This is a genomic window from Rhizobium tumorigenes (assembly GCF_003240565.2).
In the GTDB taxonomy this organism is placed as follows: domain Bacteria; phylum Pseudomonadota; class Alphaproteobacteria; order Rhizobiales; family Rhizobiaceae; genus Rhizobium; species Rhizobium tumorigenes.
Window position 1 is genome coordinate 674,930 of record NZ_CP117255.1, and the last position, 451,622, is coordinate 1,126,551.

General features: G+C 60.6%; 446 protein-coding genes, 8 tRNA genes and 4 pseudogenes (1 of these 458 cut by a window edge). 245 read left to right on the forward strand and 213 right to left on the reverse strand.

The features are described 5' to 3' along the window. Nucleotides 1–42, reverse strand: the 5' portion of a protein-coding gene (locus PR017_RS03315; protein ID WP_111220290.1) for an NmrA/HSCARG family protein. The gene continues 837 nt to the left of window position 1, outside the view; only the first 42 of its 879 coding nucleotides appear in the window; the start codon lies at nt 40–42; its stop codon lies off the left edge, out of view. A gap of 135 nt (nt 43–177) precedes the next feature. Between PR017_RS03315 and PR017_RS03320 the strand changes: the two genes are divergently transcribed. After that, nucleotides 178–1,086 carry a LysR family transcriptional regulator gene (locus PR017_RS03320; RefSeq protein ID WP_111220291.1) on the forward strand — a complete coding sequence of 303 codons (909 nt, stop codon included), beginning with the start codon at nt 178–180 and terminating at the stop codon, nt 1,084–1,086. Nucleotides 1,087–1,182: 96 nt separating this feature from the next. Here PR017_RS03320 and PR017_RS03325 read toward each other — a convergent pair whose 3' ends face one another. The 3 genes and pseudogenes from PR017_RS03325 to PR017_RS03335 all read right to left on the reverse strand — a co-directional run bounded on the left by PR017_RS03325 (nt 1,183) and on the right by PR017_RS03335 (nt 4,458). After that, nucleotides 1,183–1,701: a DUF1697 domain-containing protein gene (locus PR017_RS03325; RefSeq protein WP_111220292.1), complete on the reverse strand. Its 519-nt coding sequence runs from the start codon at nt 1,699–1,701 to the stop codon at nt 1,183–1,185. A 45-nt stretch (nt 1,702–1,746) separates the two neighbouring features. After that, nucleotides 1,747–2,355, reverse strand: a pseudogene (locus tag PR017_RS03330) (class I SAM-dependent methyltransferase). 9 nt (nt 2,356–2,364) lie between these two features. Beyond that, nucleotides 2,365–4,458, reverse strand: a complete 2,094-nt coding sequence (locus PR017_RS03335; protein ID WP_111220293.1) for a S9 family peptidase — start codon at nt 4,456–4,458, stop codon at nt 2,365–2,367. 274 nt (nt 4,459–4,732) lie between these two features. Here PR017_RS03335 and PR017_RS03340 point away from each other — a divergent pair, with 274 nt between their 5' ends. Continuing rightward, complete coding sequence (locus PR017_RS03340) at nt 4,733–5,119, forward strand: DUF930 domain-containing protein (protein WP_111220294.1); 387 nt, start codon at nt 4,733–4,735, stop codon at nt 5,117–5,119. 168 nt (nt 5,120–5,287) lie between these two features. After that, entirely contained in the window at nt 5,288–6,127 is an 840-nt protein-coding gene (locus PR017_RS03345) for a polysaccharide deacetylase family protein (protein ID WP_111220295.1), read from the forward strand. Here PR017_RS03345 and PR017_RS03350 read toward each other — a convergent pair. The 3 genes from PR017_RS03350 to PR017_RS03360 form a co-directional block, all read right to left on the reverse strand. After that, the gene (locus PR017_RS03350) at nt 6,124–7,419 is read right to left on the reverse strand and encodes an NAD(P)/FAD-dependent oxidoreductase (RefSeq protein ID WP_111220296.1); all 1,296 of its coding nucleotides are present in this window, start codon (nt 7,417–7,419) and stop codon (nt 6,124–6,126) included. The genes PR017_RS03345 and PR017_RS03350 overlap by 4 nt on opposite strands. A gap of 40 nt (nt 7,420–7,459) precedes the next feature. Continuing rightward, nucleotides 7,460–8,629: an AI-2E family transporter gene (locus PR017_RS03355; protein WP_111220297.1), complete on the reverse strand. Its 1,170-nt coding sequence runs from the start codon at nt 8,627–8,629 to the stop codon at nt 7,460–7,462. A gap of 158 nt (nt 8,630–8,787) precedes the next feature. Further along, nucleotides 8,788–9,651 (reverse strand): VOC family protein, encoded by an 864-nt coding sequence (locus tag PR017_RS03360; RefSeq protein WP_111220298.1) that lies wholly within the window; start codon nt 9,649–9,651, stop codon nt 8,788–8,790. A gap of 260 nt (nt 9,652–9,911) precedes the next feature. On the opposite strand from PR017_RS03360, the gene PR017_RS03365 reads away from it, so the two are divergent. The 3 genes from PR017_RS03365 to trhA all read left to right on the forward strand — a co-directional run bounded on the left by PR017_RS03365 (nt 9,912) and on the right by trhA (nt 11,723). Next, complete coding sequence (locus tag PR017_RS03365; RefSeq protein ID WP_111220299.1) at nt 9,912–10,325, forward strand: universal stress protein; 414 nt, start codon at nt 9,912–9,914, stop codon at nt 10,323–10,325. Nucleotides 10,326–10,414: 89 nt separating this feature from the next. Further along, nucleotides 10,415–10,930: a GNAT family N-acetyltransferase gene (locus PR017_RS03370; RefSeq protein WP_161959327.1), complete on the forward strand. Its 516-nt coding sequence runs from the start codon at nt 10,415–10,417 to the stop codon at nt 10,928–10,930. A gap of 121 nt (nt 10,931–11,051) precedes the next feature. Continuing rightward, on the forward strand, nt 11,052–11,723 hold the full coding sequence (gene trhA / locus PR017_RS03375) for a PAQR family membrane homeostasis protein TrhA (RefSeq protein WP_111220765.1): 672 nt from the start codon (nt 11,052–11,054) through the stop codon (nt 11,721–11,723). Here the strand turns inward: trhA and PR017_RS03380 are convergent. Next, entirely contained in the window at nt 11,695–12,237 is a 543-nt protein-coding gene (locus PR017_RS03380) for a hypothetical protein (protein WP_111220301.1), read from the reverse strand. The two genes, trhA and PR017_RS03380, sit on opposite strands and share 29 nt — an antisense overlap. A gap of 195 nt (nt 12,238–12,432) precedes the next feature. Here PR017_RS03380 and PR017_RS03385 point away from each other — a divergent pair, with 195 nt between their 5' ends. From PR017_RS03385 to PR017_RS03405, 5 genes are all read left to right on the forward strand, one after another. After that, on the forward strand, nt 12,433–12,939 hold the full coding sequence (locus PR017_RS03385; protein WP_111220766.1) for a GNAT family N-acetyltransferase: 507 nt from the start codon (nt 12,433–12,435) through the stop codon (nt 12,937–12,939). 769 nt (nt 12,940–13,708) lie between these two features. Continuing rightward, nucleotides 13,709–14,137, forward strand: coding sequence for a Ros/MucR family transcriptional regulator (locus PR017_RS03390; protein WP_111220302.1), 429 nt, complete (start codon nt 13,709–13,711; stop codon nt 14,135–14,137). Nucleotides 14,138–14,345: 208 nt separating this feature from the next. Next, nucleotides 14,346–14,774: a helix-turn-helix domain-containing protein gene (locus PR017_RS03395; RefSeq protein WP_240538991.1), complete on the forward strand. Its 429-nt coding sequence runs from the start codon at nt 14,346–14,348 to the stop codon at nt 14,772–14,774. Then, complete coding sequence (locus PR017_RS03400; protein WP_111220303.1) at nt 14,764–15,618, forward strand: DUF6456 domain-containing protein; 855 nt, start codon at nt 14,764–14,766, stop codon at nt 15,616–15,618. The genes PR017_RS03395 and PR017_RS03400 overlap by 11 nt, the downstream gene beginning before the upstream one ends. 476 nt (nt 15,619–16,094) lie before the next feature. After that, on the forward strand, nt 16,095–16,781 hold the full coding sequence (locus PR017_RS03405) for a YkgJ family cysteine cluster protein (RefSeq protein ID WP_111220304.1): 687 nt from the start codon (nt 16,095–16,097) through the stop codon (nt 16,779–16,781). A gap of 42 nt (nt 16,782–16,823) precedes the next feature. Here PR017_RS03405 and PR017_RS03410 read toward each other — a convergent pair whose 3' ends face one another. Both PR017_RS03410 and PR017_RS03415 read right to left on the reverse strand, forming a co-directional pair. Further along, complete coding sequence (locus PR017_RS03410; RefSeq protein WP_111220305.1) at nt 16,824–17,246, reverse strand: SufE family protein; 423 nt, start codon at nt 17,244–17,246, stop codon at nt 16,824–16,826. Nucleotides 17,247–17,447: 201 nt separating this feature from the next. After that, entirely contained in the window at nt 17,448–17,918 is a 471-nt protein-coding gene (locus PR017_RS03415) for a DUF5330 domain-containing protein (RefSeq protein WP_111220768.1), read from the reverse strand. Nucleotides 17,919–18,387: 469 nt separating this feature from the next. Between PR017_RS03415 and PR017_RS03420 the strand changes: the two genes are divergently transcribed. From PR017_RS03420 to PR017_RS03430, 3 genes are all read left to right on the forward strand, one after another. Continuing rightward, nucleotides 18,388–19,905: a sensor histidine kinase gene (locus PR017_RS03420; protein ID WP_206423182.1), complete on the forward strand. Its 1,518-nt coding sequence runs from the start codon at nt 18,388–18,390 to the stop codon at nt 19,903–19,905. Then, nucleotides 19,877–20,878 (forward strand): peptidoglycan-binding domain-containing protein, encoded by a 1,002-nt coding sequence (locus tag PR017_RS03425; RefSeq protein ID WP_111220307.1) that lies wholly within the window; start codon nt 19,877–19,879, stop codon nt 20,876–20,878. Before PR017_RS03420 ends, PR017_RS03425 begins: the two co-directional genes overlap by 29 nt. A 156-nt stretch (nt 20,879–21,034) precedes the next feature. Beyond that, a complete protein-coding gene (locus tag PR017_RS03430; RefSeq protein WP_111220769.1) occupies nt 21,035–21,457 on the forward strand; it encodes a GNAT family N-acetyltransferase in 423 nt (140 codons plus the stop codon). A gap of 45 nt (nt 21,458–21,502) precedes the next feature. Here the strand turns inward: PR017_RS03430 and PR017_RS03435 are convergent, their stop codons facing one another. From PR017_RS03435 to PR017_RS03445, 3 genes are all read right to left on the reverse strand, one after another. Then, complete coding sequence (locus PR017_RS03435; RefSeq protein WP_161959328.1) at nt 21,503–22,729, reverse strand: cytochrome P450; 1,227 nt, start codon at nt 22,727–22,729, stop codon at nt 21,503–21,505. A 120-nt stretch (nt 22,730–22,849) separates the two neighbouring features. Next, nucleotides 22,850–23,287 (reverse strand): VirK family protein, encoded by a 438-nt coding sequence (locus PR017_RS03440; RefSeq protein WP_111220309.1) that lies wholly within the window; start codon nt 23,285–23,287, stop codon nt 22,850–22,852. A gap of 307 nt (nt 23,288–23,594) precedes the next feature. After that, a complete protein-coding gene (locus PR017_RS03445) occupies nt 23,595–25,502 on the reverse strand; it encodes a hypothetical protein (RefSeq protein WP_111220310.1) in 1,908 nt (635 codons plus the stop codon). Between the two features lie 235 nt (nt 25,503–25,737). On the opposite strand from PR017_RS03445, the gene PR017_RS03450 reads away from it, so the two are divergent. After that, a complete protein-coding gene (locus PR017_RS03450; protein WP_111220770.1) occupies nt 25,738–26,094 on the forward strand; it encodes a DUF1491 family protein in 357 nt (118 codons plus the stop codon). An 11-nt stretch (nt 26,095–26,105) separates the two neighbouring features. Here PR017_RS03450 and PR017_RS03455 read toward each other — a convergent pair whose 3' ends face one another. Then, the gene (locus PR017_RS03455; RefSeq protein WP_111220771.1) at nt 26,106–27,131 is read right to left on the reverse strand and encodes a DUF2336 domain-containing protein; all 1,026 of its coding nucleotides are present in this window, start codon (nt 27,129–27,131) and stop codon (nt 26,106–26,108) included. Between the two features lie 286 nt (nt 27,132–27,417). After that, complete coding sequence (locus PR017_RS03460; protein WP_111220311.1) at nt 27,418–27,642, reverse strand: hypothetical protein; 225 nt, start codon at nt 27,640–27,642, stop codon at nt 27,418–27,420. A 583-nt stretch (nt 27,643–28,225) separates the two neighbouring features. Between PR017_RS03460 and PR017_RS03465 the strand changes: the two genes are divergently transcribed. After that, nucleotides 28,226–28,408 (forward strand): hypothetical protein, encoded by a 183-nt coding sequence (locus tag PR017_RS03465; RefSeq protein ID WP_111220312.1) that lies wholly within the window; start codon nt 28,226–28,228, stop codon nt 28,406–28,408. Between the two features lie 41 nt (nt 28,409–28,449). Here the strand turns inward: PR017_RS03465 and PR017_RS03470 are convergent, their stop codons facing one another. Together PR017_RS03470 and PR017_RS03475 are read right to left on the reverse strand one after the other, a co-directional pair. After that, nucleotides 28,450–28,998: a DUF1254 domain-containing protein gene (locus PR017_RS03470; protein WP_111220313.1), complete on the reverse strand. Its 549-nt coding sequence runs from the start codon at nt 28,996–28,998 to the stop codon at nt 28,450–28,452. Then, nucleotides 28,991–29,578: a DUF1214 domain-containing protein gene (locus PR017_RS03475; RefSeq protein WP_111220772.1), complete on the reverse strand. Its 588-nt coding sequence runs from the start codon at nt 29,576–29,578 to the stop codon at nt 28,991–28,993. The genes PR017_RS03470 and PR017_RS03475 overlap by 8 nt, the downstream gene beginning before the upstream one ends. A gap of 186 nt (nt 29,579–29,764) precedes the next feature. Between PR017_RS03475 and PR017_RS03480 the strand changes: the two genes are divergently transcribed. Then, entirely contained in the window at nt 29,765–30,232 is a 468-nt protein-coding gene (locus PR017_RS03480) for a GNAT family N-acetyltransferase (RefSeq protein WP_240538992.1), read from the forward strand. A 333-nt stretch (nt 30,233–30,565) separates the two neighbouring features. Further along, complete coding sequence (locus PR017_RS03485; RefSeq protein ID WP_111220315.1) at nt 30,566–32,047, forward strand: hypothetical protein; 1,482 nt, start codon at nt 30,566–30,568, stop codon at nt 32,045–32,047. A gap of 76 nt (nt 32,048–32,123) precedes the next feature. On the opposite strand, the gene PR017_RS03490 is transcribed toward PR017_RS03485, so the two are convergent. Next, complete coding sequence (locus PR017_RS03490; protein WP_240538993.1) at nt 32,124–34,283, reverse strand: transglycosylase domain-containing protein; 2,160 nt, start codon at nt 34,281–34,283, stop codon at nt 32,124–32,126. Between the two features lie 179 nt (nt 34,284–34,462). Between PR017_RS03490 and PR017_RS03495 the strand changes: the two genes are divergently transcribed. The 4 genes from PR017_RS03495 to PR017_RS03510 all read left to right on the forward strand — a co-directional run bounded on the left by PR017_RS03495 (nt 34,463) and on the right by PR017_RS03510 (nt 38,821). Beyond that, nucleotides 34,463–34,984 carry a YcgN family cysteine cluster protein gene (locus PR017_RS03495; RefSeq protein ID WP_111220317.1) on the forward strand — a complete coding sequence of 174 codons (522 nt, stop codon included), beginning with the start codon at nt 34,463–34,465 and terminating at the stop codon, nt 34,982–34,984. A 582-nt stretch (nt 34,985–35,566) separates the two neighbouring features. Next, nucleotides 35,567–36,172 (forward strand): hypothetical protein, encoded by a 606-nt coding sequence (locus PR017_RS03500; protein WP_111220318.1) that lies wholly within the window; start codon nt 35,567–35,569, stop codon nt 36,170–36,172. Nucleotides 36,173–36,452: 280 nt separating this feature from the next. Beyond that, a complete protein-coding gene (locus PR017_RS03505) occupies nt 36,453–37,658 on the forward strand; it encodes a DNA-packaging protein (RefSeq protein WP_111220773.1) in 1,206 nt (401 codons plus the stop codon). Nucleotides 37,659–38,203: 545 nt separating this feature from the next. Then, nucleotides 38,204–38,821 carry a glycoside hydrolase family 19 protein gene (locus PR017_RS03510; protein WP_111220319.1) on the forward strand — a complete coding sequence of 206 codons (618 nt, stop codon included), beginning with the start codon at nt 38,204–38,206 and terminating at the stop codon, nt 38,819–38,821. Nucleotides 38,822–38,832: 11 nt separating this feature from the next. Here PR017_RS03510 and PR017_RS03515 read toward each other — a convergent pair whose 3' ends face one another. Together PR017_RS03515 and PR017_RS03520 are read right to left on the reverse strand one after the other, a co-directional pair. Next, nucleotides 38,833–39,237 carry an acyl-CoA thioesterase gene (locus tag PR017_RS03515; protein WP_111220320.1) on the reverse strand — a complete coding sequence of 135 codons (405 nt, stop codon included), beginning with the start codon at nt 39,235–39,237 and terminating at the stop codon, nt 38,833–38,835. A 54-nt stretch (nt 39,238–39,291) separates the two neighbouring features. Then, the gene (locus tag PR017_RS03520; RefSeq protein ID WP_111220321.1) at nt 39,292–40,257 is read right to left on the reverse strand and encodes a magnesium and cobalt transport protein CorA; all 966 of its coding nucleotides are present in this window, start codon (nt 40,255–40,257) and stop codon (nt 39,292–39,294) included. Nucleotides 40,258–40,485: 228 nt separating this feature from the next. Here PR017_RS03520 and PR017_RS03525 point away from each other — a divergent pair, with 228 nt between their 5' ends. The 14 genes from PR017_RS03525 to PR017_RS03590 all read left to right on the forward strand — a co-directional run bounded on the left by PR017_RS03525 (nt 40,486) and on the right by PR017_RS03590 (nt 50,046). After that, nucleotides 40,486–42,324: an alkaline phosphatase family protein gene (locus tag PR017_RS03525; RefSeq protein WP_111220322.1), complete on the forward strand. Its 1,839-nt coding sequence runs from the start codon at nt 40,486–40,488 to the stop codon at nt 42,322–42,324. Nucleotides 42,325–42,451: 127 nt separating this feature from the next. Then, nucleotides 42,452–42,748, forward strand: coding sequence for a toxin-antitoxin system TumE family protein (locus PR017_RS03530; protein ID WP_111220323.1), 297 nt, complete (start codon nt 42,452–42,454; stop codon nt 42,746–42,748). Continuing rightward, a complete protein-coding gene (locus PR017_RS03535; protein WP_111220324.1) occupies nt 42,735–43,097 on the forward strand; it encodes an HVO_A0114 family putative DNA-binding protein in 363 nt (120 codons plus the stop codon). Before PR017_RS03530 ends, PR017_RS03535 begins: the two co-directional genes overlap by 14 nt. A 92-nt stretch (nt 43,098–43,189) precedes the next feature. Next, the gene (locus tag PR017_RS03540) at nt 43,190–43,498 is read left to right on the forward strand and encodes a Dabb family protein (RefSeq protein WP_111220325.1); all 309 of its coding nucleotides are present in this window, start codon (nt 43,190–43,192) and stop codon (nt 43,496–43,498) included. A gap of 134 nt (nt 43,499–43,632) precedes the next feature. Continuing rightward, nucleotides 43,633–44,025, forward strand: coding sequence for a hypothetical protein (locus tag PR017_RS03545; protein ID WP_133255589.1), 393 nt, complete (start codon nt 43,633–43,635; stop codon nt 44,023–44,025). 224 nt (nt 44,026–44,249) lie between these two features. Continuing rightward, nucleotides 44,250–45,407: a phage portal protein gene (locus tag PR017_RS03550; protein ID WP_111220327.1), complete on the forward strand. Its 1,158-nt coding sequence runs from the start codon at nt 44,250–44,252 to the stop codon at nt 45,405–45,407. A 52-nt stretch (nt 45,408–45,459) separates the two neighbouring features. Beyond that, complete coding sequence (locus PR017_RS03555; RefSeq protein ID WP_111220328.1) at nt 45,460–45,738, forward strand: CopG family ribbon-helix-helix protein; 279 nt, start codon at nt 45,460–45,462, stop codon at nt 45,736–45,738. Beyond that, nucleotides 45,735–46,052: a type II toxin-antitoxin system RelE/ParE family toxin gene (locus PR017_RS03560; RefSeq protein ID WP_111220329.1), complete on the forward strand. Its 318-nt coding sequence runs from the start codon at nt 45,735–45,737 to the stop codon at nt 46,050–46,052. The genes PR017_RS03555 and PR017_RS03560 overlap by 4 nt, the downstream gene beginning before the upstream one ends. Before the next feature lie 191 nt (nt 46,053–46,243). Beyond that, nucleotides 46,244–46,564: a DUF6107 family protein gene (locus tag PR017_RS03565; protein WP_111220330.1), complete on the forward strand. Its 321-nt coding sequence runs from the start codon at nt 46,244–46,246 to the stop codon at nt 46,562–46,564. A 58-nt stretch (nt 46,565–46,622) separates the two neighbouring features. After that, the gene (locus PR017_RS03570; RefSeq protein ID WP_206423172.1) at nt 46,623–47,213 is read left to right on the forward strand and encodes an HK97 family phage prohead protease; all 591 of its coding nucleotides are present in this window, start codon (nt 46,623–46,625) and stop codon (nt 47,211–47,213) included. Between the two features lie 4 nt (nt 47,214–47,217). Continuing rightward, entirely contained in the window at nt 47,218–48,483 is a 1,266-nt protein-coding gene (locus PR017_RS03575) for a phage major capsid protein (protein WP_111220331.1), read from the forward strand. Nucleotides 48,484–48,630: 147 nt separating this feature from the next. Then, on the forward strand, nt 48,631–49,200 hold the full coding sequence (locus PR017_RS03580) for a head-tail connector protein (protein ID WP_111220332.1): 570 nt from the start codon (nt 48,631–48,633) through the stop codon (nt 49,198–49,200). 2 nt (nt 49,201–49,202) lie between these two features. Then, complete coding sequence (locus PR017_RS03585) at nt 49,203–49,538, forward strand: phage head closure protein (RefSeq protein WP_111220333.1); 336 nt, start codon at nt 49,203–49,205, stop codon at nt 49,536–49,538. A gap of 106 nt (nt 49,539–49,644) precedes the next feature. Further along, nucleotides 49,645–50,046 (forward strand): DUF3168 domain-containing protein, encoded by a 402-nt coding sequence (locus PR017_RS03590; protein WP_111220334.1) that lies wholly within the window; start codon nt 49,645–49,647, stop codon nt 50,044–50,046. Between the two features lie 9 nt (nt 50,047–50,055). On the opposite strand, the gene PR017_RS03595 is transcribed toward PR017_RS03590, so the two are convergent. Next, on the reverse strand, nt 50,056–51,279 hold the full coding sequence (locus PR017_RS03595; RefSeq protein ID WP_111220335.1) for an MFS transporter: 1,224 nt from the start codon (nt 51,277–51,279) through the stop codon (nt 50,056–50,058). Between the two features lie 172 nt (nt 51,280–51,451). On the opposite strand from PR017_RS03595, the gene PR017_RS03600 reads away from it, so the two are divergent. The 13 genes from PR017_RS03600 to PR017_RS03660 all read left to right on the forward strand — a co-directional run bounded on the left by PR017_RS03600 (nt 51,452) and on the right by PR017_RS03660 (nt 62,478). Continuing rightward, complete coding sequence (locus PR017_RS03600; RefSeq protein WP_111220336.1) at nt 51,452–51,859, forward strand: phage major tail protein, TP901-1 family; 408 nt, start codon at nt 51,452–51,454, stop codon at nt 51,857–51,859. Next, nucleotides 51,859–52,221 (forward strand): gene transfer agent family protein, encoded by a 363-nt coding sequence (locus tag PR017_RS03605; protein ID WP_111220337.1) that lies wholly within the window; start codon nt 51,859–51,861, stop codon nt 52,219–52,221. The genes PR017_RS03600 and PR017_RS03605 overlap by 1 nt, the downstream gene beginning before the upstream one ends. Continuing rightward, entirely contained in the window at nt 52,203–52,445 is a 243-nt protein-coding gene (locus PR017_RS03610; protein WP_111220338.1) for a rcc01693 family protein, read from the forward strand. The genes PR017_RS03605 and PR017_RS03610 overlap by 19 nt, the downstream gene beginning before the upstream one ends. A 35-nt stretch (nt 52,446–52,480) precedes the next feature. Next, nucleotides 52,481–53,056 carry a phage tail tape measure protein gene (locus PR017_RS03615; protein ID WP_111220339.1) on the forward strand — a complete coding sequence of 192 codons (576 nt, stop codon included), beginning with the start codon at nt 52,481–52,483 and terminating at the stop codon, nt 53,054–53,056. An 8-nt stretch (nt 53,057–53,064) separates the two neighbouring features. Beyond that, nucleotides 53,065–53,706, forward strand: coding sequence for a TIGR02217 family protein (locus PR017_RS03620; RefSeq protein ID WP_111220340.1), 642 nt, complete (start codon nt 53,065–53,067; stop codon nt 53,704–53,706). Continuing rightward, nucleotides 53,703–54,593 (forward strand): DUF2163 domain-containing protein, encoded by an 891-nt coding sequence (locus tag PR017_RS03625; protein WP_111220341.1) that lies wholly within the window; start codon nt 53,703–53,705, stop codon nt 54,591–54,593. The genes PR017_RS03620 and PR017_RS03625 overlap by 4 nt, the downstream gene beginning before the upstream one ends. After that, on the forward strand, nt 54,590–55,027 hold the full coding sequence (locus PR017_RS03630; RefSeq protein ID WP_111220342.1) for an NlpC/P60 family protein: 438 nt from the start codon (nt 54,590–54,592) through the stop codon (nt 55,025–55,027). The genes PR017_RS03625 and PR017_RS03630 overlap by 4 nt, the downstream gene beginning before the upstream one ends. A gap of 362 nt (nt 55,028–55,389) precedes the next feature. Then, complete coding sequence (locus PR017_RS03635; protein WP_111220343.1) at nt 55,390–59,220, forward strand: baseplate multidomain protein megatron; 3,831 nt, start codon at nt 55,390–55,392, stop codon at nt 59,218–59,220. A gap of 22 nt (nt 59,221–59,242) precedes the next feature. After that, nucleotides 59,243–59,455 carry a hypothetical protein gene (locus tag PR017_RS03640; RefSeq protein WP_111220344.1) on the forward strand — a complete coding sequence of 71 codons (213 nt, stop codon included), beginning with the start codon at nt 59,243–59,245 and terminating at the stop codon, nt 59,453–59,455. 133 nt (nt 59,456–59,588) lie between these two features. Further along, nucleotides 59,589–59,837, forward strand: a complete 249-nt coding sequence (locus PR017_RS03645) for a hypothetical protein (protein ID WP_111220775.1) — start codon at nt 59,589–59,591, stop codon at nt 59,835–59,837. A gap of 47 nt (nt 59,838–59,884) precedes the next feature. Further along, nucleotides 59,885–60,556 carry a response regulator transcription factor gene (locus tag PR017_RS03650; RefSeq protein ID WP_111220345.1) on the forward strand — a complete coding sequence of 224 codons (672 nt, stop codon included), beginning with the start codon at nt 59,885–59,887 and terminating at the stop codon, nt 60,554–60,556. Beyond that, on the forward strand, nt 60,546–61,946 hold the full coding sequence (locus PR017_RS03655) for a sensor histidine kinase (RefSeq protein ID WP_111220346.1): 1,401 nt from the start codon (nt 60,546–60,548) through the stop codon (nt 61,944–61,946). The genes PR017_RS03650 and PR017_RS03655 overlap by 11 nt, the downstream gene beginning before the upstream one ends. Nucleotides 61,947–62,049: 103 nt before the next feature. Continuing rightward, entirely contained in the window at nt 62,050–62,478 is a 429-nt protein-coding gene (locus tag PR017_RS03660) for a hypothetical protein (RefSeq protein WP_111220347.1), read from the forward strand. A gap of 9 nt (nt 62,479–62,487) precedes the next feature. Here the strand turns inward: PR017_RS03660 and PR017_RS03665 are convergent, their stop codons facing one another. After that, a complete protein-coding gene (locus PR017_RS03665) occupies nt 62,488–63,393 on the reverse strand; it encodes a S66 peptidase family protein (RefSeq protein WP_111220348.1) in 906 nt (301 codons plus the stop codon). Between the two features lie 190 nt (nt 63,394–63,583). Here PR017_RS03665 and ccmI point away from each other — a divergent pair, with 190 nt between their 5' ends. The 9 genes from ccmI (at nt 63,584) to PR017_RS03710 (ending at nt 75,456) form a co-directional block, all read left to right on the forward strand. Beyond that, a complete protein-coding gene (gene ccmI, locus PR017_RS03670) occupies nt 63,584–64,750 on the forward strand; it encodes a c-type cytochrome biogenesis protein CcmI (protein ID WP_111220776.1) in 1,167 nt (388 codons plus the stop codon). Beyond that, the gene (ccmE, locus tag PR017_RS03675) at nt 64,747–65,196 is read left to right on the forward strand and encodes a cytochrome c maturation protein CcmE (protein ID WP_111220349.1); all 450 of its coding nucleotides are present in this window, start codon (nt 64,747–64,749) and stop codon (nt 65,194–65,196) included. Before ccmI ends, ccmE begins: the two co-directional genes overlap by 4 nt. Next, nucleotides 65,193–67,181, forward strand: a complete 1,989-nt coding sequence (locus PR017_RS03680) for a heme lyase CcmF/NrfE family subunit (RefSeq protein ID WP_111220350.1) — start codon at nt 65,193–65,195, stop codon at nt 67,179–67,181. The genes ccmE and PR017_RS03680 overlap by 4 nt, the downstream gene beginning before the upstream one ends. 176 nt (nt 67,182–67,357) lie before the next feature. Next, nucleotides 67,358–67,780, forward strand: coding sequence for a cytochrome c-type biogenesis protein (locus PR017_RS03685; protein ID WP_111220351.1), 423 nt, complete (start codon nt 67,358–67,360; stop codon nt 67,778–67,780). A gap of 159 nt (nt 67,781–67,939) precedes the next feature. Next, nucleotides 67,940–69,493, forward strand: a complete 1,554-nt coding sequence (locus PR017_RS03690; protein WP_111220352.1) for a Do family serine endopeptidase — start codon at nt 67,940–67,942, stop codon at nt 69,491–69,493. 165 nt (nt 69,494–69,658) lie between these two features. Next, entirely contained in the window at nt 69,659–70,336 is a 678-nt protein-coding gene (locus tag PR017_RS03695; RefSeq protein ID WP_111220777.1) for a response regulator transcription factor, read from the forward strand. Beyond that, nucleotides 70,333–71,745, forward strand: coding sequence for a sensor histidine kinase (locus PR017_RS03700; protein WP_111220353.1), 1,413 nt, complete (start codon nt 70,333–70,335; stop codon nt 71,743–71,745). Before PR017_RS03695 ends, PR017_RS03700 begins: the two co-directional genes overlap by 4 nt. Nucleotides 71,746–71,814: 69 nt before the next feature. Beyond that, nucleotides 71,815–72,354: an MOSC domain-containing protein gene (locus tag PR017_RS03705; protein ID WP_111220354.1), complete on the forward strand. Its 540-nt coding sequence runs from the start codon at nt 71,815–71,817 to the stop codon at nt 72,352–72,354. A 195-nt stretch (nt 72,355–72,549) separates the two neighbouring features. Further along, nucleotides 72,550–75,456, forward strand: a complete 2,907-nt coding sequence (locus tag PR017_RS03710) for a bifunctional [glutamine synthetase] adenylyltransferase/[glutamine synthetase]-adenylyl-L-tyrosine phosphorylase (RefSeq protein WP_111220355.1) — start codon at nt 72,550–72,552, stop codon at nt 75,454–75,456. A 21-nt stretch (nt 75,457–75,477) separates the two neighbouring features. Here PR017_RS03710 and PR017_RS03715 read toward each other — a convergent pair. The 3 genes and pseudogenes from PR017_RS03715 to PR017_RS03725 form a co-directional block, all read right to left on the reverse strand. Continuing rightward, a pseudogene (locus PR017_RS03715) lies at nt 75,478–77,784 on the reverse strand (PAS domain-containing sensor histidine kinase); the annotation flags it as partial. Nucleotides 77,785–77,996: 212 nt separating this feature from the next. Beyond that, nucleotides 77,997–80,645: an aminopeptidase N gene (pepN, locus tag PR017_RS03720; RefSeq protein WP_111220357.1), complete on the reverse strand. Its 2,649-nt coding sequence runs from the start codon at nt 80,643–80,645 to the stop codon at nt 77,997–77,999. Nucleotides 80,646–80,825: 180 nt separating this feature from the next. Next, nucleotides 80,826–82,070 carry an MFS transporter gene (locus tag PR017_RS03725; protein ID WP_111220358.1) on the reverse strand — a complete coding sequence of 415 codons (1,245 nt, stop codon included), beginning with the start codon at nt 82,068–82,070 and terminating at the stop codon, nt 80,826–80,828. Between PR017_RS03725 and PR017_RS03730 the strand changes: the two genes are divergently transcribed. Then, nucleotides 82,069–82,278 carry a hypothetical protein gene (locus tag PR017_RS03730; protein WP_133255590.1) on the forward strand — a complete coding sequence of 70 codons (210 nt, stop codon included), beginning with the start codon at nt 82,069–82,071 and terminating at the stop codon, nt 82,276–82,278. The two genes, PR017_RS03725 and PR017_RS03730, sit on opposite strands and share 2 nt — an antisense overlap. A 28-nt stretch (nt 82,279–82,306) precedes the next feature. On the opposite strand, the gene PR017_RS03735 is transcribed toward PR017_RS03730, so the two are convergent. The 6 genes from PR017_RS03735 to PR017_RS03760 all read right to left on the reverse strand — a co-directional run bounded on the left by PR017_RS03735 (nt 82,307) and on the right by PR017_RS03760 (nt 90,562). After that, the gene (locus PR017_RS03735) at nt 82,307–82,495 is read right to left on the reverse strand and encodes a hypothetical protein (RefSeq protein WP_111220359.1); all 189 of its coding nucleotides are present in this window, start codon (nt 82,493–82,495) and stop codon (nt 82,307–82,309) included. A 152-nt stretch (nt 82,496–82,647) separates the two neighbouring features. Further along, complete coding sequence (locus PR017_RS03740; protein ID WP_111220360.1) at nt 82,648–83,526, reverse strand: uracil-DNA glycosylase; 879 nt, start codon at nt 83,524–83,526, stop codon at nt 82,648–82,650. A 61-nt stretch (nt 83,527–83,587) separates the two neighbouring features. Next, nucleotides 83,588–84,877 (reverse strand): Hsp70 family protein, encoded by a 1,290-nt coding sequence (locus tag PR017_RS03745; protein WP_111220361.1) that lies wholly within the window; start codon nt 84,875–84,877, stop codon nt 83,588–83,590. A gap of 152 nt (nt 84,878–85,029) precedes the next feature. Next, nucleotides 85,030–88,146: an efflux RND transporter permease subunit gene (locus PR017_RS03750; protein WP_111220362.1), complete on the reverse strand. Its 3,117-nt coding sequence runs from the start codon at nt 88,144–88,146 to the stop codon at nt 85,030–85,032. Next, nucleotides 88,143–89,378 carry an efflux RND transporter periplasmic adaptor subunit gene (locus tag PR017_RS03755; RefSeq protein WP_111220363.1) on the reverse strand — a complete coding sequence of 412 codons (1,236 nt, stop codon included), beginning with the start codon at nt 89,376–89,378 and terminating at the stop codon, nt 88,143–88,145. Before PR017_RS03755 ends, PR017_RS03750 begins: the two co-directional genes overlap by 4 nt. A gap of 395 nt (nt 89,379–89,773) precedes the next feature. Continuing rightward, nucleotides 89,774–90,562 carry an SDR family oxidoreductase gene (locus PR017_RS03760; RefSeq protein WP_111220364.1) on the reverse strand — a complete coding sequence of 263 codons (789 nt, stop codon included), beginning with the start codon at nt 90,560–90,562 and terminating at the stop codon, nt 89,774–89,776. 252 nt (nt 90,563–90,814) lie between these two features. Here PR017_RS03760 and PR017_RS03765 point away from each other — a divergent pair, with 252 nt between their 5' ends. Both PR017_RS03765 and PR017_RS03770 read left to right on the forward strand, forming a co-directional pair. After that, nucleotides 90,815–92,479 (forward strand): electron transfer flavoprotein-ubiquinone oxidoreductase, encoded by a 1,665-nt coding sequence (locus PR017_RS03765; RefSeq protein ID WP_111220365.1) that lies wholly within the window; start codon nt 90,815–90,817, stop codon nt 92,477–92,479. 11 nt (nt 92,480–92,490) lie between these two features. Then, nucleotides 92,491–93,021, forward strand: a complete 531-nt coding sequence (locus PR017_RS03770) for a GNAT family N-acetyltransferase (protein WP_111220366.1) — start codon at nt 92,491–92,493, stop codon at nt 93,019–93,021. Between the two features lie 64 nt (nt 93,022–93,085). Here PR017_RS03770 and mgtE read toward each other — a convergent pair whose 3' ends face one another. From mgtE to PR017_RS03785, 3 genes are all read right to left on the reverse strand, one after another. Continuing rightward, the gene (gene mgtE, locus PR017_RS03775; RefSeq protein ID WP_111220367.1) at nt 93,086–94,459 is read right to left on the reverse strand and encodes a magnesium transporter; all 1,374 of its coding nucleotides are present in this window, start codon (nt 94,457–94,459) and stop codon (nt 93,086–93,088) included. A 363-nt stretch (nt 94,460–94,822) separates the two neighbouring features. Further along, nucleotides 94,823–95,836 (reverse strand): zinc-binding alcohol dehydrogenase family protein, encoded by a 1,014-nt coding sequence (locus PR017_RS03780; RefSeq protein ID WP_111220368.1) that lies wholly within the window; start codon nt 95,834–95,836, stop codon nt 94,823–94,825. 129 nt (nt 95,837–95,965) lie between these two features. Beyond that, nucleotides 95,966–97,168 (reverse strand): MFS transporter, encoded by a 1,203-nt coding sequence (locus PR017_RS03785; protein ID WP_240539011.1) that lies wholly within the window; start codon nt 97,166–97,168, stop codon nt 95,966–95,968. A gap of 338 nt (nt 97,169–97,506) precedes the next feature. Here PR017_RS03785 and PR017_RS03790 point away from each other — a divergent pair, with 338 nt between their 5' ends. Continuing rightward, entirely contained in the window at nt 97,507–98,454 is a 948-nt protein-coding gene (locus PR017_RS03790) for a diacylglycerol/lipid kinase family protein (protein WP_111220370.1), read from the forward strand. A 9-nt stretch (nt 98,455–98,463) separates the two neighbouring features. Here the strand turns inward: PR017_RS03790 and PR017_RS03795 are convergent, their stop codons facing one another. Then, on the reverse strand, nt 98,464–99,816 hold the full coding sequence (locus PR017_RS03795; RefSeq protein ID WP_240539012.1) for a glutamine synthetase family protein: 1,353 nt from the start codon (nt 99,814–99,816) through the stop codon (nt 98,464–98,466). Between the two features lie 80 nt (nt 99,817–99,896). Here PR017_RS03795 and PR017_RS03800 point away from each other — a divergent pair, with 80 nt between their 5' ends. Then, nucleotides 99,897–101,264 carry an aspartate aminotransferase family protein gene (locus PR017_RS03800; protein ID WP_111220778.1) on the forward strand — a complete coding sequence of 456 codons (1,368 nt, stop codon included), beginning with the start codon at nt 99,897–99,899 and terminating at the stop codon, nt 101,262–101,264. A 14-nt stretch (nt 101,265–101,278) separates the two neighbouring features. Here the strand turns inward: PR017_RS03800 and PR017_RS03805 are convergent, their stop codons facing one another. The 3 genes from PR017_RS03805 to PR017_RS03815 are packed head-to-tail and all read right to left on the reverse strand — an operon-like array spanning nt 101,279 to nt 104,418. Then, the gene (locus tag PR017_RS03805) at nt 101,279–101,869 is read right to left on the reverse strand and encodes an NUDIX hydrolase (protein ID WP_111220372.1); all 591 of its coding nucleotides are present in this window, start codon (nt 101,867–101,869) and stop codon (nt 101,279–101,281) included. Nucleotides 101,870–101,909: 40 nt separating this feature from the next. Continuing rightward, nucleotides 101,910–103,406 carry a glycosyltransferase family 39 protein gene (locus PR017_RS03810; protein WP_111220373.1) on the reverse strand — a complete coding sequence of 499 codons (1,497 nt, stop codon included), beginning with the start codon at nt 103,404–103,406 and terminating at the stop codon, nt 101,910–101,912. Beyond that, complete coding sequence (locus PR017_RS03815) at nt 103,399–104,418, reverse strand: glycosyltransferase family 2 protein (RefSeq protein ID WP_111220374.1); 1,020 nt, start codon at nt 104,416–104,418, stop codon at nt 103,399–103,401. The genes PR017_RS03810 and PR017_RS03815 overlap by 8 nt, the downstream gene beginning before the upstream one ends. A gap of 89 nt (nt 104,419–104,507) precedes the next feature. On the opposite strand from PR017_RS03815, the gene PR017_RS03820 reads away from it, so the two are divergent. Then, nucleotides 104,508–105,479: a lysylphosphatidylglycerol synthase domain-containing protein gene (locus PR017_RS03820; RefSeq protein ID WP_111220779.1), complete on the forward strand. Its 972-nt coding sequence runs from the start codon at nt 104,508–104,510 to the stop codon at nt 105,477–105,479. Nucleotides 105,480–105,526: 47 nt separating this feature from the next. On the opposite strand, the gene PR017_RS03825 is transcribed toward PR017_RS03820, so the two are convergent. Then, nucleotides 105,527–107,020, reverse strand: a complete 1,494-nt coding sequence (locus PR017_RS03825; protein ID WP_111220375.1) for an AMP nucleosidase — start codon at nt 107,018–107,020, stop codon at nt 105,527–105,529. A 117-nt stretch (nt 107,021–107,137) separates the two neighbouring features. Continuing rightward, the gene (locus PR017_RS03830; protein WP_162604196.1) at nt 107,138–107,308 is read right to left on the reverse strand and encodes a hypothetical protein; all 171 of its coding nucleotides are present in this window, start codon (nt 107,306–107,308) and stop codon (nt 107,138–107,140) included. Between the two features lie 493 nt (nt 107,309–107,801). Here PR017_RS03830 and PR017_RS03835 point away from each other — a divergent pair, with 493 nt between their 5' ends. Then, a complete protein-coding gene (locus PR017_RS03835; RefSeq protein WP_111220376.1) occupies nt 107,802–108,068 on the forward strand; it encodes a sel1 repeat family protein in 267 nt (88 codons plus the stop codon). A 133-nt stretch (nt 108,069–108,201) separates the two neighbouring features. On the opposite strand, the gene PR017_RS03840 is transcribed toward PR017_RS03835, so the two are convergent. The 9 genes from PR017_RS03840 to PR017_RS03880 all read right to left on the reverse strand — a co-directional run bounded on the left by PR017_RS03840 (nt 108,202) and on the right by PR017_RS03880 (nt 117,743). Next, nucleotides 108,202–109,314, reverse strand: coding sequence for a pyridoxal phosphate-dependent aminotransferase (locus PR017_RS03840; RefSeq protein WP_111220377.1), 1,113 nt, complete (start codon nt 109,312–109,314; stop codon nt 108,202–108,204). A gap of 83 nt (nt 109,315–109,397) precedes the next feature. After that, nucleotides 109,398–109,784, reverse strand: coding sequence for a PilZ domain-containing protein (locus PR017_RS03845; RefSeq protein ID WP_111220378.1), 387 nt, complete (start codon nt 109,782–109,784; stop codon nt 109,398–109,400). 133 nt (nt 109,785–109,917) lie between these two features. Beyond that, complete coding sequence (locus tag PR017_RS03850) at nt 109,918–110,319, reverse strand: DUF2177 family protein (RefSeq protein WP_111220780.1); 402 nt, start codon at nt 110,317–110,319, stop codon at nt 109,918–109,920. 335 nt (nt 110,320–110,654) lie between these two features. Further along, nucleotides 110,655–110,990 (reverse strand): hypothetical protein, encoded by a 336-nt coding sequence (locus tag PR017_RS03855; RefSeq protein WP_111220781.1) that lies wholly within the window; start codon nt 110,988–110,990, stop codon nt 110,655–110,657. 156 nt (nt 110,991–111,146) lie between these two features. Next, nucleotides 111,147–111,950: a 5-deoxy-glucuronate isomerase gene (gene iolB / locus PR017_RS03860; RefSeq protein ID WP_111220379.1), complete on the reverse strand. Its 804-nt coding sequence runs from the start codon at nt 111,948–111,950 to the stop codon at nt 111,147–111,149. 43 nt (nt 111,951–111,993) lie between these two features. Continuing rightward, complete coding sequence (gene iolE, locus PR017_RS03865) at nt 111,994–112,911, reverse strand: myo-inosose-2 dehydratase (RefSeq protein ID WP_111220380.1); 918 nt, start codon at nt 112,909–112,911, stop codon at nt 111,994–111,996. 36 nt (nt 112,912–112,947) lie between these two features. After that, a complete protein-coding gene (iolD, locus tag PR017_RS03870; RefSeq protein ID WP_111220381.1) occupies nt 112,948–114,798 on the reverse strand; it encodes a 3D-(3,5/4)-trihydroxycyclohexane-1,2-dione acylhydrolase (decyclizing) in 1,851 nt (616 codons plus the stop codon). A 39-nt stretch (nt 114,799–114,837) separates the two neighbouring features. Further along, nucleotides 114,838–116,769, reverse strand: coding sequence for a bifunctional 5-dehydro-2-deoxygluconokinase/5-dehydro-2-deoxyphosphogluconate aldolase (locus tag PR017_RS03875; RefSeq protein WP_111220382.1), 1,932 nt, complete (start codon nt 116,767–116,769; stop codon nt 114,838–114,840). Between the two features lie 98 nt (nt 116,770–116,867). Continuing rightward, entirely contained in the window at nt 116,868–117,743 is an 876-nt protein-coding gene (locus tag PR017_RS03880) for a MurR/RpiR family transcriptional regulator (protein ID WP_111220383.1), read from the reverse strand. A 302-nt stretch (nt 117,744–118,045) separates the two neighbouring features. Between PR017_RS03880 and PR017_RS03885 the strand changes: the two genes are divergently transcribed. The 4 genes from PR017_RS03885 to PR017_RS03900 all read left to right on the forward strand — a co-directional run bounded on the left by PR017_RS03885 (nt 118,046) and on the right by PR017_RS03900 (nt 121,422). Then, nucleotides 118,046–119,263 (forward strand): NAD(P)/FAD-dependent oxidoreductase, encoded by a 1,218-nt coding sequence (locus PR017_RS03885; protein ID WP_111220384.1) that lies wholly within the window; start codon nt 118,046–118,048, stop codon nt 119,261–119,263. 6 nt (nt 119,264–119,269) lie between these two features. After that, nucleotides 119,270–120,073 carry an aldolase/citrate lyase family protein gene (locus tag PR017_RS03890; protein WP_111220385.1) on the forward strand — a complete coding sequence of 268 codons (804 nt, stop codon included), beginning with the start codon at nt 119,270–119,272 and terminating at the stop codon, nt 120,071–120,073. Nucleotides 120,074–120,173: 100 nt separating this feature from the next. Next, nucleotides 120,174–120,264: transfer RNA gene (locus PR017_RS03895), tRNA-Ser, on the forward strand. 318 nt (nt 120,265–120,582) lie between these two features. After that, nucleotides 120,583–121,422 carry a hypothetical protein gene (locus PR017_RS03900; protein ID WP_161959329.1) on the forward strand — a complete coding sequence of 280 codons (840 nt, stop codon included), beginning with the start codon at nt 120,583–120,585 and terminating at the stop codon, nt 121,420–121,422. Nucleotides 121,423–121,897: 475 nt separating this feature from the next. On the opposite strand, the gene PR017_RS03905 is transcribed toward PR017_RS03900, so the two are convergent. The 4 genes from PR017_RS03905 to PR017_RS03920 all read right to left on the reverse strand — a co-directional run bounded on the left by PR017_RS03905 (nt 121,898) and on the right by PR017_RS03920 (nt 127,248). Next, nucleotides 121,898–122,212: a hypothetical protein gene (locus PR017_RS03905; protein ID WP_279619510.1), complete on the reverse strand. Its 315-nt coding sequence runs from the start codon at nt 122,210–122,212 to the stop codon at nt 121,898–121,900. 441 nt (nt 122,213–122,653) lie between these two features. After that, nucleotides 122,654–122,782: a hypothetical protein gene (locus PR017_RS03910; protein WP_275113025.1), complete on the reverse strand. Its 129-nt coding sequence runs from the start codon at nt 122,780–122,782 to the stop codon at nt 122,654–122,656. A 1,859-nt stretch (nt 122,783–124,641) separates the two neighbouring features. After that, nucleotides 124,642–126,480 (reverse strand): pentapeptide repeat-containing protein, encoded by a 1,839-nt coding sequence (locus PR017_RS03915; RefSeq protein WP_111220389.1) that lies wholly within the window; start codon nt 126,478–126,480, stop codon nt 124,642–124,644. A gap of 108 nt (nt 126,481–126,588) precedes the next feature. Then, nucleotides 126,589–127,248 (reverse strand): recombinase family protein, encoded by a 660-nt coding sequence (locus PR017_RS03920; protein ID WP_111220390.1) that lies wholly within the window; start codon nt 127,246–127,248, stop codon nt 126,589–126,591. 1,075 nt (nt 127,249–128,323) lie between these two features. Here PR017_RS03920 and PR017_RS03925 point away from each other — a divergent pair. Together PR017_RS03925 and PR017_RS03930 are read left to right on the forward strand one after the other, a co-directional pair. Continuing rightward, the gene (locus PR017_RS03925) at nt 128,324–129,859 is read left to right on the forward strand and encodes an AAA family ATPase (RefSeq protein ID WP_240538994.1); all 1,536 of its coding nucleotides are present in this window, start codon (nt 128,324–128,326) and stop codon (nt 129,857–129,859) included. Continuing rightward, nucleotides 129,856–130,710, forward strand: a complete 855-nt coding sequence (locus PR017_RS03930; RefSeq protein WP_111220391.1) for an HNH endonuclease — start codon at nt 129,856–129,858, stop codon at nt 130,708–130,710. The genes PR017_RS03925 and PR017_RS03930 overlap by 4 nt, the downstream gene beginning before the upstream one ends. An 85-nt stretch (nt 130,711–130,795) precedes the next feature. Here the strand turns inward: PR017_RS03930 and PR017_RS03935 are convergent, their stop codons facing one another. Next, on the reverse strand, nt 130,796–132,145 hold the full coding sequence (locus tag PR017_RS03935) for a tyrosine-type recombinase/integrase (protein ID WP_111220392.1): 1,350 nt from the start codon (nt 132,143–132,145) through the stop codon (nt 130,796–130,798). A 1,073-nt stretch (nt 132,146–133,218) separates the two neighbouring features. Between PR017_RS03935 and PR017_RS03940 the strand changes: the two genes are divergently transcribed. Both PR017_RS03940 and PR017_RS03945 read left to right on the forward strand, forming a co-directional pair. Further along, nucleotides 133,219–134,280: a porin gene (locus tag PR017_RS03940; RefSeq protein WP_111220394.1), complete on the forward strand. Its 1,062-nt coding sequence runs from the start codon at nt 133,219–133,221 to the stop codon at nt 134,278–134,280. Nucleotides 134,281–134,669: 389 nt separating this feature from the next. Beyond that, nucleotides 134,670–135,731 (forward strand): porin, encoded by a 1,062-nt coding sequence (locus tag PR017_RS03945; protein ID WP_111220395.1) that lies wholly within the window; start codon nt 134,670–134,672, stop codon nt 135,729–135,731. Between the two features lie 177 nt (nt 135,732–135,908). On the opposite strand, the gene PR017_RS03950 is transcribed toward PR017_RS03945, so the two are convergent. After that, a complete protein-coding gene (locus tag PR017_RS03950) occupies nt 135,909–137,975 on the reverse strand; it encodes a lytic transglycosylase domain-containing protein (protein WP_111220396.1) in 2,067 nt (688 codons plus the stop codon). A 217-nt stretch (nt 137,976–138,192) separates the two neighbouring features. On the opposite strand from PR017_RS03950, the gene dapA reads away from it, so the two are divergent. From dapA to PR017_RS03965, 3 genes are all read left to right on the forward strand, one after another. Continuing rightward, nucleotides 138,193–139,077, forward strand: a complete 885-nt coding sequence (gene dapA / locus PR017_RS03955) for a 4-hydroxy-tetrahydrodipicolinate synthase (RefSeq protein WP_111220397.1) — start codon at nt 138,193–138,195, stop codon at nt 139,075–139,077. 147 nt (nt 139,078–139,224) lie between these two features. Beyond that, entirely contained in the window at nt 139,225–139,704 is a 480-nt protein-coding gene (gene smpB / locus PR017_RS03960) for an SsrA-binding protein SmpB (protein ID WP_111220398.1), read from the forward strand. Then, complete coding sequence (locus PR017_RS03965; RefSeq protein ID WP_111220399.1) at nt 139,704–140,120, forward strand: DUF3830 family protein; 417 nt, start codon at nt 139,704–139,706, stop codon at nt 140,118–140,120. Before smpB ends, PR017_RS03965 begins: the two co-directional genes overlap by 1 nt. Before the next feature lie 44 nt (nt 140,121–140,164). Here PR017_RS03965 and PR017_RS03970 read toward each other — a convergent pair whose 3' ends face one another. Then, on the reverse strand, nt 140,165–140,746 hold the full coding sequence (locus PR017_RS03970; protein WP_111220400.1) for a LabA-like NYN domain-containing protein: 582 nt from the start codon (nt 140,744–140,746) through the stop codon (nt 140,165–140,167). Nucleotides 140,747–141,050: 304 nt separating this feature from the next. On the opposite strand from PR017_RS03970, the gene rpoZ reads away from it, so the two are divergent. The 11 genes from rpoZ (at nt 141,051) to recO (ending at nt 150,082) form a co-directional block, all read left to right on the forward strand. Further along, nucleotides 141,051–141,443 (forward strand): DNA-directed RNA polymerase subunit omega, encoded by a 393-nt coding sequence (gene rpoZ, locus PR017_RS03975; protein ID WP_111220401.1) that lies wholly within the window; start codon nt 141,051–141,053, stop codon nt 141,441–141,443. Nucleotides 141,444–141,543: 100 nt separating this feature from the next. Next, on the forward strand, nt 141,544–143,769 hold the full coding sequence (locus PR017_RS03980; RefSeq protein WP_111220402.1) for a RelA/SpoT family protein: 2,226 nt from the start codon (nt 141,544–141,546) through the stop codon (nt 143,767–143,769). A 190-nt stretch (nt 143,770–143,959) separates the two neighbouring features. Beyond that, a complete protein-coding gene (locus PR017_RS03985) occupies nt 143,960–144,109 on the forward strand; it encodes a DUF3563 family protein (protein WP_111220403.1) in 150 nt (49 codons plus the stop codon). Nucleotides 144,110–144,249: 140 nt separating this feature from the next. Further along, on the forward strand, nt 144,250–144,840 hold the full coding sequence (locus PR017_RS03990; RefSeq protein WP_111220404.1) for a DUF2062 domain-containing protein: 591 nt from the start codon (nt 144,250–144,252) through the stop codon (nt 144,838–144,840). Between the two features lie 33 nt (nt 144,841–144,873). Then, nucleotides 144,874–145,278, forward strand: a complete 405-nt coding sequence (gene acpS, locus PR017_RS03995) for a holo-ACP synthase (protein ID WP_111220405.1) — start codon at nt 144,874–144,876, stop codon at nt 145,276–145,278. Nucleotides 145,279–145,392: 114 nt separating this feature from the next. After that, nucleotides 145,393–146,136: a signal peptidase I gene (lepB, locus tag PR017_RS04000; RefSeq protein WP_111220406.1), complete on the forward strand. Its 744-nt coding sequence runs from the start codon at nt 145,393–145,395 to the stop codon at nt 146,134–146,136. After that, entirely contained in the window at nt 146,133–146,852 is a 720-nt protein-coding gene (gene rnc, locus PR017_RS04005) for a ribonuclease III (RefSeq protein ID WP_111220407.1), read from the forward strand. Before lepB ends, rnc begins: the two co-directional genes overlap by 4 nt. An 8-nt stretch (nt 146,853–146,860) precedes the next feature. Further along, nucleotides 146,861–147,808 carry a GTPase Era gene (gene era / locus PR017_RS04010; RefSeq protein ID WP_111220408.1) on the forward strand — a complete coding sequence of 316 codons (948 nt, stop codon included), beginning with the start codon at nt 146,861–146,863 and terminating at the stop codon, nt 147,806–147,808. 77 nt (nt 147,809–147,885) lie between these two features. Continuing rightward, nucleotides 147,886–148,638, forward strand: coding sequence for a Crp/Fnr family transcriptional regulator (locus PR017_RS04015; protein WP_111220409.1), 753 nt, complete (start codon nt 147,886–147,888; stop codon nt 148,636–148,638). A 135-nt stretch (nt 148,639–148,773) separates the two neighbouring features. Beyond that, entirely contained in the window at nt 148,774–149,238 is a 465-nt protein-coding gene (locus tag PR017_RS04020; RefSeq protein WP_341356139.1) for a response regulator, read from the forward strand. A 67-nt stretch (nt 149,239–149,305) separates the two neighbouring features. Beyond that, on the forward strand, nt 149,306–150,082 hold the full coding sequence (gene recO / locus PR017_RS04025; protein WP_111220410.1) for a DNA repair protein RecO: 777 nt from the start codon (nt 149,306–149,308) through the stop codon (nt 150,080–150,082). Between the two features lie 13 nt (nt 150,083–150,095). On the opposite strand, the gene PR017_RS04030 is transcribed toward recO, so the two are convergent. After that, nucleotides 150,096–150,944, reverse strand: coding sequence for an MOSC domain-containing protein (locus PR017_RS04030; protein ID WP_111220411.1), 849 nt, complete (start codon nt 150,942–150,944; stop codon nt 150,096–150,098). Nucleotides 150,945–150,952: 8 nt separating this feature from the next. After that, the gene (locus PR017_RS04035) at nt 150,953–151,606 is read right to left on the reverse strand and encodes an HD domain-containing protein (protein WP_161959330.1); all 654 of its coding nucleotides are present in this window, start codon (nt 151,604–151,606) and stop codon (nt 150,953–150,955) included. A 300-nt stretch (nt 151,607–151,906) separates the two neighbouring features. On the opposite strand from PR017_RS04035, the gene PR017_RS04040 reads away from it, so the two are divergent. Both PR017_RS04040 and PR017_RS04045 read left to right on the forward strand, forming a co-directional pair. After that, a complete protein-coding gene (locus PR017_RS04040) occupies nt 151,907–152,242 on the forward strand; it encodes a hypothetical protein (protein ID WP_111220412.1) in 336 nt (111 codons plus the stop codon). 258 nt (nt 152,243–152,500) lie between these two features. Continuing rightward, nucleotides 152,501–152,707, forward strand: coding sequence for a hypothetical protein (locus PR017_RS04045; protein ID WP_111220413.1), 207 nt, complete (start codon nt 152,501–152,503; stop codon nt 152,705–152,707). Nucleotides 152,708–152,746: 39 nt separating this feature from the next. On the opposite strand, the gene PR017_RS04050 is transcribed toward PR017_RS04045, so the two are convergent. The 10 genes from PR017_RS04050 to PR017_RS04095 form a co-directional block, all read right to left on the reverse strand. Beyond that, complete coding sequence (locus tag PR017_RS04050) at nt 152,747–153,553, reverse strand: mechanosensitive ion channel family protein (RefSeq protein WP_111220414.1); 807 nt, start codon at nt 153,551–153,553, stop codon at nt 152,747–152,749. A gap of 59 nt (nt 153,554–153,612) precedes the next feature. Next, the gene (locus PR017_RS04055; protein WP_111220415.1) at nt 153,613–154,137 is read right to left on the reverse strand and encodes a tyrosine phosphatase family protein; all 525 of its coding nucleotides are present in this window, start codon (nt 154,135–154,137) and stop codon (nt 153,613–153,615) included. Beyond that, the gene (locus PR017_RS04060; protein ID WP_111220416.1) at nt 154,134–154,754 is read right to left on the reverse strand and encodes an HD domain-containing protein; all 621 of its coding nucleotides are present in this window, start codon (nt 154,752–154,754) and stop codon (nt 154,134–154,136) included. The genes PR017_RS04055 and PR017_RS04060 overlap by 4 nt, the downstream gene beginning before the upstream one ends. After that, a complete protein-coding gene (gene ygfZ / locus PR017_RS04065; RefSeq protein WP_111220417.1) occupies nt 154,751–155,590 on the reverse strand; it encodes a CAF17-like 4Fe-4S cluster assembly/insertion protein YgfZ in 840 nt (279 codons plus the stop codon). The genes PR017_RS04060 and ygfZ overlap by 4 nt, the downstream gene beginning before the upstream one ends. A 78-nt stretch (nt 155,591–155,668) precedes the next feature. Next, nucleotides 155,669–156,418: a hypothetical protein gene (locus tag PR017_RS04070; RefSeq protein ID WP_111220418.1), complete on the reverse strand. Its 750-nt coding sequence runs from the start codon at nt 156,416–156,418 to the stop codon at nt 155,669–155,671. Between the two features lie 16 nt (nt 156,419–156,434). Further along, entirely contained in the window at nt 156,435–156,692 is a 258-nt protein-coding gene (locus PR017_RS04075) for a hypothetical protein (RefSeq protein ID WP_142829924.1), read from the reverse strand. A 109-nt stretch (nt 156,693–156,801) separates the two neighbouring features. Then, the gene (locus PR017_RS04080; protein WP_111220420.1) at nt 156,802–157,227 is read right to left on the reverse strand and encodes a TIGR02301 family protein; all 426 of its coding nucleotides are present in this window, start codon (nt 157,225–157,227) and stop codon (nt 156,802–156,804) included. Between the two features lie 59 nt (nt 157,228–157,286). Continuing rightward, nucleotides 157,287–157,703 (reverse strand): NUDIX hydrolase, encoded by a 417-nt coding sequence (locus tag PR017_RS04085; RefSeq protein ID WP_111220421.1) that lies wholly within the window; start codon nt 157,701–157,703, stop codon nt 157,287–157,289. After that, complete coding sequence (locus PR017_RS04090) at nt 157,700–158,017, reverse strand: addiction module antidote protein (protein WP_111220422.1); 318 nt, start codon at nt 158,015–158,017, stop codon at nt 157,700–157,702. Before PR017_RS04090 ends, PR017_RS04085 begins: the two co-directional genes overlap by 4 nt. Then, nucleotides 158,014–158,316 (reverse strand): type II toxin-antitoxin system RelE/ParE family toxin, encoded by a 303-nt coding sequence (locus PR017_RS04095; RefSeq protein ID WP_111220785.1) that lies wholly within the window; start codon nt 158,314–158,316, stop codon nt 158,014–158,016. Before PR017_RS04095 ends, PR017_RS04090 begins: the two co-directional genes overlap by 4 nt. Before the next feature lie 68 nt (nt 158,317–158,384). Between PR017_RS04095 and PR017_RS04100 the strand changes: the two genes are divergently transcribed. From PR017_RS04100 to PR017_RS04110, 3 genes are read left to right on the forward strand one after another with little or no spacing between them, the layout of a single operon-like run. Continuing rightward, nucleotides 158,385–158,705 carry a YnfA family protein gene (locus PR017_RS04100; protein ID WP_111220786.1) on the forward strand — a complete coding sequence of 107 codons (321 nt, stop codon included), beginning with the start codon at nt 158,385–158,387 and terminating at the stop codon, nt 158,703–158,705. A 42-nt stretch (nt 158,706–158,747) separates the two neighbouring features. Then, nucleotides 158,748–159,512 (forward strand): SOS response-associated peptidase, encoded by a 765-nt coding sequence (locus tag PR017_RS04105; protein ID WP_111220423.1) that lies wholly within the window; start codon nt 158,748–158,750, stop codon nt 159,510–159,512. A 32-nt stretch (nt 159,513–159,544) separates the two neighbouring features. After that, nucleotides 159,545–160,156, forward strand: a complete 612-nt coding sequence (locus tag PR017_RS04110; RefSeq protein WP_111220424.1) for a LysE/ArgO family amino acid transporter — start codon at nt 159,545–159,547, stop codon at nt 160,154–160,156. Here PR017_RS04110 and PR017_RS04115 read toward each other — a convergent pair. The 5 genes from PR017_RS04115 to PR017_RS04135 form a co-directional block, all read right to left on the reverse strand. Beyond that, on the reverse strand, nt 160,153–160,293 hold the full coding sequence (locus PR017_RS04115; RefSeq protein ID WP_164498240.1) for a hypothetical protein: 141 nt from the start codon (nt 160,291–160,293) through the stop codon (nt 160,153–160,155). The two genes, PR017_RS04110 and PR017_RS04115, sit on opposite strands and share 4 nt — an antisense overlap. Nucleotides 160,294–160,555: 262 nt before the next feature. Next, nucleotides 160,556–161,416, reverse strand: a complete 861-nt coding sequence (gene pssA, locus PR017_RS04120; RefSeq protein WP_111220425.1) for a CDP-diacylglycerol--serine O-phosphatidyltransferase — start codon at nt 161,414–161,416, stop codon at nt 160,556–160,558. Between the two features lie 21 nt (nt 161,417–161,437). Continuing rightward, complete coding sequence (locus tag PR017_RS04125) at nt 161,438–162,136, reverse strand: phosphatidylserine decarboxylase (RefSeq protein WP_111220426.1); 699 nt, start codon at nt 162,134–162,136, stop codon at nt 161,438–161,440. 101 nt (nt 162,137–162,237) lie between these two features. After that, nucleotides 162,238–164,124, reverse strand: coding sequence for an ABCB family ABC transporter ATP-binding protein/permease (locus PR017_RS04130; RefSeq protein WP_111220427.1), 1,887 nt, complete (start codon nt 164,122–164,124; stop codon nt 162,238–162,240). Between the two features lie 230 nt (nt 164,125–164,354). Further along, nucleotides 164,355–166,415, reverse strand: a complete 2,061-nt coding sequence (locus PR017_RS04135) for a LysM peptidoglycan-binding domain-containing protein (RefSeq protein ID WP_240538995.1) — start codon at nt 166,413–166,415, stop codon at nt 164,355–164,357. A 156-nt stretch (nt 166,416–166,571) separates the two neighbouring features. Here PR017_RS04135 and PR017_RS04140 point away from each other — a divergent pair, with 156 nt between their 5' ends. Continuing rightward, entirely contained in the window at nt 166,572–167,195 is a 624-nt protein-coding gene (locus tag PR017_RS04140; protein ID WP_111220788.1) for an LOG family protein, read from the forward strand. A gap of 13 nt (nt 167,196–167,208) precedes the next feature. On the opposite strand, the gene rarD is transcribed toward PR017_RS04140, so the two are convergent. The 7 genes from rarD to cysS form a co-directional block, all read right to left on the reverse strand. After that, complete coding sequence (rarD, locus tag PR017_RS04145; RefSeq protein WP_111220428.1) at nt 167,209–168,120, reverse strand: EamA family transporter RarD; 912 nt, start codon at nt 168,118–168,120, stop codon at nt 167,209–167,211. A 91-nt stretch (nt 168,121–168,211) separates the two neighbouring features. Then, nucleotides 168,212–169,828: a citramalate synthase gene (gene cimA, locus PR017_RS04150; protein ID WP_111220429.1), complete on the reverse strand. Its 1,617-nt coding sequence runs from the start codon at nt 169,826–169,828 to the stop codon at nt 168,212–168,214. 149 nt (nt 169,829–169,977) lie between these two features. Further along, nucleotides 169,978–170,937: a prolyl aminopeptidase gene (gene pip / locus PR017_RS04155; protein WP_111220430.1), complete on the reverse strand. Its 960-nt coding sequence runs from the start codon at nt 170,935–170,937 to the stop codon at nt 169,978–169,980. Continuing rightward, nucleotides 170,934–171,410 (reverse strand): GFA family protein, encoded by a 477-nt coding sequence (locus PR017_RS04160; protein WP_111220431.1) that lies wholly within the window; start codon nt 171,408–171,410, stop codon nt 170,934–170,936. The genes pip and PR017_RS04160 overlap by 4 nt, the downstream gene beginning before the upstream one ends. Further along, on the reverse strand, nt 171,403–171,888 hold the full coding sequence (locus PR017_RS04165; protein ID WP_111220432.1) for a GFA family protein: 486 nt from the start codon (nt 171,886–171,888) through the stop codon (nt 171,403–171,405). Before PR017_RS04165 ends, PR017_RS04160 begins: the two co-directional genes overlap by 8 nt. After that, the gene (locus tag PR017_RS04170; protein WP_111220433.1) at nt 171,885–172,250 is read right to left on the reverse strand and encodes an endonuclease domain-containing protein; all 366 of its coding nucleotides are present in this window, start codon (nt 172,248–172,250) and stop codon (nt 171,885–171,887) included. Before PR017_RS04170 ends, PR017_RS04165 begins: the two co-directional genes overlap by 4 nt. 227 nt (nt 172,251–172,477) lie before the next feature. Continuing rightward, nucleotides 172,478–173,869 carry a cysteine--tRNA ligase gene (cysS, locus tag PR017_RS04175; RefSeq protein ID WP_111220434.1) on the reverse strand — a complete coding sequence of 464 codons (1,392 nt, stop codon included), beginning with the start codon at nt 173,867–173,869 and terminating at the stop codon, nt 172,478–172,480. Here cysS and PR017_RS04180 point away from each other — a divergent pair. Beyond that, nucleotides 173,868–174,098: a hypothetical protein gene (locus PR017_RS04180; protein WP_133255592.1), complete on the forward strand. Its 231-nt coding sequence runs from the start codon at nt 173,868–173,870 to the stop codon at nt 174,096–174,098. The genes cysS and PR017_RS04180 overlap by 2 nt on opposite strands. 25 nt (nt 174,099–174,123) lie before the next feature. Here PR017_RS04180 and PR017_RS04185 read toward each other — a convergent pair whose 3' ends face one another. From PR017_RS04185 to PR017_RS04230, 10 genes are all read right to left on the reverse strand, one after another. After that, nucleotides 174,124–174,633, reverse strand: a complete 510-nt coding sequence (locus PR017_RS04185) for a hypothetical protein (RefSeq protein ID WP_111220435.1) — start codon at nt 174,631–174,633, stop codon at nt 174,124–174,126. 85 nt (nt 174,634–174,718) lie between these two features. Then, nucleotides 174,719–174,973, reverse strand: coding sequence for a hypothetical protein (locus PR017_RS04190; RefSeq protein WP_111220436.1), 255 nt, complete (start codon nt 174,971–174,973; stop codon nt 174,719–174,721). A gap of 110 nt (nt 174,974–175,083) precedes the next feature. Beyond that, nucleotides 175,084–175,824, reverse strand: a complete 741-nt coding sequence (locus tag PR017_RS04195; protein ID WP_111220437.1) for an SDR family NAD(P)-dependent oxidoreductase — start codon at nt 175,822–175,824, stop codon at nt 175,084–175,086. 88 nt (nt 175,825–175,912) lie between these two features. Then, nucleotides 175,913–177,403 carry an amidophosphoribosyltransferase gene (purF, locus tag PR017_RS04200; protein ID WP_111220438.1) on the reverse strand — a complete coding sequence of 497 codons (1,491 nt, stop codon included), beginning with the start codon at nt 177,401–177,403 and terminating at the stop codon, nt 175,913–175,915. A gap of 157 nt (nt 177,404–177,560) precedes the next feature. Next, nucleotides 177,561–178,202 carry a CvpA family protein gene (locus PR017_RS04205; protein WP_111220439.1) on the reverse strand — a complete coding sequence of 214 codons (642 nt, stop codon included), beginning with the start codon at nt 178,200–178,202 and terminating at the stop codon, nt 177,561–177,563. A gap of 85 nt (nt 178,203–178,287) precedes the next feature. Beyond that, entirely contained in the window at nt 178,288–179,691 is a 1,404-nt protein-coding gene (gene radA, locus PR017_RS04210) for a DNA repair protein RadA (protein ID WP_111220440.1), read from the reverse strand. After that, nucleotides 179,691–180,050, reverse strand: a complete 360-nt coding sequence (locus PR017_RS04215) for a type II toxin-antitoxin system RelE/ParE family toxin (protein WP_341798951.1) — start codon at nt 180,048–180,050, stop codon at nt 179,691–179,693. Before PR017_RS04215 ends, radA begins: the two co-directional genes overlap by 1 nt. After that, nucleotides 179,998–180,273 carry a type II toxin-antitoxin system ParD family antitoxin gene (locus PR017_RS04220; protein WP_111220442.1) on the reverse strand — a complete coding sequence of 92 codons (276 nt, stop codon included), beginning with the start codon at nt 180,271–180,273 and terminating at the stop codon, nt 179,998–180,000. Before PR017_RS04220 ends, PR017_RS04215 begins: the two co-directional genes overlap by 53 nt. Before the next feature lie 48 nt (nt 180,274–180,321). After that, on the reverse strand, nt 180,322–181,488 hold the full coding sequence (gene alr / locus PR017_RS04225) for an alanine racemase (RefSeq protein WP_111220443.1): 1,167 nt from the start codon (nt 181,486–181,488) through the stop codon (nt 180,322–180,324). A 105-nt stretch (nt 181,489–181,593) separates the two neighbouring features. Then, a complete protein-coding gene (locus PR017_RS04230; protein ID WP_111220789.1) occupies nt 181,594–183,090 on the reverse strand; it encodes a replicative DNA helicase in 1,497 nt (498 codons plus the stop codon). A gap of 318 nt (nt 183,091–183,408) precedes the next feature. Here PR017_RS04230 and PR017_RS04235 point away from each other — a divergent pair, with 318 nt between their 5' ends. From PR017_RS04235 to PR017_RS04245, 3 genes are all read left to right on the forward strand, one after another. Next, the gene (locus PR017_RS04235) at nt 183,409–183,861 is read left to right on the forward strand and encodes a MarR family winged helix-turn-helix transcriptional regulator (protein ID WP_111220444.1); all 453 of its coding nucleotides are present in this window, start codon (nt 183,409–183,411) and stop codon (nt 183,859–183,861) included. 86 nt (nt 183,862–183,947) lie between these two features. After that, entirely contained in the window at nt 183,948–185,519 is a 1,572-nt protein-coding gene (locus tag PR017_RS04240) for an MFS transporter (RefSeq protein WP_111220790.1), read from the forward strand. A 13-nt stretch (nt 185,520–185,532) separates the two neighbouring features. Further along, on the forward strand, nt 185,533–186,585 hold the full coding sequence (locus tag PR017_RS04245) for an HlyD family secretion protein (RefSeq protein WP_111220445.1): 1,053 nt from the start codon (nt 185,533–185,535) through the stop codon (nt 186,583–186,585). 76 nt (nt 186,586–186,661) lie between these two features. Here the strand turns inward: PR017_RS04245 and rplI are convergent, their stop codons facing one another. From rplI to PR017_RS04270, 5 genes are all read right to left on the reverse strand, one after another. Then, a complete protein-coding gene (gene rplI / locus PR017_RS04250) occupies nt 186,662–187,237 on the reverse strand; it encodes a 50S ribosomal protein L9 (protein ID WP_111220446.1) in 576 nt (191 codons plus the stop codon). 18 nt (nt 187,238–187,255) lie between these two features. Continuing rightward, complete coding sequence (locus PR017_RS04255; RefSeq protein WP_111220791.1) at nt 187,256–188,236, reverse strand: DUF2232 domain-containing protein; 981 nt, start codon at nt 188,234–188,236, stop codon at nt 187,256–187,258. 162 nt (nt 188,237–188,398) lie between these two features. After that, entirely contained in the window at nt 188,399–188,650 is a 252-nt protein-coding gene (gene rpsR / locus PR017_RS04260; protein ID WP_111220447.1) for a 30S ribosomal protein S18, read from the reverse strand. A 12-nt stretch (nt 188,651–188,662) separates the two neighbouring features. Then, nucleotides 188,663–189,112 (reverse strand): 30S ribosomal protein S6, encoded by a 450-nt coding sequence (gene rpsF / locus PR017_RS04265; protein ID WP_111158624.1) that lies wholly within the window; start codon nt 189,110–189,112, stop codon nt 188,663–188,665. Between the two features lie 448 nt (nt 189,113–189,560). Continuing rightward, a complete protein-coding gene (locus PR017_RS04270) occupies nt 189,561–190,604 on the reverse strand; it encodes an aldo/keto reductase (protein WP_111220792.1) in 1,044 nt (347 codons plus the stop codon). A 185-nt stretch (nt 190,605–190,789) separates the two neighbouring features. On the opposite strand from PR017_RS04270, the gene fabD reads away from it, so the two are divergent. The 7 genes from fabD (at nt 190,790) to gmk (ending at nt 197,326) form a co-directional block, all read left to right on the forward strand. Further along, nucleotides 190,790–191,734: an ACP S-malonyltransferase gene (fabD, locus tag PR017_RS04275; RefSeq protein WP_111220448.1), complete on the forward strand. Its 945-nt coding sequence runs from the start codon at nt 190,790–190,792 to the stop codon at nt 191,732–191,734. A gap of 47 nt (nt 191,735–191,781) precedes the next feature. Then, nucleotides 191,782–192,519 carry a 3-oxoacyl-[acyl-carrier-protein] reductase gene (fabG, locus tag PR017_RS04280; RefSeq protein ID WP_111220449.1) on the forward strand — a complete coding sequence of 246 codons (738 nt, stop codon included), beginning with the start codon at nt 191,782–191,784 and terminating at the stop codon, nt 192,517–192,519. Between the two features lie 290 nt (nt 192,520–192,809). Then, nucleotides 192,810–193,046 (forward strand): acyl carrier protein, encoded by a 237-nt coding sequence (locus PR017_RS04285; RefSeq protein WP_006727438.1) that lies wholly within the window; start codon nt 192,810–192,812, stop codon nt 193,044–193,046. A gap of 111 nt (nt 193,047–193,157) precedes the next feature. Further along, entirely contained in the window at nt 193,158–194,420 is a 1,263-nt protein-coding gene (fabF, locus tag PR017_RS04290; RefSeq protein WP_111220450.1) for a beta-ketoacyl-ACP synthase II, read from the forward strand. A gap of 106 nt (nt 194,421–194,526) precedes the next feature. Beyond that, on the forward strand, nt 194,527–195,747 hold the full coding sequence (gene mltG / locus PR017_RS04295) for an endolytic transglycosylase MltG (RefSeq protein WP_425070036.1): 1,221 nt from the start codon (nt 194,527–194,529) through the stop codon (nt 195,745–195,747). Between the two features lie 25 nt (nt 195,748–195,772). After that, complete coding sequence (locus PR017_RS04300) at nt 195,773–196,660, forward strand: YicC/YloC family endoribonuclease (RefSeq protein WP_111220452.1); 888 nt, start codon at nt 195,773–195,775, stop codon at nt 196,658–196,660. Between the two features lie 3 nt (nt 196,661–196,663). Then, on the forward strand, nt 196,664–197,326 hold the full coding sequence (gene gmk, locus PR017_RS04305) for a guanylate kinase (RefSeq protein WP_111220453.1): 663 nt from the start codon (nt 196,664–196,666) through the stop codon (nt 197,324–197,326). On the opposite strand, the gene rsmA is transcribed toward gmk, so the two are convergent. From rsmA to PR017_RS04335, 6 genes are all read right to left on the reverse strand, one after another. Further along, nucleotides 197,323–198,150 carry a 16S rRNA (adenine(1518)-N(6)/adenine(1519)-N(6))-dimethyltransferase RsmA gene (rsmA, locus tag PR017_RS04310; protein WP_111220454.1) on the reverse strand — a complete coding sequence of 276 codons (828 nt, stop codon included), beginning with the start codon at nt 198,148–198,150 and terminating at the stop codon, nt 197,323–197,325. The genes gmk and rsmA overlap by 4 nt on opposite strands. Then, on the reverse strand, nt 198,150–199,175 hold the full coding sequence (pdxA, locus tag PR017_RS04315) for a 4-hydroxythreonine-4-phosphate dehydrogenase PdxA (protein WP_111220455.1): 1,026 nt from the start codon (nt 199,173–199,175) through the stop codon (nt 198,150–198,152). Before pdxA ends, rsmA begins: the two co-directional genes overlap by 1 nt. A 9-nt stretch (nt 199,176–199,184) precedes the next feature. Next, a complete protein-coding gene (locus PR017_RS04320; protein WP_111220456.1) occupies nt 199,185–200,162 on the reverse strand; it encodes a SurA N-terminal domain-containing protein in 978 nt (325 codons plus the stop codon). A 211-nt stretch (nt 200,163–200,373) separates the two neighbouring features. After that, nucleotides 200,374–202,725 (reverse strand): LPS-assembly protein LptD, encoded by a 2,352-nt coding sequence (locus tag PR017_RS04325; protein WP_111220457.1) that lies wholly within the window; start codon nt 202,723–202,725, stop codon nt 200,374–200,376. Beyond that, nucleotides 202,725–203,810: an LPS export ABC transporter permease LptG gene (gene lptG, locus PR017_RS04330; protein WP_111220458.1), complete on the reverse strand. Its 1,086-nt coding sequence runs from the start codon at nt 203,808–203,810 to the stop codon at nt 202,725–202,727. Before lptG ends, PR017_RS04325 begins: the two co-directional genes overlap by 1 nt. Continuing rightward, nucleotides 203,807–204,985, reverse strand: coding sequence for an LptF/LptG family permease (locus PR017_RS04335; RefSeq protein ID WP_111220459.1), 1,179 nt, complete (start codon nt 204,983–204,985; stop codon nt 203,807–203,809). The genes lptG and PR017_RS04335 overlap by 4 nt, the downstream gene beginning before the upstream one ends. A gap of 365 nt (nt 204,986–205,350) precedes the next feature. Here PR017_RS04335 and PR017_RS04340 point away from each other — a divergent pair, with 365 nt between their 5' ends. Continuing rightward, nucleotides 205,351–206,841 (forward strand): leucyl aminopeptidase, encoded by a 1,491-nt coding sequence (locus tag PR017_RS04340; protein ID WP_111220460.1) that lies wholly within the window; start codon nt 205,351–205,353, stop codon nt 206,839–206,841. Between the two features lie 22 nt (nt 206,842–206,863). Continuing rightward, the gene (locus tag PR017_RS04345) at nt 206,864–207,313 is read left to right on the forward strand and encodes a DNA polymerase III subunit chi (protein WP_111220461.1); all 450 of its coding nucleotides are present in this window, start codon (nt 206,864–206,866) and stop codon (nt 207,311–207,313) included. A 41-nt stretch (nt 207,314–207,354) separates the two neighbouring features. Here the strand turns inward: PR017_RS04345 and PR017_RS04350 are convergent, their stop codons facing one another. The 4 genes from PR017_RS04350 to PR017_RS04365 all read right to left on the reverse strand — a co-directional run bounded on the left by PR017_RS04350 (nt 207,355) and on the right by PR017_RS04365 (nt 212,533). After that, on the reverse strand, nt 207,355–208,296 hold the full coding sequence (locus PR017_RS04350) for a Gfo/Idh/MocA family protein (RefSeq protein WP_111220462.1): 942 nt from the start codon (nt 208,294–208,296) through the stop codon (nt 207,355–207,357). A gap of 107 nt (nt 208,297–208,403) precedes the next feature. Beyond that, complete coding sequence (locus tag PR017_RS04355; RefSeq protein ID WP_111220463.1) at nt 208,404–209,255, reverse strand: polysaccharide deacetylase family protein; 852 nt, start codon at nt 209,253–209,255, stop codon at nt 208,404–208,406. A 252-nt stretch (nt 209,256–209,507) separates the two neighbouring features. Next, complete coding sequence (locus PR017_RS04360; RefSeq protein WP_111220464.1) at nt 209,508–211,391, reverse strand: ABC-F family ATP-binding cassette domain-containing protein; 1,884 nt, start codon at nt 211,389–211,391, stop codon at nt 209,508–209,510. A gap of 86 nt (nt 211,392–211,477) precedes the next feature. Further along, entirely contained in the window at nt 211,478–212,533 is a 1,056-nt protein-coding gene (locus PR017_RS04365; protein WP_240538996.1) for a GGDEF domain-containing protein, read from the reverse strand. Between the two features lie 255 nt (nt 212,534–212,788). On the opposite strand from PR017_RS04365, the gene ndk reads away from it, so the two are divergent. Beyond that, the gene (gene ndk / locus PR017_RS04370) at nt 212,789–213,211 is read left to right on the forward strand and encodes a nucleoside-diphosphate kinase (protein WP_111220465.1); all 423 of its coding nucleotides are present in this window, start codon (nt 212,789–212,791) and stop codon (nt 213,209–213,211) included. An 86-nt stretch (nt 213,212–213,297) separates the two neighbouring features. Here the strand turns inward: ndk and PR017_RS04375 are convergent, their stop codons facing one another. Both PR017_RS04375 and PR017_RS04380 read right to left on the reverse strand, forming a co-directional pair. Further along, nucleotides 213,298–213,804, reverse strand: a complete 507-nt coding sequence (locus tag PR017_RS04375) for a hypothetical protein (protein WP_425070014.1) — start codon at nt 213,802–213,804, stop codon at nt 213,298–213,300. Then, on the reverse strand, nt 213,801–214,352 hold the full coding sequence (locus PR017_RS04380) for a CGNR zinc finger domain-containing protein (protein ID WP_111220467.1): 552 nt from the start codon (nt 214,350–214,352) through the stop codon (nt 213,801–213,803). The genes PR017_RS04375 and PR017_RS04380 overlap by 4 nt, the downstream gene beginning before the upstream one ends. A gap of 65 nt (nt 214,353–214,417) precedes the next feature. Here PR017_RS04380 and PR017_RS04385 point away from each other — a divergent pair, with 65 nt between their 5' ends. Further along, nucleotides 214,418–215,314, forward strand: a complete 897-nt coding sequence (locus PR017_RS04385; protein ID WP_111220468.1) for a branched-chain amino acid ABC transporter permease — start codon at nt 214,418–214,420, stop codon at nt 215,312–215,314. 3 nt (nt 215,315–215,317) lie between these two features. Here the strand turns inward: PR017_RS04385 and PR017_RS04390 are convergent, their stop codons facing one another. The 5 genes from PR017_RS04390 to PR017_RS04410 all read right to left on the reverse strand — a co-directional run bounded on the left by PR017_RS04390 (nt 215,318) and on the right by PR017_RS04410 (nt 219,567). Beyond that, on the reverse strand, nt 215,318–215,800 hold the full coding sequence (locus PR017_RS04390; protein WP_111220469.1) for a molybdenum cofactor biosynthesis protein MoaE: 483 nt from the start codon (nt 215,798–215,800) through the stop codon (nt 215,318–215,320). Nucleotides 215,801–215,805: 5 nt separating this feature from the next. Further along, on the reverse strand, nt 215,806–216,060 hold the full coding sequence (gene moaD, locus PR017_RS04395) for a molybdopterin converting factor subunit 1 (RefSeq protein WP_111220470.1): 255 nt from the start codon (nt 216,058–216,060) through the stop codon (nt 215,806–215,808). Continuing rightward, nucleotides 216,057–216,653, reverse strand: a complete 597-nt coding sequence (pgsA, locus tag PR017_RS04400; protein ID WP_111220794.1) for a CDP-diacylglycerol--glycerol-3-phosphate 3-phosphatidyltransferase — start codon at nt 216,651–216,653, stop codon at nt 216,057–216,059. The genes moaD and pgsA overlap by 4 nt, the downstream gene beginning before the upstream one ends. A gap of 110 nt (nt 216,654–216,763) precedes the next feature. Beyond that, a complete protein-coding gene (gene uvrC / locus PR017_RS04405; protein ID WP_111220471.1) occupies nt 216,764–218,803 on the reverse strand; it encodes an excinuclease ABC subunit UvrC in 2,040 nt (679 codons plus the stop codon). Continuing rightward, entirely contained in the window at nt 218,800–219,567 is a 768-nt protein-coding gene (locus PR017_RS04410) for an SDR family oxidoreductase (RefSeq protein ID WP_111220472.1), read from the reverse strand. Before PR017_RS04410 ends, uvrC begins: the two co-directional genes overlap by 4 nt. Nucleotides 219,568–219,931: 364 nt before the next feature. Here PR017_RS04410 and PR017_RS04415 point away from each other — a divergent pair, with 364 nt between their 5' ends. Then, a complete protein-coding gene (locus tag PR017_RS04415; RefSeq protein ID WP_111220473.1) occupies nt 219,932–220,564 on the forward strand; it encodes an outer membrane protein in 633 nt (210 codons plus the stop codon). A gap of 146 nt (nt 220,565–220,710) precedes the next feature. On the opposite strand, the gene PR017_RS04420 is transcribed toward PR017_RS04415, so the two are convergent. Continuing rightward, nucleotides 220,711–221,304, reverse strand: a complete 594-nt coding sequence (locus PR017_RS04420; protein WP_111220474.1) for a glutathione S-transferase family protein — start codon at nt 221,302–221,304, stop codon at nt 220,711–220,713. A 30-nt stretch (nt 221,305–221,334) separates the two neighbouring features. Continuing rightward, entirely contained in the window at nt 221,335–222,219 is an 885-nt protein-coding gene (locus tag PR017_RS04425) for a 23S rRNA (adenine(2030)-N(6))-methyltransferase RlmJ (protein ID WP_111220795.1), read from the reverse strand. 21 nt (nt 222,220–222,240) lie between these two features. Between PR017_RS04425 and PR017_RS04430 the strand changes: the two genes are divergently transcribed. From PR017_RS04430 to PR017_RS04440, 3 genes are all read left to right on the forward strand, one after another. Next, nucleotides 222,241–224,424: a molybdopterin oxidoreductase family protein gene (locus tag PR017_RS04430; RefSeq protein ID WP_111220475.1), complete on the forward strand. Its 2,184-nt coding sequence runs from the start codon at nt 222,241–222,243 to the stop codon at nt 224,422–224,424. Beyond that, nucleotides 224,421–225,014: an NUDIX domain-containing protein gene (locus tag PR017_RS04435; RefSeq protein ID WP_111220476.1), complete on the forward strand. Its 594-nt coding sequence runs from the start codon at nt 224,421–224,423 to the stop codon at nt 225,012–225,014. Before PR017_RS04430 ends, PR017_RS04435 begins: the two co-directional genes overlap by 4 nt. A 98-nt stretch (nt 225,015–225,112) precedes the next feature. After that, nucleotides 225,113–226,291: an alpha-D-ribose 1-methylphosphonate 5-triphosphate diphosphatase gene (locus PR017_RS04440; RefSeq protein ID WP_111220477.1), complete on the forward strand. Its 1,179-nt coding sequence runs from the start codon at nt 225,113–225,115 to the stop codon at nt 226,289–226,291. Nucleotides 226,292–226,310: 19 nt separating this feature from the next. On the opposite strand, the gene purN is transcribed toward PR017_RS04440, so the two are convergent. Then, complete coding sequence (gene purN / locus PR017_RS04445) at nt 226,311–227,000, reverse strand: phosphoribosylglycinamide formyltransferase (RefSeq protein WP_111220478.1); 690 nt, start codon at nt 226,998–227,000, stop codon at nt 226,311–226,313. Next, nucleotides 226,997–228,070: a phosphoribosylformylglycinamidine cyclo-ligase gene (gene purM, locus PR017_RS04450; RefSeq protein WP_111220479.1), complete on the reverse strand. Its 1,074-nt coding sequence runs from the start codon at nt 228,068–228,070 to the stop codon at nt 226,997–226,999. Before purM ends, purN begins: the two co-directional genes overlap by 4 nt. A 218-nt stretch (nt 228,071–228,288) precedes the next feature. Between purM and PR017_RS04455 the strand changes: the two genes are divergently transcribed. The 4 genes from PR017_RS04455 to ppx all read left to right on the forward strand — a co-directional run bounded on the left by PR017_RS04455 (nt 228,289) and on the right by ppx (nt 233,932). Beyond that, nucleotides 228,289–229,419 carry an AI-2E family transporter gene (locus PR017_RS04455; protein WP_111220480.1) on the forward strand — a complete coding sequence of 377 codons (1,131 nt, stop codon included), beginning with the start codon at nt 228,289–228,291 and terminating at the stop codon, nt 229,417–229,419. 7 nt (nt 229,420–229,426) lie between these two features. Continuing rightward, nucleotides 229,427–230,137 carry a DnaA regulatory inactivator HdaA gene (hdaA, locus tag PR017_RS04460; protein ID WP_111220481.1) on the forward strand — a complete coding sequence of 237 codons (711 nt, stop codon included), beginning with the start codon at nt 229,427–229,429 and terminating at the stop codon, nt 230,135–230,137. 62 nt (nt 230,138–230,199) lie between these two features. Beyond that, the gene (locus PR017_RS04465; RefSeq protein ID WP_111220482.1) at nt 230,200–232,401 is read left to right on the forward strand and encodes an RNA degradosome polyphosphate kinase; all 2,202 of its coding nucleotides are present in this window, start codon (nt 230,200–230,202) and stop codon (nt 232,399–232,401) included. A 10-nt stretch (nt 232,402–232,411) separates the two neighbouring features. After that, on the forward strand, nt 232,412–233,932 hold the full coding sequence (ppx, locus tag PR017_RS04470) for an exopolyphosphatase (RefSeq protein WP_111220483.1): 1,521 nt from the start codon (nt 232,412–232,414) through the stop codon (nt 233,930–233,932). A 127-nt stretch (nt 233,933–234,059) separates the two neighbouring features. Here ppx and PR017_RS04475 read toward each other — a convergent pair whose 3' ends face one another. The 5 genes from PR017_RS04475 to PR017_RS04495 all read right to left on the reverse strand — a co-directional run bounded on the left by PR017_RS04475 (nt 234,060) and on the right by PR017_RS04495 (nt 240,639). Next, on the reverse strand, nt 234,060–235,418 hold the full coding sequence (locus PR017_RS04475; RefSeq protein ID WP_111220484.1) for an esterase-like activity of phytase family protein: 1,359 nt from the start codon (nt 235,416–235,418) through the stop codon (nt 234,060–234,062). 104 nt (nt 235,419–235,522) lie between these two features. Beyond that, nucleotides 235,523–236,596, reverse strand: a complete 1,074-nt coding sequence (locus tag PR017_RS04480) for an adenylate/guanylate cyclase domain-containing protein (protein ID WP_111220485.1) — start codon at nt 236,594–236,596, stop codon at nt 235,523–235,525. Nucleotides 236,597–236,689: 93 nt separating this feature from the next. Then, entirely contained in the window at nt 236,690–237,835 is a 1,146-nt protein-coding gene (gene rnd / locus PR017_RS04485; protein WP_111220486.1) for a ribonuclease D, read from the reverse strand. 83 nt (nt 237,836–237,918) lie between these two features. Continuing rightward, the gene (locus PR017_RS04490; RefSeq protein WP_111220487.1) at nt 237,919–239,310 is read right to left on the reverse strand and encodes a multicopper oxidase family protein; all 1,392 of its coding nucleotides are present in this window, start codon (nt 239,308–239,310) and stop codon (nt 237,919–237,921) included. Nucleotides 239,311–239,400: 90 nt separating this feature from the next. Continuing rightward, on the reverse strand, nt 239,401–240,639 hold the full coding sequence (locus PR017_RS04495) for an MFS transporter (protein ID WP_111220488.1): 1,239 nt from the start codon (nt 240,637–240,639) through the stop codon (nt 239,401–239,403). A gap of 224 nt (nt 240,640–240,863) precedes the next feature. On the opposite strand from PR017_RS04495, the gene aspS reads away from it, so the two are divergent. Continuing rightward, nucleotides 240,864–242,654, forward strand: a complete 1,791-nt coding sequence (gene aspS / locus PR017_RS04500; protein WP_111220489.1) for an aspartate--tRNA ligase — start codon at nt 240,864–240,866, stop codon at nt 242,652–242,654. Between the two features lie 116 nt (nt 242,655–242,770). On the opposite strand, the gene PR017_RS04505 is transcribed toward aspS, so the two are convergent. Then, a complete protein-coding gene (locus PR017_RS04505; RefSeq protein WP_111220490.1) occupies nt 242,771–243,961 on the reverse strand; it encodes a YdgA family protein in 1,191 nt (396 codons plus the stop codon). A 229-nt stretch (nt 243,962–244,190) separates the two neighbouring features. Between PR017_RS04505 and parC the strand changes: the two genes are divergently transcribed. Then, nucleotides 244,191–246,470 (forward strand): DNA topoisomerase IV subunit A, encoded by a 2,280-nt coding sequence (parC, locus tag PR017_RS04510; protein WP_111220491.1) that lies wholly within the window; start codon nt 244,191–244,193, stop codon nt 246,468–246,470. Between the two features lie 22 nt (nt 246,471–246,492). On the opposite strand, the gene PR017_RS04515 is transcribed toward parC, so the two are convergent. The 6 genes from PR017_RS04515 to hemB all read right to left on the reverse strand — a co-directional run bounded on the left by PR017_RS04515 (nt 246,493) and on the right by hemB (nt 250,672). Next, nucleotides 246,493–246,882, reverse strand: a complete 390-nt coding sequence (locus PR017_RS04515) for a type II toxin-antitoxin system death-on-curing family toxin (RefSeq protein ID WP_111220492.1) — start codon at nt 246,880–246,882, stop codon at nt 246,493–246,495. Then, nucleotides 246,882–247,103, reverse strand: coding sequence for an AbrB/MazE/SpoVT family DNA-binding domain-containing protein (locus tag PR017_RS04520; protein ID WP_111220493.1), 222 nt, complete (start codon nt 247,101–247,103; stop codon nt 246,882–246,884). The genes PR017_RS04515 and PR017_RS04520 overlap by 1 nt, the downstream gene beginning before the upstream one ends. A gap of 65 nt (nt 247,104–247,168) precedes the next feature. Beyond that, the gene (locus PR017_RS04525; protein WP_111220494.1) at nt 247,169–248,056 is read right to left on the reverse strand and encodes a DMT family transporter; all 888 of its coding nucleotides are present in this window, start codon (nt 248,054–248,056) and stop codon (nt 247,169–247,171) included. After that, entirely contained in the window at nt 248,057–248,830 is a 774-nt protein-coding gene (locus tag PR017_RS04530; RefSeq protein ID WP_111220495.1) for an arginyltransferase, read from the reverse strand. A 158-nt stretch (nt 248,831–248,988) separates the two neighbouring features. Beyond that, entirely contained in the window at nt 248,989–249,447 is a 459-nt protein-coding gene (locus tag PR017_RS04535) for an RDD family protein (protein WP_111220496.1), read from the reverse strand. A gap of 211 nt (nt 249,448–249,658) precedes the next feature. Further along, the gene (hemB, locus tag PR017_RS04540; protein WP_111220497.1) at nt 249,659–250,672 is read right to left on the reverse strand and encodes a porphobilinogen synthase; all 1,014 of its coding nucleotides are present in this window, start codon (nt 250,670–250,672) and stop codon (nt 249,659–249,661) included. Nucleotides 250,673–250,804: 132 nt separating this feature from the next. On the opposite strand from hemB, the gene PR017_RS04545 reads away from it, so the two are divergent. After that, entirely contained in the window at nt 250,805–251,242 is a 438-nt protein-coding gene (locus PR017_RS04545; RefSeq protein ID WP_111220498.1) for a DUF6163 family protein, read from the forward strand. 130 nt (nt 251,243–251,372) lie between these two features. Next, complete coding sequence (ldtR, locus tag PR017_RS04550) at nt 251,373–251,888, forward strand: transcriptional regulator LdtR (protein WP_111220499.1); 516 nt, start codon at nt 251,373–251,375, stop codon at nt 251,886–251,888. Nucleotides 251,889–252,036: 148 nt separating this feature from the next. Here the strand turns inward: ldtR and PR017_RS04555 are convergent, their stop codons facing one another. The 3 genes from PR017_RS04555 to PR017_RS04565 all read right to left on the reverse strand — a co-directional run bounded on the left by PR017_RS04555 (nt 252,037) and on the right by PR017_RS04565 (nt 253,704). Beyond that, the gene (locus PR017_RS04555; RefSeq protein WP_111220500.1) at nt 252,037–252,567 is read right to left on the reverse strand and encodes a P-loop nucleotide/nucleoside kinase family protein; all 531 of its coding nucleotides are present in this window, start codon (nt 252,565–252,567) and stop codon (nt 252,037–252,039) included. A 360-nt stretch (nt 252,568–252,927) separates the two neighbouring features. After that, complete coding sequence (locus tag PR017_RS04560; protein ID WP_111220501.1) at nt 252,928–253,170, reverse strand: hypothetical protein; 243 nt, start codon at nt 253,168–253,170, stop codon at nt 252,928–252,930. A 156-nt stretch (nt 253,171–253,326) separates the two neighbouring features. Beyond that, entirely contained in the window at nt 253,327–253,704 is a 378-nt protein-coding gene (locus PR017_RS04565) for a winged helix-turn-helix transcriptional regulator (RefSeq protein ID WP_111220502.1), read from the reverse strand. A gap of 94 nt (nt 253,705–253,798) precedes the next feature. Between PR017_RS04565 and PR017_RS04570 the strand changes: the two genes are divergently transcribed. Next, entirely contained in the window at nt 253,799–254,863 is a 1,065-nt protein-coding gene (locus PR017_RS04570) for an SDR family oxidoreductase (protein WP_111220503.1), read from the forward strand. Nucleotides 254,864–255,081: 218 nt separating this feature from the next. Here the strand turns inward: PR017_RS04570 and pqqE are convergent, their stop codons facing one another. From pqqE to PR017_RS04600, 6 genes are all read right to left on the reverse strand, one after another. Then, nucleotides 255,082–256,209, reverse strand: coding sequence for a pyrroloquinoline quinone biosynthesis protein PqqE (gene pqqE, locus PR017_RS04575; RefSeq protein ID WP_111220504.1), 1,128 nt, complete (start codon nt 256,207–256,209; stop codon nt 255,082–255,084). After that, nucleotides 256,206–256,505 carry a pyrroloquinoline quinone biosynthesis peptide chaperone PqqD gene (gene pqqD / locus PR017_RS04580; RefSeq protein ID WP_111220505.1) on the reverse strand — a complete coding sequence of 100 codons (300 nt, stop codon included), beginning with the start codon at nt 256,503–256,505 and terminating at the stop codon, nt 256,206–256,208. Before pqqD ends, pqqE begins: the two co-directional genes overlap by 4 nt. Continuing rightward, the gene (gene pqqC, locus PR017_RS04585) at nt 256,502–257,305 is read right to left on the reverse strand and encodes a pyrroloquinoline-quinone synthase PqqC (protein WP_111220506.1); all 804 of its coding nucleotides are present in this window, start codon (nt 257,303–257,305) and stop codon (nt 256,502–256,504) included. Before pqqC ends, pqqD begins: the two co-directional genes overlap by 4 nt. Further along, the gene (gene pqqB, locus PR017_RS04590) at nt 257,268–258,173 is read right to left on the reverse strand and encodes a pyrroloquinoline quinone biosynthesis protein PqqB (protein ID WP_111220507.1); all 906 of its coding nucleotides are present in this window, start codon (nt 258,171–258,173) and stop codon (nt 257,268–257,270) included. The genes pqqC and pqqB overlap by 38 nt, the downstream gene beginning before the upstream one ends. 33 nt (nt 258,174–258,206) lie before the next feature. Next, on the reverse strand, nt 258,207–258,302 hold the full coding sequence (gene pqqA, locus PR017_RS04595) for a pyrroloquinoline quinone precursor peptide PqqA (RefSeq protein ID WP_111220508.1): 96 nt from the start codon (nt 258,300–258,302) through the stop codon (nt 258,207–258,209). 331 nt (nt 258,303–258,633) lie between these two features. Then, a complete protein-coding gene (locus PR017_RS04600) occupies nt 258,634–259,551 on the reverse strand; it encodes a DUF1003 domain-containing protein (protein WP_111220509.1) in 918 nt (305 codons plus the stop codon). Between the two features lie 555 nt (nt 259,552–260,106). Between PR017_RS04600 and PR017_RS04605 the strand changes: the two genes are divergently transcribed. The 6 genes from PR017_RS04605 (at nt 260,107) to PR017_RS04630 (ending at nt 265,838) form a co-directional block, all read left to right on the forward strand. Then, on the forward strand, nt 260,107–261,411 hold the full coding sequence (locus tag PR017_RS04605) for a L,D-transpeptidase family protein (protein WP_111220510.1): 1,305 nt from the start codon (nt 260,107–260,109) through the stop codon (nt 261,409–261,411). A gap of 161 nt (nt 261,412–261,572) precedes the next feature. Continuing rightward, nucleotides 261,573–262,871, forward strand: coding sequence for a serine hydroxymethyltransferase (gene glyA, locus PR017_RS04610; RefSeq protein WP_111220511.1), 1,299 nt, complete (start codon nt 261,573–261,575; stop codon nt 262,869–262,871). A gap of 9 nt (nt 262,872–262,880) precedes the next feature. Further along, nucleotides 262,881–263,357, forward strand: a complete 477-nt coding sequence (nrdR, locus tag PR017_RS04615) for a transcriptional regulator NrdR (RefSeq protein WP_111220512.1) — start codon at nt 262,881–262,883, stop codon at nt 263,355–263,357. A gap of 3 nt (nt 263,358–263,360) precedes the next feature. After that, nucleotides 263,361–264,446 (forward strand): bifunctional diaminohydroxyphosphoribosylaminopyrimidine deaminase/5-amino-6-(5-phosphoribosylamino)uracil reductase RibD, encoded by a 1,086-nt coding sequence (gene ribD, locus PR017_RS04620; protein ID WP_111220513.1) that lies wholly within the window; start codon nt 263,361–263,363, stop codon nt 264,444–264,446. Further along, nucleotides 264,446–265,066 carry a riboflavin synthase gene (locus PR017_RS04625; RefSeq protein ID WP_111220514.1) on the forward strand — a complete coding sequence of 207 codons (621 nt, stop codon included), beginning with the start codon at nt 264,446–264,448 and terminating at the stop codon, nt 265,064–265,066. The genes ribD and PR017_RS04625 overlap by 1 nt, the downstream gene beginning before the upstream one ends. Before the next feature lie 202 nt (nt 265,067–265,268). Next, complete coding sequence (locus PR017_RS04630; protein ID WP_111220515.1) at nt 265,269–265,838, forward strand: cytochrome b; 570 nt, start codon at nt 265,269–265,271, stop codon at nt 265,836–265,838. Nucleotides 265,839–265,841: 3 nt separating this feature from the next. Here the strand turns inward: PR017_RS04630 and PR017_RS04635 are convergent, their stop codons facing one another. Together PR017_RS04635 and PR017_RS04640 are read right to left on the reverse strand one after the other, a co-directional pair. Then, nucleotides 265,842–266,390 (reverse strand): GNAT family N-acetyltransferase, encoded by a 549-nt coding sequence (locus PR017_RS04635; protein ID WP_111220516.1) that lies wholly within the window; start codon nt 266,388–266,390, stop codon nt 265,842–265,844. Continuing rightward, nucleotides 266,387–266,890 (reverse strand): cupin domain-containing protein, encoded by a 504-nt coding sequence (locus PR017_RS04640; protein ID WP_111220517.1) that lies wholly within the window; start codon nt 266,888–266,890, stop codon nt 266,387–266,389. The genes PR017_RS04635 and PR017_RS04640 overlap by 4 nt, the downstream gene beginning before the upstream one ends. A 182-nt stretch (nt 266,891–267,072) precedes the next feature. On the opposite strand from PR017_RS04640, the gene ribH reads away from it, so the two are divergent. The 3 genes from ribH to PR017_RS04655 all read left to right on the forward strand — a co-directional run bounded on the left by ribH (nt 267,073) and on the right by PR017_RS04655 (nt 270,457). Beyond that, on the forward strand, nt 267,073–267,528 hold the full coding sequence (ribH, locus tag PR017_RS04645; RefSeq protein WP_111220518.1) for a 6,7-dimethyl-8-ribityllumazine synthase: 456 nt from the start codon (nt 267,073–267,075) through the stop codon (nt 267,526–267,528). Between the two features lie 3 nt (nt 267,529–267,531). Beyond that, entirely contained in the window at nt 267,532–268,014 is a 483-nt protein-coding gene (gene nusB / locus PR017_RS04650; RefSeq protein ID WP_111220519.1) for a transcription antitermination factor NusB, read from the forward strand. Between the two features lie 298 nt (nt 268,015–268,312). Next, nucleotides 268,313–270,457: a sodium-translocating pyrophosphatase gene (locus PR017_RS04655; protein WP_111220520.1), complete on the forward strand. Its 2,145-nt coding sequence runs from the start codon at nt 268,313–268,315 to the stop codon at nt 270,455–270,457. A 59-nt stretch (nt 270,458–270,516) separates the two neighbouring features. On the opposite strand, the gene PR017_RS04660 is transcribed toward PR017_RS04655, so the two are convergent. Further along, nucleotides 270,517–271,026 carry an outer membrane protein assembly factor BamE gene (locus PR017_RS04660; protein WP_111220521.1) on the reverse strand — a complete coding sequence of 170 codons (510 nt, stop codon included), beginning with the start codon at nt 271,024–271,026 and terminating at the stop codon, nt 270,517–270,519. Nucleotides 271,027–271,237: 211 nt separating this feature from the next. Between PR017_RS04660 and PR017_RS04665 the strand changes: the two genes are divergently transcribed. From PR017_RS04665 to PR017_RS04690, 6 genes are all read left to right on the forward strand, one after another. Further along, the gene (locus PR017_RS04665) at nt 271,238–271,831 is read left to right on the forward strand and encodes a ubiquinol-cytochrome C chaperone family protein (protein ID WP_206423174.1); all 594 of its coding nucleotides are present in this window, start codon (nt 271,238–271,240) and stop codon (nt 271,829–271,831) included. 9 nt (nt 271,832–271,840) lie between these two features. Next, nucleotides 271,841–272,401: a YceD family protein gene (locus PR017_RS04670; protein ID WP_111220523.1), complete on the forward strand. Its 561-nt coding sequence runs from the start codon at nt 271,841–271,843 to the stop codon at nt 272,399–272,401. Between the two features lie 103 nt (nt 272,402–272,504). Further along, on the forward strand, nt 272,505–273,566 hold the full coding sequence (plsX, locus tag PR017_RS04675; RefSeq protein WP_111220796.1) for a phosphate acyltransferase PlsX: 1,062 nt from the start codon (nt 272,505–272,507) through the stop codon (nt 273,564–273,566). 5 nt (nt 273,567–273,571) lie between these two features. After that, the gene (locus tag PR017_RS04680) at nt 273,572–274,543 is read left to right on the forward strand and encodes a beta-ketoacyl-ACP synthase III (protein ID WP_111220524.1); all 972 of its coding nucleotides are present in this window, start codon (nt 273,572–273,574) and stop codon (nt 274,541–274,543) included. A 106-nt stretch (nt 274,544–274,649) separates the two neighbouring features. Continuing rightward, nucleotides 274,650–274,988, forward strand: a complete 339-nt coding sequence (locus PR017_RS04685; RefSeq protein ID WP_111220525.1) for an integration host factor subunit alpha — start codon at nt 274,650–274,652, stop codon at nt 274,986–274,988. 170 nt (nt 274,989–275,158) lie between these two features. After that, a complete protein-coding gene (locus PR017_RS04690) occupies nt 275,159–275,701 on the forward strand; it encodes a MerR family transcriptional regulator (protein WP_111220526.1) in 543 nt (180 codons plus the stop codon). A 9-nt stretch (nt 275,702–275,710) separates the two neighbouring features. Here PR017_RS04690 and PR017_RS04695 read toward each other — a convergent pair whose 3' ends face one another. Further along, a complete protein-coding gene (locus tag PR017_RS04695) occupies nt 275,711–276,070 on the reverse strand; it encodes a response regulator (RefSeq protein WP_111220527.1) in 360 nt (119 codons plus the stop codon). A gap of 208 nt (nt 276,071–276,278) precedes the next feature. Next, on the reverse strand, nt 276,279–276,467 hold the full coding sequence (locus tag PR017_RS04700) for a hypothetical protein (RefSeq protein ID WP_111220528.1): 189 nt from the start codon (nt 276,465–276,467) through the stop codon (nt 276,279–276,281). A gap of 125 nt (nt 276,468–276,592) precedes the next feature. Here PR017_RS04700 and PR017_RS04705 point away from each other — a divergent pair, with 125 nt between their 5' ends. Beyond that, a complete protein-coding gene (locus tag PR017_RS04705) occupies nt 276,593–277,051 on the forward strand; it encodes a YbaK/EbsC family protein (RefSeq protein WP_111220529.1) in 459 nt (152 codons plus the stop codon). 16 nt (nt 277,052–277,067) lie between these two features. Here PR017_RS04705 and PR017_RS04710 read toward each other — a convergent pair whose 3' ends face one another. The 3 genes from PR017_RS04710 to PR017_RS04720 all read right to left on the reverse strand — a co-directional run bounded on the left by PR017_RS04710 (nt 277,068) and on the right by PR017_RS04720 (nt 278,030). Continuing rightward, entirely contained in the window at nt 277,068–277,322 is a 255-nt protein-coding gene (locus PR017_RS04710) for a hypothetical protein (protein ID WP_111220530.1), read from the reverse strand. A gap of 118 nt (nt 277,323–277,440) precedes the next feature. Then, a complete protein-coding gene (locus tag PR017_RS04715) occupies nt 277,441–277,656 on the reverse strand; it encodes a hypothetical protein (protein WP_111220531.1) in 216 nt (71 codons plus the stop codon). Between the two features lie 86 nt (nt 277,657–277,742). Beyond that, nucleotides 277,743–278,030 (reverse strand): GCG_CRPN prefix-to-repeats domain-containing protein, encoded by a 288-nt coding sequence (locus PR017_RS04720; protein ID WP_111220532.1) that lies wholly within the window; start codon nt 278,028–278,030, stop codon nt 277,743–277,745. A 223-nt stretch (nt 278,031–278,253) separates the two neighbouring features. On the opposite strand from PR017_RS04720, the gene PR017_RS04725 reads away from it, so the two are divergent. Further along, nucleotides 278,254–278,330, forward strand: a tRNA-Pro gene (locus tag PR017_RS04725). A 322-nt stretch (nt 278,331–278,652) separates the two neighbouring features. Here the strand turns inward: PR017_RS04725 and PR017_RS04730 are convergent. The 8 genes from PR017_RS04730 to PR017_RS04765 all read right to left on the reverse strand — a co-directional run bounded on the left by PR017_RS04730 (nt 278,653) and on the right by PR017_RS04765 (nt 286,284). Beyond that, a complete protein-coding gene (locus tag PR017_RS04730) occupies nt 278,653–279,609 on the reverse strand; it encodes a quinone oxidoreductase family protein (protein ID WP_111220533.1) in 957 nt (318 codons plus the stop codon). 299 nt (nt 279,610–279,908) lie between these two features. Next, a complete protein-coding gene (locus PR017_RS04735) occupies nt 279,909–280,058 on the reverse strand; it encodes a hypothetical protein (RefSeq protein WP_162854771.1) in 150 nt (49 codons plus the stop codon). A gap of 106 nt (nt 280,059–280,164) precedes the next feature. Then, entirely contained in the window at nt 280,165–280,455 is a 291-nt protein-coding gene (locus tag PR017_RS04740; protein WP_111220535.1) for a helix-turn-helix domain-containing protein, read from the reverse strand. Then, nucleotides 280,452–281,654: a glycosyltransferase family 4 protein gene (locus PR017_RS04745; protein ID WP_240538997.1), complete on the reverse strand. Its 1,203-nt coding sequence runs from the start codon at nt 281,652–281,654 to the stop codon at nt 280,452–280,454. Before PR017_RS04745 ends, PR017_RS04740 begins: the two co-directional genes overlap by 4 nt. Beyond that, nucleotides 281,651–282,910: an O-antigen ligase family protein gene (locus tag PR017_RS04750; protein ID WP_111220536.1), complete on the reverse strand. Its 1,260-nt coding sequence runs from the start codon at nt 282,908–282,910 to the stop codon at nt 281,651–281,653. Before PR017_RS04750 ends, PR017_RS04745 begins: the two co-directional genes overlap by 4 nt. A 5-nt stretch (nt 282,911–282,915) precedes the next feature. Then, the gene (locus PR017_RS04755; protein WP_111220537.1) at nt 282,916–284,478 is read right to left on the reverse strand and encodes an undecaprenyl-phosphate glucose phosphotransferase; all 1,563 of its coding nucleotides are present in this window, start codon (nt 284,476–284,478) and stop codon (nt 282,916–282,918) included. A 78-nt stretch (nt 284,479–284,556) separates the two neighbouring features. Further along, the gene (locus tag PR017_RS04760; protein ID WP_111220538.1) at nt 284,557–285,702 is read right to left on the reverse strand and encodes a glycosyltransferase family 4 protein; all 1,146 of its coding nucleotides are present in this window, start codon (nt 285,700–285,702) and stop codon (nt 284,557–284,559) included. A 6-nt stretch (nt 285,703–285,708) separates the two neighbouring features. Beyond that, nucleotides 285,709–286,284, reverse strand: coding sequence for a polysaccharide biosynthesis/export family protein (locus tag PR017_RS04765; protein ID WP_111220539.1), 576 nt, complete (start codon nt 286,282–286,284; stop codon nt 285,709–285,711). Between the two features lie 176 nt (nt 286,285–286,460). Here PR017_RS04765 and PR017_RS04770 point away from each other — a divergent pair, with 176 nt between their 5' ends. Beyond that, complete coding sequence (locus PR017_RS04770; protein WP_111220540.1) at nt 286,461–288,692, forward strand: GumC family protein; 2,232 nt, start codon at nt 286,461–286,463, stop codon at nt 288,690–288,692. Nucleotides 288,693–288,700: 8 nt separating this feature from the next. On the opposite strand, the gene PR017_RS04775 is transcribed toward PR017_RS04770, so the two are convergent. Together PR017_RS04775 and PR017_RS04780 are read right to left on the reverse strand one after the other, a co-directional pair. Then, nucleotides 288,701–289,954 carry a GNAT family N-acetyltransferase gene (locus PR017_RS04775; RefSeq protein WP_240538998.1) on the reverse strand — a complete coding sequence of 418 codons (1,254 nt, stop codon included), beginning with the start codon at nt 289,952–289,954 and terminating at the stop codon, nt 288,701–288,703. A gap of 125 nt (nt 289,955–290,079) precedes the next feature. Beyond that, nucleotides 290,080–290,289, reverse strand: coding sequence for a DUF2842 domain-containing protein (locus tag PR017_RS04780; RefSeq protein WP_111220799.1), 210 nt, complete (start codon nt 290,287–290,289; stop codon nt 290,080–290,082). A gap of 124 nt (nt 290,290–290,413) precedes the next feature. Here PR017_RS04780 and PR017_RS04785 point away from each other — a divergent pair, with 124 nt between their 5' ends. From PR017_RS04785 to PR017_RS04800, 4 genes are all read left to right on the forward strand, one after another. Next, the gene (locus tag PR017_RS04785; protein ID WP_111220541.1) at nt 290,414–291,517 is read left to right on the forward strand and encodes a COX15/CtaA family protein; all 1,104 of its coding nucleotides are present in this window, start codon (nt 290,414–290,416) and stop codon (nt 291,515–291,517) included. Nucleotides 291,518–291,598: 81 nt separating this feature from the next. Further along, complete coding sequence (locus tag PR017_RS04790) at nt 291,599–292,612, forward strand: glycosyltransferase family 2 protein (RefSeq protein ID WP_240538999.1); 1,014 nt, start codon at nt 291,599–291,601, stop codon at nt 292,610–292,612. Further along, entirely contained in the window at nt 292,605–294,194 is a 1,590-nt protein-coding gene (locus tag PR017_RS04795) for a glycosyltransferase family 39 protein (RefSeq protein ID WP_111220542.1), read from the forward strand. Before PR017_RS04790 ends, PR017_RS04795 begins: the two co-directional genes overlap by 8 nt. A 238-nt stretch (nt 294,195–294,432) precedes the next feature. Next, nucleotides 294,433–295,386, forward strand: a complete 954-nt coding sequence (locus PR017_RS04800) for a murein L,D-transpeptidase catalytic domain family protein (protein ID WP_240539013.1) — start codon at nt 294,433–294,435, stop codon at nt 295,384–295,386. Nucleotides 295,387–295,431: 45 nt separating this feature from the next. Here the strand turns inward: PR017_RS04800 and PR017_RS04805 are convergent, their stop codons facing one another. From PR017_RS04805 to PR017_RS04840, 8 genes are all read right to left on the reverse strand, one after another. Next, nucleotides 295,432–296,223, reverse strand: a complete 792-nt coding sequence (locus PR017_RS04805; protein ID WP_111220544.1) for a sulfite exporter TauE/SafE family protein — start codon at nt 296,221–296,223, stop codon at nt 295,432–295,434. Between the two features lie 22 nt (nt 296,224–296,245). Next, nucleotides 296,246–297,178 (reverse strand): N-acetyl-gamma-glutamyl-phosphate reductase, encoded by a 933-nt coding sequence (gene argC / locus PR017_RS04810; RefSeq protein WP_111220545.1) that lies wholly within the window; start codon nt 297,176–297,178, stop codon nt 296,246–296,248. Between the two features lie 82 nt (nt 297,179–297,260). Then, on the reverse strand, nt 297,261–298,214 hold the full coding sequence (speB, locus tag PR017_RS04815) for an agmatinase (RefSeq protein ID WP_111220801.1): 954 nt from the start codon (nt 298,212–298,214) through the stop codon (nt 297,261–297,263). A 292-nt stretch (nt 298,215–298,506) separates the two neighbouring features. Continuing rightward, complete coding sequence (locus tag PR017_RS04820) at nt 298,507–298,803, reverse strand: addiction module antidote protein (RefSeq protein ID WP_111220546.1); 297 nt, start codon at nt 298,801–298,803, stop codon at nt 298,507–298,509. After that, nucleotides 298,804–299,094, reverse strand: coding sequence for a type II toxin-antitoxin system RelE/ParE family toxin (locus PR017_RS04825; RefSeq protein ID WP_111220547.1), 291 nt, complete (start codon nt 299,092–299,094; stop codon nt 298,804–298,806). A gap of 124 nt (nt 299,095–299,218) precedes the next feature. Beyond that, nucleotides 299,219–299,689, reverse strand: coding sequence for a 30S ribosomal protein S9 (rpsI, locus tag PR017_RS04830; protein ID WP_111220548.1), 471 nt, complete (start codon nt 299,687–299,689; stop codon nt 299,219–299,221). Between the two features lie 2 nt (nt 299,690–299,691). Continuing rightward, a complete protein-coding gene (gene rplM / locus PR017_RS04835) occupies nt 299,692–300,156 on the reverse strand; it encodes a 50S ribosomal protein L13 (RefSeq protein ID WP_111220549.1) in 465 nt (154 codons plus the stop codon). A 588-nt stretch (nt 300,157–300,744) separates the two neighbouring features. Next, a complete protein-coding gene (locus PR017_RS04840) occupies nt 300,745–301,071 on the reverse strand; it encodes a hypothetical protein (RefSeq protein WP_111220550.1) in 327 nt (108 codons plus the stop codon). A 109-nt stretch (nt 301,072–301,180) separates the two neighbouring features. On the opposite strand from PR017_RS04840, the gene PR017_RS04845 reads away from it, so the two are divergent. The 8 genes from PR017_RS04845 to PR017_RS04880 all read left to right on the forward strand — a co-directional run bounded on the left by PR017_RS04845 (nt 301,181) and on the right by PR017_RS04880 (nt 308,077). Next, the gene (locus PR017_RS04845) at nt 301,181–301,612 is read left to right on the forward strand and encodes a CoA-binding protein (RefSeq protein ID WP_111220551.1); all 432 of its coding nucleotides are present in this window, start codon (nt 301,181–301,183) and stop codon (nt 301,610–301,612) included. A 118-nt stretch (nt 301,613–301,730) separates the two neighbouring features. Next, complete coding sequence (locus PR017_RS04850) at nt 301,731–303,014, forward strand: O-acetylhomoserine aminocarboxypropyltransferase (protein ID WP_111220552.1); 1,284 nt, start codon at nt 301,731–301,733, stop codon at nt 303,012–303,014. A gap of 126 nt (nt 303,015–303,140) precedes the next feature. Continuing rightward, entirely contained in the window at nt 303,141–303,485 is a 345-nt protein-coding gene (locus tag PR017_RS04855; RefSeq protein ID WP_111220553.1) for a cupin domain-containing protein, read from the forward strand. Between the two features lie 302 nt (nt 303,486–303,787). Further along, entirely contained in the window at nt 303,788–304,813 is a 1,026-nt protein-coding gene (gene pstS / locus PR017_RS04860; RefSeq protein ID WP_111220554.1) for a phosphate ABC transporter substrate-binding protein PstS, read from the forward strand. Between the two features lie 75 nt (nt 304,814–304,888). Then, nucleotides 304,889–305,860, forward strand: a complete 972-nt coding sequence (gene pstC, locus PR017_RS04865; RefSeq protein ID WP_111220555.1) for a phosphate ABC transporter permease subunit PstC — start codon at nt 304,889–304,891, stop codon at nt 305,858–305,860. 11 nt (nt 305,861–305,871) lie between these two features. Beyond that, the gene (pstA, locus tag PR017_RS04870) at nt 305,872–306,723 is read left to right on the forward strand and encodes a phosphate ABC transporter permease PstA (RefSeq protein WP_111220556.1); all 852 of its coding nucleotides are present in this window, start codon (nt 305,872–305,874) and stop codon (nt 306,721–306,723) included. 29 nt (nt 306,724–306,752) lie between these two features. Next, the gene (gene pstB / locus PR017_RS04875) at nt 306,753–307,589 is read left to right on the forward strand and encodes a phosphate ABC transporter ATP-binding protein PstB (RefSeq protein ID WP_111220557.1); all 837 of its coding nucleotides are present in this window, start codon (nt 306,753–306,755) and stop codon (nt 307,587–307,589) included. Between the two features lie 161 nt (nt 307,590–307,750). Then, nucleotides 307,751–308,077, forward strand: a complete 327-nt coding sequence (locus PR017_RS04880; RefSeq protein WP_133255593.1) for a hypothetical protein — start codon at nt 307,751–307,753, stop codon at nt 308,075–308,077. 19 nt (nt 308,078–308,096) lie between these two features. Here PR017_RS04880 and PR017_RS04885 read toward each other — a convergent pair whose 3' ends face one another. Continuing rightward, nucleotides 308,097–309,341 carry a cytochrome P450 gene (locus PR017_RS04885; protein WP_111220559.1) on the reverse strand — a complete coding sequence of 415 codons (1,245 nt, stop codon included), beginning with the start codon at nt 309,339–309,341 and terminating at the stop codon, nt 308,097–308,099. Nucleotides 309,342–309,398: 57 nt separating this feature from the next. Continuing rightward, the gene (locus PR017_RS04890; RefSeq protein WP_111220560.1) at nt 309,399–310,652 is read right to left on the reverse strand and encodes a GGDEF domain-containing protein; all 1,254 of its coding nucleotides are present in this window, start codon (nt 310,650–310,652) and stop codon (nt 309,399–309,401) included. 374 nt (nt 310,653–311,026) lie between these two features. Here PR017_RS04890 and clpP point away from each other — a divergent pair, with 374 nt between their 5' ends. The 4 genes from clpP to PR017_RS04910 all read left to right on the forward strand — a co-directional run bounded on the left by clpP (nt 311,027) and on the right by PR017_RS04910 (nt 316,552). Continuing rightward, nucleotides 311,027–311,659 carry an ATP-dependent Clp endopeptidase proteolytic subunit ClpP gene (gene clpP / locus PR017_RS04895; RefSeq protein ID WP_111220561.1) on the forward strand — a complete coding sequence of 211 codons (633 nt, stop codon included), beginning with the start codon at nt 311,027–311,029 and terminating at the stop codon, nt 311,657–311,659. Between the two features lie 303 nt (nt 311,660–311,962). Next, nucleotides 311,963–313,240 (forward strand): ATP-dependent Clp protease ATP-binding subunit ClpX, encoded by a 1,278-nt coding sequence (clpX, locus tag PR017_RS04900; protein WP_111220562.1) that lies wholly within the window; start codon nt 311,963–311,965, stop codon nt 313,238–313,240. Nucleotides 313,241–313,650: 410 nt separating this feature from the next. Then, the gene (lon, locus tag PR017_RS04905; protein ID WP_111220563.1) at nt 313,651–316,071 is read left to right on the forward strand and encodes an endopeptidase La; all 2,421 of its coding nucleotides are present in this window, start codon (nt 313,651–313,653) and stop codon (nt 316,069–316,071) included. Between the two features lie 205 nt (nt 316,072–316,276). Continuing rightward, nucleotides 316,277–316,552: an HU family DNA-binding protein gene (locus PR017_RS04910; protein ID WP_111220564.1), complete on the forward strand. Its 276-nt coding sequence runs from the start codon at nt 316,277–316,279 to the stop codon at nt 316,550–316,552. A gap of 84 nt (nt 316,553–316,636) precedes the next feature. On the opposite strand, the gene PR017_RS04915 is transcribed toward PR017_RS04910, so the two are convergent. Then, entirely contained in the window at nt 316,637–317,623 is a 987-nt protein-coding gene (locus PR017_RS04915) for an aldo/keto reductase (RefSeq protein ID WP_111220565.1), read from the reverse strand. Here PR017_RS04915 and PR017_RS04920 point away from each other — a divergent pair. From PR017_RS04920 to PR017_RS04940, 5 genes are all read left to right on the forward strand, one after another. Beyond that, nucleotides 317,622–317,789, forward strand: coding sequence for a hypothetical protein (locus PR017_RS04920; protein WP_154677470.1), 168 nt, complete (start codon nt 317,622–317,624; stop codon nt 317,787–317,789). The genes PR017_RS04915 and PR017_RS04920 overlap by 2 nt on opposite strands. Nucleotides 317,790–317,832: 43 nt before the next feature. Beyond that, complete coding sequence (locus PR017_RS04925; RefSeq protein WP_111220566.1) at nt 317,833–318,702, forward strand: aldose 1-epimerase family protein; 870 nt, start codon at nt 317,833–317,835, stop codon at nt 318,700–318,702. 229 nt (nt 318,703–318,931) lie between these two features. After that, nucleotides 318,932–319,177, forward strand: coding sequence for a hypothetical protein (locus PR017_RS04930; protein WP_111220567.1), 246 nt, complete (start codon nt 318,932–318,934; stop codon nt 319,175–319,177). Between the two features lie 137 nt (nt 319,178–319,314). Beyond that, nucleotides 319,315–320,559 (forward strand): metallophosphoesterase family protein, encoded by a 1,245-nt coding sequence (locus tag PR017_RS04935; RefSeq protein WP_111220568.1) that lies wholly within the window; start codon nt 319,315–319,317, stop codon nt 320,557–320,559. Between the two features lie 3 nt (nt 320,560–320,562). Then, nucleotides 320,563–324,012 carry an ATP-binding protein gene (locus PR017_RS04940; protein ID WP_111220569.1) on the forward strand — a complete coding sequence of 1,150 codons (3,450 nt, stop codon included), beginning with the start codon at nt 320,563–320,565 and terminating at the stop codon, nt 324,010–324,012. A 2-nt stretch (nt 324,013–324,014) separates the two neighbouring features. Here PR017_RS04940 and PR017_RS04945 read toward each other — a convergent pair whose 3' ends face one another. Continuing rightward, nucleotides 324,015–324,518, reverse strand: a complete 504-nt coding sequence (locus PR017_RS04945; RefSeq protein ID WP_111220570.1) for a DUF3833 family protein — start codon at nt 324,516–324,518, stop codon at nt 324,015–324,017. A 404-nt stretch (nt 324,519–324,922) separates the two neighbouring features. Here PR017_RS04945 and PR017_RS04950 point away from each other — a divergent pair. From PR017_RS04950 to PR017_RS05075, 26 genes and pseudogenes are all read left to right on the forward strand, one after another. Further along, nucleotides 324,923–324,999 (forward strand) — tRNA-Asp (locus PR017_RS04950). 76 nt (nt 325,000–325,075) lie between these two features. Next, nucleotides 325,076–325,152: transfer RNA gene (locus PR017_RS04955), tRNA-Asp, on the forward strand. A gap of 376 nt (nt 325,153–325,528) precedes the next feature. Then, nucleotides 325,529–325,894, forward strand: a complete 366-nt coding sequence (locus PR017_RS04960; protein WP_111220802.1) for an NADH-quinone oxidoreductase subunit A — start codon at nt 325,529–325,531, stop codon at nt 325,892–325,894. Further along, nucleotides 325,885–326,469, forward strand: coding sequence for a NuoB/complex I 20 kDa subunit family protein (locus PR017_RS04965; RefSeq protein ID WP_111220571.1), 585 nt, complete (start codon nt 325,885–325,887; stop codon nt 326,467–326,469). The genes PR017_RS04960 and PR017_RS04965 overlap by 10 nt, the downstream gene beginning before the upstream one ends. 18 nt (nt 326,470–326,487) lie before the next feature. Next, complete coding sequence (locus PR017_RS04970) at nt 326,488–327,105, forward strand: NADH-quinone oxidoreductase subunit C (RefSeq protein WP_111220572.1); 618 nt, start codon at nt 326,488–326,490, stop codon at nt 327,103–327,105. A 58-nt stretch (nt 327,106–327,163) separates the two neighbouring features. Next, nucleotides 327,164–327,529 carry a four helix bundle protein gene (locus PR017_RS04975; protein WP_275113029.1) on the forward strand — a complete coding sequence of 122 codons (366 nt, stop codon included), beginning with the start codon at nt 327,164–327,166 and terminating at the stop codon, nt 327,527–327,529. Nucleotides 327,530–327,595: 66 nt separating this feature from the next. Then, a complete protein-coding gene (locus PR017_RS04980; protein ID WP_111220574.1) occupies nt 327,596–328,786 on the forward strand; it encodes an NADH-quinone oxidoreductase subunit D in 1,191 nt (396 codons plus the stop codon). Continuing rightward, nucleotides 328,786–329,082, forward strand: coding sequence for a hypothetical protein (locus PR017_RS04985; RefSeq protein ID WP_111220575.1), 297 nt, complete (start codon nt 328,786–328,788; stop codon nt 329,080–329,082). The genes PR017_RS04980 and PR017_RS04985 overlap by 1 nt, the downstream gene beginning before the upstream one ends. A gap of 16 nt (nt 329,083–329,098) precedes the next feature. Continuing rightward, nucleotides 329,099–329,846 (forward strand): annotated as a pseudogene (gene nuoE / locus PR017_RS04990) (NADH-quinone oxidoreductase subunit NuoE); the annotation flags it as partial. Between the two features lie 139 nt (nt 329,847–329,985). Beyond that, complete coding sequence (locus tag PR017_RS04995) at nt 329,986–330,246, forward strand: hypothetical protein (protein ID WP_133255594.1); 261 nt, start codon at nt 329,986–329,988, stop codon at nt 330,244–330,246. Nucleotides 330,247–330,250: 4 nt separating this feature from the next. Next, a complete protein-coding gene (nuoF, locus tag PR017_RS05000) occupies nt 330,251–331,555 on the forward strand; it encodes an NADH-quinone oxidoreductase subunit NuoF (protein WP_111220578.1) in 1,305 nt (434 codons plus the stop codon). A gap of 324 nt (nt 331,556–331,879) precedes the next feature. Then, entirely contained in the window at nt 331,880–333,961 is a 2,082-nt protein-coding gene (gene nuoG / locus PR017_RS05005; RefSeq protein WP_111220579.1) for an NADH-quinone oxidoreductase subunit NuoG, read from the forward strand. A 12-nt stretch (nt 333,962–333,973) separates the two neighbouring features. After that, on the forward strand, nt 333,974–335,017 hold the full coding sequence (gene nuoH / locus PR017_RS05010; protein WP_111220580.1) for an NADH-quinone oxidoreductase subunit NuoH: 1,044 nt from the start codon (nt 333,974–333,976) through the stop codon (nt 335,015–335,017). Nucleotides 335,018–335,056: 39 nt separating this feature from the next. Beyond that, a complete protein-coding gene (gene nuoI / locus PR017_RS05015; RefSeq protein ID WP_111220581.1) occupies nt 335,057–335,548 on the forward strand; it encodes an NADH-quinone oxidoreductase subunit NuoI in 492 nt (163 codons plus the stop codon). 153 nt (nt 335,549–335,701) lie between these two features. Then, nucleotides 335,702–336,316, forward strand: coding sequence for an NADH-quinone oxidoreductase subunit J (locus PR017_RS05020; RefSeq protein ID WP_111220582.1), 615 nt, complete (start codon nt 335,702–335,704; stop codon nt 336,314–336,316). A 30-nt stretch (nt 336,317–336,346) separates the two neighbouring features. Beyond that, a complete protein-coding gene (gene nuoK, locus PR017_RS05025) occupies nt 336,347–336,655 on the forward strand; it encodes an NADH-quinone oxidoreductase subunit NuoK (RefSeq protein ID WP_004122490.1) in 309 nt (102 codons plus the stop codon). A gap of 7 nt (nt 336,656–336,662) precedes the next feature. After that, nucleotides 336,663–338,648, forward strand: coding sequence for an NADH-quinone oxidoreductase subunit L (nuoL, locus tag PR017_RS05030; protein WP_111220583.1), 1,986 nt, complete (start codon nt 336,663–336,665; stop codon nt 338,646–338,648). Then, a complete protein-coding gene (locus PR017_RS05035; protein ID WP_111220584.1) occupies nt 338,648–340,156 on the forward strand; it encodes an NADH-quinone oxidoreductase subunit M in 1,509 nt (502 codons plus the stop codon). The genes nuoL and PR017_RS05035 overlap by 1 nt, the downstream gene beginning before the upstream one ends. Nucleotides 340,157–340,173: 17 nt before the next feature. After that, entirely contained in the window at nt 340,174–341,613 is a 1,440-nt protein-coding gene (gene nuoN, locus PR017_RS05040) for an NADH-quinone oxidoreductase subunit NuoN (RefSeq protein WP_111220585.1), read from the forward strand. Next, nucleotides 341,610–342,374: a biotin--[acetyl-CoA-carboxylase] ligase gene (locus tag PR017_RS05045; RefSeq protein WP_240539000.1), complete on the forward strand. Its 765-nt coding sequence runs from the start codon at nt 341,610–341,612 to the stop codon at nt 342,372–342,374. Before nuoN ends, PR017_RS05045 begins: the two co-directional genes overlap by 4 nt. A 16-nt stretch (nt 342,375–342,390) precedes the next feature. Further along, on the forward strand, nt 342,391–344,061 hold the full coding sequence (locus PR017_RS05050) for a ribonuclease J (RefSeq protein WP_111220587.1): 1,671 nt from the start codon (nt 342,391–342,393) through the stop codon (nt 344,059–344,061). 22 nt (nt 344,062–344,083) lie between these two features. Beyond that, the gene (mce, locus tag PR017_RS05055) at nt 344,084–344,488 is read left to right on the forward strand and encodes a methylmalonyl-CoA epimerase (protein WP_111220588.1); all 405 of its coding nucleotides are present in this window, start codon (nt 344,084–344,086) and stop codon (nt 344,486–344,488) included. Nucleotides 344,489–344,604: 116 nt separating this feature from the next. Continuing rightward, entirely contained in the window at nt 344,605–344,880 is a 276-nt protein-coding gene (locus tag PR017_RS05060) for a DUF1467 family protein (RefSeq protein ID WP_111220589.1), read from the forward strand. 603 nt (nt 344,881–345,483) lie between these two features. Further along, nucleotides 345,484–346,806 carry a proline--tRNA ligase gene (gene proS, locus PR017_RS05065; protein ID WP_111220590.1) on the forward strand — a complete coding sequence of 441 codons (1,323 nt, stop codon included), beginning with the start codon at nt 345,484–345,486 and terminating at the stop codon, nt 346,804–346,806. Between the two features lie 17 nt (nt 346,807–346,823). Beyond that, a complete protein-coding gene (locus PR017_RS05070) occupies nt 346,824–348,137 on the forward strand; it encodes a lipoprotein-releasing ABC transporter permease subunit (RefSeq protein ID WP_111220591.1) in 1,314 nt (437 codons plus the stop codon). A gap of 16 nt (nt 348,138–348,153) precedes the next feature. After that, the gene (locus PR017_RS05075; RefSeq protein WP_111220803.1) at nt 348,154–348,837 is read left to right on the forward strand and encodes an ABC transporter ATP-binding protein; all 684 of its coding nucleotides are present in this window, start codon (nt 348,154–348,156) and stop codon (nt 348,835–348,837) included. A 12-nt stretch (nt 348,838–348,849) separates the two neighbouring features. On the opposite strand, the gene PR017_RS05080 is transcribed toward PR017_RS05075, so the two are convergent. Together PR017_RS05080 and PR017_RS05085 are read right to left on the reverse strand one after the other, a co-directional pair. After that, a complete protein-coding gene (locus tag PR017_RS05080; protein WP_111220592.1) occupies nt 348,850–349,314 on the reverse strand; it encodes a DUF5680 domain-containing protein in 465 nt (154 codons plus the stop codon). A gap of 108 nt (nt 349,315–349,422) precedes the next feature. Next, entirely contained in the window at nt 349,423–350,007 is a 585-nt protein-coding gene (locus PR017_RS05085; protein ID WP_240539001.1) for a hypothetical protein, read from the reverse strand. 357 nt (nt 350,008–350,364) lie between these two features. Between PR017_RS05085 and dnaE the strand changes: the two genes are divergently transcribed. Then, entirely contained in the window at nt 350,365–353,859 is a 3,495-nt protein-coding gene (gene dnaE / locus PR017_RS05090) for a DNA polymerase III subunit alpha (protein ID WP_111220593.1), read from the forward strand. Nucleotides 353,860–353,864: 5 nt separating this feature from the next. Here the strand turns inward: dnaE and PR017_RS05095 are convergent, their stop codons facing one another. Next, the gene (locus tag PR017_RS05095) at nt 353,865–355,127 is read right to left on the reverse strand and encodes a L,D-transpeptidase family protein (protein ID WP_111220805.1); all 1,263 of its coding nucleotides are present in this window, start codon (nt 355,125–355,127) and stop codon (nt 353,865–353,867) included. A 227-nt stretch (nt 355,128–355,354) separates the two neighbouring features. Then, on the reverse strand, nt 355,355–356,278 hold the full coding sequence (locus PR017_RS05100; RefSeq protein ID WP_111220594.1) for a LysR family transcriptional regulator: 924 nt from the start codon (nt 356,276–356,278) through the stop codon (nt 355,355–355,357). A gap of 180 nt (nt 356,279–356,458) precedes the next feature. On the opposite strand from PR017_RS05100, the gene PR017_RS05105 reads away from it, so the two are divergent. Both PR017_RS05105 and PR017_RS05110 read left to right on the forward strand, forming a co-directional pair. Further along, on the forward strand, nt 356,459–357,151 hold the full coding sequence (locus PR017_RS05105; RefSeq protein WP_111220595.1) for a type 1 glutamine amidotransferase domain-containing protein: 693 nt from the start codon (nt 356,459–356,461) through the stop codon (nt 357,149–357,151). A 249-nt stretch (nt 357,152–357,400) separates the two neighbouring features. Further along, nucleotides 357,401–359,254, forward strand: a complete 1,854-nt coding sequence (locus PR017_RS05110; protein WP_111220596.1) for an ABC transporter ATP-binding protein — start codon at nt 357,401–357,403, stop codon at nt 359,252–359,254. A 90-nt stretch (nt 359,255–359,344) separates the two neighbouring features. Here PR017_RS05110 and PR017_RS05115 read toward each other — a convergent pair whose 3' ends face one another. The 3 genes from PR017_RS05115 to PR017_RS05125 form a co-directional block, all read right to left on the reverse strand. Beyond that, on the reverse strand, nt 359,345–360,640 hold the full coding sequence (locus PR017_RS05115) for a DNA polymerase IV (protein ID WP_111220597.1): 1,296 nt from the start codon (nt 360,638–360,640) through the stop codon (nt 359,345–359,347). A gap of 110 nt (nt 360,641–360,750) precedes the next feature. Then, the gene (locus PR017_RS05120; RefSeq protein WP_111220598.1) at nt 360,751–361,392 is read right to left on the reverse strand and encodes a hypothetical protein; all 642 of its coding nucleotides are present in this window, start codon (nt 361,390–361,392) and stop codon (nt 360,751–360,753) included. A 2-nt stretch (nt 361,393–361,394) separates the two neighbouring features. After that, the gene (locus tag PR017_RS05125; RefSeq protein WP_111220599.1) at nt 361,395–361,703 is read right to left on the reverse strand and encodes a DUF3572 domain-containing protein; all 309 of its coding nucleotides are present in this window, start codon (nt 361,701–361,703) and stop codon (nt 361,395–361,397) included. Nucleotides 361,704–361,835: 132 nt separating this feature from the next. On the opposite strand from PR017_RS05125, the gene PR017_RS05130 reads away from it, so the two are divergent. Together PR017_RS05130 and PR017_RS05135 are read left to right on the forward strand one after the other, a co-directional pair. After that, a complete protein-coding gene (locus tag PR017_RS05130) occupies nt 361,836–362,207 on the forward strand; it encodes a response regulator (protein WP_111220600.1) in 372 nt (123 codons plus the stop codon). A gap of 17 nt (nt 362,208–362,224) precedes the next feature. Continuing rightward, complete coding sequence (locus PR017_RS05135) at nt 362,225–363,595, forward strand: PleD family two-component system response regulator (RefSeq protein WP_111220601.1); 1,371 nt, start codon at nt 362,225–362,227, stop codon at nt 363,593–363,595. A gap of 829 nt (nt 363,596–364,424) precedes the next feature. Here PR017_RS05135 and rpmG read toward each other — a convergent pair. The 5 genes from rpmG to topA form a co-directional block, all read right to left on the reverse strand. Further along, entirely contained in the window at nt 364,425–364,592 is a 168-nt protein-coding gene (gene rpmG, locus PR017_RS05140; RefSeq protein ID WP_111220602.1) for a 50S ribosomal protein L33, read from the reverse strand. 93 nt (nt 364,593–364,685) lie between these two features. Continuing rightward, the gene (locus PR017_RS05145; protein WP_111220603.1) at nt 364,686–365,870 is read right to left on the reverse strand and encodes an MFS transporter; all 1,185 of its coding nucleotides are present in this window, start codon (nt 365,868–365,870) and stop codon (nt 364,686–364,688) included. 243 nt (nt 365,871–366,113) lie between these two features. Continuing rightward, entirely contained in the window at nt 366,114–366,569 is a 456-nt protein-coding gene (locus PR017_RS05150) for a DUF983 domain-containing protein (protein WP_111220604.1), read from the reverse strand. Between the two features lie 28 nt (nt 366,570–366,597). After that, on the reverse strand, nt 366,598–368,988 hold the full coding sequence (gene rnr / locus PR017_RS05155; protein ID WP_111220605.1) for a ribonuclease R: 2,391 nt from the start codon (nt 368,986–368,988) through the stop codon (nt 366,598–366,600). Then, nucleotides 368,985–371,672 carry a type I DNA topoisomerase gene (topA, locus tag PR017_RS05160; protein ID WP_111220606.1) on the reverse strand — a complete coding sequence of 896 codons (2,688 nt, stop codon included), beginning with the start codon at nt 371,670–371,672 and terminating at the stop codon, nt 368,985–368,987. Before topA ends, rnr begins: the two co-directional genes overlap by 4 nt. Nucleotides 371,673–371,928: 256 nt before the next feature. On the opposite strand from topA, the gene PR017_RS05165 reads away from it, so the two are divergent. Beyond that, complete coding sequence (locus tag PR017_RS05165; protein WP_111220607.1) at nt 371,929–372,141, forward strand: hypothetical protein; 213 nt, start codon at nt 371,929–371,931, stop codon at nt 372,139–372,141. Here the strand turns inward: PR017_RS05165 and dprA are convergent. From dprA to PR017_RS05185, 4 genes are read right to left on the reverse strand one after another with little or no spacing between them, the layout of a single operon-like run. Further along, nucleotides 372,115–373,266 carry a DNA-processing protein DprA gene (dprA, locus tag PR017_RS05170; RefSeq protein ID WP_111220608.1) on the reverse strand — a complete coding sequence of 384 codons (1,152 nt, stop codon included), beginning with the start codon at nt 373,264–373,266 and terminating at the stop codon, nt 372,115–372,117. The genes PR017_RS05165 and dprA overlap by 27 nt on opposite strands. A 4-nt stretch (nt 373,267–373,270) precedes the next feature. Beyond that, on the reverse strand, nt 373,271–373,876 hold the full coding sequence (gene plsY, locus PR017_RS05175; protein ID WP_111220806.1) for a glycerol-3-phosphate 1-O-acyltransferase PlsY: 606 nt from the start codon (nt 373,874–373,876) through the stop codon (nt 373,271–373,273). A 47-nt stretch (nt 373,877–373,923) separates the two neighbouring features. Next, nucleotides 373,924–375,213, reverse strand: coding sequence for a dihydroorotase (locus PR017_RS05180; RefSeq protein ID WP_111220609.1), 1,290 nt, complete (start codon nt 375,211–375,213; stop codon nt 373,924–373,926). Continuing rightward, entirely contained in the window at nt 375,210–376,151 is a 942-nt protein-coding gene (locus PR017_RS05185) for an aspartate carbamoyltransferase catalytic subunit (protein WP_111220610.1), read from the reverse strand. The genes PR017_RS05180 and PR017_RS05185 overlap by 4 nt, the downstream gene beginning before the upstream one ends. 34 nt (nt 376,152–376,185) lie before the next feature. Here PR017_RS05185 and PR017_RS05190 point away from each other — a divergent pair, with 34 nt between their 5' ends. The 5 genes from PR017_RS05190 to PR017_RS05210 all read left to right on the forward strand — a co-directional run bounded on the left by PR017_RS05190 (nt 376,186) and on the right by PR017_RS05210 (nt 381,427). Next, nucleotides 376,186–376,308 carry a hypothetical protein gene (locus PR017_RS05190; protein ID WP_279619511.1) on the forward strand — a complete coding sequence of 41 codons (123 nt, stop codon included), beginning with the start codon at nt 376,186–376,188 and terminating at the stop codon, nt 376,306–376,308. A 735-nt stretch (nt 376,309–377,043) separates the two neighbouring features. Beyond that, the gene (locus PR017_RS05195; protein WP_111220612.1) at nt 377,044–378,039 is read left to right on the forward strand and encodes a hypothetical protein; all 996 of its coding nucleotides are present in this window, start codon (nt 377,044–377,046) and stop codon (nt 378,037–378,039) included. 77 nt (nt 378,040–378,116) lie between these two features. Further along, complete coding sequence (locus PR017_RS05200) at nt 378,117–378,614, forward strand: hypothetical protein (protein WP_111220613.1); 498 nt, start codon at nt 378,117–378,119, stop codon at nt 378,612–378,614. Between the two features lie 498 nt (nt 378,615–379,112). Continuing rightward, on the forward strand, nt 379,113–380,771 hold the full coding sequence (locus PR017_RS05205; RefSeq protein ID WP_111220614.1) for an acyl-CoA dehydrogenase family protein: 1,659 nt from the start codon (nt 379,113–379,115) through the stop codon (nt 380,769–380,771). Between the two features lie 38 nt (nt 380,772–380,809). After that, on the forward strand, nt 380,810–381,427 hold the full coding sequence (locus tag PR017_RS05210; RefSeq protein ID WP_111220615.1) for a GNAT family N-acetyltransferase: 618 nt from the start codon (nt 380,810–380,812) through the stop codon (nt 381,425–381,427). Between the two features lie 11 nt (nt 381,428–381,438). Here PR017_RS05210 and PR017_RS05215 read toward each other — a convergent pair whose 3' ends face one another. Further along, entirely contained in the window at nt 381,439–381,585 is a 147-nt protein-coding gene (locus PR017_RS05215; RefSeq protein WP_425070015.1) for a PIN domain-containing protein, read from the reverse strand. A gap of 86 nt (nt 381,586–381,671) precedes the next feature. Between PR017_RS05215 and PR017_RS05220 the strand changes: the two genes are divergently transcribed. The 3 genes from PR017_RS05220 to PR017_RS05230 all read left to right on the forward strand — a co-directional run bounded on the left by PR017_RS05220 (nt 381,672) and on the right by PR017_RS05230 (nt 382,938). Beyond that, on the forward strand, nt 381,672–382,334 hold the full coding sequence (locus PR017_RS05220; RefSeq protein ID WP_111220807.1) for a TetR/AcrR family transcriptional regulator: 663 nt from the start codon (nt 381,672–381,674) through the stop codon (nt 382,332–382,334). Between the two features lie 104 nt (nt 382,335–382,438). Continuing rightward, nucleotides 382,439–382,609 carry a hypothetical protein gene (locus PR017_RS05225; RefSeq protein ID WP_164498241.1) on the forward strand — a complete coding sequence of 57 codons (171 nt, stop codon included), beginning with the start codon at nt 382,439–382,441 and terminating at the stop codon, nt 382,607–382,609. Beyond that, a complete protein-coding gene (locus PR017_RS05230; RefSeq protein WP_111220616.1) occupies nt 382,606–382,938 on the forward strand; it encodes a DUF6105 family protein in 333 nt (110 codons plus the stop codon). Before PR017_RS05225 ends, PR017_RS05230 begins: the two co-directional genes overlap by 4 nt. On the opposite strand, the gene ruvX is transcribed toward PR017_RS05230, so the two are convergent. After that, entirely contained in the window at nt 382,875–383,369 is a 495-nt protein-coding gene (gene ruvX / locus PR017_RS05235) for a Holliday junction resolvase RuvX (RefSeq protein WP_111220617.1), read from the reverse strand. The two genes, PR017_RS05230 and ruvX, sit on opposite strands and share 64 nt — an antisense overlap. 126 nt (nt 383,370–383,495) lie before the next feature. On the opposite strand from ruvX, the gene PR017_RS05240 reads away from it, so the two are divergent. After that, the gene (locus tag PR017_RS05240) at nt 383,496–384,206 is read left to right on the forward strand and encodes a metal-dependent hydrolase (RefSeq protein WP_111220618.1); all 711 of its coding nucleotides are present in this window, start codon (nt 383,496–383,498) and stop codon (nt 384,204–384,206) included. Nucleotides 384,207–384,262: 56 nt separating this feature from the next. On the opposite strand, the gene PR017_RS05245 is transcribed toward PR017_RS05240, so the two are convergent. Both PR017_RS05245 and PR017_RS05250 read right to left on the reverse strand, forming a co-directional pair. Continuing rightward, nucleotides 384,263–384,688, reverse strand: a complete 426-nt coding sequence (locus tag PR017_RS05245) for a M48 family metallopeptidase (RefSeq protein WP_161959331.1) — start codon at nt 384,686–384,688, stop codon at nt 384,263–384,265. Next, nucleotides 384,685–385,113 (reverse strand): hypothetical protein, encoded by a 429-nt coding sequence (locus PR017_RS05250; protein ID WP_133255595.1) that lies wholly within the window; start codon nt 385,111–385,113, stop codon nt 384,685–384,687. Before PR017_RS05250 ends, PR017_RS05245 begins: the two co-directional genes overlap by 4 nt. Nucleotides 385,114–385,361: 248 nt before the next feature. Here PR017_RS05250 and gatC point away from each other — a divergent pair, with 248 nt between their 5' ends. The 4 genes from gatC (at nt 385,362) to PR017_RS05270 (ending at nt 388,374) form a co-directional block, all read left to right on the forward strand. Then, on the forward strand, nt 385,362–385,649 hold the full coding sequence (gatC, locus tag PR017_RS05255; RefSeq protein WP_111220620.1) for an Asp-tRNA(Asn)/Glu-tRNA(Gln) amidotransferase subunit GatC: 288 nt from the start codon (nt 385,362–385,364) through the stop codon (nt 385,647–385,649). A gap of 60 nt (nt 385,650–385,709) precedes the next feature. Then, a complete protein-coding gene (gene gatA / locus PR017_RS05260) occupies nt 385,710–387,191 on the forward strand; it encodes an Asp-tRNA(Asn)/Glu-tRNA(Gln) amidotransferase subunit GatA (protein ID WP_111220621.1) in 1,482 nt (493 codons plus the stop codon). A gap of 230 nt (nt 387,192–387,421) precedes the next feature. Further along, complete coding sequence (locus PR017_RS05265; RefSeq protein WP_111220622.1) at nt 387,422–387,655, forward strand: hypothetical protein; 234 nt, start codon at nt 387,422–387,424, stop codon at nt 387,653–387,655. Between the two features lie 209 nt (nt 387,656–387,864). Beyond that, nucleotides 387,865–388,374: a GNAT family N-acetyltransferase gene (locus PR017_RS05270; RefSeq protein WP_111220623.1), complete on the forward strand. Its 510-nt coding sequence runs from the start codon at nt 387,865–387,867 to the stop codon at nt 388,372–388,374. 13 nt (nt 388,375–388,387) lie between these two features. On the opposite strand, the gene PR017_RS05275 is transcribed toward PR017_RS05270, so the two are convergent. Beyond that, the gene (locus PR017_RS05275) at nt 388,388–388,837 is read right to left on the reverse strand and encodes a DUF1810 domain-containing protein (protein ID WP_111220624.1); all 450 of its coding nucleotides are present in this window, start codon (nt 388,835–388,837) and stop codon (nt 388,388–388,390) included. Nucleotides 388,838–389,017: 180 nt separating this feature from the next. On the opposite strand from PR017_RS05275, the gene gatB reads away from it, so the two are divergent. The 5 genes from gatB (at nt 389,018) to PR017_RS05300 (ending at nt 392,875) form a co-directional block, all read left to right on the forward strand. Next, complete coding sequence (gene gatB, locus PR017_RS05280) at nt 389,018–390,523, forward strand: Asp-tRNA(Asn)/Glu-tRNA(Gln) amidotransferase subunit GatB (protein WP_111220808.1); 1,506 nt, start codon at nt 389,018–389,020, stop codon at nt 390,521–390,523. 2 nt (nt 390,524–390,525) lie between these two features. Further along, entirely contained in the window at nt 390,526–391,029 is a 504-nt protein-coding gene (locus PR017_RS05285; protein WP_111220625.1) for a GNAT family N-acetyltransferase, read from the forward strand. A 330-nt stretch (nt 391,030–391,359) separates the two neighbouring features. After that, nucleotides 391,360–391,821, forward strand: a complete 462-nt coding sequence (locus PR017_RS05290; protein WP_111220626.1) for a GNAT family N-acetyltransferase — start codon at nt 391,360–391,362, stop codon at nt 391,819–391,821. Nucleotides 391,822–391,930: 109 nt separating this feature from the next. Next, entirely contained in the window at nt 391,931–392,329 is a 399-nt protein-coding gene (locus PR017_RS05295) for an NADH:ubiquinone oxidoreductase subunit NDUFA12 (protein ID WP_111220627.1), read from the forward strand. Nucleotides 392,330–392,437: 108 nt separating this feature from the next. Then, a complete protein-coding gene (locus tag PR017_RS05300; RefSeq protein ID WP_111220628.1) occupies nt 392,438–392,875 on the forward strand; it encodes a DUF2155 domain-containing protein in 438 nt (145 codons plus the stop codon). 907 nt (nt 392,876–393,782) lie between these two features. On the opposite strand, the gene aat is transcribed toward PR017_RS05300, so the two are convergent. The 4 genes from aat to PR017_RS05320 form a co-directional block, all read right to left on the reverse strand. After that, on the reverse strand, nt 393,783–394,397 hold the full coding sequence (gene aat, locus PR017_RS05305; protein ID WP_111220630.1) for a leucyl/phenylalanyl-tRNA--protein transferase: 615 nt from the start codon (nt 394,395–394,397) through the stop codon (nt 393,783–393,785). A gap of 3 nt (nt 394,398–394,400) precedes the next feature. Then, a complete protein-coding gene (accC, locus tag PR017_RS05310; protein ID WP_202617106.1) occupies nt 394,401–395,753 on the reverse strand; it encodes an acetyl-CoA carboxylase biotin carboxylase subunit in 1,353 nt (450 codons plus the stop codon). A gap of 7 nt (nt 395,754–395,760) precedes the next feature. After that, nucleotides 395,761–396,225 carry an acetyl-CoA carboxylase biotin carboxyl carrier protein gene (accB, locus tag PR017_RS05315; RefSeq protein ID WP_111220631.1) on the reverse strand — a complete coding sequence of 155 codons (465 nt, stop codon included), beginning with the start codon at nt 396,223–396,225 and terminating at the stop codon, nt 395,761–395,763. A gap of 373 nt (nt 396,226–396,598) precedes the next feature. Next, nucleotides 396,599–397,366 (reverse strand): DsbA family protein, encoded by a 768-nt coding sequence (locus tag PR017_RS05320; protein ID WP_111220632.1) that lies wholly within the window; start codon nt 397,364–397,366, stop codon nt 396,599–396,601. Nucleotides 397,367–397,574: 208 nt separating this feature from the next. On the opposite strand from PR017_RS05320, the gene PR017_RS05325 reads away from it, so the two are divergent. Beyond that, on the forward strand, nt 397,575–398,732 hold the full coding sequence (locus tag PR017_RS05325) for a pyridoxal phosphate-dependent aminotransferase (RefSeq protein ID WP_111220810.1): 1,158 nt from the start codon (nt 397,575–397,577) through the stop codon (nt 398,730–398,732). Between the two features lie 369 nt (nt 398,733–399,101). On the opposite strand, the gene PR017_RS05330 is transcribed toward PR017_RS05325, so the two are convergent. Beyond that, a complete protein-coding gene (locus PR017_RS05330; protein WP_111220633.1) occupies nt 399,102–402,065 on the reverse strand; it encodes an Rne/Rng family ribonuclease in 2,964 nt (987 codons plus the stop codon). A 708-nt stretch (nt 402,066–402,773) separates the two neighbouring features. Here PR017_RS05330 and PR017_RS05335 point away from each other — a divergent pair. Together PR017_RS05335 and PR017_RS05340 are read left to right on the forward strand one after the other, a co-directional pair. Continuing rightward, nucleotides 402,774–403,985, forward strand: a complete 1,212-nt coding sequence (locus PR017_RS05335) for an N-acetylmuramoyl-L-alanine amidase (protein WP_206423175.1) — start codon at nt 402,774–402,776, stop codon at nt 403,983–403,985. Nucleotides 403,986–404,231: 246 nt separating this feature from the next. After that, nucleotides 404,232–406,700, forward strand: coding sequence for a penicillin-binding protein 1A (locus tag PR017_RS05340; RefSeq protein ID WP_111220635.1), 2,469 nt, complete (start codon nt 404,232–404,234; stop codon nt 406,698–406,700). 58 nt (nt 406,701–406,758) lie between these two features. Here the strand turns inward: PR017_RS05340 and PR017_RS05345 are convergent, their stop codons facing one another. The 3 genes from PR017_RS05345 to PR017_RS05355 all read right to left on the reverse strand — a co-directional run bounded on the left by PR017_RS05345 (nt 406,759) and on the right by PR017_RS05355 (nt 408,975). Further along, nucleotides 406,759–407,331 (reverse strand): pyridoxamine 5'-phosphate oxidase family protein, encoded by a 573-nt coding sequence (locus PR017_RS05345; RefSeq protein ID WP_111220636.1) that lies wholly within the window; start codon nt 407,329–407,331, stop codon nt 406,759–406,761. Nucleotides 407,332–407,427: 96 nt separating this feature from the next. Further along, complete coding sequence (gene greA / locus PR017_RS05350; RefSeq protein ID WP_111220637.1) at nt 407,428–407,910, reverse strand: transcription elongation factor GreA; 483 nt, start codon at nt 407,908–407,910, stop codon at nt 407,428–407,430. A 108-nt stretch (nt 407,911–408,018) separates the two neighbouring features. After that, nucleotides 408,019–408,975 (reverse strand): MYG1 family protein, encoded by a 957-nt coding sequence (locus PR017_RS05355; protein WP_111220812.1) that lies wholly within the window; start codon nt 408,973–408,975, stop codon nt 408,019–408,021. Between the two features lie 188 nt (nt 408,976–409,163). Here PR017_RS05355 and PR017_RS05360 point away from each other — a divergent pair, with 188 nt between their 5' ends. The 7 genes from PR017_RS05360 to PR017_RS05390 all read left to right on the forward strand — a co-directional run bounded on the left by PR017_RS05360 (nt 409,164) and on the right by PR017_RS05390 (nt 414,248). Next, entirely contained in the window at nt 409,164–409,514 is a 351-nt protein-coding gene (locus PR017_RS05360) for an ArsR/SmtB family transcription factor (RefSeq protein ID WP_111220638.1), read from the forward strand. Between the two features lie 88 nt (nt 409,515–409,602). Next, complete coding sequence (gene arsB / locus PR017_RS05365) at nt 409,603–410,661, forward strand: ACR3 family arsenite efflux transporter (protein WP_111220813.1); 1,059 nt, start codon at nt 409,603–409,605, stop codon at nt 410,659–410,661. Next, nucleotides 410,658–411,086, forward strand: a complete 429-nt coding sequence (gene arsC, locus PR017_RS05370) for an arsenate reductase (glutaredoxin) (RefSeq protein WP_206423176.1) — start codon at nt 410,658–410,660, stop codon at nt 411,084–411,086. The genes arsB and arsC overlap by 4 nt, the downstream gene beginning before the upstream one ends. Then, the gene (gene arsH, locus PR017_RS05375) at nt 411,043–411,786 is read left to right on the forward strand and encodes an arsenical resistance protein ArsH (RefSeq protein WP_161959332.1); all 744 of its coding nucleotides are present in this window, start codon (nt 411,043–411,045) and stop codon (nt 411,784–411,786) included. The genes arsC and arsH overlap by 44 nt, the downstream gene beginning before the upstream one ends. After that, nucleotides 411,783–412,997 (forward strand): arsenite efflux MFS transporter ArsK, encoded by a 1,215-nt coding sequence (arsK, locus tag PR017_RS05380; RefSeq protein WP_111220641.1) that lies wholly within the window; start codon nt 411,783–411,785, stop codon nt 412,995–412,997. Before arsH ends, arsK begins: the two co-directional genes overlap by 4 nt. Before the next feature lie 144 nt (nt 412,998–413,141). Continuing rightward, entirely contained in the window at nt 413,142–413,648 is a 507-nt protein-coding gene (locus PR017_RS05385) for a hypothetical protein (protein WP_133255596.1), read from the forward strand. An 81-nt stretch (nt 413,649–413,729) separates the two neighbouring features. Next, nucleotides 413,730–414,248: a hypothetical protein gene (locus PR017_RS05390; protein WP_111220643.1), complete on the forward strand. Its 519-nt coding sequence runs from the start codon at nt 413,730–413,732 to the stop codon at nt 414,246–414,248. A 37-nt stretch (nt 414,249–414,285) separates the two neighbouring features. On the opposite strand, the gene PR017_RS05395 is transcribed toward PR017_RS05390, so the two are convergent. After that, nucleotides 414,286–415,011 (reverse strand): SDR family NAD(P)-dependent oxidoreductase, encoded by a 726-nt coding sequence (locus tag PR017_RS05395; protein WP_111220644.1) that lies wholly within the window; start codon nt 415,009–415,011, stop codon nt 414,286–414,288. Nucleotides 415,012–415,197: 186 nt separating this feature from the next. Here PR017_RS05395 and PR017_RS05400 point away from each other — a divergent pair, with 186 nt between their 5' ends. From PR017_RS05400 to prfB, 3 genes are all read left to right on the forward strand, one after another. Further along, nucleotides 415,198–416,154, forward strand: a complete 957-nt coding sequence (locus PR017_RS05400; protein ID WP_111220645.1) for a LysR family transcriptional regulator — start codon at nt 415,198–415,200, stop codon at nt 416,152–416,154. Nucleotides 416,155–416,269: 115 nt separating this feature from the next. After that, nucleotides 416,270–417,052, forward strand: coding sequence for a TIM barrel protein (locus PR017_RS05405; RefSeq protein WP_111220646.1), 783 nt, complete (start codon nt 416,270–416,272; stop codon nt 417,050–417,052). A 133-nt stretch (nt 417,053–417,185) separates the two neighbouring features. Beyond that, a protein-coding gene (gene prfB / locus PR017_RS05410; RefSeq protein ID WP_111220647.1) for a peptide chain release factor 2 occupies nt 417,186–418,317 on the forward strand; the annotation gives its coding sequence in 2 pieces (ribosomal slippage) (nt 417,186–417,254 and nt 417,256–418,317; 1,131 coding nt in all). Between the two features lie 78 nt (nt 418,318–418,395). Here the strand turns inward: prfB and PR017_RS05415 are convergent. Both PR017_RS05415 and PR017_RS05420 read right to left on the reverse strand, forming a co-directional pair. Continuing rightward, nucleotides 418,396–418,908 carry a hypothetical protein gene (locus PR017_RS05415; protein ID WP_240539002.1) on the reverse strand — a complete coding sequence of 171 codons (513 nt, stop codon included), beginning with the start codon at nt 418,906–418,908 and terminating at the stop codon, nt 418,396–418,398. A 40-nt stretch (nt 418,909–418,948) separates the two neighbouring features. Then, a complete protein-coding gene (locus PR017_RS05420; RefSeq protein WP_111220648.1) occupies nt 418,949–419,722 on the reverse strand; it encodes an NAD kinase in 774 nt (257 codons plus the stop codon). A gap of 211 nt (nt 419,723–419,933) precedes the next feature. Between PR017_RS05420 and PR017_RS05425 the strand changes: the two genes are divergently transcribed. Together PR017_RS05425 and PR017_RS05430 are read left to right on the forward strand one after the other, a co-directional pair. Further along, the gene (locus PR017_RS05425) at nt 419,934–420,557 is read left to right on the forward strand and encodes an IMPACT family protein (RefSeq protein ID WP_111220649.1); all 624 of its coding nucleotides are present in this window, start codon (nt 419,934–419,936) and stop codon (nt 420,555–420,557) included. A gap of 132 nt (nt 420,558–420,689) precedes the next feature. Continuing rightward, entirely contained in the window at nt 420,690–421,739 is a 1,050-nt protein-coding gene (locus tag PR017_RS05430; protein WP_240539003.1) for a 3-deoxy-7-phosphoheptulonate synthase, read from the forward strand. A 54-nt stretch (nt 421,740–421,793) separates the two neighbouring features. On the opposite strand, the gene PR017_RS05435 is transcribed toward PR017_RS05430, so the two are convergent. From PR017_RS05435 to PR017_RS05450, 4 genes are all read right to left on the reverse strand, one after another. Continuing rightward, nucleotides 421,794–421,961, reverse strand: coding sequence for a hypothetical protein (locus PR017_RS05435; RefSeq protein WP_154677471.1), 168 nt, complete (start codon nt 421,959–421,961; stop codon nt 421,794–421,796). A 95-nt stretch (nt 421,962–422,056) separates the two neighbouring features. Beyond that, nucleotides 422,057–422,269 (reverse strand): hypothetical protein, encoded by a 213-nt coding sequence (locus tag PR017_RS05440; protein WP_162604197.1) that lies wholly within the window; start codon nt 422,267–422,269, stop codon nt 422,057–422,059. Between the two features lie 242 nt (nt 422,270–422,511). Continuing rightward, nucleotides 422,512–422,766 carry a hypothetical protein gene (locus PR017_RS05445; RefSeq protein ID WP_111220652.1) on the reverse strand — a complete coding sequence of 85 codons (255 nt, stop codon included), beginning with the start codon at nt 422,764–422,766 and terminating at the stop codon, nt 422,512–422,514. Nucleotides 422,767–422,877: 111 nt separating this feature from the next. After that, nucleotides 422,878–423,129 (reverse strand): hypothetical protein, encoded by a 252-nt coding sequence (locus PR017_RS05450; RefSeq protein WP_133255597.1) that lies wholly within the window; start codon nt 423,127–423,129, stop codon nt 422,878–422,880. Between the two features lie 163 nt (nt 423,130–423,292). Here PR017_RS05450 and PR017_RS05455 point away from each other — a divergent pair, with 163 nt between their 5' ends. Next, nucleotides 423,293–423,445: a hypothetical protein gene (locus tag PR017_RS05455; protein ID WP_154677472.1), complete on the forward strand. Its 153-nt coding sequence runs from the start codon at nt 423,293–423,295 to the stop codon at nt 423,443–423,445. 382 nt (nt 423,446–423,827) lie between these two features. Then, nucleotides 423,828–424,367, forward strand: a complete 540-nt coding sequence (locus tag PR017_RS05460; RefSeq protein WP_111220654.1) for a hypothetical protein — start codon at nt 423,828–423,830, stop codon at nt 424,365–424,367. Between the two features lie 392 nt (nt 424,368–424,759). Here the strand turns inward: PR017_RS05460 and PR017_RS05465 are convergent. Further along, a tRNA-Thr gene (locus tag PR017_RS05465) sits at nt 424,760–424,835 on the reverse strand. A gap of 92 nt (nt 424,836–424,927) precedes the next feature. On the opposite strand from PR017_RS05465, the pseudogene PR017_RS05470 reads away from it, so the two are divergent. Beyond that, nucleotides 424,928–425,065: pseudogene (locus PR017_RS05470) on the forward strand (PhnA domain-containing protein); the annotation flags it as partial. A 111-nt stretch (nt 425,066–425,176) separates the two neighbouring features. Here the strand turns inward: PR017_RS05470 and PR017_RS05475 are convergent. Together PR017_RS05475 and PR017_RS05480 are read right to left on the reverse strand one after the other, a co-directional pair. After that, the gene (locus tag PR017_RS05475) at nt 425,177–425,869 is read right to left on the reverse strand and encodes an AprI/Inh family metalloprotease inhibitor (RefSeq protein ID WP_111220815.1); all 693 of its coding nucleotides are present in this window, start codon (nt 425,867–425,869) and stop codon (nt 425,177–425,179) included. A 38-nt stretch (nt 425,870–425,907) separates the two neighbouring features. Next, nucleotides 425,908–426,816, reverse strand: coding sequence for a TrmH family RNA methyltransferase (locus tag PR017_RS05480; RefSeq protein ID WP_111220655.1), 909 nt, complete (start codon nt 426,814–426,816; stop codon nt 425,908–425,910). 211 nt (nt 426,817–427,027) lie between these two features. Here PR017_RS05480 and PR017_RS05485 point away from each other — a divergent pair. From PR017_RS05485 to tuf, 3 genes are all read left to right on the forward strand, one after another. Beyond that, nucleotides 427,028–427,112: transfer RNA gene (locus PR017_RS05485), tRNA-Tyr, on the forward strand. Between the two features lie 23 nt (nt 427,113–427,135). Beyond that, nucleotides 427,136–427,209, forward strand: a tRNA-Gly gene (locus tag PR017_RS05490). Nucleotides 427,210–427,462: 253 nt separating this feature from the next. Beyond that, nucleotides 427,463–428,638 (forward strand): elongation factor Tu, encoded by a 1,176-nt coding sequence (gene tuf, locus PR017_RS05495; protein ID WP_111220656.1) that lies wholly within the window; start codon nt 427,463–427,465, stop codon nt 428,636–428,638. Nucleotides 428,639–428,737: 99 nt separating this feature from the next. On the opposite strand, the gene PR017_RS05500 is transcribed toward tuf, so the two are convergent. Then, on the reverse strand, nt 428,738–429,325 hold the full coding sequence (locus PR017_RS05500; protein ID WP_111220657.1) for a histidine phosphatase family protein: 588 nt from the start codon (nt 429,323–429,325) through the stop codon (nt 428,738–428,740). 381 nt (nt 429,326–429,706) lie between these two features. On the opposite strand from PR017_RS05500, the gene PR017_RS05505 reads away from it, so the two are divergent. The 5 genes from PR017_RS05505 to PR017_RS05525 all read left to right on the forward strand — a co-directional run bounded on the left by PR017_RS05505 (nt 429,707) and on the right by PR017_RS05525 (nt 432,291). Next, a tRNA-Trp gene (locus PR017_RS05505) sits at nt 429,707–429,782 on the forward strand. Between the two features lie 309 nt (nt 429,783–430,091). Further along, nucleotides 430,092–430,874 carry a DNA polymerase III subunit epsilon gene (locus PR017_RS05510; RefSeq protein ID WP_206423177.1) on the forward strand — a complete coding sequence of 261 codons (783 nt, stop codon included), beginning with the start codon at nt 430,092–430,094 and terminating at the stop codon, nt 430,872–430,874. Nucleotides 430,875–431,003: 129 nt separating this feature from the next. Continuing rightward, on the forward strand, nt 431,004–431,426 hold the full coding sequence (locus tag PR017_RS05515; protein WP_111220659.1) for a hypothetical protein: 423 nt from the start codon (nt 431,004–431,006) through the stop codon (nt 431,424–431,426). A gap of 309 nt (nt 431,427–431,735) precedes the next feature. Then, nucleotides 431,736–431,945 (forward strand): cold-shock protein, encoded by a 210-nt coding sequence (locus PR017_RS05520; RefSeq protein ID WP_111220660.1) that lies wholly within the window; start codon nt 431,736–431,738, stop codon nt 431,943–431,945. 121 nt (nt 431,946–432,066) lie between these two features. After that, nucleotides 432,067–432,291, forward strand: coding sequence for a hypothetical protein (locus PR017_RS05525; RefSeq protein WP_111220661.1), 225 nt, complete (start codon nt 432,067–432,069; stop codon nt 432,289–432,291). A gap of 299 nt (nt 432,292–432,590) precedes the next feature. Here the strand turns inward: PR017_RS05525 and PR017_RS05530 are convergent, their stop codons facing one another. The 4 genes from PR017_RS05530 to PR017_RS05545 form a co-directional block, all read right to left on the reverse strand. After that, on the reverse strand, nt 432,591–432,926 hold the full coding sequence (locus PR017_RS05530) for a hypothetical protein (RefSeq protein WP_111220662.1): 336 nt from the start codon (nt 432,924–432,926) through the stop codon (nt 432,591–432,593). Nucleotides 432,927–432,959: 33 nt separating this feature from the next. Beyond that, nucleotides 432,960–433,487 (reverse strand): YidB family protein, encoded by a 528-nt coding sequence (locus tag PR017_RS05535; RefSeq protein ID WP_111220663.1) that lies wholly within the window; start codon nt 433,485–433,487, stop codon nt 432,960–432,962. A 186-nt stretch (nt 433,488–433,673) separates the two neighbouring features. Continuing rightward, nucleotides 433,674–435,158: an alpha-amylase gene (gene amyA, locus PR017_RS05540; RefSeq protein WP_111220664.1), complete on the reverse strand. Its 1,485-nt coding sequence runs from the start codon at nt 435,156–435,158 to the stop codon at nt 433,674–433,676. A gap of 102 nt (nt 435,159–435,260) precedes the next feature. After that, a complete protein-coding gene (locus tag PR017_RS05545; RefSeq protein WP_111220665.1) occupies nt 435,261–436,601 on the reverse strand; it encodes an MFS transporter in 1,341 nt (446 codons plus the stop codon). 494 nt (nt 436,602–437,095) lie between these two features. Between PR017_RS05545 and secE the strand changes: the two genes are divergently transcribed. From secE to rpoC, 8 genes are all read left to right on the forward strand, one after another. Then, on the forward strand, nt 437,096–437,296 hold the full coding sequence (gene secE, locus PR017_RS05550; protein ID WP_111220666.1) for a preprotein translocase subunit SecE: 201 nt from the start codon (nt 437,096–437,098) through the stop codon (nt 437,294–437,296). An 18-nt stretch (nt 437,297–437,314) separates the two neighbouring features. Then, entirely contained in the window at nt 437,315–437,845 is a 531-nt protein-coding gene (gene nusG, locus PR017_RS05555; protein WP_111220667.1) for a transcription termination/antitermination protein NusG, read from the forward strand. A 175-nt stretch (nt 437,846–438,020) separates the two neighbouring features. Next, entirely contained in the window at nt 438,021–438,449 is a 429-nt protein-coding gene (gene rplK / locus PR017_RS05560) for a 50S ribosomal protein L11 (RefSeq protein WP_111220668.1), read from the forward strand. Between the two features lie 4 nt (nt 438,450–438,453). Further along, nucleotides 438,454–439,149, forward strand: a complete 696-nt coding sequence (gene rplA, locus PR017_RS05565) for a 50S ribosomal protein L1 (protein WP_111220669.1) — start codon at nt 438,454–438,456, stop codon at nt 439,147–439,149. A gap of 335 nt (nt 439,150–439,484) precedes the next feature. Further along, nucleotides 439,485–440,006, forward strand: coding sequence for a 50S ribosomal protein L10 (rplJ, locus tag PR017_RS05570; protein ID WP_111220670.1), 522 nt, complete (start codon nt 439,485–439,487; stop codon nt 440,004–440,006). Between the two features lie 58 nt (nt 440,007–440,064). Continuing rightward, nucleotides 440,065–440,442, forward strand: a complete 378-nt coding sequence (gene rplL, locus PR017_RS05575) for a 50S ribosomal protein L7/L12 (protein ID WP_111220671.1) — start codon at nt 440,065–440,067, stop codon at nt 440,440–440,442. 260 nt (nt 440,443–440,702) lie between these two features. Further along, nucleotides 440,703–444,842, forward strand: coding sequence for a DNA-directed RNA polymerase subunit beta (gene rpoB, locus PR017_RS05580; RefSeq protein WP_111220672.1), 4,140 nt, complete (start codon nt 440,703–440,705; stop codon nt 444,840–444,842). A 189-nt stretch (nt 444,843–445,031) separates the two neighbouring features. Further along, a complete protein-coding gene (rpoC, locus tag PR017_RS05585; protein WP_111220673.1) occupies nt 445,032–449,240 on the forward strand; it encodes a DNA-directed RNA polymerase subunit beta' in 4,209 nt (1,402 codons plus the stop codon). Between the two features lie 280 nt (nt 449,241–449,520). Here the strand turns inward: rpoC and PR017_RS05590 are convergent, their stop codons facing one another. Together PR017_RS05590 and PR017_RS05595 are read right to left on the reverse strand one after the other, a co-directional pair. Further along, nucleotides 449,521–450,231: an acid phosphatase gene (locus PR017_RS05590; protein ID WP_111220674.1), complete on the reverse strand. Its 711-nt coding sequence runs from the start codon at nt 450,229–450,231 to the stop codon at nt 449,521–449,523. A gap of 160 nt (nt 450,232–450,391) precedes the next feature. After that, nucleotides 450,392–450,685, reverse strand: coding sequence for a transcriptional regulator (locus PR017_RS05595; RefSeq protein WP_111220675.1), 294 nt, complete (start codon nt 450,683–450,685; stop codon nt 450,392–450,394). A gap of 506 nt (nt 450,686–451,191) precedes the next feature. Here PR017_RS05595 and rpsL point away from each other — a divergent pair. Continuing rightward, nucleotides 451,192–451,563 carry a 30S ribosomal protein S12 gene (gene rpsL / locus PR017_RS05600; RefSeq protein WP_003507760.1) on the forward strand — a complete coding sequence of 124 codons (372 nt, stop codon included), beginning with the start codon at nt 451,192–451,194 and terminating at the stop codon, nt 451,561–451,563. Nucleotides 451,564–451,622 lie beyond the last annotated feature (59 nt).

Genomic DNA, 451,622 nt, shown 5'->3' on the forward strand with positions numbered 1-451,622 from the left:
CCTGCCGATGTTTCCGGTGCTTCCAACAACAAAGATTGTCATGATCTTACTCCTTCTAGAGATCACCGCCGGTCGCGTGAGTGCGCCGCCGTGATGTCGACTTGAAGTTAATCGATCCATTGCCATGCAGGTAGTCCAAGAATATGGATGGGGTGTCTCACTGATGGAACGATGCCAATGGACCTGCTTGCGATCTCCGATTTTAACCTCGTGGCCACCCATGGCGGCTTTGGGCTTGCCAGCCGGGCCAGCGGCCGGCCGAAGGCGACGCTGTCGCGGCGCGTTGGCGAGCTGGAACTGGGCCTTGGCGTGCGGCTGTTCGAACGCGGAGCAAAGACCCTGCGGCTGACCGATGAGGGTCGTCGTCTGCACGAAAAGACCGGTGGGCTGCTTGCGGAAATATCCGAGGTTGCCTACGAGGTCAGCAGCGGCTCGGCGCAGCCGCGCGGCCGCCTGCGCGTCAGCGCGCCGGTGTTGTTTTCGCATATGGCGATGGGCCGGATCGCTGCCGGCTTTGCCAAGGCCTATCCGGAGGTGCGGCTGGAGGTAACGGCGGAAGACCGCGATGTCGACATGGTCGAAGAGGGGTATGACGTGGCGATCCGGGTCAATCCCGCGCCGGATGAACTGTTGGTAGGCCGCCGCTTCCTGCACGACGACCTGCTACTTGCAGCCGTGCCGACACTTCTGCCACCGGCGGCAAGCAAGGGCGATGAGCCGCCACTGCTTGCCGCCGTCGTACTGGAATCGTTCCGCCTGCGTGCGGCCTGGACGACAGTCGATCTGCTCGGCGGCCGGACCTTTACGCCCGATCCCGTCCTTCGGCTCGGCACTATGATCATGGTGCGCGATGCGGTGCTGGCCGGCGCCGGCGCCGGTCTGCTGCCAAAGTCGCTGATTTCAGGCGACCTCGCCAGCGGACGCCTGGTCTCCTGGGGCAGCGTCAGCCCGTCCGAAACTGCCATCTGGGTACTCTACAGCTCGCGCCGCCTGCTGAGCAGCAAGGTCTCCGCCTTCATAGCCCATCTCCATGCCACCTTCCCGAACGGCACGGCTGAAGAGCTGGGAGCGATGTTTGCGGGCTGATGGCGCCGGCAGGACCATATCCGGACATCCTGAAGAGCAGCAACAGCGTGTCGTCGATCATGGTGTCGACAAACGGCACGGCGGCTCTGGTCAGCCTCACCCCTCGGCCGCTGCCGCCATCGCGGCAAGCCTGCGCACCGTATTCAGGTTTCTCGCCGTCCCGGTCGCAAGGACCGGCAGCTTGAGCTTGGAGCGGCCGGAGCCATCGGGATAGTGGATGAAGACCTCGCGACCGGTGGCAACCACCGTTTCGCCGCCCGGCGCCACCAGCCGGTCGAGCGCGTCGGCGGGTGGCGGCGCAGGCAGAAAGGTAATGAGGACCTTGCTCGGCTCGGCGTCCGCAAAAGGCGAGCGACCCGCCACCGCCTGCATCTCGGCGCCGTCGCGCAGCAGCACGCCCGCTGGCCTGCCCAACCGCCCGCAAATCGCCGACTCCAGCCTCGCCGATGCCTCCGTCTCGGTTAGAGCCGACCGGAACACCACGTTGCCGCTCTGGATGTAGGTCGCGACATCGGCAAACCCCAGCCCGACACAGATCGCCTTCAGCTCCCCCATCGGCAATAAACCGGTGCCGCCGACATTAATGGCACGCAGAAGGGCGACGTAGACGGTCATATTTCTGTACCTCGACAAGCGCTGGCGGCTGCTCTCCCAGAACTGTCAGCCGCCTCCTTTAGCAGACTTTGTCGCCATCACGTGAAGCCATTGTGTCGGTGCCCCGTCGTAACCGCCACCCTCGGTCGTCGACATGGAGAGGACGTCCCAATTCGAGGCATCATAGACAGCCGTGAGCCAGCGTTGCGAGGGGTAATTGTAGTACCGGCCGAGCGGGTCGCGTCCTTCGCTGCCCCCTGCCTTGAAGCTGGAATAGAAAAAACCCCCGGCCTTCAAAGCCGCATGGACGTTCGAAAGAGCCCGCGGTAAGGCGGATCTCGGCACATGCAATAGGCAAGCGTTGGCCCATACTCCATCGAAGGCCTCGATGACATCGAGGTCCTCGAAAAGAAGTGTCGATACGGGTCTACCCAGACGCGTTGCCGCCGAAAAAGCGATCTCCGGCGTCCCGTCCGTCATTGTGACATCGAAGCCACGGCCGATCATCACCTCTCCATCCTGACCGACCCCGCACCCAAGCTCGAGAATGGCGCCGCCAGGCGGAAGAACGGCCATGAACCTATCCAAAAAATGCTCGTTCGGCGTCTGACCTCGTGACGTGTAGGCTAAAGCCTAGGCACTGTAGAAGGCGAGCGTTTCATCGTCCCGATCCATATATGCCCCTCACATCTTCCCCACCACCTTCAGTGCAAACGCATACTCGAACGCGATCTCTTCCAGCCGCTGGAAGCGGCCGGAGGCGCCGCCGTGGCCGGCGTCCATGTTGGTCTTGAGCAGGATCGGGGCTTTGCCGGTGGTCTTTTCCCGGAGACGGGCGACCCATTTGGCGGGCTCCCAGTAGGTGACGCGGGGGTCGGTGAGGCCGCCCAGCGCCAGGATCGGCGGGTAGGGTTTGGCGCCGACGTTATCGTATGGGCTGTAGCTGGCGATGTGGTCGTATTCTTCTCTGGAATCGATCGGGTTGCCCCATTCCGGCCATTCCGGCGGGGTCAGCGGCAGCGTGTCGTCGAGCATGGTGTTGAGCACGTCGACGAAGGGCACGGCGGCGATGATGCCGGCGAATTTTTCAGGTGCCATGTTGGCGACGGCGCCCATCAGCATGCCGCCGGCCGAACCGCCTTCGGCGATGATCTTCGCGTAAGACGTGAACTTGTTCTCGCTCAGATAATCCGCAGCCGAGATGAAGTCCTTGAAGGTGTTGGTCTTCTTGTCCATCTTGCCGTCTTCGTACCAGGCAAAACCCTTGTCCTTGCCGCCCCTGACATGGGCGATGGCATAGATGAAGCCCCGGTCGGCGAGCGACAGCGCATTGGTGCTGAAGCTGGCGGGAATGGCCATGCCGTAGGCGCCGTAGCCATAGAGCAGGCATGGGGCGGTGCCGTCGAGCAGCGTGTCTGCGCGATAAAGCAGCGAGACCGGCACCTCGACGCCATCCCAGCCGGTGGCAAAGACGCGACGGGTGATATAGTCGTTGGCATCGTGGCCGGATGGCACTTCCTGCGTCTTCAGAAGCGTGCGCTCGCGCGTCACCATATTGTAGTCGTAGAGCTGGCTTGGGGTCGTCATCGACGAATAGGAAAAGCGGATGGTGTCGGTATCGTATTCGGCAGCCCCCTGCAGGCCGAGCGAATAGGCCTCCTCGTCGAAGCCGATGGCATGCTCTTCGCCGCTCTCGCGATCGCGCACGATGATCTGCGGCAGTCCGTCCTTGCGCTCCAGCCAGATCAGGTGACGCGCATAGGCCATGTGCGAGAGGATAAGCGTGCCCGGCTTGTGGGCGACGACCTCCGTCCAGTGTTCCTTTTCCGGCGTTGCTGCCGGCGCCTGCATGATTTTGAAGTCGAGGGCATCGCCGTCGTTGGTGAGGATGTAGAACACGTCGCCGCCCTCGGCGATCTCGTATTCGATGCCTTCCTCGCGCGCCGCCACCAGCTTCGGCTCGGCCATCAGGTCCTTGGTTGAGAGGATGCGGTATTCCGATGTCTCGTGGTCGTGGATGTCGATGAAGATGTAGTCGTCGAGCAGAGATCCGCCGACGCCCATGAAGAAGCCCGGATCGGTCTCCTCGTAGACCAGCCGGTCGCTCGCCTGCGGTGTGCCGACGATGTGGTGGAAGACCTTCGACGGGCGGTGGTTCTCGTCGAGTGCCGAATAGAAGAAGCTCTTGCCGTCGGGCGCCCAGACGCCGCCGCCACCGGTATTCTCGACAACATCGGCAAGGTCCTCGCCGGTTGAAAGGTCGCGCACCTTGAGCGTGAAATATTCCGACCCCTTGTCGTCATAGCCCCAGATGCCGAAGGCATGGTCCGTCGAGTGGTCGAGGCCGGCCAGCCGGAAATAGCCTTTGCCGGCCGCTTCCTTGTCGCCGTCGAGCATCAGCTTGCGCTCGCCGCCATCGCGTGCCTCGCGGAAGTAGCGTGGCTGCTCGCCGCCGGTCACGAACAGCGTGCCATAGGAAAACGGGCCGTCCTTCACCGGCACCGAGGAATCGTCCTCCTTGATGCGGCCCTTCATTTCGGCAAACAGCACCTTCTGGATGTCCTTGGTGTCTTCCATCGCGGCGTTCATGTAGGCGTTCTCGGCCTCCAGATGCTTGCGGATGTCGGTATCGAGGATGGACGGATCCTTGAACATCGCCTGCCAGTTGTCGGCCCGGAGCCAGGCGTAGTCGTCGGTCCTCGTGATGCCGTGGCGGGTGTCGGTTACCGGGCGTTTCGGGGCGACGGGGGCGGTCGGCAGGGACTTGAATATCGACACGGAGGCTCGCTTTCTGGTGCTCGAGGATGACAGAGAGATAGACACCGGCCGGTGCGGGATCAAGCGTCTTGTCGCCGCGCAGGCTCTGCTGCCGGTGTCACGATTGCGAGATTTGCAGGCCGTAACGCCAGGGCTCGGACACACCCGCCATGATGTCACCACAATATTTCCCAAACTCACGAAGTGTTACAAACATGTGAATCGGCAATCTGTCGCGCTGCAGCGTGGGCTCACTGCCGGTACAGTTCTGAACTGAACCAAGGAAGTGCATTTCATGCTGAAATTCGTCGGCGTCCTGATCCCCGCCGTTTGCCTCGCCACGACCTCCTACGCCGTCGATGCCGCCATCAAGAAACAGCTGGAAAAGCTCGATCCTGCCGAGCGCCTGGAACAGAGTTGCGATACCGAGGCGATGAAGCGCATAGCCGCCGAAAAGGACTACCATCCAGACAAGGTCATCGCCTATACCTTCGGCGATCCGGCAATGACATCAGATACCATCAAGGCGCCCGGCGCGGTGTTCCGCAGCAAGGGCGAATGGTATCACCTGACCTACAACTGCGTCACGGGACCGGAACAGATCGACGTGAAATCGTTGAGTTTCCAGATCGGCGAGAAAGTCCCAAGGGACGACTGGCAGAAACACTATCTCTACGACTGAGCGCGTGACGCCGGACGTTCGTTCGGCGTCGAAAGCTGTTGCTTCTGCCAGGTTTGGCGGTAAAGCGATGCCATCGCGCCACAGATCGGTCGCCTTGCCATGGGATTGCAGGGACCGGTGCCCCGGCGCCCTTTGAAATCAGATGTCCCTGACACGGTGGCTGCCCCCATGATCCGACTGCTCCTGACCTCCGCAGCCCTGCTTGTCGCCATCCCTGCGGCCATGTCCGCTAATTCGGCATTTCCGGCGGCCCCGGTGGCGCCCGTCCAAACAGCGCTCGCAGCCCCGTCGCTCGCTCCGAAGCCAAACGCATCCGCCCCGGCGGTGAAGCTGGTCGAACCGCACCTGCACGTGGCACGCGCCGGCAAGCCCGCGACGCGCGTGGCGCTGACTTTCGACGCCTGCATGGGCAAGACCGACATGCGTATCCTCAACACGCTGATCGACCAGAACGTGCCGGCGACGATCTTCGTCACTGCCCGCTGGCTGCGCACCAATCCGGATGCACTGGCGCTGATGCTGTCCCGTTCGGATCTGTTCGAGCTTGAAAACCACGGCCTCAACCACATCCCGACGGTCGACCGGCCGACGCTGGTCTATGGCATCGCCGCTGCCGGATCGCCGGCGGCCGTGGCCCAGGAAGTGCAGGGCGGCTCCGATGCGATGCTGGCCCATGGCATCCCGCAGGCCCATTGGTTTCGCGGCGCAACGGCCAAATACGACCTATCGGCCATCGCCCAGATCCGCGCGCTCGGCTTCGAGGTGGCAGGCTATTCGATCAACGGCGATGCCGGAGCGTCCCTGCCGGCCGCCATCGTGGAGAAGCAGTATCTCAGCGCCAAAGACGGCGACGTGCTGATCTCGCATATCAACCAGCCGACCCATTCCTCCGGCGAGGGCGTCGTCAAGGGCATTCTCGACCTCAAGGCACGCGGTGTCCAGTTCGTCCGGCTGCAGGACTTCGTCGTGCAGGGCGACGACAACACCACCCAGCACGCATCGCGCTAGAGCGGTAGCTCACGCTCCGGTACGGGTTTCCCGCCGGGGAAGCCGCGGTAGACAGGACCTTCGCGGTCAAGCGCGAAATCGTCGAACCAGTCGCGTCGTTCGTCTGCGACCAGTGCGCCGATCATCAGCGAGGCCATGAACGAGAAGGTTATGCCGTTGCCGCCGTAACCGTACGCAGCGAGTACGTTCGGCATGTCGGGAACCGGGCCGATCAGCGGCAGGCCGTCCACCGTTTCGCCGAACGTGCCGCACCAGCGGTATTCGGCAGTGGTGTCTGCCTGTGGCCAGAGCCGCGCCAGCTTCTCGCGGAGGGTGTCGATCTTGTCGGCCATCTTGGCATCGCGCAGGGCCGGCAGCACCGTCGCATCGTCCTCGCCGCCGATGATGATGCGGTTGTCCGCCGATGTCCGCATGTAGAGGTAGGGGTGGCTATCTTCCCAGATCAGCGCGCGGTCGCGCCACAGCCTGTTCGGGTCCTGCGGCACGGTGGCCATCGCCCAGCTCGAGGTGGCGCGATGGAGCTTCGGCATCGGAATGCCGGGCATCGCATAGCCGGTTGCGAGCACCACGTTCCGGGCTTCGATCACGTGGTTGCCATCGGTCTCGATGACGGCGGAACGGCCTTCCGTGCGGATGCGCGTAGCGGATGCATTGACGAGCTGCGCGCCGCGCTTGACGGCAACTGCGAGCAGTCCCCAGGCCAGCATCAGCGGATCGACTTCCGCAGCACCGGGGGAGAGGATCGCGCCGTCGCGTTCGATCTCGAATTCGGTCATCAGGTAGGGATGCGACAGATACTCGCCCGGCAACCCGGCACGCTTGCGGAGCGCCAGTTCCTGCTGCAGTTCACGCGCGCCGCCGATGCTGTTTGTGAGATACAGGCTCGAGCGCTGTCGGTAGCCGCAGGGGATCTGCAGCCGCTCGATCAGCTTGCCGAGGCCAGAGACAGCAACGACGCTGCGCCGGTATATCGCGGCCGCCCTGTCATAGCCGTAGGAGAGCGACAGATCGGAGAGCGATGTATCGAGCTCCCACATCAGCATCGCCGTGCTTGCCGATGTGCTGCCAAGCCCCGGTGCTTCCCGGTCGATGACACAGACGGAGTAGCCGCGCGCGGTCAGGTGTTCTGCGATCAGCGATCCCGTGATCCCTCCGCCGACGATGGCAACGTCCACCGAAAGGCTTTCGCGCAACGGGCTGTACCATGGATGCAAAGCCAGCCGGCCCCAGGGGGCGCGGCCGGTGACGAGGGCGGACTGCTCGGTAGTATTCATCTGCAGATCTGTCGGCATTTAGTCTCTTGCTCCAGGAAAAAGCATGCGCGCAGAACAGTCAGGGAAGCTGCGGCTGCGGCTTTTCCTCGATGAACACTTCGTTGATGACGGTCATGACGATCAGCGACAGGGGAAGGGCAAGCATCGCGCCGACCGCGCCCCACATCCATGTCCAGAAGATGATTGCGACGAACACGATGAAGGGATTGAGTTCGAGCTGGCGGCCCATCACGGCGGGGAACACGAGGTTTTCCATTGTCAGGTGGACAGAGAAGAAAATCGCTGCGGGTATGAGGCCGACGAGGATGCTGTCATGGGTCAGGACGCCGGCAATGGCGACTGCGACGGTCATGAGCGTAATGCCGAGGAACGGCACGAAGCTCGACAGAAACGCAAACACGCCCCACAAGGCTGGCATGCTCAGCCCGCCGAAATACGCAATCGCCGTCATGATAACGCCGAGCCCCACGTAGATCAGCGACGCGGTCGCGAAATAATAGCCGAGGACTTGTTCGACGGCATTGATGACGCGGATAGCAGCCAGCCGCTCAGGCCGACCCTTGAACGCCATGATGATCGCCTTGCGAAGATTGACGCGGCCGACCAGGAAGAGCAGCAGTGCGGCGAAGAAAACTAGCCCCTGGACGATGGCGGGTGTCAGGTTCGTGGTCACCATATGGAGGATGCTGCCGGTATTCTCGATCAGGGCGCCGGCCGACATCGGCCCGCTCTCGAATGTCTTCGGCGTAATGTGCAGCCAGTGAATTTTCTGCAGGAACGGCATGATGCGGTCGATGGAGTTCTGGAACATGTCCGGACCCTGGCTCGCCAGAGCGGCAAGAGGCCCGGCGACGCCATTGATGATCAGGAAGATGATCAGCGCCACGGAGCTCGACAGAAGCACGGCATTGAGGATGCGCGGAACCCCGAGCTTGCTGAGCTTTTCGGCCACAAGCCCGAGTATCATGCCGACGACGATTGCAAGCGTCACCGGAATGAGGATGACCGACATGAAGTAGATGCCGGCTCCGGCCATGATCAGGAAAATGCCGATGATTGCCCAGGCGGACGCCACATCGAGCCCGTCCTTTTCGACCCGGCGCACGGGTGCCCCGCCTTCCATCTGTTCAGTCGCCTGTTTCAGCGAATTGGCCCAGCTGCTCAACCGCATCTCGCGCTCTATGGCAATCTTGCGTGTCTGCTTACGTATACCGTTGGCAATGCCCATTTTTATGAAAGTTCCGGAAGCCCCAGCGCCTCGCACCCTTAACGCGCAAAGGCACTGCGGGTTCCCGATATCGGTAAGCTAAAGGTTGTAGCCGACTGGCCGCCATTGCGTGGCATTTCGACCGCCCAATCAATGGGCCACTGAGGGAGCGGAATGCCCTATGCGGTCAGCGTCAAACCGATACCCCAGGGGTCTCTCAGTGACACGCCGCCGTCGCGCTTTTCGTGGCGGATTTCCAGCCCGTCAAGCTCGCCGACGGCCGCATCTAGGGCAGCGCGGTCGTTGAAGCGCAGCGTGTAGTCGGACAGCCCCGTCATGTTCTCCGTGCGGGCGCCGGCGCCACGGCTGTTCCAGATGTTGGCCGCGACATGATGGTGGTAACCGCCGCTGGCAAAGAAGCTGGCGCCGGGATAGCGAGCCATGATCTTCAGGCCGAGGACATCGCGATAGAAGGCATCCGCTTCCGGAATATTGCCGACCTGCAGATGGATATGGCCGATGGCCGAGCCGTCCGCCATGCCGGCCCAGCTGTCCTGTGGCGCGCTTTCGTAGAGCTTCTGCAGGTCCAGCGCCAGCGTCGCCATTTCGATCATTCCGTCGGTCTGCAGCTTCCAGAGGTCGTGGGCGCGGTCGGCGTAGATCTCTATGCCGTTGCCTTCCGGATCGGCAAGATAGATGGCCTCGCTGACCAGATGGTCGGAAGCGCCCTGCAGCTGGACATTGTTGTGGGCTGCATGGCGCAGCCAGCGCGCCAACTCGGTCCTTTCCGGCAGCAGGAAGGCCGTGTGAAACAGGCCGGGCGCATTCTGTGGTGCACGTCTGGCCGCCTTGTCGGTGGTGAGCGACAGCAGCGGCTTTCCACCAACGCCGAGCAATTCGCCGCTTTCGCTTTTTTCCATCGACTTCAGTCCGAGCATCGACTTGTAGAAACTGGAAACCAGTGGCAGGTCGCTGACGACCAGATGCGACTGGCCGACATAGGCTGGGCGCGTCAGCGCATAGGACGGTACGGTCTCGGTCATGAAATCTCCTGCCCGGTGTCCGGGTATTATATCTGTCGCGCGAGGCGGCATTGATGGGACGACTGGCAGGACCCGAGGTCCCGCCACCGCCTTCACCATCGTATATGGCCGATATCCCTCGTTCGCATAAGATCTGTTTTTGACGATGAAGCGTGCATCCCTTGTTGACGCTAGCAGCCTTTGACCTCGATCAAGGGATTGTCGGGCGCCCCCGTTACAGTGGTCATGGACAGCAACGGGGCGTCCAAAGGGGCAAGAGCATGTACAAAAAGATCATCGTGGCCATCGATATCGGAACGCTGGCGAAGGGTGAGCCTGCGCTGCGACGTGCGATGGAACTGCTCGATGCCGCCGGCGAGATCGTCGCGCTGAATGTCGTGGAGGATATCCCGAGCTCGCTCATCCTCGACCTGCCCCAGGATTTCGTCACCGACGCCATCGGCGACGCCGACCTGAAGCTCCAGGATCTCTGCAAGCGCCTCGCTGTTTCGGCCCTCGTCGAAGTCCGCACCGGCTCGCCGGCAGCAGCGATCCTGAAAGCTGCCGAGGAACATGAGGCAGACCTCCTCATCGTCTCATCTCACATACCCGACCTGTCGAACTACTTTCTGGGCGCAACCGCCGACCGCGTCGTCCGCCACGCCAAATGCTCCATCCTCGTCGAACGTGGATAGGGGAGCGGAGGACGAAATCCGGGTCTCTCTCTCCGCCGGAGTATGCTATCGGCTACCACTTAAATACACCAAGGGTAGGGGAAGGCGGAATGGAGTTTCGTGAGGCTGTAGCAGACGATGCCGCCAATGTGGCAGCGCTGACGACACAGGTTTTTCTCCATACCTATGCCAAGCGCGGCGTCAGGACCGCACTTTCGACCTATGTCCTATCGGAGTTCACGGCGGACAAGTTCCGTCAGGCCGTCGAAGACGAGCAGCAGATGTTCATAGTCTGCGAAGAGGACAATCATCTGGTCGGCTATGTCCGTCTCGCCTTCAAGGCGCCGTGCCCGTCGGACGACCGGCTGCAGTCGGAAATTGCCACCCTCTACGTCCAGGAGCACTTCCTGCGCCGGGGCATCGGGACGCAACTGCTGAACCGGGCGCTCCAGACGTTCCAGCATCGCGGCGCCGCTGCCGCCTGGCTGTCCGTCAACCACGAAAACGCCGATGCCGTCGCCTTCTACGAAAGACATGGCTTCCAGCGCGCTGGTTCCACAGACTTCGAACTGGACGGCGAGCGCCACGAAAACTTCATCCTCCGCCGCGCGCTTGACGAGGGGTGACGGTGGGGAAGGCTTGGTCTCATAGTGACCGCAACCCTGCCTTCTCCGCATCCGCAACACTTGCCCCGAAATCCATCAGATGGCACCATTCGGCATGGCAAATCGCGACGCACATTCACCGGTGGCGGAGTTCAAGGGTATCCGCTGGGCTTACGACAAATCCGAAATCATTGCAGACAGCATCGTCAACGGCGTCGGCGTTGTGCTGGCGCTGATCGGCGCCACGGTGCTCATCGTCTATGCGACGCTGTGGCGATCTGAGGGCGAAATCGCCGCTGCCTGGATCTACGGCCTCGGCCTCGTGCTGACGATGACCATGTCGTTTTCCTACAACATCTGGCCGGTCTCGCCGACCAAGTGGATCCTGCGGCGGTTCGATCATTCGGCGATCTTCGTACTGATTGCCGCCACCTACACGCCGTTTCTCGAGCGCGGAGCCGACGATCCGCTGCTGCTGTCGACCTTGATCGCACTATGGGTTTTCGCTGCGATCGGTATCGTGCTGAAATGCGGATTTCCCGGCCGTTATGACAGGCTGGCGATCCTGCTCTATCTAGCCATGGGCTGGAGCGGCGTGCTGGTGGCGGGACCTGTGGCAGCGCGGATTCCGTCCGTCTCGATGCTGCTGATCGTCGTCGGCGGTGTCGTCTATTCGCTGGGCGTGATCTTCCACGTCTGGGAAAAACTGCGGTTCCAGAACGCCATATGGCACGCGTTTGTGCTGACGGCCGCCGGCATCCACTATGCGGCGGTCATGACCTGCTTCAGCCTGTCGCCGCCAGCGAGCCTTTGAACGGCGGCTTCTGGCCCCCGGGATTGCATTTTTCGGTTGCCTTGAGGCTGCGCACCAGCCGCATCAGCACGGCATCGTAACGCTGCATTTCCGCCTTGGCATAGTCCATCTGGAAGAAGGCCGATGCCCCGTTGCAAAGCGCCACGCCGCGCCCGTAGACCAGCCTGTCGCGCTTGACGCCGGTGAAGCTGAAGCCCTGCGAGGTCGTCTTCGAAAACGACACCTGCCAGCCATCCTGCCTCGCCAGCACCAGACGTGTTTTCGCCTCGCTCTGAAAATCGCTGCTGAAGGCGGGGGTGGCAAATACCAGCAACCGGGCTGATTTGTCGGCCGGCGCGAGGGAAAGTCCGTCGCCGTGATTGGCAAGGAGGGTAAGCCCGAAACCGGGCGGCAGTTCGATGCTGTAGCCGAAGCGGCTGTTGTCGTAGGGCCACCATTCGTTCGCATGAGCCTGCGCGGTTGAGAGCGCAGACACTGCAGACAGGAGCAGACAGGCAGCAAGGCGCGACAACATGCATTTTCCGGATGGCAAGAACGAAGGATGTCTCTTGTTTAGCGTATTTCGAGCCAAGAATCTCGTAGTCTTGAAAAATTAATATGGGGAATTGCCCAAGGATAAGTCATCGCGGCCTTAGCCATGCAAGAGCGGCAGATTTACTTTGGCCACGGCGCGGCGTATGCCGTCGATCGTCAAAAAACGGAGTGTGCCGTGACCGCCCCCATCATTTTGCGCGATGCCATCGACGCCGATCTGGCCGCAATCCGCGACATCTACAACCATGCCGTCGAGCATACCACGGCGATCTGGAACGAAGTGCTGGTCGACATCGACAACCGCCGCCAGTGGTGGAGCGCACGCATCGCCAAGGGCTATCCGGTCCTGGTCGCGGAGCGCGACGGCAAGGTCTACGGTTACGCGTCATATGGTGACTGGCGCGCCTTCGACGGATATCGCCACACCGTCGAGCATTCGGTCTATGTCGACCGGGAGGCGCGCGGCGCGGGGATCGGCGAGCAACTGATGCGAGCCCTGATCGAGCGCGCTGCTGCCGGCAAGGTCCACGTGATGATCGCCGGCATCGAGGCCGAGAACCAGGCGTCCATCCGCCTGCACGAGAAACTCGGATTTCGCGTCGTCGGGACTTTTTCGGAAGTCGGCATAAAGTTTGGGCGCTGGCTCGATCTGACCTGCATGGAGTTGCGGCTACTGTCCTGACCGTCGGGCCGTTCTCCGCCTCGGTTCGCATGAGGTTGATGCCGGACATCGACCAATAGCGGGTGCGCGACGGTAAGGTCCCGCCGTGACAGATGCTGTACCGAGAGTGCCGGAGCAAATGCACCCGGCAGTACTTGGCAGCTTAACTGCCGGTTGAATGCGCAGCGAAGAAACTCTGGGCCATGCACTGGCTATTTCTCCTATACGCGCGTTTCCAACTTGACGCGGCGCTCTTTCGGAGGTCTTTTGTTCGTACACAAATAGATAGGCGTACTTTGCTATCGCAGGTGTCTATTGCTGTGCAGAATAACGGATTTGACCGTCTGAAACATTGCAACCGCGATCCTATTTCATGATCTGTTAATTTTCCTTCAAGTTGAAAATTCGAAGTATAATTACATTTACATTTCCCAATGTGTCTGAATTTGGGACGCGAATTGTTCCATTTGATGGCTGGACTTTCACGCCGACAGTGATAATTCATAGCAAGTCGAATTTGACGTGCGTTTGAACTCTCAATTGCGCCATTGATGCTTGAAGCTTATTGCAACGGGTTTTGCGAACGGTTTGTTGGTTCATCTGCGGGCGCTCAAACTCGGCATGCCGATTCGTTGGCACACAATTTGCTGTTCATGCGGTGACAAGACTTGGGGGTGTCTTGAAGTCACATGCAGTTGCGTTGCGAAAGACTATGTCGACGCGACGCTGACCGGAACTGAGACGAGCCGGAGCGGCTTGCCTCTGAAGAAATGTGAATAGGAGAATATGAATGACAGACGCGGTTCCTGGTGCCGGCGCTGACTTGCTTGTTGAACTCACGGCCGACATCGTCGCCGCCTACGTGAGCAATCACGTTGTTCCCGTAAGTGACCTCGCACACCTGATTTCCGACGTGCATTCCGCGCTTAGCGGTACCTCGGTACCGGTCGCCGCAGTGGCTGTTGTTGAAAAGCAGAAGCCTGCCGTTTCCGTACGCAAGTCCGTACAGGATGACCAGATCACCTGCCTGGAATGTGGCGGCAGCTTCAAGTCCCTGAAGCGCCACCTGATGACGCATCATTCCCTGTCGCCGGAAGATTATCGCGAAAAATGGGACCTGCAGGCGGACTATCCCATGGTTGCTCCCGCCTATGCAGAAGCGCGCTCGCGTCTCGCCAAGGAAATGGGTCTCGGCCAGCGCCGCAAGCGCGCCCGCTGAGACAACAAGCACATGACGACACAGAACCGGGCCTTGAGCCCGGTTTTTTGTGGGGAAAGTTTCACTATTAAGGAAAATAATCCCATAAATATTGAGGGTAATTTCCAATTTAATCATGTAATTCAGTAAACGTCTGTTGGCGTCTATCAATTGATGGTTCTTGCTATCTGTGTCGATGTGTGAATAAATTCCTAAAAAGGAGTTTAACATGTCCATCGATCCTCTCGTTCCCCTCTCTCTCCCTGCCATCATTCCTCTGCCAGTCGTGCTAACGGGCACCGCGCTCGTGCCCGTCCGCCGCGGCTTTCTCTCGGTCGAAGCCACCTGCGGTATCGTCAACCGGATGGCCGGCGAGATGTCGGCGCTGGTCAGCGAGCGCACCCTGCACCGGCGGGACCGGAGGCGGACGATGTGGCATATCCGCCAGATCTCCATGTATGTCTGCCACGTCGCGCTGCAGATCCCCATCGCCGATATCGCCGACGCCTTCGGCCGCGACCGCAGCACGGTGGCCTATTCCCTGCGGATCGTCGAGGGCAGGCGCGACGACCTGGCCTATGACGGCTTCGTCGATTCCGTCGAGCGGCTGGCCGGCTCGGTGTTTGCAGCATCTCAGGGAGCGGCAGATGAGCACTAGGACACCCCCATCCCGCAAGTCGCTGGTCAGATTGCTGCGTTTCATCGGCGCCGGTGCCGTCATGACCCCCGAGCCCGGCGGCGTGGTGCTCCAAAGTGTGGACGGACGCCGGCAGTTCAGCGCTGCCGGACTGATCGACTGGGCCATGGCAGCGGGCCTTGTCACGGACAGCCCATCGACTGCGGACCTGTCGGCCCCTGACGCGCTATCCGTGCCTTCGGAGACGGCCAAGTGCCTGATGTTGTTGCTGCCGGCTCGCAGCTTCCTGCGTCGTGCCGCCGCCGACACGGAAGAGGAGTTCCTGGCCCAGCATGCCGATATTGTTTCCTCCAGCGCCGAGGTCGATGGCGCCAGGCAGAAAGTGCGGTTCGATCAGGCGGAATCGCCGCTAGCCGCACTTTCCCGGCTGAAAGATCGCAATGGCGCGCCTTTCCTGCCGGAGGCGGCTCTCGCTGCCGGGGAAAAGCTGGCGGCCGATTTCAATCGTGGACAGTTGCAGCCGCGCGTCACCGCCTCGTGGGAGCCGCGCCTTGCGAGTTCGGCCAGAGGCGGGCGCGGCGGCATGGCCGACATCGCAGACAGCGCCATGGTGGCCCGTCTCGCCGTCAACCGCGCCATCGCCGCGATGGGGCCCGAGCTCAGCGGTGTCGCGCTGGATATCTGCTGCTTCACCAAAGGTCTGACGACCGTCGAGCGCGAAAGGCAATGGCCTGCGCGATCTGCCAAGCTGATGCTGCGCACCGCGCTGCTGACGCTTTCGCGACACTATACGCCACCTCGATCTCAGAAGAATTCCGCCACCCAGCACTGGGGAGCGGAAGGATATCGACCCGATCTACTGTAGCCGGTTCGCCCGCTGCGCCGGAAATCGTCCTTTTATCTTCAGCTTTTCCGCATGGGATTCGCGATGGCATGCGCGGTTCCAGGCGCTTGATGCAACGGCGGCCGTCTCCCGTTGACCTTTCGTTCAGCGAAAAGACGTTTTTTTGGGGATGTTTGGAGTGCGGATGAGCGCGATGATGCGTGTGTAACGTTCGCGTCAGGGTTACATGTTTATGCATTGGGCCATCATGACCACTTGCAGTCGTTCCAATGCCACATTGCAATCTACGGTTAAATGCCTGGTTAATCGTTTGAGCGGAGAGAAGCTCGTTGTTTTGCTGAAACGCAAAGAAGTGCCGTCACCATCTTGATAGCGGGATAACGCAACCGGGAAGCAATCCTTGCGCGACTCGACGAATCGTCGGGCGAGGGATAGGCCAGATCCCAAAGCCCGTATTCGGGCTGTGCTGCTCTCTCCAGGAATGGGTCAAGACATCGATGGATCACGACGAGGCCCGACTGCGCGTCATAGAGGATATCGCCACCGTCGGCGAGCTGACGCGGATGGTGACGCAGCGCTACGATGCGATGTTCGCGGAGTTCTACGCGGTGCTCCTGGAGACGCTGGACGGCGCCTCCGACATGGCCGATGCGGCGTTGACCACCATGTCTGTGGCGGACGCCGCTGTCGATAGCGTAAGGAGCAATTTCGCCGGCCAGCCGCACTTTGCCTGTTCGAAAGGATGCAGCCCCTGCTGCCATCTGTTCGTCGCCGTGCCGCCCGGCGTGGCCGAGGTCATCGCTGCCCATGTCGACAATCACTTTACGGTCATCGAGCGCGAAAAGCTAGTTTCGCGGTTGGAGGCTAAAGTTGCAGCCGATGCTGCCTCGGCGACACCGCAGCTGTTGCGGACACCCTGCGCACTTCTCGACGACGGCGGCAGCTGCACGGTCTATGCGGTCCGCCCGCTCTCCTGTCGAAGCTTCACCTCGACCTCCCTGCCGCGCTGTCAGCAGGTGGTTTTCGGAGACAACCCGGATGGCGGCGGTGTCGATCAAAACCCGGCGCGCTATCGTCTCTATGAATTCGCGACGCGGGCGCTGGAAGAAACAGCGCGGCGCCGTGGATTGCCCGGCCAGCAACAGGGGCTCTCGTCAGCCCTGCTGCAGCAGTTGGCCGGCTGACAGCAATCAGGCAAAGCGCTCGCAATATCCCCGACGGAAAACCTAGGCGGCGACCTTGTCGCGCGCTTCTTCGCGGATACGCTTGACCATCGAGCGCAGGCCGTTGGCGCGTTGCGACGAAAGGTGTTCGACCAGTCCGATCTTGCCGAACACCTCTATGGCATCGAGATCGGCGATATCGGACGCGCGCTTGCCGGAATAGGTGGCGAGCACGATGGCCACCAGCCCCCGGACGATATGGGCGTCGGACTCACCCTCGAACGTCATCACCGGGTCCTTGGCGCCATCTTCGGTGTGGCTGACGAGCCAGACCTGGCTGGCGCAGCCCTGCACCTTGTTGGCAGCGGTCCGCTGTTCTTCCGGCAGGTCCGGCAGCGCCTTGCCAAGCTCGATCACATAGCGGTAGCGATCCTCCCAGTCCTCGAGGAAGGTGAAATCGTCCATGATTTTGTCAAGGCTGGTCATCGCATATGTCCACTGTCTCTGAGACTGGCATATAGGCGAAAGCATCCGGGATTTGAACCCGCGCTGAAAAAAGAACGCCGTGCGGAGCAAGTCCACACGGCGCAGCAATATGCTGGGAGTTTAACAGGGCAGGCACGGCACGTCAGGGTAAAGGAGAGGCGGCACCGGATACTTGCCCGGCGTCGCGGAATTCATGTCGGCTCAGAGGACCGGGCGGCGCATAGGCACCGGAACGTGGATGATGGTGCCGGTGAAGACGCTGTCACTGGCGTCGCTGCCGGGTTTCGGCGGCATCGGCTGCATGTCGGGCTCTGCCTGCGGCGCGGCGACGGCGACCTGCTGGCGGGATGCATCGGGTGCGCCGGCATTGCTGGCAGTCTTGTCGGCCGGCTTGCCGGAAAGCTGATGGTCGATCATCTCATAGGCGACCAGTGCGCCTTCACGGGCTCTGTAGCCGAGCGCCGTGAAGGTCTCGCCGCCCTTGACGCAAATCTCGGGCTTCTCGCTGCATAGCGACGTTACGTATTGAAAGGCGCCCGTTGCTGCCGTAACGGCGTCGGACATCTGGACCTGCGGGTTGTTCTGGGTGCGATTGGTGCTTTGCGAGGAGAAAACCGGCAGAAGTACCAGTACCAGCGAGAACCAGAAGGCTGTCTTGATCAGAAACCACATCGTGTTGCCCATCCTGTTTTTCGTTCGGTCTTGGAGCCGAATCGATCCGGTCTTCCCGGTTGAAACAAACCTAGTCCGCAGATGCTGACATCGCTTTTCAAAACTAGAAGGCATTTGAGGCCAATTTAGTTCAAATGCGAGCTATCGGCATTTTATGCACATTTAAGTCAAATTGTCGTGGCCGCCGTTAAGCATGTTGCAGGCCATCTCCAGAGAATGCCGGGGGTTGCGCTCCCGTCGCCTGCCACAAACCTTAACGAAAACACGAAAAAGCAGTGAAATCCATCGCTTACCCCCTGTTAACTACAAAAACCGATGCATCCTTTCAATGCGTCAAAACGGGATTTTCCGGCTTTTCAGCGGTGGATTGGGCCTTTTGGCTTATCCTTTCCTTAAGCGCGCAACGCCTATTATCGGGACAGAAATAGACGCCTTTTGTGCGGATTTTGGTGTGCGCGTATTGAGTAAAATGGCTGAAAAGGCGATCGCCCTTGTGGACAGGGCCGGCGGAAGCTGGCTCTCCCGGACGTCGGGCGACGGGCAGGTGCGCGGCGAGGAACTTGCGATCCTGCGGCGCGTTGCGCTGCTGTCGTCGATGGCGCTGGTTGTCGTGCCGTGCGGCCTGTCTTTCCTCACCACGCCAGCCGTCGCCTTGCCGGTCGGTGTCGCCACCGTTTGCGCAGCCTTCCTGTTCTCCGCCGTCGGCAGTATCGCCCTGTCGCGCCAGAGGCCGTTGCCAATCGAAGCACCCGTCATCATCCAGCGCCAGGAGCTGATGCTCGAGGCCGCCGCCGGTCTTGTGTTGCTGCTCGACGCACAGGGTGTCGTCACCACTGTCGGCGGGCGCGACCGTGCCGGGTTCCTCGGCTGGATGCGTCCGGCCCTTGGCCGCGGCTTCTTCGAGCAGGTCCACGTTTCCGATCGCATCGTTTTCCTGCAGGCTCTCGATGCCATCCGCCAGGGATCCGATGCCGTTGCCATCCGTCTCCGGCTCGACCGCCCGGCCGGCGCCATCGACGGCGACCAGTTCGCCCATATCAGCATGGACATGACAGCCCGTCGCGATGCCGATGGCCTGTTGACGGACATCGTCGCCCAGGCCCGCGACATCGGCCGCGAACAGCAGCAGCGCGACGCCGAGATCCGCAAGGCGGCAGAGGCGGAATCGGCCAATGACGCCAAGTCCCGCTTTCTTGCCGCCGTCAGCCACGAGCTGCGTACGCCGCTGAACGCCATCCTCGGCTTTTCCGACATGCTGGCCGGCGAATATGTCGGTCGGCTTGAAAACGACCGTCAGCGCGAATATGTCGGCTTGATCCGCGATTCCGGCGCCCACCTGCTCTCCGTCGTCAATGCCATGCTCGACATGAGCAAGATCGAGTCCGGCCGCTACGAGCTCATCGTCGAGCCGTTCGCGATTGCCTCGGCCATCAAGTCCTGCGAGGCGATGCTGTCGCTGCAGGCAAAGACCAAGGGCCTGAAACTGGCAAGCCGTATCCAGCGCGATCTCGGCGAGGTCGTCGCCGACCAGCGGGCCATCCAGCAGGTGCTGATCAACCTCGTCGGCAATGCCATCAAGTTCACCGATGCCGGCGGTGCTGTCACTGTCGATGCGACGCGGGCCGGCGACATGCTGAAGATCTGCGTCAGCGATACCGGCATCGGCATCGCGCCTGAGCGGCTCGCCTCGCTCGGCCAGCCTTTCGTGCAGATCGACAGCGAACATTCCCGTCGTTACGAGGGCACGGGCCTCGGCCTGTCGCTGGTCAAGGGACTGGTGGCGCTGCATGGCGGCAGCTTCGGCATCGCCAGCACGCCCGGTCATGGAACTGTGATTACCGTGCTGGTACCGCTTGACGGCACGCTGGTACAGACGGCAGAAGATCAGCAGCCGGTGGAATTCCCGCCGCGTCTCCGTTCCGTGGAGCATTTGGAAACACAGAGCAAGGAAGCAGTCTATGGCCACGCGAAAGCGAAAATCGCCTAAGGGAAAGGGCAAACGGCAGCAGTCCGGGCTCGCGTCCCGCAGTGCGATGGCCGTTGGCAGCCTTGGTCTGCGCGGTGCCGGCCTCGTCGGTGGCGCAACCCTGCGCGGAGCCGGCCATCTCGGCGGCGTCATCGGCCGCTATCCCGCGACCGCTGGCGGTACCATGGCCTTCGCCGTGATCTTCAGCTTTATCGCCACCAATGCGCTCTGGTACCAGCCTGGCAACCACCCGTCTCCGTTCTTCCGCACGCGTGACGCGTCATCGCCCTATCAGCTTGCCGGACGCAAGCCCTCCAGCGCCCGTCACGACCCCGCCGACACCACAACCTTCCGCATCGAACGCCCGGACGACACGGCGACATCCGCGCCGCCGGCACCAGCCGCGGCGGCACCTGTCGCAACGGCGCAGGCTCCCGTCGCCGAGCCGGGCAACGTGGTCTCGCAGGTGCAGGCCGAACTGGTTCGCCGTGGCCTCTACAACGGCGCGGCCGACGGCATCATCGGCCCGCGCACGACGGCTGCCATCCTTTCGTTCGAGCAATCCGCCGGGCTGAAACAGACGGGCGAGGCGAGCGAGCAATTGCTGGCCGCGCTGAAGGCGGATACCAAGCCCGGCGTCGCCGTCCCAGCCGAGAAGCCGCCGGCCGACATCTCCTCGAATGCCGCTGCCGCCGATCCGGTTGCCGCCGCCATCATGAGCTCGGAAAAGGACGTCAAGACCGCATCGGTCAGGACCGCCTCCGTGACGCCGGCCAAAAAGCCGGTGCCAGATGCGGTGGCCAACGCGACGATGGTGATGCAGATCCAGAAGGGCCTGAGCAACATCGCCTACAGCAATGTCAGCATCGACGGCGTTGCCGGCGAGAGCACCCGCACCGCCATCCTCCACTTCCAGAAACATTACCGCCTGCCGGAAACCGGCGAACCCGACGGCGTCGTCTTGAAAAAACTCCGCGAGATCGGCGCCCTGTGATCGGGTTGCGGTGGCAATGTCGCTGCCGCTGTGTGGATCAGGCTTGCCGAACACCATGGCCTAACCCAATGCATGTCTTTTGGAGGATATGAAGTGGCTGTCGAATTCCGCCTGCTCCAAGCAAACGATCCCGCCGAAGCAGGTCTGGTCGCGCTCATGGAGGAAATGCAGGCGCACTACAAACTCTTCTGCCCCCCGACGCCGGACATTCTACAGCAATTGCGCACCCGGCCGGCAGGCTCCGAAATTCTGGTTGCCGAAGACGACGGCAAGGTCGTCGGCCTCTGCGCTTTCAGTTCGACCTATCCCGGAGCCGGCCTCAAGCCCGGCATATTCCTGAAGGAACTCTACGTCACTGCCGCCTGTCGGGAGCAGGGGGTAGGACGCTCGCTGGTGCGGACGCTGGCGGTGCTCGCAGGCGAGAGGGGCCTCGTCCGCATAGACTGGACGGCAGACGCCGCCAACGAACGGCTACTCGCCTTTTACGACGAAACAGGCGGCACGCGCAAAATGGACAGGATTTACTACCGCCTGGATGGTGAAGCACTCGCGGCGCTCGGCAACGAGCCCGCTTCGTGACCGTGCTATGCCATCCGCCTGTTCCGCATGGAAGAAATACCGGCCCTAAGCATTCAGGGTGACGGCGAAGTTCTGAACCTGGCGAATGCCCGAGAAGCCCCTGACTTTCGGAAACTCACCGGCGGCTTTGACGCCGGGAAAGCGCTCGGCGAGCACGGTGAGGGCTTCCTCCAGCTCCGCCCTTGCCAGTGCTTCTCCGAGACAACGATGCGCCCCTCCGCCGAAAACCGGATGCCACTTCAGCTGCTCGCGCGTAATGTCGAAGCGCTCCGGCTCTGGATATAGCTTTTCATCCCTGAGGGCGGACATGGTGACCAGAGAACACGCTTTGTGGGCCGGAAGAACGTGCCCGTCGAGTTCGATATCCATCGTGGTGACGCGGGGCACCGATCCGATTGCCGGTTCATAGCGAAGGCATTCCAGGACCGCGTTCGGCACCAGATCGCGATTCTCGACGACGGAGTTCCACTGATCCGGATGCTGGAGGAGCAGGGAGAGCTGAATGACCATCGCGGAGCGGGTCGTGTCGCTGCCGCCGACAATCAGGGTCATGATCTGGGTGATGGCTTCCTCGGCCGTCAGCGATCCCTCTTCTTCGACGTTGGACATAAACTCGCTGACGAAATCATCCGCCTTTTCAAGGCTGCGCCTGGTCACGATCTCCCCGACATAGCGCCGAAGATCGGCCGCCGCCTGCTGCAATTCGGGCACGTCCTTCGCAAGCCAGGAGCCGCCCAGCAGCGGGCTGAACCGGTAGACGATCTCCGAAAATTTGCCCACATCGGCTCGCGGCAAGCCGAGAATCGACGCAATCACCCTAGCCGGAACAACGGTCGCGAAGTCGTCGAGCATGTCCATGCCGCCATCAGGCGTCACCGCATCCGCAATCTCGGAAATTGTCTGCCTGATGTGCGGACGCAGCGCGGCGATCATCCTGAATGCGAATGTCTTTGCCATCGGCGACCGCCGCCGCGTGTGAGCGTCGCCATTCGAGGTCAGCATGCCGTTTGTCATGAAATCCCAGATCGGCCCATCCTTGACGCCTCGCAGAGTGATCAACTCTGTTTCGACCTGGCGCGTCTTGGCATCGCTGTAGAGGTTGAGGACATCATCGGCGCGCAGGACCAGATACACGCCGGCTTCAGACCGGATGAACGGCAGTTCGCCTCGAAAGTGGCGATAAACCTCGTGGGGATTGCTGGCGAGGGTCTCCATCGAAAGCGTCGGGACGTCGCTGGCATCGGATCCACTGGATAATTTGAAACTGGTCATCGAATTCCTGTCATGGTCACTTCTGGCAGTGCGCATTCGGGCAACGCCTGCGTAAGGCGCGCCAAACGGTTGCAAGCCGGAACGGATGTGCAATGGCCGGATCAGGTCTGGTCCCGCAATTCAGCGGGCGGTGAAAAAGCTGATCCCGTCGTCGATCTTGCAGGTGAAACTGCGGGGCGTCCCGACCTGCGTGTATGCGGGAAGGCTGAACACCGTCATCGTGAATTCGGCATTTTTATCCGGATGGACCCTGTATCGCAAAAGCTGGACGATGGGCTTTCCCTCGAGATCGAGCGTCATGTGCTCGTCTGCAAAAGCCAGCGTTCCGTCGTCCATGATCCGGAAGGCTTCGATTTTCAGTCCGCCGCGTGTCTTGCTTGGCTTTTCATCTCCGTTGCCGGAGGTGCAACGACCGAGGTCGAGAGATACAGCGACCGATCTGCCTTTCACCAATGCATTTTCGACGGACTGGAGAGACATGGAGTGGCCGCTCGATGGAGCAGCACTTGCTGCCAGTGGCTGGCAGGCCAGAAGCAGTACGGCAAGGAAACGTTTCATAATCAGACCTTTAACTAGCAATAGCGAAGGTAGGCGGTGCGTTGTCGATAAGAATGCACGCGTCCTTCATAACAGGTGCTGCGAAACCGAATATCGTCGCACCAGGGTCAAATTTAGCACTGCGATATAACAAATCGATGATCGTGCACCGGTTGTATGTTAGGGCTTTCTGAAGAAGCATCTCGCACCGGCATGGCAGTTATTCCCGTTGGCAGCCCCGCAAGACAAAGCCGGCCGCCCGTGATGGGCGGCCGGAAACGGGGAGGGCATGGGGCTTGTGCACGATGCCAGACGAATGCCTTGTTGCTTACCTCAGCCGTCCCACGGCCTTCGGCGCTTCGGTTTCCGCGTGGATATTGGCGGCGGCTGGATTTCCGATCATTGCCACGTCGATAAGGCAGGCTTCCAGCAGCGGGCCTTCCTTGACGCCAGCCCGTGCACAGGTGTTCTGCGCGTTCTTCGCCGTTTTCGGGTCCAGATCCCGGGCAGAGAAGGGCGCCTTCGGAATATCGGCCATAGTCCGTTCGCCGCAGACATTCAGCATCGATTCGCCCGATTTCAGACGCCAGCTATTGGCGTAGGAACTGTAGAGTTCCTTGAACGAGAACGGATTTTTCAGAACTTCTCCCTCCCGCGTGGCGAGCAGGTTGGGGTCTTCCTTGACGTTGGCAAGCAGGCCGTGGGCCTCCACCGGCCACTGGCCGAGACCGACCTTGACGTTGATGTAGTCGGTGCCATTGCCCGGATTGATGCCGGCCTGCAGCCAGTCGCCGGTGGCACCGCGAATAAGGTAGGTGTCGCCGCTCCGGGTAACCTGCGTTCCATCGGCCAGCGAAACCGGCGTCTTTTCGCTGACATTGACGGTCTTTCCGTCGATGAACACGGCCTGCGGCTTGGTGCAGACGGCAATCTGCGTCTTTCCGAACCGCGCGGCGACGGCCGAGCTGACAGCGGCATTTGGCCAGTTCGGAGCACCCGATACCTGCCTGTTCTGCACGTCGAAACCGGACCCCGTCTGCAGCAGCAGGAAATCGCCGGAAGCCTGGAAATCGTAGAGGAGGCCGCTGAGCGTCGTCAGGTGGGTATCGCCGACTGCAGTCGAGGCGGCACAATTCGACGGACTGCCGCCGGCTGTGCTTTCGTTGAAGGCGATTGCCGGTCCCGGTCCGGAGCTTGCCGGCGCATTCGGCCCGAAACTCAGGTTGTTGGTCTCGGCGGTGAACCCTTGCGCGACGCAGTTCGGGGGCGCAGTGCCGCCATAGGTGATCCGCGTCCTCGTCTGCAGCGATGCTCCTGCATTGAAGGTCGCCTGGCTGCCGACGCCGACAGCGCTGCCGCCATCACCGAGCACATTGAATTCGGCAATCGTCCAGCCGCCGGATGCATTGACGGCGTTGTCGCCGACGCGCAAAAATGCCGTTCCACTGATGGTCATGATCACGCTGTCGCCGCCTGGCCCCGCCGTACCCGTGAGAGTCACTTGTCCAAGATTGGTCACCGGCACCGCAGGGGTGGCAACAGCGCCGCTGGAGTTGTTGAGGATGACGCAATAGATTTCCGCGCCGGCGGCAAACTGGGTCCAGCCGGCCGGGCATGTCGTGTTGTAGCTGATCAGCCAGTATTGAATGAAGGCACGGTGCGAAACATTGTTGTTTTCAAAAACGAACTGCTCCCATCCGCGGCAGTTCGGGTTCGGAGACGGCGCACAGATGCTGGTCTTGAAAAAATCTGTGTTGATCTGCAGCGTGTAGGTGTTGGGGATCATCGGGCCGACGGCGCCGATCTGGCCGCTTTCGCTGGTGACATTGGTCAACGTATCGAACGATCCCGAGGCGCTGGTGATAAATCCGACGGGTGCCTGTGCCGCGATGTCGTTGCCGTTGCCCACCGTCTGCGGCACGATGCCGGAGCGTGGTGGCATCGGCTGTTTGGGCGCCGCCACGCACTGAACTTCCTGCCAACTGGTTGAAGGATACTTGGTTGTAAAGCAGCCCTTCTTCGGCTGGGGGACAGTGGCGATGGTGGCACGCCATTCTTCCTGGCGGCGAAATTGCCTTGCTGAAAGCATCGGTATCGGCCTGGCGGCGGCTGCGGCGCTGATGGGCCGCCTGATTTCGGCTGCATCGCCCAACGGCGCCAGCGCCGTTAGCCCCACCACCATCGTCAAGGCAAGTCCAAGCCCCTGCAGGCTTCTGTAGACAACAGACATCGTCATATGCACGTCTCCTTTTCAAAGAAGGTTGCAATTTTGAAGGTAAATCTGAAATGAATGCTACTATAAGTACACACTGCGCCCATTGCTCGCGTCTTGCAAGGCATATGTTTCGCGCAGTTTTCTAAGGGAGAATCGCAAGGAATGGATCGCGGCCGGCCACGCTGCCTTCACGCCGGTGGAAGCGTACCCGTCCGTCGCTCTTGTTCGTCGATGCACCACCAGATACACCGGTCCCATGAGGCTGCGCAGCGACATCTTTGTATCCGCCCTGATCCGCCGGCTGTTTGGCCGGGGGGATTTTGCCGCGGTCGAGCGCAAGGGGGCGGAAGCTTCGGGGGCGATCTTCATACGCCAGCGGTTTCGCGACGGGCTGGAAACACTGTTCGGCCCGGCGCCGCAAAGCCTGTTCGACGAGGATGGTTCAAACGGCAGGATGTTCGAAGTCCGCCTCGAGCGTCAGGATGCCGAGATGGTGCGCCAGATGCTCGAGCGCGAACAGAAATTCGATGCCGATCTCTGGATACTCGAACTCGAGACCGACGACATCGCCGACATCGTGCCTCTCGCAGACCAGCGGCAAAATCCGCTCTGACACTTGGGGCCTTAGCGCGCTCCGCCGCGCGCCCGGGCCGGTAAGACGTCGTTTTCCGCCTCGGGCCGGCGCGCCTTGAATTGGCTGGCGGGCCTTGCCTGGTCAGGGGTGACGTAGGTGTAGCGGTCGGCGCGGCGCCAGGTTTCGACGCGCGCCTGGCTGTCCGCCGGGTCGACCGAGTCCATGATCCGCCAGGCGCGACTGATGCTGCCCGTACCGTCGCTCAGATGCGGATAGAAGCGCTCCAGCACGAAGACCCCGTCGGCGAAATTCATGCCGAGGCTGGTCAGCGTGACGGCGAGCTGCTGGCCGGAGAGATCGAGCAGGATGCGCTCGGCAAGCCAGCGGCTGGACGACAGCGCGTCGGCCAGCGCCGTTGCAAAATTCTGCGCCTCGCGCTCGCGGGCAAAGCGCACCAGCAGCGCTTCCTGGATATCCGTCAGGCTGCGCAAGCCGAGGCGATCGGTATCGTCGTGAGAGAGGTGGCGGGCAATCTGCCGCAATTGCTGGCGCAGCGCTTCCTCGCGGGCCAGTCTTTCGGCAATCACGCTGTCGGGTGCCTCGAGCAGGGGGATACGCTCGGTCTGTGGCGTTTCCAGCACCTTCGTCTTGCCGCGACCGGTGTCGGCATGGCGAAGGCCGACCAGCGCATCGACGACCGCAGGCGAGAGATTGTCGCGCTTGACGATGGCTTTCGCGTGTTCCGTTCCTTGCGTGCGGGCAATGGTGATCAGCGTATCGTCGTCGATTGTGCCTGCGGCGGCGATGAACGGAGCGGCAATCGCGATCGGCTGGCAGCCGATGAACAGCGCCACGGCTGGCGGCACATGCGGGCATTGCGACAAGGCTGCAACCGCCTGTCGCTTGGCTTCGTCGCTGGAGGCGAGAAACAACGGCATGAACAATTCGGCAAACTGCCGCAGTTCGGATTTTCCGGGATGGGGCCGTTCCTCGAAGCTGGTAACCGTCGCCATCAGGACCACATCCTTCTTGCGCTCGCCAAGCGGTCCTTCCAGGTCTCGAAACCGATCACGCACGCTACCACCCACACACAGAACAAAGAGGGGAGCCGGAGATCAGCACGCGGGGCAGCCGGGCAAACGCGCTCCGGCGAAAACGTCGCGCGGAAAACGATAGGACCCGGCGGACGCTCGCGTCCGGATCTGGCTATGCCGTGACGGTACCGCGATCAGGGTTAATAGGCAGTGAAAACTTTCATGAAAATGCGACGGAGGTGTCACGAAAAGACACGCTCGTTAAAAGCTGGAGAGTGATTGTAACAACTAGTTTGCGACAAGCATGCCGTTATTGGCATGCAACACATCACGCATACGAAACGCCTTGGCGCGCGCTGTGGCTGCGCAGGGCGACCAGCAGCCTGTCGCGTGTATCGTAGCCCGATTGAAAAAGGTCGAGCGCCGCCGCCGCCGCAAACTGCGCCTCGGTGCTCTTCAGGTCGATGCGTCTTTCCGCATACCAGCAGTCGAGCGCGCCGCGAAGGACGTCAACATCGTCGGTTGTAAAGGCTGAGTTGAGCAAAAGCGTCATTGCACATCTCTCAAGCTGTGGGACGAAAACCCCGGATGTCATGAATTGCCGGTGTTTGCGTGGCCGGCCAGTGCGGAGACCATACGCCAAACGCCCGAAGTCGCAAATAATATTTGCATGACGTTTTCGTGTCACACCCGCGGGAAGGATGCGTCCACGGCAATCGGGCAAAAGCGCTAACAATATGAATTTATTCTATTTTAGGATTCCACGTCTCAACCATTGGTGGTTCCGTGTGCCGATCTGATGCTTCCATGCCGACCTGTTGGCACGGCGGCGGACCAAAACACGTTGTGGCGCATCCCGTGCCGTTAAGGTCCTGTTAACGATCCCCTGTCTCAATCCGCATAAGCACACCGCGACCCGGCGTCTGTTCGAATCGCTACCGCCGAAAACCGCCCCCTCGGGCGCCCCGGCAAACCGTCAGACACGTACCGCACTGCTATTGGAAAGGCGCGAATGCCCTCCGGACATGCTCTTGCCAGCAAGACTTTTCCCGAGGGAGCGCCGGTCCGCCAAAAAGGCGGACAGGGTGAAATCGATCGCAAGTTCATCCGTCTCAAGACTGCAATGGAGACGAGACATGGCTGATATCATAAGACTGGAAGACCGACGCAACCACAAGCCGCCACCGCCGCCCCATGATGGCACGGCGGCCCGCATCCTGCTGTTTACCGGCGTGCGCTACGAGCGGCTCGATCCGCCCAAGCGCCGTACGGGGCCTGGCGCCAAGAGGCCGAAAACGAAGACGAGAAAACAGGGCTGACAGGCCTTGTCCGGCTTCAGCCGATGTAGCTTGCGTCCGATCTAGCTTGCGTCGAAGGCGTCGCATCGCGCCTTGGCGAGAAAATCACTGGCACCCTCTTTGAAACTCGGCTGCGGCGCCATGGTCCGCAACACCACGTAGCCCTGACCCTCTGTCATCTCCACGAGAATGGATTGCGAAAGCTCTGCGGGCAACGCCTTGCGGATCGCGGCAAGCTGCACCGGTGCTGCCACGAGCACGTCGAGCGCACCGCCGACCGAGGTCCGGTCGCTCATGCTGAAGACTTCGTTCGAAGCGCTGTCGTAGATCCCCAGAGACCAGAACGGCACATGGCCGCCCGCCGTCAGGTGCACCGGCATGTCGGCAAGGTCGAAGGCGCAGACGGCCGTCTGCATGTAGGGATCGCCGTTCGAGAGACCGCCGGCGCTCGCAGTCGGGTCCAGCACATGAAAGGCATCTTCCTCGCCGAGCGCCTCGACCCGCTGGAAGGCATCGCGATTACTGTAGGCGGGTAGCGCCAGGATGATCACCAGATGCAGCAGGGCCGCACCGAGCACGCCGACGACGATTGCAAACAGCACCTTAAGCATGGTCGCAGCCGATCTTCTCGACCTTCGGCATCGAGAGGTCGATCAGCCCCGCGCTGCCGGCCGCCGGCGTGTCCAGCAGCGTCAGCACCAGCTTGAAATTGCCAGCCGGCGGCAGCGCCAGCCAGTTGCCGGCGGCTGCATCCCTCGAGACGACGATCGAAAAGCTGGAATCGCTGTCGCGCAGCACGTTCCACGAGTTGATTGCGGCCGGGCGTCCGGGTTGGGCTGCCAGCGGCTTGCCGTCCGGGGCGACGGAGAACATCGTCCAGAGCCGCGCCGGCGGCGTCTGGCCGCTGATCCGGTAGCGGCATCCGGCCGACAGCCGGTCATGCCCATCGTCGTCGCCAGCGGTGAATTCGAGCCCCTCAGCGGTGCCGTAGAGCAGCCGTCCGTCACGAGCACGGTGGGATTTGGCATAGGGGTCGGCGTCAGCGGTATGCAGCGCCGGAAAGGCCTGCCAGGCGCCAAGCCGGATCGCGCCGAAACCGGCGCTGGCATCGAGCGCATACAGCGTGAAAAGGATGCCGCCGCCAAACGCAATGGCCAGCGACAGCGCGACCAGAAGAGGAACCCGAAACACAGCGGCGTCCTTGTGAGAACTCAAGCGTCAAGCTTATTCCTGATTCTGCCGGGAGGGGGAAGGGCGGGATGGTCCGTGCGCCGACCGCGCCCCTGCCAAAGCTTCGGCGAATGTGGCACATTGCCGGAAATTCGTTTTTGCAAAGGACACGCAATGATCCGGCTGCTGTCACCCGACGATGTAGATATGTTTCGGTCAATTCGCCTCGAAGCCCTACGAGCCTCGCCGGAAAGTTACGCCAGCAGTGTCGAGGACTGGCAAGACCTTCCAGACGAGGAATGGCGCCGTCGTCTTGTGGACAATCATGTCTTCATCGCAGTCGAAAACCAGCTGCCGGTGGGGATCATGGCGCTTGCGCGGCAGCGCACCGCCAAGAAGGCGCACCGCGCCATGATCCAGATGGTCTATCTGCGCGAGAACGCCCGCGGCAGGGGGCTTGCGGAAGCGCTTCTGGAAGCATTGGTGGAATTTGCCCGTGGCCAAGGCATTCGCCAGCTGGAGCTCGCGGTCAGTGCCGAAAATGATGTTGCGATGCGTTTCTACCGTCGCCGGAGCTTTATGGAAATCGGGCGAATACCCTACGCACGGTTTCACGATGGCAGGGAAATCGACGAAATTCTCATGGCCAGACGGGTCGTCGCCTTGGAAAGCTGAAGACGGAAATTGATTCGCCGGTATCGGGCGCCACCCGGCGGCAACCCTTCGAGCTGCCTCGAAACCCTGTGCGCCGGGCCTTCCCGGATGCCGACGCGAAATGTCGACCCTGGTGATCTACACACGTGGGAGATTTACGAAACGGTTCGCAAAATCCAGGGCTGCAATGCCGAAAACTGCTTTTCTGCATGGGTTGAACCACTCATTTTGAGGTCAATGGCAAGTAACGACCCGTCAGATAGCAGACTATTCCAGACCCCCGGGCGCTCCACATATTGCAGTGCACTATGAGCCCATCTCCGGGCTCGGTCGATCAGGCAAAAAGGAAAAGCAATGCAAAAGCTCCTCTCCGCCGTAGCCCTATCAACCGTAATCATCCTCGGGCAGTCACCCGCCCGAGCCGCCCCCGCCGACGATGCGATCGCCGGCTGGACATCGCTTGGAACCTATGTGTTCGGCACCAACGCCGTTGCCGGCACCGGCGAGACTGCCATCACCAACAAGGCGCAACTGGATGGCAAGTTCAACTATTTCCAGAACAATGCGGCAAAAGTATCGATCGGTTCCGAGGTCCAGCGCTATACCGAGGGAAATGCCCAGACGCATATCTTTGCTACCGACCGGCTTAACCTGACGGGCGTTCTGGGAGGTGGCGACGCCACCTATTCCGGCGGCTTCACCAACGTCTTCGGCCAGATCAGCGGCTCCATCAACGTCAATAGTCCGATCGACCCCGCACAGTTCGGCTTTGCCAGCGGCACCAAGATCGAGGTCGGCAACATGATCGTGCTGCAGTCTCGCGGCATCTACCGGGTGGACTCGATAGCCTCCGACGGGAAGATCACGCTGCTCGCCATGTTCAACTCCAACACCGTCAATCCCGTCACCAACGCCCTTGCCGTGCTGACGCCCTTCTATGCCCTGAAGCTCGCCCAGCCGACAGCGGACAATGCCGCCGGCACGGCCACGACTATGGTGTTCGACACCATCCCGGCCTCCATGCCCGTGGGCATGGCCGTCGGCTACGTCAAGGACAACGCCTTCCAGCGAAACGACGACTACCGGGCCGTCACGGTCGACAAGACCACCAAGCAGGTGACCACGCAGAAGAAGTTCACCTTCATCAGCCAGGCTGCTACCTACCAGAATCCGGCCGGCCAGCTGATGATCTTCGTACCGCCGATCCGCTCGGCCCAGATCGTCGCCAAGGACACCTTCGACCTCAAAAACGGCGACTATGCCTTCGATGCCGAGGTCAACTACCCGCCGGCCGTCGTCAGCCGCCAGGTCAATACGATTGCCGAACTCAACGCCCTGCCGGCAAACCAGCCGAACGGCTTCTGGGGTGCCGCGTGGCTCTATGGCAAGAACATCACGTCGACGACATCGAGTGCCGACGAGATCGACAGCGAAAGTTGGTTCGATTTCTACAAGGGCCCTGACATCTTCTCGGCCTTCACCCACGGCGAGACCGTGACCCAGGACTTCCAGCTCAACAACAGCGTATGGGCCCCGGCAACGACAGATGTCGGAGCCGGCTATCTCAAATATCTGAGCGGCCCGCTGGTCGGCGATATCAGGCTGACGAAAGTCGTTCGCACCAGCGCCGGCAAGGTCGATACCTACGTCAACGGCACCCTCGTGGACACCAAGGGCTACAAATGGGCCAATCCCAACCCGGCCGAGTTCATCGTCAACCTCGCCGTCGGCTCAATCAGCGCCAGCTACGCCGCCAACGTCCTCTTCCCCCTGAAACCCACCAACCTCAACAACATGAAACTCGGCATCAAACGCCTGGCGTTCTATAAGAAGTAGTCAGCTTTTGCCGAATGAACGGACTGCGGCCGTTCGGCCGCAGTCCGGTAGAACCGTCTCCGCCCAAGCCTCGCCACTACTCGATGCTCGCCACCCGCTGCTTCAGCGGTGGTGCGTTCTTCAGTAGCTCCTCGAGATCGCGCAATGTCCTGGTCGATTCGGCAGACAGCGAGCGGGGGCGCACAGGAGGTGGCTCGGCGGTGATGGCGGCCTCCGTGGCGGCTTTCCGGGCGGCTGCCGTCATCGGTTTCTGGGCCGGGAAGGGGTCGGCGATGCCGGGGATGGGTTTGAGCGCGATGCCCTGGTGGGCGTAGTCCATGATCTTCTTGAAGGTCATTGCCGGCAGGGTGCCGCCGGTCATGTTGTTGGTCGAGGTGTAGTCGTCGTTGCCGAACCAGACGGCGCAGGTGTAGTTGCCGGAAAAACCGATGAACCATGCATCGCGGTAGGCCTGCGTCGTGCCGGTCTTGCCGCCGACGACGATGCCGTGGTCGAGGGCTGCCTTGCGGCCGGTGCCGATGACCGGGATCTGCGTCAGCATCTGCGTCATCGAGGCCGTTGCCGGCTCGGACAGAACGCGCTTGGCGGCCGGCTCGTCGCGATTGAAATCATAGACGATCTTGCCATCATAACCGACGATCTCGCTGATCCCGTGGCGCCGCGATTGCAGCCCGTCCGAGGGAAAGACTGCATAGGCCGTCGCCTGGTCGAGGACGGTGACCTCGGAGGTGCCGATCGGGATGGTCTTGTCGTTGCGGATCGGCGTCTCGACGCCCATCCGCTTGGCCATCTCGCGGATCGGCTGGATGCCGAAATGCTCCTTGGCAAGGCGCACCGGAATGGTGTTGATCGACTTGGCGATGGCCTCCGTCAGGGTCACGCGGCCCTCATAGCGGTTCTCGTAGTTGTGCGGGCTCCAGTTGCCCCAGGAGATAGGCGCATCGACGATGGTGGTCGCCGGCGTCATGCCGTTCTCCATGGCGACCGAGTAGGTGTAGATCTTGAACGAACTGCCGGGCTGGCGTAGTGCCTTGGTGGCCCGGTTGAACTGGCTTTCGCCATAGTCGCGGCCGCCGACCATGGCCCGGACGGCACCGCCGGTCTCGATCATCACGGATGCGCCCTGCTTGGCGTTGTAGTGCTCGCCATATTCAAGCAGGCTGGAGCCGATCGAGTCTTCCGTCGCCTTCTGCAGGCTCATGTCTATGGTGGTCCGGACGATCAGCGAGCGCTCTGCAAAGCGCGACGACAGCCGCTGAACTTCCTCGAATGCCCAGTCTAGGAAGAAATCCGGCGATACGACTTCGGCCCTGTCGACCACTGAGGCCGGGTTGCGGCGCGCGGCCACCACCTGGCCCTCGGTCATGAAGCCCGATTGCACGAGGTTTGACAGCACGTCGTTGGCGCGGGCGCGTGCCGCCGGCAGGTTGACGCTGGGCGCATATTTGGTCGGCGCCTTGAACAGGCCGGCAAGCATCGCCGCCTCCGCCAGGTTGACGTCCGAGATATTCTTGCCGAAATAATACTGCGCCGCTGCCGCCGCCCCGAAGGTGCCGCCGCCCATATAGGTGCGGTCGAGATAGAGCGAGAGGATCTCCTTCTTCGAGAGGTTGGCCTCCAGCCAGATCGCCAGAAACGCCTCCTTGATCTTGCGTTCGATGGATCTCTCGTTGGAAAGAAACAGGTTTTTGGCCAGCTGCTGGGTCAGCGTCGAGCCGCCCTGGACGACGCCGCCGGCCTGTGCATTGACGGTCAGCGCCCGGAACAGGCCGAAGACGTCGATGCCGAAATGGTCGAAGAAGCGCCGGTCCTCGGTCGCCAGTACCGCCTTGACGAAGTAATCCGGCAACTCGTCGACCGGCACGGAGTTCTCGTGGATGATGCCGCGATGGCCGATGATATTGCCGTAGCGGTCCTCGAAGGTGACGGCGAAATTACCGCGGTTGCGCCAGTCGCCGACCGTCGATTCGAAGGCTGGCATGGCAAGCGCCAGCATCACTACGGAGGCCGCGACACCGAGCGTCATGCCTTCTCCGAGCAGTTCGAACAGGATCCGCTTCCAGCCATGCATGCGGAAACGACGGAAGAAGATGGTGATGTCTTCCCAGGTTTCGGCGGCGCGAAAGCCGGCATTCCAGACGGTGGAATCGATCAACGAATCCAGCCGCAGCAGCAGGAAGCGTTTTCGGCGCGGCCTCTTCGGCGGAGGCCCTTCCGGCTCGATTTGATCCTGCATGCGCGATTTCCCGTCTGATCTTCGAGCCATCTGCTGATTGCGTCAGGCTCAGCCTTCCCCGACAACCCGTTCTCCCCTATATCCGCCACAGGTTGAACAATTGGTTGCTTTCCGGCAAATCACAAAACAAAGCAGCGCGGCTTCCCTGCAACGGGCGGGTGCGCAGGGATAGCAAGAGCATGGACGAAACCCCCTTCTGGCAGCGCAAGACCCTTGCCGACATGACCCCGGGCGAGTGGGAGAGCATCTGCGACGGCTGCGGCCTCTGTTGTCTCAACAAGATCGAGGAGTGGGACAGTGGCGACATCTATTTCACCGATGTCCGCTGCAAGCTGATGGACAGCGACAGCTGCCGCTGCACCAGCTATCCCAACCGCTGGGATTTCGTGCCCGACTGCGTCCAGCTGACACTCGAGAATGTCTCGGAAATCCAGTGGCTTCCACCCACCTGCGGCTACCGGCTGATCAATGAGAAGCGCGATCTCTACTGGTGGCACCACCTCGTCTCCGGCGACCCCGAGACCGTCCACGCCGCCGGCATCTCGGCGAGGGGCCGCACCTTCAGCGAGGAAGACGTGCCTGTCGACGACTACGAGGACCACGTGGTGGACTGGCCGCTGACGGTTGGCGACATGCCGAGGGATGGAGACGGCGATGCGGAAGAAGACGAGCGCCAGCGGGCTGAAGAAATAGGGAAATAATCCTCTTCAATCGAATTTAAGCGGTATATTCACAAAGATAGGAAAATAGTCCTTGACGGCGTGACGGTTGTTTGTTAGTTTTAGGTATAGTCGGAGAGGTGCGGGTAAGAGACGCCCAGTGATCTCCCACCCTTGTGAGGGAGATGTCAGCGTCGCTGACAGGGAGCCTACCGAAACTGCCGCATTCACCCCCCTCTGCCCTGTCGGGCATCTCCCCCACAAGGGGGGAGATTAGCTGGGGTGGCATTGCCGGCCCCATAGGCCACACAACCGCGAGCGTATTCCAAGACGACAAGGGCTCGCTCTAACGGCAGGACTTTTTGTGTGAGACTGGCGGCGCGCCCAGCCTGATCTCCCTCCTTGTGGGGGAGATGTCAGCGTAGCTGACAGAGGGGGGTATGCCGCCGCAACTTCCGAGACCGCCGCATTCACCCCCCTCTGCCCTGTCGGGCATCTCCTCCACAAGGGGGGAGATCGGCTGGGGCGGCATTGCCGGCCTCTAAGGCAACAGCGCATTCAGACACAATTCCGTCCCGCCCGCCGACGCCCTTGCGTCTGGCGCGCCGACCCGTGAGACATGCCATGCAAGATTTGGACGGTTTCGACCCTAATCTCTACGGCTACTGGCCGAATGCGCCGGCCTATCGCGGCAGCGAGTGCGGCTGGAGCGCGGAGCAATGCGGCAGGCAGGCGGAAGCCTGCCTGCTGGAAATCAAATCCGGCAGTGCCGAGGATGTTCTTCGGACTTTGCTCAACGAGATGACGGTCGAGATGCGGGCCGAGTTCGACTATTTCAAGGGATTGCGCTCTGCAGCGGAAAAGTCCGGCCAGGCCTTTGCCGAAGGGGCCTGCGACGAGGCTGCGGCAAAGCTTGCCCGTGCCGATGTCAAGCTGTCGGTGGATGCGATGTCGCTGATCGTTCGGACGCTGGAAAAGATCGATGGCCTGCAGCGCCAGATGGCGCGCGACCGGGAAACGGAGATCGAGCGCCATGCCGATGGGCCCGGATATGTGGAAAACAAGCGCCGGCTGCTGGCGATCATCGAGCAGCGTGCCGAGGATCGGGCGCGGGCAATCGTTGCGGAACGCGATCTTCAGCGGGCTAACCCCGGTCTGGATCCCGCCGCCACCGCCACCGGGCCGCCGCAAGGGGATCCGCCGGCTGTTGAAGCTGATGCGGTATTTTGACGACGTGTTGAAGACCCACAGTATGGAAATGGCGCAACTCAGGTGCACGAGCCGCGCCGCTGCGATTTCGGCGGACAACCGGGCCTTCAGGCAGACCGAACCTTCGCCGGCAAGCGTGACGGCGGCGCCCGAGCAACTGTCCGGCGTCACGGCGTCGGGGCTTGCTTCAGGCCGATCCGCTGCTGGCGGTCCAGCGCTGGCGGCGAGGGGAGGCCGGATGGTGGGCGACACCGATTGCGATGCTGTCCTGGATGCGCTTTCTGCGGAATATCTCGCCGTCATGGACTGGGAGATCGCCGGTCGCGATCATCAGAGGCCGCCGCCCGGGTGTTGGCGCAGCTGGTTGCTGCTCGGCGGTCGCGGCTCCGGCAAGACAAGGGCCGGCGCCGAATGGGTTCATGGGCTCGCCAGCGCCGGAGACCGGTCCGATCTTCGTATCGCGCTGGTCGCCGAAACGCTTGGCGATGCCCGCGAGGTGATGATCGACGGCGTGTCCGGCATCTGCCGCATCGCCCGGCTGAAGCGGCCGGATTTCGAGATCTCCCGCCGCCGGCTGGTCTGGCCGAATGGTGCGGTGGCCCAGATATTCTCTTCCGAAGATCCGGAAAGCCTGCGCGGGCCGCAGTTTCATTTCGCCTGGTGCGACGAGCTGGCCAAATGGAAGCATGGCCAGGAAACCTTTGACATGCTGCAGTTCGGGCTTCGTCTCGGCGAGCATCCACAGCAGCTGGTCACCACGACGCCGCGCCCGGTGCCCTTGCTCAAAAACCTGTTGGCCGATGCCGGCACGGTCGTTACGCGTCTGTCGACGCTTTCCAATGCGGGCAACCTGTCGCCGGGGTTCATCTCGGCGCTTGCCGCCCGCTACGGCGGCACGCGGCTGGGGCGCCAGGAGCTGGATGGAGAACTGATAGAGGACCGCGAGGATGGTCTCTGGAAGCGCGACACGATTGCGGCGCTGGTGCAAAAACTGACTGGCCCGCTCCGGCGCATCGTCGTTGCCGTCGACCCACCGGCCTCTGCCGGGCCCAATGCCTGCTGCGGCATCGTCGTCGCAGGCCTCGAGGCCTCGGGAAGGGCGGTGGTGCTCGCCGATTGCTCGGTGGAAGGCGCAAGTCCTGCCACATGGGCGGGGGCCGTCGTCAGGGCCTTCCGGCGTTTCGATGCCGACCGTATCGTTGCCGAAATCAACCAGGGTGGCGACATGGTGACGGCCATGCTGCGCAGCATCGACATCAACCTGCCGGTAACGACGGTACGCGCCACGCGCGGCAAATTTCTGCGGGCCGAGCCGGTGGCAGCCCTCTACGAACAAGGCCGCGTCGGTCACGCCGGGCGTTTCACGGCGCTGGAAGACCAGATGTGCGATTTCGGACCGGATGGATTGTCGCTCGGCCGGTCTCCAGACCGGCTCGATGCGCTGGTCTGGGCGTTGACGGCGCTGATGCTGGAAGGTGGCGGCGAGCCTCGCGTTCGCGGCATCTGAAAGCGTGAATGATGGCGGGCAGCACCGGGCTGCCCGCAAGTCTCAGGCCTGGGCGGTATGGGTCGCCGGCTTCGGAGCCGTGTCGCGGGTCTGCATCTGCCGCCATTCGCTTTCGTGGCGCTCGAAAACATCCTGGGGAACTGTTTTGTTACTGTGGTCGGGCTTTGACATCGTGAACCTCATCAACTGTTTACTGCGCAGATAACGACTTTGTGACATCAACTGTTCCACAGCTTAAAGCACTTGTAAATCAGGTGTTTAAAAACTTTAAACGATTGAAATTTTTTTAAACGATTGAAGTTGTGGAGATCTCGCAATCGCCTCCAGCCTCGCTGCATCTGAAGCCTCAGAAGCATCGATGTTCCGGCGCCCGAATTCAATCCACGATGCTTGCAGCCGTAGCCAAGATACGCGCGCAGGGTTGTGTCGCTGCTCCATGAATCGCCTCACAAAGAAAGGACACGTAGCGCTCTACGGAGCGCATTCGCGACGTGACGACCTCCGGTGCACAAGTCCATTCCGCTGCAGAGACAATGGAGAGACAAATGACCCTGAACCGCGATTTCTTCTTCGACCAGCTGCGCGAAAAACTCTATTCAAACGGCCTGAACATGGCGCAGGTCGAGGGCCACGAGGCCGTCCTCGATGCCTGGGAAAAGGACCACGCCAAAAGCGACGACCGGTGGCTCGCCTATATCCTGGCGACCGCCTACCACGAGACCGCCTTCACCATGCAGCCTGTTCGAGAGACGCTGGCCAACACCGACGAGCAGGCCGCGGCCCGGCTGGAGGCGGCCTGGGATGCGGGCAAGCTCTCCTGGGTGAAGACGCCGTACTGGCGCAAGGATGCCGATGGGAAATACTGGTTCGGCCGCGGACTGGTGCAGATCACCTTCAAGGCGAATTACCGGAAGCTCGGGGATGCCATCGGCGTCGATCTGGTCGCCGATCCCGATCTTGCGCTGGGCCTGGACGTGGCCGTCCAGATCATCTTATACGGCATGCTGAACGGCAGCTTCACCGGCCGCAAGCTGGCGGACTATTTCAACAAGACCAGGAGCGACTGGGTCAACGCCCGCCGGATCGTCAACGGCCTCGACCGTGCCGACGCGATTGGCGGCTACGGCAAGATCTATTATGCGGCACTGAGCTACACGGTTTAGGTCAGCCAGCCTCAGTCGGGTAGGAACTTGCGGACGAGGTCGCGTGCAACACGCTTGGGCTTGCGGGTGGCCGCATCGATGCAGCACCAGGAGCTGATGACTTCCGCAGACACATCCTTGCCGCGCTTGAAGATGGTTTTGAACGACGCCCGTGAACCCCGGGTCTCGGTAGCCGTCACCAGCGCCTCGACATTGTCGTCGAGGAACAGGGGCGCGCGGTAGGTTATGTCGTGCTTGAGCGCGACCCAGAGCAGGCCTGCCCGGGCCTCGATAGGCGCGATGTGTTTCCAGTAGCTGACGATCGTTTCCTGCACCCATTGAAGATAGACAGCGTTGTTGACATGGCCCATCTGGTCGATGTCCCCAGGCGATATCGTGATGTGGTGCTCGAACGTCGGTGTCGGGTGATGCGGCATGTACTACACTTGGGAGCAGCGCAAGAGCTATTCAATACCGGGTTGCCGGGGAGCTCAGATCCAGCCGGTCTTTTTGAAGCGCATGTAGAGCCCGCCGCAGAGGATGACGATGACGCCGAGTACGACGTAATAGCCATACTCGGTCTTCAGTTCGGGCATGTTTTCGAAATTCATGCCGTAGATGCCCGCAATCGCAGTGGGCACGGCAAGGATCGCCGCCCAGGCCGCCAGTTGCCGGGTAATCACCCCCTGGCGCTGCTGCTCGAGCAGGTTACTGGCCTCGAACACGGAGGTGATGACATCCCTGAGGCCGGCAACCATCGATTCCACCCGGTGGACATGGTCGAGCACGTCGCGGAAATAGGGCTTCGCCTCGTAGTCGAGACAGGGCAGGTCGAGATGGACGAGCTTGCCGCACAGTTCCGACATCGGCCCGAGGACGCGCTGGAAAAGGATGACCTGGCGGCGCAGCTGGAACAGGCGGGTGATCTGGGTCCGCTCGAGGAAGGATTCGAGCATGCGGCTTTCCATGGCAAGCACATGGTCCTCGATCGTCTGGACGACCGGCAGGTAGCCATCGACGATGAAATCGATGATCGCATGCAGCACGTAGTCGGTGCCGTGGGCTAGCAGCTGCGGCGATTCCTCGAGCTGGCCGCGCAACTGGCTGTGGCCCCGGTCCGATCCGTGCCGGACCGTAATGATATGGCGCTTGCCGACGAAGATCGCCGTCTCGCCATAGTCGATGTCGTCGCCGGTGAGGTGGGCGGTCTTTGCCAGCACGAACAACTGCTCGCCATAGATATCCAGTTTGGGAACCTGCTTGGCATTCAGCGCATCCTCGACCGCCAGGCGGTGCAGCCCGAACGAGCGCTGCAGGACCTGCAGTTCGTCGAGGGTCGGATCATGCAGGCCGATCCAGACGAATTCGTTCTCCGCCATCGGCGCAACCGCTGCCGCAATCGGCACCTGCTCGGCCCGCACGCCATCGCGATACAGAAAAGAAGCAACAACGCTCATGCAAAGGACCCCGTCTCAGCCCATGCAACACCCGCATGAACGCCATCTACCGCGGCTATCTAGGCACCCTGCGGCCCGATGTAAGGGCAGGCGCGAATTTTTGCGTGGTGTCGGCCGCATGCGTCCGCAGCGCCTGCAATCGTCGGCGGAGTTCGACGCATAAAACTGTCACGAAACTGTCAAGCAGGGCGGCTAGCGTCGGGTTCAGTCAAGAGATCGGAGACAGCCATGACATTGAAACTTCTTTCCGCCGCGCTCGCAGCCGGTGTTGCCAGCCTTTGCGCCATCGGCCCTGCCGGTGCCGCCGACCAGCCGCACAATGTCATCCTGTTCGTTGCCGACGGTCTCCGCAGCCCCGTTGTCGACGACACCACGGCGCCCAACATGGCGGCGCTCGCCCGCAACGGCGTCTATCTGCGCAACAGCCACTCTCTGTTTCCGACCTTTACCACGGCCAATGCCTCCGCACTGGCGACCGGCCATTATCTCGGCGATACCGGCGATTTTTCGAACACCATCTACACCGGCTTCCAGGTTCCCGGCGCCGGCAAGAGCCTGACGCCGTTTCTCGAAAGCGATCCGGTGCTCGGCGATGTTGACGAGCATTTCTCCGGTAACTACCTGAACGAGGCGACGATCCTGCAGATGGCCCGCGACAAGGGGTTTGCCACCGCCTCGATCGGCAAGCTCGGCCCGGCGCTGATTTTCGACCACACTGAGCGAACCGGCGAAAAGACCATCCTGATCGACGATGCTACCGGCACCGAGAAGGGTATCCCGCTGTCTGCCGAAACACAGGATCGCCTGAAGGCCGCCGGGCTGCCACTGGCAGCGCCAGGCCGTGGGCCCAACAGCAAGTCGGGCGATTTCCAGACGGCAGGGACGAAATCGGCCAACACCATCCAGCAGGATTATTTCGCCGCCGCCGCCACCCGCGCCGTGCTGCCCGAGCTTGCCGACAAGCATAAGCCCTTCGTCATGGTCTTTTGGTCCCGCGATCCCGATGGCACCCAGCATAACCAGGGCGACAGTCTCGGCAAGCTGGTGCCCGGCATAAATGGCCCGACATCGATGGCGGCCATCCGCAATGCCGACGACGATCTCGGCCGCCTGCGCGCTGCCCTGCAGGAACAGGGGCTGGCCGACAGCACCGACATCATTGTCACCGCCGACCATGGTTTCTCGACGATTTCGAAGCAAAGCCAGACCAGCGCCGCCGCCAAGGCGAGCTACGCCGACGTCACCCCCGGCCTGCTGCCCGTCGGCTTCCTTTCGCTCGATCTTGCCAAGGCACTGAGCCTGCCGCTGATCGATCCTGACCAGGATTACAAGGCCATCGACGCCGGCCAGCACCCGAAGAGCGGCAACGGCCTGATCGGCGGAGACAAGGACCACCCGAAGGTGGTGGTGGCTGCCAACGGCGGATCTGACCTGATCTACCTGCCGGACGGCGACAAGGCGACGGCAAAGAACGTCGTCGACGCGCTCCTGAAGCAGGATTACGTCAGTGGCATCTTCGTCGCCAAGTCGCTCGGCGCATTCCCCGGCACGCTGTCGCTCGACGACATCGCACTGGAGGGATCTGCCGTCACGCCGATGCCGGCCATCGCCGTCAACTTCCGCTCGTTCTCGACGATCTGCGGCCAGCCGGAACGCTGCACCGCCGAGGTCGCCGACAGCGGGCTGCAGCAGGGCCAGGGCATGCACGGCTCATTCAGCCGCGCCGACACCTGGAACTTCCAGGCGATGATCGGCCCTGACTTCAAGTCCGGCTTCGTCGACGCCGCGCCGACCAGCAACGCCGACGTGGGCAAGACCATCGCCCGCATTCTCGACCTCAAGACCGAAGACAAGGGCAAGCTCGTCGGCCGCGTCATCACCGAAGCGATGAAGGACGGCACCATGCCCGAGGTCGCCACGAAAATGCTGGTGTCCGAACCATCGGCCAGTGGCCTCAAGACCATCATCGACATGCAGACTGTCGGCGACGTCCGTTACTTCGACGCCGCCGGCTTCCCCGGCCGCACCGTCGGCCTCACCGTCTCGGACGGTACGGCGACCAACTGAGGCAGGCCGGGGCGAACGTCGAAACGGCAGCCGGTGTGCTGCCGTTTTTTGTTTGGGCGGGGCGACATTTGGTGTGGCAAAGAGGTTTGTTGATGATAATCGCAGCATATGCTATCTATGACGTGGTATGCCTCGTGCCACGCTGATATTGGACAACAAGTTTTGGTTGGCGTCCGGGGCCATCGTGCAGATCCGTGTGTGGCGCTTGCCGACCGCGGATGATGAGTGGCCTCATGGACTGAAGTATTCTCTCTTCTATGGCCATCCGGGCGAGCGTATTGTTGCCTATGACAACGAGACGGGTAAGAGCGATCATCGCCATTATCGGACATCGGAAGAACCGTATGTATTTACGACCCTGGAGCAACTGGTCCGTGACTTCGAGCGGGATGTAAGGCGGGAGGTTGAGCGTGAAGGAAGTTAGGCTGCATGTCTCGAATCTCGATGCCTTCTTCGCCAAGGCGGCGCTTTCCGCGCGAGCTATAGACGCGAGGGAAGCCGTTGAAACGACAGGCAGCCTGGCCTTCGAAAGCATGGAAAGTCTTCTAACCGTGCTGACGGCTGGGCGCTGGCAATTGCTGCGGACATTGAGGAGCAATGGCGCGACATCGATCCGTCACCTCTCCCATCTGTTGAAGCGTGATTATCGCGGCGTCCATCGCGACGTACATGCGCTGATGGCAGCAGGCCTTGTCGACCGCGATCCAGACGGCGCGATCTCGGTGCCATGGGAAAAGATCACCGCCGAAATGGCGTTGGACCTTGCTGCTTGATGGGCTGAACCCGGGGCAGCATGCCACGGTTGAACGCTGGCGGCGCGCATGCTAACCGCTGCGACAGACAATGTCCTCGAGGAGTGCCACGCGTGATCCGTCATATCGTCTTCTTCAACGTCGCCGATCGGGCCAACCTGGAGGCGGTCCGGGCGGGCCTGTCGATCCTCACCGAAATCCCCCACGTCAGGCTGCTGGAGATCGGCACCAACGTCAAGACCGACCAGCTCGGCACCGACGTCGACCTCGTCGTCTACGGCGAATTCGACGACGAGGCAGCACTGGCGGCCTACAAGGCCCATCCGAACTACCAGATCTCGATAGAACGCGTCCGGCCATTGCGCGAGATGCGGATTGCCGCGGATTACGACAGCGAGACGGCGGTGCGGGAGGCGATTTAGGGGGCGGTGGGGAGCTTGGCTGGAGGATTTCGAGCGGCTGGGCTTGCGGAAAGCGGCGGTCGCTTGAGGGCGCGCAACAGGGATGTCCATTGCTACTGTAATGGCTTTAAAGGTGCGGTATCTGGGAGCAGCACGTGAGTTTTCAAATGAATACCAAATCTAAACTGTGCCTCGCTCTTGTCCTTTCACTGGTGCTGCTGGTTGCCCGCGCAGAAGCCAGGCCGGCTATGCTGAAACAATCAACGATTGACGGCGTCATGCGTGCGATCATAGCACGCTGGAATTTGCCGTCTGATTTGGCGATTCGCGGGCTACGCGCCGAAGTTCGGGTCAACCTGAACACGCGTGGTGAAATCAGCGGCAAACCCGCGCCACATATAACCGGTGGTACCGCCGCTCAGCAGCAAAGATTTGCAGAATTGGTCACTCGAACGATTTTGCAAGCCGCACCGTTTACCGGGTTGCCATTGGACAAGTACAAGTCGTGGAAGACACTGATCGTCAGGTTCGAAGCACAAGCATTTTGAGGACACGTCGCGTTTTCGGGACAGCGTGAACAGACGTTCAAAGCGTGGCGCAGATATTCTCCCACGCGGGGGAGACATCAGCGTATCTGCCAGCGAATTCTAACTTTCCGCAGAGCCCCCTCTGCCCTTTCGGGCATCTCCCCCACAAGAGGAGATCCGTCGAGCCTGCTCTGCCAGCCCCACAGGCTTAAGGCGACTTAATCGCAACTCAAAAGGACATCCCAATGAAACTCCCGTTCACCCTGCCGTGGCGTTCCACGGCGGGCCGCAGGGCTGTGGCCGAGCACAAGGCAAGCGGCTCGATGATGACGTTGACGTCCGAGGGTCGGGCGCACTGGACGGGGCGGTCCTATGCGGCGCTGGCGCGTGAGGGGTTCATGAAGAACCCTGTGGCGCATCGTTCGGTGCGGCTGGTGGCGGAGGCGGCGGCATCTGTCTCCTGGCTGCTCTACGAGGGCGACCGGGAGGTTGGCGAGCATCCGTTGCTGTCGCTGATGCGACAGCCGAATGGGCGCATGGCGGGCCCGGATTTCTTCGAGGCGCTGCACGGCCATTTGCTTCTGTCGGGCAATGCCTATGTCGAGCCGCTGATGGTCGGCGGCACCTTGCGCGAGCTGCACCTGCTGCGGCCGGATCGTGTCGCCATCGTCGAGGGCCGCGATGGCTGGCCGGAAGCCTATGAATACCGCGTTGGCGGCCTCGTGCGCCGCTTTGCTGCCGAGAGCGATGGCCTGACGCTGCTGCACCTGAAACTTTTTCATCCGCTCGACGACCATCTCGGCTTTCCGCCGCTGGCGGCTGCCCAGGTGGCGCTCGATCTTCACAATGCCTCCTCGACCTGGAACAAGGCGTTGCTCGACAACTCGGCGCGGCCATCGGGGGCGCTCGTCTACCAGCCGAAGGAGGGTGGAAACCTTTCGCCGGACCAGTACGAGCGGCTGAAACAGGAACTCGACGAAGGCTATTCCGGGCCTATGCGGGCCGGCCGGCCGCTGCTTCTCGAAGGCGGGCTGGACTGGAAGTCGATGGGCCTGTCGCCGAAGGACATGGATTTCGTCGAGGCCCGCAATGGCGCTGCCCGTGATATCGCGTTGGCCTTCGGGGTGCCGCCGATGTTGCTCGGCATCCCCGGCGACAACACCTATGCCAACTACCAGGAGGCCAATCGCGCCTTCTACCGGTTGACCGTCCTGCCGCTGCTCACCCGCACCGCCTCGGCTCTCTCCCTGTGGTTTGCCACGGCCTATGGCGAAGGACTGCGGCTGGAGCCGGATCTCGACAAGATCGCCGGCCTTGCCGCCGAACGCAGCGAACTCTGGGCCCGTGTCGGCCAGGCGGATTTCCTGACAGACGCCGAAAAGCGCCAGGCGGTGGGTTATTGATGAGGTGCCTGAAATTTGTTATACGTCGTATAGCAAGACAAGGAGCCTCCCGATGACAAAGCCCGTCCTCTCCGACCCCATCGCCCTGCGCATTCCGGAAGACATCCTGAAGAACATCGAAACCATCGCCAAGGTCTCCGAGCGCAGCCGCAGCTGGGTGATCGTCAGGGCGCTGAAATATTACCTGATGCAGGAAGGAAACGACATCCTGCAGATCATGGCGGCCCAGGAAGAAGTCGAGGCTGGCAATGTGATGGACCTGGACGACCTGCTTGCGGAGTTTGAGGTCGAAGGCGAAACGCAGCCGATGCGCAAGGAAAATGCGGCATGACCAAGGTGCGCATTTCGACGCGTGCCGCCGGGTTCATACGCGCCGAAAGAACGTATCTCGGGCGTGTTAACAAGCGCGCCGCTGCCGATGTGTCGCGGCAGTTGCGACATCTGCAGAGAACGCTGTCCGACTATCCGAATGTCGGGACACCGGTGATCGCGCGCGGCAACGTGCGGCGCTTCGTGACGCCGCCCTACATCGTCGACTATGAAGTCCATCCAGCTGAAGTCGCCATTCTCATGATCTGGCATGGGCGCCAGCAGGGACCCGATCTCGATAAAAACGAAGGTCCGGAAATTCCTGAAACGGAATAGGGCCGGCGGCGGCAATTTAGCCGCCCGTTATCCGCTCATTCAAAATATCAAGTTCCTCGCCAGGCCTGCGAAGTTCGGGCGCGAACGGATTCAAAAGATTCACTGAAATCAATCCCTGCCGTCCCGTGCCGGGCATGGTCGACGCTGGCAGCGGCATGCGACATCCCGTTCCTAAACCGGAGATATTAACAATGGCGCACCTTCCGGGCGATACTTCGATGTGGGCGACGAGGCTCGTCGGCGCTTCGGCGGGGGCGGCTGTGTCGCTGATCTATCTGCTGCCGAAGACCCGTCGCGAGGCAGCAATGCGTTTTTTCACGGGCCTTGCCTGTGGCCTGATCTTCGGCGGTCCGACAGGCGTTTGGGCGTCCGAGCGGCTCAATGTCTCGCATGTGCTGGCAGCATCGGACATCATGCTTGCCGGCTCCGCCGCCGCCAGCCTCTGCGCCTGGTGGGCCCTCGGCATCCTGTCGCGGCTTGCCGACCGCTACGGCCAGAAACACGACGCCTGACAGGAGCGCCTAAACCGCCCCTCACACCACCTCAACATCGCAATCCGGAGACTTCGCCATGACCGCACCCAGCGTGTCTGCTCGATCCCCCATGGGTATCGACAGCTGCAAATTTGCCAGTCTCGAACTCAGGGGGCTCACCCGTGACGGCAGCTTTTCCGGCTATGCCAGCGTCTTCGGCGAGGTCGATCTCGGCAGCGATCGCGTCGAGCGCGGCGCCTTTGCCCGGTCGCTCGCCACGCGCGGTGCATCGGGCATCCGCATGCTGTTCCAGCACGACCCGTCCGAGCCGATCGGCGCCTGGAAGACCATCCGCGAGGATGAGCGCGGCCTCTATGTCGAGGGCCAGCTGGCCGATGGTGTGGCGCGCGCCCGCGAGGTGCATCAGCTCTTGAAAAATTCCGCCCTCGACGGGCTGTCCATCGGCTTCCGCACCGTCAGGGCTCGCACCGACGCAAAATCCGGCGTGCGGCGCATCCTGGAAGCCGACCTCTGGGAAATCTCGGTGGTCACCTTTCCGATGCTGCCGTCGGCCCGCGTCCAGAATGTCAAGAATGCGCGGTGGTTCCGCGACAGGGAGACCGAGCTTGTCCGCCACATCAGGCGGGCGGCCCGGCATTTGATGACCGAAACCTTCAAACAAGGATGATCGCATGAGCGAGCAGACAGCGACGGCACCGCGCGGTGGTGCAATGGAAATCAAGACAGTGCCGGAAACCGTGGGGGCAGCCTTCGAGGAATTCATGGAGGCGTTCGAAGCCTTCAAGGATGTCAACGACCGGCGCCTCGGCGAGATCGAGGGCAAGCTGACATCGGACGTGGTGACGCGCGAAAAGGTTGACCGCATCAACAAGGCGATGGACGATCACAATAAGGTCCTCGACCAGCTGGTGCTGAAAAAGGGCCGCCCGCCGCTCGGTCGCAGCCTTTCAGGCTCCGTCGATGCCGCCGAACACAAGGCGGCCTTCGAAACCTATATTCGCCGTGGCGACGCGTCGGGATTGCGCGAGATCGAAGCCAAGGCGCTGTCGGTCGGTTCCAACGGGGACGGCGGCTATCTGGTGCCCGACCAGACCGACACCGAGATCGGTCGCCGCCTGTCGGTGGTCTCGCCGATCCGCGCGCTGGCGACGGTTCGCCAGGTGTCCGGCTCCGTCCTGAAGAAGCCGTTCACCACGCAGGGGCTCGCCTCCGGCTGGGTGTCGGAAACTGCCGCCCGGCCTCAGACCACCGCGCCGCAGCTGGCCGAGCTGACCTTCCCGACCATGGAACTCTATGCCATGCCGGCCGCCACCCAGGCGCTGCTCGACGATGCCGCCGTCGACATCGAGAACTGGATTTCCAGCGAGGTCGACATCGTCTTTGCCGAGCAGGAAGGCACCGCCTTCGTCACCGGCGATGGCGTCGCCAAGCCGAAAGGGTTTCTGGCGTACCCATCGGTAGCGGATGCCGGCTGGAGCTGGGGTAATCTCGGCTATATCGCCACCGGTGCTGCCGGTGCCTTTCGCACCGCCGGGCCGACGGACGTGCTGATCGATGCCGTCTACGCTGTGAAGGCCGGCCATCGCCAGAACGGCAATTTCGTCATGAACCGCCGCAGCCAGGCAACCATCCGCAAGTTCAAGGATGCCGATGGCAACTATCTGTGGCGGGCGCCGTCTGCCGCCGGACAGCCGGCCTCGCTGATGGGCTTCCCGATTACCGAAGCGGAGGACATGCCGGATATCGCCGCCGATGCGCCGGCCATTGCCTTCGGCGATTTCCGCGCCGGCTACCTCGTCGTTGACCGCACCGGCATCCGCGTCCTGCGCGATCCCTATTCAGCCAAACCCTACGTGCTGTTCTACACCACCAAGCGCGTCGGCGGCGGAGTGCAGGATTTCGAGGCGATCAAGCTGATCAAGTTCTCTGTCAGCTGAAGCACCCCTCATCCGCCTGACGGCACCTTCTCCCCGAGGGGAGAAGGGAATGCCGGCACCGCCTCTCGCTCCATCTCCCTCTGCCTTCGGGGAGAGGGCAGGGCGAGGGCGCGGGCCGTCTACTCGATCTCATATGAAAGATGTCCCATGACCTATGCCCAGATCACTCCGCCCTCAGCGGAGGCATTGACGCTTGCCAAGGTGAAGGCACATCTGCGGCTGGATACGTCCGACGAGGACGAGCTCATTGCCTGCCTGATCGCGGTTGCCCGCGAGCATCTGGAGCGCAGCACCGGCCTTTGCCTGATGACCCAGCGCTGGCGTCTCTATCTTGATTCAATCTGTGAAGACGGCGTGATTCCGATTGCCAGAGTTCCGGTGCAAGCCATTGTTGCCATTACCGTTTATGACGAGCTCGGCCAGTCCTCGATAGTCCCGCTCGAAGGTTATGTGCTGGATGGCATCAGGCAACCGGCGCGGCTTATGCTCCGCCAGCGCCTGTGGTCAGGCCGCGCCGTCAACGGTATCGAAATCGATTTTGTCGCCGGTTTCGGCCCGACCGCCAACGATGTGCCGGACACGCTGAAGCGGGCGATGCTGACCCATGTGGCGCAGATGTTTTCGTGCCGCGGCGTCGTCGGCATCGAGGACCAGCCGGCGCTGATCCCGCCCGGCTACGACCGGCTGGTTGCGCCCTTCCTGCTCCGGAGCCTTTGACCATGCGCTCGACCTTCTTCGACCCCGGCCGCATGACCGCCCGCCTCAATCTGGAGGCGCCGCTCGAAACGCCTGATGGCCAGGGTGGCGTTACCCGGACCTTTGTCGAGACGGCATCGTGCTGGGCGCTGATCGAGCCGGTCAGCGGGTCGGTGGAAGAGGAAGCGTCGAGCGAGATATTCAGGCGCACGCACCTGATCTGGCTGCGCTGGCGCGCCGATGTCGTGCCCGGCATGCGGCTGAGCAAGGGCAGCCGGCTGTTCTTTATCGGCGGCACGCAGGACCCTGACGATAGCCGCCGGTATCTGATCTGTCATTGCCAGGAGAAGTCGGTATGACCGCACTTTCGACATATACCCTGCCAGACCTTGCGGCAGTGCTGGCAAAGCTTTTGGCTTCCGGCAACGCGCATTTCCGGAACCCGGCAGGCAAGGAGACCGGACGATGAGATCCGCTGCCAACGAGTTGCTGCAGGCCATCCATACCGCGCTTGCCGGCAGCGTATCCCTGACAGAGATGATCGGTATCGACGGTATTCGCGATCGGCTTGTCACGGGCCGGCAATTGCCGTGCATCGTCGTCTCCGAACTCGCCAGCAACGATTATTCGACATCCACCGAGCCCGGAGAGGAGCATTTTCTGACGCTGCAGGTCTGGTCCGATGCTGCCGGCCAGCGACAGGCGCAGCAGATCGCCGCCATCGTCGGCAGCCTCCTGCAGGACGCGTCCCTGCCACTTGCCACCTACGCGCTGGTCAATTTCCGCCATCTCGCAACGAAGGCAAGGCGCGAGCCGAAGACGCGGCTGTTTTGCGCCGAGATGCGGTTTCGGGCGGTGACGGAATAGGGACGGCTCTTACGCCTGCGCCAGAACGGCACCCACTGCCGTTGCCCGCCGCACCAGCAGGCCGAGCGCCAGGATCAGCATGAGTGCGCCTGACGAGAGAACGACACACACGCCAAGCGCCGTAGGCGCTCCGGCATAGTCGAGGACTGCGGTGAAGACCACAGGGGCGGTGGCATTGGCGAGGTTTTGCGGCAGCGACAATCGCGCGGCATGCAGGCCGTACTCGCTTGGCGAAAACAGTGCCAGAGGCAGCAGCGCGCGTGCGACCGCCATGACACCTGAGCCGAACCCGAACAACAGCGTGAAGATGACAAGCTGCGCCGTCGACGCTCCGAAAAGCAGCAGGAGCAGGAAGCTCGTGACCATCAGGCCTATCCCGATGATGGCGCTCAGCACCGGGCTGCCGCGCCGGCCAAGCAGCATGTCCATCAGCCGCGCGGAGATACCGATGACGCCGCGTGCCGAGCCGAGTTGCAGCGCCAGCGCCGGCGACGCACCGTATTGCCGGAAGATCTCGAGCAGCGACGGGGCCAGCCCGAAGGTCACGAAGGTGGATATCGTCGTGGCCGCCGCGATCAGCAGGAAAGCCTTGCGCCGGCCTGCCGGTGACAGCGGTACAGGCGGCGTCAGGTGTCCGGGTTCGCCTCTTGCCGCGACGACAGGCTTCGGCAGGGCAAACAGATAAAGCGGCAGGCAAAGACAAAGGTGCAGGGCGGCGCAGGCGACATAGGTCCCCCGCCATCCGAGATGGGCGTTGAGCAAGGTCAGGATTGGCCAGAAAAGGGTGGCCGACAGGCCGGTAAACAGCATCATGATGGTGATGATGCGCTTGCCGTTCATCCCCTCGCGCTCGATGACGGCGGCATAGGCTGGCGCGTTCAGCCCGAGCGCACCGCCGAACCCGATGACAAGCCAGGCGATCCCGTAGACGACGATGCCATTTGCCGCCGAAAGCAGCAGCAGGCCGAGGGCAAAGACGATCGACGAGGCTGCGAGCACGCGGGCCGCGCCGTAGCGGCCAATCCAGCGACCCGTTACCGGGCTGCAGAGGCCGCTGACCACCATCATCAAGGTCAGGCCGGAAAAGATCACCTCGTTGGGAAGGCCGAGATCGGGCGCGACGATGCGCCCCATGACGCCGAGCATGTCGAAGCTGGTGCCCCAGCTGACAAGCTGCGTGATGCTGAGGACGGCAACGATCTGTGCCGAACGCGGTGAAAAAGCTTTGGGCATGAAAAGCGGCGCTTCGTGACCTGTTTGTGACCTTGCGTAGCAGCTTGCCCGAGACGTTGAAAGTGACATCTCGATGACGTCCGGACCCTCCCTTTTGCCGATGTCCGGCGCGCAGAAAATTCCGATTTTGCAAGCGTCTTTCCCGGCGCATTTTCCTTGAAAGGATATCCGAATGGTCGCGCAGAAGGGCAAGGACCTGCTGTTGAAGATCGACAATGGCGGCGCTTACGAGACGGTGGCGGGCCTGCGCAGCAAAAAGCTGTCGTTCAATGCCGAGACGGTGGATATCACCGATGCCGAGAGCGCCGGGCGGTGGCGCGAGCTTCTTGGCGGCGCCGGCGTCCAGCGCGCCGGGCTCTCCGGTTCAGGCCTGTTCAAGGATCATGCCTCGGACGCGCTGATCCGCACCGCCTTCTTCAACGGATCGATCCTTTCCTGGCAGATCGTCATTCCCGATTTCGGCACAGTCAGCGGTGCGTTCCAGGTATCGGCGCTCGATTATGGCGGCGAGCACAATGGCGAGGTCACCTTCGATATCGCACTGGAATCCGCAGGCGTCATCACCTTCGGGGTGCTGTGATGCTGCGCCCGCGCACAGGTGCCCGCGCCAATCGCCGCCGCGGCGAGATCGAGGCCGAGATAGACGGCGAGCGCCGCATCCTCTGCCTGACGCTCGGCGCACTGGCCGAACTCGAAACCGCTTTCGCTGCCGACGATCTCGCCGGCCTGGCGGCAAGATTTTCGCATGGCGGCCTTAAGGCGTCCGATCTCATCCGCATCCTCGGCGCCGGCCTGCGGGGAGGCGGCAACGTCTATTCCGACGACGACGTCGCCGCAGCCGGCATCGGCGGCGGCATCGCTGCCACGGCGGCTATCGTCGGTAATCTGCTGGCGGCAACGTTTCTCGGCGATCACGAGCATATATCGCCGGGCCCTCGCTAGCCGCAGCAGGCGAGGCAGCCGACGGGGCCGACAGGGCAAGGCCAACAGCCTTTCCCTGGCATCGTGCCCTGCATGTCGGCCTCTGCCTGCTGCGGCTTCCCCCCGTCATATTCTGGGCGATGACGCCCATTGAATTCCATGCCATGGCCGGAGGCCTGTCGCCGCGCAGTTCGTCGCTCGACCGCGCCGGACTGGCCGCAATGATGGTGCTCTTTCCGGACTGATCCCATCAAACGTTGCAACGAGCTGCAGGAACCCGATGACCGAAACAACCGATCTCTCAGACACCAACACGCAGGCGCAGGCCTTGAAGCAGACCCTCGACGACCTCGACAGCCGCTCACGGTCGTTCGGTTCGGCGCTCGGCAGCGCACTGGCGTCTGCCACCACCGGCGGCAAGGGGCTCGACGGCGTGTTGCAGGGTCTTGCCAGCCGACTGACCAACATCGCCCTGTCAGCCGGGTTGAAGCCGCTCGAAACGGCACTCGGCGGCGCTGCCGACAGCCTGAGCAGCGGCATCGGCAAGCTGTTCGGCTTTGCGAGGGGTGGCGTACCCGGGAACGTAACGGCCTTTGCCGACGGCGGTGTCGTCGCCTCGCCAACCTATTTTCCGATGGGCAGCGATCTCGGCCTGATGGGCGAGGCGGGCTCCGAAGCGATCCTGCCGCTGAAGCGCGGCTCCGACGGCTCGCTCGGGGTGGCGAGTTCAGGCGGCGGCGGTTCGTCCGTTGTCGTCAACATCACCACGCCGGATGTCCAGGGCTTCCAGAAAAGCCAGGCGCAGATTTCAGCCATGCTGGCGCGCACGGCACTGCGCGGCCAGCGCAATCTTTGAGGCTACCGATGACCCTCGCATTCCACGATATCCGCTTTCCGCTGCGCCTGTCGCTGGCCACCAGCGGCGGGCCGGTGCGGCGAACCGATATCGTCAACCTGTCGAACGGCCGCGAAAGCCGTAACAGCCGCTGGCGCGATGCCCGCCGCAGCTACGATGCCGGCTCGGGCGTCCGCTCTGTCGCCGATCTGTATGAGGTACTGGCATTCTTCGAGGCCCGCAGCGGCCAGCTCTCCGGCTTCCGGTTTCGCGATCCCATCGACTTCGCATCGGCACCGCCCGGCGCACCGCTGACGGCCTTCGACCAGCTAATCGGCACGGGTGACGGCACGACGACCAGTTTCGCGCTTACGAAGACCTATGCCGATATGGCCGGGCAGTCCGTGCGCGCAATCGCAAAGCCGGTGGCCGGCTCCGTGCTGGTGGCCGTCGGAGGCATCGCCGTTCCGCCCGCCGGCGTCTCCTGCGATCCGACGACAGGCATTGTCGTCTTTGCAAGCCACGCCATTCCGGCGGCGGGTGTTTTAGTGACCGCCGGTTTTGCCTTCGATGTCCCCGTACGATTTGCCATCGACCGCATCGATATCAGCCTGTCCGCCTTTCAGGCGGGCCGCATCCCTTCCATTCCCCTGGTGGAGATCTTGCCATGAGAACGATCGATCCGGCGCTGGCGGCCCATCTCGCCGGCGATGCCACAACGCTCTGCCATTGCTGGCGCGTCATCCGCCGCGACGGTATCGTTCTCGGCTTCACCGACCACGACCATGACCTTGATTTTCTGTATACACGTTATCTCGCAGCAAGCGGTTTTGCAGCCAGCGACGGCGAGGAACAGGCCGGATTGCCAGCAACCACAAGCGATGTCACCGGAGGTTTCTCCAGCGATGCCATTTCCGAGGCCGACCTCGCCGCCGGCCGCTACGACGCGGCTCGTGTCGAGGTCTATCTCGTCAACTGGTCCGCCCCCGACCAGCATCTCCTCCTGAAGGTGCAGGAGATCGGCGCTGTCACCCGCCAGATCGGCCAGTTCCAGGCGGAGTTGCGCAGCTTTGCCGCCCACCTTTCCGAGCCGCAGGGCCGCATCTACAACCGCCGCTGCGATGCCACCGTCGGCGACCCCAGGTGCGGCATCGATCTCGCCTTGCCGCAATACCGTGCCGAGGGACTTGTCTCCTCCGTGGAAGAAGCAACCAGGATGACGCTAACCGGCATTGCCGGGTTCGCCGACGGCTATTTCGCCCGAGGCAGCCTGGTCTTTCTCGATGGGCGAAACAGTGGCAAGGCCGCCGATGTCGATAGCCATTCGACCATCGGCGCGGTAACGCAACTGACCCTTTGGCTGCCCCTTTCAAACGCGCCCGAGATCGGCACCCGCGTTGCGCTGACGGCCGGCTGCGACAAGGCGTTCACCACCTGCCGCGCCAAGTTTGCCAATACTGCTAATTTTCGCGGCTGCCCGCACGTGCCGGGCGCCGACTTTGCCTACACCTATGCGGACGGTACGAGCCTGCACGACGGGAGCCCGTTGTTTCCATGAGCCAAGATGTTGCACGACAGGTGCTGGAGATTGCCGAAAGCTGGATTGGCACGCCCTACAGGCACCAGGGCGCCAACAAAGGCGTCGGGTGCGATTGCCTCGGTCTCGTCAGGGGTATCTGGCGCGAACTCTACGGCAAAGATCCGGAGTTGCCTCCTGCCTACGCGCAAGACTGGGCGGAGCGCAGCGGCGAAGAACGTCTATTGAACGCAGCGCTTCGGCATTTCGGACAATCCGGGTGCCTCGGAGATGCAAAGCCGGGCGATCTCCTTCTGTTTCGCTGGCGACCGGAGCATGCTGCCAAGCATGCCGGTATTCTCGATCATGCCGGACATTTCATCCACGCCTACGAACAGGCAGCCGTGATCCGCTCGCCATTCGTACCTTCCTGGCGCAGACGGGTGGCCGCCACCTTCCGCTTCCCGCCGCGTTAGACACACGCCCCGACTTGCAAAAGTCCTCAACCTTTAGTATTTTGAAGTGGTGAGCGAGGGGCTAACCTCGCTCACCGTTTGCCTACGCTATGATGTGGACCCGGACGGTTACAAACCAGCCCGTCCGGGTTTTTCTCACAGTAAGCGTGATGCTAAGTGGAAACCACCACATAACCTCACCTCCATGTTCGAGAGCAAGGCCTTTGCCAATGCCGGCGTAGCCAATGCTCGCCGACGCGCCGGCTGGTACGACGCTTTCTGCTTCTGCTCCCGATCTTTGACGACAATACAATTTAAAAGAGTATTTTCAAGTGCGGGGTTTCCCGGCGCTGACCTCCCTTGTCCAACTCAGCGAGATGTTCATGGCAACCATCCTCTTTCAGGCGGCGGGTGCTGCTCTCGGCAGTGTTTTCGGGCCGGTCGGCGCGATGATCGGCAGGGCCGCAGGTGCGTTGGCGGGCAGCGTCGTCGACAAGGCGCTGATCAACGGCAGCCGCACCGTTTCGGGTGCGAGAATGGCGACGGCGCGCATTCCGGGTGCCGACGAAGGGGCGGCAATCATCCGGCTCTACGGCACTGCGCGGCTGGGAGGCACCTTGATATGGGCGACCCGTTTCGAGGAGGAGGTCTCCACCGAGCGCTCCGGCGGCAAGTCGACCGGGTCGCGTGTCGAGACATTCCGCTATTTCGCCAACTTCGCCGTCGGCCTTTGCGAGGGACCCATCGCCTGCATCCGCCGCGTCTGGGCGGATGGCAAGGAGGTGGATCTGACCCAGATCGAGATGCGCGTCTACAGAGGCTCCGAAGACCAACTGGCGGATCCGCTGATCGAGGCCAAGCAGGGCGCAGGCCATGCACCGGCGTACCGGGGAATTGCCTACGTCGTCTTCGAACGACTGCCGCTCGATACATTCGGTAATCGCATTCCGCTGTTCCAGTTTGAGGTGGTGCGGCCGATCGGGCGCCTGGAGCGGCAGATCCGCGCGGTAACGATCATCCCGGGCTCGACAGAGCACGGTTACAGCACGACCCGGGTATCCGAAAAAACCGGTGCCGGCAGCATGCGCGCCATCAACCGCAACGTGTTGACGGCGGCGACCGATTGGCAGGCCTCGATCGACGAACTGACGGCGCTATGCCCCAATCTGAAAAGCGTCGCACTCGTCGTTGCCTGGTTTGGCACCGATCTGCGCGCCGGGCACTGCCGCATCGTTCCCGGCGTGGAGACGCTGGCCCGTGACAGCGAGAGCAGTCGGTGGTCCGTGTCGGGTATCGACCGCGCGGACGCCCATCTGATCAGCCTCATCGACGGTGCGCCTGCTTATGGCGGCACCCCGGATGACGCCAGCGTGTTGCAGGCAATCGCCGATCTCAGGCAGCGCGGGCTGGGCGTCTTCATCTACCCGTTCCTGATGATGGACATACCCGTCGGCAACGGGTTCCCGGATCCGGAAGGGGCAGGGGAGCAGGCGGCCTATCCGTGGCGTGGCCGGATCACCGCCTTCCCGGCGATCGGTCGGCCCGGCACAGCGGACCGGACAACTGTGGCAGGCGCACAGGTTGCGGCTTTTTGCGGTGCGGCCTCCTCGGCCGATTTTTCAAGGGACGGCGCGGCGGTCGCCTATCACGGCACGGACGAAGGTTACCGCCGCATGCTGCTGCACTACGCCCATCTGGCTATAGCGGCGGGTGGCGTTGACGGGTTCATCCTCGGTTCGGAACTTCGTGGGTTGACGCAACTGCGCGATGCCGGCGGCAGCTTTCCTTTCGTCCAGGCTCTTGCGACGATGGCGACGGACATCCGTGCCATCGTCGGCCCCACGACAAGGCTCACCTATGGCGCCGACTGGAGCGAATATTTCGGCTACCACCCGGACGACGGCTCAGGCGACGTCTATTTCCATCTCGACCCGCTGTGGGCCTCGCCGGATATCGACGCCGTCGGCATCGACAATTACATGCCGTTGTCCGACTGGCGCGACGATGACCTTGCAAAGGCCAATCCCGACGGCTTCCGCATCCAGGACGATCTTGCGGGCCTGGCGGCGGCAATCGACAGCGGCGAGGGCTTCGACTGGTACTACGCAAGCGCTGCCGACAGGATCGCCCGGCATCGGTCGTCGATTTCGGATGGCCTTGCGGCAAAGCCCTGGGTGTTTCGCTACAAGGACATCGGTAGCTGGTGGAGCAGCCTTCATTATGAGCGCGCCGGGGGTGTCGAGCGCACCACGCCGACAGCCTGGGTACCACAGGCAAAACCGATCTGGCTGACGGAGCTTGGATGCCCGGCAATCGACAAGGGCGCTAACCAACCGAACGTCTTTCTCGACCCGAAATCGGTGGAATCGGCGGCGCCCTATTTCTCCAACCGCATGCGTGCCGACAGCGTTCAGCGCCGCTTTCTCGAGGCCCATCACGATCATTGGGCCGGCTCCGGCATCGTCGATCCCGATCGCATTTTCGTTTGGACCTGGGATGCACGGCCTTATCCTGCTTTCCCTGTCGATACGGCGCTCTGGAGCGATGGGAGTAACTGGCGGACGGGGCACTGGCTGAACGGACGGCTTGGCGCCGGCACCCTTGCCGACGTTATCGCTGCCATACTGACAGACCAGAATTTCAGCGACTTCGATGTTTCCGAGGTGAGCGGAGACCTTTCCGGCTATGCCCAGGGAGACGTCACCTCCGCCCGCGACATGCTGACGCCGCTGCTTGAGGTCTTCCAAATCGACGTGATCGAGGATGGCCCGGTACTGCGGTTTCGCTCGAGGGCTGCCGCGAGCCTGGCTCCCATCCTCATCTGCGCTGTCGTCGACGTCGAAGGCCAACCGCTCTGGCAGGAAACGCGCGGCCATGACAGCGATTTCGCCGCCGAGGCTATCGTCACTTTCTACGACCCCCTGGCCGACTACGAGCAGGCCAGCGTCCGCTCGAGGCGGGCGCCCTCTGCATCGAATCGCGTGCTCCGCAACGATCTCGGCGCCGTCGTGCCGGAGGAGGCGGTGCTACAGGCAGCCGAAAACCTATTGCGCGACAACCGGGCCTCGCGCCGCTCGCTTACTCTTTCGCTATCCCCGACAGCCAGTCACCTCCAGCCGGGCGATGTGATTTCCCTGGCCGATGGCCCCGAAGGCCGCTTCCTGGTGACCCGCATCGAGGACGGTGCCGCGCGAAACATCGAAGCCCGCGAGTTCGCATCGCTTGCCGGCGGCGCGATCGCAGCCTCGACGCCGGTAAGGTCTGGCGGCGGCTCGGCTTCCGATGTCTTTGCGCCGGTCGTCGAACTGATGGACCTGCCGCAGTTCGAAAGCGGCTCGCCAAGCAATTTTGCATGCGGTGCCGTCTACGCCCGACCGTGGCGCACGACCGTCCTGTCCTCGTCACCATCCACCGAGGCGTTTGCCCGGCGCCTGATGCTCGACCGTCCGGCAAAGATAGGCTCGGTCGTGGCGCCACTATTTTCCGGCGTCAGCGGCCGGTTCGACTGGTCGCAGTCGCTCACCGTCGATCTTGCCTATGGCGGGCTGGAGTCGGCACTGAAGATCTCGGTGCTCAACGGCGCCAATCGCTTTGCCGTGCAAAGCGCAGCGGGGACATGGGAAATCGGGTCGTTCATAGAGGCGGAGGAAATTGTGCCTGGACGCTGGCGGCTGTCGGGCCTGCTGCGCGGGCTGGGGGGAACGGAGGATGCTACGGCGGCGGGCATTGCCACAGATGCTCCGTTCGTCATGCTCGACGCGGCCGTCAAGCCACTTGGTCTTGCCAGCGACGAGATGGGCCTGCAACTCAACTGGATCGCCGAGGCGCCGGGATCGAGCGACAGGGTGGGACCCATCGTCTTTGCCGGCGGTATCCGCGCCGAGACGCCACTCTCGCCGGTCCACATAGCTGGCAGCCGCAATGCGGACGGGGCGGCTGTCTTCACCTGGATACGCCGGGGCCGGATCGATGCGGACAGCTGGATACCGTCCGACATTGCCCTCGACGAGCCGACCGAGCGCTATCGTGTCGATCTCATGCAGGGCGCGGTGCTGAAACGGCGGGTCGAGGTCGTCACGGCCGGATGGACCTATTTGGCCAGCGACGAGCTCGCCGATTTCGGCGTGGCGCAGCCTCACCTTGAGATTGTCGTTTCGCAAATGGGCCAGCGGGTGCCGATCGGCATTCCGGCCGCTGCCGTCGTGGCAGTCTAGTTTTTAACCAGAGGAGAAGAGCATGGAAGACGGGAAACACTGGTACTTTTCAAAAACGATCTGGGGCGCGTTGCTGGCCATCGGATCGTCCGTCCTGCAGATGAAAGGGCTTCAGCTTGGCGCGGCGGACCAGGCGACGATCGTCAACTCCGCCGTTTCGATCGCCGGCGCGGTGGGCGGATTGCTCGCAGTCTACGGCCGCATCTCTGCCAGCACCGCGATCAAAGCCAGCTAGCCAACGCTGCTTTCGGGGAATGCCGTTCCCCATACAGGATGGGCATAGGATATCTATGCCCATTCATTTGCCATTCAGACGGCTTTGAGTAACTATTCGCTCACGTTATTGTCCCCCATGGAAGTTAATGAGCATGGCATCATCCTTGAGCGTAGCAGCGGTACTCGCCATGATGGCGGGATCGGCTGTGTTGCCGGTGACGACGCCGACGCTTGTCGCGCGAGCGAAGTCGGATTGCAGCGATGCGGCGTCTCAGGTGGTCGAGAAGACCGGCGGCCAGCTTCTGTCCGTTCAGCCTTCCGGCGACAGCTGCGTCATAACAGTTCTCGTTCAGGGCAATGGGGAGCGCCCGCGTAAGGTGACTGTAAAGGTTCCGATGTAGGAGGAGCCTTGTCAGGTATCGCGAATCGTTAGGAATTGGGCGGAAACATGCGCATTCTCGTAGTTGAAGACGACGTCACACTGAACCGGCAGCTTGCCGACGCGCTGAAAGAGGCAGGCTACGTCGTCGACGTCGCCTTTGATGGCGAAGAGGGACATTATCTCGGCGACACCGAGCCATACGACGCCATCATCCTCGACATCGGCCTGCCGGAAATGGACGGCATCACCATGCTCGAAAAGTGGCGTGCGTCCGGCAAGGGAATGCCGGTGCTGCTGCTGACGGCCCGCGACCGCTGGAGCGACAAGGTCGCTGGTATCGACGCCGGTGCGGATGACTATGTCGCCAAACCATTCCATGTCGAGGAAGTACTCGCCCGCATCCGTGCGCTCATCCGCCGGGCAGCCGGCCATTCCTCGTCTGAAATCACCTGCGGCCCGGTGCGGCTCGACACCAAGAGCTCCAAGGCGAGCGTCGACGGCAAGCCGCTGAAGCTCACCTCTCACGAGTATCGCCTGCTCGCCTATCTCATGCATCACAAGGGCGAAGTGGTCTCGCGCACCGAGCTGGTCGAGCACATGTACGATCAGGATTTCGATCGCGATTCCAACACCATCGAAGTGTTCGTGGGCCGCTTGCGCAAGAAAATGGGCGTTGATCTTATCGAAACGGTGCGGGGGTTGGGCTATCGCATTCAAGCGCCGACCAATGATAATTAAGTCTCTCACCGCCCGCGTCCTGCTGCTGACCACGATCTGGTCGGCCATGGCGCTGGTGGCCATCGGCTTCGTCATCTCGACCCTATACCGAAATAGCGCGGAGCGCGGTTTCCAGGACCTCTTGCGGGCGCAGCTTAATAACGTCATCAATTCCGTCACTATTGGCGAACAGGGCACGCTGGCAGGCAACCCACAACTCGGCGACCTGCGCTATGCCCAGCCGAAGACAGGCTGGTATTGGATCGTTGAGCCGCTAGGCACCTTCACGTCAGCGCCGTTGGTGTCCCCCTCGCTGGGTTCGGTTAACCTGCCGGTCCTGTCAGTGATGGAAGCGCCTTTCAACAAATCCTACGAACGCTACTACATCGTCACCGACAGCGTCGGCAACCGGGTCCAGGTGGCAGAGACGGAGATCGTGTTCGTCGAAGGGGATGGCCGTGCGGCACGGTTCCGGGTGACCGGCAATATCGGCGTCATCGAAGCCGATGTCGAAACCTTTTCCCACAGCCTCTATCTTGCGTTGGGCGTCTTCGGGATCGGCAGCCTGATCGTCAACGCGCTTGCCATTCTTTACGGCCTCAGGCCGCTCGACGAGGCGCGTGGTGCTCTCGAGCGCATCAGGGCTGGTGAAAGCGAGCGGCTGCAGGGCGATTTTCCACGCGAGATCCTACCGCTTGCCAACGAAGTCAATGCGCTGATCGACAGCAACCGCCGCATCGTCGAGCGCGCCCGCATGCAGGTCGGCAATCTCGCCCATTCGCTGAAGACACCGATCGCCGTCCTGCTCAACGAGTCGCGCGTACTAGACCAGTCGCACGGCGATCTCGTCAAAGGTCAGGCAGAGGCCATGCAGGGCCAGGTGCAGTCCTATCTCAACCGCGCTCGCATCGCTGCCCAGCGGGACTCCGTGCTCGCCCGGACGGAGGCCGAGCCGGCGCTAGAGCGTCTGGTGCGGGTGATGCGGCGGCTGAATACCGAGATCGAGTTCCAGCTCACTGTCTCCCCCGGTCTGGCACTGGCGATGGAGCAGCAGGATCTGGAGGAGACAGTGGGCAATCTGCTCGAGAACGCTGCCCGCTTTGCAAAGACGAAGGTGATCGTAACAGTTAGCGAAGCCGCCCCGGACGTGAAGGGTCTCGATCCCGCCCGGCGCCACTGGGTCGCGCTTACCGTCGATGACGATGGGCCGGGACTGGAGCCTGATCAGATCCGCGAGGCGATGAAACGGGGCCGCCGTCTCGACGAGACGAAGCCCGGCACAGGCCTTGGCCTGTCGATCGTCAGCGAGATCACTGCGGAGTATCAGGGGCTGCTGACCCTCTCGCGCGGCAGCGCGGGTGGATTGCAGGCAGCCTTAATTCTGCCGGGCATCGTAAAGGATGTTGCGTGAGCGACGGCATGATGACAGAAAGATCATACGCGCCATGGGGATGCCCTGTGGAGACCGCGGAAAGATATTTTATTTTTTTGGCAGTTAATTCTGGTTCGGTTGCATGAAGCTTGGCATTTCCTCTTTGACCGCTGCCGTCCTCCTGGCTGCCCTGTCCCTGTCTGGCTGCGGCACCACGGCCGGAAAAGGCGCCTTGGCGCGCCTGTCGCCGATCAAGAGCAACTCTTCGGCGACCTTCATTACCGCGCTTGACGGCGGGATTATCGGCAATACCGGGCTGACGATCAGCGACAGCGACAAGCAGCGCGCACTGGAAGCGGAGTATCGCGCCCTGGAGGCAGCTCCGGGCGGCCAGCCAGTGGTCTGGAGCGGCCGTACGATGAGCGGCCAGGTGGTTGCCGCTGCACCCTACCAGGTGGGATCGCAGAATTGCCGCCAGTACACGCATACTGTCTCTGTCGACGGCAAGCAGACTGTCGCACGCGGCTCCGCCTGCCGCAACGACAACGGCACCTGGACACCGCTGGAATAAGTTTTCGGTCTATTCAGGAAATGAGAGCGTCAGGCTCTCCGTATCCAGCACAGCGTCGCGGCCGATCGGAACGACGAGCGGCGACATGCCGTGCCCTAGCGGCAGTCCCCCGAGAACCGGAACGCCCAGCGTTTCGAGATGCTCCCTCAGAATATCGATGGCAGACATTGCCTGCGTCGTCTCGAACCCGGTGAACTGGCCAAGCGCTACTCCAGCCACGCCCTTAAGGTGTCCCGCCTTGCGGAGCATTGTGAATTGGCGATCCAGTTGCCCACGCATCATGTTGACTGCCTCTAGCAACAGGATGGCGCCAGCAAGCGGTGGCAGTGCCCAGCCCGCAGTCGTTGCCACCATATCGAGATTGCCGCCGATGAGCGGACCCCTTACATGGCCGGGCGTGGTGAGTACCGCAGTCAGTTCCTCCGGTCGCGAACGGATGGAGGCATAACCCGGCAGCATCAGCGCATGGTGCATTGCGCGGCAATTTTCCGAATCGAGCGCTCCGTCGGCATTCCGCATGACGGCACCGTGGAGACCGGCCAGACCGCAGTGGCGATAAAGGCTGAGATGCAGCGCGGTGATGTCGCTGAAGCCGACCATGAATTTCGGATCCCTACGGACGGCATCGAAGTCGAGCCGGTCGGCGATACGGTAGGCGCCCTTGCCACCACGCGTCGCGAAAATCGCGCGAATCCCCGGATCTCTGAATGCGGCGTTGACGTCGGCAAGCCGGTCGTCGTCTTCGCCGGCAAGATATCCTTTTTTATCGAAGATATGGTCGCCGAACTCGACCTGCAGCCCCCAGCCTTCCAGGATCGCGGTCTGGGCAAGCACGCTCGCTCGCTCCGGAGGGCTGGCCGGCGAAACGAGCCGGACTCTGTCGCCAACCCTCAACTTCGGTGGGATGACAGCCATCGGTACCTCCCGTCGCGTGGCATGATGCGCAAGACTTAGCGGCGATGGTACGGCCTCGCAAGCGGCTGCAAAATCCCGGCATGATTGCGCCTCACTGCGCCTTTAGGATGCTTGCGACCAATCGCCTCAAATCTCTGCGATTATCGCTTTGGCGATTGGAATGTGCTGGCCGTTCAAGTATTGGGATTCCATGTTGTTCTGGATCATCGTCGCCGTCCTGACGGCCAGTGTCGGCGCTGTTTTGCTCAGGCCGTTGTTGCGCGGCGCGCAGGCGGTAGCGCTTGGCCGCGAGGGCGAAGCCGCCGTCTACCGGGACCAACTTGCCGAACTCGACCGCGATCTTGCCGCGGGGTCCATTACCGCCGATCAGGCAGGTTATGCCCGGGCTGAAATCGGCCGTCGTCTGCTCGCAGTTTCGGCTGCTCCAGAGAGGACGCGGCCGGCGCAGACCGGACGCAAGACCTACCGGTTGGCGCAGGCTTTCATCATCGTTCTTCTGCCTGCCCTCGGGCTCTGTCTTTACTTGCGGACCGGCGATCCCGGTCTGCCGTCGCAGCCGCTCCAGGCAAGGCTCGACAATCCCGGCAACGACATGGCCATTCTGGTCGCCAAGGCCGAGCGCCATCTGGCAGAACACCCGGATGACGGAAAAGGCTGGGATGTTCTTGCGCCGATCTATTTCAGGACAATGCGGCTGCTCGATGCCGAGGTCGCCTATCGCAACGCGATAAGGCTGCTGGGGCCGACACCCGATCGGCTTGGTAACCTTGCCGACACGCTGATGGCTGCCTCCGACGGCATGGTCACTGCGCAAGCCCGCGATGTGCTGCAGCAATCGATACAACTGGAGCCCGACAACCCGCGCGCCCGGTTTTACCTGGCGCTGGCTTTCGAGCAGGAAGGCAAGGTGGAAGAGGCGAGAAATGCCTTCGCCGCCCTTGCCAGCCAATCTCCGGCGGATGCGCCCTGGCTGCCTGTTGTCAACGAGCATATCGCCAAGAACGGCGGCACGCCTTCAGCCCCGAAGACTGCGGACGCGAAGAGCCCCGATCCGAAGGCGCCCGGCGGCCCCGATGCCGCACAAGTTGCTGCTGCCCAGACAATGGACGCCGGCGACCGCCAGCAGATGATCAGGGGCATGGTCGACACGCTGGATGCCAAGCTCCGGCAGGACCCGGACAATTTCGAAGGCTGGATACGGCTGATACGCTCCTATGCCGTGCTGAACGACAAGGAGCGTGCGGCCGATGCGCTGAAACGCGGACTAGTGGCTTTCCCGGCCAGCGGCGAGAAGGGCCAGCAACTCGCCGCCCTCGCAACCCAGCTGGGTCTTCCTCTTGAAGGTGCCACGCCATGACCCGCAAGCAGAAACGCCTGGCCGTCATCGGTGGCGGCATGAGCTTCATCATCGCGGCTGTGCTGCTGGTGATGTTCGCCTTCAGCCAGTCAGTCGCCTATTTCTACATGCCCGGCGACCTCGCCAAGAAGCCGGTCGGGCCCGGCACGTTGATCAGGCTCGGCGGCCTGGTCGGCGAGGGGTCGGTGGTGCGCGGCGAGGGGACGACGGTGCAGTTTGCCGTCACCGACGGCAGCGACGCCATCAAGGTCCGCTACACCGGCATCCTGCCCGATCTGTTCCGAGAGGGGCAGGGCGTCGTCACGGAGGGTCGTTTCGAGCCGGGTGACGATGTTTTCGTTGCCGACACGGTGCTGGCCAAGCATGATGAGCGCTACATGCCCAAGCAGGTTGCCGACCGCCTGAAGAAGGACGGCGTCTGGAAGGGCGAGGAGGCCAGCAAATGATCATCGAGCTCGGGCACTATGCGCTGGTTCTGGCCTTGGCCACTGCCATCATTGTCGCGACCCTGCCGATGGTCGGTGCGCGCAGGCTCGATCAGGCCATGATGGACGTGGCGAGGCCAGGCTCGATCCTGCTGTTTGCGCTGGTGGCATTTTCGTTCAGTGTACTGACCTACGCCCATGTCGTCTCCGACTTCTCGGTCGCCAATGTCTGGGAAAATTCCCACTCGCTGGTGCCGATGGTCTTCAAGGTGTCTGGTGTCTGGGGCAATCACGAGGGATCGATGATGCTCTGGCTGCTGATCCTCGCCCTGTTCAGCGCGCTTGTCGCCTTGTTCGGCCGCAATCTGCCGGACACGCTGCGCGCCAACGTATTGTCCGTCCAGGCGTGGATTTCGGTGGCATTCCTGTTCTTCATCCTTTTGACCTCCAATCCCTTTACCCGCCTCGACCCGGCGCCCGCCGAGGGCAAGGATCTGAACCCGGTGCTGCAGGACATTGGCCTCGCCATCCATCCGCCGCTGCTCTATCTCGGCTATGTCGGCTTCTCCGTCTGTTTCTCCTTTGCCGTGGCCGCGCTGATCGAGGGCCGCATCGACGCTGCCTGGGCGCGATGGGTGCGGCCGTGGACGCTGGCGGCCTGGACGTGTCTCACCGCAGGCATCGCCATGGGCTCCTATTGGGCCTATTACGAGCTCGGCTGGGGCGGCTGGTGGTTCTGGGATCCGGTCGAAAACGCCTCGTTCATGCCGTGGCTTGCCGGAACCGCGCTGCTGCATTCGGCGCTGGTCATGGAAAAGCGCGATGCGCTGAAGATCTGGACGGTGCTGCTGGCGATCCTGACATTCTCCCTTTCGCTGCTCGGCACGTTCCTCGTGCGCTCAGGCGTTCTTACCTCCGTGCACGCCTTTGCCAGCGACCCGACGCGCGGCGTGTTCATTCTCTGCATCCTGCTGATCTTCATCGGCGGTGCGCTGTCGCTTTTCGCCTTCCGCGCGCCGCGCCTGACGTCCGGTGGGCTTTTCGCGCCGATCTCGCGTGAAGGGGCGCTGGTGCTGAACAACCTCATCCTCACAGTATCCTGCGGAACGGTGCTCACCGGCACACTGTATCCGCTGGCGCTGGAAACGCTGACCGACGACAAGATCTCCGTCGGCCCTCCCTTCTTCAACCTGACCTTCGGCCTTTTGATGATCCCGCTGCTGCTGGCCGTCCCCTTCGGACCGCTGCTCGCGTGGAAGCGCGGCGACTTGCTGGGCGCCTTCCAGCGTCTCTATACGGCGGCGGGCCTTGCTTTCGTCGCGGCGCTGGTGCTCTTTTATGTGCAGCACGGAGGGCCCGTGATGGCCGTTCTCGGCCTTGCCGCCGGCCTGTTCCTGATTTTCGGCGCCGCAACGGATCTCTGGTTTCGGGCCGGCATAGGCAAGGTTGCCGCTGATGTGGCGTGGCGTCGCTTTGCCGGCCTGCCGCGATCCGCCTTTGGCTCGGCGCTCGCCCATGCCGGACTTGGCGTCACTGTGCTCGGCATCGTCGCCGTCAGCACCTTCCAGACTGAAAACATCCTCGACATGAAGCCCGGATCCACCACGGAACTCGGCGGTTACAGCCTGCATTTCGACGGCATGAAGCCCGGCATCGGTCCCAATTTCACCGAGGATCGCGGCACCTTCACCGTCAGCCGCGGCGGTGTCGCCGTCGCCACCGTCTCGTCGGCCAAACGCATCTTCACCGCCCGCAAGAGCGCCACCACCGAAGCGGGGATCCTGACCTTCGGCCTCAGCCAGCTCTACGTCTCTCTCGGCGACGCCGGCGCCAATGGCAGCATCGTCGTGCGCATCTGGTGGAAGCCGCTGATCGTCTGCATCTGGGGTGGCGCCATCATCATGGCGCTCGGTGGCATGGTCTCGCTCAGCGACCGCCGCTTGCGGGTGGGAGCGCCCAGCCGTCGGTCCAAGCCGGTGCGGGTCGCGATGGAGCCGGCGGAATGAGGTTGCTGCGGGCATACCCCCCTCTGTCGGCTGCGCCGACATCTCCCCCACAGGGGGGGAGATCATTCTTTTCCGTATTCGGCTCTAACGTCTCGGCTAATCTCCCCCCTTGTGGGGTAGATGTCCCGAAGGGACAGAGGGGGGCTCTCGCCGCAATCGCGATACTCCTGGTCCTCATGCTGTTCCCTGTGGCGGCCTTTGCCGTCAATCCGGACGAGGTATTGCCCGATCCAGGTCTCGAGGCGCGGGCGCGGGCGATCTCGACCGAACTGCGCTGCATGGTCTGCCAGAACCAGTCTATCGACGATTCCAACGCGGATCTTGCCCGCGACCTTCGCCTGCTGGTGCGCAAGCGGCTGACGGATGGCGACAGCGACCGGCAAGTGCTGGATTACATCGTTTCCCGCTATGGCGAGTTCGTGCTGCTGAAGCCGCGGCTCAGTGAAAAGACCTATGTGCTCTGGGGCGCCCCTATTGTCCTCATGGGTGTCGGCGGCCTCGCCATGGCACTTTTCGTCCGTAGCCGTCGCGGCAAGCCGACCGGCACAGGTCTGACTCCTGACGAGGAAGCGCGTCTCGAGGAATTGCTCGGCAAGTGACGTTCCGGTTTCTTCACCCTCCCGGAAACATTCTGCAACATTACCAACATTTCATGGGCCGGACAGTTCACCGTAACGTGCAAGATCCTATATCCTTTCCATCAACTGATCGCCGCTGACCCCACGGTGCCAGTCCAGACGAAAGAGAAGGTAACGCACATGTTCGAGACCATCAAAGGCCGCCTGACGCGCAGCACTGCCTTGAAGGCTTCCGCTGTCGCCGGCATCGCTATTGCCGCCCTGGCGACTGGCGTCCCAGCCGTGATTTCCAATTCCTATGCAGATGCCGTGGTCGTCCAGGCGCCGCAGGTTCCAAGCTTCGCTAATGTCGTCGATGCCGTGTCTCCCGCCGTCGTGTCGGTGCGTGTCGAGTCCCGCGTCAACCCGGCAGCTGCCGAAGAAGACGACAGCTTTGGCCTCGGTCGCGGCTTTGACGACCTGCCGGACGATCATCCTCTGAAGAAGTTCTTCAAGCAGTTCGGCCAGCAGCCGAACGGCAAGGGCATGCAGGGCGAGCAGCAGAAGCCGAACGCCGACAAGGGTCGCCTGCGTCCGGTCGCCCAGGGCTCGGGCTTCTTTATCTCCGAGGACGGCTACCTCGTCACCAACAACCATGTCGTCTCCGACGGCGCTGCCTTCGTCGTCGTGCTCAGCGATGGTACCGAACTCGACGCCAAGCTGATCGGCAAGGATCCGCGTACCGATCTTGCCGTGCTCAAGGTCGACGACAAGCGCAAGTTCACCTACGTCAAATGGGCTGACGACGAGAAGGTTCGCGTTGGCGACTGGGTCGTCGCTGTCGGCAATCCCTTCGGTCTCGGCGGCACTGTCACCGCCGGTATCATTTCCGCCCGCGGCCGCGACATTGGCTCCGGCCCTTATGACGACTATCTCCAGGTCGATGCGGCCGTGAACAAGGGCAACTCCGGTGGCCCGACCTTCAACCTCAGCGGCGAAGTCGTCGGCATTAACACGGCCATCTTCTCGCCGTCCGGCGGCAGCGTCGGCATCGCGTTCGCCATCCCGTCGACGACCGCCAAGGATGTCGTCGCCGACCTGATCAAGACAGGCTCCGTCTCGCGCGGCTGGCTTGGCGTGCAGATCCAGCCCGTCAGCAAGGACATTGCCGAATCGCTCGGACTTTCCGAGGCAGCCGGTGCGCTTGTCGTGTCGCCGCAGGAAGGTTCGCCGGGCCAGAAGGCCGGTATCAAGAATGGCGACGTAGTGACCGCAGTCAACGGCGAGCCGATCAAGGACCCGCGCGATCTCGCACGCCGCATCGGTGCCATGGCGCCGGGCAAGAAGGTCGAGGTCGCCATCTGGCGCAACGGCAAGTCGCAGTCGGTCACCGTCGATCTCGGAACCTTGCCTGCCGAGCAGAAGGCATCGGCCGACGGCAACAATGCGCCGCAGGCAGAACCGCAGCAGCCAGCCTCGGAAAAGGCGCTTACCGATCTTGGCCTCACCGTCGGTCCGTCCGACGATGGCAAGGGTGTCGCGATCACCGGCGTCAATCCGGACTCCGACGCTGCCGACAAGGGCGTGAAGGAAGGCGAGAAGATCACCTCGGTCAACAACCAGGAGGTCGCCAACGCCCAGGATATCGCCAAGGTCATTACTCAGGCGAAGAAGGACGGCCGCACCCGCGCGCTCTTCCAGATCCAGTCGGATAACGGCAGCCGCTTCGTGGCTCTGCCGCTCAGCCAGGGCTGATCGCGGTTAAAGTAACGTGGAGGAAGCCGTGCAAGCCCCCGCCTGCACGGCTTCCTTGTTTTCAAAGCAACCATGGGTGAAATCATGACCACCGGTAGCCAGCCAAAATCAAACGCCGCCGATTCCGGTTGTGCAGCAGTGCCGCCGGCGGGTAATGTCACGCACATGAAGATTTTGATCATCGAAGACGACCTCGAGGCCGCCGCCTACCTGACAAAGGCGTTCCGCGAGGCCGGTATACTTGCCGATCACGCCAGCGATGGCGAGAGCGGCCTCTTCATGGGCTCGGAAAACACCTACGACGTCATGGTCATCGACCGGATGCTGCCGCGCCGCGACGGGCTTTCGGTCATCGCCGAACTGCGCCGCAAGGCGATCCACACGCCTGTGCTGATCCTCTCGGCGCTCGGCCAGGTCGACGATCGCGTCACTGGCCTTCGCGCCGGCGGCGACGACTACCTGCCGAAGCCCTATGCCTTCAGCGAATTGCTCGCCCGCGTCGAGGTACTGGGCCGTCGCAAGGGCACGCCGGATCAGGATGTGCTTTACCGCGTCGGCGATCTCGAGCTCGATCGCTTGTCCCACGAGGTCCGCCGGGCCGGCAAGGAGATCGTCCTGCAGCCGCGCGAGTTCCGCCTGCTGGAATACCTGATGAAGAATGCCGGCCAGGTGGTGACCCGCACCATGCTGCTGGAAAATGTCTGGGATTACCACTTCGATCCCCAGACCAACGTCATCGATGTCCACGTCTCGCGCCTGCGTGCCAAGATCGAGCGGGATTTCAACATGCCGCTGCTGAAGACCATTCGCGGGGCAGGGTACATGATCAAGGACGAGGGATGAGTCGCTTCCGCGTCCTCTTCAAGTCCACCGCCGTCCGCCTGTCCGCCCTCTACATCCTGCTTTTCGCGCTCTGCGCTGCGACGTTGGTGTTCTACGTGACATCCATGTCCGAGCGGCTGATGACTGGCCAGATCCGCGATGCCGTCAGCCAGGAAGTCAATCAGGTCAAGCACGCCTATGAGGGCGGCGGCCTCAACCTTCTGCTGCGCACTATGGAGCGCCGTGCCCGCCAGCCGGGAGCCAATCTCTACGTCATTGCCAGCCCTACGGGCGTGATTCTTGCCGGCAACGTCGCCTCCGTCCAGCCCGGCACCTTCGACGACCAGGGCTGGACCGAAGTCCCCTTCACCTACGAGCGATATGCCGATACCGGCGCCGAGCGTCGCCACCTCGCCATCGCCAACATCTTCACGCTCGACAACGGCCTGCGCATCCTGATCGGCCGCGATCTCGGCGAGCCCGAGCGGTTCCGCCTGCTCGTGCGCCAGGCACTGATGCTGGCGCTGGCGATCATGGGTGTCGGGGCGCTGGTGATCTGGTTTGGCATAGGCCGCAATGCGCTGCGGCGCATCGACAGGATGACCGATGCCAGCCGCAAAATCATGGCCGGCGACCTGTCGCAACGCCTGCCGGTCGGCGGTTCCGGCGATGAGTTCGACCGTATGTCGGATTCGCTGAACACCATGCTGGAGCGCATCGAGAAGCTCAACGAAGGCCTGCGCCAGGTTTCCGATAATATCGCCCATGACCTGAAGACGCCGTTGACCCGTCTGCGTAACAAGGCGGTCGACGCGCTCGACATCGACAACGAGGATCGCCGGCGCGGCGCACTCGAAGGCATCATTGCCGAATCAGACCAGCTGATCCGCACCTTCAACGCCCTGCTGATGATCTCTCGTGTTGAGGCCGGTGCGGTTGCGGCCGAAATGACCACGGTCGATCTATCCGCCATCGTCGCCGACACCGCTGAACTTTACGAACCGGTCGCCGAAGATGCCGGGCTTGTCCTCACGGCCGAGATAGAGCCCGGCGTTGAAATCCAGGGCAACCGCGAACTGATCGGCCAGGCGCTGTTCAACCTCATCGACAACGCTCTGAAATACGCGCCTGGCGGCAATGGTCAGCCGGAGGTCATTCTCAAGCTCAGCCGTGGTACCGATGGCGTCACGCTCTGTGTCGCTGACCGTGGTGCAGGCGTGCCGGTGGAAAGACGCGAAGACGTGGTGAAACGCTTCTTCCGGCTCGACGAAAGCCGCTCGAAGCCGGGCACCGGGCTTGGACTGTCGCTGGTCGAAGCGGTGATGGAACTGCATGGCGGCAAGCTACAGCTTTCCGATACCGACCCCGACAGCAGCGATGCCCGTGGCCTGACCGCGACGATGGTGTTTGCGAACGCCGGCAAGGCATAGGGCGGCCTTCACAAATCGGACATCGACCGATATTACCGCTTTGAGCAACTTCAATAAGGACCTCACGCCATGGCTTCAGTCGTTTCCGTCGCCCGTGATCAGGTGCACGAGTTCTCCAAGACCGTGGTCGAGTGCATCGAGATCGTCGAGAATTCAGGCGTTGCGGGCGATGCCCATTCGGGCGTCACGGTGCAACATCGTTCGCGAGTGGCTGTCGATCCGAACCAGCCCAATCTTCGTCAGGTACACCTCATCGAGCGCGAGCTGCTTGAAGAGCTGGCAGGCAAGGGGTTCGAGCTGAGGCCGGGAGATCTCGGCGAAAATATCCTGACCGAAGGCATCTCGCTTCTGGAACTCCCGACCGATACGATTCTGAAGATCGGACCTTACGTGCGACTGCAGGTAACCGGCCTGCGCAATCCCTGCGCCCAGATCGAAAACTTTCGGACCGGGCTTTTGAAAAATGTCGTCTATACCGGAGAAGATGGCAACATTGTCCGCAAGGCCGGGGTCATGACAATCGTGCTTGCGGGAGGCAGCGTGCAGCCTGGCGACCAGATCGAGGCCCACCTGCCACCCTTGCCGCACCGCCCGCTGGAACGGGTCTGAGTGCCAATCATTGTCATGCCCTGGTCGAGAACCATCGCGATCAACGCTATTGGCCACGACTGCACTTCGTCCTAGATTGGCAGGCAATCAGCGTCCCACCTATTGGGCGGGGCGTCTGACCACGACTGCGTGAACAGGCCGGAGTGCTGTGTGACCCCATCGACAGATCGACTGGATACCGTGGCGCCTGGCCTTATGCGGCCGTTGAGCCAGGCCGAAGCCAAATCCGCTCTGGCCAGACTGAAGACCCTTGGCAAGACCGAGCCGACAATAGCGGCACTGCTCGACGGCGATACGGCGTTGCGGGATTTCATCGTCGCGGTCTTCACGCTTTCACCCTACCTCCGCGATACCGCCGAGCTCGACCCGCCTCTGCTCGCATCCGCCATCGATCTGCCGTTGCTGCCGCGGATCGACCGGCTGGTTGCCGATGCCCGGGAGGCGTGGCGGCCCGTCGACGGCGTCGCCCCTTCCGAAACCGAGCTGATGGCCCGGCTGCGGCGTATCAAGCGCAAGACGGCATTTCTCATCGCGCTCGCCGACCTCGGGCGGCTATTCGACGCAAAGACGTCGGCGCGCCTGCTAAGCAGACTTGCCGAGGCTTCCATTTCCGCAGCGATCGACTTCCTGTTGCTGTCGGCCCACGAGGCCGGCAAGCTGACGCTCGGAAACGTCTCGGCGCCCAGCCAGGGCTCCGGCCTGATCGTTCTCGGAATGGGCAAGCTTGGGGCTGAGGAGCTGAACTATTCGTCCGATGTCGATCTGGTCATCTTTTTCGACGAGATGGCCGGCATCGTTGCCGATCCCGACGACGCCATAGAGATCTTTCCGCGACTGATGCGGCGGCTCGTCCGCATCCTGCAGGAGCGCACGGCCGACGGATATGTGTTTCGCACGGACCTGCGCCTGAGACCCGATCCCGGCGCCACCGCCCTTGCCATGCCTGTCGATGCGGCGATGATCTATTACGAGGGCAGGGGACAGAACTGGGAGCGCGCCGCCTTCATCAAGGCCCGCCCGGTGGCCGGTGACCGCGAGGCGGGGGCAGCATTCATCCGCGATCTCGTGCCCTTCGTATTCCGCAAATACCTGGATTTCGCCGCCATCGCCGATATCCATTCAATCAAGCGGCAGATCCACGTCCACAAGGGCCATGGCGCGATCGCCGTCAAGGGTCACAACGTCAAGCTCGGGCGGGGCGGCATCCGCGAGATCGAATTCTTCGCCCAGACCCAGCAGCTGATTGCCGGCGGACGCATGCCGTCGCTTCGCAGCCGGGCAACGGAGGCAACGCTTGCCGAACTGACCAGAGCAGGCTGGATCGATGCCGAAACGCGCGATGAGTTGACCGAGGGCTACTGGTTCCTCCGTGATGTCGAGCACCGCATCCAGATGGTGCGCGACGAGCAGACGCATCTGCTGCCCGAGACGGATGCCGAACTAAGGCGCATTGCGCTGATGATGGGATTTCCCGATCTGCCGCGCTTTTCGGAGCGGCTCGTATCCGTGCTGAAGACCGTCGAAAGGCGCTATTCCCAGCTGTTCGAGTACGAGAAAGGATTATCCGGCGAGGCCGGCAATCTCGTCTTTACCGGCCAGGCTGATGATCCCGAGACACTCCAGACCTTGCAGCGTCTCGGTTTCGACCGTCCGGCCGATATCTCCCGTATCATCCGCACCTGGCACTACGGTCGCTATCGCGCGACCCAATCGGTCGAGGCACGGGAGCGTCTGACGGAACTGATGCCGCAATTGCTGCGCGCTTTCGGGGAAAGTACACGGGCCGACGAGGCGTTGCTGCGCTTCGACCAGTTTCTCGCCGGATTGCCGGCCGGCATCCAGCTCTTTTCTCTTCTTGGCAACAATCCCGTGCTGCTCGGCCTGCTCGTCACCATCATGTCGGCGGCGCCACGGCTGGCCGATATCATCGCCGCGCGCCCACATGTCTTCGATGGCATGCTCGATCCCGGCATCATGACGGAGCTGCCGACGCGCGACTATCTCTCCTCGCGCCTCGAAAGCTTCCTGCAGCCTGCCCGGCACTACGAAGACACGCTGGACCGGCTGCGCATCTTTGCCGCAGAGCAGCGTTTCCTGATCGGCATCAGGCTGCTGACGGGTGCGATATCGGGCGAGATGGCGGGACGCGCGTTCAGCCATCTGGCCGATCTCGTCATAGCTTCCGCACTGGATGCCGTTCAAAGCGAAGTACGCCTGGCACACGGCGATTTCCCCGGTGGCCGCATAGCCATCGTCGGCATGGGCAAACTCGGCAGCTTCGAACTCACAGCCGGGTCCGACGTCGATATCATCCTGCTTTATGACTACGACGATGGCGCCACCGGCTCCGATGGGCAAAAGCCGCTCGACGCCACCCGCTATTTCACCCGCATCACCCAGCGACTCATCGCCGCCCTGTCAGCGCCGACGGCCGAGGGCATCCTTTATCAGGTCGACATGCGGCTGCGGCCCTCGGGCAACAAGGGGCCGGTTGCTACCCGTATAAATGCCTTCGAGAAATATCAGCGCGGGGAAGCCTGGACCTGGGAGCATATGGCCCTGACCCGAGCCCGGTTGGTTTGCGGCGACCCGACACTGGTCTCGCATGCCGAACGGATTATCGCCGGCATTCTCGCGGCGCCCGCCGACACAGCAAAGATAGCTACAGACGTGGCGGACATGAGGGCATTGGTCGATACCGAAAAGCCGCCCACCGGACTGTGGGATATCAAGCACGCGCCGGGAGGCCAGATCGACATCGAGTTCCTCAGCCAGTATGCGCGGCTTGTGTCGCCGCTGTCCGTTTCGGCGGAAGATAGCCAAGGCTTCACTACCGCAGAGGCGCTTGCGCGCTTCGTACCCGGTCTCATCCCCGAGCAGGATCTCGCCACCTGCCGGCAGGCGCTGGCGCTCTACACCGAGCTGTCGCAGCTGATCCGCCTTTGCATCGATGGTGTCTTCGATCCCGCAGAGGCGCCGGCGGGCTTGATCGATCTCGTGACACATGCCGGCGATTGCCCGGATGTGGTGACACTCGAAGCTGAACTCCGCCGCCTAGGCGACGCGACGCGCCGCATATTTCATGCGGTCCTCACGCGCTAGCGCATCCTGGGAAGCGGGCTGGTCCGGAATGTAGACCGAGATGACGGTTCCGACGCCTTCACGCGAGCGGATATTCATCCTTCCCTGGTGAAGAGTTGCCAGCGAACGCGAAATGGCAAGCCCCAGACCGGAGCCGCCCTTGCTCTTGGCATATTGGCTCTGCACCTGCTCGAATGGCTGTCCGATCTTGCCAAGCGCCGACTTCGGGATGCCGATGCCGGTATCGGCGATCGTCAGCATCACACCTTGCCCGACATCGCGCAGGCGCACGGCAATCCGTCCGCCGTTGTTGGTGAACTTGACGGCGTTGGACAGCAGGTTGAGCAGGATCTGCTTCATGGCCCGCCGGTCGGCCGTCAGCGTTCGGCCGGTGATGAACCGCTGGTCCACCTGAATATTCTTTGAGGCAGCCGGCACCGAGGTAAAGCGCAGGCATTCCTCGATCAACGGCACCAGGTCGATCGTCTCGCAGGACAGCTTGACGTGACCAGCCTCGATCTTCGACATATCAAGAATATCGTTGATGACGTTGAGGAGATGCTTGCCGCTGTCGTGGATATCGCGGGCATACTCGTCGTATTTCTCAGATCCAAGCGGACCGAACATCTGGTTCTGCAGGATTTCCGAAAAGCCGAGAATGGCGTTAAGCGGCGTGCGAAGTTCGTGCGACATGTTGGCGAGGAATTCGGACTTCGCCTTGTTGGCAGCCTCGGCGCGATCTTTTTCCGCGAGATAATTTGTGTTGGCAACCGACAGCTCCGACTTCTGCCGCTCGAGAATTTGCCGCGAGGCGGAGAGGTCGTCGATCGTCGCGTTGTTGCGGCGCTCGGATTCGCGCAGGCGCTCCTGGTGGCGTTTTAGCAGCGTGATGTCGGTGCCGACGGAAACCGTGCCGCCATCGCGCGTCCGGCGCTCGTTGATCTGCAGCCAGCGTTCGTCGGCCAGCTGTACCTCGGTGGTGACGGAATATCCGGAACGGTCCGCATCGGCGATCCGTCGCTCGATCACAGGGCGTGCTGCGGCTGCCGCGACCGCCGAACGCTCGGTACCAGGCATCAGCACGCTGTCTGGAAGTCCGTAGGCCTGCTGATAGTGAGCGTTGCACATCACCAGACGGTCGTTCTTGTCCCAGAGCACGAAGGCTTCAGACGTGCACTCGATCGCATCCGCCAGACGCTGGTCGGCTTCTGCATAGCGCTGTGCCAGCCGGTGCTGCTCGGTGACATCCATGGCGATGCCGATCATGTGCACCTGGCCGGAATTGGTACGGATGACCTGGGCGCGGACCCGCATCCAGACATAGTGGCCGCCGGCATGGCGAATGCGCAGGATCTGGTCGATTTGGCCGGCCTTGCCCTTGGCAACGGCGCGCGCCAGCTCATACAGGCTGTTGTCGTTCGGGTGCATCAGGCGGGCAGCATCGCCGAAAGACAACGTCTTGTCCGAGGCGGGCAGGCCGAGCATGTCGTACATCGAGCGCGACCAGAAGAATTCGCGGTTGGCAAAATCGAAATCCCAAAGGCCACACCGTCCGCGCGACAAGGCGGTCTCGACGCGCAGGTTGGATTCCAAGAACGTCTCGTCTGCATCCCGGGCCCGTCGGACCTGCATGTAGTAGGCGTAGAGGATGACCAGCAGGATCGATGAAATCCCGGCAAATAGCGTCACGTTCAGTGTGAGCTCGTCGCGCCACAGGCGGCCAATCTGTTCCAGCGACACGGCAGAGACGATAAACCCGCCCTTGTCACCGATGAGGGCGATCGAAGCATAGTAGGGCAGGCCGCCGATGGTGGTTTCGATCACGCCGCCGCCGTCCCCGAACCGGCGAATGGTCGAGACTTCGGGAAAGAAGTCGGAGATAGTCATGCCGACATAGCGGACCCCGTCGATGGAAGATGCAAAGACGCGGCCGCTTGCCTGCACCAGCAGCACGAAGTCGCCGCTGTCGAGCCTGTCCTGCGGCAGAAAGGTGCGAAGCCGCGCTTCGGCCGCATCCCTGTCGCCCGCATCGAACAATGTCACCTCATGGGCAAAAGCGGCAGATGCGACAGAGGCGGAGAGAACCGTGGAATGACGGGCCGCTGTTTCCATGCGGCCATGCTCCATCACCATCGCCACGATATGCGAAGCAGCCACGACGGAGAGAAAGGCGAGGATCAGGATCGGGATTGCCCGCTTGAGGATATTTTCTGCCTTGGAAAAATTGCGTGAAACGTTGCCGACGCTCACACCCGCACGGTCGATGAGACCATCATGCCAAGATTTAAGATCGTCAAAATTGACACGCAGCCGCCCCTCGGCCGCAGTCGCCCGCCGCACGTCCACCATATCTCGCCCTGAACCTCGTGTGATTCGCAGCGCCGCTCGCCCGAACCTGCGCCAATGAATCATTCGCGATTCGGCTTGTCCAGAGGGCGTGATAAAACTTTCTTAACTATTTGCTATTGCAGGTTTTTTAGAAGTCGAGATTGCGTCCGTTGGACGCAACGCCCGGTCTTTGTCGGACTTGTTGCGCAAATCACCTGTTGCGTCGCCGCAAATCACTCCTTCAAAATGCGATCGACGATGTCGCGCACGTCGGTCGAAAGCTCGCCCGCCCGCTCGATCTGCATCAGCGCCGCGCGCGCATGATCGGCACGCACAGGCTCCAGCGATCGCCAGGAGCGCATCGATGTCAGGATACGGGCGGCAAGCTGCGGGTTGCGCGGGTCGATGGTGAGGATTTCTTCGGCCAGGAAGCGGTAGCCTCCGCCATCCGCGCGGTTGAAGCCCGTAGGATTGTTAAAAGCAAGGGTCCCGACCAGCGCCCGCACCCGGTTCGGATTGGCACGCGTGAACAGCGGATCCTGCATCAGTGCCTGGACGTGCTGCAGTGTTGCGGCGCCGGGAACGGAAGCCTGGATTGCAAGCCACTTGTCGACGACCAGTGCATTGTCTTCGAAGCGGGCCTTGAAGGTTGCCAGTGCCTCGTTGGCTTCCGCCGTTTCCGGGAAGCGATGCGCCAGGATTGTCAACGCGTGGCTGAGATCGGTCATGTTGTTGGCAGCGTCGAAGGCGGCCTTGGCGCGCGCAGGAGTGTTGTCGGACAGCGACAAAAAGCCGAGCGCGGCGTTGCGGAGTGCGCGTCGGCCGGCGCTGGCGGCATCGGGGCTGAAGTCAGCCGATGTTGCCATGCCCTCGTGAAGCGCGGCAAAGATATCCTTTCCGGCGTCGGCGATCTGCGAAAGGATCGCCTGGCGGCCGGCGTGGATCGCGTCCGGGTCGTTGTTGGCACCGAGTTCGCGGGCCAGGTCGGCCTCGCTCGGCAGGTTCAGCACCTGAGCGCGGAAGGCCGGCTCCAGTGTTTCATCTGCGGCAGCCGTCAGAATGGCATCTATCAAGGTTTGGTCGCAGACGACGGGCGCACGATTGCGGGTGTCCTGGACGGCCCGCAGCAGGATCGGCAACGCCAGATCGGTGAGCGCCTGCCAGCGCGCAAAATGATCGGACTCGAAGCGGGCAATGAGCGCAAGATCAGCTGCGCTCTGCTCGAAATGCAGGTTGATCGGTGCCGAGAAACTGCGGTTCAGCGATAGCACGGGACGCGAGGGGATGTCGTGGAAGACGACAATCTGGGCACGCTCGACCAGATGCAGGACGTCCGTCGTGAACTCCGCACCCTCGACCTTTCCCGGTGTCATTGGCTGCCCATCTTCGGAAAGCAGGCCAAGCCGCAGCGGAATATGCATTGGCTCCTTGGCAGACTGGCCGGGTGTTGCCGGCACCATCTGCTCGAGCGAGAGGGTGAAGGTTTTGGCTGAAGCATCGTAGGTGCAGGAAGCGGTGACCAGCGGGGTGCCAGCCTGACGATACCACAAAGAGAACTGCGTCAAGTCGCGGCCGCTGACCTCTGCAAAGCAGACAACGAAATCCTCGACCGTCGCGGCGTCGCCGTCATGACGCTCAAAATAGAGATCCATGCCTTTCTTGAACAGATCGCTGCCGAGGAGCGTCGCGATCATGCGGGTGACTTCGCTGCCCTTCTCGTAGACGGTCGTTGTATAGAAATTGTTGATCTCGCGATATTTCGTCGGGCGGACGGGATGCGCCAGCGGTCCACCGTCCTCCGGAAACTGTTCGGATTTCAGGTGCCGCACCTCGGCGATACGCTTGACCGGGCGCGAGCGCTGGTCGGCCGAGAACTCGTGGTCGCGAAAAACCGTCAGGCCTTCCTTCAGGCAGAGCTGGAACCAGTCGCGGCAGGTGATGCGGTTTCCGGTCCAGTTGTGGAAATACTCGTGGGCAATGATCGCTTCGATATTGGCATAGTCGGCATCGGTCGCCGTTTCCGGATCGGCCAGAACGTACTTGTCGTTGAAGACGTTGAGCCCCTTGTTCTCCATTGCCCCCATGTTGAAGTCGGAGACGGCGACGATCATGAAGATGTCGAGATCGTATTCGCGGCCGAAAACCTCTTCGTCCCATTTCATCGAGCGCTTCAGTGCATCCATGGCATAGGCCGCCCGCGGCTCCTTGCCGTGCTCGACATAGATCTTCAGCGTCACTTCGCGCTCGGACATGGTGACGAACGTGTCTTCGATGACGCCGAGATCGCCGGCGACCAGCGCAAAGAGATAGCTCGGCTTCGGATGCGGATCGAACCAGGCGGCAAAGTGCTTGCCTTCGCCATAGCCGGCACCGCCAAGGAAGTTACCGTTCGACAGTAGCAGCGGATTGGCGGCCTTGTCGCCGATGATGTTGACGGTGTAGGGCGCCAGCACGTCGGGGCGGTCGGGAAAATAGGTGATGCGGCGAAAACCCTCGGCCTCGCACTGGGTGCAATAGATGCCGCCGGTGCGGTAAAGGCCCATCAACTGGGTGTTTGCTTCCGGGTTGATGATCGTGGTGATCGTCAGTTCGAAAGGCAGGGTCGCAGGCAGATCGCGCACAGTCAAACTTTTGTCGGTGACCGAATACTGCGACGCCGGAACTTCTTCCTGGTCAAGCAGCAGGCCGGAAAGGCTCAATTCGTCGCCATCGAGGATCAGAGCCGCTATTGCGTCGACACCTTCGCGGCGGTGAAAGATCAGCCGGGCTTCCACCTTGGTTGCGGTCGGATCGAGTTCGAAGGTCAGGTCCACGCGCTCCAGAACAAAATCTGTGGGGCGGTAGTCCGCCAAATGGACGATCTGGCCGATATCAGTGCGCATGGGGGTTCCTAGGTGGACGTTAGGGACGGTGGCCGAGCGGGCGCGAACGTCGATTTGAAACAGCTTTATTCAATATGATTACATTAAAATCTGAACCAAAGCTAAAGCCGTGTATTTCTTCGACCGCAATTTGCAATTGCTGTCTGAAAATTCTTCGACAATAGAAGAATTTGCCCGCGATCAGGCGAGGCGGTCGTCCGGTGAAGCAGTACGGACGGATGTCTCCGTCCCGCGCACCGGGATCGGCATGGCCTTGAAATCGGTTTTGTCGATGCGCCCCTCGCCAACTTTCCTCCGCGCAGTGCGCCAGCCCGCGTAACCGGCATAGAACGCAAACACCAGCGCCAGAAACCAGAGCAGCCCCGACGTGCCGAAGACCTGCATCATTGCGCCCGCAGCCAGCGGACCGAAGACAGTGCCAAGGCCGTAGAGGATCATGATGCCGCTGGAGATTGTCACATATTCGTCGGGTGCCGCGCGGTCGTTGGCGTGCGCGACGTTGATCGCATAGATAGGGTAAAGCACCGTGCCGACAAAGAAGGCGGCGATATAGAGCGAGACTATGGAATGGACGTCGAACAGGGTCATGACAGCGCAGGCAACGACGCCGACGATGCCGCAAACGATCATCACGAGGCGACGGTCGATCAAGTCGGATACTCTGCCTATCGGCATTTGCGATATCGCCCCACCGGCCAGCACGCAGGCGAGCAGCGTCGCCCCCTGCGCCGTATTCATGCCGACGATCTGGGTGTATACGCCGCCAAGGCTGTTCCAGGTGCCGGACAGGGCGCCGGATAGCAGGGAGCCTACAAAGGCTACGGGCGAAAGCTGATAAAGCTTGGGAAGGTTGAATTTGGCCTGGGCAATCGGTGTCGGAGAGGCGGCCGTCGATAGCGCCGTCGGCAGCATGGCCAGCGCGAAGATGATGCCGCAGAGGATGAATAGCGACGTCGATTTCGGATCGCCGAGCGGCACGAGATATTGCCCGCCGATCGATCCGACAAGGCAGGTGATCATGTAGACCGAGAAGATCGTCGCCCGGTTGGCATTGGTGACGCGCTCGTTCAGCCAGCTTTCGATGATCAGGTAGCTTCCGGCGATGGCAAACCCACTGATGAAGCGGAACGCCACCCAGGCCCGCCAGTCGACAAGCAGCGCGCAGAGGAGGATGCCTACGCCGAGCAGGGAGATCAGGGCGCCGAATACGCGCACATGGCCAACCCGCTTCACGAACAGCGGCGTGATGATGCAGGAGATGGTAAATCCGAGCGTATAGCCGGTCGCGATGAAAGATATCGTGAATGTCGACCATCCCTCCGCCACCGAACGGATCGGCACGACGTAGTTCATCAACCCGAGCCCGACCATCATCAGGAGGGTCGACAGCATCAGGCTGGCGATAGAGATCAGGCTTGCCAGCATGGCACTGTTCCGCTCTTGGCAGGGGTGGATGGCAGAGAATGTATTGTCCTCTATCCCACCATCAGCGCGCAATCAATCGCGACACGGCGCGGCGCAGAAAGCGCCGGGCCGCCAGCGACCTGGTATTTTTGAAGAATTTAAAATGGCGCCACGGCAGCTGCTCGGCCCGCGCTATAGCGACGCGCGGATCGCCATGCTCAACAAGTAGCGTAAGCTATGCGACATTTGCACGCTTTTCAGGAGGCGCGAAACTCAGCGAACATCGTGGTCGGGCGGACAAGGCGGGAAGATGTGCCGGTGCCACGAGCTGTAATCTGCTCGTTGGTAGCCTCAAGACGGCGATAGCCGTGCAATCCGCGCAAAGAAGCGTTTGCCTGTCGGAGGGTTTCAAACCCGCAATGTATAGGACGCGAACGAATGGTCATTGCCTTGGATCCTGATAGTGGTTCCTCCCAAGACGCATGATCAATATCGCAATGCAGCATCGATTCGACAACGCATACTGCCGCTATGACAGCCATGCGAAATTTACATGGCTAAATTCATAATTCGATTATAATGCTAAAAAAATAGCCGTTTATGACGCTGCATCGATACGGCGGCGAAAAGCCAGAAGATCCTGCCAGGCCAATCGCTTATTGATCGGCGCAGTCAGCAGGTCCTGAGGATGCAGCGTCGCAATCGCCGGGACAGAGCCGGCTCCGGCGCCGATTTCGCGCCAGTGTCCGCGCAGGGCATGGATGGTCTCGTTACCGCCGAAGAAGAAGCGCGCGGTGAAATTTCCGAGTAACAGCAGGACTTTCGGCTCTGCCAAGGCGATTTGTCGCTCGATGAAGGGGCGGCAGATGTCCGTTTCCGGAATGGATGGCGCCCGGTTGCCGGGCGGACGCCAGGGAATGACATTGGTGAGCAATATCCCGTTGCGATCAATGCCGATCGACGCCAGCATCCGGTCGAGAAGAAGGCCGGACCGTCCGGCGAACACAGCGCCCTCGCGGTCATCGTCGGCGCCTGGCATCGGGCCGATGACCATGATGCCGCTCTCCGGGTTGCCGCTCGCAAACAGTGTCGAGCGCGCGCTGTTCTTCAGATTGCAGCCGTTGAAGGCTTCCAGGGCGGCTTTCAGTTCCGGCAGCGAGCGAGCGCTTTCGGCGGCAAAGCGCGCCTGGTCTATAGCCTGTTCGTCTGGAATGGCCGGCGCGCGCGCGGTAGCAGTTGGCGCAGTCGCAACCGCCTGTGCCGAAGGCCGACGTTCGGCAGCGTTGGCGATCTGGCTTACCGGCGTAGGCGAGGGTGCCGGCGCCGGACGCCCCGCCTGTCTCGCCGCTTTCAGCGCCTCGAATTCGGCAAAGCGGTCCACTGGATCCTCTTCCAGCATCCAACTGATGCCCGCGTCGGCATGGAAATGCAAAAGCGCGGCAAGTTCGGCCGGGGAGAGGTCTTGAACGGAGATCATGGCTGAACTCTAGCGAAGCCGGTCGGGCAAGGGAAGGGCCAAAGCCCCCACCATCCCCGGCTCAGGAGGTCCACTGGGCGATATCGTCGCGCTCGCCGATCAGCGCCAGACCGTGCGCGATCGACAGCAATTCGCCACCGGTCTCGATCCGGCTCGCGTCGAAGCGCTCGGTGAACAATCGGCGCACGGCGGGCACGAAGGACGTCCCGCCAGTTAGGAACACCTTGTCGATGCTGGTAGCCGGCGTGTTGGTCTTTTCCAGCACCTCGTCCAGGGCCGCCTCGATCCGCGCCAGTTCCGGCGCTATCCAGCCATCGAAATCGCTACGCCGGATCGATGTCTTGCCGGTAGCACCAAGAGGCGGAAAATTGAACTCGGCCTCTTCCGCGGATGACAAGGCCATCTTGGTGGCGGAAACCGCCTGGTAGAGCGGATATCCCTCGTCGTGTTCGATGAGCTCGATGAATGTTTCGAGCTTGTCAGGCTCGATGGCCGTGCGGACCAGTTTTTGCAACTCCGGAAATTCGCGCGACGTCTTGAAGATCGACAGCTGGTTCCAGCGGCCGAAATTGGCGTAATAGGAGGAGGGCACCTCGAGCAGCTTGTCGAAGCTCTTGAAGTAGCTTCCCTTGCCGATCAGTGGCGAGACAACATTGTCGATGATGCGGAAGTCGAAATGGTCGCCGGCGACGCCGACGCCCGAATGGCCTATCGGCGTCGCCGTCAACCGGCCAGCCGCAGTCTCGAACCGGATCAGCGAATAGTCGGTCGTGCCGCCGCCGAAGTCGGCCACCAGCACCGTGGCGTCACTCTTGAGGTTCTGCGCGAAGTAGAAAGCGGCCGCGACAGGCTCGTATACATAATGGATTTCCGGGAAACCCAGCCGCGTCAGAGCTTCGTTGTAACGCGCTGTCGCCAGCGCCGGATCCGGGTTGGCGCCGGCGAAATGCACAGGCCTTCCCGTGACGATACGGCCGACATCCGATGGCCAGTCGTCGCCGGCATAGGCCTTCAGGCGACGCATGAAGACTTCCATCAGGTCTTCGAAACTATGCCGCTTGGCGTGAACCAGCGTTCCCTGGAACAGCGCGCTGGCGGCAAAGGTCTTGATGGACTGGAGAAAACGGCAATCGCCAGGATTGTCGATGAACTGGCGGATCGCAGCGTTACCTGCCTCCACCTTCAGTGCTGCCGCGCCGAGATGGCGATCCTTCATAAAGGAGAGGGCTGTGCGCATGCTGTCTGCGGAGCCGGCAGCGCTGGTGAACGAGACCGAGCGGGTGGCCGCTCCGTCTGCCAGCGCCATCACGCTGTTCGTCGTGCCAAAGTCGAAACCTAGCGCCTGAGCCATGCTCGCACTCCTGTCTGCCGAAAATGTCTGGATGGGGCGATGTCCCGCGTCAAAGCGAAACGCCCTCTGATCGAAGAGGGCGCGTCATCGCATAGGCCATCAGGCTGCGCAAGATGGTGGAGGCCCTGAAATCTCTCCGGGCAGGCCAGAGGTCATTCTGCCGCGATCGCGGTCGGAGGGTTCTCCTGCTGCGGCTGCTCTTTCCTGCGGCCGAGGCGCCTGACGAAATTGTCGAGCCGGTTCATCTCCAGGAAGATGACGGGCGTGATGAACAACGTCAGGATCTGCGACACGACGAGGCCGCCGACGACCGCGACGCCAAGCGGCTGGCGGAGTTCCGAACTCGCGCCGCCACCGATGGCAATCGGCAGGGCACCGAGCAAGGCGCAAAACGTCGTCATCATGATCGGCCGGAAACGCCGGACGCACGCCTCATGAATGGCCTCTGCGGGCGACACCTTATCCGATGACCGCAATGTCTCAAGCGCCACGTCGATCATCATGATCGCATTTTTCTTGACGATCCCGATCAGCATCAAGAGCCCGATCAGCGCAATGATCGACAGGTCGAAGCCAAACACTTTTAGCGCCAGCAAGGCCCCGAGCGCTGCTGCAGGCAGGCCGGAGAGAATGGTCAGGGGATGGATGAAGCTCTCGTAGAGCACGCCGAGCACGACATAAATGGTGAGCACGGCGGCCAGGATCAGGTAGGGCGTGCTGCCCTGCGATTGCTGGAAGATCTGGGCCGTACCGCCATAGGACGTGAAGACGTCGGCCGGCATATTGATCTGCTTCTTGATCTGGTCGATCATGGCCGTCGCGTCGCCGAGCGCCTCGCCAGCCGGCAGGTTGAACGACACGGTCGTCGAAACCAGCTGTCCTGTCTGGTTGATCGTTACAGGTCCGGTGTTGCGCTCGATATGGGCGAAATTGGAGAGCGGCACCTGCGCGCCGGATGAGGACGAGACGCGGATGCGCGAAAGCTTCTGGTCGTCCCAGGGCTGGTTTGCATCGTATTCGATGATGACATCATAGCTGTCGCCGGTAGACTGGATCTGCGCGGCGGCATAGTCGCTGAACGCTTCCTGCAGCGTTGTGCGAAGCGAGGCATTATTGATGCCGTAGGCAGCAGCCTTCTCCGTGTCTATGACGATATTCGCCTGCAGCGCGTTGTTCTGCGCGTCGGTCGTCACGTCGGTAAAGCGCGGATCCTTCTTCATCTCCACCAGTAGCTTGTTGGCCCAGGTATTTGTCAGGTCGGCACTGAGGGCCTGTACCACCAGCTGATACTGGCTGGCCGTCTGTCGTCCGCCGAAACGCAGGCTCTGCTGCGGATTGATGAACACCTGGATGCCCGGGATTGTCGCCACGGCGGCCCGCATTTCCCGAAGCGTCTGGTTGAGCGGCGGACGATCCTTCTTATCCTTGAGTTGGGCATACATCGTGCCGTTGTTCAGCGTCTGGCGGGCGCTGGCGCCGACGATCGACATGACATGTTCGACAGCCGGGTTCTTTTCGATCAGTGCCGCAGCCTGGCTCTGAAGGTCACGCATCGCAGCAAAGGAAATATCCTGCCGGGTGCGCGTCGAAATCTGCAGGCGGCCGATATCTTCGGTCGGGAAGAAGCTCGCTGGGAGGGTCATGAACAGGTAGATCGATAGCCCCACGGAGGCAAGGAAGCTGCCGAGCACCATGGCGCGGTTGCGCAGGCACCAGGCAACGCCCTTGTCGTAGTTGCGCTCGGTCCAGTTGAAGCCCCTGTTGAAAAGGCGAACGGGATACGGCGGATGACTGTGGCCGCTCGACAGGCGCGAGCCTAGCATGGGCGTCACGGTCAGCGAGACGATTGCCGACGAGACGATGGCGATTGCCACCACCATGCCGAATTCGTTGAAAATACGCCCGACGACGCCGCCCATCAGCAGGATGGGGATGAACACCGCGATCAGCGAGATCGACATCGAGATAATGGTGTAGCTGACTTCCGCCGAGCCCTGGATGGCCGCCTGGCGCACCGGCATGCCGTTCTCGACATGCCTGAGGATGTTTTCCAGCATGACGATGGCGTCGTCGACCACAAGCCCGACCGCTATCGTCAACCCGAGCAGTGAGATGTTGTCGACGCTGTAGCCGAGCACATACATCATGCCGAATGTTGCAACCAGCGACAGCGGAACCGCCAGCCCGGGAATGATCGTCGCCATCACGTGGCCAGTGAAAAGGTAGATGACGAGGACCACGAGCCCGATTGTCAGTGCCAGCGTAAATTTGACGTCGCCGATCGCTTCCCGGATCGGTGCGGCTGAATCGTTCATGACAACCGTCTTCACCGATGCCGGCATCTCGGCATGCAGCTTCGGCAGCGTCTTGTTGATCTCGTCGACGACATCGACGGTATTGGCATCGGGCTGGCGCTGGATCGACAGGATGATGGCCCTGCTGCCGTCATACCAGCTACCGATATTCTGGTTTTCGACGCTGTCCTGAACATTGGCAACGTCACTCAGATGAATAGGCGCACCGTTGGGATTGGCGATGACCAGCGTGCGAAACTGCGCGGCGTTGGTGCGCTGCGTATCCGCATTGATGGTCATGCTTTGCGCAGAGTTCTGCAGTGTGCCGACAGGCACCTGGCTGTTGGCGTTGACCACCGCAGAATTGACGGTGTCGATGCCGATGCCCCGGGCAAGCAGCTTGTCGGGGTCGACGCCGATCCGCACGGCATAAGTCTGAGCACCGTTGACCGTCACTTCCGCGACGCCCGGCAATGTCGACAGCGATGGGGAAATGATGTTCTCGGCGATATCGTCGAGCTTGCTGCGCGGCAGGGTATCGCTCTGCACGGCGATCAGCATGACAGGTGCGTCCGCCGGGTTGGTCTTGCGATAGCTTGGCGGCGTCGTCAAATTGTTCGGCAGCTGCCGCGTTGCCGTGGAAATCGCCGCCTGGACGTCTGCGGCCGCAGCGTCGATGCTGCGGTTGAGATCGAACTGCAGGACGATGCTGGTGTTGCCGAGCGAATTGGTCGAGCTGATTTCGCTGATGCCCGGAATTGTCTCGAACTGCTTGATCAGCGGCGTCGCCACCGATGTCGCCATGGTCTGCGGCGAAGCGCCGGTCAGCTGGGCGGAAACGTTGATAGTCGGGAAATCGACCTGAGGCAGGGCTGCGACCGGGATCAGCTGGTAGCCGGCAAGTCCGGCCAGAACCACGCCGATCGCGATCAGGGTAGTTGCGACCGGACGCTGGATACAAAAAAGCGGGATCATGGCTGGGCTCCGACCGCAAAGTTTTCGGCCTTCCCGTCAGCGGCGGATGCAACCTTCTGCGCCGAGCCGTCGCTGAACTCTTCCTTGATCGTCTGGCCGTCCGTCACTTGCGACTGGCCCTCGATGATGACGTGATCGCCGACGGCGAGGCCCTTGGCCACGGCTGTGCGGTCGCCGTTGGCGCGCGCGACAGTTACCGGCGTGACGTGAACCTTGCTGTCCTTGCCGACCACGAACGCAATAAAGCCGTCCGGGCCTGGCGCCACGGCGACCGTCGGCACTACGATCAGCGGTTCCTTGTCCGAGAAGTGCACGGAGACGTTTTCCGATCTTCCGGGCCACAGCGCCCCATTGGCATTGTCGAATTTTGCCTTGACGATGATTGTGCCCGAGGCGGAATCAACCGTGTTATCGAAGAAGCTGACTTCTCCCTGGCGAGGCTTACCCTTGGCGGAGCGCGGAACGGTGCTGACGGGAACCGGACCAGCCGCGAGCGCCTCCTGCAACTGGCGCAGACTGGTTTCCTGCAAATTGAATTTTATAAAGGCAGGATCGTACTTGGTGATCGTGACGATGGAGGTGCCGGGGCTTACATAAGCGCCGAGGCTGAGAGAGATGTCGCCGAGCCGTCCGTCATAAGGCGCACGGATATCGGTGTGCTCCAACAGCACCTCGTCCGACGCAAGTTGCGCCTTGTCGGCTGCAGCAGTCGCCACAGCTGCGTCGCGCGCCTCCTGCGCCTCGTCCGCCGTTGCCTGGGTGCCCGCCTTGCTGCTCAAAAGGTTCATCGCGCGGGTCAGCGCCGATTCTGTCTGGGCCAGCGTTGCCTGGTCCTTGGCATACACCGCCTTGTCCTTGTCGACGGTGGCCTGCGCGGTGCGTGGATCGAGTTTGGCAATCAGGTCGCCGGCCTTTACCGTTGCTCCATCCTGCGCGACGATCTGCGTGATCACGCCGCTTTCCTGCGCGGCTATGGTCGTCGAATCGACCGGCACCACCCATCCCGTGGCCGTCACATCCATCGGCAGGGTCGTCTCGACTGCAGCAACGGTTTTGACGACGACTGGCGCGCCTGACTTCTTGCGATTGCCATTCTCGGCCGTGCTGGCGCTTGCGGGCGACGTGGAGCCCTTTCCAAGCAGGGCAGAAACATAAGGAAGACGTTCCCGGTAAGTCCAAAGCGCCGCACCTGCGACAATGACGAGACACAGCGTGATCCAGAATTTCTTCATATGTGCTACCGGTCAGGAACGACTTCACAAGTAAGCGCCCGAAGATGTGCAATGAAACCAACGCAAAGATAACAGCGCCGGAGTAACATTTCACATTTCCGTTACAGCACCATTGGAATACGTTCAGTTCATCTTGGCTGGCGAACCATTGGCGGGCAATCTATCACAGTTATTTCCGGGGAAAAATTAACACTTGGAAAGCTTCGGGCCGCCCGGCATGCCAAAAGGCAGTCAATCCCTCCGGAATTACATCCCCCGATTTCTCATTGCTCACACATGCCTCCGCTGATTGCAGCAGGCGCGTTGTCGCCTCAACAGTCCTAACTTACCTTAATCGTCTCCAAGACTGAGAGCAGTCCGAACCCGGCGATCGATGTCGGGTTCGGTATCCGCGATCAGACGGAGCGCGCAGCTCCGCCGTCGCAACGGATCATCGAGCCGGTGATGTAGCTTGCCGGCTCGCTGCAGAGGAAGGCCGCCGTCGCCGCGAATTCGTCGACCCGCCCGTAGCGCCCGACCGGGATGCGTGCCTGCTTTTCGGCACGAATGTCTTCCATCGGACGGCCCGTACGCTTTGCCGCTGCGCCGTCGAGGTCGTCGAGACGGTCGGTTGCGATGCTGCCCGGCAGCAGCATGTTCGAGGTCACTCCGTAGCTCGCAACTTCGCTTGCCAGCGTCTTGCTCCAGCCGGCAAGCGCCGGACGCATAGTGTTGGAAAGAGCCAGATTAGCCAGCGGCTCGATGACCCCGGATGATGCAACGGTCAGGATACGACCCCAGCCCTGCGCCTTCATGGCCGGCAGCAGCGCATTGGTGAGGGTGATGATGCGCGCCACCATGGTAACAAAGTAGCTCTCGAGGTTCTCAGCGGTCATCTCCTCGGTGGTGCCGGGAGTAGGGCCACCGCTGTTGTTGACGAGGATGTCGAGGCCGCCGAGCTTTTCCGCAACTCCCTCGGTGAGTGTTTTGACGAAGTCGGGATGGGCGAGATCAGCTTGCAGCCAGGAGGCCTTGCCATTTCCCTCGGCATTGATGGCCGCACAGTTCGCCGCCAGCCTTTCGCCGCTGCGACCGCAGAGGAGCACGTCAGTGCCTTCGCGCGCCAGCGCAACGGCAATACCGTGTCCAAGTCCCTTCGAGGACGCCAGGATGAGTGCGCGTTTTCCCTTGATGCCGAGATCCATTGTGGTCGTCCTTCATTTTCGATGGCCTGTGCCGATGCTCCTCATATAGAGCGGCTGCTGGCGGCGTAGAAGAAAAATGCGCTGTCTTTTCCGTCTGTCCATTGCCCACGGCATGAAAGCTCGGCTCACGGTCGATTGTGCGAATTGGGGGAGCCAGCGTCGCATCCCGGCTCGACAATCCCATTCCGTTTTGACAAGAGATAAGACAAAACGGGGACAGGGCCGCGCGCACGGCCAAGTGGAGACGACGCAATGACCGATGCAATGGAACTGCCGGAACGCGAAAGCATGGAATTCGACGTCGTCATCGTCGGCGCCGGTCCGGCCGGTCTGTCGGCTGCTATCCGCCTGAAGCAGGTCAATCCGGACCTGACCGTCGTCGTGCTGGAAAAAGGCGCCGAGGTCGGCGCGCATATCCTGTCCGGAGCTGTAGTCGATCCTGTCGGCATTGACCGCCTGCTGCCGGGCTGGCGTGCAGAGGAGGGGCATCCCTTCAAGACGGAAGTCAAAGCCGACCATTTCATGCTGCTTGGCCCTGCCGGCTCTGTCCGCTTGCCGAATTTCCTGATGCCGCCACTGATGAGCAATCACGGCAACTACATCGTCTCCCTCGGCCTCGTCTGTCGATGGCTGGCCGAGAAGGCAGAGGGGCTCGGGGTCGAGATTTACCCCGGCTTTGCCGCGACAGAGGTACTCTATAATAGCGCCGGTGCCGTTATCGGCGTTGCCACCGGCGACATGGGCGTCGAGAAGAATGGCGAGCCCGGCCCGAATTTCACACGCGGCATGGAGTTGCTCGGCAAATACGTGCTGATCGGCGAGGGCGTGCGCGGTTCGCTGGCGAAGCAACTGATCGCCAAGTTCGACCTGTCAAAGGATCGCCAGCCGCAGAAGTTCGGCATCGGTATTAAGGAACTGTGGCAGGTGAAGCCCGAGAACCACAAGCAGGGGCTGGTGCAGCATTCCTTCGGCTGGCCGCTCGACATGAAGACTGGCGGCGGCTCATTCCTTTACCATCTTGAAGACAACACTGTGGCCGTCGGTTTTGTCGTCCACCTCAACTACAAGAACCCCTATCTCTATCCCTTTGAAGAGTTTCAGCGCTTCAAGACCCATCCTGCCATCCGCGGCACGTTCGAAGGTGGCAAGCGCCTTTCGTACGGCGCCCGCGCCATCACCGAGGGCGGCTGGCAGTCGGTGCCGAAGCTGACCTTTCCGGGCGGCGCGCTGATCGGCTGCTCGGCCGGTTTCGTCAATGTTCCACGCATCAAGGGCAGCCATAATGCGGTGCTGTCCGGCATGATGGCGGCTGACAATATTGCCGCTGCGATTGCCGCCGGTCGTGCCAATGACGAAGTTATCGAGATCGAAAACGAATGGCGCAGCAGCGACATCGGCAAGGACCTGAAGCGGGTGCGCAACGTCAAGCCGCTATGGTCGAAGTTCGGCACCGTGCTCGGCGTCGCGCTCGGCGGCCTCGACATGTGGACCAACTCGCTGTTCGGTTTCTCGTTTTTCGGCACCGTCGATCACGGCAAGACCGACGCCGCTTCGCTGGAACCTGCGGCAAAGCACAAGAAGATCGACTATCCGCGTCCGGATGGCGTGCTGACCTTTGACCGCCTGTCGTCCGTTTTCCTGTCGAACACCAATCACGAGGAAAACGAACCGGTCCACCTGCAGGTCAAAGACATGGCGCTGCAGAAATCCTCCGAACACGACATCTACGCCGGCCCCTCGACGCGCTACTGTCCCGCCGGTGTCTATGAATGGGTAGAGAAGGACGGAACGGAAACCTACGTCATCAACGCCCAGAACTGCGTTCACTGCAAGACCTGCGACATCAAGGACCCGAACCAGAACATCAACTGGGTGCCGCCGCAGGGTGGTGAGGGGCCGGTCTATCCGAACATGTGAGGAGCGCCGGGATGGCGGGAGATCCGGCCGACAGCTTCATCATCCGGCTGGCCCGGCTTGAGGAGTTGCCACGGCTGACGGAAATCGAACTCGATGCCTTCGCAACGCTTGCGGATGCGCGTGGTGGAGGCCGCGAAGCCCATGCCTTGCCGGAGAGCCTGCTGCGGCAATCGCTGGACGACGATCTGCTGTTCGTTGCCGCAGACAAGGAGAACCAGCCGGTAGCCTTTCTCGCTGGCACGCAAAGCGACGAAACGCTTTATATTCAGGAGGTAGACGTTGCACGTGCCTGGCAACGCAAGGGCGTCGGCCGGCGTCTGATGGCAACAGCCATCGAAACCGCCCGCGCCAGTCGCCTGCGCGGCGTGACGCTGACGACGGATCGTTTGGTGCCTTTCAACGCGCCTTTTTATGCCCGGCTGGGGTTTTCGGAAATCGTCGACAGCGACCTTGTCCCTGAACTGCGCAAAGCGCTGCACAACGAAGTCTCCGTCGGCATGGGTGCAGACCGGCGTGTGGCCATGATCCTGCGTTTTAACTGATGGTTTGCACGTCGAGTGCAATCCGCCGATGATTGGCGGGCGGTAGCCGCCCGCCTGACAGGCATCAGAGCAGGGTGCCGCTGAGGATCGCCAGGGCAACGGTGAAATAAATCACCAGCCCAGTGACATCGACCAGCGTCGCCACGAACGGCGCCGAGGCGCTGGCGGGATCGAGCCGCATCTTCTGCAGGATGAACGGCAGCATCGAGCCGCAAATCGAGCCGAAAGTGACGATGCCGATCAGCGCACCGAACACCGTCAGCCCCACCAGCTGCCAGTGCGGTCCATAGTCGAACAACCCCAGCTGCTGCCAGGCAACGATACGGACGAAGCCGACAAGCCCGAGAATTGCGCCGAGCGTGATGCCGGTCGGCAATTCGCGCAGGAGTACTCTCCACCAGTCGGAAAGCTTGAGTTCGCCGAGCGCCAGCGCCCGGATGATCAGCGACGTCGCCTGCGAGCCGGAATTGCCGCCGGAGCTCATGATCAGCGGGATGAACAGCGTCAGCACGACCGCCTTTTCCAGTTCACCCTCGAAATGCTGCATGGCACTTGCAGTCAGCATTTCGCCGAGGAACAGTGCCGCCAGCCAGCCGGCGCGCTTGCGGATCATGCCGGTGAAGCTGATCTGCATGTAAGGCTTGCCGAGTGCTTCCATGCCGCCGAATTTCTGGGCGTCCTCCGTGGTGTCGGCAATCATCGTGTCGATGACATCGTCGACCGTGACAATCCCCAGCATCTTCTGTTCGTCGTTGACGATCGGCAGCGCCAGCAGGTTGTGCTTGCGGATCAGGCGCGCGACATCCTCCTGTCTCATCAGCGGATACGCCGTCACCGGTTCGCCCATCTGGGCAACCGTGAGGATCGACGCGTCGTTCTCACCATTGATCAGCCGGCGCAGTGTGACAACATGGGTCAACGCATGTGTCAGGCTGTCGAGCACGTAGATGGCGTAGACGGTCTCGCGGGAGCGCTCCACCTGGCGGACGTGCTGCAGCGCCTGGCCGACGGTCCAGTCGTCCGGCACGCTCACATACTCCGTCGTCATGATGGCACCCGCCGTGCGTGGCGGATAGCCCATCAGGGCCTTGATCGCCTGTTGCGTCGCAAGGTCCAGCCGCGCGACGAGGGCATCCCGGACATCCTCGTCCATTTCGAGGATAATGTCGGCAACGCGGTCGTTGGCGGTGGCGTTGAGCAACTTTGCCGCATGCTCCGGCGGCATCGCGGTCACGATGTCGGCCGCGTTGTGCAGCTCCGGCTGGTTGAGGACATGCACCGCCTTCTGCAGCGACAATGTCGCCAGTGTCGCGGCTGCCTCTCTCACGTCGAGGGCATTGAGCCGTTCGACGCGCTCTGCGGTGGTGATGCCGCGCGTTTCGTGCAGGAGGTTAAGGGCGGCGTGGCCGGCCCGAACGGGTAAGCTGTTAAGGTTCATGAGCTCGCCTTTCTGTCGATCCGCCGCAGCGGCGGATCGTGGCGAGCCGACAGGAGTCGGTTACTGCACGAAGGCCGCTGACGGCATAGGCAATCGACTGCTACTGTCGCTAGGCATCGTGAGATGACTCCGGTTGATCGGCATGGATGTCATTGACCTCCACGCCGCGAGAAATCGCGCCAAATGCCCGAAAAGTCAAGCGCGATAGGGGCTTGGACCTGTTGCTGCATCGCTTTTTTCACGACAGTGAAAAACTGCATCGTTGGGTTGAGGTGCGGGATGGCGTCTGCAATTTAAGACAGGAAAGCCGCGTAGTGACTCGGCTCCCCTGTCTTCACATTTTGCTAGAAAGCCTTGAAACCTTTAAAATCCTGCCAGTACGATCTTGCCCTTCGTCGCGCCACTTTCCAGCATCGCATGTGCCTTTTTGAGGTTGGCAGCGTTGATGGTGCCGAGCGTTTCGGTCAAGGTCGTGCGCACCCTGCCGGTGTCCACAAGCCCTGCCACCTCGGTCAGAAGGTTGTGCTGCTCGATCATGTCGGCAGTCTGGAACAGCGAGCGCGTGAACATCAGCTCCCAGTGAACCGAGATCGACTTGCGCTTGAATGCCATGATATCGAGCGTCTTGGGGTCATCGATCAGCGCAAAGCGACCCTGCGGAGCGATCGCTTCGGCGATGTCGGCAAGGTGCTTTCCGGTATTGGTCGTCGAGAACACGAACGCCGGTGCTCCAAGACCCAGTGCCTCGATCTGTGGCGCCAACGGCTTGGAATGGTCGATGACATGGTGAGCGCCGAGTTCCCGGACCCAGCTTTGCGTTTCAGGACGCGACGCGGTGGCAATGACGGTCAGGTCCGTCAGCGTGCACGCCAGCTGTATGGCAATCGAGCCGACGCCGCCGGCACCGCCGATGATCAGGATCGTCCGCGAAGCACCTGGAACCGTGTCCTGCACCTTAAGGCGGTCGAACAGTGTCTCATAAGCCGTGATGGCGGTGAGCGGCAGTGCCGCAGCGGCTGCGAAATCGAGGCTTTTCGGTTTCAGAGCGACGATGCGCTCGTCCACCAGATGGAATTCGGCATTCGAGCCGCCGCGATCGATGGCTCCGGCGTAGTAGACCTCGTCTCCCGGCTTGAACATCCTGACCTTCGGACCCGTCGCCTTGACGATGCCGGCCGCATCCCATCCGAGAACCTTGTATTGGCCGCCCTCGGGTGTCACGCCGGCACGGACCTTGGTATCGACGGGGTTCACGGAAACGGCCTTGATCTCGACGAGCAGATCCCGTCCGCTGGCTACCGGCATTGGCAGGTCGACGTCGATCAGTGCGCTTTCGGCTGCGATCGGCATTGGATTCTGATAAGCGACGGCGCGCATGGGGGACTCCTGTGTTTGTAGCGAAACACGTTAGATGCGCATCGTCAATCGGCAACGCAAGGAGCATCGTCCGAGTTGGGCTCTATCGAGGCCGTCAAAGTGCGCCGTGAATGTCCTGGGAGGATGAGGCTAGACGATCCCGGCCTTACGCTCCAGCGCAACGGATATGCCGAATACCGCGAGGCCACCGACCGAAAGGATGGCGCCGACATAGCCGGTGGCAGCCGCAGTGTAGCCCCAGGCGATGGCAATGCCGCCCAGCCATGCGCCGAGCGCGTTGGCGACGTTGAAGGCCGAGTGATTGGAGGCGGCGGCCAGCGTCTGGGCATCGGCTGCCACATCCATCAACCGGGTCTGGACGGCAGGACAGGCAGCAAAGCCGCATCCGATCAGGAAGGTGCAGACGCACAGCATGACGGGATCGGCAGCAGTCATCGAAAACAGCGTCATGATGACGACATTGAAAGCCAGCATGCCGCCGATTGTGCCCTTCAGCGAGATATCGGCGAGCCGCGAGCCGACGACATTGCCGACATTCATGCCGATGCCGAATAGCGCCAGCACGACCGGGATCATTCCCACCGAGAGGTGGGCGACATCCGTTGTCGTCGAGGCGATGTAGGTAAATATCGAGAACATGCCGCCGAAGCCGACGGCAGCGATGGCGAGCGTCAGCCAGACCTGGACGCGCACCAGAGCTCCGAGTTCGCGCAGAACGCTGGCGCCCTCGGCAACCTTGTCTTTCGGCAGGAACAAGGCGATCAGCAGGACCGTCAGGGCGCCGAGGCCCCCAACCATCATGAATGCGGCCCGCCAGTCGAGCAGCTGCCCGAGGAACGTGGCGATCGGCGTGCCGATCAACGTCGCGATGGTGAGCCCGAGCATGACGCGTCCGACAGCCCGTGCACGCCGATGGATCGGCACCATGGAGGCAGCCACCAGGGCTGCAACCCCGAAATAGGCTCCATGCGGCAGACCGGTCAGGAAACGCAGCAGCGTGAAGCTTGCAAACGTCGGCGCGAAAGCGCTCATGATGTTGCCGGCGGCAAACACCGTCATCAGCAGCAGCAACAATGTCCGCCGGGCAAGCTTGGCCGACAGCACCGCAATCACCGGCGCGCCGATGACGACGCCAAGCGCATAGGCGCTGATGACATATCCTGCTTCCGGCGTCGTCACATGGAATGTATCGGCGACATTGGGAAGCAGTCCCATGATGACGAACTCGCCGGTACCGATGCCGAAACCGCCCATGGCAAGTGCCAGCATGACAAGTGCGACGGCAGTGCTCGACGGAGCTTCGACTGTGGATGGCGGATCGAGGTTGTCGATGACAAGGTCGGTCACGGAAGCTCCAGATAGGCTGGCTGCAGGAGGCTTTTTGCAGCGCCAGTTAACTTGACGCCAGCCCCGGTCACAGATCGGAAAATTTGGGATGGCGCGACGCACCTCGCGGTGAATATGAATCAAAAGGATAGCCGCGTCCCCTGCGTTTTTCGCACCGCAGCACGGGCGGTTGTGCATACGTATGTCAACGACCGGCGCTCACCTTTCTTCACGTTGCAGTGACGGGATTGTCTTGATTTTGCTCGACGACAGGCCATCTTAGCGAGAGAATTGCATGGGCTGTCTGATATCGGCGGTCCGAAATGAGGAAACCGGGATCCTCTATGAAGCTTATCGGACTTTTCAACCAAGACGGTGGCACATTCCGGACAACGGACATGAATGCCTACCGTATCCATGCGGAAAAGGTTTTCCGCGACGCCGGCCATGACTTCGAATGTCAGGTGGTGTCCGGAAAGGAAATCGTGCCCGCCATGGAACGCGCGGCGCGGCGCGATGACATCGAGGGCATCATTGCCGGCGGTGGCGACGGCACGATTTCGGCGGCGGCTTCCGTCGCCTGGAAAAACAAGATTGCACTCGGCGTTGTGCCGGCCGGTACCATGAACCTCTTTGCCCGCTCTCTTCAACTTCCGCTGGATATCTGGCAAGTGCTCGATGTGATCGCCAACGGCGAGGTCGATGCAGTCGATATCGGCAGCGCCAACGGCCGGCCCTTCATCCACCAGTATTCTGCCGGAATGCACGCGCGCCTGGTGCGCTATCGCAATTCCTTCACCTTCAGCTCGCGGATCGGCAAGATGTCGGCCAGCATGCGTGCAGCCCTCGGCGTTGTCTTCAATCCACCGGAGTTCGATGTCGAGTTCGATATTGACGGCAAGAAAGAGCGCCGTCACGTGTCCGCCGTCTCCGTGTCGAACAACCCGTTCGGACAGAATGCATTGCTCTACGCAGACGACCTGACGACCGGAACACTTGGTTTCTATCTTGCCAAGCCGATGAAACCGTTGGGCGTAACCCGGCTGGCCTTCGACATGCTGCGCGGCAAATTCCGCGACAACGTAGATGTCATGGTCATGCACACGCAGTCGCTGCACCTGCACTATCCGAAGATGAGGTCCAGGGCTCATTGCGTGATCGACGGCGAACTGTTGCGGCTTGAGCGCGATGTGGAGCTGAAACTCCATCCGCGCGAGCTGAAGGTCATGGTTGCCCAGGGAACGGCAAGCCGCGTTTCCGTCGAGCAGAGTACCGAGGCGCCTCCGGTCTGAGCAAGTGGACTATATGCGCGGCAGATATGTCCGGTAGTCGAGATCCGAAACGCTGCGCAAAAAATGGATGGCTTCCTTTTCCTTCGTGTCCGCAAACATTGTCTGGTATCTGTCGCCAAAAATCTCCCTTGTGAAGGCAGAGGCACGAAAGCGCTCCACGGCTGTCAGGAAATCATGGGTCAGCTTCGATGCGCCGATAGCGGGCGCAGCGGCGGTGGCCTCAGGCCCGGGGTCCAGATCTTCCGTCAGGCCGCCCAGCATGCCGCCGAGGATCGCGGCAATTGCGAGATAGGGATTGGCATCCGCGCCGGCAACGCGGTGCTCGATGCGAGCGCCGGCACCGTTTTTTTCCGGAATACGCAGCGCCGTGCCGCGATGATCGTAACCCCAGTCGATGTCGACCGGTGCAAACGATCCCGGCTGGAGGCGGCGATAGGAGTTCGCAAAAGGTGCAAATACCAGTTGCGCTTCCTTCATCGTACGCAGCAACCCGGCACACACAGATTTCAACTTGGTTGGGTCACCGCCCTCGGCGTCAAGAATATTGCGGCCATCCTTGTCGAGAATGCTGACATGGACGTGAAGTCCGGAGCCGGCATGTTCGGTATAGGGTTTGGCCATGCAGGTCGCTTTCAACCCATGCTGTCTTGCCGCCTGGGCCGCGATTCTTTTCAGGCCGATGCAGTCATCGGCGGCAGCCAGAGCGTCGGGCCTGTGCAGCAGGTTCACTTCGAACTGGCCCGGCCCGAACTCGGCAGTCGTCGCATCTGCGGGCAGGCCCTGCGCCCGGGCATAGGCGCGCAGCGTCTCGAGATAATCGCCAAGCAGGTCGACGGCATCCATGTCGTAGAGCTGAAAGCCGTCCGGTTCGCCACGATAGGTGAGGGCCGCGGGCGGCGACGGAATGCCAGTCTCGCGCCAATCCGCCGCCAGCAGGTAGAACTCCAGCTCCGTCGCGACCACCGGCGTCAGCCCCATCAGCCGATAGCGCTCGACAACGGCGGCAAGGATGGCACGCGGATCCATGAAGCTCGGCCCGCCACCCAGCTCATGCATCGTCGCCAGCACCTGGCAGGATCCTGCCGGTGCCCAGGGCATAGGTGCCAGGGTACGCGGATCTGCGATGCAGCTTCCGTCGGGATCGCCGATCGTCATCGACAAGCCGTTCAACTCATCATTGTCGCAACCCCAGATATCCAGCGTCTGAGTTGACAGCGGCAGGCGCACGTCGCCGGCCCAGACCTTTTTCTCCGCCGAAAGCGGGATCTGCTTACCGCGCAGCCGGCCGTTCATGTCGACGGTCAGCACCTCGATGCGAGCCGCAGCGTCCAGCGTGTCGTCTTTTGCGGTCCCGACCGTCATGCTCTTGAAAATCCCCGGATGCCCAGCCATGGTCGTAGCCGATCAAGCCCGGCCTTTCAATTCCGAAGGATTTGCAGACGATGACCGAGACGAAACCCTTGTCCAATCTCGCCGCCATCGATGCAGCCCATCACCTGCATCCCTTCGCCGATACCGGGAAGCTGAATACCGAAGGCGCGCGCATCATCCAGCGGGGCGAGGGCGTCCATATCTTCGACAGCCTCGGCAAGAGGTACCTTGATGGTTTTGCCGGCCTCTGGTGCGTCAACATCGGATACGGACGCAGGGAGATCGCCGATGCAGTCGCACGGCAGATGAACGAACTCCCATATTACAACACCTTCTTCGGCACGACCACCACGCCGGCAACCCTGCTTGCCGAGAAGGTCTGCTCCCACGCCGGGCCCAACTTCAACCACATCTTCTTCACCAACTCCGGTTCCGAGGCGAACGACACATGGTTTCGCATGGCGCGCGTTTACTGGAGCGCTCTCGGCAAACCTTCCAAGAAGATCGTCATCGCGCGCCGCAACGGCTACCACGGCTCGACTGTCGCCGGCGCCAGCCTCGGCGGCATGAAATACATGCATGAGCAAGGCGACCTGCCGATCCCGGGGATCGTCCATATCGGGCAGCCCTACTGGTACGCCGAGGGCGGCGATCTGACGCCGGAGGCCTTTGGGCTCAAGGTGGCACGCGAGCTTGAGGAGAAGATCGACGAGCTCGGCGACGACAACGTTGCCGCCTTCGTTGCCGAACCGATACAGGGCGCGGGGGGCGTCATCATACCGCCCTCGACCTACTGGCCGAAGATCGATCGGATCTGCAAGGCACGCGATATCCTGCTGGTTTCAGACGAGGTGATCTGCGGCTTCGGGCGCCTCGGCGAATGGTTCGGCTTCCAGCACTACGGTTTCACGCCGGACCTTGCACCCATCGCCAAGGGCCTTTCATCAGGCTATCTGCCAATTGGCGGCGTGCTGGTTGGAGACCGCGTTGCCGATGTGCTGATCAACGACGTCGGTGAATTCAACCACGGCTTCACCTATTCCGGCCATCCCGTCTGCGCTGCCGCCGCACTCGAAAACCTGCGCATTATCGAGGACGAGCATCTCGTCGAGCGCGTGCGCTATGACATTGGCCCCTATTTCGCTGCAAAATGGGGAAACCTTGCCGATCACCCTATGGTCGGCGAAGCCGTCAGCGTCGGACTGATGGGCGCCCTGCAGCTTGCCGCTGACAAGACCACGCGCCGCCGCTTCGACAAGCCGGATGCCGTCGGCGCCATGGTTCGCAATCACGCGCTGGCCAACGGCCTCGTCCTGCGCGCCACCGCCGACCGCATGCTAGCCTCGCCCTCCCTGATCATCAGCCGCGAAGAGGTCGACACGATGGTAGGCATTGCACGTCTGGCGCTGGATGCTGTCTGGCCAGGAACCACCGCCTGAACCGACCATCCTGGTCAGACGATCCATTTCCCTGCCTTGTGCAGAGCAAGCGTCAGGGCTGCGACATGAATGGCCTGGATCATGTCTCCAGCCAGCATCATCCTGATAGCTTCGCGAATAGGTACTCGAACGATCTCGGTCCGCTCTGTCGGATTGTTATCCGGAAGCGAGTTGCATTCCATTCCGAGCGCCAGAACGATATGGCAGAGATTGGTATGGGTTGCCGGGTTCGGGGACAAAGACGCCACCGGCAGCCACTCCGCCGCCGAAAATCCGGTTTCTTCCCGCAGTTCACGCTGCGCCGCCTGCACCGGGTTGACATCTTCAGCATCAATAGCACCGCCAGGCAATTCCAGCGAGATACGGCCTAAGGCATGACGATATTGCCTGAGCAAAAGAATATTGTCCTCGGTATCGATCGCCACGACCTGAACCCAGTCGCTATACTCGAGGACATAATAGGGAGCGATTTCGACGCCTTCGGATGTCACGCAATCGTCGGCCCTGACCGTCAGCCAGCGATCGCGCAGCGAGTAGCTCGACCTCTTGATGTCCCACGGAGCAAGATTGACATGCGCGGGCTTGGTTTGATCGCTTGCAGCCATGGCTTGCCTCCGAGTTTTGAAGAGTGGATGGCGGAAGTCGTTACTGAGGATAGATCCAGGCATAGGCAAAATGTGCCGTGTCACCGGGCTTGCCGTTGATGTAGCCGACATCCGCCTGGCGAACGACCGCGTTTACATATTGCGGTCCGAGCGAGGTGCTGACCCATTCGGCAAGAACGGGCGGCATGGCATCACGCCCCTTCTTCGGCAGCCAGACGAGCAGCACCGGTCGCTCTGCCGTCCACTGGTAGGGCAGCGTCAGGTTGCCGAAAAACCGCGACATGACGGGCACGTCAGGAAACTGGAGCTTGAGGTTGCCGGCCGGAAGCCAGTCGTCCGTCATCACAAGCCCCGGCGTCCTGCCTTCTGTGCTGACAATCTGGCTGGCAAAATCGGCATAGGGAACATTGTAGGCTTCATAGGTGCCGAACAGGCCCGGCACGGTCACGCGGGTCAGCAGGGCTGTCGGGATGAGCAACATCAGCGCAATCGGAATGTAGACGAAACGCTTGGCAAAGTCCTCGCCACGCAGCCCGGCAATCTCCATCTTGAGGCAAAGGTAGATCGGCAGCAGGAAGAGAAACGGCAGCAGCCAGCGGTCGCGCATTGCAGTCATGCCGATGCCGAAAATCAGAACCAGCACCAGAACCGCGACGGCAACGAAGATCGTCGCAAGGAAACGCGTCCATTCGTTCGACATCTTCAGGCTGGCAAACATCCCTTTCCCGAAAACCAGAGCGTAGACGACGGCGGTCGGCAGGCAAATGACGATGGCGAGCTTGAAAAACTCGAGCGGTCCCTGGAAGAGTTTCGCCCAATGGCTCTTCGGCGCGTCCTGCTCCATGATCCCGAGCGTGCGGCCGGAGGCCAGGTCGAAATTGTGGAGCAGCCACAGGCCGTGTGGCAGGAAGATGATCAGTGCTATCAGCACAGTCACGACAAATCGCTTGTCGAAAATCCGGGCGCGGCCTTGCGGGTGCAGGAACACGGCAACGACGGTGGCTGCGGCCAGCAGTGCGAAATTGTATTTCGACAACATGCCGAGGCCGAGTGCCACGCCGGTGATCAGGTATCCGGTCCATGACGGCGTCTTCAGCGTCCGGATGACACCATAGAGAAACAGGTTGATGGTCACCATCTGGGCGACCGTATGGGTGAGATCGCGTTGCGCCTCCCAGAAGAGCTGCGGAATGGTCAGCAGCGACAGGGTGGCGATGACGGCAAACAGCTTGTCGGCCAGCACCAGGCGGGCGAGCTTGTAATAGGTCAGGTAGATCAGAAACAGCACGAGGTTCTTGACGACGGAAATGATCGCCAGCGACAGGCCGAAGACCGAAACGAACGCTGTCTGCAGCCAATTATACAGCGGCGGTTGCGAATCGTAGCCGAGCGTCAGCCATTGCGAAAAGAACGCCTGCTGGGATTCGTCGTAGCGCATGCTGTGCGGCATGAGCATGCGGACGACAAACTCGAGGCAGAAGTAGGCTGCCAGAAGAAGGATCACGGTATCGGGCTTGCGGACCAGCAGCCTATGCATGGGGATGATCCCGATCGAAGATTGTCCGGACGATGTAGTTTGGCGACGTGTCGTCGCGGTAATAGTTGCGGGCAATCATCTCGGCCAGAATGCCGGTGGTGACCATCTGTACGGAGGCCAGAAGCAGCACGACGCCGACCATCAGCATCGGCCGGGTGCCGATATCGTTGCCCATGATGAATTTGTCGACGAACAGATAGGCCATGATGACCAGCGCCAGCGCGCCGAAGCCGAGGCCGAGCGACCCGAAGAAATGGCCGGGACGGGCCTTGTAGCGCATGAAGAACATCACGGAGAGAAGGTCGAGGATGACCCGGAACGTCCGCGATATGCCGTATTTCGACTTGCCATGGGCGCGGGCATGGTGGCTGACGACCATTTCGCCGATCCGCGAACTCGGTACCACGCTGGCGACCCAGGCCGGGATAAAGCGGTGCATCTCACCCATCAGCTTGACCTGCTTGATGATCGCGGTCCGGTAGATCTTCAGGCTGCAGCCGTAGTCGTGTATCTTTACGCCCGTCGTCCGGCCGATCAGGTAATTGGCGCACCATGACGGGATCTTGCGCAAAAGCAGTCCGTCCTGGCGATCCTTGCGCCAGCCGACGAGAAGATCGAGGTCGCGGCGTTCCAGTTCGGCGACCATGGCAGGAATGTCTTTCGGGTCGTTCTGCAGGTCGCCGTCCATCGTGGCGATCAGTCGTCCGGTGGCCGCGTCGATGCCGGCCTGCATCGCCGCCGTCTGGCCGAAATTCCGCTGCAGTTCGACAAGTCGCAGGATCAGGCCTTCCTGGCCAAGATAGCTCCGGGCGTTGACCAAGGTCGCATCCGTGCTGCCGTCATCGATCAGGATCAGTTCCCAGCGACCGGGAAAAATGGCCATCGACTGGGTGATACGCTCGATCAACGGGCCGACACTGTCTTCCTCGTTGAAAACAGGCACGACCAGCGAAAGCTCGACTGGATTGACGGTATCCGCGTGAAGCCGATTAGACTCTGCCGTTGTCTGCAACGCTACTTTCTCCTAAAAGCCGCTATGATCGGTGGCCGGGCGAGCAAAGTTCGTACCGTCAGCCAGAGCTCACACGGGTGCTTTCCTACATGAAGAGTCCAATGGTTGCCACCCGACAATCCTGGTTTATTCGAAACCGGATGACGCTGCTGACCCTGGGAGTCGTCTTGCTCTACGCGGCCTTCATAGAATGGTTCTGGGGCTGGAGCGTCATCCTTGCGGAATGGGCAAAAGTCGGCCTCTTGCCCATCGTCGTCGCCCTCACATTGCTGACCGGCACGTACTTCCTGCGGACATGGCGTATCTACGATTATTTCCCAGGCGAGACGAAGGGTCACTTCGCAGCCCTTTTCCGTGTCACGCAGATCCACAACCTGCTCAACATCATGATGCCGTTCCGCACCGGCGAAACCAGCTTTCCGCTTTTGATGCGCTCCGAATTCGGCATTCCGCTGGTCCGCAGCACCGCGGCGTTGCTGGTCATGCGATTGCTCGACCTCCATGCGCTCCTCGCCGCCGCCGGCATGGGCCTCGCCGTAACATCAACGCATGAAGCCGTTGCCTGGTTGCTCTGGTGCTGTTTCCTGCTCTTGCCGGTCGCAGCCTTTGCGGTGCGCCGCCCGTTGGTCCGGCTAGCCGCCAAGGCGCTGCCTGCAAAGGCGCAGTCCGTCGTCCTCGAGATCGAGCGGGGCTTGCCCATAAACGCATCCGCTTTTGCACGCGCCTGGCTGATAACCATCGTTAACTGGCTGGTCAAGGTGCTCGTGCTCGCCTGGGCACTCGGCCTTATGCAGGTCACCCCGCTTGCGGCGAGTTTTGGCGGCGCTCTTGGTGGCGAGCTTTCATCCGTGCTGCCGGTGCACGCGCCCGGCGGTGTAGGCACCTATCCCGCCGGCATTACCGCGGGTGCGCTGGCCTTCGGTGCTCCCTCCGACAAGGCGTCGCTCACCACGTTGGCACAGGCCAGCATCAACGGCCATCTGCTAGTTATCGTTTCCGCACTCATCGGTACGGCGCTGGGACTGGCGATGTCCAAGGGCCGGGTGCAAACGTTGGCCTGATACCACCGCTCTCTCACCAGGTGGGCAAGAGGGCGGTGCGCGTGTTCCTACTGGAACGCCGTCTCGAAGAAGCTACGCAGCTTGCGTGAATGCAGCGCTTCTGGCGGCATGGCAGCGAGCTTCTGGATGGCGCGGATGCCGATCTGCAGATGCTGGTTGACCTGCGTCCGATAGAAGGCGGTCGCCATGCCCGGTAGCTTCAGTTCGCCATGCAGCGGCTTGTCCGAGACGCAGAGCAACGTGCCGTAGGGCACGCGGAAGCGAAATCCGTTGGCCGCGATCGTTGCCGATTCCATGTCGAGGGCGATGGCACGGGCCTGCGACAGGCGCTTGACCGGCCCAGCCTGGTCGCGCAGTTCCCAGTTGCGGTTGTCGATGGTACCGACCGTGCCGGTGCGCATGATCCGCTTCAGCTCGAAACCCTCGTAGCCGGTAATCTCTGCCACCGCTGCCTCCAGCGCTACCTGCACCTCGGCCAGTGCCGGGATCGGCACCCAGACTGGCAGGTCGTCGTCGAGCACATGGTCTTCGCGCATGTAGGCGTGGGCAAGCACGTAGTCTCCGAGCCGCTGGCTGTTGCGCAGGCCGGCGCAATGGCCGAGCATCAGCCAGGCATGCGGTCGAAGCACCGCGACGTGGTCGGTGATCGTCTTGGCGTTGGAGGGGCCGACGCCGATGTTGATCATGGTGATCCCGGCATGGCCTTTCTTCTTCAGGTGGTAGGCCGGCATCTGCGGCAGTCGCGGCGAAGCGATATCGGTATCAGGCGAGCTCGATCCGGCATTGGTGATGATGTTGCCCGGTTCGACGAACGCAGTGTAGCCTTCGCCGCCCTTGGCCATCAGATCACGTGCCCAGGTGCAGAACTCGTCGATATAGAACTGATAGTTGGTGAACAGCACGAAATTCTGGAAATGGGCCGCACTGGTCGCCGTGTAGTGAGCGAGCCGCGCCAGCGAATAGTCGATGCGTTGGGCGGTGAACGGTGCCAGCGGCGAGGGCTGGCCGGGCGGAGGGATATATTCGCCATTGGCAATCTCGTCGTCGGTCGTGTTCAGATCCGGCGTATCGAAAAGATCGCGCATTGGAATGTCGGCAAATGTCGCGGCCGAAGCTTCGACATGCGCCCCTTCGCCGAAAGCGAAATGCAACGGGATCGGCGTCGTCGATTCGGACACGACAATGGGTACGTTGTGGCTGCGCATCAACAGCGCCAGCTGCTCCGTGAGATAGTGCCGGAAAAGTACGGGCCTGGTGATCGTGGTGGTGTAGATGCCGGGCGCCGTGACGTGACCGTAGGACAGCCGCGAATCGACATGTCCGAAGCTGGTGGTCTCGATGCTGACCTGCGGATAAAACGCCCGAAAACGAGCAGAGATCGGCTCCCCCTCGGCGAGTTCGGCGAATTTGCCGATCAGGAAGGCCGTGTTCCTGTCATAGAGCTCGGTCAAAGCATCGACAGCTTTGACCGGATCGTCAAAGGTAACGGGCGCGAAGGGTTCGGGTGATGATACGTCCAGCGGAGAGAATTTGTTGCTCATGCGCCATTATAGAGTGCTGTCTCCAACAAGCAAATGACGGCAACAGTGGCAGCCGGGATTTCCGCAGGATTCTTTGCCCCATCTGGGGCGTCCGGGAAGATGCCAGCCCGCGACCCTTTACTGAACTGTCGAGCAATAGGAGCTTGTCGATTGCAGGCAGGTGAAATTTGCGCCGAAGTGCGATTGCGAACCGCTGCCACCGCTGTGCAGGACGGCTGCCGAAAAGCTGATGGCGAAAACTGCGGAAACCAAAGTGATGATGGTGAAGCGCCGCGCCAGAATTGCCATGTCCATTTCCCCCGTTGTTCGAACGGATCGCCCTTGATCCTGACGCCTTTCTGCCACGGTTCGTCTGAACGGCGGCTGATACGACGGTTCATCCGGCGTTCAGCTTGTCGGGTCGGCCTCAATTCGCATCGCCAAGACGGTAAATTCAGGCAAATACGAGCCGGAAAAAATCACGCGCCAACAATCGCGGCTCGATTCAGGGTTAGCAAAGGGTTGATTTGCAGATCCTAATTTTTCGTAAAATGCCGGGCAAAGTCCTTAATTCGCAAGGCCTGCGATGTTTAACAAAATCCCAAGTTTACCAAGCATTTGCACTTTGTTTGCATCAAATTAAGCAAGCATTTTAAGCGCTTTTTGAAGTCCGTCTGCGATACTCAAATCATCAAACGAGCGGGGAAAACCCGCCACCCGGAAGACTACCAAGCCGCAAAGACGGCAACGGTCCAACGGAAAACAGGGATTGCACTAACAGGCTGAAACAGGGACCGAACCGATGGCACGCTTTGAAATGACGACGTCTGAAATGGCCACCATGGGTGGCGAAAAAAATGCCGATATCTTTTGCGAAATGGGCCTGATGTACGCAACCGGCCGCGGTTGCGACATCGACCTGATCTCAGCCCACAAGTGGCTGAACATCGCAGCCATCAAGGGCTGCGACCGCGCCGCCGAGCTCCGCGCCGACGTCGCTGCCACGCTGACGAAGATGCAACTGGCAGCAGCCCTTCGCTCCGCTCGCGAGTGGATGACCATGCACTGAGGCAACGTCCTCAGGCGATCAATACCAAGAACAATAACCTCGCAAAGAGGGGGAGCGTCAATGTCAAAAGGCAGACGCAACAGCGCTACCGCGACCGGCCGGGACAAGGCCGGCGCGGTTTTTCGCGCGATGATTACCGAAGCGTCTGGATGACCTGCGGCAGGGCCTGCTCGAAAAGGTCGAGATCGGCTTTCTGTCCGACGCTGACGCGGACGCAGCGGTTGAGCGGCGCTACGCCAGGCATCCGGATGAAGACGCCGTGATCGAACAGCCCATCGACAATGGCCTTCGCGTAGATCGCGTCGCGGCCGCAGTCGATGGCCACGAAGTTGGTGGCCGATGCCAGCGGCATCAGGCCGTTGTCGCGTGCGATGATGGCAATCCGTTCCTGGGCGCCGTGGATCTTGCCGATGACCTCTGTGAGATAGCCCTGATCATCCAGCGCGGCGAGAGCCCCGACCGTGGCCAGCCGGTTCATGCCGAAGTGATTGCGCAGCTTGTCGAACGCTGCCACGGTTTCGGGAACGCCGATCGCATAGCCGACCCGCGCGCCGGCAAGCCCGTAGGCCTTGGAGAATGTGCGGGTGCGCAGTATATTGGGCATGTCGATGAAGGCGGCTATCGGCGGCAACGACGATGCCGGAGCGGTCTCGCTGTAGGCTTCGTCCAGCACAAGCATGCAGGTCTCCGGCAAGGCCTTTGCGAAGGCGACGACCCTTTCCTGATCCCACCAGCTTCCCATCGGATTGTCAGGATTGGCGAGATAGACCAGCGGCGCATTCTCCCGCCGAACTGCGTCGAGCAGTCCCTCCAGATTTTCGCGGTCGTCGAGATACGGGACGGTGACAAGCTTACCCCCGAAAGCGGCGACGTGGAAATTGAAGGTCGGATAGCCGCCATGGGACGTGACCACCGGCGTATCGGCGGAAACGATCATCCGGACGATCAGCCCCAGCAGCGAATCGACGCCTTCGCCGATGGCAACGTTGGCTGACCGTATTCCGAGGTGCGCCGCCAGCGCTCTTTTCAGATTGAAATTTTCCGGATCGTTATACTTCCAGATCTCGCCAGCTTCCCGGCGCATCGCCTCGATCACCCGCGGCGAGGGACCGAAGCCGCTTTCATTGGCGCCGATCCGGGCCTTGACAGCGACGCCGCGCTGCCGCTCAAGAGCTTCTGGCCCGACAAACGGCACGGTCGAAGGCAGGGAGCTTGTGAGCGGTGTGAAACGCGAAAAAACAGGCATGCTGGGAGTTCCCGACGAAGCGATTGGAGTCGCCCGCACCATAAGCGCTTGCTGCCGGGTTTCAAGAGATGAGCCGGCTGGCGTCAGCGACGCATGGACCGAGCGGCATTAGCTTCGCGGTTGCCGATCATGAAGTCGGCACGCACCACCAGCCGCAGTGTCTCCGGCGTCAGGAAGTTGATGAACCGAACGCCGATCCTGTCGCCATGCCGGTAGGTCTCGGCGCAGCCGATGCGATAGGCGAGACCAAGGATGTTGAGATAGTAGTGCTGAGGCAATCCCGCCGTGCTGCCGACAAGGAATGTCGCGCCACCCTGGGAGATATCGATGATCTCGGCACTGCGCATCGAGACGCCGGTAAGGCAGGGTTTGACGGCGATCAGTCGTGCTGGCCGCTGGACGAAAAAGCGCTCGAAGCTCCGCTCGTAGACCTCGGATTTGACAGACGCCAGATGCGTTGAGCGAAGCATGGTATTCCCCGGACGGTGCTTACCGAAATCATCTCGGTTTGAAAAATAAGCGTCGCACGAAGGGTTTGCGCATTCGTCAATCATATGGGCGGCATTTTAGTAATCTGACATTTAGCCGCCAGATCAGTCGATTTCAGGAGAAATACCGCGCAACCGCATATCCGCCGCCTGCCGTGGCAGCGGTTACAAAAGTACCCCATGCCATATCGACGATACTGACCATGACGGGCCAGTTCTTCAACGTCGAAAGGTTGGTGATATCGTAGGTCCCGTAGGCTGCAAGGCCGAGCACGGCGCCAAACAGCAGGGCCCGCGTCAACGAACCGGTGCCAACCGCGGGCATAACCGCGAGCATGACGACGGCAACGGCGAAGAACAGGTAGAAAAGTGCTGCGATCCCGAAATTCGGCTGTGGCAGCATCAGGTCGCCCAGCTGTTCGCGATAGAAGGTGCGCGCTACAAGCCCGAGCCATGCGGCATCGAGAACAAGCAGCGTCACGAGACAACCTGCGTAGGCGGTAAGCGCTGTCTTGATCATGGGTCGAGCTCCTTTTCAGAAAGTCCTACGCGGTTAGGCGGCGGCCGGATTACCTTTCCTCAAATGATATTCGAACAGTGTGGGCAATTGGGCGTTGTGTGTGGCGAGACATTGCAAGGATTCTTGTGGCGTCCAGCGAGGCCAGGGCAGAATGGTGCTCAGGTCACGCGGAAACCAGTGACCGCTTTCCCGGTCGGCAAAGTCTGGCGCCATCTGGCTGCTGCTATGTCATCAGGAGAAGGAGAAGCGCGGGGCGGCGGCCCCGCGCTTCTTTGAATCAGGCCGTCAGGTCCTGACGCACTAAGCTACAGCGCAAGCGGGGCCCCTAGGTTCTAGGTCCCCACCTCGAAGTTTAGACGCAAGACGTGGTGTAGAAACTCGGCATTGATCAGCATGTTGAAGCTGACGGTGACCTGCGAACCCTCACGCTTGACGAGGGTGCAGCCGATCTCGTCGCGAATGCCGATGATCTCGAGAAAAAAGTGATTGGGCAGATCGTTGCCGGTGCCGACCTCGAGCGTGGCGCCGGACTGCGACATGATCTTGATCATGCAGTCCGTTTGCACGCTCGTGCTGAGATGATGGCCCACGAAGATGATTTTGCCGGGTCTATCGACAACGAACTCCTGAAGCGCGGGCTGCTGGTCAGTGTTCGTCATGAGGTGCATCTGAAGGGGCATGTTGCCCTCCGCTGGTTGAATGATGTCAGAATAGAACGCTTCGCTTGATGAAGATTTAAGAGACTCCCTAAAAAACCAAGCATGTGTACAAATAAGCCGCAAATGCTTACTGCCTCGGCATTCTTGGGCCGAGATCAGCTGCTATCAGGCCTTCACCAGCCAGGCATGTTCCGGGGCATTGTGGAACTTCCACACCCGTTTCGGCCCCGCCATTACATTCAGATAATAGAGATCGTAGCCGTGGCATGCTGCACACGGATGATAGCCCTTCGGCACCATCGTCACGTCGCCATCCTCCACAGCCATCACCTCGTCGAGCGACCGATCGTCGGTATAGACGCGCTGGAAGGCAAAGCCCTGCGGCGGGTTGAGGCGATGATAGTAGGTCTCCTCGAGAAAGCTCTCGTTTGGCAGATCGTCCTGGTCATGCTTGTGCGGTGGGTAGGAAGAGGTATGGCCGCCGGGCGTGATCACCTCGACGACGAGCAGCGAGTGAGCGGCGCCATCGTCTTCCGGCATGATGTTGTTGACGTAGCGAACATTCGTCCCCTTGCCTCGCGTCAGCGCCGGATGGGTGCCGGGCGGAAGGGCGCGCGCCGGGTGATCGCCGCCGCCGGGTGCCGAGCACACAGCCAGTTCCAGATCCGTTTCCGCCGTGACGGACCAGCTGGACCCGGCCGGGATGTAAAGGGCATGCGGAGCGCCGTCGAATGGGCTCATCCGTTCGCCCAACACTCCGAAATCTACATCTCCGGCTTTCGCCCTGCCTTTTCCGCTCACCCAGACAAGGCAGACCTCCCGCTCACCCGTATCACCCGCTGCGCTCTCGCCCGTCTTCAGGCGGTACAGATCAAAGCCGACATAAGTCCAGCCAGCAGTTTCCGGGGTCACGTGATGGACTTTGCCAGTGGTCCCGCTGGGGCTCACATGCAGGTGGGACTTCGTCATTTTGAGATCTCCTGTAAACACGGGCGAAGGAACGACGGCCGTTTCATCCCTTCGGAAAACCCTGCGTCTCAACCGTATAGCCGGCCGATGTCATGACACGCATCAGTTCAGCGTGACCAATTTCAGCCATCCGTTGCGGCGGCGCATTGCGCGGATCCTGTTCGGCCTCGACCACGAACCAGCCCTCGTATCCGTAGTCGGCAAGCCGCTGGACGATGGCGCCAAAATCGAGCGAGCCGTCGCCCGGCACCGTGAAGGCGCCGAGTGCGACCGCATCGAGGAACGACTGCCGGCTGCGATCAAGTCCGTCGACCACGGGCTTGCGGATATCCTTGACGTGGACGTGGTTGATCCGGCCATGGTGGTTGTCGATGGCGCGCAGCACGTCTCCGCCGGCAAATGCCAGGTGGCCCGCATCGAGCAGCAGCGGAATGCCTTCGCCGGAATGCCGCATGAATGCGTCCAGTTCAGCCTCGGTCTCGACCACGGCCGCCATGTGGTGGTGGTAGGACAGCGGCATGCCCTTGTCGGCGCACCATTCCCCAAACTCGGTCACACGATGTGCATAGGCCTTCATTTCGTCGTCGGACAGGCGTGGCTTGGTGGCCAGCGGCCTGGAGCGGTCGCCCTGGATGGAACGGCCGACTTCGCCATAGACAATGCAGGGTGCATCGACCGCCTTGAACAACTCGATCATCGGCCCGATGCGATCCTTGTTGGCGGCAAGCTCCTCGTCTACAAGCGTGCCCGAGAACCAGCCGCCGCAGAGCGTGACGTCGGCAGACCGAAGGATCGGCAGCATCACGGCAGGATCGTCCGGAAAACGGCGGCCCTTTTCCATGCCGGTAAATCCTGCACTGCGCGACTGCCTGAGGCATTCCTCCAGGGATACGTCGTCGCTCAGTTCCGGTAGATCGTCGTTCCACCAGGCGATGGGCGACATGCCGAGTTTGGCTTTCATCATGCTCTCCTCAAGATGTGATCCGGCTGTTGTCCGCTATCCGATCCGCTGTGCGGCCCGCTTGGCGACATAGTTCTTGTGGGCCTCGTTGACTTCCGTGCGCGAACTCACTTCGGGAACGGCCACATCCCACCAGTGTCCACCCTCCTCGGTGGTGACCAGCGCATCGGTATCGATGACGAAGACCGATGTCCGGTCGTTCGTTCGGGATGCTTCAATCGCCCGCTCGAGCTCGCTGATGGACGACACCTTCACGGCGATGGCACCCATGCTTTCCGCATGAGCGCGGAAATCGATGGCCGGCATTACCTCGTGGTAGGAGTCCTTCAGGAGATTGTTGAAGTTGGCTCCGCCGGTGGCCATCTGCAGCCGGTTGATGCAGCCATAGCCCCGGTTGTCGAGCAGCACGACGGTTAGCTTCATGCCGAGCATGACGGACGTCGCGATCTCGGAATTCAGCATCATGTAGGAACCGTCGCCGACCATGACGACGACATCCTTGTCCGGTCGCGCCAACTTGGCGCCGAGCCCGCCGGCAAGCTCGTAACCCATGCACGAAAATCCGTATTCCATGTGGTAGCTGCCGGGCACCGTCGCCGGCCAGAGTTTGTGCAGTTCGCCCGGCAGGCCGCCGGCAGCGCAGAGCACGATGCTGTTTTCGCCGCCGATCGTCCTGGCCACCGCGCCGATAACCTGCGCGTCGGAGGGGAGGGTGGCGTTTGTCGTCGCCATCGCCTTGGCGGCAGCCTCCATCCAGCGCGCCTTTTCCTGCGCTGCTCTCTCGGCGAGCGCTGCCGGGGCTTTCCAGCCGGCAAGCCCGGCCGACAGAGCCTTCAGTCCCTCGCGGGCATCGGCCACCAGCGGATGCGAATCATGCTTGGCAGCATCAAAGGCTGCGATATTCAATCCCACCATCGAAAGCGCGTCGTTCTTGAACAGCGCCCAGGAGCCGGTGGTGAAATCCTGGCATCGAGTGCCGACGGCAATGATCAGGTCGGCATCCTCGGCAATTGCATTGGCCGCAGACGTACCGGTGACACCAACAGAGCCGAGCGACATCGCATGGCTCTCGTTGATCGCAGATTTTCCAGCCTGGGTGACGACGACAGGAATGCTGTGGGTTTCCGCGAATGAAGTCAGCTCGGCGGTCGCCTGCGAGTAGAGGACACCGCCGCCGGCGATGATCACGGGCTTCGCTGCTTTGCGGATGAGGGCAATGGCGTTGGCGAGTTCGTCGGCATCCGGCCGTGGCCGGCGCTGCGTCCAGACGTGCTCCTCGAAAAGGCTCACGGGATAGTCGAACGCTTCCGCCTGGACATCCTGGCAAAGCGCCAGTGTCACCGGACCGCAGTCCTGCGGATCGGTCAGCACCTGCATGGCGCGCTTCAGGGCCGAGATGATCTGCTCCGGCCGGGTAATCCGGTCGAAATAGCGGGAGACCGGGCGGAACGCATCGTTGGCGGAAACCGTGCCATCTCCAAAATCTTCTATCTGCTGCAGCACCGGATCCGGAGCACGGTTGGCAAACACGTCGCCGGGGAGGAACAGTACGGGGATGCGGTTGACATGGGCCACGCCTGCCGCCGTCACCATGTTGAGTGCGCCGGGGCCGATCGAGGTCGTGCAGGCCATGAAGCGCTGGCGAAAGCTGGTCTTGGCGTAGGCAATTGCCGCATGCGCCATTCCCTGTTCGTTGTGGGCGCGGTAAACCGGCAATTCGTCCCTGATCTGGTAGAGCGCTTCGCCCAGTCCGGCGACATTGCCGTGTCCGAAAATCGCCCATACGCCGCCAAAGATCTGGACCTTCTGGCCGTCGATGACGGTCATTTGCTTCGTCAGGAACTGCGCGACAGCCTGCGCCATTGTCAAACGGATCGTCTTGCCCATCGGGCGCCTCCCAGTTTTCTTCTTTTCCAGTCCGCGCGTCTACAGTCCGCGCGTCTTCAGCCAGGCCTCGGTCAGATGCCGGAAACGGCCGGCCATGTCGGCAATCGCCGCCTCGTCGTCGATCTCGCCAGCAAGCCAGCTGCGCGCTGCTTCGGCAAAGATCGTCCGGCCGACAGCAAAGCCCTTGACCGATGGTGCTGCGAGCGTCGCCTCGAAACCTTTCAGCAGTTCCTCGGCCGGCGCCTCCAGTCCCAAAAGCACGATGCCGCGGCAGAGCGGATCGTTGCCGGTCACCACCGCCTCGATGTTCTGCCAGGCGACACGCGATGCCTGCGGCTCCAGCTTCCACCAGTCCGGCTTGATGCCGAGGTCGTAGAGCTCCTGCATCGCCGTCGAGATCGTGTCGTCGTCGAGCGGTCCGTTCTTGCCGGCGATAATCTCGACCAGCAATTCGCGACCGACCTTGCGCGCCGCGTCGAACAGCGTGCGAAGCTTCTCCTGCTGCTCGGCCTTCAGCTCCGCCGGATCGTCCGGATGATAGAAGCAAAGGCACTTGATGCAATGGTCGACAGGCCATTCCACGAGTTGCGAGCCGATATCCTGGCTAAATTCGAATCGCAGTGGCTTTGATCCGGGCAATTCGACCGGCCGGCCAATCCATGAGAAGTTCTTGGTGGCAGCATCGAAGAAGGCGTCGCGCCCAAAACGTTCGTCGATCAGCATGCCGTAGCCTGGCCGCCCGTCGGCAACGCGCGCCGCTGCCGAGACCGCGAGCCGCTTGAAGGCATTGATTTGCTCATAGGGGACGCCGAGTTCGTCGGCAACGCTGACCAGCTGCGAGCGGTGATCGATGGCCAGCGCCATCAGCAGCGGTATATGACCCTTGCGGGTTGTCGCCCAGTGGATGTGGTTGAGGTCTTCGTCCTTGCGGAGCGCGCGCTGCCTGCTGCCCTTCTGCAGGAAGCTGTCTAGTTCGGCCCACGTCGGATATTCCGGCGAGCAAAGCAGCCGCGATACGGCAAAGGCACCGCAGGCATTGGCCCAGGTGGCGCAGGTCTGGAGAGGCTCGCTCTTCAGCCAGCCTCGCAGAAAGCCGGACATGAAGGCATCGCCGGCGCCGAGCACATTATAAACCTCGATCGGAAAACCGTCGCCGACGATGCCAGCTTCGAGGTCGTCGGAAATTGCGCCATCATAGACGATGCAGCCCATCGCGCCGCGTTTTAGGACGATGGTGGCAGCGCTCAGTTCGCGGATTGTCTTCAATGCGCCGAGCACGTCGTCGGCGCCGGAGGCGATGAGGATTTCCTCTTCGGTGCCGACGATCAGGTCGCAGTCAGGGAGCGTCTGCTTCATCTTGGCCGTGACGCGGTCGGACTTTACGTAGCGCTCGAAACCTTCGGCATGGCCGGCAAGGCCCCAGAGATTGGGCCTGTAGTCGATATCGAAGACCACCTTGCGGCCATGCGCCTTGGCGATGCGGATCGCCTTGCGTTGGGCTGCTTCCGTATTGGGTTGAGAAAAATGCGTGCCGGACACCAGTACGGCCCCTGAGGAGACGATGAAGTCTTCGTCGACATCGTCTTCCGTCAGCGCCATGTCGGCGCAGTCGGAGCGGTAAAAGATCATCGGAGACACGCCTTCGGCCTCTACCGCCAGCAGCACCAGCGCTGTCAGCCGCTGCTTGTCGGTGACGATGCCATCGGTAGCGACACCCTCACGGGCCGATTGCTCGCGGATGAAGCGCCCCATCTGCTCGTCGCCAACGCGCGTGATCAGCCCTGATTTCAGCCCTAGCCTGGCCGTGCCGATGGCGATGTTGGCCGGGCAGCCGCCAACGGATTTCGCAAAGGACGCGATGTCTTCGAGCCTGGAACCGATCTGCTGGCCATAGAGATCGACAGAAGAACGGCCGATGGCGATGACGTCGAGCGTCGGCTCCGGCCGCGCGCCGTTGTTGAGATTTGCCATTGATATCCTCCGTCAAGATTTCCGCCGGCATCTCCCGTTGCCAACGCCGTGCACCGATAATGAAACATCGGTTCCGTAATTTTGTCAATTCGGAATGTTTATTCCATTTTATGTTTTCCGCATTTTGCCATGGTCCACTTTCTGCGCTGCTCGGCGATGGCAACCGGGAAGGCCATGATCAATGCCATGGAAGCAGACAGCGAACGAAACCCTGCAAAATCCGATTCCGCCACTTCGAACCAGTGGGTGGCGCATGCAGCGAGCGGCGAGAATGCCGAATCGGTGATGGCAATGAGCGGCACGCCGCGGTCGACCAGCAGCTGGCTTTGCGCCAGGCTCTCCGCCGCATAGGGCGAAAAACTGGCGGCAATGGCTGCATCGCGCGGGGTGGCAAACTGGACAAGCTCGGTATCGACCCCGTTCGGCGAGGCAACGATCTGGTGGCGGATGTTAAGCTTGGAAAACGCGTAGGTCATGTGTGCCGTCAGCGGGTAGGAGCGTCGCTTGGCGATCAGGTAGATCGTCTCGGCCGCCGCAAGGATCTCGACCGACGTCGCGAAGGTGTCCGTCTGCACGGTTGCTGCCAGCCGGTTGATAGACTGGGTAGCGGACGATATGAAGCCGGCAAGGATAGCCGCATTCTCATCTTCGACGCGCGCTTCCTCCAGTGAGATCAGCCGCTCCTCGTAGCTCAGTGTCCGGTCGCGCAACCGCTCGCGAAAAATGCTCTGCAGATCGGAAAAGCCTTCATAGCCGAGATGGCGTGCAAGACGCACCAGCGTCGAGGGCTGGACGTCGGACGCCGTGGCGATGCTGGCCGTCGTGCCGAAGGCGATTTCATCCGGGTTGTTGAGGGCAAAGACCGCGACCTGCGCCAGCCGTTTCGGCATGGACGCCTTGCGCTCGATGATCGTGCTGCGCAGGCTTTCGAAATCGCGCGGCACCTTCGCCGGTATCGTCACGTCCTCACTCATTCCACGGCTTTCGTTTTTCCCGTTTTTCGGAATATATATTCCATCTGCAATGATAACCGTATCTGCCGATTTTCGCCACAGGCAATTCAAGTGACTGAATTAATTGCCGATTGCGGCAATTATCTCGTATTTTGGCAACGCAGTGCTTGCTGCAAAACGATCCAGATGTTCCAAATCGTCGCGTGTCAAGCTTTGCGGACATTGCTATAGTTGACGCTTTCAGGGCGAGGCGATACGCCTTGCCTTTGAAGCGCGATGCGAGGCCGCCATGGCTTCGCGTCCCCAAATTCTGGAGTGCTTGCGTGACGGGTAGATTGGTCATTGTCGGAGCAGGGCAGGCCGGCTTTGCTGTTGCTGCCAAGCTGAGGGCTCTCAAGGACACGCGGCCGATCACGCTGGTTGGCGCAGAAGAATCGCTGCCCTACCAGCGCCCGCCGCTGACGAAGAAATACCTGCTCGGCGAGATCAGCTTTGACCGACTGATGTTCCGCCACGAGCACTGGTATGCCGAGCACGATATCGACATCCGTCGTGCGACCTGGGCAGAACAAATCCATCGCGACCGGAAGCAGGTCGTCATGCAGGACGGCAGCGCGCTCGACTACGAAACGCTGGTGCTGGCGACAGGCGCAACACCGCGCCGTCTTCCTGCGGCCATCGGCGGCGATCTCGAGGGCGTCTATGTCGCCCGGGACAAGCGCGACGCCGATCTCCTGTCGGGTGAAATGCGCGCCGGCCGCCGCGTCCTTATAATAGGGGGTGGCTATATCGGTCTCGAAGCGGCAGCCGTCGCCCGTCATCGCGGCCTCGAAGTCACCGTCATCGAGATGGCCGATCGCATCCTGCAGCGGGTTGCTGCCAAGGAAACCGCCGACATCATGCGGGTCATCCACGCAGACCACGATGTCGTCATCCGCGAGAAGACCGGCCTCAAGCGGCTAGTGGGCAAGGACGGCCGTGTGGTTGCCGCAGAGCTTTCCGATGGCTCCACCCTCGACGTCGATTTCGTCGTCGTCGGTATCGGCGTCGCGCCGCTGGATCGTCTTGCCAAGGAAGCCGGCCTTGTGGTTGCCAACGGCATTGTCGTCGACGAATACGTCCGCACCTCTGATCCCAGCATCTATGCCGTCGGCGACTGCGCCGCGCTGCCCTGGCAGGGGGAATTGATCCGTCTCGAATCGGTACAGAATGCTGTCGACCAGGCGGAGGCTGCAGCCGCGATCATTGCCGGTGGCAACGAACCCTATGTGCCGAAACCGTGGTTCTGGTCCGATCAGTACGACGTCAAGCTCCAGATCGCAGGCTTCAACAAGGGCTACGACGACACGGTGCTGCGGCATGGCGCCCGCGAAGGATCGGCCTCCGTCTGGTATTTCAAAGCCGGCCGGCTGATTGCCGTCGATGCGATCAACGACGCCCGCGCCTATGTCACTGGCAAAAAGCTCATCGACGCCGGCCTTACGCCCGATCGCGACCTGCTGGCCGACGCCGGCACCGACCTCAAGACCTTGCTCGGATAAGTGACAATGACCCTGCCACCCAATGCATTCAAGATCGCCCTGCGCGAGCGACGCCCGCAGATCGGCCTTTGGGTGGCTATGGCGGATGCCTATGCCGCCGAAATCGTCGGTCATGCCGGTTTCGACTGGCTGGTCCTCGACGGTGAGCACGGCCCCAACGATCTTCGTAGTATAATGGCGCAGTTGCAGGCCCTTCAGGTCTCGCCGGCGGAACCGGTGGTTCGCCTGCCGACCGGGGCGAGTTGGATGATCAAACAATTTCTCGACATCGGCGCCCGCACGCTGCTCATCCCGATGGTCGATTCGGCCGAGCAGGCAGCAGAACTCGTTCGCGCTGTCCGCTATCCGCCGGACGGCATCCGTGGCATGGGCGCCGGCATCGGCCGCGCCTCGCGGTTCAACACCGTTCCCGGCTACGTCGCCGATGCAGGCAAGGATATCTGCCTCCTGGTCCAGGCCGAAACCCGCGCGGCGCTCGCCGACCTCGAGCGGATTGCCGGTGTCGAGGGCGTCGATGGCATCTTTATAGGGCCCGCCGACCTTGCCGCCGACATGGGCTTTCCGGGCGATCTCGAGGCGCCCGAGGTACAGGCTGCGATAGAGGCTGCCATAGCCACCATCGTCAAAGCGGGCAAACCGGCCGGCATCCTTACTTTCAACGAGACTCTGAACCGCCGCTACTTGGAACTCGGCGCCACTTTCGTTGCCGTCGGCGCCGACGTCACCGAATTCTCCACGGCACTCCAGCGCCTTCGCCGACGCTACGGGCCCGAACAGGAAAATGCCGAAGCCGGCCCACGCGGCTACTAGCCCTCGCACTCCCGCGGTTTAGCGCACAGCAAGACACTTTTCTGACGGCATCTTAAAAAAAACCTTGCCTTTCGAGCCTTTGCCCAATAGTCACGGCCTCGGAGAGGTGGCCGAGTGGCCGAAGGCGCTCCCCTGCTAAGGGAGTATACGTCAAAAGCGTATCGAGGGTTCGAATCCCTTCCTCTCCGCCATTTTTCCAAATGTGCGGATTTACCTAATGATTACAGCGCCTTGCGGCGCCAACGGTAAATCGTTTGTGCCAAGTGCTTGTGCCAAAATATTTGTGCCATTGCCGAATCAGGCGAGATCAGCTGCGATCATCTAGTCCGGGATTGGGAACCATCCAATCGAGAGACCGGAAATCGGTAGTTCGGTCCCAGCGGAATGCGCAATTTCCCCGAAGACGTAGGTGATGCTAATGCCGAGTGTAGACATCTTGTAAAAAGTAAAAGTCGCGGGTCGGAGATTGGACCTAGTGTGTTTTACCAAGATGTATTAGCTATATTCAAATGCTAAAATACTTTGCCTCTTCCATGTCGGTAATTACGAAGAAATCGTGCGGCCTATTCCTAATCGCCGCAGTGATGCTTTGCGCTTTTACGATTTCTACGCTTGCTAGTGAGAATGCTGGGTTTCCGGTAAGGATAGTAAGCCAGCCAAAGCCGTCCTTGGAAGATCAGGAAAGGGAGCAGCAGGCTGCCGCTCGAGAGCAGGCCGATCTTATCGCTCAGCAAACCGTGGCATCAGCGACCGTTAGTTTGTTGATGTGGAGCAAGTGGCAATTTATGCTAAACCTTTTGGGAACTGCGGGAATCGCTATTTCGATAATCCTAGCGCGGGAGCAGATCAAAAGCGCTAAGCAGGCCCTTGAGACCACTGAGAGGGCTTATGTGGTCGCTGGGGGGATACGTTACATATCGCATCCATCCCCCACTGGCCTGTTTTGGAGAATGCGTCCTTCTTGGATCAATAGGGGTGCTACGCCCACCCGAAAAGTTCGTGTCAGCGTTGGCTATGAGTTGCGAGACGATGATCTGCCAGGAGACTTTGATTTTGCGGGCAACTTACCACCCCGCATTGCGACAGTTAATCTTCCTCAAGGCGGTGGGTCCATTGAGGCCAATCCTATTGACTACTATGCGTCGGATTTGTTTCTCGTCGCTACAGGCAAAAAGCGACTCTTCGTTTTTGGACAATGCGACTATGAAGACGTTTTTGGTCGGGCTCATACGACGCGCTTCTGTGTAACTGCGCTCAACATTACGGGAGATGTAACGATGCCGTACACGCCCGCCAACAATGTGGAAATTCCTTGGGCCGTTCTAGATAGATTCAATTCTGATGACTGATTTCGTCAGTTTGAGACAACACGCGTTGGCTATCGGGTGAACCCAGCGTCCTCCTTTCGTTATAGCCGGGAGGCGTGAGCCGTTCGATTGCCTTCCCTGTCTTTCGCTCCCACGCTTTGCGGAGTTGCCATGTGTAGCGGGACTTCTCTTTGAAAGACGCGCTCGCTGTCGGCGGCGGTGGTAGTTGGGCTAGGGGTATCCCAGCCTTGATGCACTCAACGAGCCAGTTAGGCTGTGTTCGCTTTGTCGTGGCGTCTTTGCCTGTTCGTATGTCTGCCCTCATTCAGGCCTTCCTTTCGTGGAATACAAAAAGGGCCCGGTGTGAACCGAGCCTGTGTTGACGTTTGATGCGGTGAAATATCGAGGCGGATGTTCTGCACGCCTTATTTTACAGGGCTTCTAGGGCTCTGCTGTCGCCTGTAGGTGGCTAATTAGCCACTTTGGTCGGCAACCCATTGAAATCCTTAGGATCACCTCAGAAATCTCCGTGATCAACGGCAGCCTTGGGCCATTCCCGACTGCCTGTGACAGCTTCCGATACCTCGGTAACCCGGGCAGCAGCAGCGACACACACGGCCCTAGCAGCCTTGTTGCTGGACATCGCCCGCATGCAGGCCATGAACTCGTCCAACTTGGCGACAGCCACCCGGGCATACTCCTTGTCCATGTCTATGGGTTTCAGTTCCATCTCGGCTGTGTCGCCGTCGTCGCAGTTCATCGCCGCGTAGACGGCAGGGAAATCAGACTGCATCCATTTCGGAAGCTGGTGGCGCGAAACAATGCCATTCAAATCCTTGGCCATCTCCCGGGCTGACTTTAGCGCCTTACCTCGGCCCTTTCGGTGCCTCTTGGCTTTGACGTAAGCCCTGAAGACATTCCGCTTGTCGGCTCGGGACAGGGGCAACCCGTGCCGCCTGTTAGCCTCTGCAGCCAGCCAAGGGATTTCCTCGGGTGACCCCTTGACCACAATGGCCCTGATGGTTCGAGAGCCATTCCGCTGAGCCGCCGTGACGCGGTGCCACCCGTCAATCAAGGTGTACCCCTTGTCCCCGCTAGTGCCGTCTGTCGCTGCCACCCGGATAGGCGGGAACTGGTCGCCGCCCATCATGAGGTCAGCATATTGCTTGGCAATTTTCTGACAGGTCGCGGTGCGTATCTGATTGCCCGGGAGCATCAGAGGCTATCGAGACGGATGTCGATTACCTCGGCTGCCGTCCCTCTCTGGTGGTCCTCAGCGATCACTGCAGTCCAACATGAAGGCGTCTTTGGTCGCTCTCGCTCTTGCCCGCCGTTCGTCTTTCTCGACAGCAATGCGGGCCATCGCCATAATGCTGAGTTCCCGCTTTTGCTTGGCGGTCATGGTCTTGGTCTTCTTTGGTCGTCTGTGGTTCAAGCTTGTGTCCTCATTGGTTTCCTCTGGTGTGATTGACGGCTGACATGCTCGGCATGAGGCCTCTGCTCATGGTCTGAGACATAGATAGGCAAATGCGGGCCTGTGACGGTTTCAGCCGGTTCAGTGCATGGAAATGCACACGGCAGCGCTCTAGCCGGTCTTCCCCGTGAGGAGCAGGTTCGACAGACGAGCGCTAGCGTGTGGATTTCAGAGGGGGTAGGCAGAGCGGTAGAAGATCGACACACGCTTGGTAGCGCTATTGGGGGACCTATTCGACATGGGCCAAAATAGCGCCATTCGTGCTATTGGGATATCCAACCCTGCGACCGCCGAAGCACTTCATAGACCTATTGGTGGACCCATTCCCCTCCGCCTCAGGCCAGCCAGCGGGCCTTTGACACAGAGAACAGGTCCGTGTGAAGCTTCCGTAGGCCACGCATTCTTTTTGGAAGCCACCAAATTTCCGTAGCCACAGCGAGGTTGTCCCTGAGAACTTCTCAGGGAGAAGTCAGGTTCTCCCGTAGCCATGGCGAGTTTGAGCGGCGTAAAGTGCAATGGTCGCACTCAGGCTTCCAGAGGTCTCATGGGGTCACCCGCTGCCACGCTCGATCACCCGAGACACCTGTGTCGCTGTCCATACGCCACCTCCGGCCTCTTGACGGCGGTGCTGTTGAGCGATGCTGCTATCTGGGCAAGGGTGGCACTGCTGTCACGCTTGGGCACGATAGGGTCTCCAAACAACATCCACGGGCGCAACTACTTTTTTGGTCGAACACCGATTACATAGTCGTTTCAGGTGTGTGCGGCTTGCCATGTGCTTTCAAATTCCTCCCACTGCTGCAAATGCTGCACGAGTGCAACTAAGTAATTGATATTTAGGCATATTTAGCTTGCCTGATTGTGGGCAGGCCGTAAGCTTCGGCTATTCGCAGCACAAAGGAAAATGGCAATGCCACTGCCAGCGGGAACCGGGATAGGCCTGCCACCGGAAACAAACCAGTTCAGCGCATTCCAAACTACGAGAACACCTCGGGGATATGAAACGGCACACTCCTATTTCTCCCAGAACAACCCTGAAGCGTTCTGGCTTTTGCCTGACGCCGCCCAAGAGGTCGATGCTGATCTAGGTCCGTTGACAGTCATGACGCTGGAGAAGGGCCGGGAGATAATGGTAGTCGATGCGCCGAGGGCACTTCAACAAAGGGGCGTGCGCAAGACACTAGCGTTCCCGGAGGTCATTTTGAGGCGCTTCTATAGGTAAACTAGAACGCACCGTCCGTCTTCGTCGCTGCTTACAGCTCCAGCCATTTCAGATTTGGTGTCTTTGGTCCCGTTCTGCCCGGTCCCCTGCACTTCTCCTGCGCCGTGGCTTTGTTCACAAAAATGCCTATGCAACGTCGGTGCGCTGTCCTTTTGGAAGCCGCCGCGTTCCGTGAGTACAGCAAGTTGACCTAGACGGGTTGTCGGGGTCAGAAGATCAGCTGCTGTACGCTCGTTCACTCGATACGCCTCGCTGTCCATACGCCTCCTCGGGACGTCTGGACCTTGAGCGACGCCGCGATCTGGGCAAGGGCGACGCCGCCTTCACGCACGGGGAAACTAAAGGATTAGGCTTCCTGTCGCTCAGATTGTGCTTGCATCTTTGACCCTTCGACATCTTTTTGAATTAAAAGCACGGCGACGGCGGGTTGGGACGGCGGGTTGGTAAGTACGGCTGGTGCCGCCTTTTGGAGATCGAATTCAGCCTGGTCGTCTAATCCGGTTGTTTGATCCATAACTGTGCTGAGGTGCAAATATGGTTGAAGGTTTAATGGCAGCTGGTACTTCTAGAAAAGATTTGTAAGCATAGCAAAAAGCTTCTTAAGTACTTCCGCCAATGTCCTCGCCGCCTCAGGAGACGTTAGAAGATTGCTGCCAACTCCGCTACCAATCGCTGCAATCGTACTTCCCACAAAGCCTGCTAGAGCCGTCACGCTTGTTCTAAGCTTTCTAAGCTTTTGTTCTTCAGATCGTATAGTTACAGGATTAAGAACGCGAGCGTCGGCTATTTCGACAGCCAGATATTCGCCGGTTTGTATAGCTGGTTTAGAGAGGACCTTTTCTGCTTCTAAGCTATTGAATGCTTCAACAGCGGCTTCTGTGATTTCCTTTAGGGCCTGCTCAGAGAGCTTTGAGGCATCAACGGGGGGTGGTGGTAGTGGTGCATCGGACGATGACGGCGGCGGCTGTATTGGCTGCAAGCGAGGTCGAAGCGCCTCATGGTTTCTACAGAGGCTTTCCGCACTAGTTCTCGTGCTACCCGGCCAGCTGAACTCTTCGTCCATTTCGAGGTAGTATCTGATGTCAGCTACGCTGTCCGATAGGATATACCAAGAGGCTGGGCGTTTTTCCAATTGATTGACATAGTGGGCGAGATCAAACCGAATGGCCTCTCCAAGATTGTTTTCTAAAGCTTCTAAAGCGGCTAACAATTTCTTTGCGAGAGTGTATTGGGCCTCTAGCCTCTTCTCTAGGTCATCCTCGTCAGGGTGCGGTGGGGCTGCTGTCGGTGGGCTATCTCTTGCGCTGATTTTCCCGTCTTCGACAATGCCAGCTAATGGTGCGGCAAATGTCAGACGTTCCTGTATCTGCTCAAACGTCGGTGGGTTGATCTTGTCTTTAATGGACTGGATAAGCTTGCGCATCTCGATATGATCAGCGCTCCCGTCCCAACTTTGAAGATCTGCATACTGCGTCTCTGAAAAGCCGTAAGGAATTGGCGTCCCATCTAACCTAACATGTATGAATTTACCTAGAGTTTGCGCACGTGTCGCTTCTTCCTTAACCGCACTCGATGCCACGCTGTTGGACGTCCAGAAAGTAACTACCGCTGCGGCCTCCGAAAGGTGGTCGTCTATCTGCTCACGCCATCTGCTCCCTGCTGCGATATCCTGGTCCCACCAGGTGGTGATATCGGCGATCGACAGGATCGACCGAATGTGAGAAACGATCTGGCGATCTAAACTTGAATAGGATAGCAGAACCAAGTTTTCTGCATTCTGTGAAGCCTCGTCTGTATGCGTAGGCTCTACGCCCAACCCGTTTTTGTCAGCTACCAGATCAGGGTCCCGCCAATCAGGCCAGCTTTCTGGATATTCAAGACCTGGAGGAAGCACCACACCCCTATCTCCCAAAATGTCATTCAACTGCCTTTGTTGTAGGCCGCTGACGTAATGAAGAGCCACGGCGGGCCCTTCTTCCGAAAGCATGTTAGCTCCCTTCAGCCGTGCATTTAAGAAGTTTGAACGAAATACTACCGCGTGCCTGAGATCGCATTCTCGCAAGTCTGCTCGCTCAAAGTCGCATTCATCAAGACTGGCGTTCCTCAAATTGGCTGCTTGAAGCGTGGCGCTAGTGAGAACCGCCGCCGTAAGCTTCGCAAATTCCAGGTCGGCTCCAATTAGATTGGCGTTGTTCAGGTGAGCACCGATTAAATTTGCTTGTGTTAGATCAGCTCCTGCAAGATTAGCGCCACTCAGCTGGGCTCCGCGCAAATTGACCCCTACCAGGTCAAACCCTCGGAGGTCCGCATTTCTCAAGCTGGGCACGAAGTGTCTGCTTGCTCTTCTGTTGTTCCATGCCGATGGGCCTTGCTTAAGCCACTGCAGATGGCGAGCAATTGCCATGACATACCTCACATTGTTATGAACGCTGAACTTCGAGCAGGCCGTGCATCATTGCAACCCTGTAGTAAACTTTTTTCCGGTTCATAAGACCATATTAGGTGCTTCTCGTCACCCACGGTCACGCTCGATTACCCGAGACACCTGCGTCGCTGTCCATCCGCCGCCTCGTGAGGTCTTGACGCCGGTGCTGTTGAGCGACGCCGCGATCTGAGCGAGTGTGGCCCCGCCGTCACGCATGGGTCCTATCGTCGTCATGAGCTTCTTTGCTTCGCCTGCGGCCTTGTCCTGAATTGCCTCGTTGCGTTTCATGGTCTTGTCGCGAAGACCTCCGAGCTTCGAGCCCCGGGCCTTGGCCACGGCAAGCGCCGCCTTGGTACGTGCTGAGATGAAGTCGCGTTCCATCTCTGCCATGACCGCATACATGTGGAGCATTGCCTTGTCGGCCCTCGGGAGATTGGCGACAGCAAACTTCACCCGCTTGTCTTCCATGAGCGTGGCGATGCAGGCAACCTTTCGGCTGAGCCTGTCAAGCTTGGCCACCAGCAACACAGCGCCGGTCTTCCTACATAGGTCCAGAGCCTTCTGAAGCTCGGGCCGGTCGTCGTTTGCGCCGCTCTCAATGTCTTTAAAGCTGCCTATGACCTCGTAAGGCACGTCGCTGTAGTTCCTCAGGTAGACGTCAATGTCGAGGTCTTGAGCCTCCAGCCCGAGGCCGCTTTGTCCCTGACGTGCTGTCGAAACCCGTGTGTAACGAACATATTGAAGCATTTGTCTCAGTGGCCCCGTTGTGCATGTAACGAGGAGTAGCGGTCCATTTGTCTAATGTCAACGTTCGTTGTGACTGTAAAATTTCCCTTCCATTGTTTTTCCAAGCTTGGCACCCACGTCCCCGCCGGCCAAGGGAGTTGACAAAAGGGGCTCAAGCCGTCCGTGCGAGCTTCGCCAGATCTATACAAAGCGCGAAGGATGACAGCGATAGTTTTGCTAGGCTCATGAGCGGTGCTTACTTGGAGGCAGCCATCCTGACAACTAGATCTATGAAATTAGCTCGAACCGTGTAGTGCTTGCCGCTTTACGGGTGTCGCTCCCTATCAGTTAGAAGACAGGTACCAACGTACACTGGCGTCAGTACTCTCTGCTTCGCTCTAGGTCCTGACCAACGTTAGCCTCGCAGAGCTTCGAAAGCGTCACGTCAGGAGGGGCAGGAGTGCCGTGAGGTGCGGCTTGCGTGGGGTGGCCATCTTAGCCCTTCCGGTGTCGTCTCATTGGTTTGCTGTGGGTGATAGATATCCTGCGAAGAAACTCAGGAAGCAGCGTCGCCTGCAGTGCCAGCACCTCGCTTTTAGCAGCCTTCCTCAAGGGACGCGCATGTCTTGATAAGATCGCTCGCGTAGCGAAAGTTCGTTCTGCGATCCACGGGTGATCAGAAGGGGGGAGGGGGTCGCGCTGATTGCCTTCCATGTCATGCTCCTTGAGATTTTTTTGTGTCTGAAACATTTGACCGCCTAGGTGGTATGGTTACTAGAGCGCATGGTAGTATGCAGCGGTGGCGGCATAGCTAGGGCATCTTTGCTTCAATCCGTAGCGCTTCGTCATTTCCAAGAGGGTATATGCTCTCCCATTCTAACGCCGTCGTGCCAGTAGGGTGCTGGTGTGGAACGGCCATTGCGCTCTGGCGCTATAAAAGCGTCGCAGGTTGCGGCCTCCACAGTTGTGCATTGTCAGCCTTCAGTGTGTGAAACATCGACCATCGCACTTATTAAGTGAAAAGAACGACTTTAAGCTGCAGCAATAAGGTGGTAGCTCAAAAGAAAGTTTATGCGACTCATTAAGGAAGTTCATTTTGATTTTCAACGTCCTCAAGCGTGAAGAGCTTGCGCCAACAACAGGTATGAACGAGGCCTTTCTCAAAATTGATTTTTGGAATGACTACGATTTCAAAACGATGTTCTACGTGTGGCTCTTCGATGCAGATGGTACACGCTATGAATTGGGAAATGTACGAATCGGGATTTTAGGGCAGCGTAAAGAAACTTCCACGTTTAGTACTTTGGCTAGTCAGTTTGAAGGGCTCGATGAAAGCTATTTTTCGTTGGCGACTGATGTAGAATACTACGAAACATTAGGACGCGTCGTTCCGGAAGCCACGAAGGTCGCGTTTTTGAAGGGAATGCAAGACGTTGTAGCTTACCCCGAACGCTTGGAAGGCGCTGCAGGGCAGGACGTTTTACGTGTTTCACTTCTAAGGAATGTGAGCGTCTCCCTTATTAATGGGCAATTCACTAGGGTGCTCAACGGCGGCGTTCCATTGACTGATTTCAGATTAGCCTACAAAAGGCCCGATGATGTCGCTCTTGCTGGAGTTGAGCTTCAGTTCAATGTGAAAGCAAGCTCGAAGCCTAGTACAAACATCCATGCGGTAATCGGTAGAAATGGAGTTGGAAAAACAACTCTTTTGAACGGTATGATTGAGGCGATAACGAACCCCAGGGAATCAAGCGGAAAGTTTTACGAGATATCTTTTATAGACACTCCAATACAGAAAGATTACTTCAGTAATTTGGTATCTGTTTCCTTTAGCGCCTTTGATCCATTCACTCCGCCGCAGGAGCAGCCAAATCCTGAGCTAGGCACTTGCTACTACTATATCGGCCTGAAGGATATGAGCGATGAGAGCGGGACTCTGCTTCGTTCCCTAAGCTATTTGCATGACGAGTTTGTAGATAGCCTATCGGAATGTTTTCAAGCGCGTGGAAAGCGTGACCGTTGGCTGGCTGCAATTAATACCTTGATGTCAGATGATAACTTCTCTGAAATGGACCTGCAAAGCCTTATGAGGTTTTCAGGCGACGAGTTGAAAGACGCATCCCGTGCTCTGATCAAGCGTATGAGTTCCGGTCACGCGATAGTTCTGCTCACGATTACCAGACTCGTAGCCAAGGTCGAAGAGAAGACCCTTGTCCTGTTAGACGAGCCGGAAAGCCACCTGCATCCCCCGCTACTTTCCGCGTTCACCCGTGCCCTGAGTGAACTGTTGTTTGACCGAAATGGGGTAGCGATTATAGCTACCCATTCCCCGGTTGTGCTGCAGGAGGTTCCTAAATCTTGCGTGTGGAAAATCACTCGGTCAAGAATGTCGTTGTCATCCGAGAGGCCTGACGTTGAAACGTTCGGCGAGAACGTGGGTATTCTCACCCGTGAGGTGTTTGGCCTTGAAGTTGCCAAGTCCGGGTACCATGCACTGTTAGCAAAGGCTGTTGAGAACGGTGAAGGCTACGACGAAATCGTCGCGGGTTACGGGGGGCAGCTTGGCCTTGAGGCTAAAGCTATCCTAAGAGCGATGGTGTCTGAGCGTGAATTGGGTGCTGGTGTAATATGAAACGATTGGACCTCCCAGAGTACGACCCGATTGAGGTATTTCTGGAATGCGCCGGCAATGCCGACGAACCACTACGTACTACGTTTGCAGACAGTCGCCCACAAATGCAGCAGGCTGTAGCAGACTTCGATGCCGCAACGGCGTCGGTGAATTGGACTGTTTTACCTCGGGTCGCCCGAGGCAACGGCGGGGTTTTGGTCGCAGGCACCTTAACCAAGGATAACTTCAAGGCGCTGTACACGAATAATATGGTGGGCACAACGGGAGCGGCGAGATCAATCTACGACAAGATATTGGTCGCTGCGCACGGCAAATGCCCGTTCTGCGCGGGGATAGGCCATGCCAAGACGCTTGACCACTATCTTCCCAAGGCAATTTTTCCACTCTATTCGGTATTGCCGGCGAACCTCGTGCCTTGCTGCCGGGATTGCAACCACGGCAAGAACTCTGCATTTCCGAGCAATCCGCGCGGTCAGCCTATCCATCCTTATTTGGATCACGCTCGCTTCTTCGATGAGGTTTGGGTGGTGGCTTCGGTTCTCCAAAGCGACCCCATATCTATGGAGTTCAGACCTGCTCCGCCTCTAGGCTGGTCGCCGGATGATAAGGCTAGGGTTACGAAACATTTTCACGATTACGATCTAGCTTCACGGTTTGCTATTCAGGCCGGTGTAGAGGTTGCGTACTTGATGGATTTGCGCCGAAGGAGCTTGAGGAATTTGCCGGCAGCGGATTTCAGAGACTATCTCAATGATATAGCAGGAAGTCAGGCGCAGGTTGCCAATGGTTGGAAACGCGCGATGTATTCGGCGCTCGCGGGGGACAACTGGTTTCTTTCGCATCCATTCTGATTTGAGAAGTAAATTCAAAGATACGATTTGGAAAATGTAGATTCTAACGAGGCAATAAAAATAATTTGGCCGGCAAAATGGACCGTCATTGCTTACACGGTACTTTGACGGCTTCCACACAATTCACCTTCTGTTCCCAACTTGCGTCTTTGGCATATCGCGACCGCAGCAGGGACTTCTTCTCTCCAGTCTCGTGGCCAATGACATCTTGAATGGTCGCTTCAGGGATGTCCGCATGCCGGGCCTTGGTAGCGAAGGTGCGCCTGAAGCTGTGGAAGTTGACAAGGCTGCGCCGGAAGCCCTCTCGTTTTTCTGAAACGCCTAATGACTTGCGGCGACGTGTGAACGCCTTTGACAGGGTGTCCGATGGATTGCCTAGTTTCATGAACTCCTCGAACAGAAGCCCGGCAGGCTCTCGGCCTTTGCAACGTCGTGTGATGATAGCCACGAGTTTCGAATGGATAGGAACCACGCGAAGTCCGGCCTTTGTCTTCGATTTCCTTTGATCGAACATGCCATCCGCACAGGCGGCAACGGTAAGGTCGGTTATCTCGGCCAAACGCATCCCGCTCAGTACGGAAATGAGGGCTAGCTCCTTCAGCTCATCGTTCCAGTCCAGCTTGCCGCCCCCACGCTTGGAGAAGGCATCTTTGTAGAGGACGCTTTCTAGCTCGCTGTCGGTGAACGGGCGCTCGACCTCCACAATTACGCCCTGCTTACCCCGCGCCTTTGGTATCTGTCCCTCCCATGGGTTCTTATCATTGCTGCTGACATGCCCTCGGGTTCGAAGGTGTTCCCAGTAGCCCGCGATAGCTCCCAGGTGCTTCTTCGCCGTCACCCGGGTCATCTTCGCGGGGTTGAGGAGTTCACCGGTCACATACTGGCCAGCGATCTTCACGTTGATCTCGACGATGCTGAGGCCTTTCTCTTTTGACCAAGCAGCAAGCCGCTTTAGGATGCTTCGGTAGTCAAGGGTGGTCTTGGGTGCCAGGTTGATCTCCGACAGCCACTGCTCGACGTGAGCATCAACATCGGCTTTGCCTTGCCAAGCGTTGTCGAAGGAGGCCTGAGCAACAGGCTTGCGTCCTAGCGCATCACGCATCTGTCCGACGCTCTCTTCTATCTGGGAACGAACGTCAGGGTCTTGTTCAGCTACATACGCCTCTCGGCTCAGCTGAGCGCGGAGGAGTGCATCGCTCAATGTATCGGGAACTAGTCGGCCACTTCGGATGTCCCGAAACAGGTCAACCATTTCCCTCTCGCGTCGGTCTCGCCACCTTCGTGCGGCCATGAGATCGCCGGTACCTGTGCTTTCTACATAGTTCTGCTGGCCTTTGAAGTAGTCGCGGCAGTCTGCAGGAACGCCGATTTTAAACTGGTATTTCGTTCCCTTGAGCCGAATGTGCCTGTTTGGCTTGCCTCGAACACCCGCCATCGAACCCTTCCTTGCTGATTTGTGCCAAAGATTTGTGCCAAATTCAGTTCGGATTACCCAATGATAACAATGGCGTCAATAGGTTAGGGTCCGATGGTGGAGCTTCCCTTCCTCTCCGCCATTTGCCCGGCGATATTCCCTTACTTAATTCTACAGATTGCTGTGATTTATCGGGCGTTTGGATGCCTTGTCGGTCACGCGCGGCGTGTTGGCTCTGCAATGCTTTATGATCCATGAACGATTGCCGTGAAGCATCTCGAAGCTGCAATCGCCTGAACGGCAGTGAATAGCGGCCACGGCTGATGCTTCGAATCGATCCACTTCCATCGCAGATGACCTCCCTATGCTTCGTTGGATGCTTTACGCCTCTATCCCGGAACTCTGCCTTGCCCCTCGAACGCGACGACAGGGTACCGCATGACAACAGTGGCCACCAACATTGCACGAGCGCGCGACGCAGTCGGCTGCATGTCGACTTTAAGCTGTATTAGACTCACTCTGTTGTAGTGACGATTTCTGGCCGAGTGCGCCGAGGCTCATAAAGCTGAAGTGACGACGTTCGCCGGATCGGATGCTGATTCCACATCCGCACACTGTGCTCGAATCGCAGGCAGCAACCGCCTGTGCGAGCCGAATCGACGTCGAAGGCGTGTCCGTTCCCCGATCGGGAATCGTTGCCGGGCTGTTTCCAAATGTTGCCGCCTGCCGTGGAAATGCCGTACATGTGGCAGGGTTTCCGGGGATTTTGTGTGTCAGCGTCCCTCTCGAAAGCCTGTCACGGGCAGGCGCATTGCTGTTAAGTCCGTGCGAGATAAGGCTTTTTCTTAATAAAAGCTAAATAAACCGCCCTTCACCTCACCGTTTTGTGTCCTTTCGGCAACATGAATTGGGGAAGGGTCCCGCCAAAACCCCCTTCCGGCAAGATGTCGATTGCGTGACGGCGCCCGTCGGGTATTTTCAACAACGGAAGCGAGGGCGTGATCGTCCACTTCTTGAAACATGGGGATGGGGCAGGGAATGCCTTCGGGTTAAAAATCCCAGACCCAATTGAAACTTTGAACTGGAGGTCAATCATGAACATCAAGAGCCTACTTCTCGGCTCCGCTGCTGCCCTCGCAGCAGTATCCGGTGCTCACGCTGCAGACGCTATCGTAGCTGCTGAGCCTGAGCCGCTTGAATACGTCCGCATCTGCGATGCATACGGCGCTGGCTACTTCTACATCCCAGGCACGGAAACCTGCCTCAAGATCGGCGGCATGGTTCGTACCGAAGCTCAGTGGCATGACCCCTACGCTGTAGGCGCACGCTTCAAGGTTGGTACAGAATGGCACACCCGCGCTGAACTCAACGTCGACACTGCATCGGACACGGAATACGGTCCGCTGAAGACCAACATGGTCTACCGTTTCGACTCGACCGAAGGCAACAACTCTTCGAAGGTTCTCTTCGCAACCATCAGCCTCGGCGGCTTCATCGTTGGTAAGACCGACTCGCAGTACAACCAGTGGATCGGTTATGCTGGTAACGTCATCAACGACGACATCATCGGCGACGGACCTTACGAACTGAACCAGCTCTCCTACGTTTACGACGGCGGCAACGGCTTCACGGGCGTTCTGTCGGTTGAAGACAGCCAGTCTGGCGCTGGTGCAATCGACCCGAACACGGGCCGTAACGAATCTGACCACTACACGCCTGACTTCGTTGCCGGCCTCGGCTACAAGACTGGCATGTTCGGCCTGAAGGTTGTCGGCGGCTACGACTCGGTTGTTGAAGAAGGCGCTGTCAAGGCTCGCCTCGACCTCGACTTCGGCACGTTCTCTGCCTTCTTGCTCGGCCAGTACAACACTGACGGCAACAAGATCAACCGCTACGCCAATGGCGATGCTAGCGGCGCTTCGACCGGCGATTGGCAGGTTTGGGGTGGCACGACTGTTAAGTTCAACGACAAGCTCGAGTGGAACACTCAGGTTTCGTATGCTGACAGCAAGACACTCTCTGCTACGACGAACCTCAACGTTTTCGTTGCTAAGGGCTTCAAGATCCAGCCAGAAGTCACCTACACCAAGTACGACAACGCTGTTCTCGACGACAATACCGTTTCCGGTATCCTTCGCTTCCAGCGCACGTTCTAATTCAACTCGACTTCGGTCGATTGAAAGGAGCCCGGCTTTCGAGCCGGGCTTTTTCGTTTTTACTTTTTGCTCGTTTACCAGGCATTGTGGCTGTTGCCTTTCAGGCTGCGAGGGGCGTAAGTCGGATGACCGCGTTTCATGACAGAATTATCACAGTTTCGTGACGTGATTTTTGTGCAACGCACCAATCCAAAGCTTCGTCACAAACGGTCGCTGTTACGCATTGATATTTCATTGTTATATTCAATCGCTATGGTCTGCTCAGAACCGAAGCAGACGCGCTTTGGTTCTCCCCAAGGGGGGGTCACAAATACAGGGATGGGGTAGGGCACGCCGAGTTTCGGCGCGACATCTCACGCCCAGTCGTCTTTTGATTGGAGCTAACTGCAATGAACATTAAAAGCCTTCTTCTCGGCTCGGCTGCTGCCCTCTCGGTAGTATCCGGTGCACACGCTGCCGACGCCATCGTCGCTGCTGAACCTGAGCCGCTGGAATACGTCCGCATCTGCGACGCTTACGGCGCTGGCTACTTCTACATCCCGGGCACGGAAACCTGCATCAAGATCGGCGGCAAGGTTCGTTCTGACGTCAGCTGGTACAACGCTTACAAGGCCGGCCAGGACGCTGCTGCTCGCGGCACATACTGGAAGACCCGCGCTGAACTTTCGATCGACACCGCAAGTGACACCGAATATGGCGCCCTGAAGACTGACGCCGTTTTCCGCTTCGAGTCGGCTGAAGGTGCGAACACCAACAAGCTTCTCTGGGCCAACATCAGCCTGGGTGGTTTCCTCGTCGGTAAGAACGACTCGGTCTACTCGACCTTCCTCGGCTACGCTGGCGACGTCATCAACGACGACATCATCGAATACGGCATCAACGGCACCGACGAACTGAACCAGCTGACATACGCCTACGACTCTGGCACCGGCTTCACGGCTGTTGCTTCGCTCGAAGACAGCACCAACGGCACTGCAGCTGGCGCCAATGGCGAGAACAGCTCGGATCACTACGCTCCGGACGGCGTTCTCGGTCTCGGCTACAAGGCCGGCGCTTTCAACTTCCGCGTTGTCGGCGGCTACGACTCGATCGTCGAAGAAGGCGCTGTCAAGGCTCGCGTCGATGCCAAGTTCGGCGGCTTCACCGCCTTCCTCATGGGTGGCTACAACACCGATGGCAACAAGCTCAACAAGTATGCTGGTGCCGGCGGTGCTGGTATCGGTTGGGGCGACTGGGCTGTCTGGGGCGGCGTTGGTCAGCAGATCAACGACAAGCTGAAGGCCAACGTGCAGCTCGCTTACGACGACAAGAAGACTTTCGCAGCAACGGGCAACCTGAAGTTCAACCCGGTCAAGAACCTGCTCATCGAGCCGGAAGTCACCTACGCCAACTACGACAGCGTCAACAAGGATACCTGGTCTGGCATCATCCGCTTCCAGCGTTCGTTCTAATACTAAGTTGATCTAACCTCCTGTCAAAGAGATGGCCCGGTATCCCAGCCGGGCCATTTTTCGTGCCTACAATTTCGTGCCTTTGAGATCGAAAATTTAAGCGTGTGCGAAATCCAATCCTGTCAGTGGCTGGGAGGTGTGCGCACCCAACGAATCGGACAGCTACGGCAAGCCACTTCAGCCGCGTCCGTGGATAAGGTCCTGTTCGATATCGCTCTTTTGTCCAAGCCGAGCCTTGTAGACCTCATAGTTTTCCATCACCCTCTGCACATAATTGCGGGTTTCCGGAAAGGGAATGCGCTCGATCCAGTCGACGACTTCGTCCATCGACTTGCCGCGCGGGTCGCCGTAGCGGCTGATCCACTCGGGCACTTTTTTCGGACCGGCATTATAGGCGACGAAGGTCAGGATATAGGATCCGCCGAATGCATCTATCTGCTCGCCGAGATAATGCGAGCCGAGCGTTGCATTGTAGCCGGCATCTTTCGTCAGCCGGTCGGCGGAGTAGACGATTCCGTGGCGACCGGCCACAGCCTTGGCGGTCTTCGGTAGCAATTGCAGCAGTCCACGGGCATCTGCGGACGAGACGGCCTGCGGATTGAAGGCGCTTTCCTGCCGGGCGATGGCATAAGCCATGGCTTTTCCCGAGCCGGCGATATTGGCATCGTCGGGAATGACGCCGATCGGAAAGGCAAGCGCTGCGACATCGACGCCGCGCCCATAGGCGATCTTGCCGACCTGCAGCGACAGTTGGTGATTGCCGGACTGCTCGGCGCTGGCCGCAAGCAGGGCGATTTCGCCCGGGCTTTGCAGTTGCTGTGCGAGCGCGCGATAGAGACTGTCGGCGCGCCAGCCATTGCCGGCCGCCTCAAGGCGCGCGATTGCCAGCACCGCTTCGCGTGATTGAAAGCGCTGCCGGTCTTCCGGCGAAGGCGAGGGGTAGGTCACGTCCAGCATCTGCCGTCCGAGCTTTTTTGCGGCGAGCTGTCCGTAGAACGTGCTCGGAAGGGCGGCGGCCTTGGCATAAAAATCACTGGCCTTGCCTGGGCCGCCGGCTTCTGCCGCACGTCCGAGCCAATACCAGGCGCGAGAGACGGAGATCGGTCCGTTCGACACGCCGAGGATCTTGCGAAAATGCGTTGCTGCCGTGGCGGGATCCTTCAGGCCGCGCAGCGCATACCAGCCTGCATGAAACTCCGCTTCGCCGACATCGACCGGGGTGACGGCGACGTTGTCGTCGGCAATTCTGTATGCCGCCTTGTAGTTACCTTCGTCGACAAGGCCGCGGCTGACGATTCGCTGCTCGTCCCACCACTGGCTCGCGTCGATCAACAGGCTGCGATCGCGCGGCATTTGGGCCAACAGGGCTGCAGCAGCGTCGTAGTTTTCCTTGCGCCGCTCAAATTCAACCCGCATGAACAAGTATGCCGGATCGCTTTTCCACTGCGGTGAGATGTTGGCAAGCAGGCTCGCAGCCTTGGGGCTTCGATCATTGACAGCTGCCCACGCAGTATAAAGCGATTGCGCCTTGCCGAGATCCCCAAAACGCTGCGCCTGCGCTGTCTTGCTCCGGTAGAGCAGAAGATCCATGCGTGCCTTGTGGTCGGCGGGGCTGAGCAGGCCGCCGAAAGCTGCCAGATATTTGTCCTCGAGCGGTGCGTCCAGCGTCTGGTTTCGCCAGACGTTGCGGATATAGGCGGCGGCCTGGGCGGGCTTTCCGACGGCAATGAGGGCCTTTGACAGCACGAATGCACCTTCCGGCGTTTCCGGTGCGGTGTCTCCGAACGCGGCGAGCACCTCGGCCGTTGGCGGGTTCTCGTTGTAGATCGCCCGCTCGGAGAAGCCACGCAGACTGGCGAGCCCCGGCCAGCCGGCAAGTTCTTGCGAGGCGGAAGCAATTTCTGCGGACGGTATTCCGGTCTGTCCTGACGTGGCGATGGCCCAGGTGAGGATGTGGCGGTCCAGCGTTCCGCGCGCCATGCCGTTGCGAACGGCAATGGCCTGCAGAGGCTTCCGGTTCGACAGCGAGTCGAGGCCGGCCTTAAGATCGGCGCTGGCAGGCGCAATGTTGGAAGCGCGTGGAATTGAGCCGGTGATCAGCGGATCGTTCGGAATTGCCATGGCGACTGAAGTCTGCGGTTGCTGGGCCGGATCAGGGACGCTTTCCATCGGCAGCCCGGCCGCAAGGCAGCCCCAGGCAATGGCAAGGCCTGTGGCGGACACGACCAGGATCGATTTGTTCATCCGGCTACTCACGCGAATTCAGATCCCCTCAATCTGCCGAAAGCCATCTTAACGAAACCTTAGCGCATGCACGAATTATCGATCAATTGTGATACCAGAATTAGCAAACGAAGCTACAAAGCGCGCTTGTCGGAGCCAGATGGCCGCTTTATGGTGCGCAGATTCATAACCAAGGATTGCGGCCGAAGCGTGAAATGCCAGGCCTTGAGGAGTTTGCATGTTCAGGGGATCAATTCCCGCTCTCGTAACGCCCTTCACCGCTGCGGGCGCCGTCGATGAAGCTTCGTTTGCCGCGCACGTAGAATGGCAGATCACCGAGGGGAGCAGCGGACTTGTCCCCGTCGGCACCACCGGCGAATCGCCGACCTTGTCGCATGCCGAGCACAAGCGCGTCGTCGAGCTGTGCATCGAGGTCGCTGCCAAGCGCGTTCCCGTCATGGCAGGCGCTGGATCCAACAATACGCGTGAAGCGATCGAACTGGCACAGCATGCCGAAAAGGTCGGCGCGAATGCGGTCCTGGTCGTCACGCCCTATTACAACAAGCCGACACAGAAAGGGCTCTACGCTCACTTCTCGGCGATTGCGGAGGCTGTGAAGCTACCGATCTACATCTACAATATTCCAGGCCGCTCCGTCGTCGACATGACGCCGGAAACCATGGGCTCGCTGGCAAAGGCGTATGGCAATATTGTTGGCGTCAAGGATGCAACAGGCAAGATCGAGCGGGTTTCCGAGCAGCGCATCACCTGCGGCAATGATTTTCATCAGTTGTCGGGCGAGGATGCCACTGCTCTCGGCTTCAACGCCCATGGTGGGGTCGGGTGCATTTCGGTGACGGCAAACGTCGCTCCACGCCTCTGTTCCGAGTTGCAGAAGGCGACCCTTGCCGGGGATTACAAGGCGGCGCTTTCGATCCAGGACCGGTTGATGCCGCTGCACAAGGCGATCTTTCTCGAGCCCGGTCTTTGCGGTGCCAAATACGGCCTGTCGCGTCTCGAGCGGATGAGCCGCCATGTTCGCTCGCCGCTGCTATCGACGCTGGAGCCGGGCACGGAAGCAGAGATCGATGCTGCCATGCGCCACGCCGGCCTGCTGAATTGATGGGTTGAAGCGAAGGCGGCGGCGTTCGTCGCCGTCGCGTCTTCACAATCCGGTCATACTCCCCTATCTAGGGCGCTGAACATCATTGCGGCCTGCATTTTCCTATGTTTGAGCGCCGCCGGTACCCGAGGGACGGAACAACAGATCATGGCACCCAAAGGCAGCCAACGCGTCGTCAAGAAAGTTGTCGCCGATAACCGCAAGGCCCGCTACAACTACGAAATCCTCGACACCTATGAAGCCGGCATCATGCTCATGGGGACCGAGGTGAAGGCTTTGCGCGACGGCAAGGCAAATATCGCCGACAGCTACGCCTCGGACGAAGGCGGCGAGATCTGGCTGATCAATTCCTATCTGCCGGAATATCTGCAGGCCAATCGCTTCAATCACGAGCCCCGCCGTCGCCGCAAGCTGCTGCTGACCGCCCGCGAGATCAACAGGCTTCGCGTCGGCATCAATCGTGAGGGCATGACCCTCATTCCGCTGAAGATCTATTTTAACGATCAGGGTCGCGCAAAGCTCGAACTGGCTCTCGCCAAGGGCAAGAAGCTGCACGACAAGCGCCAGACGGAAAAAGAACGCGACTGGAACCGCCAGAAGACCCGAATTCTGAAGGACAATGGCTGATGCAGATGGTGAGGCTGACCGTCGGCGATCTGGTGTTCGTCGCGCGATTCGAGAACGAGAAGGCGCCGGAGACCTGCAAGGCATTTGAGGCTTTGCTGCCCTTCGTAAACCAGACGATCCATTCGCGCTGGAGCGGCGAAGCCGTATGGGTTCCGCTCGGCGATTTCGAGTTCGGCGTCGGTTTTGAAAACCACACTACCCATCCGTCACGCGGCGATATCCTGCTTTATCCCGGCGGCTACAGCGAAACGGAGCTGCTTTTCGCCTATGGCAGCTCGTCATTTGCTAGCAAGATGGGCAGTCTTGCCGGAAACCATTTCCTCACCGTTGTCGAAGGTGCCGAGCACTTGCCGGAGATGGGCCGCCGCGTTCTCTGGAATGGCGCGCAGCCGATCCGCTTCGAACCTATCGGCTAACCGCCTGATCCATCCCTTTCAGCCTGATGGACGCCGTCTGCCGTCTATTCTTCCTGTTCGGCCGTCGGTGAGGCATCCACAAGGCGCGCCGGCCGTTCGGTCGGATCCCTGCCGATCTCGGATTTCAGCGAGACCAGGTCGATGAAGTGGTCGGCTTGCCGACGAAGGTCGTCGGCGATCATAGGCGGCTGGGTTGCCATGGTCGAGATGACGGAAACCTTGCGTCCGCGGCGCTGCAGTGCTTCCACAAGCGTCGTGAAATCGCCGTCGCCGGAGAAGATCACCATGTGATCGACGGTCTCGGATTGCTCCATCGCGTCGATGGCCAACTCGATATCCATGTTGCCCTTGATCTTGCGGCGCCCCATGGAGTCGGTGAATTCCTTCGCGGGCTTCGTCACTACCTTGTAGCCATTGTAGTCGAGCCAGTCGATCAGCGGCCGGATGGAGGAGTATTCCTGGTCCTCAATCAGCGCGGTGTAATAATACGCTCGCAACAGATAGCCGCGTTTCTGGAACGCTTTCAGCAGCTTGCGATAATCGATGTCGAAGCCGAGACTTTTGGAGGCGGCGTACAGATTCGCGCCGTCAATGAAGAGTGCAATTTTCTCGCGAGGGTCAAACATGGCTGGTTTATCCATTGCTGCAAAAAGAAAACACTAAAAGGCAATCAAAACAAAGCCTTATCGCTAAAATATAGGAACAGGTCGCTTAATTCACGAATTGTTCATATAAGGAGATTTAGGGCAGGATTCCAGTTATTCCAAGCAACTCTGGATTGAAATGAAAAATTCAATTTCCGCTTCCTCGTCCAGCAGCGGTTGTTATCTGTCGCGTTGCGAGGAAAAACTTGAATTTGCCGCCGTTTGATTGTATCCGGCATCCTAATTCCATACATGTCGACGACATCACGACCGTAAAGGACAGGCAATGGCCCGTGTCACCGTAGAAGATTGCATTGATAAGGTAGAGAACCGGTTCGAGCTCGTTTTGCTCGCCAGCCATCGCGCCCGGCTCGTCTCACAGGGTGCTGCGATCACCATCGACCGCGACAATGACAAGAACCCCGTCGTTGCCCTTCGCGAAATCGCCGACGAGACCCTGTCTCCCGACGACCTGAAGGAAGACCTCATCCACTCGCTGCAGAAGCACGTCGAAATCGACGAGCCTGAGCCAGATCCGGCAACGCTTGCGGCCGCTGGTTCGTCCTCCGAGGAAGACGACGACAAGCCGGAAGCCGTGACCTTCGACCAGATGTCGGAAGAAGAACTGCTTGCCGGCATCGAAGGTCTGGTACCGCCGGAAAAGAGCGACGATTACTGATCGTCAATCTTGATGCTCCGCGTTGGAGCTATATGATGGTGAAATGTCTGTGCGCCAGTCATCCGATTGGCGCGCTTTTCTTTTACCGGAGTAGCGTTGGATGATGCGGCAATACGAGCTTGTAGAGCGAGTTCAGAAGTACAAGCCCGATGCCAACGAAGCGCTTTTGAACAAAGCCTATGTCTATGCGATGCAAAAGCATGGACAGCAGAAGCGCGCCAGCGGCGATCCCTATATTTCCCATCCGCTGGAAGTCGCTGCGATTCTGACGGATATGCATCTCGACGAATCGACTATCGCAGTCGCCCTCCTGCACGATACCATCGAAGACACGACGGCAACGCGGGCCGAAATCGACGAGCTTTTCGGTGAGGATATCGGCCGGCTGGTTGAGGGACTGACGAAGATCAAGAAGCTTGATCTCGTTACCCGCAAGGCAAAGCAGGCTGAAAACCTGCGCAAGCTGCTACTCGCCATCTCCGACGATGTTCGCGTGCTGCTCGTGAAACTCGCCGACCGCTTGCACAACATGCGCACGCTCGACCACATGCCGGCAGACAAGCGCGCCCGCATCTCGGAAGAGACTATGGATATCTATGCGCCGCTTGCCGGGCGAATGGGTATGCAGGACATGCGCGAGGAACTCGAGGAACTGTCCTTCCGCCATATCAACCCGGAAGCGCACGACACAGTCACCAAACGCCTCGAGGAGTTGTCGCAACGCAACGAGGGGCTGGTCAAGAAGATCGAGACCGAGCTCCGCGATCTCCTGGTCGCCAACGGCCTCGATAACGCCGTCGCCAAGGGCCGGCAAAAGAAACCCTATTCCGTCTTCAGAAAGATGCAGTCGAAATCCCTGTCGTTCGAGCAACTGTCGGATGTCTATGGCTTTCGTATCATCGTCGACGATCTGCCTGCCTGCTACCGGGCGCTCGGCATCGTCCACACGCGCTGGCGCGTTGTCCCAGGTCGTTTCAAGGATTACATCTCCACGCCCAAGCAGAACGACTACCGTTCGCTTCACACGACCATCGTCGGTCCGTCGAGCCAGCGCATCGAGCTGCAGATCCGCACCCGGCGCATGAACGAGATCGCTGAATACGGTATCGCAGCGCACGCACTCTACAAGGATCAGAACGCGGCGGAAGGCGATCTGCTGTCCCGCGAAAGCAACGCCTATTCCTGGCTGCGCCGCACTATCGAGGCATTGGCCGAAGGTGACAGTCCGGAGGAGTTTCTCGAGCATACCAAGCTCGAGCTTTTCCAGGACCAGGTTTTCTGTTTCACTCCGAAGGGCAAGCTGATCGCGCTGCCGCGCGGCGCCACGCCTATCGACTTTGCCTATGCTGTGCATACCAACATCGGCGATACAACGGTCGGTGCCAAGATCAACGGCCGGATCATGCCGCTCGTCACCCGGCTTGCAAACGGCGACGAGGTCGAGATCATTCGCTCCGGCGTTCAGGTGCCGCCTGCCGCATGGGAAGAGATCGTCGTTACCGGCAAGGCGCGCGCAGCGATCCGTCGCGCCACCCGCATGGCCATCCGCAAGCAATATGCCGGCCTCGGCCACCGCATACTGGAGCGTACCTTCGAGCGCGCCGGCAAGATATTTACCCGCGACGCCCTCAAACCGGCGCTGCACCGGCTCGGCCAGAAGGATGTAGAGGATGCCATTGCTGCCGTCGGGCGAGGGGAGATGTCGTCGCTGGATGTGCTGCGCGCGGTTTATCCGGATCACCAGGACGAACGGGTCACGGTAAAGCCTGCCGGCGACGAGGGCTGGTTCAACGTCAGGAGCGGCGCCGGCATGATCTTCAAGATCCCGGGCCAGAGCAAGGTCGCGGATCTCGCCAATGCCGGCATTGACGACCTCGAAACCCTGCCGATCCGGGGACTGGCAGCCGATGTGGCCGTGCATTTTGCGCCGACAGGTGCTGTGCCCGGTGACCGTATCGTTGGCATCCTGGAAAAGGGCCGGGGGATCACAATCTACCCAATCCAGTCGCCAGTGCTGCAACGCTTCGACGACCAGCCGGAATGCTGGATAGACGTGCGCTGGGACCTCGACGAGGCCAACAAGTCGCGGTTCGCCGCCCGCGTGTTGATCAATGCTCTCAATGAACCCGGAAGCCTTGCGAAGATCTCGCAAACCGTCGCCGACATCGATGTCAACATCCGCATCTTCAATACCGTGCGCGTTGCAGCCGATTTCACCGAGATGGCGCTCGATGTCGAAGTCTGGGACCTGCGCCAGTTGAACCAGATGCTGCTGCAGCTGAAAGACCTCGACTGCATTGCCACGGTTAAGCGGCTTTATGAATAATTAACCGCATCGTCGGCACTTGAGGCGTCATGTGCATATTTTGTGATCGTTTCTTAGTCATTTTGTCGCAGGTAATGGCCTACGTATGCGTAGAGTGCATGGCTGCACTGGTAATCGGGCGTTGGTCATTAACGCCTGCACAAGCTATATTCACCTCATCGAAAGAAACAAACCAGATGAGGAAATGACAATGTTTGGTCCCTTCAAGAAATTCGCCCGCGCCCTTCGCGTTCCTAGTGTTGAAGAACGCGAAATGGCTTACCTCAACGGTTCGAACGACCGCTTTGATCTTGAGTATCGTCAGCGTCAGGTCGATCGTGGTGCATTCCGCAACCGTTAATCGATAGTAGACTTACGAAATAGGAAAGGCGGCCTGCAAATGCAACGCCGCTTGCGAGTGGTAAGACACTTGCATCATTCGGGAAAAGAAGCGCATGAGCGCTCTTGTCATCGCGGCTTCGCCTGCACTAGATATGCCGCATGTTATTTCGCCGAAGAAAACCACAGAAACTGACTGAAAAGCTGCGCGATATGGTCTGGCCCCGCAAGGGTTTCATGCGTCCTGTCCGCTACTTCCAGAGGCGCATCGTACGCCTCAGTGCTTCGCCGCACGCGATTGCGGCTGGTTTTACCGCCGGCATCCTCGTTTCATGGACGCCCGTGATCGGTGTCCATATCGTCATCGCTTTCGTGCTGGCTTATATCGTTCGCGGCAACCTGCTCGCGGCGACGCTCGGCTGCCTTGCGGCCGGAAATCCTTTTACCTACCCGTTCATTTGGGCCATCACCTGGGAGATCGGGCATCTCATCCTCGGGCGAGACAGTGGCAACCAGGGTGGGTCCATCGACCTCCCGGCGCTGTTCCACCAGCTCGACGTCTGGCAATTGTGGGATGTCGTCCTGAAGCCGATGCTGATTGGCGCCATTCCCCCTGCAATCGTCTCTGGCGTCATCGTCTACAGCATCACGTTCTACGGTGTCCGGGGCTTTCAGCGCCGCCGCAAGGCACGCCTCATGGAGCGCGCCCGCGACCGCGTCACGCTTGCAGTCGAGAATGCATCCAGCGTCTAGGCGCAAGTTAGCGCGTCTACCAGGAGATCCGGCATGATCATCGGCATCGGTAGTGATTTGATCGACATCCGTCGCGTCGAAAAATCGATAGAGCGTTTCGGCGAGCGTTTCACCGGGCGTTGCTTTACCGCCCTCGAGCGCCAGAAATCTGACGGCCGAAAGAACCGCGCGGCGTCCTATGCCAAGCGCTTCGCGGCCAAGGAAGCCTGCTCGAAGGCTCTGGGTACGGGGCTTGCCCAAGGCGTCTTCTGGCGTGACATGGGCGTCGTCAATCTTCCAAGCGGCAAGCCGACCATGCAATTGACGGGTGGGGCTGCCGACCGCCTTGCCTCGATGATGCCGCCCAGCCACAAACCCGTGATTCACTTGACAATCACGGATGACTTTCCGCTGGCTCAAGCCTTTGTGATCATCGAGGCTGTGCCCGTGACATCCTGATGCCTTGCTTCAGTCGCTTTTCATGCGGGTGGCATTGCAGCAGTGATATGAAGCGGCTAGAGAGTGCCTGACAGTCAATTGCGCCGGTGGGGTGCAAAAAAGGAATAAGACTTCGTGTCCGAGAAAGCCGTAAAGCAGCCGAATGCCCTGTGGGAAAACGTCAAAGTCATCGTTCAGGCATTGCTCCTGGCAATGGTGATCCGGACGGTGCTTTTCCAGCCCTTCACAATCCCGTCCGGCTCGATGATGCCGACACTTCTGGTTGGCGACTATATCTTCGTCAACAAGTTCGCCTACGGCTATTCGAAGTATTCCTTGCCGTTCTCGCCTAACGTCTTCAGCGGACGGATTTTCGCAAGCGAGCCGAAGCGCGGCGATGTCGTCGTGTTCCGGTTTCCGCCAAATCCCGAGATTGATTACATCAAGCGCCTTGTAGGCTTGCCGGGCGACCGCATCCAGGTCAAGGACGACCTTCTCTATATCAACGGCCAGGCCGTACCGCGCGCGCCGGACGGCAGCTTCACGTCGGATTACAAGCAAGATCCGGGCGAAGACGTTCCGGTATTTCGCGAGACCTTCGACAATGGCAAGACCTTCGACACGCTCGATCAGTCGCCTGTGTCGCGTGGCGACAACACGCAGGAGTTTGTCGTTCCGCCAGGTCACTATTTCATGATGGGCGACAACCGCGACAATTCGCTGGATAGCCGTTTCGACGTCGGTTACGTGCCGGCTGAAAACCTTGTCGGCCGGGCCAGCGTCATCTTCTTCTCGCTGGGCAATGACACCTCCTTCCGTGAAATCTGGAAGTGGCCGAGCAACATGCGCTGGAACCGCATCTTCAAGGTCGTTCAATGACCAAGCTACAGGCACTTTCGTCGGCCGACCGTGCCAGACTTGAGGCAGCGATTGGCCACGAATTTGCCGAAAAGGAACGCCTCGACCGGGCACTGACGCATGCCAGCGCGCGCACGGAAAAAGGCGCCAACTATGAGCGCCTCGAGTTCCTCGGAGATCGCGTGCTCGGGCTCTGTATCGCCGAACTTCTGTTCAGCACCTTCGGCAAGGCGGACGAGGGAGAATTGTCGGTTCGCCTCAATCAGCTTGTCAGCGCGGAGACCTGCGCGCAGGTGGCCGACGAGATGGAATTGCATCTCTTCATTCGCACCGGTGCCGACGTCAAGAAAACGACGGGTAAGCGGATGCTCAATGTTCGCGCCGACGTCGTCGAAAGCCTGATTGCCGCGCTCTATCTCGAGGGTGGCCTGGAGGTGGCGCGTAGGTTCATTTTGCGCTATTGGGAGGGGCGGGCCATTCGCGCCGATGGCTCCCGGCGCGATGCCAAGACAGAATTGCAGGAATGGGCCCACGCAAAGTTTGCCGTCAGTCCGGTTTACCGGATTGAAGACCGCAGCGGACCGGATCATGATCCCCGCTTCACGGTGACGGTGGAGGTTGCGGGAACAAAGCCTGAGACTGGGACAGATCGCTCCAAGCGCGCCGCCGAACAGGTGGCCGCGACCAAGATTCTGGAGCGCGAAGGCATATGGCAGAGTTCGTCTGCCGGAAAATGACGGAAAAAATGACCGATACTGAAGACACCAGCGCTGTTGACGGCGTGGCCGTAGCCGATGAACGCCCGACACGCTCGGGCTTCGTCGCCCTGATTGGGCCGACCAACGCCGGCAAGTCGACCCTCGTCAACCGCTTTGTCGGTGCCAAGGTGTCGATTGTCAGCCACAAGGTACAGACCACGCGCGCTATCGTGCGCGGTATCGCCATCCACGATCGCACCCAGATCGTTTTCATGGACACGCCCGGCATCTTCAAGCCGCGCCGCAGGCTGGACCGCGCCATGGTGACGTCTGCGTGGGGCGGCGCCAAGGATGCCGACCTGATCATGCTGCTGATCGACAGCGAGCGCGGTCTTCGCGGCGATGGCGATGCTATCCTCGAAGGCCTGAAAAACGTCTATCAGCCGAAGATCCTGGTGCTGAACAAGATCGACCAGGTCAAGCATGAAGATCTGCTGGCGCTGGCGCTGGCCGCCAACGAAAAGATCCCCTTCACCCAGACCTTCATGATCTCGGCAGAAAAGGGCCACGGTTGCGAGGATGTCATGGACTATCTGGCAAAGACACTGCCGGAAGGCCCGTGGTACTACCCGGAAGACCAGATTTCTGATCTTCCTATCCGCCAACTGGCCGCTGAAATTACCCGCGAAAAGCTGTTCCTTCGCCTGCACCAGGAGCTTCCATATTCCTCGCATGTCGAGACGGAGAAGTGGGAAGAGCGCAAGGATGGTTCGGTGCGCATCGAGCAGGTGATCTACGTCGAGCGCGACAGCCAGAAGAAGATTGCCCTCGGCAAGGGCGGCGAAACGATCAAGGCGATCTCGAGTGCATCCCGCAAGGAACTCGGCGAAATCCTGGAACAGACGGTTCACCTCTTCCTGTTCGTCAAGGTCCGTGAAAACTGGGGCGACGATCCGGCCCGGTTCCGAGAAATGGGGCTGGATTTTCCGAAGTGACATCCACTTCGGAACTCCACCCAAAGGCTTCCTAACGGCGGGTCCGGACGGTCTCGCAGCAAGTTGCAAAGTCAGCTATGAGCAAGACCGCCACTACGAACGATACCCGGACCCCATGCGAGCTTTGCCCGCTGAGGGGGAAGCCGAGTTTTCGGGAGTTCGATGCCGACGAACTTGATTTCGTCTCGCACTTCAAGCGTGGCGAACTTGCCGTCGATGCAGGCGCGACCATTCTCGTCGAGGGTTCGCACAGCGCCCACCTTTTCACAGTGCTTTCCGGCTGGGCCTTTCGCTACAAGGTCTTGGAAGACGGTCGCCGGCAGATCCTCAATTACGTCATGCCTGGTGACCTTCTCGGTCTGCAGGGAACGATCATGGGCGAGATGCAACACTCCGTTGAGGCGCTGTCGCCGGTAACGCTCTGTGTGTTCGAGCGCGACAAGCTGATGACGCTATATAACAGGCATGCGTCGCTGGCCTTCGATCTGACGTGGATCGCGGCACAGGAGGAACGCATCCTCGATGAGCACCTGCTCAGCATTGGCCGGCGTTCTGCGCTGGAGAGGGCAGCCTACCTGCTCGCCTACCTGCACCAGCGGGCAAGTGCGATCGAGTTGTTCAGCGGCAGGACCGTCCTGCCTGTCACCCAGCAGCACATTGCCGACACGCTGGGTCTGTCGATTGTTCACACCAACAAGACGCTGAAGAAACTCGCTGAACGTAAATTGATTCGCTGGCAGGAGCGGGGTTGCGACGTGCTGGACGGGCAAGGACTGGCCGATCTGGCGGAATGGAACGGTATTAGCGAAGGCAAACGGCCATTCATTTGATATCCGAATGAAAATACATGTCTTTTTTAAATGCTTAACCGCAGGAAACAGCATAGTTAGAGCGGGTCGTTAAATATTGGCGTTTGCACAACTATGGTAAGATGGCCCGAAACGACTACAATAGGGGGAAGGCAAATGCCTTCCATCGACATGGCTGCGCGGAACGCCGGAGACCAAGATGAGACATCTACTGGCAGACTGCGATTTGCACCGGCCTTTTTGGCAAGAAAGATGCCAATGATTCCGCAGCGAGTTCTCGTTCTTGAAGACAATCTCATCATTGCGATGGAGGCGGAGGAAATCCTTCGTGAAATCGGCTCGACCAAGGTCGAGCTGGCGTCGAACCTAGACGAAGCTTTGGCAGCCATTAACCTCGGCCAATACGATCTGGCTCTTCTCGACGTCAATCTTGGTGAAGCAATGAGCTTCAACTTTGCACGACTCCTGACCGAGCGCGGCATCCCTTTCGGTTTCGTCAGCGGATACTCCGATACGCAGGAGTTCCCGGATGACCTGCAGGATGCGCCACTGCTGGTGAAGCCATTCGACGAACGGGCCATGCTGCAGTTCCTGGCGAAGATGTTTCCGGCTACGGTCTGACGCGCTTCCCGTGACAGCCTGCCTGCTTTCCACTAGAATTGCGTCTTCATAGGGACGAGTGCGTCGGATGCAGTGGCAGGACCAAGCCATAATTTTGGGTATCAAGCGCCTTGGCGAATCCAGTGTGATCGCCGAGGTGATGACTCATGGCCATGGCCGTCATCTGGGGCTCGTCCGCTCCGGCCGCTCGCGGTCGATGCAGCCTGTTCTGCAGGCAGGGAACCAGGTCGAAGTCACCTGGCGGGCCCGCCTGGATGAGCATCTCGGCGAATTTCGCATCGAGCCGGTGCGGCTGCGTGCAGCCCGGCTGATGGAAACCGCGACGGCGGTCTACGGGGTCCAGGCGATGGCAGCACTTCTGCGGCTGCTGCCGGAGCGAGATCCCCATCCTCACCTCTACAACGCGCTCGACGTCATTCTGGAAAACCTGCATGATCCGGCCGATGCCGGCGAACTTTTCGTGCGCTTTGAGTTGGCGGTCCTCAACGATCTCGGCTTTGGCCTGGATCTGGCGGAATGCGCTGCGACCGGCGTGCGCGAAGACCTCGTTTACGTTTCGCCGAAATCGGGCAGGGCCGTCAGCCGCGCTGCCGGTGCTCCCTGGGCAGACAAGATGCTGGCGCTTCCGGCCTTTCTGGCTGTCGGCAACGGCAAGGCTGCAGATGGGGAAAGTCTGGCCGCCGCCTTTCGCTTGAGCGGCTTCTTCCTCCACCGCCACGTCTACGAGCCGCGTGGCATCGATATCGGCGCAACCCGCCACGGTTTCGTCCAATCGGCACTGAAGGCGCTCGATCGGGCAGCCGCCGCTGAGCTTGAAGCGTCCCCGCAGGCGGTTCCGCTTTAGGTTGTCGCGCCACTCAGCGCCGTTTGAACGCCCAGCCCTCGGTGCGCTCTTCTATGATTTTCACGGTGCTACCGACCTCGATCATGCCTTCACCTCGGGGCACAGTATTCCAGCCGAACAGCGGGCCGGGCACGCGCCGGTCTGCGGACATCCTCAGGCGTCCCACGGAAGGCATCGGGTTGGCGACATCGCGAGAGCCGGTGAACTGATCCTGCGTGATCATAATGCAGCGGGCGCAGGGCTTGACAAGATCAAGCCTCAGGCCGTCAATCTCGATTGCCGCCCAACGATCCTCCTGCCACGGCTCCGCACAGTCGATGACGATGTTCGGGCGGAAGCGGTCCATTCCAACCGGCGACGAGCCATGGGTGGCAAGGTCCTCGTTCAGCGCGGCCAGCGAACCGGTTGTCGTCAAAAGGATCTGGAAGCCATCGGCAAAGGTCACCGGCGCTGCATTTCCGACCCAGGCCTCCTCCGCGATGCGTTCCGATGCTTCGTCGAAAATCGCGAGTTTCACATCTCGCCCGAGCCAGCCGGACAGTGACCGGTTGGTTGCCTCATCGGCAACGGCGGCACTAACGATCGACTTCCAGATGTCCACGTCGAGACGCGCGACTAGGCTGGAGCGCTGGACGACGACATCGCTCTTGCCGTCCATGCGCAGGCTTAGCGATTCTTCGGTGATTTCAACGGTTATCCGGGCCAGCAGCGGAAGTTCGCGCTGGGTGATCGCCTGCCCGTCGGGAGCCACCACCATTGCGCGTCGGTCGCCGACGAGGCCGAAGGCATCCACCGCAGACGCCTTCAACGCGACGCCGCGTGCGCTCTTCACGGGGTAGATGAACAGGTCACTGATACGCATGCTGCCTCTCAGATTTCATCGATGAACATCGAAAGCACGGTTTTAAGGCGTTCGTGCCGCGCCTTGGCCATGGCCGCCCCGGTCTTGGTCTGGAATTGATCGGCCAGTTTGAACAGCTTTGTCTCGAAATGGTCAATTGCAAAGCGCTTGTCGTCGAGCGGTCGTTGGGTAGCCAGAGGATCGAGCGGATCGTAGAGGCCGGAGCCAAGCCGACCGGCGATGTAGAAGCACCTGGCAACGCCCACCATGCCGATCGCATCGAGCCGGTCGGCATCCTGCAATATCCTCGCCTCCAACGTCTGCGGCGGTAGGTTGGCGGAAAAGCTGTGGGTGGTAATGGCGTGCGCCACGGCGGCAATGTCGTCAGGCGCCCACCCGATGCCCGCAAGGATGCCTGATGCCTTGTCTGCCGCAAGCGCGGAGGCCTGATGACGTAGGGCCGAATCTTTCTCGACAGAAACACAATCGTGCAGCAGGACAGCCGCCGTCAGGATACGCCCGTCTCCTCCATCCACCGAGAGGATACGCATCGCGTTTTTGAACACCCGCAAGATATGCGCGATATCATGGGAGCCATCGTTGCTATCCGTTGCATGGGCTACAAGAGAAGATGCCAGTGCACCGAACGGAGAAAAGGCATCCGCCAGCAGGGTATCACGCATCGCCGTTCCGATCGTTCATGGAGAATCGGCCCGATTGGACCGGACCTGATCCTAGCTGATCGATGGCGGGAGACGATAGTCGTGATCCACGGTGCTGTTGTTTGCAATCGTGAAATCGCGTGCCGCAGATTGCAGAATCACATTGGTGAGGTCGTTAAGGTGGAACTGACTATGGTTAATGACCATTAACTTTTTGCTTTGACGCGGACCGCAAATCGGTTTAGTCATTAAGAAATCATTTAAATTGTACTGCGTCTAACCGACGTCGCATGAGGCGGCACCTTCCCTAGGAGGTTCCCGATGTCCCATGTATCGGTATCAACATCTTCATATCCCTATCGCGGAACGCTTCTTCGCCTCGATGCCAACGGCGACGGGCTGTTGAGCCGTGAAGAGATTGCTGCAGATCAGCGCCCCGGCATTATGGCTAACGATATCGACGAGCAGCCAAGCGTCAGCACTAGCAGCAGTGCACTCGTCAGTCTGGTCGCAAAGCTTATGCAAATCCCGAGCAATGGAAATGGAGCCTCTCTACTGGGCAGCACCGCCTCTGCGGATTCCGAAAACGACGCTCAGCCAACCGATATCTACCGCAACACCTATGGCCAGTATACCCTGGATGACATGGCGGCCTAACCGGCTTTCTTGAAGATACCTCGCGAATGGCAGGTATCGCCCTCGTTTAACGATTTCGATTTGCGTCCACCTACACTTTTTATAGCCGGCAGACATTGCTGGCCTGATTTGCCTACCAGCGATGATCGCCTGGTTTTCCAGCCCCACCCGTCTTGAGCAGTTGTGATTGCGAAGGCACTTCATACGCCGCAACCGAACCGACGTGCGCCGATGCGCCGAAGGAACGGCCCATTTATTTCCGCTACGGAGACCACGGCAATGTTGAAAACTGTTCATTTTCCGCAAGGAATACATATTCTTGGATCACAGGCCGCTTCTGCCCCCGGTACGGAGATCGAAAGCGGGGTCAGGCACGACGCACTCGAGGAATATCTCGCCGAGATGCAGGCCGAGATGTCCGCCTACACGGACCAGGCCGCACTCCACGATTTCGGCCGTTTTCTACCCGCCAACAGCGCCGTATAATCGGCATATTAGACAGGCTCTTATCTCGAAGGGCGCGCATCAGGAAATCTCGATCTCCTTGGCATCAAGGGATGCCTTGGTCTTGCGCATCATCTCGCGCGTTGTGGTGCTCCAGCCGCCAGTGCTCACCCAGTATTGCAACGTCACGCTGATGGTCCCGCCGAGGCTGTTGACATAGGCCGTCGGCGCGGGTGTTTTTTCGACATTGGGATCGCCTTCTGCTATTTCCATCAGCGTCGCCAGCACGGCGTCGATGTCGCCTTTCGAGCTAACGCCGATGGTGATCTTGTGCTTGCGGCTGGGCTCACGGCTGAAATTGGTGATTGGCGTGTTCCAAAGCGTCGAGTTCGGGGCCAATCGGTAAAGGCCTTCCGCCGTCCTTAGCTCCGTGGCGAACAGCCCGATTTCCTTGACAGTGCCGGTCACGCTTCCCGTCTCGATATACTCGCCGACCCTGAAAGGCCGCAGCACCAGCAGCATGATGCCGGCAGCGATATTCTGAAGCGTGCCCTGCAGGGCTAGCCCGACTGCAAGGCCCGCAGCCCCGAGAGCGGCGATGATCGATGCCGTCTGCACGCCGAACTGGCCGAGCACGGTGACGAACACCAGGATGAGCAGGCCGTAATAGAGCACATTGGTGAAAAAGCGCGCCAGTGTTTCATCGATGCCGTGGACGCGGGAAATGCCTGCGAACGCCCAGCGGCTGATGAAACCGGCCAGAACCCAGCCGGAAATGAGCAGGATCAGCGCTCCCATAATCGAAAACGTATATTGAACGGCCAGCGCACTTGCCTGGGTCAAGGCAGTGCGTGTGGCGACGATGAGGTTCGCTGCCTGATTTTCCATGATGATAGACCAGCCTTTTCTACAATGTCGGGCGGTAGATGGAGCAATTGCCAGCCCGGTCAACCAGCCGGGTCTAGCGGTAAGACAAAAGGCATGTTGCCGTCGCTGTCCGCACCGCGCCCAGCAGACTTGACTGCTGCGACCAGTCGACCCTGCCGCCCGAGCAACTGATCGCCAAAAGCCACCAGCCGTGAATTCGGCGTTGCCTGCGGCGAGGCGCGGCGCAGGCGAGCGACAAGCGCGACGTCATCGACATCGGGATCTATTGCCAGTGACGCGATCAGCGCTGCTGCCGGCGAACGGGAAACGCCCATCCAGCAGTGGATCAGCAATGGGGCGGAGCGGTCCCAACTCCGCGCAAAGGCGATGATCTGCTCGGCATGGGCTTCCTGGGGTGCGACCAGCTTGTCATTGCCGGCAAAGACGATGTCGTTCATGCCGAGCAGCAGATGGCGGTTGGCCGAGATCACCGCGGGCCGGTGGAAGCTGTGCTGTTCGGCCATCAGGCTTATCATCTCGCGGGCTCCATGGCGCACAGCCATCTCGGCAATGCGTTCCAGCGGTGAAACGACGATGTCGCTCATCGTACGGAACTCGCGGATCTGCGTCTCTCTGCCTCCAGCGCCTCGAACCGGGCGAGGAACAGCGCTTGCGCCTCTATGGCGGGCAGGGGGTCGATCGGCAGCATCTCCTGGACGATATCGCGCGGCTGGCCGAAGAATTTTCTAGCCTCCGAAGGAGTGAAACCGGCGAGAACGGTCGCTTCGAAATAGGCGGCGATGGTGTCCGCCTTCTTGATGTTGTCCTTGAGCAAGCGCGACGGATGGGCTGGCAGGCCGAAGCGCAGGTGGATTGCGGCTTCGAGCCGCTTTTCCACGGCCTTGTAGCCGCCGCCGACCACCGCCTTAAACGGCGAAATCATGTCGCCGATGACATATTCCGGTGCGTCATGCAGCAAGGCCATAAGCAGGTCATCGGCAGTAGTCGGCACGATCCGCCGCAGGATATCCTCTACGACGAGACAATGCTGTGCGACCGAAAATGCGTTGCTACCAGACGTCTGGCCGTTCCAGCGGGCGACGCGCGCCAACCCGTGGGCAATATCTCCGATTTCGACGTCGAGCGGCGAGGGATCGAGCAAATCGAGACGGCGCCCCGACAGCATGCGCTGCCACGCGCGCGGTTCTTTCGTCAATGTCACGCCGTGGCCTCGTCGGCCTTGCTTGGGAATGAAAGCCCGGACCATGCGGGCAGGGCCAATGACACCGGCAGTTCGCCTGCAAGGATAGGCATGTCGCTCGCCATGGCCTCTCCCGCCCTGTCGATGCGGACGATGGCAAGGCCTCTGTTGGCGGAGACTGAGCCCAATGTGCCGATCGGCTTCCCGCCGGCAAGAAGAGGCGTTCCAGTTTCCGGAAGATCGGCATCAGCCGAGACCAGCACCAGCCGCTTGCGGGCGGTGCCGCGATGCTGCATGCGCGACACCACTTCCTGGCCGACATAGCATCCCTTCCGGAAGGAGAGCCCGCCGTTCAGATCCATCAGCACATCATGGGGAAATGCGTCCTGCAGCGAAAAGTCGATGCCGGAGGAGGGAACGCCCGCTGCAATGCGCGCGGTATCGTAGATGGCGACGGCACCGTCACCGTGAGCGCCTGGAACGCGGTGAAGTGCAATGCCCGCCTTTGCAAAGCGGCTGTCGGCATAGCCGCTGTTGTCAGCGTCGCCCCAGCTGACGGTAACGCCCTGATCGTCGGAAGCCGTAATCTCGACCGCCGCCCGAAGTCGATACATCGAAAGCCGCTTCAGCAACGCTTCGCCCTGGACGCTGTCCGTCTCGACGACAAAGCCGTCGCCGTTGCGCCAGATCATGAAGTCGAACATTATTTTGCCCTGCGGTGTCAGCAGGGCTCCCGGACGTGCTTCGCTTGCAGCAAGTGCGCCGAGATCGGTGGTGATCAGGTTTTGCAGGAATGATTCGGCCTCTGCGCCGGTGATGCGCAGCAGCGAGCGATCATTGAGAAATACGGCTGGCATGGGCAATCCGTCACGTTTGTGATGAGGCCTGAAAATAGGCATGACGGGAGACGATCGCAAGTTCCCGCCGCTGGCAGGCTATTCGCTGGCCGAGAAGAACTTCCACTTGCCGTCAGGAGTGATTCCCACCCGGTAGAAATTGTAGCCACCGAACTCCAGCATGTCGGAGTAGTCGCCGGCCGTGACGATCCGCATCAGGTCGACCTTTTCAGGCGCCGTCAGCGTCTTGATGTCTTTTTCGGCGAAGTACGGCCACACATACATTTCATTCGGCGTCCCCTGGCCGACATGGGCAAAGCCGGTCGATAGGAGGTCGAGAAGGATCGACATCACCTCGATACCGTCCTTGTCGCCGGAGAGGTCGTGAAGGGACTTGATAGGGTCTTCGCCCGGATCGTCAGCCGTTACCTGCGTCTGGTTAAGACCGCCGCCGACATTCATCAGCGGGCGCAGGCGTTCCGGATCGCCGGAGGCGGCGGCCTCGACGATGGCCTCGCGCAATTTGCGCACCGCGTCAGGCGCCTTGTTGATATCAAAGAGGAATTCGACAGATTTGGTTGGAGTGCCGCTCGCTGGCGCACTGTCGCCCGTGCTTGGCGCAGCCTGGCTGTTCACCAGCGGGTCAGGCATGGGGATGCCCTTGCTGGGTGCTTCCAATGCCTGCAGGACGGGCTTCTCGCGTGGTGTAGCAGGAGCTTGCTTCACAGCATCGTTAAGGAGCGAAAATGCAAAGGCGGGTGCGGCCGACATGGCGCTTGCTGCCAGAAGCGTCGCAGCCATCACGGAGGTGACAGACTGTCGCAGAACATCGCCCATGGCACGCGGCATAAAAGATCTCTTGAGGTTATTGCAGGGAACGGATCGGCGAGAACTCGCCCGACAACATGCGTTCGCGGAGCGATTCGAGCAAGGCCTCGGCACCCTGTTCGCCCTGAAGACGAATGGTCTCGCGCAAGGCATGGGCGATGGCTGCGCCGGCAATGATTTCCGGTTCGATACCATCGGCTACACCGTCAGCCCAGGCTTCGTTCTGATATTCCAGAGCCGCCTGCATCTTCTCATGGACGATCATGTCGTCGATGTCGTTGAGGCTTGGTTCCATCATTTTCTTTATCCTCGAGAACGCCCGGTGTACTTACTGCCCGGTTAACAAGTTTAACAGCCTTTTCCTAAAACGACACGGGTCGCTATGGAAAGAGGTTAATAAAGCGTCAATTTCCGAACCGCGCAGTTATTTCGCCAGCGAGTGTTGCGCCTTCGTTACGGTACTGCTGTTCGGCGGTCATAGCCTGTGGCGTGCAATCCGTATAGACGGAAGCGAAAGATCTATAGCCACGGTTGAATGCAGCAGTCATTCGTTCCTTCCTTTTCGGCTCGTTCTTCGTCTCCGTGTCCAACAGTTTTTGCATGGCTTCGCGCCAATCTTGCGGCTCTGTTGGCGCACACAGGTGCCGAAGATAGGTCACCGAACCCAGAATTTCACCCAGCCGCAGCAGCTTATCGTCGTATGGCGCAGGCGTCCCCGCATCTGCCGGCGGCGGATCCGGTGCAGGCTCTGCCTTGGGCGACGCCGCCTCAGCCTGGATGCAGCACAGCGATAGCAACAGCGAGATGACGATGACAGGCCGTGGAATCATCGCGCCAGTTGACAGGCTGCGGAGGCTGCGAGCAAGTGGTCTGGCCGCTTCTCCCGCAATTAATGCGTTTGCGACAGCTTCTCGACGCATTCGAGCACGCTGTCCGGCACCGGCAATACCCTGATCTCGTCGAGCGTGAACCAGCCGACCTCAGCCGCATCGTCGGCCGCAGTGGCAACCGCATCCTCGTCGGCATCGACCAGAAATACGGAGAGGAAGAAGTGGCTGTCCGCGCTGCCGTCCTTGCCCGGATGGCGAAGATTATAGGTCGCAAAGGGCCGGGGATTGCTGACGGCAATACCGGTCTCCTCCTCGAACTCGCGCATCGCCGTATCGGCCGGTGTCTCGCCGGCCTCCGCCCGCCCGCCCGGAAATGCATACATGTCCTTGGACGGAGGGTTGCGGCGCATCACGAGCAAAAACCGCCCGTCGCGCTCGAGGATCCCGGAGGATGCAGGCTGTGGGGTTGGGGTCATGGGGCGACGTTGATTTCAGGCATTGGAGTGACTTGCGGCTTCACCCGCAGATCGAAACCCACAGCCTTGATTACCCGCAGGATGGTGCCAAACTCCGGACTGCCATTGCCACTCAGAGCGCTATCGAGGCCTTCTTTAGAAAGGCCTGCGTCTTCTGCGACCTTGCTCATGCCCTTGGCGCGAGCGACCTCGCCAAGTGCTGCCGCGATCGTCGCTGCGTCCGCTTCCTCGAAAATAGCTTCCAGGAACAAGGCGATCTTTTCGTCCGTGTCCAGATGACGGGAAACATCCCACTTTTCTGTTTTCAGTGTCATCGAAATTTCCTCGCCGCCTCAGCCAGCGTCCTCGCCTTGGTGATGTCATCGACCTGGCTGCTTTTGTCACCGCCACAAAGCAACAGCACGACTACGCTTTCTAACATCGTGTAATACACTCTGTACCCGGGACCGTAATCAATCCGCAGTGCCAACACGCTATTGCCGAGGCTTTTGTGACCACCAGCATTTCCATTGGCAAGACGAAAAATCCGTGCGTTTATCCGTGCCTTTGCCCGCTCGTCTCGCAGTCGCGAAAACCAGCCGGCATAGACTTCGGTTTCGCGGATCTCGATCACGAGCCAAGCGTAGATCAATCGCTGTCTACAGGCAAGATTTCGATAACTGGCGGCATGGGTTGCGAATGATCACGTACGGGCTTTACGCATTGGCAGCGCTAGCGGAGATTGCCGGCTGCTTTGCCTTCTGGGGCTGGATGCGGCTGGGCAAGCCGGTCTGGTGGCTGGCTCCCGGCATGCTGTCGCTGGCGATATTTGCCTGGCTTTTGACACTCGTGCCGAGCGAGGCGGCCGGGCGCACGTTTGCTGCCTATGGCGGCATCTACATCGTTGCGTCGGTGCTGTGGCTTTGGCTGGTCGAGGGGCGGGCGCCTGACCGGTGGGATATTTCCGGTGCCGTCGTTTGCCTGGCGGGAACGTCGCTGATCCTGTTTGGCCCGCGCGGCTAGCGTGGCCTTGACCGGACCTGCGGTGAATGCAAGACAGATCTCATGTGCGGCCGATTTGCGTTGAAAGCGACGCCCGAGGAGGTGCGGGAATTGCTCGGGCTCCTTGAACTCGAGAGCTTTCCCGCGCGCTTCAACATTGCGCCGACCCAGCCGATCCTCGTCGTCGTTTCCGGTGAACGCCAGGACGCGGGCAGCAACCTCCCGGATCGTCGAGCCCTGCTCGTGCGCTGGGGGCTGACACCCTCCTGGGTCAAGGATCCCAAGGCTTTTCCCCTGCTGCTCAATGCCCGTGCCGAATCTGCGATCGAAAAGGCATCGTTCCGCGCCGCCATGCGCCATCGCCGCGTGCTGATACCCGCCTCCGGCTTTTATGAGTGGCACAGGCCCGACAAGGAGAGCGGCGAGAAGTCGCAACCATACTGGATACGCCCGCGCAACGGCGGCGTCGTGGTCTTCGCCGGATTGATGGAAACCTGGTCCTCGGCCGATGGCTCCGAAGTCGATACCGGTGCCATCCTGACCACGGCGGCAAATCGAACGATTTCACCGATCCATGACCGTATGCCCGTCGTCATCAAGCCTGAGGATTTCGCGCGATGGCTGGATTGCCGGACGCAGGAGCCGCGCGAGGTCGCAGATCTGATGGTGCCGGCCGACGAAGACCTGTTCGAGGCCATCGCTGTCTCCGATCTCGTCAACAAGGTCTCCAACATGGGCCCGGAGTTGCAGATGCCGATAGAAGTGCAGCCGCGCCTGAAGCCGGCGCGCAAACATGACCCGGGAGACGACCAGCTGCGCCTGTTCTGACGTACCTCTACTTCTGCTGTGGAAATCCCCCCATGCCAATTCTCTCCGGCGCCCTGCTCGGTGCCTCGCTGATCATCGCCATCGGGTCCCAGAACGCCTTCATCCTGCGCCAGGGGCTGCTGCGGTCGCATGTCTTCGTGCTTTGCTTGATCTGCGCGCTGTCCGACGCGGTGCTCATCGCCGCGGGCGTGGCAGGGTTGGGCTCAGTCGTGGCCCAGTCGCCGCGGCTGATAGCATTCGTTACCATCGGTGGCGCCGTGTTCCTGGGCACCTATGGCGTGCTGGCCTTTCGCCGTGCATGGCGGCCGCAGGCGATGCGCGCCGCCGGTGGCAACGGGCTGACGCTGTCGTCGGCGATTGCGACCTGCCTGGCATTCACCTTTCTCAATCCGCACGTCTACCTGGATACGGTGCTGCTGCTGGGAAGCCTGTCGGCTGCTTATGAGGGAACGGCGAGATTCGCCTATGGCGCAGGTGCTGCTGCCGCTTCGTTCGTCTGGTTCTTCGGGCTGGGCTATGGCGCGCGGTTGCTGCAGCCGGTCTTTGCCAAACCCGCCGCGTGGCGGGTCCTCGATGCAATCATCGGTGTGGTGATGAGCCTGCTTGCCCTCAGCCTGCTCTATAAATTCTATGCCGGCGCTTAAGCGATCTTCTTGGAGGTAGCAGACTTGCCCTTCAGCATCAGATGGGCGGCAGTCACGGCCTTGAGGCCGATCGGGCGGTAGAGCGATGCGAGGTCTGTCTTGGCCGGCTGTGTCGTACTTGTGTTGATGGTGCTCATGAGGATCTCCTTCCCAGGTGGTTGTAATGTTTTCTCTTTCACGGCCAATCGTGACGAATCGGAGGCGGTGCCGATCAGCTTTTGTGAACGTGCAGCATAATCCGCGAGCCTGACGCGAGGCCTGATTCGCGAATATCCTGTTCAAGACGGGGGAGATCGAAGGCATTACATGGCAATGCGGGCCGCCGGACGCGCTGGCGGGCCGTCAGCATTCGCAGAAAACTTCACTGGAAGTAGAAATCGATACGGCCAGCTGGAGGTGTCAGATATGCCGGCCGATATCGTCGTTGGCGTCATCGACATCGGGGTCTGCGGGGCCGTTGATGGTATAGGTGCCGTATTTGCGCTGCCAGGAGCGGGCGCCAAGCGGTAGAGACAGGAGGTAGCCGGCCACGGTCACGACCATGACCTCCCAGGTGTAGCTCATCAGCAGTGCCACATAGACGACGACGCCGAGCATGATCGGCAGCACGAGGTCACGGCGGATCCGGCTGCCCTCGCTCTTGCCCGACCAGACGGGCAGGCGGCTCACCAGAAGGAAGCCGATGATGACGGTGTAGGCCGAGGCGATATAGCCGAATGTCTTGTCGGGCATGATGCCGAGGAAGCCAAGATAGACGGGTGCAAGCACCAGCATCGCACCCGCCGGTGCCGGAACGCCGACGAAGTATTCGGATTGCCATGGGGCCTTGTTGTCGCGCTCGGCCATCACATTGAAGCGCGCCAGCCGCAGCCCGGCAGCGATCGCATAGATGAGGGCAGCGATCCAGCCGAGAGAATGGGCCTGGTTCAGCACGTAGACATAAAGCACCAGAGCTGGCGCCACGCCGAAGTTGACGATATCGGCGAGCGAATCCATCTGCGCACCGAATTTGGACGTCGCCCGCATCATCCGCGCAACCCGGCCGTCGACACCATCGAGAAACGCTGCAACCAGAACCATCGCGACAGATAGTTCGAAGCGCTCCTCGAAGGCGAGCCGCACACCGGTCAGCCCGGCGCAGATAGCCAGCACGGTGATAAGGTTGGGGACCATCAGCCGCAACGGGATCTCGCGCAGTCGCGGACCGCGTGCTTCTTCGTTTTCGCCCAAGGGTTCCAGCTGAGGAAATGGCGTCTTCATGTCGCGATCTCCCGGTGACGCTTAATCGCGTCGGCTGGTGGTCGGGCCTTTCAGGGACCCGAATTCGGCAATGACGGTTTCGCCGGCAATGGCCGTCTGGCCAAGGGTCACACGCGGTGAAAATCCGGCCGGCAGGAACACGTCGAGGCGCGAGCCGAAACGAATGAGGCCGATGCGCTCGCCAGCCTCGATAGGCTCGTTTGGCTGGGCAAAGCAGAGAATACGACGCGCCACGAAGCCGGCAATCTGCACGACGCCGATCTGGCCGCGCACGGTATCGATGACCATGCCGTTGCGCTCGTTCTCATCGCTGGCCTTGTCGAGTTCGGCGTTGAGGAAGTTACCCTTGCGATAGGCGATGTTGCTGATGCGGCCGCGCATCGGCGCGCGGTTCACATGGCAGTTGAAGACGTTCATGAAGATCGAGATGCGCAGCATCGGCTCGAAACCGAGGTTCAGCTCGGCCGGTGGCGTGATCATCACAACGCTCGATACCTTGCCGTCAGCCGGCGATATCACGAGGTCCTCGTCCTGCGGCGTCAACCGCTCGGGATCACGAAAGAAGTAGGCGCACCAGAGGGTCAGGATCAGGCCGATCCAGAATAGCGGCTTGAAAAACCACCCGAGGACCAGCGATGCCACGAAGAAAGCGGCAACGAAGACGTAGCCCTCCTTGTGGACAGGGACGATCGTATTGCGGATGGTATTGTACAAGCTCATCGATGGCGGCCTTCCGTTGTTAGCCCTGACGCTGACTACAGGCAAAACGGGCGGCAAGCAATGCCGGCGCGACCGCCGCCCCCAGCTGATCGCGCTGCTGATCAGGTCGCCGGCGAGAGGCGGACGACGACGCCGAGGTCGTCGCTTTCGCGAACCTGCTTCAGATGCTCTTCCGCCTGGGTCGCTTCGCGTTGGCGGTTCCACATGGAGGCGTAGAGGCCGTTCTGCTCCAGCAGGCCGGCGTGGGTGCCGCGCTCGGCAATCTCCCCGCTCTTGAGAACGATGATCTCGTCGGCGCCGATAACGGTCGACAGCCGGTGGGCGATGACCAGCGTCGTGCGGTTCTTCGAGACCACGTCGAGCGCAGCCTGGATCTCCTGTTCCGTCGTCGTGTCGAGTGCCGAGGTCGCCTCGTCGAGGATCAGCACCGGCGGCGCTTTGAGAATGGTGCGGGCGATGGCGACGCGCTGCTTCTCGCCGCCGGAGAGCTTCAGGCCGCGCTCGCCGACCTTGGTCTCGAAACCATCGGGGAGCTGGTCGATGAAATGGCCGATCTGCGCCACTTCGGCAGCAGCCAGAACGGCAGCGTCGTCGGCGTCCGGGCGGCCGTAGCGGATATTGTAGGCAATCGTGTCGTTGAATAGCACCGTGTCCTGCGGCACCATGCCGATTGCCTTGCGTAGGCTTTTCTGGGTGACGCTGCGCACATCCTGGCCGTCGATGGTGATCGTGCCGCTCTGGACGTCGTAGAAACGATACAGCAGCCGCGACAACGTCGACTTGCCGGCGCCGGAGGGGCCCACCACCGCCACAGTCTTGCCAGCCGGCACCTCGAAGGAGATCCCCTTTAGGATCGGTCGCGCCGCATCATAGGCGAAATGCACATTGTTGAAGGCAATGGCGCCTTGTTGGATCGTCAGTTCGGTAGCCCCGGGCGCGTCGGTGACCTCGGCTTGAACCTCGAGCAGATCGAACATCTCCTCGATGTCGGTCAGACCCTGGCGAATTTCGCGGTAGACGAAACCGATGAAATTGAGCGGCACCGAGAGCTGCAGCAACATCGAGTTGACGAAGACGAAATCGCCGACCGTCTGGGTGTGGTTTATCACGGCATAGGCCGAGAAGATCAGCATGACGGTGGTGCCGAGACCGAAGATCACGCCTTGGCCGAAATTGAGCCAGCCGAGCGACGTCCAGACATCGGTCGCGGCCTTCTCGTAACGCGCCATCGAGTTGTCGAAGCGCTTGGCCTCCATCTCCTCGTTGCCGAAATATTTGACAGTTTCGAAGTTCAACAGCGAATCGATGGCCTTGGTGTTGGCGTCCGTGTCGCTGTCGTTCATCGTGCGACGGATCGAGATGCGCCAGTCGCTGGCCCGTACCGTGAACCAGATGTAGATGGTGACGGTGACCGCTGTTATCGCGAGGTAGGAGAAACCGTAGCCCCACCAGAAGATCGCCGCCGTCAGCAGGAATTCGACGAAGGTCGGGACCGTGTTGAGGATTGTAAAGCGAACGATCGTTTCGATGCCCTTGGTGCCGCGTTCGATGACCCGCGAAAGGCCACCGGTCTTGCGCTCCAGATGAAACCGCAACGACAACTGGTGCATGTGCACGAAGGTGCGGAACGCCAGCTGGCGCACGGCGTGCTGGCCGACGCTGGCAAACAGAGCGTCGCGCAGCTGGTTCAGGGCGAGCTGGATCAGCCGCGTGACATTGTAGGCGATGACGAGGGCAACTGCGCCCATCATGAAGTTCGGTACGATGCCGTTCAGGTCCATCTTGCCGTTCAGCGCGTCGATCGACCACTTGAAGAAATAGGGGACGAGCAGGAGCACGAACTTGGAGATCAGCAGGAAGACCGAAGCCCAGACGACGCGCATCTTGAGATCGGTGCGGCCGGCCGGCCACATGTAGGGCCACAGATTGAGGATGGTGCGGAACGGATTGCTGGCATCCGCCGAAATCGTCTTCTTGCCGTCTGCCATGCAACTCTCCCGCATCACCGGGGATCTGGAGTGCCGGTAAGATCCGGGCGATCACGCGGTGTAAAAATGCCGCTGGTCTGTATGGCCTCACGGGCCATGCCGGCCGGGGCACCCGGCGCACGCATATACTATTCGAGGGTCGTTCGAAAAGTTTTATGATCACTTTAACGCGAAAGGCCGGGCGAAAATTCTACCCGGCCCTTTCCTGACGCAAAACCATGGTGATCCGGCTAGAGATGCTTGCCCGACAGGCGCTGGCGATGCAGCTCTTCCGAGTTCGGCAGTGCGTCCTTCGGCAGGCCGAAGACCTGTCCGGGCAAGATGCGGTCGGGATTGTGGATCTTGTCCTCGTTGGCAAGATAGATCGTCGTGTACCGCACACCCAATCCATAGGTTCGCCTGGAAATCTGCCAGAGCGTATCGCCCTGGCGGATGATGACCGCGTTCTTGTTGACGGCAAGCGGTGCCTGTTCGTAGGTCTTGACGTCGGAAGGATCTGTTTCGGCCGATCGGGCTTGTGCCGCGGCAACCGATCCGGCTGCAGGTTTCAGCAGCGGCGCGATCAGCTGGTCGAGACGGGCGATTACCGCACCGACTGCCACGGGATCGCGCGGCAGCGGCTCCAGCAGTGCCAGTGCCTTGCCAGCACCGTCGGATGCCATGGACGAGGCCTGTTTCAGAGCCGCGCTGGCATCGATGGCCGGGCGGAAATCGCGCAGCCCCTTCAGCGCAAACTCCGTGCCGGAGCGGGCCGCGGCGAGCTGTTCGTTGCCCGGCATCTGGCCACCCTGGAAAAGGCCCTTGAGCAGCGCGAAGGCACGTCCGAGATCGCTGCGCAGCTTGCCGAGCTGCCCCTCGTCGAGGGCCGCTGCAGGCGCCGGGTTAACGGCGGCGGCGGCCGGCGACTGGGCGGCAACCGTCAGCTGGCTTCCTTCCGGACGGTTGAAATTGACCGCTGTGCGCACGATGACCTTGCCGTTGGCATCAAGGCCATCGACCCGGATGGTATGATCGCCGACCGCCAATGGCATGGCGCCGTCGATGACGAAATGGCCATCGCCGCCGGCCGTGCTCTCGCCGATCTGCTTTTCGTCGGCATAGGCGCGAACCTTGAGGTTGGCGCGCGTGGCTCCGGCGACGAACAGATGGTCGTTCTCGACCTCGACAGCGCTGATGACCAGTCCTGCATGATCGGTGGTCGCCGGTGGGGTGCCGGCATCTGCTGGCGTTGCGGCAGGATCGACGCTTGCCGTGGCGGGTGCGGTAGTGGCGTCAGGCGCTGCCGAAGGAGCCGGCGCCGCCGCCGACTTGGTGGCCGGTGCGGTGACACGCGGCTGCTTGGCTTCCGGAGCGGTCATGATGCGGCTTGCCTCGCCGGGCTTGGTAACCATCGCCAGCAGCTGCGAAGACCCATCCTTGGGAATGGATACGGTTGCAGTCTCCTCGGAGACGACGGATGTGCCGTCCTTGCCAGTGGATTTCAGGGTGATCTCGTGGTCGCCAGCGGGAAGTGGATTGTCGAGCACGGCAGCGAAATCGCCTCCCGGCCCGACTTCGGTCGAGTTGATCACCTTGTCGCCGTCGATGATGTCGAGCTTGGTGCCTGGCGCGGCACGGCCGGCGATGACAGTCGAGCCATCAGGCTCGACGCGCAACACGTCGAAGGCCGGCTTGATGGGGGCGGCCGGTGCCTGCGCCAGCGGTGTGGGATCGCCGAGCAGCACAGCGCGGGCACGGTCGATTGCGGCGACGGCATCGGCGATGTTTTCCGGAAGCGCCTTGATGACGGCCAGGGCCTTGCCGGCACCCTGATGTGACTTGTCGATCAGAGTTGCGGTCGCCGGATCTGCATTGTCGGGTTTGGCGACATCGACGATTGCCTGCAGGCTATTGATTGTCTTGGTCTTTGCGGCATCGAAGACATCCTCTGTCGGTCCCTTGCCATCGGCAAACAGCGCCTTGAGCTCGGCAAGCGCGGTGGTGGCCTTATCCTTTAGGGCACCGATCATGACGGCTATGTCGATGGGCGCTGGCGAAGGTGCCGTTGCCGGTGCGGCCGACTTGGCGGCTCCATCTGCAGCGGGCGCCGTCGCATCTGCGGTCTTTGCCGGCGTATCCGCCGGTTTCGCGGTGTTGTCGGCGATAATGTTGCCCACCTGCGAGCTTGCGTGATTGATGGCGTCGCCGATCGGCTTCTTGTCGCTGCCAATGCGGGGCAGCACGAAGAAGACCATCAGGATGGTCGCAATTACCAGCACCAACAAGGCCAGCAATCCGGCACGGTTCTTCATTATCAAGGTCTCCAGGCGGCATCGTCGTCGCAGTTGTAAAAATTGCTAACGATTTCCGCTGCTTTTACAAGCTTGCTCAGCTATTTCCGGGGAATGAGGCACAGGTTTTCCGTTAAATTTCTTGACTGGGCATCTGCTGCATTGTTGTTTGCAGGCATGAATCAAGAATCTTTGCCAATTCAATCCATCTGCGTCTATTGCGGCTCCCGCCCCGGACGTGACCCTGCCCACATGGAAGCCGGCCGCGCGCTGGGCAAGGCGATTGCCGAAAGCGGCCTCCGTCTCGTCTATGGCGGTGGCACCAAAGGTATCATGGGTGCCGTTGCCTCCGGCGTACTGTCCAATGGCGGACAGGTGACCGGGATCATCCCGGAATTCCTCGTCGACATGGAAGCGACGCGCCATTCGCTCGGCCAGCTCGACGAGTTGATCATCACTCCCGACATGCACACCCGCAAGCACCGGATGTTCGAGCGGGCGGACGCCTTCGTGGCGTTGCCGGGCGGTATCGGCACACTCGAGGAAATCGTCGAGATCATGACCTGGGCGCAGCTCGGCCAGCACGAAAAGCCGATGGTCTTTGCCAATATCAACGGGTTCTGGGATCCGATGATGGAGCTAATCCGTCACATGACCGGCGAGGGCTTCGTCCACACCGCCCACAGGGTCCAGCCGATGGTCATCGATGCCGTCGCCGATATCGTCCCCGCAGTTCTCGCCCACGCCGCCGAGACGAAGGCCGGTCGCGCCGGAGACGAGAGTGTGATTTCCAAGATGTAGACCCGCTGCAGGCTCAGCGCCCGCGGCTGGTTTTCAGCATCGACCACGTGTAGAGCACGAGCCCGGCCCAGATCAGCGGGAAAGCTATCATGCGGGCCGTGCCAAGCGGCTCGTGGAAAACGAATACGGCCAGCAGGAAAACCATGGTCGGCACGATGTACTGCAGGATGCCGATCGTCGACAGGCGTAGCAACTTTGCGCCGTTGGCATAGATCATCAAGGGCAGGGCGGTGACGAGGCCGCAGCCGACCAGCAACATCGTATCGTTGGCGCCAGTGGCATAGAGATGGCCCTGGCCGATGCTTTCCAGATAAACGATATAACCAAGCGCCGGCAGGCCGAGCAGCAGCACTTCAAGGAAAAATCCCTGGTTCGGTCCGACCGGCAGCGTCTTTCGGAAAAAGGCGTACAGCCCCCATGACAGCGTCAGCAGGAGCGCCACCCACGGCGGACGTCCGGCATCGACAGCAAGGATCACCACGGCGATAGCGGCGAGCAGGATCGCCACCAGCTGCGGCATCGAGATCCTCTCCTTGAGCAGCAGCGCTCCGAGCGCGATGCTGAACAGCGGATTGATGAAATAGCCGAGCGCCGCATCCAGCGAATGGCCATTGCCGATCGCCCAGACATAGGTCCCCCAGTTGATCGTCACCAGCAATGCCGTCATCGAGGCCAGCGCGATGGTCCGAGGGCTCCTGAGCGCCGCCTTCAGGTCGCCCGTCCGCCCGAGGAACAGCAGCACGGCGCCCGCCACCGGCACCGACCAGACGATGCGATGGGCGATGACCTCGGCTGCCGGGATATGGGCGAGCGCTTTCATGTAGAGCGGCAGTATTCCCCAGAACAGATAGGCCGCCAGCGCAAAGGCAAAACCGCGCGGACTGTCTTCGTTCTTCACCAGGGTGGCGGTTGCATCGGCAGCCATCGGATGTTTCCATATTTTGTTGTAATGGTCCGATTAGCCGATGCGCCCGCACTTCACCAATTCATTTCCTTGACGGACCTATTCGTGGCGCTCACTCTGCGGCGATCTTGCCGGCCATATGGCGGTTCTTCATCAGCTTGTAGACGACCGAATCCGTCAGTGCTTCGAAGGATGCATCGATGATGTTTTCGGATACGCCGACCGTCCACCAGCGCACCCCGTCGCTGTCGTTCGATTCGATCAGCACCCGGGTGATCGCCTCGGTGCCGCCATTGAGGATACGCACCTTGAAGTCCGCCAGCACGAGGTCCTCGATCTCGGCCTGGTATTTGCCGAAATCGCGGCGCAGCGCCAGATCGAGCGCGTTGACCGGCCCGTCTCCCTCCGCCACCGACATGATCGTCTTGCCGTCGATGATCAACCGCACCACGGCCTCGGAGACGGTCTTCACCCGTCCGTGCGAATCGAAGCGTCGCTCGACCATCACCCGAAAGCCGTCGATCGAGAAGAATTCGGGGATGGTGCCAAGTGTGCGGCGGGCCAGCAGCTCGAAGCTGGCGTCCGCACCCTCATAGGCATAGCCGAAGGATTCCCGTTCCTTGACGATCGAGATCAGCCGATCGAGTTTCGGATCGTCCTTGGCGACGGTGATGCCGCGCCGCTTCAGCGCATTGATGAAATTGGCCTTTCCGCCCTGATCCGAGACCATCACCTTGCGAAAATTGCCGACGCTTTCCGGAGGCACGTGCTCGTAGGTGCGCGGATCTTTCAGCAGGGCCGAGGCATGGATGCCGGCTTTCGTCGCAAAGGCCGAGCCGCCGACATAGGGCGCCTGATGGTTCGGCGACCGGTTGAGCAGTTCGTCGAAGGCATGCGACAGGCCGGTCAGCCCAATCAGCCGTTCGCCGTCGATGGCGGTCTCGAAGCGGGTGTTGTAGGCGCTCTTCAGTGCCAGCGTCGGGATCAGCGTCACCAGATCGGCATTGCCGCAGCGCTCACCGAGGCCGTTGAGAGTTCCCTGGATCTGCCGCACTCCGGCCTCCACGGCCACCAGCGAATTGGCCACCGCCTGGCCGGTATCGTTATGGGCATGGATGCCGAGTGCTTCGCCGGGTACTCCCTCGGCAATGACGGCTTCGATGATGGCGCGGATTTCCGACGGCTGCGTGCCGCCGTTGGTGTCGCAGAGCACCACCCAGCGGGCGCCGGCAGCATAGGCCGCCCTGGCGCAGGCCAGCGCATAACCGGGGTTGGCCTTGTAGCCATCGAAGAAGTGTTCGCAGTCGACCAGAGCCTCCTTGCCGGCGGCAACCGCCGCCTTGACGCTCTCGGTGATACAGTCGAGATTTTCCGCGTTCGAGATCCCGAGTGCGACCTCGACATGGTAGTCCCAGCTCTTGGCGACGAAACAGATGGCATCGCCGCTCGCCTGCAGCAGGCCCGCAAGCCCGGGGTCGTTGGAAGCCGAGACGCCCGCCCGCTTGGTCATGCCGAAGGCGACGAACGACGCGTTCTTGGTTCGCTTCTGGCTGAAGAATGCCGTGTCGGTCGGGTTGGCGCCGGGATAGCCGCCCTCGATATAGTCGAGCCCGAAATCGTCGAGCAGGTTTGTAATGGCGATCTTGTCCTCGACGGAAAAATCGACACCGGGCGTCTGCTGACCGTCGCGCAGCGTCGTGTCGAACAGGTAGATTTTTTCACGTGTCATGGCGACCCTCCCGGGAATTTGCTGCGTGCGGAGGGTTGCCCCCCTCTGTCGGCCGGGCCGACATCTCCCCCACGAGCGGGGAGATCAGTCTGTGGTCAGCCTCCTTGCCCGCAGTCTCGATGCGCGAGGGGCTGGTGGCTCCGACCGAATTACGCCTTACCCGCAAACCGGTCGGTCGCGCGGATCAGCTGGTCGAGAATGCCGGGCTCGGAATAGGCGTGTCCGGCCCCCTCGATCAGGTGAAACTCCGCCTTCGGCCAAGCCTTGTGTAGCTCCCACGCATATTTTGCCGGGCAGGGCATGTCATAGCGTCCGTGGACGATCACGCCGGGAATGTCCTTGAGGCGCACCGCGTCCCGTATCAACTGGCCTTCCTCGAGCCAGCCGGCGTTGACGAAGAAATGGTTCTCGATGCGCGCAAAGGCATAGGCGAATTCATCACCCTCGAACGCCGTGCTGGTGGAAGGTTCCGGCAGCAGCGTGATCGTCTCGCCTTCCCAGATCGACCAGGCCTTGGCGGCGGCGAGGCGCACATGGCTGTCCTCATGGGTCAGGCGGCGGTGATAGGCGAGCATCATCTCGTGGCGCTCGTCAGCCGGAATATGGGCGACGAAGCGCTCCCACTTGTCGGGAAACATTTCGGAGACGCCGAACTGGTAGTACCAGTCGAGCTCGGCCTTGGTCAGCGTGTAGATGCCACGCACCACCAGCTCGCTCACCCGCTCCGGAAACTTTTCCGCATAGGCCAGCGCCAGCGTCGATCCCCAGGAACCGCCGAACACCAGCCATTTCTCCACGCCAGCCATTTCCCGCAGCTGTTCGATGTCGTCGACCAGGTGCCAGGTGGTGTTGGCATTCAGATCTGCCGCCGGCGTCGACTTGCCGCAACCGCGCTGGTCGAACAGCGTCACGTCATAGAGCGCCGGATCGAACAGCCGCCGATGGCTCGGCGATATCGTGCCTCCGGGGCCGCCGTGCAGGAAGACCGCTGGCTTTGCACCGGGCGTACCGATGCGCTCCCAGTAGACGACATGGCCATCTCCGACATCAAGGTGGCCGGAGGCATAGGGTTCAATCTCGGGGTAGAGGGTACGCAGGACTTCGGTCATAGGTTCAAACCTTTGGAGGGCCAGGTGTCGGTGTCATGGTCGGGGTGCTGGAAGGAGATGATCGCTTCCTGGCGGGCATAGAAATCGGGGTCAGCATGAACCGGCTGCTCGAAGATCGTCTCTATCCATGGCAGGCGGGCGTCATGGTTCACCTGGATCTGCGGCGACAGATCGGCGCGCTTGTCAAAGGCGCCGATGGCGATCTCCATCCCGCCGGGATGGCGGTAGGTGAGGGGCGTGCCGCAATCCCTGCAAAATCCGCGCTCGATGTTGACCGACGAGCGGAAATAGCTGGGCTCCCCCCGCGTCCATTCGGTAGCATCCTCAGGCGTTGTAACCAGCGCCGAAAACAGGCCGCCGAACTGCTTCTGGCACATGCGACAGTGACAGATCGACGGCCGCCCGAGCGCTCCGGTGATCCTGAACCGCACCGCGCCGCACTGGCAGCCGCCGCTTCTGGTGGTCTCAGTCATGCTTCGCCTCCGCTGGCCATGTGGCCGTATCGTGATCGGGATGCTGGTAGGAAACGATGTTCGCCAAGAACGGCAGGGCAGCGATGTCCTCCTCCGTCGGGTGACCCGGCAGCTCCTGAAGATGGTCCACGAAGGCGATCTTGGCCTCCGTGCCATATTGCAGCTTAGGTGGCAGAACGGCAGGATTATCGAATGCGCCGGCGGCAAGAGCGATGCCATCCGGCGCTTCATAGGTCAACGGAGTGCCGCATTCGTCACAAAATCCGCGAGCAACGATATTGGACGACTGAAAGCGCTTCGGCGTCCCACGTGTCCACTCCAGTATAGCTTTCCGAGTGGAGACCAGCGGTGCGTAATAGCCGCCGAAGGCCTTCTGGCACATTCGACAATGACAGATCGAAACGTCCTCGAGCGATCCCTCGACCCGGAAGCGCACCGCGCCGCATTGGCAGCCGCCGCTTCTGGTGAGTTGTGTCATGGCGTGTCTCCCGTTGAGAGGACGATGTGAAGGCAGACGGCGTCGATGTCCGTGAGGATGTCGCCGTTCCAGAAGCGGAGAACTGTCCAGCCGTCTTGCTGAAGGCGTATCGTGCGTTGCTGGTCGTAGGAAACCGCCTCTGAATCGCCATGTTGGGAACCGTCGACCTCCACGATCAGCCGATGGCTCGGGCAGGCGAAATCGACGATGTAGCCGGCGATCGGCATCTGGCGGCGGAAGCTGAGTCCCATCAGGCGGTGGGCACGCAGCTCGTTCCAGAGTTTCAGTTCTGCGTCGGTCATCGCCTTGCGCATCTGGCGGGCGTTGGAACGCATTTTTGGAGGGATGGGCATATGCGGCACGTTACCCCCCTCTGTCACTGCGTGACATCTCCCCCACAAGGGGGGAGATTGGCTGGCGGCGTGATTTTGTTGCACACCGAGCACCCGAGTTTCCGACAACTTCTCTTTCCGATCAAGTGAGCGGAATGACAATGCAACAAGGCCGCCGCACCCACCCAATCTCCCCCCTTGTGGGGGAGATGTCACCGAAGGTGACAGAGGGGGGTATGCCGCGGCAGCCGCTGAAGTCACCGCTTGATCTCCCAAGTCGTCACCCGCTCGCCCGTTACCGCGTCCTTGCCGTCCTTCAACTGCACACCCTTCGCGGACAACTCGTCGCGAACCTTGTCGGCCTCGGCAAAATTCTTTGCCTTCAGCAGTTCTAGGCGCATCTGCACCAGCGCATCGATCGCCGCCGTCAGATCGGCGCCGACGTTCTTTTTCTCAGGCAGCACGCCAAGTAGCGCAGCGCTTGCGGCAAACACCGGCAGCACCGCCGGATCGGTATTGGCGGCCTGGGCAAGCGCATGCAATGCCTGAACGGCAGCAACGGTGTTCAGATCGTCGGCCAACGCATCGACCACCGAGGTGGGCGGTGCCGCGTTCGAGGGGCCTGCCGCCGGCCATTTGGCGATCAGCCGTTCGGCTTCCTCCAGCCGCTTCACCGAAAAGTCGATCGGCTCGCGGTAATGCGTCATTAGCATCGCCAGCCGCAGCACTTCGCCGGGCCATGTCCGCCCGCCAAGCTTGTCGGTTTCCAGCAGCTCGGCGATGGTGACGAAGTTGCCGTCGGATTTCGACATCTTGCGGCCTTCGACCTGCAGGAAGCCGTTGTGCATCCAGACATTGGCCATGACAGCCGTGCCGTGGGCGCAACGGGACTGGGCGATCTCGTTCTCATGGTGTGGAAAGATCAGGTCGAGGCCGCCGCCGTGGATGTCGAAGACGTCGCCGAGGTAGCGGCGGCTCATCGCCGAGCATTCGATATGCCAGCCCGGCCGGCCACGGCCCCAAGGGCTGTCCCAGCCGGGTTCGTCGGCATCGGACAGTTTCCACAGCACGAAGTCGCCGGAGTTCTTCTTGTGAACATCGACTGCGACCCGGGCGCCGGCCTGCTGCTCGTCGAGATTTCGCTTTGACAGCTGGCCGTAATCCGCCATCGATTTCGTGTCGAACAGCACTTCGCCCGCTGCCGCATAGGCATGGCCTTTCTCCACCAGCGCCTCGATGATCGAAATCATCTGGCCGATGTTGTCGGTGGCGCGCGGCTGCACGGTCGGCTCGAGGCAGCCGAGCGCCATCACATCCTTCTGGTACTGGCTGTCGGTCTTTTCCGTGACCAGCCTGATGGCAGCATTGAGCTCCATGCCGGGATAATCGCGCAGGGCGCGGGCGTTGATCTTGTCGTCGACATCCGTGATGTTGCGCACATAGGTGACGTGCTCGGACCCATAGACCTGCCTGAGAAGCCGGAACAGCACGTCGAAGACGATGGCCGGGCGGGCGTTGCCGATATGGGCGAAGTCGTAGACGGTCGGACCGCAGACATAGAGGCGGACATTGCTCGCATCGATCGGTACGAACACGCTCTTTTCGCGCGTTAGGGTATTGTAAAATTTCAGCTCAGGCGTCACGCCCATGTCCACTCTCCCAGATGCACGATCGAAAAAAAATCGTCGCGGCCGGCGGACCGGGCGTTTCATCTTTGCGCAATGGGGAGACGAAAACGGCCAGGCCAGCGGTGCGCTAGCGAATAATTTTCCGGCAGATGCTGCAAATAGCTGTTTTCATGGCTGGCTTTATGGCGCGATGCAGGATTTTGGTCAAGAGGAGCGCAGGCTTCGCGGATGTAGTCTTGCGATTTATTGACTGACCCAGCGCTGGCTCTATGCGCTCATCGGTTTAGAAGTCCGTTTGCCGCGCGTTCTCGGCGGATCTGGTCGGCGTCTTGGCCGATCTGCAGGCTGAGCTTCTCCAGTCCCGACCGCGTGGCGACCTTCGCCGCCGCTGGTATCGAAGAATCAGGATGCAGCCTGTCCCACTCAAGGACGGATGCGATTGTTCGCTGCAACTGGGGAATATCGCCAAAGGCCCAGCCGTTGATCTCGGGACCTATCGTTTCGAAGAGTGCGGCGAACAACGCCGGGCCGCCTGATGGATCCTGGTCGGGATAGGCATTCATGAGCGCGCGCGCGCGGAGCTGGCCGGCGTAGTACCAGAACACGGCCTCGTCTTTCCGTCCTGCTTTGAAAAGCGGGGGTGCTTTCATCATGAGTTCGCTTGCCTGGAGCGTCGTTGCCTGCTCTGCACCTTCGGGAAAGCCGGTGTTGTCAGCCAAGGCGAGGTTGGGACTGAGCGATAGTCCGGCACAGACGAACCAGATCAGAAGGCGGCGGTTCAGCATTGAGTTCCTTTGGACCGCAGGGCGTGGTCCCGCATGAGGCGCTGTGACAATCCAACTGCGCGTGACGTCGGTAGATCGATCGCGTCTACTCAAAGTCAAGTGCATCGATCACCGTCTTCACGTCGCGGTATCGCAACCGAAGTTTTCGTTCGGCGCCTTCGACACTTTCGCATTTCAGCTTCGTCATGGCTGCGATGATCTCGGCCTCCCTGTCCTTGTCGTAGGGATCTTCACCGGCCCAGTGCGTGCATTGCGTTCTTCGTTCCAGAAAGGCTGCGACGTCGGCAGGATAGGCGGCGCTTTGTCCGGTGATGGCCACCCAGAATAACAGTGAAATCATAGGCCCTCCAGGCCGCAGGCGTGCTGTTAAGCCGCGCGCCGCTCACGATCGACTATGTCGGACGGAGCCGTCGCTGTCGAGGGTCGGGCCAGACGCCAAGTCCCAGAGATCTATTCCGGCAGCCGGTAGTCCAGCAGCTTGTTTTCCCGCACCACGAAAAGCTTGCCCGTCTCCGTCACCTCGGGCCCGACCAGTCTCATGATGACATCAGCGACATCTCGGGGATGTTGCACGGTCTCGGGGTCTTCGCCAGGCATCGCCAAAGCCCGCATGGCGGTGCGCGTTGCGCCGGGATCGAGGCTGGTGATGCGCAGCGGTGTGCCTTGCGTTTCCCCGGCCCAGGTTCGGGCCAAGGCCTCGACTGCCGCCTTGGATGCAGAGTAGGGACCCCAGAAGGGCCGACATTTGTGAGCTGCGGAGGACGACAGGATGACGGCTCGGCCGGCCTCAGAGCGCACCAGCAGCGGTTCAACGGAACGGATCAGCCGCCACGTCGCGGTGACGTTGATCGTCATGACCTTCTCGAAGACTTTTGCCTCGACATGGCCGATGGGTGAAATCGTGCCGAGCACCCCGGCGTTGGCAACGAGAATATCGAGCTTGCCCCAGCGCTCGAAGATCGAGCCGCCGAGCCTGTCGATCGCATCCATGTCGGCAAGGTCGAATGGCACCAGCGTTGCCCGTCCGCCGGCAGCCTTGATGGAGTCGTCCAGCTCTTCCAGGCCGCCGACCGTACGGGCGCAGGCGATCACGTGGGCGCCAGCCTTTGCCAGTTCCAGAGCGGTGAAATATCCGATGCCGCGCGAGGCTCCGGTGACCAGGGCGATCTTGTCCTGCAGGTTGACGCTCATGATGCCGAATTCCGTTCGCGATGTTATGGGGCGATAACATGCCCCATACCAGACTAACGGTCAGTCCATCAAGCGCGGCCCTCAGCCCTCAGCCGTTGCCAGCAAGCACCGATAGCTTGCGGACATTGTTGATGCTTTCCCGGTCGAGCAACCGGGTCGGATAATCGCCGGTGAAATAGTGGTCGGTGAACTGGGGTGCGACGGGATCGCGCGGCTCGCCGCCGACAGCCCTGTAGAGACCGTCGATGGACAGGAAGGCGAGGCTATCGGCGCCGATGAAGGCGCACATGGCTTCGAGGTTCTCGTACTGGTTGGCGAGCAGCTTGTCGGCATCCGGCGTATCGATGCCGTAGAAATCCGGGAAATAGATCATTGGGCTGGCAACTCGGATGTGCACCTCGCTGGCACCGGCCTCGCGGATCATCTGGACGATCTTCACCGATGTCGTGCCGCGGACGATGGAATCGTCGACGAGCACGACGCGCTTTCCTTCGAGGATGGCGCGGTTGGCGGAGTGCTTCAGCTTGACGCCGAAGGCGCGGATCGACTGGGTCGGCTCGATGAAGGTCCGCCCGACATAGTGGTTGCGGATGATCCCCAGTTCGAACGGTATGCCGCTCGCTTGCGCATAGCCGATTGCCGCTGGCGTGCCGCCATCTGGCACTGGAACGACGAGGTCAGCCTCGACCGGCGCTTCATGGGCCAGATTGATGCCCATGTTGCGACGGGCGACGTAGACATTGCGGCCGCCGACGACAGAGTCCGGGCGCGCGAAGTAGACATATTCGAACAGGCACAGCCGTTCGGGCTCGGGCTGATCGGCCTTGCGCGAATCGATGGTGATCGAGCCGTCGCTCTGGATCTCGCAGATGATGACTTCACCGTTCTCAACGTCGCGGATGTATTTCGCGCCGATGATGTCGAGCGCGCAGGTCTCGGAACAGAAGATCGGCTTGCCATCGAGTTCGCCCATCACCAGCGGCCGGATGCCGATCGGATCGCGGGCGGCAATGAGCTTGGTACGGGTCATCGCCAGCATCGAGTAGCCGCCTTCCATCTGGCGGATGGCATCGATGAAGCGGTCGGAGGAGGAGGCATGCTTGGAACGGGCGATCAAGTGCAGCACGACTTCGGTGTCCGACGTCGACTGGCAGATGGCGCCGTCGGCAATCAGCATGCGACGCATCGAGAGGCCGTTGGTGAAGTTGCCGTTATGGGCGATGGCGATGCCGCCGACCTCAAGTTCGGCAAACAGCGGCTGGACGTTGCGAAGGATCGTCTCGCCCGTGGTCGAGTAGCGAACATGGCCGATGGCACGGTCGCCGGGCAGGCGGGCAAGGGTTGCCGGATCCGTGTAGTGGTCGCCCACCAGTCCCATGCGGCGCTCCGAATGAAAGCGCTGACCATCGAAGACGACCATGCCGGCTGCTTCCTGGCCCCGATGCTGCAGGGCGTGCAGGCCGAGCGCCGTCAGCGTTGCCGCGTCCGAGTGTCCGAGTATGCCGAACACGCCGCACTCTTCGTGCAGTGTGTCGCCGTCGATGTCGTTATCGATTTCAGGGGAGGGTGACAGGGTCATGGCTGAAGGCCTTTGCTCTCACGGGGTTCTGGCAGCGCTGGGGCTGGGATCCAAAATAACTGAAAATCCGGCCGGGCGATATGCCTGGCCGGATAGGGTCGTCGGTTCCGGTCAGATGGCGATGGCCGCCAAGCGGGTCAAGCCTGGTGACACATCGTCAATTATTCGTAGCCGGAGCGGCAGGTGTCGTTGTCGGTGCCGCCGGCGAGGCGGGTGCGTCGTCCGATGGGGCTGCATCGCTCGGTGCGGCCGCGTCATCGTTCAACTGCTGCTTTTCCGGCTGGATCTTGTCGATAACATTGGTCCGAATCATCTGCGCGAATTTCTCCGGCAATGCGGCTTCCAGCTTTACCACCATCGAATCGAGGAAAGGCTTGGACTTGGCATTGTTGACCCAATCGGGGCGATGCGCTTCGTCGACCAGCCAGTTCCAGAAGGCAACGGCGACGACCAACAGCAGCACGCCACGGGCGGCGCCGAAAAGGAAGCCGAGCGTGCGGTCGAGCGCGCCGATGCGGCTGTCGATGATGAAATCGGCGATCTTCATGGTGATGAAGGAGATGATGATCAGCGCGATGAGGAAGACGACGGCGGCCGAGCCGACGATGGCGATACGGTCGTCATCGGTGTAGTGTTTGGCGTAAGGCACCAGCTTCGGGTAGAGATAGTAGGCCGCAACGGCCGAGCCGCCCCAACTGACGATCGACAGAATTTCGCGAGAGAAGCCGCGTACCATGGCGAGAACGGCGGAAAACAGCACGACGCCGATAACAATACCGTCGAAAATCGTAATGGGCATCTATACTTTACTCCAAGACCTGCCATGGGCGCCATGGCTATCGTCTGCCTGAATGCGTCGTACCTCGTCGCCATGGCGAAGAGGTTCAGTCCTCGTCTTCCGTCGGCCGCAGTGCGCCCTTCGATCCGGCGACCCTGACCACCATGTCGGTCAAGCTGTCGATCTCGTTCCAGCGGCCGCCGCTGCCTTTCGGCAGTTCGGCCGAGCCTGATGGCAGCAATGCTTGCGCAAAGCCCAGCTTCTCGGCTTCCTTCAGGCGCTGTGCTGTATGGCCCACGGGCCGGACGGCGCCAGAAAGACTGACTTCGCCGAAATAGACGCAATCGGCCGGAAGGGCAATACCGGCAAGGGATGAAACCAGTGCAGAGGCCACCGCAAGGTCGGCCGCTGGTTCCGAAATCCGGTAGCCGCCGGCGATGTTCAGGTAGACATCGTGGCTGCCAAGCCGCACGCCGCAGTGGGCCTCGAGCACCGCGAGGATCATCGATAGCCGCGACGAATCCCAGCCGACGACTGCGCGCCGTGCCGTTCCGAGCGACGTTGGCGCCACCAGCGCCTGCACCTCGACCAGGATCGGCCGCGTTCCCTCCATGCCGGCAAAGACGGCAGCACCGGGCGATTTGGAATTGCGCTCGCCCAGAAAAAGCTCTGACGGATTGGCGACTTCGCGAAGCCCGATATCGGACATCTCGAAAACGCCGATCTCGTCCGTCGGTCCGAAGCGGTTCTTGACGGTGCGCAGGATACGGTAGTGATGGCCACGGTCTCCTTCGAAGTAGAGCACCGCATCGACCATGTGCTCGACGACCCTTGGCCCGGCGATCTGGCCGTCCTTGGTGACATGGCCGACCAGCACCATGGCGGAGCCCGTCTGCTTGGCAAAGCGGATCATCGCCTGCACGCCGGTGCGAACCTGGGTGACGGTGCCGGGCGCCGATTCGGCAAGTTCGCTCCAGAGCGTCTGGATGGAATCGATGATGACCAGATCCGGTCGCTTGCCCTCGGCGAGCGTCGCCAGGATATCCTCGACATTTGTCTCGGCCGCCAGCATCACGTCGGTATCGGCGGCCTTGAGCCGTTGCGCCCGCAGCCGGATCTGCGCCACCGCCTCTTCGCCCGACACATAGACGATCTTGTGGCCCCGGCGTGCAAGGGCAGCCGCGGCCTGCATCAGCAGTGTCGATTTGCCGATGCCCGGATCGCCGCCGACCAGCACTGCCGAGCCACGCACGAAACCGCCGCCCGTCGCCCGGTCGAGTTCGGAAATGCCGGTGTAGATCCGCGGTGCTTCCTCGATTTCGCCCGAGAGAGCAACCAGCGTCACCGCTCTGCCCTTCTTCGGCACGCGGCCAGGGCCGGAGCCGATGCCGCCCATCGGGTCTTCCTCGACGATGGTGTTCCAGGCGCCACAGGATTCGCATTTTCCGGCCCAGCGATTGTGGATGGTGCCGCAGTTCTGGCAGATGAATTGAGTTCTGGCCTTGGCCATCAGGCAATGCTTTCGGTAAAATCTTCTGGTGATGTGTCCTCGTGTGCATGAATCACGCGCACCACCCGGAGCGCAATATCACTGACAACGAAGTAAAACACTCTTTGTCGATAGGAAAAGCTGCGGAGGCCGGGTCTAAGATGGTCGCGGGCGATACCGGTCAGGCCAAGCCTCGCAAATGACTGCGCCTTCCGCTCAATGTCGAGAATGAATTTGTCTGCTGCGGCAGAGCTGCTCTCCGCGATATAGCGATATTGGCTCATGAGATCGGCCCGGGCAGTTCCGGACCAGATAAGCCGGCGTCGCTTAATGGTCAGTCTCCGGCGTGGATTGCTGGGACGCGGCCATTTGCTGGATATCTTTCAAAAATTCTTCAGCCGTCTCGTACTCGTAGACGCGACCATTTTCGATGTCATCGATGCCCTCTTGGATCAGCCCCCGCAATCTCGCAACTTTCTCGTCACGTTTGCGCAGGAGCGCGAGTGCTTCGCGCAATACAGCGTCTGCATCCTGATAGGCGCCGGTCTCGACCTGCTCGTCAACGAAGGCCTGCTCTCTCGAGTCCAGTCGAATGGTCGCCATAGCCATCTCCCAATGTTCTGCTTTTATACCGCAGCCCCCCTTGGAATGCTACTCCTCGACCAGATACCGCCGCTGGTGGCGGAGGCCCATGCTGGTGAGCATTTCGTAGCCGATCGTGCCGGCGGCGCGGGCAGCATCGTCGACGAGGACATTGCTGCCGAACAGTTCCACGTAGTCGCCGGCCCGAACGAGCCCGTCCGGCAGGTCGGTGATGTCGAATATCGTCAGGTCCATGGTGATACGGCCGGCGACGGGCACGCGATGGCCGGCGATGAAGCCATGGCCGGCGGCAATCCCTGTCTGGCGCAACGGCACGCCGCCGCTGGACTGGCTACGCATGTAGCCGTCCGCATAGCCGGCGCATACAACCGCCAATGTGCTGTCGCGCGTCAACTGCATGGCGCGGCCGTAGCTGACGGCTTCGCCGGCCTTGACTTGCCGCACCTGCAGCACCCGGGCCTCTGCTGTGGCGACCGGGCGCATCGGATTGGCAACGCCTGGTACCGCTTCGCCGCCATAGAGCGCGATACCGGGACGGGTCAGGTCGAAATGGTATTCCGGGCCAAGAAAAATGCCGGCCGAGGCCGACAGGCTCGATTCGATACCTTCGAAGGCGCGGCTAACCTCACGAAATGAATCGAGCTGCTGCCGGTTCATCGGCGAGGCTGGATCGTCGCCGCAGGCAAGGTGGCTGATCACCAGCACCGGTGAAAAGCTGGCGGGACGGGACACGTCGTCGGCGAGCGCCATCGCTTCCGGGACCGTCAGGCCTAGCCGGTTGAAGCCGGTATCGACCTGCAATGCGCAAGGATATTCGCCATAGTCGGACACAACTGCCATCCAGAAAGCCAGTTGCTCCTCGGATGATATGATTGGAACCAGATCGTTTTCGAAAAACAGCCGCTGCATGCCCGGCCAGATTCCGGCAAGCACGAAGATGCGGGCATCTGGCGCATAGAGCCGCAGCGTCACGCCTTCCTCGACTGTTGCGACGAAAAAATCGCGGGCTCCGGCGATGTAAAGGGTTTCGCCGACCTCCTCGATGCCGAGGCCATAGGCATCTGCCTTGACGACAGCGGCGGTACGGGCGCGACCGGATCGCCGGGCCATGTCCTGCCAGTTGGCGACCAATGCCCCCAGATCGACCGTCAGCCGCAGGCCGGCGGCGTCAAAGGCATCGAGTTCGTCGTCGAAGTCTTCGGAAAGGTCGGTCATGAAACCTCAATAGAATTGGCCGGAGAGAAATGTCCGCGACCATGATAGAGCCGATTCAGGTTGAAATGAAGACAGCCCCCGCTGCCAATCCCGCATCGCCTGGCGTCAATGCTCTTCGTACGGCGTGAACGACGAATCCGCGAGATCTGCGAAGCGCGTGAACTCGGCCTGGAAGGCGAGCTTCACGGTGCCGGTCGGTCCATGGCGCTGCTTCGAGATGATAACGTCGGCGGTGCCCTTGACCTTCTCGAACAGCTGTTCCCATTCATTGTATTTAGGGTCGGCCGGATCGCGGGGCTCCTGGTTCTTGACGTAATATTCCTCGCGATAGACGAACAGCACGACGTCGGCGTCCTGCTCGATCGAGCCCGACTCGCGAAGGTCGGAGAGCTGCGGCCGCTTGTCGTCGCGGTTTTCCACCTGACGCGACAGCTGCGACAGGGCGATGATCGGCACGTTCAGTTCCTTGCCGAGCGCCTTCAGGCCGGTAGTGATCTGGGTCACTTCCTGCACGCGGTTCTCACCCGATTTGCCCGAGCCGGTCATCAGCTGGATATAGTCGATGACCAGCACGTCGAGGCCCCGTTGGCGCTTCAGGCGGCGGGCGCGGGCGGCGAGCTGGGCAATCGAGATACCACCTGTCTGGTCGATGAACAAAGGCACCTTCTGCATCATCATCGAGCAGGCGACCAGCTTTTCGAAATCGGCATCGTTGATGTCGCCACGTCGGATTTTCGACGAGGACACTTCCGTCTGCTCAGAGATGATGCGGGTCGCCAGCTGTTCGGACGACATTTCCAGCGAATAAAAACCGACGACGCCGCCGTTCTTCGCCTTGGTCGAGCCGTCTGCCTGCACTTCGCCCTCGTAGGCGGCGGCGATGTTATAGGCGATGTTGGTGGCGAGCGACGTCTTGCCCATGCCCGGACGTCCGGCCAGCACGATCAAGTCCGAGCGCTGCAGTCCGCCCATCTTGCTGTCGAGCGAATGGATGCCGGTGGAGATGCCCGAAAGCCCGCCATCTCGCTCCTTGGCGACGGCAGCCATGTCGATTGCCATGGCGACGGCATCGTTGAAGGCCTGGAAGCCGCCGTCGTAGCGACCGTTTTCAGCGAGTTCGAACAGCCGGCGCTCGGTGTCCTCGATCTGGCTTTGCGGCGGCATATCCAGCGGTGCGTCATAGGCGATGTTGACGACGTCCTCGCCAATGGTGATCAGCGCGCGACGCAGGGCGAGGTCGTAGATGGCACGACCGTAGTCTTCGGCATTGATGATCGACACGGCCTCGGCGGCAAGGCGCGCAAGATACTGCGCCACCGTCATGTCGCCGACCTTCTCGTCGGCCTTCAGGAAGGTCTTGATGGTCACCGGGTTGGCGATCTTGCCCATGCGGATAATGTCGCCGGCAACCTCGAAAATCCTGCGATGCAGCGGCTCGTAGAGATGCACGGGCTTCAGGAAGTCCGAGACGCGGTAATAGGCGTCGTTGTTGACGAGAATTGCGCCCAGCAGCGCCTGCTCCGCCTCGATGTTGTTCGGGGCTTCACGGTAATGTTGTTCGGCGGGAGCAAGTGCTGCGCTCTTGCGACCTGCGTCGTTCATCACATCCATCTCGATCTCCTACCTTCACTTCGCGGTGGTGTTCGACCCTGCGGCCTTGGGCGTCAAGGCCGTTCGGCCGATAATGCACCCGGCATGGGTGATTCGTCCGTCCTATGCCCGTTGTCCACAGGGCCACAAAAAAGCGTGCAATCTTTGTATTTGCCGCTTGCTCCGCATGGAGGGCCCGACTCACCCGTGCCGGAGGGCAAATTAGACTGTTTGACTTTTGTCTGTCTTCGAACGCGACACAGCCGTCGCTTGAAAAGATGATAGAAGCCGGTAATCTGACAGCCCTCAGAGCAAGACAAAGCGTGAAACATGCCCGACAAAGCGACGAGCCGTGAATTCTTCGATGAGCTTTCTGCTTTCAACAGGAAGTTGCGGGCGGGGTTCGATGCTCTCGTTCGCAAGCGCGGCATGACGCTTGCCCGCGCCCGCGTGTTTTTTGCACTGGCCAAGAAGGACGGTATCAACCAGCGCGAGCTGGCCGAGCTTCTGGAGCTCGAAACGCCGACCCTGGTGCGCATTCTCGACGCCATGGAAGGCCAGAAGTTTATCGAGCGTCGCGCCGTCGAGACCGACCGTCGCGCCAAGCAGATCCACACCACCGAGGCCGGAAAGGTCATCGCCATCGAGATCGACGCGCTGGCAGCGCGGGTCCGCGCCGATATCCTCGAGGGCATATCCGATGCGGATCGGGCGACTGCGCTTAAGGTGATCCGCACAATGGCTGCAAACCTGCCGAACATCGGCAAAGACGAGGTAGCTTGAGCGCCGCTGACGCCACCGGCGGAGACACAGCAGCTGGTGCTGCCAGCAATCCGGCAGCGTCGCCAGCAGCAGCCGATCCACCGGCGATGCCGGGATGGAAGGCACTCTGCTACATGCTGTCCTCAGTGATGTTCTTCCTGACGCAGGGGCTGGGGATGAACCTCGCGCTTGCCAACCTCACCCAGATCCAGGGCAGCATTGCCGCGACGACAACCGAATCCGCCTGGCTTTCGGCCGCCTACATGGCGCCGAATGTCAGCTTGGCGATTTTCCTGGTCAAGATCCGCATGCAGTACGGTGTGCGCAACTTCGCCGAGATCAGCATCATCGGCTTCGTCGTCGCCTCGCTGCTCAATCTCTTCGTCTCGGACCTGCAATCGGCAATCATCGTCCGCTTTCTCAGCGGCATCGCCGCGGCGCCATTGTCGACGCTGGGCTTTCTCTACATGCTCGAAGCTTTCCCACCGGCAAAAAAACTGACCGTGGGCCTCAGCCTGGCGATGATGAACACGACGCTGGCAGCACCGATCACGCGGCTGGTGTCGCCGACGCTCCTTGATTTCGGTGAGTGGCGAGGTCTCTACACGCTGGAAATGGGGCTCGCGCTTTTAGTGATGCCGATCATCTATCTGCTGCCGCTGACCGCCCCGCCGCGGGTCAAGATTATCAACTTCGGCGATATCGTCGTCTACCTTCTGGTCGCTATCGGCTTCGGCTGTCTCGCCGTCGTTTTATCCGTCGGCCGGCTCTACTGGTGGCTGGAGGTGCCATGGCTCGGCGTTGTCCTCGCCGTCAGCATCGCGACGCTGGTGGTGGCGGTGGTCATCGATCTCGACCGAACGACGCCGCTCATCGATATCCGCTGGCTTCTGACGTGGCCGAACGTGCGCCTGACCATCGTGCTGCTCGTCTTCCGCATGATCGCGGCCGAGCAGAACTCGATCCTGCTGATCTACTACCAGAATATCGGTCTGCTCTACGATCAGCTGCAGATGCTCTACACCATCATCCTGGTGTTTTCGCTCGTAGGCGGACTGACCTGCGCGGCCCTGATGAATGTCGGCTACACTTGGCAGATCCAGATGATCGCGTTGCCGATGATGATCGCAGCCGCCTTCATGGACAGCCAGGTGACAAGTCTGACGCGTCCCGAGCAGATGTATCTAAGCCAGGCGCTGATGTCGGCCGGCATCACGCTCTTCCTGCCGCCGGCACTATCGCCCGGATTCCGCGCCGCGCTTTCCAAGGGGCCGTTCTATCTGGTGACCTTCTTTGTCATCTTTCTTTTTACCCAGAGCATCGGCTCGCTCATGGGGACTGCCTTCTATGGCACGCTGATTACCATCCGCGAGAAATTCCACTCGAGCGTTCTGGTCGAGCACGTTCTTCTTACCGATCCGATCGTTGCCCAGCGGGCGGCGCAGCTTTCGGCCTCCTACGGCAAGGTCATCACCGATTCGCGCCTGTTGAACGGCGAGGGGCTCACGCTGCTTGGCGCCCAGGTCACGCGCGAGGCCTACAGCCTTGCCTTCGGTGATGCTTTCTTCGTGGCCGGGGTGATTGCAGTCATGGCATTTGTCGTATTGATCGCAAATCGGCTGATCGCCTTCATCCGCACAAAACCGGCGGATGCGCCGACCATCGCATCCGCGACCTAAGGAACGCTGCACCATGTCCAGGCTTGTCCGATCTCCTATCGAAGTGGTTGCCGTCCTTGCCGGCATCGGCGGTATCATGCTGGTTCTCTACGCTTGGCACCTGCCACCCTTCAGGACCTCGGTGGCAACTACGGACGATGCCTATGTCAAAGGTTACGTAACGGTCATTAGCCCGCAGGTCAGCGGCTACGTCACCGACGTTCGCGTCAAGGACTACGAGAGCGTCAAGCAGGGTGAGGTGCTGGCCAGGATCGACGATCGCATCTACCAGCAGAAACTCGCCCAGGCGAGCGCCAACCGCGACGGCCAGAAGGCGGCACTCGCCAATTCCCGCCAGCAGGAACTGGTGGCCCGCGCCGAGATCGCCTCGAGCCGGGCGGCAGTCGATAGCGTGCAGGCGGGGCTGACACGTGCGCAGCTCGCCTGGGAGCGCGTCGAGACGCTTGTCCAGAAAGGCGTGTCGACGACCAGCGACGCCGAGACCGCCCAGGCGACGCTCGACCAGGCAAAGGCTGCGGTCAACCAGGCGCTGGCAGCCGTCGAGGTCTCGCGGCAGAACCTGACGACGATCATCGTCAACCGCGCGTCGCTTGAGGCAGGCGTTGCCGGCGCAGAGGCTGCGATGCAGCAGGCGTCCATCGATCTGCAGAATGCCACAATCATGGCGCCGAGGTCGGGCAGGCTAGGTGAAATCGGCGTCCGGTTGGGCCAATACGTGACGGCAGGCACACAATTGCTGGCGCTCGTGCCCGAAGACACCTGGGTCATCGCCAATTTCAAGGAAACGCAGCTCGATGGCATGCAGGTCGGCCAGCCCGTGGCGATTTCCGTCGACGCCTTCGGCCACCGCCGGCTGAATGGTCACATCCAGAGTTTCTCGCCAGCTGCCGGCTCCGAGTTCGCGGTGATCAAGCCCGACAACGCCACCGGTAATTTCACCAAGGTAGCCCAGCGCGTGGGCGTCCGCGTGACGATCGACCCCGGCCAGCCGGAAGCCGCCAATCTAGCCCCCGGCCTCTCCGTCGTCGTCTCCATCGACAAGGCATCCAGGCCGGACGCGAATTAGGCCTGAGGCCACAAAACGCAAAAAGCCCGGATCGCGAGATCCGGGCTCAAACGCCGCCGTGAAGCGAAAGCGGTGACTATTCGTCGTCGCGGTTGCCGTCGGCATCCGGGTCGAAGAAGTCTTCTGGACGCAGGGCATTTTCGTCAACGCCGTAGATGGCGTCGGCCGAAGTGAGGGTTTCACCCTGCTTCTGGCGTTCGGCTTCTTCGATTGAACGGGCAACGTTCAGTTCGATGGCGATTTCGACTTCGCCATGCAGGGCCAGCGTAACGCTGTGCAGGCCGATGGTCTTGATCGGTGTGTTCAGTTCGACCTGGCTGCGGCCGATGTTGAAGCCTTCGGCAGCAAGGATGTCGACGACGTCGCGGGCAGCGACCGAGCCGTAGAGCTGGCCGGTTTCGCCTGCAGAGCGGACGACGTTGAAGGACTTGCCTTCGAGAACGTCGGCAACCTTCTGGGCTTCGCTCTTGCGCTCCAGGTTACGGGCTTCGAGCGTCGAACGCTCGGCTTCGAAACGGGTCTTGTTGGCAGCGTTGGCGCGAAGTGCCTTGCCGAGCGGCAGCAGGTAGTTACGGGCGAAGCCGTCGCGGACTTTTACGGTCTCGCCCATCTGGCCGAGCTTGGGAACGCGTTCGAGAAGAATGACTTGCATCGTGGTATCCTTTCAATGTCAGGTTTTTGGATCGGGTTTGTTCGAGGCATTCGCATCCTTGTTCGGGGTCAGTGCGATAGCCTTGCGGGTATCGGACAAGCCTAGAACGAGGATGAAGAAGATTGGCAGCACCATGGTGGCCGCCAGATAGCAGAGGATAAGGACCGGCAGTTGCCAGTCCTTGCCGCGGGTCTTGAAGTGGAGCGTCGAGAAGCCTGCGAGCACAAAGCCGGCGCCGAATGCTCCGAATACGGTTGCGCCGACCATGGCAAGAATCCCGCCCGCAAAACAGGCAACCAGGCCGGCTAGAAAGATGAAGATCGCATTGCGGTTCATCCTGAGCGCCGAAGGCACATCCTCGCGCGGCCGGAAATTGCGGCCCGAGGCGGTGACGATCCGGGTGGCAATGTAGTAGGCGGCAAACAGCATGATGACCCAGATGGCGGCCTGCAGGGCCGGCAGCATCAGGACGATCAGCGATTTGGTCTGGGCGGTGGCATCCGGGTCCGGCTGGAACGAAGGCTCCTGGGTCGAAAGCGCAGTCATCAGCGCATCGACCATCTTGTCGGTGAGCTCGGGTCCGTAGCCGATCATCACGCCGACGGCGATGACGCCGATGGTGACGAGCCCGCAGAGCTGTACCACCATGTCCGACAGTGGATACCAGGCCATCAGGTGGTCCGGTCCGCCGATTTCATCTGCCGGCCGCGCCAGGTTCGCCAGATGGCTGATCCAGCCGGCCGGAACCAGCGTCACCAGCGCCATGACGAAGGCAAACGATGGCGATATGGCGACCGCGCCGAGCACGAAGGCGGTGACGATCGAGACGATGGCGGCAATATTTCCCCAGCCGAGGCCCGCGATCAGAATGGGGAGGGCGGAGGCGGCATAGAGGACGGCACTGAAAGACGGCTGCGCATTCGCACCCAGCACAAGCAGGGTCGCGGTAATGCCGGCGAGCACGCCGGTCAAAAGCAGTCTGGAATTCAAGGTCTTCAAGTCGCTGTCCTGCTTGTTCAAGCAGTTAGAGGTTCGCCCTGAATAAAATCTCAGCAGCGCAGCCCCAACATGGGTTTCAAACGGTTTCGATCCACGCCCACCGTGGAAGGAAGAAGGGAAGGCATCGCTGCCTTCCCTCAGGTCTCGATCAGTCAGCCGCGATTAAGCGACGACGTAAGGCAGCAGGCCGAGGAAACGGGCGCGCTTGATGGCCTGGGCCAGTTCGCGCTGCTTCTTCTGGGAAACGGCCGTGATACGCGAAGGAACGATCTTGCCGCGCTCGGAAATGTAGCGCTGCAGAAGGCGAACGTCCTTGTAGTCGATCCGCGGTGCGTTGGCGCCGGAGAACGGGCAGGTCTTGCGACGACGGTGGAACGGACGACGGACCTGCGAAGAGGAGGAAGCTTCAGACATATTCAGATCTCCTTAAACGCGGTCTTCGCGCGGACGGCGCGGACGGTCTTCGCGATCACCACGATCCGGGCGAGGACCACGGTCGCCGAAGCCACCACGGTCCGGACGGTCGCCATCACGACGCGGACGATCGTCACGGTCGCGCTTCTGCATCATGGCAGACGGGCCTTCCTCGTGCTTTTCGACGGCAATCGTCATGTAGCGCAGGACGTCTTCCGAGATGCGCATCTGGCGTTCCATTTCCTGCACGGCGGCAGGAGGAGCGTCGATGTCCATCAGGGCGTAGTGAGCCTTGCGGTTCTTGTTGATGCGATAAGTCAGGGACTTGAGGCCCCAGTTCTCGATACGCCCGACTTTGCCACCGTTAGCTTCGATGACACCCTTGTACTGTTCTACGAGGGCATCAACCTGCTGCGCGGAAACGTCCTGTCGGGCAAGGAATACATGTTCGTAAAGAGCCATGATGAGCTTTGCCTTTCTTGCGTTTGTGAAACCCGGTATCGGCGGCTAAGCCTCAACGACTGCTCCTGTAAGGGGTTACCCCAGCAAGAAAGCGTTAATCCGAGACGGTCGAGAGCGGAGACACGGGAGGCTGGAACGCTTCCGTTCCGAACGATTTCCAAGGAAACCGGCCCTCCGTTCAGCCACCAGCCAGATGACCGGGTTTGCGAACACGGCGGCTTATACGGGATTCTCGGCGAAAGGCAAGGGAGAGGGGAAGGAATATGGTGAAGTAGCTGTGTCTCCTTCCCCCCGCCGAGGGAGAAGGTGGCCCCGAAGGGATCGGATGAGGGGGAGGTTGTTGCTCACGCGATGCACCCTATCCCGGGCGTCCCCCTCATCTGCCCTGGCGGGCATCTTCTCCCCGGCGGGGAGAAGATGGAGGCAAGCCGCCCGCGCAACAAATCCCTCAAATCGGCATCGGATACTGGCGATGGACGGCATTGATCTCGGCCAGAACCTCGGACGACAGCGTCAGGTCGCCGGCGCCGATGTTGATCTTCAGCTGCTCCATGGTTGTCGCACCGATAATGGCCGCTGCCATGAACGGACGGGTGAGGCAGAAGGAAATCGCCATCGCAGACGGATCGAGGCCGTGCTTGCGGGCGATTTCGAGATAGGCATTTACGGCCGGCTCCTGGAGCGGCTGCAGGCGGCCGCCGAGATCGCCGTTGATGGCCGCGCGGGATCCCTCTGGCTTGGCCCCGCCGACATATTTGCCGGTGAGCAGGCCAGCTGCGAGCGGCGAGTAGGCCAGCAGCCCGACATCCTCGTGATGCGACAGTTCGGCAAGGTCGAGATCGAAATGGCGGTAGAGGAGGCTGTACTCGTTCTGGATGCTGGCGACGCGCGGCAGGCCCTTCTGTTCGGCCAGCGTAAGATATTTCTGCGTACCCCAGCTGGTCTCATTGGAAAGCCCGATTGCGCGGATCTTGCCTTCCTTGACGCATTCGCCAAGCGTCTCGAGGATGTCCTCGATGTTGGCAACGACAGCGGCGCGGTCCTGGGTGAAGGGGTTGTAGTTCCAGCTCTGGCGGAAGTGGAAATGGCCACGGTTAGGCCAGTGGATCTGGTACAGGTCTATATAGTCGGTTTTCAGGCGCTTCAGGCTGGCCTCGAGCGCCAGGCGGATATTGGCGGCGTCGGCGCCCTGGCCTCCGCGCAGATAGGAACGTCCGTTTCCGGCAACCTTGGTGGCGAGTACGATATCCTTGCGCTTGCCGGTCTTTTCGAACCACGTGCCGATATGCTCTTCGGTGCGGCCCTGCGTCTCGGCCGACAGCGGGGTAACGGGGTACATTTCGGCTGTATCGAAGAAGTTGATGCCCTTCTCGACGGCGAAATCCATCTGCTCATGGGCCTCGGCTTCGCTGTTCTGCGTGCCCCAGGTCATGGTGCCAAGGCAGATTTGCGAAATCGAAATGCCTGTGCGGCCTAAATTCTGATATTTCATGGGAAAACCTTGGATCTGGCGGGGATGCATGTCCGGGAGGACGGCGGGAATTTAGGTCTAATTCTCGCAAGTGCAAGAAAAATTCGTGAGCCTTAGCATTCGCAAAAGCCCGGTGCCGTCAGGCCTGCGCTCTTGACTCCGGGGACAAGAATGCCGATTGGAAAGCCAAACGAGGACGCCAAACAATGACTGTTGCTTTCACATTCCCGGGTCAGGGAAGCCAGGCCGTCGGCATGGGCAAGGATCTGGCCGAGCAGTTTCCCGAAGCCCGCGCCGTCTTTGCTGAAGTCGATGACGCCCTCGGCGAGGCGCTTTCCGAGACGATATTCAACGGCCCCGAAGACAAGCTGACGCTGACGGCCAATGCCCAGCCAGCGTTGATGGCCGTATCGATGGCAGCTTTCCGGGTTCTGCAAGCCCGCGGCCTCGATCTCAAGGGCAAGGTGGGCTATGTCGCAGGCCATTCGCTCGGCGAATACGCGGCGCTCTGTGCTGCCGGCACCTTCACGCTCGCCGACACCGCCCGTCTTCTGCGCATTCGCGGCAACGCCATGCAGGCAGCTGTCCCCGTCGGCACCGGCGCGATGGCGGCTATCATCGGGCTCGAGCAGGCAGACGTCGTTGCCGTCTGCGAGGAAGCATCGGCGCTCGGCGCCTGCCAGATCGCCAATGACAATGGCGGCGGCCAGATCGTTATCTCGGGCGAGAAAGTCGCTGTCGAGAAGGCGGCAGCACTGGCAACCGAAAAGGGCGCCAAGCGGGCCATCCTGCTGGCGGTCTCCGCACCCTTCCATTCCAGCCTGATGGCACCGGCCGCAGACGCGATGCGCGAAGCGCTCGCCAACGTCAAGATGTCCGATCCCGTCGTGCCTGTTATCGCCAATGTCCGTGCTGCTCCCGTCACCGATGCCGGCGAGATTGCCGCGCTCTTGGTCGAGCAGGTCACCGGCCAGGTTCGTTGGCGCGAGACGGTTCAGTGGTTTGCCGCTAACGATGTGACAACGCTCTATGAAATCGGTGCCGGCAAGGTGCTGACCGGGCTTGCCAAGCGCATCGACAAGGCCGTGACTGGCATCGCCGTCAATTCGCCCGCTGATATCGAAGCAGCGCTTGCCAGCCTTGTCGGTTGACCGAGCGCGCCACCAAGCACGCAACATCCAGGAATGAGGAAACTCACATGTTTGACCTGACCGGCCGCAAGGCCCTGATTACCGGCGCCACTGGCGGCATCGGCGAGGAAATCGCCCGCACGCTGCACGCTCAGGGCGCCATCGTTGGCCTGCACGGAACCCGCGTCGAAAAGCTCGAGGCACTGGCCGCCGAACTCGGAGATCGCGTCAAGATCTTCCCGGCCAACCTTTCCGACCGCGCCGAAGTCAAGACGCTTGCCGCCAAGGCAGAGGCAGAGCTCGAAGGCGTCGATATCCTCGTCAACAACGCCGGCATCACCAAGGACGGCCTGTTCGTGCGCATGAGCGACGAGGACTGGGACAATGTGATAGAGGTAAACCTGACCTCGACATTTCGTCTAACCCGTGAGCTCACGCATCCTATGATGCGCCGCCGCTACGGCCGCATCATCAACATCACGTCGATTGTCGGCACAACCGGCAATCCGGGCCAGGCCAACTATTGCGCCTCGAAGGCCGGCATGATCGGCATGACAAAATCGCTGGCCCAGGAAATCGCCACGCGCAACGTCACGGTCAACTGCGTCTCGCCGGGCTTCATCGCCAGCGCCATGACCGACAAGCTGAATGACAAGCAGAAGGACGGCATCATGGGCGCCATCCCGATGAAGCGCATGGGCACCGGTGCCGAGATCGCTGCAGCCGTCGCCTATCTCGCATCCAGCGAAGCTGCCTACGTGACCGGGCAGACGCTGCACGTCAACGGCGGCATGGCCATGATCTGAAATAGAAATTGCGGTTGGGGAGAGAATTTGTCCCCAACAGCTTGTCGGGCGGGCCCGCGGGGTTGATTTTCAGGCTTTGCGACAGAGATAAAGCATGTTAATCGGGCCATGACTGTGAACAGTCGTCCCGAATACGCAGATTCTACATGCCGTTATTGCGCGGTTTTGTGGTATCTCAAGCCGGGTTGAACGGGTTTGCCAACGGTGCTCCGATTGAGTGCTGCAGGTTGAAAACAGGGTAGGGGTGCCAGACGGCATTCTGATCAGGAAATAAGGTCGAGGAAACCGACATGAGCGATATCGCAGAACGCGTTAAGAAAATTGTTGTTGATCATCTTGGCGTCGACGCCGAAAAGGTTGTTGAAGGCGCCAGCTTCATCGACGACCTGGGTGCGGACTCGCTCGACACAGTCGAACTGGTCATGGCATTCGAAGAAGAATTCGGCGTTGAAATCCCGGACGACGCTGCCGACTCGATTCTGACGGTTGGCGACGCTGTAAAGTTCATCGAAAAGGCCCAGGCTTAACAGCTTGGCACTATCAAAGGGCGGGCTCATGGAGTCCGCCCTTTTTCGTCCGGTCATGCCGGACTTTACATATGTTATGCATGGCATGCGCGAAGACAGGGGCTGAGGGCGATGAGACGTGTCGTTATCACGGGTACCGGCATGGTATCTCCTTTGGGGTGTGGCACGGAGGTGTCCTGGACGCGCTTGCTCGCTGGCCACAACGGCGCCCGCCTGATCACCGACTTCGAAGTTTCCGACCTGCCTGCCAAGATTGCCTGTAGGGTTCCCGTCGGCGATGGCAGCGATGGCACGTTCAATGCCGACGACTGGATGGAGCCGAAGGAACAGCGCAAGGTCGATCCGTTTATCATCTATGGCATGGCCGCCGCCGAAATGGCGTTGACTGATGCCGGTTGGCATCCGAAGACCGACGAAGACCAGATCGCCACCGGCGTTATGATCGGCTCGGGCATCGGTGGTCTGGAAGGTATCGTCGAGGCCGGGTATACATTGCGTGACAAGGGCCCCCGGCGCATCTCTCCGTTTTTTATTCCAGGCCGTCTGATCAACCTTGTGTCCGGCCAGGTCTCCATCCGTCATAAGCTGCGCGGCCCCAACCACGCCGTCGTTACGGCCTGTTCCACCGGGGCCCATGCCATCGGCGACGCCGCCCGCTTCATCGCCTTTGGCGATGCTGACGTCATGGTTGCCGGCGGTGCCGAAGCTCCCGTCTGCCGCATTGCAATGGCTGGATTTGCCGCCTGCAAGGCGCTATCGACCCAGCATAACGACGACCCGGAAAAGGCCTCGCGTCCTTACGACAACGACCGCGATGGCTTTGTGATGGGCGAGGGCGCCGGCATCGTCGTGCTCGAGGAACTCGAACACGCCAAGGCGCGCGGCGCCAAGATCTATGCGGAAGTGGTCGGCTATGGCCTGTCCGGTGATGCCTACCACATCACCGCACCGTCCGAAACCGGCGAGGGCGCTTTCCGCTGCATGACATCCGCCTTGAAGCGTGCGGGCGTCACGGCTGCCGATCTCGACTACATCAACGCACACGGCACATCGACCATGGCCGATACGATAGAGCTAGGCGCCGTCGAGCGACTGGTCGGCGATTCCGCTTCGAGGATCTCGATGTCGTCCACCAAGTCGGCGACCGGACATCTTCTCGGAGCGGCCGGCGCAATCGAGGCGATTTTCTCGGCGCTTGCAATCCGCGACAATATCGTTCCGCCGACGCTCAACCTCGACAATCCGGAGCGGCCAACCGCGATCGATCTGGTACCGCACACCGCGCGCAAGCGCGATGTCAACATTGCGCTGTCGAACTCCTTCGGATTTGGCGGAACCAACGCTTCGCTCGTTCTGCGACGCTATGAGGCTTAAGGGCAGGTAGCGGCTGATTTTTCGCGCACTACGTGTGCGCGGAAGATCCTGAACCTGTTTTTGCTGCATTGCTTGGTCAAGAGCGGACAAAGACAAGAAGAAGGGACTGCCGGTGAACGACACGAACCAGAACGGGGATACGCCGGCCGGCCGCGACGGCCATCCCGGGCAAAAGGGACCGATCATTCCGAAATCACCAAACGAGGCGCTGCGTCCCGAACGCGTGCCGGAGCCACCGAAGCGGTCCCGCAAGGCCCGCAGCCAGATGGTCATCTTCCTGAACTTCCTGATGACGCTTGTCGTCTTCGTCATCGCGCTGGGCGTCATCGGCTTCTACTACGTCGTATCGACCTACCAGTCGCCCGGGCCGCTCACGACCAACGCCAACTTCATCGTCCGTAGCGGAGCGGGTCCATCCGAGATCGCTTCTCGGCTGGAAGCCAGCAACATCATTTCTGATGCGCGGATATTCAAATATCTGGCGGCCCGTCAACTCCGCGACGGCGATACGCTGAAGGCCGGCGAATACGAGATCAAGGCCGGCGCTTCCATGAAGGACATCATGGAGTTGATGGAGTCCGGCAAGTCCATCCTCTATTCAGTCACGCTGCCGGAGGGCCTGACAACTCGCCAGATCTTCAACAAGCTTCAGGCCGATCCCATCCTCGAGGGCGAACTGCCGTCTGCCCTGCCGCCGGAGGGAAGTCTCGAGCCGAACACCTACAAGTTTTCGCGCGGCGCGAAGCGTGCCGAGATTGTCGACCAGATGGCTGCGGCCCAGAAGAAGCTGGTCGACCAGATCTGGGAAAAGCGTGACGCCAACCTGCCATTCGCCAACAAGCAGGAACTCGTCATACTGGCGTCGATCGTCGAAAAGGAAACCGGCCTTGCCGACGAGCGTGCACATGTAGCGTCTGTTTTCATCAACCGCCTCGCAAAAAACATGCGCTTGCAGTCTGATCCAACCGTGATCTACGGTCTGTTTGGCGGGGACGGCAAGCCGACCGATCGGCCGATCTACCAATCGGACCTGAAGAAGGAAACGCCGTACAACACCTACATCATCAAGGGTCTGCCGCCGACGCCCATTGCCAATCCCGGACGCGATGCACTGGAAGCCACGGCCAACCCCTGGAAGTCGCAGGATCTCTACTTTGTAGCCGACGGCAGTGGCGGCCATGTCTTTTCGGCGACGCTGGAAGAGCATAACGCCAACGTCAAGCGCTGGCGCAAGATCCTGGCCGACAAGGGCGTAAACAGCACCGATATCGTTGTCGACGGCCAGCCTGAAGAAAATGGTGCCGTGACGCCGGCAAAGAAGAAGTAACCCGAAGTAAAGCACGGAGACGCTGATGGCACTGCAATCCATGACAGGATTTGCCCGGCGTGAAGGCACCAGCGGTCGCTACCGCTGGGCCTGGGAGCTACGCTCGGTCAACGGCAAGGGGCTCGACCTCCGCCTGCGCCTGCCGCCCGGCCTAGAGCGTCTGGAACTCGACATCCGGCGCCTCGTTCCGCTGCAGTTTTCCCGTGGCAACATTCAGGCAAGTCTGTCGATCTCGGCCGACGAGAACCGCTTCGAGGCGGTCGTCAACCAGGCGGCGCTCGCTACCGTTCTTGCCATGCGCGATCAGCTGGCCGGCATTATCGATCCCGCGCCGCTGAAGCTCGACACGCTGATGGCGATCCGCGGCATCATAGAGTTTCGCGAGACCCCCGAGGGTGACGATGCAGTCGCCAGCCGCGACGCCGACATCATGGCTGGGCTCGAGGGTGCCCTCTACGACCTCAGGGCCATGCGGGAGCACGAAGGACAGGCGCTGGCCCGCGTTCTGCTCGACCAGGTCGCGACCATTGAGACGCTGACGGATACCATAGAGCGCGATCCCTCGCGGTCGCCGGCTGAAATCGCCACGAGGCTTGCAGCCCAGGTCGCCTTGTTGATGGATGCAGCCTCCGGTCTTGACCGCGACAGGCTTCACGCAGAGGCGGCGCTCATCGCCACAAGGGCGGATTTGCGCGAGGAGATAGACCGGCTGAAGGCCCATGTTGCCGCCTCTCGCGAATTGATGAGGAAAGGTGGCCCGATAGGGCGCAAGCTCGATTTTCTTGCACAGGAATTTAACCGCGAATCGAATACCGTCTGTTCGAAATCGAATGCCGCAGCCGTTACCAACGCCGGCATCGAATTGAAGGTGGTCATCGACCAGTTTCGCGAACAAGTTCAGAATTTGGAGTGAACGATGAATACGGCGACCTCGCCATCGTTGCCAATCGCCCGACGCGGTCTGATGCTGGTCATCTCCTCGCCATCGGGCGCCGGCAAATCGACGATTGCCCGCACGCTGCTGGCAGACGACAAGCAACTCAGCCTTTCCGTCAGCGTCACCACGCGCCAGCGTCGCCCGAGTGAAATCGCCGATGTCCACTACCACTTCGTCTCGCAGCGCGAGTTCGAGCGGATGCGGGATTCCGATGCGCTTCTGGAATGGGCCGAGGTTCACGGCAATTTCTACGGCACGCCGCGCGAGCCTGTCGAGACTGCCATGGCCGAGGGCCGCGACATGCTGTTCGATATTGACTGGCAGGGCGCCCAGCAGTTGCAGGACAAGATGGCGGCAGACGTCGTCTCGGTCTTCATCCTGCCGCCAACCATGACGGAACTTCAGTCCCGCCTGCATCGCCGTGCCGAAGACTCGGAGGCGGTGATTGCGACGCGGCTGCAGAATTCCCGCGCCGAAATCGAGCACTGGCGGGAGTACGATTACGTCCTGGTCAACGAGGATCTGAACACAGCCTTCGATTCGGTGCAGTCGATCGTCAAGGCCGAGCGTCTGCGCCGCGACCGTCGCCATGGCATGTTCGATTTCATTCGCGGCTTGCTGGAAGAAGTGCCCAAACTCTAGAGGCAGTCCGCCAGCCGGCAGAACTCTTCCACGGACAATGTTTCGGCCCGCCTTGTCGGGTCGATGTCGGCGCGCGCCAGCAGCGCTTCCCCACCAAGCGATTTCACACTCTGGCGCAACATCTTGCGGCGCTGGCCAAAAGCTGCCTCTGTGACGCGCTCGAGCTTTGCGACCGAGCAGGGTATCGGGTTTTCGCGCGGTGTCAGGTGGATCACCGACGAGGTGACTTTGGGTGGCGGCGTGAAAGCCTGCGGCGAGATATCGAAAGCTGCGTAAGCTTCAGTCCGCCAGCCGCAGATCACGCCCAGTCGTCCGTAATGATTGTCACCCTCGGCGGCGACGATCCGCTGGCCGACTTCCTTCTGGAACATCAGTGTCAGCGATTGCCAGAACGGCGGCCAAACGGCTGGCAGCAGCCAGTTCAGCAGCAATTGTGTGCCAACATTGTAGGGCAGGTTGGCGATGACGCGCACGGGGCCATCTGTCGCCAGCGCGGCAAAGTCGATCTTCAGCGCGTCGCCCTCGATCACCTCCAGCCGGCCGGGATAATGGGCAGCAATCTCCGCTAGCGCCGGCAAGCAGCGCGGGTCGCGCTCGATTGCTATGACCTTCTTGGCACCGAGCGCTAGGATTGCCCGCGTCAGTCCCCCGGGACCGGGCCCGACCTCGATGACGGTAACGCCCTCGAGGTTGCCGGCGGTCCGCGCCACGCGCTGCGTCAGGTTGAGATCGAGAATGAAATTCTGTCCCAGCGCCTTGCGTGCATCGAGCCCAAACCGCTCGATGACGTCGCGGAGGGGAGGCAGCCCGTCGAGAGCGGCCATCAGGCAGATATCCTGCCGATACGGGCAAGGTCGGCAGCAAGCTTCAGGGCTGCCACGAGACTGTCCGCCTTGGCAATGCCCTTGCCGGCGATGCCGAAGGCGGTGCCGTGGTCCGGCGATGTGCGAACGAAGGGGAGGCCAAGCGTCACATTGACCGAGTCGTCGAACCCGAGCGCCTTGGCCGGGATCAGCGCCTGGTCATGATACATGCAGATAGCCACATCGTAGCGATGGCGTGCGTCGTCGTGGAACATGGTGTCGGCCGGCAGCGGCCCGAAGGCGTCGATACCCTCGGCGCGCAGCACCTCGATGGCGGGGTGAACGATGTCCTTGTCCTCGTTGCCGAGCGTCCCGTCCTCGCCGGCGTGAGGATTGAGGCCGGCCACCGCAAGCCGGGGGCGGGCAATGCCGAAACGGGCCTTGAGATCCGCATGCGCAATCCGGCAGGTCTCGATGATGAGGTCCACGGTCAGCGCTGTCGGCACGTCTTTCAGCGGAATGTGGATTGTCACAGGTATGGCCCGCAATTTCGGGCCGGCCAGCATCATCACAGGCATGAAGCGCTTTCCGCTGTGGCGGCTTGCAAGGTCGGCCAGAAATTCCGTATGACCGGGAAAGCCGAAGCCGGCCTCGTATAGCACGGACTTGGCAATCGGGTTGGTCACTACAGCCGCAGCCTCTCCGGCCATTGTCAGCTGTACGGCAGTCTCGATCGCAGCGATGGTGCCGCGCGCGGTCGAAACATGCGGCACGCCAGCAGCCACGTCGACACCCGAAGCCACCGGCAGAACCGGCAGCGCGGTGGCGAAGATCGAGAAGGCAGTCGCAGCATCGCATTCGCGAAGGGGAATCTCCCGTCCCAGCAACCGGGCGCGCACTGCAAGGGCAGCCGGGTCGCCGATGAACAGGAACGGCGCGAGCCCCAGCTCCGTGCGGCGCATCCACGCGTCAAGTGTTACGTCGAGGCCTATGCCGGCAGGGTCGCCCTGGGTAAGCGCCAGTGGCAGCATGTGGAGCGATGTCATTGGCAGAGATCAGCGATAGATGATCTGCGCCTTGGAGCGCAGTTCATCCACGTATTTCTTCTCGTTGCCGGTGGCCTCGCCCTGAGCGTTCTTGCCAAGATCTTCCTGGCGGAAGACGGCAGCGGCGGCGACATCGTCGCTGACCTGGCGCTTCGAGCAGATCGCCAGATATTCGACACCACGGTCCGTGACGATGGAAGACGTCGTATTGCCCGTCGCGCTCTCGATCAACGGCTTCCACTGGGTCGGCAATTCCGGCGCAAGAACGCGGCCGAGGTCGCGCACCGAGACGTCATGCATCGTGGCGGCAAAGACCTTGGCCTGTTCGCATCCTGGGAATTTCGCGCGCGAAGCGTCTGCCTCCGCCTTGCGCTTGGCTTCCAGCGTTCCCTTCTTGGCGGCGGGCACCACGAATATGACCTGCTTGAGAAAATATTCCGTGGTCGACGTGTTGTTCTTGTTCTGCGTCATGCGGGTGATGAGTTCGTCCGGCGAGAGCTTGCCGCTGGCGCCGAAACGCGCATTGAGCACGCGTGGCCAACTCATCTGGATGGCGATGTAGGCTTTGAAATGCGCCGGCGTTACTCCGGTCTTTGCGAGGACCTCGTTCAGCTGCTCGGTCTTCATTTTGTTGCTGGCGGCAAAGCGCGCATAGGACGCATCGACGTCCGTGGTAGAGACCGACATGCGAACTCGCTGGATTTCCTGTCGCTTTAGCAATTCCGTGACCAGTTGCTCCTTGGCAAGCTTGGGCAGGTCGCCGGTCTGGTGCTGCAGGCGCATGAAGTTGATGCGCTTGGCGATGTCGCCGCTGGTGATGACTTCGTTGTTGACGAGGACCTTGACCTCGCTGGTACCCGATACGACGGCCGGAGGAGCAGCCCGCTGTTGTGGCGCAGCCTGGCCCGTGATCGGCAGGGATGTGGCAATGGCCAAGGCGACAGCGCCGGTTAAAATGGCGCGTACCGGGTTCTGTCCAGCAAACATCGACTATCCCTCTCAAAGGTCCCAGCGGTTGGCCGCTCGTATCCCGGACTTATCCGGACAGGCCAACGTTTCCTGCCGACCATCTACAGCAAGGCTATGGAATTGCACAATCCTTGCGGCGAAACAATGACATGGATTTTGCACGGAATGGAGTCTTTGGGCAGCGATATCACGGTGAGCGGATCGGAATCCGCTCACCGTGCGCTTGCCGCTAGAAGGTAGTGTCCGACGCGCTGCCGACATTGATGTCGCCAAGGGTGCGGAAGGTGATCTTGGCACCGATGGACCAGTCGCTGGCGGTCTGGTCCACGCTGTCGCTTTTCGACAGGTAGGAGATGCTGAAGATCGTGCATTCGTCGCTGTAGGAAAGTCCGACGCCGCGACGCGTCACATCGTTGTTGTTCAGGTCGTAGCTGACCGTCCCGAAGATCGCCCAGTAGTCCTTGAAGTTGATCTGGGCGCGTGTCTGGATTTCGTCGTTGTCGGAGGTGAAGCCGTATTCGGGCTGCGCCTTGATATGCGTGTAGGTCACCGAGGTCTGGAAGTCGGCATTCGCATATCCAAGCGTCGAGTCACCACGCTTGAACGACATGTCCTTGTGGTCGAGACGGTAGGAGCCCGTCAGCGACAAGCCCTGAGGTGTCGACAGCGACGCCATGGCGACATAGTCGGAAACGCTGTCTTCGAGGCCAGACTCGGCACCGGCGTTGACAAGGTCCGCCGTGTCGAAGGAGTTCTGTCCAGCCAGCTGGTAGGACTGGCCGACAATGCTCGTCAGCTTGTAGCCGCTGTCGAAGCTGCCGGTGTAGCGGATACCGACATTGGCGCGTGTGCCTCCCTCGATACGGTCGAAGCCCGAGAACTTGTCGCGATTGAAGAGGTTGCTGGCGTCGAAGACGAAGCTCTGCGCGTCTTCGTTCGGCAGCCGGCCTGCCAGCGTCTCGTTCGGACGAGCGTAAAGCTGTGCAATCGGCTCGAACACGTGTGTGCTGTTCGCCGTCGAGACCATGATCGGATACTTGGCTTCGATGCCCGCCGTCAGCATGCCCTGGGCGGCCGTGCTGCTGTCGTCGTAGTTGCCTGAATAGCTGTAGTTGGTGCCGATCGAACTCGGCGAGTCCATGCCGAGGCCGTATGCATCGCCACGTGCTGCCATCAACGGGGTGAGGAGGAGGCCACCCTGCGTCGCGAAAGTCCGCTGCCACTGCAATTCTGTCGTCATGCGGCTGGTGTCGCCCTTCAGTCCTTCAAACCGATCCTTCGTCGTCAGGTCGCTGAGGTCGCGCGCAGCCACTTCCTGGCGCGAGATGTTGGTAAAGTTCATCGTCGCCGAAAGTTCGCCGCCGTAGACAGGCTTGGGATCGACATAGTGGTAGTCGATGACCGGAGCAGCAATCGCCTGCTGTTTCTCGCTATCGCTGTTTTCGTTAGCGTCCTGAACGTCGTAGTAGAAGCCGCGCATATCGAAATAGTTACGCTTGCCGAGACCCGTCAGATAGACCTCGTTGGTGTGGGTGCTCTGGTTGAGACCCTCGATGCCGTAGGTACGGGCAAAGTTGTTGTCCGTCTGCGCCATCACATCCCAGCCGAACGTCCAGCGTGGATTGATCTGGAAGTCGCCCTTGGAGGCGATCAGCGCGCGGGTCTTGGATTCCGCGTCGCTCGTGCCTGCAGTGAAGGCATCGGGCTTGTTCTGGTCGATGCCGGCAGCCCGGATCGTATAGGTACCGTTTTCAAGCCGCTGGCGGAATTCGCCTTCGAGCAGGAAGCCCTGCGTGGTGTAACCCGTCGCGCTGACGGTTGCGTCCATGCTCGGCGAGATGACGTAGTAATAGGGAACCTTGGCACCAAAACCGAGGTTTTGCGAGACGCTGAAAGTCGGGAATAGGAAGCCGGACTTGCGCTTGACCGTGTTGTCCGGAACTTCGATCCAAGGAATGTAGGCAATCGGCAGGCCGAACAGTTCGAAACGTGCGTGCTCGAGGCGAACGGTGTGCGTTACGCCATTCTGGACGACGCGCTGCGCCTTCACCTGCCACAGCGGTGCCTTGCCGAGCTTGGTGCAGGCGAGGCAGGCCGTGTAGATGCCCTTGGTCAGGATCATCTGCGTGCCGCCAACCCGTTCGGCCTTTTCGGAGGCGAGGCGGGTGTTGTCCGGCATTTCGATACGCAGCGAATCGACGAAGCCATCCGAGAAACTGTCGGTGACGTCCATCTTGTCGCCATACATGCGATTGCCGTCGGGCGTGATGAGCTCGACATTGCCAAGCGCCATCATCCGGCCGGTCTTCTGATTGTAGACGACCTGCTGGGCGACCATCTTGTAGCCGCCATAGTTGATCTGCACCGCGCCGTTAGCGGTGACGACCTGCGTGTCCTTGTTATAGATCAGCTCGTTCGAGGACAGCACCAGCTTCGAATCAGCCGGTACATTGACCTTCGCGGTTTTCATGGGCGAGCCGTCCTGGCCGAATACGGCAGGCGACGTCGCGACGTAGGCACTCAGTGCTGCCAAGACGACAGCCGAGAGCTTTCTGATCTGTTTGCGGTTAGTGACCGCCACTAGCCATCCTCCTGATGAAGCAGGATCGTTGCGCCCAAAGCCAAGGCGACGACCACGGGTATCCAGGTCGCCACGAAGGGAGGCACAACGCCACTGCTTCCGAATGCCTTTACAAGCACGTTGACGACATAAAGCACGAAGCCTGCGAGTATTCCACCCAGAATCACGGAGCGTGACTGGTTGAAACGGCTGAATTTTAGAGACACGGTTGCGGCGATGAGAGTCATTGCCACCATGAGGAAGGGTTGTGAAAGCAGGGAGTTAAACTGCGTCTCCAACGCCTTGGTAGATATACCAAAGCTTCGCGCGATCTCAATTCGATTAGAAAGATCATAAAAAGCAATGGTTTCAGGCTGTGCCAGCCGCTGGGACACGAAATCCTGTTTCAAATTCGTACGCACGCGCACCGAAGCCTTGTGCGCCGGGACCTCCCCCGGGGCACGCTCCACAACGCCGGTAAGAAGCCAGTAACCATCTTCCAACTTAGCCGAGTTTGCGTCCTGCCGGAGCACCACGTCGCCCTGTGGATTGAAGTGGATGAAAACGGCATTCATCAGTGTCATGCCGTTGTCGACGACGGTCTTGGCGCCGATGATGACGTCATCGTCGCGGGCGATCTGGCGCAACCACGGAACGGAGAGCCGGTTGTGATAGGAAGGGTCGCCGCGCAGGTCTGCCTCGAGTGCGTCCGCTTGCCGCTGGCCCGCTGCAGCGATCGGGTTCAGCACCAGCATGGTCAGCAGGCCGACGATAAACGCGCCAAAAATGAACGGCGCCATGAATTGCCAGACAGAAATGCCGGCAGCCCTGGCAATCACCAGTTCGTAGCGACGGTTGAGCCCGATCAGCGTCGTCATGCCGACGAACAGCACGAGGAACGGCATCGTCTGCTGCAGGATGAGCGGCAGGCGGACCGCAGTCATCAGCAGCCCGATGGCGACAGAGTATCCGGGAAGGCCGGAAAGCCTGCCGGCATTTTCGCTGAAATCAGCAAGGAAAACGATCGCCGTCACGCCGACGAAGAACCAGCCGGTGGTGATGGCGTAACGGAGAAAGAAATAGCGGTTCAGGGTGCCAAAAATCATGCGTTGCCTCCGCTCGATTTCCCGCTGGAGGCCGGCAGTTTAGCCTGTGCGCGCAGCCACCAGCCGCTGATGCGATTGCGCAAAGTCGTCGGCATGGTCCGCTTTTTCGTGCGCGACAGCAGGAAGATGCAGATCAGGATCGAACCGATATTGATGGCATAGAGAACGCCGATGAAATAGGGCGCCGCTTCGATCTGGTTGGCGGCATAGAAATCCGCCCAGCGAAGGCCGAACGAGATGGTGAGCGCAGACACCATCGGATGCAGGCGTGCCTCACGATGGGACCGGGCGTCGCCGGCAATGACGAGGGAGATCAGCGCAAAGATCGCCGGCAGCATCCAGTCCGTCAGGCGGCGGTGAAGTTCGGCTCTGTAACCTGTCGGCTTTGCCTTGTAGTCGGCATCGTTCGGATCGGGATGGAGCAGGAACGGCAGGCTTCTGTCGCCGGAGCGAAGATTGGCCTGACCACGGCTCTGGCTGAGGTCTGAGAGATCGAAGGAATAGCTGTCGAACTTGATGACCGAGACGTTGCCATCGACGGTTTTGCGGTGCACTTCGCCGTCATGCATCAGCAGCGATTTGCCGCTCGGATCGACGGCGCCTTCCTTGGCATAATAGATAAGGTCGAAGGCCGGGTCGCGGGAATCGGCGACGAACAGGCCCTTGAGGATACGGCCGGACATACGCTGAGAGATCTCGACATAGAGACCGTCTTCGATGCGGCGGAAGTTTTTTTCCTCAATGACCGTGGACAGAAGGTCGGCATAGGCGGCAGCGACCATGTCGCGCGCTGCGACGCGCGCCTTCGGCTCAACCATGTTGTCGACGGCAAAGGAGAAAATGCTGACGGCGACGGCCAGAAGCATGATCGGGCGGATGATCACCATCCGGTTGGCACCCGCGGCCTCCATCACCGTCAATTCCGAATCGGTGTTCATGGCCGTCAGCGTCTGCGTGATGCCGATCACCAGGGCGAAAGGCAGCACGACGGGAATGATCGTTGGGAGGATGAGGGTGGCAAGCGTCGCGAACGACCCCATCGACTGGCCGCTGTCCGTCACCAGATTGATGCGCTGCAACACCTGAGTCGTCCAGATGATGGCAAGAACCGGCAGCAGCGCCACCAGAAACATCAAACCGACACGCCGGGTAATATAGGATTCAAGTAGTTTCATGCCGGCCCTTGATGCGACGCGTCTCCGAAGCCCTCAGGCCTCGCAGTTCAATTCCTCTACGCTGTTTGTTATTTTTTTGCGACAAGCGGCACGCGAAAATTTCGTTAATTTCTCGAAATATTTCCATGGTGTGTCGTTTGTGATCGGAGGCGGTTGGCACCCGCTTTGCGGACCCGGCAACTACGCCTTTCGCACTGCAGATTTCTCACGGACGTAAAGTCGTCGGGTAGGGGTTCGCTAGGGTCGGCACGCGGTTTTTGCTGCGAACTAATGCAGGCTTCGTGGTCCCGAAGCTTGTATTCAATGGGGAAACCCTAAATGATCCCACACCAGAGACCCGGTATCGGGCACATCGTGGAGCTGACATGTCTGTGAAATTCGAAATCTCCTTTGCACCCTCGGCGCGGCCGACGACGGGACTGGCTGTGCTTTTGCAGGGTATCGGCAGCGAGCGACCGGCCGGTGCCGAGCAGGTCGATCCTGCCAACACCGTCGCCAAGGCAACCCGCATCGCCGGTTATTCTGCAAAGTCGCTGAAAACCCTCGATATCGTCGCGCCGGAAGGGTCCCCCGTCGACAGGATCCTGGTGATAGGGACGGCTAAGCCGGCCGACATAACGCCGCACGACTGGCTGAAGCTCGGCGGCGTCGCTGCAGCGCGCATGAAGAAGGTCGAGACGGTGACGGTTTTCGTCGACAGCCCCGGCGCCGACGTCGCTCCGCAGAATGCCGCCGATTTTGCGCTGGGCATGCTGATGCGAGCGTACAGCTTCGACACCTACAAGACCCGGAAGGGTGAAGACGACGAGAAGACCTTCAAGGCGATCAAGGTGACCATCGTCACAACCAAGGCTGCGCAAGCCGATGTACTGTTCGGCGATTCGGAAGCGATTGCGGCAGGCGTCAATCTGGCCCGTGACCTGGTCAACGAGCCGCCGAACGTGCTCGGCCCCGTCGAATTTGCCGCCAAGGCCAAGGAGCTGGAAAAGCTCGGCGTTACCGTCGAAATCCTGACGGAGCGTGACATGCGGACCCTCGGAATGGGCGCGTTGCTCGGCGTAGCCCAGGGGTCGGTCCGCCCGCCGCGCCTGGCAATTATGCAGTGGAACGGCGGCAAGCCCGGCGAGGCGCCGATTGCCTTCATCGGCAAGGGCGTCGTCTTCGATACCGGCGGCATTTCCATCAAGCCATCGGCCGGCATGGAGGACATGAAGGGTGACATGGGCGGCGCCGCTGCCGTCATTGGCCTGATGCACACGCTGGCGGCACGCGGCGCCAAGGCCAATGTCGTCGGCGTCCTCGGCCTCGTCGAGAACATGCCCGATGGCAATGCCCAGCGCCCCGGCGACATCGTCACGTCCATGTCCGGCCAGACGATCGAGATCATCAACACCGATGCCGAAGGCCGCCTCGTTCTCGGCGATGCCATCTGGTACACAAACGACCGGTTCAAGCCGCAATTCATGGTCAATCTGGCGACGCTCACCGGCGCCATTGTGGTTGCCCTCGGCAGCCAGCATGCGGGCCTATTCTCCAACGACGACACCCTTGCGGAACGCCTAACGGCCGCCGGTCTTGCCACCAACGAGCGCCTGTGGCGGATGCCGCTGGGCAAGGATTACGACAAGCTGATCGACAGCAAGTTCGCCGACATGAAGAATAGTGGCGGCCGCCAGGCCGGATCGATCACCGCCGCCCAGTTCATCAAGCGCTTCGTCAAGGATACGCCATGGGCCCATCTCGATATCGCAGCGACGGCTCTCGGCTCGCCGCTCGACGAGATCAACCAGTCCTGGGGTTCCGGCTTTGGCGTCCGCCTGCTCGACGAACTCGTGCGCCGGCACTACGAGCAGTGACCGGTCAAAACGGGATCGCCCGATGACCGAGGTGCTGTTCTATCATTTGACGGAATCAAAGCTCGAGGACGCCCTGCCGCCATTGCTCGACAAAAGCGTCGAGCGTGGCTGGCGGGTGGCGGTGCAAGGTCGCGACCCGGCTCGGCGCGACCTGCTCGACAGCCATTTGTGGACATTCCGGGAGGACAGTTTCCTTCCTCATGGCACCGATGCCGGCGAGGCGCCGGAACACCAGCCGGTGCTGCTGACGCTGTCGCCGGAAAATGTCAACGATGCCAAGGTCCGCTTCTTCGTCGACGGTGCGGAAGCTGAAGAGATCGACATCTACGACCGCGTCGTCTTCATGTTCGACGGCTACGACCAGTCACAACTGGAAGGCGCCCGGGCCCAGTGGAAAAAGCTGAAAGCCGAGGGTCACAAGCTCACCTACTGGCAGCAGACCCAGGAAGGGCGTTGGGAGAAAAAGGCCTGAGGAGGCCAGATCTCCCCCTCGCGGGGGAGATTTGAAGGCGATCAATCGTGGAACGCTTCCACGAACTTGCGCTTGCCGAGCATGAAGGCGTCGGCGACGTGGCGGAGGGGGGCGAGGTCGACGTCGGATGTTCCGGCCTTGACGATTTCGGCGAAGCGGCGGTACAGCGACGGGTATTCCGCCTCCGGTTCGGCGAGCTTTAGTTCTTCGTCGACGAAAAGCTTGGCGCCGCCATCGGCCAGCCGCATCGTGCCCGCCTCTGTCTCGACGATGATATCCCAGCTCTGCTTGCCTGTCTGGCGCCAGTCGAATTCGGCGTGGACGGGCACTCCCGTGGCGTCCTTGAAGTGCAGGTCGGCAGCGATGGGTGCATCGCGGTTTTCCGGGAACTCGAGGGTTGCGCCGGTGAGGAAGATGGCGCGAGGCAGGATGTGAGTGACGATCGAAAGGGCGTTGATGCCGGGATCGAACACGCCGAGGCCGCCGGCCTGCCAGATCCAGTCCTGGTTCGGATGCCAGTGGCGCACGTCTTCCTTCCAGATGACATGCATGTTCTTGGTTGTGGTCGCGGCAAGAAAGTCCTTTGCGGCCTCGACGCCCGGTGCGTAGCGCGAATGCCAGCTGGCAAACAGCGACACGCCCTTGGCCTTCGCCAGCGCTTCGAGATCGTGGACTTCGCTCAGTGTCGCGCCCGGTGGCTTTTCGAGAAACACGTGCTTGCCCGCCGTCAGCGCCTTGTAGGCGGCCTCATAGCGGTATTGCGGCGGCATGCACAGCGACACGGCGTTCATCGCAGGAACAGTGGCAATCATCTCGTCGATGGTCGTGAAGCTCTGGATGCCGTCGACGGTGCCGTTGCGGCTGGCCGTGGCGATCAGGTTGTAGTCCGCATTGGCCGCGATCGACGGCAGGTGCTGGTCGCGGACGATCTTGCCGACGCCGACGATGCCGAGCTGGATGGGGGCGGAGGGATTGGAAGACATGGGCTTGCTCGCGTTCCGGTGTTTCACTCAAAAAGTATGATTATTTTTGAGCTGTTTGTATCAGAATGCGGGCCGCGAGCAAGGCCGGGCTTGGTGCGAGCGGCGCCTTAGCGGCTCATTTTCAGATCGGCCATGGCAATGACGTTGCCCGGTGCCGCGTCACGCCCGTAGCGGAGAGTAACAACCTTGTAGCCTTCCTTCTCAAGTCTGTTGAGAAGGCCCGGCAGCATGATCGCTGTGCGCTGGTGGATATCGTGCATGAGGATGATGCCGCGACCGCGCCGATGCAGTTCCTCCATGGTCCGCTCGAGGACAACAGCCGGCTTGACGGTGAAATAATCCTTGCTGTCGATATCGACATCCATGACGATCATGTCGCGCTGGGCAATCGCCGAGCGCAGGCTTTTCGTGTCGGCGAGATAGGGGAAGCGGAAAAAATTGACATCGGTGCCGATAGCTTTCGAGACGGCATTCTCGCCTTTGACGACCTCGGCTATGGCCATGTCGAAGCTCATCCTTGCGAGATCCGGATGGCGGTAGGTATGGCTGCCGATGGCATTGCCGTCGTCGAGAACCTTGCGGGCAATCGCCGGATGGGCGGCGGCCATCTCTCCGACCATCATGAAGGCACCCTTGACGCCGAACTGGTCGAGTGTTGCAAGAATTTTCTCGGTCTTTCCCGGCATCGGGCCGTCGTCGAAGGTGAGGATGACTTCCTTGTCGGCAAGCTTCAGGTCGTGAAGGGACGAGACCGTCAGTGTGCGACCGGCAAGATGGTGCCAGTAGCCTCCCCAGGCGGTCGGCTCCATGGCCACGGGATCGTGGGCCTTGAGCGGCGCAGTGACAGTAGCGCCCGGTGCGTAGGAGGTTTTCAGCGACATCTCTGTCGTCGGTTTTGTCGCGCAGCCGGCGAGCATCAGGCTGGCCAGGAGGCCGGCGACAACAGGACGTGAAAACATGGGAATCGCTCAATCAAGGGAGGAATATTGAGACGATATTTTCTGATTATGGTTAACGAGGTGTTGACGAACGCGGCCCGCCCGCAGATGCCACCGTGGTCCCCGCGCGCATGTTGGCGACTGTTGCCGATCGGCATCAACGTTGGGTTGATCGGCGCGACCACACGTCCTTCAGACTGGGGAGGGAGCGGAAAAGCAAACAGGCTACATCAAGGTGCGCCTGCTTGCCTGGAGGAGATGCGACGCTGGCGGTCACCCAGCCATCGCTGCCTCGTATTCGTCCGAAAGCAACATCCACTGCTCTTCGCTCTTGGCGATCTTGGCCATCAGGTCGGCGCGTTCCTTAACCTTGGCTGCGGCCTTGTCAGGAAACTTGTCGTAGATCTCCTGATCTTCCAGTTCGCGGTCGAGAGCCTGAATCTGCTTCTGCAGTTTCTGGGTCAAAGCCTCGACATCGTTGATCTTTTTCTTCAGCGGCGCGTTTGCGGCGCGCTTGTCGGCGTTGGCCTTGCGCTGCTCGGCCTTGTTGGCCTTGTCTTCCGGGCTCTTCTTGCCGCCCTTGCCGCCGCGCGATGCGGCGACGATGGTGTTGCGATAATCCTCGAGGTCGCCGTCATAATTCATGACGGTGCCGTCCTTGACCAGCCACAGCCTGTCGGCAGTGGCTTCGATCAGATGGCGGTCATGCGAGATCAGGATGACGGCGCCGGAATATTCGTTCAGCGCCTGGATCAGCGCGTTGCGGCTGTCGATATCTAGATGGTTGGTCGGTTCGTCGAGGATCAAAAGGTTCGGCGCGTCGAAGGCGGCAAGCCCCATCAGCAGGCGGGCTTTTTCACCACCCGACAGGTCCTTGGCGGCAGTTTCCATCTTGGCGGTGGCAAGGCCCATCTGCGCAACGCGGGCGCGGACCTTGCCTTCGGTGGCGCCGGCCATGCGGCGACGCACATGCTCGACGGCCGTCTGCTCGGGAATGAGGTCGTCCAGCTGATGCTGGGCAAAGAAGCCGATCTTGAGGCCCGATGCTGTCTTGACCGAACCCGGTGAGCCCGGAAGGCGGCCGGAGATGAATTTGGCGAATGTCGACTTGCCGTTGCCGTTCGAGCCGAGCAGCGCGATGCGGTCGTCGGTGTCGATGCGCAGGGTCAGGTGCTGCAGGATTGGCTTGCCGGGCGCATAGCCGACGGAGCCGCTTTCGATAGCGATGATCGGCGAGGCGGCTTCCTTCTCCGGATCGGGGAACTTGAAGCCCTGGACATTGTCCTCGATGACCGACGAGACGGTGCCCATGCGCTCCAGCGCCTTGACGCGGCTCTGCGCCTGGCGGGCCTTGGAGGCCTTTGCCTTGAAGCGGTCGATGAAGGATTGCAGATGCTTGCGCGCCGCATCGTTCTTGACCTTGGCCTTCGTCTGCAACTCGTTGGCTTCGGCGCGCTGGCGCTCGAACTGGTCGTAGGAGCCGCGATAGAAGGTCAGCTTCTGCTGGTCGAGATGAACGATCGCGTTGACCGCGGTGTTGAGCAGGTCGCGGTCATGGCTGATGATGATGACGGTGTGCGGATAGCGGCTGATATAGTCTTCCAGCCACAGCGTGCCTTCAAGGTCGAGATAGTTTGTAGGTTCGTCGAGCAGCAGCAGGTCGGGCTCGGAAAACAGCACGGCGGCGAGTGCCACGCGCATCCGCCAGCCGCCGGAAAAGCTTGAGGCCGGACGCATCTGCGCCTCGGCGTCGAAGCCGAGGCCGGCAAGGATGCTGGCAGCCCGCGATTCCGCCGAATGGGCGCCGATGTCGGCCAGCCTCATGTGGATTTCGCCGATGCGGTTCGGGTCGGTGGCCGTCTCGGCTTCGGCCAGCAGCGCCTCGCGCTCCTTGTCGGCCTTCAGCACGATTTCCAGCAGGGGCTCTTCCGTACCCGGCGCTTCCTGCGCGACCTGGCCGATGCGGGCGTTCTTCGGAATGGAGACGTTGCCCGTCTCGCTTTCCATGTCACCGGTGATGATCTTGAAGAGCGTCGACTTGCCGGCACCGTTCTTGCCGACGAAGCCGGCCTTGATGCCGGCCGGCAGCGCGATGCTTGCCTGGTCGATGAGAAGGCGCCCGGCGATGCGGGCGGAAATGTTGTTGAGCGTGATCATGGGGCGGTTTTGACCGAACTTGCCCTTGAAGGCAAGAGTGTGCGCTGCAATACGGCTCGCGCGACGGCAAACAGTCCGCCGAAGGTTTAAGGGCGCGCGTCCTGGCTGAACAGCTGTATCGGTTGGCGGCGGTTGGCTTGCGCGCTGGCAAGTGCCGCTTCGGCGTGGGCCATCAGCTGGGCGGCCGAGGGAGCGTCGGTGCTGAGCGCAATGCCGGCAGAGATACTGAGCCGGCCCGGATCGCTCTTGTCGGAAGTCGCATAGACCAGCGTTTCCTCGACCGATGTTCGAAGCCGTGCCGCGATTGCCCGGGCGCCTTCGGTATTCACGTCTGTGACCAGGAAGCAGAAGTCGTCTCCTGTCATGCGAACGACGAGATCGTTTTTCTTGATGCTCTTGCGGAAAAGTCCGCTCAGCTTCTTCAGCAGGTGATTGGCGGCCTGCGGTCCAAACTTGGCGTTGAATGCCCCGAAATCGTCGATATCGACCATGACCAGAGCAATCCCCAAGGCGCTGTCCTCCTCATACAATTCTATAAGCCGGTTTATGAGGGCGATCTGGTTGGGCAGACCGGTGATGCGATCGGTGGCAACGGCTGTGCGGATTGCCGCGTTACCCTTTTCCAGCGTGTCGATCCTGTCCATCTGGTCGGTCAGCTTCTCCGTAAGCCCGGTTTCGTAGATCATCAGGTTGGTCAGCGAGGCGTTGAGGAAATCCATCTCGGCGGAAAATGCAGCGAGGCTCTGCATCGGGTCTTCGTTGACAGACTGTGTCACCGTTTCGACGGCCTGAACAAAACTTTGCTTGTGCTTCAGCCCCTCGGCCAGTTGCCCGGCGACGTCGCGCAGCATCCGTGCTGTCTCTGACTGGGTGTTCTCGGCAACCAACCCGCAATGGCTGACAAGACGGTACCTGAGGCCGATCTCGTCAAGCATGGCCTGCGATGGCTGGCTGCCGAGCATGGTGATCTCGTTCGATAGGCTGCGGTCGGCGCCGAACAGCGCCTCGTGAAAAAGCTGGTAATTGCGCGGCAATCCGCGGACCTTGAGCTTGGCCATGGCGTGGCCGACCTTCTGGAGGTCGACCGGGCCGAGCATCGAATTGGCCGAAGTTGCGGCAGCGCCTGGCGTTGGATGTTTCATCGCTCTGTCCTGCTCGTGGTCGTCCTGCGCCTGGCCATCGGCTTGCCGCTCTCGATTTGCGGCCTGCCGGGTTAAAACGGCTTTAAGGCTGCCCGGGAAGGCGCGGGTTTTCGAGGGTATTGCCTTGCGGGGTTAACGGGCGGTTGCAGCCAGACGACTGTGACGGTCCCGTGAAATTGCCGCATCCCCCTTGTTTTCAGGCGGGCAGGCGGGTAAAGACCGCCAACTTTTGACGTAAAACGAAGGATTTAAACCATGGCCACTGAACGCACCTTTTCGATGATCAAGCCTGATGCAACCAAGCGCAACCTGACCGGCGCGATCACAAAGATTCTCGAAGATGCCGGCCTCAAGGTCGTTGCTTCCAAGCGCGTCTGGATGAGCAAGCGCGAGGCCGAAGGCTTTTACGCCGTGCACAAGGATCGTCCTTTCTTCGGCGAACTCGTTGACTCCATGACATCTGGCCCGACGGTCGTTCAGGTTCTCGAAGGCGAAGGCGCCATCCTCAAGAACCGCGAAGTCATGGGCGCAACCAACCCGGCTAACGCTGCCGAAGGCACGATCCGCAAGCTGCACGCCCTGTCGATCGGCGAGAACTCGGTTCACGGTTCGGACGCTCCCGAAACCGCTGCCGAAGAAATCGCTTACTGGTTCTCCGGCACCGAAATCGTCGGCTGAATCAAGCTCTCGGCATCTTTGCCGAAGCCATTGAAGTAATTGTCGAAAGCCGGGTCGTTCGCGTCCCGGCTTTTTCGTGCCTGCGATCAGCCGGCGGGGCATTTTTCAGGCGAGAAGTCGATGCTGCCATCCGGCCTTACCAGGTCCGGATTGACGGTATAGCCGGGCCCTACGACCAGCGGCTTGGCCGTCAGGATCGATTGATCGACATCCGATGTGACCTGCGTCTTGATGGTCTGGAATGTTTTGCCGTCGCCATCCACCAGCCGGATGTTAACGGCATAGGGCCGATCCTTGCGGACGCAGTGGACGGCGGGGCTTTGCAGCGTGATCTTGTCCCAGAGCGGAAAGATCTTCTCCCTCACCACCAGCGGATCGCCACCCATCGGGTTTTCAAATTCGGCAATGGCAAAGCTGCCCTCCGGGATATCAGCCTTCAGCGCAAGATTGACGAGGTAGGTCGCAGTCGAGACGCGGTAGTTGAAGATGAAGTGACGGCCGTTCAGTTCGGTCGGACCGTCGGTGTCCTGCCGCTGGCAACCACCCACCGCCAGCAGTGCCATGATGACTGCGAATATCTCTCTGGTTCTCACGACGGCACCTCCTGCTTCTTGCGCCTGTAGTGCCGGCTTGCCTTTACCCGGTTGCCGCAGACGGCCATGTCGCACCAGCTGCGCCTGCGGTTCTTGCTGCGATCGACAAACAGCCAGCCGCAATTGCCGCAGATTTTCATGCGGTCCTGTTCCGGGGTCGCGAGAAGCCGCAGCGTCGAATGGACGGTGGCGCTGGCGAGACCGTCCGGCGTGGCGGCATTGCGCAAACATGTGGCCATGGCCGCGAGCAGATCGGCCAGCAGCGCATCCGACGTCGTCCCCAGCACCAGCGCCCGGAAATGGCCGTCGATCGCTTCCCGCAGATGCAGGAATGCGGTGGCCTCCGAGGGTCTCAGCGGCTTGATGTCGCCGAACAGGGCCCGTTCCGCGCAAAATTGCGCAGCCGCAGGCGCAAAGTCGTCGAGGTATGCCGGTGTCGCAAAGCGGTCGATGCTGCGTGTCTCGTCGTGTCGCAGGATGACGCTGTTGGCGACATCGAGCGCAAGCGCGCCACCGGAAAAGCGATGTGGGGTCCAGGAAAAGCTCATGCGAGAAATTATAACTGGTAAAAGCTATTTTGCCAGTTATTCTTTGTATCGTGGGGAGGGGCGGCATGGCCTATCTGTTTCAGCAACTGGCGAACGCAGTGCCGCTTGCAGCACTCTATGCTGCCCTGGCTTTCGGCTATGCCATTGCCTTCGGTGTCACCAGGCGGCCCGATATCACCTATGGTGCGCTGTTCGCCTTTGCCGGCCAGATGTTGCTGCTGTTCAGCGATGTCGGCTACAACAGGCTCATCCTCGTTCTGCCTGCAGCGCTGGCATTCGGGGCGGTACTTGCCTCCGCCTACACGCTCGGCGCGGGTCTGCTCATTGGTCGCTCTGTCATCCAGCCGCTGGCGAAGACATCGCCGAACACGGTGATCGTCGCCGCCTTCGGTGTCCTGATCGTGCTGATGGAGACTGCGTCGCTGGCGATGGGCAGCCGGCCGCGCTGGCTGCCGCCGTTCCTCAATGCACCGGTGGTGCTCTGGAACGACATCAGCTTCCCGGTGACGCTGACGGAAATCCAGCTGCTGGACACGGTCCTCATGTCAGCGATCGTCCTCGGCGGCGCGGCGGTGCTGCGCTATACCGCCTGGGCGCGCATCTGGCGCGCCGTCAATGAGGAGCCGCTGGCCGCCGAACTTTGCGGCCTGTCGACCAGCCGGGTCTTTCTCACGGCCTATGGCAGCGCAACTCTGATTGCCACGGTCTGCGGGCTGCTGTCGACGTCCTACTACGGCACCATGGATTTCGGCGCCGGGATGATGTTCGGATTGAAGGTGCTTTTGATCGCTTCGGTCGGCGGTTACGGCAATCCGCTGAAATCGGCGGGCGGCGCAGCGGCGCTGGCATTTGCGGAGACGCTGTGGAGCGCCTACGGGCCGCTGCTCTGGCGCGATCTCATGGTGTTCACGCTGCTGGTTGTTTTGCTCGTCAGCAGCCGGCGGGAGCGGGTCATTCCCTGAGCGTCACCTGTCTGCCGTCCATCTCGTCCGCGCCGCATCGTCCGCATCGCGAGCCGCCACCCAGTCTCCGGCCTTGCCGTCGGCTGCATGTTCCTTTTTCCAGAAGGGGGCCGCCGTCTTCAGGAAATCCATGACGAAGTTGGCGCCGTCGAAGGCGGCCTGCCGATGGCTTGAGGCGGCGACGACAAGCACGATGTTTTCGCCGGGCAGGATGCGGCCGAAGCGGTGGATGGCCGTCAGGCCGCGCAGTTGGAAGCGTTGAATGGCAGCGGTGGCGATTCGCTCCATCTCGGCCTCGGCCATGCCAGGATAATGTTCGAGTTCCAGCGCCGCGAGACTGGCACCTTCGTCCCGGCAGAGGCCAGAGAAGGTGACGACGGCGCCGATCTCGTGGCGTCCTTGCGACAGCTTCGCCACCTCCGCCTGCAGGTCGAAATCGTCACGCTGGACGCGGATCGTTGGCAGAATGGGTGGAACGTCGCCCATCCCCGTCAGCCGCCTGTCATCGGCGGAAACAATGCAATCTCCCGCGCGCCGACGATGCTCTCGTCATGCTCGACATGTTCCATATTCACGGCAATTCGGATGGCATCCGGAAATTCCAATGCCATCTCGTACTCTTCGCCTAGCGTCTTCAAATGATTGAGGAGATCGGCACCGGTAATCACAGCGGCCGGAAGAACCAGTTCGTCCTCGCCACGGCCGATCCGCTCGCGCACCCAGGCGAAATAGACGAGTTTGGTCATCCCTCGTCGTCCACGATGTGCTTCAGGCCGACACGGAAATAGTCGTAGCCGGAATAGATCGTCAGGATCGCCGAAATCCACAGCAACGCTATGCCGATCTCCGTCGTGTGCGGCAGGATTTCCTCGCCGGCGGGGCCCGCCAGCAGGAAGGCGATGGCCACCATCTGCGCCGTCGTCTTCCATTTGGCGATACGCGTCACCGGCACGCTGATGCTGACCTTCAATTGCGCCAGATATTCACGCAGTCCCGACACCAGAATTTCGCGGCAGAGGATGATGATCGCCGCCCACAGCGACCAGCCGGCAATCGTCTGGTCGGCTGCGACCAGCAGCAGGATCGAGGCGATCAGCAGCTTGTCGGCGATGGGATCGAGCATGCGGCCGATATTCGATGTCTGGTTCCATATGCGGGCGAGATACCCGTCGAGGAAATCGGTAATCGAGGCGATGATGAAGATCCACAGGGCGACCCAGCGCGCCGTGTTGCTGATCGAAAGCTTTCCCTCGACGAAAAAGCAGATGACGATGAGCGGCACAGCGAGGATGCGTCCGTAGGTGAGGAGATTCGGAATGTTATATGCGCGCGATGCCATGAAAATCGTTTCGTTGGAGCGTCCGGGTAGAATGACGGTCATTGCTCTATAGCGTCAATATTGTTTCAGTTTTTCCGCCGTCATTGCGTAGAATTTGCGACCTGCCGCTTTTATTTCGCGGCGTCGTCGTGAAAGTGATTGTAGACGATCTTCGCCACGGTCTCGGAAATCCCCTCGACGGCAAGCAGATCGGTGTAGCCGGCCCGCGAAACGGCCTTTGCCGTCCCGAAGTGCTGCAGCAGTGCGCGTTTGCGGGAAGGGCCGATGCCGCCGATTTCGTCGAGCGGATTCTTGACGAACTCTTTCTTGCGGCGTGCCCGGTGCGATCCGATGGCAAACCGGTGCGCCTCGTCGCGCAGGCGCTGAATGAAATAGAGAACCGGGTCGCGCGGAGGGAGGGTGAAGTTGTCACCGGACGGCGGAAAGAATCGTTCTCTGCCCGCCTCGCGGTCAACGCCCTTGGCGACGCCGATGGCAATGACGCTATCGGTGATGCCGAGTTCGTCGAGAATCGCCCGCACAGCCGTCATCTGTCCCTGGCCGCCGTCGATCAGGATGATGTCCGGCCACGCCGGAAAGGGCAGGTCGACCGCATCCTCGCTCTGCGCCTTGGTCCGGTCCGGCAGGCCTTCCTCTTTCAACAGGCGCGAAAAACGCCGCATCATCACTTCGCGCATCATGCCAAAATCGTCGCCGGGCGTGATCTCCGTCGATTTGATGTTGAACTTGCGGTACTGGCTTTTGACAAAACCTTCCGGTCCGGCAACGACCATGCCGCCAACGGCATTGGTGCCCATGATGTGCGAGTTGTCGTAGATCTCGATGCGCTGCGGCACATAGGGAAGCTTGAAGGTCTCCTTGAAGCCTTCGAGAAGCCGCGACTGCGAGGCGGTCTCGGCCAGCTTGCGGCCATGCGCCTCGCGGGCATTGCCGACGACGTGGTCGACCAGGTCCTTCTTCTCGCCGCGCTGCGGCACCAGGATGGCAATCTTGTAGCCGGCCTTTTCCGACAGCGCCGCCGCCAGGAGCTCGATTTCCTCGACCGTCTCCGACAGCAGGATCTGGCGCGGCACCGGCTTGTCGTCGTAAAACTGCGCCAGGAACGAATTCAGTACTTCGGCACCTGAGAGCGATGGGTCGGCGCGCGGAAAATAGGCCCGGTTGCCCCAGTTCTGGCCGGTGCGGAAGAAGAACACCTGGATGCAGGATATGCCGCCCTCGTGGTGGATGGCGAAGATGTCCGCTTCCTCGACGCCGGCCGGGTTGATGCCCTGATGGCTCTGCACATGCGACAAAGCCGAAAGCCGATCGCGATATACGGCGGCGCTTTCGAAATCGAGGTTCTCGGCCGCCACGTTCATCGCATCGGCAATGTGCGATTTGACGTTCTGGCTTTTGCCCGACAGAAAATCCTTGGCTTCCTGCACCAGTTCGCCATAGCCGTCGTCGCTGACTTCGTGGGTGCAGGGGGCGGAACAGCGCTTGATCTGGTGCAGCAGGCAGGGCCGGGTACGCGTCTCGAAGACGCTGTCCGTACAGGTGCGGATCAGAAAAGCGCGCTGCAGCGAGTTGATCGTCCGCCCCACGGCACTGGCCGAGGCAAAGGGGCCGAAATAGGCGCCCTTACGACTGCGCGCGCCACGATGCTTGAAAATGGCGGGTGCCCGATGATCACCGGTAATCAGGATATAGGGAAAGGATTTGTCATCGCGCAGCAGCACGTTGTAGCGCGGCCGCAGCCGCTTGATGAGGTTGGCCTCCAGCAGCAGCGCTTCGGTTTCGGTGCGGGTCGTGACGAACTCCATGTTCGCCGTCTCGCGGATCATCTTGGCGATCCGGTTCGAGTGGCCGCGACCGAGAGCGTAGTTGCTGACGCGCTTCTTCAGGCTGCGGGCCTTGCCGACATAGAGCACGTCGCCCGCCTCGTTGAACATGCGATAGACGCCCGGCGCATTCGGCAGCCGCTTGACGAACTCGCCGATGAGTTCGGCGCCCTTCAGCCCGGTCTCGTTCTTTCCGCCTTCGTTCCAGTCGACGGCAACAGTCAGGGCAGGGACGGCGATGCCGCCGCCCTCTACCTCGATGTCGTCGTCGGTATCGTCCGATTCGTCGTAGAGAACGCCGCCCTCGGGCAGCTTTCTGGCATTCATTCAGCGGTCTCCGGCACGTCAGGCGTCTCCCAGGCCAGATGCTGGCCTCCATCCAGGGCAATCATTTGGCCCGTGATCGAAGGCGTGTCAAAAAGAAAGCGGACCGCCCGGCCGAATTCATCGAGCCCCGGGCCTGCCTTCAGCAGCAGGCCGTCGATCTGCGCCTGGAAATCCTCCGGCGCCTGCCGGCTGCTGGCAAGTGTCGGGCCCGGCCCGATCGCGTTGACCCTGATTCGCGGCGCAAAAGACTGGGCGAGGGTTTGAGTGGCCGTCCAGAGCGCCGCCTTGGAAAGCGTGTAGGAATAGAAACGCGGATTGAGAGCCCAGACCCGCTGGTCGATGATATTGACGGTCAGTCCGGGCACACTCACCGGAAGTTGGCGGGCAAATTCGGCCGCCAGGATGGAGGGTGCCCGGACATGCACCGCGAAATGCGCCTCGAATGCCTCCGCATCGAAGGCGTCAGCCGTATCCGAGCGGAAGGTCGAGGCATTGTTGATCAGGAGGTCCAGTGGCCCGAGGGCCGAAACCGTCCGTTCGACAAGGCTTGAGACCTCGTTATTATTTTGCAGGTCGGCCTTGACTGCAATTGCCTTTATGCCACGAAGCCTCAATTCCGCCGCCAAGGCTTCCGCCTCGACCATCGATGTATCTGCGTGAATTGCAATATTGAATCCGTTAGACGCGAGATCCCGGGCCATTGCACTGCCTATCCGGCGGGAAGCGCCGGTGATCAGCGCGGTTCGGAGTTTGTTATCGGTCAAAGTGTCGCCTTTTCACTGCGTTGGTCGGATCAGCACTTATATAGGGAGCCGATAGACCATAGGAAGCCACTCCGATGCAGGGTTGGGCGAGGCGAATGTTCTAGGTAAATCTTGAGATATATTTGAGTAAAATTAAGTATAGTCTCTTTAATAATTTGTTATGGTTAACGATTGTCCTGTGGCGTTAAAGCAACATCGAATTTCAGCCATTCGGTTGCCACAATGATTTCACAATTTAGCTCTTCCAAATCCGCAATTGCATTCCAATTTACAGTCATCCGGGAGGGAATATCCAGGAATTGCTCGGACCGTTCGAACGCTAGGACAGTAGGCGACGGAACGAGATTATTAGGAGAATAAAAGTATGCGTAACATCATCACGACCCTCATGGCTTCGGCTTTCGTTATCGGTGGTTTCTCGGCTGCTATGGCTGCCGACGCTGTCGAACAGATTCCTCAGCCTCCCGTCGCTCAGGACGCCCCCCAGGTCAGCAACTGGGCCGGCTTCTACCTCGGCGCGGCTGGCACCTACAACATGGGCAAGATCAAGGGCCAAGGCGGCAGCGCTGACGCTTTTGGCGGCCAGGTCTACTCGGGCTACAACTGGCAGGACGGCCAGATCGTATACGGTGTCGAAGGTGACGTAGGCTACTCCGGTGCCGACAGCACGAAGAACGGCATCACAGGCAAGAACGAAACCAACGGTTCGGTTCGTGCTCGCCTCGGCTATGACTTCAACCCCTTCATGCTGTACGGCACGGCCGGTGTCGCTGCAGGCCAGAACAAGATGTCCGACGCGACTTCTTCTGACAAGAAGACGGCTGTCGGTTGGACGGTTGGTGCTGGTGCCGAAACGATGGTTACCAACAACATCTCTGCCCGCCTCGAATATCGCTACACCGACTACGGCAAGAAGAACTTCGATCTCGACTCCGGCAGCGTATCGCGCGGCTACGACGAAAATAGCGTCAAGGTCGGTATCGGCTACAAGTTCTAAGACTTGGTCTGATGTTACGGAGGAAGCCGGGTTCGCCCCGGCTTTTTTTCGTTTCTAGGCCTGTGAGAAGGCAAGGTCGGCAGCGAAACCCTGCCGTTTGCTATCGCGCCAGCCAATCTTGACCGGGGCGGCGGCGTCAAAACCTCCTACTGCGGCTTCAATTCCGGAAATGCTGGAAAGCGCTTTTCGAAGTCACGCAGCCAATAGATCAGTGCCTTGTGATCGTCTTCCCACTCTCCGGCGAATCGCAGCTGCAGGTAACCCAGCATCGCAGCCATGGCAAAATGGCCGCCGTTCAGCTTGCGGCCGATCTTCGGTGTGTCTTCGTTGAGGTAGGTAAGCGCTCGCAGGGCCTTGGCCCACTGGCGGTCGATCCACGGCTGGAACACCTTCTCTTCCGTGCGGAAACGCCGCTCGTAGATGATCGACAGCAGGCAGTCGCATGTCCCGTCGCAGAGTGCCTCGAGGACATCGGCCTTGGTGCGCTTGGCCTGGCTGCCGGGATAAAGCCGCTTGCCTTCCATCCGCCCGAAATAATGGTTGATGCCGCGGCTGTCGAAGACAGAAAGACCGTCGTCGGTAATCAGTGTGGGAATTTTACCGAGCGGGTTGTTGTCGAGGAGAATTGCAGGGCCGGCATTGGTGTCGACGTTGATCTCGATGAGCTTGATGTCCAGATAGCGCGCCGTCATCCTGACCTTGGACGAGTATGGCGATGTCGACGAGCAGAGGAGCTTCATGGCTGTCTTTCCTGAACGGGAAGGGAACTCTCAGATGTCTTCGTTGGCATCGGGCTTGCGGCTCGGCTGTTCGCCGCGCAGCCAGAAGGCCCGGTTGGAGGAAAAACGGTCCTGTGCCAGGATATCCTTCAACACCGGCAACAGGGCGTGCAACTCGTCCTTGAGCGTGAAGGGCGGATTGACAACGATCAGGCCGGAACCTGACAAGCCGGTGAAATCGCGTTCGGTGCGCACGGCAAGTTCGGCACACAGCATTTTCGGGATCTCGAGCGCCTGTAGCGCCTCGTGAAACGCCTTGATCGGCGCATCCTTCTTCAGCGGATACCACAGGCAATAGGTGCCGCCTGGAAAGCGGCGATAGGCGCGCGCCAGACCATCGACCAGCCGGTCATATTCGCCTTCGATTTCGAATGGCGGGTCGACAAGCACGATGCCGCGCTTTTCCTTCGGTGGGAGATGGGCGCCGAGCGCCAACCAACCGTCGAGTTCCGTGACGCGCACCTGGTGGTCGCCCTCGAACAGCCGGTGCAGCCGGCTGGCGTCTTCCGGGTGCAGTTCCATCGCCGACAGGCGGTCCTGCGGCCTGAACAGCAGGCTCGCCAGCTTCGGCGAGCCGGGATAGAATTGCAGCCCGCCATCCGGATTGAGTGCATTGACGGCTGTGAGGTACGGCTCGAGCAGTTCGGCCGCCTGGGCTGGCAGGTCGGCGGCCATCACCCGGCCGATGCCATCCAGCCATTCGCCGGTCTTCTGGGCTTCCTCCGACGACAAATCGTAAACGCCGATCCCGGCATGGGTGTCGAGCAGCCGGAAGGCTTTGTCCTTCGCCTGCATGTAGCGGACAAGCCGCGCCAGGACCGCATGCTTGAAAACATCGGCGAAATTGCCCGCATGGTAGATGTGCCGATAATTCATTTTCGGTGATGCCTGCATGAAATGTTGCGATGCACCGGTTTTGCTCTTTTTGCCGGCCTCGCCTTGAAATATACAGTTGCGATGAACATTGCGACCCCCATTCCGGCAAAAGCGAGAATCGGCCACACCGCCTGTCCGCACGACTGTCCGTCCACTTGCGCCCTCGACGTCGAGATTTCCGAGGATGGCCGCATCGGTCGTGTTCGCGGTTCAGGCGATCATTCCTACACAGCAGGCGTCATCTGCGCCAAGGTCGCCCGCTACGCCGAGCGGCTCTACCATCCCGACCGGCTGATGAAGCCGGTGCGCAGGCTTGGGGCCAAGGGCGAGGGGCGCTGGGGAGACATTTCCTGGGAGGCGGCGCTGGATGAGATCGCCAACGCCTTTGTCAAGGCGGAGGCGAAGGACGGAAGCGAAGCCATCTGGCCTTATTTCTACGCCGGCACCATGGGCTGGGTGCAGCGCGATTCGATCGAGCGTTTGCGCCATGCAAAGCGCTATTCGGGGTTCTTTTCGTCGATCTGCACCAACCCGGCCTGGACCGGTTTTACCATGGCGACCGGCGTGTTGCGCGGTCCCGACCCGCGCGAGATGGGGCGTACCGATTGCGTGGTGATCTGGGGCACCAATGCTGTGGTCACCCAGGTCAATGTCATGACCCACGCGATCAAGTCGCGCAAGGAACGTGGCGCCAAGATCGTCGTCATCGATATCTACGACAATCCGACGATGAAGCAGGCGGACCTTGCGCTGATCGTCAAGCCAGGCACCGACGCAGCGCTTGCCTGCGCGGTCATGCACATCGCCTTCCGTGACGGCTATGCCGACCGCGCGTATATGGCAAAATACGCCGACGATCCGGCTGGCCTCGAGGCACATCTGAAGACCCGCACCCCGGCATGGGCCGCCGACATTACCGGGCTGACGGTCGAGGAGATCGAGGCTTTCGGTGCGCTCGTCGGCCGCACGAAGAAGTCCTATTTCCGCCTCGGCTACGGCTTTACCCGCCAGCGCAACGGCGCCATCGCCATGCATGCGGCAGCCTCGATCGCCACCGTGCTTGGCTCCTGGCAATACGAGGGCGGCGGCGCCTTCCATTCCAACAGCGATATCTTCCAGATGAGCAGCGCCGAACTGACCGGCCGCGCCATGAAGGACGAGGATATCCGGATGATCGACCAGTCGCAGATCGGCCGGGCGCTGACGGGCGATGCCGAAGCCCTTCGCCATCGCGGCCCGGTCACCGCGATGCTGATCCAGAACACCAATCCGGTCAATATCGCGCCCGAGCAGCGGCTGGTGAAGCGCGGCTTTGCCCGCGACGACCTGTTTGTCGCCGTCCACGAGCAATTCATGACCGACACGGCATCGATGGCCGATATCGTCCTGCCGGCGACGATGTTCGTCGAGCACGACGACATCTATCGCGCCGGCGGCCAGAACCACATCCTGCTCGGCCCAAAACTGGTCGAGCCGCCGGAAACGGTGCGCAGCAATCTGTTCGTGATCGAGGAACTCGCCAAACGCCTCGGCGTCGCCGACCGCCCGGGGTTCGGCTTCACGGCCCGTGAAATGGTGGACCGCATCTTGGCCGATAGCCAACTTCCGGATTACGACTATTTTCTCGAGCACAAGTGGTTCGATCGCCAGCCGGATTTCGACAAGGCGCATTTCATCGACGGCTTTGCTCATCCCGACGGCAAGTTTCGCTTCCGGCCGGACTGGAGCAATCAGCCTGCGCCGAACCGTCCGCCCAAATCGATCGGCCTGCTCGGTCCGCATGCGGAATTGCCGACCTTTCCTGATCAGGTCGACGTGATCGAGGTCGCTGATGTCGAGCATCCTTTCCGGCTGGCGACATCGCCGGCCCGAAACTTCCTGAACTCCAGCTTTGCCGAGACCAAGACCTCGCGACAGAAGGAAGGTCGCCCGGAAGTCATGATCAATCCGAGCGATGCGCAAGCCCATGCCATCGCTCATGGCGACCTCGTGCGTATCGGCAATGTCAGGGGCGACATCCGCCTTCATGCCCGCATAACCACAGAGGTTAAGCCGGGCGTACTGATTGCCGAGGGACTTTGGCCAAATAGCGCCCATGTCGACGGCGAGGGGATCAATGTCCTGACTGGGGCCGATCCTGTCGCGCCCTATGGCGGCGCTGCCGTCCACGACAACAAGGTCTGGCTGCGCAGGGATGCCCAATGACGAAGTTTGACAAAGCCGGCGTGGCAATCGTCGCGCAGACCACGCTGTCGAAGGGCTGGACCGAACTCAGCAGCTACGACATCGACTACACCGCCTCGGATGGAGCAACCCACCGCCTGAAGCGCGAGATCTACCATCGCACCCCTGCGGCCACGATCCTGCTCTACGATCCCCACAAGGAGACTGTCGTGCTCGTCCGCCAGTTCCGCCTTGCTGCCCATCTGAACGGCGACCCCGGCTGGATGATAGAGACGCCGGCCGGCCTTCTCGACGGCGAGGAGCCGGAGGCGGCCATTCGCCGCGAGGCGATGGAGGAAACGGGATATCGCGTGCGGGACGTCAGGTTCCTGTTCAAGGCCTATATGGCACCGGGTGCAGTGACCGAGGTCGTCCACTTCTTCGCTGCCGTCATCGACACCGGCGATCGCTTGTCGGAAGGCGGTGGACTGGTCGAGGAGCACGAGGATATCGAGGTCATGGAAGTGCCGCTATCGGAGGCGCTGTCGATGATAGAGACCGGCGCCATCATCGATGGCAAGACGATTATGCTGTTGCAATGGGCCGGGTTGAACCGCGACCGTCTCGTCTGAGTGCTTCCGCTCATTCGGTCGCCGACGTTCATGCAACGGTCATCGACCACGGTTAAGGGCTGCGCCTCGACATGCCGGCATACGCCAAGGAGATTCCCATGTGGCTCAACAATTTCAAGCTCGTCCTTGCCGATGAAGTGATCGACAACGGCGCCGTCCGGATCGATGACGGGGCGATTGCCGAGATCAGGGCAGAACCCGTGGAGGAAGCCACATTCGAAGGCGGCGGAAGGTTGCTGATGCCCGGTTTCGTCGACCTGCACGGCGACATGATCGAGCGCGAGATCGCGCCGCGGCCGAATGCGATGATGCCGATCGATTTCGGTATCCACGAACTCGACAAGAAGCTGGCGGCCTCGGGAATCACCACCGCCTACGCCGCGCTGTCATTCGCGACCGAAAGCGTCTACGGCCATATCCGCTCGCTGGAAAATACCCGCGCCATCATCGAGGGCATCCATCGTCTGAAGGCTGGCCTGCTCGTCGATCACCGCGTCCATGCCCGCTACGAAATCACCAACCTCGCAGCCTCGCCGGTGCTCGAAAAGCTCATCGAGGACGATCTCATAGACATGGTGTCGCTGACCGACCACACGCCAGGCCAGGGACAGTACAACGACGTCGAAGCCTATAAGGAGCGGATGTCCGCGCAGCGGGGAATTTCGGCAGAGGCTGCGGCCGAAGTCGTCGCCCTGCGCGTCGAACGGCGCAACAATCCCGAGGTTGACAAACGGCTGCGCGAGATCACCGATCTGTCGCTGAAGCACCGCATCTCGCTCGCCTCCCATGATGACGACAGTGCGGCCAAAGTGGTCGAGATGAACGGTTTCGGCATCACCATCAGCGAGTTTCCGGTGACGCTCGAAGCTGCAGAGGAAGCCCGTCGGCTCGGGCTGTGGACGCTGATGGGTGCCCCGAATGCACTGCGTGGCCTGTCGATGATCGGCAACCTCAGTGCGCTCGATGCCGCCCGCGCCGGACTGCTGACCATCATTGCTGCCGATTACCATCCGGCCGCGTTCCTGTCCGCGACTTTCAAGATCGCCGATGCGTTGGAGGGCAACCTTTCTGCAGCCGTCGCAATGGCAACCCGTAATCCGGCGCGTGCAGCAGGCCTGATGGACCGGGGCGAGATTGCTGTCGGGCAGAAGGCCGATCTGATCGCCGTTGAGCCCGGTGCCGTGCCGCGTGTCCGGGCAACATTCCGCAATGGCCGCGTGGTTTACAGCGACGGCACGCTGCATCCGCTCCACCTGCATCCGGCGCTGGTCGCCTGAAAGCGGGAAAAGCCGCCTGTCAGGCCTTGTCGGGATCAACCAGCAGGGCGATCAGCTTCTTCAGCGCGGGTGGGATCAGCGTTCCGCCGGCCTCGTTGGTGGTGACGGTGACGCCTTTTTCCATCCGCACTTTGCCCTCGGCAATCAGTCTGAGCGCGAGGGGATAGAGCTGGTGCTCGATGGTGAGCACCCTGGCAGCCAGCGTCTGTGCGTTATCGTCGACCAGCACCGCGACCGAACCCTGGCCGATGACCGGGCCTTCATCCATGCCTTCGGTGACGAAATGCACGGTACAGCCGACGATCTTCATACCGGCGTCCAGCGCCCGCTGGTGGGTGTTCAGGCCGGGAAACAGTGGCAGGAGGGAGGGGTGGATATTGATGATCCGCCCCTTGTAGCGCTTGATGAAATCGCCGGTCAGCAGCCGCATGTAGCCGGCAAGGCAGATGATGTCTGGTTGAAGCTCGTCGAGCCGCTCAAGAATGGCCGCTTCATGGGCTTCCTTGCTTTTGAAGTCGACACGCGGGATGGCGAAGGCCGGGATACCTTCCGCTTGCGCCTTGGCAAGGCCAGCGGCCTCGGCCCGGTCGGAAATGACGCCGACAATTTCGGCAGCATAGTCAGGCGCCTGTGCCGCCTTGATCAGCGACATCATGTTGGAACCGGTGCCGGAGATGAAGATGACGGCGCGTTTGCGCATTTCGCTCATAGGGCGAGGGTTCCTTTGTAGACGGTGCCTGCAGCGCCCTCGGCACGAGCGATCATCCGGCCGAGAACGATAACGCTTTCGCCTTCAGCCTCGAGGGCTTGCGTGACGCGATCGACATTCTCGCCTGCAACGACGACGATCATACCGACGCCGCAGTTGAAGGTGCGCAGCATCTCGTTAGCCTCGACGCCACCGGTCTTGGCCAGCCACGAGAAGACGGGCGGCACCCTGACGGCGGAAAGATCGATCTCGGCGGCAAGGTTCTTCGGCAGCACGCGCGGTATGTTTTCCGGAAAGCCGCCACCCGTGATGTGGGCCAACGCCTTCAGCGCACCGGTCTCGCGGATCGCCTTCAGCAGTGGCTTGACGTAGATCCGGGTCGGCGTCAGCAGCGCCTCGCCGAGGGTCTTTCCCTCTGCAAACTGGGCAGGCGCATCCCATGCGAGGCCGGACAGCGTGACGATCTTGCGGACCAGCGAGAAGCCGTTCGAATGGACGCCGGAGGAGGCAAGTCCGAGAATGACGTCGCCTTCGGTGATATCGCGCGTCGGCAACAATTGGTGGCGCTCGGCAGCACCGACGGCAAAGCCGGCGAGATCGTAGTCGCCATCCGAATACATGCCCGGCATTTCAGCCGTCTCGCCGCCGAGCAACGCGCAACCTGCCTCGCGGCAGCCGGCAGCAATGCCTTCGACGATGGCTGCTCCCTGGTCGGTGTCGAGCTTGCCGGTAGCAAAATAATCGAGGAAGAACAAGGGCTCTGCGCCCTGGACGACCAGATCGTTGACGCACATGGCGACGAGATCGATGCCCACGGTGTCGTGATAATTGGCGTCGATGGCGATCTTCAGCTTGGTGCCGACGCCGTCATTGGCAGCGACCAGGATCGGGTCGGTAAAGCCTGCGGCCTTCAGGTCGAACAGGCCGCCGAAACCGCCGATTTCGCCATCCGCACCGGGCCGGCGCGTCGAGCGCACCGCGGGCTTGATTTTCTCGACGAGGAGGTTGCCGGCATCTATGTCGACGCCTGCGTCGCTATAGGTAAGGCCGTTTTTTCCCGACTGGCTCATGCTGCGTCTCCGGTCGGCGCTCTTGCGCCCTGGCAATAGGGTTTTGACCGGGTCGCCATTGCATGGCAAGTCTCTTTATGCAAGGCGTTGGCGATCAAACCCCCGATTTTCGCCGACCGTCGCCCGATCCCGCCATTGCCCGTTATCATCTTGACGCTAGTTGAGCGGCTATCCTATGTGCTAATTCAACGTCACCAGCAGCAAAGATCAGGAATATCATGGAGCAACAACCATCGAGCGTCACCGATCTGAAGCGGCAGGTCTTTTTCTGGCTCGCGATCCTTGCTTTCTTCATTGCCTTCCTTTTCCTGTTCAGCTCGATCCTGCTGCCCTTCATCGCCGGCATGGCCATCGCCTATTTTCTCGATCCGGTCGCCGACTGGCTTGAGCGTCGCGGTCTCAGCCGAACCATGGCGACCCTCGTCATCCTCGTCGTTTTCGTGCTGATCTTTGCGCTGGCGCTGACGATTCTGATCCCCATCATCGTCAACCAGTTCAACGACTTTCTCCAGCATTTGCCGGGCTACGTGGAGCAGTTCCAGCAGTTCATCACCAACACCCAGAACTCGATCGTGCCGCAGTGGATCCGCAATCAGGCAGGCACGATCAAGGACAACATCTCGACGATCATGTCGGATGGCGTCAGCTTCGTTGCCGGACTTTTTGGGCAGCTCTGGAGCTCCGGCAAGGCGCTGGTCAACATCGTCTCGCTGATGGTCGTCACACCCGTCGTTGCCTTCTACATGCTGCTCGATTGGGATCGCATGATTGCCAAGGTCGATGCCTGGATCCCGCGCGAGCATGTCGGTTCCGTCCGCCAGATCGCCCGCGAGATCGATCAGGCAATCGCCGGCTTCATCCGTGGCCAGGGGTCGTTGTGCATCATTCTTGGCGTCTACTACGGCGTGGGCCTGTCGCTGGTCGGCCTGAACTTCGGTCTGCTGATCGGCATGTTTGCGGGTATGATCAGCTTCATTCCCTATGTCGGTTCCTTGGTGGGCCTGTTTCTCGCCGCCGGCGTCGCGCTGGTGCAGTTCTGGCCTGATTATCCCTGGATCGCGCTGGTGCTGGCCGTCTTTTTCACGGGCCAGTTCCTCGAGGGGAATATCCTGCAGCCGAAGCTGGTGGGCTCGAGCGTCGGCCTGCATCCGGTCTGGCTGATGTTTGCCCTGTTTGCCTTCAGTATAATGTTCGGCTTTGTCGGACTGCTGATCGCCGTGCCGGCAGCGGCCGCCTGTGGCGTGCTTGTCCGCTTCGCCCTTTCGCGGTATCTTGAGAGCGACCTTTACCATGGACGCACGCTGATCCTGCCGGCGCGCAAGGTTATTGACAGCAACATCGAGAAATAAAGCGACCATGAGCGATGTGAGGAAGGCTGATCCGAGGCGCCGCGGCGCCGAGCAGCTGCCGCTGGCATTCGTTCACGATGCCGCCAGCGGCCGCGACGACCTGCGCGTATCCGCACGGCTGCAGGCAGCCGTTGCCATCGTCGACAGCTGGCCCGCCTGGCCGTCGCCCGTGGTCATCCTCGCAGGCCCCGTCGGCTCCGGCAAATCCCATCTTGCCAGCATCTGGCGCGAGCAAAGCGGCGCCGTCGAGATCCACCCCCTCAAGGGGGGGCATGCCGCGCTTGCAGCGGCTGCGGGACCGGTGATCTTCGAGGATGCGGACAGAGCGGGCTTCGACGACACCGAACTCTTCCATGTTATCAACAGCGTCCGCGAAAACCGCACCAGCCTGATGATCACAAGCCGGCTGTGGCCGATCTCCTGGCCGGTGACACTTCCGGACCTGATCTCGCGTCTCAAGGCGGCAACGACCGTCGAGATCGGCGAGCCCGATGAGGAGTTGCTGTCGCAGGTCATCGTCAAGCTGTTCGCCGACCGCCAGCTTTATATCGATGACAAATTGGTCCTGTATATCGTCGGCCGCATGGAGCGTTCGCTTGGCGCCGCCCAGACCATTGTCGACCGGCTGGATCGCCTGGCCTTGTCTCGCGGCACCCGCATCACGCGAGGACTCGCGTCTGAGGTATTGAATGAATTGGGCAATTTCGATTCAATGTGATTGACTGTGACAGTTTCTTCGTCAAATTGATGTCCAACGCAGACAAACAGGGGCAAGTGCATATGGAGTCTTCAGTCGCAGAACTTCCGGAGGAAGGCGAACCGGAGATCGTTGCGAAGCCGCCGATCAGCGATCTGATGAACAGTCCGGAACGCTTCATCAACCGCGAGTTTTCGTGGCTGCAGTTCAATCGGCGCGTCCTAGAAGAGACCTTGAACACCGCCCATCCGCTGCTCGAACGCGTGCGCTTCCTGTCGATCTCGGCCGCCAACCTCGACGAGTTCTTCATGGTCCGCGTCGCAGGCCTCGAAGGCCAGGTGCGCCAGAACATCGTCGTGCGCAGTCCTGATGGCAAGACTCCGGCCGAGCAGCTGAACGACATCCTGAGGGAGATCGACAACCTGCAGATGGAGCAGCAGGCCTCGCTCGCCGTCCTGCAGCAGTACCTTGCCAAGGAAGACATTCTCATCGTCCGTGCGGCTGCGCTGTCCGAGGCTGACCGCCAGTGGCTCGCCAACGAATTCGACCAGTCGATCTTTCCCGTGCTGACGCCCCTGTCGATCGACCCGGCCCATCCCTTTCCGTTTATCCCCAATCTAGGCTTTTCCATCGCCCTGCAGCTGAACAGCATGCGCGGCCATGAAGCGATGACGGCGCTGCTGCGCCTGCCGCCGGCGCTCGATCGCTTTATCCGTCTGCCGGACGCTAATGGCGTCATTCGCTACATCACGCTTGAGGACGTGGTGAACATCTTCATCCATCGTCTCTATCCGGGTTACGAGGTACAGGGATCCGGCACCTTCCGGCTTATCCGTGACAGCGACATCGAGGTTGAGGAAGAGGCCGAAGACCTGGTGCGGTTCTTCGAGACGGCGCTGAAGCGTCGCCGTCGCGGTTCGGTCATCCGCATCGAGACCGATTCCGAAATGCCTGCCCCGCTACGACACTTCGTCGTGACGGCGCTCAGTGTGCCGGACAATCGTGTTGCCGTGCTGCCCGGTCTGCTGGCGCTGAACACGCTGTCCGAAATCACCAAGGCGCCGCGTGAAGACCTGCGCTACCAGCCTTACAATGCCCGCTTCCCGGAGCGCGTGCGCGAGCATGCGGGCGACTGTTTTGCTGCCATCCGCGAGAAGGACATGGTGGTCCACCATCCTTACGAATCCTTCGACGTCGTCGTCCAGTTCCTGATCCAGGCGGCGCGCGACCCGGACGTGCTGGCGATCAAGCAGACGCTGTACCGAACCTCCAACGACAGCCCTATCGTTCGCGCCCTGATCGACGCTGCGGAAATGGGCAAGTCGGTGACTGCGTTGGTCGAACTCAAGGCTCGTTTCGATGAAGAGGCCAATATCCGCTGGGCGCGCGACCTCGAGCGCGCCGGCGTGCAGGTCGTCTTCGGCTTCATTGAATTGAAGACCCACTCTAAGATGTCCCTGGTCGTCCGTCGCGAGGAGGGCAGGCTGCGCAGCTACTGCCATCTCGGCACCGGCAACTACCACCCGATCACCGCCAAGATCTATACCGACCTTTCCTACTTCACCTGCAACCCGAAGATCGCCCACGACATGGCGAACATCTTCAATTTCATCACCGGTTATGGCGAGCCGGCCGAGAGCATGGAGATCGCGGTTTCGCCCTATACGCTGCGCTCGCGTATCCTCAAGCACATCGAGCAGGAAATCGTTCACGCAGGCGAGGGGCGTCCTGCCGCGATCTGGATGAAGATGAATTCGCTGGTCGACCCCGAGATCATCGATGCGCTCTATCGCGCCAGCTATGCAGGCGTCGAGATCGACCTCGTCATTCGCGGCATCTGCTGCCTCAGGCCGCAGGTGGCCGGGCTTTCCGACAATATCCGCGTCAAGTCGATCGTCGGCCGCTTCCTCGAGCACAGCCGCATCTTCTGCTTCGGCAACGGTCATCGCCTGCCATCGGACAAGGCTCTGGTCTACATCGGATCTGCCGATATGATGCAGCGAAATCTCGACCGGCGCGTCGAAACGCTGGTGCCACTTCTTAACCCTACAGTACACGAGCAGGTTTTGTCGCAGATCATGCTCGGCAACCTGATTGACAACCAGCAGAGCTACGAGATATTGCCCGACGGTACCTCCAGGCGCATGGAAGTGCGCAAGGGGAAAGAGCCGTTCAACGCGCAGCAGTATTTCATGACCAATCCGAGCCTGTCCGGGCGCGGCGAGGCCCTGAAGTCCAGTGCGCCGAAACTCATTGCCGGCCTGTTGTCGCGCCGGAAGTCATAGCTGGAATCGCATGGTGGAATCAGAAGCTCAGGGGCGCCTTCCCGGAATTGCCCCCGTTTCCGTCGTCGACATCGGCTCAAATTCCGTGCGGCTTGTCGTCTATGAAGGCCTGTCGCGTTCGCCGACGATCCTGTTTAACGAAAAGGTCCTCTGCGGCCTCGGCAAGGGTCTGGCGCTAACCGGCAAGATGGACGAGCAGAGCGTGCTGCGCGCGCTGGCAGCGCTGCACCGTTTTCGGGCTCTATCCGACCAGGCACGCGCCCGTACCATGTATGTGTTGGCGACAGCGGCTGCCCGCGAGGCCAGCAATGGCCCCAACTTCATCCATCAGGCGGAAACCATTCTGGGCCGCAAGGTGCGCGTGCTGTCGGGCGAGGAGGAGGCGCTTTTCTCCGCCTATGGCATCATCAGCGGTTTCCACGCTGCGGACGGAATTGCCGGTGATCTCGGCGGCGGATCGCTGGAATTGATCGACATCAAGGGAAACAAGTTCGGCCAGGGGATCACCCTGCCGCTCGGCGGATTGCGACTGTCCGAATATGCCGACGGGTCGCTCGCCAAGGCGCATACCTTTGCCCGCAAGCACGTCCGCACCGCAAAACTGCTCGGCGGTGGCGAGGGACGCACCTTCTATGCGGTCGGCGGCACCTGGCGTAACATTGCCAAGCTGCACATGCAGGTCCGCGATTATCCGCTTCACATGATGCAGGGCTATGAATTGCCGCTCGACGAGATGCTGCGCTTTCTCGATCAGGTGGCCGTCGCCAAGGACAGCAAGGACCCGATCTTCCAGTCCGTCTCGAAGTTTCGGCGCTCGTTGCTGCCCTATGGCGCCATTGCGCTGCAGGAAGTCCTGCTGGCAATGAAGCCGGCGCGTATCTCGTTCTCGTCGCAGGGCGTGCGCGAGGGCTATCTCTATTCGCTGCTCAACGAGCACGAGCGCCATGCCGACCCCCTGCTGGCCGCTGCCGGAGAACTCGCCATCTTGCGCGCCCGTTCGCCGGAGCACGCGCGGGAGCTTGCAGACTGGACGGGTCGCATGATGCCCTTCTTCGGGGTCAATGAGACCGAGGAAGAAAACCGCTATCGCCAGGCTGCGTGCCTGCTGGCCGACATCAGCTGGCGTGCCCATCCCGACTATCGCGGCCTGCAGGCGCTCAACGTTATCGCCAACTCCTCCTTCGTCGGCATCACCCATGCCGGTCGTGCATTTCTCGCCCTCACTAGCTATTACCGCTACGAGGGCCTGAGCGACGACAGCGCCACCGGTCCGCTGGCGACGATCGCGACGCCTCTCTTCATCGAGCGTGCCAAGCTGCTGGGCGGCCTTCTGCGCGTCGTCTATCTGTTTTCGGCGTCAATGCCTGGCGTCGTCAGGAACCTGACATTCCAGCGGTCGAGAGATCCGGATGTCGACCTCGACTTCGTGGTTCCACCGGAATATCGCGATTTTGCCGGCGAGCGCCTCGACGGGCGCCTGCAGCAACTCGGCAAACTCACCGGCAAGCGCCTGGCCTTCCGCTTCGAATAGTATCGTCTTTTCCTTCTCCCCGTCGGAGAGATATGCCGAGGCGATGAGGGGAGCCGCAACTTCCGGCGCCGCCCCTCATCTGTCCTTCGGATATCTTCTCCCCCGCTAGGGAGAAGACAGGTTCAACTTACTTCGCGTTCAGGAACTCGCCGACCTCGAGAAGTACGAACTCGTTGTCGTCAGCCTTGCCGAGTGTCCGGCCGGAAGAGAACGGCAGGTTGTTGTCGTTGCCAACGATGATATGGGTCGCATCGACCCGGTCGACATTCTCGATGGTCACGAACGGCATGTCGTAGAAACCTTCGCCGCCGCCCTGGCGCTTCTTGTTGTTCGGGTCGGCAATGTCCATCAAGTCGATATAGCCAATCTTGCGCACGGCCTTTCCGACGTTTTCTTCGGTCATTTCGATCTTGTAGACGCGCTTGTGCTTGGCGGCGACGGCAAAGCAATCGGGCTTTGGCGTCTTCGGATCGGCGCAGACCTTGTCGCCCGTGCCGGCGCCGTTGTCGCGTTCGATCACCAGCCCGGTGCTGGCATCGAGCATGTTGAAATCGCCGATCGATTCGCCGCCGGGCGAGAACGGGTATAGCCAGGAACGTCCGGTCCAGTTTTTCGCAGTGACGTCGAGTTCGATGATCCGCAGTGCCGGCTGACCGTCGACCTTCTCCACAGACCCGTCGTCCTGATAGAGCGCGCCTTCCAGCAGAGCATAAAGCTTTGTGCCGTCCGGCGACTTCGCAAGCCCTTCAAAGCCACGCGAGCGAGCAAGATTAAAGGCTGGCAGCTTGAGTGTGGGGTTGGCCGGCAGCGAGATCGTCGGATTGTCAGGTGACTTGACCGGCTTGCCGTTGACGACGGTGGATATCACGTCGGTCAGTCGGCCCTCGGTGTCGAAATGCAGCATATAGGGACCGAATTCCTCGCCCGTCCAGAAACCGTCGGCCACGGGCTGGATCGATTCGACGTCGAAATCAGCACCGGTAAGGTAGCGCTTCTCGGCGCCTTCGAGAACGATCGGGAAGGGCGCCTTCTTGTCCGGGTCGGAGAGGAAGACTGTCTTCAGAAGCTCGACCTTGCCGCTGTCCCAGTTGAACTTGAGGTGGTGATACATCAGCGCTGCATCGCTGGAATTCGCCTTCGAGCCGAAACCATTGTCGGAGAGGCTCCAGAAGGTGCCATCCGGCATGGTCTTGATGCCGGAGAAACCCTGCACTGCCTGGCCATCGAAGGGCAGCGCGAGATCTGTTTTTACCAAGCCGTCCATGCCGGGAACACTGCCAAGAGCCGTTGCCCGCTTGCGATCCGGCGTGGTGAACTTACCTTCCGTCTTCAGGAAGTCGGGCGCATCGGCAGGCGCTGCAATGATCGTGTTGGCAGGCAGAATGGCCTGCGCAGTCAGGGTTGCCGGAAAGGCTTTCTCCTCGGCGAAAGCCTGAGACGACATCAATAGGGAAAGCGCCACGGAGGCGTAAAGGATTTTGGTCATAATTCTCACCAGTTCCGGTCGGGATTGACACCCGAGGAGTTACGGTGAGATCGTGTCTGGGAGATTATACTCGGATTAAGTTTTGATGACAGAGAACCACAACTTCAGGACGCTTTCCCGAGATTGAGCGAAAGCTGCGATGGCGGGTGGGCAATTCCATCGCCAAGGTCGGTCAGAGCGACGACCCCCACCTCCCGGCCACGTCCCTTGACGGCATGGTTGCCGAGATATTCGGCATGGATGCCTCTGGGCAATGTCATGAGGTCGGCAAGGTCGGATGAGATCAGGACATGCCTGTCCAGCGTCTTCGAAAGGCCCTCGAGGCGGGCCGTGGTGTTCACTGTATCGCCAAAATAGGTGATCTTGTGACGATCGACGCCGATTTCGGCTGTTATCACCGAACCGCCGTGCAGCGCTGCTCGCAGACGCGGGACCTGGCCATAGACCTTCAGCCAGACATCCTTGTTCTTTTCGATGTTCGCGAAAATATCGAAAAGGCAACGGACGCAGCATCCGTCCTTGATGCCGCGTTTCAGCGGCCAGGTGACGATGGCAGCATCGCCGATGTAATCGTCTATGGCACCGTTATGGCGGCGGATCTGTTCGGCGAATGTCCCGAACAGCGAGCCGAGATACTGCTGCGTCCTGAGGTCGCCATGTTGCTCTGCAAAGGCCGTGGAGCCGACCAGATCGATAAACAGAAAGACCCGCTCCTCCGGCACCGGGTTGCGGTAGCGGCCTGTCAGCAAACTGATGAAGACGTCGCGGCCCAGCAGCTCGCGGACGCGCATGATGAATACCATCAGGGCAGTGACCGACAGCGCATAGACCAGAACCTCGGCGGACAGGATGGTCGCCTCCGCCCAGCTCCCATTGGTGATGCCCGTGATTTTCAGGAGGCTGCCGGAAATCGCATAGCCGACGCTGATGAGGGCAAGGTCGATCAGCAGCGCGATCGGAATATAGGCCGGTGTCGGCAGCCGGTGGACGCGATAGTAAAGACCGGGCAGCACCAGTCCACGCTCAAAGACCAGCACAGGCATGCCGGTCGTCAGGGCAAAGATAGCGCCGATATAAAAGTGCGATTCGGGATAGAAAGCCGCGCCGTAAAAAACACCGGACAACGCAACGACGGCAGCGATAGCAAGCCAGTTCAACGCCGTGGGCAGAGTTCGCATGGTTCGTTCCGACAGGCTGATGACAGACGTCTGCCGTTATTGATCCCGCCCAACTGCTGCGGTCAAGCCTTTTCGGTCCGAAGACGGTCCCCGCTAGATGGCGATCGTCTCTACCTTCTTGTCGACAAACCGCAGCGCGACCTCGCCCTTGATAAGTTTCAGCGCGGTATCGCCGAACAAGTCCCGACGCCAGCCGGAGAGCGCCGGTACGTCGGCCTTGTCGCCTTCGGCAGCGATCCGCTCGATGTCTTCGCTGTTGGCGATCACTTTCGGCGCAACGGCGTTCTTTTCCGCAATCAGCTTCAAAAGAACCTTAAGTAGCTCGGCAGCAGCAGCTGTTCCTTCCGGGGCCTGCGTGTGGCGCGGCACATGCGGCATGTCGGCCTTGGGCATGTCCAGCGCGGCGTTGATCGCTTCCAGCACCGCGCCGCCGGCCGACGAGCGTTCCCAGCCCTTCGGCACGGTACGCAGGCGGCCGAATGCCTCCACGTCGCGCGGCTGCTGCTGGGCGATCTCGTAGATCGCATCGTCCTTCAGCACCCGCGAGCGCGGCACGTTGCGGCTGCGCGCCTCGCGCTCGCGCCAGGCGGCCACGTATTTCAGCACGGCCAGTTCCTGCGGCTTGCGCAGCCGCATCTTCAGCCGCTGCCAGGCATCGTCAGGATGAAGGTCATAGGTGTCGCGTGATTCGAGGATCGCCATTTCCTCGGCAAGCCAGGAGGCGCGGCCTTCGCGTTCCAGTTCGTCACGTAGAAAAATATAGACGTCGCGCAGATGGGTGACGTCGGCAAGCGCGTAGTCGAGCTGCTTTTCAGTTAGCGGACGGCGTGTCCAGTCGGTAAAGCGCGAGGTCTTGTCGATCTGAATGTTTTTGATGCGGCTGACGAGCTGGTCGTAGGAGACCGAGTCGCCGAAGCCGCAAACCATCGCTGCAATCTGCGTGTCGAACACCGGATGCGGGATCAGGTTTCCGCGATTGTAGATGATTTCGATGTCCTGGCGCGAGGCATGGAATACCTTCAGCACCGACGTGTCGGCCATCAGCGCGAAAAACGGCGCAAGATCGATGCCGGGCGCCAACGGGTCGACGATCACCTCGGTTGTCGGGCTCGCCATCTGTATCAAGCAAAGCACCGGCCAGAAGGTCGTCTCGCGAAGAAATTCGGTATCGATGGTGATGAATTCTGACTTGGCCAGCTCTTGGCAGGCCGCCTCTAGTTCGGCGGTAGTTACGATCATTTGGACACATTCATACGAAATTAGTTCTTGAACCTTCCTTTCCCTTTCGCTTCGATATGTCAATAAGCTGACGTGCCCGAAGGCTAAACGACCCGCAGATAGCTGGTCATGCCAGTCTTTTGATGCTCGATGATGTGACAATGCAGCAGCCAGTCGCCGGGATTGTCTGCGACGAAGCCAAGCTGGACCTTTTCGTTCGGCTGAATGAGATAGGTGTCGGAGACGAATGGCTGGACAGCTCCGGTGGTCGAGGAAAGTACCGTGAAGCTCATGCCATGCAAGTGGATGGGGTGCGAGTGCGGCGTCAGGTTCTCCATGTCGAAGACGTAGCTCTTGCCGAGCTTCAGTTCCGAGAGCGGGGCGGTCGGATCAGGCGTGTCGCCCGGCCATGGCACCTTGTTGATCGCCCAGAAACTGTAGCCGAGCGAGCCACAGATGCTGTCAGTGGACGTATCCTCCGCCGTCGCGCTGAGGATGATCGGGATATGCTCCGCAGCCCCGACATCGGCTCTGGCCACTGGGTTTGCGGCCAGCGGCGCCAGATCGCCCATGTCGCGCTTGAGCGAGCTACCGACCGCCTTCAGCGTCGCCAGCGTCTTCGGGCTGGTGCCATGGATATCCTCGAGGGTAACCAGCGTCCCTTCGCTGTCCGGCATGCGGATCGCCAGTTCCAGCCGCTGGCCCGGCCCGAGCTGCAGCACGTCGAGAGGAAAGCGCTTTGGCACCGGATTGCCGTCGATGGCAATGACCGCGGCCTCTGCGCCGGCGATCTTGAACGAAAATATCCGCGTCACGTCGGTAATCGCCAGCCGCAGCCTGACGAGGCCGCCGGCGGGCGCGTCGTATTGCGGTTCGACCTGCCAGTTAGCCGAGCGTACCGTGCCGTAGGTTCCGGATCGTGCCGCGTCGCGCGGCTTGAACTGGGCGATGAACTGTCCGTCGCCACCAAGCCGCCAGTCGCGCAGATTGACGACGATCTCGGCATCGAACTGCGGATCCTTCGGATTGTCGACGACGATCACCCCGGTCATGCCGTGACCCATCTGGATCAGGGTGTTGCAATGGGGATGATACCAGAAGGTGCCGGCATCCGGCGGCGTGAAGGCATAGTCGAATTTTTCGCCGGTATAGACATAGGGCTGCGTCAGGAACGGCACCCCGTCCATGGCGTTGGGGATGCGCATTCCGTGCCAGTGGATGGTGGTCGGCTCGTCGATGCCGTTGATCAGCCGTGCCGCAAAGGGTGCGCCCTGGCGCATGCGCAACACCGGCGGCATGCCGGCGGCACCATAGGTCAGCACGTCCCTTGTCATCTCGGTGCCGGTGATGTTGGCCTGGATCTTGTTCGCCTTCAGGATAACCGGTTCCGGCGCTGCCTCGGCATGTCCGAAGCGGCCCGCCAGACCCATGCCGACACTGTAAACGCCGGCGACGGCTGAAGCCTTGATGAGATTGCGGCGGGTGAAGACGGCCATGCTACGCTCCGGACGGGGTCGAACCGGTCCTGTTTAAAGTTGAGCGCACTGTTCAGCAATAGCACCTATTTGGCCAACTGCCGCAGTCACCTATTGTTTATCGCGCTCGGAAGGCGGTGTGGCCAGCTTGTTGAAGTAGGTGGAGGTGCGCAGCAGATTGCGGAAGCGCAGGCGCCGCCGCTCGGTCGGGACGCCCTCGCGCACTGTCATGCGCTGCAGCGTGTAGAGCATGAAGAAAAACAGAACGGCGGCCATGTAGGCAAACAGCACGCGCGGGCCGAACCTGTCGAGCATGAAGGCTGCAAACATCGGCCCGACGATGGCGCCGACCGACCAGAAAAACAGTGTGCCTGCGGAGACCAGTGCATGTTGGCCCTTGGCGGCATGGTCGTTGGCGTGGGCCGAGCAGAGCGAGTAGAGCGGCATGCAGAAAGCGCCGAACATAAAGATGCCGATAAAATTGCGCCATTCGCTGCTGCCAGCGACAAGCGCCAGGAACAGGCAGCCTACGAGCCCCCCGATGGATGAGACGAGGATGATCAGCCGCCGGTCGAGCCTGTCGGAATAGGCGCCTAGCGGATATTGCAGCACGATACCGGCAAAGATCCCGACGCTCATGAAGGTTGCGATCCCCGTCACCGACAGGCCTATGCCCTGCGCATAGACCGGACCCAGCGAGCGGAACACCGAGTTTGTCAGCCCAACGACGACGCAGCCGACGGTGGCGAGCGGCGATATCCGCCACAGCGTCTTGATATCGAAGCGGATGGCCTCCGGTGCGCCCGGGCTCGAGCGGTCGGCAAAGGAGATCGGCACCAGCGACAGGCTGAGCGCCATCGAGATGATGGCAAACAGCTGGAACCCGTCGATGCCGACGGATGGTATAAGATATTGCGCCAACGTCACCGAGCCCAGGTCGACGAAACGATAGACCGACAGCGTGCGCGCCCGGTTGGAGTTGGTCACGCGGGCGTTCAGCCAGCTTTCGACAACGGCAAAAAGCCCTGCAAAACACAGGCCCTGCACGAGCCGCATGCTGAACCAGAACCATGGCACGATCAGCAGCACCATGGCGATCGACGCCGCCGATGCGATGGCGGCCAGCGCCGAGAAGGCGCGGATATGGCCGATAGAGCGGATGATGCGGGTGACATAGACGCAGCCGATGGCAAAGCCGATATTGTAGCCGGTGCCGACGAGCCCGATGGTCGAAGCCGAAAAGCCTTCGTGCAGTGCGCGCAGCGAAATGAACGTCGCCTGCAGACCGTTGCCACCGATCAGGATACCGGCCGTGACGAGCAAAGGAATAAGGGGTCGGATCTGGCTCATCGGGGAGGCCTGCAAACGAATCGAACCACGACCGCGACCGGCCCGGCAACATGGCTGTCTTTCTAGGCGGGGTTTGGCTATAAAGACAACCTCAAACGCGACGAGGCGTGGCAAGTCTTGACAAATGAGGCAGGCCATGCGCTTTTCCGCCCGATTTTCTCGACGGGGAGATCGCGGCATTTCGACCGCCTCTGCCACCGTCCGCCAAGCCCAGGAATAATAAAATGCATCGCTATCGCAGCCATACATGCGCCGCTCTCAGCAAGTCCGACGTCGGGTCGACCGTGCGCATCTCCGGCTGGGTCCATCGCGTCCGCGACCACGGCGGCCTGCTGTTCGTCGACCTCCGCGACCACTACGGCATGACGCAGATCGTCGTCGATCCGGACTCACCGGCCTTCAAACAGGCTGAACTGGTCCGCGGCGAATGGGTCATCCGCGTCGATGGCCTCGTCAAGGCACGCACCGAGGACACCGTCAACAAGACGATGCCGACAGGCGAGATCGAGCTCTACGCACAGGAGATAGAGATCCTGTCCGTCGCCAAAGAGTTGCCGCTGCCGGTTTTCGGCGAACCGGACTATCCGGAAGACGTGCGCCTGAAATACCGCTTCCTCGACCTTCGCCGCGAAACGCTGCACAAGAACATCGTCAAGCGCAGCCAGATCATCTCCGACATCCGCAACCGCATGACGTCGGCCGGCTTCGGCGAATACACGACGCCAATCCTGACGGCCTCGTCGCCGGAAGGCGCGCGCGACTTTCTGGTTCCGTCACGCATCCATCCCGGCACGTTCTTCGCGCTGCCGCAGGCGCCGCAGCAGTACAAGCAGCTGTTGATGGTGGCCGGCTTCGACCGCTACTTCCAGATCGCGCCCTGCTTCCGCGACGAAGACCCGCGCGCCGACCGCCTGCCGGGCGAATTCTACCAGCTCGACATGGAAATGAGCTTCGTCACCCAGGAAGATGTCTGGGACACGATGGCGCCGATCATGACCTCGGTCTTCGAGCAGTTTGCTGAAGGCAAGCCCGTCACCAAGGATTGGCCGCGTATTCCTTATGACGTGTCGATCCGCAAATACGGCTCCGACAAGCCCGACCTGCGCAACCCGATCGAAATGCAGGCCGTCACCGAGCATTTTGCTGGCTCCGGATTCAAGGTGTTCGCCGGCATGATCGCGTCGAACCCGAAGGTCGAAGTCTGGGCTATCCCTGCCAAGACCGGCGGTAGCCGCGCGTTTTGCGACCGCATGAACGTCTGGGCCCAGTCACTCGGCCAGCCGGGCCTAGGCTACATCTTCTGGAAGGAAGAAGACGGCAAGATCGTCGGCGCTGGTCCGCTCGCCAAGAACATCGGCGAAGAGCGCACCGAAGCACTGCGCGTGCAGCTCGGCCTCGAAGCCGGCGACGCCAGCTTCTTCGTCGCCGGCGAACCGGCCAAATTCTACAAGTTTGCGGGCGAGGCGCGCACCAAGGCTGGCGAAGACCTGAACCTCGTCGACCGCGACCGCTTCGAGCTGTGCTGGATCATCGACTTCCCGTTCTACGAATGGAGCGAGGAAGAAAAAAAGGTCGACTTCGCGCACAACCCGTTCTCGATGCCGCAGGGTGGCCTCGAGGCACTGCAGACGCAGGATCCGCTGTCGCTGAAGGCCTACCAGTACGACGCCGTCTGCAATGGCTTCGAAATCGCCTCGGGCTCGATCCGTAACCAGTCGCCGGAAGCCATGGTCAAGGCCTTCGAACTGGTCGGACTCAGCCAGACCGATGTCGAGGAGCGTTTCGGCGGCATGTACCGTGCATTCCAGTACGGCGCCCCTCCGCACGGCGGCTGCGCCTTCGGTATCGATCGCGTCGTGATGCTGCTGCTCGGTGCGAAGAACCTGCGCGAGATCACGTTGTTCCCGATGAACCAGCAGGCCCAGGATCTGCTGATGAACGCCCCGTCTCCGGCAGCGCCGAAGCAGCTCATGGAGCTGTCGCTGCGCGTTATTCCGCCGATCAAGAAGGACTGATCTCGGTCTCCAGACCGTTGTAAATTGGAACCCGGTGGCGAAAGCTGCCGGGTTTTTTCCTACAAAAAACCCGGCGATACGATCGCCGGGTTGTGTTCATACATTCGAACTGAGGATCAATCGTTGGCTGATACCTTCAGCCCGATGACCTTTGGAATGGTGTTCGGCGCACCCATGGCGGCGCCGACGATCATCGGGAAGGGGACCGGCTTTTCCGGCGAAGCATTCAGCGTGAAGCTCTGCGGATTGTCGAGGTAGCTGTTGATTGCGGCAGAGACCGAGTTCTGCAGTTCCGGGATGTTCAATTGCGCCAGCATGATCGGTGCCAGGCCCTTCAGCGTGTTGGCCATCTGCGCGCCCGTGACGTTCTGCGTCGAACCGGCATAATCCAGCAGCCGCTTGGTGATGGAGGCGTCCTTGAAGTGGATCTCGGCGCTGTCGAGTGTCAGTTGCTGCATCAGCCCCATCATGGCAAGGCCGGTGGCCTGCTGGGCTGCCTGCTTGTCGGGGTTTGCCTGCGCAGCTTTTGCAGCCTCCTGCAGCGACTTCATGAACTCCATCGTATAGCCGGAGATCGCCAGCGACAGGTCGAGGCGGCCGATATTGTCGAGGTCGAGGCCGAGGTCTTCGACTGTGACGGTGCCGGGCTTGATCTCCCATCCGCCCTTCATCGTCAGTGCGCCGGAAACGTGCTGCAGGGCAAGCTTGTTGATGGTGTCCTGCGATGCCGGATCCTTGACATCGGACAGGTCCGCCTTGATCGCGTTGACGTTGCCGCTAAATTCAAAGCCTGAATCGTCATGGGTCGGCGTCAGCGCGAAATCCATGTCTTTCACCGACAAGACTTCCTTGCCTTCCTTGGTGACCGTCAGAGGGCCCGTGTGGGCTTTGGAATAGAGCAGCATTCCGTCGATGCCTTCGGCATTGGCGTCGGCCGGTACCGTTACTCCACCCAGGAACATGTCGCTTGCGGTATAGGTCACGCCTTCGTTGGTCACCGAAATATCCGGAAACGTCACCTTGTCGATGGCATAGCCGCCGTCGCTTTCTTCCGTGACGTCGCTCATCGTTACCTTGCCGAGGAGAACGCCCTGGCCGCCGGACAGCGGCTTGAACGAAGCGCCCTTGAGCATCACCGTCGTGTCGTCGACATCGACGCTATCAGTTTCGAGAACGACACCCTGCCGAGCATAGGCAGCATTCATTTTTTTCAGGAGATCGTTGCCATCCAGCGCGAAGGCCGAGCTTGCGAGTGAAAGAATGGCGGCGCTGGACAGCATCAGCCGGGTTGTCCGGTAAAAAGTCATGTCGGGCTTTTCCTCATTGGCCAAGTGACAAATCGATATGTAGTGTAGACGTGTGGAGCCGGGTTTGTATCGCCCGTGTCTAAAATTCTGGTGAATTGCAATAGGGAAATGCGCTCCAAGTCTCTTCACTGTTGCATTGCGGTCAATCTAGGGCGCTGTGCGGGTTAATCCACAGGCTGATACCCCTGTATTCCTTGCCGGACATCATCTTCTCCGCTAGGCAAAGCCTATGGGACAAGAGATTTTGCCGCCTTCTGGCGGGGGCGATGACGGTATTCTGCCGATTGATCTGAAGGCGGCGCTCGAGGAGCGATATCTTGCCTATGCGCTATCGACGATCATGCACCGGGCGCTGCCTGACGTACGCGATGGCCTGAAGCCCGTCCATCGCCGCATCATCCACGCGATGAGCGAAATGGGCATCCGCGCCAACTCGTCGTTCAAGAAAAGCGCCCGCATCGTCGGCGATGTCATCGGTAAGTTCCACCCGCATGGCGACCAGTCGGTCTACGACGCGCTCGTCCGTCTGGCCCAGGATTTTTCGCAACGCTATCCCATCGTCGATGGCCAGGGCAACTTCGGCAATATCGATGGAGATAGCGCGGCTGCCTATCGATACACCGAAGCCCGCATGACCGATGTGGCGACGCTGTTGCTCGAGGGTATCGACCAGGACGCAGTCGACTTCCGTCCGACCTACAACGAGGAAGACAGCGAGCCGGTCGTCATGCCGGGCGCCTTCCCGAACTTGCTCGCCAACGGCACGTCCGGCATCGCCGTCGGCATGGCGACATCCATTCCGCCGCATAACGCTCACGAGCTCTGCGCCGCCGCGTTGCATCTGATCAAGCATCCGGATGCCACGGTCGAAGACCTGATGGCCGATCCGAACAATCGCGAGAAGGGTGGCATCGAGGGCCCCGACCTGCCGACCGGCGGTATCATCATCGACAGCCGCGAAAGCATTGTTGAGGCCTACAAGACGGGGCGCGGCGGTTTTCGCGTTCGCGCCAAATGGGCGGTCGAGGATCTCGGCCGTGGCGGCTACCAGATCGTCGTCACCGAAATCCCGTTCCAGGTGCAGAAGTCGCGGCTGATCGAAAAGCTCGCCGAGCTGCTCAACGCCCGCCGCCTGCCGCTGCTGGAAGACGTGCGCGATGAATCCGCCGAGGATGTCCGGCTCATCCTGGTGCCGAAGAGCCGCACGGTCGACCCGACGATCCTGATGGAATCGATCTTCAAGCTGTCGGAGCTCGAAAACCGTATTCCGCTCAACATGAATGTGCTCTCCATGGGCCGCATTCCGCGCGTCATGGCGCTGAACGAAGTACTGCTGGAGTGGCTGGCACATCGCAAGGACGTGCTGATCCGTCGCTCGAAGTTCCGGCTCGCAGCGATTGATCGCCGGCTCGAAATCCTGGGCGGTCTGCTGATTGCCTATCTCAACCTCGACGAGGTGATCCGGATCATCCGCGAGGAGGACGAGCCGAAGCCGGCCTTGATCGCCCGGTTTGGCGTCACCGACATCCAGGCTGAAGCCATCCTCAACATGCGTCTGCGCAACTTGCGCAAGCTCGAGGAATTCGAAATCCGCACCGAATTCGATGCCCTGTCGAAGGAGAAGGCAGAGATCGAGGCGTTGCTTGCCTCCGATGAAAAACTCTGGGCGACGATTGCCTGGGAGATCGGCGAAGTCCGCAAGAAATACGCCAAGGCGACAAAACTCGGCGCCCGCCGCACCGTCTTTGCCGACGCGCCCGATACCGATCTCGAAGCTATCCAGCAGGCGATGATCGAGAAGGAGCCGGTCACCATCGTCATCTCGGAAAAGGGCTGGATAAGGGCGCTGAAGGGTCATATCTCGGACACCTCATCGCTGACCTTCAAGGAAGGCGATGCGCTGCGCCTGGCGTTCCCGGCCCAGACAACCGACAAGCTGCTGATCGTCACCACCGGCGGCAAGGCCTACACGCTCGGCGCCGACAAGCTGCCCGGCGGGCGCGGCCATGGCGAACCGCTGCGTCTCATCGTCGAGATGGAAAACGACCAGGACGTACTGACCGCCTTCATTCATGATCCACATCGCAAGCTGTTGATCGTCTCGACCGAGGGCAACGGCTTTATCGTTCCTGAAGCGGAGATGGCTGCCAACACCCGCAAGGGCAAGCAGATCATGAATGTATCGATGCCGGCAGAGGCCAAGCTGCTCGTGCCGGTCAAGGGTAATCATCTGGCAGTGGTCGGCGAAAACCGCAAGATGGTGGTCTTCCCGCTTGCGCAGATCCCCGAAATGTCGCGCGGCAAGGGCGTACGCCTTCAGCGCTACAAGGATGGCGGAATTTCTGATGTCCGTTGCTTCAGCCTTGCCGACGGGTTGACCTGGGCTGACAGCGCAGGCCGCAGCTTTACGAGATCGAAGGATGACCTGATCGAGTGGCTAGGCGACCGCGGTGCCGCAGGCCGAGCCGTGCCGAAGGGCTTCCCTCGCAGCGGTAAATTCTCGGGCTAGCGAGCGAGGCCACCTGCGTGGGCTACTCCGGCAGGGGCACGCTCATATCACGCAGAAAGCGCGTCGCGCCGTCTTCGTCTATTTCGCCGGCGGCGATGCCGAGGACGAACGTGTAAAGATTGACGTCGGTCGTCTCGATTTCGAACCCGTTTTCCATCAAGAACACGGCAGCTGCGACGATGCCGATGCGCTTGTTGCCGTCAATGAACGCATGATTCTTGACGAGCCCGAAAATATAGGCCGCGGCAAGTTCGAAAATATCGTCGCAGCCATAACTTTCTTTGTTAATGGGGCGAGCAAGTGCGGATTCCAGCATTCCTTCATCGCGCAGCCCGGATGCACCGCCAAACCTCTCGATCTGCATTCGGTGCAGTTCTTCGACGAGGGAGCGGCCGAGAAAGATGATCTCCATCACTCGGCCAGCTTTTTGAGAGCCACCTTGTACTTTTCCATGAAGCGCTGGGCGTGATCCATCTGCCGGGAAATATCCTCGGCAATGGGTCGCATTTGCAGATTGCCATTGTCTGTACTCAGAGCCAGCTGATCGCCAGCCTTAAGGCCTAGGCGATCGAGAACCTCCTTCGGCAGGATCACACCTTCAGAATTGCCGATCTTGCGAATGATGACGTTCATAGCTCTCGCTCCGATGTTGTAACTGTGTTATAACACGAGCAACGACGGGCTGCAAGTCCGTGTCGTTATCCAGCCAGCGCTGCTTGACGACCCTTCGTTCGGGCCTGCCAGAGCGAGTGGCTCGCCAGCGCGACCATCATGACGGAGCCGCCGATCAATGTCATCGGGCGCGGTGTCTCCTCAAAGATCATCCAGATCCAGACAGGTGCCAGGATGGTTTCGAGCAGGTAGAACATCGCCACCTCCGGGCCGGACAGGTATCGAGGGCCTGTGGCAAGGCACCAGAAGGCGAGCGGCATCATCAGGCCGCCGTCGAGGAGGATCCAGAAGGGGTGATCGACGACCAGCCCTGAGGGCAGGGCATAGGATAGCCCGATCGCCGCCGGGATGACCGTCGCCAGCAGCGGCATGAAGCCCATTCCCCGCTTCGAGCCCCGGCCGATGGTGATGGCACAGGCGGTGGTCAGCGCCGAAATGGCCGATAGCAGGTCGCCGAGCCAATGTCCGCCGCCGACGCCATCGCCAACGATCAGCCCAACGCCCACCAGCATGGCAAGCATGGTGGCTATTGTGACGTTCGACGGTCGCTCGCCGATCACGAACCATGCGAGGAGGGCCGCAAACATCGGATTGAAGGCGAGGATGAACACCACATTGGCGGCGCTGGTGTAATAGACCGCGAGGATGAAGGTGACAGTGCCGATACCGTAGAACAGGCCAACCCAGAGGCCGGTTGCGCCCGGCAGCAGCAGGCGCCATGGCTGTCCGCCCGCCCTGAGGACCAGCAGCAGGATAATGCCGACAGAAAGGGTGACGATATTGCGCAGGCCGAGGATCGACCAGGCTTCACCGCTGGAAAGACGGATGAGCGGGATGTCCATCGATAGCGCGAGGCCGCCGATGGTCGTCAGCAGGAGGCCCTTGCCATGGTCGGATAAGGCTGAAAATCCCATTCAGACAGCGTTGGGGTCGAGGGAGGCCGGGTCAAATCGTTCCCATCCGCGCGGGGTCAGATGCTCCTGCGGCTGGTAGCGCGTCTTGTAGTCCATCTTGCGAGAGCCGTTGACCCAGTATCCGAGGTAGACATGCGGCAGGCCGAGCAGCTTGGCGCGGCGGATATGGTCGAGGATCATGAAGGTGCCGAGCGAGCGCTTGTCGAGTGCTGGATTATAGTAAGAGTACACCATCGACAGGCCGTCGCTCATGACGTCGGTGAGGGCTGCGGCCATCAGTTCGCCTGTCGGACGCTCCTGCAGGCCAGAACCTTCCTCGCGGCGGCGATACTCGATTATGCGTGTATTGACATGGGTATCCTCGACCATGATGGCGTAGTCGAGCACCGTCATGTCGGACATACCACCCTGCTGGTGTCGGTCATCGAGATAACGGCGAAACAGCGAATATTGCTCGCTCGAGGGCTGGGCCGGAAATTCCGTTGCGATGATGTCCTCGTTTGTCGCCACGACGCGGTTCATGGATCGTGTCGCTTGGAACTCCTGGGCGAGGATACGCACGGAGACGCACGCACGGCACGCTTCGCAAGCCGGGCGATAGGCAATGTTCTGCGAGCGCCTGAAGCCGCCCTGGGTAAGGATGTCGTTCATCTCCGTGGCGCGTGCGCCGACCAGATGCGTGAACACCTTCCGCTCCATTTCGTGCGGCAGGTAAGGGCAGGCAGCCGGAGCGGTCAGATAGAACTGCGGAGATGGCGTTGTCTGCGTGTTCATCAGCCGAAAATCGACCTCTCGTCAGTCGTCAAAAGTGTGCCCGTTCAAGCATGGCGAAAGAATGCGAAACGTCAACACCGGTAATTGCTCCCGGGCTGACGTTTTGTCGCTTCTGCGAAACAAACTTCAATACTGCAAAGATATAGGCGCGACTTGCCTCAAATCGAGCGTACGGTCACCGTTCCGATCAGCAGGTCGTGCAGGAGCCTGCTGCGGTCGGTGAACAAGCCGACGAGCAGCACCAGCGGCGTCAGTACCGAGTTGAGGATCCAGAACAGCACGAGATGGACGATTGCCGTCATGAAATCGATGCGCTGCCCGTCGATGCGGCGCATGCCTATGCCGACCGAGCGCATGCCGAGTGACGCCTGCGCTGGTCCGCCGACAGTCATGCCGAAATACAAGCCTGCAACGATGACGAACAACGCCGGATAGAGGAAGAACCCGAGCCCAAGCGTGGCCACGGACACGATGAACAGCAGGATGCCGGCCGGAATGCACAGCAGGGCAACGATGAAGTAATCGAGGATGAACGCGAACACGCGGCGGCTGAGGACGCCGCTATAGGTGCGCCAGTCGTCCTGTACGGCGGGAATTGGGCTAGGGTTCAACGACATCATCGTGCTCCGCGTTTACGTCTGTAGAGATATGGTATGGCCGCCGGGAAATCGCAAGAGCACTGAGAAAACGGCCCCCGCCATGAGGGCGAGGATGAGGGGAGGCGGGAGACGCGCCGCAAACGAGGTCCTCCGTGCAGCAACGGGCATGCCCAATAGTGTCATCGCGGCGCCACAGCAATCACCTGCCCCTCCCGACAGCAGGTTGCTCTCACCTCTTGGCAAGCGCCTTGGCGACGTCGATGGCGAAATAGGTCAGGATGCCGTCGCATCCGGCGCGCTTGAAGGAGAGCAGGGTTTCCATCATGGCCCGGTCGCCGTCAATCCAGCCGTTCATCGCCGCCGCCTTGATCTGCGAGTATTCGCCAGACACCTGGTAGGCATAGGTCGGCAGGCCGAACGCCTCTTTCAGCCGCCAACAGATATCGAGATAGGGCAGGCCGGGCTTGACCATCAGCATGTCGGCGCCTTCCTCGACGTCCATCGCCGCCTCGCGCAGCGCTTCGGTGCCGTTGGCGGAGTCGATGTAATAGCTCTTCTTGTCGCCCTTCAGCAGGCTGCCCGTGTTGATCGCCTCGCGGTACGGGCCATAGAACGCGGAGGAAAACTTCGTCGCATAGGACATGATGCCGACCATCTGGTGGCCGTGCGCGTCCAGCGCGCGACGGATCGCGCCGATGCGGCCGTCCATCATGTCCGACGGGGCGATAATGTCGGCGCCGGCATCGGCCTGGACGATGGCCGCCCGGACGATCTGGTCAACCGTCTCGTCATTGATGATCTCGCCATCGCGGAGGATGCCGTCATGGCCATGGCTGGTGAAAGGGTCGAGCGCCACGTCGGTGATGATACCGATGTTGGGAACTTCCCTCTTGATGGCCCTGGTTGCGAGATTGATCAGGTTGTTCGCCTCAAGGCTCTGCGAGCCCGTCTGGTCGCGCAGTGCCATCTCGACGTCTGGAAAGGTGGCAATCGCCGGAATGCCGAGATCGGCGGCCGTCCTGGCGGCCTCGACCGCCTTGTCTATGGTCATGCGGTTGACCCCGGGCATGGCCGTGATCGGATCCACGATACCGGTACCGGGAATGAGAAAGATCGGCCAGATGAGATCGTCGACTGTCACCCGGTTTTCCTGCACCATGCGACGGGTCCAGTCGGCCTTGCGATTGCGGCGCATGCGCCGATGGCCGGTGATCTCGTCCACCAGGTGGGTCTTGTCCGACATGTCGGTCGTCCTTTATCTATGTCCTTGTATAGGCCGCTCATTAGCATGGTGGCGACACAAAATAAAACCAGACGAAAGGCCGCAGCCATCAAGCCGCTGGCGAGGTGCCAATTGCCTGCCTATGATTTGCCCATGAAACATGATTCTTCCGCCATCCCGAAACGCAGCGTCCTGGACATCCTGTTCATCGTCTTCTTGCGCCTGATCGCCGTGTCCTGCCTATGGTTCGGGCTGCAATACTGGTCGATGCTGGTGGGCTATTCGCTGGCTGGCCAGGGCCGCTTCGATTTGCTGAGTCTGCCCTGGAAGGTCGCCGGCGCAGGCCTTGCCGTCGTTTTTCCCGTTGCAGCCCTCGGCCTGTGGCTGACGGTGTCCTGGGGACCGGTGATCTGGCTCTGCGCTGCGGGCGGCCAAGCGCTTATGTACGGGGTTTGGCCGCAGATGTTCGGCAGCAATCCGCTGGTGATGATACTGCATGCCGCAGTGGTCATTCTCTACTGCGTTTTTCGCGTCATGCTCTACGTGGAGAAGCGGCAGCGCCGCAAAAGTGTAACCGTTGATTTACCCTGAGACACATCGGGCCTTTGGTAAGGTGCTGTTAAGCCTGCAGTTTAAGTAGAATTTTATGTGTATTCGATAGTGTCTGTCTCAAGGCGGGAAGAAAACCAACACCGCCAAACAAAACAGTGAGGCAGTCATCATGAACACGAAAATCAAGCCGCAGGCCGTGTCTCCCGCCCAGGACGTCAAGGTCGAAGCCATCCGCGATCTCTACATGGAATCGCTGCATCTGGTCGAGCGTCTCCACCGCCGTCTCCTCGATGTCATCAAGGACGAGTTCGACCGCCAGGGTCGCAGCGACGTCAACGCCATCCAGGCACTTCTGCTTTTCAACATCGGCAACTCGGAACTGACCGCCGGCGAACTTCGCTCACGCGGCTATTATCTGGGCTCGAACGTTTCCTATAACGTTAAGAAGCTCGTCGATCTCGGCTTCATCAATCACCAGCGCTCCCGTATCGACCGTCGCTCGGTCCGCATCAGCCTGACCGACAGCGGCCAGGACATTGCCGAGACTGTCGCCAAACTCTATGAGCGCCACATCGGCTCGATCGACAAGGTCGGCGGCATCGGCACCGACGAATTCACTCAGATGAACAAGCTCCTGCAGCGCCTCGACCGCTTCTGGAACGATAGCATCATGTACCGCTTGTAAAATCTGCCGGGCCGTTATCCCAGATGGCCCGACCGAGACCTCCAGTTGGTCATGAAGGTGCAATCATGCGGTGACGCGTGGTTGCACCTGCTGGCGTTTGTGCGGGGAAGACGAGGTCCCGATGGACTGCGACCGGCGGATCTACCTGTCAGATCGACAAGGTTTTCCGTGCAGCGTCAGGCATGACCGCGAGGATTTCCGCAATGCTTTCGTCGACGGACAGGCGTGCGCTGTCGAGAATGAGGTGCGGGCTATCCCATGGCTCGTAATGGCGATGAACGACATCGTCCCAGGTCGGCAGCTTCAATCCTTCGACAGTCGACGGTCGATTTTCCACACGATGCCGATGCATCTCTTGGTCAGAACATACGACCTCGACCTCGATGAGGCCAACTTTTACCTCGGCTGCGATGTCCCTGAAGGCTGCACGGGTAATTTCGATAGGATTGACAGAGTCGGCAATCACGAATTGACCCAGGGCGAGATTGTCTGCAGCAATGCGGTATCCGGTCATGTAGCCGGCCGCACCTACGTCCATGTCAGGCGGTAAAATCTCGGCAGCACGAATGGCCTGCTCGATGGAGTCTATGCGCAGATAAAATGCCTTGGTCCGGCTTGCCAAGGCTTGGGCGATGGTGCTTTTTCCGCTGCCGGGCAGTCCGCCAAAGATAACAAACATTCGACAATTCCCCGTCGTTCGCACACGACTTCAGTTGCCCCCACGTCTCACGGCGGCGTCGGCGATATTCTACCGTTGCCTCTGCAACAGTTCTATCATCGCCTCTCGATTGTTCGCGAATTCCAAATGCAGCGTTTTACCTTTCGCCGCCAAGTCGTCACAGAAACGTAACGAAAACAATGCTATTTCGACCCTGCGAGATCACGTGCCATCTGCAAATTTTGACGGGCCGTTATCCCAGATGACCCGGCAGAGACCTCCGGTTGGTGCCTGAAGGGCGCGACAGCGCAGCGATGTGCGGTTGCGCCCGCTGGTATTTCGGGCGCCACCTGTCGTGGGGATATTAGCTGGCAGTCGTGATTATCTAGCAGTCTTGGTCATCAGGGCGCGACCGGCATTGCGGATGGTCAAAGCCGAATCGGCCATCGGTGCGACGAGGCCGGCGGCGATGGCAGCCGTCAAGGCTTCTGCGTAATCTTCGCCTTCGAGGCCGTGCTTCTTGGAGTGATTGAGGACGGCGCCGCGGGTGGAGGTCGGCGAGGCGCCGAAACGGCTGTTCTGAAAGGCGTTGACGATGATCAGGTATTTTTCGTCCAGGGTCATGATAGCTCCGATGCGGTTCCGGTGGTGCTACCAGTAAGCGAGGCCAAGCGATACCTTCGTTCTGCACGGGTGGCGGATTTCTTGCAAGATTTGGCTGTCCGTCCGTTTTTTTGCGCATGTTTCGGTCTGCCCTGACACGGGTCAGCCAATCTCCACCTAGCCGCGCCGGCGCGACTTCGGTCTGGACGCCAGCTGATCGAGGGCGCCGGGATGGGCTTTTCCCCAGTTATAGAGCATCTCGATCGGCTCGACGAACTCGATGCCGAGCGGCGTCAGGCTGTATTCGACGCGCGGCGGGACAACGTCGAACACCTGCCGCGTCACCAACCCGTCATTTTCCATCTCTCGGAGCGTCTGCGTCAGCATCTTCTTGCTGATGCCGGGCAGGCTGCGCTGCAGAACGCCGGTGCGGCAGGTTCCACCGTGCAGCGTATGCAGAGCGTGCAGCACCATGCTCGTCCACTTGACGCTGAAGAGTTCCAGCACCCGGCGGGGCGCGCAGTCTTCTTCGTGGGTCGGTATATCGTCTTTCATGGGCACCTCCCGGTGGCTATGGCACTTAACGGTGCCTTCTAGCAGAGCCTGCGCAAATTGCCTATTTCCTCTTCAGCAAAAGGAGTTTGGAAACATGACGAAATCAGCCCTCATCATTGGCGCCACCGGCATTGTCGGCAATAATCTCGCCCGCCATCTCATCGACAAGGGTTTCGAGGTCGCAGGCCTCGCCCGCAATCCGGCAAGCGACATTGCCGGCCTGCGCCCAGTCGCAGCCAACCTGCTCGATCCCGAAAGTCTCGCCTCCGCCGTGCGCGACCTGAAGCCGACCCATGTCTTCTTCAGCACATGGTCGCGTCAGGCGACTGAACTCGAAAATATCCGCGTCAACGGCGCGATGGTAAAGAACCTGCTCGATGCGCTCCGCCCACACAAGTCGGTGGAGCATGTGGCGCTGGTCACTGGCCTCAAGCATTATCTCGGGCCTTTCGAGGCTTACGGCAAAGGCGTGTTGCCGGCCACACCGTTCCGCGAGGAGCAGGGTCGCCTCGAAGTCGATAATTTCTACTATGCCCAGGAAGACGAGGTTTTCGCCGCCGCCAAGACCGATGGCTTTAGCTGGAGCGTCCACCGCCCACACACCATCATCGGCTACGCACTCGGCAACGCCATGAACATGGGCGTGACGCTTGCCGTCTACGCCTCGATTTGCAAGGCGACCGGCCGTCCCTTCATCTTCCCGGGCTCGCCGATGCAGTGGAACGGCTTGTCGGACATGACCGATGCCCGCCTGCTCGCCCGCCATCTGGAATGGGCCTCGACCACGGACGCAGCCCGGAACAAGGATTTCAACGTCGTCAACGGCGATGTCTTCCGCTGGAGCTGGATGTGGCAGCGCATCGCCGCGTGGTTCGACATCGAGCCACAGCCGCTGCCATCCGAAATGACGACGCTCGAATCGCAGCTCGCTGATGCTGGCCCGATCTGGGCGGACATTGCCGCCAAGAACGGTCTTGCGGAACATGACATCGACAAGCTCGCCTCCGCCTGGCACACCGACGCCGATCTCGGCCGCCCTATCGAGGTCATGACCGACATGAGCAAGAGCCGCAAACTCGGTTTCCTCGACTACCAGGCTACCGACGACAGCTTCACGGACCTCTTCACCCGCCTCCGGGAAGCCCGCATCATACCCTGAGTGAAGACAGCACGGCCGGGGATGGGCATGGTTCCGTCCACCCCCGGCCGTGCTTCTATCATCCCTGGTCACGTAGCTCGTAATCCTTGGCCCCGTCGCTCGTCATCCTCGGGCTTGACCCGAGGACCCACGACCTCCGAGTGTTTTATGGCTCCTCGGGTCAAGCCCGAGGGTGACGAACTCTCGAGGCTCTTCCACCACCATCACACTGCCCACCATCAACGCCCGCGATAGACGAACGGCGGCGGGACCGCCAGCGAATCGGCTTTGGCCTGCGCTGTCAGCTCATTGCGCAATGGAGAGAATGTGCAGACGGGGTCTGTCGCTGCGGGATCGCCGGCGAGCGCCATGGCCTGGCATCGACAACCGCCGAAATCGATATGCTTGCGGTCGCATGAACGGCAGGGTTCCTGCATCCAGTCGTCACCGCGATAGGCGTTGAAGGCGGCGCTGTCGTACCAGATTTCGGAAAGCGGCCGTTCCGTGGCGTTGTCGAAGGCGAGGCCGACGATGGTCTCGGCGGCGTGGCAGGGCAGGACCTTGCCTGAAGGCGTGACGTTGAGGCCGATGCGCGCCCAGCCGCCCATGCAGGCTTTGGGGAAACGCGCATGATGATCCGCCGGCACATAGTCGATGACCAGCGTGCCTTCAAGCCGCTTGCGCGATGCTTCGACGAAGGCATTCGTCGCCTCCACCTGCTCCAGCGTCGGCATCAGGGCCTGCCGGTTGCGCTCCGCCCAGCCATGGAACTGTACAGTGGCGATCTCGATGCGCCGGGCGCCGAGCGCGATGGCGAGATCGAGCATGCCGCCAATCTCTTCCATATTCTGCTTGTGGCAGACGGCGTTGACCGTCAGCGGGATACCGGCTGCGCGCGTCCATTCCGCAACTGCCATCTTGCGCGCATAGCCACCCCTGTAGCCACCGACCTGATCGGCTTTTTCAGGCGTGATGCCCTGGATCGATAGTTGCAGGTGGTCGAGGCCGGCATCCGCCAGTTCGGCGATGCGAGCCTCGGTGAGGCCGACGCCCGATGTGATGAGATTGGTGTAGAGCCCGAAGCCGGCTGCAGCGCGGGTCAGCTCGACCAGATCGCGACGCGACGCCGGCTCGCCCCCTGACAGATGCAGGTGCAGGACACCCATGGCTGCCGCCTGGCGGAAGATCTCTATCCACTGTTCGGTGGTGAGCTCCGCATTGGCCCGCACCAGCTCCAGCGGATTGGAGCAATAGGGGCAGGCGAGCGGACAGCGGTGCGTAAGCTCGGCCAGCAGCGCCATCGGCGGTGGAGCTGTGATGCGGCGCGCCTCCGCCATCGATTTGTCTGCTGAGAAGACGACCGTCATTGGACGATCTCCAGCATCCGGCGATTGGCGAACTCCTGCGCAAAGGCAATGATGTCGGCCAGCACGTGGTCCTTCGGAGCACCGAAATCGCGGGCAAAGCCGTCTGCAATCTGATCGAGGCTCTTCACGCCATCCAGTGCGCGGACGATGGCGACGGCGATCTCGTCGAGCGCCAGCGCCCGCTCCGGCGCCAGCAGCACCATCTGCTTGCGCACAGGATCTTCATGCAGACGCACGCCGCGTGGCAACTTGATGACGGTTTCGGCGGTGATGGTGACTGTCTGTTGGTCGCTCACAGGCGCTGTCCTTTCGGAAGATCGTCATCCGGCGAAAACGCTACAACGGCTTCGTGGCCATCCCACCCTCCGGGCGGAATGCGGCCAGGCGTCACATAGGCGGAATAAAGCGTGTCGAGCTGAGACCAGAGCACGTCTGTCTTGAATGTCAGCGCCGATGCCGCCGCATCTTGCTTTTCCAGCGTGTCGGCATGGTCGAGCACATAGCCGAGCCCGAAGGCTACCTCCTCTGGTGCTTCGTTGAGACGCTGGCGGAAGTAGGCGAGTGCCCGATCGTCGGCAAATGCGTAGTGCTTCAGCAGTCCGGCAATTCGGTCGGAATGGATTTTTGGCGCGAACATCTCGGTCAGCGAGGATGCGACAGCTTCCAGCATCGGCTTTTCGCGCACGAAATGCAGATAGGCGTCAACGGCAAAACGTGTTCCCGCCAACACGCCTTTCGTCGAGGCCACGTAATCGGGATCGAGCCCGACTGCTTCGGCGAGCTTCAGCCAGCGGCGGATGCCGCCGCCTTCCTCGATGCCGCCATCATGATCCTCGATCCGCCGGCGCCAGGCGCGGCGGAGGTCGGGGTTGTCCGAGCGAGACATGAACGCTGCGTCCTTCATGGGAATGCGGCTCTGATAGTAGAACCGGTTGATAACCCAGGCGCGCACCTGCGTCAGGCTGCACTCGCCGCCGTGCAGCATGACGTGGAAAGGGTGTTTGTCATGGTAGCGTTCCGCGCCGATAGCCCGCAGGCGATGTTCGAAACTCTGTCGGTTAGGTGTCTGCTGCAAGATCGATCTCCATGCCGTCATGGCCGACCTCGAAACCCGCATCATAGACTTTGTCGCGGGCAGGGCCTTGTCGCCAGATCGGATTGGTATTGTTGATATGGACGTAAACCTTTCGGGCGACAGTCACGCTAGAAAGCGCCTCCAGGCTGCCGCCAGCGCCATCAATCGGCATATGACCCATACGCCGGCCGGTCTTCTGGCCTGTGCCGCTGACGAGCATCTCGTCGTCGGTAAACAGCGTGCCATCGAAGAGAAGAAGGTCGGCGCCATCGATGCGGGAGGCGAGCTTTTCCGTGAGCGCAGCGCAGCCGGGAATGTAATAGGCGCGCTGGTTTCCCGACTTAAGCTCGATGCCGATGGTCTGCTCGCCTTCGAGACCGATCTCCGGATTGTCGTCCTCCAGAAATAGCGGAACTTTGCCCGGCACGGGGAACAACTCCGCCGTCAAGCCGGGGAGAAGCTGGAAGGGGGTGCCGAGAGCGATCGTTTGCCGCTGGACGAAGGCGGGGTCGAGTGCCGAAAAAACCGGATTGCCAGACAGGATGTCGGCCAGGGCTTCGGTCATGAAGAGCCCGAATGCCTGCTTTTCCCGCAATACAAGCAGCCCTGCGATGTGGTCGATATCGCCATTGGTGACGACAACGCTGCGGATGGGGGAGTGCCGGAGTTCGCGGGGGTGGAGGGCGCTGTTGTCCGCTATCTGCTGGCGGATATCCGGCGAGGCATTGAGGATAGCCCAGTTTTCACCGTCAACGCTGACCGCAACGGAAGACTGCGTCTGCGGGCGCAGTCCGGATCCCTCGATCCGGGCCGACCTGCAATTGTCGCAGCCGCAATTCCATTGCGGAAGTCCGCCGCCGGCTGCGGTCCCGAGCACGAGAAAGCGCATATCTGTCAAACCCGTGCTCCGGTTGTTTCAGTCCTAGAATAGGACGGGTTCGCTGCCGTCGGCCGGAGCGTAACGGTTGATTTCCATGCCGCAGCTGACTTCGATGAATTTTGGTGCATGCCATTTCATGATGGAATCTCCTATTCGTGAATGTAAGGGCAGGGCTATCTGCTCCCACCCGTAAACTTCGCCCGGCCCAGTTCCGTTCCGAGCGATAGCGTCGAAAAGGGCAGTTCTTTCACCATCTTGGTTCACTTACCCGTGACAGGATTGCGAGTGCCTAGCTGGTGCAGCCAATATCGACGCGCTTATCGTGCTCTGAAGCTGAATCCAAGACGCCCGCCGGTGACAATTCTGACCGCAAGCGATGGGAAAGTAAATTCAAATCGATAGCAAGGCTAAGAATGTTACTGCGGCGGCTCCGACTTGCCAGCAGTCGGCTGGCTATCTATCCAACATTCTATTCCAGCGCGCCGTCCGGCAGCGGGGCAGGCATCACCTTCTTCGGCGCGACCTTCTTGCGCACGGTCTTTGCCTTGCTGGCCTTGCTGACTTTTAGCACCCGGCCAGCTGCCTTTGCCTGCTCCAGCATCATTTCGATCTGGATTTGCTGGATCTCGGTCAGCCGCTCCCACTGACGATTGAGCAGGTGGTCGACTTTTTCATGCAGGTGGCGGATTTCGAGCTCGGCCTTGAGGTTCACCTTGTAGTCGTTGAGCGCCCGCAAGCGGTCTTTCGCCTCCTGTCGACGCTGGCTCATCATGATGACCGGAGCCTGCAGGGCTGCAATTGTCGAGAGAATGAGGTTGAGCAGAATGAATGGATAGGCGTCAAAGGCCTGGGTGGCTCCCATCACGACGTTGATGAGCATCCAGATGGCGAGAAACGCACAGAAGGAGATGATGAAGGTCCAGCTGCCGCCGAAGGAGGCGACAACATCGGACATGCGGTCGCCGATCGACCGGTGGTCCTCGTAGTCCTCTTCGATATTCTCGGCCAGCGTGTCGTGCGTCTTAAGGCTCTCGACGACTTCGTCTTCCAGCGTCGACAGTTCGCCGCGCTCGTCCTTCAGCAGTTCGGCGATATACTGGCCGCGGTACTCGTCCATCGCCTTGCGGCTGAGATAGTCGTCCGATCGAATGCCCGGATGCTTCTGGCGGACGAAATCGGCGAGCGACGGGCGCAGGTCGTCGAAATGCACGGCGTCCTTCTTCTTCAGGGCCGCGCCGGTGATTGCGTCGATCAGCTTGACGGATTTTGCCTTGGCCTGCGCGAGGCTCCGCGTGTAGTCGTCCATCTCGACGGTCGCGGCTTCACCCTGACCGGCGTCGAAATCCACCATGCCTTCTTCTGTCTCGATCGCATTCTCTTCAGCCATGGCGAATCCCTTCTTTCGATTGTTTGTCCGTCTAGACAGGCTTCTGAACAGGATTGTGACCGGAGTCCCTCGTGCGTCAGCTCTTGGTACGAGTGATGAGCACGATTTCCAGGCGACGACAAGAGGCGATGCCAACCATTGCCTACTGTGGATTTTCTGCCACGCCGACGACCTTGTTTCGAGTGCAATCACAAGGGCCGCGAGTCGCTGATTGACGCCTTCGCCGGATGCACTATGAGCATGCAAACCGTCTTGTTTCAGCAACACTGAATGATCATTTTTCGCCGTCGGGCCACGCAAGCAAGTTCCGTGCCTGACGACACGAATCGGCCATATTGGTATGACAGCGAAGCGGGATGGCAGACGTGCGCCTCCAGCCCGAATGCCTTGTTTGCCAAGGCTTTGACCTCTCATAATCGTGATGGTCAAAAATGAGGTTCGGACCGGTGTGGACGCAACAGATCGATGCGTGCCGCGTTATGCAGTACTAGTGTGTCCAGGATTTCGCTTTTTGGCCGCAGACGATCACCGTCGCCGGCGTGGAATGGTAGGGTAATGTCGAAGAAAAACGGAATTGTAGACTTCTCACGCCGCGCCTTTCTGCGGTCGGCAGCAACCGTCGGCGCCGTCGCGATTGCAGGCCCGGTGTTCGCTCAGTCGGCAATGGACGATATCATCAATGCGCCGCGGCGCGGCTCCTGGGACGACCAGTTCGACGCCAAGTCCGCATCCCGCACGGCCGCCGCGATGGTATCGAACACCCCAATCCTGAGCCCTGACTCGATTTCCAACATCCAGCAGGCGATTTCCCAGTATCAGGCGATTGCAGCGAACGGCGGATGGCCGCAGGTGGACGTTGGCGACAACAAGCTGCAGCTCGGCGTGTCCGACCCCATCGTCGAAACGCTGCGGCAGCGCCTTGCCATCACCGGCGATCTTCCGCGCGAGGCCGGCATGTCGCCTGCGTTCGACTCCTATGTCGACGGCGCAGTGAAGCGTTTCCAGGCCCGTCACGGCCTGCCGCCAGATGGCCGTCTCGGCGAATACACCGTCAAGGCACTCAACGTTACGGCAAACGTCCGCCTTCAGCAGCTGAATACCAACCTGATCCGCCTCCAGACCTTCCCGGCAGACCTCGGTCGCCGCCACGTGATGGTCAATATTCCGGCGACCTATGTAGAAGCCGTGCAGGACGGCCAGGTGGCGCTCCGCCATATGGCGATCGTCGGTCGTATGGCGCGCCCGACCCACATCATCAACTCGAAGATCTTCGAGGTGATCCTGAACCCTTACTGGACTTCCCCGCGCTCGATCGTCGAAAAAGACATCATGCCGATCATGCGCAAGGATCCGACATACCTGGCGAAGAACAACATCCGCCTGTTCGATCCTAAGGGCACCGAAGTCGCGCCGGAATCGGTGGACTGGAATGCCGACAAGGCGCCGAACCTGATGTTCCGTCAGGATCCGGGAAAGAACAATGCCATGGCATCTGCGAAGATCAACTTCTACAACCCGAACAACGAATATATGCACGACACGCCGGAGCAGGGTTTGTTCAACAAGCTGATGCGCTTCGACAGTTCGGGCTGCGTGCGCGTCCAGAACGTCCGCGATCTTGTGGTCTGGTTGCTCGGCGAGACGCCGGGTTGGCCTCGCCAGCACATCGAAAGTGTCATCGCCAGTCGCGTCAACACGCCGATCAAGTTGCCCCAGGAAATTCCGGTGTATTTCGCCTACATTTCTGCATGGGGCGCCGGCAACGGCGTGGTGCAGTTTCGCGACGACATCTACCAGCTCGACGGCAACGCCCAGCTGGCTCTGGATACGACGCAGGGCATGGAAAAGCCGGTTCAGTAAGCTCCACGTTGTAATATCGGACGAAAGCCGCGCATCTTGCGCGGCTTTCGTGTTTCTGCGGGCAGGACACCGCGGTTTGCCCAGCAAATGTCGCGGATCGTCTTGCCCTCGCAAGGCCGCGACGCTAAGACGTCATGCATTCCAGATCCGGAGATTTGACGATGACCCATCCTTCGACCGAACCGTTCTTCAATCGCCCGCTATCCGAGGCCGATCCTGAAATCTTCGGCGCGATTACCAAGGAACTGGGTCGTCAGCGACACGAAATCGAACTGATCGCCTCTGAAAACATCGTCTCGCGCGCCGTGCTGGAAGCGCAAGGTTCGATCATGACCAACAAGTATGCCGAGGGATATCCGGGCAAGCGCTACTACGGCGGCTGCCAGTTCGTCGACATCGCCGAAGAACTGGCGATCTCGCGTGCAAAGCAGCTGTTCGGCGTTGAATTTGCCAACGTCCAGCCGAACTCCGGCAGCCAGATGAACCAGGCCGTCTTCCTGGCGCTGCTGCAGCCGGGCGACACCTTCATGGGCCTCGATCTCAATTCCGGCGGCCACCTGACGCACGGTTCGCCCGTCAACATGTCCGGCAAGTGGTTCAACGTGGTGTCATACGGCGTGCGCGAAGGCGACAACCTGCTCGACATGGAAGAAGTCGCCCGCAAGGCCGAGGAAACCAAGCCGAAGCTGATCATCGCCGGCGGCACGGCCTATTCCCGCACATGGGACTGGAAGCGTTTCCGCGAGATCGCAGACTCTGTCGGTGCCTACCTGATGGTCGACATGGCCCACATCGCCGGTCTCGTCGCCGGTGGCCAGCATCCGTCGCCGTTTCCTCATTGCCACGTGGCGACAACGACGACCCATAAGTCGCTTCGCGGTCCGCGCGGTGGGATGATCCTTACCAATGACGAAGGCCTGGCAAAGAAATTCAACTCGGCCGTCTTCCCGGGCCTGCAGGGCGGACCGCTGATGCACGTCATCGCCGCCAAGGCCGTCGCATTCGGCGAAGCGCTGAGGCCGGAATTCAAGGAATACGCTGCCCAGGTCGTGAAGAACGCCAAGACGCTCGCTGAAACGCTGATGGCAGGCGGTGTCGACGTCGTCTCCGGCGGCACAGACAACCACCTGCTGCTGGTCGACCTGCGCAAGAAGAACGCCACCGGCAAGCGCGCCGAGGCAGCCCTTGGCCGCGCCTACATCACCTGCAACAAGAACGGCATCCCCTTCGATCCGGAAAAGCCGTTCGTCACCTCGGGCGTCCGTCTCGGCACGCCGGCCGGCACGACGCGCGGTTTCAAGGAAGCCGAATTCAAGGAAATCGGCAATGTCATCATCGAGGTGCTTGACGGTTTGAAGGTTGCCAACTCCGACGAAGGCAATGCCGTTGTCGAAGCTGCTGTCCGTGAGAAGGTCCTGGCGCTGACCAATCGCTTCCCGATGTACGACTACATCGGCTGAGGGATTTAAATGCGCTGCCCATATTGCGGGACCGAAGACACCCAGGTGAAGGATTCGCGTCCGGCGGAGGATAACACCTCCATCCGCCGGCGGCGCATCTGCCCTGAATGCGGCGGTCGCTTCACGACCTTCGAGCGCGTGCAGTTGCGCGAACTCATGGTCACCAAGAAGACCGGCCGCAAGGTTCTGTTCGACCGCAACAAGCTGGTTCGTTCCTTCGAGATCGCGCTCCGCAAGCGGCCGGTCGATCGCGACCGCATCGAGCGCGCAGTCTCCGGCATCGTCCGTCGTCTGGAAAGTTCCGGCGAGACCGAGATCTCGTCCGAGCAGATCGGCCTGCAGGTTCTGGAGGCCCTGAAGACGCTCGACGATGTCGCCTTTGTCCGTTACGCTTCTGTTTATCGGGACTTTTCCCATGCCGAGGATTTCGAAAAGGTCATCGCCGAGATCAACGCAAAGATCGCCCGCGATCCACTGGACGGCTGAGCGATGACTGGCCCAACGTCGGCAACCGATGAATTCTTCATGGTCGAGGCCATCGCCCTCGGGCGCCGGCATCTCGGCCAGACCAGCACCAACCCCTCCGTCGGCTGTGTCATCGTCAAGGATGGCAGGGTGGTCGGCAGCGCGGTGACGGCTCTCGGTGGCCGCCCGCATGCAGAGCCGCAGGCTCTGGCCGCAGCAGGCGAGGCGGCCCAAGGCGCTACGGTCTACGTCACGCTCGAACCCTGTTCCCATTACGGTCGCACGCCGCCCTGCGCAAATGCGCTGATTGCAGCAGGCGTTTCGCGCGTTGTCGTCAGCGTCGGTGATCCCGATGCCCGCGTTGCCGGTCGCGGCCTCCAGATGCTGCGGGTAGCCGGCATTACTGTCGAGACCGGCGTATTGGAAACGGAGGGCCGCCGGTCGATGGCTGGCTACCTGATGCGGCAGACTCAGGGCCGGCCCTTTGTCACTGTCAAGCTTGCGGTTTCCGCCGATGGCATGATCGGCAACGCAGGTGCGGGACAGGTTGCGATCACCGGCCCGCAAGCCCGCGCTGCCGTCCAGCTTCTGCGCGCCGAGAGCGATGCCATCCTCGTCGGCATCGGCACCGCCATTGCAGACGATCCGCTGCTGACCTGCCGGGCGCCAGGTCTCGAACACCGCTCTCCAATCAGGGTGGTGCTTGATCGGAGGCTCGAATTGCCGCTGGCCTCGAACCTGGCAAAGACTGCCCGGGAGGTGCCTGTAATCTCGGTCACGCTCGGCAATGACGTGGACCGGCGCGCGGTACTCCAGGCTGCCGGGATCGAGATCCTAGATCAGGATCCGACAGATCTGGCGATGCTGCTGACGACGCTCGGTGGTCGCGGCATATCCTCGCTGCTGGTGGAGGGCGGCGCTAAGACTATCCGCAGTTTTCTCGCGGCCAGCCTCGTCGACCGCATCCTGCTATTTCAAGCCCCCATCACCATCGGTACGGACGGCCTTGCATCGCCGGTTCAAAGCACCGATATCCCTGCAGGCTTCACCCATGTCGGCACCGAAGTCTACGGCGACGATCGCTGCGAAATTTATGAGAGAGACATCTGATGTTTACCGGAATTGTCACCGATATCGGCACCGTCGAACAAGTTTCCCCCATGCAGGAGGGCATCAAGCTTCGCGTCGCCACCATCTACGATCCGCAGACCATCGCCATGGGCGCGTCGATCTCCCATTCGGGCATCTGCCTGACGGTGACCGGCCTATCCGAAGGCAGCAGCAACGATCGCTGGTTCGAGGTGGAAGCCTGGGAGGAGGCCCTTCGTCTGACAACGGTTGGCAGCTGGACGGCAGGCACCCGCATCAATCTCGAGCGCTCCCTGAAGATCGGTGATGAACTCGGCGGCCACATCGTCTCCGGCCATATCGACGGTAAGGCGGAGATCCTCTCAGTCACGGAAGAGGGCGAGGCCACTCGTTATCGCCTGCGCGCGCCCGAGCACCTCGCCAAATTCGTGGCGCCGAAGGGATCGATTGCCCTCGACGGCACCTCGCTCACCGTCAATGCCGTGAATGGCACCGATTTCGATGTGCTGCTCATCCGCCACACGCTCGAGGTCACCACCTGGGGCGAGCGCAAGGCCGGCGATTTCGTCAATTTCGAAGTCGACACCATGGCGCGATACGCCGCGCGACTGGCAGAGTTCCCGGCAGCGCATGCGGGTTGAGGCCTGCGACCATCATCAAACCGCGACATTCGCTGCATTTTCGTAATCTTGGCGTAAGAAATTTGCGCTAGGCGCTACGGGTGCGCAAGATCAATGCGCACTGTTGAAAACTGCGGTATCGATGGGATCCGACCGTTGTATCCATGTATGCCTCATCTGCGTTGTAGCTCCGACGCCGTGTAACGGAAAAGCAGGAAATCCAATGTCCATCGAATCCTTGTCACCAGCCCGAGCCGGTCGCGCTATGCGATACGACAGCTGGACAATCGCCCTGCACTGGGTCTCGGCATTGCTCGTCATCGCCCTGTTCGCCTCTGCGATTACCTGGGATTACCTGCCGAGAGGCACGCCGCTCCGCAAATCCCTGCAGTCCCTGCATATTTCCATGGGTATCCTGCTCAGCGTCATCTTTATCGCGCGCGTTTTCTGGCGCACGACCGGTGGCCGTAAACTTGCATCGCTGGAAACCGGTATCCAGCGCGTCCTGTCAAAGAGTGTCCACCATCTGCTCTATCTCTTGCTGGCGGCGCAGATTGTGCTCGGCTACCTCTTCCGCTGGGCGCAGGGCGAGCCGTTCATGTTCTTCGGCCTGTTTTCGATCCCTAACCCTATCGGGGAGAACAAGGAGCTAGGCCACTGGTATTCCTCTTTCCACTACTACGTGGGATGGACGATTATCATCCTCGCATGTGGCCACGCCGTCGCCGCTCTCGCCCACCATTATCTGGTGCGCGACGGTGTGTTGAGACGGATGCTGCCGGCACGCGTCTGAGCCTTAAAGACGGCGTGCACACTCCAGCAGTGTGACCTCGGAACCGAGGTAGGAAGTGGCGGTGATCTTCTCGAAGCCGAGCTTTTCAGCCACCCGCAGGGAAGCGCCGTGTTCGGAGGCGATGATGCAGGTCATGCGTTGCTCGGGGAAACGCTCCCGGCCCCAGGCGATCATCGCCGAGACCGCCTCGGTCGCATAGCCCTTGCCATGAAAGGCGGGGTTCAGCACCCAACCTGTCTCCAGCGTTCCCGCAATCGATGGTGTCATGTCACGCATTGCCTCCAGGAACCCGGCTTCGCCGACAAACGCGCCGCTTTCTTTTTCTTCGATGGCCCAGAAGCCGAAACCCAGCATCTGCCAACTCCCGGCATAGCGAAGCAGCCGCGCCCAGCTTTGCTCACGCGAAAACGGCACCCCTCCGATGAAGCGCACCACGGCAGGGTAGGCCCAGAGTGCCGTACAGGCCTCGAGATCGTCGAGCCGGTGCGCCCGCAGCACCAGACGCTCGGTTACGATCACCGGCACATTGCCATCATCTGCGGCCACGTTCATGCACCTGGCTCTCCGTTCCAGTAATCGACGGCGCTGTCTTCCTGGCCGACAAAGCTGAAGCGTTTGACCATCTCGTTGCCGATCCGCGTCTTTGCCATGAACTTTCCGGAATCGGGATATTCGCAGATCTCGGTTTTGGCCATCGTCGAGATGGCGACGAAGACGAGGGGCGCATCGCCGGTGTTGACCAGCTGATGCGCCGTCTCCGGGCCGCCTGCGGGCGCGCCGAGCACATCGCCGGCCTTCACGGGAAACCGCCGGTCGCCGAACCGGTAGTCGCCCTGACCGGACAGGATGATGAATGCCTCGTCCTCGACATGGTGGTTGTGGAACGGGCAGCCGGACTTGCCGGGAGGGACGATGTTGTAGCTCATCCCCAGCTGCGTCAGCCCGATCATCGCCCCGAAGGAAGCGTCGCTGCCGCCGTAATATTCGCCCTGTTGCCATTCTTCCAGCGGCAGCGTGTCGAGGCTGACGGCAATCTTGTCTGTGTCGGTCATTCATCACTCCCTGTGGCGGCGCCAGATTAGCTGAACCCGTTCAGAGCGGGAAGGGCAGTCTTGCGCGGTTCCGGGGCGCTCTATTCCCCGTCTGAGACCGAAAAACACTTGCCAACCGCGATATGGCATGGTTTGACGCCCGCCATGTCAGGCGTTCGCGCCGCTCAAGATCCAGGTGCCGTATGTCCAGCTCATCCAATGCGCATATTCTGATTATCGAAGCCCGCTTCTATGACGATATGGCCGATGCGCTTCTCGACGGCGCCAAGCATGCGCTCGAAGAAGCCGGCGCAACCTACGACATCATCACCGTGCCCGGCGCGCTGGAAATTCCGGCGACCATCGCCATGGCGCTCGACGGCGCCGACAACGGCGGCACGGCCTATGACGGTTTCGTTGCGCTTGGAATGGTCATTCGCGGCGAGACCTACCATTTCGATATCGTTTCCAACGAATCTTCGCGCGCATTGATGGATCTGTCCGTCAGCGAGTCGCTCGCCATCGGCAACGGCATTCTCACCGTCGAAAACGACGAACAGGCCTGGAGCCGCGCCCGCCGCAGCGACAAGGACAAGGGTGGTTTTGCCGCCCGCGCCGCCTTGACGATGATTGCCGTCAAGCAAAAGCTGGGTGCCTGAGCGATGAGCAACGAGGAAGTCGAGCGCCCGGTCAAGACCGCCAACCAGCGCGGCGCAGCGCGTCTCGCCGCAGTACAGGCGCTCTACCAGATGGATATCGGCGGCAGCGGCGTGCTCGAGGTCGTTGCCGAGTACGAGGCGCATCGCCTCGGGCAGGAAGTCGACGGCGAAACCTACCTGAAGGCCGATGCCTCCTGGTTCCGCTCGATCGTATCGGGTGTGGTGCGCGAGCAGACGCATCTCGATCCGCTGATCGGCCAGGCGCTGCAGGACGACTGGGCTTTGTCGCGTCTCGACAGCACCGTGCGTGCCATCCTGCGTGCAGGCACATTCGAGATCGTCGATCGCAAGGATGTGCCGGTGGCCGTCATTGTCACCGAATATGTCGAGATCGCCCAGGCATTTTTCGGCGACGACGAGCCCAAGCTCGTCAACGCAGTGCTCGACCGCATTGCAAAGCAGGTTCGGGTCGAGACGAAGAAGTGATTCTCGCCTGAGTCGCCTGACTCCTTCGAAAATCCACCCTTCCGCACCGCTTCGTCGTGATCCCGTCCGGCTTTTTCATCTCTGATTTGGCTGGCTTTGCAAGATCTTCTGCGCTCCCGTGCATAACGACTGCTGTTTTTGCCACCCATGGCATTTAGCCCGCCGCCCGACTTGACGCGCGGTTGTCCCGCAAGCAATCTCGCCTTCCGCAAAGGCCGCTATCCTTGGAGGAGGCTGGCGACCGATGCCTTTTGCGGCCGGGGGAGACAAGCGCCGGCTTTTTGGGAGGGAAGATCGAATGCTTATACTTTTTGGCGTCATTGCATGTGGGGTGCTGTCGCTGCTTTATGCAGGATGGGCGACTCGCTCGGTGCTGGCTGCCGACCAGGGCAATGCGCGAATGCAGGAAATTGCCGGCTATATTCGCGAAGGCGCGCAGGCCTATCTCACGCGTCAGTATAAAACCATTGCCATCGTCGGCCTCGTTGTCTTCTTCGCCGCCTGGTGGCTGCTTTCGGGCGAGGCGGCGATCGGCTTCCTGATCGGCGCCGTGCTTTCCGGTGCCGCCGGCTTCATCGGCATGCACGTCTCGGTGCGCGCCAACGTCCGCACCGCACAGGCGTCGTCTGTCAGCTTGTCGGCAGGCCTCGATATAGCGTTTAAATCCGGTGCGATCACCGGGATGCTGGTGGCCGGTCTCGCTCTGCTCGGCGTCTCCGTCTACTACGGCGTCCTCACCGGCATCCTCGGTCACGATCCAGGCTCGCGCGACGTTGTCGATGCGCTGGTGGCACTCGGCTTCGGCGCCTCGCTGATCTCGATCTTTGCCCGCCTTGGCGGCGGTATCTTCACCAAGGGTGCCGATGTCGGTGGCGATCTCGTCGGCAAGGTCGAAGCCGGCATTCCGGAAGACGATCCACGCAATCCCGCGACCATTGCCGATAACGTCGGCGACAACGTTGGCGATTGCGCCGGCATGGCAGCCGACCTGTTCGAAACCTATGCCGTCTCCGTCGTCGCTACCATGGTGCTCGCCTCTATCTTCTTTGCAGGCACCGCAATCCTGCCGGTCGCCATGGTCTACCCGCTGGCCATCTGCGGTACCTGCATCATCACGTCGATCATCGGCACCTTCTTCGTCAAGCTCGGCCCCAACGGCTCGATCATGGGTGCGCTCTACAAGGGTCTTGTTGCCACCGGCCTGCTGTCGATCGCAGGCCTTGCCATCGCGACATCGGCGACCATCGGCTGGGGCAAGATCGGAACAGTCGGCGGTGTCGATGTCTCCGGCCTCAACCTGTTTTATTGCGGTCTCGTCGGCCTGCTCGTCACAGCCCTCATCGTCGTCATCACCGAATACTACACCGCGACCGGCAAGCGCCCGGTGGTCTCGATTGCCCAGGCATCGGTGACGGGTCACGGAACCAACGTAATCCAGGGGCTGGCCGTCTCGCTCGAATCGACGGCACTGCCCGCCATCGTCATCATCGGCGGCATCGTTGCCACCTACCAGCTCGGCGGCCTGTTCGGCACCGGCATCGCTGTCACGGCCATGCTGGGTCTCGCCGGAATGATCGTCGCGCTCGACGCTTTCGGCCCTGTCACCGACAATGCCGGTGGCATTGCCGAGATGGCTCATCTGCCGCCTGAGGTCCGCAAGTCCACCGATGCGCTCGACGCTGTCGGCAATACGACCAAGGCCGTTACCAAGGGCTATGCGATCGGATCTGCCGGCCTCGGCGCCCTCGTTCTGTTTGCCGCCTATTCCAACGACCTGAAATATTTCGCCGCCCATGGTGACCTGTTTCCCTACTTTGCCAACATGGGGGCGATTTCCTTCGATCTCGCAAATCCCTACGTCGTCGCCGGCCTGCTCTTTGGCGGCATGATTCCCTACCTGTTCGGCGGCATCGCCATGACAGCGGTGGGCCGCGCCGCCGGTGCGATCGTCGAGGAAGTCCGCCGGCAATTTCGCGAAAAGCCCGGCATCATACTCGGCACCGAGCGCCCGGATTACGGTCGCGCCGTGGATATCCTGACGAAGGCGGCAATCCGCGAGATGATCGTCCCTTCGCTGCTGCCGGTGCTGGCGCCGGTGGTGGTCTATTTCGGGGTGCTGCTGATATCCGGGTCGAAGGCCTCGGCCTTTGCAGCACTTGGCGCCTCGCTGCTAGGCGTCATCATCAACGGCTTGTTCGTCGCCATCTCGATGACATCGGGTGGGGGCGCATGGGACAATGCCAAGAAGTCGTTCGAGGATGGTTTCGTCGACAAGGACGGTGTGCGGCACATGAAGGGGTCGGAGGCACACATGGCCTCTGTGACTGGCGATACCGTTGGCGATCCCTACAAGGATACGGCCGGTCCCGCCGTCAACCCGGCGATCAAGATCACCAACATCGTAGCTCTGCTGTTGCTGGCAGTGCTGGCCCGGTCTGCCTGATACAATAAAAAAGCCCGCGGCGCATGCGTGCGTCGCGGGCTTCTTCTTGACTGGTGGGCTTACTGGCCCGGGTTGATCGTGTTCATCAGGTTCTTGGCGCCATTGGCACCCGTGCCGCTGCCCATCAGGACCTGCTGCAGGAATGTCATGTCCTTGCCGCCTGTTGGCGTCGTGCGCGAAATCATGTCGAACGGCTTGCCGTCCTTGAGCGAGTAGTTCGCCCGCTGCTTCACAACACCGTCCTTGTCGAAATAGATCGCCAGGATCGACTGGGCGACCAGGTGCGGCTTCATGAAGGCCACCGGACGCGTACGCTTCTGGGAGATGTAGTAGAACACCTCGCCGTCGAACGTCGCCGTCGTCGATGGCGTGCCCAGCGACAGCAGTACCTGCTCGCGGCTGGAGCCTACCGGCACCAGATCGAGCGACTGCTGGTCGAAGATGTAGCCGCCATTCATGACGTCACCGGTCTGGCAGCCTGCAATCCCTGCGGTAGCAATCAGCAGGGCGATGGTTGCGCCCCGAATGAAAGTTCTGTCCGACTTGAAATCCCGTCGCGTCAACGACATCTCCCTATCTATCAATCCTGCGGCCGACCGCCCGGAACACTTGCTGCGCACATCATTATGGCGTTTCCGCGATAGGCGGAAAATCCGGTGATGGACGAATGGCCCTGAAGCGCCTGTCCTGGCACCAGGGCCGGACAGATCGGGCGGTTCCCGCAAGGGCACCAACGGCATTGCAATTCGCGCCTGCTTCGGTAAACCAGCTTTTTGATGGATGCAACAAGGGCCGGCGCCATGCGGCGCGCCGAATGGGCCAATTCTGGGAAATTCGATGATCTTCGGGCTCTTTGCTAAAAAGAATCACAATCGGACGATCGTCGAACGGCAATATGCGGCCCTGACCGCTGCAGCCCGCCAGCCCGGCTTTTATGCCGTGCTGGACGTCCCGGACACGGTGATGGGCCGTTTCGAAATGCTGTCGGCCGTCATGATCCTGTTTTTTCGCCGCACCCGGTCGTCTCGGACCAGCGGCCAGGAGATCGCCCAGGAAATTGTCGATGCATTCTTCCAGGATATCGACTATTCGATCCGGGAACTCGGCGTTGGCGACAACGGCGTGCCGAAGCGGATGAAGAAACTGGCAGGCATGTTCTACGGTCGGCTCGAATCCTACGCTGCGGCGATGGATGGCAACGATCGTGAGGCACTCGCAAAGGCGCTACGCCGCAACATATATCCCGAACCGCGCGACGATGCGCCTGACATGCTGGGACTGGCCGACTGGATGATGTCGGCGGAAAAGCATCTGTCTGGCATTTCGGAAGTGGATATTGCCACAGGCTCGGCGTCACTGCCGGTGCCGGCATAGGAGGCAAAGATGAAGAACAAGACGGCGACAGCCGAAAACCCGTTTTCCTACAACGTCAAGGTCGGGCACATCTCGCTCAATCCGATCGAGGTGCGTCTCGAAGCCGACGAGGCTGAACGCATGGGCCTGGCTGCTCTGTGGAATGTCGTCTCGGTCGACGATCTGAAGGCCGAACTGAAGATCTCCCGCTGGAAGCGCGATGGCGTCAGGGTGAGGGGCACTGTCAAGGCGCGGATCGTCCAGGAATGTGTCGTCTCGCTCGATCCGGTCGCATCCGAGATCGACGAGGAGTTCGACCAGCTGTTCGTTCCCGAGGGATCGAAGCTTGCCCGCGTGCCGGTTCAGCCCTCCGGCGAATTGGTGCTGAACCCAGACGGTGACGACCTGCCCGAGACCTTTGTCGGCGATGTCATCGATGCCGGATCCATCGTCACGGAATTTGCCGCAATGGGCATCGAACCCTATCCGCGCAAGCCCGGTCTGGACTTCGAGGACCATATCGAGGATACCGCCGACAATGACGTCAAACCGTCAGCTTTTGCTGCTCTAAAGAACTGGAAGAAGGAATAGGCTTCCGCGGCCCCTTCGGCACAATTCAGTTGTAAGGCAAATGAAAAACGGTATTTTGGCCGAAATTTCGCCAAATGTGGCGGAAAAAAAGGATCAGTCAGGCGTGATCAGAATTTCTCTCGACCTTATGGGTGGCGACTTCGGCCCTGGAGTTGTCGTCCCCGGTGCTGCCAAGGCGCTGGAAAGGCACCCGGAAATCTCCTTCTTGCTATATGGCCGGAAAGACCTCTGCCAACCGCTGATCGACAAGTTTCCCAAGCTTAAGGCAAAGTCCGTGTTCTACGATTGCGAAGTCGCAGTCGCCATGGACGAGAAGCCGAGCCAGGCGCTGCGTCGCGGTCGCAATGTCTCGAGCATGTGGCGCTCGATCGAAGCGGTGAAACTCGGCGAGGCCGACGTTATCGTGTCCGCCGGCAACACCGGCGCGCTGATGGCGATGTCGAAGTTCTGTTTGCGCACCATGGCCAACATCGAACGGCCCGCCATTGCCGCGATCTGGCCGACGCTGCGCGGCGAGAGCATCGTGCTCGACGTCGGCGCCACCATCGGTGCCGATTCGCAGCAGTTGCTGGATTTTGCCCTGATGGGCGGCGCAATGGCGCGGGCGCTGTTCGAGGTGGAACGACCGACGGTCGGGCTGCTGAACGTCGGTGTCGAGGAGATGAAGGGACAGGAAGAGGTCAAGGATGCCGGCCGCCTGATCCGCGAGGCCAATCTCGAATCGCTGGAATACTTCGGCTTCGTCGAAGGCGATGACATCGGCAAGGGCACCGTCGACGTCGTTGTCACCGAAGGCTTTTCCGGCAACATCGCCCTGAAGACGGCGGAAGGCACAGCCAAGCAGATCGCCGGCTATCTGCGCGCCGCAATGAACCGGACCCTGATGGCCCGCATCGGCTATCTTTTTGCCAAGGGCGCATTCGATATGCTGCGTGAAAAGCTAGATCCGAGCAAGGTCAATGGCGGCGTGTTCCTGGGCCTCAACGGCATCGTCATCAAGAGCCATGGCGGCGCTACCGCCGAGGCTTTCGCAGCGGCTATCGACGTCGGCTACGATATGGCCAAAAACGGCCTCACTCAGAAAATAGAAAACGATCTCAAGAGATATCATGCCATGCGTCTGCCGCCCATCGGGCCGGAAGCTGTCATGAGCGACGAGGTATAATCAGCATGATCCGTTCAGTAGTCCGCGGCTTCGGGGCAGCGCTTCCGAAGCGCGTGATGACCAATCGCGAAATGGAAACGGTCGTCGATACGTCCGATGACTGGATTGTCCAGCGCACCGGCATCCGCCAGCGCTATATCGCCGGCGATGGCGAGACCACCGCATCGCTCGGCGAAGCCGCCGCCCGTGCCGCGCTCGACAATGCCGGCCTGACTGTCGCCGACATCGACCTGATCATCCTTGCCACCTCGACGCCTGACAACACCTTTCCAGCGACTGCGGTCAATATCCAGAACCGTCTGGGCATGCACCACGGCTTCGCCTTCGACCTTCAGGCGGTCTGCAGCGGTTTCGTCTATGCGGTTACCACCGCCGATGCCTACATCCGCGGCGGCCTTGCCAACCGTGTGCTGGTGATTGGCGCAGAGACCTTCTCGCGCATCCTGGACTGGAACGACCGCACCACCTGCGTGCTGTTTGGAGACGGGGCCGGCGCGCTGATTCTGGAAAAGGCTGAAGGTGATGGCACCGTCGCCGATCGCGGCGTGCTGACCGCCAGCCTGCGCTCCGATGGGGCACACAAGGACAAGCTCTTCGTCGACGGCGGGCCATCCTCGACAGGCTCCGTCGGCAAGTTGCGCATGGAAGGCCGCGAAGTCTTCAAATATGCGGTCGGCATGATCACCGATGTCATTGTTGCCGCTTTCGAGGCGACCGGCACAACCGCCGACGATCTCGACTGGCTGGTACCGCACCAGGCCAACCGCCGCATCATCGACGGTTCCGCCAGGAAGCTCGGCATTCCGCCGGAGAAGGTCGTCATCACCGTCGATCTTCACGGAAATACTTCGGCGGCTTCCATCCCGCTGGCGCTTGCGACTGCTGCCGGAGACGGGCGGATCAAGAAAGGCGATCTGGTGATGCTGGAAGCCATGGGCGGCGGGTTTACCTGGGGTGCGGTGTTGCTGCGCTGGTAGCCGCGCAAACCCAAATTCCGATTCCGAACAAGAGCTTGACCGTTCGGCGCAAGGGCAATACTCTCTTGCGGCGACCACAATTCCAGAACACAATGGGCGGGGAACCATGACCGGTAAGACAGTCACGCGGGCAGACTTGGCAGAGTCGGTGTTCCGGAAGGTCGGCCTGTCCCGTACCGAATCCGCGGAACTGGTCGAAACCGTGATCGACGAGATCTGCAACGCCATCGTGCGGGGCGAAATCGTCAAGCTTTCGTCGTTTGCGACGTTCCAGGTGCGCGACAAGAACGAGCGCATAGGCCGCAATCCGAAGACCGGCGAGGAAGTGCCGATATCACCGCGCCGGGTGATGACATTCAAGGCATCCAACGTGCTGAAGACCCGCATCCTCAAGGCCCATACAAGCCGCAAGACAAAGGTCAAGCCCGCAGCGCCCGTGGCGTGATCGGGCTCACCGCTTGCAGCGGGCATCTTCGATCAATTTTCCAACACATATTTTCGCATGATGCCGGTGTTCATTGTGTAGCACCTGCAGACTGCACTTGAAATGCGTGTCGCAAACCTTTGAAATATAGCGATTCGTTACCAGATGGCGAGAATGGTCGTGCAGGGAGAGTGACGTTGGACAAAAGCCCGGATGCTTTCCGCACGATCAGCGAAGTCGCTGACGATCTCGATCTCCCCCAGCACGTGCTGCGCTTCTGGGAAACCCGCTTCCTGCAGATCAAGCCGATGAAGCGCGGCGGCGGTCGTCGGTATTACCGACCGGAAGACGTCGATCTGCTGAAGGGCATCCGTCATCTTCTCTATGATCACGGCTACACCATCAAAGGTGTCCAAAAGCTTCTGAAGACGAATGGCAACAAGTTCGTCATCGCTGTCGGCAGCGGCGATCTTGCCAGCGTCGAGGCGCTTGCTGCGGCAGTGCAGGAGCCTGCTCCGTCCGAACCACGGGTCAGCAACGCCGAGGAAGACCAGATCGTCGGCCGCGCCAAGACGCCGACCAGCCGCCGCTTCTTCAATTTCGGTGGTGGCGAAGAGGGCGCTCCGGAGATTTCACTGGGCGGGTCGACTGTCGGCAAGGAAGATCGCGCGCTGTTGCAGGAAGCGCTTTACGATCTGCTGGAATGCAAGCGTCTCCTCGATCAAGTTCGCTGACCGGAGACCTCAGCCGATTTTAAGGCTAGCAAGTGCTGCTTCGAGCTGGTGTAGCTGGTAGGGCTTGTTGAGCAACTGACGACCGCTGCCTTCCATGCCCTCAGGCAGAACTCCGTAGCCCGTGGCGAAGATATAGGGCTTGTTCTTCTCATCGAGCAGGCGTGCAACCGGCAGCGAGCTCTTGCCCGCAAGCGACACGTCGAGAATGGCCGCATCGAACGCGCCACCTTCCGCCATTTCCAGGGCTCCGTCCACGTCTGCTGCCGTACCGGCAACCGCATAGTCGAGTTCCGAAAGCATATCTTCCAAAAGCATGGCGATCAGCGCATCGTCTTCCACGACCAGAATTCTGCGGTGTGTCACGGACATGTTTTCCCCTGTTTACCCTACAAGCAGCTTATTTGGCTTGAAACGACGGGGTGTCAAGGTCCGTTAGCGGACTGTCTGCCTTTTCGGCGCTGGACGGCTCTTTGACGCGGTAGGGACGTGCCGGCAAAGCTCTAAATACGAGCCGGTAATCACCTCAAAACAAAACGGACGCCGAAGGCGCCCGTCGGTCGGTCTCGTGGATTTCAAACTACCGGAAAACGGGGCGGCGCTGGGCGTTCATCAGCAATTCGTGTTCGAGTGCGAACGGACCCAACAGGGCCAGCAGCTTGTTTTCCTCAGACTTGTCCAGTCGGTAGCGCCGCGCAAATTCGGACACGCTCCATACTCTTCTGTTGGCAGCACTTTCGATTGTCTTGCTGTCGATATAACTGCTCATGATGCCTATCCTCCTGTAGCCTGTCTCGCTAACGTCGGGGACCGGGAAATGTTCCTGAGGAGCGATGACGAGTTGCGGTTGTCGCCGGGCTTGCACCCTGTGTGGGCCTATGGCATCCGTCAGCCATGACACTGGAAACTGTAAGACGCTTTTTCGAAGCCAACGCGCCGGACCTGACGATTATCGAAACTGCCGAAAGCTCGGCAACCGTCGCTATGGCGGCCGCCGCCCATGGCGTAGAACCGGGGCAGATTGCCAAGACGATCTGCGTGAGGGTCGGCGACAAGGTCATCCTCGTCGTCATGAGCGGCACTGCGCGACTTGACAACAAGAAAAGCCGAGTAGCGTTCGGGTCCAAGCCCCGGATGCTGGATCTGGAGGAGGTCGTGTCGCTCACTGGCCACCCGGTAGGGGGTGTCTGCCCCTTCGGTCTCGCAACGAAATTGCCTGTCTGCTGCGATGTGTCATTACGGGATTATGGGGAGGTTCTTCCAGCCGCCGGGGCGACAAACTCCGCGGTGAGACTATCGCCGCAGCGCATGGTAGACCTTGTGGCAGCCGAGTGGGTCGACGTCTGCCAGTAGTCGAGGTCCACTCCTCTCACCGCCAGAAGCGCTGGCGGCTGTTGGCGCCGGACGAATGCCCGAGAGCGTAGCCAAGACCGAATGCAAGTGCGCCGACAGTCACCAGCAGCGCAGTCACAGTGTGGGGGTGTTCGGCGGCTGCAGAGGTTACTGCATTCGCCTCAGCCTTCAGGCCGGAGACGACGGCTTTTGTTTTTTCAGCGACGCCGTCTGATGGCGCTGCGGGTGTCCCGGTAAAGCCGGCATGTAGGTATTCGTCGTTCGTTGCCATTGCTGCTCTCCTCTATCGTTGAGAAACAGGTGAGCGGCTGGGAAGTTCCGGTAGCCGTTCAGATCAGGTGGACTGCTTGAATTGGATGGACTGCCCGCGTTGCGGGCAGTCCAGACATTTAGCGACGGCAGACGCGGGTCTTGCGAACCACCCAATGGCCGTGGTGACGGACCTTCGTAGTCTTGACGTAGCAGTGACGGCGCGGCGGCTGATGCCAGCCGCGGTGCATGGGCCGTTCGCTGGTCGTGACGGTGACGGTATCGGCGTAGGATGCCGGTGCGAAAGACACGATGGAAGTGACCGCAATTGCAGCGGCCATGATCAGGTTTCTCATGGGTTTTCCTCGGTTCGGATGAGCGACGGAAAACGCGGGCATTGCCTCGTTCGTTCCCCGTCGCAAACGCACTTTATGCGACGATCTCAGTAGTCGTCGTAGTGGCGGTGATGGCGCCATCTCCGGTCACCCCAGTAGGGTGGCGGCGGGCGATGGTGACCGTAGAAACGCGGTGGTGGTGGTGGCGGGCCGCGGCGCCAGCCGTTGCGTCGGCAATCGCCCCACGGTGTCTGGTGGAAGCCGGGACCGCAGACGTAATCGACCTGCACGACGACGGTCGGGGCCTTGGCAATCAAGACCGCAGGCATTGCGCTCGCGCCCGTCGCGAACAAGCCGCCGACCAGAATTGCAGAGGCAATAATCATGTTCTTCATCAAACTTCCTCCTATTGGACGGCTTATTTAGCGACTGGAGGTCTGAACGGCTGATGAACCGAGTTAGGCCATTTCCGGGCAAAAATCGGGCATTCTGGGAACGCTGGCATATGGCGCTGGACTGGAAACTCAACCTGCGCCGAAAATTCATTCGGCACCCGGCATTTTTTCGCTTGCGTCCAGAAAGTCGAAAGACTAATCAGACCAAGCCTTTTAGGCGGGTCGGGGCGTAGCGCAGCCCGGTAGCGCACTTGACTGGGGGTCAAGGGGTCGCAGGTTCAAATCCTGTCGCCCCGACCAATTTAAAACAAAGAATTACCCCCAGTGGTCTTTGTAAATTTTCCTACTTTATGCCAGTACAGCTTAGAGGCTAAATCCGTTATCCTCGTCACCGCAACGATCGGCACTATCTTGTCGAGGTGAGTTGCTGCATTTGCCGGATGATTCAGAAGCTTAAGTCAAACGACTTCGAAATCAGCATTGTAATGCGACGAAGCATTTCCATCATTCGGGTGGCGAGAGGTTCGCAACGACGATGAACTGCTGGCGGGAGCTTGCGTATCACAGGCGACGGTACGCCGCCTGTGACTGCAGTCCAATCTACGCCTATCTGCCCGAAAGCCTAGACCGTCATGATGACGCGACCGATGCGGCCGCGTTCTTCGGCCCGTCGGTGGGCTGCGGATGCCTCTGAGAGGGGGAAGGTGGCATCGATCGGGACATTGAGGGCGCCGTCCCTGGCCATCGGGAACAGTTCCTCGATAAGCCTGCGTGCATCCGGATCGGTCATCGCCGTACCGAGCAGGCAGCCGATGATGACGTGACGGTGCATCAGGATCTGGCCTGCATCAATCATGGTGCTACGGCCGCCGAAGACGCCGATCAGCACGGCCTTGCCGCCGTCCTTCAAGATCTTGAGGGCATCGACGAGCGCGTCGCCACCAACATTGTCGATGATGAGATCGACCTCGTTGCCCCCGAGAAGCGCGCGGACCTGATCGCTCGCCGGCCTGTCAGCGGTGACGATTGCGTCGGAAAGACCATAGGACTTTAGCTTTTCTAAACTCTCTGCCTTTGTGCCGGTTCCGATCACCCGTGCGCCGGCCTTGGCGGCAAGCTGGACGGCGGCAAGACCGACGCCGCCGCTCGCGCCGAGCACGAGGACGGTCTGTCCGCTCTGCAACGCACCGAGCTTGAGAGCGTAGGCTGCCGTGCCTGGGCCGACCGGAATGGCGGACGCCACGCCGATATCGAGGTCATCGGGAACGATGAAGCAATTTGTCGCCGTGACCGCGCGAAGAGTGGCATGCGATCCCTTCCATTGGAAAGTTGCAACGCGCTGCCCGACGGAGAGCCCTGTGACAGCCTTGCCAACCTGCAGGATCGTGCCTGCTGCCGCATAGCCGACCACTTCATCGGCACCCTGGCGGGTCAGCGCCCGGTTAATCAGGTCGCCGCCCTCGATGCTGATAGCCTCGACGCGGATGAGCACCTCGTCATCGGCGGGAACAGGATCGGCAACCTCGCCGTAATGAAATACATCCGGGGTGCCTGGTTCGCTGTAGATTGCAGCTTTCACTGGCTTTTCTCCTTGTGGGATAAGTCGCCATTGGGCGACAGACCGCGCAGATGTAGTGTGCTGCTCGCGGCAGACAAGCGCGCCAGTGGCGACATTGTGTAGTAGACCTAATGATTAGGCTTCAAATCTAAAAGTGGTGTGAATTCAGAGGCGGCTGATCCTGAGCGCTGTCTCGGATGGCGGTTGATCACTGCACCGCCCGAAAAGGATGTAGGCGCCTTAGCTGCTCATAGAAGGAAACACTGTTCAAATGGAGCACGCGGTCGGCAGCGTCGCGAGAGGCGGCCGACCCCGGTCGGTCATTTCTGTTCGACGGAAACGCCATTCTTGCCGATGGTGAGTTCGACACCCTCGGGCTTCTGCTTTTCGTGATAAACATAGGCGCCGAGGCCGATGACGGCGACGATCAGTGCGCCGATGATGAGATAGAGCCCGTTGCTGCGATTCAAGATGTCCCCCTGAGCGTAATGCGGGGGCGGAATGCGCGGCTGCCGTTTTTGTTCCATGCGTTGCGGGAATTATTGCGAGCGGAGCAATGATGTCGAAACGTTAAATTCAGTCGTCGTTGGTGGAATTGAGGTTTTCGGGGCGTGTGCCCTCGTCGCCGTGGGTGTGTTTCAGCCTCAGCCCGGCACCGCCTCCGTCCTGGCTGCCATCGGCGAGAAACTGTATCCCACTTGATTCGAGCGCAGCGCGGATGGCCGAGACTGCGTGGCTGTTGGCGGTTCTAGCGCCGGTTTCGATGGCTTCGACCTCGGCGGACGTGAGCCTGGCGGCGTCGGCCAGCTGCTGAAGGGAGAGGCCGGTCATGGCGCGGGCGGCGCGGATTTGTGCTGCTGTGATCATGCCTTCAACTCTAGGGCATTCTCCGGCGTTCTCAAGAGGGTCGGCAGGCGATGGCCGAGCAATTCGAAATAGATTTCCTCCGTTTCGTCGGCCATGCCTGACAGCGTGTATCGGTTGCGGCGGCGCTGCGCCTCGGCGGTGAAGATCGTCCTGGTCTCCGGCTCGGCAGCGCTCAACATCGCGGCTGCCAGCTCGGCCGGATCGTCGCCGTTGGCAATCCTGATCCCGTTGCGACCGTCTTCGAGCACCGTGCTGACGCCGCCGACGTCGGTCAGGATCAGAGGCTTGGCGCCCGATGCTGCCTCCAGCATGACGTAGGACATGGCCTCGTAACGGCTCGGCATGACGACGATATCGAAAGCGTCGATGGCGACAGGGCCGGGGATGCTGCTGTCAAGATGAGCACGGTCTCCGAGACCGACCGCCGCCATGCGCAGTCTGACCTCGTGCTCGAGCTCGCCGCTGCCGATCATCAGCAGCCTGGCGGAAGGCAGCCGTTCTGCTACGCGTGCAAAGGCGGAGACCAGACGTTCCGGCGCCTTCTGGGCGGAAAGCCTGCCGACGAAGCCGAAGAGGATATCGTCCGGAGCAATGCCAAAGCGGGTACGAATTGCCTCGCGTTCGCCGACCGGCGGTCGGGCGACGCCGTTATAGACGACCCGCAGCCGGCGTCTGGGAATGCCGATCGAGACGGCGTGGTCGTATTCGTCGCGCGAGACGCAGATCACACGGTTAGAAAAGAACGTGCCGAGAAGCCGCTCGATGCTGCCGAAGACAAAGCGCGGCTTTGCTCCGAGCGCGGGATCCATCGTCCGGAAGGCGTGCGGCGTATAGAGCACCGGCGTCTTCGACCAGGGGAGCCGCAGGCGCGCGAGAGCCCCGGCCTTCGAACTATGGCCATGGATCAGGTCGAACGGGCCATGCGTGGCGATGATCCGGCGGATTTCCAGCCAGGCGGTGAAGTCGGCCGGGCCGAGAGCCCGCTTCATGCCGACGGAATGCACGGCGGTGAGGCCCATGCCCTCTAGTTCCTCGATAAATTTCTGTTCGGCGCGCACCGGTGAATAGATCGCCGTCACGGCATGGCCACGGTGTTGCATGGCCCGGCAGAGGTCGAGGAAATGCCGGCCGGAGCCGCCGCCGCCGGGCTCGAGGATCTGCAGCATCGACAGGTGCGTCGTCGCGGTGCTGGCGTTCATGCCGCGATTTCTCCCCGGGCAAGCCGGTGCTGGTGGCGAACTTCGAGCGCACCGCAGCCCCAGACGATCCCGATCAGCATGTAGAGATGGCGCCAGTGATCCGTGTCGATGACGTTGCCGATGCCGACGTGGCCGAGAACGACGATCCAGGCAATCATCAGGAACGGTTGCCAGGGCCGTTCCTTCAACACGTTCTTGAAGCCGATATAGATGGTCCAGCAGATCATGCTCACCCAGCAGAAAAACCCGATCCAGCCGTAGGTCGTCAGCGTCTTCAGCCAGATGTTGTGTTCGTCCTCGCGGAACATTGTCGCAAACACCAGCGGACCGATGCCGAGCGGGCGCTGCATCGACAGCAGGAAGCCGATCCGATGGCGCTCGAAGCGCCCTAGGTGCCCTCCGTCATAGTCCTGCACGAGCTGGGTGCGGGTCGAAAACAGGTCGCTGACCTGGTGGAACTGCAGGGCGACCAGAAGTGCGGCTCCGAGCAGGAGGATCGCCGTCAGCGTCATGACAAGGATGCGCAGGCGAAACGTGTTGCTGCGGTGCTTGAGCAGCATGAAGAACACCAGCGCCACGGACGAGAAGCCGAACAGGCCCCATGCGGCGCGCGAAAACGACAGGAAGATGCCGAGTGCGAGGATGGTCAATCCGATTGCCTTCAGGGGCGCCTTACGGAGGTCGTCGATGATGATGCCATGGATGAGATACAGCGTCGGCGCCACGAGATAGGGACCGAAGACGTTCGGATCCTGGAAGGCGCCCATTGCGCGGTCGTAGCGTGTGAACATGCCGGCACCGGGAAAGGCATGGAAATAGCCGAGAATACCGAGCAAGGCCGTAATGATGGCAGCAGCCACCCAGACCTTGAACATCAGCTTCAGCACATTGGCGTTGTGCTCGATGATGGCGGCATAAAACACTGCGCTGAGGGCAAGAAAGGTGGAGACGGCGATATAGATCGGTGCGTCCATTTCTGCGCTGCCGAGATCGCGCATCTGTGTCATCGACAGCATCCCGCCGATGTTGAATGTCAGAAACAGCACGAGCAACGGCGCCACGCTGCGCGATATGCGCAGTCCGAGCATGAACCAGAGGCCGATCAGCATCGCCATCCACAGTTCGTACGGCGCCGGTTCCGCGACGACGAAGCCGGAGAGGAAGACGCCGAACGCAACGCAGCCGGTGCCGATCAGCCGCAATGCGGCGAGTTGCGGTTGGGTGACCTGCGGTGATGGGGTGGCGAACGTGCTCATCGGGCTCAATAGGCGTTTTCGGTGTTGAACAGGCGGATCGGCGTCAGGAACAGGATCTTGAGATCGAAAAGCAGCGACCAGTTCTCGATGTAATAGAGGTCATAGGCCGTGCGGAATTTGATCTTGTCGTCATTGTCGATCTCGCCGCGCCAGCCGTTGATCTGCGCCCAGCCGGTAACGCCGGGCTTGACGCGGTGGCGGGCAAAATACCCCTCGACGACATCGCCATAGGATCGGTCATGGCTGGCGGCGGCAACCGCATGGGGGCGTGGGCCGACCAGCGACAGTGTGCCCAGCAGCACGTTGAACAGTTGCGGCAGTTCGTCGATGGACGACTTGCGGATGAAGCGGCCGACGCTGGTAACGCGCGGATCGCCCTTGGTGACGGCATTGCGGGCTGTCGGGTCGCCCATGTCGGTATACATGGAGCGGAACTTGAAGATCTTGATGATCTCGTTGTTGAAGCCGTGGCGCTTCTGCATGAAGAAGACCGGCCCCTTCGAGTTTACCTTGATGGCAATCGCCGCGCCGACCATCACCGGCCAAAGCAACAGCAGTGCCAGCACGCTGAAAAATACGTCGAAGACCCGCTTGGCGACCGAGTCCCAGTCGGGGATCGGCTTGTTGAAGATGTCGAGCATCGGCACAGAGCCGACATGCGAATAGGCCCGCGGCCGGAAGCGCAGCTTGTTGGCATGGGCGGCGAGCCGGATATCGACCGGAAGCACCCACACCTTCTTGAGAAGCTGCAGGATACGCTCCTCCGCCGATATCGGCAGGGCGATGATCAGCATGTCGATACGGGTGACGCGGGCAAATTCCACGAGCTCGGCGACTGTGCCGAGTTTCGGATAGCCGGCGACGACGACGGGCGATCGTCTTTCTCCGCGGTCATCGAAAATGCCGCAGATGCGGATATCGTTGTCGACCTGATCCTCCAGCGCCCGGATTAGCTCCTTGGCAGGTTGACCGCCGCCGACGATGACCGCGCGACGTTCCATGATGCCGTTTCGCGCCCAGCGGCGAATGCCCCAGGCAAACAGCAGCCGCTCCGCAAACAGGAACGCCATGCCGATCAGGCACCAGCTCATGATCAGCCGCGGCGGAAAAGTCGGCAGCATCTTCAGGGCAATCGCAAACAGCGGCATTGCGACGAACGGCAGTGCCCAACCGAAAACGATGCGGCGGAGATGGCGCGTCGGCGCGCGCAGCACCGGTATCTGGTAGGTGTCAAAAACTTGCAGCGAGAGAATATTGATCCCGGCGACGAGCACCGTGACCGGAACCTGGATCAGCGCTTCGTAGGTCGGGCTGCCGAAACGCAGGTAAAGCAGCAGCAGTCCCAGTGCCAGCAACGATAGGAACTCGAACAGCATGAACTGGCCGATGATGATCGACGGCGTGTAATTGCCTTCGCGAAACTGCTCGGCGATCTGACGCGCAAACGGATTGAGCTTGACGCTGCCCTCGGCCTCGACCTTTTCGTCGGGACTGCGAGCACGGATTTCCGAGACGCTCTTGCGAATTTTGTCGAGGTCGAAGTCATCAGGCTTTTCGATATTTGTCATCGCTCTCGATCCGTCTCACTGACGTATCAATTTCTATCGAAAGGCCCCTAAGGATGGCTTAGTAAGGTAGGTTAAATTTTAGGAACTGGCCCGGAGATCCAGTATATCTGTATATAGCTTCAGAATTTCGCCTGCCATAACGGGCGCTGAAAATCTTTTGTGTATCATTTCGAGACCAGGCATCACGCGGATACGCCAGTCCGGTTCGGTGATCGAGGCAGCCATGATACGCGCAAGGTCTGCCACGTTGCCGGCTTCGGCAAGGCCTCGGCTGGTTGCGCCCAGCACTTCGGGAATTCCACCGACTGCCGATGCGATGACGCCCTTGCTGGCCGCCAGTGCCTCGAGCACGATATAGGGCATGGATTCGGCGCGGGAGGGAACAACGACCGTCTGCGACATCGACAGGGCGTCCTCGATACGCATGGCGGGAAGAATACCGACCCGCGGATAAAGTCCGTCCGCGACTATCATTCTCATGTATTTGTCCCTGTCCTGTCCATCGCCGATCAACAGCGCGGACAATGGCCGACCGACCAGTCTCTCGGTCTGCCCAAAGGCCTCTATAAACAGATCGGGACCCTTGAGGTCCCGAAGCATGCCGATATAGACGAAGTCGACGGAGTCTGATCGGGTTGGAACAGTCCTGAAATCCCGCTCGTTGATGCCGTTGTAGACGAGCCTCGAGATGGGGGAGGGAGGGCCGACCTTGGCCTCGTAGGCGTGCCTCTCGAAATCGCAAATGAAAATCAGCGCGTCCGTCAGGCGCTCCTGCAGGCGTTCCATCGTGAACACTGCGCGTCCCTTGAGGGACGCCTTTGAAAAATGCAGGCTGCCTCCATGGGCGGTATAGACGCGGGCAACGCGATACCTGTTCACCCGCAACACTGTGCCGATGACGCGCGCCAGCATGCCGCCTTTGGCGCCATGTCCGTGCAGCACGTCCGGCCGCAAACTCTTGATCGTCCCGTAGCCCCGCCAAATCGCCGGTACGTCCGCAAAACTCACCGAACGGTGGATCGGCATACGCGTCAGACCAAGCGCCAGGAACGGCTTTATTTCGTCAAACAGCGCATCCTCGTGCGCTCCGCCGGTCAGGCTGTCGCAGACGATCCCGACGTGATGGCCGGCCCGGCTGTGCTGCTCGGCCAGATCGCGCACATGCCTGAAGATCCCGCCAACGGGCGACCTGAAGCAATGGATAATGCGCAAAGGCTTCGCCATCGAAAATCAGAACAGCCTTTCGCGGACGTAGATGGTGTCGCCTGCAAGCACCGCATCGGAGATCCCGACGCGCCCTGTCATCACATGGCCGTTGATCTTGCGGGTCACGTCTGTATTGCCCTGATAGGCGCGCGGCGTAAAGCCGCCGGCGGCGGCTACCGCATTCTGGATCGTCATGCCCGGGACATAGGAGTATTGGCCGGGCTGGCCGACTTCGCCCATGACATAGATGGAGCGATAGCGGTCGACGTCGATGGAGACGTCCGGGTCGCGCAGGTAGCCCTGCTTGAGCTTCGACGCGATCTCGCCGGACAGTTGCTGCATCGTCTTGCCACGGGCGGTCACCTGGCCGATCAGCGGCACCGAGATATAACCGGCCTGATCGACCGTATAGGTATTTGTGAGCGCTTGCTGCTCGAACACGGTCACACGCAGGCGGTCACCGCTATCGAGCCGGTAGGGCTGGATAGTCGCTGCGCTGAACGCCTCTGGCGCCGGCTTATAGCTCACGCAGCCGCTCAGGGCGATGCCGAGGACAGCCATGCTCAGGACGACGACGATGTTACGCTTAGCGAATGACATCCGCGTGCTCACAAAGGAATAAAATCATGAACCCGTTATCGGTCTGTTAGGGTTAACAGACGGTAAATCGGGACGACAAATTGCGGAGATTGCGCCGGTTCAGCGGAAGAAGGGCCTTAACCCTTGCGTTACCATAGTCGTCTACGGTTGCCGCCAAACGAGTATCGGAGTGCGGTATGCCCGGCGTAAACAGCAACCAGCAGGATGTCGACATAGACTTGAGCCAGCTTTTCCGGGCCGTATGGCGCCGGCGGCTGCGCGTGGTACTCATCGTCACTGCCGCCGCTCTTGGCGCCTTCGTGATCGCCAAGGTCGTCTCGCCCGAATATCGCAGCGAGACGAGGGTGCTGATCGAGCCGCGCGCTGCGGCCTTTGCCACTACCAGCAACCAGGCAAGTGCCGGCAGCAACGATGCGTCGCTGCTCGATGAACTCAATATCGCCAGCCAGGTGCAGATCCTGCAGTCGGCCGACCTGATCAAGCAGGTGATTACCCAGCTGAAGCTCTACGACCTGCCGGAGTTCGAGGACAGCGCGCGGTCGTCGGCGCTGTCCGGTCTGTTGGTCACCCTGCATCTGAAGAAGCCTTCATCCGACAAGGCACCGGAGGAGCGCATTCTCGATGCTTTCACCGAGCGGCTGCAGGTCTACCAGATCAACACGTCGCGCGTCATCGGCATCCAGTTCACCTCGCGGGATCCGAAGCTGGCAGAGAGCGTTCCGAACGCCATGGCTTCGGTCTATCTGTCCATGGAGAGCGGTGCCAAGCTCGATTCCAACGCCGAGGCAACCCGCTGGCTGGAGCCGGAGATCGCCAACCTGCGCATAAAGGTGGCGGAAGCCGAAAAGAAGGTGGCCGACTATCGCAGTGCCAATGGCCTGCTGCAGACCAACGACACCACCAGCTTTTCCAACCAGCAGCTGACAGACATCTCTACGCAGCTTGCCCAGGTGCGCGGCGACAAGGCGAATGCCGATGCCCGGGCCCAGGCCGTGCGCAATGCACTGGCCTCCGGCGGCCCCACCGACACGCTGAACGACGTCAGCGGCTCGCAGACCATGCAGCGTCTCAAGACGACCGAATCCGGTCTTGAATCGCAGATCTCCGACCTTTCGACGACGCTGATGGACGGTCACCCTCGGCTGAAGAGCCTGCGCGCCCAACTGGCTGATATCCGCTCGCAGATCACCCGCGAGACCCGCAAGATCCTTACCGGCATCGACAACGAGGCAAAGATCGCCGCGATGCGCGAGCAGCAGTTGTTGGGCCAGTCAAAGCTTCTTAAGGCGGACAGCGCCCGTGCCGGTGAAGACACAGTCGGCCTCAACGCCTTGGAGCGTGAGGCAACTGCCGAGCGGCAGCTGCTCGAGACCTATCTTGCCCGCTACCGCGAGGCGGCCTCCCGTTCCGACAAGAATTCCAGCCCTGCCGACGCACGCATCGTGTCGAGTGCCGTCGAGCCGGTCGACCCCTACTTCCCGAAGGTCGGGCCGATCGTCGTCATCGCCGCCGTCGCCGCCTTCGTGCTCAGTGCCATCGTCATCATGCTCATGGAGCTGTTCAGCGGTCGCGCCCTTCGGCCGGTGGGCCTACCCAACGACAGTGCGCGCCGTGAGACCGTGTTCGAAGACGATAGCCCGCTGAGCGCGACGGCTGCGCCGCTACGCCGTGCTGTGGTGCCCGCAAGCCTGCTGTCGGCAACGCGCAGGGTGCCCGAACGGGCTACTGTGCAGCCGGAGACAATTATTCAGCCCCCGCCGACCGCCGTCGTCGTCGAGCCGGAAGCGCTGCCTGCCGCAGCTGTCGAGGCGGTGGAGGACTTCTCGATCCCATCGGTCGCCGAATACTTCATCGATGCCAAGGTGCCGATGGCGATCGCCGTGTCGCCGGATGGTGACGCCGGTTCGACTGCCACCGTCATGCTGGCCCGCACCATCGCCGACAGCGGCCGTCGCGTCGTGCTTGTTGACATGACCGGCACAGCCTGCCCGACGCGCCTGATGGCCGACAAGCCAGGACTTCCGGGCGTGACCGATCTTTTGTGCGGTGAGGCAGCGTTTGCCGACACCATTCATCCCGACCGCCTCTCCGACGCCCATCTGGTGCCGCTCGGAGCAAGCGATCTTGCAAGCGCCATGCACGAAGCCGACCGGCTTTCGCTGATCCTCGAAGCACTGGCGTCGGCCTATGATCTGGTGCTGGTCGAATGCGGGGCGGTGAAGGTCGACGGCATTGCGAAATTGACGCGCAGCAAGGATGTAGAGATTATCCTCTCCATGCCCGTGCCGGATGAGGTGAAGTTCGTCGCCGTCATGCATGATTTCCAGCAGGCCGGCTACGAGCATCTGGTGCTGATGTCCGGCATCAGCAGCGACGGTGACGAGGACCGGCACCGCACCGCCGCCTGAGGCTTGCTTCAGGCTTCGTCCGGCGTTGTCGCCTGCTGGCGGCGAGCCCTCAATTTCTGGATGGCACTGTACAGGCGCGGGTTTCCTTTGATCAGAGCCTTTGCCCGCGTCATGCTTCTCTGCCCGAAAGCGGCGACCCTCCCGAGTGGCGAGACCGGCAGCAGGATATCGTGCTGCACCGTCTGCACCGGGCACCACGAGCGCTTGTAGAGCTGGTCGCCGATGCCGAAGTCGAACAGCGCGACGCCGGATTCCTGGCACTTCTCGATCATCACCCAGAACAGCAGTTCGCCGGGGCTGGCCTCCGGGACGACGCTCTCGTCGATTGAGGCAAACTGGCAGATGACGTGGTCTCCCTTGCGCGACAGGGCTGCAATTGCCGGCAGATGACCGTCATGCCGTCCCTTGAGCCTGATGGCGTGCAATTCGAGCGCGATGCTGTCGCCCTCGACATTTTTCGTCGCGAGCAAGCGCAGCAGGAAGTCGCGGGCGTCGCTTCCCTGGAAGACATCCGGCAGCCCGGCCGCTCTGAACCGTTCTGCTTTCTGCTGCAGGAAAAGATCGAGCATCCGCCGCTTTTCCTCCGACGTCGTCGCGACGACATGCTCGAAACCACCGATTTCATTCAGTAACTTCGTCTGGGACCGATGCTTCTTGCGACGCCTTTTCGCATTGACCTGGCTGAGCGTTTCCTCGAACGAACCCAGCAGAGGCAGCTGGAAGGCACGGTTTTGGTTTTCGACGAAGGGTAGTGAGGCGAGGGGGCTGACACGACCGCGCCACTCCAGCGGCAGGTTCGACAGCAACAGCAGATCGGCGTGCCCGCGCAACGCGACAGCGATGGCCGCCTGAACATCTGCCGAAAGGGTTGTGACGTCGGCAAGAAATTTCGCGGAGAACAAGCCGGTATTGATGTTGCTGCGTGGAGCGCCGATGAAGCGCGCGGTTCTGACGCCATGGCTGCGGACGATTTCCAGAGGCAGAATGAAAGCCACTTCGGAACCGATACTCGCGTGCAGGATGGCAAGCGTCGGCCGATAAGTCTCGACCCAGGCCGCGCACCACCCGAAACTCTGGTGCAGGGAGATCAGCCTGTCTCGCTCTAACCCACGCCATTCCGCTTCCAGAGGCACCATGTTGTCGCTGACGGTGATCGTCAGCGCGCCGTTGCCGGCCTGCAAAGGCGATGCTGGCCGAGGCTGTGCGACCACTGCGGTTTCGCCATCGGTCGATGTTCCGGTTTCGCCTGTCGCCGTCCGCACTTTGGCCTCCGCGCCTGTTCTGCAGGCGCACGCTAGGGGCGAGGCCGTCTATTTTAGGTTTAAGCGCAGGTTTGGCCGGTGTCTTCCGGCGATCATGCTTAGCCGGCGGTTAACGCGGCAGGCAGCTAGCCCTGCTTCGGTCCAGACATCCATTTGATCAATCCCATCGCCGGCAGGATCCACAATAGGCCGGTGAGGAAGAAGTAGGTGAGGTGCACCCACCAGGGCGAGGCTCCGAGCGCATTGACTGCCACGGTCGTCGCCAGCAGAGCATAGCCGAGCACCAGCACGATCAACAGGATGGTGCCAATGAATTTGCGCAGGCGGATGGGCATGATGGCACTCTCCTCGGCAGTCGATTGCGGGGACGGGGAGTTGCGACCCCATGCCGCAAAGGCGCAGCCCTTGTTTTGCACCGCGCGCTGGGGCAAATCAACAGGCAGATTGAAGGAGCCCACCATGGCTGTTGCACATTTTTCCACCGAACAGGCCGTTCGCGGCGAGGTTGCCCGGCAGGACCGCAATCGCCGCGCCGTCCGCATCTGGCTCGGCCTCGTGCTACTGTCGCTGTTCTGCCTGGTTCTGGTCGGCGGCGCGACGCGGCTGACCCAATCCGGACTGTCGATCACCGAGTGGAAGCCGATCCACGGCGTGATCCCGCCTTTGAACGCCGCCGAGTGGCAGGATGAGTTCGATCGCTACAAGCAGATCCCACAATTCAAGCTGCTGAACAGCGACATCACGGTCGATGATTTCAAGAGCATCTTCTGGTGGGAATGGGCGCATCGGTTGCTTGCGCGTGCCATGGGCGTCATCTTTGCCGTGCCTCTGATCTTCTTCTGGGCGACCGGCCGCATCGAGAAAAGCCTGCGGCTGCCGCTGGTTGGCATTTTTGCGCTTGGCGGCCTTCAGGGCGCCATCGGCTGGTGGATGGTGTCGTCGGGCCTTGAAGCCCGCACCGATGTCAGCCAGTACCGGCTGGCCACGCATCTTGTCACGGCCTGCCTGATCTTTGCTGCCTGTATGTGGGTGATGCGGGCGCTGACCCCGCATTCGGACGACGCGCCGCCGAGCAGCCATTCCGGCCGGATTGCCGGTCTGATTGCCCTGATGGCCTTGTTCCAGATCTACCTCGGTGCGCTGGTCGCAGGCTTGCATGCCGGCCTCAGCTACAACACCTGGCCGTTGATGGACGGCGCCGTCGTTCCCGGCGACCTGTTCGTCCAGAACCCGTGGTGGATCAATTTCTTCGAGAACCCGAAGCTCGTGCAATATGTCCATCGTCTTGGGGCCTACGCGCTGACTGCCGTGGTGCTGGTCAACATGATCGTCTGCCTGCGTGTCACACCCGGCAGCACCCACACCCGCCGTGCCGTCGTACTGGCGTTTCTGGTGCTTTGCCAGGCCGGGCTCGGCATCGCCACGCTGCTGATGCAGGTGCCTCTGCATCTGGCACTCGCGCACCAGGGCGGTGCCCTTGTCGTGTTCGGGTTCGCTGTGGCCAACTGGCGCGGTTTCTACGGCGAATATCCGCGCGACACCACGGTGGTTGTTGGCGCCTGACGCTGCCGGCGATCATGCCGCGCGAAGTCATTGGCCGAATCGGCAAATAGTTGCATTCTGCGCAAAAGCGATGGGATGCAGATGAACTGGCAGCTACAAGACGAAAACAGCGGCGGCAAAATGCCTCTGCTGTCGCTGGTCGTGCCTTTCTACAATGAGGAAGAGACGGTTGCGGTCTTCTTTGCCGCCGTCGTCCCGGCTCTGGAGGTCATTCCTGCGCTGCGCTTCGAGATCGTTTGCGTCAACGATGGTAGCCGCGACGACACCTTGCGCCTGCTCCTTTCCGCGGCCCGCAGCGACCCTCGCATTCGCGTCATCGATCTCACCCGAAATTTCGGCAAGGAGGCCGCCCTCTCGGCTGCCATCGACGAAAGCCGTGGCGATGCTGTCGTTCCTTTCGATGCCGACCTGCAGGATCCGCCCGAACTGATCGCAAGGCTGGTAGAGCGCTGGCGTGAAGGATATGACGTCGTGCTCGCCCGTCGCACAGATCGCCGCTCGGACGGCGCTGCCAAGCGGCTAACGGCGTCCTGGTTCTATCGTCTCCACAACGCCGTCTCGGATGTGCAGATCCCGGAAAACGTCGGTGACTTCCGGCTAATGACGCGTGAGGTCGTCGACGCCGTCAAGCAATTGCCGGAGTCGCATCGCTTCATGAAGGGCCTGTTCGCCTGGGTCGGCTATGAGACGGCAATCGTCGATTATACCCGCGAGGCGCGCGTTGCCGGTCAGAGCAAATTCGCCGGCTGGCGCCTGTGGAATTTCGCCCTCGAGGGCATTACCAGCTTCAGCACGCTGCCGATGCGTATCTGGACCTATCTCGGGGTCGCCGTCGCGCTGGTCGCTATCGGCCGCGCCGCTTTCCTCATTCTGCGAACCTTGATCGAGGGCGTCGATGTGCCAGGCTACGCGTCGCTGGCGACCGCAATCCTTCTCCTCGGCGGCATACAACTGATCGGCATCGGGACGCTCGGGGAATATATCGGCCGCATCTATCTCGAGTCGAAGCGCCGGCCCATCTACCTCATCAAGCGTCGCCATGAGGTCGTAGTCTCAGGACTGCCACTTGCCACGGCGCACCAGGACCATGTCTGAGGGACCCGCGGATGCCGGCCGGGCGCGTGGCCGGAGTGGGATGTCGCTGAGGGGATTGCTCGCCAGGGATGCGCCCCTCGGCACCCGCATATTCTGGATTGCCTGCGTCGCGATAACGTTGCTCGGGCTTGCGTTGCGGCTGCCCAACCTGGCTACCCGGTCGCTTTGGCTGGATGAGGCCTATACGGCATGGTTTGCCGCGCTGCCGCTGCGTGCGCTGTGGACCGAGGTGCCGCTCTACGAAACCCATCCGCCGATGTACTATACCCTCCTCAAGGGCTGGACGATGCTGTTCGGCAACTCGGAGGCCGCTCTTCGCATGCCTTCGGTACTGGCAAGCGTCGCCACCATCCTGCTGGTTACGGGAGCCGGTCGCGTCCTCAATGCCGGTCCACGTGGCGACCGGATTGCACTGCTGGCGGCGCTGCTGCTGGCGATCAACGCGGGCAGCATCAATTATGCGCAGCAGGCGCGACCCTACGCGCTGGAAACTTTTGCAGCATCTATTGCCGTTCTCTCGGCGCTGATCCTGCTGCAGCGGCTGCGGGCCGGTGCTGAGCAGTCTTTTCTCATGCGCCCTCTCGTACCACCGATGGCAGCTCTGGGGCTCTCTACGGCCGCGACGATGTGGCTTCACGACACCGGCATCCTGGTCGCCCTCGGGATATGGGCCGGGCTGATAACGTCGCTGCTTGTCTTCGTTCCCGGCCGCCGGGCAGGGCAGGCTCTAGCTGTCGCCTTGCCGGGCGTCGTGGCACTCCTGCTGTGGTCGCCCTTCCTGCCGATGTTCATCCGGCAAAATTCCGGCATGGCGTCGCTCGAATTCTGGATCACCTTCTCGCCCTGGGACCTATTGACCGCCTGGTTCCTGGTTGCAGGCGGCTATCTACCCTTCATTCCGGCTGTCCTGCTGTTCCTCGCAGGCATGGCGTCGGTCTGGCGCAACCAGCGGCCCCTGGCAGCGCTCGTCCTGGTCGTGGTGTTCCTGCCATGGGCGACAATGCTGGCGATCAGCTATTTCATAAAGCCTGTCTACATCGACCGCCTGTTCGAATGGATGGCGCCGACGGTGCTCGGATTGATCGCCATCGGTATGCTGGCCAGAAGCCGCTGGGCAAGCCTGCGACTGGTGACCGTCGTGCTGTTCATCGGCATGTGCCTGATGTCGACCAACGCAGTCTATCACCTGGACACAGAGGACTGGCGCGGCCTCGTCGCATCCATTGCGGCAGATGCCGAGCCCGGCGATCTGGTCATAGCCTCCCCGAACGAACTCGATGCTCCTCTGCGGTACTACATTGTCCGCACCCAGCCATTCCCGGATTTGATGGTGCTGCCTGCGCCGTTTCCAGCGCTTGGGTTGCCACGCGTCTACGTCAGCAATCGCGGCGCGCCGAAAATCATGCCCGAGGATCGCCAGCAGGTTAGGGCAGCTTTGGAGACGCACCGACGCGTCTGGCTGATCGAGCGGGCAACCGATCTCTACGATCCGCAAGGCCTGATGCGCGCCGAGATCATGACGAGCCGCCACAAGATATCGTCGCGCATCAGCGACAGCATCTCGCTCGATCTGTTCGAATGAGCGATGCAATCTGCTTCCGCTACCGGGATGTCCCTTCAATGAAGCAAGTTTCCCGCAAAAACCGTCGGCTCACGAAGGATTGACTCGCCTGTTTACGAAATATGCTCCGAATCGCTCTATCGACTGTGTTTGACGGCTCGCTGCATGCTAGGGCGAGCCCTGATTCTCTAGGAGTGCTTAGTACGTGCGGTTGCCTTCGACCTTTCGGACCATCGGCCAGACCATTGGCGTCTTCAGCATTGCGGCGCTCCTCGGCAGCGCCGTGCCAGCCTCTGCCGTCCAGCAGTCGGGCTCCTTCCCATCCTGGCTCGATGCCCATGTCGGGCTCGGACCGGGCCAGATTGCGCGGCCTGTCCTGAAGCGCGCCCGTGTTCTCTACCAGCAGCGCGTCAGCGAAGGCAGGGTCCGGAACCCCTGCTATTTTGCAATGGATGCCACCAAGCCGAACGATCCCGGCAGCGAAACCTCGGGTGGCCGCTTCTACATCATCTGCGAGGCCAGCCAGTCGTTTCGCGCGATCGCAGCCGGCCACGGCAGCGGTACGAAGCTTCCAGGTGTCGTCGATTTCTCCAACGGCCGGGAATGTGCCCGCAATTTCGGCAACGCTATGGACTCCAACCTGACGACGGGTGGCTCCTATGTCACCAGCGAGGTGAAGACCTCCTTCAAGGGATATTACAAGTCATCGGGCGTTAAGGACGCTGTCTTCATGCGATCCTTCCTACAGTTCGACGGCGAGGGGGATACTGCAAATGCGCGCGCCCGCGTTATCGGCGGTCACGCAGCCGCGAAGGTGGCCGCCATGTGCATGATGAAGGCCCCGGCAAGTCCCTACGCCAACAAGGACGGCTATGTGCCGTTCGGCAATCTGGTTAATTACGCCGGCGGCCGTAGCAATGGCTGCACCAGCTGGTCGCCGACCGATGCCAACCAGGTCATCTCCATGGTCAAGGACAACCCGACGACGCTTTATATCTATCCGGAGTCATCAGACATCTCAGCCGTTGCCAAAGCCGCTGCGTCCCATGCATCGCTGTCGCAAGCGAGGCTGTACTGGAACGATCAATGCCTGCAGAAGATCGGCACCCCGAAATTCTGGTCGAAGACAACTCTCGAGCCGGTGATCGCCAAGTATAAGGCCGACAATCCCCCGAAGCCCGGCAGGCCGCTTCCCGTCTGCGCGCCGCAATAAACGGTCCCAAGCATCGGTAGAGCTGAAGTCTGTGGGGCATCCGGTCTAGCGGAAGATGCCATCCAGCGCCGGCATACCGAGCACAGCAGACGTGCCGATCAGCGCATAGCAGATCCAACGGAAGGTGCTTTCGCGGGCGAGGCCGAACAGCCTCGCTCCACCGTAAAGGCCGAGCGCATAGCTCGGCAGGATCACAACCGTCAGCGCAAACACCTGCGCAACGAACAGGCCGCCGGCATAGTAGCTGACGACGCTGAGGATGGTCGAGATCGAGAAGTAGAGGATGATGTTGGAGCGGACGCGGGTAAAGTTGCTTTTGCCACCGAGCCAGAAGGCAACCACCGGCGGCCCACCAAGCTGGGCCGCGCCACTGAACAACCCCGCTATGAAACCGACCGCCGCCGTCAACGGCCGCGTCGGCTCGCCGTGGTAGCGCCAGCCGGATACCAGCAGCGTCAGCAGGCATGCGGCGATTGCGGTGATCAGCCAGCGCAGCAGCAGCGGATCAATCAGCGCGAGTACGGCGGTGCCGAGTGGCACGCCGATGATAGCCCCGGCCGCCATCGTCACCACCTCGCGCCGGTTCGCCAGATGAAAGGCCGGACGTACCATTCCAAGCGTCGCCAGCCCATCGACCACCAGCAGCACCGGAGAAATCAACCTTGGGCCAATCAGTGCACCACCGAGCGGAATGAGGATCAACGCCGCGCCAAATCCTGAAAAACCACGCGCAAGACCGGCAACGAGGGCGATGGCGACAAGCGCCACCAGACCATGTGCAGGCAGGGATGCGATAAACCAGGCGTCAACGACAGCCCGCAGCGCATCCAGAGACATTGCTTGGCTTACTCCCGGGGTTTCAGGCGGACAGCATCAGGTCCATGTTCTGCACGGCAGCACCTGAAGCGCCCTTTCCGAGATTGTCGAGCAGCGCCACCAGATTGACCTGGCTGCCACCCGGCGTTCCGAATACGAAAAGCTTCATCGTATCCTTGCCGGCCAGTTCGACCGCATCGACGCGGGGCTGGGCGCGGCTGGCATCGAGCGACACGACCTCGACGATATCCTGTCCGGCGTAGTAGTCCGTGAGCGCCGCGTGGATGGTTTCCAGCGTCGTTCCTTCCGCCAAGGCATCCAGATGCAATGGGACTTGGACGATCATGCCCTGCGGAAACTTGCCAACCGACGGCGAGAAGAGCGGTGCGCGGTCGAGCAGGCCATGGGTGGTCATTTCAGGCACATGCTTGTGATTGAGCGGCAGGCCATACAGGAAGTGTGGCGACGAGATCGAGTCAGGCCGGCTCGGGTCTTCCATCTGGGCGATCATCTGCTTGCCACCACCGGTATAGCCGGAGACCGCATTGACGGTAACGGGATAGCCATCCGGCAGCATGCCGGCAGCCCTCAGCGGCCTTATCAGCGCGATGGCACCGGTCGGATAGCATCCAGGATTGGCGACGAGACGCGCCGCCGCGATCTTGGCGTCCTGGCCCTTGGCCATCTCGGCAAAGCCGTAGGCCCAGTTCGGATCGATACGGTGAGCCGTCGAGGTGTCGATGATGCGGACATTGTTGTTGCCGGACACCATGGCCACCGCTTCGCGGGAAGCATCGTCCGGCAGGCAGAGAATGGCGATATCGGCGCTGTTCAGCATATCCTCGCGGATTGCCGCATCGCGTCTCTGTGCTTCCGGGATCGACAGCAATTCCACATCGCGGCGATCGGCCATACGCGTGCGGATCTGCAGGCCCGTGGTGCCGTGTTCGCCATCGATGAAGATTTTCGGTGCCATGATCGTCCTGCACTTTCAAAGGGTTCGCGTGATCTGCGGAATCAGTATGCCATCAACTTGATTCAGAATGATAACAACGGTCTCAGCGGCTTGTCGCCAGTCGCCCGGCAAGCAGTCCGAGCATATACATTGCCACCGTTGCGCCTGCAATGGCGGTGATATCGGCGTGGTCGTAGGCTGGCGCCACCTCGACGACATCCGCGCCGCGGATGTCGAGCGATGACAACCGCTGCAACACCGATAGTATCTTGGCGCTCGACGGCCCCCCGGCGACAGGCGTTCCGGTACCGGGTGCATAGGCAGGATCGAGGCAGTCGATGTCGAAGGTGAGATAGGCCGGCGCACTGGCGGTGCGGGCGAGGATCCGGGCGGCGATGTCGGATGCTGTCATGTCCTCAACTTCGTAGCCATGGATCATCTCTATGCCGCAATCCTCCGGCGCCTGGGTGCGGATGCCGATCTGGATCGAGCGGGAGGCATCGATCAACCCGTCGCGCACCGCGCGGCCGACGAAGGAGCCGTGGTCGATGCGCCCAGCCTCATCCGTCCAGGTGTCCTGATGGGCGTCGAACTGCACCATTGCCAGCGGCCCGTGCCGCGCGACATGGGCTTTCAGCAACGGCCAGGTGATAAAGTGATCGCCGCCGAGCGTCAGCAGGAAGGCACCGCTGTCGAGCAGCGTGTTGGCCTGGCGTTCTATTGCCGCAGGCGTAGCGGCATGATTGCCATAGTCGAGCAGGCCGTCGCCATAGTCGATGACAGCCATTTCGGCGAACAGGTCGCGCCCGAACGGATATTGCGGATCGTTGTCGAAGATCGCCGAGGCGCGGCGGATCGCCTGCGGCCCGAAGCGGGCGCCGGGGCGATTGGAGGTGGCCGCATCGAAGGGGATGCCCCACACGACGGCATCTGCGCCTGTCGGATCCTTGGTGAAGCGGCGCCGCATGAACGACAGGGTACCGGCGAAGGTGGGGTCGCTGGCGGCCGAGGTGAGGGAGGTTGCGGTAAAGGCGTGGTCGATGGATTTGCTGGCCAAGCTGCTGTCCTTCGCATTCATTTCGTCTTCGAGCCACGCAGTTTCAGCCGCAGCGGCCGCGCGTGCTTGCCTCGTCATTTTACGCTGCAGTTCTGCGAATAACTGACGGCCAGACATAGTCTTCAAAGCCTGAGTGACTCAAAGATGAATGTCACCGACAGCCGTACGTATTGCAACGGGTGGAGAGCAAAAAAGGCGGCCGCATCGTCTCCCAGACTATTCCCGCTGACGATGCCCGCGCGGGAGGATCGACAAGCGCAAGCTATCCTCTTTCACCCGTTACCCGTCAAACCTACGCGGCATTCTGGTCTGCCGAGATCGACACTTTCAAGCCCAGCGCCTTGATCACGCCGAGAAACGTCGACAGTCGGGGATCACCGGCCTCGCTCAGTGATTTATAAAGCGCCTCCCGGGTCATGCCCGCTTCCTTGGCGACAGACGTCATGCCGGCGGCACGGGCAACGTCGCCGAGGGCCTGGGCGATGAGCGCTGGAGCACCGTCCTCGAAAGCGGCTTCGAGATAGAGCATGCGGTCGGCCGGTGTGGTCAAATGGTCCAGGACGTCAAAGCGGGTGGTTTCCAAGGGCATTCAAATCTCCTTAGCCAATTGCCGGGCGATCGCGATGTCCCTTGCTTGCGATGACTTGTCGCCGCCGCATAAGAGAACGACGATCATGTCGCCGGATCGGGTGAAATAGAGTCGGTAGCCGGGGCCATGGGTAATGCGCATTTCGCTGACACCTTCACCGACCGGCTTGATATCTCCGGGGTTGCCAAGTTCGAGCCGCCGGATGCGAACGACGATGCGTTGGCGCGCCTGCGCGTCTCGGAGCGCATCGAGCCAATTCGCAAAGATAGCGGTCTGCCGGACTTCGATCACCCGTGAATTATAGTTCACAAAGCCGATTTGTTAAAGTCCCGGGAGAGGCGGGCGACTTGCTGCCGAAACACAAAAAAGGCGGCGCCGAAGCACCGCCTTTCCGAAGTCCGAAGACCGCAAACGATTAACGCTTGGAGAACTGGAACGAACGACGGGCCTTCGCCTTGCCGTACTTCTTACGTTCAACTACACGGCTGTCGCGTGTCAGGAAGCCGCCCTTCTTCAGAACGCCGCGCAGGCCGGGTTCGAAGTAGGTAAGCGCCTTGGAGATACCGTGACGAACGGCACCGGCCTGGCCGGACAGACCGCCGCCGGCAACCGTGGCGATGATGTCGAACTGGCCGTCACGGGCAGCAGCAACGATCGGCTGGCGCAGGATCATCTGCAGAACCGGACGTGCGAAATACGTCGCAAATTCGCGGCCGTTGATGATGATCTTGCCGGAACCTGGCTTGATCCAGACGCGGGCAACGGCGTTCTTGCGCTTGCCGGTGGCGTAGGAGCGGCCGAGCGAGTCGACCTTGCGGACGTGAACCGGAGCAGAAGGCTGTTCCGAAACCGTGCCGAGATCCTTCAGGGAAGAGAGGTCAGCCATGCTCAGGCGCTCCTTGTGTTCTTGCTGTTCAGCGCGGCGACGTCGAGAACGGTCGGCTGCTGCGCTTCATGGGGATGGTTGGAACCGGTGTAGACGCGCAGGTTCTTCATCTGGCGACGGCCGAGCGGGCCGCGCGGAACCATGCGTTCGACAGCCTTTTCGAGAACGCGCTCAGGAAAGCGGCCTTCGATCAGCTGGCGAGCGGTACGCTCCTTGATGCCGCCGGCATAACCGGTGTGCCAGTAGTAAACCTTGTCTTCGTACTTCTTGCCGGTGAAGACGACCTTCTCGGCATTGATGACGATGACGTTGTCGCCGTCGTCGACGTGCGGAGTGAAGGTAGCCTTATGCTTGCCACGCAGACGCATTGCGATAACAGAAGCGAGACGACCAACGACGAGCCCTTCGGCGTCGATGATGATCCACTTCTTCTCCACCTCTGCAGGCTTCTGGGAGAAGGTTGCCATGTTGTATACTCTCTTTTAGGACCCAGAACCCGAAGGTCAGGGCGTTTCTTGTTGCTTGAATTGGAAAGGCTTGGCCCGGCCAAAAAGAAAGCAGCCCGGAAAGGCTGCGTTTCTGCTGCGGCTTGTAGGGGAAAGCCCATCTCAGGTCAAGATTGGCTATTTGAGAGCTCGTTAAAAATGGTCAACGATATCAAAGATCTAGCTATGGGGTATTATAATACCGCAAAATTCGCACCTTCTGAATGACGGTCTCACTGAAGCTCATGCTGATCATTACCTCAAAAGCGCGCTTCGGCTGGTTCCTCTCGAGAAAGCCGGCATAGCCAGTGCGTCGAGAAGATGGCTTCGCCTTGCGAGACGAGTAGGCACATGCCCTGCACATGCAATGTCACAATGTTGCAATGCACCAAAAACGGTAGCGAAAAATCCGGAGCAACTATAAGATGTTGCTGATGGATACCAGAACAAAAAGCGTCCAAAAAGGGACAATTAGTAGAATATCATCCCGCCCAATTCAGCTTGCGCGCGACCACTGTCAGTTGCGGTCGCTCGTCGGTCTCGCAGCGCCCGGACGACCGCGTGCTGACATCAGCGACCGGGTAAGATCTCGTCGTCATCCAATTCGCTTGTCGAGTGACAGGTATACACGGGACAGTTTTTGGTGTCCTTCGTCGGCAGCGTGTCCTCAAATGCATATTCGCCGAAGTTGCAGGCACCTCGGTCGCTGACATAGCGGTCGTAAAGCGTCAAATTTTTTGTGCGTTCCGCCGGGTGACGGAAAATCACCGCGCGCTCGCGGCCGATCAATGCCTGCGCCGCCGAGCAGCTGTATGACATGGAGTTATAGCGATTGATCGCGAGCGCAGGTGTCGCCATCGATGCCGCCAAAACGGCGAGTAGGATGATTTTTCGCATGAGACTGTCCTCACAGGTTCGGTTCATGCCTATATACGCGGAAGCGGTAAGCTAGTTTCCGCTGGATACGACAAAAACATAACTGTGATCGAAGCTGGAGGTGTCAGCAATGAACCACGACCGTTATGACGATTCCTATATCGCCGACATTCTGCAAAACGTGAAGACCATCGCATTGGTCGGCGCGTCACCCAACGCTGCACGCCCGAGCAATGGGGTGATGGGCTATCTGCTAGCCAAGGGCTATCACGTGATCCCGGTCAACCCCGGCCTGGTCGGCAAGGAAATCCTTGGCCAGCCGGTGTTCGGCAAGCTCGCCGACATTCCCGAGCCCGTCGATATGGTCGATGTGTTTCGTGCGCCGGAATATCTGGATGCCGTCGTCGACGATGCGCTGGCGCTCCAGGCCAAGCCGCAGGTCATCTGGTCGCAGCTGGATATCCGCGACGATGCGGCCGCAGAAAAAGCCGAGGCGGCCGGCGTGAAGGTGGTCATGAACCGCTGCCCGGCAATCGAGATCCCGAGGCTTGCTGCGGCATGATCCACTCCTCCTCGAAGGTAGGATTTTCTCCGCTTTAGGTGGGATTGAGAAAAGATCGCGATGAATATGCATCGCCGTCGCGCTATGGTCGCCCGTAAGTTTTTGAGGGAGGACTATTATGGCGACCACCAATCCGGGCTTCGACACGCTGGCAATCCATGCCGGCGCACAGCCCGACCCGACGACCGGCGCCCGCGCGACGCCGATCTACCAGACAACGGCCTACGTCTTCAGTGACGCTGATGCCGCAGCTGCATTGTTTGGGCTGCAACAGTTCGGCAACATCTATACACGCATCATGAACCCGACACAGGCCGTGCTCGAGGAGCGCGTCGCGGCACTTGAAGGCGGCACGGCGGCGCTGGCGGTGGCATCCGGCCATGCGGCTCAGCTTCTGGTGTTCCACACCATCATGCAGCCGGGCAACAATTTCGTTGCGGCTACCAAGCTTTACGGCGGTTCGATCAACCAGTTCGGCCATGCCTTCAAGAATTACGGCTGGCAGGCGCGCTGGGCCGACCCGCTGGAGCCCGAGAGTTTCGAGAGCCAGATCGACGATCGCACCCGTGCCATCTTCATCGAGAGCCTTGCCAATCCCGCCGGTACGTTCATCGATATTGCAGCCATCGCCGCCGTCGCCCACCGCCACGGGCTACCACTGATCGTCGACAATACGCTGGCTAGCCCCTATCTGATCCGTCCGCTCGAACACGGCGCCGATATCGTCGTGCACTCGCTGACAAAATTCATGGGCGGCCATGGCAATTCGATGGGCGGCGTCATCGTCGATGGCGGCACCTTCGACTGGTCTGCATCCGGACATTATCCCATGCTGTCGGCGCCGCGCCCCGAATATAACGGCATGGTGCTACATGCCACCTTTGGCAACTTCGCCTTCGCGATTGCCTGCCGGGTGCTCGGCCTTCGAGATCTGGGTCCATCGATTGCGCCTTTCAACGCTTTCCTGATCCTGACGGGCATCGAGACGCTACCTCTGCGCATGCAACGCCATTGCGACAACGCGCTTGAAGTCGCCGGCTGGCTGAAGCGGCACCCAAAGGTTGCCTGGGTCAAGTACGCCGGTCTTGCCGACGATCCCAACCACGCCCTGCAGCAACGCTACTCGCCGAAGGGCGCCGGCGCCGTGTTCACCTTCGGCCTGAAGAACGGCTACGAGGCCGGAAAGACCTTCGTCGAGAGCCTGACACTGTTCTCGCATCTCGCCAATGTCGGCGACACCCGATCGCTTGTCATCCACCCTGCGTCCACCACCCACAAGCAACTGAGCGACGACCAGAAGACAGCCGCAGGTGCCGGCCCCGACGTCGTCCGGCTGTCGGTGGGCATCGAGGATGTGAAGGATATCATCGCGGATCTGGATCAGGCGTTGGCTAAGGTCTAGGAGCAGTCATCGCCATCGGAAACTGCCGTGTTGAAGAAGCAGGGCAGTTTCCTTCCTCTATTCCCCGCCCTCGATGCTCTTGTGCTAAAGGCAGAGCTGTCACCACGATCAGATGCGAGACTTTCGATGACCAACGCCATCAGCTTCGACGCCACTGCCACTGCTCCAGAAATCGGCGTGCCTGCCGCCGATCGCGTACTTTCCGGCAACCCACAGTTTCGGACATGGAGTCTCGACGAGGCCGAGGGTGGCGTTTACGCCGGCATCTGGGAGGCGACTCCGGGATCGTGGCGCGTTGTCTATGAGGAGTGGGAATACTTTTCCATTCTGTCCGGATACTCGATCGTGACAGAGGATGGCGGCGAGGCGCATCATCTTCGCGCGGGCGATCGCATGGTCTTGAAGCCCGGCTTCAGCGGAAGCTGGGAAGTGGTTGAAACGACTCGCAAGGATTATGTGGTGCGGCTTTAGGCGAGCGCCTGGCCTGCGGGCTGGTGCGTATACTAGACGATGATGGCTCTTGCACCCATGACGAGCGGCAGCCGCTGACTTAACAGCCCCGTTGGCGCTGTCTGCATTCCGTACCAGCGCCGCCGCGCACGCCCTGAAAACCGTGTCATTTGGCCATCATCAAACTGTCATCAAACTGAAACATTGCAACTATAGAGCCATCCATGTCGCCGGAAGAGGCGGCCGTGATGGATCGATGGACGGTCCGTTTGTGGCTCCCTTCCGCCCGCCATCCGATCATCACTCAAGGAAGTGAGACCCTTATGTTGAATTTGAAAATCCGCACCCTCTGCCTGAGCGCAGGCCTGGTCGTCACCATGACGGCTTCGGCCATGGCTGCCGACATCACCGGCGCTGGTTCGAGCTTCATCGCTCCGGTTCTGTCCAAGTGGGCCGAGGGTTACAAGGCTGCAACCAACAACGCCGTCAACTACCAGTCGGTTGGTTCGGGCGCCGGCATCAAGCAGCTCCTCGACAAGACCATCATCTTCGGCGCTTCGGACAAGCCGATGAGCGACGCCGATCTCGAGAAGAACGGCATTGCCCAGTTCCCGATGATCTCCGGCGGCATCGTCGTTTCCTATAACGTAGAAGGCGTAAAGCCGGGCGAACTGGTTCTCGATGGCGCCACTCTTGCCGACATCTTCCTTGGCAAGATTGCCAAGTGGGACGATGCTGCCATCAAGGCTCTCAACCCCAACGTAAAGCTGCCTTCCACGGCGATCTCCGTCGTTTACCGCGCTGACAGCTCTGGCACGACATTCAACTTCACCGACTACCTCTCAAAGGTTTCGCCGGATTGGAAGTCAAAGGTTGGCTCGAACACGGCTGTTGAATGGCCGGTCGGCTTCGGCGCCAAGGGTTCGGAAGGCGTTTCGACCACCGTTAACCAGACGGCTGGTTCGATCTCCTACGTTGAATACTCCTACGTCGTTGCCAACCACATCGGTTTCGCGAAGATGAAGAATTCTGCCGGCAAGGTTATCGAGCCTAGCCTTGAAACCTTCAAGGCTGCTGCTTCGAACGCCGATTGGGCACATGCCAAGAACTTCAACCTGATCCTTACAAATCAGCCGGGCGAAAACAGCTGGCCGATTGCAGCGTCTACCTGGGTCATGCTTTACAAGAAGCCTGCCGATCCTGCTGCCAACGCGGAAGCCCTGAAGTTCTTCAAGTGGGCCTACGAGAAGGGCCAGAAGTCGGCCACTGACATGTCCTACCTTGCTGTTCCGGAATCGGTTGCCAAGGTCGTGGAAGAGTCCTGGAAGAAAGATTTCGGCACCAAGTAATCTGTACTGACTGAAAACTGGCGGCGGACAGGGTATTGCCCTGTCCGCCTTTAATGACAGGACAAGGAGAAAGCGATGGCTGATGCGACCCAGACGGCTGGATTCCAGACCATGGAAACCTCCGCCGTCACCAGAAAATTCCGGACGCAGGATCGGATTTTCTATTTCATGACGCTCAGCTCGGCTTCTTTTGTCGTGCTTCTTCTGCTGGCGATCCTGACCGTTCTCGTCTTGGATGCTTTGCCAACCTTCCAGGCCTTCGGCTTCTCGTTCCTCTGGGGCACGAGGTGGAGCGCTCCATTGGAGATCTATGGCGCGGTGCCCGCCCTGGTCGGTACGCTGGTGAGCTCGCTTATCGCCATGCTGATTGCAGTTCCCCTGGGTATCGGTATTGCCATCTTCCTGACCGAGCTTTGCCCCGGCAGCCTGCGACGCCCGATCAGCACCGCCATCGAGCTCCTTGCCGGCGTTCCTTCGATCATCTACGGCATCGTCGGTCTTTTCATGATCGTGCCGCTGATGCAGACCTATGTTCTCCCTTTCCTTATGATGACCGTTGGCCAGGTGCCGTTGATCGGCTTGCTGTTCCAGCCGCCTGCGCCAGGCGTCGGCCTTTTGACGGCAAGCCTTGTGCTGGCCATCATGATCCTGCCGTTCATCACTGCGATTGCCCGCGACGTCTTCACCACCGTGCCGCCGATGCTGCGTGAATCCGCTTACGGCATGGGCATGAGCACCTGGGAAGTGGCACGCAATATCCTCATACCTTACACACGTCGCGGTCTGGTCGGCGGCATCATGCTCGGCCTTGGCCGCGCGCTCGGCGAAACGATGGCCGTTACCTTTGTCGTCGGCTCCGTTAGCCGCCTGCAGTCATCGATCATCTCGCCATCGACTACCATTTCCGCCCAGATCGCCAACAATTTCGGCGACGCCGACGGTCTGCAATTTTCGAGCCTGATGGCACTCGGCCTGCTCCTGTTCGTCCTTTCCTTCTGCGTGCTCGCAGTCGCGAGATGGATGATCGGCCGCGTCGACTCTTTTTGAGGAAGAAAGCCATGGAAAACGCAATTCGTCAGAGGATCATCTCTCGCCGCCAAATGACGAACCAGGTCATGATGGCCTTGTCGTTTCTCGCCGCTGTCCTCGGCATACTATTCCTGAGCGTGATCCTCGTGACCTTGGTTTATCGAGGTGTCACGGCACTCAGCCTCGACGTATTTACGATGTCGATCCCGGCTCAGGGCTCGCGCGGCGGCCTGCTGAACGCCATTTACGGTACCTTCATCGTGACCGGCCTTGCGACCCTGCTCGCTGCACCGATCGGCATTCTCGCCGGCACCTACCTGGTAGAATTCGCCAACGGCAGCAAGCTTGCCGAGGTCGCCAAGTTCATCAACGACATCCTGCTCTCGGCACCCTCGATCATCATCGGCGTCTTCGTTTACGGTGTCGTGGTCGTGCCTATGCATGGGAACTCCGCCATCGCCGGCATCCTCGCCTTGGCGCTGATCGCCCTTCCGGTCATCAACCGCACGACGCAGGACATGCTTCTGCTGGTGCCGAACTCGCTTCGCGAAGCAACGGCTGCGCTTGGCGCGCCACGCTGGAAAGCGATGACGACTGTGATATACAAGTCTGCCTGGTCGGGCATCCTGACCGGCATCCTGCTGGCCGTTGCCCGTATCAGTGGCGAGACCGCGCCGCTGCTGTTTACGGCCGGCTATAGCAAGTTCATGCAGGGGGGGCTGACCGGTCCGATCGCCACGCTGCCGGTTGCCATCAATACGCTGGCCGCTGATGCCGGTGAGGATCTGAAGCAATTGGCCTGGGCAGGCGCGCTGATCATCACTGTCGCCATTCTGGCCCTCAATATCATTGCCCGTTTTCTGAGTGGGCGCCGCCAGTGACGCAGCCGCCGAACGATAGGAACAAGACCATGAACATGAGCGACAACAACTTCCTGAGCGTTAATGCACAGTCGGGCAAGGGCGCAGTTTCCACTTCGGATATCGGCGACCTTCCAAAGCTTGATGTGAAGAACCTCGATTTCACCTATCAGAACGGGCATCGCGTTCTGAAGGGTGTGAACATGAGCATCAGCAAGAATGCCGTAACGGCGTTCATCGGTCCTTCGGGCTGCGGAAAGTCCACGCTGCTGCGCACCTTCAACCGCATGTATGATCTTTATCCGGGCCAGACGGCTTCCGGCGAGATCCTGCTGGACGGTCGAAACATCCTGAGCAAGGACGTCGACCTGAACGATCTGCGCGCCAAGGTCGGCATGGTGTTCCAGAAGCCGACGCCGTTCCCGATGTCGATCTATGAAAACGTTGCCTTCGGCATCCGCCTCTACGAGAAGATTTCCAAGGCTGAGATGGATGCGCGCGTCGAACAGGCGCTGACCGTCACCGCGCTGTGGGGCGAAGTGAAGGAAAAGCTGCACCAGAGCGGTCTCGGACTTTCCGGCGGCCAGCAGCAGCGCCTCTGCATCGCCCGCGCCATCGCCGTGAAGCCATCCGTACTGCTGCTGGACGAACCGACATCGGCACTCGACCCGATCTCGACTGCCAAGATCGAGGAACTGGTTGCGCAATTGAAGGGCGATTTCACCATCGTCATCGTCACGCACAACATGCAGCAGGCCAGCCGTATCTCCGACAAGACCGCCTTCATGTATCTCGGCGACCTGATCGAATACGGTGCCACCGACCAGATCTTCCAGGCGCCGAAGAACAAGCGTACCGAAGACTACATCACCGGCCGCTACGGCTGATATCTGCCTGTATCGTATTGCAAATGGCGCTCCGCAAGGGGCGCCATTTTTTGTTTGGATTTTGCAGCCAGTCGTCAACACTGTGCACTCGTCCTCGAAAATGCTGCAGGTTGCATTTCAGTCGCGCTGCGTTATCATCTACGCAAATCGGGATCATGGTAATGGTAGAAGACAATATCGACCTGGGGTTGATCGCCAAACTCGTTCAGAAGAACAACGATGAGATGCGCGGTCTTCGCAGAGAGGTGGCCGACATCCGGACACTATGCGTTCAAACATACGATTATCTGAACCGCAGCGATAGGCGTTACATGGAGCTACGCGACGATCTCGAGTTGATGATCAAAATGGAGGTAGGCGGTGCGATAACGCACGTCCACTCTGTCTTGGAGAACTCCCTGATGCGTATCGAGGGAAATATCGCCGATGTTTCAGTAAAAGTGGACGATCTCTCGGGCAGGATCTTCGCGGCCGAGAATAAACATTAGCGGGTAGCTAAAATCCCGCTCACCAGCGCAAATCCAGCCGCTCCAGTCCATGGAAATGATAGACGTCCTTGACCACAGGCGTCTTTGCCAGCCGCAATCCCGGCAGCCGCTCGAATAGGATCGGCAGCGCGATATTGAGCTCGAGGCGGGCGAGCGGTGCGCCGATGCAGAAATGGATACCGGCGCCGAAGGAGAGGTTGGGCGCTTCGCGGCGGTCGGGCTTGAATGTCAGCGGGTCGGAGAACTTTTTCGGGTCGAGGTTGGCGGCAGCAAGGATCATCGCCACCTTGTCGCCGCGCTGGAAGGTGACGCCATCGATGTCGGCAGTCTCCAGTGCCCACCGCTGGAAGATGTGCACCGGCGCGCAGAGCCTGAGCGTTTCCTCGACCGTGCGCTCGGTCGTGGCTTCGTTGGCAAACAGCGTCTTCGGGGACAGGCCGCTTTCGAGGATGACGCGAACCGAATTGCCTATCTGGTGGACGGTTGCCTCGTGGCCGGCGTTGAGCAACACGATCGTCGTCGACACCAGTTCCTCGTCGGTGAGATACTGGCCCTTGTGTTCCGTGGTGATCATGTGGCTCAGCAGGTCGTCGCGGGGTTCGGCGCGCCGCTCCCGGATCACCGATCTGACATAGTCGGCAAATTCCTTTGCGGCCGTGTCTGCGGCATCCTCGTCGGCACGCGTCCTGCCGAACATGTACATTCGCACATAGGCATGCGACCACTTCAGCAGTTGCGGCCCCATCTCGTCGGGAATGCCGATCATCCGGGCGATCATCGTTACCGGGATGATGTCGGCAAAAGCCGTGAGCAACTCCACTTCGCCATTCCCGGCAAAATTGTCGATCAGCCGGTTTGCCAGTTCTGCAATTTCCGGCTTCATCTTCTCGACGTGGCGTGACACGAAGGCCCGATTGATCAGCGTGCGCAGTCGCGTGTGCTCCGGCGGCTCTATCTCCAGCAGCGAATGCAGCTCGGCGGCATCGAAGTTGCGTAGATGGGGCAGCGGTTCGGCGAGGCCAATCTCGGCCCGGCTGGCGACGTGCAGGATCTGGCGGCCGAAGCGACGGTCCCGCAAAAGACCGTTCACGTGGTCGTAGCCGGTGACCGTCCAGAGCTTCTGCTCCTGCCAGTAGAACGTGGGACACTGCTCGTGCAGCGCCGCGTAGACGGCATTCGGGTTGGTGTAGAATGCAGGATCTTTGCCATCGAGAGAAACGTGGCGGGTGGCAGGATCGATACGGAGCATGGGAGGGATCTTCATGATACTGGCATTAGCCCAAACCGGCCCGCACGGGAAGCGCGTCGGAGCCCCTTTATCCTAGCTTCGCGCCAGCGTGCCGATCCGCTGCAGTGCCTGGATCTGGTCGTCGACAGTCGGCACCAGCTCGCCGGCTTCCTGTTCGCTCGACACACTATTTGCGGTTTCGGTAGCAGCCTCGCTGAATACCACCGTGCAATTGCGGCCCGCTCGCTTGGCGGCATAAAGCGCCCGGTCGGCAGCCCCGGTGAGCTTGTCCCAGTCTGCAGCCTCGGCAGTGGCAAGTGCCACGCCGACGCTGACGCTGGCACTGACGGCAGCACCCTCGATCTGCAATGGCGTACGGCAAAATTCGCTGCGGATCGTTTCCGCCACTGCTTCGGCTTCCGTCTGATCTGTCACGGTGATGAAAGCCATGAATTCCTCGCCGCCCATGCGACCGAGGGCACCCCCGCGTGGAAGGCACTTTCGCGTGATGGTGACGAATTCGCAAAGCACCTGGTCGCCTGTCTGGTGGCCATAGCGGTCGTTGATGCTCTTGAAGTGATCGAGATCGAACAATAGGGCGGCAATCAGACGAGAGGGAGACGTCGTCTCCCGTCTGAGAAGCCCAAAGAATTCCAGCAACCCGCGTCGGTTGAAGGCCGTGGTCAGCGAATCGTTCAGCGACAATGCGCGCCAGCGTCGCTGCGACCGCTGGACCAGAACATGGCCGGTCAGCACGACACCGATCGTGATCAGCAATGCATTCACGAGTACCGTGACGGTGCGGTAGGTGAGGGCCGCCTCTGGCGAGGGCCGGAAGACGACTGCAGAGAGGGCGATGACGAAGCACAGGGAGGCAAGTGTCATGAGGACGAAAGCCAGCGGCATGCGGGCTGCCTCGGGGCGGCTGGTCACCGGACGGACAGCTGCGGCAAGAAGGGTCGCGCTGGCAGCACTTGCCAGCAGGAAAAGAACAACGCGGTTGGCGAGATCGTCATGCACCCAGGGAAGACTGATGCCGATCAGCCAGATGGCCGGCGGCAGCAGCGCAGTCCACTCCGGCCGGCGCTTGTCGAACAGGCTGAAGCCGGCGATCCAGGCGCTCTGGCCGAGAAAGGTGAGTAGGTTGCCGAGATCGATTGTGAGAATATTGGGCATCAGGCCCTGGAGGCTGATCAGAGCATAGCCGACGGCGCGCGAGGCGAAGCCTATGGACCAGAGCAGGTAGAAGGACGATCTGCGGTCGCTGCGCCAGGCGAAGAACAAGACGACGGCAAGCGTCGTCGCTTCCGAACACCAGATCGTCAATCCCGTCGTGATATTGAACACAGGCTGCGCAACTCCATCTCGCGCAGCACCATGTCGTAAGAAACTGGCCAGCCGGTTAACGCGGACCGCAAATTACGCCCAGCGGCGGTGCAATCGCGGTACGGTTGCGTCAATACGGAGGGCCGGGATCCAACATTCATCGTTTCTTCACTCTGCCACGTCGAAAAGCTGTGGGCGCCCTCTGGCGTAACGCCGCATTAATAGCCATCTGTGACAAAGAGCCGTAACTGCAGCGTGAACTTCATTCGCATCCGCTTCTTGACGTTATCCTCTGGCGCGTCTTGAAGTACAGGGCGGTGACACTCTATGTAGGGGTGACGATTTTATTCGATTCCCGGTATTTCGCCGCCGGGCAAGTTTGACAGAGGACGCACATGAGAAATCCAGTCGATACCGCAATGGCTCTGGTCCCCATGGTTGTGGAGCAGACCAATCGGGGCGAACGGTCCTACGACATTTATTCGCGCCTTCTGAAAGAGCGCATCATCTTCATGACGGGTCAGGTCGAAGATCATATGGCGACGCTCGTTTGCGCGCAGCTGTTGTTCCTCGAGGCTGAGAACCCGAAGAAGGAGATTGCGATCTACATCAATTCTCCGGGCGGCGTCGTGACCGCCGGCATGGCCATCTACGACACCATGCAGTTCATCAAGCCGGCCGTCTCGACCCTGTGCATCGGTCAGGCGGCATCGATGGGCTCGCTGCTGCTGGCGGCCGGGCACAAGGACATGCGCTTCACCACGCCGAATTCCCGCATCATGGTTCACCAGCCTTCCGGCGGTTTCCAGGGGCAGGCATCGGACATCGAGCGCCACGCACGCGACATCATCAAGATGAAGCGCCGCCTGAATGAAATCTATGAAAAGCATTGCGGCCGCACCTATGAGGAAGTCGAGCAGACGCTCGATCGCGACCACTTCATGACCGCCGAAGAGGCCAAGGACTGGGGTCTGGTCGACAAGGTCCTGACGTCGCGCGCCGAAATGGAATCAGACGCCGAAGCGTGATTATTCACGGTGCGGTGTCTTCCAAGCCACAGTTCTATCCCATTTGTGATCAACGAGGGGGTTTCAACTGCGGTAGAAGAAGCTAATAGTAGGCTTTAACGCTATGTTTTGATTTTATGACATGGCGTTCGGATTCGACGGGGAATTCGTTGCCGCCGTGGCCCGTGCAGTGTGCGGACCACGTTCAGTACCCCTAGGAGCGCCTGCACCGGCTAAGCTCCAGTCCATGGAGTGGCGCAGGCGAGCGCAGAGAGTGGACCGCCATTTCGATTTGGAAATGCGGCGTGCTGGAAGGAAAGTGATATGAGCAAAGTCAGCGGCAGCAACGGCGGTGACTCCAAGAACACCCTGTATTGTTCTTTCTGCGGCAAGAGCCAGCACGAAGTCCGGAAGCTTATCGCCGGACCGACCGTCTTCATCTGCGATGAATGCGTCGAGTTGTGCATGGATATCATCCGCGAGGAAAACAAATCCTCGATGGTCAAGTCCCGCGACGGCGTTCCCACGCCCCAGGACATCATCAAGGTCCTCGACGAATACGTGATTGGCCAGCGCCAGGCAAAGAAGATCCTCTCTGTCGCCGTCCACAACCATTACAAGCGGCTGGCGCATTCTTCGAAGAATGGCGACATCGAATTGGCAAAGTCGAACATCCTGCTCGTTGGCCCGACCGGTTGCGGCAAGACCTACCTTGCCCAGACGCTCGCCCGGATCATCGACGTGCCCTTCACCATGGCTGATGCCACGACGCTGACGGAAGCCGGCTATGTCGGTGAGGACGTCGAGAACATCATCCTGAAGCTTCTGCAGGCTGCCGACTACAACGTCGAGCGCGCCCAGCGCGGCATCGTCTATATCGACGAAGTCGACAAGATCTCGCGCAAGTCCGACAACCCGTCGATCACCCGCGATGTGTCGGGCGAGGGCGTGCAGCAGGCGTTGCTGAAGATCATGGAAGGCACAGTCGCTTCCGTGCCTCCCCAGGGCGGGCGCAAGCATCCCCAGCAGGAGTTCCTGCAGGTCGACACGACCAACATCCTGTTCATCTGCGGCGGTGCGTTTGCCGGTCTTGACAAGATTATCTCTGCGCGTGGCGAGAAGACCTCGATTGGATTCGGCGCTTCGGTCAAGTCGCAGGACGATCGTCGCGTCGGTGAAGTGCTTCGCGAACTCGAGCCGGAAGACCTGGTCAAGTTCGGCCTGATCCCGGAATTCATCGGCCGCCTGCCTGTCTTGGCGACGCTGGAAGACCTCGACGCCGATGCCCTGATCCAGATCCTGTCCGAGCCTAAAAACGCGCTGGTGAAGCAGTATCAGCGGCTGTTCGAGATGGAAGACGTGGAACTCAACTTCCACGAGGACGCTCTTCGCGAAATCGCCCGCCGGGCAATCACGCGAAAGACCGGCGCTCGTGGCCTGCGGTCGATCATGGAGAAGATCCTTCTCGACACGATGTTCGACCTGCCGGCACTTGAAGGTGTTCGTGAAGTTGTGATTTCAGACGAAGTCGTGCGCGGCTCCGCTCGGCCTTTGTACATCTATGCTGATCGGCCCGATGAGAAGGCCAATGTGTCGGCCTGATGTCTGACGCAATAGTGTAGCAATCTTGAGGGGCTCGTCGGTGACGGGCCCCTTTCTGTTTGAAATACCATGCAGTTTGCTGTTAGACTTTTGAATATGGTGGTCACTGATCCGGCGTAGCCGTTGCACTTGAGATCACCGGCGGCCATGATGGCGTGATTCTTCGAGCGTTCTCGCATCAGCCATTCCGTTCCGTACCGGTGGACATGGCAGAAAGGCGAGGCGCCGGACAAGCCCGATTTGTTTTGCGTTGATCGTTGTAATAAGCCTGTCACATCTGCCCCGGCCGGCAGTCGGGATGGCTTGAAATTGCCAAGGTGAAACTCCACTTCTACATCAAGTGAGAGAGGCTGGCGCACTGAATACTGCCGGCGCTTATCCCGGAAACGGGACGATGGAAAGGAATTGAAATGTCGAAGAAAACGTCTGCTGCACACGAGAGCACCGCCTATCCGGTACTTCCGTTGCGCGATATCGTGGTCTTCCCGCACATGATCGTGCCGCTGTTCGTCGGCCGCGAAAAGTCGATCCGCGCTCTGGAAGAAGTCATGGGCTCCGATAAGCAGATCATGCTCGTCACCCAGATCAATGCCAGCGACGACGACCCCGCGCCGGAAGCCATTCATAAGATCGGCACGATCGCCAACGTGCTGCAGCTGCTGAAGCTGCCGGACGGAACCGTCAAGGTTCTCGTCGAAGGCCGCTCGCGTGCCGAGATCGATAACTACACCAATCGCGAAGACTTCTACGAGGCCATGGGCCACGCTCTCGAAGAGCCGGTCGAAGACCAGGTAGAGCTTGAAGCGCTGAGCCGCTCGGTCGTTTCCGAGTTCGAAAGCTACGTAAAGCTCAACAAGAAGATCTCGCCGGAAGTTGTTGGCGCTGCTAGCCAGATCGAGGATTACTCGAAGCTGGCCGACACCGTCGCATCGCATCTTTCGATCAAGATCACCGAAAAGCAGGAGATGCTGGAAACCACCAGCGTCAAGGGCCGCCTGGAAAAGGCGCTCGGCTTCATGGAAGGCGAGATCTCGGTCCTGCAGGTCGAAAAGCGTATCCGCTCGCGCGTCAAGCGCCAGATGGAGAAGACCCAGCGCGAGTACTACCTGAACGAACAGATGAAGGCGATCCAGAAGGAACTTGGCGACGGCGAGGAAGGCCGTGACGAGATGGCCGAACTGGAAGAGCGCATCAACAAGACCAAGCTTTCCAAGGAAGGCAAGGAAAAGGCCGATGCGGAGTTGAAGAAGCTCAAGCAGATGAGCCCGATGTCGGCGGAAGCCACCGTCGTGCGCAACTATCTCGACTGGCTGCTCGGCATTCCGTGGAACAAGAAGTCCAAGGTCAAGACCGATCTCGCCGCTGCCGAGAAGATCCTCGAGGACGATCACTTCGGTCTCGACAAGGTCAAGGAGCGCATCGTCGAGTATCTCGCCGTGCAGGCCCGTTCCTCGAAGCTGAAGGGCCCGATCCTGTGCCTCGTCGGTCCTCCTGGCGTCGGCAAGACATCGCTTGCCCAGTCGATCGCCAAGGCGACCGGCCGCGAGTATGTCCGCATGGCGCTCGGCGGCGTCCGCGACGAGGCCGAGATCCGCGGTCACCGCCGCACCTACATCGGCTCGATGCCCGGCAAGGTCATCCAGTCGATGAAGAAGGCCAAGAAGTCCAACCCGCTCTTCCTGCTCGATGAAATCGACAAGATGGGCCAGGATTTCCGCGGCGATCCGTCTTCGGCTCTGCTTGAGGTGCTCGATCCGGCGCAGAACGGCACATTCCAGGACCACTATCTGGAAGTCGAATACGATCTTTCGGACGTGATGTTCATCACGACGGCCAATACGCTGAATATCCCTGCGCCTTTGATGGACCGCATGGAAGTGATCCGTATTGCCGGCTACACCGAGGACGAAAAGCGCGAAATTGCCAAGCGGCACCTGCTGCCGAAGGCTATCAAGGAGCATGCGTTGCAGCCGCACGAGTTCTCGGTCAGCGACGATGCCCTGATGGCGATCAGCCAGCAGTACACCCGCGAGGCCGGCGTCCGCAGCTTCGAGCGTGAATTGATGAAGCTCGCCCGAAAGGCGGTCACTGAGATCATCAAGGGCAAGGCAACCTCCGTTGCCGTGACCGCAGACAATATCGACCAGTATCTGGGCGTTCCGCGCTTCCGCCATGGCGAAGCCGAACGCGAGGATCAGGTCGGCGTTGTGACCGGTCTGGCATGGACGGAAGTCGGTGGCGAGCTGCTGACGATCGAAGGCGTGATGATGCCGGGCAAGGGCCGGATGACGGTCACCGGCAATCTGAAGGAAGTGATGAAGGAATCGATTTCAGCAGCGGCGTCCTACGTCCGTTCGCGCGCCGTCGATTTCGGCATCGAGCCGCCGCGCTTCGACAAGTCGGACATCCACGTCCACGTTCCGGAAGCGGCAACGCCGAAGGACGGTCCGTCGGCAGGGGTCGCTATGGCAACCGCCATCGTGTCGATCATGACCGGCATCCCCGTCAATAAGGATGTGGCCATGACTGGTGAGATCACGCTGCGCGGTCGGGTTCTCCCGATTGGCGGCTTGAAGGAAAAGCTGTTGGCTGCCCTGCGCGGGGGTATCAAGACGGTGCTTATCCCCGAAGAAAACGCCAAGGACCTGGCGGAGATCCCGGATAACGTCAAGAACGGTATGGAGATCATTCCGGTATCGCGCATGGGCGAGGTGATCAAGCATGCGCTGATACGCCAGCCTGTGGCCATCGAGTGGGACGGATCGATCGAAACGCCGCTGATTGCGACCGTCGAAGGAGTCGATGACTTTGGTAACGCAATTGCGCATTGATGTTGGCTTTTGCCATACTTGTGCCGAATTGACATAATTCACCAAAAAGGCCGGCTTAATCGCCGGCCTTTTCTGTGAAAACAACGCAGGAATGCTTGCTTTTCCTTGCTTTGCAGGGCTTTTGGGTTGCGACGGGCCAGAGCTTACGTATTCTGCGCCCGGCTTAACGATTGAGTCGTTTCATACCGAAGAAAGGGTTGGAAACATGAACAAGAATGAACTCGTGTCTGCTGTGTCCGAGAAAGCCGGCATCACCAAGGCTGATGCAGCATCCGCTGTTGACGCTGTTTTTGAGGTTGTGCAGGGCGCACTGAAGAGCGGTGGCGACGTTCGTCTCGCCGGTTTCGGTAGCTTCACCGTTTCTCACCGTGCAGCGTCCAAGGGTCGTAACCCGTCGACCGGCGCTGAAGTCGATATTCCGGCTCGCAACGTGCCGAAGTTCACGCCCGGCAAGGGCCTGAAGGAATCCGTTAACAGCTGATTTCGCTTTGCCGGCCGGATCACGGCGATCCATGCTGGCGGCGCTTGTAAAGAGGGTCCGGTTTTTGCCGGACCCTTTTTTGTTCTACCAGCGCTGATGCACGTGCGGCGCGACGAGCCTGTCGTAGACGTCGCGCGTGGCCGCCATGACGTCGGCCGATAGCGGCGCCAGATCGGCTGCGGCGGCATTCGCCTTCGCCTGCTCGCCGTTTCTAGCCCCCGGAATGACCACCGTCACGGCGTCGCTCATGAGGATCCAGCGCAGCGCGAAGGCCGCCATTGTCGTTCCCTCCGGCACCAGCTTGCGGACCTCCTCGACAGCCTGCAGCCCGACTTCGAACGGCACGCCGGCAAAGGTCTCGCCGACATCGAAGGCCTCGCCGTTGCGGTTGAATTTGCGGTGATCGTCGTCAGCGAATGCCGTGGCGGAGCTGATCTTGCCGGAGAGCAGGCCGCTTGCCAGCGGCACGCGGGCGATGACGGCAACATTCCTGCGTCGTGCCTCCGCGAAAAACAGGTCGGACGGCCGCTGGCGGAAAATATTGTAGATGATCTGGATGCTGACGACGCCCGGGAATTCGATCGCCTTCAGTGCTTCTTCGACCTTTTCGACGCTGACGCCATATCCCTTGATCTTGCCCCTCGTCTGCATGGCGCTAAGCGCCTCGAAGACCTCAGGCCGATAGAGGACTTCCGTCGGCGGGCAATGCAGCTGCACGAGATCGAGGCTGTCGACGCCAAGGTTCTTCAGGCTCCGGTCGATAAAGGCCTCGATGTTGGCCTTGGTGTAGCCGTCCGCAACATGGGGATCGAGCCGCCGGCCGGCTTTGGTCGCGACCATCGGCCGCTCGCCGCCACGCGTCTTCAACACTTCGGCGATGATTTTTTCCGAGCGGCCGTCGCCATAGACGTCAGCGGTATCGATGAAGGTCATGCCGGCATCGAGCGCTGCGTTCAATGCGGCCCGCCCATCGGCCTCGCTGACGTCGCCCCAGGCGCCGCCGATCTGCCAGGCGCCGAAACCGACGTCGCTGACGATGAATGGTGTGCGTCCAAATGGATGGTATCTCATGGTATTCCTCCTCCGGTGGATGGGTGTCGGCGTAGCAGGCGGCTTCGTTTGCAGCAAGCAGACCGTGTATATGATCGGAACGCAGATAGAGGCGGGGTGCGGCGCGGCAACCAAGGTCGTGGTAGGCGCCGCGAAATTCGTCTGCTCGCTGGAAATCCCGTGGTGACCCCGGTAAGCTCAGCCTCGACTCGAAGTGATGAGGATCCGCCATGCCGACGCCCGTCCGCCTTTCCAACGAATTCCTCACCGTGGACATTTCGTCTCTCGGCGCCGAAATGCAGGCGCTGACATCAGGTGATGGGCGCTCCTATCTCTGGAATGGAGATGCCGCGTTCTGGACCGGTCGCTCGCCGATCCTGTTTCCGATCGTCGGCAGGGCTCCTGACGACCAGCAGACGATCGATGGCAAGACCTATCCCATGGGGCAGCACGGCTTTGCCCGGCGCAGCGAGTTTGTCCTCGCAGCATCTACGGCGACCATGAGCCGGCACGAACTTGCAGCCTCGGCAGAAACGCGGGCGGTTTACCCCTTTGAATTCCGGCTCGCCGTCGAGCATCGGATCGCGGGGCGGGCGGTTACGGTTGCTGCCGAAGTCAGCAATCTCGGCGATACGCCGATGCCGTTCGGCCTCGGCTTCCACTCGGCCTTCGTCTGGCCGCTGCCGGGATGCGAAGGGCAGCCACACGGGGTCACACTCGATAACGGCGCCGAACCGGCGCTGGTGAGGCTCCAGGGCGGTCTCGTAAAGCCCGGCACGCTTCCATCGCCGTTCAAGGCCGGCCATCTGCAGCTCGATCATGCAATGTTTGATGCGGATGCGATGATCTTTCCAGAGGGCGCAGGGCAGGGGCTCACCTATGGCGCGGAAGGCGGGCCACATCTTCGTTTCGCTTTCGAAAATCTCCCGAACCTGGCGCTGTGGTCCAAACCCGGTGCCCCGTTCCTCTGCGTCGAACCCTGGCATGGCACGGCTGCGAAGATCGACGGCTCGAAGGAACTCGCCGACCGGCCATACTCGAATATCCTCGCCCCGGCAGCGACCGCACGCTTTTCGTTCACGGTCGAAATCCCGGCATAGAACACATCAGTGTGGTGCCGGCTGAGCATTGCGGATAGCAGAATACGTCGGTCTTCTGGTTGGTTTCGGTACACTCGCTATCTTCCAGCCGACGAGTTGAAAGCCGCAGTGACTGCGCGCTAAGATAGGCTGTGGTTAAGGCAGGGTTAACCACACCTCAAAACGTCCCTGTCGATCGATGGCTTTGGAACGTTCATTCGTCTGTGTATGTGATACATTAGGAATGTAAATGACTGAAGCCCGCCCAGATTGGCTTGGTATCGCCAGTGACGTCACAAGCTTCCGGCAAATGTACCGGCTTGCTACCGAAATTGTTGAGAGTTCGGCCGCAACCTCATGCGAAAGATGCGCCGCCGAACGGGTTGTCGGCAGTCTTCGCGATGTCATCGACGCGCCCATCGCAGAAGCGGCAACGCTTGCCGAAGCGCGCAAACAGTTTGGCGGGCTGGTGAGGTCTCTGCAGCTGGCGGCCTGATCGCGGCAACGGATTGGCGCAATAAATACCGGGCTTTTAATTGGCTGGAAAACCTCGGGACGAGCACCTTGCCGCCATAGCATTCGCTGCCGAAGACGCTTAAAAAAGGCGCTCGACGCCTTTGCTGTCTGGAGCGCATGTCCTCATTCACCTTCATCCACGCCGCCGACCTGCATCTTGGCAGTCCCTTCCAGGGGCTGGCACTGAAGGATGCCGACATTGCAGCTGTGTTCGTCGATGCCAGCCGCAAGGCTTTCTCGACGCTGGTCGATCGTGCGGTCGAGCGCAGGGTGGATTTCTTCGTCATCGCCGGCGACGTCTATGACGGCGACTGGAAGGACAACAAGATCGGGTTGTTCTTCAATCGCGAAATGGCGCGGCTGGAGCGGGCTGGAATCCCCGTCTATCTGCTGAAGGGCAACCACGACGCCGAGAGTGTCATCACCCGGACGATCACTCTGCCGGATAACGTCCACCAGTTCCCGACTGGCAAACCCGGCACGTTCAAGCTGGAGGCCCTGAAAGTCGCGCTGCACGGGCAGGGCTTTGCCGACCGCTCGGCGACCGACAACCTGGCGCTCGGTTATCCGGCCGCGGTCCCCGGCTGGTTCAACATCGGCGTGCTGCACACCTCGCTGACCGGCCGCGAGCCGCATGCCAACTATGCCCCCTGTTCGCTAGACGACCTGCGCTCGCGCGGCTACGACTACTGGGCGCTCGGCCATGTTCACGAGTACGAACTGCTGGCTGAAAACCCGGCGATCCTGTTTCCCGGCAACCTACAGGGGCGAAGCATCCGCGAATGCGGTACAAAGGGCGCGCTGCTGGTGAGTGTCGAGGATGGTATGATCAGCCATACCCGGATCATTGTCGACGAGGCGCGCTTCGGCGAACTCTCGGTCGTCGTCGATGTCGATGACGACCAACAGGCGATCCTGCGTCGCATCCAGCAGGCAGTCGAGCCGCTGGTCGATGATATGGAGGAGCGCATCCTGGCGCTGCGCATACGGCTTTCCGGCGAAAGCCACGTCCGCAAGGCGATCATCTCAAGCCGCCAGGATTTTCAAGACGAAGTACAGGCAGCCTGCCATCGTGCGCACGCCGACATCTGGCTGGAGAAGCTTGAGATCAGGCTTGAGGATCCGGCAGGTCGCGCTGTCACCGCCGGCGCAACTGCCGGGCTGGACCTGGACGCCTTGATCCCGTCCGTGTCAGACTTGCCGCCGGTCGTGATCTCGGAGGCTGAGGCTCGTCTATCGGAAATCGTTGCCAAGCTGCCGGGCGGTCTCGGCGCCCAGGAACAGCCGCTGGACGTCGACCTGCAATCGCTGCTGGCCGAAGCCCGCGACCTGCTGGTTGCCCGGTCCGGAGGGGCAGTCTAGCCGATGCGTTTCAAGAGCCTGGAAATCCTGCGCTACGGCGCACTCACAGACCGCACCCTGACATTCCGGCCGGACGCGCGGCTGCACATCATCTACGGGCCCAACGAGGCCGGAAAGTCGTCGGCTCTGGCTGCTATCTCCGATCTGATGTTCGGTTTTCCGACGGCTGCCGAATACAGTTTTCTGCACGAGGCCAATACCTTGCGTGTCGGCGCCGAAATTGTCAGCCAAGGCGGCCAGAGCCTTGCCTTCCGCCGCCGTCGCGGCCGCAAGAACACGCTGCTGTCGGCAGACGCCGCAGAGATCGCCTTGCCGGAGGATGCGCTTGCAGCCTTTATCGGCAGTCTCAACCGTGATGTTTTCGAGCGTGCCTTCGGGCTGAATTCCGATCGCTTGCGCCGTGGTGCTGCCGCGATGCTGAAAGGTGGCGGCGAGATCGGCAGCCTGCTGTTTTCGGCGGCCTCCGGTCTGCTCGGCTTGACACAGCTGAAGCAGTCGCTGGAGAATGAGGCCGATCTCATCTTCGGGCCGCGAAAATCTAAGGACCGGTCGTTCTACCAAGTGCTCGAGCGCCATGACGAGGCCAAGCGCGCCGAGCGAGACAGCGAGCTGAAATCCGGCGACTGGAAACGGCTTTTGGCCGACGCTGCCGATATCGAGGCACAGCTGGCAGCACTTCAGGCGGAACGACAGGAGACCAGGCACACCCTGGACCGCCTGACCATGTTGAAAACGCTGGAGCCGGTGCTGGCGGAAATCGATGCCGAACAGGATCGGTTGGCCGAGTTCGTCGACCTTGCCGCCCTGCCGCAGGCTTTTGCAACGGAGCTGGCGCAAGCGCTGGCGCGTCGTCAGGCGGTCGACGCTGCGATCCGCGTTGCCGATGCCGAGATGGACCGCATTGCCGACGACATCAGCGCCACCCCTGTAGATGAGGCGACACGGGAAGCGGCGCCGGCGATCATGGCGCGCCACGCCGAGACAGCCGATTATCGTTCCAAGACCAAGGACATGCAGCGCGTGTCGGGCGAGATCGATGAATTCGACGCCCGTCTGGTGCAGTTTGCGCGCAGGCTTGGCCTCAGCGATGTGGCCGAGGTCGAGCGCGTTCAGCCCAGCGACGCGGAACTTGCGCGCATCCGCAGGCTCACCAGCGAGGGCATCGCCCTGCAGCGCGATCATTCGGATGTCGGCCAAAGACTGGCCGAGGCACGTGACCAGTCGCGGCGCCTTGAGGAGACAGCGGCGAGCGGCAGGCTCATCGACCCCAAGCCCTATCAGGAGCAGATGACCGTTCTGCAGCCCGATCTGTCTGAACTATCGCGTCTGGATGCCGTTGCCGTTCAGGTGGAGCGTCTGGAGGGAGACCTCGAGGCGGCCACCGCTCGAATGTCGCCTGCGATAGACGACCTCGAGCGGCTGCTGTCCGTTCCCCTGCCGGATATCGCCGCACTCGCCAAGCAGGGCGACACCCTGGCAGAGGCCGAGGCCGATAGCCGGGATGCTGCCAACCGACTGGCGGCGCTGGAGAACGAAGCCAGCGAGATCGTCGCAAAGATTGCCGGTATGCAGCACGAGGGCTCGATCGTCACCCGCGAAGAGATCGCCGAAGCGCGCACCACTAGAGACGGGGTTTGGCAATCCTTCGCTGCCGCACCGAAATCTACCAAGGATGATGCAGAAGTGGTGTCGCAGGCAATTCGCGAAGCCGACAGGTTGGCCGATTTGGCGCTGGCCAACGCCGACCGCGTCTCGCGCCACACGCAGCTACGTCTGCGGCAGGCCGAACTCGAGCCACAACTGGAGGCCTCACGGTCCGAGAGCTTTACCAAAGACAAGGCGCTCGAAGCGACGCGTAAAACATACCGGCAGCTGTTCGAGCCGGCCGGCGTCAAACCGTTGTCGCCGGACCGCATGATCGACTGGCGCCGCGCCGTCGACGCTCTCTCCAGGCAGCGCGAAACCCTCAACGACATCAGGGACGAACTGGCTGAACTGAAACGCAAGGAAGCGCGGCTCGGACCGGTGCTTGCAGACCTCGCCGATGCGACCGGATACAGCGCCACCGCCTCCCTTGCGCCATCGGCGCTGGCTCGCGGCCTGTCGCGACACATCGAGATGATAGCCGAGCGCTGGACCGATAGCCGGTCGCTCGAGGGCAAGCGCGCTGCGGCGCGGGAAAACATCGCCGGTCTCGAACAGCGCCAGTCGGATATCAACATCTCCATCGCCAAATTCGAGGCAGCCTTTGCCAACGCCGCCTTGGCGATAGGGTTACCGGAAGGCACCACGGTCGATATGGCGGAGGCGGCGATCGAGATCTGGAAGTCGCTGCCGGAAACGCTGACGGAGCGCGAAAACCGTCGCCGCCGCGTCCGCGGCATGCAGCGCGATACGACAGCTTTCGAGCACGCTGTACGGGATCTCGTGAACGCCATCGCGCCGGACCTGAAGCCGCTTGCGCCCGATGCCGCCGCGGAAGCGCTGCACGAGCGTGCCGTGACGGCCAATGCCGGCGACCAGCGCCGGGCGGCTCTGGAAAAGGCCCGCCAGCAGGCCGTATGGCGGCTGGCACGATGCCGGTCGGATCTGGAGGAAGTCGAGGCGGAACTCGCAGCCCTTTCGATGCAGGTGCCGGGTGAACATGACCTCGATGCACTTCTGGCGCGGCTCGAGGAACGCCGTCGCCTGCAAAGCCGGCTGGTTGAAAGTCGGGCACGGTTTGTACTGCAGGCAAACGGGCAGGACGAGGCGAATGTCCGTGCCGGCCTCTCCGGTTTCGATCGGGTCGTGGCGGAGCTTGAAATCGAGCAGCTTGCGACCCGGGACCAGACCCAGCTCAGCCGGTTTGCCGACCTGAACGTGCGGCTCGCGGAAAACCAGCGGCACCGCCAGTTGCTCGAGAACGGTGCGGGTGCGGAGCTGGCGGTCTTCCAGAAATACGCGGCGGAGGCGGAGGCCAAGGCGCTCGCCCGCGAGTGGCTGGTGCTCAAGCTGGCATCGAGCCTGCTGGCGTCATCCATGGAAACCTATCGCGAGCGTCAGGCAGACCCTGTCATGCGCCGGGCAGGGGAGTTGTTCTCGGTGCTGACCGGGGGTCGTTTTTCGCGCCTGGTGCAGCTGTATGACGACAGGGACGAGCTGCAGCTGCAGGCGGAGCGGACGGGTGGCGAGAAAGTGCCGCTCGACGGCCTCAGCGAAGGCACCGGCGACCAGCTGTACCTTGCTCTGCGGCTTGCCTTCCTCGAGGACTATTCGGCCCGCAACGAGCCGGCGCCGCTGATTGTCGACGACATTTTCCAGACCTTCGACGATGACCGCACCGCATCGGGCCTCAAGGCTCTTTGCGGTACGGCTGATCGGTTCCAGACGATTCTCTTCACCCATGAAATGAGTGTCGTCGATATCGCCACCCGCGAGATCGGCAAGGAGCTCGATCTCATCAGGCTTTAGGCTCAGCGGCGGGTGAAGACCACATGGGTGCGCGCAACGGGGAAGCCGTATTTCGTTACCCAGGCGTTGTTGATCATGCTGCCATCCGGTTGGACGACCATCGAATCATGGAACCGGACGATGTTGGGTTTGCCCTTCGGTTCGAGGTTGACCAGGTACGTGAACCTGGCGGTCTGGCCGGTAATCTTCACCTCGGTGTCGCCGACCACATCCTCGCGCGTACCGCGATAAGTGTTGGGTCCGGTGCGCGTGAAGCGCCAGGTCTTGCGGTCGGTCTCGCCGTCAGCATAGCGAAAGTCCTCGCGCAGCGAAAATTGCTTGCCCGACGATGTGCCCGTAAGCTTGACCTTGAAATCGCGGCTGACGCCGTTGATTGCGCCGAAATGCCCGGTCGCCACGGTGTGTCCTGCAAAGTACTGTTCGAGCCGCAGATCGGCAGCCGATGCTCCGGCCACGCCCGCCAGCTGCAGCAGGGCGGCGGCGATAAGGGTTCGTCCAAAACGCATCTATTCTCTCCCGTGATTGCCGGCGTCACGCGTTGGCAACGCCGTTGCAAGACATACGCCGGCATCCCGGGCATGGATCATCGCAAGGCCTCCGCCTCAGGATGACGGCAGCGCGCGGGGGAGGGCCGCGTTCGTACCAACCACTACAGTGAGCACGAATCGCTCCGGATTTCGGCCGGGGCCTAAGGCATCGCTGCCTCGAGCTCGATGTTTTTGGCGGCAAACGTCCACTCCATCGTGCTTTGCAGGAAGCCCCGGATGGTCATCCAAAACAAATCGTGGGTGGTCATGGAATTGTCTTCAAAGCTGCTTGACACCAAAAGGCGAACCTCGTAGTTAGCCGCTCATCGAACGGCGAGCCGCTCGGTTGGATACGCAAGTGTCCGGAATGCTTGAAATGAATTGCGGGTGTAGCTCAGTTGGTTAGAGTGCCGGCCTGTCACGCCGGAGGTCGCGGGTTCGAGCCCCGTCACTCGCGCCATTTCAAGTTCAGCAGATCTTCTGAAGGTCGCCTTTCCGGTTGTTTGGGGCCACGGCCTTAGGGCCACATAATATGCGCGGGTGTAGCTCAGTTGGTTAGAGTGCCGGCCTGTCACGCCGGAGGTCGCGGGTTCGAGCCCCGTCACTCGCGCCATTAGCCAACGCTGATGACACCTCCAAGAAAGCCTCCGTAAGTGCGGCATAGTGGCATTGGAGCCAGTCAGTCGCAACTGCTCCGCTGTTTGATGTCCGGTAGCTCAAGACATCGCATCATCCGATAAGTCTCGATTTTCGATCGTAATTCAGTAGGCTGCCTGCGTATCACCCCGCGCCGTTTGCCCTGTCTGCGCGCATAGGTATTCTGCTTTGCAGCCGACGTGTCCTGATGCGCGTCCAAATCCCCCGTCAAAGCTCTTGCACCGGCGCGTCGCCTGCGCTAACCACGGCGTGTTGCAATGCTCTTTCGCTTGCTGGGCAATCGCCCCGAGGTGCCGCCCCGGCGCTTCCCCCCGCAGGCAGGGATGGACACCATGACTGGACTTCTGAGCGCCTATATTCCGATCGCAATCTTCATCGGGATTGCCCTGATCATCGGCCTTGCGCTGCTGGTCACGCCTTTTGCCGTGGCCTTTAAGGCACCGGATCCGGAAAAGCTTTCGGCCTTCGAATGCGGCTTCAACGCCTTCGATGATGCCCGCATGAAATTCGATATCCGCTTCTATCTGGTGTCGATTCTCTTCATCATCTTCGATCTGGAAGTTGCCTTTCTGTTTCCATGGGCGGTGTCGTTCTCGTCGATCGGCTGGTTCGGGCTCTGGTCGATGATGGTATTTCTCGGCGTGCTGACCATCGGATTCGTCTATGAGTGGAAAAAGGGAGCTCTGGAATGGGAGTAGGCAATAGCAACGCGACGCTGATCGCGCCGCAGCCAAAGGGCCTCGTCGATTCGTCGACCGGCCGTCCCATCGGCAGCAACGATCCGTTTTTCGGCGAAGTGAACAACGAGCTGGCGGACAAGGGCTTTCTCACGACAACCACCGACAACTTGATCACCTGGGCTCGTACGGGCTCGCTGATGTGGATGCAGTTCGGGCTCGCCTGCTGCGCCGTGGAAGGCCTGATGCAGGTCTCCGGTCCGCGTTACGACATGGAGCGCTTCGGTGTGGCGCCGCGTGCATCCCCGCGCCAGTCCGACGTGATGATCGTTGCGGGCACGCTCACCAACAAGATGGCGCCGGCGCTGCGCAAGGTTTACGACCAGATGCCTGAGCCGCGCTATGTGATCTCGATGGGATCCTGCGCCAATGGCGGGGGGTACTATCACTATTCCTACTCGGTCGTGCGCGGCTGTGACCGTGTCGTGCCTGTCGATATCTACGTCCCGGGCTGTCCTCCCACGGCAGAAGCGCTCCTTTATGGCGTACTCCTGCTGCAGAAAAAGATCCGCCGCACCGGCACGATCGAACGCTAGATCGAGGGACAAAGTATCATGACTGAAGCCCTGAGCGAACTTGCTGCCTACATCGGCGAAGCGCGCGGCACGCTGGTTTCCTCGTCGGAGATCAAGTTCGGCGAACTGACGCTCACAACGGATGCTGATAACATCGTCGCGCTCCTGACATTTCTGCGTGACGATCCGAAATGTGCCTTCATCGCGCTCACCGATATCTGCGGCGTAGACTGGCCGCAGAGGCCGGAGCGCTTCGACGTGGTCTACCACCTAATGTCGCCGACGAAGAACCTGCGCATCCGCATCAAGCTCGTCACGACGGAAGACCGTGCAGTTCCGTCCGCCGGCGGTGTATTTCGCGGTGCAGACTGGTTCGAGCGCGAGGCGTGGGACCTGTTCGGGATCACCTTCTCCGGCCACACGGACCTTCGCCGCATCCTCACCGATTACGGTTTCGAGGGCCATCCGCTGCGCAAGGATTTTCCGACAACCGGTTTCGTCGAAGTACGCTACGATGATCTGGCCAAGCGGGTCGTCTACGAGTCGGTAGAACTGAAACAGGAATTTCGCAATTTCGACTTCCTCAGCCCCTGGGAAGGCACGGACTACGTCCTCCCGCCCGTGGTGCTGCCGGGTGACGAGAAGGCGAAGCAGTAGGCGGTAGGTTAGGCTTTGGGGAATAGGCAGTAGGCAATAGTGGGAGACTGCGACGGCGATTAACTCTTATCAGGATCTGATAGTGTGGAAGCGCTCGATGGATATTGCAGTTGACTGCTACAGCCTGACCAAGACTTTTCCCAAAGACGAAATCTACGGCCTCGTTTCGCAGACAAGACTTTCCGCAGGCTCTGTTGCGGCGAATATTGCCGAAGGTTACGGACGAGAAACGACGGGCGCGTACGTTCATCATCTGAAGATCGCGCAGGGTTCGTTGAAGGAGTTGGAAACGCATCTCATACTGTGTTCGCGAGTGGGATTGATTGAAGCGCATCAACTTGAAACGGCGCTTTCCACAAGTGAAGAAATCGGAAAAATGCTTCGCTCTCTCGTGCGGCGCCTGCAGGAGGTACGGAGCAAATGAAGGTTAAGACTGAACCGACTGCCTATTGCCTAATGGCTAATGCCTGCAGGAGCGGAGCGACGAGCAATGACTGAACACAACGTCCGTAATTTCACGATCAACTTCGGTCCGGAGCATCCGTCTGCGCATGGCGTGCTGCGTCTGGTGCTGGAGCTAGATGGGGAGATTGTCGAGCGGGTCGATCCGCATATCGGCCTGCTGCACCGTGGCACCGAGAAGTTGATCGAGACCAAGACCTATCTGCAGGCTGTGCCTTATTTCGACCGTCTGGATTACGTTGCGCCGATGAACCAGGAGCACGCGTTTGCTCTCGGCGTCGAGAAGCTGCTTGGCCTGGAGATCCCTATCCGTGGTCAGTTGATTCGCGTGCTCTATTCGGAAATCGGCCGTATCCTGTCGCACATCATGAACGTTACGACCCAGGCGATGGACGTTGGCGCCATGACGCCGCCGGTCTGGGGCTTCGAAGAGCGCGAAAAGCTGATGATCTTCTATGAGCGCGCTTGCGGCGCTCGGTTGCACGCAGCCTATTTCCGTCCCGGCGGCGTCCATCAGGACATTCCACCGGACCTGGTCGAAGACATCGGCAAGTGGTGCGATCCCTTCCTGAAGATACTCGACGACATCGAAGGCCTCCTCACAGGCAATCGTATTTTCAAGCAGCGCAACGTCGATATCGGCGTCGTGAAGCTGGAAGATGCTTGGAACATGGGGTTCTCCGGCGTCATGATCCGTGGCTCCGGTGCCAAGTGGGACCTGCGTCGCTCGCAGCCCTATGAGTGCTATTCCGACCTCGAATTCGACATCGCCATCGGCAAGAACGGCGACTGTTTCGACCGCTACCTGATCCGCATGGAAGAGATGCGACAGTCGGTGCGGATTATGAAGCAGTGCGTCGATCGTCTTCTCGGTGTTGCCAAGACCGGCCCCGTGTCGTCGCTGGACGGCAAGGTCGTGCCGCCGAAGCGCGGCGACATGAAGCGCTCGATGGAGGGCCTTATCCACCATTTCAAGCTCTACACCGAGGGCTACCACGTGCCGGCCGGCGAAGTGTATGCGGCCGTCGAGGCGCCCAAGGGTGAGTTCGGCGTCTACCTGGTGGCCGACGGGTCGAACAAGCCATACCGCTGCAAAATCCGTGCTCCGGGCTTCGTCCACCTGCAGGCTATGGACTTCCTGTGCCGTGGCCACCAGCTGGCCGACGTGACGGCGGTGCTGGGTTCGCTCGACATCGTCTTCGGCGAGGTCGATCGCTGATGCAGTCATTACCCGTCGCCATTGCCGTGTTTCTGGTCGCGTCGGCTGCCTTTGCGCAGCAGGCGCCGACCAAGCTCGGCTCGATGGGGCAGGTAGTGGGCAAGCCAATCACCGGCGACAGTGCAGGCGCGGCTTCGGGCGAGCAGACCATGGCCCAGCTTCTAAGCAAGGGTTACGATATCAAGGCCGCCGTGCCGAATGGCGGTAAGTTCATCGTATTTATGCAGAAAGACCAGTCGGCCTATGCCTGCGAGTTCCAGTCCCTGACGGGCGCGCGGTGTGGTTCCATAAACTGAGATAAGGCGTGAAAGTATGTCCGTTCGTCGACTAGCAGAAAATCAGTTCCAGCCTGCCGGCTTCGCGTTCAGCGACGAGAATTCCGCATGGGTGGACCGGACGATCCAGAAATATCCGGAAGGTCGCCAGCAATCGGCGGTGATCCCGGTGTTGATGCGCGCGCAGGACCAGGAAGGCTGGGTGTCCAAGGCTGCGATCGAAAAGGTCGCCGATATCCTCGGCATGGCCTATATCCGCGTCCTGGAAATCGCTACCTTCTATACCCAGTTCCAGCTGCAACCGGTCGGCACCCGTGCCCATGTGCAGGTATGCGGGACGACCCCTTGCATGCTGCGCGGTTCGCAAAAGCTGATGGATGTCTGCAAGAGCAAGATCCACGAGCATACGTTTGCCCGGAATGTCGAGGGCACGTTGTCCTGGGAAGAGGTCGAATGTCTCGGGGCCTGCGTCAATGCACCGATGGTGATGATCGGGCGCGATACCTACGAAGACCTGACCCCGGAACGGCTTGGCGAGATCATCGACACTTTCGAGGCCGGCAAGGGCGCCGAGATCAAGCCGGGTCCGCAAATCGACCGCTGGTTCTCGTCCCCGGAAGGTGGCCCGACGGCTCTTCTCGGCGAATACCAGCCTTATGCCAAGGCAGAGGACAAGCCGCCGGAGCCTGCTGCCTCTGCTGCTGAGGGCGCGACAACGCCGCCGTCTGAAGCCGCCAAGCCGAAAAGCACCGATGCCGAGACTAACGCTGCGCTAAAGAGCCCGGCCGATGGCAAGTCGGCAGCGCCAGCGGGTACTCCGAACGCACAGCCGGCAAAGGCCGACAACACAGCGTCCGGTCCGGCCAAGGCCGGCGCCACAGAGCCGGCGGCGGCGCCTGATGCTACGACACCCAAGAAGCCGCAATGATGATGACAGCAGTGGCCAACGTCACGGATAATCGTCTGCAGATGAGCATGAAGCCTGTTCTAGCCGACATGGTTCTCGGAAACTCCGAAGCGGATAAACTCGTCGAGTCGATCCGTGGTCGGATTCCAGTCTACACGCTAAACGCAAACGCTGCTCGCGGCGACGTTGCCAATCTGTATAGATCTGTTGGACGTATGAACATGCGACTGTCACGCATCGAAACACGTCTCGAAATAATCGACGAACCGGCGGAATAAGCAAATGCTGAACGATCAGGATCGCATCTTTACCAATATCTACGGCCTTCGCGACAAGTCGCTGAAGGGCGCCATGAGCCGCGGCCACTGGGACGGCACCAAACAGATCCTCGAAAAGGGTCGTGATTGGATCATCAACGAAATGAAAGCCTCCGGCCTGCGCGGTCGTGGTGGCGCCGGCTTCCCTACCGGGCTGAAATGGTCGTTCATGCCGAAGGAAAACGACGGCCGTCCGCACTATCTGGTCGTCAACGCCGACGAATCGGAGCCGGGCACGTGCAAGGACCGCGATATCCTGCGCCACGATCCGCATACACTGATCGAAGGCTGCGTCATTGCCTCCTTCGCCATGGGCGCCAACTACGCCTACATCTATGTGCGCGGCGAATACATCCGCGAGCGCGAGGCGCTTCAGGCGGCGATCGACGAGTGCTATGATGCCGGCCTGCTCGGCAAGAACAACAAGCTCGGCTACGACATTGACATCATCGTCCATCACGGCGCCGGCGCCTACATCTGTGGCGAGGAAACGGCGCTGCTCGAAAGCCTAGAGGGCAAGAAGGGCCAGCCGCGCCTGAAGCCGCCATTCCCGGCCAATATGGGCCTTTACGGCTGCCCGACGACGGTCAACAACGTCGAGTCTATTGCCGTTGCACCGACCATCCTGCGTCGTGGCGCTGCATGGTTCTCCGGCATCGGCCGTCCGAACAATGTCGGAACCAAGCTGTTCATGCTGTCCGGTCACGTCAACAAGCCCGTCACCGTCGAAGAAAGCATGGGGATCACCTTCCGGGAACTCGTCGAAAAGCATGGCGGTGGCATTCGTGGCGGGTGGGACAATCTACTGGCCGTCATTCCAGGCGGCGCATCCTGCCCGATCGTTCCGGCCAAGGACATGATCGACGGCATCATGGATTTCGACGGTATGCGCGCTGCGGGTTCGTCCTTCGGCACCGGCGCCTCGATCGTCATGGACAAGTCCACCGATGTCATCAGGGCAATCGCCCGCATCTCGGCCTTCTTCAAGCACGAGAGCTGCGGCCAGTGCACGCCGTGCCGCGAAGGTACCGGCTGGATGTGGCGGGTGCTTGAGCGCATGGCGAAGGGCAACGCCCAGAAGCGCGAGATCGACATGCTGCTGCAGGTCACCAAACAGATCGAAGGCCACACGATCTGCGCACTTGGCGACGCGGCATCATGGCCCGTGCAGGGCCTGATCCGGCATTTCCGTCCCGAGATTGAAAAGCGTATCGATCAGTACAGTGCCAACGCGCTGGACCACGGCGCCGTACTCGAGGCTGCCGAATAGGAATAACGGCAAGGCGACGCACCGGGATGCGCCGTCTGCCGAATGCGGCGGAGGCAGCGAAAGCGGCGCCGCGACGAGATGCGACAGATACGCGGTTGACCCGGGCAACTGTCGGTAGAATGAAGGAAGCAGCCGTGTTGCGGATCGTCTCCGTTGATTCGGATGCTTGGGGGCAGGGGGCGACCAAGCGGTGGTCTCTATAGACGGAATGCTAGGCAATTGCATCGCGCGCGGCTTCTCGGTCGTTTGAAGGCGAGGCTTTTGCGGTCATGAATTTGTTGCGGCCGGGTCCGGCGGCAAATGCGAAACAGGACTGAGTGGACGATGGCAAAACTGAAGATTGACGGCAAAGAGATCGAAGTCCCGGATCACTACACGCTCATCCAGGCGTGCGAGGAAGCCGGCGCCGAAGTTCCGCGCTTCTGTTTCCATGAACGCCTGTCGGTTGCCGGCAACTGCCGCATGTGCCTGATCGAGGTCAAGGGCGGACCGCCGAAGCCGCAGGCTTCCTGCGCCATGGGCGTGCGCGATATCAGAGGCGGCCCGAACGGCGAACTGCCGGAAATCTTCACCAACACGCCGATGGTCAAGAAGGCCCGCGAAGGCGTGATGGAATTCCTGCTCATCAACCATCCGCTGGATTGCCCCATCTGCGACCAGGGTGGCGAATGCGACCTGCAGGACCAGGCCATGGCCTTCGGCATCGACTCGTCGCGCTACCGTGAAGACAAGCGTGCGGTCGAGGACAAGTACATCGGCCCGCTGGTCAAGACCGTGATGAACCGCTGCATCCATTGCACGCGCTGCGTCCGCTTCACTACCGAAGTCGGCGGCATCTCCGAGCTCGGCCTGATCGGCCGTGGCGAGGATGCAGAAATCACCACCTATCTCGAGCAGGCAATGACCTCCGAGCTGCAGGGAAATGTCGTCGACCTCTGCCCGGTCGGCGCGCTGACATCTAAGCCATTCGCCTTCACAGCCCGCCCCTGGGAGCTCAACAAGACCGAGTCGATCGACGTCATGGACGCGCTGGGTTCGGCCATCCGCGTCGATACCCGTGGTCGCGAAGTGATGCGTATCCTGCCGCGTACCAACGATGCGATCAACGAGGAGTGGATCTCCGACAAGAGCCGCTACATCTGGGACGGACTGAAGACCCAGCGTCTCGACAAGCCCTATGTCCGCCGCGACGGTCGCCTGCAGGTGGCCACATGGGCGGAAGCCTTTGCCGCCATCAAGTCGGCAGTCGCCTCCACGTCGGGCGACAAGATCGGCGCAATCGCCGGCGATCTCGCCTCGGTCGAGGAAATGTACGCCCTTTCCGAACTGATGAAGGCGCTCGGGTCTGAAAACCTTGACTGTCGCCAGGATGGTGCGGCATTCGATCCGTCGCTCGGTCGGGCCAGCTACGTTTTCAATCCGACCATCGAGGGTATCGAGGCGGCAGACGCGCTGCTCATCGTCGGCGCCAACCCGCGGTACGAGGCCGCTGTCCTCAACGCGCGTATCCGCAAGCGCTGGCGTCGAGGCAAGTTCCCGATCGGCGTGATCGGTGAAGGCGGCGAGATGCGTTACAAGTACGATTATCTCGGTGCAGGTCCGGATACGCTGCTGGACGTCGTCAACGGCGGCCACGATTTTGCAGAGATCCTGAAGAATGCCGAACGCCCGATGATCATCGTCGGGTCCGGCGCGTTCATCCGCGAAGATGCAGCTGACATCGTTGCCAACGTTGCCAAGCTTGCCGTCGGAGTTGGTGCAGTCACCGAGGGCTGGAACGGGCTTGCCGTTCTGCACACGGTTGCCTCCCGCGTCGGTGGGCTCGATCTCGGCTTCGTTCCGGGGGAGAAGGGTGTCAATGCGGCTGCCATGCTGACGGCTATGGACGTGCTCTTCCTCCTCGGCGCCGACGAGATGGATTTCTCGGCCAAGACTGCGAAATTCACCGTCTACATCGGGTCGCATGGCGACCAGGGTGCCCAGACCGCAGACGTCATCCTGCCCGGCGCGACCTATACCGAGAAGTCGGGCATCTGGGTCAACACCGAGGGTCGTGTCCAGATGGGCAACCGCGCCGGTTTCGCACCGGGCGATGCGCGCGAGGACTGGGCGATCCTACGGGCTCTCTCCGACGTGCTCGGAAAGAAGCTGCCATTTGATTCGCTGAGCCAGTTGCGGTCAAAACTCTACGCTGCATTCCCGCATTTCGCTGACATCGACGAGATCGCCGTGGCTGACAGTGCCAGAATTGTCGCTTTGTCGAAGAAAGCCGGGAAGATGGGCAAATCCGCGTTTGCGTCGCCGATCAAAGACTTCTATTTGACGAACCCGATAGCGCGAGCTTCCGCTGTTATGGCGGAGTGCTCGGCATTGGCCCGCAACAACTTCCAGGCTGCGGCAGAGTAAGGGTAGGGGACGATGGACTCATTCTTCATGGCCTACGTCTGGCCGACGATCATCATGGTTGGACAGTCGCTCCTGCTGCTCGTCTGCCTGCTGGTGTTCATCGCCTTCATCCTGCTTGCCGACCGCAAGATCTGGGCCGCAGTGCAGCTGCGTCGCGGCCCGAACGTCGTCGGTCCCTTCGGTCTGTTCCAGTCCTTTGCCGACCTCTTGAAGTTCATGTTCAAAGAACCGCTGATCCCGGCCGGTGCCAACAAGGGCGTCTTCCTGCTGGCGCCGCTGGTCTCGGTGACGCTGGCGCTGATGACCTGGGCGGTCATTCCGCTGGCCAACGGCTGGGTCATCGCGAACATCAACGTCGGCATCCTCTACATCCTGGCGATCTCGTCGCTTGAGGTCTATGCCATCATCATGGCCGGATGGGGATCGAACTCGAAATATCCGTTCCTCGGCGCGCTGCGTTCTGCCGCACAGATGGTTTCCTACGAAGTCTCGATAGGTCTCGTAATCGTTACGGTGCTTCTGTGCGTGGGTTCGCTCAATCTGTCCGACATCGTGCTGTCGCAGAAGATCGGCCTCGGCACCAAGATCGGCCTGCCATCTTCCTTCCTCGACTGGCATTGGCTGTCGCTCTTCCCGATGTTCATCATCTTCTTCATCTCGGCTTTGGCAGAGACGAACCGTCCTCCCTTCGACCTCCCGGAAGCGGAGTCGGAGCTGGTTGCCGGCTACATGGTCGAGTACGGCTCGTCGATGTACATGATGTTCATGCTGGCCGAATATTGCGCCATCGTCATGATGTGTTCGCTGACGACCATCCTGTTCCTGGGGGGCTGGCTGCCTCCGCTCGACGTCTGGTTCCTTAACTGGGTTCCGGGCATCATCTGGTTCCTGATCAAGTCCAGCCTGGTGTTCTTCATGTTCGCCATGGTCAAGGCCTTCGTTCCGCGCTACCGCTACGACCAGCTCATGCGCCTCGGCTGGAAGGTATTCCTCCCACTGTCGCTTGCCATGGTCGTCATCGTCGCATTCGTCCTGAAGCTGACGGGATGGGCATGATCATGCTCGTCTCGCTTTCATGCAGATTTGGAGTTTAAAATGGCCGGATTATCCAATGCCATCGGCTCGCTGTTTCTGAAGGAGTTCGCCGGCGCCTTCCTGCTGACGATGCGCTATTTCTTCAAGCAAAAGGCGACCATCAACTATCCCTTCGAAAAGGGACCTGTAAGCCCGCGCTTTCGGGGCGAGCATGCGTTGCGCCGCTATCCGAACGGCGAAGAGCGCTGCATCGCCTGCAAGCTGTGCGAAGCGATCTGTCCGGCGCAGGCGATCACCATCGAGGCTGGCCCGCGCCGCAACGACGGAACCCGTCGCACCGTCCGTTATGACATTGACATGGTGAAGTGCATTTATTGCGGCTTCTGCCAGGAAGCCTGCCCGGTCGACGCCATCGTCGAGGGACCGAATTTCGAATTTGCCACGGAAACCCGCGAAGAACTGTATTTCGACAAGCAGCGGCTTCTGGATAACGGCGATCGCTGGGAGCGCGAAATCGCTCGCAACATCGCAATCGACTCGCCCTATCGCTGAGCCGTTGCGCCTGAATATGCCATGACGGCCGGCGGCACTTTTCGCCATCGCCATGGTTCAAGATAGACCGGGGCTTCGCGTCATTGTTGCGAAGCCGGATCGGGCCGGGAGTTTTCTCCCGATTGCCCGGGGGAAGATGAAAAAGGCACCAACATGGGTCTGCAGGCTCTATTTTTCTATCTGTTCGCCTTCATCGCGGTTGCGTCGGCGTTCATGGTCATTTCGGCGCGGAACCCGGTTCATTCGGTCCTGTTCCTCATCCTGACATTCTTCAACGCCGCCGGCCTGTTCCTGCTTCTGGGTGCCGAGTTCCTGGCGATGATCCTGCTGGTCGTTTATGTCGGCGCCGTGGCGGTGTTGTTCCTTTTCGTCGTCATGATGCTCGACGTCGACTTTGCGGAGCTGCGCTCCGGGCTTTTGAGCTACGCGCCCATCGGTGCGATCATCGGGATCATCCTCGCTGCCGAACTGATTGTCGTGGTCGGCGGCAGTGTAATCTCGCCTGAGATCGCCAAGACCGTGGCGATGCCGATCCCCGATATTGCCACTCGCACCAACACCGCAGCGCTCGGCGACGTCCTCTATACCAACTACGTCTTCTTCTTCGAGATCGCCGGCCTCGTGCTGCTTGTGTCGATGATCGGCGCCATCGTGCTGACGCTGCGCCATCGGGTGAACATCAAGCGCCAGGATATTTCCAAACAGGTTGCCCGGACGCCGGCGACTGCCGTCGAGGTAGTTTCCGTCAAGCCCGGGCAGGGCATCTGAGCTGAGACGCGGGGATAAAGGAACAACACTATGGTCATCGGTCTTTCCCACTACCTGACGGTCAGCGCCATCCTCTTCGTGCTCGGCGTCTTCGGCATCTTTCTGAACCGCAAGAACGTCATCATCATCCTGATGTCGATCGAGCTGATCCTGCTTGCGGTCAACATCAACATGGTTGCCTTCTCGTCCTTCCTGAACGACATCGTCGGCCAGGTTTTCGCGCTGTTCATCCTGACGGTCGCGGCTGCGGAAGCGGCCATTGGCCTTGCAATTCTGGTGGTCTTCTACAGAAACCGCGGCTCCATCGCCGTGGAAGACGTCAATGTGATGAAGGGCTGATCGCGCTATGTTGTTGTATAAGGCAATCGTCTTTCTTCCCCTGATCGGTGCCCTGATCGTCGGCTATTTCGGCCGGCAGATGGGCGCCAAGGCGTCGGAATATCTCACATCCGGCCTGATGGTTATCGTCGCCGTCCTGTCGTGGATCGTCTTCTTCCAGGTTGCCCTCGGCACCCAGGAAACGCTCGTCGTCGACCTGTTCCGCTGGATGCAGTCCGGTCGCTTCGATGTCTCCTGGCAGTTGCGCATCGACACGCTGACCGCCGTCATGTTCGTCGTCGTCAACACCGTCTCGACGCTCGTGCACATCTACTCGATCGGCTACATGCACGACGATCCCCATCGCCCGCGTTTCTTCGCCTATCTGTCGCTGTTCACCTTCATGATGCTCATGCTGGTGACCGCCAACAATCTGCTGCAGCTGTTCTTCGGTTGGGAGGGCGTCGGCCTTGCATCCTACCTGCTGATCGGCTTCTGGTTCCAGAAGCCGTCCGCCAATGCCGCCGCCATCAAGGCGTTCGTTGTCAACCGCGTCGGCGACTTCGGCTTCCTGCTCGGCATCGCTGGCATCTTCGTGCTCTTCGGCTCCGTCAGCTTCGACGTCATCTTCTCGAATGCCCAGTCGTTTGCAGCCGGCGAACGCGCCAACGAAACCGTCATGACTTTCCTCGGTATGCATCTCGACCGCTCGAACGCGCTGACGGCCGTATGCCTGTTGTTGTTCATGGGTGCCATGGGCAAGTCCGCGCAGTTCCTGCTCCACACCTGGCTGCCTGATGCCATGGAAGGCCCGACACCGGTGTCGGCGCTGATCCATGCCGCCACCATGGTGACGGCTGGTGTGTTCCTCGTTGCCCGCATGTCTCCGCTGTTCGAACTGTCGCCACATGCGCTGATCGTCGTCACCACCGTCGGTGCCATCACGGCCTTCTTTGCCGCGACCGTCGGTCTGGTGCAGAACGACATCAAGCGTGTGATTGCCTATTCGACCTGTTCGCAGCTCGGCTACATGTTCGTGGCGCTCGGCGTCGGCGCCTACGGACCGGCAATCTTCCACCTCTTCACCCACGCCTTCTTCAAGGCGCTGTTGTTCCTCTGCGCCGGCTCTGTCATCCATTCGGTCGGCGGCGAGCAGGACATGCGCAAGATGGGCGGTCTTCGCCCGCATATCCAGAAGACATTCTGGATGATGATCGTTGGCACGCTGGCGATTACCGGCTTCGGCATTCCGTTCACCTCGATCGGCTTTGCAGGCTTCTTCTCCAAGGATGCCATCATAGAAGCCTCCTTCGCCTCGAACAGCCCGGTTGCAGGCTTCGCCTTCACCCTGCTGGTCATCGCGGCGCTGTTCACCAGCTTCTACTCCTGGCGCTTGATCTTCCTCACCTTCTTCGGCAAGCCGCGCGCCTCGCACGAGGTCATGCACCATGTCCATGAATCTCCGAACGTCATGCTGGTGCCGCTCTATGTGCTCGGTCTCGGCGCACTCGCAGCCGGTTTCGTTTTCCACAGCGAATTCGTCGGCGAAGGCTTCGAGCACTTCTGGAAGGGCGCCCTGTTCATGTCGCCGACCAACCATATCCTCGAGGAGATGGAACATCTGCCAACGTGGGTCGAGCTCAGCCCGTTCATCGCCATGGTGATCGGTTTCGTGCTGGCATGGTACATGTACATCAAGTCGCCCGAGACGCCGAAGGCGCTGGCACGCCAGCAGCGTGTGCTCTACGAATTCCTGCTCAACAAGTGGTATTTCGACGAACTCTATGACTTCCTGTTCGTCCGGTCCTCCAAGGCGCTCGGCCGCTTCCTGTGGCACGGCATCGACGAGGGCACGATCGATCGGTTCGGCCCGAACGGTGTTGCCGCCCGCGTCGTCGACCTTGCCAATCAGGTCGTTCGCCTGCAGACCGGCTACCTCTACCACTACGCCTTCGCGATGCTGCTCGGCGTTGCAGCCCTCGTTACCTGGATGATGCTCGGGAGTTCTATCTGATGACCGATTGGCCAATTCTTTCCACGGTCATTTTCCTGCCGCTGGTCGGCTGCCTGCTGTTGTTGTTCATGCGTGACGACACACCCGCCGGCCGCCAGAACATTATGATCATTTCGCTGGTGACGACGCTCGTCACCTTCCTGGTGTCGATATTCGTCTGGGTCGGCTTCGACAACGGCAATGCCGGCTTCCAGATGGTCGAGAAATACAACTGGCTTGCCCGCGGCATCTCCTATCATGTCGGCGTCGACGGCATCTCCATGCTGTTCATTGTGCTATCGACATTCCTGATGCCGTTCGGCGTGCTGACTTCATGGAATGCGATCACCTATCGCGTCCGCGACTACATGATCGCCTTCCTGGTGCTCGAAACGGTCATCCTCGGCGTGTTCGCGTCGCTCGATATCGTGCTGTTCTACGTGTTCTTCGAGGCCAGCCTAATCCCGATGTTCCTGATCATCGGCGTATGGGGCGGACCACGACGTATCTACGCCTCGTTCAAGTTCTTCCTCTACACGCTGCTCGGCTCGATCTTCATGCTGGTGGCGATCATCGTCGTCTATAACGAGGTCGGCTCCACCGCCATTCCGGACATCCTTGCCCATCACTATCCGGAGCGAATGCAGTTCTGGCTATGGCTGGCTTTCTTCGTTTCATTCGCTGTGAAAGTGCCGATGTGGCCGTTTCACACCTGGCTTCCCGACGCACACGTCGAGGCACCGACCGCAGGCTCGGTCGACCTTGCGGCGCTGCTTTTGAAGTTCGGCGGTTACGGCTTCCTGCGCTTCTCGCTGCCGATGTTCCCCGACGCGTCCGCCTATTTCGCTCCGATGATGATGGTGCTCTCGGTCATCGCCATCATCTACGCGTCCTACGTGGCCCTGATGCAGACGGACATCAAGAAGATGATCGCCTATTCTTCGGTCGCCCACATGGGCTACGTGACGATGGGTATCTTCGCGGTCAACCAGCAGGGCATACACGGTGCTCTGTTCCAGATGCTTTCCCATGGTCTGATTTCCGGCGCGCTGTTCCTCTGCGTCGGCGTCATCTATGAGCGCATGCACACCCGCGACATCACGGCCTATGGCGGCATCGTCGGTACCATGCCGAAATACGCGGTGGCGTTCATGTTCTTCACCATGGCCAATGTCGGCTTGCCCGGAACATCCGGCTTTGTCGGCGAACTTCTCACGACGATCGGCATCTTTCGAGTCAGCACTTGGACGGCATTCTTCGCCGCCACGGGCGTCATCCTGTCGGCATCCTATATGCTCTGGCTCTATCGCCGGATGATCTTCGGTCCGATCACCAACCCGAAGATCAAGGATCTGCTCGACATCTCGATCCGCGAAAAATTCATTGTCTATCCGATGATCATCGTAACGCTGTTCTTCGGCATCTATCCGGAGCCTGTCTTTGACGTCTCGGCTGCGTCGGTCGACTTGCTGATACATAACTATAATGCAGCGCTGCACGTCACGCCGCTTGCCCCACAGCCGAAGTAAGAACGGGACGTTTGGACATGATCGCGGAAACAATTTCAGCTAGTCTTTATCTCTCCGTCCCGGAGATCATCCTTGCCGTCGGCGCGTTGGTGCTGCTGATGGTTGGCGTGTTCGCAGGTGAACGTTCGGGGAGGCTGGTCACCGGACTTGCCATTCTGGTTCTCATCGCCGCGGCATTGTGGATCCTGTTTGTCCAGGGCACCGGCTCGGCCTATGGCGGTGCCTACGTCGCCGATGGCTACGCCCGCTTCATGAAGATCACGGCCCTGGTGGGCTCGGGCGTTGCCATGTTCATGGTGATGGGCGAGGGCGGCGACGAGCAGCTCGACCGCTTCGAATATCCGGTCCTGCTTCTGCTGGCGACACTTGGCATCGTCCTGATGATCTCGGCCCACGACCTGATTTCGCTTTACCTGTCACTCGAACTTCAGTCGCTGGCGCTTTACGTCGTCTGCGCCATCAATCGTGACAGCCTGCGTTCTACGGAAGCCGGCCTCAAATATTTCGTGCTCGGCGCCCTGTCGTCCGGCATGCTGCTCTACGGCATGTCGCTGGTCTACGGCTTCACCGGCCACACCACCTTCGACGGCATCGCCACGGCGCTGGCCGGCGGACGCTCGCTGGGGTTGGTGTTCGGCCTCGTCTTCGTGATCGCCGGTCTCGCCTTCAAGATCTCGGCCGTGCCGTTTCATATGTGGACGCCCGATGTTTACGAAGGTGCACCCACCGGCGTCACCGCCTTTCTTTCGGGCGCGCCCAAGGTCGCGGCCATGGCGCTGCTGGTGCGTATCACCACCACCGCTTTCCACCCCATCATCGGCGACTGGCAGCAGATCATCATCTTCGTCGCAATCGCCTCTATGCTGCTCGGCTCCTTTGCCGCTGTCGGCCAGCCCAACATCAAGCGGCTGATGGCCTATTCGTCGATCGCCAACATGGGCTATGCGCTGGTCGGCCTTGCCGCCGCAAATGCGCACGGCGTGTCGAGCGTGATGATGTATATGCTGATCTACATGATCATGACGCTTGGCGCCTTCGCTTGCATCATGGCTATGCGCCTGAAGGACGGAACACGCGTCGAGAAGGTCAGCGATCTCGCCGGCCTGTCGGTGACCAATCCTTTCATGGCATTCGTGCTGACGATCCAGATGTTCTCCATGGCCGGCATTCCGCCCATGGCTGGCTTCTTTGCCAAGTATTTCGTCTTCACGGCAGCCGTCGAAGCTAAACTCTATGCCTTGTCGGTTATCGGCCTGATGGCTTCTGTCGTCGGCGCCTACTACTATCTGCGCGTCGTTCGCGTCATGTGGTTCGATAAGGCGACCGTTGAGTTTGCGCGTGTTCCCGGCACGTTGCGCATCGTCTTCGGTGCTTCATGCATCTTCGTGCTCGCCTATGCCTTCTTCGGCGGCGCGCTTGGCACGGCGGCAGACGTCGCGGCCACGACGCTGTTTTGACGGCGGCGGATACAGGACGTCGGCGGGAGGTCGACTATCGGCACGTGGCGCTTGGCGAGACGATCTCTACCAACAGCGAGTGCTTGTCGCGGGCACGGGCCGGCGACAGCGGCAATCTCTGGGTCACGGCTTCAAGGCAGACAGGTGGGCGCGGGCGTCGTGGCCGTGCCTGGGTGTCCGAGCCGGGCAATCTCTACTCTTCGCTTTTGCTTATCGATCTCGCGCCGATGGAGCGGATCGGATCGCTTCCTCTCGCCGTTGCGGTTGCCGTGCAGGAGGCGGTGCGGTCGGTGATTCCAGCCGGCGGTAACCCGGTCGAAGTCAAATGGCCAAACGATGTCCTGATCGGCCGTAAGAAGACCAGCGGTATTCTGATCGAAGGCGAGGCGCTGTCGGACGGCCGCTACGCACTTGTGATAGGCATCGGCATAAATGTTGCGGTCATGCCCGACAACCCGCTATACCCGGTGACTTCGCTTGCCGAGCAAGGCGCTGCGGTTTCGCCTGAAGAGTTGTTTGCGTACCTCTATTCGGCGATGGCAGGCGCTTTGAAGGAATGGAACGGCGGCCACGGTGTGGCTGAGACGGTAGCGCGCTGGCGAAAGGTCGCCTGCGGCATCGGCGAGAAGATAACGGTAAACCTGCCTGACCGGTCGATTTCCGGCCATTTCGCAGGGATAGATGATAGTGGCTTGCTCAAGCTCGATACCGGCGATGGCCGGCTGATGACGATCGCCGCAGGCGACGTCTTTTTCGGATAATGGATTAAAGAACAGAATGGCTAATCAAGACGAACTGGTGTTCCTGCCGCTGGGCGGCGTTGGCGAGATCGGCATGAATCTCGCGCTCTACGGCTACGGCCCCAAGGACCATCGTCAATGGATCATGGTAGATTGCGGCGTGACTTTCCCCGGTCCGGACCTGCCGGGCGTCGATCTCGTGCTGCCCGACATCCGGTTTCTCGCCAAGGAACGCAAGAACCTCAAGGCGATCATCATCACTCACGCACATGAGGACCATTACGGCGCCCTCAACGACCTGTGGCCTGGTCTGAATGTCCCTGTCTATGCCTCCGGTTTCACCGCCGGCCTGCTGGAAGCCAAGCGCAACTACGAGCGCAACACCATGGGCCAGATCCCGATCACGCCGTTCAAGGCCGGCGACCGCGTGAATATCGGTCCGTTCGAGGTCGAGGCTATCGGCGTGAACCATTCCATTCCCGAGCCGATGTCGCTGGTCATCCGCACGCCGCTCGGCAATGTTGTCCACACTGGCGACTGGAAGATCGATCACGAGCCGTCGCTTGGACCTTTCACCGATGAAGCCCGCTTCCGCCAGGTTGGCGACGAGGGCGTTCTGGCGCTGCTCTGCGATTCCACCAACGCCATGCGCGACGGCGTTTCGCCATCTGAAAAATCCGTGTCCGAAAGTCTCGGCAGGATCATCGCCAGCGCCGAAGGCCGGGTGGCGATCACCACCTTCTCCTCGAACGTCGGCCGTATCCGCACCGTCGCCCAGGCTGCGGAAGCAGCCGGACGCGAGATCCTGTTACTTGGTTCGTCGCTGAAGCGCGTCGTGGAAGTTGCCCGCGACAACGGCCTGATGGAGGGCATCAAGCCGTTCATCGCCGAAGACGAGTACGGCTACATCCCGCGCGACAAGGTCGTCATCATCCTGACCGGTAGTCAGGGCGAGCAGCGCGCAGCGCTCGCCAAGCTTTCCCGTGACGAGATGCGCAACGTCGCGCTGTCGTCCGGCGACATCGTGGTGTTTTCGTCGCGTGCCATTCCCGGCAACGAAAAGGCTATTGGCGATATCAAGAACGGCCTGATCGAGCAGGGCATCCAGATCATCACCGACAACGATGCCCTCGTGCATGTCTCCGGCCATCCCCGCCGCAACGAATTGCAGCAGATGTACCAGTGGGTTCGCCCGCAGGTGCTGGTGCCTGTGCATGGCGAGGCCGCCCATCTCGTCGCCCAGAAGTTGCTCGGCGAGCAGTCCGGCATTCCGCTTGTGCCGAAGGTTCGCAACGGCGACATCCTGCGCCTGGCGCCAGGTCCCGTCGAAGTCATCGGCGAAGCGCCGCACGGCCGTATCTTCAAGGACGGCACGCTGATCGGCGACTATGATGAAATGGGCATCGGCGACCGCAAGAAGCTCTCCTTCGTCGGCCATGTCACCATCAACGTCCTGCTCGACAGCAAGCTGGACATCGTCGGAGATCCTGACCTCGTTGCCATCGGGCTGCCGCAGTTCGACGTCGAGGGCGAGGAGATGGAGGACACGCTGTTCGACGCGGTCGTCAGCGCCATCGAAAGCATTCCGCGCGCTCGCCGCAAGGATATCGCCATGCTGCAGGAAGCGGTACGCCGCGCCGTTCGCTCGACAGCCAACGCGGTCTGGGGAAAGAAGCCGATCGTCACCGTCTTCATGAACAAGATCTGAGGCATCACAGACGGAGGCAGCCATGCTCGGGCGGGTCAATCATATTGCGATCGCCGTCCCCGACCTGGCTGCCGCTGTCGCCGTCTACCGCGACACCCTGGGGGCGGCAGTGTCTCAGCCGCAGGCGCTCGCCGACCACGGCGTGACAGTCGTTTTCGTGGAACTCCCCAATACCAAGATCGAATTGCTGGAGCCGCTCGGTGCCGGCTCGCCGCTTTCGGCATTTCTTGCCCGAAATCCGGACGGCGGCATGCATCATGTCTGCTACGAGGTGGACGACATCATCGTCGCCCGCGACCGGATGCTTGCCTGCGGGGCGAGGGTGCTTGGCGACGGTCAGCCTAAGATAGGCGCACATGGCAAGCCGGTGTTCTTCCTCCATCCCAAGGATTTCTTGGGCACGCTGATCGAGCTCGAACAGATCTGACAAGAAGCACACGGCAGTGCTTGGCGCCGCCTCGCGTTGCCCCTATAGTCGGGGCGGGAGAGTGTGCAGTCCGGTCTTGATTTCCGCTGGCTGCCATCTGTGGTGAGGAGCGCAGCATGATACAGCCTGTACTATCGGCAATGGCCGTCTATTTCGTCGTCTGGTGGATCACGCTCTTCGCCATTCTGCCGATCGGCCTCCGCACGCAGGAGGAAGATAACCATGTTGTGCTCGGCACTGTCGCAAGCGCCCCGACGAAATTCAGGGCTGCAAGGGTGGTGATGCTGACGACGCTGACATCCGGTATTCTCTACGGCACGTGGTATATCTGTTCCACCTATCTGGGCCTCAGTATCGACGCCATTCCGCAGATCGTTCCGCGCTTCGAATAGTGGAATTGGATGTCGCAGCGGGTGGCAGGCAATAATCGGCAGGGTTGCTGTGTTTGCTGCAACCCGTGCACTGCGTCACACGCCTCTCATCTATCGGCTGCATAGACCACGCTTTGTGCAGTCCGATCTGTCATATCGTCGTTAATATGTTGGGCCTTGTGAGAAGCCAAAAAAAAACAAGGCCAGAAGCCTTGTTTTCAAAGTATCGCGTGATCCGTAACCGTTACCGGGGCTGCGACGAAGCGCGCCTAAGATCTAATCCTCCCAAGACTTGACCGCGAGATCGACAGGAATTTAATCATCCTGCCTCTTTTGTGAGCTGAAACTAGCCCAAGGATGGGGCTTTGTCATCTGTTTTTTTGCATATTTGTTACACTCGCGCAAATTTTTTCTGTTGACAAGTTTTTGCTAAAGTCGTCAATCGTGCGTCATTTTGGCGCGGTGTGCCGAAAGGTGGGGATGGCGCATGCCGGGCCTCCGATGCACTGTGAAGGCGGGCAAATGCGGGTTTCTTTCCGCCTGCGAAGCAGCTATGAACGCCCCCAGCGTTAACTTTTTTGCGATTCCGCTAAAAGCGGATCCATGCAACCTCTGGAATATGCGATGCGCCTGTCCCGATACTTCATGCCTATCCTCAAGGAAAATCCCAAGGAAGCGGAAATCGTCTCGCATCGTCTGATGCTGCGCGCCGGCATGATCCGACAGCAGAGCCAGGGCATCTACTCGTGGCTGCCGCTCGGCAAGCGTGTTCTCGACAAGGTCAACAACATCATCCGCGAGGAGCAGAACCGCTCCGGCGCCATAGAGCTGTCGATGCCGACACTTCAGTCGGCCGAACTCTGGCAGGAAAGCGGACGTTACGAAGCGTACGGCAAGGAAATGCTGCGCATCAAGGACCGTCAGGACCGGCCAATGCTCTACGGCCCGACCAACGAGGAAATGATCACCGACATTTTCCGTTCGTCGGTCAAATCCTACAAGGATCTGCCTCTCAACCTCTATCACATCCAGCTGAAATTCCGCGATGAGATCCGTCCGCGCTTTGGTACCATGCGCTCGCGCGAGTTCATGATGAAGGACGCCTATTCCTTCGACCTGACCAAGGAGGGTGCAGAACATTCTTACAAGAAGATGTTCGCGGCCTACCTGCGGACGTTCGAGCGGCTTGGCCTGCGCGCCATCCCGATGCGCGCCGACACCGGCCCCATTGGCGGCGACCTCAGCCATGAGTTCATCATTCTGGCCGACACCGGCGAGTCGGAAGTCTTCAGCCACCGCGACTTTGTGAAATTCGACATCCCCGCCGAGGACACGGACTTCGACGACATCGCCGGTATCAACGCGATCTTCGAAAAGTGGACATCGGTCTATGCCGCCACTTCCGAAATGCACGACGAGGTGGCCTTCGACGCCATCCCCGATAGCGAGCGCCTTTCCGCACGCGGTATCGAAGTCGGCCACATCTTCTATTTCGGCACCAAATATTCCGAGCCAATGAACGCCAAGGTTCAGGGTCCCGATGGCAAGGAGCACCTCGTTCACATGGGCTCCTACGGCATCGGGCCGACGCGTCTGGTGCCCGCCATCATCGAAGCGTCGCACGATGAAAACGGAATCATCTGGCCAGCATCCGTATCTCCCTTCGATGCCATCATCATTAACATGAAGGCGGGTGACGAAGCCTGTGATTCTGCCTGCGAAAAGCTTTATTCGACGCTTACCAAGGCGGGCAGGGACATCCTCCTCGATGATCGCGACGACCGGGCCGGCACAAAATTCGCGACGGCAGACCTGATCGGCGTGCCGCTGCAGATCATCGTCGGTCCGCGCTCCGTGGCGTCGGGCGAGGTGGAGGTCAAGGATCGCAAGACCGGTGCGCGCGAGACCATGACCATGGACGCTGCAATCAACCGCCTTCTGGGCTGAGCGAAGGACGACAGGGTATGGCGGTAAGCGGCGCGGCAGTGGCCAAGCAGGAAAAGACGTCTGGCGCTCGCTCGCCGTCGCGTGCGTTCTCTGCATTCGAACGGCTCGTTGCCTGGCGCTACCTGCGCGCCCGGCGCAAGGAAGCCTACATCTCGGTGATTGCCGGCTTTTCCTTCATCGGCATCATGCTCGGCGTCGCGACGCTGATCATCGTGATGGCGGTCATGAACGGTTTCCGCACCGAACTCATTTCCCGTATCCTCGGCCTCAACGGCCATGTCATCGTGCAGCCCATCGATACTCCGCTGAACGACTATGCGGCACTTGCCAAGAAGTTCGCGGCTGTTCCGGGCGTGACAATGGCCCTGCCGCTGGTGGAGGGCGAAACGCTCGCCTCCGGCCGTGGTGGCGTCGGCAGCGGCGCGCTGATCCGCGGTATCCGTGCCGAGGATCTGGAGAAGCTCAAGACTGTCTCCGGCAACATCAAGAGCGGCGACATGGTGGGCTTTGCCGCCGGCACCGGTGTGCTGATCGGCTCGCGCATGGCGCAGCAGCTGGGTCTGGCCGCCGGCGACCAGATCACTCTCATTGCCCCCGACGGCGACGTCACGCCATTCGGCGTCAACCCGCGCGTGAAGTCCTACACGGTCTCCGGTATCTTCGAGATCGGCATGTCCGAATATGATTCTTCCATCGTCTTCATGCCGCTCGAGGAAGCGCAGCTCTATTTCAACTCGCCCGGCATCGTCCAATCCATCGAGATCTTCGTCAACAAGCCCGACGATGTCGATACCATCAAGCCCCTGATCGAAGCTGCGGCCGGCCGGCAGGTCTATCTCACCGACTGGCGCGCCCGCAACGAGACTTTCTTCTCGGCCCTCCAGGTCGAGCGCAACGTCATGTTCATGATCCTGACGATGATCGTGCTGGTCGCGGCGCTCAACATTATCTCCGGCCTGATCATGCTGGTGAAAGACAAGGGCAGCGACATCGCCATTCTGAGGACGATGGGGGCAACATCCGGCTCCATTATGCGGATATTCTTCATGACCGGGGCAGCCATCGGCATCGTCGGCACGTTTGGCGGTGTGGCGCTCGGCGTCCTCGTTTGCATCAATATCGAATCCATCCGCAAATTTTTCTCCTGGGTGTCCGGCACCGTCCTGTTCGATCCGCAGCTGTATTTCCTGAGCAAGCTGCCGGCCGAGATGAACCTCAGCGAAACTGTTACCGTCGTCGTCATGGCGCTTTGCCTGTCGTTCCTCGCCACGATCTTCCCCGCCTGGCGTGCCTCGCGGCTCGACCCGGTCCAGGCGCTGCGCTATGAATAAGGATGCCAGCATTTCCATGAAATCCAACGTCGTGCTTCAGCTGACCGGCATCGATCGCCACTATGGTGAGGGCGAGACCATGCTCTCGATCCTGAAGGACGCAGATTTCGCGCTCCATCGCGGCGAAATAGTCGCGCTCGTCGCTCCGTCCGGCACCGGCAAGTCGACACTGCTTCACGTCGCCGGCCTGCTCGAGCAGCCCGATTCCGGCGATGTGACGATCAACGGTAATCCCTGCAACAACCTCACCGACGAGAAGCGCACGGCCATCCGTCGCAACGACATCGGCTTTGTCTACCAGTTTCACCACCTGCTGCCAGAATTCTCGGCTATCGAAAACGTAATGATGCCGCAAATGATCGCCGGACTGACGCAGAAGGAGGCCCGGGCCAGGGCAAACCAGCTACTCGACTACATGCGCGTCGGCCATCGCGGCGAGCACCGCCCGGCCGAACTCTCCGGCGGCGAACAGCAGCGCGTTGCCATCGCCCGTGCCGTCGCCAATGCGCCATTGGTGCTTCTCGCCGATGAGCCGACCGGCAATCTCGACCCCGGCACCGCCCACTACGTCTTCGATGCTTTGGAGGCTCTGGTGCGCCAATCGGGCCTGGCCGCGATGATCGCTACTCACAACCACGATCTCGCTGCCCGCATGGACCGTCGCGTCACGATCTCGGGCGGCAAGGTCGTCGAATTCTGATGGTCGTGCCGGTCAAGGCACGATGAGGCCGCCGCGATAATCGAGTTCATAGGCCGCGCGGCCGTCGACCATGATATGCTCCCGCCCGCTGGAATGGGTGCAATCACCGAGACTCTCGTCCTTGTAGCGACCGAAGTCATGGTCGAACTCCAGCCCGCCCAGGAACCGCTTCTCCTCGAGATAGAGATGCCGCAACGCTGCCTTGATGACGCAGCCTGCCTTCGCAGCATCGATCAGTGCAGGCTCGATGATCCTCCCGAAATAATTCATCGCCCAAATGGCCTCGCCTGAAAACCACACCACCTCCTGGCCGGCAAAATCGGAGCCTCCAAAATAGCTGTCGAGATAGCGCCAGCGACCGCCCTCATAACCGATGTCGTGGGATCCCGGACGACAGGAAGATAGTTTCACCGCATCCGCCACGTAGGTCTGCGATTTCGCCACGACGATAAAGTCATTCAGCAGCGCCCAATCCATAACTGCTCCCCCAGAGTGCATTCCCAGGGTTGCATTTTGATGCGGCCGTGTAAAGAACAAAATAAGAACAAATGTATCTGATCGCAGGCGCGGTAATTGTCCCAACGCTCATTCATCGCGGATGCCACACGCGTCCAAGGCGGGTTGATCCGCCAAGTCGGCAACTGCAACTGTCCTCGCGTCGACCTTGCGTTCCTTGCCACCGCTGCTGACCTTGCCGCTAAGCACATTATCGCAGGTGCCGCTGTTGTCGGGATCCAGCGTGTCGTGATGGGTGTAAGTGAAGCCGGCAACGACGAACGTCGCGTTGCGATAAGCTATCGTCAGCGTCTGCTCCCAGCGGTCGCGTCCACCACCGCTGTTTTCCGAATGGACGGAGATCGAGCCGTTAGGCTGGGCCGATATGCCTGCGTCCCTGCCGAACATTCCGTTGAGACTGGTATTGCCGGATACCTTGTTCGGTGCTGCTGCGGCGAGATGAAGGAGGAGATGCTCCTTGTCGCGCAGGTAGATGTCGATGCCGATGTCGTCGCCGTCTTCCTCGGGGGTGATGAGCAGGGCGAGGTCAGCATTGCCGTCCCTGTTCCAGTCGCCGATCGCAGCTCCGATGATCTTTTCCGGCGCGATATCGCCGGCAAATGCACTCGACACGCATAAGGCAGCACCGAGCAGCGACAGGGCCAAATTTTTCATAATCATCTCCTCCACGCACGCTCATAGCATGGCGTCGGTGCGCTTCCAGCCATAGGGCCTTGCGTGGCAGCATTTGAGTCAAGCCCGCTGAAAATGCTGTTGACAGGTGAATGTAAACAGAACATATAAGGAACATAACAACACCGGAGAGGCCCAATGACCGATATTATTCGAGACGTCGCCGCTTTCGCCTCCATCGTCATGTTCGTCGCCAGCCTGTCGATCATCGTCATGGCGATGTAAGTTTTCGGGTATGACCGCCCCCGCGTGGTCGTGCCGACTTGAGTTGTTCTGGACTTTGCCAGCCGCTATGCCGACAATAGCACCGATTCATTCGGGCATGCGGAAGGGCGTATCATGGCAGAGGCAACTGACAGGCAGGGCGGACCCTCGGGATCGTCGCCGGAGTTCGTGCATCTGCGTGTGCATTCGGCATATTCGCTTCTAGAAGGCGCTTTGCCGCTCAAGAAGATCCTCGCCAAGGCTTCAAGCGACAGCCAGCCGGCTCTGGCGATTACCGACACCAACAACCTGTTCATCGCGCTCGAGTTCTCCCAGAAGGCAATGGACGAAGGCCTGCAGCCGATCATCGGCTGCCAGGTTTCAATCGACATGGAAGACGCCGTCGAGGGCGAGAAGCGCAACGGCCAGCAGGGGCTCACCAAGCTGCCTGCCATCGTGCTTCTGGCGGCCAGCGACGCCGGCTATGAGCGCATGGTCGATCTCGTCAGCCGCGCCTATCTCGGCGGCGACAATAGTCAGGCCGTGCACGTCAAGGCGTCCTGGCTGGAGGAGATCGGTACAGACGGCCTGATCGCGCTGTCCGGCTCCGTTGGTGGGCCCGTCGATATCGAAATCAAGGAAGGCCATCCGCAGAAGGCGGTGGCGAGGCTGCTGCGCCTGAAGGCGCTGTTCGGCGACCGGCTCTATGTCGAGCTACAGCGCCACGGCACCTATGATCGCCGCCACGAACAACGCATGATTGCACTCGCCTACGAGCACGAACTGCCGTTGGTCGCCACCAACGAGGCCTTCTTTCCGACCCGCGACGACTACGATGCCCATGATGCGCTGATGGCTGTCGCCCACAATGCGATCGTCTCGGACGACAGCCGGTTTCGCCTGACGCCGGACCACTATCTGAAAAGCCGCGCCGAAATGGCAAAGCTGTTTGCCGATCTGCCGGAGGCGCTGGCCAACACCATCGAGATCGCAGAGCGCTGTGCCTTCGTGCTGCAGACCCGCAAGCCGATCCTGCCGCGTTTTACCGGCGCCAGCGATGATCCGAAGGAGGCCGAGCGCGCCGAGGCGCTTGAACTGCGGGCTCAGGCTGTCGAAGGGCTCGATATGCGGCTGGCGACACTGGGCACGGCGCCGGGCTATGACGAACAGGTCTATCGCGACCGGCTGGAATTCGAACTCGGCGTTATCGAGCGCATGGGTTTTCCGGGCTACTTCCTGATCGTTGCCGACTTCATCAAGTGGGCGAAGAACGAGGATATCCCGGTTGGTCCCGGGCGCGGATCGGGAGCAGGCTCGCTGGTCGCCTATGCGCTGACCATCACCGATGTCGACCCTTTGCGTTTCTCGCTGCTGTTCGAGCGCTTTCTCAATCCCGATCGTGTGTCGATGCCCGACTTCGACATCGACTTCTGCCAGGACCGGCGCGAAGAAGTCATCCGCTACGTCCAGAAGAAGTACGGCCGCGAGCAGGTGGCGCAGATCATCACCTTCGGTTCGCTGCAAGCCCGTGCCGCCCTGCGCGATGTCGGCCGCGTGCTGGAAATGCCCTATGGCCAGGTCGACAAGATATCTAAGCTGGTGCCGAACAACCCGGCCAATCCGGTGACGCTCGCACAGGCGATCAAGGACGAGCCGCGATTTCAGGAGGAGGCCGACAAGGAGCCGGTGGTCGCGCGCCTGCTCGACATCGCCCAGAAACTGGAGGGTCTCTATCGCCACGCCTCGACCCACGCCGCCGGTATCGTCATCGGCGACCGGCCGCTGTCGAAGCTGGTGCCTATGTACCGCGATCCGCGCTCCGACATGCCGGTCACCCAGTTCAACATGAAGTGGGTCGAACAGGCTGGTCTCGTCAAGTTCGACTTTCTCGGCCTGAAGACTTTAACGGTGCTGAAGACGGCAGTCGATTTCGTGAAACTCCGCGGCATATCGGTCGATCTTGCCACCATTCCACTCGATGACGCGGTGACCTACGAGAAGCTGGCGCGCGGCGAAACGGTCGGCATCTTCCAGGTGGAAAGCCAGGGGATGCGCAAGGCGCTGCTCGGCATGCGGCCCGACTGCATCGAGGACATCATCGCGCTGGTGGCGCTTTATCGTCCCGGCCCGATGGAAAATATCCCGACCTACAATGCCCGCAAGCACGGCGAGGAGGAGATCGAGTCGATCCACCCAATGATCGACCACCTCGTCAAGGAAACGCAGGGCGTCATCGTCTACCAGGAACAGGTGATGCAGATCGCCCAGGTCCTGTCGGGCTACTCGCTCGGCGAGGCGGATCTTTTGCGCCGCGCCATGGGCAAGAAGATCAAGGCGGAGATGGACCAGCAGCGCGTTCGCTTCGTCGAAGGTTCGATGAAGAACGGCGTCTCGAAGGTGCAGTCCGACAACATTTTCGAACTTCTGGCCAAATTCGCCAATTACGGGTTCAACAAGTCGCATGCCGCCGCCTACGCCATCGTCTCCTACCAGACGGCCTATATGAAGGCCCACTACCCGGTCGAGTTCCTCGCCGCGTCGATGACGCTGGACATGGCCAACACCGAAAAGGTCAACGATTTCCGTCAGGATGCCAAGCGCCTGGGCATCGACGTCGTGGCGCCCTCGGTACAAACCTCGTTCCGCCATTTCCAGACCGGCGACCGGACGATCTTCTATTCGCTGGCTGCCATCAAAGGAGTTGGCGATGCCGCCGTCGAACACATCGTCGAAGTGCGTGGTGACAAGCCCTTTGCCAGTATCGAGGATTTCTGCCTGCGTATCGACCCGAAACAGGTCAATCGCCGCGTTCTGGAAAGCCTGCTGTATGCCGGCGCCTTCGATTGCTTCGGGATCGACCGGGCCCAGCTTCTGGCAGGCATGGAACGGCTGATTGGCTATGCCCAGCTTGCGCAGGAAAACCGCCGCAGCGGCCAGCATGACATGTTCGGCTCTGGCTCCGCCTCAGGCCCGGAAAGGATTTCCTTCCCGGCCTTCACGCCTTGGCTAGCCTCCGAACGGCTGCTGAAGGAGTTCCAGGTTCTCGGTTTCTACCTCACCGCCCATCCGCTCGATGCCTATAGCGGGGTACTCGACAAATTACGGGTGCAGAGCTTTGCCGACTTTGCTGCCGGCATCAAGCACGGCGCCGGCAATGCGCGGCTGGCCGGCACCGTCATCGCCAAGCAGGAGCGCAAGACGCGCACCGGCAACAAGATGGGGATCTACACATTCTCGGACGCCACCGGCCAGTTCGAGGCTGTCATGTTTTCCGAATTGCTGGCGCAGTACCGCGACATCCTAGAGGTGGGCAAATCCTTCGTGCTGACGGCCGCCGCCGAGGAGAGGCCCGAAGGTATCAGCCTGCGGCTGAATTCCGTGCAGTCGCTGGAGGAAAAATCGCTGCAGATGCAGAAGGCCATGCGCGTCTTCGTGCGCGATTCAGGCCCGCTGAAGATGGTGGCCGCCCATCTCAACGCCAGGGGCGACGGCCTTGTATCCTTCATCGTCATCAAGGAAGACGGCAAGCGCGAGGTTGAAGTCGCGCTGCCCGATAAGTACCGCATCTCACCGGAAATTGCCGCCGCCATGCGAAGTGCGCCGGGGGTCATAGACGTCGAGCTGGTTTGACAGGGTTACCCCTTCGTCGCCAGGCCGCCACGCCGCGTGATGGTGATGAAGTCGGTGCCATCGCCGGTCTCCGGGCCGACGCCGGTGTCCGATATGGTCAGAGACGATCCCGTTGTCAGAAGGCCCTCGATCTTTTGCCTGACGTCATCGGGGATGGAGATGCGATCAAGCGCCCGGTCGGCGGCATCCAAGCCCTCCGATTGTTGCTCGCTGGTGATCCCGAAGCGCTTTTTCGTATCCTTGGACAGGTCGCCCTCCAGCGTCATGCCATACCACTGCGCCTGACCAATGGCGCGTTCCACGTCGTGGGCCGTGAAGAAATGCGTTCCGAGCGCTTCCTGTGGCTCGGCAATGGTGGCCGATGCCTCAAGCACCGGCTTGAAGCCCTGACGTACCATGATCGCACCGTTCGGTGGCTCGCCCTTGCCGGCGGCGGCATAGACGGCCTTCATCAGTTCCGGCCCGATCAGTCCGCCTATTGCGGGTAGGCCATGGGCACTGCGAAAATCGCGGATAGCCCGGACGGTGGCAGGGCCGAGATAGCCATCAGGAAGGCCTGCATCGAAACCGAGGGTGGATAGAAGCTGCTGGAGATCGCGGACGTTTTCGCGCAAGCCGCGCCGGGTGATCAGGATGCTGAGCGGCGCCTCGTTGCGCGGGGCAGTGAGCGCCGGCGCCGGTGGCAGCGAGGCGGTGTCGTTCATGGCAACCTCCACCGGCTCGGCGCGCAGCAGGAAGCCCGAGGTCGTCGGACGCAAAGACAGCTCGGAAAACATCGGGCCGCTTATCGTCGGAGCCAGCGGATGAAACAGCGTGGCGTGCTCGATCGGCTGGGGTGCGACGGCGGTGTCACTTATGACCACGTGCACGCCGGGCTGCGTCATCGCGTAGAGCTTCTTGGCGAAGGCCTTCGGCATGCGCACGCAGCCGTGAGATGCCGGATAGTTCGGCACAGAGCTCGATTCGTGAAGGGCGATGCCCGACCATGTCAGCCTTTGCATGAACGGCATCGGCGAATTCGAATAGATGTTGGAACGGTGGTAGACCTCCTTTTCCAGGACCGAAAAGATGCCCGATGGCGTCGAATGGCCGGATTTTCCAGTCGATACTTTCGAGGTCGCAACCACGGTGTCGCCGTCATAGACCGATAGCTGCTGCCGGTTCGTCGACACGACGATCTGAAGTACCCGGGCATCGGCCGCCTCGGCCGGATGGGTCAGTGCGGTGGCCGAAAGCAGGCCGATACCAAGAACCAGACGCGTAAACATGATGTCCACCAAAAACGCAATACTCGTGACGATGACCATAGCGACTGAAGTTTAAGGAAGACTTGAGACCTCTTGGAATGCAATTAAAGATTGCGTTAGCACGCAATGATATTGTCACAGCGGCTTGGCGATAAGTAAACCCTACAGCCATCCAATTTCGACAGTGTTAGCCAGCGCGTGTGACTCCTGACTTCAGGCTCTTTAGCCCCATCGAAGTCTGACAAGGCTTATCTCTCTTCGCCACCGAGGCTCCCGACCATGTCTTTCGTGACCTCGACGATCAGGGATCTTAGCCAGCGGTGGGCCGGGTCCTGGCGATAGCGGACGTGCCAAGCCAATTCGACGGGGAATGTGCCGAGGTCCACGGGCGCAGGCAGGACCCGCAATCGCGGGTCCGCAGCAAGGTGGCGGCAAATGAGGCCGGGCAGGGTGGCGCAGTAGTCTGTCACGGCGATCATCTCTGGCACGGCCAGAAAGTGTGTGACGGAAACGGCGACCTCGCGGTTCAGGCCCTTCTGTCCAAGTGCCTGGAAAAGACCGGCCCGCAGCCGTCCAGGCGGGATAACGTTGACATGCTTGAGGGTCTCGTACTGTTCCCTTGAGATAGCGTCGCGGATGTCAGGATGTCCGGCTCTTACGACACAGGCCAGCCCATCGTCCATCAGGTGCTGGACGACGAGGTTGTCCGGCGGTTCCACGATCCGGCCGATCACGATATCGGTCGCACCGGATACCGCGCCGGCTTCCGTGGCATCGTTGTTGAAGGGTATGAGACGCAGCCTGATGCCGGGCGCGCGTTCGCGTAGTTTCGAAACGATCGAGGGCATCAGGACAAATTCGACATAGCTGTTCGGTGCGATAGTGAAGAGCCGCTCGGCGTGCCGCGGATCGAAATCCTGCTGCCCGACGATTGCCTCATCGATCTTGGCGAGAGCATCGATGATTACAGGGGCTAGCTCTTCTGCCATCTGCGTCGGCCTCATGCCATAGCGCTCCCGGATAAACAGCGGGTCGCGCAGCGTCTCGCGCAGTCGGTTCAGGGCGTTCGACAGGGCCGGCTGGGTTATGCCCAACCGCTCGGCTGCACGGGTGACATTGCGCTCCTCCATCATGACGATGAAAACCGGTAGCAAATTGAGATCATACTTCATCCAGTCATCATCTTTGATGAATATCTGAAATACAACTAATAAATTTCCGAAATTCCTTGATGGCGCGCATAGTCACCTCATCGGAAACGACGGCGCCGCCACAAGCGGCTCGTCGAACCCGGAAGGAGGGCGTGGCGTGGTGTCGGGCCCGATTTCGAAACCCTCGATGGGATCTGTAAAATGAAAATTCTGATGGTTCTGACCTCGCATGACGAACTTGGCAACACTGGCCGTAAGACCGGTTTCTGGCTGGAGGAGTTCGCCGCTCCCTATTATGCATTCCGTCAGGCGGGTGCTGATATCACCGTCGCTTCGCCGGCTGGCGGCCAGCCGCCCCTCGATCCGAAGAGCGACGAAGAGAGCTCCCAGACGGAGCAGACCCGCCGTTTCCACACCGACCCTGAGGCCCAGGCGGTTCTCGCCTTCACCGTTAAGCTTGACTCCGTGTCGCACGAAGACTTTGACGGCGTCTTTTATCCCGGCGGCCATGGCCCCCTGTGGGATCTTGCAGAAGACAAGACCTCGATCGCGCTGATTGAAAACACTTACCGGGCCGGCAAGCCGGTTGCCCTCGTCTGCCACGCACCGGGTGTTCTGCGCCACGTGAAGGCTGCCGACGGAACACCGCTGGTGAGCGGCAAGAAGGTCACCGGCTTCAAGAACTCGGAAGAAGATGGCGTCGGCCTCACGGATGTCGTGCCTTTCCTGGTCGAGGATATGCTGAAGCAGAACGGCGGCGTCTATTCCAGCGGCGATGACTGGGCGTCCTACACAATCAAGGACGGTCTCCTGATCACCGGCCAGAATCCTGGCTCTTCCGTTGAGACGGCAGGCATCCTTGTCGCAGCACTGACCGCCGCCAAGGCTGCGTAAGCAAGGTTAACAGCGTTTCCCGCAGATGTTTTTCGAACAATGGCCAGGCCGTCAAGCCTGGCCATTTTCATGGGGCCATGGGAGTTGCGGCAGTTGTGTCGCCTCCGAATTCAGCGCGGCGGACCACTTCAGTCGCATTCACTTTTCGGATGCGGTTTCGATTTCCCATTGAGATTGCCGCCACGAACTGCTGGTATGATATTCACTCGCCCAGAATTTGCGCTTTTCCGATGATCACCGGAGCGGCTTATGTCGATTTCAGATGCGATCTATCGTCCCTTCGAAACCTTGATCCGGCCGCTCGATATCCCTTATCGGCCATTACCCACCAAAGGCCCCATCGCAGTTCTGCTCCACCTGATTAAAATGTTCCGCGGCGTGCTGATTGCCATGGCGCTGTGTTCGATGGTGGTCGAGGCGATCAACCTGACGATCATCTGGGGGCTTTCGGTGATTGTCGATGGCATCACCACGCAGGGCGTCGCGAGCTTTGTCGATAGCCGGTCGGGGCTGCTGGTGCTGCTCGCCTTGATGATCTTCCCGGTCATGCCAATATTTTTCTATGTCACCAATATCCTGAATTCCCACACCATCGGCATCAGCCTGCCCATCGCCATCCAGTGGCAGGGGCACATGGCGGTGGAGCGACAGGACCTTGCTTTCTTCCACGACCTGTTTGCAGGCCAGGTCGCGTCGCGGCTCAACCAGGTTGCCTATGCCGTCCAGCAACAGATGCTGATCACCTTCCAGACCGCGCCGCGCTTCATGTTGCAGATCTTCGGCTCCGTATTCCTGTTGCTGGCATTGTCGTGGCAACTGGCGCTTCCCGTCATTGTCTGGATTGCGCTGAATATTGCCTTCACCATCAAGGTCGTCCCCGATTTCACGGAACGTGCCCGTCGCTCCGCCAAGCAGAACAGCCTCATCTCCGGAGCGCTGACTGACCTCTACAGCAATATCCAGATGGTCAAGCAGTTTGCCGCCGAAGACAGCGAGGCGGGCACGCTGAGGAAGATCATGTCCGAGGCGGTGCGTACGCTCCATCATGAGCAGCGTATCTACCGGACAACCGAACTGGTCGTCATCAGCTTCAACATGTTGCTCTGGCTGGTGATGCTGGGGATCGGGTTCGTCGGGCTCTACGACCGCTTTGTCACCGTTGGCGATTTCGTGGCGACGGTCTATATCCTGCAGCGTCTGTCGGCGGGATCCTTCACCTTCCTGCAGATGGGCCAGCAAATCTTCAAGGCGCTCGGCACCATCAAGGACGCGATGCCTGTGATGACGACGCCGCAGACGATTACCGATATGCCCGGTGCGAAGAACCTCTCCGTGTCGCATGGGGAGATCCGCTTCGAGGGCGTCGGCTTCTCCTATGCATCGGGCAAGGCCATCATCACCGATCTCTCGCTCACGATAAGACCCGGCGAAAAGATCGGGCTCGTCGGCCTCTCCGGCGCCGGCAAGACGACGTTGGTGAACCTGCTGCTTCGATTTTACGATATCACTGCCGGCACGATCCTGATCGATGGCCAGGATATCCGGGAGGTCACCCAGTCGAGCCTGCGCAAGGGGATCGGCGTCATCGCCCAGGACGTAGCGCTCCTCCACCGCTCGGTCGCAGACAATATCCGCTATGGCCGCCCCGAAGCGTCTCAGGGTCAGATCGAGGCAGCAGCACAGGCTGCACGGGCCAACGATTTCATTGCCGAGCTTGCCGACGGCGAGGGGCGCAAGGGGTTGGATGCCTTCGTCGGAGATCGGGGCATCAAGCTCTCCGGCGGCCAGCGGCAACGGATTGCGATTGCGCGCGTCATTTTGAAGGATGCGCCGATCCTAGTGCTCGACGAGGCGACCTCTGCCCTGGACAGTGAGTCGGAGGCGGCCATCGAGGAAAGGCTGAACGCAGTGATGGAAGGGAAAACGGTGATTGCCATCGCCCATCGGTTGTCGACGATTGCCAGAATGGACAAGATCGTCGTTCTCGATCAGGGAAGGATCGTCGAGGAGGGCAAGCCGGATGCGCTGATCGAACAGGACGGCCTGTTTGCCCGTCTGTGGAAACGCCAGACGGGTGGCTTTATGCCGGAGGAGATCGGCTAGAGGATCGCATGCATTTCCAGACACAAACCAGCCTCGCAGTTTTTCTGGGCGGCTCTGGCAGCATAAGTGAAGGGGCACCTCTTCAGGCCTTCACGACCGCTCGCGCTTCCCGGTGCCAAACGTGTACCCCGTTTCCACCGACGCATCCCCGAACTTGGCCCTGAGCTTGTCCATCGCCGCCTCGGCTGCGGCCCGGCGGGCGGCGGGCTCGTCCACCAGATCGGGCGGATCGGCGCGGCCGGCGTCGCAGAGGTCGCCGACGCCGATGCCGAGAAGGCGGAATTTCGTGCCGTCGGTCTCGGCCTCCAGCAGCCTGAGCCCGGTCCGGAAAATCCGGTCGGCCAGTTGTGTCGGGTCTTCGAGCTTGCGGTTGCGGGTGCGGCTCTTGAAGTCCGCCGTCTTCAGCTTCAACACCACGGTATGGCCGGCGATGTCGCCCTTCTTCAGGCGTCTCGACACTTTTTCGGAGAGGTTGCGCAGAACAGGCACGAGGTCGTCATATCGGGAGATGTCTTCAAAAAAGGTCGTCTCCGCGGACACGCTCTTGGCCGGGTCGTTCAGATGCACCTCGCGATCGTCTATGCCGCGCGCCAGCCGGAACAACCGCTGCCCCATGACGCCGTAGCGGCGCATCAAGGCTCCTTCATCCATCGCCTGCAGCTGGCCGATGGTGCGGATGCCGTCGCCCTCCAGCGTCGTGGCAAACGCCTTGCCGACACCCCAGATGGTGGTTACGGGACGTGGCGCCAGGAATTCGACTGCCTCCTGCCGGCCGATGACCGAAAAGCCGCGCGGTTTGTTGAGGTCGGAGGCGACCTTGGCGAGGAATTTGCAGTAGGACAGGCCGACGGACACCGTGATGCCGATCTCGGACTGCACGCGCCTGGCAAACTTCGCGAGGATGCGGGCAGGGCGGTCCTGGTGCAGACGCTGCGTGCCCGCCAGTTCGAGAAAGGCTTCGTCGATGGAAATCGGCTGCACCAGCGGCGTCAACTCCTCCATCATCTGCCGCACCTCGCGGCCGACCCGCACGTATTTCTGCATGTCCGGGGGAATCACGACCGCGTCGGGACAGGCCTCGAGTGCCTTGTACATCGGCATGGCCGAGCGAACGCCGTGAATGCGGGCGACGTAGCAGCAGGTCGATACGACGCCGCGCTTGCCGCCTCCGATGATTACCGGCTTGTCTGCAAGCTCCGGATTGTCACGCTTTTCGACCGATGCATAGAAGGCGTCGCAATCGATATGGGCGAGCGTCAGGTCGTTGAGCTCGCGGTGGTAGACAAGCCTTGGACTGCCGCAGGCACGGCAACGCTTGACGACCGCCGGTTGGTCGCTCAGGCAATCGCGGCAGAAGCCGAGCATGATATCAGGGGTATAGGTCATGATGAGAACAAATGTTGAACATCATCACTCTATGCATTATGGTGCTACCACTCAAGGATGAAAATCGGCGCAAGAGGTGGAGCATGTATAAGTGCCTGCAGTCCCGGACCTCAAAGGCCGATATGCGCCCGGATCAACCTGTCCGCCGCAGACCAGTCCTCCACGCTGACGATCCCTGGCGAGGGCACCGGGAGGAACGGCCGGAAATCGGCATTGGCCATGAGGTTGACCAGCAGGCAATCCGGCACGGACTTTCCGACCGAGAGCAGGTTTTTCTCGATGTCGTCCAGAAACACAACCGGCTGGGGCCTGTCGCCATGCAACCGCGCAAGCACCGGCCCCTTTGGCTGCTCGGTAGCGATCATCGGAAAGTGAAGACCGAACCTGTCGAGCACGGCGCGGCGGGTTTGCTGGTGGCGCGGCGGCATGGCCGTCAGGAAGACGATATCGGCATCTCCGGCAAGGCCGGTCAGCGTTTCGACGACGCGCTCGGCCGGTATCTGCCACTGGTCCTGCGTCAGGAAGAAATCCTCGAGGAAGGCCGAAACGGTATCGTCGTCCGGCACCGTCCCATCATGGTTCGAGACGACGTTGCCGTGAATGCGGAAGGAGCGCGCCAAAAGGTCGTGGTCCCTGGCGCGCAAAAAGCGGGTGAACGGCGTCAGAAACTCAAGAACGACTTCGTCGATGTCGCAAACCACGAGAGGCCTGTCCCGAAGCGGCACATGTCCGATGTCAGTTGTCTCGTCCAAGATCAGTATTCTCCCGAGCCGAGGCCTGGAGCGGAGAAGTGTGCTGAAGCCGCCATCACCGCCTCCGGCGCAGTGCCTGTCGCCACACAAAAAGCCATAAGCGATGGCTCGTGGTTCATCAGGAAATCCAGGAGACCTCCGAGAAAGCTTGGCTCGTTGACAGCATTGCGCAACTGGGCTGCCTCCATACCGGTCAACGCCAGGAAGCGGCCGAACATATCCGGCTCGTTTGCCAGCCATCCGAGTACAGCAATGGCGATTTCCTGCGGATCTGCGTCAGATCCTTTTGGCATCTTGAAGTTGCTTTGCATTTCGCGGGGCAAATTACCTTTTTCTCAACCAAATGCCGCTAGCGTCACCCTAACGGATTTATCGAATCGGCTTCCGCGCGACCTTATATTTTCGCTGAGTGGATTCAAGGCCGGTGGCGAGGACACTGTATTATGCCCAAGCAAGTGATGATTGTCGAAGACAATGAGCTGAACATGAAGCTCTTTCGCGATCTCATCGAGGCGTGCGGTTACTCGACGATCCAGACCCGCAACGGCATGGAGGCGCTCGAGCTCGCCCGCAAGCACCGTCCCGACCTGATCCTGATGGACATCCAACTGCCGGAAGTCTCCGGGCTGGAAGTGACGAAATGGCTGAAGGAAGACGACGAACTGCACGTCATTCCCGTGATTGCCGTGACTGCTTTCGCGATGAAGGGCGACGAGGAGCGTATCCGCCAGGGCGGCTGCGAAGCCTATGTCTCCAAGCCGATTTCCGTGCCGAAATTCATTGAAACAATAAAGACTTATCTGGGCGACGCCTGAGCGTTGAAAAAGGCCATATGACCGCGCGAATTCTGGTTGTTGACGATATTCCGGCGAATGTGAAGCTTCTCGAAGCCAGGCTTCTGGCCGAGTATTTCGAAGTGCTGACCGCCGACAATGGCAAGGACGCGCTGGCCATCTGCGACACTACCCAGGTTGATCTCATTCTGCTCGACATCATGATGCCTGGCATGGATGGCTTTGAGGTCTGCGAGCGGCTGAAGGCAGATCCGAAGGTTGCCCATATCCCTGTTGTCATGGTGACGGCGCTCGACCAGCCGGCGGACCGTGTTCGCGGCCTCAAGGCCGGTGCTGACGACTTCCTGACAAAGCCGGTCAATGACCTCCAGCTGATTTCGCGCGTCAAGAGCCTGCTGCGGCTGAAGACCCTGAGTGACGAACTGCGCTCGCGTGCCGAGACCGCACGCACGCTCGGCTTCGAGGATGGCAGGATCGGCGAGGGCAAGGGCGAGGAGATCGCGCAGGTCCTGCTGGTCGACGGCCGCGCCAATTCGCAGGAGCGCATCGTGCGCGCCTTGAAGCCCATTGCCAATGTCGTGGCTATGTCCGACGCCCAGGCGGCCCTGTTCGAAGCCGCGGAAAGCTCATTCGAACTGGTGATCGTCAATTCCAATTTCGATGACTACGACCCGCTGCGCCTCTGCTCACAGTTGCGCTCGCTGGAGCGGACGCGATTTCTACCCGTGCTGCTGATCACCGATCAAGGTGCCGACGAGATGACCGTCCGGGCACTCGAGCTCGGTGTCAACGATTACATCGTCCGTCCGGTAGATCCCAACGAGCTCGTGGCTCGCTGCCTGACGCAGATCAAGCGCAAGCGCTACAATGATCGCCTGCGCGCGAGCGTCCAGGAAACCATCGAGCTTGCCGTTACCGACGCATTGACGGGGCTGCACAACCGGCGTTATCTCGACAACCACCTGGCCATTCTCTTCAAGCGATCCGTCCAGCGCGCCAGGCCGCTTTCGATCCTCATCACCGACATCGACCGCTTCAAGGCCGTCAATGACCTCTACGGTCATGATGCCGGCGATCAGGTCCTGCGGGAGTTTGCCGCCCGCGTACGCTCCACCGTGCGTGGCGCCGATCTCGCCTGCCGTTTCGGCGGTGAGGAATTCGTGGTCGTTATGCCGGATACATCGGCGCCGGTCGCAGCCGCTATTGCCGAACGACTTCGTTCAGCCGTCGAAAGCACACCGTTCACTCTGCGCGGCACCGGCCAGACGATTGCCATCACGGCTTCCTTCGGCATTTCATCCCGCGAGACATCGCTCGATGGGCCTGACGAACTGCTGAAGCAAGCCGACCGCGCCCTCTATGAGGCGAAAAACGGTGGACGAAACCGCGTGGTCGCTGCAGCCGCCTAGGCCTGCATCGATTCTGGCAGTGCCAGTGGATGTCCCCGTAAGCTGTTTCGAGCGGCCATTACAAAAGTTTAATATCTGAAAAGTAGAGCTTGCAGGATTCTTTCGCAAAAGCTTCTTAAGTAGATCTGCGTCATTTTATTTATAAAATGGAAAGAGGTTGAATTTTTATTGAATAATCCGTTCGGATATATTGAAACAATCACAGTATCGCAGCGTGATTTTTCTCGTTATGCGGACGTAAATTTGGCTTCATGCTGAAGTCTTCGTAGAGGGGCGTTCGAGGTAACCCAAATTTCGGACAGAGCGATTAAGTCAAAACTGAAATTAAACTGACGATTTTCAGTATTTTCGGGTTTAATCCAAACATCGCCTCGCGTTCCGCAAGTTTCTGCCTCGCCCTATTTAACCATAGAATCAGTCTGACCTCTTTTGACATTGAAGACTTCTTGATTTTAACCGACTTTTAAGCGAGTTTGCCGATGTCGAACATCGTCCAGCCGGGCAGAAATACCCCATGATGCTCAGGTCCGCCGCATCACCTGGTTCGTGGGGTCGGTCGGTCGGATGCATGCCTTGCGGTTCCTCGTACCGCTTTGCATCCGTCCGACCCCTAGTGAGCGCCGCTCTTTCCCGCCGGAAGAGCGGCGTTCTCTATAATGACAGCCCGAACTGACCATTAACGCCGGTCGAACTTCGAAGCATCATATTAGAGATATATAATTTATCACGCGGGGATCTTGTGGGCAATATCGGACTTTTGATCTGCTGGCATTAAAAAAGGCGCAACCCCTGCAGGTGCGCCTTCTAGAACCTGAAAACCATAGTGATCTTACTTGATCTTGGTTTCCTTGAACTCGACATGCTTCTTAGCAATCGGGTCGTACTTCGTCTTGTTCATCTTGTCGGTCATCGTGCGGCTGTTCTTTGTGGTGACGTAGAAGAAGCCGGTGTCGGCCGTCGACAGAAGCTTGATCTTGATTGTTGTTGCCTTGGCCATGGTCGTCCTGCCTTTAAGAAAAATGATGCCGTGGACGGCCGGTTGCGGTCCACGGCAAATTATGGCGCGAAATTACAAATCGCGCCCGAAAAGTCAACCCCTCTTCCCCAGGAACAGCAGTCTGGCCCCGGAAAGCAACACATAAAGCCCGAAGAAACCGGCAATTGCCCAAGCAAATCCATCGGTGCCGGCGGCGTCGATAGCTGTGCCGATCGCCTGCGGGCCGGCGACCGTGCCGATTGCATAGCAAAACACGAACGCGGCATTGGCAGCGGCAAGATCCGGCCCTGTCAGCTGGGATCCGAGATGGCTGAGGCCTACCGTATAGAGGCCGGAGACGCATCCTCCGAAGAAAAGAAGCAGGCCTGCGGTTATCATCCAGTTGCCGACCACCCATGGCAGCGCGAGCGCGCCGACCAGGCCCATGCAGGCCATGATGACCAGCAGCGGCCGCTTGTCTGCCAGTTTGTCCGATAGCAGGCCGAGCGGGATCTGGAACACGACATTGCCGATGCCCATCATTGTCAGCAGCAAGGCGGCGTGCGATTCGGTAAAGCCGGAGCGCGTCGCATAGATCGGAAACAGCGACAGGCCGCCTGCCTCGACCGCTCCGAACACGAACACGGCAGCGGTGGCCGTCGGCACCAGGAAGACATAGCGCATGAAATGCATCTCGGGCTTTTCTTCCAGCACCGGGCTTTCATTGCGGGCAATGAAGATCGGGATGGCGGCAACCAGGATGGCGACCGCGCCGATCAGGAAGGGCAGGATACCCTCGCTGCCGACCAAGGAGAAAATCAGCGGTCCTGCAGCAAAGCCGAGCGACAGGACTGTGGCGTAGAGCCCGAGCACGAAGCCGCGCCTTGCCGGGGGGGAGGCGGCGTTGATCCAGAATTCCGAAAGGATGAACAGCGTGGTGGTCGCGCCGTGGAAGACCAGCCGCAGCGGGAACCACATCCAGAAGGCCGTCGCATAGTAGAAGCCGACAGCGCTGACGGCCGAGAGAAATACCGCCCACATCATTGTCGAGGCAACGCCGAAGCGGTGCGCCAGCCGTGTGGTGATGGGCGCGGCGATCATTGCCGCGATCCCTGCCATCGCTGTGTTGAGGCCGATCAGCGACGACGAGATACCGCGCTTTTCAAGGATGATGCTGAAAAGGGGCAGGCCGAGACCGATGGCAATGCCAACGGCCGAAATCGACGAGATCGCGGCGAAAAGCGAGGGCCAGTGAATTTCTTCGACATGGCCGACCTTGCCGTTCGTCGGTTCAGTCATGGTTGATCCTTAGCATGGAGCGAACGAGACGTCCGCGTCGCAGAATTGAGAAAGGCCTCTTGCCGGCTAATCCAGAGCGCCACATTCCGGGGCCTCCGGTCGATCGCAGCGGCCGGAGCATGCCCGACAATGCCGGCAATGTTCAGACAAGAATTAGCCTCCATGTCAACCCATGGCCGGTGATGATGTCAGGTCCGGTGGGGAAAACCCTGCCGTTTCGGCTTGTCTCGGCGTCCTGCAGCCTTACCCGGTGCCTTTGCCTTCATCGAATTCGTCCGGCTGGTCGTCGTGGCCACCGAAGCCGTGCATGCGCAGAGCCCATTGCAGCCCGATCACGCCGCCCTTGATCGGCTGGATGACGGCAAGCGCCGTCAGCACGGTGATCGGCGCCCATATGGAAAGCGTCGCCCACATCGGCAGATGGTGCATCGTGTCCGATATCATATATCCGCCGACGACAACGTGGCCGAGCACGAGGATGACGAGATAGGGTGGCAGGTCGTCGGAGCGGTGGTGAAACATTTCCTCGCCGCAGACAGCGCAGCTATCCACCGGCTTCAGAAACGCCCGAAAAAGCTTTCCACGGCCGCAGTTGGGGCAACGGCTGCAGGCGCCGCGCAGGATAGCCTGGCCGAGCGGGCGCTCGGTTTTTTCAGGTCCGCCATAGCGAATGACGGGTGTCGAACCGCTTGCTGTCATCACTCCTCCTCCAGCCGCCCTCCAGCAGCTATTTCCGTCCGCGCGGTGGCCTCGTCCCAGGCTTCTTGCGCACCGGCGTGCCGCCGCGTCCAGACTTATGGAACGAACGCATGCCACGCGGCAGTTCGCGTCCCTCGCTCAGCATCTCGAAGCGCAGCGCGCCTGCCAGCGGCACCGCTTCCACCAGTTTCACCTTGACGCTGTCGCCAAGGCGATAGCCAAGCCCTGTGCGGTCGCCGACCAGCGCCTGGTGCGCCTCGTCATAGATGTAATAGTCGTTGCCGAGCGTCGAGATCGGAATGAAGCCATCGGCGCCGAATTCCGGCAGTGCGATGAACAGGCCAGACTTGGTAACGCCGCCGACGCGCCCGTCGAACTCTTCGCCGACACGGTTGCTGAGGTGATGGGCAATCAGGCGGTCTACGGTCTCGCGCTCGGCCGCCATGGCGCGCCGCTCAAAGGTCGAGATTTCCGCCGCGATGTCGTCGAGACCGGCTTCCTGCTCCGGCGTGATGCCGCCTTCGCCAAACCCGAGCGAACCGACCAGCGCGCGGTGGACGATAAGGTCGGCGTAGCGGCGGATCGGCGAGGTGAAGTGGGCGTACTTCATCAGGTTAAGGCCGAAATGGCCGATATTCTCCGGGCTGTAGATCGCCTGGCTCTGGGAGCGCAGCACCATCTCGCTGACCATTGTCTGGTGCGGCGTGCCTTCTGCCTTGGCAAGAATGCCGTTAAAATTGTTGGCGCGCATGTTGCCGCCCTTGGCGAGCGGAATGTCGAGCGTCGCAAGAAATGTTCTCAGGATCTCCTGCTTGGCAAGCGACGGGCCGTCATGGATGCGGAATACCAGCGGCTGCCGCTGCTTTTCCAGCGTCTCGGCAGCGGCGACGTTCGCCTGGATCATCATTTCTTCGATGAGCTTGTGGGCATCCAGCCGCGGCGGCACGACGACGCGGTCGACTGTCCCATCCGGCTTCAGCTGGATCTTGCGCTCGGGCATGTCGAGTTCCAGCGGCTGCCTGCGGTCACGGCCGCGTTTCATCACGCCATAGGCATGGTAGAGCGGCTTGAGGATCGGTTCCAGCAGCGGGCCTGTCTGGTCGTCAGGCGTCCCGTCGATCGCCGCCTGCGCCTGCTGGTAGGAGAGCTTGGCCGCACTCTTCATCATGATACGGTGGAAGGTGTGGCCGATCTTGCGGCCCTCGCGCGAAAACACCATGCGCACGGCGATCGCCGGCCTGTCGACGCCTTCCTTCAGCGAGCAGAGATCGTTGGAGATCCGCTCCGGCAGCATCGGCACCACCCGGTCGGGGAAGTAGACCGAGTTGCCGCGCTTCTGTGCCTCCCGGTCAAGCATGGAATTCGGCCTGACATACCAGGAGACGTCGGCGATTGCGACGTTGACGATGACGCCTTCGACATTGTCGGGAGAAGGGTCCAGCTCGGCATATACGGCGTCGTCGTGGTCCTTGGCGTCGGCCGGATCGATGGTGATCAGCGGCACGTTGCGCCAGTCTTCGCGGCTCTTCATCGTCGCTGGCTTGGCGTCGTCGGCCTCGGCTAGCACCGGCAGCGGGAAGATGTAGGGGATGCCATGGGCATGGATGGCAATCATCGAGATTGCCTTTTCCGAGCCGATCGAGCCAAGTACCGACAGGACCTTGGCGCGCGGCAGGCCGAAGCGGCCGAGACGCGCAACTTCGATCTCGACCAGGTCGCCATCCTTGGCGGTGCCGACATCCTCGGGATCGATGACCATTTCTTCGCCGCGCCGCTCGACCGGCATCAGCCTTCCGCCACCACCGGGCGTCTCTCGGAAAACGCCGAGAGCAGCACTGCGGCGACGGTCGAGAACCTTGATGATCCGCGCCGTATAGGCCGGTCCGCCGCGGTCTCCGGCCGGAAAGATCTTTGCCAGCACCCGGTCGCCCATGCCGGCCACCGGTGCCTTGCCCTTGCCGTTGCGACCGGCCGGCGATGATGTCTGGCGGATGGCGACGGCCGGCGCGACGCCGGCATCCTCCGGCCATTCCGCCGGGCGGCCGATCAGCTCGCCGTCCTTGTCGCGGGTGGTGATGTCGAGCACGGTCACGGGGGGAAGAGCGCCTGGCCGCATCAGCGACTTGCGGTTCTTCTGCACCATGCCGTCCTCTTCGAGGTCGCGCAGCAGGTTTTTCAGTTCGACGCGTTGCTCGCCCTTCAGCCCGAAGGCCTTGGCCAGTTCGCGCTTGGAGGCTTGCTGTGGATGGTCGGCAATGAAGCGCAGGATGACTTCGCGCGGCGGCAATACACCCTGGACGATCGTGTCCCTGGCTGGCGCCGTAACATCACTCTTGACCGCGCCGGCCTTGGCGGCACGCACGGGCTTGCCGAGACGACGTTCGACGGGCGACGGTCTGCTGCGCGGTTCTCTGCTCACTCTGCTGCCTTCTTCACTGTCTTCTTGGCGGCTGGCTTGGTCTTGGCCTTGGCTGCCGGCTTGGCGGCGGTCTTGGTCGTCTTTGCCGATGCGGCAGCGGTCTTCGTTGCTGCCTTCGCCTTCGGTGCGGCCTTGGCCTTGGCGGCAGCTTTCGGCTTGGCAGGCTTGCCGGCCTTCTCGACGATCAGGGCAAGCGCTTCCTCGACACTGACGCTCTGCGGATCCTTGCCCTTCGGCAGCGTCGCGTTGATCTTGCCCCAGTTGACATAGGGCCCATACTTGCCGTCGCGCACGGTGATCTTGCCGCCACCGTCCGGATGGTCGCCAAGGTCCTTCAGCGCTGCCGGCGTGCCGCGACCGCTTGGGCCCTTGGCCTGCTTGTCGGCGAGCACCGTGACGGCGCGGTTGAGACCGACCGTGAATACGTCCTCGATGGTCTCGAGATTGGCATAGGAGCCGTCGTGCAGCAGGAATGGTCCGTAGCGGCCGAGGCCGGACGAGATCATCTTGCCGCTTTCCGGATGCTTGCCAATATCGCGCGGCAGCGCGATCAGTGCCATCGCCTTCTCGTAGTCGATATCCTCGGGCTTCCAACCCTTCGGCAGCGACGAGCGCTTGGCTTCCTTGCCCTCTCCACGCTGGATGTAGGGGCCGAAGCGACCGGAGCGCAGTGTCAGCTCTTCCTCGGTCACCGGGTCCTTGCCGAGCGCCTTCGGCTCGCTTAGGCCGGTCGATTCCGCATCCGTGCCGCCTTCAGACGAGAGCTGGCGGGTGAAATTGCAGTCCGGATAGTTCGAGCAGCCGACGAAGGCGCCATACTTGCCAAGCTTCAGCGACAGGTTGCCGGTGCCACAGACCTGGCAGATGCGCGGATCGCTGCCGTCTTCGCGCGTCGGAAACACCAGCGGTGCCAGCGCCTCGTTCAGCGCATCGAGCACGTTGGTGACGCGCAGTTCCTTGGTGTCGTTGATCTGGGCGAAGAAAGCCGTCCAGAATTCGCGCAGCACGTCCTTCCAGTTAAGCTCGCCGGCCGAGATCCGGTCGAGCTTCTCTTCGAGATCGGCGGTGAAGTCGTATTCGACATAGCGGGTGAAGAAGTTTTCGAGGAATGCTGTGACCAGCCGGCCCTTGGCCTGCGGCACCAGCTTGCGCTTGTCGATCGTCACATAGTCGCGGTCGCGCAAGGTTGCCAGCGTTGCGGCATAGGTGGAAGGCCGGCCAATGCCGAGCTCTTCCATCTTCTTGATAAGCGTGGCTTCCGAATAGCGCGGTGGCGGTTCGGTGAAATGCTGCGTCGAGTTGATCTTCTGCTTGGCGAGGTTTTCGCGGGCGTTGATCTCCGGCAGGCGGCCGTCTTCTTCACCGTCATCGCTCTGCTCGCCGTCTTCCTTCTGGTCGGTATAGGCAGCGATGAAGCCATCGAAGCGGATGACGGAGCCAACGGCCCGCAGGCCGGCCTTGTCGTCGCCGTTGGTTGCCAGAATCTCGACGGTCGTCCGCTCGATCTCGGCAGAAGCCATCTGGCTGGCAATCGCCCGCTTCCAGATAAGGTCGTAGAGACGCAGCTGGTCGGCATCGAGGGCGCTGCGCAGGTGATCGGGAATGCGTTCGAAGTCGGTAGGACGCACGGCCTCGTGCGCTTCCTGGGCGTTCTTTGCCTTGCTCGAATAGAAACGAGCCTTTTCCGGCAGGTAGCGATTGCCGAACTGACTGCCGATCGAGCTGCGCGCCGCATCGATTGCCTCCGGCGCCATCTGCACGCCGTCGGTACGCATATAAGTAATGAGACCCACGGTCTCGCCGCCGATGTCGATACCCTCATACAGCCGCTGCGCGACCTGCATCGTACGTGATGCGGAAAAGCCGAGCTTGGAAGAAGCGGCCTGTTGCAGCGTCGAGGTGGTGAACGGTGGAGACGGGTTGCGCTTGACGGGCTTCGCCTCGACGGTGTCGACGACATAGCTGGCACCTTCGAGCAATGTCTTGAGATTGCCGGCCTGTTCGCCATTGGCAATCGAGCGTGCCTGCAGACGCTTGCCGTCGGCAACCGTCAGACGGGCTTCGAATTCATCGCCGCGCGGCGTCTTCAACAGCGCCGAGAGGTTCCAGTATTCTTCCGAAACAAACCGCTCGATCTCGGACTCACGGTCGCAGACCAGACGCAGCGACACGGACTGCACGCGGCCGGCAGAGCGGGCGCCGGGCAGCTTGCGCCATAGCACCGGCGACAGGTTGAAGCCGACGAGATAGTCGAGGGCCCGGCGCGCCAGATAGGCGTCGACCAGCGGTCCGTCGATATCGCGCGGGTTGGCCATGGCGTCGAGAACGGATTTCTTGGTGATGGCGTTGAAGACGACGCGCTGCACCTTTTTGGTGCCAATCACCTTCTTCTTGTTGAGAAGGTCGAGCACATGCCAGGAGATCGCTTCACCTTCGCGATCAGGGTCGGTCGCGAGGATCAGGCCATCGGCCGTCTTCATCGCGTCCGTGATATCCTTCATGCGCTTGGCCGAGGCGGCGTCGACTTCCCAGAGCATCTCGAAGTCCTGGTCGGGCAAAACCGAACCATCCTTGGCGGGCAGATCGCGCACGTGACCGAAAGACGCCAGGACCTTGTAGTTGGGTCCCAGATATTTGTTGATCGTCTTGGCCTTGGCAGGCGATTCTACCACTACAACATTCATGATCATTCTCTAATTAGGAGGTCGCGCTGAGGAGAAACAGGCGGGTGTCCGGGCAATCTTCACTTCCCGGCCCCTCGACATGGACAGTGAAATCGCTGCGGTCAAGAGGGACGGTGCATTTTTGCCGCCTGCAACGTGACGCAACCTTTGCGAGATATTAAACGTATTGCAATTATAGATAAATGCTTTATCGTCTTTGTTATGCAGAGATAGAGACAGTCCATGCAGTGATACACCCTTGCGACGGGAAGACGAAATGACGTCCAAACCTGTGAAAAATAAGGGAGGGCAAACCTCCATGGAAAGCTTTGCATTCATCCGCCAGATGTTGGGCGAGTTGCGGCAGGTGGCAGAAAGGGAACGTGCCGATCTTCTGTGCTACCTTCTGGAGATGGCCTACGTCGAGGCCGGCGACCTCCAGGCCGGCCATCGGCCACTTGCATCAATCCAGCATGGCGAGCGACACTAGCCCGCCGGGGTGTCGATGCAACCGTCCGGCGAGATCCAGTTCGATCAGGACAAGATAGACTGACGCCGCCGCCAGCACCGTGTGGCGGATGATATCGTCGATCTCGACCGGTGTCGGCCCGAGCGAATCGACGATGCGGGCGCGGTCGTTGTCATCGGGCGGCAGCAGCATCGGCTTGCCGGGATCCTCGCCAGGCTCCTCTGCCATCGGCGTCGCGAACAGGTCGATCTCCGACAGTGGCGCCAGAGCCTCGATGATATCACCGGGGCTGGTGGCGATCATTGCGCCATCCTTCAGCAATCCGTTCGTTCCCTGACAGCGCGGATCGAGCGGCGAGCCGGGCACGGCAAACACCAGCCGCCCGAATTCCCCGGCAAGCCGCGCCGTGATCAACGAGCCGGAGCGTGTCGCCGCCTCGACGACCACCAGACCCAGCGCGGCCCCAGCGATCAGTCGATTGCGACGGGGGAAGTCGCGGGCCCTCGGCTCCCAGCCGAATGGCATCTCGCTCAGCGCCATGCCATCGCCGTTCCAGATTTCATTGAGCAATCCGACGTTTTCGGGCGGGTAGGGCTGGTCCAGTCCACCGGCCAGCGCCGCGATGGTACCGGTCTCGATGCTGGCCCGATGGGCAGCCGTATCGATGCCGCGCGCCAGCCCCGAGATCACCGCATAGCCGGCACGACCGCAGTCCCGCGCGATCATCGCCGCGAACTTGGCGCCGCTGATCGACGCATTGCGCGAGCCGACGATACCCACCACGGGCTTGGTACCGGTGGCAAGATTGCCCTTGGCCGCGATCAGCGGCGGTGCCCCATAGATCTGCCGCAGCGCCGGAGGATAGTCGGGTTCGCCGACGCCGATGAAGCGCGCCCCGAAGCGCTCGGCAATCTCAAGTTCGCGCAGGGCATCGCTTTCGCTGCAGATGCGGATAGCCCGCGTTGCGCCGCCGCGCTGCGACAATTCCGGCAGCATCGCGAGCGCGGTTTCAGCCGAGCCGAAGTGGTTGATGAGGTCGCGGAAGGTGGCAGGCCCGACATTGTCGGAGCGGATCAGCCTGAGCCAGGCAATCCGTTGTTTTTCCGTCAGCGCAATCCCAGACCGTCTTGCGCTGTCCGTGGCCATGAACCTACCCCTTGGATCCGATCTTGCTTTCCGTCCCTGCAGTCAGCCTGGCGATGTTGGCCTTGTGTTTCCACCAGCAGATGAGGCTCATCAGCGTCATCGCCGCAGCAATCTTGTCGGGTCCCACTATCCACAGCGCAACCGGAATGACAAGTGTTGCAACCAGTGCGGACAGCGACGAGTACCGGCTGAGGAAGGCGCAAGTGAGCCAGACGACCGCAAACAGCAGCACCATAACCGGCGCCAGCGCCAGCAGGATGCCGATATAGGTTGCCACACCCTTGCCGCCCCTGAAGCCGATCCAGACCGAAAAGATATGGCCGATGAACGCCGCAAAGCCCGCAAGCAGGCCGGCCTCTGCGCCAAAAAGCCGCGTGCAGACGAATACGGCGAGGGTGCCTTTGAGAGCATCGAGCAGCATCGTTGCGACGGCGAGCTTCTTGCTGCCGGTGCGCAGCACATTGGTTGCCCCGATGCTGCCGGAGCCGATTGACCTGACATCGCCGAGCCCGGCCATGCGGGTCAACACCAGCCCGAAGGGGATGGAGCCCAGCAAATAGCCGACAGCAACGGCTGTTAGCGCTAGCGGCACGGTGATCTGCCAGTTCATGATGTCGTTCAAATCGTCCCCCTATAGTCCGGCTTTTCCGGCCGTTTTCAGTTCAGCGAATAGACCAGTGCGCCCCCCACATAGGTCGCTACCGCCCGGCCGCTGAACCGGGCATCCTCGAACGGTGTATTCTTCGAGCGCGACAGAAGCATGTCCTTGGCGACAAGCCAAGGCTCGTCGATATCGATCAGCGTGATATCGGCTTTCGCGCCCGGCTGGAGCGTGCCGGCATCGAGCCCGAAGATCTGGGCCGGTCGCGTCGAGAGGGCATCGATCAGCCGCATCAGGCTGACCTGGCCGCTGTGGTGGAGGCGCAGGGCCGCGGCCAGCATGGTCTCCAGCCCGATCGCGCCGTCCGCCGCTTCAGCGAAAGGCAGCCGCTTGGTGTCGACGTCCTGCGGATCGTGCGAGGAAACGATGATGTCGATCGTGCCATCGGCGAGCGCTTCGATCATCGCCATCCGGTCATCTTCGGGTCTCAGCGGCGGATAAAGCTTGAAGAAGGTACGGTATTCGCCGATGTCGTTCTCGTTCAGCGCCAGATTGTTGATCGAGATGCCGCAGGTGACCCTGGCGCCGCGTTTCCGGGCGTTCCTGATCGCCTCGGCCGACTCAGGCACCGAAATCATCGCGGCATGGTAGTTGCTGCGGGTCAGTGCCGCGATCCGGAGGTCGCGCTCGAGCGGGATGAGTTCTGCTTCCTTGGGAATACCCGACAGGCCGAGCCAGCTGGCAAACAGGCCTTCGTTCATGACGCCCTCTGCGCCGAGATGTTCGTCGCGCGGCACGGAGGCAATTACAGCACCGAACTCGCGGCCGTAGGTCATCACCCGGCGCAGCACCTGCGCGTCGTGGATGCTGGCATGGCCATCGGTAAAGGCCACGGCGCCGGCTTCCCTCAACAGGCCGATCTCGGTCATTTCAGTGCCGGCCAGTCCCTTGGTGAGGGCGGCGGCGGGATAGACATTGACGACGGCCTTGTCGCGCGCGGTCTTCTTGACAAATTCGACCAGCGCGATGTCGTCGATCACCGGATCGGTATCCGGCATCATGATGAAGGAGGTGATGCCGCCGGCTGCGGCAGCGCGGCTGGCCGAGGCGATTGTCTCGCGGTACTCGCTGCCGGGTTCGCCGACATGCACGCGGGCATCCACGAGGCCGGGCACCGCTATCAGCCCGGCGCAATCGCGCACGGTGGCGCCTGCCGGAAACGGCAGGCCATCGGCTTGCCTGCCGGATGCAACGATGACGCCGTTCTCGACGATAACGGTGCCGGTCTCGTCGAGCTGGCGCGAGGGGTCGATGATGCGGACGTTGGTGAGGACGATGGTGTTCATGCGCGCGGCCCCTGGTTCTGCGAGACAAGCAGCGTCTCCATGACGGCCATCCTGACGGCGACCCCCATTTCCACCTGTTCGGCGATGACGCTCTGCGGTCCGTCGGCCACTTCGGAGGCGATTTCGACGCCGCGGTTCATCGGCCCCGGATGCATCACCAGTGCGTCTTCCTTTGCAGCCTTCAGCGTCTCGGCATCGAGGCCGTAGAAATGGAAATACTCGCGCACCGAAGGCACGAAGGCGCCGGACATGCGCTCGCGCTGCAAGCGCAGCATCATCACCACGTCTGCATCCTGCAAGCCTTCCTTCATCGAGTGGCAGATTTCCACGCCCATCTCTGCCATCCCGGTCGGCAGCAGCGTCGCCGGCGCGACGACGCGCACCCGGGCGCCCATGGCGTTGAGCAGCAATATGTTGGAGCGGGCGACGCGCGAATGCAGCACGTCGCCGCAGATGGCAACGATGATGCGCGACAGCTTGCCCTTGGCGCGCCGGATTGTCAGCGCGTCCAGCAGCGCCTGGGTCGGATGCTCGTGCTGGCCGTCGCCGGCATTGACGACGGCACAGGAGACTTTTTGTGCTAGCAGGGCGGCGGCACCGGCGCTCGAGTGACGGATGATCAGCACGTCCGGGCGCATGGCATTCAGCGTCATCGCCGTGTCGATGAGGGTTTCGCCCTTTTTCACCGACGAATTGCCCACCGACATGTTCATAACGTCGGCGCCGAGCCGCTTGCCGGCGAGTTCGAACGACGCCTGCGTCCGCGTCGAGGCCTCGAAGAAAAGGTTGATCTGGGTCAGCCCGCGCAGCGTCGACGTCTTTTTCTCGCGCTGGCGGCTGATCTGCACCGCCTCGTCAGCCTTGTCGAGAAGATAGGTGATATCCTGCTCGGTGAGACCTTTGATGCCGATAAGGTGGCGGTGGGGGAAAAAGACCATGCGGGCGCCCTCGGATGTCGTCAGGGGCTCTATAATGAGCGCGCGGCGAGGGGGCAAGGCGGTTCGAAACGTTCAGGCCGGGCGAGGCGGCTTCGGCAACATGTTTATGGTGGTTGTCTGGTGCGTCGAAAAGCGGGTTGGTATCGGCGGCGCTTGATATCGACAGCCCGGTAGTGGACTCCGCTTCCTCGAACCTGCCAATTCGATTTAACAATCACAACCATGCATCCGCCGACACCTCCGCTTGCCCTTCTCAAGATCCGGGAATAGCTCTTTTGGCTAAATCGATCGGGCAGTTCATTGCCGCAAGAACATATTTGCTCCGAGTCACTTAGCCGTCATTAAACGACAGGCCAGGAGTCTGGTGCCTGATCGAACTGCGAATGTTTCGGAGGCGACGAACCACCCGCTACCCCTGCCGCCGCCATGGTTCGCACCCATGCACGAGCACTGGCATACGTGACCGAGTGCATCCCAGCAGGCAGGCGCACACACCTCGTGCTCGTGATAGGGCTGGACGACATAGACGCGCCGATACCGATGCAACGCATTGTTGATGAAGTCATTGAACCAAGCCTGAGGCAGCAACCAGCGCTTTATATTCGGAGCCCAGATTGGCGGAGTGCGCTTTTCACCCTGCAACCAACTCCGGTTGTCAGCAGCGTAGGGCACCTTGACCTGCAGTTTCTGTCCTTTTCCCAGGCGGATGGCGACCGGAGTTGCCGTCTGGCCTAGCACCCAATTCAACTTTACTGCATCTGCGTCAAATGCGCTCACTTAGCTCCATCCTCCAGATAAGAGAACCACCGCAACTTCAAGTCGATGTCAATGGCAGGCTCTCGACAAACTTCTCACTCTCTGATTGATTTGACCGTCAATGAAGGGAAGAGAAATGCCAGCAAAGACAACAATCCAATACCGCCAATTGAAGACGGATGGACTCTGGGAGGGTATTGAACTCAAACCGATGCTGGTTGACGTCTTGAATAGGCGCGGTTGGGCCGACAACGCCAAGCATCGCATCCTGGATCTCGATCAGGATCACAGCTTTGTCATTCTGAACAAGGTATCCGATCCAGACAGTTGGAAGGGCCCTGTCTTCGCCGGTCAATTGATTCATCTGCAGGAGGGGGCCGACGTGCACGCTGTCATGCAGTCCCTTGAGGACGACACCTCCGAATACTTGGTTCAAAGCCTAAATGTGGGCGACACGGCGCGCGTCCTGAAGGGCGCGTTATACTTCGCTGTAGTGGGCAATCACGTTGGTCTGATCGAGGGGGCACAAGTTCGGGGAAGGACATTGGAAAGATACCTGACGGCGCTACTGCAGCGCGCCGGCGAACTGGAGGCTGGGCAGGCGGTGATCTTGAACGGCAAGTTCATGGCGGGCGACGGAAAAGAACTCGCTGAATCCACTGAGATGGTGGTGACCGCCAAACCCAACCTTGGACGGCATGCGGCCGCGGTGCAAGGTGCTGTCGATGAGATGATGGCACGGGAAGCGGGCTTGGCGAGCGAGCGAGGAGCGACGGTGTTCGACGTTCTTGCTACACTCGGTTGGAGCACTGAAGCGATCGAAAGTTTACGCGCTGAAGTTCCAGATGACGGCTGGATTGAAGGTTTCTTTCGAGTTTTCATCAAGGAAAAACGGAAGCGCAAGCCAATTTCGAGAGCAACCATTAACGAAGCACTTCGCAACATTGATCCGGCAGATCTCGGTTTGCGAGGCGATGGTAGCGAGAAAAATGGTGTCGTAAAGCTCTCGGTTCAGCGCACTGTCACGACAAATCAATCGCTTTTGGACCCTGCTAATGCTATGGAACAGATTGTGAACGCCTTACGGGAATGGGCGGCAGCGGGAAAGATAGATTGTCGGTTCGATACATAAAAACAATCGCAGTAGTCGCGTTGGTGGGAGCTAGCGCGACACTGACGCCGGGAACTATTTCCAGCGATGCCGGACGCATGCTTGTAACGATCCTTGGGCTTTTCGCAGCGAGCATTCTGCCTACTGTCTCGTTGTTGATAAATAGTATGAGCGCGGCAGGAAGATCGGTTCACGCGGTGAATCAACTGCAAAAAGAGTTGCAGGCTGCGATTGACGCGCTGTTTTTCATCTTCGGATGCGTGATCGTGGCTGTCGGTGCGCTGTTGTCGCTGTTGATCGAGCCGGCCGCTTTCATGACGCGGGTTCCCTACCTTACATCTGAAATCTTACCGCGTGCAGGTCAAGCGATCGTATGCGCTGCAACAGGCCTGGTCATCTGGCGTGCTGGCCAGATACCCGCGATCCTCCGTCGGTCGCTTAAGGTTCGCTACGAAATTGCGGTAAGTGAAGCGCGCTCCAAAGTAGATGCCAACGTTCCCGCCGCCAGCCAGACGAAACAAGCGTTCGCCACCCATCCTGACTTCGGTAAAGTCGTTTCATTGCAGGAATTACAAGGGCCAGAGAAACGCTCGTAGCAGCGTTGCAAATGTTCTTCCCGGCGAATGCTGGATACGGAATTCCGCATGAGTTTAGGGTATTGGAGTTTAAAGTGTTCTTGGCCGGCGTCGTCCATCTGCTTTTCAGGTCGTACCCTGTCGGTAACGCTGTCACCACAGCCGCCCAGCCGCTCAACGCCTCCAGTCAAGCTAGCGCACCTTCTTCCGTCAAAATCTCAGCCACTCCGCACCCACGTACTTTGAGCCGCGACGTCAATCAGAAATGCGCCGATGCGAGCACTTGCAGGGCAAATAATCCAATTCTTGTCATGAAATTCCAGCGCATTTCCTCATCTTAAGTCCAAACAGTGTCGCCTCTCATGCCAAAACACTTCCATACCCCAGACAAGGGAGTTTCCGCATTCCTGACGCCGAATTGCTGCAACGGACCCCCACACTGTACCCCCACTGTGTACATCGCCATGAATCTCGCCTCTGGACGTTCCCACCATAGGTGACTTCGGCTAGAAGCGAATCATGACCCAAGCGCCCCGGAACGAAGACCCGTTGACCGATCTGAACCAGCCGAGCCTGTGGTCCGGCATCAATGCCTATCGTTCTGATCCGCTGATCGTCGATCTGACGGCCAATCTGCCGCGCAGCATTCGCGAAGACCTCGAGCAGATGGGGCGTTTCGTGACGTCGCATGAGGCGCAGGAACTGGCCCGGATGGCAAACCAAGGCGTGCCGCAGCTGAAGACCCATGGTCCGCGCGGCGAACGGTTGGATATCGTAGAGTTCCATCCGGCCTGGCATGCGCTGATGCGCCGCTCGATGTCGGCGGGGCTTCATTCCTCGATCTGGGATCCGCAGGCGGATGTCGAGGCCAAGGACCAGGCGCACAAGGTGCGAGCCGCGCGCTTCTACCTGACAGCGCAGCTAGAATGCGGCCATCTCTGCCCGCTGACGATGACCAGCGCCTCGGTGGCGGCGATGATGGCTGCCCCTGCGGTCCAGAAGGACTGGGCGCCAAAAATCCTGTCGCGGAAATATGATTCCACCAACAAGCCGGCCATGCAGAAATCCGCCGTCACCATCGGCATGGGTATGACGGAAAAGCAGGGCGGCACGGATGTGCGCGCCAATGTCACGTCGGCCGAGCGGGTGGGGGAGGGCATTTATCGGCTCTCCGGCCACAAATGGTTCCTGTCGGCGCCGATGAGCGATGCCTTCGTCATGCTCGCCCAGACGGGCGACGGGCTGGGCTGCTTCCTGGTGCCACGGCTGCTCGAGGACGGCTCGGCGAACGGGCTGCATTTCCAGCGCCTGAAGGACAAGATCGGCAACCGCTCGAATGCGTCCGCCGAAGTTGAATTCACCGATACGTTCGGCTTCCTGCTCGGCACTCCCGATGGCGGCGTCCGAACGATCCTCGACATGGTGACCCTGACGCGGCTCGATTGTGCGCTGGCGTCTTCGGGCATCATGCGCGCGTCGCTCGCCGAGGCGGTGCACCATGCGCGCGGTCGCAGCGTGTTCGGCAAGCCGCTGGTGACCCAACCGATCATGACGCGCGTGCTCGCCGACATGGCGCTCGACGTCGCAGGTGCGACTGCCCTTTCGTTCCGTCTGGCCGAGGCCTTCGACAAGGCCCGCGACAGCGCCGACGACGCAGCCTATGCCCGGGTGATGACGCCGGTCGCCAAATACTGGTGCTGCAAGATCGCCCCGGCGCTGATCTACGAGGCGATGGAATGCATCGGCGGTAGCGGCTACATCGAGGAACGTCCCATTGCCCGCCACTACCGCGAAGCGCCGGTCAACGCCATCTGGGAAGGCTCCGGCAATGTCATGGCGCTCGATCTCCTGCGCGTCCTCAACCGTGGTCGAGACCTGTTCGAAACGGTGTTCGCCGGACTTGCCCGCGATCTCGGCCCGGCCGGCAAGAAGACCATCGCCGTGCTGCGTGCCGCCATGGCGCTCTGCGAGCGCGACGAGGGTGCTGCCCGGCTTCTGATCGAACAACTGGCACTGGCTGCCGCCGCCGCCGAACTTTACCGGCTCGGTGCCGGCAAGGTGGCCGATGCCTTCATCGAAACACGTCTGGCCGGCGGCTGGCGCTCGACCTACGGCATGCTCGACAGCCGTTTCGACGCCAGCTACATCGTCGATCTGCTCTATCCACCCGCGACCTGACGGAGAGTTCGGCTCGCATCGAAACGCAAGGGGGACATGTGGTTACGCTTCGCAGCTTTCGTCCCTCGGATATCGACAGCCTCTACGCGATCTCGCTCGCGACAGGCCATGCCGGCAGCGATGCCTGGCACCTCTACATCGATGGTCGGTTGATGGGGCATATCTACGTTGGCCCTTATGCGAAGTTCAGTCCGGAAACCGTGCTCGTCGCCGAGGACGAGGAGGGTGTCGGCGGCTATATCCTCGGCGTGTTCGAAACAGCCGCCTTCGAGGACAGGCTCGAGCAGGACTGGTGGCCTGGTCTTCGTGCGATCTATCCGGAGCCGAGCGGTCCATCGTCGCAATGGAACGCCGACGAGCGCCGCTGCTTCATGATCCACCACCTCCGCCATACGCCCGAAAGCCTCATCGAACCCTATCCGGCGCATGTGCACATGAACCTTCTGCCGCGCCTGCAGCGGCAGGGAATTGGCACAGCGCTTCTCGACCGCTGGATCACGATGGCCCAACAGGCCGGCGTCAGCGGCATCCACCTGGGAACCAACACTGCCAACCACGGTGCCTCGCGCTTCTGGCCGAAGCGCAGATTTGCGCAATTATCCCCACCCGTAGCGCCGCTTTCCGAAACCACAGTGTGGTTCGGGCGTAGGCTTTGATTGCACGAAAATCAGTGCGTCACGACTTTCAGGCCGAGATGGTCCCGCATGGGAGCGAAATCGCGATCGTGATGCAGAAGGCTATGGCCCTCTTCTATGCAGAACGTGCCTGTGATGAGATCGATTGACTTGCGGATGGTGATGCCCTTTTCACGCAACGCTATCCACAACCTTTGAAAAGCCCTGCGTTGTCGGCGAAATGACCGGCTGATAGTCACTGGCGATGACCACACGCAAAAACGATATGGCAGATTCGGTCCTTGTTCTAGAGAGACCCACGAATGCGGCTCTCTCCGAGCCGATAAAGCCGCTGCGCAACCGGCCCGCAACCGAACGCAATATCCTCGAATCCGCCAAGGCACTCCTTGCCGGACACGGCTTCCAGGCGTTCGGCATCAATGCCGTGGCCCGTCGCGCCGGCTGCGACAAGCAACTGATCTACCGCTATTATGGTGGGCTCGACGGTCTGGTCGAGGCCATCGGTGCCGATCTCGGCAGCTGGGTGAGGGACCGTATCCCAGACGATAGCGGCGGCATGTTCATGCTGACCTACGGCGACCTCATGGAGCGGCTGGCGCTGCTTTTCCTGGATGCCCTGCGCGCCGATCCGCTGATGCGTCGCATCGTGGCCTGGGAGGTGTCGGAACAGACGGAACAGGTACGAAAACTGTCCGAGGCGCGCTCCAAGGCGCTGGCCGCCTGGATCGACCGGATGCGGGGATCGCTTGTGCCGCCGAAGGGCGTCGATGCGGTTGCCGTCAACGCCATCATTCTCGCAGCCATCCAGCATCTGGTCCTCTCGGCCGCCATCGGCGGCCAATGTGCGGGATTGTCGCTGAGAAGCGAGAAGGACTGGGACAAGGCAGCCACCGGCCTGAAGCGCATCGTCCGCGCCGTCTACGGCTGAGGCAAGTTCTCCACAGGCCGTTAACCTTAACGAATGGTTTACGTTGCGGGGGGCCGGCTGACGGCACAAGGTGGCGCGGTCATCAATTGTTAACCAGTGTGGCCATGACAGCAAAACCGGCGAAAGCCGCTTTATTTTTGATTTCAATGGTGTTTTTCGCCGTACTGGCGCTCAATATGGCGGTGCCAGCAGTGATTCTGGGCTCGCTGGCGCTGGTGAGCGAGCTGGTCCTTACCAGCGGCAATGGCATTGCATATCGGGGAGAGGCCGCATGAAATGGTTTCTGCTGTTCTGGGGCGGGCCGATCTTTTTCCTCGGCAGCTGGTACTGGCTGTCCTACTACGACATCAGCTTCGGGATATTCATGTACACCCGCGAGGTTCATGACCTGACATTTCAGGTCTACGGGAAAGTCCTCGGGCTACCACCGGAATCGATCCCACCGCTGGTGCTGCGCGCTATCATCATCGACAGTCTTGTAGTGTTCGCGCTGATCGGCTTTCGCAAGCGCAAGCTGATTGTAGCCTGGTGGCAGGCGCGTCAGGCCTCAAGGCCCGGCAATCGTCTGCGGGACAGCGAAGACAGCCTGTCGAGCGCGCCCTGAAGAATGAAGCTGGCCGCTGCCGAATCGATGCGCTCTGCACGCTTTGCCCTTGAAACATCCATGGCGATCAGCTGACGTTCTGCTGCGACCGTCGACAGACGCTCGTCCCAGAAGACGAAGGGCAAGGCGGTCTTGTCCGACATAGCCCGCACGAAAGACTGAGTCGCCTGGACCCGCGGCCCCTGCGAGCCGTCCATGTTGACCGGCAGGCCGATGATGAACGCCGCTACTTTTTCCTTCTCCGCGAACGCCAGCAGTGCCGCAGCATCGGGCGTAAACTTCACCCGCCGCAGCACCGGACGCGGCGTCGCCAGTCGTCGCCCGATATCCGACATCGACAGCCCGATGGTCTTCGTGCCGAGGTCGAGGCCTGCAATTGCCTGATTCGGCAGCAGGGTTTCCGCCAGTTCTTCGATGGTGAGGACTGTCATCGGGATATTGTCTCGTCAAAAGAAATTGAGTGGCGGATCACTGTCATTTTTTGCCTTTTGGGCTATGTCGCTGGTGTCCTTACCATCAAGGTCCGAATTTGCATCCCTCATTCACGGAGTTACCCCATGAAAGTCACCTGGCTCGGCCATGCCGCATTCCGCATCGAGACTTCCAAGGCAACGATCCTGATAGACCCGTTCCTCAGCTATAACCAGTCCTTCTCAGCAGCCGGCCTGATGGTTGCCGACGTTTCCAAGGGTGTCACCCATATCCTCTTGACACACGGCCACGCCGACCACGTGGGCGACACGGCAGCGATTGCCAAGGACACCGGCGCCACCGTTCTTGCCAATGCCGATCTCGCAGCCTGGCTCGGCGGCAAAGGTGTCGAGAAGATCGAATCCGGCAACACCGGCGGCACGATCCACTTCGACGGCTTCACCGTCACCTTCACCAATGCGCTGCACTCCTCTGCCCAGCAGACGGAAGACGGCGTCTCGCACGCGCTTGGCAATCCGAACGGCCTCGTCCTGCATTTCGATGACGCGCCGACCCTCTATCACATGGGCGATACCGATATCTTCGGCGACATGGCGCTGATCAACGAATTGCACCAGCCTGAAATCGGCCTGGTGCCGATCGGCGACCGCTACACGATGGGCGGTGCCGTGGCTGCGCTTGCCTGCCAGCGCTTCTTCAACTTCAAGTCGGTGATCCCCTGCCACTACGGCACCTTCCCGATCATCGACGCGACGGCCGAAAAGTTCGTCACCGCCATGGAGGGCGCATCCGCAAAGGTCGTCGTGCCGAAGGTCGGCGAGGTCCTGACCTTCTGAGGTTCGACGATGAGATATGCCGGTATCCGGCATATCTCAGACTGATGGGGTGAGCCTCAGCTCAGTTGGGGCTCTACCCGGATTGCCGACTGCCGAAGCTGGGACGCAGCCGAATTATTGGCATCCGGCGACCACTCGCCCAGTGCTTTTACCCTGCGGGTGAGGCGAGGGTAGTGCGAAAAGATGTGCAGGATGAAGCCGGCGGTGGACGGCACCATTCGCTCCTGCGCTTCAAACGCGGCCGGGTTCATCTGCGCATTCAGCCGTGCACTACCGCAGGCAAGCATTTGCAATGCTGTGCGTGAAGCACGTAGGTCACCGGAGACGACGAGGCCTATACGATCGCATGTCAGCTCCCGAGCGCGCGAGTAAGCTTGGCCCAGAAATGGCACAAGATGTCCCGGCAGATGCAGCAGCACGGAAATCGTATTGAGATGGCCGGCGACATGGTGGCCGAGCTCGTGCCCAATGACGAATTTCACCTGGTCTTCGTCGTCGGCGTCATCAGCTGCGACGTCAGCCAGATGTAACGTGTCCGCCCGACCAGCTTCAGCGCCATGGCATTCATGACGCCGCTTGAGTTGTAGACAAAGCACTGTCTAGGCTCATTTAGTCCCAGCAACCTGGCGCCATCTTCAACCATCTTGTGAAGATGCGGAAACTGCTGCTCGCTGACCATGACATAGTGGCCCATCATATGGGCGCGCAATAGCGCACGAACGATATACCCGGCAAACCAAAAACCTCCGATATAAATCAGCACCATGACAAGAACCGCAGGGTTTTTCTGTGCTGCAAACAGGATGGCTCCAACGGCAATCAGCCAGCCAATAATGCCGGAGACCAGTATCACCGAACCGTAGAACTTTTCCTTGGGGTGCCTGACTTTTGAAACTTTGAAATCCATCTACCTCTCTCCAAATACAACTATCGAATTTAACTATTCGCAATTTTGAAATAGTTTAAGATCCGGGAAAACGATAGGTCACGAGACGTGGAAAGCCGGAAAAAGCCCCTCAACGTTATCTTCGTGCCGTTTTCGTCGCTGATAGCGGATGATGCAGGGATTTTGCCGGTATGCCGCGGCCTTTGGCAGTTGCGAAGGTCCGAGGGGGGCTTTATAGCGGGTAGAAAATATCCCAGCCGGAGAATGCCATGTCCGTCGATCTTGCCATCGTTAAGCGCGTTGCGCGCCTTGCCCGCATCGCCGTTACCGGGGACGAGGCCAACCGCATGGTCGGCGAGCTGAACGGCATACTCGGCTTCGTCGAGCAGCTTTCCGAGGTCGATGTGACAGGCATCGAGCCGATGACATCGGTCACCCCGATGGCCATGAAGAAGCGCGAAGACGCCGTCACGGACGGCAGCAAGGCTGACGATATCGTCGCCAATGCGCCGCTCACAGACCGCAATTTCTTCCTTGTTCCGAAGGTCGTCGAATAGGCACATCCCGCCGTTCCGATCCATCCGACGCAGCTTTTCCAGACCTGAAGTGAACCGATCATGAGCGAACTGACCAGCCTGAGCATTGCCGAAGCCCGCGACAAGCTGCGTGGCAAGGAGATCACCGCGACCGAGCTTGCGACCGCCTACGTCGCGGCCATCGACGCGGCCAATGGCGCACTGAACGCTTACATCAAGGTGACACCCGACAAGGCCCTGGAGATGGCCAAGGCCTCCGACGCTCGCATCGCTGCCGGTTCGGCCGGTGCGCTGGAAGGTATTCCGCTCGGTATCAAGGATCTGTTTGGTACGGAAGGCGTCCACACCCAGGCCTGCAGCCACATCCTCGACGGCTTCGAGCCGCGTTACGAATCGACCGTCACCCAGAACCTCTGGAACGACGGCGCCGTCATGCTCGGTAAATTGAACATGGATGAATTCGCCATGGGATCGTCGAACGAAAGCTCCTACTACGGCCCGGTCATCAACCCTTGGCGCGCCACGGGCTCGGACCGGCAGCTGGTCCCCGGCGGCTCCTCCGGCGGGTCTGCTGCCGCCGTTGCCGCTCATCTCTGCGCAGGCGCAACAGCCACCGACACCGGCGGCTCGATCCGCCAGCCCGCCGCGTTCACCGGCACCGTCGGCATCAAGCCGACCTACGGCCGCTGCTCGCGCTGGGGCATCGTCGCCTTCGCCTCGTCGCTCGATCAGGCCGGCCCGATAGCCCGGGACGTGCGCGACGCCGCCATACTCCTGAAGTCGATGGCATCTGTTGACGCCAAGGACACGACATCGGTCGATCTGCCCGTCCCGGACTATGAGGCAGCGCTCGGCCAGTCGCTGAAGGGAATGAAGATCGGCATTCCACGCGAATACCGCGTCGAGGGCATGCCCGGCGAAATCGAGACCCTTTGGCAGAAGGGGATTGCCTGGCTGAAGGATGCCGGCGCCGAGATCGTCGATATCTCGCTGCCGCACACCAAATACGCGCTGCCGGCCTACTACATCGTCGCTCCCGCCGAAGCCTCGTCGAACCTTGCCCGCTATGACGGCGTACGCTATGGCCTGCGCGTCGACGGCAAGGACATCCTCGACATGTACGAAAAGACCCGCGCTGCCGGCTTCGGCACCGAGGTCAAGCGCCGCATCATGATCGGCACCTATGTGTTGTCGGCCGGCTATTACGATGCCTATTACCTGCAGGCGCAAAAAGTCCGCACGCTCATCAAGCGCGACTTCGAACATGCCTTCCATGCCGGTGTCGATGCCATCCTGACGCCCGCCACGCCGTCCTCTGCCTTCGGCATTGCCGACGAGGAACTGGCCGCCGACCCGGTCAAGATGTACCTCAACGACATCTTCACGGTGACCGTCAACATGGCCGGCCTGCCGGGCATCGCCGTCCCCGCCGGTCTTGACGCCAAGGGCCTTCCGCTCGGCCTGCAGCTCATCGGCAAGCCGTTCGACGAGGAAACTCTGTTCAAGACCGCCCATGTCATCGAGCAAGCAGCCGGCAAATTCACGCCCGCCAAGTGGTGGTGAGAGTCTGAATGAAACTCGGTTTCACGGTCGGAGATCGTGGTGTCGATGCGACATTCGTCCGCAATGGATGAACTGAAAACCGTCGGTATGGAGCGCTCCGCACCTGCCGGAACTTATGGACGCCCTCGGCATCCTGGCAAAGTGCCTTCATGTACACGCGCGCCATGACCTGTTTGATTTCCTCGGAGATCGTTATGGGCGTCGATCAATAGCCAGGAAATATTCAAGCCATGGATTGGGTCCCTATAGTCTTTATTACGTTCAAAGTTCTCGCGCTGGGCACGGGTATGTTCCTCGCCATAAAGTGGCATCATGATCAACGGACCTCGTCTAAGCCGACTGACGTGATCAAAGTCGCGCTGGAGGTCGCTTGCTATCTGCTGATGGTGGTGATCGTCTTCGCGCTGATCTACGTGTTGCTGGACTATCTCGATTTACTTCCTGCCGGTTTGGGTTCTGATTGAAACGGCCGTAGAGGCCCGGAACCAAAGTCAACAATCCCGGGGCCTTGCCTCGTTGGCGGCACCAAAGGATCTCGCGCACACTAAGGTCTCGATGGCCAGCGGTTGTATACAGCCACGGAAACCGTGATTGTCTCTTAGCCAGCTTCGCTGAGCATCTGGCAAAAGCCGTCATCAAATGTTTTACTGGGCCGGTAACGCGTGGGGTGCTCATGATTCACATTCGCAATGCCCATGAAGGCGAGACAGAGATCCTGACCAACATCGGGCTTCGCGCCTGGCAAAGGGCGATGGCGGCGATTGGTGACAGCGACGTCATGATGGACGGCGCCAGGGACTCCTTCTCGAATTTTGCACGCGACTCGTGGCTGACGATCACCGTTGTCGAAAATCATGGGATTGCCTGCGGCTGGGCGGCGCGCGAAAAGCTGGACGAGAACATCACGGATTTTTGGATCGACCCCGACGAACTCCGGCAGGGACTGGGTTCGGCCCTGCTGGCGCAGATCGAGAGTGACATTGCCGCCCAGGGCTTCGATACCGCAGCGCTGCAGACCCACTCCGGCAATGCCGAGGCTATCGGCTTCTTCAAGGCGCATGGTTATACCGTCCACTGGCTGTCCGTCGTCTATTCGCCCTCGCTCGACCGGGATCTGCCGACGGTCGGCCTGTCGAAATCGCTGCTTCCGCCGGACGACGACTTTTACGGCCGCGGCTTCTGAAGGTGGTCAAAGATCAGCCTCTCATGAGCGCCAGCGTCCGTTCGTCAGGGATACCCTCGTAGAAGCGATCGAGTGCCTGCTGGAAAAGCTCTTCGCGCTCGCTGATGGCTGCAAAGAGCGTCATGCTCGATCGGAATTTGAGATCGTCGGGAGAACCGAGGATGGCGCGGGCGGAGCGCCCGCCGTCTGCCATACCTCCGGCAGAGAGCATTGCCTGCACGCAGTCCCTCAGCCGCTTCCCGAGCAGAGGGTGGGCGAGGTAGGCCGATGCTTCCTCCCTGGAGCGGATCGCGTATCGCTGCGCCATCGATGATGCGCCGAGCCCGGCGATCTGCGGAAACACGAACCACATCCAGTGCGAGCGCTTGGCACCGGCCATGAGTTCCCGCAGCGCCTGTTCGTATATGCCAGCCTGCGCATCGACAAACCTGTCGAGGTCATGGGGGTCGGTCGAAGCGGTCATCGTCATTCTCCTGCGTGCGCGTCATCTATATTTTGGGCGCGCCGGCGTTCCGGCAAGGCAATGGCCGGCGACGGGGCGCGGGCGTCGATCAATTGCCGTCCGCAGCACCCGAAAGCCTTGCACGCCAAAGCCATTTCCTTTACCTCACAGACAAGAAATCCAGCCTTTGAAGAGCATCCCATGACCCTTGTCGACGTCCGCACGCCCGATCCGAAACGCTTCATTCCCGGCGCCACAGGCGACTGGGAAGTGGTCATCGGCATGGAGGTGCATGCGCAGGTCCTCTCCAAGTCCAAGCTGTTCTCCGGCGCCTCGACCGAGTTCGGCAAACCGGCCAATTCCAACGTCTCGCTGGTCGATGCGGCCATGCCCGGCATGCTCCCCGTGATCAACGAGGAATGCGTCGCGCAGGCGGTGCGTACCGGTCTCGGCCTGAAGGCGCAGATCAACAAGCGCTCGCTGTTCGACCGCAAGAACTATTTCTACCCCGACCTGCCGCAGGGCTACCAGATCTCGCAGTTCAAGGACCCGATCGTTGGCGAGGGCCAGATCGTCATCTCGCTCGGTCCCGATCGCCAAGGTCAGTTCGAGGATATCGAGATCGGAATCGAGCGTCTGCACCTCGAGCAGGATGCCGGCAAGTCGATGCACGACCAGCACGCCACCATGTCCTATGTGGATCTCAACCGCTCCGGCGTGGCGCTGATGGAGATCGTCTCCAAGCCCGACATGCGCTCGTCCGACGAAGCCAAGGCCTATATGACCAAGCTGCGCTCGATCGTGCGCTATCTCGGCACCTGCGACGGCAACATGGACGAGGGCTCGATGCGCGCCGACGTCAACGTTTCCGTGCGCAAGCCCGGCGGCGATTTCGGCACGCGCTGCGAGATCAAGAACGTCAACTCGATCCGCTTCATCGGTCAGGCCATCGAATACGAAGCCCGCCGCCAGATCGCCATTCTGGAAGACGGCGGCTCCATCGACCAGGAAACCCGCTTGTTCGATCCGGCCAAGGGTGAGACCCGCTCGATGCGCTCCAAGGAAGACGCGCACGACTACCGCTATTTCCCCGATCCGGACCTTTTGCCGCTGGAATTCGACGATGCCTTCATCGCTGCACTCGCTAAGGATCTGCCGGAGTTGCCGGATGCCAAGAAGGAGCGCTTCGTGCGCGAACTCGGCCTCTCCGTCTACGACGCGTCGGTGTTGGTGTCCGAGAAGGCGATTGCCGATTATTATGAGACACTGGCCGCTGGCCGCGATGGCAAGATGGCCGCAAACTGGGTCATCAACGACTTGTTGGGCGCCTTGAACAGAACCGGCAAAAGCATTGAAGAGACTCCGGTTTCAGCAACCCAGCTTGGCGGTATTCTCGACCTGATCAAGTCCGAGGCCATCTCCGGCAAGATTGCCAAGGATGTCTTCGAGATCATCCTCACCGAGGGTGGCGATCCGGCCGAGATCGTCGAGAGCCGCGGCATGCGCCAGGTGACAGATACCGGCGCCATTGAAAAGGCGGTCGATGAGATCATCGCTGCCAATCCGGATCAGGTCGCCAAGGTTCTGGCCAAGCCGACACTCGCCGGCTGGTTCGTCGGCCAGGTGATGAAGTCGACCGGCGGCAAGGCAAACCCGCAGGCCGTGCAGGCTCTGGTCAAGGCCAAGCTCGGCATCATTGAGGAGTAGGGATGTACTTTGTCCGCACCGCCAGCGCCCGCGACCTCGACAAAGTCCGCGCGCTGCTGAACGAGACCTGGCATGCGACCTACGACAATCTCTACGGCGCAGCCAAGGTCGAGGAGATCCATGCGTCCTGGCATTCGGCTGCAGCGCTGAAAACACGCCTGGAGAAGAAGGATTCCGAGTTTGTCGTCGCCGACGACGGCAAGGAGCTCGGCGGCATGGGCTATGCGGCTCTCTCCGAGGAGACGGCCAAGGTCGCCGTGCTGCACATGCTCTACGTCCGGCCTTCGGCGCAGCGCCAAGGTGTCGGCCGCGATCTCTTCGCAGAGCTCGAGACCTGTTTTCCCGATGCCGACCGGATGCGTGTCGAGGTGGAGCCGGAAAATGCACAAGCCATTGCCTTCTACCAGAGCCTCGGCTTCGATGAAGTCGGTCGGAACAAGAATGATGGGCCGAAGCAATCCGGCTTGCCAACACTGGTGTTCGAGCGCGCCTTGACCAGCCACTGACTGACTGAATATCTCACCGCTTTCCATCGCGTTGCTGGCTCACCCGGCATCATTTCATCCGGCGCAAGCTCGCCCCCTCTGTCACTTCGTGACATCTCCCCCACAAGGGGGGAGATTGGCTGGAGATGCATCGCCTGTCCCAAAGGCAGTGAAGTTTATTTGCCCTTTGGTCAGGCGATCCTGCGGTTGCGGCTGATCTCCCCCCTTGTGGGGGAGATGTCGGCGTAGCCGACAGAGGGGGGTACTCGCCGCAGTCTCGGGCGAGATGAATACGATGCAGACGGTGCTAGGAACCAGCCACCAGATGGCCAGCCACGAAGGTAGAAATCCATGACCAGCCTGACCATCCGCGAAGCGCGCGAGGCAGACCTTCCCGCCCTGATCGCGCTGTTTGCGGACGACCCGCTCGGCGGCCACGGCGACACGCTGGATGCGGAAGCGTTCCCGGCCTATCTCGAAGCCTTCCGGACAATCGCAGCCTCGTCCGACCAGACCCTCTATGTCGCGGAGCGCAACGGCGAAGTCGTCGGCACCTTCGAGACCATGTTCACCACATCGCTCACGGGCCGGGGCGGGTCGGCAATGATCATCGAGGCGGTGCAGACGCGCGACGACATGCGCGGGCAGGGGATCGGTGCCGCGATGATCGACCATTGTATCGCGGACGCAAAGCGTCGTGGCGCGAGAGTGGTGCAGCTGACATCCAACGCGACCCGCAAGGATGCCCATCGCTTCTACGAGCGGCTGGGCTTCAAGCCGAGCCATCTGGGCTTCAAGATGGCGCTGAAATGACAGCCGGATCGGCTGGAATCGCTGGACAATAACTTCTTCCGGCGGCATAAGCTTTGGATCGAATTCTGCTCCCGCCCGCGCGGTTTCGCCGGGCCTCGAGGAAAAGACAATGATGAAATTCCTGCTGCTGACCTTCACCTGGTGGAACGGTGCGACTGTCGGCACCCGGCTGGCGATCTGGCGCTTCGGCAAGCGCGTCGGCGAGGATGAAGCCGGCAACGTCTACTATGAAGGCGGCATGTCGTCCTACGGCCTGCGCAAGCGCTACGTCGTCTATAACGGCTATGCCGAGGCCTCGGCCATCCCGTCGGGCTGGCACGGCTGGATGCATCATCGCACAGACGTTCCGCCGTCGGAGGAGACCTACGTCCCCAAGGAATGGCAAAAGGCTCACAAGCAGAACCTGACTGGCACGCCGCAGGCCTATCGCCCGCCGGGTTCGCTTGCCGTTGCCGGCGAGCGCCCGCGCGTCACCGGCGACTACGACGCGTGGACGCCCGGCAACTGATCGGATCGCCCAACCCGCGCTTTGGCCACATTTGGCGTTTACGCGCTGCAAACCGGCTGCTCATTGCATGAGTTCTGCCGACCGATACCACGCTGGAGACTGGCGGATATGACGTTTTTCACGCGAGGCGCTTCTTTGCGTGCGGCGACCGCAGCGATTTTTGCCCTTGGCGCCATCGCAGTATCCGTGCCGGCCGAAGCCGCCCGTATCTCCAATCCTGTCGCAGTGTTTTCAGGCCTCGACAAGATCACCGGCCGCATCACCACATTCGACGTATACCTGAACGAAACCGTTCAATTCGGCGCTCTTCAGGTGACGCCAAAAGCCTGCTATTCGCGCGACGATGCCGAGCAGCAAAAGGTTGACGGGTTCGTCGAGGTCGACGAGATCACGCTGGACCGCCGCATCCGCCGCATCTTCACCGGCTGGATGTTCGCCGACAGCCCCGGCCTCAACGCCGTCGAGCACCCGATCTACGACGTCTGGCTGAAAGAGTGCAAACAAAAGTCCGACGTCCCGCCGCCGGATGCTGCGAAGACGAATTGAGCCGAATTTTTGATTTGAAGCGGCGTCGATTTGTTAAGCGTCAGAAACGCCGTTGTGGTGAGGCGCGGATCGAAATGCGCCACCACCGATTTGAATGCCAACGAACTTGACCGTCGATGTCGTCCGGGTCGGAGAGGCGCACCTGGACTCTTCAAATGCTGCGAATTGTAGATTAGGGCCGAAGCAAAAAGGCTTAGTGGCGCATTTTTTTGTGCTTGGCAATAGCTAGTTGCCTGTCTGCATCTAAGATATCGTCAAGGTCGTTTTATGCACTCTCCATCTTAAGAATCCGAGGCTGCCTCATGGGAACTTCGAAAGACCAAAAATCCAATTTTGTTCCGTTTTTTCTCTTCCTCGTATATAGTTTGCCAATTCTTATTTTCGCGAATTTGATATCCTTTTGGATAATTTCTCATTTTCATGATTTTAAAAGTTTTTTGAATTCCAACTACGTCGAAATTTTTCCTAAAAACTATGAATATATTTCCGCCCTACGAAGTTTCGAAGTTGATACCAACACTATTGCATATATTGCGATAGCAAACTGCGTTTCTGCGTTTTTATGCTATTCGTATGGATTTGCGTACGTTGCGGTCGCAGTATTCGTTATGCCATGCCGTAATATTGAAAGTATAAAAAGCGGAAAGGAAATACCTTTCAAGGTGATCGCTTATGGGGTGACTATCACAGCCGCAATCATTTGGGTTTTGTATGAGTCCAACTTTCGCGAAACATATGTAATTTATCAATTGTCGGTTTATAGACCGCTTTTTTCGCTCTTCATAGTTAGTTTATTTCTTTATTGCTCAACGATGGGAGTTGCTATAAGCGTTGCTTTGATTTCCGAAAAGAGCGTCAGCTATTTTGTGAAGACCCATGGCGATGTCTGAGTAAAGCGATTTATTATTTAGAATAGTAAATTTCGCGACTCCATCGCCGCCTTCAACAGCACCGCATACTCGTCCTTCGGCACATCGATTGCGCCGAAGCTCTTGAGGTGATCGGTCGTAAACTGGGTGTCCAGCAGCGTGAACCCCTTTTGCCGCAGGCGCTCCACCAAATGCACCAGGCAGATCTTCGACGCATCCGTCCGGCGTGAAAACATGCTCTCGCCGAAGAAGGCCGAGCCGAGCGAGACGCCGTAGAGGCCGCCGACGAGGTCGTTGCCGTCCCAGGCTTCGACCGAATGGGTGTGGCCGACGCGGTGAAGGGCGGAGTAGAGGCTGCGTATGGTGGAGTTGATCCAGGTGGATGGCCGACCGCTCGTCGCTTCGCCGCAGGCGGCGATGACAGCGTCGAAATCGTAGTCGAAGCGGATTTCGAAGGGGGATTTGCGGACGGTCTTGGCGAGGCTTTTGGAGACGTGGAACCCGTCCAAGGGCAGGATGCCACGCATCTCAGGCTCGACCCAGAAGATCTCCGGATCGTCGGCCGATTCGGCCATCGGAAAAAGGCCGATGGAATAGGCCCGCAGAAGGATCTCGGGGGTAAGCCCTTGCGATCTTCTGCGGGAGCCTGCCATTGCTTACTCTACCGGCTTTTCGAGGTAGTGCTCCAGCCAGTGGATATCGTAATCGCCATTGGCGATATCCTGGTTGGAGACCAGATCCTGGAACAGCGGCAGGGTGGTCTTGATACCGTCGACGACGAATTCGTCGAGTGCACGACGCAGCCGCATCATGCATTCGACGCGGGTACGGCCGTGAACGATCAGCTTGCCGATCAGGCTGTCGTAGTAGGGCGGGATCTTGTAGCCCTGGTACACACCGGAATCGATGCGTACGCCGAGACCGCCCGGCGCGTGAAAATGCGTGATCGTGCCGGGCGAGGGCACGAAGGTGCGCGCATCCTCGGCGTTGATACGGCATTCGATGGCGTGGCCCTGGAAATGAACCTCGTCCTGCGTCACCGAAAGACCGCCACCGGAGGCGACGCGGATCTGCTCGTGCACGAGGTCGATGCCGGTAATCGCTTCCGTTACCGGATGCTCGACCTGCAGGCGGGTGTTCATTTCGATGAAATAGAACTCGCCGTTTTCATAGAGAAACTCGATGGTGCCGGCGCCGCGATATTTCAGCTTCTTCATGGCATCGGCGCAGATCTGGCCGATCTTCATCCGCTGCTCGACGTTGAGCGCCGGCGAATTGGCTTCTTCCCAGACCTTCTGGTGGCGGCGCTGCAATGAGCAGTCGCGCTCGCCGAGATGGATGGCGTTGCCTTCGCCGTCGCCGAACACCTGGACTTCGATATGGCGCGGCGTCGTCAGGTATTTTTCCATGTAGACGGCGTCGTTGCCGAAGGCAGCAAGCGATTCCGAGCGGGCCGTCGACCAGGCCTCCAGCACATCGTCAGGCGAATGCGCCAGCTTCATGCCGCGTCCGCCGCCGCCCGCCGTCGCCTTGATCAACACGGGGTAGCCGATTTCGGCAGCCGTCTTGATGGCGTCGGCTTCGGTCTTGACTTCGCCGTCGGAGCCGGGAACCACCGGGATGCCGAGTTCGACTGCCGTCAGCTTGGCGGTGATCTTGTCGCCCATCAGCCGGATATGTTCGGCTGTCGGGCCGATGAAGGTGATGCCGTGGGCTTCCAGGATATCGGCGAACTTGGCGTTCTCCGACAGGAAGCCGTAGCCGGGATGCACGGCATCTGCGCCGGTGATCTCGCAGGCAGCAACGATCTGGTGAATGTTTAGATAGCTATCGCGGGCCTGTGGCGGGCCGATGCAGACGCTCTCGTCGGCAAGCCGCACATGCATCGCATCGGCATCGGCCGTCGAGTGAACGGCAACGCACGGAATGCCGAGCTCCTTGCAGGCGCGCAGCACGCGAAGGGCGATTTCGCCGCGATTGGCTATGAGGATCTTGGAAATCATGGGCATGGGCCTACTACTCGATGATGACGAGAGCTTCGCCATACTCGACCGGCCGCCCGTCTTCGATGAGGATTTCGGTCACCTTGCCGGATTTCGGCGCAGGTATCTGGTTCATCGTCTTCATGGCTTCGATGATCAGCAGCGTCTGGCCTTCCTTGACCATGGCGCCGACTTCGATGAAGGCGCGGGCGCCGGGAGCAGAGGCCATGTAGACAGTGCCGACCATCGGTGCCGAAACGACGTTGTCTGGATTGCGTACGAGGGCAGCCGGAACGGCGGCAGCGGCTGCAGCCGGTGCTGCCATCTGCTGCGGCGCCGCCATCATCGGCGCCTGGACATACTGCGTCGTGCCGGCGCGGGAAACGCGGATGCGCAGATCGTCCTGTTCGACCTCGATCTCCGTCAGATCGGTCTCGTTGAGGATGTTTGCGAGATTGCGGATCAGTGCCTCGTCGATACCCGGTTTGTTGTCAGCCATGGAATTTGCCCTGTGTCATTCTTGTTATTGCGTCAATCTGGTCAGGCGCGATGCGCCTCTGTCGTTTACTAGGCGGGCCGCCGCCGCGCACCGCTTCCTTCGTGGGCCGCATCCCGTAGCTTGGGGATCCCGCTGTCGCCAGCGTCTGGCTCAGGCACGACTGACGCTGGAAGCGCCGGGCCGTTGAGGAGAAGAATGGTGTGCGTCATCATCGGTTCCGTCAAAGTCCAGGGCAACCTATAGACTCCCGCGCCTCCGGAGGAAAGCCCCCAAGGCACGGGACGCACGCGCCGCTGCGGCAGCCAGCCCTTGTCCACATCTAACAGGGGGCGATTGCGGCAATATGATGTGGATGGGTACGCAGACCAGCCGATCAGCAGCTCGTCTTGCCGCAGGCACGCACGCTGGCGACCTTTTCCTTCAGTGCATCGAGGCCGATGGCGCCGGAGACCGCCTCGTTGCCGATGACATAGGCCGGCGTGCCGGTGACACCGAGGTCTGTCGCCAGCTGGTATGTGGCCTTGACGCTGTCGGTGTTCGGGTTGGCGGCCATCTCCTTGCGCAGCGCATCATCCTTGACGCCGAGCGTGCCGGCAACCTCGATGGCGCTGTCCTCGGTGGCGCGGCCTTCGCTGGAGAGCAGCGTGTGGCTGAACTCGGCATATTTTGCCGGTGCCAGACGGCGGAAAGCATCGGAAACACGCGAGGCTGCCACCGAATCCGGTCCGAGAATCGGGAATTCCTTGAGGATGTAGCGGATGTTCTTGTCGGTCTTCAGCAGCGTGTCGGTGTCGGCCAGCGCGTGGCGGCAGTAGCCGCAATTATAGTCGAAGAACTCGACGATGGTGACATCGCCCTTGTCATTGCCGATGTTGACATCGGACTTGCCGTTGAAGATTTCGTCCTTGTTGTCCGAAATCGCCTTGTTCGACTGGCTGAGGCGCTGCTCTTCCTGCTTCTTCTCCAGCGCAGCCTGCACATCCAGCATCACTTCGGGATGGCTGACGAGGTATTCCTTGATGAAGTCGCCCATCTCCTTCTTCTGCGCCTCGTCCATCGCCAGCGCTGGCTGGGAGAAGGCAAGCGACGAGAACAGGGCAACCGCCGAAAGGCTCATCAGGGTTTTCGAAAGCAGGGCCATAAAATCCTCGTCATCTGGTCGCTGGGCAGGGTGTCCGGGTTCAGCTATCACCGCGTGGTTAACATCTGCCGACACTAGGCCGCAAGGTAAGGTGCCGCGCCAAAACGTCAAACAGCTAATTTCACCAGCGCCGTGCAATCGCGCCATTGTGAACACACGCGCTTTGCGGCAATTGTCTGGCCACGCAACAGTCGAGAAGGTGCTGAATTTGTTTTCCCTATCCAAGCGCAGCGACGTCGATCCGTTTCACGCCATGGACGTTCTGGCCGAGGCGACGCGGCGCCGTCAGGCCGGTCATCCCGTCATTTCCATGGCCGTCGGCCAGCCATCGCACCCGACGCCGAAGGCCGCGCTGGAGGCCGCCCGCGGCGCGCTGGAGCACGGCCGCATCGGCTATACCGACGCGCTCGGCATGGCTGCCCTGAAGCAGGCGATATCCGGCCACTACAAGTCCCGCCACGACCTTTCCATCGACCCCGCGCGCATCGCCATCACAACAGGCTCGTCGGCCGGCTTCAATCTCGCCTTCCTCGCACTTTTTGATCCCGGCGATTGCGTCGCCATCGCACGGCCCGGCTATCCCGCCTATCGCAATATCCTGTCTGCCCTCGGGCTCGAGGTGGTCGAGGTGCCGGTCAGCGCCGAGACCGCATTCACGCTGACGCCCGAGAGCCTCGAGACGGCGCAGGTCGAAAGTGGCAAGCAACTGAAGGGCGTGCTGCTTGCGAGCCCCGCCAACCCGACAGGAACCGTCACCAGCCGGGAAGGGCTGGCAGCGCTGGCCGCCTACTGCGCTGACAACGCCATCGCCTTCATTTCCGACGAGATCTACCACGGTCTGACGTTCGTCGGAGGGGAGACCAGCGCGCTCGAAATCACCAATGACGCCATCGTCATCAACTCGTTCTCGAAATATTACTGCATGACCGGATGGCGGATCGGCTGGATGGTGCTGCCGGAGCGCCTGGTGCGTCCGATCGAGCGTGTCGCCCAAAGCCTCTATATCGCGGCGCCGGAACTGTCGCAGATCGCAGCCACCGCAGCACTCGGTGCGAACGCCGAACTCGACGTCTACAAGGCGAGCTACGCCCGAAACCGCGATCTGCTCGCCCGCCGCCTGCCGGAGATCGGCTTTTCGATCGCCTCGCCCATGGACGGCGCCTTCTACGCCTATGTTGACGTCAGCCGCTTCACCAACGAAAGCATGGGCTTTGCGCGCAAGATGCTCGCCGAGATCAACGTCGCCGCCACCCCCGGCCTGGATTTCGATCCGCTGGAAGGATTCCGAGCCCTGCGGTTTTCCTATGCGGGCTCGAACGCCGAGATAGAAGAAGCCGTTGAGCGGCTCGCAGACTGGTTGAAATAGTCTGACTTTTCATAGGCTTGGCAGCATCCGCGGAATCAAACAAACAAGCCGTTGATTCGAAAGATGAGGTAAAGGCCATGTCCGCCCCGGCTCAATCTCCCCCCTTGTGGGGGAGATGTCGGCTCGGCCGACAGAGGGGGGTGACTACCAAGACCCCAATTTGTCGAGCCACCCCCCTCTGTCACCTCCGGTGACATCTCCCCCACAAGGGGGGAGATCAGGCTGCAGCGCCCCAGATCGATACCGTGTAGTCGCCATGGGCTTTTGCCTAAGCGATGAAAGCCATCCGGCGGTGGCCTCAAACACCCCATAAAAAAATCCGGCTGCATCGCTGCAGCCGGATTTTATTCATTGGCCTCCGAAAATCTTTCAGAAGAAGCCGCGGCGTTGCCACCAGCCGGCTTTTTTCGGCTTGCCGTCGCCGTCTGTTGCCTTGTCCGTGGCCTGGGTCGATTTGACCGCAGGCTCGGAGGAGGCGAGGTTGGACTGGCGGTTGGCGCGGGCAGGCTTCTCGACTTCTGTCGCCGGGGATGCTGCAGGCTCGGCGATGGAAGCTGCGGCAACCGGAGCTTCTGGCTCGACGACCACGGGCTGAGACACCACAGGTTCGGCGGCAACTGCAGGCTCGGCAACGGTTTCCGCTGCAGGTGCCTCGGCAACCTCGGCCTTTGGCTTGCGGCGGCTACGGCCCTTCGGCTTGACCTGTTCCTCGGTCGCAACTTCGGCCTCGATTGAGGCAGGCTGCTCAAAGGCGGGCGCCTCTGCCGTCACGCCCGTTGCTGCGCTCTCGTCGCCTTCGTCGGTAGACGTTGCTTCTTCGCCGTCCGTGCCTTCGCCGTCGGCGATCAGGTTGCCGTTCTCGTCGCGATTGCGGCGACCGCCACGCTTGCCACGACGGCGACGCTTGCGTTTGCCCTGCTCGTCGCTCGACAGTGCCGAAACTTCGCCTTCGCCCTCGACTGCGGCCTTGTCGTCGTCGCTGTCGTCCTCGTCGTCACCATCGGCGTCGTCGCTGTCGTCGCCAACAATGTCATTGCCGTCGGCATCCTGCATGACCTGGCCGTCGGCCCCGCCATTCTTGCCCCGACGTCTACGGCGACGCTTGCGCTTGCGGTTCGGGTCGCCCTCGGAGCGTGCCACGGCCTGTTCGACAGGAGCGGCCTTTTCCTCGATCTCTTCTTCTTCGTCCTCGTCGATCTCGACGGGTACGTCGTCGTCCTCGTCTTCCTCGATGGCAGCGAAGTTGAACAGGGTTTCGATCTTTACCGGGTTCTCGACGGCTTCGCCGCGATCGATGGCAAAGTGCTGGGCACCGACGCTCGGGTCGCTGTCGATGATGATCGACACACCAAAGCGGTTTTCATAATCGATGATCGTCGCCCGCTTGTGGTTGAGCAGGTAGAGCGCCGTCTCCGGCGTGCAGCGCACGGTGATGTCGTGCGTCGTGTTCTTCAGCAGATATTCTTCGATGCCGCGGAGCACATGCAGGGCAACCGACGACTGCGAGCGCACCAGTCCGGTGCCGCCGCAATGCGAGCAGACCTGCGTGGTCGATTCCAGCACGGAAGCGCGGATACGCTGGCGCGACATCTCGAGAAGGCCGAAATGCGAGATGCGACCGACCTGGATGCGGGCGCGGTCGTCCTTCAGGCATTCCTTCAGCTTCTTCTCGACAGCGCGGTTGTTGCGCTTTTCTTCCATGTCGATGAAGTCGATGACGATCAGGCCGGCAAGGTCGCGAAGGCGCAGCTGGCGGGCGACTTCCTCGGCCGCTTCCAGGTTTGTCTGGAGCGCCGTCTCTTCAATCGAGTGCTCGCGGGTAGAGCGGCCCGAGTTGACGTCGATCGCTACCAGCGCTTCTGTCTGGTTGAGGATCAGGTAGCCGCCGGACTTCAGCGTCACCTGTGGCTGCAGCATGCGGTCAAGCTGCGCCTCGATGCCGGAGCGCGAGAAGATCGGATGGATGTCGCGGTAAGGCTGGACCACCTTGGCGTGGCTCGGCATCAGCATCTTCATGAAGTCTTTGGCTTCACGATAGCCTTCTTCGCCGGCGACGATGACTTCCGAAATGTCCTTGTTGTAGAGATCGCGGATCGAGCGCTTGATCAACGAGCCTTCTTCATAGACCAGCGTCGGCGCCGTGGAGGCGAGGGTGAGCGTGCGAACGTTCTCCCAAAGGCGCATCAGGTATTCGAAGTCGCGCTTGACTTCGACCTTGGTACGGTTGGCGCCAGCCGTGCGCAGGATGACACCCATGCCCAAAGGCACTTCGAGCATCCGGGCGATTTCCTTCAGGCGCTTGCGGTCCTGCGGGTTGGTGATCTTGCGCGAAATGCCGCCACCGCGTGCAGTGTTTGGCATCAGCACCGAGTAACGGCCGGCGAGCGACAGATAGGTGGTGAGTGCTGCACCCTTGTTGCCGCGTTCTTCCTTGGCCACCTGAACCAGCAGGATCTGACGGCGCTTGATGACTTCCTGGATGCGGTACTGCTTGCGCGGACGGCGCGCGGCACGCTCGGGAACCTCTTCCATGGCGTCTTCGGCGCCAACCGATTCGATGATCTCTTCTTCGTGGTCGTCGTCGTCATCGTCGTCGTTGTTGCGACGGCCGGACGGACGGACGTCTTCCGAAACCTCGTCGGTTTCGACCATGGCAGCCATCGAGCCGGACGAACCTTCGTCGCTGCCGTCGGATGACGGCGCTTCGACGTCGGATGGCGTCGCATCTTCGGCGACAACCTTCTTGGCGCGGCTGCGGCGTGGCTTGGCGACCTTCTTTACAGGTGTTTCGGCTTCAGCTTCTGCAACTGGCGCTTCAGCGCTTGCTGGCTCGGCATCGGCAACCGGCTCGGCGGAAACCTCGACAGGTGCCGGCTCGGCAGCAGCGGCGCCGGCTTCTGCAGCGACGTGTTCCTGTGCAACCACGGCATCTTCGGCAACGGGAGCGACAGGCTCCGGCGCTGCGACGATGCCGACATCCGGCTGCTCCTGCTCGGCCAGATCGAAGGCGGTCTCGACGTGTTCGACGTCGTTGTCGCGGCGATGCTCTTCAGCCTCGGCGCGCAGCAGCGCCTGGCGGTCGGCAAGCGGGATCTGGTAATAATCGGGGTGGATTTCGGCAAAGGCCAGGAAGCCGTGCCGGTTGCCGCCGTAATCGACGAATGCAGCCTGCAGGGACGGCTCGACGCGGGTGACTTTGGCCAGGTAGATGTTGCCGCGAATTTGCTTCTTGTGCTCTGACTCGAAGTCGAATTCTTCTATGCGGTTCCCGCGAACCACGACAACGCGCGTCTCTTCCTCGTGAGACGCGTCGATAAGCATTTTGTCTGCCATGAAAGCTGTGCTCCTCGGCGCAGCCCCTGGGGATATGACCGGACTGTCGTTAAGACAGGCTGGATGCACTCCGCCACTGCGGCGCCGGATAATGATAGTCGCGATGGGTCTCTGCGATTGCGCAACAGCCAGACAACAGCCGGGAGAACCCGGGGCCTGTACACTTTAGAAAAAAGCTGCTGCGACAACATCCGTAACCAAGCGAGATCGACAATGCCCTAGACCCAGTTGGGTCCGATGAATTTGCCCTTCTTGAAGGGCGTTTGGTGGCTTTTCCACCGATGAAATTCCTGCACGAAGCCGGAAATTCGGGATCCAGTATCAGGATGGAAGCACTCAGACGGCGGACGATGGCCGGTTGTGGCGCCATAGATTTGGGCGGCTGCCTTTGCGGCGACTCTATCCCGTCAACACTTCTACCCTATTGTTCGTTGTATGATCTAACCGTCACAATAGCAAGGACAAAGCCAAGTGTGCCATAATAATGATGGATTCCTCGGATGAACCCATAGCTGGCGATCATTGTGCGATTCGGAGCCCGGTTTGACGCTGAACGTGGGCTGCAATCAGCCGTTTTCGGCGTCTTCTCCCGCGGGGTTCATAGTGCTGCCGGATGGGCGTGTCGATCGATTTAAGGAACTGAAGCATGGCGGGGTGTATCTGGTGAGCGCAAGGCAAGGCGGCAGAATTCTGGTGGCGGTCGGCGTAATGCTTCTTACAACGATGACGACTGCTCACGCTGCTCCGGCCACTGTGCCATCAGCTGCATCGCCGGTCACCGCTGCCTCCGCCGATCCGATCCTTGCCTATGGTGCCCGCATTGCTGGCGACGACGCCCGCACACGCGTTGTCATCGAACTCGACCGCGAGCCGTCCGTCGCCGTGCATTACCTCGCCGATCCGCCACGTGTCGTTGTGGATCTGCCTGCCACCGCCTTCGGTTTTCCGGCAAAGGATCTCGATGCCCGCGGGCTTTTCAAGGATATCCGATACGGGACGATGGACAAGGACAGTGCCCGCATCGTTCTGACTGCCATCAAACCGGTCAAGCTGGTGGTCGCGCGGGTGCAGTCGAACGAAACCGGCAGGGGATACCGTCTGGTGCTCGACGCCGAGATGGTGCCGCCGGAACAATACGCCGATCTCGTGCGCAAGCAGACTTGGACCGACGAGGATACCGCCGCCGATGTCGGCCCCGTGGTCCCCGTCGAGAACGTCAAGCCGAACGACTTCCTGATTGCGGTCGATGCCGGCCACGGTGGCATCGATGCCGGCGCCATGGCGAGCGACGGCCTGACACCCGAAAAGCAGATCACGCTCGCCTTCGCCAAGGCGCTGACGGAAAAGTTGAACGCCCAGCCCGGTATCAAGGCCTTCCTCACCCGTGACAGCGATTCCTATCTCTCGCTGTCGCAGCGCGTGACGATCGCCCGCCAGAACCACGCCGCCCTGTTCATATCGCTGCATGCCGACACGTTGAAGCAAAAGGATATCCGCGGTTCGACCGTCTACACCATATCAGACAAGGCGTCGGATCGGCTGGCCGCAGATGTCGCGGACCGTGAAAATTCTTCCGACAAGCTGGCTGGCAGCGAGGTCAAGGCGCCGCCGCCGGGTGTGGCCGACATCCTGACTGACCTCACCCGACGCGAGACGCAGGCCTTTTCCGTATCGCTGGCGCAGGATGTCCTGAATTCCTTCAAGGGCCAGATCGCGATGATCAACAATCCCCACCGGTATGCAGGCTTCCAGGTGCTGACGGCGCCCGACGTACCCTCCATCCTGGTCGAACTCGGCTTCCTGTCCAACAAGGAAGACGAAAAGCTGCTGCTCGACGAAGAGTGGAGGGGCAAGCTGGTGGACCGGCTGACCGAGGCAGTTCGGCAATACAGGGCGGTGACGGTCGCAAACGGTGGTTGATTGGCATATAGTGGCTTGTCTGCCACAGGCCGGCCAGAAGGTCCGCCGCCGACTGGAGAATGAGGCGACAGAGCCCTATTTCGCTCACATTGCCGCCGTCGAACGGAACTATGGTGGAGGAGGCGGAGCAAAGGGCTTTTGTCGCCTCTGATCTCTTGCTAATAGGCTTCGCGCGTGCAAGACGCCCGGGTATGCGGATATTTTGCCCGTGCGCCGAATTTTTCTACACACACTGGTAGCGACGATATGGTCAGACTTATTGGATATTTCTTTGGCTTGGCCTGCATCGTCTTCGTCGGCGCTGCTGCGGCTGCCGCCGTTTATCTGGGCGTCGTCTCCAAGGATCTGCCGAATTACGAAGTGCTGGCCAACTACGCGCCGCCGGTGACCACCCGCATCCATGCCGGCAACGGCGCGCTGATGGCCGAATATGCCCGCGAACGCCGTCTCTTCCTGCCGATCCAGGCTATTCCCGATCGCGTCAAAGCCGCCTTCCTCTCCGCCGAAGACAAGAATTTCTACAACCACGCTGGCGTCGACATCACCGGTCTCGGCCGCGCCGTACTCGTCAACCTGCAGAATTTCGGTTCCGGTCGTCGTCCGGTGGGCGCCTCGACGATCACCCAGCAGGTGGCCAAGAACTTCCTGCTGTCGGCCGACCAGACCTTCGACCGCAAGCTGAAGGAAGCGATCCTGTCCTTCCGCATCGAGCAGGCCTACAGCAAGGACAAGATCCTCGAACTCTATCTCAACGAGATCTACTTCGGCCTCAACGCCTATGGCATCGCCTCTGCGTCGCTGACCTATTTCGACAAGCCGGTAACGGACCTGACGATTGCCGAGACTGCTTATATGGCGTCGCTGCCGAAAGGTCCTGCGAACTACAATCCTTTCCGTCATGCCGACGCCGCCATCGCCCGCCGCAACTGGGTCATCGACCGCATGGTCGAGAATGGCTATGTCAGCCAGGCCGACGGCGAGGATGCCAAGAAGCAGCCGCTCGGCGTCGTGACCCGCAGATCCGGCGGCACGGTCGTTGCGGCCGACTTCTTCTCGGAAGAAGTGCGCAGGCAGATCATCGATAAGTACGGCGACAAGCAGCTCTACGAAGGTGGTCTTTCAGTCCGCACCTCGCTCGATCCGCAGTTGCAGATCGAGGCACGCAAGGCGCTGCAGGATGGTCTGGTCGGTTATGACGAGCGTCGTGGTTATCACGGTCCGCTGAAGCAGATCTCCACAGCGACAGACTGGGGCATCGAGCTCTCGAAAATCCCTGCCTTGTCCGATGTTCCCGAATGGAAGATTGCCGTCGTGTTGGCGGTCTCGAGCGATGGCGTCGATATCGGCCTGCAGCCGGATGTCGATCCATCCGGCAAGCTGTCAACAGAGCGCAAGCGCGCCTCGATTGCAGCCGCCGATATGCGCTGGGCCTATCGTTCCGCCGAAGCCAATGGCAAGACGGCGAAAACACCGGCCGGCGTCCTGTCACCCGGCGACGTCATCTATGTCGAGAAGCTCACTGACTCTGCCGGCTACCGCCTCCGCCAGCCGCCGAAGGTACAGGGCGGCCTCGTGGCGATGGACCCGCATACCGGTCGCGTTCTCGCCATGGTCGGCGGCTTCTCCTACGGCCAGTCGCAGTTCAACCGCGCCACCCAGGCCATGCGCCAGCCTGGCTCGTCCTTCAAGCCGTTCGTCTACGCTGCTGCAATGGATAACGGCTATACGCCGGCCTCGGTCGCGCTCGACGATCCAATTGAAATCCAGCTGTCGAACGGTACGGTCTGGCGCCCGGAAAACTACGAAGGCGAGGGCGGCGGCGCCCATACGCTCCGCTTCGGCATCGAGCACTCGCGCAATCTGATGACCGTGCGGCTGGCAAACGACATGGGCATGAACCTCGTTGCCGAATATGCCGAACGGTTCGGCATCTACGACAAGATGGCGCCTGTGCTTGCCATGTCGCTCGGCGCTGGCGAAACGACTGTGCTACGCATGGTCTCCGCCTATTCGGTCATCGCCAACGGCGGCAAGCAGATCAAGCCGACGCTGATCGACCGCATCCAGGATCGCTACGGCAAGACCATCTTCAAGCATGAGGAGCGCGTCTGCGACGGCTGCAATGCCACGGACTGGCAGAACCAGCAGGAGCCGACGGTTGTCGATAACCGCGAACAGGTTCTCGACCCGATGACCGCCTACCAGGTGACGTCGATGCTGCAGGGCGTCATCATCCGCGGCACCGCTGCCGGCAAGATCAAGCTCAACACCGAAGTTGCCGGGAAGACTGGGACCACCAATGACCAGAAGGATGCCTGGTTCGTCGGCTACACCCCGAACCTCGTGGCTGGTCTGTATGTCGGTTACGACACGCCGACCGATCTCGGTCGCGGCGTGCAGGGCGCCTCTCTGGCCGCCCCGATCTTCAACGACTTCATGCAGGCTGCCACCAAGGGCGAGCCACCGGAGAAGTTCGTTGTGCCGACCGGCATGACCATGGCATCCGTCGATCGCAAGACCGGCATGGCCGCCCAGCCCGGCGATCCCGATTCGATCGTCGAGGCATTCAAGCCCGGCACGGGCCCTGCGACCTCCTACACCGTCATCGGTGCCGGCAATGCCGGTGGCGAGGTGCAACTGGCGCCGGAAGAGATCCTGAAGACTTCACCGCAGGCCAACCAGGCCGTGACATCAGGCAGTGGCGGACTTTATTAAGCGGAAGTTGCTGGATTAAGCGGAAGTTGCTGGTGAGGCCGGCTCCGATATACCGCCACTACGACTTGGCGGCTGCCGGCGTCTCGAACAGACCGGTCGGAAAACCGTCCAGACTGACCTGGTTCTTTTCACGCCAGTAGTCCTCGATCCCATCGACACCCTTTGCGTTTGCCCACGCGTCCATCTGTGAGCGCTCTTCCCGGTACTCGAACAGGGGAACGCCGTAGCCGCAGGATGTCTGGACGATGTCGAAATCGAGCCACACCATCTGGCGTGCCCCAAGCGGTGCTGTGTTTTCGTATTTTTCCCGCAGCAGTTCGGCAAATTCGCCGCTATCGCGGTGAATGACGCGTCCCTTGCCATAGAGCCTGAGGATGAGTGGCGGTCCCTCGACGGAACAGAACATCATCGTCAGCCGGTCGTTTATCCTCAGATGGGCGGCAGTCTCGTTGCCGCTACCGCTACGATCGAGATACATCGCAGAATTGTTGCCGAGAATGCGGAACAGGTCTGTGCTGCGGGGCGACATGTTGACGTGGCCCGTCGGGGCCGCCGTCGCGGTGAAGAACATGTGCTGCGCGGCTATGAAGCGATGGTGGTGGGGTTCTAGCGTTTCGAAAAATTTGGCCATGCCGAACTTTAGAGTTCTAATTCCAGCATGCCAAGCCGATGTGTTGCGAAGAATTTATGACCATTGGCGGATTCAAGTCCGAGATCTTGATCCAGTTTACGAAATCGCTTTGATCTCGAGTTCGCCATCGCCAATGACGACGATGTCGCCGACAGCCTTGCCGAGCAGAAGGCGCGCGACGGGTGAGACGAAGGATATCGATCCGGCCTTTGGGTCCGCCTCGTCCTCGCCCACGATTCGGTACGTCTGCACCCTGCCATCGTCGCGGCTGAAAGTGACGGTATTGCCAAAGCCGACGGTATCGGCGTTTTCGGGGGCAGGGATCACCTGTGCGGTCCGAAGCCTGGCCGCGAGATATCGGGTATCGCGAAGCGGGTTGGCCGTCTGCCGACGCCTCTCGTTGACCTCGTCGATCTTGCTTGCCACCTCATAGGCGGCGCGCGCCTGCTGCATCTGCAGTTCGAGCGCCCTAAGGCCCGCTTCAGTCACAAGGTTCGGGTGTGTGGAAATCGGACGATCCGGCAACAGGGTCTCGGACGCCGTTTCGAAACTCTCTTCCTTTGTGAAGGCAACGGCCAATCTCTAACTCCATTTCAGACTTTGCGAGCACAAAACTATGTGCGGAAGACAACGACCTCCACGATACGCTGTTCCACGCAAAGGCGCCAATCTTCGTGTATCGCGGCGTCAGGCGGTGGCGGGTTCCGCGTCGATTGCCGGTTTCAGGCCGATGGCGATGGCCTCGTCGACGGCGAGCGCCGCCATGGCAAGGGCAGCCTCCCGCGTCCTCGCTGCGGCGATAAAGCGGCCATTATGGCAGAAGCTGGCGCCTTCGACACCGGACGCCGCCTCCAGTTCGCCATTCGTGAGTCCCGCCCATGCGGCGGGTAGGTCGGCTCTCAGTTCGAAGCCTTCTGAAGCGCGGCGAATGCCGGTCACGCACCAGTCCTTGTCGCGCGGGTGAACCACGAACAGCAGCTGGTCGGCCCCGGCCTTGACGATAGCCGGGCGGAAGGGCATGCCCATGGGCAGTTCGAGGATACGTCCATCCCCGGCATCGACGATAGCCTTGTGGACCAATGCCTCCGCACGTAATTTCGCGGCACTGCGGGCGATCCGCGCATCGACGAAGCTGCGGGCGATTGCCAGAGCAGCGTGAAAACAACGGTCGTCGGCCTCCGGGTCCGTCTCGTCGAACACCGGCTTCAGCGTTTCCAGCAGCGCCGGCAGCGTCAGCCCGGCCAGGGGTCCCGTCGGGCTGAGAGCGCCATTGTCCATGAGGTCGATCGGCAGGACGAAGCTGCCGTCGAAGGAAGCATGGATGAGGTCGATGTCCGCGTCTGCAATAGCCGACGCGGCGAGATAGTCGCGGCCGTAGTGCTTCCAGATCAGACCGAACGAGCTGTAGGGCTGGCCGTCGTCGCGCAGGGGCGCGCCGCGCTGGTGGTGATCGAAGATCTGCTGGTCAGCGTCATAGCTGCCGCCGACATCGTAAATGATCCGATCCGGATTCGGCTTGATCCACTCCGGTGACCGGCTGCGGACGATTCGCGCGGTGGGGTACAATTTGGTGAGGATGACGCTCGACAGAAGCTCGTCGGCATGAAAGCCACCGGAATGGGTGACGAGAAAATCTGGATTCATGCCGTATGTGCCCCGTGTCTGGCGGAATGCCAGCCTGTTCAACGCACCAGATAACCAATGCCGCCGGCGATCTCAACCCCGTGACATCGCGAATAGGGCGCAACGTCACTTGGCGGGAACGGCATCGCCTCCAATTCCGGGGAGTGGATTCGACTTGACGACATCAACATATCCGTTATTCTGGATATATGGAAAATGACAATGCGATTCTGGCTTTTGCAGCCCTGGCCCAATCGACGCGGCTCGCGACATTCCGCCTGCTCGTAGGCCACGAGCCACACGGAGTGCCGGCCGGCGAATTGGCGCGGATGCTGGATATCCCGCAGAACACCATGTCGGCGCATCTGGCGACATTGTCTCGCGCAGGCCTGGTCAGGAGCGAGCGCCGCAGCCGATCGATCATTTACCGCGCCGATCTGGAAGGCTTCGAACGCCTGACCCTTTTCATGATCAAAGACTGCTGCGGCGGAGATCCCGCCCTTTGCGCGCCCCTGGTGTCCAGACTGATTCCGCGCTGTGGACAGGAAAACCCGACATGAGCGGCGCCAAAGTGAAGCTGAGCGATGTAACAGAGTTTTCCCGGCCGGCTGCAAAGCGATCCGTTCCTTCCGGGGAGATCGCCCGATGATGTCAAGTTTCGAGCGCTACCTCACTGTTTGGGTTTTCCTGTGCATCATCGTTGGCATCGCCCTCGGCCATCTGATGCCCAGCGTCTTCCATGCCGTCGGCGCGGCTGAGATTGCAAAGGTTAATATCCCCGTCGCCATCCTCATCTGGCTGATGATTATTCCCATGCTTCTCAAGATCGACTTCGGCTCGCTGTCCAAGGTCGGCGGGTACTGGCGTGGGATCGGGGTCACCCTGTTCATCAACTGGGCTGTGAAGCCGTTCTCGATGGCGCTGCTGGGATGGCTTTTCATCGGCTGGCTTTTCCGCCCGTTTTTGCCTGCGGCCCAGATCGATTCCTACATCGCAGGCCTCATCATACTGGCGGCCGCCCCATGCACTGCAATGGTCTTCGTCTGGTCCAATCTGACCAAGGGCGAACCTCACTTCACGCTGTCTCAGGTCGCTCTCAACGATGCCATCATGATTGTCGCCTTCGCGCCTATCGTCGGACTGCTCCTCGGATTATCGGCGATTACGGTACCGTGGGACACGCTGATGATATCGGTGGCGCTGTATATCCTTATCCCGGTGGCGATCGCCCAGATACTGCGCCGCAGTTTCCTTTCCGGCGGCCGGACGGCTGCCTTTGAAACCGTGATGGCGAAGCTCCAGCCGCTGTCGCTGGTAGCTCTTCTGGCGACGCTCGTGTTGCTTTTCGGCTTTCAGGGCGAGCAGATCATCGCCCAGCCTACGATCATAGCCCTGCTGGCGGTGCCGATCCTGATCCAGGTCTATTTCAATTCCGGCCTGGCTTATATCCTGAACCGCATCTCGGGAGAGCAGCATTGCGTTGCCGGCCCGTCTGCGCTGATCGGTGCCAGCAATTTCTTCGAACTTGCGGTGGCCGCTGCGATCAGCCTGTTCGGGTTCCAATCGGGCGCGGCGCTGGCCACCGTCGTCGGCGTACTGATCGAAGTGCCCGTCATGTTGTCCGTCGTCTGGATCGTCAACCATTCGAAGGCCTGGTACGAGCGCGGCCCTTCGGTCTCCCGCAACACCTCCACAGAGGAGCCATGACCATGGATGTCACCATCTATCACAATCCTGCCTGCGGGACCTCCCGCAATACTCTGGCGCTGATCAGGAACGCGGGTATCGAACCAACGGTGATCGAGTACCTGCAGACGCCTCCCTCGCGGACTGAACTCGTTGGGCTGCTGACCGGCGCAGCCCTGTCGCCGCGCGACGCCCTGAGGCAGAAAGGCACGCCTTACGATGAGGTCGGCCTCGGCAATCTGTCGCTGACGGACGAGCAGATCATCGACGCGATGTTGCAGCACCCGATGCTGATCAACCGTCCATTCGTCGTCACGCCGCTCGGAACGCGCCTTTGCCGCCCCTCGGAAGCGGTGCTGGATATCCTTCCCCATAGGCAGGTCGGCGCCTTTTCGAAGGAAGATGGTCAGCAGGTTATCGACGAAAAGGGCAATCGTCTTGTCTGAATTGCCCTCCGCAGATCTGCGCCACCTCCGGATGCCCGGGCTCGATGCGCTTCGGACAGACGTCTCGCATCACAAGCCCCGTATTCTGATTCTCTATGGCTCGCTTCGTGAAGTCTCTTACAGCCGGCTCCTCGCTGACGAGGCCCGTCGGCTGCTCGAGCACTTCGGTTGCGATGTCCGCATGTTCGATCCGCGCGGCCTGCCGCTTCCCGATGCGGAGCCGGCCGACCACCCGAAGGTCGCAGAACTCCGCGAACTTTCCGAATGGTCCGAGGGCCAGGTCTGGGTAAGCCCGGAGCGCCACGGCGCAATGACCGGCATCATGAAGGCGCAGATCGACTGGATCCCGCTGTCCATCGGGTCGGTTCGCCCGACGCAAGGCAAGACGCTCGCCGTCATGGAAGTCTCCGGCGGCAGCCAGTCGTTCAACGCCGTCAACCAGATGCGCATCCTCGGCAGGTGGATGCGGATGATCACTATCCCGAACCAGTCCTCCGTGCCGCAAGCGTTCCAGCAGTTCGACGCCGATGGCAGGATGAAGCCGTCTCCGCTTTACGATCGCGTGGTCGATGTCTGCGAGGAGCTGGTCAAATTCACGTTGCTGACACGCGATGCGTCTTCTTACCTGACGGATCGCTACAGCGAGAGGCGCGAGGATGCCGGTCGACTGGAGGCGCGGACGACGCTGAATTCGATATGAAGCGCTTCGAGGTACCGGTGCCTGCCATTCTAGGCCTGGGGATCACCCAGATTGTCGGCTACGGCACGCTCTACTATTCCTTCGGCATTCTGGCGCCTGACATGGCACGGGATCTCGGCGTCTCGGTGGAATGGATGTTCGGTGCCCTGTCGGCAGCGCTGCTGATCGGTGGGTTCGTCGCACCCTGGCTCGGACGGTGGATAGACCGCTTCGGAGCAGGAAAGATCATGGCGATCGGTTCGCTGGTCGCAGCACTGGCGCTCGCCGCCTGCGCACTGGCTCCCAACCGTTTTGCCTTCGCGTTGGTACTTGTGTTCATCGAGGCGGCCGCTAATTTCGTCCAGTACGGAGCGGCTTTCGCACTGCTGGTGCAGATCAACCCCAAAGTCGCCCAGCGGAGCATTACCACCCTGACGCTGATCGCCGGCCTTGCCTCTACGATCTTCTGGCCGATCACGACGGCCCTGCATGCCCATCTGCCGTGGCGCGAGGTCTACGTCGTCTTTTCGCTACTCAATCTGGCCATCTGCCTGCCGATCCACGCATGGCTTGCACTGTCTACTGCCAGGGTGCGCCGAAACGGCGCCTTTACCGCGCCAGCCCCTGTCGAAGGTGCGCTCGCCGAGGGGCAGAGACGCGTCGGTTTCGCACTGATGGTAGTTGGCTTTGCATTTCTGTCGCTGGTGAGCTCGGCCATTCTTGTGCATATGGTGCCGCTCATGGCGTCGCTGGGGCTCGGAACCATGGCCGCGCTCGTCGGCACCGTGTTTGGTCCGGCGCAGGTCGCCAGCCGTGTGATCAACATGGCCTTCGGTCGCAACCTTCATCCTTTGCGACTTGCGGCTTTGTCCGGGCTACTCGTCTCTGTCGCCATCGTGGTGCTCGATGCGACTGCGCCTTCGACATCAGGCGCAATCTCATTTGCGGTGCTGTTTGGTTTCGGCAATGGCATTTTCAGCATCGCGGCTGGGACGCTGCCGCTGTACCTGTTCGGCAGCGAAGGTTATGGCAGGCTGCAGGGAAAACTTATGTCCGCACGGCTGATTGTCGGAGCGACGGCGCCGTTCGCCTTTGCCGTATCGCTGGCATCTGCAGGGGCGGCGATCTCGCTCGGTGTTGTCGCAGCCTTTGGTGCCATTGCCACCTTCAGCTTTCTCCGGATCGGCTGGATTGCCGCAACGCCACATCGCGTTTCCGGAAAAATCGGGTGATGGTGCGCGAGCAGGTCGAACCATGAGATGGCCAAAGAGCGCTCCGGATGCAGATACCTTTCGACGGGGAAAGCAAAGTCGGCTAGAGTTCGCGAAGCACGAACTGCGTGGCGGACGCAAACTTCACGGACTATTGCGATGACGATGACTGGTATTCTTCTGATCGTGGTGATGCTGGTCGCCGCTGTGCTTGTGTGGCTGAAGCGCGGCAAGGGCGCAAAGCGTTCCGCCATGTTCGAAAACTCGGGCCTTTCCTATTTCAAGGTGTTGCTGCGGCAGCGCGGCGTCGACGTATCGCGGATCCCGGATGCAGCGCTCGCCGACATCATTCGCGCCAAGATCGCTGCGGCCAAGACCCAGGCGACTGTCGCCGGCATGACCGACGCAACAAGGTCCCGCAAGAACTGGCGGATCAATCTGGTCAAGTCTCTGGAAGCGGAAGCCACCCTGATGGTCTCGCTGATGGCTTCTGGCGCCGAGGTCGATCCCACATCCGATGCTGCCATCGCGCTGACGCGGCACGGCGTGTTCAAGCCGAGAAAGCCAGCCGGTCTCACCGGCATGACACCCGAGCAGTTCCTCGACGCCACGAGGCGCGGCACGCTGTACTCGGAACTGGGCGAGCGTCGCGCCAAGCGCGAGACCTCCTAAGGCTCTGATATCGTCACGCGCCCGGTAATACGTCTGCCGCTGCTCCGGCATCACTCCTAGAACTGAAAGTTACTTACGCCCATGACGGCTGCCTTTTTTGCGGACTATGCGAAGGACCTGAAAGTCCTGCTCGACGAGATCGACACCGCCCCCAACAACTTCCGCTCGTTCGACCTGCATATCGATCTCGCTCACAGGGGCATGCTGTTCGTCTACGAGACGCGCCGCAAAATGGGGCAGACCGACAGCATCTATTACGCCCGGATGGCGAAGACAGGTGCCAGCAAACAGATCTCGCAGACGACCGCCTACGATGCAGTCAGCGGCTTCTTTCGCCACGGACAGTTCCTCGCCTTGACCGGAGATTTTGCCGGTGCCGATGGCGCCGAGGGCACGACTGTCGAGGGTGATCACCCCACCTGCGCCATCGCTTTCACCTATCGCCGCACCGGTATGGAAAAAGCCATGTCGATGCGTCTGATCTTCCTCGGTTTTTCCACCGACGACGAGGCTCTGGCGTATGCGACGACGGTATCGGATACACCGACGCTCGTCGTCTCTCGCCCGTTCCGATCCGCACGCGTCTGGGAATGGAAGTAGGCACGGTCGCCGTCGTCCGAAGCGCTGCCGATCGTTTTCACCAAGGCACGGTCTGCCCGTCGAAATAGAAGCCGGCATTGGGGCCATTCGCATCCTGGCTTGCCAGCCAGACGATCCCGGCCGCTGCCTGCTCCACAGTGCGATAGCCGGAGTGCTCGTTGAAATCCGTTGCCGTATAGCCTGGGTCGACGACGTTGACATGGATGCCGATTGCCACGAGTTCCTTGGCGAATGCCACGGTGACAGCGTTGAGCGCCGACTTCGAGCTGTTGTAGCCCATCGGATTGACGGCATAAAAGGGATGGGCCGGATCGGAAACCCAGCCGATCGAGCCCAGACCGCTGCTGACCATGACGATGTTGGCCTCTCCCGCCGCTGTCAGCAAGGGTATGAAGGCCTGCGTTACGCGGATGGCACCAAACACATTGGTCTCGTAGACGTCGCGGATCACGGCAAGGGGCTGCCGGCTCGGAGCCACCGGCGTGCCGCCCGAGATACCGGCGTTGTTGATCAGCACGTCGAGCTTGTGATCGGCTGCAGAGACCGTGGCGACCGCGGCAGCGACACTCTCGTCCCTGGTAACGTCGATGGAGAGCAGCCTGACGTCATGGCCCTCCGCCTGCAATTGCCGGACCGCCACCCCACCGCGCTCAACGTCCCTGCTGCCGAGCCAGATCCGGTAGCCGAGACGGCCGAGTTGGCGTGCCGTCTCTAAGCCGATGCTCTTGTTGGCGCCGGTGATGAGAACTGTTTTTCCACTCATGGTTCGTTTCTCCTATAACCGAGGCCCGGCCTATCGCCTGGTTCGGCATTTCTAAATACTGCGGTGTCCCGAAGCAGCTTCGGCCACCGCAACGGCATCGAACTGCGGCTCGAAAGCCTTTAGCGAGGTTATAGTTTCGTTCGGTGGTGTTTGATAATCCAACCTAATCCGGATAAGCTGATCGCTATGGCGAACAATAGCGAACAACTATTCCTGGACGATCTCTCCATCTTTCTCGCGGTCTGCGAGACTGGCGGTTTCCGGTCTGCGGCAAAGCGGCTGGCAATGTCGCCGTCGAGCGTCAGTGAAAAGATCGCCCAGCTCGAAGCTCGACTGGGCGTGCCGCTTTTGATCCGCACCACCCGAAGCGTCATGCCGACAGAGGCCGGGCGCGGGCTCGCGCGGCGGATTGCGCCGCTTCTGAGCGAGACACGTGCCGCACTTAACGATGCAGCCAGTACGCACGCGGAAGTGAGAGGTCTGCTCAGGCTGAATGTCACCGGTGCAGTCATGGTCGATATCCTGCCGCCGCTGATCGACAGGTTTCTCGATTTGCATCCGCGCGTCCGTGTCGAGATGGTGGTGGAGGACAGGCTCGTTGACGCGACGGCAGCAGGCTGCGATGCCGGCATCCGCTACGGCGAGCATCTGGCGCAGGATATGATCGCGGTGCCGATTGGCCCGCGCATCCAACGGCTGGCAGCAGCAGCCTCGCCTGACTATCTCAAGGCACGCGGCATGCCCCTGCATCCCCGTGATCTGCTCGAGCACGAGTGCATCCGCCTCAGGTTTTCCAGCGGATCGCTTGTCGACTTGGAGTTCCAGAAGGGCGAGGAAACCGTCACCGTTGATCCGCCAGGCCGGTTGATCGTCGGGGTCGAGGCCGCCGCAACCGCCATCGAATGGGCCTGCCGGGGCCGTGGCGTTATTGCGACATTCGAGAATTTCATCGATCCCTATCTCAGGTCCGGCGCTCTGGTGCCGGTGCTGCCTGAATGGTGGATGCCGTTCGAGGGGCCATGGCTCTATTTTTCTAGCCGTTTCATGCCCGCTCCCTTGCGCGCCTTCGTCGATCTAATCGCTGCGGAACGGGCATCGCCCAGTGTTGGAGGGTTGGTGCCTCCTAGAGCCGGAAACGCGTAAGTCCTGATGGCACAAGCATAACCTCTCTATCGCAGGCACAATCCATGTTGCGGAGATCGCCTCTATCGGTTCTAGTGCAACACTTAATCCTTTCACGCGTCACGAGGTTGTCGTCATGAACTCTCCCTTCCAGCTTGCCGCCTGCGCCGAAATGCTTTGGCGCGACCGGCCGATCGAGTGGCGGGCGAGCCGGCTGAAGGAACTGGGATTTGGCGTCGGTCTCTGGAACTGGCCGGAGCACGATCTTGCAAAGCTGGAGGCGACGGGCGCCACCTTCACTATCATGAATGGTTACCTGGAGGGTCGCCTGACCGACGACGAAGGTGCTGCCCAGCTGCTGAAGACGGCGCGAGAAACGGCCACGGTCGGCAAGCGGCTGGGCGTGCAGCGTCTCAATCTGCATGGAACGGGGCTGGGCGAGGGCGGCCTGCCTATCCGCCCTGTCGAGGTCGTGACCGGCGCCATGTGGCTGAAGGCCCGCGACACGCTCTGCCGTGTCGTCGAACTGGCTGAGGAGGAAGACGTCACCTTCAGCCTGGAAAACCTCAACCTGCTGGTCGATCACCCCGGGGTGCCCTTTGGTCGGGCAGAGGATACGTTGGCGCTTGTGGCCAGCATCGACCATCCGCGCCTTACGCTCAATCTCGACCTATATCATGCCCAGATCGGTGAAGGTAATCTGATAGAACTTTGCCGCAAGTGCCTGCCTTGGATCGGTGAAATTCAAGTTGCCGATGTTCCCGGACGGTTGGAACCTGGAACTGGCGAGGTCAACTGGAAGGGCGTGGCACGGGCGCTGAAGGCGATGGGTTATACGGGGCCGGTCGCGATGGAAGCCTATGCATCCGGCGATCCCGAGGAAGCACTCGTGGCGTTTCGCGAGGCCTTCACGGTCTGAACCGGCGGTCCTGCAGGGCACTGTTCCAAGGCGCCTTGCCACCCTTGTGCGGTAACCACCGACTGCGGGCTTTACATCCGCGGCATGCCTAACTATGTCACGGGCAACATCAATCGAACCGAGAAGCGAGACCATGCGCGCCGAAATCGAGAATATTGTCGACGAAATCAAGCAGGCCATAAGCCTGCTGAGGAGGCATCTTTGACTGGGATCAGGCCGTAAGGCGACTGGACTGGTTGAACAACAAGGCAGAGGATCCGAACCTCTGGAACGATGCATCCGAGGCACAAAAGCTGATGCGCGAGCGTCAGAATCTCGAAGACAGCATCAATGGCGTGCGGCTGCTTGAACGGCAGGTCGATGACAACATCGAGATGATTGCACTCGGCGATGAAGAGGGCGATGCCGATATCGTCAAGGAAGCCGAGGAAGGCCTAAAAGTTCTGCGCACCGAAGCGGCTCGCCGCCAGGTCGAGGCGATGCTGTCCGGCGAGGCTGACAGCAACGACACCTTCCTCGAAGTCCATTCGGGCGCCGGAGGTACCGAAAGCCAGGACTGGGCCAACATGCTCCTGCGCATGTACACCCGCTGGGCCGAACGTCAGCGCTTCAAGGTCGAATTGCTGGAAGTCCATGACGGCGAAGAAGCCGGCATCAAGTCGGCGACGCTGCTGATCAAGGGCCACAATGCCTATGGCTGGCTGAAGACCGAGTCGGGCGTCCATCGCCTGGTGCGCATTTCGCCCTACGACAGCAACGCCCGTCGGCACACGTCGTTTTCGTCGATCTGGGTCTATCCCGTCGTCGACGATTCGATCCAGATCGACATCAACGAAGGCGATTGCCGCATCGACACCTATCGCTCGTCCGGTGCCGGCGGCCAGCACGTCAACACGACGGATTCGGCCGTGCGCATCACGCACATTCCGTCGGGCATCGTGGTGCAGTGCCAGCAGGAGCGCTCGCAGCACAAGAACCGGGCGACAGCCTGGGAGATGTTGCGTGCCCGCATGTACGAAGCGGAACTGAAGAAGCGCGAAGATGCGGCCAACGCGGAAGCCGCTTCGAAATCGGATATCGGCTGGGGTCACCAGATCCGTTCCTACGTGCTGCAGCCCTACCAGCAGGTGAAAGACCTGCGCACCGGCGTTGTCAGTACCGCGCCGGATGACGTGCTCGACGGCGAGATCAGTCCGTTCATGGAGGCAGCTCTGGCGCACCGCATCAGCGGAGCCGCAGATGCTGCCGTAGACGACATCGACTGATCGCAGCGACCGCTTCTACCAAACAAAGACCCCCTCGCGGCTGCCTGCCTCGAGGGGGTCTTCTTTTATGGCCAGCGCTTACTCCGGCGCCTTCTCGACGACGATTTCCCCGAGTTCGTCGAGCATGACATTCCAGACATCGGCGTCGGCATCTGCATCGGCCTTGATGTAGAGCGTGGCAAACAGGCCGGGTTCGCGGATGATGCCACCGGAGTTTTCAGGCCTGATATCGGTAACGATGGCCTTCAGCGCGGTGATTTCCGGCAGTTCCGTGGTGGAAACGATCTGCGGGCCGTCGTCGGTCGCCGCGACCTGCTGGAGGTAGACCTTGGATGTGCGGTCGGCCTGGCGGACGGCATAGAGCTTGTAAAACCCGTGGCGCGATGGTGGCGTCATTGCAGTGGACGCATCGGTGCTTGGCAAAGTCGATGTGGGTCCCGGCTGCGCCCTTCCGGCATCCTGCCAAAAGCCTGTCGTCGTCGAGGCAATGATGCTGACCGGCAGCACGCCGTCGTCGGCCCGCGCCTCCGGGGTCGAAACGACGCTTGCCAGCAGTGCGGCTAGGATTGGGGCGTGGAGAGCGTTTCTCAAGAGCTAGCTGCCATCAGGTGTTGTCAGAGGAAGGGGCCGGTCAATCGGAAAATTGCTCGGCGAGGATACGGTCGGACCACGAGCGATCAGGATCGGAAAGGATGCGGGCGGTGGTGTCCTGGGTCTGGGCGATGCGGACGCTCAACACCGATTTCACCTCCGTGTTGTCGGCCACCGCATTGACGGGGCGCTTGACCGGCTCGAGCACGGTAATGTCCACCGTCACCTTGTTGGGCAGCAGCGCCCCGCGCCAGCGACGCGGACGGAAGGCGCTGACCGGAGTGATGGCGAGCAAAGGCGCTTCCAGCGGCAGGATTGGGCCGTGGGCGGAGAGGTTGTACGCGGTAGAGCCGGCCGGTGTGGTGACCATCAGGCCATCGCAGATCAGTTCTTCCAGCCGCACATGGCCGTCGATCTCGACGCGCAGCTTGGCCGCCTGATAGGACTGGCGGAACAGCGAGACCTCGTTGATGGCGAGCGCCACCGATTCGCTGCCGTCGGCATTGACGGTACGCATCTCCAGCGGATGGAACGCATTTTCAACCGCTGCATCGATGCGTTCGTCGAGGTTCTCGACACGGTAGTCGTTCATCAGAAAGCCGACCGAGCCGCGGTTCATTCCGTAGACGCGCTTGCCGGAGTTCATCGTGTTGTGCAGCATCTGCAGCATGAAGCCATCGCCGCCGAGCGCCACCATGACATCGGCGTCCTCCTGGGGCGCCTGGCCATAGATGGCGATCAGTTCTTCGCGCGCCGCCAGCGCCTCGGGTGAGGGCGAGGCCAGAAAGCAGAGGGACTGAAATGAGCGCGGCATGCAATATCCTTCGACAATCTCCGTCTACGTAAAGGATAACACCCCTCTGCGACAAGCCGTATTCGCCCACCGGCGATATCGCGGCACAGCGGGACAGCCAGCGCGATTTCTGATACAATCTGTCGGCGAAGCCGCTGGAGCAGGCTCGCCATGTCGGAGCCAAGCCGGTAGATACGGACGTGCAATTGTCCTTTAAGAGACCACAGTGCCGATGTTTTCCCTCAGGCAACCGACTTCGTTCGAGCAATCCATCAAGAAGAGCCGCTTCCTCGCCGTGGCCGTCGCTATTGCCGATGAAGACGAGGCGAGGGTACAGCTGTCTGCCCTTGCTGATGCCGGCGCAAACCACAATTGCTGGGCCTGGCGCACCGGCCAGACCTATCGTTTCAATGACGACGGTGAACCGGGCGGCACCGCTGGCAGGCCCATCCTGCAGGCGATAGACGGCCAGTCGTTCGACTGTGTGCTGGTCGTCGTCTCCCGCTGGTTCGGCGGCGTGCTGCTCGGAACAGGCGGGCTGATGCGCGCCTATGGCGGCACGGCCGCAGCCTGCCTCAGGGCGGCTGATCGGGTCGAGGTGGTGCCAATGGTGGCTGCGATCGCCGTAGTCGGGTTTTCCGATCTGGCTCTGGCAAAAGTGCGGCTGCTATCGATAGCCGGCCTCTCCGTAGTTGCCGAGATGTTTACCGAAGACGGCGCAGTGCTTTCCCTGAGCGTCCCGGAGTGTCAGGCAGATCGGGCCGCCGCCCTCCTCGCCGACAGTACGAACGGCCGCGTCCAGCTCGATTTCGGCACGGTGGGCAATGCGGACGCTCTAGCGGGGGCGGCGCCTTAGCCACGGATTGCTTGGCCCTCGGGAACCTATCTGCGGCAACCGCGCCAGAACGCGGCGAAACCCATGGCCGGCGGCTTCCGTTTGCCGTCCTTATTGACTATCAGTCTGCCATCAATTGTGAGGAGTTTCCCCGTGCCGACCACTGACGATCTGCGCATTCTCGAGATCACCCCCCTGAGCCCGCCATCGCGCGTCGTTGCGGACGTGCCATGTTCGCCAAATGCGGCCGAGACGGTCTCCGCTGCCCGCGCCGCCGTGCACCGTATCCTCACCGGCGAAGACGACCGGTTGGTGGTCGTCGTCGGCCCATGCTCGATCCACGATCCCGTTGCCGCGGTTGATTATGCTCGGCGTCTGGTGGCGGAGCGCAAGCGGCATCAGGGCGAACTCGAAATCGTCATGCGCGTCTATTTCGAAAAGCCTCGTACCACTGTCGGCTGGAAGGGGTTGATCAACGATCCCCGTCTCGACGGTAGCTTCAAGATCGAGGAAGGCCTGCGGCTTGCCCGCCAGCTGCTGGTGGATATCAACGACCTCGGCCTGCCTGCCGGCTGCGAGCTTCTCGATACCATCACGCCGCAATATATCGCCGACCTCGTCAGCTGGGGTGCGATCGGCGCGCGCACCACGGAGAGCCAGGTGCACCGCGAACTCGCCTCCGGCATGTCCTGCCCGATCGGCTTCAAGAACGGCACCACCGGCGACATCAGGATTGCGCTGGACGCTGTTACCGCCGCCTCGCAGCCGCACCATTTCCCGGCCGTCACCAAGGATGGCCGCGCCGCCATCGCCTCGACATCCGGCAACGAGGATTGCCACCTTATCCTGCGCGGCGGCAAGGCGCCGAATTTCGACGCCGAAAGCGTTGCCGCAGCCGCCGCCGAATCGCTGAAAGCCGGCCTGCCGCCGCGCATAATGATCGATGCCAGCCACGCCAACAGCGGCAAGAACCCCGACAACCAGCCGCACGTCATCGACGCTATCGCCAGCCAGGTTGCAGCCGACGACCGGCGGATCATCGGCACGATGCTGGAAAGCAATCTCATCGGCGGACGTCAGGAACTGGTGGCCGGGGGCAAGTTGACCTATGGCCAGAGCATCACCGACGGCTGCATAGACTGGGAAACGACAGTCTCGGTGCTGGACGTGCTGGCGAAATCAGTGCTGGCCAGGCGCGGCTAAGGCCGCATGCCCGAAAGGCTTCATCGAAAAAGGCGTTCAGAGCGAACGAGCGCCTCAGCTCGATGACTTCTTCCGGAAGGTTATGTCGTAGCTGCGCGTCGCCCCGGGATCGCTGCTGATCTTTTCAGCTTTGTCGGCAACGGCCTTTTCCTTCGCCGCGGCCTTTTCCATCATCTCGCCAAGGCCGGCCAGGGACTTCTTTTTCGGCGGTTCGTCGGTCATTGCCTGCCTCGCTGTTGCACCCGGTAATGCTGCCAGTTCGGCAGGCGGCAGGCAATGGAAAAAAACGCGAATGCCTGATATCCGGTCGCAGGGTATCAGTCAGGAAGCTTTACAGGCCGATCGACCGTGACATCGGAAGACACAGCGTCGATGTCGATTGAAACGGCACGTTCGAGCTCGGCGGCGCGCAGACGGGCGGCGCTCTGCAGAAGCTGCGCAAACGCGCCCGGAGGAACGCCATCGGCCTTCAGGACCTGGCCGATCAAAGGATCTGCCGCTGCTTCATGGATCGTCATATCTTCGCCCATAGTCGCGCTCCTGGTTAATATGACGTCAACCGTACCGTACATCGGTGTCGAGATTGAGTCCTGTATTCGGCTTTCGATTTGGTGAAAGCTCAGACGTCTTACTGATCATCAATCGCTTGGATGCGATAGTTTCACTCTACCGTAGCGCGCCATTCAAACCGCTAGGGATGAGACGGGGCTGATGAGTTACTATCATGCACTCCCCCGGAACCAAAGTTGGCCAGAAACTTTGATAGCCAACCTTACTGGCTGCTCTGCGCCGGTGCGGGTTGCGAAACCGCACCGCTGTTGCCGGCGCCGCCGTTGGGCGCGAGGTTGGTATGGGATACCTCGCGGGTCATGGCGAAAGCAGCCAGACCGACAACGAAGACCACCGCAACAGCCAGACCCCAGAACGACAGGCTTTTACCACGTCCGGACATTGCCTGCTCCCGGCCCTGATAAGCTGTTTCTGGCACGGCAGCGGCGTCGTTGTCGTTATCTACCGGCTTGGACATGGCGATTGTTCCCCACAAATATTTGTCTGACAACCCGTCAAGCGCGAGCTTGTTCCGCGCAACAGCGCCTTTGGCAAGGGATCCGTGATCGGTTGTGATACCCGCTGACTGTCAGGCGTTCAGGTCGAGCTGGACGGCAGCTTCCCCGGCTGCCGATTTTGTCTTCTGCTTGCGCCCCAAACGCGATTTTGCCGACTTCGAGGATGTATCGCCGCCAGCATCCTCCAGGTCAGGAATGAGCATGGCGTCGCTGCTTGGCATGAAAGCACTGCCTTCGACGTCACTGGCGGCATGGGCTGGCTTCAGCGCGCGCGCCTGTCGGTCTGTGGAAGGGGCGGCTGTCTGGGGGGCAAATCGAATCATAAACATGGTACTCCGCAATGTTCTCTTTATGTTCACATGTGGGAAAGCCCGAGTCAATGGATACCCTCCGAGATCGCGCCCCGATCGCGCCGAGATCGCGGGTTGTCCGCCCGCGTTGAGCGCGATAGGTATCCACCGACAAGCTCAGGAGGCCCGCATCGGCATGGACGACAACGTGGTGAAATTCAAACCGAAGCGCCCGAAAAAAGCGCCACGCAGACTGTCGCGTTGGCAGCGAAAGATCGTCATCATCGTCTTCATCTGCGCGGTCTTCGGCATCATCTATCTGAAGAACTGGATGACAGGGCAGGCGTGAGAGCGGTAAGCAAAGGGGCGTGCGCAGGTGTGAACTGATCGAGATGCGGGATAGTGACGAATTGGAGAAGGCAGAGACTGCTCGCTGGAACTACCGCAGGCAGGCTCTATGGGCAACGGTCGCGTGGTGCCTGCCATTTCTGCTGGTAGGTACATGGATTGGCCTGCGGAAACTTCCGCCCTCGACCGCCAACATGATCCCCCCGACCGAAGCACCGATTGACACCACGAGCTGCTGATACGGCGAGTTATTTTAATGAAGCCGACCTCCACGAGGAGGAGAACGGACGTGCATCAGATTTGGCACGGCCTTTGCGCAACGTTGTGCATCGATAGCGACTCGATCTATCTATCGGCTGGCAAATGGGTCTGGGGCATAAGAAATGGTTCGCGATATTATCGACCGTAAATCCGCTATCGTTTTTACTCTGGTGGGGATAACTCTCGCTCTATGCAATGCCGTTGGCGCTGCTCATGCCGAGGAAAAGTTTCCGTCCTACTGGCATAAGACAATGACGAACGACCCAGCGACAAATTTCTATCTGCATAAGTTTTCCGACACGCTGGGCAATCCGGCCGCAGACACACTTCGAAATGTCATGCTTTCGCTTGCGCTCAACCACTATTGCGACGGCAATCTTGCTTTAAATTCGACTTCGGCGGATGCCTATCTTAAAAAGTCCGGATACTTTGCCCTGAAGGGCAAGGCCTGGGATGACGCTTCTTTCCTGGCGGTGAATGCATTCAATGGCTTCGACTATCGTTCCGCAGCCCATCTTTGCGCCGGCATCAGCTATCTCTTCGGCGATCAAGGCGTTCTCATCAAGAACCTGCTCTCACCAGGAACTAGTGAGCCCAAGATGGCCTATGATCCGCTAAACCCATATCTGCGCGTGCCAGCCCTTCCAAAGCCTGCAGGGTAAGCACAGGTGGTCCGGCGTGTGCTTCGCAGAATGCTACTGGGTACGCGGCAAGCCAGTCCTTCTGCCTCCTCAGCGCCAATTCGACCCACGATAGTTTCAGCGGCTGCTCAGTGATGAAGATGGAATTCCACATCCTCAATGGTGGCATGGGTCGGGCAGGGGATTGCTCAAGCGTAGTGAGCCGGCTACCGCAAAAAAACAACCAATATCGTTAAGTTGACAGCCCACCGACCTCCCAAACCGTCTTGCATGGTGCAAGCCACGTTGCACGGATGCGCGGCATATCAGTGATAGTGCCCGCAACTCGGGGTAAATAGCTTGCAACACAAAATGAAACATGCCGCCCTATCGGTTTGATAGGACGGCATGAAACCAATTAAAAGTCAAAATAATGGTGCCCCCGACAAGGTTCGAACTCGTGACCCCCTGATTACAAATCAGGTGCTCTACCAACTGAGCTACAAGGGCGGCAGAGGGGCAAATAGCAGATTCTCAGCGCCTGTAAAGTCAAAATCAATCCGACCGTTGAGGTTTCCGCTTCTGTCCCCAATACCCGCGCCATATTCAACAGAGATAGCCAACACGGACGCGCAGATTCAAACGGAACCATTTTTGACGAGGGTGACGATGTCACGCTGATCAAGGATCTGAAGGTCAAGGGGACGTCCGCAACCCTGAAGCGCGGCGCGATGATCAAGCCGCTGGTGGTGCGGCACCGAGTCCGAAAGAAGGCCTCAGGGTCGAATGACTTTGATGACCGGTCGCAGCGATGCGATCGGCATAGCCCGGATCAGCGGGTCTGCCAGCAGTCAGGGCTGGCGTACAAGTTTAAGCGGCTTGCCGCCATCCTCGAGCGATTTGTCGAAGCTGCCGTCCGCCTTCATGTCAAACGAGATCGACGTGCCGTCGTCGCTCATCAGCACCAGGCCAAAACCTTCCAGAGCCCAGAGCGTCAGCTTCATATCTTTAAATTCTGCAGCGCAGTCACCGTTTGGTGACACCTTGGTTGTGCCGTCGCCGTCCTTGTCGCCCGTCAGCTTGAGCGCGCAGATGGGCTGCGTTCCCTCCGGTTTCTGGATAGCCCAGTTGCCGGCGATGCTGTCGACTGTCGGGACATGGTCGATGGTGCCCAGAGCGGGCAGGAGCCACATCGGTTCGCCGTCCTCGGTTTCCCAGGGCGATCCCTCGTCCTGGATAAATTTGACCAGCGTCTTGTGGGCCACATCGACGATCGACAGCGTGCCGTCCTCGGAAAGCGTCCATGCTGTCGCGTTTGAAAGCGACGGAACAGCCGTAGCGCAGGCTTCCGAGCCGGTAAGCGCGTAGCCGCCGGCAGCAGGTGTAGTGGCGAATGTCAGCAGGCAGCCCTTGCTGCCGTTCTGCGGCGCCGCCAGCCAGGTGCCGGCCTGGGCCTTCAACTGGTCGGCATCAGCAGCCTCGACAGTGCCGGCAAGTGTCAGCAGTGAAACGGCACAGACCGCCAGGGCAAGGATAGGACGCACGGCATTCTCCATCGACTGCAGACCGTGGGGTCTGCCGATCAGGGTTTGAGGTAGGACCGCGCCGCATAGAGCGCGATGGCGGCGGCATTGGAGACGTTGAGCGACTTGATGGCACCCGGCATATCGAGGCGTGCGAGCACATTGACTGTCTCGCGCGTCTTTTGCCGCAGGCCCTTTCCTTCGGCTCCCAACACCAGTGCAACCTTGTCGCCCGAAAATGTGCCCTCGAGCGGTGCCGGGCCGTCCGAATCAAGGCCGATTGTCGTGAAGCCGAGCTTGTGCAGTTCGCCGAGCGTGTCGGAAAGGTTTGTCACCTGGATATAGGGAATGAGCTCGAGCGCACCGGATGCGGATTTGGCAAGCACGCCCGATTCGGTCGGGCTGTGACGCATGGTGGTGATGACGGCTCCGGCGGCGAACGCAACGGCGGAGCGCATGACGGCGCCGACATTGTGCGGATCGGTCACCTGATCCAGCACCAGCAGCAGCGGACTGTCGGTCAGCGCCGAGAGTTTGCGCACCGGCAGCGGCCGGGTCTCCAGCATGACGCCCTGGTGGATCGCATCCGGGCCGAGGATCTTGTCGAGGTCCTGCGGCGTGATCATCTCGACGGGGTAGGGCAACTGGTCGACTGGGCCGATCTCAAGGCGCACCAGAGCGTTCTGGGTGACCGAAAGCTTCAGCAATTTGCGTTCGGGATTTTCGAGTGCGGCGCGCACGGTGTGCAGCCCGTAGAGCTGGACGAGATCGGGTGCGATCGGCGCTGGCTTCCAGTCGTCGCCGGCGGAGCGCTTGCGCTTCTGCGGCTGGGGCGTTGGAATTTCGCCCCGTTCCCGCTTGGCGTCGCGATGGGCGCGGCGTAGCGTGGCGTAGTGGGTATCCTTTTGCGAATGATCGCCGGACGTGGTTTCTGGGCCGGTAGGGCCGGGGGCTTTATCTTTGCTCATGCGGCTTTATACCCAGCGCTGCCATAAGCGCATAGTCCTTCTTTCATGTCTTGCTTTGATCGCGGGCCTTTCCGTTGGAGAGGAAATAATTTCGTCATTTTTGCACATTCCTCGTGTTGACAGACCGGAGCCGGGCGGTCATATACGCGGCGCAGTCACGGCGGCAACGTCGGGTCTGACAGACTTGGTCGCCAAGATCCGGATGGAATCTGGAGGGATGCCCGAGTGGTTAAAGGGGACGGACTGTAAATCCGTTGGCTCAGCCTACGTTGGTTCAAATCCAACTCCCTCCACCATTCCGTCATTGGATCTTGCACCCGCGGGTATAGCTCAGTGGTAGAGCAGCAGCCTTCCAAGCTGAATATGCGGGTTCGATTCCCGCTACCCGCTCCAGGGCCTTGGAAATCGAAATGACAATTCCCATCTAAGAACTTGAACCGACAGGCCCTTATTGCCTTGTCCGGGACATCCCCTGCATTCCGTCAGGCGGACTGCTGTCTACTTGGCAGCGCGCGGCAATCGCCGGTCGCGGGCGAAAATCCGGCTGCGCAATTAAGTCTTGCGCTCCCGCATCGAAAGCCTTAAACGGCGGCACTAAACCGGTTCGCCGGGGTCACCAATCCTACGTTCATCAGGAAGCATTCAAATGGCAAAGAGTAAGTTTGAGCGCAACAAGCCGCACGTTAACATCGGCACGATTGGCCACGTTGACCACGGCAAGACGTCTCTGACGGCAGCGATCACCAAGTATTTCGGCGAATACAAGCGTTACGACCAGATCGACGCTGCACCGGAAGAAAAGGCACGCGGCATCACGATCTCGACGGCACACGTCGAATACGAAACGCCTGCCCGTCACTATGCACACGTCGACTGCCCCGGCCACGCCGACTACGTCAAGAACATGATCACCGGTGCTGCCCAGATGGACGGCGCGATCCTGGTCTGCTCGGCCGCCGACGGCCCGATGCCCCAGACCCGCGAGCACATCCTGCTTGCCCGTCAGGTCGGCGTTCCCGCCATCGTCGTGTTCCTGAACAAGGTCGACCAGGTCGACGACGAAGAGCTGCTCGAACTCGTTGAGCTCGAAGTGCGCGAACTTCTGTCGTCCTACGACTTCCCGGGCGACGATATCCCGATCATCAAGGGCTCGGCTCTGGCCGCTCTCGAAGATTCGGACAAGAAGATCGGCGAAGACGCGATCCGCGCTCTGATGGCTGCTGTCGACGAATACATCCCGACGCCTGAGCGTCCGATCAACCTGCCGTTCCTGCTGCCGATCGAAGACGTGTTCTCGATCTCCGGCCGTGGTACGGTCGTGACCGGTCGCGTCGAGCGCGGCATCGTCAAGGTCGGCGAAGAAGTCGAAATCGTCGGCATCCGCGCAACGGCCAAGACGACGGTTACCGGCGTTGAAATGTTCCGCAAGCTGCTCGATCAGGGCCAGGCTGGCGACAACATCGGCGCGCTGATCCGCGGCGTCACCCGTGACGGCGTCGAGCGTGGCCAGATTCTGTGCAAGCCAGGTTCGGTCAAGCCACACAAGAAGTTCATGGCTGAAGCCTACATCCTGACGAAGGAAGAAGGCGGCCGTCATACACCGTTCTTCACCAACTATCGTCCGCAGTTCTACTTCCGCACGACGGACGTGACGGGCATCGTCTCCCTGCCGGAAGGCACGGAAATGGTCATGCCTGGCGACAACGTCACTGTTGCTGTCGAACTGATCGTGCCGATCGCCATGGAAGAAAAGCTGCGCTTCGCTATCCGCGAAGGCGGCCGTACCGTCGGCGCCGGCATCGTAGCCTCGATCGTCGAGTAATAACGACCGATCTCCAGAATTGAACAAGGCCTCGCTGGCGACAGCGGGGCCTTTTCACGTCTGGAAACTGCTATATTCTCTCGAGGAAGCCAGAGACGATTACTGGCAGTCGATCCGCGTGACGATGCCTCCATCCAGGGCGAATATCGCATCCTGAGGCACGTCCAGGCCCAGTGCATCCGCCTGCTCCAGGCCGGCGCAGATGCCCCGGATGACGCGTCCGGCGACGCCGTGCGAAACGATGATCTTGCTCGCAGCCGAGTGGCGTTTGACCTCCTCAAGCACTCCCAGCAGGCGCTCCGCCAAGCCCGCGAAGCGCTCTCCGTCGGGCGAATGGAAGAACCATTCGAAACGGCTGAGCCCGTCGAGCGCACCTGGCCATTCCATCTCGATTTCATAAGTTGTCAGTCCGTCCCAGCAGCCCATTCCAATTTCCATCAGGCGCGGATCGAATACGATCTTGTCACTAAGGCCGGTGGCGCCTGCGATGATGGCGGCCGTGTCTGCGGCGCGCCCGAGAGGGCTTGAGAATACGGCCGTGCTGTCAGGATCGATCAGACCCCGAAGCGTCGCTCCGACACGCTCGGCTTGCTGTCTGCCGAGCGCGGTGAGGCCTGAATCGACTTGGCCCTGCCAGCGGCCTGCAGCATTGAATTCGGTCTGGCCGTGTCTGACAAGATAAATCATAGTGGGTTATTGGCGAGGCAGTCGGGCCCTTGTCAAGGGCAGCGCTGAAGCGAGCGGCGTGGCTCGACATCGCAAATGCGAATCGCATGCCCCAACGACTTGTCTTGGTACGAATTGGGCGGCTCGACCGCCGCAGTACCTCCGCTCTGCATGCGGCTGCCATCGCTTGCATCTCGTTACGCCGTCGCAAAATATCCGGCAAGTTTCTCGCCTCTAAAGGAGCCGTCGCCGGCATCGCTCCGTGACATCCCGGGGCAAGGCGTCCTGGCAGCGGAAAAATCCAAAATCGGACTTGCCAATTTCTGCCGCGCGCCGTAAAGGGAGCGCCATGCTTCCGAAGGGCATCCGGCGATATGCCGGCAGTGCCCGGAAAAAGCCTCTAGGGGTATAGCTCAGTTGGTAGAGCGGCGGTCTCCAAAACCGCAGGTCGTAGGTTCGAGCCCTGCTGCCCCTGCCATTTTCCAAAACCATGTCGACCAAGCAAATGTCTGGCAAATGCCAAGGCCAGCCTCGGCATATTAATCCTTACAACTCGATCTCGGCTTATCGCCAGCATTTTGCGGCGCAAATATTCCGCCGGCATCTTGACCGCTATTCGATCGACGCACATCTGCTCATCAGTATCCGCATCAGGCATTGGCCGGTCTACGCCCGCCAATATGTCTTTCTACGGAAGCGTAGAGCGTCAAATGCCGGGTAATTGATCTTGGAGCCAAGACTGCGGTTGTGGCTCATCCCTGTCACCAACGCATGATCGTCAGGAAAAGTGGAATTGAAAACGGACCATGCCTTGCCAACTGCCGGTTCCCGTATTCGGGTCATAGATCTCGAAACCGGCGGCAACGGCCCCAATGATGTCTGCGAGATCGGCTGGCAGGATGTGACGCTCGGGGCGGACGGCCTGTGGCATGTTGGAGAAGAGCGCGGCGGCCTGATGGTCAATCCGGGCCGCCCAATCTCAGCCGAGACGATGGCGATCCACCATATCGTAGACGAGGACGTTGCGGACGCGCCATTGTGGAGGGACATTGCAGGTCGCGTGCTCAGACCGGAGGGCGGAGTGCTGGCCTTGGCGGCCCACCGTGCGTCCTTCGAGCAGCGATACTGCACACCGCGCCATAGCGGCGGCGCTGCGTGGATATGCACCTGGAAATGCGCTCTCCGGGTCTGGCCACACCTTGCGAGCTTCTCGAACCAAATGCTGCGCTATCAGAGGATGCCGGAAGGCCTCATCCGTGAGCTCGGGCTGCCAGCCCACCGGGCTACTCCCGATGCCTATGTTACTGCCCACCATCTGCGCGACCTGCTGAATGCAGCCCCGCTGGAGCAGCTTCTCGCATGGAGCACCGAGCCGGGACTGCTGCCCCGCGTACGATCAGGACCCGACCGCGGCAAGGGCTGGGACCGTCTGAGCCTCGAAGCGCTGCAGGACTTTGCCAAAGAACGCGATGTCGACATCCGCTTCAGCGCCGAAACCGAATTGCGTCGCAGGGAAGGGACAGCTCCTTTGCCGGTTGCTCCAACAACGGGGCAGGGAAGCCTGTTTTGAGGTATGGAAACGTCACCATAAGGGGAGCGGAACTGCCGGGATGGGCCGAGCAAGCTTTCTGCGGGCGCATGCATCTTTTTCGCGCGAATTGCGTTGTTAGGCTTTAGATTGAACCGAAAGGCAACGACCATGGATCCGATTACCAAAACCGCCGGCGCCGAAGACAAGTTGCAGTCTCATCTGGCCGAGATGGAAGCACGGGCGTTGGATGGCGGCCCAGCGCTGCTCGACGCTCCGCGCATCGACCGCCAAGCTCGCCTGCAGGCGCTCAAGGACGAGGTTGCCGATCTGCAGGAGACGGTTGCCGGTATAAAGGCGAGGGTGGCCCGTACCCGGCAGCAAGCGGTATCCGTGGTGAAGTCGGGAGCAGAATGGGCGGATGCCAGTGCGCATGCGCAGCTTGGCTCCTACCCTTGGGCAAAATTGGCAGGCGCTTCGGCCGCCACATTCGTAGGCACTCGGATTTTGCGCATGCTTCCCCTTGGCGGCATTCTCTCCATTGCAGCACCGCTGATCATCTCCCAGATCAAGGCGAGGAACGCCAGGCGCTAAAATCGATTGGGACGGTTGCCCGCACTGAGATCGCGTTGGATCGTGGTGCGGGCGGGGCCAAGGCGTGGGGCTTTCGCTCGAGGCGATTGCGTACAAAGGCATAAAACGTTAATTATTACTCTTTGACGTTGACATCGCCGGTGGTTGGGCCTATCTAGAGTTCATCGATCTTTTGCTTGCTGAACTTTGGTTGCCGCGCGATTAGCACCGCGCCTGACGAACTTCCCTTTCAAAATACATCGTTATCACCGCCTGCAGTGCTTCTGGCATTGCGGTATTCTAAAAATGCTTTGAAAAGGGTTCATCATCATGACCACAGGCACAGTAAAATGGTTCAATTCCACTAAGGGCTTCGGCTTCATCCAGCCTGACAACGGCGGCGACGATGCTTTCGTCCATATCTCCGCTGTAGAGCGTGCTGGTATGCGCGAAATCGTTGAAGGCCAGAAGGTAAGCTACGACCTCGAGCGCGACAACAAGTCGGGCAAGATGTCTGCTTGCAACCTCCAGGCTGCATAATTTAAAGCTTTCTTCTTCGCCTTGACCACGGATGTACTGGCACTGCGACGAAAGAAATCTCTTTAAGGCCGGGTTTTCCCGGCCTTTTTCACGTTTTCTAATATTGCGATAGGACCCCGTCATGGCAAATGAAACATCGAAATCCCGCGAAGAAGCCGAAATCGCGTTCGCAGGGACGCAGACCCATTTCTATGCGCGCGGCCAAGCCGCTGAAGAACTCGACGCAATGGTCGCCGACCGTGAATCCAAGACCGCGCGTCTGCGCGAAGCCCGCCTCGCAAAGGATCGCCGCGACATGATCGCCGCGACTGCAGCCAGGCTTCAGAAGCGCTCAGCGAAAGCCTGAGCTCCCCAATATAGCAATCTGCCATCAACGTTATCGAGAGGCTGCGAAACCTTCGCGGCTTTTTGCGCTAGCGGGGATGCTTTGTGAGCGCGGCAAATGCGCGATGACGGGAAATTGCTGCAACCCGTTTTGTTTGATTACTCATCGCGGTTAAGGCAGGCACTCATCGTCCTGGGCGTGTCATCAAAATCTGCTCTGTCCAACGAGACCCATGTCACCAACAGCAAACGCCGATATCTTAACTGAAGATACCGGCGCTGATTTTGTCGCTGGGTTGTATGTGGCCACGTGTCAACGGCTTACCGAGTCGCACCCCAAATGAACGCCAGCGCCGCGACGATCGAGACTGCCGTCAATGGATTGTCGGTGACCGTCGTCTTAACATCGGCAAGGATGCGGTTGACGCTGGAGCCGATTGCCACAGTGGTTGCGTCGTCCTTCCAGTCACGAACTTTTTCCGCCTGCTCAGAATCCGTTCGTCCCTGAGGTATTGAGCTGATGGTGTGCGAGACCGGATCGGATGCGGGGAAAGTGTCTTCAAGTCCCTGTTCTAGAGAGTCTTTACCGAGCACGCGCTGGACATTCTGCTCCTTGAGCAGGGACGCAACTGCTGGCGAAATCGGGTTGTTCGGCATGATGTTCCTCCTGGATTGTAAAAATTGCTGCAATTACTGCAGAAGCTGAGCAAAGCTCTTTTCGTCTGGTATCTTGCCGTCTGGCGTAAGGTCGTTGACAGCCTTTGGAAGATCCTGTGACAGGCGGCTCAAGAGCTCCTGTTCGCTCAATCCCGTCTTTTCCGTCAGTTCCTTGATGACATCCGGTCCCAGCGCCTGGGAGAGCTGTTCATTCTCGATCGGCGAATTGTCACCGGGCGATACCCATGAATTCGCGGCATCGCCGTGGCCATTCTGCTGGAACTGCTCAAGCAATCCGCCGAGCCCACCGCTGAGAATTCCGCCCGCAGAACCGCTGCCGAGCAAGCTTCCAAGTCCGCCGAGACCACCCTGCGTCAGATTGCCAAGCAAACCGCCGAGACCGCCCGCCTGTTCTTCGCTCTGTTGAGTACCGGGCTGCTGGGGCGATGGTGCCTGTGCGCTTTTGGTAAGATTGCGGAGCACCTCTGCGATCTGCTCACGATGCTGGTATCCTGCGACAGCGAGGACACCGAGGAGGGCTTTCATGGGTCCAAGATTCATCATTCGTCTCCCAATGTTGATCGTAGTGCACAATGCCAACGGCGTAGGATTGTTCCGCAGACGAGCGCATCGCTGCCGCAATCTACAATGCGGCAAGGCAATGCAGCCGTATCCCTGAGTTCAGCGGGAAAAATATTTTTTCACTATGCTGGTCTGCAAACTCAAGCCGTAGCTTTACCCACGCTCCTACAGCCTGTCTTCCCGTACCCAGACGCTGACGTTTCCGCCGTGAGTCGGGAACTGGCCGTTTCCATCTTTCCCGACTTCTATCCTGTCGGCTCGGTGGCCGAGGAAGTCGACGAACACGCCACCGGCGTGATCGGTGCCGAGTTCCACAGTTTTATCACCGGCCTCGCCATTCGAAAGGACCACCACGCAACCGGGCGCATCGGCGGTGCCGTGGCGCACAAAGCCGATGCAGTTGGGATCATCGAAAAGATCGGTCTGGCCGCCGTTGGCAAAGCGCTTCCTCGCTTCCACCAGTCGCGGCAGGCACTCGATTGCCGGCATGTCGACGGATCGCTCGTTTCCATCCTTGTCATCCGTGTAGCTCGCGCCGTAGAGGTCCGGATAGAAGATGCATGGCGTTCCCTGCTCACGCAGAAGGATGAGCGCGTAGGCAAGCGGCTTGAACCACGGCTCGACGGCCGCCTCGAGTGATTGCAGCGGCTGCGTATCGTGGTTGTCGACAAGGGTGACGGCGTGCTGGGGAAGGGACGACACCAGCGATCCATCGAAGATCGTTCGCATGTCGAAATCGCCACCCTGCTTCGACGCTTCGTGGAAGCGGTGGTGCAGTGCCACGTCGAAAACCTGCAACTGGTGGTCAACGAGGTCGAGGTAGTTTTTCAGGACTTCCATGTCGGGATGCCAGTATTCGGCGACGACGAACAGGTCGCGGCCAGCTGTCTCCCTCATGTGCCGCACCCAGTCCCGGAAGAACCATGCCGGAATATGCTTGGCCGCATCCAGGCGAAACCCGTCGAGCGGCAGTTGCTCCGAGACCCACCGACCCCAGTACTTCAGCTCCTCGTAGACCGCGTTGTTCCGAAATTCGACATTGGCGCCCATCAGGTAGTCGAAGTTGCCGTTTTCCTGGTCGACCTCTTCGTTCCATTCTCCGTCGCCGTACTCGTTGACGAGCCTGAAGATGCCTTTCTCGTCGGGCTCCTCAACGACATCGACGCCACTGAAGCACTTCATATCCCAGATGAACTTGGAGTGCGCTCCATTGCGGCCGGGGAAGGTGAAGTGCGTGTAGGCCAGCGCCTGGAATGCCTCGTCTTCTATCTGCGTCCTGTCTTCCGCATCGACGCGGCGCACCGTGACGCTCTCCTTCTCGTCGGCGCCCATCTTATGGTTCAGCACGACGTCGAGAATAACGCCGACGCCCTGGGCTTTCAACTTGGCAGCTGCATTTTCAAGCGCTGCCCGATCGCCGTACTTGGTTGCGACAGTGCCCTTCTGCTCGAATTCCCCGAGATCGAACAGATCGTAGGTATCATAGCCGACGGAATAGCCCCCGGCAGCGCCCTTGTAGGCTGGTGGCAACCAGACATCGGTCACACCGATATTGGCAAGACTTTCGGCCTTTTCAGCCACCTCGTTCCAAAGCCTGCCCCCGTCCGGATAGTACCAGTGGAAGAACTGCATCAAGGTGCGACCGGCCATGTTTTCTACTTCCTAATGAATTGACGCGCCGATAACGGCCGGTCTCCAGATCTGTTCCGTTTTCTTCCCGATGCAAGAGGATGTGTCCGCCCGGGAAGAACCTCAGCGAGGCACGGTCTCGACGTTCTTGCGGTCACCAGTCAGTGACAACGCAAGGGCGGTGCAGATTGCGCCCGACAACAGGTAGGCGCCGATCGCCCATATGCCGACATGGGTCGCAAGCGCGAGCACGATGAGGGGAGCAAAGGCAGCGCCCAAAAGCCAGGCTATATCGGAGGTGAATGCCGAGGCGGTGTAGCGAAACTGCGGCGCAAATCGGGTTGCAACGGCACCGGACGATTGTCCGAAGGAAATGCCAAGCACGAAGAAACCGATCAGCAGGAAGACATTCTGGCCGGCTTGCCCGAGTGTCAGCAGGAAGGGTGCTGCAAACGCAAACAAGGCGATCAGCAGCGCTCCCAGCAGCAGTTCGCGCGATCGCCCAATCCTGTCGGCCAGCAAGCCGGAGAGGATGATGCCGACGACGGCAAATACCGATGCGCCGACCTGCCAGAGCAGCATGTCGGCAGCGCCGCGCCTGTCGGTGGCAACGCTCCAACTCAACGGAAATATGGTGACGAGGTAGATGGTCGCAAACGCCGCGAGCGGGACGAAAGATCCGATCAGGATCTCGCGCCCTTGCGTACGAATTGTCTCGAGCACGAAGCGCGGCTGCAGTTCCCGTTCCAGCAATGCCTGCTCGAAGGCCGGCGTTGCGACGATCCGAAGTCGCGCGAACAGGGCGACGACATTGATAGCGAAGGCGACAAACAGCGGATAGCGCCACCCCCATGACAGAAAGTCTTCATCAGACAGATTTCCGACGAAGTAGGCGAAGAGTACAGCGGCGAGAGCAAATCCAATCGGTGCGCCGAGTTGCGGGATCATTGCATACCATCCACGCTGGTCTGCCGGTGCGTTTAATGCTGAAAGCGACGCCAAGCCGTCCCAGGCTCCGCCAAGTGCGATCCCCTGGATAATGCGGAACGCAGCCAGCATGATGATGACCCACACGCCGAGCTCGTCGTAGCTTGGCAGGAAGGCAACCGCTGCCGTCGATCCGCCAAGGAGGAAAAGCGCAATGGTGAGCTTGGTGCCGCGGCCATAGTTCCGGTCCACCCACATGAAGATGAGCGATCCGAGCGGGCGGGCGATGAAGGCGAGCGAAAAAATGGCGAACGAGCAAAGGATCCTGTTTGTCTCCCCATCGATGAAGGGGAACATCAGACGGGGGAAGACCAGAACCGAGGCTATGCCGTAGACAAAGAAGTCGAAGAACTCGGACGTTCGCCCGATGATGACGCCGATGGATACATTTGCCGGAGCGCTCGTCTCGCCGCGGTGGAGGTCGCGGGCGTCCTCCTCCAGTGTCGATGACTTGGGGTTGGCATGATCTTGGCTCATCGTCGTCCCTCGCTCTTGAAGTCCTATACCAAGCCGCAACGCAGGCGGCCAAAATTGGTTGCGCACGATATTGAACAATATCTCCGCTTTTGATGCCAGCACATCATTCGGTTCGCCGGAGTGGGGGGGCATCGGCGAGCGGGAGGGCTTGCGTGGGTGATCCGCAACCCAGGCACAATCTCGACGTGAAAGCACTTGAATGCTCACAAGGTGACGTGCTAGGACATTGTAGCCGATAGGCAGAGAATTCTCGCGGGACACCTTTTGGTGTCGTCAAGGAAATCCTGTTGTTTAGGCCTTATAGATGCCGATCTGACCAGCGCGAAGGTTTCGCTGCTTCTCGGGTCGGTTTGCTGCATCTGCGGCAAAATTCGTGAGCGACTGATTCATCTCTTGTTAAAAAGGGAATCGGTCGTTATGTAAGGGTTCAACAGACACGCGGTGCGTGGGGCTGACTCGTTCAGCTTTACGCGCCGTAATTGCGTGGGCAGTCAATGGCATCCAAATCGAATCCGCTCGTGTTTCTCCGGCAGGTCCGCTCCGAGACAGCGAAAGTTACGTGGCCATCGCGCCGTGAAACGGTGATTTCCACCGTCATGGTGCTGGTCATGGTGGTATTCGCGGCAATGTTTTTCTTTGCTGCCGACCAGCTTATTGGCTGGATTCTTGGTTACGTGCTGCAGGCCGGCAATTAATATCGAGTGGAGATGAAGATGGCGGCACGTTGGTACATCGTCCACGCTTATTCTAATTTTGAAAAGAAGGTTGCCGAGGATATCGAGAACAAGGCGCGCCAGAAGGGTCTGTCGCACCTGTTCGAAAAGATCCTCGTGCCGACCGAAAAGGTTGTCGAGATTCGTCGCGGCCGCAAGGTCGATGCAGAGCGCAAGTTCTTTCCGGGCTACGTCATGGTTCGGGCTAATCTGACCGACGAAGCCTATCACCTGATCAAGAATACGCCGAAGGTCACTGGCTTCCTAGGTTCCGACAACAAGCCGGTTCCGATCCCCGACAGCGAGGCTGATCGCATTCTCGGTCAGGTCCAGGAAGGTGTCGAGCGTCCGAAGGCCTCCATCTCGTTTGAGATCGGCGAGCAGGTTCGCGTTTCCGACGGTCCGTTCGCTTCGTTCAACGGCACGGTCCAGGATGTCGACGAAGAGCGTTCGCGCCTCAAGGTGGAAGTCTCCATCTTCGGCCGCGCAACGCCGGTCGAGCTCGAATACGCACAGGTCGAGAAGGTCTGAGTTTTTGAATTCACCATCCGTCATTTACGTGACGGATGGTGCGCGGCATTTGCCGCAAGCGCGTGGAAGGGCAGGGTTCTAGCCGAACCTGACGTCCGTACCACGCAACCGCAGCCGCCGGAGCGATCCGGCATCAACGGCCGGGCAACCGGCCAACAGTGAAAGGCAGAGAGATATGGCTAAGAAAGTTGCAGGCCAGCTCAAGCTTCAGGTCAAGGCAGGATCGGCTAACCCGTCCCCGCCAATCGGCCCGGCGCTTGGTCAGCGTGGCGTAAACATCATGGAATTCTGCAAGGCGTTCAATGCCGCCACGCAGGAAATGGAAAAGGGCATGCCGATCCCGGTCGTCATCACCTATTACCAGGACAAGTCCTTCACCTTCATCATGAAGCAGCCGCCGGTCAGCTACTTCCTGAAGAAGGAAGCAAAGATCACTTCGGGATCGAAGCTGCCAGGCAAGACCAAGGCAGGCGAAATCTCCCGTGACCAGGTTCGCAGCATCGCTACGGCGAAGATGAAGGACCTGAACGCCGCGGATATCGAAGGTGCAATGGCCATGATCGAGGGCTCTGCCCGCGCCATGGGCCTGGAAGTGGTAGGTTAATCCGATGGTTGCGAAGCGCATCAAGAAAATCCGCGTCGGCGTTGATCCGACCCAGCTCTACGCTCTCCATCTCGCCATCGGCATGGTCAAGGAACGGGCTATCGCCAAGTTCGACGAAACCGTTGAAGTCTCCATGAACCTCGGCGTCGACCCACGTCACGCCGACCAGATGGTCCGTGGCGTTGTCAACCTGCCAAACGGCACCGGCCGTGACGTTCGCGTCGCTGTTTTCGCTCGCGGCGCAAAGGCTGATGAAGCCCGCGCAGCTGGCGCCGACATCGTTGGCGCCGAAGACCTGGTCGAAATCGTCCAGGGTGGCAAGATCGATTTCGACCGTTGCATTGCAACGCCTGACATGATGCCGCTGGTCGGTCGTCTCGGCAAGGTCCTCGGCCCACGCGGCATGATGCCTAACCCGAAGGTCGGCACCGTGACCATGGACGTCGCTGGCGCCGTCAAGGCATCCAAGGGTGGCGCAGTCGAGTTCCGCGTCGAGAAGGCTGGCATCGTCCACGCCGGCATCGGCAAGGCCTCGTTCGAGCCGAAGGCGCTGGAAGAAAACATCCGCGCATTCGCCGACGCCGTCATCAAGGCAAAGCCGGCTGGCGCCAAGGGCATTTATGTCAAGCGCGTTGCAATCTCTTCGACCATGGGCCCAGGCGTCCGTATCGAAGTTGCCTCGGTCACCGCACCGGTCTGATAATTCGGCCGGGCGCAAGTCCGGCCATCAAGAATTCCCGACCTCTCCGGAGGTTGGGATTTCCGGAGAAATCCGGAATTCCTGTCCGAGATTGCAGGTGGTTATCCCTTAATCACTGATGCCTGCATGAGACGGGTAAGACCCGAATTTAGATGAAGTTTTTGACTTCGATGAACTCGGTTCGAGCCTTGGATGCCTTGTGTTCTGCGATCCCCCGGGGTCCAGGCGCGAGGGGACAGGATCCTCAAGCGTCGCTTGGGATCTCTTCGATCCCTTGAGGCAAAAGGCAACCCGGCAGGGCCGTTCTACACGGACCTGTCAACTGGAGAAAAGCAGTGGAAAAAGCGGAAAAGCGCGAATTTGTCACGGAATTGAACGGGGTCTTCCAGGCCGCCGGCTCAGTTGTCGTGGCCCACTATGCCGGTGCCACAGTTGCACAGATGAACGATTTTCGTTCAAAAATGCGCGCTGCTGGCGGTACCGTCAAAGTCGCGAAGAACCGCCTGGCCAAGATTGCTCTTCAGGGCACCGAGTCGGAAGGGATCGCTGATCTCTTCAAGGGTCAGACGCTGATTGCTTACAGCGCAGACCCGATCACGGCTCCAAAGGTACTCGTGGATTTCGCCAAGACCAATGACAAGATCATTGTCCTCGGTGGCTCCATGGGATCGACAACACTCAACGCGGACGCTGTCCGGTCGCTTGCGACCCTGCCTTCGCTTGATGAACTGCGTTCGAAGCTGCTGGCGATGATCCAGACTCCAGCTACCCGTATCGCAGGCGTCGTTGCAGCACCGGCAGCTCAGCTTGCCCGCGTGTTTGCCGCCTATGCCAAGAAGGACGAAGAAGCCGCTTAAGGCGGTTTTTTGCTGTTAAAACAACCCAGATCGAACCGAATATAAAAGGAATTATACCATGGCTGATCTCGCAAAGATCGTAGACGACCTTTCTGCTCTGACCGTTCTTGAAGCCGCTGAACTGTCGAAGCTCCTCGAAGAAAAGTGGGGCGTTTCCGCTGCTGCTCCGGTTGCTGCTGCAGCCGCTGCTGGCGGTGGCGCTGCTGCTGTCGTTGAAGAAGAAAAGACTGAGTTCGACGTCATCCTCACGGACATCGGCGCGAACAAGATCAACGTCATCAAGGAAGTCCGCGCGATCACAGGCCTCGGCCTGAAGGAAGCTAAGGACCTCGTTGAAGCCGCTCCTAAGGCTGTCAAGGAAGGCGTCAACAAGGTTGAAGCCGCTGACATCAAGAAGAAGCTCGAAGACGCCGGCGCTAAGGTCGACGTTAAGTAATCTTCAAACTGCGTCTGGGGGGTGGCTTCGTGCCACCTCCCATTTGCCGTTTTTTCCGAACACCTTACCTAAGGGCCGCATCTTCGGCTTTTCGGTAATGAGTTCTTCAAGAGGATAGTCTCCAGGCGAATACGACACGGCATCCGCGCCTGCGCATTCGAATGTGAGACGAGATTGAACCACTCATTGATAGACGGGATCGCCTGGCCAGCGGTTCCCGTCAGTTGCAGGCCCGGATGCAAGATTTTGAAGGAGCGACGATGGCTCAGACCCTTTCGTTCAACGGTCGCAGGCGCGTACGCAGATTTTTTGGTAAGATTCCTGAAGTCGCAGAGATGCCGAACCTTATTGAGGTTCAGAAGGCATCCTATGACCAGTTTCTATTGGTAGACGAACCCAAGGGCGGTCGTCCTGACGAGGGCCTCCAGTCGGTTTTCAGGTCGGTCTTCCCGATCACCGATTTTTCGGGCACTTCGATGCTCGAATTCGTCTCGTACGAGTTCGAACCGCCGAAGTTCGACGTCGACGAATGCCGTCAGCGCGACCTCACCTATGCCGCGCCGCTGAAGGTGACGCTGCGCCTGATCGTGTTCGATATCGACGAAGATACCGGCGCGAAGTCCATCAAGGACATCAAGGAGCAGTCGGTCTACATGGGCGACATGCCTCTGATGACCAACAACGGCACCTTCGTCGTCAACGGCACCGAGCGCGTCATCGTCTCTCAGATGCACCGTTCGCCAGGCGTGTTCTTCGACCATGACAAGGGCAAGAGCCATTCGTCGGGCAAGCTGCTTTTTGCTGCCCGCGTCATCCCTTATCGCGGTTCCTGGCTCGACATCGAGTTCGACGCCAAGGACATCGTCTATGCCCGTATCGACCGTCGCCGCAAGATCCCGGTAACGTCGCTGCTGATGGCGCTCGGAATGGATGGCGAGGAGATCCTCGAGACCTTCTACACCAAGTCCACCTATGAGCGTTCCGGCGACGGCTGGCGCATTCCGTTCATCGCCGAGACGCTGAAGGGCGCCAAGACGATCACGGACATGATCGACGCCGACACCGGCGAAGTCGTTGTCGAAGGCGGCAAGAAGCTGACCCCGCGCCTGCTCAAGCAGTTGACCGAGAAGGGCCTCAAGGCCCTCAAGGCGACTGATGAAGAGCTGTACGGCAACTTCCTTGCCGAAGACATCGTCAACTTCGAGACCGGCGAGATCTATCTCGAAGCCGGCGACGAACTCGATGAAAAGACGCTGCCGATCATCCTGAAGGCCGGTTTCAACGAGATCCCGGTTCTCGGCATCGACCACATCAACATCGGCGCCTACATCCGCAACACGCTCTCGGTCGACAAGAACGAGAACCGTCAGGATGCGCTGTTCGATATCTACCGCGTCATGCGCCCCGGCGAGCCGCCGACAATGGATTCGGCCGAAGCCATGTTCAACTCGCTGTTCTTCGACAGCGAGCGTTACGACCTGTCGGCTGTCGGCCGCGTCAAGATGAACATGCGCCTTGACCTCGAAGTCGAGGACACGGTACGCACGCTGCGCAAGGAAGACATCCTGGCCGTGGTCAAGATGCTGGTCGAACTGCGCGACGGCAAGGGCGAAATCGACGACATCGACAACCTCGGCAACCGTCGTGTGCGTTCTGTCGGCGAATTGATGGAAAACCAGTACCGCCTCGGCCTGCTTCGCATGGAGCGCGCCATCAAGGAACGCATGTCGTCGATCGAGATCGACACCGTCATGCCGCAGGACCTGATCAACGCCAAGCCAGCCGCTGCCGCCGTCCGCGAATTCTTCGGCTCCTCGCAGCTGTCGCAGTTCATGGACCAGGTCAATCCGCTCTCGGAAATCACCCACAAGCGCCGTCTTTCGGCTCTCGGCCCAGGTGGTCTGACCCGCGAACGCGCCGGCTTCGAAGTCCGCGACGTGCATCCGACCCACTACGGTCGTATTTGCCCGATCGAGACTCCGGAAGGTCCGAACATCGGCCTGATCAACTCGCTGGCCACGTTTGCCCGCGTCAACAAGTATGGCTTCATCGAGAGCCCTTACCGTAAGATCATCGACGGCAAGGTCACGTTCGAAGTGCTCTACCTCTCCGCAATGGAAGAGGCCAAGTACTACGTTGCCCAGGCCAACGCCGAAATGAACGCCGACGGCTCGTTTGCCGAAGAGTTTGTGGTTTGCCGTCATGCCGGCGAAGTCATGCTTGCTCCGCGCGACAATATCAACCTGATGGACGTCTCGCCGAAGCAGCTGGTTTCGGTCGCTGCCGCGCTGATCCCGTTCCTGGAAAACGACGACGCCAACCGCGCTCTGATGGGCTCGAACATGCAGCGTCAGGCCGTGCCTTTGCTGCGTGCCGAAGCTCCGTTCGTCGGCACCGGTATGGAGCCGATCGTTGCCCGTGACTCAGGCGCTGCCATCGGCGCCCGTCGTGGCGGCGTGGTCGACCAGGTCGACGCGACGCGTATCGTTATCCGCGCTACCGAAGGTCTCGATGCCTCCAAGTCCGGCGTCGATATCTACCGCCTGATGAAGTTCCAGCGTTCCAACCAGAACACCTGCGTCAACCAGCGTCCGCTGGTCACCGTCGGTGACGTCGTCAACCGCGGCGATATCCTGGCGGACGGTCCTTCGACGGATCTCGGCGATCTCGCGCTCGGCCGGAACGTGCTCGTCGCGTTCATGCCATGGAACGGCTACAACTACGAAGACTCGATCCTGCTCTCCGAGCGTATCGTTGCTGACGACGTGTTCACCTCCATTCACATCGAAGAATTCGAAGTGATGGCGCGCGACACAAAGCTTGGTCCGGAAGAAATCACCCGCGACATTCCGAACGTCTCGGAAGAAGCGCTGAAGAACCTCGACGAAGCCGGCATCGTCTACATCGGCGCCGAAGTGACGCCGGGCGACATCCTGGTCGGCAAAATTACACCGAAGGGCGAAAGCCCGATGACGCCGGAAGAAAAGCTTCTGCGCGCCATCTTCGGTGAGAAGGCCTCCGACGTTCGCGACACTTCCATGCGGATGCCTCCGGGCACCTACGGTACCGTCGTCGAAGTTCGCGTTTTCAATCGCCACGGCGTTGAAAAGGACGAACGTGCGATGGCGATCGAGCGGGAAGAAATCGAACGTCTTGCCAAGGACCGCGACGACGAACAGGCGATCCTCGACCGTAACGTCTACGGCCGCCTGATCGAAAACCTGCGCGGTCAGGTTTCTGTTGCCGGTCCGAAGGGCTTCAAAAAGGGCGTCGAGCTCTCCAACGCCGTCGTCTCCGAATATCCCCGCTCGCAGTGGTGGATGTTTGCAGTCGAGGACGAACGGATCCAGGGCGAAGTCGAAGCGCTCCGTGGCCAGTACGATGAATCCAAGTCGCGCCTTGAACAGCGCTTCATGGACAAGGTCGAAAAGGTCCAGCGCGGCGACGAAATGCCTCCGGGCGTCATGAAGATGGTCAAGGTCTTCGTCGCTGTGAAGCGCAAGATCCAGCCAGGCGACAAGATGGCTGGCCGTCACGGTAACAAGGGCGTGGTTTCGCGCATCCTGCCGGTCGAGGACATGCCGTTCCTCGAAGACGGCACGCATGTCGACATCGTGCTTAACCCGCTCGGCGTTCCGTCGCGCATGAACGTTGGCCAGATCCTTGAGACCCATCTGGGTTGGGCCTGCGCCGGCATGGGTCGCCAGATCGGCGATCTCTTGGAAGCCTACAAGGCAGGTGGCGATATCGCTCCGCTGCGCAAGACGATCGACGACGTCGTCGGCTCTGGTCCGAAGGGCGACGAAGTCAGGGATTACGACGACGAGTCCGTCGTTCGCCTGGCCGATCAGTGGAAGCGCGGCGTATCGATTGCAACGCCTGTGTTCGACGGTGCCCATGAAGCCGACGTCAACGACATGCTTCGTCTTGCCGGTCTCAAGGAAAGCGGCCAGTCGACGCTCTACGACGGACGTACAGGTGAACAGTTCGACCGTCAGGTGACAGTCGGCTACATCTACATGTTGAAGCTCAACCACTTGGTCGACGACAAGATCCATGCCCGCTCGATCGGTCCTTACTCGCTCGTGACCCAGCAGCCGCTGGGTGGCAAGGCGCAGTTCGGCGGTCAGCGCTTCGGGGAAATGGAAGTCTGGGCACTGGAAGCATACGGTGCAGCCTACACGCTGCAGGAAATGCTGACGGTGAAGTCGGACGACGTCGCCGGCCGTACCAAGGTCTACGAAGCGATCGTCCGTGGCGACGACACCTTCGAGGCTGGTATTCCGGAAAGCTTCAACGTTCTCGTCAAGGAAATGCGTTCGCTGGGTCTGAGCGTCGAGCTGGAGAATTCCAAGCTCGAGGATCTGCAGCCAGTGCAATTGCCGGACGCGGCCGAGTAACAATCGATAAGGTGCGCGCTGCCTGAGGCAGCGCGCATCGTCCCTCCGCCATCACGTTATTGTTTGGCCTGGCAGGGACGATTCCGCCGCAATCTGCGGTTATTGTCGTTTTAAGGCGTCAGTCCGGTTCCCGGGAATTTGCCGGTACTGATCGCATTTGGGGGCGTTTCGCCCAAGAAGGAGACAGGCATGAACCAAGAGGTCATGAATCTTTTCAATCCGCAGGTGCCTGCACAGAACTTCGATTCAATTCGAATTTCCATCGCATCGCCGGAGAAGATCCTCTCCTGGTCGTACGGTGAGATCAAGAAGCCAGAAACCATCAACTATCGTACGTTCAAGCCTGAGCGCGATGGTCTGTTCTGCGCGCGGATCTTCGGACCGATCAAGGACTACGAATGCTTGTGCGGCAAGTACAAGCGCATGAAGTACAAGGGCATCATCTGCGAAAAGTGCGGCGTCGAAGTGACGCTGTCACGCGTTCGTCGCGAGCGCATGGGCCATATCGAACTGGCGGCACCCGTTGCCCACATCTGGTTCCTGAAGTCGCTGCCATCGCGCATCTCGACGTTGCTCGACATGACGTTGAAAGACGTTGAACGCGTCCTGTACTTCGAAAACTACATCGTCACTGAGCCAGGCCTGACTGCTCTGAAGGAGCATCACATGCTCTCGGAAGAAGAGTACATGCTTGCCGTTGACGAATACGGCGAAGACCAGTTCACAGCGATGATCGGCGCCGAAGCCATCTTCGAATTGCTGGCCTCCATGGATCTCGAAAAGATCGCTGGCGATCTGCGCCAGGATCTCGCCGACACCACGTCGGACCTGAAGCAGAAGAAGCTGATGAAGCGTCTCAAGATCGTTGAGAACTTCATGGAATCTGGCAATCGCCCGGAATGGATGATCATGAAGATCGTTCCCGTGATCCCGCCGGACCTGCGTCCGCTGGTGCCACTGGACGGCGGCCGCTTTGCGACCTCCGACCTGAACGATCTCTATCGCCGCGTTATCAACCGCAACAACCGCCTGAAGCGCCTGATCGAGCTTCGTGCGCCCGGCATCATCATCCGCAACGAAAAGCGCATGCTGCAGGAATCCGTAGATGCGCTGTTCGACAACGGCCGCCGCGGTCGCGTCATCACGGGTGCTAACAAGCGTCCTCTGAAGTCGCTCTCCGACATGCTCAAGGGCAAGCAGGGCCGCTTCCGCCAGAACCTGCTCGGCAAGCGCGTAGACTATTCGGGCCGTTCGGTTATCGTGACGGGTCCTGAACTGAAGCTGCACCAGTGCGGCCTGCCGAAGAAGATGGCGCTCGAACTGTTCAAGCCGTTCATCTACGCCCGTCTCGACGCCAAGGGTTACTCCTCGACCGTCAAGCAGGCGAAGAAGCTGGTCGAGAAGGAAAAGCCGGAAGTCTGGGATATCCTCGACGAGGTCATCCGCGAGCACCCGGTTCTCCTGAACCGTGCGCCGACGCTTCACCGTCTCGGCATCCAGGCATTCGAGCCCATGCTGGTCGAAGGCAAGGCCATCCAGTTGCACCCGCTCGTCTGCACGGCCTTCAACGCCGACTTCGACGGCGACCAGATGGCTGTTCACGTGCCGCTCTCGCTGGAAGCCCAGCTTGAAGCACGCGTCCTGATGATGTCGACCAACAACATCCTGCACCCTGCAAACGGCGCACCGATCATCGTGCCGTCGCAGGACATGGTTCTCGGCCTCTACTATCTGTCGATCATGAACCAGAACGAGCCGGGCGAAGGCATGGCCTTCTCGGATCTTGGCGAGCTGCATCACGCCCTTGAAAACAAGGTCGTCACGCTGCACTCCAAGGTGCGTGGCCGCTTCAAGTCGATTGACGAAGAGGGCAAGCCTTATTCGAAGATCTATGAAACGACGCCTGGCCGCATGCTCATCGGCGAACTTCTGCCGAAGGCATTCAAGGTTCCTTACGAAACCTGCAACCAGGAAATGACCAAGAAGAACATCTCCAAGATGATCGACACGGTCTACCGTCACTGCGGCCAGAAGGACACGGTCATTTTCTGCGACCGTATCATGCAGCTCGGCTTCGCTCACGCCTGCCGCGCCGGCATCTCGTTCGGCAAGGACGACATGGTCATTCCGGAAACCAAGGCCAAGATCGTCGGTGACACCGAAAGCCTGGTGAAGGAATACGAACAGCAGTACAATGACGGCCTGATTACCCAAGGCGAAAAGTACAACAAGGTCGTCGACGCATGGGGCAAGGCTACTGAAAAGGTCGCTGAAGACATGATGGCCCGGATCAAGGCCGTCGAGTTCGACGAGGCCACCGGTCGCCAGAAGCCGATGAACGCGATTTACATGATGTCCCACTCCGGTGCCCGCGGTTCTCCGAACCAGATGCGCCAGCTGGGCGGCATGCGCGGCCTGATGGCCAAGCCTTCGGGCGAAATCATCGAGACGCCGATCATCTCGAACTTCAAGGAAGGCCTGACCGTTAACGAGTACTTCAACTCGACCCACGGCGCCCGCAAGGGTCTTGCAGACACCGCCCTGAAGACAGCCAACTCCGGTTACCTGACGCGCCGTCTCGTCGACGTTGCGCAGGATTGCATCGTAACGCACGTCGATTGCGGTACAGAGTCGGGCCTCACCATGACCGCCATCGTCGATGCCGGTCAGGTCGTTGCCTCCATCGGTGTCCGTATCCTCGGCCGCACGGCGCTGGACGATATCGATCACCCGGTTACGGGCGAGCGCATCGTCGATGCTGGCAAGATGATCCTCGAGCCAGATGTCATCGAGATCGAAAAGGCCGGCATCCAGTCGATCCGTATTCGTTCTGCGCTGACCTGCGAAATCCAGACGGGCGTTTGTGGCGTCTGCTACGGCCGAGATCTGGCCCGTGGTACGCCGGTCAACATCGGTGAAGCTGTCGGCGTCATCGCCGCGCAGTCAATCGGTGAACCAGGCACCCAGCTGACCATGCGTACCTTCCACTTGGGCGGCACGGCAACCGTGGTCGACCAGTCGTTCCTCGAAGCGTCCTACGAAGGTACGGCGCAGCTGAAGAACCGTAACATGTTGCGCAACTCTGACGGCGTTCTCGTCGCCATGGGCCGCAACATGACGATCCAGATCCTCGACGAACGCGGTGTCGAGCGCTCCTCGCAGCGCGTCGCCTACGGTTCCAAGATCTATGTGGATGATGGTGACAAGGTTCGTCGTGGACAGCGCCTCGCAGAGTGGGACCCCTACACACGTCCGATCATGACGGAACTGGCCGGTACGGTTCAGTTCGAAGACGTCGTCGACGGTCTGTCTGTTCTGGAAGCCACCGACGAAGCGACAGGCATCACAAAGCGTCAGGTCATCGACTGGCGTTCGACCCCACGCGGTTCGGACCTCAAGCCGGCGATCGTCATCAAGGACGCCAGCGGCAATGTTGCAAAGCTGCCCCGCGGTACCGATGCCCGCTTCTTCCTCTCGGTCGAGGCTATTCTCTCGGTCGAGCCAGGCCAGAAGGTATCCCAGGGTGACGTTCTTGCCCGCTCGCCGCTGGAAAGCGCCAAGACCAAGGACATTACCGGCGGTCTGCCGCGCGTCGCCGAATTGTTCGAAGCCCGTCGTCCGAAGGACCACGCTGTCATCGCCGAAATCGATGGCACGATCCGTCTCGGCCGCGACTACAAGAACAAGCGTCGCGTCATCATCGAGCCTGCGGAAGACGGCGTCGAGCCAGTCGAATACCTGATCCCGAAGGGCAAGCCCTTCCATCTTCAGGACGGCGACTACATCGAAAAGGGTGATTACATCCTCGACGGTAACCCGGCACCGCACGACATCCTGGCGATCAAGGGCGTCGAGGCACTCGCTTCGTACCTGGTCAACGAAATCCAGGAAGTCTATCGTCTGCAGGGCGTTGTCATCAACGACAAGCACATCGAAGTGATTGTTCGTCAGATGCTGCAGAAGGTGGAAATCACCGATGCGGGCGACAGCCACTATATCGTCGGCGATAACGTCGACCGTATCGAGCTGGAAGACAACAACGACCGCTTGATCGAGGAAGGCAAGAAGCCTGCCTACGGCGATCCGGTTCTGCTCGGCATCACCAAGGCGTCGCTGCAGACGCCGTCCTTCATCTCCGCCGCGTCCTTCCAGGAAACGACGAAGGTGCTGACGGAAGCTGCAATCGCCGGCAAGACCGATGGCCTGCAGGGCCTGAAGGAAAACGTCATCGTCGGCCGCCTTATCCCGGCCGGTACCGGTGGTACCATGACGCAGATCCGCCGCATCGCCACGGCGCGCGACGAACTGATCCTCGAAGAGCGCCGCAAGGGCTCCGGATCGGCCGTCGCCACGCCGATGCTGCAGAACCTCAACGAAAAGGCCCCAGCCGCCGAGTAATCGGCGGCCCCAGGGTCAAGACACAAAAACACCGCCCGGAGCCTTCCGGGCGGTGTTTTGCGTTTTTCGTGTTCGCTAGATGACGCGGCAGAGATTGGTAGCGTAGCGGTATCAGGCCAACTCCGCCGTCATCCTCGGGAGTGTCCCGAGGATCTGCAATCACTAGAAATCGCCGGTAGATTCTATCCTCGGGACAAGCCCGAGGATGACGGACGGTGCTGACGATAAAAGAAAGGGCCGCCGGTTTGCCGGCGGCCCCATCACATAAACTTCGGCTATCTCACATGCCCACCGCGGTACGCAACTCGGCCTTGGCCGCTTCGAATTCCGTCTTGTAGTCGTCATGGGTCATGATCGTCGATGCGATGACCGTGCCGGAGATGCGGCCGGCTTCGATATCGGTGGCGTAATGGATACCGCCAACCATGCGGTTATGGCCATATTCCCAGGCACGCGCCATCAGCGCGGCTTTCTTTTCCGGCAGCATGTTGGAAAGCACGATCCCCATCAGGGTTCCGACCGTCGTATGGCCGGAGGGATAGGAGCCGGACTTCGACAGCGGCACGACCGGGTGCACGAGATCGCTATAGAGATGCGGGCGAGGGCGGTTCCAGACCTTCTTGGCCGGATCGGTGACAGCGCCTTCGGTTTCGACGATGCGATCGAAGAAGGCCGTGAACTTCGGCAGGTTTTCCATGGTGAACTTCGGGCTGTCGATGACATCAGCAAAGCGCCAGACATTTTCCTCGGCGTCGGCAACGGCGCGAGCCGACTGCTCCGGTGTGCGGGTAACCTGAAGGGTCAGGATCTCGCCGAGCTCGGCCTTCATCTGCGCAGAGTCATTGGCGGGTGGTGGTGGCAACAGCACAAGGAGATTGACCTCCTTGGCATCGGTAAACGGCTTGGCCTTGGCATCCTCGGCAAACGAGGGCAGGGCGATACCGACGGTGAAAGCGAGGCTGATGGCGCAGATCTTGGCAAAGTGTTGCATGGTGGCTCCCCTGATGCAGTGACACGCTGCGCAGGTATCAAGGGAGTGTTTTAGCTGTGTGACAGTTTTGTTAGGAAGGATGATGGGCAAGCTAGATCGGCCACTAGCATACGCAGAGCCCCGTAAACCAAGCCCTTCAGCGCATCAGGCTCCGTTGCATTCACCGGAACCGGATGATCGCCACTTCGCCTTCAAGCGCGCCGTTGTAGGCTGATGCGTGGGGCTCCTCGGTGGGGACTTCCGTGAGCATGCCGATCTGGTCAAGATCGGCTTCGATGAAGCCTTCCTCGGAGAGGGCGTTGAGCGCCTCGCGTACGGCGGTGTCGTCGTCTGCGGCCCTCAGCATGACATGCAGTTCGACACCTTCGCCGCCATCGGTCTCGTAGCCCTTGCCGATGATGATGAAAACCATTGGGCCGTCATAGTTGTTGTCGTTGTCCGGATTGGTGATCATCGGGGAGTTCCTCAGGCGAGTCGATTCGATCTTGCGAATCTAGGGTTGCTGTAGCCCTGGCGTGTACGGCCGGTGGTCGATTCCTTATAGGCTTTCAATGCCATGCCAAAGTCTATCTTGTCACCGGCACCGCATTTCCCCTATAATTGGCCTCTAAAGCGCTGCTTTCCAGGGGTTTGGTGAGCGAAGCGCCAAGATAATTTTGTGTCCGGCCTTGACGAAAGGCCTTGAAGCCAGTAGTACCCGCCCCATCAGAACAGATGTGAGGCATGGCTGTTCGGAGCGACACGCTCTGGAGATCACCTCAAACAAGGTTCTAAACGCACGTTGAATACAGGTTTTCCGCACGCATGACGCCATAAACTGGCGTCCTCTGCTTTGATGTGGTCCATCCGTGAAAGCGGGTCGGGCCACGTTTTGTGCATTACCGATACGTGTGGTGCTGCCGGAAACGGCGAATGTTATGCCCGCAAGGGTGTTGAGACAAGATTTTAAGGGATGGTTGAATGCCTACCGTAAACCAGCTGATCCGCAAGCCTCGCCAGGCACAGGTAAAGCGCAATAAGGTTCCTGCACTTCAGGAAAACCCGCAGAAGCGTGGCGTTTGCACACGCGTTTACACGACGACCCCGAAGAAGCCTAACTCGGCTCTGCGTAAGGTTGCCAAGATCCGCCTGACCAATGGCTTCGAAGTCATCGGCTACATTCCTGGTGAAGGCCATAACCTTCAGGAACACTCTGTCGTCATGATCCGTGGCGGCCGCGTAAAGGACTTGCCGGGCGTTCGTTACCACATCATCCGCGGCGTTCTCGATACCCAGGGTGTCAAGAACCGCAAGCAGCGCCGTTCCAAGTATGGCGCAAAGCGTCCGAAGTAATTTCGGGTTCAGAATTTAAGGTGCTGCGCGAGGTTCTCCGCGTGATAAGGCGCCGGCAA

Excerpts from the sequence above, each read along its gene's own strand:
- PR017_RS03320 (WP_111220291.1), top strand. The coding sequence starts at position 178 with ATGGACCTGCTTGCGATCTCCGATTTTAACCTCGTGGCCACCCATGGC.
- PR017_RS03325 (WP_111220292.1), bottom strand. The coding sequence starts at position 1,701 with ATGACCGTCTACGTCGCCCTTCTGCGTGCCATTAATGTCGGCGGCACC.
- PR017_RS03340 (WP_111220294.1), top strand. The coding sequence starts at position 4,733 with ATGCTGAAATTCGTCGGCGTCCTGATCCCCGCCGTTTGCCTCGCCACG.
- PR017_RS03345 (WP_111220295.1), top strand. The coding sequence starts at position 5,288 with ATGATCCGACTGCTCCTGACCTCCGCAGCCCTGCTTGTCGCCATCCCT.
- PR017_RS03350 (WP_111220296.1), bottom strand. The coding sequence starts at position 7,419 with ATGCCGACAGATCTGCAGATGAATACTACCGAGCAGTCCGCCCTCGTC.
- PR017_RS03355 (WP_111220297.1), bottom strand. The coding sequence starts at position 8,629 with ATGGGCATTGCCAACGGTATACGTAAGCAGACACGCAAGATTGCCATA.
- PR017_RS03360 (WP_111220298.1), bottom strand. The coding sequence starts at position 9,651 with ATGACCGAGACCGTACCGTCCTATGCGCTGACGCGCCCAGCCTATGTC.
- PR017_RS03365 (WP_111220299.1), top strand. The coding sequence starts at position 9,912 with ATGTACAAAAAGATCATCGTGGCCATCGATATCGGAACGCTGGCGAAG.
- PR017_RS03370 (WP_161959327.1), top strand. The coding sequence starts at position 10,415 with ATGGAGTTTCGTGAGGCTGTAGCAGACGATGCCGCCAATGTGGCAGCG.
- PR017_RS03380 (WP_111220301.1), bottom strand. The coding sequence starts at position 12,237 with ATGTTGTCGCGCCTTGCTGCCTGTCTGCTCCTGTCTGCAGTGTCTGCG.
- PR017_RS03390 (WP_111220302.1), top strand. The coding sequence starts at position 13,709 with ATGACAGACGCGGTTCCTGGTGCCGGCGCTGACTTGCTTGTTGAACTC.
- PR017_RS03395 (WP_240538991.1), top strand. The coding sequence starts at position 14,346 with ATGTCCATCGATCCTCTCGTTCCCCTCTCTCTCCCTGCCATCATTCCT.
- PR017_RS03400 (WP_111220303.1), top strand. The coding sequence starts at position 14,764 with ATGAGCACTAGGACACCCCCATCCCGCAAGTCGCTGGTCAGATTGCTG.
- PR017_RS03405 (WP_111220304.1), top strand. The coding sequence starts at position 16,095 with ATGGATCACGACGAGGCCCGACTGCGCGTCATAGAGGATATCGCCACC.
- PR017_RS03410 (WP_111220305.1), bottom strand. The coding sequence starts at position 17,246 with ATGACCAGCCTTGACAAAATCATGGACGATTTCACCTTCCTCGAGGAC.
- PR017_RS03415 (WP_111220768.1), bottom strand. The coding sequence starts at position 17,918 with ATGTGGTTTCTGATCAAGACAGCCTTCTGGTTCTCGCTGGTACTGGTA.
- PR017_RS03420 (WP_206423182.1), top strand. The coding sequence starts at position 18,388 with ATGGCTGAAAAGGCGATCGCCCTTGTGGACAGGGCCGGCGGAAGCTGG.
- PR017_RS03425 (WP_111220307.1), top strand. The coding sequence starts at position 19,877 with ATGGCCACGCGAAAGCGAAAATCGCCTAAGGGAAAGGGCAAACGGCAG.
- PR017_RS03430 (WP_111220769.1), top strand. The coding sequence starts at position 21,035 with ATGGAGGAAATGCAGGCGCACTACAAACTCTTCTGCCCCCCGACGCCG.
- PR017_RS03435 (WP_161959328.1), bottom strand. The coding sequence starts at position 22,729 with ATGACCAGTTTCAAATTATCCAGTGGATCCGATGCCAGCGACGTCCCG.
- PR017_RS03440 (WP_111220309.1), bottom strand. The coding sequence starts at position 23,287 with ATGAAACGTTTCCTTGCCGTACTGCTTCTGGCCTGCCAGCCACTGGCA.
- PR017_RS03445 (WP_111220310.1), bottom strand. The coding sequence starts at position 25,502 with ATGACGATGTCTGTTGTCTACAGAAGCCTGCAGGGGCTTGGACTTGCC.
- PR017_RS03450 (WP_111220770.1), top strand. The coding sequence starts at position 25,738 with ATGAGGCTGCGCAGCGACATCTTTGTATCCGCCCTGATCCGCCGGCTG.
- PR017_RS03460 (WP_111220311.1), bottom strand. The coding sequence starts at position 27,642 with ATGACGCTTTTGCTCAACTCAGCCTTTACAACCGACGATGTTGACGTC.
- PR017_RS03465 (WP_111220312.1), top strand. The coding sequence starts at position 28,226 with ATGGCTGATATCATAAGACTGGAAGACCGACGCAACCACAAGCCGCCA.
- PR017_RS03470 (WP_111220313.1), bottom strand. The coding sequence starts at position 28,998 with ATGCTTAAGGTGCTGTTTGCAATCGTCGTCGGCGTGCTCGGTGCGGCC.
- PR017_RS03480 (WP_240538992.1), top strand. The coding sequence starts at position 29,765 with ATGTTTCGGTCAATTCGCCTCGAAGCCCTACGAGCCTCGCCGGAAAGT.
- PR017_RS03485 (WP_111220315.1), top strand. The coding sequence starts at position 30,566 with ATGCAAAAGCTCCTCTCCGCCGTAGCCCTATCAACCGTAATCATCCTC.
- PR017_RS03490 (WP_240538993.1), bottom strand. The coding sequence starts at position 34,283 with ATGCAGGATCAAATCGAGCCGGAAGGGCCTCCGCCGAAGAGGCCGCGC.
- PR017_RS03495 (WP_111220317.1), top strand. The coding sequence starts at position 34,463 with ATGGACGAAACCCCCTTCTGGCAGCGCAAGACCCTTGCCGACATGACC.
- PR017_RS03500 (WP_111220318.1), top strand. The coding sequence starts at position 35,567 with ATGCAAGATTTGGACGGTTTCGACCCTAATCTCTACGGCTACTGGCCG.
- PR017_RS03505 (WP_111220773.1), top strand. The coding sequence starts at position 36,453 with ATGGACTGGGAGATCGCCGGTCGCGATCATCAGAGGCCGCCGCCCGGG.
- PR017_RS03510 (WP_111220319.1), top strand. The coding sequence starts at position 38,204 with ATGACCCTGAACCGCGATTTCTTCTTCGACCAGCTGCGCGAAAAACTC.
- PR017_RS03515 (WP_111220320.1), bottom strand. The coding sequence starts at position 39,237 with ATGCCGCATCACCCGACACCGACGTTCGAGCACCACATCACGATATCG.
- PR017_RS03520 (WP_111220321.1), bottom strand. The coding sequence starts at position 40,257 with ATGAGCGTTGTTGCTTCTTTTCTGTATCGCGATGGCGTGCGGGCCGAG.
- PR017_RS03525 (WP_111220322.1), top strand. The coding sequence starts at position 40,486 with ATGACATTGAAACTTCTTTCCGCCGCGCTCGCAGCCGGTGTTGCCAGC.
- PR017_RS03530 (WP_111220323.1), top strand. The coding sequence starts at position 42,452 with ATGCCTCGTGCCACGCTGATATTGGACAACAAGTTTTGGTTGGCGTCC.
- PR017_RS03550 (WP_111220327.1), top strand. The coding sequence starts at position 44,250 with ATGAAACTCCCGTTCACCCTGCCGTGGCGTTCCACGGCGGGCCGCAGG.
- PR017_RS03555 (WP_111220328.1), top strand. The coding sequence starts at position 45,460 with ATGACAAAGCCCGTCCTCTCCGACCCCATCGCCCTGCGCATTCCGGAA.
- PR017_RS03560 (WP_111220329.1), top strand. The coding sequence starts at position 45,735 with ATGACCAAGGTGCGCATTTCGACGCGTGCCGCCGGGTTCATACGCGCC.
- PR017_RS03565 (WP_111220330.1), top strand. The coding sequence starts at position 46,244 with ATGGCGCACCTTCCGGGCGATACTTCGATGTGGGCGACGAGGCTCGTC.
- PR017_RS03570 (WP_206423172.1), top strand. The coding sequence starts at position 46,623 with ATGACCGCACCCAGCGTGTCTGCTCGATCCCCCATGGGTATCGACAGC.
- PR017_RS03575 (WP_111220331.1), top strand. The coding sequence starts at position 47,218 with ATGAGCGAGCAGACAGCGACGGCACCGCGCGGTGGTGCAATGGAAATC.
- PR017_RS03580 (WP_111220332.1), top strand. The coding sequence starts at position 48,631 with ATGACCTATGCCCAGATCACTCCGCCCTCAGCGGAGGCATTGACGCTT.
- PR017_RS03585 (WP_111220333.1), top strand. The coding sequence starts at position 49,203 with ATGCGCTCGACCTTCTTCGACCCCGGCCGCATGACCGCCCGCCTCAAT.
- PR017_RS03590 (WP_111220334.1), top strand. The coding sequence starts at position 49,645 with ATGAGATCCGCTGCCAACGAGTTGCTGCAGGCCATCCATACCGCGCTT.
- PR017_RS03595 (WP_111220335.1), bottom strand. The coding sequence starts at position 51,279 with ATGCCCAAAGCTTTTTCACCGCGTTCGGCACAGATCGTTGCCGTCCTC.
- PR017_RS03600 (WP_111220336.1), top strand. The coding sequence starts at position 51,452 with ATGGTCGCGCAGAAGGGCAAGGACCTGCTGTTGAAGATCGACAATGGC.
- PR017_RS03605 (WP_111220337.1), top strand. The coding sequence starts at position 51,859 with ATGCTGCGCCCGCGCACAGGTGCCCGCGCCAATCGCCGCCGCGGCGAG.
- PR017_RS03615 (WP_111220339.1), top strand. The coding sequence starts at position 52,481 with ATGACCGAAACAACCGATCTCTCAGACACCAACACGCAGGCGCAGGCC.
- PR017_RS03620 (WP_111220340.1), top strand. The coding sequence starts at position 53,065 with ATGACCCTCGCATTCCACGATATCCGCTTTCCGCTGCGCCTGTCGCTG.
- PR017_RS03625 (WP_111220341.1), top strand. The coding sequence starts at position 53,703 with ATGAGAACGATCGATCCGGCGCTGGCGGCCCATCTCGCCGGCGATGCC.
- PR017_RS03630 (WP_111220342.1), top strand. The coding sequence starts at position 54,590 with ATGAGCCAAGATGTTGCACGACAGGTGCTGGAGATTGCCGAAAGCTGG.
- PR017_RS03635 (WP_111220343.1), top strand. The coding sequence starts at position 55,390 with ATGGCAACCATCCTCTTTCAGGCGGCGGGTGCTGCTCTCGGCAGTGTT.
- PR017_RS03640 (WP_111220344.1), top strand. The coding sequence starts at position 59,243 with ATGGAAGACGGGAAACACTGGTACTTTTCAAAAACGATCTGGGGCGCG.
- PR017_RS03645 (WP_111220775.1), top strand. The coding sequence starts at position 59,589 with ATGGCATCATCCTTGAGCGTAGCAGCGGTACTCGCCATGATGGCGGGA.
- PR017_RS03650 (WP_111220345.1), top strand. The coding sequence starts at position 59,885 with ATGCGCATTCTCGTAGTTGAAGACGACGTCACACTGAACCGGCAGCTT.
- PR017_RS03655 (WP_111220346.1), top strand. The coding sequence starts at position 60,546 with ATGATAATTAAGTCTCTCACCGCCCGCGTCCTGCTGCTGACCACGATC.
- PR017_RS03660 (WP_111220347.1), top strand. The coding sequence starts at position 62,050 with ATGAAGCTTGGCATTTCCTCTTTGACCGCTGCCGTCCTCCTGGCTGCC.
- PR017_RS03665 (WP_111220348.1), bottom strand. The coding sequence starts at position 63,393 with ATGGCTGTCATCCCACCGAAGTTGAGGGTTGGCGACAGAGTCCGGCTC.
- ccmI (WP_111220776.1), top strand. The coding sequence starts at position 63,584 with ATGTTGTTCTGGATCATCGTCGCCGTCCTGACGGCCAGTGTCGGCGCT.
- ccmE (WP_111220349.1), top strand. The coding sequence starts at position 64,747 with ATGACCCGCAAGCAGAAACGCCTGGCCGTCATCGGTGGCGGCATGAGC.
- PR017_RS03680 (WP_111220350.1), top strand. The coding sequence starts at position 65,193 with ATGATCATCGAGCTCGGGCACTATGCGCTGGTTCTGGCCTTGGCCACT.
- PR017_RS03685 (WP_111220351.1), top strand. The coding sequence starts at position 67,358 with ATGCTGTTCCCTGTGGCGGCCTTTGCCGTCAATCCGGACGAGGTATTG.
- PR017_RS03690 (WP_111220352.1), top strand. The coding sequence starts at position 67,940 with ATGTTCGAGACCATCAAAGGCCGCCTGACGCGCAGCACTGCCTTGAAG.
- PR017_RS03695 (WP_111220777.1), top strand. The coding sequence starts at position 69,659 with ATGAAGATTTTGATCATCGAAGACGACCTCGAGGCCGCCGCCTACCTG.
- PR017_RS03700 (WP_111220353.1), top strand. The coding sequence starts at position 70,333 with ATGAGTCGCTTCCGCGTCCTCTTCAAGTCCACCGCCGTCCGCCTGTCC.
- PR017_RS03705 (WP_111220354.1), top strand. The coding sequence starts at position 71,815 with ATGGCTTCAGTCGTTTCCGTCGCCCGTGATCAGGTGCACGAGTTCTCC.
- PR017_RS03710 (WP_111220355.1), top strand. The coding sequence starts at position 72,550 with ATGCGGCCGTTGAGCCAGGCCGAAGCCAAATCCGCTCTGGCCAGACTG.
- pepN (WP_111220357.1), bottom strand. The coding sequence starts at position 80,645 with ATGCGCACTGATATCGGCCAGATCGTCCATTTGGCGGACTACCGCCCC.
- PR017_RS03730 (WP_133255590.1), top strand. The coding sequence starts at position 82,069 with ATGGCACTGTTCCGCTCTTGGCAGGGGTGGATGGCAGAGAATGTATTG.
- PR017_RS03725 (WP_111220358.1), bottom strand. The coding sequence starts at position 82,070 with ATGCTGGCAAGCCTGATCTCTATCGCCAGCCTGATGCTGTCGACCCTC.
- PR017_RS03735 (WP_111220359.1), bottom strand. The coding sequence starts at position 82,495 with ATGACCATTCGTTCGCGTCCTATACATTGCGGGTTTGAAACCCTCCGA.
- PR017_RS03740 (WP_111220360.1), bottom strand. The coding sequence starts at position 83,526 with ATGATCTCCGTTCAAGACCTCTCCCCGGCCGAACTTGCCGCGCTTTTG.
- PR017_RS03745 (WP_111220361.1), bottom strand. The coding sequence starts at position 84,877 with ATGGCTCAGGCGCTAGGTTTCGACTTTGGCACGACGAACAGCGTGATG.
- PR017_RS03750 (WP_111220362.1), bottom strand. The coding sequence starts at position 88,146 with ATGATCCCGCTTTTTTGTATCCAGCGTCCGGTCGCAACTACCCTGATC.
- PR017_RS03755 (WP_111220363.1), bottom strand. The coding sequence starts at position 89,378 with ATGAAGAAATTCTGGATCACGCTGTGTCTCGTCATTGTCGCAGGTGCG.
- PR017_RS03760 (WP_111220364.1), bottom strand. The coding sequence starts at position 90,562 with ATGGATCTCGGCATCAAGGGAAAACGCGCACTCATCCTGGCGTCCTCG.
- PR017_RS03765 (WP_111220365.1), top strand. The coding sequence starts at position 90,815 with ATGACCGATGCAATGGAACTGCCGGAACGCGAAAGCATGGAATTCGAC.
- PR017_RS03770 (WP_111220366.1), top strand. The coding sequence starts at position 92,491 with ATGGCGGGAGATCCGGCCGACAGCTTCATCATCCGGCTGGCCCGGCTT.
- mgtE (WP_111220367.1), bottom strand. The coding sequence starts at position 94,459 with ATGAACCTTAACAGCTTACCCGTTCGGGCCGGCCACGCCGCCCTTAAC.
- PR017_RS03780 (WP_111220368.1), bottom strand. The coding sequence starts at position 95,836 with ATGCGCGCCGTCGCTTATCAGAATCCAATGCCGATCGCAGCCGAAAGC.
- PR017_RS03790 (WP_111220370.1), top strand. The coding sequence starts at position 97,507 with ATGAAGCTTATCGGACTTTTCAACCAAGACGGTGGCACATTCCGGACA.
- PR017_RS03795 (WP_240539012.1), bottom strand. The coding sequence starts at position 99,816 with ATGACGGTCGGGACCGCAAAAGACGACACGCTGGACGCTGCGGCTCGC.
- PR017_RS03800 (WP_111220778.1), top strand. The coding sequence starts at position 99,897 with ATGACCGAGACGAAACCCTTGTCCAATCTCGCCGCCATCGATGCAGCC.
- PR017_RS03805 (WP_111220372.1), bottom strand. The coding sequence starts at position 101,869 with ATGGCTGCAAGCGATCAAACCAAGCCCGCGCATGTCAATCTTGCTCCG.
- PR017_RS03810 (WP_111220373.1), bottom strand. The coding sequence starts at position 103,406 with ATGCATAGGCTGCTGGTCCGCAAGCCCGATACCGTGATCCTTCTTCTG.
- PR017_RS03820 (WP_111220779.1), top strand. The coding sequence starts at position 104,508 with ATGAAGAGTCCAATGGTTGCCACCCGACAATCCTGGTTTATTCGAAAC.
- PR017_RS03825 (WP_111220375.1), bottom strand. The coding sequence starts at position 107,020 with ATGAGCAACAAATTCTCTCCGCTGGACGTATCATCACCCGAACCCTTC.
- PR017_RS03830 (WP_162604196.1), bottom strand. The coding sequence starts at position 107,308 with ATGGCAATTCTGGCGCGGCGCTTCACCATCATCACTTTGGTTTCCGCA.
- PR017_RS03835 (WP_111220376.1), top strand. The coding sequence starts at position 107,802 with ATGGCACGCTTTGAAATGACGACGTCTGAAATGGCCACCATGGGTGGC.
- PR017_RS03840 (WP_111220377.1), bottom strand. The coding sequence starts at position 109,314 with ATGCCTGTTTTTTCGCGTTTCACACCGCTCACAAGCTCCCTGCCTTCG.
- PR017_RS03845 (WP_111220378.1), bottom strand. The coding sequence starts at position 109,784 with ATGCTTCGCTCAACGCATCTGGCGTCTGTCAAATCCGAGGTCTACGAG.
- PR017_RS03855 (WP_111220781.1), bottom strand. The coding sequence starts at position 110,990 with ATGCACCTCATGACGAACACTGACCAGCAGCCCGCGCTTCAGGAGTTC.
- iolB (WP_111220379.1), bottom strand. The coding sequence starts at position 111,950 with ATGACGAAGTCCCACCTGCATGTGAGCCCCAGCGGGACCACTGGCAAA.
- iolE (WP_111220380.1), bottom strand. The coding sequence starts at position 112,911 with ATGAAAGCCAAACTCGGCATGTCGCCCATCGCCTGGTGGAACGACGAT.
- iolD (WP_111220381.1), bottom strand. The coding sequence starts at position 114,798 with ATGGGCAAGACGATCCGTTTGACAATGGCGCAGGCTGTCGCGCAGTTC.
- PR017_RS03875 (WP_111220382.1), bottom strand. The coding sequence starts at position 116,769 with ATGGCAAATCTCAACAACGGCGCGCGGCCGGAGCCGACGCTCGACGTC.
- PR017_RS03880 (WP_111220383.1), bottom strand. The coding sequence starts at position 117,743 with ATGAGTGAGGACGTGACGATACCGGCGAAGGTGCCGCGCGATTTCGAA.
- PR017_RS03890 (WP_111220385.1), top strand. The coding sequence starts at position 119,270 with ATGACCCTGCCACCCAATGCATTCAAGATCGCCCTGCGCGAGCGACGC.
- PR017_RS03900 (WP_161959329.1), top strand. The coding sequence starts at position 120,583 with ATGCTAAAATACTTTGCCTCTTCCATGTCGGTAATTACGAAGAAATCG.
- PR017_RS03910 (WP_275113025.1), bottom strand. The coding sequence starts at position 122,782 with ATGACCGCCAAGCAAAAGCGGGAACTCAGCATTATGGCGATGGCCCGC.
- PR017_RS03915 (WP_111220389.1), bottom strand. The coding sequence starts at position 126,480 with ATGGCAATTGCTCGCCATCTGCAGTGGCTTAAGCAAGGCCCATCGGCA.
- PR017_RS03920 (WP_111220390.1), bottom strand. The coding sequence starts at position 127,248 with ATGCTTCAATATGTTCGTTACACACGGGTTTCGACAGCACGTCAGGGA.
- PR017_RS03930 (WP_111220391.1), top strand. The coding sequence starts at position 129,856 with ATGAAACGATTGGACCTCCCAGAGTACGACCCGATTGAGGTATTTCTG.
- PR017_RS03935 (WP_111220392.1), bottom strand. The coding sequence starts at position 132,145 with ATGGCGGGTGTTCGAGGCAAGCCAAACAGGCACATTCGGCTCAAGGGA.
- PR017_RS03940 (WP_111220394.1), top strand. The coding sequence starts at position 133,219 with ATGAACATCAAGAGCCTACTTCTCGGCTCCGCTGCTGCCCTCGCAGCA.
- PR017_RS03945 (WP_111220395.1), top strand. The coding sequence starts at position 134,670 with ATGAACATTAAAAGCCTTCTTCTCGGCTCGGCTGCTGCCCTCTCGGTA.
- PR017_RS03950 (WP_111220396.1), bottom strand. The coding sequence starts at position 137,975 with ATGAACAAATCGATCCTGGTCGTGTCCGCCACAGGCCTTGCCATTGCC.
- dapA (WP_111220397.1), top strand. The coding sequence starts at position 138,193 with ATGTTCAGGGGATCAATTCCCGCTCTCGTAACGCCCTTCACCGCTGCG.
- smpB (WP_111220398.1), top strand. The coding sequence starts at position 139,225 with ATGGCACCCAAAGGCAGCCAACGCGTCGTCAAGAAAGTTGTCGCCGAT.
- PR017_RS03965 (WP_111220399.1), top strand. The coding sequence starts at position 139,704 with ATGCAGATGGTGAGGCTGACCGTCGGCGATCTGGTGTTCGTCGCGCGA.
- PR017_RS03970 (WP_111220400.1), bottom strand. The coding sequence starts at position 140,746 with ATGTTTGACCCTCGCGAGAAAATTGCACTCTTCATTGACGGCGCGAAT.
- rpoZ (WP_111220401.1), top strand. The coding sequence starts at position 141,051 with ATGGCCCGTGTCACCGTAGAAGATTGCATTGATAAGGTAGAGAACCGG.
- PR017_RS03980 (WP_111220402.1), top strand. The coding sequence starts at position 141,544 with ATGATGCGGCAATACGAGCTTGTAGAGCGAGTTCAGAAGTACAAGCCC.
- PR017_RS03985 (WP_111220403.1), top strand. The coding sequence starts at position 143,960 with ATGTTTGGTCCCTTCAAGAAATTCGCCCGCGCCCTTCGCGTTCCTAGT.
- PR017_RS03990 (WP_111220404.1), top strand. The coding sequence starts at position 144,250 with ATGTTATTTCGCCGAAGAAAACCACAGAAACTGACTGAAAAGCTGCGC.
- acpS (WP_111220405.1), top strand. The coding sequence starts at position 144,874 with ATGATCATCGGCATCGGTAGTGATTTGATCGACATCCGTCGCGTCGAA.
- rnc (WP_111220407.1), top strand. The coding sequence starts at position 146,133 with ATGACCAAGCTACAGGCACTTTCGTCGGCCGACCGTGCCAGACTTGAG.
- era (WP_111220408.1), top strand. The coding sequence starts at position 146,861 with ATGACCGATACTGAAGACACCAGCGCTGTTGACGGCGTGGCCGTAGCC.
- PR017_RS04015 (WP_111220409.1), top strand. The coding sequence starts at position 147,886 with ATGAGCAAGACCGCCACTACGAACGATACCCGGACCCCATGCGAGCTT.
- PR017_RS04020 (WP_341356139.1), top strand. The coding sequence starts at position 148,774 with ATGCCTTCCATCGACATGGCTGCGCGGAACGCCGGAGACCAAGATGAG.
- recO (WP_111220410.1), top strand. The coding sequence starts at position 149,306 with ATGCAGTGGCAGGACCAAGCCATAATTTTGGGTATCAAGCGCCTTGGC.
- PR017_RS04030 (WP_111220411.1), bottom strand. The coding sequence starts at position 150,944 with ATGCGTATCAGTGACCTGTTCATCTACCCCGTGAAGAGCGCACGCGGC.
- PR017_RS04035 (WP_161959330.1), bottom strand. The coding sequence starts at position 151,606 with ATGCGTGATACCCTGCTGGCGGATGCCTTTTCTCCGTTCGGTGCACTG.
- PR017_RS04040 (WP_111220412.1), top strand. The coding sequence starts at position 151,907 with ATGTCCCATGTATCGGTATCAACATCTTCATATCCCTATCGCGGAACG.
- PR017_RS04045 (WP_111220413.1), top strand. The coding sequence starts at position 152,501 with ATGTTGAAAACTGTTCATTTTCCGCAAGGAATACATATTCTTGGATCA.
- PR017_RS04050 (WP_111220414.1), bottom strand. The coding sequence starts at position 153,553 with ATGGAAAATCAGGCAGCGAACCTCATCGTCGCCACACGCACTGCCTTG.
- PR017_RS04055 (WP_111220415.1), bottom strand. The coding sequence starts at position 154,137 with ATGAGCGACATCGTCGTTTCACCGCTGGAACGCATTGCCGAGATGGCT.
- ygfZ (WP_111220417.1), bottom strand. The coding sequence starts at position 155,590 with ATGCCAGCCGTATTTCTCAATGATCGCTCGCTGCTGCGCATCACCGGC.
- PR017_RS04070 (WP_111220418.1), bottom strand. The coding sequence starts at position 156,418 with ATGCCGCGTGCCATGGGCGATGTTCTGCGACAGTCTGTCACCTCCGTG.
- PR017_RS04075 (WP_142829924.1), bottom strand. The coding sequence starts at position 156,692 with ATGGAACCAAGCCTCAACGACATCGACGACATGATCGTCCATGAGAAG.
- PR017_RS04080 (WP_111220420.1), bottom strand. The coding sequence starts at position 157,227 with ATGATTCCACGGCCTGTCATCGTCATCTCGCTGTTGCTATCGCTGTGC.
- PR017_RS04085 (WP_111220421.1), bottom strand. The coding sequence starts at position 157,703 with ATGACCCCAACCCCACAGCCTGCATCCTCCGGGATCCTCGAGCGCGAC.
- PR017_RS04090 (WP_111220422.1), bottom strand. The coding sequence starts at position 158,017 with ATGACACTGAAAACAGAAAAGTGGGATGTTTCCCGTCATCTGGACACG.
- PR017_RS04105 (WP_111220423.1), top strand. The coding sequence starts at position 158,748 with ATGTGCGGCCGATTTGCGTTGAAAGCGACGCCCGAGGAGGTGCGGGAA.
- PR017_RS04110 (WP_111220424.1), top strand. The coding sequence starts at position 159,545 with ATGCCAATTCTCTCCGGCGCCCTGCTCGGTGCCTCGCTGATCATCGCC.
- PR017_RS04115 (WP_164498240.1), bottom strand. The coding sequence starts at position 160,293 with ATGAGCACCATCAACACAAGTACGACACAGCCGGCCAAGACAGACCTC.
- pssA (WP_111220425.1), bottom strand. The coding sequence starts at position 161,416 with ATGAAGACGCCATTTCCTCAGCTGGAACCCTTGGGCGAAAACGAAGAA.
- PR017_RS04125 (WP_111220426.1), bottom strand. The coding sequence starts at position 162,136 with ATGAGCTTGTACAATACCATCCGCAATACGATCGTCCCTGTCCACAAG.
- PR017_RS04130 (WP_111220427.1), bottom strand. The coding sequence starts at position 164,124 with ATGGCAGACGGCAAGAAGACGATTTCGGCGGATGCCAGCAATCCGTTC.
- PR017_RS04135 (WP_240538995.1), bottom strand. The coding sequence starts at position 166,415 with ATGAAGAACCGTGCCGGATTGCTGGCCTTGTTGGTGCTGGTAATTGCG.
- PR017_RS04140 (WP_111220788.1), top strand. The coding sequence starts at position 166,572 with ATGAATCAAGAATCTTTGCCAATTCAATCCATCTGCGTCTATTGCGGC.
- rarD (WP_111220428.1), bottom strand. The coding sequence starts at position 168,120 with ATGGCTGCCGATGCAACCGCCACCCTGGTGAAGAACGAAGACAGTCCG.
- cimA (WP_111220429.1), bottom strand. The coding sequence starts at position 169,828 with ATGACACGTGAAAAAATCTACCTGTTCGACACGACGCTGCGCGACGGT.
- pip (WP_111220430.1), bottom strand. The coding sequence starts at position 170,937 with ATGACCGAAGTCCTGCGTACCCTCTACCCCGAGATTGAACCCTATGCC.
- PR017_RS04160 (WP_111220431.1), bottom strand. The coding sequence starts at position 171,410 with ATGACTGAGACCACCAGAAGCGGCGGCTGCCAGTGCGGCGCGGTGCGG.
- PR017_RS04165 (WP_111220432.1), bottom strand. The coding sequence starts at position 171,888 with ATGACACAACTCACCAGAAGCGGCGGCTGCCAATGCGGCGCGGTGCGC.
- PR017_RS04180 (WP_133255592.1), top strand. The coding sequence starts at position 173,868 with ATGTCCACTCTCCCAGATGCACGATCGAAAAAAAATCGTCGCGGCCGG.
- cysS (WP_111220434.1), bottom strand. The coding sequence starts at position 173,869 with ATGGGCGTGACGCCTGAGCTGAAATTTTACAATACCCTAACGCGCGAA.
- PR017_RS04185 (WP_111220435.1), bottom strand. The coding sequence starts at position 174,633 with ATGCTGAACCGCCGCCTTCTGATCTGGTTCGTCTGTGCCGGACTATCG.
- PR017_RS04190 (WP_111220436.1), bottom strand. The coding sequence starts at position 174,973 with ATGATTTCACTGTTATTCTGGGTGGCCATCACCGGACAAAGCGCCGCC.
- PR017_RS04195 (WP_111220437.1), bottom strand. The coding sequence starts at position 175,824 with ATGAGCGTCAACCTGCAGGACAAGATCGCCCTGGTCACCGGAGCCTCG.
- purF (WP_111220438.1), bottom strand. The coding sequence starts at position 177,403 with ATGACCCTGTCACCCTCCCCTGAAATCGATAACGACATCGACGGCGAC.
- PR017_RS04205 (WP_111220439.1), bottom strand. The coding sequence starts at position 178,202 with ATGCCCATTACGATTTTCGACGGTATTGTTATCGGCGTCGTGCTGTTT.
- radA (WP_111220440.1), bottom strand. The coding sequence starts at position 179,691 with ATGGCCAAGGCCAGAACTCAATTCATCTGCCAGAACTGCGGCACCATC.
- PR017_RS04220 (WP_111220442.1), bottom strand. The coding sequence starts at position 180,273 with ATGGCGACCATTCGACTGGACTCGAGAGAGCAGGCCTTCGTTGACGAG.
- alr (WP_111220443.1), bottom strand. The coding sequence starts at position 181,488 with ATGACCGACCTTTCCGAAGACTTCGACGACGAACTCGATGCCTTTGAC.
- PR017_RS04230 (WP_111220789.1), bottom strand. The coding sequence starts at position 183,090 with ATGAACGACGCAGGTCGCAAGAGCGCAGCACTTGCTCCCGCCGAACAA.
- PR017_RS04235 (WP_111220444.1), top strand. The coding sequence starts at position 183,409 with ATGCCCGACAAAGCGACGAGCCGTGAATTCTTCGATGAGCTTTCTGCT.
- PR017_RS04240 (WP_111220790.1), top strand. The coding sequence starts at position 183,948 with ATGCCGGGATGGAAGGCACTCTGCTACATGCTGTCCTCAGTGATGTTC.
- PR017_RS04245 (WP_111220445.1), top strand. The coding sequence starts at position 185,533 with ATGTCCAGGCTTGTCCGATCTCCTATCGAAGTGGTTGCCGTCCTTGCC.
- rplI (WP_111220446.1), bottom strand. The coding sequence starts at position 187,237 with ATGCAAGTCATTCTTCTCGAACGCGTTCCCAAGCTCGGCCAGATGGGC.
- rpsR (WP_111220447.1), bottom strand. The coding sequence starts at position 188,650 with ATGTCTGAAGCTTCCTCCTCTTCGCAGGTCCGTCGTCCGTTCCACCGT.
- rpsF (WP_111158624.1), bottom strand. The coding sequence starts at position 189,112 with ATGGCTCTTTACGAACATGTATTCCTTGCCCGACAGGACGTTTCCGCG.
- PR017_RS04270 (WP_111220792.1), bottom strand. The coding sequence starts at position 190,604 with ATGAAATATCAGAATTTAGGCCGCACAGGCATTTCGATTTCGCAAATC.
- fabD (WP_111220448.1), top strand. The coding sequence starts at position 190,790 with ATGACTGTTGCTTTCACATTCCCGGGTCAGGGAAGCCAGGCCGTCGGC.
- fabG (WP_111220449.1), top strand. The coding sequence starts at position 191,782 with ATGTTTGACCTGACCGGCCGCAAGGCCCTGATTACCGGCGCCACTGGC.
- PR017_RS04285 (WP_006727438.1), top strand. The coding sequence starts at position 192,810 with ATGAGCGATATCGCAGAACGCGTTAAGAAAATTGTTGTTGATCATCTT.
- fabF (WP_111220450.1), top strand. The coding sequence starts at position 193,158 with ATGAGACGTGTCGTTATCACGGGTACCGGCATGGTATCTCCTTTGGGG.
- PR017_RS04300 (WP_111220452.1), top strand. The coding sequence starts at position 195,773 with ATGGCACTGCAATCCATGACAGGATTTGCCCGGCGTGAAGGCACCAGC.
- gmk (WP_111220453.1), top strand. The coding sequence starts at position 196,664 with ATGAATACGGCGACCTCGCCATCGTTGCCAATCGCCCGACGCGGTCTG.
- rsmA (WP_111220454.1), bottom strand. The coding sequence starts at position 198,150 with ATGGCCGCTCTCGACGGGCTGCCTCCCCTCCGCGACGTCATCGAGCGG.
- pdxA (WP_111220455.1), bottom strand. The coding sequence starts at position 199,175 with ATGACATCGCTCCACATGCTGCCACTGGCGCTTACCCAGGGCGACCCT.
- PR017_RS04320 (WP_111220456.1), bottom strand. The coding sequence starts at position 200,162 with ATGTTTGCTGGACAGAACCCGGTACGCGCCATTTTAACCGGCGCTGTC.
- lptG (WP_111220458.1), bottom strand. The coding sequence starts at position 203,810 with ATGATTTTTGGCACCCTGAACCGCTATTTCTTTCTCCGTTACGCCATC.
- PR017_RS04335 (WP_111220459.1), bottom strand. The coding sequence starts at position 204,985 with ATGAAACTACTTGAATCCTATATTACCCGGCGTGTCGGTTTGATGTTT.
- PR017_RS04340 (WP_111220460.1), top strand. The coding sequence starts at position 205,351 with ATGTCTGTGAAATTCGAAATCTCCTTTGCACCCTCGGCGCGGCCGACG.
- PR017_RS04345 (WP_111220461.1), top strand. The coding sequence starts at position 206,864 with ATGACCGAGGTGCTGTTCTATCATTTGACGGAATCAAAGCTCGAGGAC.
- PR017_RS04350 (WP_111220462.1), bottom strand. The coding sequence starts at position 208,296 with ATGTCTTCCAATCCCTCCGCCCCCATCCAGCTCGGCATCGTCGGCGTC.
- PR017_RS04355 (WP_111220463.1), bottom strand. The coding sequence starts at position 209,255 with ATGTTTTCACGTCCTGTTGTCGCCGGCCTCCTGGCCAGCCTGATGCTC.
- PR017_RS04360 (WP_111220464.1), bottom strand. The coding sequence starts at position 211,391 with ATGATCACGCTCAACAACATTTCCGCCCGCATCGCCGGGCGCCTTCTC.
- PR017_RS04365 (WP_240538996.1), bottom strand. The coding sequence starts at position 212,533 with ATGAAACATCCAACGCCAGGCGCTGCCGCAACTTCGGCCAATTCGATG.
- ndk (WP_111220465.1), top strand. The coding sequence starts at position 212,789 with ATGGCCACTGAACGCACCTTTTCGATGATCAAGCCTGATGCAACCAAG.
- PR017_RS04380 (WP_111220467.1), bottom strand. The coding sequence starts at position 214,352 with ATGAGCTTTTCCTGGACCCCACATCGCTTTTCCGGTGGCGCGCTTGCG.
- PR017_RS04385 (WP_111220468.1), top strand. The coding sequence starts at position 214,418 with ATGGCCTATCTGTTTCAGCAACTGGCGAACGCAGTGCCGCTTGCAGCA.
- PR017_RS04390 (WP_111220469.1), bottom strand. The coding sequence starts at position 215,800 with ATGGGCGACGTTCCACCCATTCTGCCAACGATCCGCGTCCAGCGTGAC.
- moaD (WP_111220470.1), bottom strand. The coding sequence starts at position 216,060 with ATGACCAAACTCGTCTATTTCGCCTGGGTGCGCGAGCGGATCGGCCGT.
- pgsA (WP_111220794.1), bottom strand. The coding sequence starts at position 216,653 with ATGGCATCGCGCGCATATAACATTCCGAATCTCCTCACCTACGGACGC.
- uvrC (WP_111220471.1), bottom strand. The coding sequence starts at position 218,803 with ATGAATGCCAGAAAGCTGCCCGAGGGCGGCGTTCTCTACGACGAATCG.
- PR017_RS04415 (WP_111220473.1), top strand. The coding sequence starts at position 219,932 with ATGCGTAACATCATCACGACCCTCATGGCTTCGGCTTTCGTTATCGGT.
- PR017_RS04420 (WP_111220474.1), bottom strand. The coding sequence starts at position 221,304 with ATGAAGCTCCTCTGCTCGTCGACATCGCCATACTCGTCCAAGGTCAGG.
- PR017_RS04425 (WP_111220795.1), bottom strand. The coding sequence starts at position 222,219 with ATGAATTATCGGCACATCTACCATGCGGGCAATTTCGCCGATGTTTTC.
- PR017_RS04430 (WP_111220475.1), top strand. The coding sequence starts at position 222,241 with ATGTTGCGATGCACCGGTTTTGCTCTTTTTGCCGGCCTCGCCTTGAAA.
- PR017_RS04435 (WP_111220476.1), top strand. The coding sequence starts at position 224,421 with ATGACGAAGTTTGACAAAGCCGGCGTGGCAATCGTCGCGCAGACCACG.
- PR017_RS04440 (WP_111220477.1), top strand. The coding sequence starts at position 225,113 with ATGTGGCTCAACAATTTCAAGCTCGTCCTTGCCGATGAAGTGATCGAC.
- purN (WP_111220478.1), bottom strand. The coding sequence starts at position 227,000 with ATGAGCGAAATGCGCAAACGCGCCGTCATCTTCATCTCCGGCACCGGT.
- purM (WP_111220479.1), bottom strand. The coding sequence starts at position 228,070 with ATGAGCCAGTCGGGAAAAAACGGCCTTACCTATAGCGACGCAGGCGTC.
- PR017_RS04455 (WP_111220480.1), top strand. The coding sequence starts at position 228,289 with ATGGAGCAACAACCATCGAGCGTCACCGATCTGAAGCGGCAGGTCTTT.
- hdaA (WP_111220481.1), top strand. The coding sequence starts at position 229,427 with ATGAGCGATGTGAGGAAGGCTGATCCGAGGCGCCGCGGCGCCGAGCAG.
- PR017_RS04465 (WP_111220482.1), top strand. The coding sequence starts at position 230,200 with ATGGAGTCTTCAGTCGCAGAACTTCCGGAGGAAGGCGAACCGGAGATC.
- ppx (WP_111220483.1), top strand. The coding sequence starts at position 232,412 with ATGGTGGAATCAGAAGCTCAGGGGCGCCTTCCCGGAATTGCCCCCGTT.
- PR017_RS04475 (WP_111220484.1), bottom strand. The coding sequence starts at position 235,418 with ATGACCAAAATCCTTTACGCCTCCGTGGCGCTTTCCCTATTGATGTCG.
- PR017_RS04480 (WP_111220485.1), bottom strand. The coding sequence starts at position 236,596 with ATGCGAACTCTGCCCACGGCGTTGAACTGGCTTGCTATCGCTGCCGTC.
- rnd (WP_111220486.1), bottom strand. The coding sequence starts at position 237,835 with ATGATCGTAACTACCGCCGAACTAGAGGCGGCCTGCCAAGAGCTGGCC.
- PR017_RS04490 (WP_111220487.1), bottom strand. The coding sequence starts at position 239,310 with ATGGCCGTCTTCACCCGCCGCAATCTCATCAAGGCTTCAGCCGTCGCC.
- PR017_RS04495 (WP_111220488.1), bottom strand. The coding sequence starts at position 240,639 with ATGAGCCAGATCCGACCCCTTATTCCTTTGCTCGTCACGGCCGGTATC.
- aspS (WP_111220489.1), top strand. The coding sequence starts at position 240,864 with ATGCATCGCTATCGCAGCCATACATGCGCCGCTCTCAGCAAGTCCGAC.
- PR017_RS04505 (WP_111220490.1), bottom strand. The coding sequence starts at position 243,961 with ATGACTTTTTACCGGACAACCCGGCTGATGCTGTCCAGCGCCGCCATT.
- parC (WP_111220491.1), top strand. The coding sequence starts at position 244,191 with ATGGGACAAGAGATTTTGCCGCCTTCTGGCGGGGGCGATGACGGTATT.
- PR017_RS04515 (WP_111220492.1), bottom strand. The coding sequence starts at position 246,882 with ATGGAGATCATCTTTCTCGGCCGCTCCCTCGTCGAAGAACTGCACCGA.
- PR017_RS04520 (WP_111220493.1), bottom strand. The coding sequence starts at position 247,103 with ATGAACGTCATCATTCGCAAGATCGGCAATTCTGAAGGTGTGATCCTG.
- PR017_RS04525 (WP_111220494.1), bottom strand. The coding sequence starts at position 248,056 with ATGGGATTTTCAGCCTTATCCGACCATGGCAAGGGCCTCCTGCTGACG.
- PR017_RS04530 (WP_111220495.1), bottom strand. The coding sequence starts at position 248,830 with ATGAACACGCAGACAACGCCATCTCCGCAGTTCTATCTGACCGCTCCG.
- PR017_RS04535 (WP_111220496.1), bottom strand. The coding sequence starts at position 249,447 with ATGTCGTTGAACCCTAGCCCAATTCCCGCCGTACAGGACGACTGGCGC.
- hemB (WP_111220497.1), bottom strand. The coding sequence starts at position 250,672 with ATGTCGGACAAGACCCACCTGGTGGACGAGATCACCGGCCATCGGCGC.
- PR017_RS04545 (WP_111220498.1), top strand. The coding sequence starts at position 250,805 with ATGAAACATGATTCTTCCGCCATCCCGAAACGCAGCGTCCTGGACATC.
- ldtR (WP_111220499.1), top strand. The coding sequence starts at position 251,373 with ATGAACACGAAAATCAAGCCGCAGGCCGTGTCTCCCGCCCAGGACGTC.
- PR017_RS04555 (WP_111220500.1), bottom strand. The coding sequence starts at position 252,567 with ATGTTTGTTATCTTTGGCGGACTGCCCGGCAGCGGAAAAAGCACCATC.
- PR017_RS04560 (WP_111220501.1), bottom strand. The coding sequence starts at position 253,170 with ATGACCCTGGACGAAAAATACCTGATCATCGTCAACGCCTTTCAGAAC.
- PR017_RS04565 (WP_111220502.1), bottom strand. The coding sequence starts at position 253,704 with ATGAAAGACGATATACCGACCCACGAAGAAGACTGCGCGCCCCGCCGG.
- PR017_RS04570 (WP_111220503.1), top strand. The coding sequence starts at position 253,799 with ATGACGAAATCAGCCCTCATCATTGGCGCCACCGGCATTGTCGGCAAT.
- pqqE (WP_111220504.1), bottom strand. The coding sequence starts at position 256,209 with ATGACGGTCGTCTTCTCAGCAGACAAATCGATGGCGGAGGCGCGCCGC.
- pqqC (WP_111220506.1), bottom strand. The coding sequence starts at position 257,305 with ATGACGGCATGGAGATCGATCTTGCAGCAGACACCTAACCGACAGAGT.
- pqqB (WP_111220507.1), bottom strand. The coding sequence starts at position 258,173 with ATGCGCTTTCTCGTGCTCGGGACCGCAGCCGGCGGCGGACTTCCGCAA.
- pqqA (WP_111220508.1), bottom strand. The coding sequence starts at position 258,302 with ATGAAATGGCATGCACCAAAATTCATCGAAGTCAGCTGCGGCATGGAA.
- PR017_RS04600 (WP_111220509.1), bottom strand. The coding sequence starts at position 259,551 with ATGGCTGAAGAGAATGCGATCGAGACAGAAGAAGGCATGGTGGATTTC.
- PR017_RS04605 (WP_111220510.1), top strand. The coding sequence starts at position 260,107 with ATGTCGAAGAAAAACGGAATTGTAGACTTCTCACGCCGCGCCTTTCTG.
- glyA (WP_111220511.1), top strand. The coding sequence starts at position 261,573 with ATGACCCATCCTTCGACCGAACCGTTCTTCAATCGCCCGCTATCCGAG.
- nrdR (WP_111220512.1), top strand. The coding sequence starts at position 262,881 with ATGCGCTGCCCATATTGCGGGACCGAAGACACCCAGGTGAAGGATTCG.
- ribD (WP_111220513.1), top strand. The coding sequence starts at position 263,361 with ATGACTGGCCCAACGTCGGCAACCGATGAATTCTTCATGGTCGAGGCC.
- PR017_RS04625 (WP_111220514.1), top strand. The coding sequence starts at position 264,446 with ATGTTTACCGGAATTGTCACCGATATCGGCACCGTCGAACAAGTTTCC.
- PR017_RS04630 (WP_111220515.1), top strand. The coding sequence starts at position 265,269 with ATGTCCATCGAATCCTTGTCACCAGCCCGAGCCGGTCGCGCTATGCGA.
- PR017_RS04635 (WP_111220516.1), bottom strand. The coding sequence starts at position 266,390 with ATGAACGTGGCCGCAGATGATGGCAATGTGCCGGTGATCGTAACCGAG.
- PR017_RS04640 (WP_111220517.1), bottom strand. The coding sequence starts at position 266,890 with ATGACCGACACAGACAAGATTGCCGTCAGCCTCGACACGCTGCCGCTG.
- ribH (WP_111220518.1), top strand. The coding sequence starts at position 267,073 with ATGTCCAGCTCATCCAATGCGCATATTCTGATTATCGAAGCCCGCTTC.
- nusB (WP_111220519.1), top strand. The coding sequence starts at position 267,532 with ATGAGCAACGAGGAAGTCGAGCGCCCGGTCAAGACCGCCAACCAGCGC.
- PR017_RS04655 (WP_111220520.1), top strand. The coding sequence starts at position 268,313 with ATGCTTATACTTTTTGGCGTCATTGCATGTGGGGTGCTGTCGCTGCTT.
- PR017_RS04660 (WP_111220521.1), bottom strand. The coding sequence starts at position 271,026 with ATGTCGTTGACGCGACGGGATTTCAAGTCGGACAGAACTTTCATTCGG.
- PR017_RS04665 (WP_206423174.1), top strand. The coding sequence starts at position 271,238 with ATGCAACAAGGGCCGGCGCCATGCGGCGCGCCGAATGGGCCAATTCTG.
- PR017_RS04670 (WP_111220523.1), top strand. The coding sequence starts at position 271,841 with ATGAAGAACAAGACGGCGACAGCCGAAAACCCGTTTTCCTACAACGTC.
- PR017_RS04680 (WP_111220524.1), top strand. The coding sequence starts at position 273,572 with ATGATCCGTTCAGTAGTCCGCGGCTTCGGGGCAGCGCTTCCGAAGCGC.
- PR017_RS04685 (WP_111220525.1), top strand. The coding sequence starts at position 274,650 with ATGACCGGTAAGACAGTCACGCGGGCAGACTTGGCAGAGTCGGTGTTC.
- PR017_RS04695 (WP_111220527.1), bottom strand. The coding sequence starts at position 276,070 with ATGTCCGTGACACACCGCAGAATTCTGGTCGTGGAAGACGATGCGCTG.
- PR017_RS04700 (WP_111220528.1), bottom strand. The coding sequence starts at position 276,467 with ATGAGCAGTTATATCGACAGCAAGACAATCGAAAGTGCTGCCAACAGA.
- PR017_RS04705 (WP_111220529.1), top strand. The coding sequence starts at position 276,593 with ATGACACTGGAAACTGTAAGACGCTTTTTCGAAGCCAACGCGCCGGAC.
- PR017_RS04710 (WP_111220530.1), bottom strand. The coding sequence starts at position 277,322 with ATGGCAACGAACGACGAATACCTACATGCCGGCTTTACCGGGACACCC.
- PR017_RS04715 (WP_111220531.1), bottom strand. The coding sequence starts at position 277,656 with ATGAGAAACCTGATCATGGCCGCTGCAATTGCGGTCACTTCCATCGTG.
- PR017_RS04720 (WP_111220532.1), bottom strand. The coding sequence starts at position 278,030 with ATGAAGAACATGATTATTGCCTCTGCAATTCTGGTCGGCGGCTTGTTC.
- PR017_RS04740 (WP_111220535.1), bottom strand. The coding sequence starts at position 280,455 with ATGATCACAGCAGCACAAATCCGCGCCGCCCGCGCCATGACCGGCCTC.
- PR017_RS04745 (WP_240538997.1), bottom strand. The coding sequence starts at position 281,654 with ATGAACGCCAGCACCGCGACGACGCACCTGTCGATGCTGCAGATCCTC.
- PR017_RS04750 (WP_111220536.1), bottom strand. The coding sequence starts at position 282,910 with ATGAGCACGTTCGCCACCCCATCACCGCAGGTCACCCAACCGCAACTC.
- PR017_RS04755 (WP_111220537.1), bottom strand. The coding sequence starts at position 284,478 with ATGACAAATATCGAAAAGCCTGATGACTTCGACCTCGACAAAATTCGC.
- PR017_RS04760 (WP_111220538.1), bottom strand. The coding sequence starts at position 285,702 with ATGGCGAAGCCTTTGCGCATTATCCATTGCTTCAGGTCGCCCGTTGGC.
- PR017_RS04765 (WP_111220539.1), bottom strand. The coding sequence starts at position 286,284 with ATGTCATTCGCTAAGCGTAACATCGTCGTCGTCCTGAGCATGGCTGTC.
- PR017_RS04770 (WP_111220540.1), top strand. The coding sequence starts at position 286,461 with ATGCCCGGCGTAAACAGCAACCAGCAGGATGTCGACATAGACTTGAGC.
- PR017_RS04780 (WP_111220799.1), bottom strand. The coding sequence starts at position 290,289 with ATGCCCATCCGCCTGCGCAAATTCATTGGCACCATCCTGTTGATCGTG.
- PR017_RS04785 (WP_111220541.1), top strand. The coding sequence starts at position 290,414 with ATGGCTGTTGCACATTTTTCCACCGAACAGGCCGTTCGCGGCGAGGTT.
- PR017_RS04790 (WP_240538999.1), top strand. The coding sequence starts at position 291,599 with ATGAACTGGCAGCTACAAGACGAAAACAGCGGCGGCAAAATGCCTCTG.
- PR017_RS04795 (WP_111220542.1), top strand. The coding sequence starts at position 292,605 with ATGTCTGAGGGACCCGCGGATGCCGGCCGGGCGCGTGGCCGGAGTGGG.
- PR017_RS04805 (WP_111220544.1), bottom strand. The coding sequence starts at position 296,223 with ATGTCTCTGGATGCGCTGCGGGCTGTCGTTGACGCCTGGTTTATCGCA.
- argC (WP_111220545.1), bottom strand. The coding sequence starts at position 297,178 with ATGGCACCGAAAATCTTCATCGATGGCGAACACGGCACCACGGGCCTG.
- PR017_RS04820 (WP_111220546.1), bottom strand. The coding sequence starts at position 298,803 with ATGCCCTTGGAAACCACCCGCTTTGACGTCCTGGACCATTTGACCACA.
- rpsI (WP_111220548.1), bottom strand. The coding sequence starts at position 299,689 with ATGGCTGACCTCTCTTCCCTGAAGGATCTCGGCACGGTTTCGGAACAG.
- rplM (WP_111220549.1), bottom strand. The coding sequence starts at position 300,156 with ATGGCAACCTTCTCCCAGAAGCCTGCAGAGGTGGAGAAGAAGTGGATC.
- PR017_RS04840 (WP_111220550.1), bottom strand. The coding sequence starts at position 301,071 with ATGCGAAAAATCATCCTACTCGCCGTTTTGGCGGCATCGATGGCGACA.
- PR017_RS04845 (WP_111220551.1), top strand. The coding sequence starts at position 301,181 with ATGAACCACGACCGTTATGACGATTCCTATATCGCCGACATTCTGCAA.
- PR017_RS04850 (WP_111220552.1), top strand. The coding sequence starts at position 301,731 with ATGGCGACCACCAATCCGGGCTTCGACACGCTGGCAATCCATGCCGGC.
- PR017_RS04855 (WP_111220553.1), top strand. The coding sequence starts at position 303,141 with ATGACCAACGCCATCAGCTTCGACGCCACTGCCACTGCTCCAGAAATC.
- pstS (WP_111220554.1), top strand. The coding sequence starts at position 303,788 with ATGTTGAATTTGAAAATCCGCACCCTCTGCCTGAGCGCAGGCCTGGTC.
- pstC (WP_111220555.1), top strand. The coding sequence starts at position 304,889 with ATGGCTGATGCGACCCAGACGGCTGGATTCCAGACCATGGAAACCTCC.
- pstA (WP_111220556.1), top strand. The coding sequence starts at position 305,872 with ATGGAAAACGCAATTCGTCAGAGGATCATCTCTCGCCGCCAAATGACG.
- pstB (WP_111220557.1), top strand. The coding sequence starts at position 306,753 with ATGAACATGAGCGACAACAACTTCCTGAGCGTTAATGCACAGTCGGGC.
- PR017_RS04880 (WP_133255593.1), top strand. The coding sequence starts at position 307,751 with ATGGTAGAAGACAATATCGACCTGGGGTTGATCGCCAAACTCGTTCAG.
- PR017_RS04885 (WP_111220559.1), bottom strand. The coding sequence starts at position 309,341 with ATGAAGATCCCTCCCATGCTCCGTATCGATCCTGCCACCCGCCACGTT.
- clpP (WP_111220561.1), top strand. The coding sequence starts at position 311,027 with ATGAGAAATCCAGTCGATACCGCAATGGCTCTGGTCCCCATGGTTGTG.
- clpX (WP_111220562.1), top strand. The coding sequence starts at position 311,963 with ATGAGCAAAGTCAGCGGCAGCAACGGCGGTGACTCCAAGAACACCCTG.
- lon (WP_111220563.1), top strand. The coding sequence starts at position 313,651 with ATGTCGAAGAAAACGTCTGCTGCACACGAGAGCACCGCCTATCCGGTA.
- PR017_RS04910 (WP_111220564.1), top strand. The coding sequence starts at position 316,277 with ATGAACAAGAATGAACTCGTGTCTGCTGTGTCCGAGAAAGCCGGCATC.
- PR017_RS04920 (WP_154677470.1), top strand. The coding sequence starts at position 317,622 with ATGGTATTCCTCCTCCGGTGGATGGGTGTCGGCGTAGCAGGCGGCTTC.
- PR017_RS04915 (WP_111220565.1), bottom strand. The coding sequence starts at position 317,623 with ATGAGATACCATCCATTTGGACGCACACCATTCATCGTCAGCGACGTC.
- PR017_RS04925 (WP_111220566.1), top strand. The coding sequence starts at position 317,833 with ATGCCGACGCCCGTCCGCCTTTCCAACGAATTCCTCACCGTGGACATT.
- PR017_RS04930 (WP_111220567.1), top strand. The coding sequence starts at position 318,932 with ATGACTGAAGCCCGCCCAGATTGGCTTGGTATCGCCAGTGACGTCACA.
- PR017_RS04935 (WP_111220568.1), top strand. The coding sequence starts at position 319,315 with ATGTCCTCATTCACCTTCATCCACGCCGCCGACCTGCATCTTGGCAGT.
- PR017_RS04940 (WP_111220569.1), top strand. The coding sequence starts at position 320,563 with ATGCGTTTCAAGAGCCTGGAAATCCTGCGCTACGGCGCACTCACAGAC.
- PR017_RS04945 (WP_111220570.1), bottom strand. The coding sequence starts at position 324,518 with ATGCGTTTTGGACGAACCCTTATCGCCGCCGCCCTGCTGCAGCTGGCG.
- PR017_RS04960 (WP_111220802.1), top strand. The coding sequence starts at position 325,529 with ATGACTGGACTTCTGAGCGCCTATATTCCGATCGCAATCTTCATCGGG.
- PR017_RS04965 (WP_111220571.1), top strand. The coding sequence starts at position 325,885 with ATGGGAGTAGGCAATAGCAACGCGACGCTGATCGCGCCGCAGCCAAAG.
- PR017_RS04970 (WP_111220572.1), top strand. The coding sequence starts at position 326,488 with ATGACTGAAGCCCTGAGCGAACTTGCTGCCTACATCGGCGAAGCGCGC.
- PR017_RS04980 (WP_111220574.1), top strand. The coding sequence starts at position 327,596 with ATGACTGAACACAACGTCCGTAATTTCACGATCAACTTCGGTCCGGAG.
- PR017_RS04985 (WP_111220575.1), top strand. The coding sequence starts at position 328,786 with ATGCAGTCATTACCCGTCGCCATTGCCGTGTTTCTGGTCGCGTCGGCT.
- PR017_RS04995 (WP_133255594.1), top strand. The coding sequence starts at position 329,986 with ATGATGATGACAGCAGTGGCCAACGTCACGGATAATCGTCTGCAGATG.
- nuoF (WP_111220578.1), top strand. The coding sequence starts at position 330,251 with ATGCTGAACGATCAGGATCGCATCTTTACCAATATCTACGGCCTTCGC.
- nuoG (WP_111220579.1), top strand. The coding sequence starts at position 331,880 with ATGGCAAAACTGAAGATTGACGGCAAAGAGATCGAAGTCCCGGATCAC.
- nuoH (WP_111220580.1), top strand. The coding sequence starts at position 333,974 with ATGGACTCATTCTTCATGGCCTACGTCTGGCCGACGATCATCATGGTT.
- nuoI (WP_111220581.1), top strand. The coding sequence starts at position 335,057 with ATGGCCGGATTATCCAATGCCATCGGCTCGCTGTTTCTGAAGGAGTTC.
- PR017_RS05020 (WP_111220582.1), top strand. The coding sequence starts at position 335,702 with ATGGGTCTGCAGGCTCTATTTTTCTATCTGTTCGCCTTCATCGCGGTT.
- nuoK (WP_004122490.1), top strand. The coding sequence starts at position 336,347 with ATGGTCATCGGTCTTTCCCACTACCTGACGGTCAGCGCCATCCTCTTC.
- nuoL (WP_111220583.1), top strand. The coding sequence starts at position 336,663 with ATGTTGTTGTATAAGGCAATCGTCTTTCTTCCCCTGATCGGTGCCCTG.
- PR017_RS05035 (WP_111220584.1), top strand. The coding sequence starts at position 338,648 with ATGACCGATTGGCCAATTCTTTCCACGGTCATTTTCCTGCCGCTGGTC.
- nuoN (WP_111220585.1), top strand. The coding sequence starts at position 340,174 with ATGATCGCGGAAACAATTTCAGCTAGTCTTTATCTCTCCGTCCCGGAG.
- PR017_RS05050 (WP_111220587.1), top strand. The coding sequence starts at position 342,391 with ATGGCTAATCAAGACGAACTGGTGTTCCTGCCGCTGGGCGGCGTTGGC.
- mce (WP_111220588.1), top strand. The coding sequence starts at position 344,084 with ATGCTCGGGCGGGTCAATCATATTGCGATCGCCGTCCCCGACCTGGCT.
- PR017_RS05060 (WP_111220589.1), top strand. The coding sequence starts at position 344,605 with ATGATACAGCCTGTACTATCGGCAATGGCCGTCTATTTCGTCGTCTGG.
- proS (WP_111220590.1), top strand. The coding sequence starts at position 345,484 with ATGCGCCTGTCCCGATACTTCATGCCTATCCTCAAGGAAAATCCCAAG.
- PR017_RS05070 (WP_111220591.1), top strand. The coding sequence starts at position 346,824 with ATGGCGGTAAGCGGCGCGGCAGTGGCCAAGCAGGAAAAGACGTCTGGC.
- PR017_RS05075 (WP_111220803.1), top strand. The coding sequence starts at position 348,154 with ATGAAATCCAACGTCGTGCTTCAGCTGACCGGCATCGATCGCCACTAT.
- PR017_RS05080 (WP_111220592.1), bottom strand. The coding sequence starts at position 349,314 with ATGGATTGGGCGCTGCTGAATGACTTTATCGTCGTGGCGAAATCGCAG.
- PR017_RS05085 (WP_240539001.1), bottom strand. The coding sequence starts at position 350,007 with ATGAAAAATTTGGCCCTGTCGCTGCTCGGTGCTGCCTTATGCGTGTCG.
- dnaE (WP_111220593.1), top strand. The coding sequence starts at position 350,365 with ATGGCAGAGGCAACTGACAGGCAGGGCGGACCCTCGGGATCGTCGCCG.
- PR017_RS05095 (WP_111220805.1), bottom strand. The coding sequence starts at position 355,127 with ATGTTTACGCGTCTGGTTCTTGGTATCGGCCTGCTTTCGGCCACCGCA.
- PR017_RS05100 (WP_111220594.1), bottom strand. The coding sequence starts at position 356,278 with ATGAAGTATGATCTCAATTTGCTACCGGTTTTCATCGTCATGATGGAG.
- PR017_RS05105 (WP_111220595.1), top strand. The coding sequence starts at position 356,459 with ATGAAAATTCTGATGGTTCTGACCTCGCATGACGAACTTGGCAACACT.
- PR017_RS05110 (WP_111220596.1), top strand. The coding sequence starts at position 357,401 with ATGTCGATTTCAGATGCGATCTATCGTCCCTTCGAAACCTTGATCCGG.
- PR017_RS05115 (WP_111220597.1), bottom strand. The coding sequence starts at position 360,640 with ATGACCTATACCCCTGATATCATGCTCGGCTTCTGCCGCGATTGCCTG.
- PR017_RS05125 (WP_111220599.1), bottom strand. The coding sequence starts at position 361,703 with ATGCAAAGCAACTTCAAGATGCCAAAAGGATCTGACGCAGATCCGCAG.
- PR017_RS05130 (WP_111220600.1), top strand. The coding sequence starts at position 361,836 with ATGCCCAAGCAAGTGATGATTGTCGAAGACAATGAGCTGAACATGAAG.
- PR017_RS05135 (WP_111220601.1), top strand. The coding sequence starts at position 362,225 with ATGACCGCGCGAATTCTGGTTGTTGACGATATTCCGGCGAATGTGAAG.
- rpmG (WP_111220602.1), bottom strand. The coding sequence starts at position 364,592 with ATGGCCAAGGCAACAACAATCAAGATCAAGCTTCTGTCGACGGCCGAC.
- PR017_RS05145 (WP_111220603.1), bottom strand. The coding sequence starts at position 365,870 with ATGACTGAACCGACGAACGGCAAGGTCGGCCATGTCGAAGAAATTCAC.
- PR017_RS05150 (WP_111220604.1), bottom strand. The coding sequence starts at position 366,569 with ATGACAGCAAGCGGTTCGACACCCGTCATTCGCTATGGCGGACCTGAA.
- topA (WP_111220606.1), bottom strand. The coding sequence starts at position 371,672 with ATGAATGTTGTAGTGGTAGAATCGCCTGCCAAGGCCAAGACGATCAAC.
- PR017_RS05165 (WP_111220607.1), top strand. The coding sequence starts at position 371,929 with ATGACGTCCAAACCTGTGAAAAATAAGGGAGGGCAAACCTCCATGGAA.
- dprA (WP_111220608.1), bottom strand. The coding sequence starts at position 373,266 with ATGGCCACGGACAGCGCAAGACGGTCTGGGATTGCGCTGACGGAAAAA.
- plsY (WP_111220806.1), bottom strand. The coding sequence starts at position 373,876 with ATGAACTGGCAGATCACCGTGCCGCTAGCGCTAACAGCCGTTGCTGTC.
- PR017_RS05180 (WP_111220609.1), bottom strand. The coding sequence starts at position 375,213 with ATGAACACCATCGTCCTCACCAACGTCCGCATCATCGACCCCTCGCGC.
- PR017_RS05185 (WP_111220610.1), bottom strand. The coding sequence starts at position 376,151 with ATGGTCTTTTTCCCCCACCGCCACCTTATCGGCATCAAAGGTCTCACC.
- PR017_RS05190 (WP_279619511.1), top strand. The coding sequence starts at position 376,186 with ATGAGCGCGCGGCGAGGGGGCAAGGCGGTTCGAAACGTTCAGGCCGGG.
- PR017_RS05195 (WP_111220612.1), top strand. The coding sequence starts at position 377,044 with ATGCCAGCAAAGACAACAATCCAATACCGCCAATTGAAGACGGATGGA.
- PR017_RS05200 (WP_111220613.1), top strand. The coding sequence starts at position 378,117 with ATGCTTGTAACGATCCTTGGGCTTTTCGCAGCGAGCATTCTGCCTACT.
- PR017_RS05205 (WP_111220614.1), top strand. The coding sequence starts at position 379,113 with ATGACCCAAGCGCCCCGGAACGAAGACCCGTTGACCGATCTGAACCAG.
- PR017_RS05220 (WP_111220807.1), top strand. The coding sequence starts at position 381,672 with ATGGCAGATTCGGTCCTTGTTCTAGAGAGACCCACGAATGCGGCTCTC.
- PR017_RS05225 (WP_164498241.1), top strand. The coding sequence starts at position 382,439 with ATGACAGCAAAACCGGCGAAAGCCGCTTTATTTTTGATTTCAATGGTG.
- PR017_RS05230 (WP_111220616.1), top strand. The coding sequence starts at position 382,606 with ATGAAATGGTTTCTGCTGTTCTGGGGCGGGCCGATCTTTTTCCTCGGC.
- ruvX (WP_111220617.1), bottom strand. The coding sequence starts at position 383,369 with ATGACAGTCCTCACCATCGAAGAACTGGCGGAAACCCTGCTGCCGAAT.
- PR017_RS05240 (WP_111220618.1), top strand. The coding sequence starts at position 383,496 with ATGAAAGTCACCTGGCTCGGCCATGCCGCATTCCGCATCGAGACTTCC.
- PR017_RS05250 (WP_133255595.1), bottom strand. The coding sequence starts at position 385,113 with ATGGATTTCAAAGTTTCAAAAGTCAGGCACCCCAAGGAAAAGTTCTAC.
- gatC (WP_111220620.1), top strand. The coding sequence starts at position 385,362 with ATGTCCGTCGATCTTGCCATCGTTAAGCGCGTTGCGCGCCTTGCCCGC.
- gatA (WP_111220621.1), top strand. The coding sequence starts at position 385,710 with ATGAGCGAACTGACCAGCCTGAGCATTGCCGAAGCCCGCGACAAGCTG.
- PR017_RS05265 (WP_111220622.1), top strand. The coding sequence starts at position 387,422 with ATGGATTGGGTCCCTATAGTCTTTATTACGTTCAAAGTTCTCGCGCTG.
- PR017_RS05270 (WP_111220623.1), top strand. The coding sequence starts at position 387,865 with ATGATTCACATTCGCAATGCCCATGAAGGCGAGACAGAGATCCTGACC.
- PR017_RS05275 (WP_111220624.1), bottom strand. The coding sequence starts at position 388,837 with ATGACCGCTTCGACCGACCCCCATGACCTCGACAGGTTTGTCGATGCG.
- gatB (WP_111220808.1), top strand. The coding sequence starts at position 389,018 with ATGACCCTTGTCGACGTCCGCACGCCCGATCCGAAACGCTTCATTCCC.
- PR017_RS05285 (WP_111220625.1), top strand. The coding sequence starts at position 390,526 with ATGTACTTTGTCCGCACCGCCAGCGCCCGCGACCTCGACAAAGTCCGC.
- PR017_RS05290 (WP_111220626.1), top strand. The coding sequence starts at position 391,360 with ATGACCAGCCTGACCATCCGCGAAGCGCGCGAGGCAGACCTTCCCGCC.
- PR017_RS05295 (WP_111220627.1), top strand. The coding sequence starts at position 391,931 with ATGATGAAATTCCTGCTGCTGACCTTCACCTGGTGGAACGGTGCGACT.
- PR017_RS05300 (WP_111220628.1), top strand. The coding sequence starts at position 392,438 with ATGACGTTTTTCACGCGAGGCGCTTCTTTGCGTGCGGCGACCGCAGCG.
- aat (WP_111220630.1), bottom strand. The coding sequence starts at position 394,397 with ATGGCAGGCTCCCGCAGAAGATCGCAAGGGCTTACCCCCGAGATCCTT.
- accC (WP_202617106.1), bottom strand. The coding sequence starts at position 395,753 with ATGCCCATGATTTCCAAGATCCTCATAGCCAATCGCGGCGAAATCGCC.
- accB (WP_111220631.1), bottom strand. The coding sequence starts at position 396,225 with ATGGCTGACAACAAACCGGGTATCGACGAGGCACTGATCCGCAATCTC.
- PR017_RS05320 (WP_111220632.1), bottom strand. The coding sequence starts at position 397,366 with ATGGCCCTGCTTTCGAAAACCCTGATGAGCCTTTCGGCGGTTGCCCTG.
- PR017_RS05330 (WP_111220633.1), bottom strand. The coding sequence starts at position 402,065 with ATGGCAGACAAAATGCTTATCGACGCGTCTCACGAGGAAGAGACGCGC.
- PR017_RS05335 (WP_206423175.1), top strand. The coding sequence starts at position 402,774 with ATGCTTCTTACAACGATGACGACTGCTCACGCTGCTCCGGCCACTGTG.
- PR017_RS05340 (WP_111220635.1), top strand. The coding sequence starts at position 404,232 with ATGGTCAGACTTATTGGATATTTCTTTGGCTTGGCCTGCATCGTCTTC.
- PR017_RS05345 (WP_111220636.1), bottom strand. The coding sequence starts at position 407,331 with ATGGCCAAATTTTTCGAAACGCTAGAACCCCACCACCATCGCTTCATA.
- PR017_RS05355 (WP_111220812.1), bottom strand. The coding sequence starts at position 408,975 with ATGAATCCAGATTTTCTCGTCACCCATTCCGGTGGCTTTCATGCCGAC.
- PR017_RS05360 (WP_111220638.1), top strand. The coding sequence starts at position 409,164 with ATGGAAAATGACAATGCGATTCTGGCTTTTGCAGCCCTGGCCCAATCG.
- arsB (WP_111220813.1), top strand. The coding sequence starts at position 409,603 with ATGTCAAGTTTCGAGCGCTACCTCACTGTTTGGGTTTTCCTGTGCATC.
- arsC (WP_206423176.1), top strand. The coding sequence starts at position 410,658 with ATGACCATGGATGTCACCATCTATCACAATCCTGCCTGCGGGACCTCC.
- arsH (WP_161959332.1), top strand. The coding sequence starts at position 411,043 with ATGGTCAGCAGGTTATCGACGAAAAGGGCAATCGTCTTGTCTGAATTG.
- arsK (WP_111220641.1), top strand. The coding sequence starts at position 411,783 with ATGAAGCGCTTCGAGGTACCGGTGCCTGCCATTCTAGGCCTGGGGATC.
- PR017_RS05385 (WP_133255596.1), top strand. The coding sequence starts at position 413,142 with ATGACTGGTATTCTTCTGATCGTGGTGATGCTGGTCGCCGCTGTGCTT.
- PR017_RS05390 (WP_111220643.1), top strand. The coding sequence starts at position 413,730 with ATGACGGCTGCCTTTTTTGCGGACTATGCGAAGGACCTGAAAGTCCTG.
- PR017_RS05395 (WP_111220644.1), bottom strand. The coding sequence starts at position 415,011 with ATGAGTGGAAAAACAGTTCTCATCACCGGCGCCAACAAGAGCATCGGC.
- PR017_RS05400 (WP_111220645.1), top strand. The coding sequence starts at position 415,198 with ATGGCGAACAATAGCGAACAACTATTCCTGGACGATCTCTCCATCTTT.
- PR017_RS05405 (WP_111220646.1), top strand. The coding sequence starts at position 416,270 with ATGAACTCTCCCTTCCAGCTTGCCGCCTGCGCCGAAATGCTTTGGCGC.
- PR017_RS05420 (WP_111220648.1), bottom strand. The coding sequence starts at position 419,722 with ATGCCGCGCTCATTTCAGTCCCTCTGCTTTCTGGCCTCGCCCTCACCC.
- PR017_RS05425 (WP_111220649.1), top strand. The coding sequence starts at position 419,934 with ATGTTTTCCCTCAGGCAACCGACTTCGTTCGAGCAATCCATCAAGAAG.
- PR017_RS05435 (WP_154677471.1), bottom strand. The coding sequence starts at position 421,961 with ATGACCGACGAACCGCCGAAAAAGAAGTCCCTGGCCGGCCTTGGCGAG.
- PR017_RS05440 (WP_162604197.1), bottom strand. The coding sequence starts at position 422,269 with ATGGGCGAAGATATGACGATCCATGAAGCAGCGGCAGATCCTTTGATC.
- PR017_RS05445 (WP_111220652.1), bottom strand. The coding sequence starts at position 422,766 with ATGTCCAAGCCGGTAGATAACGACAACGACGCCGCTGCCGTGCCAGAA.
- PR017_RS05450 (WP_133255597.1), bottom strand. The coding sequence starts at position 423,129 with ATGATTCGATTTGCCCCCCAGACAGCCGCCCCTTCCACAGACCGACAG.
- PR017_RS05455 (WP_154677472.1), top strand. The coding sequence starts at position 423,293 with ATGGACGACAACGTGGTGAAATTCAAACCGAAGCGCCCGAAAAAAGCG.
- PR017_RS05460 (WP_111220654.1), top strand. The coding sequence starts at position 423,828 with ATGGTTCGCGATATTATCGACCGTAAATCCGCTATCGTTTTTACTCTG.
- PR017_RS05480 (WP_111220655.1), bottom strand. The coding sequence starts at position 426,816 with ATGAGCAAAGATAAAGCCCCCGGCCCTACCGGCCCAGAAACCACGTCC.
- tuf (WP_111220656.1), top strand. The coding sequence starts at position 427,463 with ATGGCAAAGAGTAAGTTTGAGCGCAACAAGCCGCACGTTAACATCGGC.
- PR017_RS05500 (WP_111220657.1), bottom strand. The coding sequence starts at position 429,325 with ATGATTTATCTTGTCAGACACGGCCAGACCGAATTCAATGCTGCAGGC.
- PR017_RS05515 (WP_111220659.1), top strand. The coding sequence starts at position 431,004 with ATGGATCCGATTACCAAAACCGCCGGCGCCGAAGACAAGTTGCAGTCT.
- PR017_RS05520 (WP_111220660.1), top strand. The coding sequence starts at position 431,736 with ATGACCACAGGCACAGTAAAATGGTTCAATTCCACTAAGGGCTTCGGC.
- PR017_RS05525 (WP_111220661.1), top strand. The coding sequence starts at position 432,067 with ATGGCAAATGAAACATCGAAATCCCGCGAAGAAGCCGAAATCGCGTTC.
- PR017_RS05530 (WP_111220662.1), bottom strand. The coding sequence starts at position 432,926 with ATGCCGAACAACCCGATTTCGCCAGCAGTTGCGTCCCTGCTCAAGGAG.
- PR017_RS05535 (WP_111220663.1), bottom strand. The coding sequence starts at position 433,487 with ATGAATCTTGGACCCATGAAAGCCCTCCTCGGTGTCCTCGCTGTCGCA.
- amyA (WP_111220664.1), bottom strand. The coding sequence starts at position 435,158 with ATGGCCGGTCGCACCTTGATGCAGTTCTTCCACTGGTACTATCCGGAC.
- PR017_RS05545 (WP_111220665.1), bottom strand. The coding sequence starts at position 436,601 with ATGAGCCAAGATCATGCCAACCCCAAGTCATCGACACTGGAGGAGGAC.
- secE (WP_111220666.1), top strand. The coding sequence starts at position 437,096 with ATGGCATCCAAATCGAATCCGCTCGTGTTTCTCCGGCAGGTCCGCTCC.
- nusG (WP_111220667.1), top strand. The coding sequence starts at position 437,315 with ATGGCGGCACGTTGGTACATCGTCCACGCTTATTCTAATTTTGAAAAG.
- rplK (WP_111220668.1), top strand. The coding sequence starts at position 438,021 with ATGGCTAAGAAAGTTGCAGGCCAGCTCAAGCTTCAGGTCAAGGCAGGA.
- rplA (WP_111220669.1), top strand. The coding sequence starts at position 438,454 with ATGGTTGCGAAGCGCATCAAGAAAATCCGCGTCGGCGTTGATCCGACC.
- rplL (WP_111220671.1), top strand. The coding sequence starts at position 440,065 with ATGGCTGATCTCGCAAAGATCGTAGACGACCTTTCTGCTCTGACCGTT.
- rpoB (WP_111220672.1), top strand. The coding sequence starts at position 440,703 with ATGGCTCAGACCCTTTCGTTCAACGGTCGCAGGCGCGTACGCAGATTT.
- rpoC (WP_111220673.1), top strand. The coding sequence starts at position 445,032 with ATGAACCAAGAGGTCATGAATCTTTTCAATCCGCAGGTGCCTGCACAG.
- PR017_RS05590 (WP_111220674.1), bottom strand. The coding sequence starts at position 450,231 with ATGCAACACTTTGCCAAGATCTGCGCCATCAGCCTCGCTTTCACCGTC.
- PR017_RS05595 (WP_111220675.1), bottom strand. The coding sequence starts at position 450,685 with ATGATCACCAATCCGGACAACGACAACAACTATGACGGCCCAATGGTT.
- rpsL (WP_003507760.1), top strand. The coding sequence starts at position 451,192 with ATGCCTACCGTAAACCAGCTGATCCGCAAGCCTCGCCAGGCACAGGTA.